Raw genomic sequence first — 458722 nt, 5'->3', positions numbered from 1 at the left:
CCGGATCCCATCAGCGGAACACTCGCGAAATACTATCGGCCTGAAGCGAATTTATCAAGAAAGGAGATAGGGGACGCGCCGAGGCTGACTCGGGTCAAGGAGGCAAGGACAGGACCCTGCGATCCTGAAACCTCGCGGAATCGATCATTCAAGAGGAAACGGGGGTCTTGAGGGCCTCGCGGAGGTAAAACCCGGGCTCGTCGATCGAGCGGCGGACCGCGAGCCCGGCCTCCCCGAACATGCTCCGCATCGCGCCGGCCTCGGGCAGGCGGTCATGCATGACCGGCGTCCCCGCCTTGCGGTGGTGGTCGTTGATCTCGCGGGATGAATGAAAGTGTGCCACCGACAAGCTTCCGCCCTCTTTGAGAACCCGGGAGAGGGCCGCCAAGGCCAGCGGTTTGTCGTCGAAATGCGGGAAACAGGCATAGCAGATGACGACATCACAGGCAGCGTCCTCGAGCGGGATGTCCTTCACGTCGGCCACGATGAACCGTACCCGCGGGTCCCGGTGAAGCTCCCGGTTGACCGCGATCATGCGCGGGGCGTAGTCGAGTTCGAAGACCAGGCCGTCGGCTCCCACCCGCTCGAGCAGATGCGGCACCAGCACCCCGGGGCCGCACCCGACATCCAACACACGATTCCCTTGCCGGATCGGGATCTCTTGAAAAAGCCGCGTAAATTGATCGCGATGTCGATCGAGCCTGCCGGTCGCAGGATCCCGGTAAAAGGTGTCCATCCACCTGGGGGCCCTCTCATCGAAAAAGGCGCGGCGTTCCTCATAGGCCGCGTCCTGCTTCTTCGAACTCATCTTTCCTCCGTCCATTCCATCCACTGGCAGGCGCGCAGGCCCTTGGCCGTCTCCCGGTCCACCCCGTACACCTTCTGATAAAAATCCAGGATCCACTCGGCAAGATCCACCTCCTCGAACCGTTCGGGATAGGCCGCCTTGGCCATGACCATGACGTCGATCGGATATTCGAGCCGCTTGTCACAGTTGCACGGGGTCCAGGGCAGGGCCAGGACCCGGCGGTTTTTGACCGCTTTCAAGTCCTTCAGATGCCGGTAATACGGGGCATCATAGAGTTCCTGCGGTGGATGATAGCCGTAGGCGGTGATGAGCACGATCACCTCAGGGTCGAGCGCCAGCACCTGTTCGGTGCTGAGGACATACCAGGCCCCCTTCTCTCTGAAGGCATTCTTCGCCCCTGCGTATGCCTCGAGGAGGAGCGAATCGATCGTCCCAAGGCCGCGTACATTGCCGGCCCCGCCGGCATCCCGCGCTTTTGGCGAGAGGCCGAAAAGAAGCACACTGGGCCGCTCGGCCTCCGGAATCCCTTCCGTACGCCGGCGCACCTGTTCGACCTCGTGCTCGAGGACGGCCGCCAAGCGCTCACCCTCGGGCCCTTTACCGAATGCCCGGGCTATGATACGGATCTCTTCCGATAGCGTGCGCAGATCCGGCTGCTCGAACGTATTCGGCGCAAAGAGGACAATGAGAGGGATGCCCAACGACTCGATCACATGGATCGTCTTCTCGGCCTTTTCGTCACGCGCTCCAATCGTGCAATCGCCGACCCGCAGCAAAACGAGGTCCGGCCGGAGGGCAGCCAGCGCTTCGTAGTTGATGCCCGTGCCGCTCTGGGCCACCAGCGGCAGATTCAGAAAACCGGGATTCAAACAGCTCAGTAGGTTCATCCCGCCGCGGAAATGGAAGGAGCCCCCGTCGGCCGCAGGATAATCGAATTCCCAGTGTTTCGGAATGCAACTCGACCCGAGTCCCACAATCCTGTCCGCCACGCCGAGCACCGTCATGACACCGGCAACGAGGCCATCGTCGATGGTGACCACCCGCTCGATCCTTTCCGGGAAATGGACCATCACGCCCCGGTGATCCACTACCATACGCCGACCCTGCGCCCCATGGGCCGGAACGCCGCCGAGCAGCTGCATCATGGCGCAGACGGCTGCCGCAAAGAGCATTCCACCGCCGCTCCGCCGCCAGAGTCGCGGGAATCGGCGGCCGCCTCTTCCAAGAACGGATTTTATGAGAACTTGGAGCCTCGATGCCTTCATGTCTTCCCCTTCCTCTTCATTTTGAATAGCTACCCCGCTTCATCCGGTCATGGATCTGCACCCCTGTTTATGCAGCGATCTGCGGCCCTCCTCCGCATAGACGCTCCGTTTCAGGATCAACGCTCAGCTTCAAGAATCTCGGCGGAGCCAGGTCCGCACCTGCAGCGAGAAGGCCTGGCAGACACAGCCTGCGAAGAGGATCCCCCATTATAGATTGGAAACCCGCCCCCGCCCTGCCACTATTTCCGGATACAAACTCCCCTGAACATGTTTTCGATCGGCCGCGGAGGGCCCGTCGATCGAGCGTCGCGTCAACCGCCTCCGATCAATCCCCTGGGAGGCGGCATCCAGGTCATAAAGGCCTTCCCGATCCATGCCTTCCCTTCCCGCGAGGCCGCTCGGCAGCACCATGCGCACGGTCCCGACACGGTGCACCGAACAGGTGCCCTCGTAAATGCGGTCCAGGGTCTCCTGGGTCATCACCCTGGCCGGAGGCCCGTCGGCGATGACTCCGCTCTGGTCCATCACCACCACTCGGTCACAGAACCAGGACACATGGTTCGGATCATGGCAGCAGGCCAGGACTGTGATACCCCGCGCAGCCACACTGCGGAGGACCCCCCAGATCTTCACCTGGTTGTTGAAGTCGAGGGCGGAGGTCGGCTCGTCGAGGAAAATCACCCTGGCCTCCTGGGCGATGGCCCTGGCAATGAGGACCAACTGCCGCTGCCCCCCGGAAAGGGCGTTGTAGGGTTGGTCGGCCCATTCGCCGATGTCGAGGAGTTCCATGGCCTTTACGGCCTTTTTGTGATTGTCCCGGTCGATGCCGAACATCCCCCCAAGGTGCGGCGTCCGCCCCATCAGGACAACCTCCGCTACACGATAGGGAAACGGAGGTTTGTGGTCCTGCGGCACGTAGGCAGCCAGCTTCGCCATCTCACGTACCTTGAGCTCCCTGATATCGCTCCCGGCCAGGCATATCCGCCCGCCTTGCGGCCGCAGAAACCCGAGGCAGCATTTGAAAAGCGTCGTCTTGCCGCAGCCGTTCGGGCCGAAGAGTCCGCACAGCTCGCCGTGCCCGACCTGAAGCGTGATCCCGTTCAGGACCGGCATGCGATGATATCGAAAACGCACCTGTTCCACTTTCAGCATAATCCCACCTCTTGCTTCGGCCGAGGCAACGCCCCCGCCCTCGACGGTCGGCCCTCGTGGCGCACGTCCCGCGACCCGGCAGGGTTCCAGCCCCGAGACTCACTCATTCAGCGGCTTCGCCGCGCTGCGCCCCCGCGGCAAGGGGACCTGTGTTTCATCGGCCTGCCGTAAAGCAGGAGATTCGGGGGAAGGCCGCCGATCGACACGGGGATCGGGACAGCAAACCCTTTCGGGACGGAAAAAGGCTAACCAAAAACCATCCTCCCCCTGCTCCGAAGCAGATAGAAGAGGTAGGGCGCCCCAAGCAGCGACGTCAGGATCCCGATCGGGATCTCGGCGGAGGTCAGCGTCCGCGCCAGGGTGTCGCACACCACCAGATAGATGGCCCCCAGCAGGGCCGCCGCGGGAAGGAGATACCGATGGTCCGGGCCTACCATGAGCCGGGTGGCATGCGGCATCATGAGGCCGACCCAGGCGATGACCCCCACCGATGCGACGGATACCGCCGTTGCGAGCGTGGCGAGGGCGATGAACAGACCTTTGTAGCGCTCAGGGTGCACGCCCATGGCGCGGGCCTCCTCGTCGCCCATGGAGAGGACGTTCAACTTCCAGGCATGCAGCCACATCCCGGCAAAACTGACCAGCACCACCGGCGCGACGATCTGCACATCCCGCCACCCGGCGTAATAGAAGCCGCCCATGAGCCAGAAAACGATCTCCCGGAGGGCCGCATCATGGGCCATATACTTGAGGACGCCCACGAGAGATGAAAACACCGACCCGATGATCACCCCGGCCAGGACCAGACCGACCACGGAGGTCTCGTTGCGGACGCGTCCCAGGCCATAGGCGCCGCAGACCGCCAGGGCGCTGAAGACGAAGGCCAGGCCCTGAATGGAAAGGGCGAAACGCGGGAACACGATCCCCAGCGCCGCCCCGAAGGCGGCCCCGGAGGACACCCCCAGGATGTAGGGTTCGACCAGCGGATTCCGGAAACACCCCTGAAAGACCGCCCCGGCCGAGGCCAGGGCCACCCCGACACCGACATTCAGCAAGACCCGCGGCAGCCGGAGATTCCAGATGACCGTCCGATGCAGCGGGCTGATGCCGCCGTCGTCCAGGCCCGGGAAAAACCGGCCGAACAAGGCCCTGAATACCTCGCCGGGTCCGATGTCATAGGCCCCGACGGTCATGCCCAGGACCGCCGACCCTGCCAGCAGCACCAGAAGAACCAGGAGAATGAGATACCTGTTGCGCTCCGCGGCGCCTGCACCGCCGGGACGTTCCCAGCCCCTATTCATCGGCCGGGCCTGCCTCCGCAGCCGCCCCGCTGGCGCAGCGGAGTCTTTTGAGGCTCGCTTCGTAGGGTTTGCCCTCCAGGAACCGTCCGATGAACAACAGGCCCATAAAGTCTTCTTCCTCCCTGGAAAGGTCGGCCGGCATGCAGTCCAGCCGACCACGGACCACGCGCTGGCGCTCAGGATAGCCCGCCCAGTAGACAACGGCACAGGGCATATCCCCCGGCATGATCTGCGTCAGGGCCTCGAAGACGCGCTCTGTGTCGCGCAGGGCCATGTAGAGGACCAGCGTGCAGGCATGGCGCGCGATATCTTCCAACGCGGCGCGATCCAGCCGCCCATCGACCGTCAGGCTGTAGGGGGAGGTCTGCACCAGGTAACGGGCGTCGTTCGCAGGGATCGTGCTTTGCCCAAGAGCAGCCATCGCAGCGGCGTCACAGCCCATACCCGGGATGATGACCACCTCATCTGCGTCGAACGGCTCTTTGTACCAGTGACCGGGGCCGAAAAGACAGGGATTGCCTGTATCGAGCAGACCGAAGTCCTTCCCGGCGGCAAGAACCTCCCGGATCAGGCCGACGCGTTCATCGCGCACGCGGAAACGCTCGTCCTGAAAACACTTTCTCTCCGCCTCGCTGAGATCCCAGATCCGCTTCCCTTTGAAATCGAACAGCCCCTTCCAGGGGTCGAAAAGCACGGGCTTCCCGGCGATGTAATCGGAAAAGAGCCCAACCTGCTGCTCCGGGGCCGCCAGCACCTGCATGCGCTCGAGCGCCTCCAGCGCCTGCAGGGTGGAGGTACGGGGACCGGCCGGCCCCGTGCTGATCACGTACAACCGCCCGGACCCCCGTTCCTTGGGTGAGGCGTCGGTCAAGACATTCCTCCACTCCCCGGCTTTGCCAGGGTTATCGCGGGGCGCGAACATCAGAAACGCGCCCCAAGCTGCATGCCCCAAACATACTTCGGCATGGTATAGCCCGACTGCTCCTGATAGTCCGTGCCGGTTACGTTGCCCATGAAGAAACTGGCGGTATACTCCATGCCCTGAAAACGGAAGGTCTGCTCCAGCCCGAGATCCAGGGTGATGTAGTCATCCAGGATTGTGCCTTTCTGGGCCTCGCGCTCGTAGACGTAACGTGAACTCAGCTGGAACCAGCCGCCCTCCCAGACATTGTAGCGCGCGAGGAGTTTGAGCTTGTGTTTGGGCAGGAGCCCGGGAAGGTAATAGGTCCAATCCTTTTCAAAGACCGAGTCTTCCTCTACATCATACTCCTGGTAGACATAGGCCAGGGTTGCACGCAGTCTGGGGCCCAGTCGGACGGCCCCCTCCAACTCGCCGCCATAGAGCTTGAAGTGATCGATGTTGTAAAGACAGCTGCTGCCGAGCCCCATTCCCGGAGCGGTGATGCCGTTGTCGTTGATGAAGTCCTGAATGTCGTAATACCAGACAGCCGCCCTGACCGTCGTCGCCTTGAAATCCTGAATGAGACCGAGTTCATACTCCCACGCTGACTCGGGTTTCAACTCCGGGTTGTCCTGTGAGGCGCACCGCGCCCACCAGTAGTAGTCTCACGGGCACGGCAGGCGGTATGATCGGCTCACGGCGGCATAGAGGGCCGTGTCTCGTGCAGCCTGGTAATCCGCCTTTAAACTGGGGTAGAAGCCGCTCTCTGTCTGCTGTTTTCCATCGGTCGGAAAAGCAGGTTCGTCGACCCCCTGTTCCATCCAGGAGTAGTAGGTATCCATGTCTACATTGTAGTAGCGCACCCCCGGGGTCACACGCCATTTCTCACCCAGGGTGATCACATCCTGGGCATAGGCTGACTGGACCTTGTAAATGATAGGGTTGCTCGGAGGGCTCCCCAGTTCCTGGTATTCCAGCCCTGCGGTCACCAGGTGATGTTCGCCCAGCTTCACGTCGCCATATTGAAAGATATACCCCTCGGTACGATCGTTCACCTGGACATCGTTCGTGAAATTTGTCCCCGAATAGCTGCTGACCCACCGGCGGCCTTCCTGGTTGAAGGCGTGAAACTTCAGTTCCCCAGGCCCCACCGGCATACGGAAGATAGCATCCAGGTAGGTGGTGTGTTTGGTCCATTGGGGGATTCTGCCGTCCGGATATTGGATCGAGGTTGGCAAATGCCTCAGGCTGTCGGCATCCGACGGAATAAAAACGGGGTAATCCGGATCGTAATCCGGGCGGGAAGGATCGTTGATCACGGGAAAACCGTAGTTCACGTCCGTATATTTGGCGCCCAACTCGAGGGTGGCATCCTTCGGCATGTAAAAGGTGAGATGCCCGTTGTAGCTGTGGTTGTCCTGAAAGTTGTTTCTGAGATAGCCATCGGTCTGCTGCCGGCTCGCCGAAAAATTATAACCTACCCAATCGGCTGCCCCTCCATTGACCGATGTAGATACATTATAGGTGTCGTATCGGCCGAGTCCGGCACCGACCCTCGCCTCGGGCTTGAGGTCCGTTGTCTTTTTCCCCTTTTTGGTGATGACATTGATCACCCCGCCGATAGCAAAAGGGTGGAGCACAGAGTGGCCGCCCCGGATGATCTCGATCCGCTCGACGTCGTCCATATTGATGGTGGACCAGTCGACGATGTACCTGCCGTTGTGGCCCGTCTGATTGATCCGGCGCCCGTCGATCTCGATGACCATCCGGCCCTCGTTCAGGCCCCGGATGGAAACCTCGTCACCCGGACTGGCCAGGAGCGGGTTGATACGCTGCACATCGATGCCGCCGATCTCGTTCAGCACATCCGTCAGGGTACGCACCTCTCCGGGCTTCCGGAATTCATCGATGCTGATGATCGTCTTTTCCGTGGTGATCTCGACGCCCGGCTGAGGCGCCATCACCGTGATCTCACCTATGTCGTGAGCCTCGGTTTCCTCCTCTTCCGCTGCACTCGCCTGCGTAACTGCCTGCCAGCACAGAAGTAAACCAAATAGGATCAAACGGAACCATCTTCCTTTTCCTGCCCTCACAGCACCATCCTCCCTGTAAAATCAGTGATTTGGACTCGGATCAGGGAGAAGCCCCGCAGGACAGATAAACCTTTTCAAGCGGAAAGACGCACTTGACGGCCGCACGATTTCTGTTTAGAACTATGGCCGAGGCTCTCGCACACCGCGGGGCTTCACCCCATGGAAGGCAGCCACCCGGTTCTTGGCGGACAGGGGCTGCCTTCCTGCTTTTATGGATTGTCCTTTGTATTGCGGCTGAGGCATCACCCCTTTCCAATCGTAAATCGTTTCCATCCGGAAATGGTCTTTTTTGCCAATCTCAGCGTCAATCTGCACGTTTGCTTGTGCGGCGACCTACAGGTCGCCTCCGCGCAAACGCTTGATTTCCTTGATATTGACAAAAAATCCTCATTTCCGGATTGGAAACTGGGTTGTACCGGGAAATCATTTCCGGATAGAGACTAATTCGTTTGCACAAAAAGAAAAAAGCCACAAAAGCGCTTTGGATTCCAACCCAAAACAGCCTTCGTGGCTTCAAATGACCTCTGCTCTTAAATTCCGGTCGCCCGGATGGGGCCGGCAATTTCATATTGCCGTGTTACGCTCGTGGTACTTAGCAAAAGGCCTGTACGCTGTCAAGCGGAATTCCGCCTTGCGCTAAAATACCTTCTTTTGGCACGACCACAGCCGATGGGCGTCAAAACCCCTGGACGGGAAAGGCGAAGCCCAGTCATGGTGCTCAAGCGCCCGAGCCGGGATACTCCCACAACCTCAAAGGCTGGACCTCCTTGGAGCACAACGCTTGATCCTCCCCCGCGGCCTGGTGCCTGCCCCTGCTGTAGCCATCGGGCCAATCCAGCCAGAAAGATTTGCGTCCCATCAGAGGAGCCAGAGACGTCTCCATGGCAAAAGCCATCCGTCCTCAAAAAGAGAGGCCTCAGATTGACTGAATTGCAGGTGCAATCTATATTGGAGACGGATCCTTCCCGCCGGCCCATTTACCGGCAAAAGACTGAACCTTTCAGAAAGGAGCATGCCATGCCCGAGAAACTCGAAGCCGCCATGCAGGAACTTCAACGAGAATGTCCATCTCTAATGGAGCCTTTCGGCCTGCTTCATAAAGCCGCTGTCGAAGACGGCGTGCTGAGCGCCAAAACGAAAAAGCTGATGATGATCGCTGTATCCGCCGCCACCCGGTGCGAGCCCTGCCTTCGATTGCATGTGAAGGGCGCGCTCGAATTGGGAGCCACCCGGGAAGAAATCCTCGAAGCCGCCGGGGTGGCGATCCTCATGGGCGGGGGGCCGACCGCCGCCTATTGCGCTCTGTATCTGTTGGACGAGCTGGAGCGTCGAAAGGAGTAAGCTTCCTCCGTTTTCAAGATATTTTCTTAGCGATCACAGTGTCTGGATCAAACGGCGTGCTGCCGGGGGAAATTCACGGCATCTTTCTCTCCGAGCTTGAGCGACAGCGCGCGGAAGACCATCTCTTTAAACTGCCCATTCGTTTGCCGCGAGTCCCAATGCTCAGAGAGCACCCTGGAAATTGCGGTTTGACCTCGTTCCCGGTGCCAGGACCTGGTATCGTGGATATACGTACGGTCTTCCTCCTTTAACTGGTTTCCATCCGGAAATGGTCTTTTTGGCCAATCTCGGCCTCAATCTGCCCGTTTGCTTGTGCGGCGACCACCAGGTCGCCTCCGCGCAAATGCTTGATTTCCTTGATATTGGCCAAACTGGGACCCGCCGCGAAGCGGTGGGACTGAGCACCCGAAGGGTGTGAAGAAAAATCCTCATTTCCGGATTCGAAACTGGGTTCTACCGCGAAATCATTTCCGGATAGACACTAGCTGTTATCGCCGCTATCTTATTTTGGCGCATCCATTTTGTTTATGACATGCTTTTTGCTCACTATCCCAATGAGTCGACAACGTATTTCAGCGCAGTGAACATCATCACCCCGGCGAGCATCCACTTGATGTGCTTGGCAGGGACAAATTTCTGACAACGGGCTCCCAGATACATCCCTGCCATGCCCCCCAATCCAAAAAGAAGCCCCAGAAGCCAGTCCGGCGCAACGGACATCTTCGGATAAAAGGGAGCGATCGCCTGATAAAACGCGACGCCTGCCACCGACGTGACAAAGGTACCCATCAAAGCCGCACCCGCTACGGAATATACCGGCAGCCTGAAAAAACTTACGAGAAAAGGAGCGATAATCGCACCGCCGCCGATCCCGTAAACCCCCCCGACTATCCCTACCAGAAGGCTCAAGAACAAGATGCCCCAAAAGGGGATCTCGAAAATTCCCCCGTTGAAGGAATAGCCGACGTATTTCAGGTCGAAGCGCGTCGCGGCGAGCAGTGGGAGATCACCTTTTACAGAAACCTCCTTCACACCTGGGACCAAACGAGACCGGCTCACCCTTTCCCGAAAAGTCTTTTCACTGTCAGGAACGTTGCCTTTCTCCGGCCTCCTCTTGAGCAAATCGCGGAGCATCTTGCCCCCGATATATAAGAGAACACCCGCGGCGAAAAGCTTGAAGTGCCGGGGGTCGGGAAGATAGTTCACGCGGATCAGGGCCCCAAGCAAAACTCCCGGGAGCGTCCCGATGACGATCACCCACGTGAGCGGCCAGGCCATCCGGCCTTCTCGGCAGTAGCGATAGACCCCACTCGGGATCGCCACGATGTTGAACAATTGATTGGTGGCACTGACCGACGGGTTCGTATAACCAAGGAAAGACATTTGGAACGGCAAGAGCAGAAACGCGCCCGAAACGCCCCCCATCGAAGTGAAAAAAGACACCACAAACGCAACCAAGGGTGGAATCCATGGGGCCACTTCGATGCCGGCAACGGGAAAGATCATGGCAATATCCTCGCGAGCGGTTCTGGAATTATAGACACGAAACTTATGATTTTCGTGTTAGTATAATCAAGACAGTGAAGCGACTCAAGTTTTGATGCGGGAAAAACCCTTTTCCGCGCCGGCTTCGCCCCTCAGTCCCACCGCTTCAGGGTGGATCACGGTTCGTTCACACCCTGCGGGTGCTGATTTCCGGCCCTTCGAAGCCGGTCCTTGTCTCATTGTCGGCTGATCCATGCGGATCGCAATGATGGGAATGCAACAGGCTGTCAGGGGCTTCACCCTGGCAACCATGAGTTAGTTTCCATCCGGAAATGGTCTTTTTGACCAATCTCGGCGTCAATCTGCACGTTTGCTTGTGCGGTGACCTACAGGTCGCCTCCGCGCAAACGCTTGATTTCCTTGATATTGGCCAAAAATCCTCATTTCCGGATTGGAAACTGGGTTCTATAGGGAAATCATTTCCGGATTGGAAACTGGGTTCTATAGGGAAATCATTTCCGGATTGGAAACTGGGTTCTATAGGGAAATCATTTCCGGATTGGAAACTGGGTTCTATAGGGAAATCATTTCCGGATGGATACGAGTTAGTGGCATGTGTTGAAGGGGTTGGAAACTTTGCTCTGCTTGAGATATGGTCGATATGCGTTTTTGGAGGATTTGTGAATACGGCCCCTATCGGCCGAAAAGCGGCTTGAACGCCACCCGTGGTATGCGGTAAAGACGTTCTGGAGGCAACGGAACCAGGAAACCATCCCCAACGCCCGTGTGAATCATGAACCAAAAAAATCACCGAAAAATAGACCCAAGCGCATCTCCGCTTCAGGCGAGGGATCATGCGCGCATCCTTTCGATATCCGATGAGGGGCAATACCTGAACAGTCTTCAACTCGAGCGACTGGAAAGATCTTTTCGTGAATGGGCCGAAGCCTCGCCTCGCTCCGATGTGCGGCTGAGTCGAAGGCGCATCCTGCTGATCTTCCTTCTAATCCGATATGCCGGCGCCAAGCTGAACGAGGTACTGGCACTAAACCTTTCGAAAGATATCGATCCGACTCGCCATATAGTCAGCTTTCGCGGCTCGGAGTCCACGCACAGAGAACTTTTCATCTCAGAGACCCTGTCACGTGAGATAGCTTCTGCAATAGGAGATCCCTTACTTGAAGATCTGGGGGCATCCGGCTTTAGGATCGACCCCGGATTCGTACGCCGCAAGTTCTACGAAAGAGCCCGCGCCTGCGGGTTTCCCCAGAGGCTCGGCGGACCGGAAATGATCCGCAAGGCGAGGGCTGTCGAGTTGATGGAAGGCAATCTGCCTTTGACGGCTGTTCAATGGATGCTGGGCCATTCCACACCCAACCTGACCTTGTCCTACGTCTCCTTTTCCGCTGAAGAGATCCAGCAGGTGGCGAAACTTTTCATGCAGAGGGAATCTTCCCGCAAGACCAGCGCCCGCAACGCTTTTTATGCCAAAGTTTTGAAGATTCTGCGCGGAGACATACAGGCCTTGCTGGAACTGGGTACCCTGGGTGGGTATCTCCTGAAGGCGGTGATTACGAATGACAGTCTCGAGCGGCTCGGCCTGAGGGAAGGCCGGCTCATCACCGCCGAAGTGAAAGCACCGTGGGTCATACTCTCCAGAGAAAACGCCGACCTTCGGTGCAGCGCTGAAAACCGGTTCAGCGGCATCGTACGCCGGATAAAAAAAGGCCGCATAAACACGGAATGCGTGCTGCTGATTCCAGACGGCACCGAGCTTTGCGCGCTGACTACCACCACCGCTTTCAGCCGGCTCGGTCTGAGGCAAGGGGACCCGGCCTGGGCATTTTTCAATGCCTTTGCCGTCGTGCTGCACGTCGATTGAAGCCACCGAAAGGGTCTCGACCGCCTCGCTCGCGTCCCCCCACAAGCCGAAAAAACTTGACAGGCTCCCAGTCTTTAGACTATCCAAGGATAATCTTTTGCCGGGGATCGCTTTATGCGCCCATCCTTGTTTGAACCGGCAATCCGCGCTCCAGGCGGTCCAGGGTGACCGTATCGCATCGGCATCCTCCTCGATCCGAACGAGTGAGGCAGCCCGTTTCCATAGAGCATCGAGGAAATTATTCTGAGAGTGACTGGAAAAATACAGCCTAGGCCGCCAGAAACGTCTCCTTCCATATTGAATTTTACGGATCCGGCGAAATTCTGTCTTCGCCTCCCTTTTCGGGCGTTTTTGTGGCTTGTTGCGGCGTTGCTTTTCGTGGCCCCATCAGCGGACTGCGCAGCTGCCGAGTGGCCCCTCTCTCATACAGATTCATCCTTCTTCAAGCAGTTCGAATCCGCGTTCGCCTTTTCACCTCCTCAGGAACCCGTGGAAAAGATCAAGCGCGAGATGAGAAAATTTCTGGGCATACCCTATCGTTGGGGCGGCGAAAGCCCCAGGGGGATGGATTGTTCCGGGCTAACCAAAAAGGTTTACGCGAGCATCTTCGGGGTCGAGCTGCCCCATAACTCAAGGGAACAAAGCAGACTGCACGGGCTCAAAGAGGTCCCGGCCACCAGGAGCGAACTCCGCCTGGGCGACTTGCTGTTCTTCGGACCGAAAAAGAAAAGGATCGATCACGTCGGAATCTACCTGTCAGACGGGAAATTTCTCCATTCCTGCAGATCGGAAGGCGTCACCATATCCAGCCTGAACAAGGCCTATTGGAAAAACAGGCTGATCACCTCCAAGCGTTTGAAGAACGTCGAAACCTCTCTCTCGCCCGAGACCTCCACGCTTTCGAAGCCCCAGTGGGCTGAGGCGGCTCCCGTTTACGATCCCTTCGAGGATACACCGCCATCCTTCGAGATCGGCTATCGAAGGACCCTGTCGGATTTCGCCAATCTCAACCTGGATACCTTCATGCACATGACGGCATTGGACAGGATCTTTGTGCAAGGCGGACAAAGCACTGACCCACTGTATCCGGACCAGTCCGATGGAGGCCTGTTCTTCGAATCCCGTCACGGTTTCCGCCTGTTTGCAGATTTCACCCCGTTCGGATGGCTGCACATCACTCCGTCTTTTACCCGCGTGAGCAGCCACATCTTTCAAACAGAAAAAGAGGGATCGCTGCAGTCCTTCGGGCTGGAGACCCTTGTAGCGCTGCCGGATTCGCGGTGGGTATTGGCCCTTTCCGCCAAGGCCGACCATCAGAAAACCGTGCCCGGATGGTTGTCGAACAAAGACCAGGACACGATCGATATCACCTTTGGTTTACGCTATCGCTATTCCAGCTCGATCAATTTTTCCATCCTTGGCACACACGAACCAGACGCCTTCCGGGAGATCGAGCCTGGAGATGAAGACCCGGCCGGAAACAGCCGCTTCACGTTCAAAGTCGATCTCGCCTTCTAGCCGAACGGAACAACCGGCATCCGGGGGCTCGAAACCCTCCCGGATCATGGGGAACGGCCGCGAACTCAAGGTTCCAGCCTGGTTTCCATCCGGGGATAAATTATCCGGTACAACCCAGTTCTCAATCCGGAAAGCTCTAAGGAGAAGGAGTCTCCCGCCGATGATCTCGCTCTTGGCGAAGGGCCTGGTAGACGTCTTCGGTCACCTGTCCTGAGAGGGTTCGCATAGCGCGGCTCATAGCGGCAGCTAACCCCGCAGGGGTTTTTTCCTGAAAGCCCTCCTTTACCCTGTAGGTCTTCTGGGAGATCACCTTCCGACTGGCATCCGGCTCCAGGGACTTCGTCAACGTAACCGAAATCGTCAACACAGCCTCCCATTGCTCTTCAGAATCCCATTCGAAGAATTCTTCGACATAGCCTTCCACGGCGTGAGTGGCGCCCGCCTGGCTGTTGCGCGGGACAACCGCTTTGAAATATCCGGAGTCCCGGAGATCCCTCGCCAGGAAATAAGAGACCAAATCTCCTGGATTGTCCCGCCATTGGCTGTAAAAATAGGCATCACGCTTGAAATCACCGTCCCGGTAAACCATCCGCCTCGTATCGTACGTCGGTGCGACCCCGAAGCGGTTTACCTGAAGAACGGAGCCAAGCGGCTCATTCAGCCGGAGATCCGGCGCTGCATACTCCAACGTGAAAAACCGAACCGGCTTTCCAGGTCTCTGAAGCTTCAAGCAGCCCCCAAGAAGAAGGAGCACTCCCAGCGCAGCAACAGCACCGTAACGGAATTTCAGCATCAGTCCATTCCTTTCGCACGAGGAAAAACCATCGCATGGCTAGAGAAGCCTGTACACGCATCGACCTTACCCGTCGGGCCGGCAGAATGCTTCAGGCATAGTGTTTCCGCCGTCGCGACGACGCCCGTCAGCAACAACCTCGAGGGGGTCGAAAACCCTCCTTTCCTGCGATACTCAGCAAAAGCACTCCCCAGCGGAGACGGAAAGCGCTCAAGGCTGCGACTCCAACTCCCGGGGTGATGGAGGTTCGGCCAACAAGAAGCGGGCCGGCTCGCTGGCCAGGTTTTCGAGGACAATATTCAGACTTTCACTGGCATGTTCCAAGTTCTGGCCGATGGTCAACAAATTGCTTCTCAAATAGGAAAACCCCGATCCTGCGCCATCCACCAACACGATCCCTTTCGAAAAGAGTTCATTGGCGCGGTCAACGGCTGCCCGCAGTTCCAGAACGGTTTCCTCGATCGGTTCTTCACTGTGCTCGACGATACGGTCGACGCGGGCAAGCGTCGCCCCCATCTGCTCCACCGTTGTGTGCCCCTTGTCAAGCAGCATCGCGAACGATGCTGCGGACTGTTCGAGGGAAACACCGATCCGTTTCCATCGATCGCCTTTCAGCATCCGGTTCACCTCCTTCAGGGAGGATTCGATCTCCGCGGCGATTTCGCGAATGTGCGCGTCCGCCATCAGATCGTTGGCATGATCGAGAGTCTTGACGATGCGGTTGGAAACCGCCTCGAGATCCAGTTTCTTCATCTGGCCCAGGATCTCGTCAATACTCCTGAAAAGCTTGCTGATATCGGAGGGTTTAGATTCTACGACCGGATATTCGGGAGAAAAATCGATGCGGGGTGAAAGATCCGCATCCCCGGGGTCCTTGCGGTTCATCTCGACAAACACGGCCCCTGTAATTCCCACAGGATTCAACTGCGCCACCATGTCGTGATCGAGGCTCAAACCGGTTTCGATGCTCATGAGAACCTGGATCAGCCTCGAATCGGGCGCCACATCGATCTCCACCACTCTCCCGATGGAAACCCCCCTGTATTTCACCGGTGAATCACGCCCCAAGCCCTGCACCGATTCATCGAAATACGTCACATAGTAGCGGCCCTTTTCCAATACGCGGCTCATCCCCAGCCAGACAAACGCTACAATGACCATCGCGATTCCAGAGGCAACAAAAAGCCCGACCGTAAACTTGGTCTTTTGAGATGCCATCAGCCGTTTTTCTCCTCAGCTTCACGGTTGAAGAACTGCCTGACAAGTGGATCGGGATGATGGTCCCGAAGATGAACGGGATCGCCCTCCGCGATGATCCCCTTCGCACGTTTGTCCAGCATGATCACCCTCTGAGCCACAGCGAAGATGCTTGCCAGATCATGGGTGACGATAACCATGGTCGTTCCAAGACTCCGATTGATCTTGAGGATCAACTGATCCAGCTCCGCAGCGCTGACCGGATCGAGACCCGCAGACGGCTCATCGAAAAAAAGGATTCTTGGATTCAGGGCCATAGCCCTCGCGAGGGCGGCCCGCTTTTTCATGCCACCGCTCAGTTCCGAAGGAAGGTGGTTTTCATAGCCTGCCAAATGGACCAGGCGAAGCTTCATTCTGATCAGGGTCTCCATGGCCTCCTTCGGCAGATCCGTATTGGCCTCGACGGGCAGAAGGATGTTCTCGGCCAGGGTCATGGAACCAAAGAGGGCCCCACTCTGAAAAAGCACCCCGAATTTCTTGAGAATTTCCCGGAAACGGATCTCGCCGCATTGTACGATATCCTCTCCTTCGACCAGGACCTCCCCGGAATAGGGGTGCATCAGCCCGATGACGTGCTTGAGCAGTGTACTTTTTCCGCAGCCGCTGCCCCCGAGGATTATGAAGATCTCTCCCTCCTGCACTTCGAAAGATACATGGTCCAGGATCGTATCGTCGCCATAACGAGCCGTCAGATCTTTTACCTGGATGACGGGTTCGGTTGTCGCCATGTGTGCTCAGCCCCAATAGGTCAATATCACCGCAAAGATGGAGTCAAAGAGGATAATGAGAAAGATGCCGCTCACAACCGCGGACGTGGTGGCCTGACCAACCGCCGCTGCCCCGCCCCGGACCTGAAACCCCCGCAGACAACCTACCCAGGCGATCAGGAGGCCGAAGACCGCACTCTTGAAAAAGCCCCAGCTCACATCGAAGAGGGTCAGGGTGCGGATGGTCTGATCGATATAGGCGCCGGCCGTCAGGTTCAGCATGAACACCCCGACAATCAGCCCACCGAAGATGGCAAAAAGGTCTGAAAACAGAGTCAGCACGGGTACCACCAAAATGGAGGCTATGACCTTGGGAAGCACGAGAAACCGCGTCGTGTCGAAGCCCATGCTGAAGAGTGCATCCACCTCTTCAGATATCTTCATGGTGCCGATCTCGGCTGCATAGGAAGACCCGGAGCGCCCGGCTACAAGGATGGCCGTCATGATGGGCCCGAGTTCACGCACCATGGCCAGGCTCACCAGGGAGGCGACATAGATGTTGGCACCGAACTGCTCGAGCTGCACGGCCGACATGAAGGCCATGATCAGACCCATAAGAAGGCTGATCAACCCGACAATCGGCACGGCATCCACACCTGTGCGCTGCATCGCCTGGATCGTGTCCTCCCCCCTCAGGTTCCGCGGGTGCAAAAGAACATAGCCGAGGGCCAGGCATACGTCTCCGACGAAAGAAAGGGCAAAGCGGCCTTCGGAAAACTGTCTGATGCCTGCCTCCCCCAAGCGCACCAGCGCATTCGGAGGGCGCTTCTTCTTCAAAGCGGCGTGCTCCGTCGCCAAGGCCTCAAAATCCATCATGTCGAGGATTTCCTGAATCTTGGGCCCAGGGTTGAGGATGCGAAAGGCGCCCTCACCGCTTGGGGCCTGGCGCTTCAGCTCGAGCAGCACCAGGACACCGAAATCATCCATATACTGGATGCCGCCCAGATCCATCGCAAGGCGCAGGGGTTTCTTTTCCCGCAGCAATCCTCCGATTTCAGACAGGATCCGCGCTGCATTGCCGGCATCGATGCGGCCCGTCAAAGCGAAGGTCCACTGACCCTCGGCGGATTCCCGCGCCTCATAGCCCCACTCCTGAAAATCACCCCCCGTCATGCGGCCCCCACGGTCAAACACGGATCCTTATCCTCTTTCACCCCGATACGTTGCATCATGTCACCACTGACAAGAAATTGCCTTGATCTTTTCACGACGTCCCGCTAGAAAAGGGGCGGAGGCCGCTGCAGCAATGCAGCCTGTCATATCATCCCTTTCACGCCCTTCCTAGGCACAGACAAAACGGGATATCCCGCGAAAAAGAGGATGGCTGCCATGGCAAAAATTCTGGCCATTTACGGAAGCCCCAGAAGAAAAGGAAACACCGCCACCCTCCTCGACCACGCGGTGGAAGGGGCGGTCTCGGACGGCGCCGAGGTTGAAAAGGTGATTCTCAGAGATTGCAAGATATCACCCTGCCTTGAGATTTACGGCTGCAAGAAAGACGGGCGCTGCGTCATTCAAGACGATTTTCAAGCCCTCTACGACAAGATGCTGGAAAGCCAAGGTCTCATGCTCGCCTCGCCTATATTCTTTTACAGCGTGAGTGCCCTCGCCAAATGCCTCATTGACCGCTGCCAATCGCTCTGGGTCAAAAAATACTGGATCGACAAGGTGTCTCCGGGCCGGTGGACCGCCACGCGCAAGGGCCTGTTCATCTCTGTAGGCGCAACGCAGGGGAAAAAGCTTTTCGACGGCCCCTTGCTGACGGTGAAATATTTTTTCGATGTCCTGGATATGGAACTCTATCGGACGGTCTTGTTCAGGGGACTGGACTTCGAGGGCGACGTTCTTCAACACCCTGAATACCTTTCGGCAGCGCGGGAGGCAGGCCAAGACCTCGCAAGGGCACTGAGCCGTTAGCCATCGGAGACCGAAGCCTCGATCCCCCGGCTTCCAAACCGCAGGGGATGCCCAAGGCATCGATCGGATGCCGCCTCACGCACCCGCTTCCGCCATGAGACTTTTAAGCGTCTCTCCGTCGATCTTCTCTTTTTCCAACAGCAACTTGGCGGCCCGATCCAGCACAGGTCGCCATTTCTTGAGGATCTCCAAGGCCTTTAGATACTGCTGCTCCACGATCTCCCGCACCTCGGCGTCAATCAACTGCGCCGTCGCCTCGCTGTATTCCTCCTGCCCCCGGAAGCCGGTTTCCAGGTACAAGGGCCGTTTTTCGCCCGCAAGGTAAACCTGCCCGATCTTGGTGCTCATGCCATATTCCTTGACCATGCTTCGAGCGATATCGGACGCCTTGGAAAGATCATTATGGGCGCCGGTAGAAATATCACCAAAGACGATCTCCTCGGCCGCCCGCCCTCCCAGGAGCACGGCGATCTTATTCAGGAGTTCGGTACGCTTCATCAGAAACCGGTCTTCGGTCGGAACCTGCATGGTGTAGCCAAGCGCCGCGATGCCCCTCGGTATAATCGATATCTTCTGCACAGGATCCGTCCCCGGCAGCGACAGTGCCACCGTGGCATGGCCCAGCTCATGATAGGCCACGATCTCCCTCTCACTCTTGTTGATCAACCGGTTTTTCTTCTCGAGGCCGGCCATGACCCGTTCCACCGCCTCTTCGAAGTCCGACATGTCCACCTGTTTCTTTTTGTGCCTCACGGCGAGTATGGCAGCTTCATTCACGAGATTCGCCAGGTCCGCTCCAACCATCCCCGGCGTCATGGCCGCCAGCCGCTCGACATCGAGATCTTCGGCCGCCTTGATCCCTTTGAGGTGAACCTTCAGGATGTCCTCGCGCCCTTTCTTGTCCGGGCGGTCCACCAGGATCTGGCGATCGAAACGTCCCGGCCGCAACAAGGCGGGATCGAGGATTTCAGGCCGGTTGGTGGCCGCCATCAGGATAACACCCACTTTAGGGTCGAAACCGTCCATTTCGACCAGAAGCTGGTTCAGGGTCTGCTCCCGCTCGTCGTGGCCGCCGACAGCACCGAACCCGCGCACCTTCCCAAGCGCGTCCAGTTCGTCGATAAAGATGATGCAGGGGGCCTTCTGTCTGGCCTGAACAAATAAATCCCGCACCCGGGCAGCCCCCAAACCTACGAACATCTCGACAAACTCGGATCCGCTCAGGCTGAAAAAGGGCACCTTGCTTTCGCCCGCCACGGCCTTGGCAAGCAGGGTCTTGCCGGTACCCGGCGGCCCTACCAGAAGCACCCCTTTTGGCAGCTTTCCACCCAATTCGGTGTATTTGTGCGGGTCTTTAAGGAATTCTATCACCTCCACCAGTTCCTGCTTGGCCTCGTCCACGCCTGCTACGTCATCGAAGGTGACATTCAGTTCATCCTCCATGTAAATTTTGGCCTTGTTTTTCCCCAGCGTCATGAAACCGGCCTGCTGTCCCGTCATACGCCGCATCATGAAATACCAGACGCCCACGAACAGCAGTATCGGGAAGACCCAGGACATCAAATCCCGCAAAAAGGTCGATTCCACCTCGCCTTTGAACGTGACATGGTACTGCGCCAGCAGATCCGACAGCTCCTGGTCCACTCGGACCGTGCGGAACGGCTCCCCCTTGCCCTGCCCGTCTCCGTTCAGCAGGGCCCGACCCTGGATCTGGTTGGCCGTTACAGCCACTTCGGTCACCTTGTTCTCTCTCAATAGCAGCAGAAACTCACTGTAAGGGATGACCTTGATGGCAAAAACGGAGACCAGGTACTGCTGCAGCAGGAGAACCACCCAAATGCCCAAAAGGACATACCAGATAGAAAATTTGTGGTGCTTTTCCATGACGCCTCCCTATGCCAAATCGCTTTCCTCTGCAGAACTCCTTCTGGCGCACCGCCACGTTCCTCATCCAGGGACAATTCATCCATCTGAAGAAAAAACAAGTAAAATCGAAAGAATGCATATCAGCAAACAAACGAAAAAGCCCCTTGCAGCCTTCATCAGGGATCTGAAGATTCAAACACTCGGCTCCCTGCAAACGGAAACCTGTCCGTGCGGGGCTAGTTTCCATCCGGGAATGCTTTATCCAGCATGACCCGGTTTCCAATCCGGAAATGAGGATTTTTCTTCACCGCTTCGCCGCTCAGTCCCACCGCTACGCGGCGGGTCCCGGTCTGGCCAATATCAAGGAAATCAAGCGCTTGCGCGGAGGCGACCTGGTGGTCGCCGCACAAGCAAACGTGCAGATTGACGCCGAGATTGGCCAAAAAGACCATTTCCGGATGGAAACTAGGCTAGCCTTTCCGGATCGTAACCATGCTATGTTTTTCAGCCTCTTTCATCAACCAAAAAGCAGAACTTGCAATACGCCTGGCTGTATTCTATGTTAGCTTGTGTCCATCCGGAAATGATTTTCTTATAGAACTCAGTTTCCAATCCGGAAATGAGGGTTTTTGGCCAATATCAAGGAAATCAAGCGTTTGCGCGGAGGCGACCTGGTGGTCGCCGCACAAGCGAACGTGCACATTGACGCCGAAATTGGCAAAAAAGACCATTTCCGGATGGAAACCGGCTCTCATCCGTAAACCTACCCTTCGGGTAGTCCAAGGGTGATCCGGGTGAGTGTCTGAGCTGCGATTCCGGAAGGATTCTTTTGCGCCATGGCTCGATCACCGCTGAGACGGGAGCCGCGCTGAAAGGCTGGGAGTGAGCGGGGCATCCTGCGGCCGGAACCGATCGCCCTATGAAATCCCGATGGTATGCTCCCTGTGTGTATATGAATCCAGTTCCCCTAAGCCTGTCCTGGCAGGAGATCCTCGCCGAAAGCATCACCGATGTAGACCTGATCGCTGAGCGTTTCGACCTCGACGCCGGGGAACTCGCGCGTGTCGCCGAACGGTATCCGATGCGGATCAACCCATATTACCTGGGATTGATCCGCCGAAAAGAGGATCCGATCTACCGGCAGTGCATACCGGATATCCGGGAAATCAGGCTCGATGCCGGCATGGACGATCCCCTCGCAGAAGAGGAGACCTCGCCTGTACCCGGTCTGACGCACCGGTATCCGGACCGGGTTCTGTTCCTTGTCTCGGGTGCCTGCGCCATGTATTGCCGGTTCTGCAACCGGAAAAGAAAGGTCGGCCGACCCTCGATGGTGACCGACGCCACCATCGAGGACGGTTTAAAATACATCCGCCGGCATGAGGAGATCCGCGATGTGCTTCTGTCCGGCGGGGACCCGCTCCTTCTTTCAGACGAGCGGCTGAGAGAAATCCTGACAGCCCTGCGGGCGATCGGGCACGTCCAAATCATTCGGATCGGCAGCAGGGTCCCTTGCACCCTGCCGCACCGGATCACCCAAGGCCTGACCGATCTTCTCAAACAGTTTCACCCTCTCTACATCAACACCCACTTCAACCACCCGGAAGAACTCACGCCGGAGGCAGAGGCGGCCTGTAACCGCCTCGCCGATGCCGGCATCCCGTTGGGTTGCCAGACCGTCCTCCTTAGAGGCGTCAATGACGATCCCGATACTATGCGTGATCTCATGCAGAGGCTCCTGATGATACGTGTACGCCCGTATTATCTTTTTCAGGCGGATCTGGCCAGGGGGACCTCTCATTTCTGGACCCCGCTTGACAGGGGCCTCGAAATTCTAAAAAGGCTCCAGGGGCATACCTCCGGTCTGTGCGTGCCTCATTTTGCCGTAGACCTGCCGGGCGGAGGAGGAAAGATTCCACTTCTTCCCAAGTATATCGAAAAAAGCGGATCGAACATCCTCGAAGTGAAAAACTATCGAGGGCAAATTTTCCACTATCCACTGAATCCATTTTGAGCTGGGAGGGCCAAACCCGCAGCCTCCAGAGAAAGGAGCGGTATATGATCAGAATAACCTGTTTGGGCGGTGCAGGATCGGTCACCGGGTCCAATTATCTTGTCGAAACCGTCCAAGGGAAAAAATTCATGGTGGACTGTGGACTCTTCCAGGGCGGGAAGCAGATCGAACTCCGCAACTGGCAGCCTTGGCCCTTCGACCCGAAAGACCTCGACACCCTCTTTCTGACCCACGCCCATATCGATCACAGCGGCCGCATCCCAAAGCTGGTCAAAGACGGTTTTCAGGGCAAGATCATCACCTCTCCTCCCACTGCGGAGCTTTGCGAGATCATGCTCCTGGATTCAGCCCACATTCAGGAGATGGATGCCGAATGGCAGACCCGCAAGAACAAACGGCAATCCCAGGCTCCCATCGAACCCCTCTATACCCAGGCGGATGCCGAGGCAAGTCTCGAGCTTTTCGCTCCGATCGAGCGGGACCGGATGGTAGAAATCGAGCCCGGGGTGCGTGCGCGGCTCAGGAACGCAGGCCACATCCTCGGATCCTCGATCCTCGAGATCTGGGTGGAAGAAAACGGGCGAACCATCAAGATCGTGTTTTCCGGCGACCTGGGCAAAAAAGATCAGCTGATCGTCAAGGATCCCCATGAGATCTTCGATGCGGATTATCTATTCATCGAATCCACTTACGGAAACCGCCGCCACCGCTCCTTCGAAGAAAGCGAAGAAGAACTGCTGGAGGCCATCCGCTACAGCACCCGTCACAACGAAAAGATCATCATTCCCGCCTTTGCCGTCGAAAGGACACAGGAAATCCTCTATGTCCTAGGGCAGTTTCAGCGCGAGGGAAAGCTGCCGGATATCCCGATTTATCTGGACAGCCCCCTGGCCATCAAAGCCACTGAAATCTTTCGTAAAAACAAGAAATACTATGATGCCGAGGCGCTCGCCCTTGTCTCTGAAGGGTACGATCCATTCAACATGCCCAACCTTCATTTTACACAGCAGACAAAGGATTCGATCGCGATCAATGAAAAAGGCGGTTCGGCCATCGTCATCGCCGCAAACGGAATGTGCACCGCAGGGAGGATCAAGCATCACCTGAAACACAACCTCTGGCGGGAAGGCGCCAGTCTGGTGATCGTCGGCTACCAGGCCAAGGGAAGCACGGGGCGGAAAATCGTAGACGGCGCCAAACAGGTCAAGATCTTCAGGGAAAATGTCGCCGTGCGGGCCCGAATCTTCACGATCGGCGGGTTTTCGGCCCATGCCGACCAGGGTGATCTGCTCGAATGGGCCGGCCACTTCGAAAGCAATCCCCGCGTATTTGTCGTCCATGGTGAGGCAGAGGCCGCGGAGACCCTGGCTCAAAAGATCAGGGAGCAGCTGCATTTTCCGGTTCATGTTCCGAAATGGAAAGAGCGCCTGATCCTCAAAGCGGTGGAAGCCACTTATGAAGAACCCGCCGTAGAGGAGGCGCTTCCGGATGTGGCCTCCCAGACCCTGAACATGGTGATCAATCTCGAAAACGAACTCAAGGATGTGAAAAAGCGGCTCAAGGCCAGAGAGCTGGAGGGAAAGATCGGCGAGGAAGACCTCGAGAGGCTGGAGTATATCCAGGAAGAGCTGCGGTACTTACTGAACGTCTGAGCCTTCCGGGAACGTCCGGATGGATTCAAGATCCCCTCCCGGGTGGGGATCAGCGACGCAGCCAGTGAAGGAAAAACCATTGCAGGATAAAAATCGGAAAAGGGCCTGATGCCCTGTGGGAATGCTCTCTCAGCGCATCAGGCTCGGCAGGAAAAGAGCGATTTGGGGAAACAGGATCAGCAGGATGTTGCAAATCAGGAGCGCCGCCAGCATCGGGAGCACCCCCTTGAAGATCGTTTCGAGCGGCACGTCCTTGGCGACCCCATAGACGACGTACACATTCACCCCGACCGGCGGTGTAATCACACCCATCTCCGTCACCAGCACGATGATCACACCGAACCACACGGGATCGAACCCGAGGCTCTGGGCCACTGGGAAAAAGATGGGAATCGTGAGCATCACCATGGCCAGTGAATCCATGAAGCAGCCCCCCATGAGATAGACCAGGATGATCACCAGCATGACGGCGTAGCGAGGCAGCGGCAGGGCTCCGACCCAATTGGCCAGGTCGTAGGGGAGTCTCGTGATAGCCATGAAGTGCCCGAAAATGACGGCCCCCATGACGATCACCATCACCATGCAACTGATGCGCGTGGTGTCGGAGAGGGACCGGACAAAACCCTCCCAGGTCAACTGGCCTCTCAGGATGGAAATCGCCAGGGTCAGGAAAGCCCCTATCGCCGCCGCCTCCGTCGGCGTGAAGATCCCCCAGAAGATCCCGCCCATGACCAGCGCAAAGATCAACAACGTCTCGCCTACCCCGGCAAAGGAGTGCAGCTTTTCCTTGAAGGTGCTTTTCGGGCCTGGCGGCGCAAGCTCAGGGTGAAAGCGCACCCGGAGCATGATCACCAGCATGAACAGAAGGCACAGGAGAATCCCCGGCAGGATGCCTGCCGCAAAAAGCTTCCCGATCGACTGCTCGGTCATGATCCCGTAAACGATGAAGATCACGCTCGGGGGAATCAAAATTCCGAGGCTGCCGGCCGCTGCGACCGTCCCTGTGGCGAGGCCGAGATCGTAGTGATAGCGTTTCATCTCCGGCAAGGTTACGGTGGCCATAGTGGCCGCAGTCGCGTTGGTCGACCCCGAGATCGCGGAAAACCCGGCACACGCACCGACCGTCGCCATGGCCAAACCCCCGGGCCGATGCCCCAGGACGACATAGGCCGAATCATAGAGCCTGCGGCTGATACCCGCATGAAAGGCGAGCTGCCCCATGAACACGAAAAGCGGAATCACCGTCAGGCTGTAAGAAGAAAAGATGTCCCAGACATCCCGCGCCAAGAGGGTCAGGCCCGCTTGAAAATTCACGACATAGCTGAACCCGAGCAAACCGAGGAAGCCCATCACGAACCCGACGGGCATGCGGGAAAAAAGCAGCACAACCAGAAGGCAGAGGCCGATGATTCCGATGGTCGTGAGGCTCATGCAGCGAAAACCTTTTTGATCTGCCGGGCCAGATCCCCCAGAAGCACCGGACAGACGGCCCCGGCGGCGAAGGCGATGCCGTAGACAAAGGGGTGGAACGGGAGCTGAAGCGTCAAGGAAACCTCCCCGGAACGGCGTAATTGATCAGCGTAAGACCAGGATTGCCAGCTGATCAGGATAAAGAACATCAGACTGAAGAAAACGGTGACGGAAGCAATGATCCCCTGTGCCCTCCTGGGCAAAAGTCTGACCAGCACGCTCACGGCCACATGCCCTTTTTCCACAGAGGTGTGGGCCATGGCGAAAGCCACCCCGAGAGCGCCAAGGTAGCAAACCAACTCATAGGTCCCCGGAATAGGCATCCGAAAATAGCGCAGAACCACGTCTGAGCACGTCAAAAGCATCATGAACACAATGGCCGCCCCGGCAATCCAGAAAAGCCCGCGGGCGGCCACTCTACCGGCCTTTTCAAACCATTCCATCAGCAGTTCCAGACACGTTGCATCGTTTCAAACGGAAACAGGGACTTCCGGGAAAAAACACATCAGTTCAGGGTTGATATTTGTTCAGAATACCTTGGATCCGGTCTACGTGTGTCTGACCATCGGGGGTCGTCCTGATGTAATCCTCAATGACCGGCTTGACAGCCACACGCCATTCAGCGCTTTCTTCAGCCGAAAGCGGGAGAATCTTGTTCCCGAGGCCCAACGTATATTCACGACCTTCCCGATCGGCGTCGTCCCAGGCGCGTCCATGAACATCGACCCACTCCCGGCTGGTTGCATCCATGATCTTCTTGATATCGTCGGGAAGCGCATTCCATTTCTGCAGATTCATGACAACGAACATGGCGGTGGTGTATCCGACATTGAAACACTCGGTCGTGTACTGGACCACCTCGCCCTGTTTCCATCCTTTCAGCACCTCTATCGGGCCGAAGGTGCCCTCAACCACCCCTTTCTGAAGGGCTTCGTAGGTCCCACCCTGCGGCATAGCCACGGGGACAGCCCCCAGGGCCTCGACGATCTTGGCGCTAAGGCCTGTTGCACGAATCTTCATCCCCCTGAGGTCCTTCAAGGTCTGAACCGGCTTCCTGGTATGAAGAAGGCCCGGCCCATGCGCATGCACGTAAAGGACCTTGACGTCTTTGAGCTCCTCGGGCCTGGCCGCCATCGCAAAGCTGTCCGCAACCCGGCTCGCCACCAACCCATTGAGATACCCCAGCGGAAGATCGACCACCGCCATCGCAGGAAACCGTCCCCGCGTGTAAGCAAAGCAGGAATTCCCCAGATCCGATATGCCGTTGACCACCCCATCGTAGACCTGAGAGGCGCCTGTCAGGGTTCCCCCCGGGAAACAGGTGATCTCGACGCGGTGGTCAGTCCGCTTTTCGATCTCCTTCGCAAAATCCATGGCCACCTTCGCTTGCGCATGCGTCGGCGGGAAAAAGATGCTGAAGGTCCATTTCTCAGCCGCCTCCTCCGCGCCGACTCCCACCACCATGACACCGATCAGACCAAGCAAACAGAGAAACAACTGGATCAACCGTTTAACCATCGTCAGACCTCCTGCTGAATTCTTTACCCGAGATTCCGGGAACAGCCATACCGGCGCTGTCGGCCCTTCTCAGGGGATGCACTCCTTCGCCGGAAAGCTGCAAAAATCTATAACCGTTTCCATATCTCACAACGAGCGGCAAAACAAGAAAAATGCAACCCGGCCCGACCCGCTTCATGTAAAGACGCCCCTGGGCAATACGGTTTTTCCAGCCATTCCGGCACAAGGCTTTATTTGCCATCGCTTTTTTGATATGAAGGATCCGTGTTACCATTCGGAGATAGTCGTCCAACACAATGAAGTCTTCATTGAGGAATCCGTCCTGAACACCCAATGATCGAACCTCTAGAATCGACACCGGGCGCGGCCGGGTCTTGCCGCCGCTTCCAGACAAAAGACCGGGCCCGGCTGTGATCGGGAAAGCCGTATAAGCCGCAAAGGGGGAATCTTGGACACAGCTCTAAAAGGTCGTATCAGGATCCTGGGTGTCGACGACGAGGAGGTCATTGTCGACCTGTACAGGCAAATCCTTCGATTTAACGGGCATTCGAATGCCTACATGCAGGCCATTCCTTATGCTTTCGAGACGAACACCTGCCGGCAGGGTGACCAGGCGGTAGAGCATGTCCGAACCTCCCTGCTGGAGGATGACCCTTATGCCCTGATTTTCCTCGACATCAACATGCCGCCTGGTCCGGATGGTATCTGGACGGCTCAGATGATCCGAGAGATGGATCCCGAGGCCAACATCGTGCTCGTTACCGGATACAGCGGCATCGATCTCAAAGACATCTCCCGCAAAATTATGCCGCCCGATAAATTGATCTACCTTCAGAAGCCATTTCATCCTCAGGAGATTCTTCAGCTTGCCGCCGCCCTTGGAGGAAAATGGCTGGCAGAACTCCAATACCGCCGAATCCAGGATGATCTCGAAGCCCAGGTAAAGCGCCGTACCGCGGCCCTGACGCAAAGCAACCTCCAACTCCAGGAAGAAGTCAAAACACGCACCAGAACGGAAGAGGCACTCCGCGCCAGCGAAGCCAATTTTCGAAACATCATCTCGAGCAACGCCGATGCGATTGTCATCCTTTCTCCCGCCTGCAAGGTCCTTTATGTCAATCCTGCTGGCCTATCCCTTTTCGGCAAGGCAGAAGCAGATTTCAAGATGCCTTTTTGCCTGCCCCCGAAGGTGGGTGGAGAACCTGTCGAAATGGAGGTAGCACACGACGGTGCGGTTCGTATCGCCGAGGTGCGGTTTGTGGAGACCAAATGGGAAGGAAACACCGCCTTTCTGGCCTCCCTGAGAGACGTCACACAGCGCAAGCAAATGGAAAGAGAGCTTGAAAACAATCTCCTGCAGCTTCAGACCACTATAAGAGGCACCATTCAAGCGATGGCCTCAGCTGTCGAAAAACGCGATCCATACACGGCCGGGCACCAGCAGCGCGTCGCAGATCTCTCCAAGGCTATCGCTGAAGCCCTGAATCTCCCCGAGGAACAGATCCAAGGCCTTTATCTCGCCGCCCTTATCCATGACGTCGGCAAGATCTCGATCCCGGCCGAAATCCTGACTAAACCCGGCGGGTTGACGGAGCTTGAGATGATGCTCATCCAGACCCATTCACAGAGCGGGTATGAAATTCTCAAGGAAATCCCTTTCCCTTGGCCGATAGCGGAGATCGTCCTGCAACATCATGAAAAGATCGATGGTTCGGGGTACCCTAAGGGTCTTGCCGGACACCAGATCCTGATGGAGGCCAAAATCCTCAGTGTAGCCGACGTCGTCGAGGCGATGGCGTCGCACCGTCCTTACCGCCCTGCCGTCGGTATTACCGCAGCGTTGGAGGAGATAGAAAAGAAAAAAGGGATCCACTTCGACGAGGAGGCTGTGGACGCCTGCCTTTCATTGTTCGCCCGGAACGCATTTCAGCTTCAGGCATGAGACGGGCTTCGTGCGATCCCGGGGTCCCCTCCGAAGCCCGTCTATGGTCTGCACCCCTCGCGTTTCGGCACATCCATGCACCGGAAAGATGCTGTTCTGCTCTCAGGATGCAGATCTAAGCGGGCTTCTCGGCGGCGTAGTTCAGCCAGACCAGAAAGAGCACCAGAGCAACCGCGATCATGATGCCCTGAGCCACATAGATATGGAGATATTCAAAATATTCTTTTAAATACACCCCGCTCAGACCCAATCCCGCAATCCTCAATACATTTAGAATTTGGAGGACGAAAAAACCGCCGATGATGCCCACGAGCTTTTTCCTTGCCCGCGTCGGAAAAGCGAGGATTGCGACCGTATAGATCAGAAAGGCCTCCAGCCCGTTGCATCCGAAGCGCACATCCATCGGGAGTCCTTTCACGTTGATGACGGAACCGCTGATCCCCTGAACAATGTTGAAGGGTTTGAGGATCAATGCAGTGAGATAGATGATCATTTCGGTGTAAACACCGTTGATGTCCAGAATCTTCTTGACGGGTTCAAGGCCGATCAGCAGCAAAAAAAAACCCATGAGAAGCACATAGGTCAAAATGAATTTCCATATCCGGATATCCTTTTTCACTTCGAGTTTCTCTTCGGCCATCGATTCTCTCCGTACAAAGCCTTTTCACGTTTTTCAGACGACAAGGCCTGAAGCGATGCCTCTTCAAGCCGGGTCCTGATCCGTGAGAGGGAACGGCAAACGCCTGGAAACCATTCGGCCCAGCACCGCCGACAAAAGGAGCGTTCCCCAAGCCAACACGAGGCCGATCGAAAAAGCCAGCCCGATAAAACCCAGGTGTCCGGCATCCAGACCGTCCGATCGCCACTGCATCTGCCCCAGAAGCAGAAAAAGGTCGTCGCTGACGAGGGCTCTATAAATAGCCTGCGGACCTTTCCACAACTGAAAAAGCGACAGTGAACCCAGTTCGTAAAAGTCGCCGCCAAGGCTGATCAGTGGCGCAAAGGTGCAGGGCAACCACGCCCCGAAAAGGAGGTAACACCTGAATCGGGCGGCGGTCTCGAGCACGGCGTATCCGGGAATCGTCAGAAGATAGGGGAAAAAAACCGTGATCCCGTAAATCCAATCTGAGCCATGCGTATCGAATCCGCTCAACCGTCCGGCATATTCGCCTCCAGGAACGACGAAATCAAAGCATCGAGCCAAGAAATTCCCGCCATACAGCCATGCAATTTCCAACCGGTGAACATCTCCGCCGGCCACAGCGCACCCGACTGCATGGAGAAGTTCATGAATCGGAACATAGACCCACCACCCAGCTACGAGACCTACAAGGAGGGCTGCCACCCTCCCCCAACCAGCCTGTGCGAGAAGCGCGAAATAGAGATCTTTGAACCGCAGCAGCGGATACAGCAAAACATTCCTCATTCGGCTCACCCGGCGTAACTCGGGGCCATCGCTCCTGGACCGCGTGAAACGTTCCCAACCCGGCAAGAAAATAACCCATGCCGAATAAGGTGTCAATCTTCCTCCTTTCGGGCCAAAACAACCAGCCCGCCGAAAAATTGCTGAAGCAAGCAAATTTTTATTGACGTCCGCTGGCATTTCAATTATGGTCCGAAACCGAGTGAGTACTCAGTATAAATTTTGAGAAGAGGATCTATGCCCAAGAAACGGGACGCCATTTTACACACCGCTTCAAAACTATTTTCAGAGCAAGGTTTCAAGGAAACATCCGTGGCGGATATCGCGCGAGCGACTGGTGTCGCCGAAGGAACGATCTTCTACCATTTCAAGAGCAAGGAAGATTTGTTCCTGGCGATCCTGAAAGAGGTCAAGGAGGACATCCTGCGGGAGTTTGCCGCCTACCGAAAAGAGAGCGAGCCTCAATCCGGGCTTCAGACGATGGAGCAGGCCATTTCTTTCTATCTATATCTGGCAGCAAGAATGGATGACCGGTTCCTCCTTCTCCACAGACACTATCCCTACAAGCTCGCCGAGGTGAATCCGGTCTGCCGCGGCTATCTCGAAGATATCTTCAATTGTCTACTGGACATCTTCGAGCAGGCCGTCGAACTGGGGCAGAAAGACGGAAGCATCGCCCCCATGCCGGCCCGCAAGAACGCCCTGATCGTTTTAACCATGGTGGACGGGTTGGTCCGCTTCCGGGATTACAATCTCTACGATGCGGCGGCCCTCCATAGCGAACTGCTCTCAGCAGTTCGACGAATGCTTCGTAACACATCTTTTTAAGGCAGGTGAGGCCATGTTGCGTAGAATTTTTCCCTTCATCGTGTGGTTCAAAGAATACAACTGGAACAGCTTTCGCCTCGACGCAATTTCAGGGTTGACCGTAGCGCTCGTGCTAATCCCTCAGTCCATGGCATATGCCCAACTGGCGGGGCTGCCAGCCTATTACGGTCTATACGCGTCCTTCCTTCCGCCCATGATAGCCGCCCTTTTCGGCTCCAGCCGGCAACTCGCCACAGGCCCCGTGGCCGTGGTCTCTCTGATGACCGCCGCATCCCTCGAACCGCTGGCAACCGCAGGGAGCCCGGGTTACATCGCCTATGCAGTGCTCCTGGCGCTCATGGTGGGAGCCTTCCAGTTCTCGCTGGGGGTGTTGAAACTCGGTCTGGTGGTGAATTTTCTCTCGCATCCGGTCGTGAACGGTTTTACGAACGCAGCGGCAATCATCATCGCCTCTTCACAATTGTCCAAGATGTTCGGCGTCTCTGTGGACAGCGCCGCCCACCATTATGAAACGATCATCGCCGTCATCGAGGCCGCGCTGCATTACACCCATTGGCCGACCTTCATCATGGGCGCTTTTGCGTTCGCCATCATGTATACCCTGAAGCGGATTTCGCCCAAGATCCCGAACGTTCTGGTCGCCGTCGCGGTTACGACCGTCATTTCCTGGGCGACGGGATTTCAGCACGATGCCACAGTCCCGATAAACGCCATCGAAAATCCTGATGCCCAGGCGCTGATCGGGCGGTTTAACCGGACAGTCGAAGCCATCCCGCCTATTGCGGAAAAACGTGCCCAGGCGTACAAAGCCCTCGAGGAGGTGCAGCAAAGCCATGACATGGTCAGCATCCTCGAACGCGAACACGCCGTGAATATCCTGAGCATCGAAATGGCTCAACTCAAGAAGGAATCGCAGGACTACCGGGAGCAGCTCCGGTCCATGCTCTTTGCCGGCATCCGGGAAAACGGCGGGGTTCGCTTTTTCCTCCCCGATCAGATGCCAGCAAACGCAGAGAGCGACGGACGAACCTGGCGCATTCGAGTCGGCAACAAACCGCTGGACGAGCACAATCTTCCCATGATGGGAGGAGGCGCGGTCGTCGGCGGCATCCCGGCCGGGCTCCCGGCTTTCCGCATCCCGACACTCGACTGGAAGGTCCTCCTCCATCTCCTCCCCTATGCCGCGATCATCTCGCTCCTAGGATTCATGGAGGCCATCTCCATTGCAAAGGCCATGGCGGCCAAGACCGGGCAGCGCCTGGACCCCAACCAGGAACTGATCGGCCAGGGCCTCGCCAATGTACTCGGTGCCATGAGCCGGAGCTATCCCACCTCCGGTTCATTCTCTCGCTCGGCGGTCAATCTGCAATCCGGGGCACAGACCGGCCTGTCCAGTGTCTTCACCAGTCTGGCAGTGGTGATCGTGTTGCTTTTTTTCACCCCTCTCCTCTATCATCTCCCTCAATCCGTTCTGGCGGCGGTCATCATGATGGCGGTGATCGGACTTATCAACGCAACCGGCTTCATTCACGCCTGGGAAGCCCAATGGTACGACGGGCTGATCTCGATCATCTCGTTTGTCTGCACCCTGGCCTTCGCTCCTCACCTCGACCGGGGCATCATGGTCGGGGTGGTCCTTTCCCTGCTGGTCTTTCTTTATAAAAGCATGCGCCCCAAGGTCGCCGCCCTTTCCCGGCACGAAGACCAATCCCTGCGCGACTGCCTGACCTTCGGCCTGAAGGAGTGCAAATATATGACCCTGATCCGGTTCGACGGACCGCTCTTCTTCGCCAATGCCAGCTATCTGGAAGACAAGATCATGGAGAGGATGCGCGAAATGGAACACCTCAAACACATCGTCATCGTCTCCAACGGCATCAATGACATCGACGCCTCCGGGGAAGAGACCCTCTCTCTGCTCGTCGACCGGGTGAGAAGCGCAGGGGTCGATATCTCACTAAGCGGGGTCAACGAGTCCGTCATGAAGGTCCTGAAGCGGACCCATTTTCTCGAAAAGATCGGAGAGGATCATCTGTTCCCGACCATGGAAAGGGCGATCCAGGAAAACTATACCCACGCTCACCGCGACGGCCAGGAGGAAGCTTGTCCCCTCCTGACGGTGTGCCGCCTGAGATAAAGGCACTTTTTTGTTGCCTTTCGACAACAAACATGTTCTCAAAATCAGGTTGTCTCGGGGATGTATGTTCGTGAGATGATGTTTTCGAACGACCAGGCTTCCAATCCGGTAGCAAGGGTTTTGTCCCCAGGCTTCGCCAGGTCAGTCCCATCCCTGCGGGATGGATCCGAACCTGTCAAACCGAAGGAAACCGATCGTTTGCATGGAGGCAACCCGGCGCTCACCCCGGGAGCAATCGTGCAGATTGATGCCGGCATCGGCCTTAGAGTCCATTTCCGGATGTAAACATCGTAAGTATTGCCATCACTTCTCCACGAATGGGGGGTCATATCATGTCCATCATCACTGTTTTCAACGGTACCTTCTGCAATGAAGCCGGTGTGCTGCAGCGCCTGATCGAGGCAACCGGGGCGGAGCAAATCACGGATGCCGATGTGGTCGCAAGTGCGAGCCGAATCTCGGGCCTGGATGAAGAAAAACTATCCAAGGCCTTCAGCCCCAAGACATCCATCTTCAACAAATTCACCCATGAAAAGGAACGGTCCATCGCCTATCTCCGGCTGGCCCTGGCACAGGTGCTCGAACGTGACAATCTGCTGATCCACGGTTTTTCGAGCCTGCTGGTCGGCCCGGATATCACCCACGCCTTGAGGGTCTGCCTCATCGCCGATATGCGGTTCCGCCTGGACAATGTCGCCAAAACGGAAGGGCTTCACGAAAAAGAAGCGGTCCGCCTGATCCACCGTCAGGACGAGGAGCGCGCCATCTGGGTGGACACCCTTTTCGGCAAAAAGGATCCGTGGGACGCCTCCCTCTATGACATCGTCCTCCCCATGGACAAGATCGGCGTCGATCAGACGGTCAGCCTCGTTCAGGAAAATCTCGCCAAGGATGTGGTGAAAACCACTTCCCTCTCCCGGAAGGCCGTCGGGGATTTCCGGCTCGCGGCAGAGGTCGAAGTGGCGCTTGCCAAGGAGGGGCACAACATTGCGGTCAGAGCGGAAGAGGGCCGCATCATCCTCACCATCAACAAACATACCCTGCTCCTGAGCCGCCTCGAAGAGGAACTCGGGTCCATCGCGGAGCGGGTACCCGGAGTCAAATCCGTCGAAACCAAGGTCGGAGAGGGCTTCTATCAGGCGGATATCTACCGCAAATACGACTTTCAGGTCCCGGCAAAGGTCCTCCTTGTAGATGACGAACGGGAATTCGTTCAGACACTGTCCGAGCGTCTGCTGATGCGCGACATGGGCTCGGCCATAGCGTATGACGGCGAATCGGCGCTCACGCTGGTCGAAGAGGAGGAGCCCGAGGTCATGATCCTCGATCTGAAAATGCCCGGCATAGACGGCATCGAAGTCCTGCGGCGCGTCAAGGAAACACAGCCCGAAATCGAGGTGATCATCCTGACAGGCCACGGTTCCGAAGCCGACCGGAAGGTCTGCATGGATCTCGGCGCCTTTGCCTATCTGCAAAAACCGGTGGATATCGAACTGCTGAGTGACACCCTCAAACACGCCAACGAGAAGATCCAGAAACGCAAGGCGCAGAGCGGCACCCAGGACAGCTGAGCCTGAAATTTCCAGATCGCACGAGAAAGGGCACGATTGCCCCGCGGAAGTATACCCTTATGCCAGCGCCCATATCGATCAAACCCAAATTCTGGGACCACCGGGACATAGCCGCCGGCCCCTACAAACACCTGTTCAATTTCAGGCGCATCTGGAAGCTTACCGTTTTACTGACGGCCGGCGTAACCATTATCCCGCTCGTTTTCATGGCCTTCATCGATTACAAGGTCACCCAGAAGGCTATGGAGGCCGAGATCCAGTTTCGGACCTCCAGGCTGGTCTCCAATACCCGCCGCGCCATCTCATTCTTTCTGGCTGAACGAGGAGCCGCCCTCGAGTTCGTCGTTCAGGACAATTCTTTCGAGGCCCTTCACGACCCCGTGCGCCTCGCGGAGTTGCTGAAACACCTGAAGGAGGCCTTCGGCGGTTTTACCGATCTCGGTGTCGTCGACGCGCTCGGCGGCCAGCGGACCTATGTGGGACCTTACGAGTTGGAAGGAGTCGATTACTCTCATGAGGCGTGGTACCAACAGGTCGTTGAGCGCGGGATGCATGTCAGCGACGTCTTCCTGGGTTTTCGGCAGGTGCCCCATCTGATTATCGCCGTCAAGCACTCCCTCCCGAACGGTTCTTTCTTTGTGCTCAGAGCTTCTATCGACACCCAGGAATTCAACAGCCTGCTCTTCGATATGGAGGTCGGCGGACAGGGTGATATTTTTCTCATCAACCATCAGGGTATCCTGCAGACGCCTTCGCGTTTCTATGGAGATGTACTTCAAAAAATTCCCTCACCCACGCCTGAATTTTCAGACAAGACAACCGTGGTCCAGTTCAAGGCTCCCAGTGGAAATCCGCTTGTCGCCGGCTATGCCTATATCACGGACACCCCGTTCATCCTGATGATCTGCAAACACAAGCGTGAACTGATCGAGTCGTGGACGCGAGCCAACATGCAGTTACTCGGGTTTCTGGTCATCAGCATCCTCATTATACTTCTGGTTATCCTCGGGGTTTCGACCTATTTGGTCGAACAGCTTTTTACAGCTGATCAGCGCCGCGTCGCCACCCTTCATCAGGTCGAATACGCGAACAAAATGGCCTCGATCGGGCGGCTGGCAGCCGGGGTGGCACACGAAATCAACAATCCGCTCGCCATCATCAACGAAAAGGCAGGTCTCATCAAAGACCTCTTCGCCTTCGATCAGCGGTATGCCCAGGACCAAAAACTCCTCGGGCTGCTGGATGGCATCTTGAGATCCGTCGCCCGGTGCGCCACCATTACCCGTCGCCTGCTGAATTTCGCCCGCCACATGGATGACAGCCAGATCGTGCCTCTCCATCTGCAGGAGACGATCCAGGAGGTCCTCGGTTTTCTCGGAAAAGAAACCGAGTACCGTTCCATCAAGGTTTCCTTACAAGTCCCCGACGAGCTGCCTGAACTCCAGATGGACCGGAGCAGACTGCAGCAGATCCTTTTGAATCTCATCAACAACTCGTTCGCCGCCATGCCCGACGGCGGCCATTTGTCGATTGGCGCTACCCTTGCGGACGAAAAACGTGTTAGAGTGACTGTAGCCGACGACGGCTGCGGCATCCCGGAAGGGGATCTCAAGCGGGTATTCGAACCCTTTTTCTCCACCAAAACCAAACAGGGGGGGACCGGACTCGGGTTATCCATCACCTACGGTCTCGTTCAGGAGTTGGGAGGTCACATTGACGTAGAAAGCCAATTGGGCAAAGGCACCGTTTTTACCATCACGTTACCCCTAACCCAAAAACGGAAGGGAGGAGAGGCGAATGCGGGTGCTGCTTGTGGACGATGAGGAGGAACTGGTCTCCACGCTGGCTGAAAGGCTGAATATGCGGGGGATAGACGCTGATTGGGCCACTAAGGTCGATGACGCTATTTTGCGCGTGGAAACGTCCCCATACGATATTGCGGTTTTGGATATCAAGCTGCCCAAGATGAGCGGGCTGCAGTTGAAAAAGAAGCTGGAGGCCATACGCCCGCAGATGAAATTCATCTTTATGACCGGGCACGGCTCAGAGGCGGATTTCCGTACAGGCACCGCCGAGGCGGGCGAGTCCTTTTATCTTGTAAAACCCGTCGGGATCGAACTCCTGGTCGAAAAGATGCAGGAAGTGACACATTTGGAGGAAAAGCGGCCATGAACCGATGCGACACCATGGCTCGGACAGGGCTGACGTTCTTCGGCACCATTTCAGCGTCCATATCTCATGAACTCAAGAACGCCCTGGCCATCATCAATGAATCCGCCGGCCTGATCGAAGATTTCACCGTGATGGTCCAAAAAGGCCTCCCCCTGGATCCGGAGCGCCTGAAAACCGTTGCTGTGCGCATTCAGAAACAGATCCATCGCGCAGACGGCATTGTAAAGAACATGAACCGCTTTGCCCATAGCGTGGATGAGCCTTCCAAAGAAATCGATCCTGAAGAAACCCTTGATTTTATGTCTGTATTGGCTCACCGGCTTGCCGAAAGACAGGGGGTCGCTCTGGAGGCGGTCAAGGCGCAAACCGGTGTGAAGATCGTCACCGACCCATTCAGGCTCCAGAATCTGCTTTGGCACTGCATCCGTTTTCTCCTGCCTTTCGCCGGAGCCGGAAAACACATCATCATGGCGGTGGAGGATGGTGCGGAGAAAATCCGCATCCAGTTCAGCGGCGCGGAAGGCTTTGCGGAACGGATCCCCGTGGATTTTCCCGGCGAGGAGGACAAACCCCTGCTCGAAGCCCTCGGAGCTCGGTTGATAGCGGAAAACGGGAGCGAAAGGCTCATCGTTATTCTGCCTAAACGGCTACAGCCCTGACACCGTGGAATGGGGAAACGTAAGATCCGATCTTTCTTGCCAAAACCTGTGCAGACAGCTCTTTACGATCCGGCCGTGAACGAAGGCATGCAACTGGAACATTTAAAGACCGAGGAGGCAACCCATGGCGGAAAAAGTTTTACTCGTGGACGATGAGGAGGATTTTCTTGACAGCCTGGCCGAGCGGATGCGGGCGCGGGGCATGAACGTGGAGACCAGTCTTTCAGCGAAAGAAGCCCTCAAGAAAGCCGAAGCCGAATCCTTCGATGCGATCGTTCTGGACCTCATGATGCCCGAGATGGACGGGCTGGAGGTCCTGAAAGCCCTCAAGGAAAAAAGACCCGAACTGCAGATCATCCTGTTGACAGGGCACGCAACCGTCGAAAAGGGAATCGAGGCCATGAAACTGGGCGCCACCGATTTTCTCGAGAAACCGGCGGATCTCAAGTCTCTTACCGAAAAAATCCAGAAAGCCCAGGCCAAAAAGATGATCCTCGTCGAAAAGCAAACCGAGGAAAAGATCAAGAAGATCATGAGTGAGCGTGCATGGTAAATCCACGCGTGGCCATGCACGAGGCGAAGGAGTGACTACGACTACCGCAGGGCGAGGGCGGTTCCTGAATTATCAGGAAATTTCCTTGACGGACGTCTCGAATTTCAAATGATACTTCTCGATCTTGGAATGGAGGGTCGGGCGGGATAAGCCGAGCAGTCTGGCCGCCCGGGACCGGTTGCCCCCTGTTACTCGCAGGGCTTCGCTGATCAACATGCTCGCAAAACGGTCCACACAGGCCTCGAAGAGATTGTCACTGCCCCCGGCTGTCAGCGCGTTCACGATCCATTGCTGGATCCCTTCATCCCCGGCGAAAGCGCCCCCGCCCTCAACGTTGCCCTGTCCGCTGATGGCCTGGCTGATGTCCTCCGGCGAGATAGGGGCGCCTCGGTTGAAGATGAGCGTTTTCTGGATGCAATTCCCCAACTCACGCACATTGCCCGGCCAGGGGTATTGCCTGAGGGACTGCACTGCCTCCGCCGTTATGCCGGGGTTGTCAACTCCCATCTCGCGGGAATATCGCGAAAGAAAATACCGCGTCAACAGCTCGATGTCGTCCCGTCGTTCCCTCAAAGGGGGGAGCCAGAGCGTTACGACCTTCAACCGATAATAGAGGTCCTCACGAAAACGGCCTTCGGCCAAGGCCTTTTCGAGGTTCCGGTTGGTCGCCGCCAGGATCCTCACATCGACCGATATCGTATCACGCCCCCCGAGTCGCTCGATGCTCTTTTCCTGAAGAAGCCGCAGGATCTTGGCCTGGATGCTCGACGGCATGTCACCGATCTCATCGAGGAAGACCGTCCCACCGTTGGCCTGCTCGATCTTCCCGACGCGGCGGTGCGAGGCACCGGTGAAGGCCCCGCGCTCATACCCGAACAGCTCGCTCTCCAGGAGATTTTCCGGGATAGCTACGCAGTTGATCACCAGGAAAGGCTTGTCGTTCCGCAAACTGTGCTGATAAATGGCACGCGCAACCAACTCCTTTCCCGTGCCCGATTCCCCCCGGATAAGCACCGTCGCATCGGTTGAAGACACCCGTCCGATTGCCTTGTACACGTCCTGCATCGGCTTGCTTCGACCGATGATCGCCTCCCGGTAGCCTTGCTGCCCTCCAGGCACAGCATCCATTTCCACCGGGGAGCGCATGAAGCGCCCGGCCTCCAGGGCCTCTTCGATGACCACCAGCATGTCCGGGATATCGAACGGCTTGAGAATGTAGTCGAATGCCCCGAGTTTGGTCGCCTCGATCGCTGTTTCGGTGGTTCCGTAAGCCGTCATGATGATGACGGGAAGCTTCGGTTCGATTGCGTGAATGGCCTCGAAGGTTTCGAGCCCGTTCATACCCGGCAGGCGCATGTCCAGAACCACCAGGTCCGGACTTTCCGCCTCGACCAGCCTGAGTCCCGCCTCCCCCGAGGCGGCGCACCGGATGTCGTACCCCTCCGCCGAAAGCAGCTTTTCGAAGCTTTTGCGCAGCTGATCGTCATCGTCGATAATCAAAATCGTACTCAAGACACCTTACTCCCGGATAGGCAGCGTAATGGTGAATGCACTCCCCTCCCCCTCAGTCGAAGACAGATCGATGCGCCCTCCGTGCTCCTCCACAATGCGTGCGGCGATGCTGAGGCCCAATCCTGTCCCCTCCTCCTTCGTCGTGTAAAAAGGTTGAAAAACCTTGGCCTGGACGGCCTCGGACATGCCCGGACCGTCATCTGTCAGCCGGATACGCACCACCCGCCCAAGCCGATCGTCAAAGGCCGTCACCTCGTAGATGTCGATCAGCCCTCCCCCCTGCATCGCTTCGCAGGCATTGACGATCAGGTTGACAAAGACCTCTTTCAGCTGCTCTGGATCCAGGGGAATCCTGGGCAGCACCTCGTGCCGATGGAGCCTGACCGCAACGTTATAGGATTCCAGGCGGTGCCGCATCAACTGGACCGCCAGATCCACCACCTCCGAAGGACTCGCCTCCTGGATCTTCAGTTTCGGCGGCCGCGAGAATTCCAGAAAATTCTGAAGGATGGTATCGATATGGCGGATCTCCTGCGAGATTACGTCCAAATCCTCTTTCTGTGTCGGAGTGAGATCGAGGGACCGGTTCAGGGAAAAAAGGCGCATTTTGACCGATGTCAAGGGATTGCGGATGCTGTGGGCGGTCCCTGCGGCGAGTTTTCCCACCAGAGCCATCTTTTCCGCCTGCAGGAGGGTTTCGCGGCTTTTGCGCAGTTCCGTATGGGTCTGGTCGATATCTTCCATCAACCCGTAAACGCGGCGGCTCAAGGCCTTGACCTCGTTCTTGGACTCAGGGAGGTTGGATTCCCCCGAGGTCAACCGCGCAAGCCGCTGCAGAGGCGACAGGATGTGGTTGATCAGCATGAGACCGAACACAAGGCCGAGAACGACGACGATCACCATGGCCGTGCCCGCTACGGTCCTCAAACGCCGCGCCTGCACGAGGCTCTCCTGCTTTACCTCCTGAATCTTCTGGGCATGGATGGCCTTGTAGCTTTCACACAACTCGAGAATCTTGAAAAAGACCTGCCGGACATCGTCATGAAGCTGTGCACCCCTCTCACGCTCACCCGCCTGGTAACATTCGATCACGACATCTTTCGCGCTTACGTAATGTCCGTATTCTTCTGCGATTCGGGCTATCGCCTGTCGTTCCTCATCGGTAGAGGTGTGAATTTCAGCCTGCGCCAATCGCCCTTTGAATATCTGCCGGTATTCTCCCAGCTGTTTGAGCCAGTCGGGATTGCCGTCCAGGAAATAGTAGGAAACGAAGCCTTTCTGATTGACAAGGGCGGATTCCAGATTTTCGGCCACCTGAAACGCGGCCATGTGCCGTTCGATGACGTCGCTGGTCAGGTGCTCCATCTGGTAGGTGTACCAGATCATGACCACGCCGCCGAGAAGGGTGATCGAGACCAGCGCCCCCAGGATCGAATAGATCCGAACCCGCAGGCTGATCTGATTCCAGAAATCCATCATGACGCAGATTCAGGGCCGGATATCGATGCTTGGATAGAGCCCCTTGAATCTTCCCTTCGGGTAGGGCTGAATCATGTTGAAGGAGATGTCCTGGTCCTTCTGTGCATGACCCCGGTTGCTTCGGCCGTCGAAATAGGCACCGTTCGCCTCGAGGATGTGCTCGATCCGATGGCGGAACGCCTCGACGAAGAAAGCCCCGTCTCCTTCGAACCGCATCCGCCCGAGGTCATAACGGCCCTCGAGCCTGGCCCAATCGTCGAGGTCGAGGCAGTGAGCCTTCAGGTCCTCCCGGTTCCGGATCAACCCCCATATCAGGTGGTTCGGCGGGATCTCGAGCGGTTCCTGGATATCGATGATAGTATGGGGCATCACCACGGAGCCCCCGCCGATGGTCAGGGGCGCATCCTCCATGCCCCTCAGAAAGGAATTGAACCCCACGAAGACCTTCTTCCCCAAGCGGGTCCGGACCAGTTTCCCGCCATGAGCGGTGACATTTTCCCCCTCGAGGCGGGAGTGGACGATGCAGCAGTTTTCCTGGGCGTTGGCCCCTTTTCCAAGCCAGGCATCCTCCAGGTAGGCCCGCTGCGCTACGAGGACATTTGCACCGATATGGGTATCCCCCTTGACGACGGCGTACCGGCTGAGCGACGTCCCGGCTGGAATCGGAACCGGCGCCTTGAGGTGAACCACGTCGAAGATCCGCTGAAATTCCGTCTTGCGCTCCTCCATAAAATCCATCAGGATCCCCTGCGGGGTCATCCCGGGTTCCATATGGATGTAGGCCTTCAGAGAATCCGCGTCGAAGTGGTAATTGAAGCGGAAACGATCCCCCGCCTCGATGCGGATCTCGCCGGCGGGAACCCATTCATGCGACATCTCCCCCACCTGCACATAGGCAAAGGCCCCTAGGACGCAATCGTGAAGCGTGGTCAGATCGACCGTGCTGAAAGGCCCCAGAAAGCATCCTTCCACGGTGGAGCCGTGGATATTCGCATAGTGGGTGGACGCCGTGTTGCAGATCAGAAATTCTTCCAGATTTTCAGGATCATGGGAATAGTTATGCACCAGGGTTTTGATCAAATAGCTGTCTTTGATATGGATCACTTCGTCGTCATGGAGCGGGATCTCCAAGCCGCCGTACCGAAACACATCCCCTTTGCATTTGAGTTCATCGCCCCGGATATCGCTCTTGTAGAGCACGGAATGATCGACGAAGCACTTCCCCAGAAAATAGCTCCCTCCCAGACTCGATCCGTGAAACCGGAAATGCAGCGGATGGTGAGGCGTCAAGGCATAGAAGGCATAGAACCGTCCGAACTGCTTGAGCGGCACGATGCTGCGCAGATATGGGCCGCTATCGAAAGCCGGTTCTCTCAGATTGATGTCGATACGGTTGATAACCCGCTCGATCAATTTCTCCAGCTCTTTCATTCCCGTCTCCACTCAGCTTTCATACCGTCATCCAGTCCTGGCCTTCATGTTACAACCTTCTCCAATGCGGCCCTTTTCCCGGCCCCTTTACTGGATCGTCACCGGCATGCCCATGATTGGCCATAAAACGGCAACCGCGAACGCTACCACCACCATCAGAAGGATGCTGGCCGGTATGCCCATCAGGAAGAACTCCCCCGGTGTAAACTGCCTGGAATCATAAGCAATTGCGTTCGGTGCAGCCCCTACGAGCAGGAGGAACGGCATCCCGGCCGTCACCAGGGCGGCAAAGAGGATGACATCCGCAGCCACCCCCAAATAGGGTGCAATGACAAAGGCCACCGGCAGCGAGATGGCGATGGCCGCCACGTTCATGATGAAATTCGTCATGACCATGACGAAGAAGGCGATGCTCATCACGAAAACAAACCAATTGGCTTCTTTGAACATGGCCAGCCAGTTCACGGCCAGCCACTTGGCCGCCTCGGTCTCCCAGAGGCAGAACCCGATGCTCATCGCCCCGGCGAAGAGCAGGATGATGTTCCAGGGGATCTCCTCCAGGTCGCTCAGGGTCAGGATATTGAAGATGAAGAAGAGGATGGTGGAGATCAGGATCAGGGCCGTCTTGTCAATCGGTTCCAGCGCTGGAATGAAGGAGCGCAGCGACATCGTCACGATGCAGCCGAGCACGATGGCCGCCGCCAGGATCTCCTTCCCCGTGATCCGCCCCAACTCGCTGTTCAGCTGCCGGGCCTTCTGACGCAGCCCCGGGATCACTTTCTTTTCCGGTTTGAAAAAAACCAGAAAAAGCCCCCACAGCAGAATGGTCATCAGCCAGCCGACCGGAAACATGTAATAGGTCAATTCGAAAAAGGAGATATTCCGCCCGACGATGTCGTTGAAAAAGCCGAGCGCCACGGCGCCACGCGCCGCCCCAAGCAGGGTGACGATGCTGCCGGCACCGGCCACGTAGGCCATGCCCATGAAAAGGCCCTTGCCGAATTTCGTGGGTTTATCCCCCTCGCCATACAGGTTGTAGATCGCCAGAAGGAGGGGATAAATGGTCGCCGCCACCGCCGTATGGGCCATGATATGGGTCAAGGCGGCCGTGACCAGAAAGCACCCGAGATAGATCATGCTGGTCTTTTCGCCGACGATGTCGAGCATCTTGTAGGCGAGCCGTTTTGTCAGGCCGGTCTTGGTAAAAACCAGCCCGATGACAATGGAGGCAAAAATAAAGAGGACCGACGGGTCCATGAAATCCTTGAAGGCCACCTTGGCAGGCCGGATCAGAAAAAGGGCCTGCAGCACGCCGATGGCGAGGCTCGTCACCCCGATCGGCACCACCTCGAAGACCCACCACGTCCCGGCCAGGAGAAAAACCGCCAGAGCTCCTTTCCCTTCTTTGCTCAGAACGAAGTGTTTGCCTTGGGGGTCAATGGCATCGGGCCACGGCGGCGAATAGTACACCAGCGCAAAAAGAAACACCCCGGCAAACAGAAAAATCAGCCTGCGCCAATTGATCCTGCCTTTATCGACGGCATCACCATAATCACCTGACATAGGGGATAACCTCCCGTTACGTTAGTCACCGATCCACCCTCAAAAGCCGACGGGGGCTCCTCCCCTCATTCGGCACCACCCGGTATTTCACAGGCCTTGATGGCCTCGCAAACCTCCAAGAAGACGTCCGACAAGCGCAGAACACCGACAATCGCGGCATCCGCCAGTACCAGGAGGGATTGATGACTCCCCATGATCAGCTGATGGATAGCCTCGTCCAGCGTTGCCTCCGCCTTCACATACTCCCCTTCCGTCGGTTTGTACATAATGCCCTTGACCCGGATCCGGGAGGCCTTGGCGCAGATATCCGTCAGCGGTTTGTCCCACAGGGACAACTGCTCCATCATGGCCTTCAGGTGGATCTTGGTCAGGCCGAACCGAGCGAAAGAGTCCTTTTCCTTCACCTCCTTATATTTCGGCTCAAGCCCCCGGAGGACGTCCAATTGGCTGACCTTGCCAACGATCTTTCCCTCCGCGTCCTTGATCAGCACCGCCCGGTGGCGGTATCGGGTCTGATCGAAGGCCTTCTGAGCGCTTTCAAGCGCCATCACCGCTTCGTATAAAGTAGCCTCCTCCGAGACGGTGGCATACTCTTTCAAAGGGACCATCAAATCTTTGACCAGGATCGTCTTCATCGCTCTTCTCCCGATAATGCGTTTTATCCATTGACAAGGCGTACCAGGGTCCCGTCATCGAAATAATCGATGATGTTCAGGCAGCCATAGTCCTGCTGCATTGAATACATGGAGGCCAGCGGCAGCCCCAGCGCATCGCACAGGATCACGCGGTTCACGCCGCCATGCCCCACCAGCACCCAGTCACCCGGACCCTGACCCAGAAGGCGCTGTTTGAAGCATGTCAAAATCCTTTCAGCGAAACCGGCCAGGGATTCCCCTCCACCCGGTGCAGAAAAATTCAGCAGGTCGGCCTGGCGCTTCGCCAACTGCTCCGGAAAACGCAGGCGAACCTCCTCCAGGGTGAGGCCTTCCCACTTGCCGAAACGCATTTCGCGCAGGTCAGGGACCAATTCCACCGGGGCGTCGTGGTAGCGCGCAATCAGGCGGGCACCGGTAGCCGTGCGGTCGAGATCGCTGGAAAAAATGGCCTTGATATCCAGAAACCGGAGCCGCTCTGAAAGGGAGTGCATCTGCAGGACACCGATCTCGGTCAGACCCACCTCCGTCTGGCCGTGGATACGGCAGTGCTCATGTCCGTTTATCTGGCCATGCCGCAGGAGATATAAACGGTTGCGTCGCGCCATAGCAGGCGATCATAGTGAGCATCATTTTTTATGTCAAATAAATTTGGGCTTTATGTAACGTCTTGGATATTGTATATACCTACGATTAAAGGGTCTCCGATCGGAAGCGTACTTCCGGGCCGGCTTCGGCCTCCATCTGCGCCTTCGCTTGAAGGTGACCGCAGGTCGCCTCTCTGGATGAGCTTGATTTCCTTGATCTTGCCCAACAACCCTCGTTTCCGGCTTGGCGATCCGCCGCCGCGGGAGAATCATCGCCGGATCGCCGCGCAATGTTTTTGTCATGAGGAGAGCCGTTCGGTTGAAGTCAGAGAAGGATTGTTTCGGGATATTGGAAAAGGTGTTTCCCTTGGGCGAGGGCGGATTGAGGGAGATCACGGCCGCCTGTTTCGAATGCCCGGAAAAAACGGCCTGCCTCAGGGCCGCCCTGGACAGCAGGGAAGGGCTCTCCCTCAGAGCCAGAATGCTCGACCGCTCCCCCGCCGAGGGTGTCTGGGACCGCCTCAAGCGATGGTCCTACAGAAAAGAACTGAGCAGGCGCTTCCGAGCCAAGGAAGGGAACAATCGATGACGATCCAACTCACCTGCCCTTATTGCCGGTTCTCGAAGGAGCTGCCCGAAAGCGCCATCCCTGCCACCGCCAAGCGGGCCGTATGCCCCCAATGCGGCCAGCAGTTTCTTTTTTCACGGACCGAAGCGGAGGAAACTCCGAGTGAACCCGTTTCGCCAGCGCCGGAGACCTTTCCGGCCCAAGCGCCAGACGAGGCCGAGGCACCATCCGAATCGGCTGTCCCTTGGGAAAGGAAAGACGGCCCCGGCTTCTGGCCATCCTTTTTTCAGACCATCAGCGGTGTCCTCTTTTGCGGCAAGTCCTTCTTCAGTCCGGATTTTCACCCTGCGGGAAAGGGGCTCCGCGACCCGCTCGCCTTTGGGGTCCTCACCGGGGTCCTCGGCAGCATGGCGGCCTTCTTCTGGCAAACCTTGCTGATGCTGGCCGGCGTCTCATCCCTGGGTGGTCTGTTTATCGGTCAATTGACTTACGGGCTGATTTTTGTCATCCTGGTGCTTGTCATCCCTGTGATCGTTTTCCTGGGGCTGTTCATCTACGGAGCGATCCTCCATCTGCTGATGAAGATCACCGGTGCCGGCAAACGCCGTTTCGAAGCAACCTTTCGAGTGGTCGCCTACTCCCAGTCCGCCCAATTGCTGGCATTCGTCCCGTTCGTAGGCGGCTGGATCGCCTGGATATGGCAGCTCGTCGTGCAGATCGTGGGCCTGCGCACCATTCACGAAACAACCTATGGCCGTGTCATCCTGGGCTTTTTGATCCCTGTCATGCTCTGCATCATTGTCGGCGTCGTCACCGTTCTTCTCGTCCCGCTTGTTTTTCTGCGACTTGCCTGAAGGTTATCTCATCCAATGATTTTGAATTTCTTCTTCCTCAGCCTCGGTATCGCGCTCCTTTACTGGGGCTCCGAATGGATGGTCAAGGGTGCCGCGTCCCTCGCGCTTTCACTTTCCATCCGTCCTCTGATCGTAGGCCTCACGGTGGTGGCCTTCGCCACATCGGCTCCTGAACTTCTGGTGAGCCTCGTGGCGGCTGTCCAAGGGTCGAGCGGCATCTCGCTCGGAAATATCCTCGGCAGCAACGTCGCCAATATCGCCCTGATCCTCGGTCTCAGCGCCCTTTTTCGCCCCCTGTCCGTCGACCCCATCCTGGTGCGGCGCGATATCCCCTTCCTGGTCGGCATTTCAGCCCTTTTCTGGCTTCTGTGCCTCGATGGTGAAATCGGCCTCTGGAAGGGCGTTTTATTGGTAGCGAGCCTGGTTCTTTTTGTCCTGCTGGGTGTCTTTACCGCCGCTCAGCACCCCCAAAGTTCGGAAAATCTTTCGGCAGAGGCGAAAGGCACCCTCTGGAAGGACGGCATCCTCATCATCGTCGGGACAGCCGGTTTGATGGTCGGGGCTCACCTGGTGGTTCAGTCATCCATCTTCTTCGCGAAGGTCTTCGGGCTGAGCGAAACCTTCATCGGGCTGACCATCGTGGCTGTTGGAACCTCTCTCCCCGAACTGGCGACCTCGGTAGCGGCGGCGGCCCACCGGGAATCCGACATCTCCATCGGCAATGTCGTCGGCAGCAATGTCTTCAACCTCTGCATGGTCATGGGGGCCGTGGGGATTTCCAATCCGATGTCGGTCGACACGGGACTGATGCGCTTCGAATTCCCGGCCATGTTCGTCCTGACCCTGCTTCTCTGGATCTTCGCGAGGACGCGCCTCGTTCTCGGAAGGCGGGAGGGAGCTCTTCTCATTGCCTGCTATCTTGCCTTCATAGGCCTTTCCTACTGGCGGACCACCGTCTGAAACCTTTCTCCCTGGAAGAGCGATACATTGAAACAATCCATCGACTATGCCTGTTTTCTAAACCCATCCCAGCTCGAAGCGGTGATGACCCTCGACGGTCCGGTTCTCGTCGTGGCAGGCGCCGGCAGCGGCAAAACAAGGACTCTGGTATACCGGGTGGCCCGCCTGGTCGATATCGGCATCGCCCCGGAGTCCATCCTGCTGCTCACCTTCACGCGCAAGGCCGCCATGGAGATGCTCGAGAGGGCTGCAGGGTTGGCGGATCCCCGCTGCCGGTTCGTCTCGGGCGGTACCTTCCATGCCCTGGCCTACCGTGTCCTCAGGCAATACGGCGAACGCCTGGGATTTCCGCCCGGGTTCACCATCCTGGACCGCTCCGACATGGAGGAGGTTCTCCGCTCGCTCATCCCGGATCTCAACCTGCCCAAAGGCAGCACCCGCTTCCCCAAACGGGCCACTCTGGCGAACATTCTCAGCAAAGCGGCCAATCTCGAGCAAACGGTCGATGCCTTTATGGAAGAGGAATACGGCCAGTTCCTGGAATTTATCCCCGAGATCCGGCGGTTAACGAATCTCTACGCCCGGTACAAGCAGGAACACGCCCTCATGGATTATGACGATCTACTGATCAATCTGAGAAAGCTTCTGGCAGACGACCCAGAAGCCAGGCAGACCCTGGGGCGGCAATACAGCCATGTCATGGTGGACGAATACCAGGACACCAACGCTATTCAAGCCGACACCGTCAGTTGGCTCGCCCATGAACACCACAACGTCATGGTGGTCGGGGATGATTCCCAGTCCATCTATTCCTTCCGCGGCGCCGATTACCGCAACATGTTCGCGTTCCCCAAGCGGTTCCCGGGTGCCAGAATCATCAAACTCGAGGAGAATTACCGCTCGACCCAACCCATCCTGAATCTGACCAATGCCGTCATGGCACAGGCCGGAGAACATTACACCAAGTGCCTCTTCACCCGCCGGGAAGGCGGCGAAAAACCGGCGGTCATCGATACCCGCACCGAACCGGAGCAGGCCCTGACGGTGTGCCGACTGATCAGGCAGGAGATGGACGCCGGCCGCTCTCCGGAGGATATCGCCGTCCTCTTTCGAGCGGCCTACCATTCGTTCGAACTGGAGGCCGAATTGACGCGGCAACGGCTCCCCTACGTCAAGTACGGGGGCTTCAAATTCCTCGAGTCCGCCCACATCAAGGATTTTCTGGCCCATCTGCGCGTCCAGGTCAATCCGGAAGAGGCCGTGAGCTGGAGCCGCATCCTGTGCATGGTCAAAAACATCGGCCAAGGAAAAAGCCGGAGCATCTTCGAATGGATCAAGACCAACCGGATCAAGCCCGAGAAGCTCTCCGAATGGCCGGGGATGAAGAGGCGGGAGTTGGGTCTCAAACCGCTCTGCGACCTGATGCAGCAGCTGAGCAGCGACACACTGTCTCCCAGAAAGGCCGTGGAAACGGCCCTGGATTATTATACGCCTTTCCTGAAGGAGCGTTACGACGACTATCCGCGGCGGCTGAAGGAACTGCAGCAACTGATCACGATGGCCGAACGGTACCAGAGCCTCAGGAGTTTCCTGGCGGACCTCGTCCTGGATCCGCCCAACAGCTCGCTCGATACCGAGCCCGAACGGGATCACGGCTCACTGACCCTTTCCACGGTACATTCCGCCAAAGGGCTGGAGTGGCCCGTCGTCATCGTCATCTGGGTCATGGAGGGGCGGTTTCCTTCCGCCCGTGCCTATCGGAACCCCATGGAGCTCGAAGAGGAAAGGCGACTCATGTACGTGGCCGCCACCCGCGCCAAGGACCGGCTCTTTTTCTGCTACCCCGGACAGGAATACCAGCAGACATGGGACACCATGGGTGGGGGACCGACCTACCAATCCGGTCTTTCCTCCTTCATCAGCGCTTTACCCCAAGAAATCGTCGTCTACGAGTCGGCGAGGACCTCCGGACGGTTCAATCCGTTCTCGAAGCCTCATGACAACTTGTCCGAACCGGCGGCCGCTTCCTTGCACCCCTTTCAATCCGGTGATCGGGTGCGGCACCCGGCATTCGGTCCCGGCGTGGTCTCACGGTTTCTTGACGAAGACAAGGTGGAGGTCTTCTTCAGCCAGGCCGGGCGCAAACTACTCCACCTGGGGTACACGACCCTTGAAAAGATGTGATGCAATTCGATGGGTCTGAAAGAGGCTCCCGGCATTTTTCCACAGGCTTAAAACGCTTTTCGCGGCGTGTCGATATGGACCATCAACCCCGCACCATCGAAGGAATCCTGGGACCCGGCGGCCTGCTTGCCCGCAACCTGCCGGGCTTTGAATTCCGCCGCGTCCAACTGGAGATGGCCCTGCTCATCGAGGAGGCCCTGCAGAAGAATCTGCCCGTCATAGTCGAAGCCGGGACCGGAACAGGCAAGACCTTCGGTTACCTGACACCCCTTATCCTGAGCGGCCGTAAGGCCGTGATCTCCACCGGCACCAAAAACCTGCAGGAACAGATCTTCCTCCGGGATCTCCCCTTGCTGCTCGACTCGACCGGCCTCCGGGCGGAGGCCGTCATGATGAAAGGGCGCAAGAACTATCTTTGCCTCCATCGCTACCACCAGCGATTCATGCAGTCATCGCTCCTGCCTCCCGAAGCCTCCGATATCCGCGGGCGCCTCGAAACCTGGATCCGTAAAACGCAGTTCGGCGACCGCGAGGAGCTGCCCTGGTTGGCTGATCAGGACACTCTCTGGGACAGCCTCTCTGCCGGCTCGGACCAATGCCTCGGAAGCGAATGCCTCTTTCTCGATCGATGTTTCCTGGGCAGGCTGCGGAGCAGGGCCGCCGAAAGCCGTCTCATCATCGTCAACCATCACCTCTTTTTCGCGGACATGAAGGTCAAGGAGGGCGGCTTCGGAGAGATCATCCCGCGGTTCGAAACCGTGGTCTTCGACGAGGCCCACCACGTGGAAGAGGTCGCCACCGGCACCTTCGGAGAACGGCTCGCCACCGCTCAGATTCTCGAATGGGCAGCCGATCTCGAAGCGGCCGTCGGTACATCCATGAAACGGCCCCGTGCGAACTTCCTGCTTTTTCTGCAAAAACTCCGGGCTGCTGTCGGAGACATCGAAAGGGCTCTGGAACCGCTCAGTGACCGGGAACGCCTCGCCCCGGAACTCCTGGCAGGTCTCAAGACGGGTCCGGGACTTGAAATCCGCAAGTGTCTTCAATCCATCCGGCAGGAGGAAATCCTCCTTGCAACGGAAGCCGGAGGGATCGAACCGCTTCTTCTGCGGGCGCGGGAAATCGAACGGCTGGTCACGGAGACCCTTGAGCCGCGGGAGGCCGGTTGGCTCAACTGGTTCGAGAAACGCAGAAGGGGCATCCTCTTTTACGCCTCTCCTCTGGATGTCAGCAAGGCCCTGGAAGGGAGCCTTTATCAGAAATGTCCGCGGGTGGTCCTCACATCGGCGACCCTCACCGCAGGGGGAAATTTCGACTACGTCGGCGCCCGCCTCGGCCTGCCCGGGAACGCTCTGAAAGGGATCTTTCCTTCCCATTTCGACTTCAAGCGCCAGGCCCTGCTGTATGTTCCGACGGACCTGCCCACTCCCAACCATCCGCGCTTCAGCGAGGCCGCCGCGGAGCGTATCCTCCAGATCCTTCAACTGAGCGAAGGCCGGGCCCTGGTGCTTTTCACCAGTTACCAGAATCTCTTCAGTGTGCATCGCCATCTGCAAAACAAACTACCGTTCACACTTCTCAAACAGGGAGACGCGCCGCGCTCCACACTTCTAGAAACCTTCCGGGAAGACATCCACTCTGTCCTTTTGGCCACGGGGTCCTTCTGGCAGGGGGTCGATGTCCCGGGCGAAGCCCTGAGCTGCCTGGTCATCGACAAACTCCCCTTCAGTTCTCCCGGAGACCCTCTGGTGGCCGCCCGAATCAACCTTCTCCAAGAGCAGGGGAAGAATGCCTTTATGTCCTATCAGGTTCCCGAAGCCATCCTCGCTCTCAAACAAGGGCTGGGGCGCCTTATCCGCAAAAACACGGACAGGGGCGTCATGGCGATCCTGGATGTGCGGCTCAAAAACGCCCGGTACGGCGAAGCCTTTGTCGAAAGCTTGCCCCCCGTGCCCGTGACGGGGCGTATGGAAGATATCGCGGATTTCTTCGGCCGAACAGCCGCAAAGGGCAAGGACCTGTCAGAATTCACGGCGATCGAGACGGACAACCTCCATCTCGTATCGAAAAAAGGTTGATTCCCGGCCGCCGTTCCATCAGAATCGGCCGCATTCATATAGAGCGGGATCCGGGATCAGCGGCCAAAAACCCGCTACGCACATCCATCAACCGGAAAAGGAGCCCCGAACCATGTCTCCCAAACACTGGGAAATTCTGTCGAGCATCCTGGACAGATCCTATCGTGTCTTCAGCATCCGAACCGACCGCGCTCGCTCCCCACGCACCGGAAAAGCCCACGATTTCTTTGTGCTGGAATCCTCGGCCTGGGTCAACATTATCCCCATCACGCCCAAGGGCGAGGTTGTCCTGATCCGCCAGTACCGGCATGGGATCCGCGACGTCACCCTCGAGATACCGGGTGGACTCGTGGAGGCAAACGACACCCCCGAAACCGCAGCGCTCAGGGAATTGCATGAAGAAACAGGCTATCATGCCGCGAAGGCCGCCGAACTCGGCACCGTGCATCCGAACCCGGCCATCCAGAACAATATCTGCTACACGTACCTGGCCACCGATGTCTTTCCGGCAGGGCAGCAGGAACAGGACGACAAGGAGGATATCCAGGTCCTGCTGAAGCCGATCGACGAAGTGCCGGCCCTCATCCGGGAAGGCGCCATCACCCACGCCCTGGTCCTGGCTGCCTTCTACCGTTATTTTATGGAATACAGACGCATCTGATGCCCGGCTTTATCGGAGCATGACCGGATCGACCTCCGGGCTTTGCGGATCGGCACGGTTGGGCGACGGAAAGGCTTTCCGGGCACCGTCTACGTTTCCAACCCGGAAATGAGAAGCTTTCTCAACAAGATGCGCGGGCTCAAGCACGTGCATCAATGAATCGATACCGGGATGAGCCGAAAAGCCCCTTTCTGGGCGGATCTGCCTAATCCAGGTCTACGGGCGTACCGCACTGGTTGCAGCGTTTGGCGCCGCGGAACAACTTATGCCCGCAGGCCGGGCAGTCGTAGCGGGCCTCTTCGTCGGCCACCCACTTTTCGGTGCCGTGCTCCCGCCGGTAGGGGACGGCCCGCAGCATGACCTTCCGACCCAGCGGTATAGGAAATTCCTCGATCAGGCGGCAGGGGAACGCGTCGCACTGGTGGCAGCCCGTGTACCCCTTCTCACGGGTGCAGGCCTTTATGGCGCATTCCCGGCAAAAGAGAAAGGGCTCATCGGACAAACAGCCCTTGCAGCGGATGTCGTCAGCCATCAGATTCGCGCTGTCGGGCAGCTTTCCCTTATAGACATCCACCAGCCGCTCCTTGAATTTTCGATTCCCGTCACGATCGGCGTACAGGACGGCGCATACTCCGCAGTATAGTCCGCAGGGTGACAGGTATTCAGGCCTTACCTCCATGGTTGCCCTCCTTATGAGTCATCAGATTATCTCGTGTCCATCCGGAAATAATTTCCCGGTACAACCCGGTTTCCAATCCGGAAACGAGGATTTTTCTTCACCGCTTCGCCGCTCAGCCGAAGCAGCTCCTCACGACCGGCGCTCTGTCCTGAAAGCCCGGATTCTCTTCGACCTCCCGCAGCAGAGGAGACGGTCCGGAAAAGCCTTTATTTCTGTCCTTTCAACTTTTAATATAGATGATGGCCTGCAGGCAAATGCTTTTCGCTGCCCGACCGTTTCCAGCTCTATGGAGATCGTCCAATGGTCAGCAAACCGGGTTATTGCACGCTTCAAACGGGCAGGTTATCCGGCAGAAAACCGGCTGGGCCTGCGCGCCAAAGAACCGGCCGGAGACTCGCCGCAGCAGTACGAGGATGAAGACGTGAAGCGCCTCATGGAAAACGAGCGCTCCAGCAATGAAAACCGGCTCATAGATGACCCATGGATTGCACCAACGGGCCGTTCCGGCAGCAGGAGGCGCTGATGAGTCTGCGAATCCGTGTGCTCTGCCTGTGCATTTTTCTGCCGGCATGCGTTGTCGCCGCTGCCGCTTGTGCGCCGGTGATTTCAAGGCAGGCCCTCGACAGCGCAGACCGCTCCGTGTCCTTCAAGGCGCTCGCAGCCGACCCTGGTGGTTTTCTGGGCAGAACAGTGCTTTTTGGCGGACAGATCATCCAAACCAATAACCTTCAGGGCAAGAGTCTCATTCTCGTTGTGCACCGGCCTCTCGACAGCCGGTACAAACCCAGGCCGGACGGCGAATCCAGGGGGCGTTTTCTGATCTCGGCCGAGGGCTTTCTCGATCCGGCCATCTACCGCTCAGGCAGATGGATCACAGTGATCGGCACCGTCGTGGGGAGCGAGACGCGCCCATTGGGCGGGATCCATTACACCTATCCAATCGTGGCGGAGACCGAACGGTATCTATGGCCTGTAAAAGAGCCTTCCTCCGATGCACAGATCCATTTCGGAATCGGAATCGGGTTCGGATTTTGAACGGCATTCAGGACCTAACCGATCCGACGCCGATTCCCTGTTTTCAAGCACTCACCGCTTTGAAAACGTGCCATGATCGATGCGGTCTTCCATCACCATCCACTCCAGGAGGCAGAATATGTTGGACGATATCAAAAAGGGTTTACTGGCCGGCCTTGGCATGGTCTTCCTCACCAAGGACAAGATCGAAGAAACCGTGCACAAGATGGTGGACGACGCCCGCATGAGCAAGGAGGATGCCCGGCGGCTCACAGACGAACTGGTGGAAACCGGTGAAAAGCAGTGGTCCAGAGTCGAGGAAAATGTCACGGAAACCGTCCGCAAAGGACTCCGGAACCTCGATGTGGGCAGCCGAAAAGAATTGGACGAGCTGAAATCGCGTATCCGGAACCTCGAAGAGCGCGTTAGCCTGCTGGAGACGGCGAAGGAACCGACCGAGGTATGATCCTTGGAGATCAAGACACTGGCCAATATCAGGCGGTTCAAAGACATCGTTTTCACGCTGCTGAACTACGGTTTTGTCGACCTGGTGGACCGGCTGGATCTGCCGGGCAAAAAGCTCCTTCCAAAATCAAGCCGTAAGGATCTGCAGCTCGGGACGTGGGAACGGATCCGGCGCGCGATGGAAGACCTCGGGCCGACCTTCGTCAAGTTCGGGCAGATTATGAGTCTCCGGCCCGATCTTCTCCCCGGCCCTCTGATCGAAGAGCTGCAAAAGCTGCAGGATGAGGTCCCGCCTGAAAAGCCGTCCGAGATCCGCAAGGTGATCGAGAAGGCCCTCGGGCGGCCTTTGGAAGAGGTTTTTCTGTGCTTCGAATCCGAACCGATCGCCGCAGCGAGCCTCTCCCAGGTTCATCGGGCACTCCTGCGCGACACTCGCCAGGTGGTCGCCCTCAAGGTGCAGCGTCCCGGCATCCGATCGAAGATCGAGAAGGACCTGGATATTCTGGCCTTTCTCCTCGGCCGGCTGCACGAGCGTATGGAAGAGATCCGCATCTACGATCTGCCCGGCCTCCTCAAAACTACCAGGCGGAACCTCCTGCGCGAGCTGGATTTTTTGAGAGAGGCCCGCGCCATGCAGATTGCCAGAGCGCAGCTGGCGGATATGCCCGGTGTGTACATACCCGAACCTCTCACCGCCTACTGCACCGAGCGTCTGCTCGTTATGGAATTCATCCGGGGGAAAAAGCTCAAGGAACTCTCCCCAAGACATCTCGACGAAGCGGAAACCCTCGCGAAACTCGGCCTGAGAATCACGATCAGCCAGGTCCTGGAACACGGTTTTTTTCACGCCGATCCCCACCCGGGCAACATTCTCATCAGAGAAGGAAAGGAACTGTGCCTGGTGGATTGGGGGATGGTGGGCAGGCTGACGGACGAAGACCGCTTCGACCTCATCGATCTGGTCCGCTCGGTCGCCGAAAAGGACGGCAAGCGGCTGCTGGACACCCTCCTGCTGATTACATCGATCGACGGGCCCTTCGACCAACGCGCCCTTGAAAGGGACCTGCTCGACATCCTCGACGCGTACACGTCCGTCCCCTTGCAGGAAATCAACATCGGGCAAGCCCTGCTGGATATCACCGCCCTCCTGCGCGAGTACCGGCTGCGCGTACCGAGCGACCTCGCCGTCATGATCAAAGCCCTGGTCACCGCTGAAGGAACCGCCCGGATCCTATACCCCGAACTGAACGTCATCCCGGAAATCGAGGATCAGGTGCGGCGTCTGGCCTCCGAGCGCTACCATCCCGGTGTCGTATGGAAAAACCTGCGCAGCAACGCCGGACACTTATTGAGCCTCCACCGCAATCTCCCGAGCCATCTCTCCCAGATCGTCGACAAAATCAACCGCGGGGACCTGACCATCCGGTTCGAACACGAAAACCTCGGAGGGCTCAGGAAAACCCTGGAAAACATTTTCAACCGCCTGACGCTCGGCGTCATCCTGGCTGCGATGATCATCGGCTCGTCCATGATCATCACGACCGGCGTCAAACCGTTTCTCTTCGGGTACCCCGCGCTGGGGGTCATCGGCTATATCATATCCGGCGTTCTGGGGCTTTGGCTGGTGTTCAATATCCTCCGCACCCGTCGCTTCTGACCGGGGCCTTTCCGCAAGGAGGTTTGCATCGTGGCATGCTTCCCATTCCTTTCGAGCCATAAAAAACGCCGGCGGCGGATCGTGCCGGCGGTTCTCTCGTCCCTGCTCCTCTTCGTGTCGCTTCTTACAGGCCGCGCGAGCGCCGATGCGAACCGCCCCCAAATTCTTCTTTCGGCGGTCGGCGACAGTCTGACCCAGGGCACCATGGATGCCGCCAACCATGCCTTCAACACCTGGAATGCCTATCTGCATCGTATATCCGAATCCCTCGCGCAGGTGAGCGTGCCGCTGTTTTCAGAGCCGCTTCTGAACCTCTCGGGGACGCGCCTTTTCCCTTTCCGCACCCCGACCAACCTCGGTGTCGACGGGGCGGACATTTTTTCCATCGAAGGCATCGAATACTACAAGCGGGTAGGTGCCAAAGACTCCGTCGTAAGCCCTTCCTACCTCTGCGACAAAAGGTTCCCTCCAGGATTGAAGGATTCTTATGACAAAGTCCTTTACCCCTTGAACCTCCTGGCCGGTCAACCTGTTTCCCAAATGGACGCATTGCGGGTGCTCCTCGATCGCCTGGCCGCCGAAGGAGCTTCTTCAGCGCATGCGCTGGTGATCTTCTGGGCCGGAAACAACGACTCCAGCCTGGCCGCCCTCGGGACCGGGGGGGCCAACCCCGTCTTTCTCCCCTTCCCGCTCGAACAGATTGCGCCGCAGCTCTCACCGGGCCTGCGGGACCTGCTCGACTACGGTCGGGAAGCAGGCATCCTCCGTTTCGATCCATACACCGTGGATGCCATTGAAAGAAATCTGACCGAACACAGCGATTTCACGGACCAATACCATCACATTCTCACCCGGCTGGAAGAGGACAGTCTCCTGCCCCCGGAGCGGCGGTCCATCTTCTGCCTGACCCTTCCTCACTACAGCGCTGTGGGGTATCTCTTCGATTCCGAGGACCTTGAATACTACCTCAGGAAGATCGACCCGGATTATACGGTGCCGCCCACCTTCTCCCGCGTGGCTCCGCCGGGGGAACCCGTAACGGATCCCACCCGCGGTGACAGGATATCTCTTTTTACCTTCGGTTTCATGTACATGCTTCTCCACACCGGCTACTCGGCGGACTACGTCAATCAGGCCCTCGAGATCGACGGCATCCAGAATGACGGCCTTGTCCTTTCTGAAGCGGAGCAGCGGATGATCATGGATCGCGTCGACGGTTTCAACAGGACGATCATCGATGCGGCGGCGGCCGGCCCCTCGGTGCAGGTGCTGGATATCGCGGGGTTTTTGAACGCTGTGTTGACGGGGAAAACACCGATCGAGCTCGACGGCCGCATCCTGAGCCGCAAATGGTCACGCGGCGGCAGCTTCTGCCTCGATGGCGTCCATCCAGGCTTCACGGGTCACGCCCTCATTGCCAACCGGATCCTCGAAACCCTGAATGAACGTCTTGGACTCGCCGCGCCGCTGCACGATCTCGAAGCCGTTATGCTGACAGACCCGTATGTTGACCGCGATGGAGACGGATGGGTCCCGGGTCCTCTCTTGAGCTCAGAGGGTCTGACGGAGCTGCTCCTTCTCTTCAGGGATCCGGATGATACGGATCCGGCCCGGCAGGTGGAATTGCCTCCCGACGTCTGGCAATCTGTCTCCAGGATCCTGCTGGAAAAGATGCTTGCCGTCCCGACTCTTCCTGTAGGACCCCTGCGAAGGCCATCATCGGGCCGGCCGGCCACAACAGGAGAACACCCTCGTAGCGGAAGACCCGTCCAGCAAAGCCATATGCATGCCGAAGGGTAGTCGTCTCAGAAACAGAAAGGGGTGTTTGCGTCGCCCGATCGGGCGGCTCCAGACCCCGGCGGGCACCTCGAGGCAAAGCAACCGCACGTGACAATAGTATGGAAATACGCAGGATACTGATAATCATCGGGCTCATGCTGGTCCTTACGGGCCTGCTCTGGCCGTGGCTCGGAAAGATACCCTTCGGACACCTGCCGGGGGATATTCTGATCGAAAGACCGAACTTCAAGATCTACATCCCGATCACTACGATGATCTTGATCAGTCTGGCCCTTTCGATCCTTGTGTGGCTGTTCAGGCGGTAGCCGCGCGGCGGCGGCAAAACCGCCGAGAACCGCTCTCGATCCGTAAACGGGATCGGGTCCAAAAAACGATTGCAGGGGCAGGGATACGACCTGGCGGAAAGATGCCCATGCAACCCTATCGGGTGCCCGAAAACACCAACGGAAGCGCCTCGGCGTAGATCCTATCCCATAGCGCCTCACCGCCGAAACTTTCGATGTAGACCTTCATCTTCGGCTCTGTCCCCGAAGGCCTGACGGCGAACCAGGAGCCATCCTCCAGGATGACCTTGACGCCGCCGATCGGAGCACCGTTGCCCGGCGCCCGGGTCAACACCTTTCTGATGGCAAGCCCCGCCACACGCCCCGCATCGATGGACTCCGGTTCGAGCCGTTTCAGGACGGCCTTTTCGGTTTCCGTGATCGGGCTGTCGACCCGGTTATAGAAGGAGGCCCCGTAGGCTGAAACCAGCTCGTCGCGATAGATCTCGTCAGGGCTCCTTCCGGTCCTGGCCATGATCTCGGCAGCGAGGAGCGTCATGCAAAACCCGTCTTTATCCGTCACCCAGACCGAACCGTCCTGCCGCAGGAAGGCCGCCCCGGCGCTCTCCTCCCCGCCGAAGGCCAGGCTCCCCTCCAGCAATCCGGAAACGAACCATTTGAAGCCGACGGGCACCTCGTAGAGTCTCCGGCGGAGGCCTGCCACCACCCTGTCGATCATGCTGCTGCTGACCAGGGTCTTGCCGACCCCCAGATCATCGCGCCAGCGGGGACGGTTCTGCAGGAGATACCATATCGCCACGGACAGATAATGGTTCGGATTCATCAGCCCGCTCGAACAGACGATTCCGTGGCGATCGAAATCCGGATCGTTGCCCCACGCAATGTCAAAACGCCCGGCCATGGCGATCAGATTGGCCATGGCGTAGGGCGATGAGCAATCCATGCGGATCTTTCCGTCCCCATCGAGCGGCATGAAGGCAAAGGTCGGGTCGGTATGCGGGTTGACCACGTCCAGGTTCAACCCGTACCGCTCGGCAATCGGGGCCCAGTAGTGGATGCCCGACCCCCCCAGCGGGTCGACGCCGATCTTGAGGCCCGCACTGCGCACGGCATCCATGTCCACGACCTGGGCCAGAGCCTCCACAAAAGGGGTGATGAAATCCATGAAAGAGGTGTTTTCGGCCTGAAGGGCCTTTCGGTAGGACAGCCGTTTGATCGCGTCAGAGGGCCCGTCCTTGATGACATTGGCCCTTTCCTGGATCCATGCCGTTATATCGACGTCAGCCGGTCCCCCCTGAGGCGGGTTGTATTTGAAGCCGCCGTCTTCCGGAGGGTTGTGGGAGGGCGTAATGACGATCCCGTCGGCCGGCGGCCCTTTTCTGCGCCGGTTGTGCTCCAGGATCAGGAATGAAATCACGGGCGTAGGCGTGTATTCCCGCCGATCGTGAAGCACGAGCTGCACGCCATTCCCGGCCAGCACCTCTGCTGCCGTCCGGTAGGCCGGCTCCGAAAGGGCGTGCGTATCGACGCCAAGAAAAAGCGGGCCCGTGATGCCGTTCTGCGTGCGGTACTCGCAGATGGCTTGAGCGATGGCGGCGATCAACGGTTCGTTGAAGGTTCCGTTCACAGACGACCCTCGGTGGCCCGAGGTGCCGAAAGACACCTTTCCTGTCGCCTCCTCCGTATAGTATGCCGAGATCAGCGCGGGGACATCGACCAGCATGGAGCGCGGCGCCGGCTGGCCGGCCAATGGATGTATCGTCATGGTTCAACTCCTGTGTGCGGACTGCAAACTCGTTCTCAGGAATCTTTCTTCACGGCCAGCCCCTGAAGTTTGGCAAACGGGCTGTGGGTCAGCTTCGTTTCCCTGTTCTGACCCGCCTCCGCACCGCCGCCTTCCACGTAATCGAGATAGCGTCGGTGTTCGTTTTCGTGGCAATAGACACAAAGATTTTCCCAGTTGCTCCCATCCGCCGGGTTGTTGTCATGGTTGTGGTCTTTGTGATGAACGGTCAGCAGGTGCAGGTTCTTACGGGTGAATTCCCGGCCGCACCGGGCGCAAACCCACGGATGGATCTTCAGGGACTGCTCGCGGTAACCCTTTTCCCGCTCCGCGGCAGCCTTGCGGGCCTCCGCTATGGCACGCCTCATCTTCTCCTCATCGACGCCGCTGCCCGGCTTGCGTGGACCGCTTGTCGTACTCGCCATGGATCCTTCCTCTTCCGCTCGTTACAACCGTGCTCATGATCCAGGAACATCCTGGATTGGAAACCTGGCTCCTGCTGGATAAACCTTTGCAAGCCGGGAACGTACCCTGCTCGATCAACCTCTTCGGATGGATGTTCTCCCGCTTTCCATGCGGGGACAACAGGCCTATTCACCGACCTCCCCTGAAAGCAGGCATCCCATCGGACCCGCAGACCCCGCAAAAACAGGGGACGCCCGCTTTTTACACGAATACCACTTCGCGACCAAAGCTTCAAGCCATAAAGGAATGCCCTGCAGTCCAGCCGATGGGCTTGACACGGGGTGCGCTTCCAGGCTAGGATTATGCTCACAGGCTCAAAACAAAGCACGAGAGGAACCCCATGCCCCGTCCGAGAAAGAGGCGATTCGTTCAACATCCCCCGGTAGTGACCGGTTTTCTCCCGAACAGCGTCCCTCCCTGGGGGCGCTGCGAGGTCTTCCTGACTCTCGAAGGGCTCGAAGCCCTGCGCCTGAGCGATTTCGAAGGGCTCGACCAGGAAACGGCCGCGGAAAGGATGAACGTCTCGCGCCAGACCTTCGGCCGCATCCTGGCCGGGGCCCGACGGATCGTCGCCGAAGCGCTGGTCCTCGGAAAAACCCTGACGATCGATGGGGGCGATTTCCAGTTCCCCGCACGCCCTCCCGGAAGGCACCGGCGGCGGGGCGGCAACGGTTGAACGGTTGCCGCCGCGGCGGGACCGGCATCGGCATGGCCCTTTCCCGGACCCGCCCCATCCGGTCTACGAGCAGGCCGTCCCCCAGCGCTCCATGATATAACCGAAAATCCGCCTGGCAGCCTCTTCCGCTGATAGCTCTCCGATCGGGATCTCGAGTTCGGGCTGGAGCGGCTCCTCATACGGCACATCGACGCCCGGCATCTGCCCGTGGAGACAGCCGTCGCGGGCCTTCCGGTACAAGTCGGACTGGACGAGCGTCGCTTTACGCCCGGCTTCGCGGACCTGGCAGATTTCGACCGGGCAGGCCAGATAGACCTCGGCGAATTCGGAGACCAAAGAGCGCGCCAGATCGCGAAAATGACGCCGATGACCCGTGGCGTCGATCACGACCTGCTTTTCGCCACGCTCCACCAGCAGCTGCGCCATCAAGGCCAGGGCCCGATAGACAATCGAACGCTCCTCTTCCGTATAGGCCGGTTCGGGGGTCAGGATCTTCCTGAGCCTGTCCAGGCTCAACACCACCGCATCGATCCCCTCCGCCTGCAGCAGCGCCTGAAGGCACCCCGTCACCGTGCTCTTGCCGCAACCCGGCCTGCCGGTAATCCAAAGACAAAACGGCCGCATCATATTCCCTGCCGCCTGCGATCGAACGCAGGCATTCCGCTACTCGAGGACATGAATATTCTTCCTGGCGCTCATTTCCTTCAGCACCCTGGGCCAGACGGTCACACTCACCTCCCCCAGATGGGCCTTCTGCAGCAGCAGCATGAACGTACGGGACTGGCCGATGCCGCCGCCGATACTGAGCGGGATCTCGTTTTTCAGCACCGCCTGGTGATAGGGCATCTTGAGGAGGTCGAGCTGGCCGCATATTTCGAGCTGCTGGCGCAAGGTTTCCGCATTGACCCGGATGCCCATCGAGGTCAGTTCATGCCGCCTCTTCGTAACGGGATTCCAGACGAGGATGTCGCCGTTCAGACCGTGCATCGGCCGCCCATCCCGCGAAACCGTCTCCGTCGCCCAGTCATCGTAATCCGCAGCCCTCATCTCGTGCGGATACCCGTCCTCCAGAACCCAGCCGATGCCGTAGATGAAGACAGCCGGATATTCCTGGACGATGCGGGTCTCCCGCTGCTTGCGGGGAAGATCCGGATAGCGGTCCAGGAGGTCCTCCGCGTGGATGAACGTGAGTTCGTCCGGCAGGTCCGGATACCGGCCGGATTTGAGCGCCGGGAACAAAGACTGGACATGCTGTTCGGCCCCCTTCAGAACGGTCCAGATCTTGCGGACCACCTCCGTCAGGAAATCCAGATTCCGATGCTCCGCCGTAATCGCCATCTCCCAGTCCCACTGATCCACATAGGCGCTGTGGTCATGATCCAGGAAGTAGTCCTTGCGAACCGCCCGCATATCCGTCAGAACCCCTTCCCCCACCTGCATCCCGAACTGCCGGAGGGCGATCCGCTTCCACTTGGTGGCGGCCTGGACGATCTGGGCGTCGACCGGGTTCTTGTCCCGGTCATTCGAGATATGAAACTGGACCGGGCTCCTGGATCCGTCCCGGTCCAGATAATCGTTCACGCCGCTCTCGACATCGACGATCAAGGGCACCGTCACCCGCAAGAGGTTCAACTGGCGGCACAGGTTCTCTTCGATGTAATCCTTGGCTGCATACACGGCCTCCTGGGTCTCCCGCGGAGACAACAGGGACGTGTAATCACCTGGAAGAATCATCTCGAGTTCATCGTAATCACCGATGCCTGGACCGGCCAAATCCTGCTGCTTTTCGCTCATCACTGGCTCTCCTTTAAAATCTGAAGTCACTCCCGTCATCCGCACAAACGCTTGATTTCCTTGATATCGGCAAACCGGGACCCGCCGCGAAGCGGTGGGACTGAGCACGCGAGGCGTGGGAAGAAAAAATCCTCATTTCCGGATGGAAACGACCTAGTGTCCATCCGGAAATGATTTCCCTATAGAACCCAGTTTCCAATCCGGAAATGAGGATTTTTGGCCAATATCAAGGAAATCAAGCGTTTGCGCGGAGGCGACCTGGTGGTCGCCGCACAAGCAAACGTGCAGATTGACTCCGAGATTGGCCAAAAAGACCATTTCCGGATGGAAACGACCTGATTCCCCATCGGCAGAAAGGTTCACGGACACCGCTTCCATCGCTCCACAATCGACATCCGACCGCACCCGCTTTTTGAAGTAATGCGAAGGAGAAAACATCATGGCTGAATGGAATCAAGTTCGATTCGTTTATCATAAGTTCCGGCATGATCAAAGCAAAAATATTGCTTGCATACAACGCCTCCTCTCTGCAACCATGGCCGATATGTTCTCCCTGCTCTCATTCCGGGAGGGGAGTTTCCGGTCGGGCCCCGAATCACTCGGCGTCCTTGCACCTGCAGCGGCCTGGCCTCTTTTTTCCAGACCGCTGCGGCTGTCATCGAGCATGGGCAACAAGGCTGTCTTCCCGGCCGGATGACGGTTGAAACCGGAATACGGAACGAAACTCCAGGGTGAAATGAAGCCAGTTCATATATCCTCGGTTTGGATCCTGCTCTTGTTGTCCTTTCTGATTTTTCCCGGGTGCCGTTCGGCCGAGCGCTACACCTACCATTCCATTGCGGCGGCTTACCCGTCCCCTCGTGCGGGCTCGGGAATCTCTTCCCCGCGGATCGACCCGGAAGAGTTGCTTGCACCCATACCGGCGCCCTTGACCCTGAATGCCGCCATCCGTATAGCCCTCACGAACAATCCGGACATCTCCATGTCTATCGCGCGAATGCGGCAATCGGAGGCCATGATCGCAGAGGCCGCCGCGGCTTTCTGGCCCACGATCGGCGTATATGGCGAATACCTGCAGGGGAATGCGCCATCGGCCTTCCTTTTCAAGAAAATCGACCAGCGCCTGTTGCCGCCGGACGCCGATTTCAACAACCCCGGCTGGTTCGAAAACTACGAGGCCGGGATCCAGGCGCGCATCAACCTGTTCAGCGGCGGCCGCGACTACCTCCGAAAACGGATGTCCGAAACAGGGTTCGAGATCGAGCAGTTGGATCGTCTCAGCATAGAGAACGCCCTGATCGCCTCGGTCATCGACGGCTATTTCAATCTCCTCGCAGCCGCCGATTTCGTGGAGGTGGCCGCTGAATCGGTCGAAACCGTCGAGGCGCAGCTGCGGACCATGCAGGCCCGGTACCGGGCCGGCGGAGCCCTCAAGTCCGATGTCCTCTCCCTGGACGTTCGGCTGGCCCAGGCCAGGGAAGAACGCATCAGGGCCGAAAACAGCCTGAGCCTGGCCGACGCGGCGCTGGCCAATCTGCTCGGGCACGACCCGGATACCCGCCTCGATCTCGTGCGGGGCGAAAAAGTCGCCCTCTCCGTTCCCGAAACCTATACCGCGGCACTGCCGGAGGCCCTGGCGAACCGCCCCGAACTGCGGGTGGTCCGTTGCCGGCTCGTGCAGAGCAGGATGGCTCTCGACGCGGCACGCGCCGACTATCTGCCGCGGATCGACGCGCAGGGGCGGTATTACTTCGACGACCCCGGGTTGGACTTCGAGCGTGATCGTGAAAACTGGACCCTGAGCGTGATGGTGAACTGGGACCTCTTCAGCGGTTTCGGCACCAGGGCCCGGGTGCGGCAGGCCGGCTGGGCCCTTCAGGAACTGCTCGCCGCCGACCGCAAGACGACCCAGGCCATCCAGTTGGATCTCAAAAAGGCCTATCTGGATCTGGCCCAGGCCAAAGCGCGCCACGAGGTCACCCTGGCCGCCGAAGCCCAGGCGGACGAGGCCTTGCGCATCGTCAAGATGCAGTACGAGGGTGGATCGGCGGACGTCACACGGTACCTGGATGCCGAACTGGCCCGCAACCGGGCCCGGATGCTGTCCAGGGCCGCTTATTACGACGGGGAAAAGGCCCTGGCCGCCGTGGGCCGTGCCCTCGGACGCTGGGGATATCCGAATGACAACCGGGAGTGACGCGATGCGCAAGCCGTCGAAAAGCCGCCTCAAATGGGCTGGTTTCGCCGGAGGGACTCTGGTCCTGATCCTGCTGATGCTTTATATGACCGGATTTTTCGTCCCTGACAAGGTCGGCCCAGGCACCGGCCCCGCATTCGTGCCCGAGCGGGCCGGCGCCAAATCCTATCCCACCGCCGTCGCGGAACGGACGACGATCACGGAATTTTACGAGGCCGTCGGAACCGTGCGTCCCCTGACCGAGACCCGGATCGAATCCCTCGTGCATGCCCGGATCAGAGAGATCCTAGTGCGCCCCGGCGACAGGGTCGAACAGGACGAACCGCTCGTCCTGCTCGATTCCAGGGAGATCGAAGCACGGCTGGAACAGACCCGCGAGGCCTACGGCGCAGCCCAGGCGCGCGTAGCCGGGGCACGCCAGGAAATCCTGGCCGCCGAAGCCGTCTTGGAACAGGCCCAGGCCCATCACCGGCGGATCGAGGCCTATGCTGAAGCGGAGGCTGCGACGGCGCAGGACCTGGAACAGGCCCTTTCGGGTCTTCAACAGGCCAAGGCCAGACGGGAGCAGGCCGGGCAAGCCCTGGCCGAGGCTCAGGCCGGCGCCCGGCAGGCTGAGGAGGCCGTCCGGGCCGCCGACGTCCACCTGGGATACACCCGCATTCTGGCGCCGGAAGACGGGCAGGTCGTCGAGCGGCTCGCCGACCCCGGCGATCTCGCCTTCCCGGGCAAGACCCTTCTGACTTTGCAAACGCCGGGCCGTCTGCGAATCGAGGCCTACGTCCGCGAAGGACTGCTGCCATGGGTCCGCATCGGCCAGGAGTTGGCCTGCGTGATCCCGGCTCTCGCGCGGAGGCTGCAGGTGGAGATTCAGGAGATCGTTCCCGCCGCCGACCCCTCGACCCGATCGATCCTGGTCAAAGCGGCCCTGCCCTCAGATCCGTCGCTTTTCCCTGGCATGTTCGGCCGCCTCCTGGTGCCGGTCAAGGAAAGACCGGCGATCCTGATCCCGCGCGCGGCCCCGCGCATGGTCGGACAGCTTCACACCGTCCTGATCCAGATGGACGGCCGATGGCAGGAGGTCCTGATCAAGACCGGCCCTATTCATGACGATCGGATCGAGGTCCTCTCCGGGCTTGAAGGCGGAGAGGTGATCGCCGTGCGGGGTGAACGGGAATGAACGATCTCGAAACCACCCCGAAGGGTTTTATCCCCCTCGTCGTCAAGCAGTTTCTGAATTACCGTCTTTCCATCCTGTTCCTGGTCTTCGCCATGGCCGCCGGCGCGGTCGCCGTCCTGATCACTCCGCGCGAGGAGGAACCCCAGATCGTGGTTCCCATGGCCGACGTCTTCGTTCACGCCCCGGGCGCAAACGCCCAAGAGGTGGAAAAACTCGTCGCCACCCCCCTCGAACGGCTGCTCTGGCAGATTGAAGGTGTCGAATACGTGTACTCCATGTCGCGTCGGGATATGGCCGTCGTGACCGTGCGTTTCTTTGTGGGGGAGCACCGGGAAAACTCGCTCGTCAAGCTGCACAACAAGATCGCGATGCATATCGACGCGGCGCCTCCCCTCGTCCGCGGCTGGGTCATCAAACCGGTCGAGATCGACGACGTTCCCATCCTCAACCTGACCCTGCACTCCGATCGGTACAACGATCACGCCCTGCATCGAATCGGGGAGGAGGTGCTGGCCCGCCTCGCCGAGGTCCCGGACATTTCACGGACAGGGGTCGTCGGCGGCCGGGCGCGCGAGGTCCGGGTGGAGGTCTTGCCGGAAAACCTGGCCGCTTTCGGCATCTCGCTGCTGCAGGTGGTTCACGCCCTCGAGGCAACCGACGCCGCGGTCACCGCCGGGACGATCGTGCATAACAACCTTGAAATCACCGTGACGAGCGACGCATTCGTCGCCGACGCCCGCGAGGTGGAAAACCTAGTCGTGGGCGTGCACGACGGGAAACCGGTCTATCTGCGCGACCTCGGCACCGTTTCCGACAGTCCGGAAGAACCGGTCCGACACGCCCGCTTCGGCATGTCCTACCACGAGGCCCAACGCCTCGGCCTCGAGACCGAGCCCGTCACCCACTCCGCCGTCACCCTGGCCCTCGCCAAGAAACGGGGAACCAACGCCGTCGATGTCGCCCGAAACATCCTCGAGCGTATGGAAACGCTCAAGAAAACGGTCATCCCGGACGGGGTCGAGGTGGTCGTGACCCGCAACTACGGCCGCACGGCGCAGCAGAAGGTCGACGAACTGCTCAGTTCCCTCGTTTTCGCCATCCTGACGGTGGTCGGCCTCCTGGTCCTCACGCTCGGCTGGAGGGAATCGCTCGTCGTAGCCGTGGCGGTCCCGCTCAGTTTCGCCTTGGCGCTTTTCGTCAACTACCTCTTCGGTTTCACCATCAACCGGGTGACCCTCTTCGCGCTCATTCTCTCGCTCGGCCTGGTGGTGGACGATCCGATCATCAATGTCGACAACATCCAGCGCCACATCCTCGCAGGACGCAGAAAACCCGAGATGGCGACCCTCTTCGCGGTCAAGGAGGTCCTGCCGCCTGTCATCATGTCCACTTTGGCGATCATCGTCTCGTTCACCCCGCTCTTCTTCATCACGGGGATGATGGGCCCCTATATGGCGCCCATGGCCGCCAACGTCCCCCTGACCGTCTCTTTTTCCACCGTTTGCGCCCTGACCGTGGTCCCCTGGCTGAGCTGGGTCCTGATCCGCAAACGGGCGCCGCAATCTCCGGGTGAAGCGGAGGTGGAAACCGACGCGGCACCCGGATGGATCAGGCGGGTGTATCGGCGGATCACCGGTCCGTTCCTCGCCTCCCGGCCCATGCGCTGGGCCCTGGCACTCGCGGTCGTTCTGCTGCTGTGCGCCTCGGCGGCATTGGCGCTCTTCAGGCAGGTGCCGCTCAAGATGCTGCCTTTCGACAACAAGGATGAATTTCAGGTGGTGATCGACATGCCCGAGGGCACACCGCTCGAGGCCACCGACCGGGCGGTGCGGGCCTTCGAGGAATACCTGCGCGGGGTCCCCGAGGTCACCCACTTCGTCTCCTATGTGGGGACCGGATCCCCCATGGATTTCAACGGGATGGTCCGGCATTATTACCTCCGGGAGGCCGGCAACCTGGCCGACATCCGCGTCAATCTGGCGGGCAAGAAGCGGCGGGTGCAGCAAAGCCATACCATCCTTCTCCGAATCCGGAAAGACCTGGAAGAGCTCGCCCGCCGCGAGGGGGCCCACATCAAGCTGGTGGAAGTCCCCCCCGGCCCTCCGGTCCTTTCCACGATCGTCACGGAGATCTACGGCACGCCCGACCAGACCTACGCGGAACTGATCATGGCCGGCAAGCAGGTCCAGGAGGTGATGGCAGAAGAACCGTTCGTCGTGGACATCGACGACAGCACCGAAACCCCGCGCCAGCGCCTGGACTTCCAACCGGACAAGGCCAAGGCCGCTCTGCATGGCGTCTCGACCCACCAGATCGCCCAAACCCTACGGACGGCGCTCGAGGGGGGGCAACCCGCGACCGTTCACCTGGCCGGAGAGCGTCAACCTCTTTCCATCCGGATCGTGATGCCCAAAGAGAAGCGATCGGACACCGAGCACCTTGCAGGCCTCCCGATCCTGACCGCGGAAGGGATGCACGTTCCGCTCGGGGAACTGGGCGTCTTCAAGGCCGTGGCCGAGGATCAGCCCATTTATCACAAGAACCTCGAACGGGTGGTGTTCGTCTATGCCGAAACAGCAGGGAGACCCCCGGCCACCGCGATCCTCGACATGCAAAGCGAGCTCAGGAACAAGCCCCTTCCTGATGGGATTCGAGCCGAATGGGCCGGCGAAGGGGAATGGAAGATCACCCTCGACGTCTTCAGGGACCTCGGAATCGCATATGCCGCGGCAATGCTGGGCATATACATCCTGCTCGTGCTCCAGATGAGTTCTTTCTTCCTCCCGCTCCTGATCATGATATCCGTTCCCCTGACCCTGATCGGCATCATGCCCGGGTTCTGGCTCCTCAACCTGGCCTTTGCGCCCCCCGTGGACGGCTTCCAGAACCCCGTTTTTTTCACGGCGACCAGCATGATCGGGATGATCGCCCTCGGAGGGATTGTCATCCGCAACTCCCTGGTCCTGATCGAGTTCATTCAGGACGCCCTGAAACAGGGCGTTCCGTTGAAGGACGCCGTCCTCGAAAGCGGCGCGGCCCGCATGCGGCCCATCCTGCTGACAGCCGCCACGACGGCCCTCGGCGCCTGGCCCATCACCCTGGACCCGATCTTCAGCGGCCTGGCGTGGGCCTTGATCTTCGGTCTGTTCGCTTCGACCTTTTTCACCTTGGTGGTCGTACCGGTGGCTTTCTACGCCTTGAACTTCAGCTCCCACCGCCCACGGTAGAACACCTGTTTTCGGCGATGGCCGGCTGTCATCTTTTGAATTGACAAAGACCCAGCCATTGAAGAATATACGGACCACCTTGGCGCAAAATCCCCGCCACGGGTGTCTCCCTCAACGCTTGGGCTCCCGCCGGGCCGAAGACCGTATCCATGGCGGCGCGAAGCAAGCCGGAAACCGCGCCGGAACCCTCTATAACCTGAATAAAGACTATGCAACCACCATCCTACCAGGAAGCTCTCGGTTCCCTCTACCGTCTGCAGAAATTCGGCATCAAGTTCGGGCTGTCCCAGACCGCCCATCTCCTCGAGGCCTTTGGAAACCCTCACCTCGGAGAGCGTTACGTCCACATCGCGGGCACGAACGGCAAGGGGTCCGTCTCCGTTTTCCTGGCCGGCATCCTGGAAGCAGCCGGATACCGCGTCGGGTTTTATTCCTCGCCCCATCTCGTCCGCTTCACGGAACGCTTTCGCATCAACGGCGAGGAAATGCCCCCTGAGGAGGCGGTTTCTCTTATCGGCGAAACCCTTGAAGCCGTGGCTCCCGAAGAGCCGCCGACCTTCTTCGAGGCGGTGACCGCCATGGCCCTTGTCTATTTCAAACGCCGAAAGACGGATCTCGCCATCCTCGAAGTGGGGATGGGCGGACGGTTGGATGCCACCAACCTCATTACGCCGCTCGTTTCGGCCATCACCAACATCTCCCTGGAGCATCAGACATACCTGGGAAGGACGCTCCGGCAGATCGCCAGGGAGAAGGCCGGCATCATCAAGCCCGGCGTGCCTGTATTCACGGCCGCCGAACAGCCTGCGGTCCTCTCCGTCTTCGAAGGCATCGCCCGGGAAAGGGGAGCCCCTCTCTATCGCATCGGCAAAGAGATCCGCTACCGGAAAACAGCCGGTGGACTGAACTACTACGGCCGCTTTCAAACGCTCAGGGACCTGCAGCTCGGGCTCAGGGGCACCTATCAAAGCCGGAACGCCGCCCTTGCCCTCGCGTTGGCGGAGGCACTTCAGGAGGCCGGGTGGGCCCTTTCAGAGGATCATATGCGCAGGGGCCTTCAAAAGGCCTTCTGGCCCGGAAGGATGCATGTGGTATCGGAGGAACCCGTCATCATCCTGGACGGAGCGCACAATCCGGCCGCCATGCGGCACCTGGCCGCCGCGGTTCGGTCGGAATTTCCCGGCAGACGCCTGATCCTCGTAATCGGTATCATGGAGGACAAAGATATTCCGGGCATCCTTTCCGGTATCCTGCCCATCAGTTCGCATGTCATATACACCCGGCCGGTTTACGCCCGCGCTGCGGACCCGAAAAAGCTCATCTCGGAGGCTCGAACCCAGGGACCTCCGGGGGAGACCGCCGCCACCATCCCGGAAGCCATTGACCGGGCCCGTGCACTGGCCGGCAAAAACGACGTCATTCTGATCTGTGGATCGCTCTTTACGGTCGGGGAGGCCCTTGCCGTATTCGACCCGCTCACAAACCGTCCTGACCCGCCTTAGCAAGCCATCTGCGGACAGGCCGTGAAGGATTTTGCCATGTCTCATGCTGGAATATGCCGGCTTATCGCGCGCCTTCTCGCCGTGGGCCTTTTCTGGTCCGTATTGGCGGCCGGTGCACCATCCGGCCGGTGCGAGGAATGGGGACGAAGGGTCGATACGGTCCTGTCGCCCGATATCCCCTGGGAGATCTTCGGCGATGAACTCGGCTACGACAGCAGGACACAACAGTACAGGGCTAAAGGCAATGTGGTCATCACCAAAGGGGCCCAGTCTCTGTATTCGGACGAGGCCTTTTACGACCTGAAGACCGGTATCGCCGAGGTCTGGGGCAACGTGCGGCTCAAGAGCGGCGGGGACACCTTCAATGGCGACCACGCGGTCTTCAACCTACAGACGCAGACCGGAAGCATCACGAACGGCGTCCTTTTTCTGAAGCAGAACCACGTGTACATCAGTGGAAAGCATATGGAAAAGATCGGGCCGGATACCTATCTGATCCATGAGGCCCGATTGACGACCTGCGACGGGCCGGACCCGGTCTGGTTCATTACCGGCAAAAAGGTCAAGGTCACCGTGGAAGGGTACGGAACAGTCGAAAACGCCTCCTTCCGGGTCAATGGCCTGCCGGTGCTCTACCTGCCCTACATGATCTTTCCCGCCAAGACCAACCGCCAGACCGGCCTGCTGCCGCCGCGGATCGGCTACTCGAGCCTGAACGGCGCCGATATTGAAATCCCGTTCTTCTGGGCCATCTCGGATCAAGCCGATGCCACTTTCTACCAGCGCTATCTGAGCCAGCGGGGCTATATGCAAGGGGTCGAGTTCAACTACATCCTGGACCCCCGATCGAAGGGCACCTTCCTGGCGGATGTCCTTTCCGACGATAAAAGTCCCAAGAACATGGCCGACGGTGATGCACTGGATGTCAGCCCGCTGCCGCGCACGAACGAAACCCGCTACTGGCTGAGGGGGCGCGCCGACCAGGCCCTCCCCGCAGACATTACGGCAAAAGCGGATCTGGACTATGTGAGCGATCAGGATTACCTGCGGGAATTCGGTGAAGGCCCGATGGGTTTCGACGCAAGGCCCGATCTCGCCGACGATTGGGGACGCCCTTTCGAGGAACGGTACGCACCCCTGCGTCGTTCGGCCCTGCGACTCGACCGGGACGGCAGCGGCTACAGCCTTCAGGGCGGAACCGCCTATTACCAGCGGCCTGAAGACCTGAGCGTCGATCGCACCGCGCAGCCCCTCGGGGACCTCTACTTCAATCTGCTGCCGCGGAAATACTTTGCCTTTCCCCTGTTTACCGCCCTCGGCTCCGACTACGCTTACGTGTGGCGGGACGTCGGGGATAAGGGGCATCGTCTGTCTCTCGCCCCCGAGGCCCGGCTCCCCTTTTTCCCGGGCCGATATCTGGAGTTCGAACCTTCCCTGCGATACATCTACAACGCTCGATGGGTCGAAAACGACTCGACCAGAGAGGACAACCGAGACTCGAATCAGGCTTACGAAATGGCGGCAGACCTGTCCACCAACCTCGATCGTATCTATGCGGTCGACTGGCTGGGGGCCAAAAAGCTGAAGCACAAGATCAGGCCCTCTTTCGGCTACCGGTACCGCTCGTTGAAAGAAGAAAATCAGGTCGTGCCATGGTATGAGGACATCACGCGCGAGCGCCCGGCCAACGTGTTCGAGGTCAGCCTGGAAAACTTCCTCGATGCACGCCTGGAGAATAAAAAAGGAAACGTCTCCTACCGCCAGTGGGCCACCTTCGACCTGATCCAGGGATACGACATCGGAGAGGCCCGCCACCCTGACGACCCGGATGACGAAAGACCCTTCACCCCGCTCGAGGCCGACCTCGTCCTGCATCCCCTTCCCAGGATGGATCTGCGGGGAAACGCCCAGTGGAACCATTACGACAAGGAAATCGCATCCACGACCGTTTCCCTGGATATGGCCCTCGACAGACGCAACGGCCTGCGCGACTATTACCGGCTCGATTATGCATACCTTCGGGACGGGCAGAAGAACGTGAATTTTCTGGTGGACGTAAACCTTTTTTACGGTGTGTGGGCGGGGACATCCCTTGAGCGGGACATCACAGCCAAGGAGAATATATCCAGCCGGTACTGGCTGGGGTATCGAAGCCAGTGCTGGGCCACCAGCCTCTTTGTGGAGAATACCGACGCCGACTCGCGGGTGGGAATCATGATCGAACTCATGGGTCTGGGCGAAATCGGTGCACACAGTTCGTGGACAAGGACCGACAAAGAGGACCGCTTTTAGGCCGATCGAACCGCCAGTCGATCCAACCCCAAAACGACCATAAACCCGAGCATCATCAGAAAAGCGGCCCCCAGGACCTCTCCATTCCATTGAGGGGGGAGGATGTTGACCTGTGCCGCCGCCTCCTTCCACGGCCACACTTTGCGGAGCGATCCAAGCATCAGGCCCGTCAGAACCGCCACCATGGCATCATGGTACCGGTCGAGCAGCCAGCCCAGAAGACGCGAAAAGGCAGCAAGCCCAACACAGGCGCCCAAGGCCACCAGACCGAGAACCATCATGTCACGCCCGTTGACCGCATCGAGCACGGTCTGATATTTGCCCAGCAGCACCAGGACAAAGGAACCTGAGATCCCCGGAAGGATCATGGCGCAGATGGCGACCGCCCCGCTCATGAAAAGGTACCAGGGGGCATCGGGCGGAGCGAGCGGTACAAGACCCACCAGCCAGTAAGCCCCCAAGAGTCCTGCCGTGAACATCAAGAACAACGAGGGGCGCCACGCCGAGACCCGGCGGCCGACGATCACCACAGACGCAACGATGAGTCCGAAAAAAAAGGACCAGATAAAAATCGGGTGCTCTCGAAGCAGCCAGCTCAGAAGGCGCGCCAGAGAGAAAATCGCGGTCAGGATGCCTATTCCCAAAGCCAGAAGGAAGCGCCAGGCTACATGGTCCAAAGCCCCTTTGAAATCCCCCCTGAGAACCATCCTCAACGCGGCTGCGTCAAAGGATCGGATGGCATGGATCAACTTTTCGTAAATCCCCAGGATGAACGCCATGGTTCCCCCCGATACACCTGGAACCACGTCGGCGGCGCCCATACAGATGCCTTTGAGCGCCAGAAGGGCATCCTCCCTCAAAAGTGCCGTTGAAGCAGACGGCGCACCCGCCGTCTTACGGTTGTCCATTTCGCTTCTCTCCCCGAATCCCTTGTGTCAACCCCGATCCAGTCTCCATCCGGAAATGCTCTTTTTGGCCAATCTCGGCGTCAATCTGCACGTTTGCCTGTGCGGCGACCACTAGGTCGCCTCCGCGCAAGCACTTGATTTCCTTGATATTGGCCAAACCGGGACCCGCCGCGTAGCAGTGGGACTGAGCGGCGAAGCGGTGAAGAAAAATCCTCATTTCCGGATTGGAAACTGGGTTGTACCGCGAAATCACTTCCGGATGGATACTCATCAATATCCATCAAATCACGTGCAGATAGACGCCTATGTTGGCGAAAAAGACCATTGCCGGATGGAAACAACCTGCTTTACCATTGCATCATTCAACCGGCCACACCGGAATCCGTCGGTCCGGCATCCTTATTGGAAGATAAGGATCATCATCCCAAGCGCAAAACAGTAGGGTGCGAAATAGGCCAGTCGACCCTGCCGCACCACGGCCATCAAGATTTTCAGTGCAAAAAGGCCCACCAGGGCCGCCGTGCAAAAACCGGCGGCGATAGGCAAAAGGCCCGCGCTTCCAAGCTCCTGAGACCCCAATTGGAGAAGAAGCGCCCCGAAGATGGCGGGAATAGCCAGCAAAAACGAGTACCGTCCAGCCAGTTCGCGGTTCAATCCGAGAAAGAGCCCGGCTGCTATGGTCGCTCCCGAGCGGGAGATGCCGGGCGTAATGGCCAGTCCCTGCGCCGCTCCGACAGCCAATGCTACATACCAGGGAATAGCGGAGAGCCTGGTATAGCCTCTCGGTACCAAACCGGTCAGGGTGAGCACGATACCGGTCATGATCAACATCATCCCAACGGTCGAGACAGACCCGAAAAGGGCCTCGAGGGGCTCTTTGAAGATGAGGCCGATCATCGCTGTGGGAATGGAGCCGATCAGCACAGCAGCAACCAGCCGGGCCTGCGGGTCCCCCATCTTGAGGCGCAGGGTAGCCATGGTCATCTCCTTCAGATCCTGCCTGAAAAAGATGCAGACCGCCAGGAGTGTCCCTACGTGTAACGCGCTGTCAAGAAAAAGCTCAGGCTCCCTGAATCCCAAAAGATGCTGAAAAACGACCAGATGGCCTGAACTGCTGACAGGCAGAAATTCCGTGAGGCCCTGGATCACACCCAATAGCGCTGCTTCAAAAAACCCCATGATCCCCTTTGTCCTTTGGCAATGAATTGATTCCGGTCTGCGCGGCCATGCCGGCGCATGGGTCCATTTCTTGACAGGCCGGCACTTTTTGCATTATGCTTTTCGTAGAAAAACACCTTCGATTATACAGTTTATCATTTTTAGGCGGGAGGCCTCCAATGAAAATAAAAGTGGGCGTTTTGTCGGCAGGTGGCGACTGTCCGGGAATCAACAGCACCATTCACTGGCTGGTCAATTCCGCCCTGGACAAGGATCTTGTGCCGCGGCGCGGTGTCATGTTCGACATCGTCGGTATCATCGACGGCTGGAAGGGTCTGGTAGATATCAAACCGGAGAAACCCGAAAGCGTCAAGCAGTGGACGATGCCTCTCAACCTCGACAATGTGCGAACCTGGGACCGCTACGGCGGCACCCGCCTCGGGACCACCCGCCTGAACCCCTTCGATCCCCAGAAGGATGAATCCGCCGTGCTGATGGAGAATTACCAGAAGCTCGGCCTGGATGCATTGGTCGTTATCGGCGGCTTCGACAACCTGGGCGTCGCCTACAAATTTTACAAGCAGGGGCTCAAGGTCGTCGGCATTCCCAAAACCATCGACCGGGACCTCTCTGAAACCGAGTACACCTTGGGCTTCGATTCCGCCCTCAACACCATCACCTCGGACATCGACCGGCTCCGTACTACGGCCGGCTCCCACAGCCGGATCTTCGTGGTGGAGTGCATGGGTCGCAAAGCCGGCTGGCTGGCGCTCGAAGGCGGCGAGGCATCGGGTTCGGCCGTGATTCTCATTCCGGAACACGACTTTCTTTTGGAACGGGTCATCGAGATCCTCAAGCAGCAGCGCCAGACCGGCAAGCGGTACAGCATCGTTCTGGTGGCGGAAGGCGCCAAACCCAGGGGCATGGCCGAGGTGTACGAAAGGCGTGGAAAGGATGGATTCGGCCATACCTATCTCGGGGGCATCGGCGGTTTCATCGCCGAGGAGATCCAGAAGCAGACCGATATGGAAGTGCGCTATGTGGCTCTGCGGCACCTGCAGCGCGGGGGGCCGCCGACGGCGCATGACCGGCGGATGGGGCGTAAATTCGGGATCGCTGCGGTCGACATGATCGTCAACGAAGATTTCGGACGGATGACAAGCCTGAAACACGGCGAAATCACCAGCGTTCCACTCAAAAAGGCCCTGGAACGGCTCCATCTCGTCGATGTCGAAAAATATTACAACACCAAGGATTACAAGAGTCTGGACAAAATCCTGTAATTTTTACCAGCCCTTTGACGGATCGCCTCCAGACCTCACGCTTCGAAAGCATCCGCGTCGATCCGTCCGACCCTCAGGCGGAGGCAACGCAACGAACCGGCTGCCTTATCGTTTCGGACCGAAGCGGGCGCCGCCCGAGGGGCTCCCCGCTCAGACACCGGATCCCGGTGCGGCCTTCGCCCGGGACTCGTCCTGTCGTTTTCACTGCAGTTTCCGACACGTTCAGGTCATCATCTTGCCGGGGTTCAGGATGCCATGCGGATCGAAAGCCTTTTTGATCCGCTGCATGAGCGCAATCCCTGCCGGAGAGATTTCCATCCCGAGATAGGCCGCCTTGGTGATCCCGATACCATGCTCCCCTGACAGGGTCCCCCCCATGGCGATCACCTTTTCGAAAAGGGCCTTGACGATCTCCTCCGCTTTCGAGCACTCCAGCGGGTCGTTCTTGTCCAGCATGATATTGACATGCAGATTGCCGTCCCCTGCGTGGCCGAATGCAGGGATCGGCAAACCATAGCGCCGGCTCACGGCGTCCAGGAACATCACGAGTTCTGCCATGCGGCTGCGGGGCACGACGATGTCTTCGCTCACTTTATGCGGCCTGAGTTTGTACAGGGAGGGAGAGAGATTACGGCGCGCCTCCCAGAGCGTCTCGGCCCCTTGACGGTCATCCGCCGTCAAAAACCCTGAAACGCCGCTCGCCTCGCAGACTTGGCGAACCCGGAGAGCGTCCCGCTCCACCTCTTCCCGCCCCCCGTCCACCTCGATCAACAGCAGCGCCTCCGTCCCGGCAGGCACCCCAAGGGCGATTTCGTCCCGGACACAGGCAATGCTCCGGCTGTCCATCAGCTCGAGAGTCGAAGGAAGGATCCTGCTCCGAATGATCCGACTCACGGTCTCGACCGCCCCTGTCACTTCCCGGAAAAAAGCGATCATCGTCCGTTGGGTCTCAGGCCTCGGCACAAGCCGCACCGTGATTTCCGTCACCACGGCGAGCGTCCCTTCCGAGCCGATCAACAGGCGTGTGAGATCATAGCCCACGACGCCTTTCATCGTTTCAACGCCCGTCTTCAGGATCTCGCCGGTTGGAAGGACCGCGGTCAGGCCCAGGATATAATCCCTGGTGACACCGTATTTCACCGCCCGGAGCCCGCCCGCACACTCGGCCACGTTACCGCCAATGGTGGATATATCGCTGCTGGCAGGGTCGGGGGGGTAAAACAGGCCGCATTTTTCGACCTCGGCCTGAAGGCGAGCCGTGATCACACCCGGCTCTACCTTCGCGATCAGATTGTCCTCATCGATCGACACGATCCGGTTGAAACGCTCCATCGACATGACCAGCCCCCCGCTGACCGGCAGGGCGCCCCCGCTCATGCCAGTGCCCGCCCCACGGGGGATGACCGGAAATCCCTCCTGATCGGCCAGAATGAGAATGGCTGAAACTTCTCGGCTGTTTCCTGGAAATATCACGGCATCCGGCATGAAGCGAAGCTTGGTCCCGTCGGTCGCATAGGCCTCGAAATCCGCCGGATCGAGTCTGAGATGTTCGGGTCCGACAATGCCGCTGAGGGTCTCTATGACATGGGGCAAGATCATGACCCGATGGCAACCCGGCTTTTCAAGGCATGCTGCAGGGTCATACGGTCCATGTATTTCAGGTCCCCTCCCATAGGAACGCCCAAGGCGATACGGCTGATCCTGACAGCGGGATTTTTTTGTGCAATCACTTTGCCGAGGTAAGACGCCGTAGCTTCCCCTTCCGTCGTGGGATTGGTGGCCAGAATCACCTCCCGGATGCCTTCCGGGTCGAAACGCCTGAGGAGTTCCCCGATCCGCAGTTGCTCGGGACCGACCCCGTCGAGCGGAGCGAGCACGCCATGCAGGACATGGTAGCGGCCTTTATAGATTCCCGATTCTTCGAGCGCCATCTGATCGCCGGGCGTCTCCACGACGCAGACCGTCTCCGAATGGCGATTCGGGCTGCTGCAGATAAGGCAGGGGTCCTGATCGGTCAGATTGCAGCATATCGAGCAGAACCGGATCTTTTCCTTCACATCCATAAGGCTGCGGGCCAATTCTTCCGCCAGCGCCGTCGGGCTCCGCAGGATGTACAGGGCCATCCGGGTGGCGGATTTCTGGCCGATACCGGGTAACCGCGTGAAATGTTCGATCAGTTTTTCAAGGGATGCAGGGTAGATACCCATCTGGCTCCGTCCGGAAACACCGTCATCAGAACAGACCGGGAAGTCCGGGCATGTTCAGTCCTTTGGTCAATTTCCCCATCTCTTCGTTCACCATGTTCTTCGCCTGCGTCAAGGCGTCATTGACAGCCGCCAGAACGAGATCCTGAAGCATATCGATGTCATCCGGATCGACGACCTCCCGATCGATCCTGACAGAAACCAACTCCTGGCGGCCGTTGGCGGTCACGGTGACCATTCCGCCCCCTGCCGAGGCCTGGACCGTCCTGTCGCCGAGTTCTTCCTGCATTTTGGCCATCTTGGCCTGAAACTGCTGGGCCTGCTTCATCAGCTGGCCCATATTGGGGATTCCTTTCATGTCTCGACCTCCTCATCTGTCTCCAGCGCCGGGCCCCCCGTATTTTCCATTCCCTTGGAATCAGCCTCGATCCGTCCTTCGAAAAGGTTGAGAATATCCTGAACCGGCGGGGAGACTTGGGCATATCGTTTCCGGCTCGTACTTTCCGGTCTCGAAGGAGGGGCATTCGGTTTGAGCGCCTGCTCCGGGGGATCGATCAACCGGATCTTCAACTGCCGCCCGAAAAACGCCTCCACATGATCCGAAAGCTGCCGCGCATGATCGGCATCCTCGAAATAGGAGGCCGTGAAGGGCTGCCTGCTCTTGAGGAGTTCGACCTCATGATCGCCGATGGAACGACAGGTCCAGTCCTTCAGGATGTTCCCCATCGGCCTATTCTTCGCGGAAAGGAACATCAGAAACTTCGGCCAGGCTTCTATCCCGGCCGTTTTATTTCCTTCGACGGGAGCATCCTCGCCACCGATGAAATCCTCGCCCGCCCGGGCAAAACGGTCAACCGGCCCGGGGGGGGCATCGCACGCCGTGCCGACACCGACCGGCAGCCCATTCTGCAGCACCTCCAGGCGCTGGAGAATCCCTTCGAAGGAGAGATACTCCCCCAGTTGGCACAATTTGACCAGCAGGGTTTCCAGAACCAAACGCGGGGAAGAAGCATAGCGCAGGGTCTCTTCCCGCAGAATCAGGAAATTCAGGATCATCTGAATCCGGGCTTCCCCGGCCTTTCGAGCCTGCGCTCGGGTCTCTTCCCTCTCACTCGCGCTCATCTCCAGGAGGCCTTCATCCGCCGAAACGAGGCTTACCATCAGGTTTCGGAAATGCTCCATGAGGGTGCGGTAGAATTCCTTGATATCGTAGCCGCTGTTGTAAACCTCATCGACGATTCGAAGGCACGCTCCTGGGTTCCCTTCGATCAGCGCCCGGCCGGTCTCGAAGACCAGCCTCCGATCGACCACACCAAGAATGTCGACGACCCGGGCATCGTCGACGGCCTGTCCGGTAAAGGCGACGACCTGATCCAGCAAGCTTTGGGCATCCCGCATACTGCCGCCGGCTGCACGCGCAATGACCGTCAGAGCCTCCGGGCTTATGGAGATCCCTTCCTCCCGGCTCACATTTGCGAGATGGTCCACGATCTTCGGGAGAGCAATGCGCTTGAAATCGAAGCGCTGGCACCGCGACAGGATGGTCACCGGGACCTTGTGAGGCTCGGTGGTGGCGAAGATGAACTTGACGTGCGGCGGCGGTTCTTCCAGGGTCTTGAGGAGGGCGTTGAATGCCTGAAGCGTCAGCATGTGCACTTCATCGATGATATAGACGCGGTAGGGGCTGGAAGAAGGCATGTACCGGATGTTCTGCCTCAATTCCCTGATCTCTTCGATGCCGCGGTTGGAGGCCCCGTCGATCTCCTGCACGTCCACGGAGGATCCGTTGGTGATCTCCAGGCAGGAGCGGCACTGGTTGCAAGGCACCCCGCGTTCGCCTGCTTGGCAGTTGAGCGCCTTTGCGAAGATCCGTGCCACCGATGTCTTGCCGACCCCACGCGCACCGCTGAAAAGATAGGCCTGGGCCAGTCTCCCCGATTTGATCGCATTCATCAGGGTTTGGGTCACATGCTCTTGACCCACGACCTCCTGAAAGACCTGCGGCCGCCACTTTCGGGCTAGAACTTCATAAGACATAGACGATCCGGTTCATTCAAACAAGCAGAACGGCCCCGCCACCTCACGGCAGCGGCGCAAGGAAACCCGCTGCGCCTTCCCGGCAGCACACGTGAGGTTCGAAACAGGACCTCTTTAACAAGGCGCGGAAATCTTCGCGGGGAAGGGCCAGGGGTGGCATCCCCAAGGAAGAGGGCGGAAAAATATGGCGGAGAGAGAGGGATTCGAACCCTCGGTGCCACTTTAGGTAGCACACGCGATTTCCAGTCGCGCTCCTTCGGCCAGCTCGGACATCTCTCCGGATTGGAACCCTGAAACAGGATTGAGGTGTACCGGCAACCTCGAATACTGCAGTCGACCATCATTACCCGGCAAAACATGGCGGAGAGGGTGGGATTCGAACCCACGTGCCCCGCTATTAACGGGACAAGTCGATTTCGAGTCGACCCCGTTACGACCACTTCGGTACCTCTCCAAACCGGCTCAGGCGACCTTTTTCCTCCGCATCCTGAAAAAGGACTGCATCAAGGCTCGGCACTCCGGTTCCATCAGGCCCCCCTGCGTATCCATACGATGGTTCAGCCTGGAATCCGAGGCCATCTCGTAAAGCGAGGCGACCGCACCCCATTTCGGATCGGAGGCGCCGTAAACGAGGCGGGCCACCCTGGCATGGATGGCAGCACCCACACACATGGGGCAGGGCTCCACGGTCACGACAAGAAGGGCACCTGTCAAACGGTAATTGCGGCAAGCCAGGCATGCCTCACGAATGGCCAGGATCTCTGCGTGGGCCGTTGCATCGCTGAGGCCGACCATCCGATTGTGAGCCCGGGCAAGGACAGCGCCCTCACTGCTCACCAACAAGGCCCCTATGGGCACCTCACCTTCCTCGAAAGCGGTCTTTGCCTCCTCGATAGCCTGGTGCATGTAGTAGGGGAGATCAAAACCCATCTGTTTATGTTTATCACAATCATTTTTTTGCAGTCAACCGGAAATGACGATCTGCGCCCCGAGAGGGGCCTTCAAAGGGTCGCCGCACAAGCAAACGTGCAGATTGACGCCGAGATTGGCAAAAAGGACCATTTCCGGATGGAAACGAATGACGCTCGTCATCGAAGCGCGTTGCTGCATACCCATCGCCCCATTCCGGACCACCCCCCCCTGAAAAACTTTAAAAAATTGACAAATTCCCGGCATTTAACTATCTTATACCTATTACCGAATGCGCATCCCTTGTAGATCCTCGTTTCAGGATCATTCTCGGATCCAATGGACCCGAAACCCCGCTTTTTTCGACGCAGAAACAGGCGTTGCAAGCATTCGATCGATGGAGGGACAGGGCTATCCAAGTTTTTTACGAGACCATCTCCACGGATGAGATCCGGCGGGAAAAAGAAAAGGCGAGACGACTGCGAAAGACCCAGTGGTGGCAGAACCGGATCCAGAAAGGTGTGTGCCACTACTGCCATCGACAGGTAGGGCGGGAAGCCCTCACCATGGATCATATCGTACCATTGAGCCGGGGCGGCAAGAGCAGGAAGGGCAATATCGTGGCCGCGTGCAAGGACTGCAACAACAAAAAGAGGTATCTACTGCCCGTCGAATGGGATGCTTACCTGGAATCGCTGAAAAGCCTGCCCGCGCATGAGTAAAGCGCTTCCCGTCCGAGAAAGACCACGCTCCGGGTACCGATCATCTCGTTCGTCATGCGGGGCTCACCCGTACTGGGATCCCTTCCGAGTCTCCATTCCGACCCACGAGCGCGGAGGCCCGCCCCTGATTTACGGCAATCTCCAGGTAACCCGAACTCCCCAGAAGGGCGAGCATCTCACCGCGCGGCACATTGGAATAGGTCCCGCTAATGCCTCGAATCGTCAGACCGCCGATCGTCACCTTCAACCCGGTCAAGCAACTCAAGTACCCTATATCCCGCCGACGGATGTTGCTTATGAGATTGCCGAAACGGTCCACTCGGACAACCTCTCCCACTACGGCATCTTTCGAGCGCTTGACAGTCGGCAACTCGAGCCGCACGGGATTCTGGATAGGACTCCCTATATCGAACGGGTCGATCCCCCGAGCCAAATGCCCCGCTACGGGGGCGAAGATGTCCCTCCCATGAAAAGTCCTGCTGATCTTGGGCAGGAAATACGTTTCAGAAGTGAGGTGAATCACCGTAGCCTCCCCGGCAGCCTCGATGAGAGGCCAAAAAATCCCATTGTCGGGGCCCACGAAGAAACTGGATTCGGTGCACACGAGGATAGGTCTGCGTGCCCCTCCCACTCCGGGGTCCACCACAGCGAGATGGACCGTGCCCGCAGGAAAAAAGCGAGTCGACTCTTCCAGCATCCATGCCCCCTGCCGGATATCACCGGGCCGGATCCCATGCGAGATGTCCACGACCGTCGCTCCCGGGTGGATCCCGAGGATGACCCCTTTCATGATCGCTGCGTAAACGTCTTCCCACCCAAAATCGGTTGTCAGAGTGACGATGCCGGAAGGTTCCACGAAATCCGCTCCTTGTAAAAAGGTTGTTTCAATTCCATCGGCCGCGCTGGATAAGCATTTCCGGATGGACATTCGATAAGCATGAATTCATTGATCTCAAGATCACTTTGCACTATATAAACAGAGAACGATTTTCACCGGATCGCATCCCGTCAGGAAAGGAGGCCACACCCAGTAAAGGAAAACGGATTCCCAGGCATCACCGTCATTTCCCGACCCAGGAACAAATCGACCATTTTCATCACAGGGCGTTAGCCTCAACGCGCCTCATCGTTCGAAAAGGAGGACACGGATGAAAGGAATACGATTTATTTTCGGCCCGATTTTGATGTCTCTGGTCCTGGCGCTCTTTCTGGTTGCGGAGGTCTCGGCACAGACGCCCATCGTCATCGGCGTTCCCACCTCGACCGGGTTTGTTGAGGGAAAGGAAGCCCTCCAGGCGGTCATCATGGCCACTGAGGAAATCAACGCGAAAGGCGGTGTACAGGTCGGCGGTGAAAAAAGGATGCTGAAGGTGGAATCGATCGACATCAGAGACGCCGCCCCCGGGGTGCCGGTGCCCGAAGCCCTCCTTGGCCTCGAAAAAATGATCCTCGACCAGAAGCCGGCAGCGCTCGTGGTCGGTCCTTTCCGGTCCGAGGCCCTCATGGCCGGAATGGATATCATCGCCAAATACAAAGTTCCGATCATCGGCACCATTGCCATGTCCCCCGCCTCGGAAGAAAAGATCAAACAGGAGCCGGAAAAATACCGGTACGTCTTTAGAACCTGCTTGAACGCCAAATACCTGGTCAAGTACCTGATCGGAACTATGGCATTCATCAACGAGCAATTCGGCTTCAACAAGGTTTACATCATGAACCAGGATGTCGCCTGGGCCCGCAAGACAGCCGAATTGATGACGGAGCTTTATTTCAAGAAGGCGGGATGGGAGGTCTTGGGCTCCGAAAGCTATCCGACCGGCACATCCGATTTTTCGTCGGCCCTCATGAAGATCCGGGCGCAGGGCGCCCAGGTCATCCTCCCCATCTTCGATATGCCGCAGAGCGGGATCCTTGTCAAGCAATGGCATACCATGCGTGTACCTGCCTTGATGGCCGGTTTCATATCACCGCTCGCGGGCCCCGGAGCCTGGAAGACCTTCGAGGCCAAGATAGGGGGGGCAATCAACTGCAATTTTGAGTTGGGCAGCGCCATTGCCTCCTCCAAGGTGCCTGCCTCCGAAGCCTACTACGCTGCATACCAAACCCGATGGGGCAAGGCGATGGAGGCGGGGCATGGACCCGCGCCTTCTTATGAATCGGTCTATATCCTGGCCGAGGCCATCGAGCGCGCCGGGACTTTGGATCCCGATATCCTGGCTGCGGAGATCGCCAAAACCGACCGGCAGGGGGTCATGGGTCGTATCCGATTTGACGAAGGCCACCAGGCGGTTTACGATTACGATCCGTCGGAGGCTGCCATAGCCGTTGTCTTCCAGTGGACGGCGGAAGGCAAACGGGTCATCGTTCTGCCCGAGGCGGTTTCCGAAGGCCGGATACAGCTGCCGGAAGGGCTCAAGTCGCTCAAATAGGTTTCTGCCCGGGTCCGTTTGTATCCTGAATCGGTCTTGTGGAACACACAACCTTCCGATCCGGACACCGGCCCGCACCTTCCATCTGCATCCAGGCGGTCCGCAGACCAGCCCGCATTATCCGGCCCTTGTCTGCAGGGCCGTCGGCAGGCCGCCCTCTAAACAGACCGGCTGATCCCTTGCGATGGGGGCTGAAAAGGCTCTGCATGGTTTGAAGCCGGCGGATTTCAAAACGGTTGCAGGAATGCGGCTGTCAGGCGGCAATACAAGCGTTACGCTGTTCCAAACCATTTTGGAATCAGGCAAACTGCCGGGAAAGGCACCATCATGTTTGTCGGAACAGTCATTTATGCGGTCATCAACAGCGTTATCCTGGCCTTGATGGCCATTGGATTCAACCTCACCTTCGGCATCAGCGGGATCGCCAACTTCGCCTACGGCGCCCTTTATATCCTGGCAGCCTTCGTCGCCTGGATGCTGGTCTATCTCATGGGCCTGCCATACCTGATCGCAGCCGGATTCGCCGTGGCCTTGAATCTCCTGCTGGGCGCCCTGATGTACCGTTTTATCCTGATGCGCCTGCGGGGACAGGCCCTTTCGGAAGTCATCGCCACCTTCGGCATCGGCCTCGCACTGCTCGAGGTCTTCCGCTATCTCGGCTTCGTTGGTTTCGAGTACAATCTCCCTGTTCTTATCGACCGGAGTTTTTTCATCGCCGGAACCTACGTAGACGCTCAGCGGATTTTCATTGTTTTTCTGAGCATTTTCCTGGTCATCCTTCTCTATCTTTTTACCCACCACACGGCTACAGGCCTCGCGTTCAGAGGGATCGCCCAGGATGAACGTACCGCTCTCACCTTCGGGATCGACTCCGACAAGGTCGCCACCCTGAGCGTGGCGCTCGGGGCCGGCCTTGCAGCACTCGCCGCCCTTGTCATCATTCCGCTGGGCAGCATCTCGGTGGGCGAGGGCTACGACGTGCTGGTCAATGCACTGGCCGTCTGTATCATAGGTGGCCTCGGCAGTAACGGAGGGCTCGTTCTCGCCAGTTTCTTGATAGGCTTCGCCCAGCGTTTCACAGACACCTACATCGGCTCGCACTGGACCATGATCGTCAGTCTGGCAGCGATCCTGCTGGTTCTCGTCATCAAGCCCTCCGGCCTTTTTGGAAAACAGAAAGAACTCGAAGAAAGGATCTGAGGCTCACGAGGCAAGACCTCCCGGTTTTTTCGATCTCTCCAACCCCCTTTTTCCTCTAAATAAATAGGTTTTTCTTCCTTTTTTCACAAAAAATGCTTGACAGCAGCAAAATCAGACGCTAGAAATTTACCGAACGCTCGTTAAAATTAACAGGAGCACAAATGTCTCGCCCCAAAAACTATCAAAAAATTGAGGAGATGGATCGGGTTATCGCCCGCCTTTTCGCCCGCAACGGTTACCACTCCACCTCCATACGCGAGATCGCTCGCGAACTCGGGATGACCCAGTCTTCCCTCTACTATTACTACAAGAGCAAAGAAGAAATGCTTTTTCGCCTCATCAACGAGGCCGTAGACGAATCTCTCGCTACCGTCGAAGGGATCTCTTTCTCCGATCTCGCTCCTGAGGAAAAACTGAAGCAGGTTTTGGGGTTCTACACCCGGTATTATGCCGGAGACCAGGAGAGGGAAATCCTGCTGCTGAACGAAATCAATTCCCTCAGTCCGGAGCACCGTACCATCCTTACCGAGAAGCAGCGGCATTATGTTCGACTCTTTTACGGCATTTTGCGTGAACTGACCGAACAAAAAAAGATGAAACCGATCAATCATACGGTAGCGACATTCGCCTTTTTCGGCATGGTGCATTACACCGTCAAATGGTATCACACCGACGGGTCGATCGGATTGGGCGCTCTGGCCGATATGTTCGTCGAGATTTTTACAAGGGGAATTTTCGCCGATTGAATGTTTGAAGCAAAAACATCGGGGTGTGCCGCCCGGAAAGGCCGGACAACCGATGACACTACGTCGGCCGCCTGGATTTCCGGCCTCGCGACCTGGATTGTGTGTCAACCTTTTACCCGTATCCCTGTAGGAGTCTGTCATGCCGTCTATCCTTCACCCCGCTGCATCCCATTATCTTGGAATCCCGGGCCTCGTTTTCGGCTGGATCATCGTCGTTGTCGCCGTCGGCCTCTTCGGCTACACGATCTACAAACGCCTCATCCTCCTCAGAAGCGCCCAGGCCGATCCCCGTTTTTCGGAGATCGGGGAGCGCGTGAAGGGACTCCTGACCTTCGGGATCATCCAGAAGCGGCAGCCGCGTTACCTCTGGGCAGGGATCCTGCACATCGTAATCTTTTGGGGTTTTGTGGTTCTGGGGCTTCGATCCCTGGACCTGGTCGTCCAGGCGCTGGGGATCCCCTTTCTCGACCCCCTGATGAAGGGGCGCTTCGGCGCTTTCTATGGCTCTTTGAAGGATCTGTTCGAACTCCTGGTCCTGGCTGCGTGCATCTTTTCCATCCTGCGGCGCGCGATTGCGCGACCGGCCCGTTACGCCGGCAGTCATCAGTTCGAGGCCTATCTCGTCCTCGGGCTCATCTCTTTCCTGATGATCACGGACATGCTTTACGAAGGGAGTCTGCTGCGGATGGGAGCCGGGGCGCACGGCTGGCTGCCTGCGGCACGGATCGCCACCGTGTTTCTGCCCGAAGGAGACCCTTCGGCGCTCAAGGCGATCCTGCAGTCCAGTTACTGGCTGCATATCCTGGCGCTTTTTTGCTTCCTGAACCTGCTGCCTCTCTCGAAGCACTTTCACATCATCACGGCGCTTCCGAACGTTTTTTTCCGCAAACTCAAAAAGGGCGCCATCAAGCCCCTCCGCTGGGACGTTGAAGACATCGATGAGCTCGAAAGCTCCGGGGCCGGGAAGCTCGAGGATTTCACCTGGAAACACATCCTCGATTTCTATACCTGCACCGAGTGCGGCCGCTGCTCCGACAACTGTCCGGCCTACGCCGTCGGGAGGCCGCTCTCCCCCAAGATGATCACCATCAAACTGCGGGATTACGCCTACAGCCAATATCCGGTTTTCGGCCCGGGCAGGAAGACGGCGGGAGGAGAAGCCCGGAAGGAGGACGACGATGAGTCCGGCGCCATCATCGGGAACATCATCCAACCGGATGAGGTCTGGTCCTGCACGACATGCGGGGCGTGCGAGGAGGAATGCCCGGTCTTCATCGAATACATCGACAAGATGATCGACATGCGCCGCTATATGGTCGAGACCGGCCAGGCCCCCAAGACATTCAATCAGGTCCTGATGCAGGTCGAAAAGACGGGGAACCCCTTCGGAAAACCCGCCGCCAAGCGGGCCGATTGGACGCAGGAACTGACGGACGTCCCGGTGAAGATCCTGAAAGAGGGCGACGAGGTGGATGTCCTCTACTTCGTGGACAGCTACGGCTCCTATGACCCGCGCGTCCAGGAGATCACCCGGGCGATCGCCACCGGTCTTCACCGGGCGGGGGTATCCTTCGGGGTGCTCGGGCGCCGCGAGAAGGACTCGGGTCACCAGGTCCGCCGGATGGGTGAGGAAGGCCTCTTTCAGATGCTGATGGAAGAAAACGTCGAAACCCTTCGGGGCGTGACGTTCCGGACCATGATCACCACCGATCCCCATGCCTTCAACACCATCCTGAAGGACTACCCGGGGGCCCTCCCGGTGACCCACTACTCCGCGTACTTCGAATCGCTCGTCCGCACCGGGCGCCTGAAACCCGTAAACCCGGTCGAACCCCGCGTCTACACCTATCACGACCCCTGCTACCTGGGGCGCCACAACGGTTTATACGACCCCCCGCGGAACCTTCTGCGGGCCTTGCCGGGCATGCGCCTGGTGGAAATGGAGCGCTCCCGGGACCGCAGTTTCTGCTGCGGAGGAGGAGACATCATACTGTGGCACGAGATCGAACAGGAAGAGGTCCGAATGGCTGCCAAACGCATCGAGATGGCCCGGAGTGCAGGTGCGGACTGCTTGGTCACCGCCTGCCCCTTCTGCCTGATCCATTTCGAGGACGCCATCAAGACCGCAGGCCTTGAAAGCGAGATGAAAGTCATCGATCTCATGGAACTAACCCTATCAACCCTTTAGGAGGTCTGGCAGATGGATATCATTGTCTGCATCAAGAGGGTCCCCCTCACCCAGGAGGTGGATCTCGTCATCGATGCCGGAAAAAAGGACATACGCAAAGACGACCTGGCATATATCCTGAACGATTGGGACAGCTATGCCATCGAGGAAGCAGTGCAACTGAAGGAAAAATACGACGGCACGGTTACAGCTGTGACGGTCGGGGATGAAGAGGACGAAGAGATCCTCCGGCGCGCCCTGGCGATGGGCGCGGACCGTGCCGTTCGCATCGATCCGGGCAGCCGCCCGCTGGACGGTTTCGTCCTGTCGGGCATCCTGGCCGCCGTGGTGAAAACGATCCCCCATGATCTCGTGCTGACCGGCGTACAGGCCGACGATGACAATGCCGGCCTGGTGGGCGTGATGCTGGCCGAGAGGCTTGGCCTCTCCCATGCGGCCGTCGTGACCCGTATCGAGACGGAAAACGGGACAGCGCGGCTTCACCTCGAACTCGAAGGAGGCATGGACGCGGTCTGTCAGATCCGGTTCCCGGCCCTTCTCACCATCCAGACGGGCATCAACGAACCCCGCTATGTCTCGATCATGGGCATCCGCAAGGCCGGAAAAAAGGAGTTGAAGGTCATTGCGCTGAACGAACTGGGGCTTTCCGAGGCAGATCTTCTGCCACAGACCCAGGTCGAGGAGCTCTTTCTGCCGCCTGAAACAGAAGGGGCCGAGATCATCGAGGGCGATCCCGGAACCATCGCGGAGACGCTGCTGCGCATCATCAGGGAAAAGGGGGTGAATGTTTAAATGAGCGACATCTATGTGGTGGCGGAACATCGCCAAGGAGAATTGAGGGATATCACGTTCGAGATGCTCACCAAGGCGCGCGCCTTGTGCCAGGCGGGCGGACACAGCCTGACCGCGGTGCTGCTGGCCGACGAGCCTGGCGCACTGCTCCCGCCGCTGGCCGAACGCGCCGAGAAGGTCCTCTTTTTCCAGGATCCGCGCCTCGAGGTCTTCGACCCGGATCTTTATCGTGACGTCCTGGCCCATACCATCAGCCAAGGGAAGCCCCTGTTAACCCTCATGGGCCACACGCCGAGCGGCCTCGACTATGCACCGGCCCTCTCGATCCGGACCGGGTTACCACTTGCAACCGATTGCGTGGATATCCAACTCGAAGGGTCCAGGCCGAAGCTCAGCCGGCAGATCTACAGTGGGAAATTGTTCGCGAAGGTCGGATGCCGGGACGCCGAAAGCTATCTGATTACGGTGCGCCCGAGCGCCTTTCAACCAGAGGAGTCCACCCCGGTTCAGGCCGAGGTGGTCCAGCAGCCTCTTCCCGGCGGGGTGGGTGAGCCGCGGAGAACCTTCATCGAATTTGTCGACACCAGCGCCGGGGCCGTGGATATCGCCCAGGCACCCTTCCTGCTTTCGATCGGCCGGGGTGTCGGGGAGGAAGAGAACATCACCGTGATCCAGGAACTCGCTGAACGGCTGGGGGCGACCCTTTCCTGTTCACGCCCGGTCGTAGACAAAAACTGGCTGCCGAAGTACCACCAGGTGGGAACTTCGGGCAAGTCCGTGAAGCCCAAGGTCTATCTGGCCCTGGGAATCAGCGGTGCCTTTCAGCATGTCGCCGGGATAGCCGGGGCAGGGACAGTCATTGCCGTCAACAAGGACAAGAAGGCGCCCATTTTCCGGGTGGCCGATTACGGGGTCGTGGAAGATCTCTTCAAGATTGCTGAGGCCCTGAAAGAAAAAATCAACGGTTGAAGAGGGGACATCGAGCATGGATTTTCAGCTGAATAAAGAACAAAAAGATATCCAGAAGGCGGCGCGGGAGTTCGCGGAAGGCGAATTCAGAGACATCGCCCGGGACTGTGACCTCAACGAAAGCGTACCCCGATCGCTGCTCAAGAAAGGGGCCGACCTCGGTTTTGTCGGCGTTTTCATCCCCGAAGAATACGGCGGCGCAGGGCTCGGGTTTTTCGAACATGCTATCATCCTCGAGGAGTTCTGGCGCGTGGATCCCGGTATCGGGCAGATGTTCTGCAGCCTCACCTTCGGTTCCGAAGAGCTGATTCTTTTCGGCACAGAGGAGCAGAAAAAGACCTATCTGCCCCAGCTGGTCCAAAACGAGGCCATCATGGGATTCGCCATCACGGAACCGGGGGCGGGCAGCGACGCGGCCTCGGGAACCACCCAGGCCGTACTGGATGGTGACGAATGGGTCATCAACGGCAACAAAGTCATGATCGGCGGCGGAACAGTGGGGGATTTCCTGGTGGTTTTCTGCCTGACGGACCCGGAGTCCCCCTCCAAATCCAAACGGCACAGCATCATCCTTGTCGAAACCAACCGCAAGGGTTATGACGCCCAGAAGATCACCGGCAAGATGGGCCTGAGGGCCTCCGATACCGCGAACATCTTCTTTTCGGATGTGCGCGTCCCGAAAACGAACCTGATCGGCACCCAGGGCGCCGGGTTCTTTCAGCTCATGAATTTTTTCGATCGCTCGCGCAGCTACGTTTCCGCCCACGGGGTAGGCCTTTCGCAGGGCGCCCTCGACATGGCCATCAAGCACGTCAAGACCCGTGAGCAGTTCGGCCAGAAGCTGGCGGCCTTCCAGGTGACCCAGTTCAAGATCGCAGAGATGGCCACCAAGGTGGAGCTTGCCCGCTCCCTGGCGCATCGTGCGGCGTCCCTCCTCGACAGCGGGGTCGTGGATACGAAACTGATCGCCATGGCCAAGTGGAATGCCGGGCGGACCGCGGTGGAGGTCGTGGATGAAGCGCTGCAGCTCCACGGCGGCTACGGCTATATGGATGACCACGATATCGAGCGCTTTTACCGCGCGGCCAAGGTGCTCGAAATCTACGAAGGAACCAAAGAGGTGGAGAAGATCATCATCGGTCGCCGCTTGTTGGGCCGATTTTAGAATCCACCTCCGTTAACGATTCCGCCGCCAGGCCCTTGCCTCTACCGGGGGGGACGGCGGCGGAATCTCCCGGTTTCTTCACCACATACCGATTTCCCGTGCTGCATCGGCACCGCGAACCCGAACTCTTTCGGGGAAAGGAAGAGGCATGACGCAATTCAGGATTCACCCGATCGTCATGGGGACCAAAATCTTTGACAAGAGCATGATGACCTACCAGTACGGCGCCGGCGAACGGTACACCATCCCCATCTACTGCTGGTATCTGGAGGGAGGGGAGCAAAAGATCCTCGTGGACACCGGCGAGATGAACCCTATTCAATCAGAGGACCGTGAGGCGGCGATCGGCGGAAAGATCTACACCTTCGAGGAGGGGCTGGACCGCTGGGGTCTCAAGCCTGAAGAGATCGATATCGTGATCCACACCCATCTTCACAACGATCACTGTGAAAATGACTACAAGTGTGTCAACGCGCGCTTCTTCATCCATTCGAAGGAGTTGGAGACCATCCATGCCCCCCACCCGCTCGACTTTCGTTATCTCGAGGATTATATCGACGAGATCGAAGCGAACGATCAGATCGAACGTATCTCCGCGGACCGCGAAATCGTCCCGGGTATCGAGGTGATCCATACACCGGCGCACACGGCCGGCGGTCTGACCGTGATGGTCTCGACCTCTGCGGGGCAGGCCGCGATCACGGGTTTTTGCGTCATCATGGAAAATTTCGAACCCCCGAAGGAAATCCGCGCCATGGAAATGGACGTCATTCCTCCCGGGACACATGTCAATGTCTACGAGGCATATGACTGGATGGTTCGTGTGAAGGACAGGGCCGATATCCTGATCCCGCTCCACGAACCTTGCTTCGCGGGCGTGGATACCATCCCGTAAATCGCCCCCTCGGCCGCCCGGCCAACAGTTTCGCGACGGGTCGCAAGGTCGACGTCTTGGCTGCTTCCCGCAAAAGGCCTCGCCTCCACCATCCCAAGGGCAGGAGGCCAGAAGATCTTGCCGGTTCAAGAAGAGGGAGGGCGGCATCGGTTATTTTGCTTGCCTTGCCTCTCCAATTTGCTAAAGTTCAACATAGTATTATGCCCACTTCAAGAGCGCTCTTCAGGTGATACCTTAACGGAAGGCGAGCATTTTCAGCCGTGGGTGTCCGCTCACCCGAGTTTCAGGTTTCGGAACGTATCCCGATTCGATCAGGCACCGGAAGGTCTGCAGATAACCGGCAGGAAGCATGCAGGTCTCCTTATCGGCAACCTCCTCGACCGATCAGCCGGGCAGGGCATTACCATCCCTATCCGAACGAACATCGGGTACACCCCTCTTCATGCAGTCAGGAAAGGAATCCATATGACCGTGAAACCTCAGGGACCTTCGATCGACGAACTGGCCGACTTCGCCATGGACCTCGCCCGCAGGGCAGGCAGCGAAGCCTTACCCTTTTACGGAGAAGGCGCCCCGCAGATCAAGTTCGACGAGGGCCTTGTCACCAAGGCCGAACTGCATCTCGAAAACTTTCTGCGCTCCGGTATCAGCAAGCAGTTTCCGCAGCATCGCGTCTTCAAGGGGGCTGAACCGGAAGAGGCTTATACCCACGATGAAAAACGCTATGTCTGGATCTATGACGCACTCGACGGGATCTCCAATTTCCAGGCCGGCATTCCGATCTGGGCCGTCTCCATAGCGCTCTTGGAAAATTTCTGGCCCGTCCTCGGCGTCTGCTTCTTTCCGGCGACCGGGGACCTGTTTCACGCCGTCGCCGGGCAGGATGCCTACCTGGGAGATCGGGTCATACCGAGGACGAAACCCTCCGAAGTCAACGACGAAAGCGTCCTGTTCACCTACTCACGCTTCCACCAGCACTATATATCGAGCTTTCCCGGCAAGATCCGTAACCTCGGCTGCACGGTCGCCCACATGTGTTATGTCGCCACCGGACGGGCGGATGCTGCGCTCACCGCGCACGAGACCTACGCCAATCTGGCTGCTGCACGTGTCATCGTCGAAGCGGCCGGGAAGAAGATCTTCCGCATGGACGGCAGTCCCTTCCTCTTTGACGGAAGCCCCGAACAGGAGCTGATCGGCTCCCACCTTCTGGTAGCAGATCCGGAGATCGCCGCAGAGATCCTCCAGCACCTGCAAAACAAAGCGACCTAGTTTCCATCCGGAAATGGTCTTTTTGTTAATATCAAGGAAATCAAACGTTTACGCGGAGGCGACCTGCAGGTCGCCGCACAAGCAAACGTGCAGATTGACGCCGAGATTGGCCAAAAAGACCATTTCCGGATGGAAACTGGGTTGTACCGGGAAATCATTTCCGGATGGAAGCGACCTAGTGTCCATCCGGAAAAGAGCATCCAGCGCGGCAAAGTTTCCAATCCGGAAATGAGGATTTTTGGCCAATATCAAGGAAATCAAACGTTTACGCGGAGGCGACCTGCAGGTCGCCGCACAAGCAAACGTGCAGATTGACGCCGAGATTGGCCAAAAAGACCATTTCCGGATGGAAACGACCTAAGGTGGTGTGGGGGTTTAACGGACGCTCATGCTCCTGGATGCATACTCCCACGCCTACCAGGAACGGGGTATCCGCCTGATTCGCGAGCGGACGGCCCTTCTGGATCAGGAACTCCCCGATTCCGATCCGAACAAGTGGCAAATCTATCAAAAGGGTTCCCTCGCCACCATAACCGGACCCTTCCCTTCAAGCGGCCCTATATGGGATCCTTACCCAAACCTTCCTTCCCGAACCTTGGCCGGCCCTGCATTCGATCTGTGTTCGAGACACCGAATCGGCGGATTTCATATCGCGGTCTGAATCTCGGCAGCGCCTGAAAAGTGACCCGGAAAGGCCGGTGTGCAGCCGGTATAACCCTTGACAAGGTCTAACGGGGTGGCTACAGTCTCCATCAAACGAATTCGGACAGAGGTCATTGTAGAATCATGAAAATTCTGGAAGATTTACTGGGCTCCCTTGATTGGGATGCGCCGGTGAGGGATATCCGGCAAGGGGTTTTCCATACCGGTGTGCTGACCCGGTCATGCGGACTGGCTGCAACCCTTCCGAAAGACGCCCTGAGGCAGAAGCCGCCTTTGGTCCAGCATCCAGGCGAATTGCTGCTTCGTTCGGCCAGGGAGCTGGCGCATCTGGTCTATTCGGAAAGCATCCTCGAGGCCGCGATCGGGATGGCAACCATCAATTCCCTGCTGGAAATTGACGAGACGGAATGCATCGAACAGAACGCGGCCGAACTGATCCTCCAGAAGGGGGAAAACCGTCGGGTGGCGATCATCGGGCACTTTCCTTTCATACCGCGCCTGCGTGAAAGGGTACGGGACCTCTGGGTCATCGAAAAAAATCCACAGGAAGGCGACCTCCAGGAAATGGCCGCCGAACAGGTTTTGCCGATGGCCGACGTGGTGGCGATCACGGGAACCGCTCTCACCAACCATACCCTGGAAAGCCTGCTGCAGCTGAGCACAAAAGCCTATACGCTTTTGTTGGGCGACACCGTGCCGATGTCTCCGGTCCTGTTCGAATACGGCGTCGACGCCCTGTGCGGCAGCAAGGTCATGGACCCAGCCCTCGCGCTGAACTGCCTCAGCCAGGGAGCCAATTTCAGGCAGATCAAGGGGTTGAAACGATTGACCAAACTCAGGTCCTGACAGCGGTCCCACGCCGCCCTTCTCATGGCTCGATGAGCCGGCGCTCATGAAAGGGGTTTGCATGACGCTTTCCATGGGTCGGTGCGCATCCGGCACGGGTTCGAAACCGTGAGCGAAACCCTTTACCCGATCGATGCGAACGAGTCTTCCACGAAGACAACCATCCATCAGGGCAGGCGCTTCGCCCGGGTGGGATTTCTCGCTCAGCAACCACACATGTTTTCAAGGTAGCGACGCACCCATGAAAAAGATTGTCCGCATGCGTGAAATGGCCAACAACCAGAAAGGGCTCATCAAGAAGGTCACCGCCACGGGTGAAATGGGCAGACGGATACGCGAAATGGGCCTGGTGCCCGGCAACGAGATCCAGATCCAGGGACGTGCCCCCCTCAGGGATCCTGTGGCCGTGAGAATCAAGGATTATGTCCTTACTCTGCGGAACAACGAATCGGACCGCATCCTGGTGGAGGTTGAGGTCCCTGACCTTTGACTCAGGAATCTAGAATGCAGAAGAAGATCACCATCGCCCTTTCTGGGAACCCCAATGCCGGCAAAACCACGGTCTTCAATGCCCTTACCGGAGCCCGGCAGCACATTGCCAACTATCCGGGGGTCACCGTTGAAAAAAAATACGGAATCGTCAGGCACGGCGAATATGAAATCGAGGTGGTCGACCTGCCGGGAACCTATTCCCTGACGGCCTATTCCCTCGAAGAGATCGTCGCACGCGATTTTCTGATCAATGAGCGGCCTGACCTGGTAGTCGACATCGTCGATGCCTCCAACCTCGACCGCAACCTTTACCTCACCGTGCAGTTCAGAGAGTTGGGTATCCCGCTCATCGTCGCTCTGAATATGGTCGATGTGGCCGAATCGAGAGGGATCCGGGTCGACCATGCCGCCCTTTCGAAACTCCTGGAAGTCCCTGTCGTACCCATGGTGGCGCGTTCCAATCGGGGAATCCGGGCCCTCCTCGACCAGATCGTGTCTTCGGCCGAGGCGAATCGCGACTGGAAACCGGCGGCCATTTTATACGGGCTGGATATCGACCAGAGCATCGCGCAGATCACGGGGTTGATCGAAAAATCCGGGATCTACGACAAAAAATACCCTGCCCGGTGGAGGGCCTTGAAATGCCTTGAAGGGGACAGCCAGATCATCGGCCTGCTGCAGAGGGACCCCGCGATCGGGGCGGATATCCTGGAGATCTGCAAGAACACGCACAAACACATGATGGCCACACTCGAGGATGAACCGGAAGGGGTAATCGCCGACCACCGCTACGGTTACATCAACGGGATAACGAAACAGGTGCTGAAGCGCAGGATAGATGTGCGCCTGAACCTTTCCGATCAGGTCGACAAGGTGCTCACGAACCGGGCGCTCGGTCCGCTCTTCATGATCGCCATCCTGTACGGTATCTATTCGTTCACCTTCTGGGCCAGCGAAGTGCCCCTAGTCGTCCTGGAATCGTTCTTCGATTGGATCAAGACCACCCTCTCGAACGCCTTGCCGTCCGGCAATCTCCAGTCCCTGATCGTCTCCGGCATCATCGACGGCGTTGGAGGCGTACTCGGCTTTGTCCCACTCATTATGTTCATGTTCTTCGCCATTGCCATCATGGAAGACAGCGGTTACATGGCCCGAGTCGCGTACATGCTCGACCGGGTCTTGAGGTGGTTCGGCCTTCACGGCAATTCCGTCATGGCCTTGATCATCAGCGGCGGCATTTCCGGAGGTTGCGCCGTTCCAGGTGTCTTCGCCACCCGTACATTGAGGGACCCGAAAGAGCGGATCGCGACCCTGCTGGTAGTGCCCTTCATGAACTGCGGCGCCAAGCTGCCCGTATACGCTATCCTCATCGCGGCCTTCTTCGCGAGGCGGCAGGCCCAGATGCTTTTTCTCCTGACCCTGCTCTCCTGGGCCTTCGCACTCTTTGCGGCCAAATTCCTTCGGATGACTGTCCTCAGAGGCCCCAAAACGCCTTTTGTGATGGAACTGCCCCCTTACCGCATCCCAACGGTCAAGGGCCTGTTGATCCATACCTGGGAAAGGACCTGGCAGTATATCAAAAAGGCGGGGACCGTGATCCTGGGATTTTCGATCCTCATCTGGGCCATGATGACCTTCCCGGGGCTCAGTGAACAGCAGGTCGACACCTTCGAAATGCAACGGGATCGGCTGATCCAGGAAACCCTGGCTTCTCCTGCTTTGAAAACGCTCATCCCGAACGGGGAAGTCCTGATGGAACTCGATTCGCTGTACACCTCCTACCGCACCGCAATCGAAGCCAGTGACCGCGCTACCCTGGACGGCATTGCGCGAAGTCCTTACCACGCCCTTCTCGCGGCGGCCGCCCATCTGGAGGAGAGCATCGCACCCACCCTTCGGCTGACTGTCGAAACCCAACAGGCTGCGGCGGCGCTTCTCGATTTTCGCCGACGGATGCAGTCCTCTCATTTCGAAGAGCAGCAGGCCCACCTCAAACATACCATCGCCGGATGGCTTGGGGTGAAACTCGAGACCATCACCCGTCCTCTCGGGTTCGACTATCGACTCAACATTGCACTCCTTGCCGGATTCGCCGCAAAGGAGATGGTTGTGTCGACGCTTGGAACCGCTTATTCCCTGGGCGATGTGGACACCGAAGAGGCCAAATCCCTGACCGAGCGTTTGCAGCAGGACCCCCGCTGGAATCCGGTCTCGGCCTTTACTGTCCTGGTGTTCACCATGCTCTACGTGCCATGCTTCGTCACCGTGATCAGCATTCAGCGGGAAAGCAGCTGGCGCTGGGCCGCATTTTCGATCGGATTCAACCTGCTGGTGGCCTATAGCATGTCCTTGTTGATTTATCAGATCGGGTCGGCCCTGGCGGTTTGAACGGGTGCCGGTTCTTGAAACGCATTTTCCGAACGGCACTCCGGACCGTGGGGCATCGGCCGAAGGCGGCAAAAGAGGCATGGCCCGGCGGGCTAACCCCGGGTCCACCTGCATAAACCCACTCGATGCCGTGATCGACCGTGAAGCCCCATGGCTGGCAGATGTGGGTGAAGCTATGCGCCCCGGAGCCTCTTCCGAGGAAGATGGGCGGGAAGTGGCACCTTTCCAGCAAAAAACCCTGATAGGCCCGAAAATGAGGCGGGTTAAAGACGGTTCCTGTGCTGGACCCGATGGTTCCTAGGTGCGGATACTGAACTCGAGTTGTTCCAGGAGCCTGAGATCCTGGTCGAGCGTCCGCCCCTTGGTCGTCAGGTAATTTCCTGTCATGATCCCGCTTGCCCCGGCGTGAAAGATCAGGGGGTGGAGTTCTCGCAGATTCGCCTCCCGGCCCCCGCAGATCATGATCTCCTTGTCCGGCAGGACATACCGGAAAATGGCGATGATCTTCAGGCAGCGCAGGGGCGTCAGGTTGCGTGCGTCTTGGAGGCGGGTGCCGGGGATCGGTGTCAGAAAATTGAGGGGAACGGCGTCCACATCCAGGGCCTTCAACGTGAGCGCCAGTTCCAGCACCTGCTGGTCTGTTTCCCCTATCCCGAAAAGCCCGCCGGCGCACACCGAGAGCCCGGCGTCCTTGGCGGCCTGAATGGTTGCAAACCGTTCCCGAAAGGAATGGGTCGTACAGATATGATCGTAAAAGCTTTCGCTCGACTCGAGGTTGTGATGATAGCGGCTGACACCGGCCTGCTTGAGTCTGCTGCAATCTTCGCGGTCCAGCGTACCGAGGGAGGCGCAAAACAGCAGGCGATTCTCACCAAGCTCACTTAACGCCTCGCACAAAGAGATCAACTCGGCCTTGGATAGACGCTTTCCGCTCGTAACGAGCGAAAAGCGATGGACCGGAGTTTGAGACACCTGTCGGACCGAAGACTGAATACGCTCCTTGCCCACAAAAGGATAAACCGGCGCCTCGGTGCGAGCGAAGGCCGATTGTGCGCAAAAAGCGCAGTCTTCCGAACATTTCCCCGACTTGGCGTTCAAGATCGTACACAGATGCACCGAACGTCCTGAATGCCTCTCCCGGAGCATATCCGCCCCGGGCAAAACGTTCATTACGTTTTCGTCCGGCAAGTCCGCCAAAGCCTGGTAGGCTTCGGCACCCGGGTTCTCACCCGCCAGAATCCGTTGTACCAAATCGATTGACTGTCGCGTTTGCATGCATTCTTATACTGATCTTGCGGCCGGCGGTCAAACGCTTTTTGGGGTGAAGATCCCGATTTCGATGGAAAACCGGTTCTGAAGGTGTTAGAAAGAAGAGTCTTGGGAAAATATTCGCCCAAACGGGCTTTTGCCTGTAATCTTTTGAAAATGTGAGGAAGTATCGTTTCATGGAGAAAGTTCCCTTTACCAAAGAAGGCCTGGCCAGACTGAAGCAGGAATTGACGCATCTCGTCAATGTAGAGCGTCCTCAGAATATTCGTGCCATAGCAGAAGCTCGGAGTCACGGAGATTTGAGCGAAAATGCGGAATACCATGCCGCAAAAGAGAAGCAGTCCTTTCTGGAGGGGAAAATCAACGAACTGACCGACGTCATCAGCAAGGCGGAGGTGGTTTCTGCTGACAGCCAATCCGGTGACCGGGTCGTCTTCTGCACAACCGTTTTGCTGTACAACCTGCAGACAGATGAAGAAACCCGCTACCAGTTGGTTGGCCCCTACGAGTCAGACCCCGAAAACGGCAGGATTTCCGTGACATCTCCGCTCGGCCAGGCGCTGATCGGGAAGCGGATCGGCGACGAAATCCGCGTTCAGGTCCCTAGAGGTGTTCAAGAATACGAGATCTTGGAGATCTCCTGACAGCCTATTTTTGTCAGTCGCTGCAACACACCGGCAAGGCGAGGCAAGCCGTATGGAAAGAATCGAGCCGGAATCCGCACTGACCATTCGATACGCGATGGTCACCCATCTCCCTGACGGCACCGATAAGCCAAGAACGGAGGAAACGGTGTCCTTCATTTACAAGGTCGAACGGCAGGTGCCGACCCTCGAATCCGCCTTGAACGGCCGCAGCGTCGGTGAGCGATTCACGGTGCATGTGCCGGCCGACGAGCTTTACGGCGAGCGCGATCCCGACCTGATCCGCGAAATTCCCAACGAGGGGCTTATCAGACAGCGCCTCCGTAAGGGTCAATACTACCGCCAGATCAAGCGGTCCTGCCTCGTATCCTTCAAGGTGCTCGAACTGCGGTCGGATGCCGTTCTGGCGGATTTCAACAAACCGATGGCCGGGATCACGGTCACGCTGGAGGTTGAAATCGTCGCCATCCGTCGAGCAGGCAAGGACGAGATTGCGGCCGCCCTGGAAGCCGAGCACAAAAAATCGATCGGATGCGGGTAGGGGCAATCATGCCGCACGGTATATTCATTCACGGTCTGGAAAGTGGGAATCAGGGGACGAAAGCCGCCTATTTCCGCGAGCGCTTCCCCGACATGCTGACCCCGCAGTTCGACGGGTCGCTCATGGAACGAATGCAGGCACTCGAAGACATCCTGATGCCTCTGGAGCACATCACTCTGGTGGGTTCGAGCTTTGGTGGTCTCATGGCGGCCCTTTTCGCCATGCTTTACCCCGAAAAGGTCCGGCATCTCGTCCTTCTCGCCCCTGCCATCCACTTCATCCCCATGTCCCCATATCCCATGCGACCGATCCCTGCGCCGGCCCTTTTATTTCACGGCCTGCAGGATGAGGTGATTCCCATCGACAAGGTGGAACCTCTCAGCCGAGGGCTTTTTCACCATCTTTCTTTTCACCGCGTTGAAGATGATCATTTCCTGCATCGCACCTTCAAATCCATCCCTTGGCCGCTTTATCTCGCTCCCTTTCGAAGATAGTCGGATCCGTCCCGATCTGAGAGATGTTCCACGTGCAACATGCGGATCGCGACAGGATTGAAGCGCTGCAACAGGTTGGGATCGGAACAGAGAGACCGGACGGCTGCACCCGAAGGTCAGTCCTCGCAGCGCGGTTTCAAAGCCAGCATCCCCAAAGGGGGAAGGGTCAGATCGAGCGAGTAGGGCTGTCCGTGCCAGGGCAGGGCGTCCGCGCAGACCTCCGTTCCCTGTGCATAGCCCGATCCGCCGAACCGACGATCGTCGGAATCGACCAGGATCCGGTAATGACCCGGCTTCGGAGCCCCGATGCGGTAACCAGTCCGCGGCACCGGCGTGAAATTGAAGGCAAAGAGCAGCATTTCTTCAGGGTCGAGCGCGCGCCGTATAAATGCGACCACCGTCGCGTCCGCATCCTTGAAATCGATCCACTCAAACCCGGCCGGCTCGAAATCCCTCTGGTGGAGGGCGGGTTCCGCGACATAAAGGCGATTGAGTTCTCTGACAAACCGCTGCAGCCCCCGGTGAGATTCATATTGCAGGAGTCCCCACTCAAGCGCCCCATCGTGATCCCATTCCTTGCGCTGCCCGAACTCCCCGCCCATAAACAGGATCTTCTTGCCAGGCTCGGCATACATGTATCCGAACAGCAGGCGCAGGTTGGCGAACTTTTGCCAATCATCCCCCGGCATCTTTTGGAGAAGCGATGATTTTCCGTGCACCACCTCGTCGTGGGACAAGGGGAGCATGAAATTCTCGTGGAAGGCATACAACAGTGCAAACGTGAGGTTGTTCATGTGATAACGCCGGAAAATGGGGTCCGTCTGCATGAAACGGAGCATATCGTGCATCCAGCCCATGTTCCATTTGAAGAGAAACCCGAGTCCCCCCAGGTGAACCGGCCGTGTGACACCCGGCCAAGCCGTCGATTCCTCGGCCACAGTGACAACCCCCGGGAACCGTTCACAAACAAGCGTGTTGAACTCCTTAAGGAAGTCGATCGCCTCCAGGTTTTCACGCCCCCCGTAGCGATTCGGGATCCAGTCTCCTTCCGACCGCGAATAGTCGAGGTAAAGCATGGACGCGACGGCGTCCACCCTCAGGCCGTCGAAATGAAACCGATCGAGCCAGAAGAGCGCGTTGGCAACCAGAAAATTTTTCACCTCATTGCGGCCGTAGTTGAAGATCAGCGTATCCCAGTCTCGGTGATGGCCTTTGCGCGGATCGGCGTGTTCATACAAATGCGACCCGTCGAAAAACTCGAGAGCGTGCGGGTCTTTTGGGAAATGCGCAGGAACCCAATCCAGCAGGACCCCTAACTCCGCCCTGTGGCACGCATCGACGAGAAACATGAGATCCTCAGGCGGACCGAAACGCGACGTGGCTCCATAATAACCCGTCACCTGATAGCCCCAGGAACCGTCGAACGGGTGCTCCGCCAAAGGCATAAACTGGATATGGGTAAACCCCATGTCCTTGACATAGGGGATGAGTTCATCGGCCAGTTCCCGATAGCTGAGCCACCGCCCCCCTTCTTCCGCCCGCCGGCGCCATGAACCGGCATGCACCTCGTAGATCGCCATCGGCTTCACAAGGGCCCGGGTCCTGGACCGCTTCTCGATCCATGCCTGATCCGACCAGACAAATCCACCCAAGTCATGCACGACGGATGCCGTTTTCGGGCGTTGTTCGAACCTGAAGCCATAGGGGTCGGACTTGAGGAGCAAGACGTTATCTGTGGTGAGAACCTCGAATTTGTAAAGGGCCCCCGAATGCACATGCGGCACGAACAGCTCCCATACGCCCGAACTCCCCCGGCTTCTCAGGCGGAGCCGACGGCCGTCCCACTGGTTGAAATCACCGACTACGCTGACGCGCCGGGCCGTCGGCGCCCATATGGCGAAAAGCGTTCCTTCGATGCCCTGATGCTCCATGACCTGGGCGCCAAGCGTCTTGTAAATCTCGTGGTGCTTGCCTTCGTTAAAAAGATAGAGATCATACTCGGTCAAAACAGGCCAGAAACTATACGCGTCATAAAACGTCGATTCGATCTTCCCAGGGAAAACCGCCCTGATCCGGTAAGGGTTAGGCGGCTGACTGCCCGGCGTGACCAACTCGAAAAAGCCGCGTTCGTCTCGCATCGGAATATCCATCGACCCCGCGCCGCATCCGTCAAGCACGGTTACCTTTGCCGCACCAGGCATCAGCACCCTTATCACAACGGCCGGATCGGACCCGGAGCGCACGTCATGGATACCCAACCAGACAAAAGGGTCCGCTACCTCTCCATTGAGCAGCGCCTCCAGTTCCTCCGGCCTCAATCGACCCTTTTCACGCATCCTCTGCACCCTATGCCTTCCTCACGCCCAGCTCACCAGTCCGAAAACGAAACGGTTTTCCAGCCGGTTCATACTGGGAGTCACCCGCACCGTGTAGCCGAATCGCCCGGTTCCGTCGGCCGGGATTTTACCGTTATACAGATAACGATCCTCTTGCGTTTCGGCCACCTCGAGCGGAATGGTCTGCCGTTCGGCAAATTCTCCATTGTGGTCCAACTTGCCGTAATAGGCCTCCACCGTAACGTCATCCGGACTCAGACTCCCCAACCTGACACGGGCTGAAACCTCTGTGAAGTCCCCCACCTGCATCTCCCGTCCGTCAGCGGAGAGAACCTCCTCCACCGCGACCTCATGCCATCCGGTCATGAGCTTCTGCCGCCACACCGCCAAGTCTTTCGCTCCGGCAAAATCATTCCCGATCAGTTCGGTGTGCCGCTTCGAACAAGGCAGGTAAAACCGGTTCAAATAATCCTGCACCATCCGGTGGGCGTTGAAGACCGGCACCAGACGCCGCAGACCCGAGCGCATCTTCTCAACCCAGGCCCTTGGAATCCCGTCATCGCCCCGGTGGTAAAAGATCGGGATGACTTCTTTTTCGAGCAGATTATAGAGGTCGCGGCTCTCGATGTCGTCCTGTGCTTCATAATCGCTGTAAACCTCACCATGGCCAATGGCCCAACCGCTGTCACGATCATAGCCCTCATCCCACCATCCATCCAAAACGCTCAGATTCAGGGAGCCGTTGGCCAGCGCCTTCATACCGCTGGTTCCGCAGGCCTCGAGCGGCCGCCTGGGGGTGTTCAGCCAGACGTCGCTGCCGGAGACCAGATGCTGGGCGACGTGCATGTTGTAGTCTTCCAGAAAGACAATCCTTTTCCTGAAACGCTCCTGTCGGCTCAAATGAATAATGCGCTTGATGAACTCCTTGCCGGCGTTGTCCTGCGGATGTGCCTTGCCGGCTATAATGAGCTGCACCGGCCGCTCAGGGTCGTTGACGATCCTGGCGAGGCGGTCAGGGTCGCGGAAAAGAAGGGTGGCACGTTTATAGGTGGCAAAACGGCGTGCAAACCCGATCGTAAGGGCATCAGGAGTCAGGATTTCGGCCGTGCGCAAAACCTCCGCCTCGGAAGCTCCCCGCCGCTTCAGTTGCTCCGCCAGGCGGCGGCGTGTGAAACCCACAAGCCGTTCTCGGCTCCGCTCGTGTGTCCGCCAGATTTCCGTGCTGGGAATCTGCTCCACCTGCGACCAGACCCGTTCATTGTCCCTTTCCTCAGGCCAGTTGGGTCCGAAGTAGCGATCGAGCAGGAAACCCATTTCCTCGGAGATCCAGGTCGGGACATGAATCCCGTTGGTGATATGGTCGATCGGGATGTCCTCGACGGGATTGTGGGGCCACACCCTCTGCCACATCTGCCGCGCAACCCGACCATGAAGCCGGCTCACGCCGTTGCTGTAGGCCGAAAGCCTCAATGCGAGCGTTGTCATGCCGAACGGTTCGGCGTTGTCCCGTGGGTCCAGGCGTCCATATCCAAGAAGAACCTTGAAGTTCAATCCCAACTCCTTGGTGTATTCCTCGAAATAGGCCCGCACCAGCTCCGGATCGAAGACATCGTTTCCGGCGGGCACAGGGGTATGCGTGGTGAAAACCGAACTGGCCAGCACCACTTCCCGGGCGGCATCGAAGGTAAGGCCTCGTTCTCTCCGGAGGATATTGATCCGCTCCAGGGCGGAAAAGGCCGAATGTCCTTCGTTCATGTGGATCACCGTCGGTTCGATCCCCAAGGCCTTCAAGGTCCGTACCCCTCCAATACCAAGCACGATCTCCTGTCGGATCCGCATCTCCCGGTCACCGCCATATAGTTGGGCCGTCGTCTGCCGAATATCGGGCGGGTTGGTTTCGACGTTGGTATCCAGCAAATAAAGCGGTACACGGCCGACGTCGGCGCGCCAAACCGCGACATCTACGGGCTGCCCCTTGAACTGAACCGCCACGTTCACAGGGCGACCTTCCGCATCGAAAACCCGCTCTACCGGGATATTACCGAAATCATTGACAGGATAGGTCTCCATCTGCCAGCCGTCCGAACTCAGATACTGGCTGAAATATCCTTCCTGATACAGCAGGCCGATACCGACGAGCGGCACATTCAGATCACTCGCCGATTTCAGGTGGTCACCGGCCAGGACGCCGAGGCCGCCCGAATAAATGGGCAAACATACCGCCAGACCGAATTCCGCAGAAAAATAGGCGACCTGAACACGCCCCTCGGCGGAATAATCCATCGTTTGGACTCTCGGCTGCGAGAGGTATCGTTCAAAGTCGCCGCTCACCCGCTCCAACTGGGCCACAAACCCCTGATCCTTTGCCAGTTCCTCCAGCCGATCCTGACTCACCAGACCGAGCATCAAAACAGGGTTCTCACCGCAAACCCTCCACAAGGCCGGATCGATCCGCTGGAAGATTGCCCTGATATCATCCTTCCAGCTGAAGCAAAGGTTATAGGCCAAGCGCCTGAGACTCTCGAGCCCGGCGGGAAATCGAGGAACAACCTGATACTTGATCTTCGGCCGCATGGATTCTCATCCTCATTCGATAGGTGTCAATATCCCTGCCCCGGCGGTTCTCCCGTCGGAAAACGGACTCTAGGGTCCATCTCTGCGCCGACGCTCCGGCGGCCACCTTACCGTCTTTCACGTCGTTTGTGTGCCGATGCATGGATGCCATTGAATATTCTGCCTCCGGTTTCCAGTCCGGGAAATCCCTGGTTTCCATCGATCCCCCGGTAAAGCGGAGGGTAGTCTTGGATGGGAGGCGTTGTGCAGACGCTGACGCCGCTGAGGACCCTCCCCGGCTTTCCAGTGCCACCCCTTCTCGATGGAAATCACCGAAACGTCTAACCCTTGCACATCCGTGGGTATTTTAAAGGCAGGCCCCCTAAAACGCAAGGTCCTTCCCCCAAAACAAATTTGTTGACTAAAAATTTGCCTGCTGTGTATTATGGCAGTTTTCATCATGGGGGTTTTCGGCTGATGGAGGACGTGAAAAATCTCACAACGTTCTGTGCCATCCCTTTCACGTTGGTCCACAGCCCTTCGCAGGGAAGCACCTTTACCCGTCTCTGACAGAACCGATCTCCAAACGGGCCGTCAACCTCTCACGTAAAAGGGATGCTCGCCGTACCGAGCTTGCCGAATCGTTCGCGGTGTTCCACTCATCGAGAACCCGACCGGCACAGACTGCCAGAAAGAAATGGGAGAAAGGAAAAACCATTATGACTGTAACAAAAAAGACCGTTGAAGGAAACGAGGCTGCGGCCCATGTGGCCTATGCCATGAGTGATGTGGCGGCCATTTACCCTATCACCCCCTCGAGTACCATGGGGGAATACTGTGATGAATGGGCCGCGCACGGGCGCAAAAACATCTTCGGCCAGGTGTTGAAGGTAGAGGAAATGCAGTCGGAAGCCGGTGCCGCCGGCGCAGTTCACGGGGCCCTCTCAGCCGGGGCGCTTGCGACGACCTTCACGGCTTCGCAAGGGCTGCTCTTGATGGTCCCCAACATGTACAAGATCGCAGGCGAACTCATGCCCGCCGTCTTTCATGTGTCGGCCCGCGCCCTGGCGACCCATGCCCTGTCCATTTTCGGTGACCATTCGGACATCAACGCTGTCAAACAGACGGGTTTTGCGCTCCTCTCATCCTCGTCCGTTCAGGGGGTCATGGATCTGGCCCTTATAGCCCATCTGGCCTCGATCCGGTCAAGCGTACCTTTTCTCCATTTTTTCGACGGCTTCAGGACTTCCATGGAGATCCAGAAGATCGACGTCATCGATTATGCCGACATGGCGAAACTCGTAGACTGGGATGCAATTGACGAGTTCCGCCGCGGCGCCATGAACCCGGAATACCCCCAACTGAGAGGGACCGCCCAGAACCCGGACATTTTCTTTCAAAACCGCGAGGCGTGCAATCCCTTTTACCAGCAGGTCCCTTATATCGTCCAGGAAGAAATGGACAAGGTCGCGGACATCACCGGTCGACATTTCCATCTCTTCGATTACATCGGCGACCCGGAGGCCGACCGGATCATCGTGTCCATGGCCTCGAGCTGCGATGTGATCGAGCAGACGGTCAATTACATGAACAAGCTCGGTGAACGCGTCGGACTGGTGAAGGTCCGTCTCTATCTACCCTTTTCGAGGGAGCATTTCCTCAGGACCGTTCCCGCCACCGTCAACCGCATCGCCGTTCTCGATCGGACCAAATCCCCCGGTGCGATCGGTGAACCCTTGTACCAGGACATCTGCACCGCCTTCTGGGCCGAGAGCAAACGGCCGCTGGTCGTCGGCGGTCGTTACGGCCTCGGCAGCAAGGAATTCACCCCCACCATGGTCAAGGCCGTCTTCGACAACCTCAAAGGCCACACCCCCAAAAACCATTTTACGGTGGGCATCAAAGATGATGTCACCCATACGTCCCTGCCACTAGAGGAATACGTCGACACCGCTCCGGAGGGGACCGTCCGCTGCAAATTCTGGGGTCTGGGCGCCGACGGGACGGTGGGAGCCAACAAGAATGCCATCAAGATCATCGGGGAAAACACCGATCTGTACGCCCAAGCCTATTTTGCCTACGATGCGAAGAAATCCGGAGGAATCACCGTAAGCCATCTGCGGTTTTCGCCACACCGCATCCGATCCCCCTATCAGTTGACCAAGGCGGATTTCATCGCCTGCCACAACCCGGGCTTCGTCAAAGAGTACGATATCCTGGAAGGCATCAGGGACGGTGGTGCATTTTTGCTCAATTCTCCGTGGTCCATAGAGGAAATGGACACCCAGTTGCCGAATGACATGAAACGCACCATTGCGCGCAAGAAGCTGGATTTCTACAATATCGACGCTGTCAAAATCGCCTCTCAGCTCGGGCTTGGCGGCAGGATCAACATGATCATGCAGGCCGCCTTTTTCCACATCGCCAATGTCATCCCCCCTGAGGAGGCCTTGGGCTACATCAAGGATGCAGTCAAGAAGACCTACGGTAAAAAGGGCGAAAAGGTCGTCCAGATGAACATCGATGCCGTCGACAAGGCAATCGGCGCACTCGAGAAGATCGATGTCCCTGCATCCTGGGCCAGTGCGGGCCGGGAACAATACGACAAACGGGATGAACCCGAATTCGTGGAAAAGATCATGCGCCCCATGCTGGCGCAACAGGGCGACAAGTTGCCGGTGAGCGCCCTGCCGCCTGACGGGGTTTTTCCGACGGCTACGACGCAATATGAAAAAAGAGGCATCGCCATCAATGTGCCCGAATGGCAGCCGGAAAATTGTATCCAGTGCAACCAGTGCTCCTTTGTCTGTCCTCATGCCGTCATCCGGCCCGTGCTGGCTCGCCCTGACGATCTCGAGGACGCACCGGAGCACTTCGTCACGGTCGAGGCCAAAGGAAAGGAACTGAAGGGGTACCGATATCGCGTTCAGATCAGTCCGCTGGACTGCACGGGGTGCGGTAACTGTGCTCAGGTATGCCCCGCCAAGAAGAAGGCCTTGGTCATGAAGCCGCTCGAGACCCAAAAGGAAAACGAGGTCCTCAACCACGCGTTCGCCAGCGATCTGCCGAACCCGGGAGATCTCATGCCGGCCACATCGGTCAAAGGCAGCCAGTTCCGCAAACCCCTGTTCGAATTCTCGGGGGCATGCGCGGGCTGCGGTGAAACCCCTTATATCCGGCTGGTCACCCAGCTCTTCGGCGATCGCATGATGATCGCCAACGCTACGGGATGCTCCTCCATCTATGGGGGATCCGCCCCCAGCTGCCCCTACACGGTCAATGAGGAGGGCCATGGGCCCGCCTGGGCCAACTCCCTTTTCGAGGACAACGCCGAGTACGGTTTCGGTATGGAACTCGGCGTCAGCCAGAGACGCGAAAAACTGGCGGACATTGTCCGCCAGGCCATCAGTCGCGACATCAACCCCGAGCTGAAAGAATCCCTGAACAGCTGGCTCGAGAATATGAGTGACGGTGACAAGTCCAAGCAGTACGGCCGCGCCGTCGTCGAAGGGATCGAGCATGCGATGATTGATTCGGAGGAAGACTTTGATCCGATTCTCCTGGAAATCCTGGAGCGCCGTGATTACCTCACGAAGAAATCCATCTGGATCATAGGCGGAGACGGCTGGGCTTATGATATCGGTTACGGCGGTCTCGACCACGTCGTGGCCACCGGTCACGATGTCAACATCCTCGTCCTCGACACCGAGGTCTATTCCAATACCGGCGGACAGGCTTCCAAGTCGACGCCCACCGGCGCGGTCGCTAAATTCACCGCCGGGGGCAAATTCACGGGTAAGAAAGACCTCGGACGGATGGTCATGATCTATGGCTATGTCTACGTAGCTTCGGTCGCCATGGGCGCCAACAAAAACCAGCTGCTCAAGGCCGTGCTCGAGGCCGAATCCTATCGGGGTCCGTCGCTGATCATCGCCTATTCCCCCTGCATTAACCATGGCATCAACATGGGCCTGAGCCAGGAGGAGGAAAAGAAGGCCGTTGAAACGGGATACTGGCCGCTTTACCGGTTCGACCCCCGCCTGAAGGAAGAGGGCAAAAATCCCTTTATCCTTGATTCGAAGGATCCCGAAGGCGACTTCAAGTCTTTCCTGATGGGCGAGGTTCGTTATTCGAGCCTTATGCGGACCTTCCCCGAAAACGCGGAAAAGCTGTTCGATAAGGCCGAAGCGGATATGAAGGACCGGTACGAGGCCCTTAAACAGATGGCCGGTGAAGGACGATAGCAAGACTGATTCCCGAAGGGACTATTCTGCACGGGTCCGCCGCCATCCTTCAAACAGCGGTGGGCCTGTGCTTTTGAGTCTTTCCAGCTCGCTGTGGCAGGTCAGATCGTAATGGATCGGGGTAATGGTAATGTAATCATTTTTCAAGGCCATCCCGTCCGTATCCGGATTCCCGATTTCAACTGGGGTCTCGCCCGTCAACCAATAATAGGTATGCCCACGCGGATCAGTTCGTTTATCGAACCGTTCAATGAATCTCGAAATGCCCTGCCGCGTCAAAACCACTCCCCTGATCTGCTCCTCGGGCACCGCTGGTATATTCACGTTGAGCGCCGTGCCTACGCGCAGCTCCGCGCTAAGGAGAAATTCGATGATCTGCCTGCTGAATCTCGCCGCGAATCGATAATCGGGGTTCCTGATTGTCCCAAGCGAAAAAGCGGCCGACGGCACACCAAGGAAAGCCCCTTCCGTTGCCGCGGAAACCGTCCCGGAATAGAGCACATTGACACCTACGTTGGCACCGAGATTGATCCCCGAAAGGACCACATCGGGCGGACGTTCCAGCAGTTCCTGAATGGCGATCTTGACACAGTCGGCGGGGGTGCCGTTCACGGCGTAGCCGTAGAAACGGCGGGCTTTGCGGATCCGCCGGACCCGGAGAGGCGTTGATAGGGTAATGGCATGCCCCACAGCGCTCATCTCGACCTCCGGTGCGACGATGGTCAGGTCGAAATCCCGCTTGAGCGCTTCATGCAGGGCATAGAGCCCCGGAGCGTGAATCCCGTCGTCATTCGTCAGGAGGATATGGAGACGCGGACCGTTCATAAGAGCCTCCTTCTTCTCTTTTTATTGCTTCCCCGGTTCCGGTTTTGTATATTATTCGAACCGTACGGGAACGTGGATTCGGCCAGCGGATGAAACCGCCTATATGTAACGCTCCGAATCTCAAAAGTCAAATCGCGGGGGCCAGGAATGCGCCACATAGAAGCTCATGCTGTCACCGAAGCGGTCAAGGCCGCAGTCATCGAGGCCAATTATGAACTAGGTGAGGATGTCATACAGGCGTTCGAAAAGGCCCGGACCGAGGAGGCCTCTCCCGTCGGCCGGGAAATCCTCGAACGGCTTATCGAAAACGCCCGGATCGCCCGCAACGAGCGTATCCCCATCTGCCAGGATACCGGCCTCGTCGTCGTGTTCGCCGACATTGGGCAGGACATGGCCGTAGCGCACGGCGGCTTTGCAGACGCCGTGGCGCAGGGCGTAAGAGAAGGGTACGAAGAGGGATACCTGCGCAAGAGTGTCTGTCATCCTTTTTCGCGCAAGAACACCGGCGACAACACCCCCGTCATCATCCACGCCAATCTGGTGAAAGGATCGGCGCTTCGTCTCTGGGTGGTGCCGAAAGGAGGTGGAAGCGAAAACATGAGCCGTCTTTACATGCTGCCTCCATCCGCGGGTTGGACCGGCGTGAAGGAAAAGATTGTCCAGACGGTGGAGGAGGCCGGACCCAATCCCTGCCCTCCCACCATTGTGGGGGTCGGGATAGGCGGCAACTTCGAGCAGAGCGCGATCATGGCAAAAAGGTCTCTTCTTCGGCCTTTGGGTGAACTCAATCCAGACGCCGATCTGGCCGCTATGGAGCAGGAGGTACTGGAAGCCATCAACCGGACCGGCGTCGGCCCCCAGGGGCTCGGTGGACGCATCACGTCTCTGGCGGTGCATATCCTGATGATGCCTTGTCATATCGCGAGTCTGCCTTTGGCCATCAATGTTCAATGTCACGCCAGCCGCCATATAGAGATCACCCTTTAAGCACAGGAGTTGCCAATGGATCGATCCATACACCTCAAGACTCCCCTGACGGCCTCCGACGTCGCTGCCCTGCGGGCCGGTGACCGGGTCCTCCTGAGCGGCGTTCTTTACACCGCGAGGGACGCGGCCCACCGGCGCCTGGTCGAACTGATCGAGGCCAGAGAGCCTCTTCCCATTCCACTGGCAGGCCAGGTGCTTTACTATGTTGGGCCCTCGCCCGCACCTCCCGGCCGCCCGATCGGCGCAGCCGGCCCCACCACAAGCTACCGGATGGACCCCTACACACCTCAACTGCTCGAAAAAGGGTTGAAAGGCATCATCGGAAAAGGGAAGCGCTCAGATGCCGTCAAACAAGCCTTGATGACATATGGTGCCGTCTATTTCGCAGCGATCGGCGGAGCAGGAGCCCTGATGTCCCAATCTATCCGCAAAGCGCATGTCGTCGCTTATCATGACCTCGGTCCAGAGGCCATTCGTGAACTTTACGTGGAAGAAATGCCCTTGGTCGTCGTTAACGATACAGCGGGAAACGATCTTTACGAAGAAGGCCGTAAGGCATATCGCATTGCTTGACTGGTTTCTATCCGGAAACAAGCCTGTGTTTTACCAATGATTCCGTATGGGCGGACCGCGGAAAGAACATTGTACGATCGCTGGAAGAAACTCTCTTAAATTTCAGAGCATCAGTTCTCGAGGTTTAAACCGTTTTTCAGAGGGAACTACCTACCGCTGGATAGATTCACATGAAAAAGCCTTCGCGCCTCCCATGGTTGATTTTCCTTGCCCTGCTGGTGATAGGGCTTGGTTCCGGATACTATTTCTACTCCCACCGGCAACCGCCCCACCAGCATCGCGCCGCCATTCAAACGGCCGTAGAGGATGAGCACCCGGCTTCAGGGGCGCAACTTGAAGAACCTTCCACTCCTCAAGAGCCGGCAAAAATTGATGAATCCGAAGCCGAGACACCCGAGCCCCCCGAAACGGAGGAGCCTTCGAACAACGCCACCGCGCAGCCGGATCCCTGCGAAGTCTTGTTTTCAAGGTTGCAGAACTATTTTGAATATCTTGACGGAACGGAATATTTTCAGCGCTTGAGTCCCGACGTCAGTGCCTACGAGCGTCTCAAGGTCATCCTTAAAAAACTGATCAAGCACCCTCCCGTGCCGGCCGAAGAGGCCAGCGATCCACGGATCCTGCTCGCCAATTTGCACCATTTTTTCAGGACACTCAAAGCCCAGGATCTACGTCTCGCCAGCGAGATCCTAACCAACGAACCGGATAGTATGGAAGACACCTTCGACATGCTGTTCAGTTGGTTGATGCTGCCGGCCCCCTGTGCCGATCCGGACAGCATCCGGCCCTCTTTTCAAGTCACTTATACCTATGCCGCCTTCTTTGTAAATACCGTAGGAGGCAGAGCCTATCTCTTCCGACGCACGCCGAGCGTTCGGGTCGTTGTTCAGTATTATGCCCTCATGGTGATTTATGAAGCGGATAAAAGAAAGAACAACACCTACGGGGTGGATCTCCTGCCGCTGCTCACACCTCTTCGCAATGAGATCAGCCGCTTCGACGACCTGATCTTCCAGCAGCAGTACCTGACGAACCTGGACCGGATCGAATACGAATACCGCCGTTTGCGCTAACCTGTCCCTCCCTCGACAACACAAGGTCGTCAGGTCTACCATTGCCCTTCGACATCCGCTTCGTCCGCCAAGGGCAGGCGGCCATCGAGATAAGCCTGAACGGCCTTCCTAACCGAGCCTTCGGCCTCCGCGTTGTTGGCTACGCGAACATGCCCGGCCTGCAGCGCCTTGAACGCGTTCGGACCGCAATGCCCGGTCAGCAGCACCTCCACGCCCTTTCCGCTGATATTGGCCGCAGCCTGGATGCCGGCCCCTTTCAGGGCGTTCAAATTTTCGCTGTTATCCCACACCTCGAATTCCCACGTATCGGAATCCACGATGAGGATATAGGACGCACGCCCGAATCGAGGGTCCACATCCGCGTTCAGATCTTTTCCTCTTGCACTCACGGCGATTTTCATCTTCAGGCCCTCCAAAACCGGAAATACCTTAGCCGGCTGCGGCCGTTTTTTCAGCGGCCTTTTCCTCATATTCTTTGATGGCCTTCTGCAATGTCCTTAAAGCCAATCGTGCACAGTGCACCTTTTGATCCGGAAGCTTCTCCAGTTCTTTATAAAGCATATCGAGATCGAACTTTGCAGCCTCATCCAGGCGCTTTCCTTTGGCAAGGCCGGTCAAAGCGCATCCGGAAGCAACAGCCCCCGGACAGCCGAGTATCTGGATCTTGGCGTCTCGAATTACACCTTCGTCGACCTTGAGCGAAAGCTTCATCGAATCGCCGCAAGGTCCCGTAAGATCCGTCACCTGATCGGCATCTTCCAACACGCCCATATTGGCCTGGGTCCGAAAATACTCTATGGCTTTATCCGAATACCCGGATTCAGAAAGCATCTTGTAAACATCGTCAGTCAGTGTCTTGTTCTCCATGACCCCAAAAACCTCTTCTTATGCTGAAATGCACCTTAGCGGCCGCCACCGCCGCCGCATACCTGCTCCTCGCCGATGAGAGGCAATCGGCCGGCGATCAGATCCTCCACCACAGGCCTGATGGCAGGTCTTTCTACATCATAATAAACATCGATCCCCATCTGCCTGAAACCCATCAGCGGGCGCATGCCGATTCCCCCCACGATGAGTGCATTGACATTATGCTCGGCCAACAGATTGACTGGCACCATACATCCACCCTGCACATGTGCCTCATTGGGGATGGTGATGATATCCTTTACCCGGCCTTCCTCGACATCGATCAAGGTAAAAACATCGCAATGACCGAAATGTCCTGACCTCTGTCCATCCATTCCCCCCGAACCCATAGACGGAACGGCTATTCTTCCTTTCTCCATACCCTGAACCTCCCTCAAGCATTCCCTTTCAAAACGGCGTCGACCAACCCATCATAGGCGCGGTTGACTTCCAACTCATCCATGGCGAGGAGCGCATCCAATTTCCCGGCATCAGCCAGTTCAACCATCTTGGGCTCGATCGGAATTTGACCGAGTAGAGGCACACCCATAGCCTTGCTCATCCTCTCGCCCCCGCCTTTTCCAAAAAGATTGATTTCCTTTCCACAATGCGGACAACTGAACCCGCTCATATTTTCGACGACACCCAGAATCTTCATTCCCACCTGACGGCAGAAATTGATCGATTTTCTGACATCCGCCAGGCTGATCTCCTGCGGCGTTGTCACAACGAGCGCCTCGGCTTCCGGGATCGTCTGTGCGACCGTAAGCGGTTCGTCCCCCGTGCCCGGCGGAGAATCAGCGATCAGAAAATCCAGCTCCCCCCACGTAATATCGGAGATAAACTGCCGTATGGCACTGATCTTGAGCGGCCCGCGCCAGATAACCGCTGCATCTCGGTCACCCAGCATCATCTCGAGGGATGCCACCTTCAGATTCTGAGAGAAGGCGCATGGCCGAATAATACCCTCACCCTCCATCTCAAATCCCCCGTGCACATCCACCAGATGAGGGATACTGGGCCCATGCAGATCGACGTCCAGAAGGCCGACCCGGTGTCCGCGGGCACTCAGCCGCAGCGCCAGATAGGTTGCGACCGTACTTTTTCCCACGCCCCCTTTGCCGCTCATCACGAGAATCTTTCTGCCGATCCTTTGCAGGTTCTCCTGAATGAGGCGGTCCTGTTCCAAACGCTCGAAATCCGCCGGGGTGCTGGGTTTCTCCTCCCTGCTGCAAGAATTCAAATCCTCACCTCTCAATTTTCAGCTCAGAACATGCCGCAAATCGTTCAAGCAGACATTCAACCGCCATATTAGACGGAATATCCCCAAACGATAAAGGAAAAAATCCTTTTGGGCCCGCCGACCAAAAAAGAGAACCTCCCCATCCCTCATCCGTCGACCAGGAATGGAGAGGCTCTTCTCTGAGCCATCGTCCTGCGGGGCCACTGCACCTACGAAAAACCTCAACGGCTGACCGCACTCGCCGGCCTGCGCTTTCCCCCACGGCCAACGAGGCTGCGCCTGCACACAGACACAGCCCCTCGCGTCTGCAAGGCCTGGAGAAAGCACTTCCCACAGACCAAAGAAAGCGCAGACTCGAATCAGAAAACCCCCTTGATCAGGCTGCTTACGTCCATTCCGGACAGCCTGATCAGGGAGCCTAGATCTCGAGCCACGAATCAGAATAGAGCGAGTGACCCAGAATAACCCTCGCAGTCTTCGCGTAATCCTGAAGCTCTTTCGAGACGCTGTTCATCTCAACGTTTTCTTTGTCCATGACCTTGTGGATAACTTCAACGATATCAGGACGCTTCCCACGGGCCATCGCGACCAGACCGTCATCGTATGCGTCGGCGATACAGGAATACATCCCTTTCCGCTCCAACATGACCATGTAAGTCTGATTCAGGATCGGTCGCAGATGGTCAGGCGGCCCGTTGGAAACGTTCGACAGCCCACAGGTCGATTTGCAGCCCGGAGCGATATCCTGCAGCATTTCCTGGAAAGCCAAAAGACTCATCAATTGAGGCTGCTGGATATTGACCGGCGTCACGATGCCATCTACAAAGATGTCTTCGTTCGGCACCCCAGCCTCGTTGGCGGCATAGATCAATTCAACTGCTAGAGCGGCCCGCTCGTTCTCGTCCCGAGGCAACCCGTCAGGCCCCCACATTAACGCGATCATGTTGGCCTTGTACTTCACGGCCAGAGGAATCATTTTCTCATAGCGCTCCGCACGGCACATGATCGAATTGATGATCGCTTTCCCCTTGTGTGCAGCCAATCCAGCTTCCATAGCCTCCACATTGGACGTATCCAGACAAAGGGGAGGGCTGTCTCCAATGGCCTCCTGAACCGTCTTCACGACGAACTCCATCAGTTCAGGGCCACCTTTCCTGGCAGGACCCAGGTTGATATCGATCCAGTCCATGCCTTTTTCCTTCTGCCGGATCGCTTCCTCGACAATCGGACGCGGGTCTTTTTCCCTGAAAGCCTTCCCTATCTGCCGGTTGATGACATTCAGGTTTTCTCCAATCAATAACATTGGTCTACTCCGTCGTTTGAGATTAAAACCATCGCCAGCTCTTGGCTTATTTATTCATTTCCTTGAGAAACTTCGGTATCAAGGAAGCGTCCCGGGGTCCGATCAGAATCTCCCAGCCAGGCAGTTCCTCCTCCATGTCTCCGCTGATGGAGGCGGCATAACCAGGAATGATGATTTTCTTGTGTTTTACCTTATCCGCGATACCGCATTTCTTCACGAATGCCCCGACTGCATCCCCCGAGAACTTCCCCGCCGCCCAAGCGGTCATAACGGACAATCCTTCGGTATCCATGATCAGCAGCCAACTGGGAATACGGCTCCCTTCTATCTCTCCGCTCACAATGAAGTAGGTGAGGGAGAAATTGGTGGTGATCAGAACCGGCGAGTTCTCATCCGGAGAACCGATTTCGTAGATGCCCTGCGTCACCGTCATCGGGCGCTGCGGGTCGGTAAAGATATTGAGCCGCTCGAGCAGCAACGGGAAGAGACTCGCTCCCGTAAAATCGGAAAGCACGATGATCCCCGCATATTTGGCAATCAAAAGCGCACCGAACAGGGTCTCCATATGGAGGTTGCCAGCCATCTCGCAAGGGAAGGCAATCGTCGGAAAACCGAGGGACCGGTTTGCAGCCTTGAGGGCTGCCCGGCGGATCGCCACCTGGTCCTGGAGAACCTGTTTCGATTCGCGCGCACCCGAATCGAGAACCAGATCCTTCAGGCCCATGCCGGTCAGTTTGTCACTAAGGCTGATCAGCCCGTCAATATTGTCGGCCCGCACAGCCAGCGGCAGACCCTTTTCTTTCGCGAGGGCGCCCATAGCATCCACGTTCTCTGCCGTAGCAGCATACAGGAGCGGCTTCTTGAACGCGCAGGCCTCGACCCCTGCCTTCATGACGTCACTATTTTCCGTCATGAGAATCAGGTTGAACTCGCTTTCCTCAGCGATCTTCTTAGCCGCAGCCGCAAATGCACCGGCATCCCCGTTGACATCTTTGAGGGCGACCAGCTCGGGCCTGAGGTTCAACCCCACACGCTCATACTGGAGGGCATTCCAAGCCTTGAGCTTGGTATCCAGCGTTGTGGCGTCCGTATCCGACAGAACCAGAACGGCAACCGCGGTCGGGTTGTAAAAGGTTTTCTCATGCCTGAACAGGACGGTTTCACCGCCTGTCTTGAAGGCCCTCACACCGGCGCCGACCGCTACAGGGCGGATCGGCGGTGCGGAGGCCTCCGCCAACTGCTCACGCGCCTCATCCGACACGTAAGGGCAGGCATCGAGTTCCGCCTTGCCCGAGGCCAAGTTCATGGCAAAGGCAAGGCAGGTAGGAACCCCGCATTCTCCACAATTGGTCTTCGGCAGCAACTTGAATATCTGAATTCCAGTTAATCCCATAATTTTCTCCTGATCACGATTGAGAGGGCCAGGGCCGCGGCGCGGCCCTGGCACCGGGTTCTTTAGATGTGGACGATCAGAATTACCCGACGATGGGCTCCATCTTCAATGCCGGATGATCTTTCTCCTTCAGAAAAGGCATGATCTCATCCTCGGTGATCCCGACCGTCTCGTCCGCAATCCTGTCCACCAGGTCGGGGATTCCCAGCTCTTCGCCCCGTTTCACCAAGCGGTCCCGGATCTCTTCCTTGAGCGACTTGGGCAGCCAAACGAGCCTGTGCAGTCCGCCGTCCCCGACAATGAACTTCCGCTGCGTAATATTGTATTTAGAGTGCCCGACAAACCCCGGAGAAGATTGACCGCCGCCCATGACACCGGCGAGGGTCGTAAATTTCATGCCGCAGGGGGTCTGACCTGTGTAATCTCGGTGAACCGTCATGATACCATTACAACCCGGCAGTACTGCGGCAATGCACTCGCAGCAACCACAAGTGGTCATCGGGTCATTGACCAGGCTGTAAAAGTTGTAATGGGTAATGGCCTGGCGAGACGCCTTGAAGACAAAGTCGTTGACGCCTTTCCACTGTCCCAACTTGGGGTCCAGACATTCCCCTTTCTCTACCGGCTGGTTGGGTCCAGTGGGATTGATCTCAAAGGACGCCTTGCAATCCATCCAGTTGTAGGCACCGCAAAGGCCCGTCCGCTCAGGGCTGACCATACAGACATGGCTCGGAGCGAAGGACTGACAGAGTGTGCAGGAGTAATACGTCTCGACACTCTCATCCGTCATCTTCTCGACGCGGTCATCACGCACCCGGTACTCCTTCCGGGCCCGATCGGTGAGTTTGGCGACGTCTTCCTTCTTCGTGTAAAGGGTGACGGCGACCTTATCCAGGATGCTGCCGAAATCCTGATGAAGTTTCGCGTGCAGGATTTTGCCGATATCCTTGATCGTGAAACCCTTCTCGATGGCCTGCTGACCGACGCGCACCCAGGAGATGTCGCGTTGCCCAATGTGCATGATGCCCTGGGCATAGTTGATCAGATGGTGAATCTGCCGCTCCAGAATCGGCTCGAAGTCGGGCTGCATCTTTCGACCGGCCACCTGGACATAAATGCCGAGAGGCAGACGATCGCCTTTCTTGCTATCACTCACATCCGGTCCGACCACTTCGACATGTCCGTCTTCGATGTCGTTCATCTCGGCCATCTTGACAAGCTCGGTACACTGCGTCTTACCGCCGCCCATCTCGAGGTAAAGATCATCTTTACGAACACGCTCACCCTCGAAGGCAGGTCCGTAGGCCAGCGGGATATCAATCTTCGAGATGGTGACCTTCAGCCCGCGCACTTCGATGGACTTCTGGCTCATCTCATCGATCGGGATATTCGCCACGACGTGCTCGTATGTGCAAACCCCGGTCGGCAGGATTTCAGGGATATCCGTATCTGCAAGCGTCGGGAAGCCCCAGTTGACGCAGCCGGCGGCATTGGCCGCCCACTCGGCGTTCACCTCGCCCAGGGCATTGACGAACGCGAAAATACGGTTTTTCTGATAGGCCAGCATCTTCTTGTAATCACCAGGCTGGATGCCGCCGAAAGACAAGCCCGCGCGGTTCGCGAAACCGAGCGCGAAGACTGCCGCGGAGATATCCGGACCAAACGGAACGAGCCGGGTGTTCCAACCAATCTGGACGCCTTCCTGAATCAGCTGTTCGGCGAAGGTCGTCCCGTTCTGGTTCGCGGCCATAAAAACGTAAATGCTCTTCAGCTGATATTCTTCGGCAAGCTTCTTGGCCTGCGCGGAATCGTTCGCGGCACCGACTATGGCTGCGAAGCCAGGGGCCGTGCCGTCCACGAATTCCACCCCGCGCTTGCGCATGATCGCGTCATCCGCGGCACCCAGCCAGATTTTCCCGTTTTCGACATCGGGATCCTCCACCTCAGGCTGATAAAAACCCGGGTCTTCGACGTACCGGATCGCCTCGGCGATTTCTTCGGCGAACAGGGCACCCATACCGGCATCCAGCAGCGGGCCGAGGTAGGGGAGATGGCAGTCCTTCTTCACGTGGGGCGGCAGGAGTTTGCGTGCAAACTCGAGCGGTTTTTTGGCTGAATCGAGGTCGGTCACCTTTATGCCGGTCAGCGAGTAGATGATCGGCAGGAAATACGCCGTGTTGGGAAATTCGAGTTTCTGGCTGCCGCCATAGGTCTCCAGGGCCTTCTTATACTTGCCTTCAGCCTTGGAAACGATATTGTAAGCACCTTGGATCGCTGCAAATGCTACTAATTTAGACATAAGACACTTCCTCCCTTCTTAAGAGGCATTATTCCGGTTCACGTTTACTTAAGCGGCTTCCAGATCACGGCGTGCCGCCATATCAAACAGGACACGCTCCCTGGCTTTGTCGATGCCAAGGGCCTTACGTTTCTTGTCGATATGGGCGATCATCTTCTGGGCATGCTCATAAGGATCGACGACCAAATCCCACATGCCACCATAGATATTCTCGAGTTCCTTATAGAGATGGTTCTCGAAGACAGGCGCGCCACTGACGGGCAGGGTTACCCCAAAGACCGTGTAAACACCCGACACTACAAAATAATGCCCAATGCTGATAGCCTTTTCACTCATCCACTCAGGTGCGGACCCTGCGGCCGGCAAGTCGCTGATGTCGTTGCCGAGTCCGCCGGCCTTCACAACCTCTGCAGCCGCCATCAGAATCCGGCTGTTGTCGACACAGGAGCCCATGTGCAATACAGGGGGAATGCCGACCGTTTCACAGACTTCCGCCAGCCCCGGACCGCAGAACACCTTCGCGGCTTCGGGGGTGAGAAGGCCGGCTTTCGCACAGGCGATCGCATTGCAACCGGTCGTCAGAACGATGACATCGTGTTTGATCAGCTCTTTGACAACCGTCAGGTGACCCTCGTTATGAACGGTACGGGCGTTGTTGCACCCAACGACGCCGCCGATCCCGCGGATCCGGCCATTGATGATATTGTCGTTCAATGGTGCGTAGGAAGCGCGGAAAGTTCCGCCCAAGTGATAATTGATCGCTTCATAGCTGAATCCCGCGACAAGATCTGACTTTTCGTCGGGAATGATAACCGGCTTAGACCGGTTGGGGAAATTTTCAATACCTGTTCTTACGATTTTCTTCGCATCTTCGAATGCAGTATGTTCATCGAACTCGATATGAATGGTATCTCCTGAAGCAATTTTTGCTCTCGGGTTCGTTGTAATAACTTTGGTATGGAAACATTGCGCCACGTTGGCAATATTCTCCATAATGCACTGCACATCCACCACCATAGCATCTACAGCGCCCGTCACGATAGCCAGTTCCTGCTGCAGGAAGTCTCCGCAAAGCGGGATCCCATGCCGCATAAGCAGTTCATTCGCAGTGCAACAGATACCGCTCAGCTGGATCCCATGTGCACCTTTCGATTTTGCAAGCTCAACCATTTCCGGAAGTTCCGCCGCCTGAACGATCATTTCGCTTAAGAGCGGTTCATGGCCATGGATGACGATATTGACATGATCCGCTTTGAGAACACCGAGGTTAGCAGTACTTTTCACAGGATACGGGCAACCAAACAGAACATCCTGAAGGTCCGTGGCGATCATGGATCCGCCCCAGCCATCACCGATGGCGGCCCGGGAACATTGCTCCAGGATATTCTCATAGTGCTGATCGACACCGATATGGGTCCGGTGCATGATCTCAACGATCTCGCGGTCGATCCCGCGGGGAAGAACACCAAGTTTTTTCCAGAGTTCATAGCGCGGCGCCGGGGCTCGTTTGGCCGTGCAAACCTCACCCTGCTGCTGGCCCCACTGAGCGAGAGCGGCTTCTCCGACTTCGACTGCGATCTCATCGATATCGCGGTCGAGGACTTCGCCATTCTCACCCTGAACCGTAATCTCGACGCCAAAATCAGGGGCGATTTCAAGAAGTTTCTTGGTGTCGCGAATGTGGTAATCGTGCGTTTCCTTCCTCGCGGCGGCAAGGAACGTCTCTGCAACACCCCGGCCATGATCCGAGTGCGCAGCGGCACCGGCCGCAACCATTCGGGCAAAATTCCGCGCGGCGATCGTCTCCGCGGTCGCACCGCAAAGCCCCTTACGGGTATCTTTTCCTTCGACCCCACCCTTCGGAAGCGGCAGGCGGCAAGGACCCTGAGAACAGTTCTTGCAGCAGGTTCCCTGAACGCCGATATTACAAGGCTTCATGCTCTGGGCACGATCGAAAATAGTTTCGATCTCGAGGTCCCAGGCCCTCTCGATCATTTGAGCGCTCGCGGGATCAACCGTCAGATCTTGTGCCCTCACAGGGGCTTTTTCTTTCTTTACTGCTTTCTTGACTTCTTCAGTCGTCATTTCGGGGTTCCTCCCTTTATTTCCGGAATCGTCCGTACTAATTAAGTGTGGTTATCGATCAGATACGCTTATGTATTTTGTCAATGTTGGCTATCATGCGATCAACCAGGCCAAGTTGCTCTTTTGCAGCCGTCTTGGCAGCCGAGGTGCTGACAGCCCGCTCTGAAGCCGCTTTTTCCCGTTCCAGCGCCCTTTGGTAACGCAGCGCTTGCAGATCCTCTTTTTCCTTCGCTTTGCTTTCCTCAAGGGCTTTGGCTTCCGCTTCCGCCTTTTTCTTGGCTTCCGCTTCCGCCTTGGCCTTCGCCTCGGCTTCTACCTTGGCCTTCGCCTCGGCAGCCGCTTTCGCTTTATCTTCGGCGTCCGCTTTAGCCTTCTGTTCAGCCTCAGACTTTGCCTTCGCTTCGGCTTCCGATTTCGCTTTCGCCTCGGCCTCAGCCTTCGCCTTGTCCTCAGCGGGGGCGGCCGGCGCGGCCTTCGGTGCTGCGGCCGCCGGGGCCTGTTTCACTTCCTTCTTCGCGGCTTCGGGCTTCGCTTCCTTCTTCTCAGGGGCAGCCGCTTTGGCAACCTTTTCCTTGGCGGGCGCAGCCCCTTCCCCGAATTGCAGATCCGGAGCAGGTGACAAGGCGATCAAATCCGCTTCCTGGAGTTCAAGCCTTTTGGAGATCGGTTGAACGTCCATTGCCATGCCGCCGTTCAAGGTCAAATCGATGAAGGAGCGAACAAGGCGGACAGACTCCGGGTGCCGAAGGATAACGATGTCGGACCCGGCAAGAAGGTAACAGACCGCAGCGACCGACTCCATCAGGATTCCACGATTTTCCGGATCGCCCAAAGTGGGGGCGTCCTGGATGGGCTGCCCGGCTTCTTTGCACTTCCACACTTCGTTGCCGACGTTGTTGATAAGGGGCAACTGCAGCTTGTCATCTTCCTGAGTCAAAGCCGCCATCCGGATCCGCTCCATGACGGAATAGCTGTACTCCAACCCGTATCCGAGACCACCGGTGGTCGGGTCGATCACTATCTTCTCGCTCGGAACTCCGAGATTTCCGAGAAGGATATTCAGCTGTTTCGCAAGATTCACATCGATGGGAGAGGAAGCTACGATACAGTGGCCATATCCGAGAGCGCTTGCACCGACCCCCTTGTAGTTGCCTTCTTCCACGGGACCAAGGCCGACATTCTTTCCCGTGCACAACTCGGAAATCTTCTTGAGGACCAGTTCATCTTTCTGGTTATTGGCGGTACCCCAAACAACCAGAGGCACGTCAATGGCGTCGGCGACCTTTTTGACCACCTGCGCTGCCTCTTCCGGGGCGCGGTCCATCCCATTGGGATCCGTGCTTTTGAGTTGGATAACGATCAGATCCGCGCCATATTCGGCGACACACTTTTTAGCCCATGCTTCTGCGGAGGTTATGACATCCTTAAACGGTTCCACCGCTGCGGCTGGCCATTCTTTGCTGGGATCATAGTCCCAAATCTCCATGGCGATCTTCGGCGGGTTGGGCACACTGCCTTCGAAGGTGAAAAACGGATAACTGTCCTGTCCACCGAATTTCAGTGCACCGGAACCGCTCCCAACGGTTGTTACCCCTATCCTTCCTGAATAGGGTTGTTTTGGAATTTCAAAGGCCAATTTTTTCTACCTCCTTCTTGGATTTAATCACTACGCTTGTGACTGCCCGTTAACGTGGTTTTCATTCTGAAAGAAAACGATTCCCGCTCTGTAATAAAACGCTTGGCCCGCGCGAATCTCCAGCGAGGCCTGCGCATTGCTCGAGGGGGCTCCCCGCGAGAGTTCGCAGAAGGAAGATGCCAGGGTCTTTTGATATCGGCTTCCACGAATTCCGAGGATGCATGATCACTACCGCCAGGTGGGAAAGGCGCTTTCTCGATCAGACCGGCTGTCGTTTCACGATACGATCGCCGGAAAGGCCTCCCAATCCATGTATCAGGAGGAGACAGGCTGAAAGATCTGTACTGCACAAGATTACGTCTCAATCAGCTTCCTTTCCCGAGATCATTGTGAAAAATAGAACAAAACAGATCAAAAAAATATGTCTCCGCCACAATTCGAAGGAGACCTTCGGGGCTGTAAAGTATGACGAAGGGAACCAGCTTGTCAAGTCATTTTTACTGTAATTCAAAGGGTTTTGTCCGGCCTCAGCAATCCAATATGTAGTGTTTTTTAGACTCTCAATACAACATATTGTTCAAAATCTCCCGGATTTTGGCATTCCCCTTCTCGACTGCCCTTCGCTCTTGGGAGAAGGGCAGCTAGATGAAACAAAGAAAGGTAAATTCAACCTATTGCGTACTCGGATCCAGATCTGGAACAAATAGCGGCAAAAACGCCTCGTTTCCGGATTGGAAACTGCGTTGTACCGGGAAATCATTTCCGGATGGACACTGACAGGCTCCATCCGGAAATGACAAGCCAGCACGATCCAGTGCGACCCGGTTTCCAATCCGGAAATGAAGATTTTTAAACAATACATATAAAATCGATAGCTTGCTTGTGCGGCAGTTCACATCTCGTCGCACAAGCAAACGTACAGATTGAAACCGGTATTGGCCAAAGAGACCATTTTGGGATGGAAAAGGATTACTCACTGAACAAGCTACTGAACGATTTTTTCAAAGATCGCATAGGAGGCCTGCAGGGCTTTGCTCTCCCGATCCAATTCGTATGTGGCCCGTCCCTGCAGATCGAAGGCTTGAACGAGGGGATCCTCAGGAACGATGCCGAGCAGATCGAGATTGTAGCTTCTCACGGCCTGCCTCACAGCCTCTTCCTGACCGTCCCGGGCCTGATTGACGACTAGGCATTTTCGAGCGATCCTGAGCCTCAACTGCTCAGCAAGTTCGATGATCCGGGCCGCGGCCTGGATTCCGCGGCGCGTGCTATCCGACACAGCCAGAAGGACGTCGATATTGTTGGTCGTAAGCCGACTCAAATGCTCCATCCCAGCTTCGTTGTCTATGACCACATAGGGATAATTGCCCAGCAGTTTTTCGAGATATTGCGTCAGAAGGGTGTTTGCCGCACAGTAGCAACCTGCCCCCTCCGGCCGGCCCATAACCACCAGATCAAAACCCGGAGCCTCCACCACAGCCTGCTGGAGCTTCATCTCCATGAATACATCTTTCGTCATTCCAGAAGCTACGCCCTTTTTCATCTCCTCTCGGGCTTCTCCCAAGGTCCCCTCAACTGTGAGCCCCAAAACTTCGTTCAAGTTGGCATTGGCATCGGCATCAACCGCGAGAACCGGCGTTCTGCCGGTTTCCACCAGAAATTTGATCAACCAACCAGCCATTGTCGTCTTGCCTGTTCCACCCTTTCCCGCCATTGCAATCGAATAACTCATAATCATTCCCCTCTCCAAAAAAATATTTGATTTTATAGCATAAATTTGCTAAATTTCAAAGATGCAAGAAACTTTTCGAACCCCTTTGAAATCACCTCGGAAACCATTGACTGCACTATGTGGAACCATGTCTATCATGCCCTGGAACAGCAAATCGATCCAGATGAATTTCATACTTGGCTTAGTCAAGTAACCTTGACAAGCCTGAAAAAGGAACGTCTGATCCTCTCGGCGCCCAACAAATTCGTGGCGAGGTGGATAGCGGAGCATTATATTCAGATAATACAGGATGCATTCAAGAAGATTTTCAATTTTTCCCCTGAGGTTCAAATCGAGCAACGCTCCTGCCCACCGCCGGAGAATTCCTCTTCCACTGCTTCATTCGCCTCCCCTCAAAACCGCTCGAATCACATACCTGCTCAGCAGCATCTCCAAACCTTCGAAACCTTTCTCGAAGCCGAGGAAAACCGGTTTGCGCGCGTACTCTCCACCCAGGTCACCGAACAGACCGGAAAGGATTATAATCCGCTTTATATTTTTTCTGCGCTGAGCACGGGAAAATCCCATCTTCTCCATGCCATCGACCATAGATTGCGTTTGAAATCGCCTGGGTTCCACTCCGAATGCCTGACCGCAGATGCTTTTACCCATTCCATGGTACTTGCCTCAAGAAATCATCGGCTCCACGAATGGAGGATAAAACTCGAAGCATTGGATGCACTCTTGCTCGACGATATTCACGCTTTCGAAGGAAGAAAAACATCTCAAAAAGAATTCTTGCGAATTTTCGATCAGTTTCAACAGACAAACCGCCAAATTGTCCTGACCGGGAAACAGCCCCCTAACCACTTGACGACAATCATGCCGGAACTCAGATCGAGGCTTCAATGGGGAATATTTGCCGAGATTCTTCTCCCGAGTCAAACGCTTAAAATGAAAATTCTGAAAGCGAGTCCACATTTGAGCCTGTTTGACATTCCTGAGGATGTTTTATTTTTTCTCGCAGGAGATGCACAGGATCTCAAAACCCTGGTCGAGCGCTCCATAGCCCTTGCAAGCCATCTTTCTCTTCAAGAAGGCCCAGTCGATCTTGCAACTATTCGAAACGTCATTAATCGAAAACATAATAAATCGACCACACTGGCACATATTCAGGAAGTCACTTCTCGGCATTTCAATATCCCCGTTTCCGATCTGATTTCCGGGAGCAAAAGCAGGCGTACTGCCTACCCAAGACAGATAGCCATGTTCCTCGCCAGAAAATGGACCCGCCTTTCTTTCAAAGATATTGGCAGGGCTTTCGGGAACAAAGACCATTCGACCGTAGTCTATGCTGTACAACGTATTGAAAAAATGAAATTGTCCGGAACAGCGGTCCTGGACGATATCCGCAAAATAGAAGTGATCCTGTTCTAGGAGTTTCTTCAGGACCTCCCATGCAGGATCCGTTTAATGGATTGATCTTACCATGTCATCAACGGGTAGATCTAGGTGCTGATATATAATATTTTCAATTATTTATAAACCTAATGCAAACTTTCTGTCTAGGGGAATATTTGAAGATTTCCTTTCAGTTGAAGGTTCAAAAGGTTTCGATAATCGATTCAGGTTCGTACATTCCACAGTCTCTTCGTCTATATTGTTTGAGGATGATCGAATCTGTACAAAATACAATTGTATATATTTCAGCTATTTATTATGGTTTTAGACAATTCAACCCCTATGGTTAATTTTATGAAGTATGAATATATAGACTAATAATAAACTACGTAACGACGTAAAGCGACCGGAGGGAAAATCATGGAAATCAGTATTGACAGGGATGAACTTTACAAATCGATTGCCAGAGCACAGAGTATTATCGAGCGAAAGAGCAACATGCCGATCCTGTCAAACATTCTTCTGACCGCCAGAAACGGAAATATTATTGTTTCAGCCACTGATCTTGAACTGGGTTTTCAAAGTGAAATTCCGGTTCAAATCACTACAGAAGGAAGCATTACCATTTCAGGTAGAAAACTATTTGAAATATTAAAAGAAGGAAAAAATAATGTTATTCACATAAAAGAGAAAGAGAATAACTGGGTTTTTATTACAGATGGTTTTACCCGGTTTGATCTTGCTAGCTATCCGGCGGATGAGTATCCTGTTTTTTTCGAACCCGATGACATCGAAATGATCGAGATACCCGCTGCTTTATTATCCGAAATGATTGAAAAGACGGTTTACGCTGTAAGTCTGGATGAGGCAGGATACAAGCTTTCTGGAATTTTCATCCAGCGTGTTTCACGGCAGGGCAGAATTTTTCTCAGAATGGTGGCAACGGATGGTCATCGACTTTCCCTTATTGACAAGCCTTTTCCTGGGGCGGAAAATCTCAACCTTGGAAATGGGCTGATGGTTCCCAAGAAAGGGATGGTCGAACTAGCCAAAATGGGGCAGGACGGCGGGACGGTCCTGTTGGGGTTCAAGGATAAGAACTGTGTGGCACGGAAAGAAAAAGCGCTGCTGCTCATACGGTTGCTGGAATCGAAGTTTCCGGATTATGATGCGGTTATTCCGAAGGATTCCATTTCTTCGGTGGAGGTGGCGAGAAGCGATCTCCTGGATGCGATGAAACGAATGGTGATTCTGAGCAATGAAAGATACCGGGCTGTGAAAATCGGTTTCGAAGACAACAGAATGGAGCTCGTGTCAACGAATCCGGATCTGGGTGAGGCGCAGGAGACACTGGATGTCGTCTTTCAGGGGGAGCGCGTCGAAGCTGGATTCAATCCGCGTTATTTCATCGACATTTTACAGACGATGGAAAGTGAGCGAGTTTCGCTTGGTTTTTCCGATGAATCGAAGCCTTGCACATTGAAAGGCGAAGCGGATAAAGGATTTTTGGGTTTAATTATGCCAATGAGGCTATAAGGATGAACAAGCAGATGAATTCGTATGGTGCCTCGGATATCAAGGTTTTGGAGGGACTGAAAGCGGTCAGAAAACGGCCGTCCATGTATATTGGGAATACGGGTCCGGAGGGGCTTCAGCACCTCGTATATGAAGTGGTGGACAACAGCATCGACGAAGCGCTTGCGGGCTATTGCGACCAGATCGATGTCCGGCTTTTTGCTGACGGAAGCGCGGAGGTTCTCGACAACGGGCGAGGCATACCGGTCGAGATGCATGAAGGCGAACATCTGCCGGCGCTCGAAGTCGTCATGACAAAATTGCATGCCGGGGGAAAATTCGACAATAAGACGTATAGTGTTTCTGGTGGGTTGCACGGTGTTGGTGTATCTGTTGTGAACGCGTTGTCGGAATTTCTCGAGGTGGAGGTTTATCGGAACGGGCATGTTTTCCATCAGCGCTACGAAAGAGGGGAGACAAAGACCAGTCTGAGGGAATTGGGGGAAACCGAGCGTACCGGCACGAAGATATGGTTCCGCCCCGACTCTATGATTTTTGAAAATGTCGATTTTGATTTTGAGACTTTATCCAGAAGAATGCGCGAGCTTTCGTTTTTGACAAATGGTGTCCGCATCAAAATAGCGGATGAAAGGATCGGCAAAAAGAAAGAATTTCTTTATCATGGTGGGATAAAAAGTTTCGTCGAGTATCTCAACAAAAACCGAGAAGTATTACATCCAAAGCCTGTTTATATTAGCGGTGAAAAAAATGCAATTATTATGGAAGTTGCATTCCAATATAATAACTCCTATAAGGAAAATTTATTCACTTTTGCAAATAATATCAATACGCGTGAAGGGGGAAGTCATCTTAGCGGATTCAAAGCTGCACTTACCCGTAGTATTAATTTATATCTACAGAATTCCCCCCTGTCAAAGAATTTTAAGGAGAAGCTTTCAGGAGATGATGTCCGCGAAGGTTTGACTGCTGTTATTAGCGTAAAATTGCCAAACCCCCAATTCGAGGGACAAACCAAAACAAAGCTGGGCAACAGCGATGTCAAGGGATTCGTGGAGACCCTCGTCAATGAGGGTCTTGGGGCATTTTTCGAAGAGAATCCGTCGGTGATCAAGTCGATTCTGGCGAAGGTGATCGACGCTGCCAGGGCGCGGGAAGCGGCACGAAAAGCCAGAGACCTGGCGCGGCGCAAAGGTATTCTTGCGGATCATTCCCTGCCAGGTAAATTGGCTGATTGTCAGGAGAGGGATCCTGCAAAAAGCGAGATTTTTCTCGTCGAGGGGGATTCTGCCGGGGGTTCCGCAAAACAGGGGCGTGACAGACGCTTTCAGGCGATTTTGCCTTTGAAAGGTAAAATCCTGAATGTGGAAAAGGCTCGATTTGACAGGATGATCTCGAGTGAGGAGATCAGAACGATGATTGCCGCGCTTGGGACGGGCATAGGTGAAAAGGATTTCAAGGTCGAATCCCTGCGGTATCACAAGGTGATAATCATGACAGATGCCGATGTGGATGGCGCGCATATTCGTACCCTGCTTTTGACTTTCTTTTTCCGGCAGATGCCGGATGTGATCGAGCGGGGGCACCTTTTTGTAGCTCAACCCCCGCTTTATCGTGTGCTCGATGGGAAGGTGGAAGCCTTTTTGAAAACGGAAGTGGATTTACACCGATTGTTGTCGCGAAGGATTGCGGATAGAGAGGCACTGGTGGCGGAGGATGGCGAAAGGATCAGCGGGGAGCGGTTGGGCGCATTGCTCGAAGGGCTCGGAAAATTCTATGACGGCGTTCGCAATCTGATGCGTAAAGGATATAGTGCCAAGTTTATCGAATTCCTGGCAGAACATGACGCTGAGGACAAGCGACAGTTCAAAGAGCCGGACGCTATGCTTTCTCTGGTTGAAAAACTCGAGGAAAAAGGATTCCACGTAGATGGTTTGAAGCAGGATGAAGAAACGGGTTATTACCAGTTTATGGTCAGAGAGGTGGCAAATGGGGGACAGCCTTTGATCGTTGATTGGGAATTTCTCTCGTCCCCGGACCTTCGTAAGGTCTTGAGCGAGGCAAGGCAATTCAGATTTCTGCTTGGGAAGAGATTCAAATTGGAACGGACCGAAGAACAAAAAGAGATTGGAAGTCCGAAGGATATTCTGGACGAACTAACAGAGCGGGGAAAGAAGGGCTTGACCATTCAGAGGTATAAAGGGCTCGGGGAAATGAACCCCGAACAGCTCTGGTTAACGACGATGAATCCAGAAAGACGAACGCTTTTGCAGGTAAAAATTCAAGATTTTGTCGAAAGTGACGATATTTTCACCATACTGATGGGGGATAAAGTTGAACCGCGAAGGGATTTTATTCTCAGGCATGCTGGAGAGGTGACGGATCTGGATATCTAGAGCGTTCAGAGGATGATTTCCTTATAAATGTATTTGCCAGCTTATTGATTTGATGATATATCACTCTAGTGAAAAATTTAAATTATAAGGTAGAATATGGATCTTGATACGCATATTGGTGCTGTGAACATAGAAGAAGAGATGAAGCGCTCATATCTGGAATATTCAATGAGCGTTATCGTTGGAAGGGCTTTGCCGGATATTCGAGACGGATTGAAGCCTGTTCACCGACGTGTTCTGTACAGCATGTATGAATTAAAGAATTATTTCAATAGGCCATTCAAGAAATCAGCTCGTGTAGTTGGAGACGTGATCGGAAAGTACCATCCGCACGGAGATTCTGCCGTTTACGATACGATCGTTCGTATGGCACAAACATTTTCGATGCGGTATTTGCTGGTCGATGGCCAGGGAAATTTTGGTTCAGTCGATGGGGATCCTGCCGCTGCGATGCGTTATACCGAAGTCAGAATGACGCAGCTTGCTCAGGATTTCCTTTCCGATATTGATAAGCAGACGGTTGATTTCAGCGAAAATTATGATGGATCGTTGCTTGAACCGGTCGTATTGCCGACGACGATACCGAATCTATTGGTAAATGGGTCTTCCGGTATTGCTGTCGGTATGGCGACCAATATCCCTCCGCATAATCTTTCTGAAGTTTGTGACACTCTGATTGAGCTGATCGATCATCCGGAGATGAAGGTACGCGATCTTACACGATGGATGCCGGGTCCCGATTTTCCGACGGGGGCTTTTATTTTGGGTAGGGCCGGTATTCTGGAGGCTTACAGCACAGGGCGTGGAATTATTCGAATTCGGGCCCGAGCTTTTATTGAGAAAGCCGGGAACGGCCGTGAAAAGATTGTCATCTCGGAGATTCCTTATCAGGTAAACAAGGGAAAGCTGCTCGAGAAGATGGCGGAACTCGTCAAGGAGAAGAAGGTAGAGGGCATATCAGAAATCCGGGACGAATCCGACCGCGAGGGGATGCGCGTGGTTATCGAGGTGAAACGGGACGGCAATCCTATGGTTGTTCTCAACCGCCTCTATAAGTATACGCAGATGGAGGTTTCGCTCGGCATCATAATGCTCGCGATTGTCAACGGTCAGCCCGAAGTGCTCACGTTGAAGAAGGTCCTTGAACACTTTATTGCGTTTCGCAGGGAAATCATCCTCCACCGTACCATCTACGATCTCCGCAAAGCGGAGGAGAGGGCCCATATCCTTGAGGGCCTTCGGAAGGCGCTCGATTTTCTGGACCAGGTTATTGAAATGATCCGATCTGCCTCGGATCCGAAAGAAGCGAAAGAGCGTTTGATGGGTGAGCTTGAGCTATCGGAAAGACAGGCTCAGGCGATTCTCGATATGCGCCTTCAGCGGTTGACCGGTCTCGAGCGTGAAAAAATCAACAGTGAATACGAAGAGCTTATCAAAAACATCGAGCGCTTCAGAGCGATTTTGGGAAGCGAACAATTGGTCCGGGGGATCATAAAGCAAGAGTTGGAGGAAATCCGCGGCAGGCATGGAGACAGGCGGCGGACCGAAATTCTTGAAGATGTGGAAGATCTGGATATCGAGGATTTGATTGTCGATGAAGAGATGGTCGTGACGATCAGTCATACAGGGTATGTCAAGAGAAGCCCAGTTAGCCTATACAGGGCTCAACGACGGGGCGGAAAGGGGATGACGGGGGTCAAGACTAAAGCGGAGGATTTTGTTGAACTCCTCTTTGTTGCTTCTTCTCATGACTACCTCCTCTTTTTCACGAATAAAGCGCGTGTTTACTGGCGGAAGGTACACGAAATCCCAGAAGCCGGCAGGATGTCGCAAGGGAAGGCGATTGTAAATTTATTGGAATTACAGAAAGATGAAAGAGTGGCCACCATTCTCCCCGTTCGTGATTTTGAACAAGGGAAGTATGTGGTGATGGCTACCCGGCAAGGCTTTGCCAAGAAGACTGATCTGACGGCCTACAGTAGACCGCGCGCCGGTGGAATCGTCGGGTTGAAGATCCGGGAGGAGGATGAATTGATTGGTGTTCGATTGACTAACGGAAATCAGGATGTTTTTCTCACCACTCAGCTAGGGAAATCCATCCGCTTTTCGGAAGAGGAACTACGGCCGATGGGGCGCGTCGCTGCGGGTGTGACCGGCATCCGTATGGATTCGGAAGACCGGGTCGTTGGAATGGATGCGCTGGATGAGGGGGCTACGATCTTGACCGTCACAGAAAATGGGTACGGGAAAAGGACCAGGACGGAAGAATACCGACGTCAGAGCAGAGGCGGGAAAGGTATTCTAACCATAAAGGCTTCGGAGAGAAACGGTCAGGTTGTTTTTGCGTACCAGGTGAGTGACCAGGATCAGTTGATGCTTATGACAAGCCAAGGAAAAATCATTCGGATGCGGGTGGCCGATATATCGACGATCGGTAGAAATACACAAGGCGTTAAATTGATCGATTTGCCTGAAGAGGAAAAGGTCGTGGGTGTTGCCAAGGTTATGGAGGATTGATCACATAGGAAATATCTTCTTTCTCACAGTTTTTTGTGGTCTCGAATTTTTTCATATGGTGACTACGTGTGGTCTCAATTTTTTTCTTGCTCAGGCGCGTGGGAACTAACGAAGGGAGGGCCCTACCGGGATGCCTGATATATCCAAAGTTGCTGTTATCGGCGCTGGAAGCTGGGGAACGGCACTGGCGAATTTGTTGGCTGAAAAGGGGTTGGATGTCACCCTATGGGTGAGGGAAGAAGAGATCTTCGAACAGATACGCGAAGAGCGCTTCAATCGGATCTTTCTGCCGGACATCTTTCTCTCGAAAGGGCTTAAGCCTGTTCGTGAATTGGATGAAGCAGTTAAGGATAAGGAGGTTGTCCTCCTGGTGATACCTTCCCATTTTTTTCGTGGTGTCCTTGAGCGGCTGAAGAAGCATCTCAGTTCTGAGATGATATTGATCGCCGCCACAAAAGGAATCGAAAATGAGACATTGATGCTCATGTCGGATGTTACTGATCAGGTACTTGGAGAGACATGTATGGATCGCTTTGCGTGTCTCGCCGGGCCGAGTTTTGCCAAAGAGGTTGCACGACATTTGCCGACGGCTGTTACCATCGCGGCTCGCAAGCTGGATTGTGCACAGAGATTGCAGCCAGTCTTCAATACAGAATGGCTGCGGGTGTATGGGACCGCAGATCTTGTCGGTGTGCAGTTGGGCGGCGCCCTCAAGAATGTGATTGCAATCGCAGCGGGTGCAGCCGACGGGCTGCATTTTGGCCACAATGCCAGGGCCGCGCTGATTACACGCGGCCTCGCCGAAATGACGCGGCTCGGTGTGAGCATGGGGGCCAACCCTCATACGTTTGCAGGGCTCGCGGGGATAGGCGACCTGGTGCTGACGTGCACCGGCGATTTGAGCAGAAATCGTACGATCGGGCTTGAGATAGGGCATGGGCGGAAGATCGGCGAGATCATCGCCGGGATGAAAATGGTGGCGGAAGGGGTCAAGACCGCACGCTCTGCCCAAGCGCTTGCAGAGAAAATGGATGTCGATATGCCGATAACGTCGCAGGTCTATGAGATTTTGTATGAGGAGAAGGATCCGCGCTCGGCTGTGCGAGAACTGATGAGTCGGCAACTGAAAGTGGAACTCGAGCACTGAAGGTGGAGAGAAACGAGAGGGAATTTGATGATCTGCTGAACGCGGGGGCTGTGGTCCGGCGGCTTTGCGGGTCTACGCTGTACAAACGCGTATATTGGCTCGGTAGTGTGGCGTCGACGCAGGCGATCGCCCGGCAATTAGGGGAAAGTGATTCTCCCCACGGAACCTTGGTATGGGCTGAATATCAGACCGGAGGACGTGGCCGGCGGGGTCGTGTGTGGGAGGCAGCGAAGGGGGCGAATCTCATTTTCTCCATTCTTCTGCGAAGTGTGCTTCGTGCAGAGGATCTTTTTTGGGTCACTGCGTGTTTGTCTTTGGCCGTATGCGAAGGGATAGAGGCGGTGATGGGTTTGGCTGCCAGGATCAAATGGCCCAACGATATCTTCCTCCACGGAAAAAAAGTGGGGGGGATCCTCACCGAGGGGCGGTTTGACGGAAGCATAAGCCGCTATATTGTGACAGGACTAGGGCTCAATGTAAACTGGGAGCCTGGGGAGGGAAAGGAAATGCCCTATCCGGTAACCAGTCTCAGCAGAGAAGCTCAGGCCTTTATCAAACGTGAAGACCTGCTCGGAGTGATCCTGAGGGGATTCGAACGTCAACTCTCGTTTTTGGCGTGCGGGCAGCGGCATCGGATCCAGGAGCGTTGGATGGATCTGTTTATGCTTGCCGGTAAACGGGTTCTCGTCGTGGGGGATGAGGCGGATTTCGAAGGTACAGTTTCAGGCGTGCGGCAGGACGGTGCTCTGTTGGTTCAGCGTGTAGATGGAATGGAAGTCACTGTTCTTGCCGGGGATGTTTCGATACGGACGTAAGTTTGTTTCCATCCGGAAATAGTCTTTTTTGGCAATCTCGCCGTGAATTTGCACGTTTGCTTGTGCGGCGAGCACCAGGTCGCCTCCGGGCAAATGCTTGATTTCCTTGATATTGGTAAACCGGGACCCGCCGCGAAGCAGTGGGACTGAGCACGCAAAGCGTGTGAAGAAAAAATCGTCATTTCCGGATTGGAAGCTGGGTTGTACTGGGAAATCATTTTCGGATGGAGAGAAGTTTGCTTTGTTTGCTTGTGGTGGGGAGGAGCATGGCTACGATTCAGTTGAAGGGTGAAGATGTACGGCAGGCGGTAAAATGGATCTCGGAAGTCCTCAAGACGGAACCTGAAAGATCTTTTGCCAGGTTAATAGAAGAGGCTTCTATGAGATTCAATCTGTCGCCGAAAGACGAAATGTCTCTCAGGAAGTTTTACGAAGAGGATAATTTTTGATACCTATCAGACCTGTTGGGAGGGATAGAACGGATCCGAAGAAAAGGAAGGAGCGGCCGTTGATTTTCTAAACCTGTCAAAAAAGCGGGAAATACCGTAGAGAAATAGTGATGCAACGAGAACGATCCCCAATATACCCGCAATCATCGGCATCCAGAATGCAGATCGATACATCTGAGCGATACCAAACCAGATAGATATTATGGAAAGCAGAAAGAAATAGAGCAAAACACAGCATATGCCAGTTGCAAGGATCGTTAATGTGGTCTTCGTAATGATTGAACGATTCATGATTTCATCAACTCTTCGAGCTTCTCAGCAATAAATGCAATCTGCTTTTGAATGCTGTTGTCCGTTCGCATTTTCTTCTCGATAAGCTCCGAAGCATAAAGCACCGTGGAGTGGCTGCGATTGATTCTTTTCGCAATACACTCTAGGGTTTCATCCGTGAGTTTCTTGCAAAGATACGCATAAATATTTCTCGGAAATGAAAGAACTTTTTTTCGCGATTTCGATTGCATCATTTCGGGATCGATTTTGTAATATTGACAGACGATCATTTGTACATCAGCAGAGCTGACGGATCGGTGGATCGTTACGAGCGATGCGAGGATTTCCCGCACAAGTTCACGGTTGATTTTTAGATTCAGGAGTTCCGATCTCGCTTTGATGCACTTAAGGGCACTTTCCATCTGGCGGATATCCCGCTTGAGAGCATCTGCAAGCATGTCAATAATCTCGTGATCGAGCTTGAGGTGATGCTCGTCGGCTTTTTTGGAGATAATCCTCGTCCGGGTCTCAAAATCGGGCCTTCCGATGGTTGTGACAAGCCCGGAGGTGAGGCGGGACGACAACTCTTTCGACATGCTTGGGATGTCTTTCGGGGGCATGGCACTGGTGAAAATAATCTTTTTGTTTTCGTTGGCCAAGGCATCCAAGGTATGGCCCAATTCTGTCTGGGTCTTCTCCTTGCCGCCAAGAAAGTGGATTTCTTCGAGCAAGAGGACATCACAGGTTCGACGATATTTCTGCTTGAATTGATCGATCTGATTGGTTTTGAGCGCCAGGACCATTTCGTTGGTAAAGTCCTCTGCGGTGACATAATTGACGCGCAATGCGGGATTTTCACGAAGGAGTTGGCATCCGACGGCCTTTGCAAGATGTGTTTTGCCCAAACCCGTATTGGCCAGCATCAGAAGAGAGTTATAGTCCCAGTGTTGATTCAAGGCCATGGCCTTTGAGGCCGAGTAAGCGAACTGATTGCATGGGCCGACAACAAAGGAATCGAAGGTGAAATCACCGAGACGGGTCAATTTTTTTAGACCTCTCGGGGCGTCGATTTCAGGCAATGGGAGTTGAAGGGGTTCTTTTTCTGTGTTTTGAGGATTTGTTATAGGTCCAGGGAGTTGAACCCGCAACTGAATTTCGGGGATTGCCCCCCCGATTTCATGAAACTTCCGCTGTATGAGCGTAAGATAGTTTTCAGTCACCCACTTTCGCGAGAACTTGTTTGGGCAACCAAGGACCAGTTGCGTAGGATGATGGTTCAAGCAGGTAAGCGGATTGATCCAAAGGGTGAAATGGTTGTTTGGAAGTTCAGATTTGAGCAGATTCTTGACCTCCTCCCAAGTGGACTTCATGCGCTACTCCTGAAAACTGAAATGTTTTGGATTTCTGAAGAGGGGAGATAACTGATAGCAACCCATCGCGTGGTGACAGTTCTAGAGGAAAGCATCTTAGGTGTCAAAGGATGTCCGAGGCGGACAGGATTTATGGCACGCACCGTTTTGAACAAAAAGTAACCTCCCTTTTTCTATAGAAGAATTTTGGTCAAAGGGGGTAACTGGGCGGTTCATAAGGACAAATTTACATCCAAGAAAAGATTGGAAAATCACATTGTTAGGATATTGTTCGGATTTGTTGATCCAATTTTTCACAATTTAAATCTCATTTTTCCTGCGTGTTTCTTCATTTTTCTTTGAATTTCTTTTTTTACTGCTTACAATTCCGGACACAAGCCCAAGTATTTGAAGAAATGGTGGTTTGAGGAGAAGAGGTTCCCAGGAGATGGTGCGTCACGGAGTCATTCCAGACGCAAATGGTCATCTTGGCCAATCTGGGCGTCAGTCTGGACGTTCGCGCGGAGGGGACCAGCAGCTCTAGGCTGTAAAAGACCCCGATTGCATTGATATTGGCCAAAGCGGGGCGCGCCGGGGCCGGTGAAGGAAAATCCTTCTTGCCGGATTGGAAACTTGTTCCCTAGTGAGAACCGGTTGCGGATAGACATGATTCTTGATTTTTCCGGTTTGTGGAATGAAATGCGTGAAGTTGGAATGGGGGGGATGAGCACAGGATGATGCAGAAGATAAAGGTTGCCTTGCTGGCTGGTGGGTGGTCGAGGGAGCGGGAAGTTTCGATGGCGAGCGGTGACGCCGTTTATGAAGCCTTCGAGAAAAACAGGTACGAGGTCGAAAGGATCGACCCCGCTGATGATTTAAAACGCCTCATCGACGATGCGGGAAGTTTCGACGTTGTATTCAGTGTGCTGCACGGGAAGAGGGGAGAGGATGGATGTATGCAGGGGCTCATGGAGATCCTCGGTATTCCGATGGTCGGATCGGGGGTGCTGGGCAGCGCCGTTTCGATGAACAAACGGATTGCAAAGGATGTCTATGACAGCGCAGGTTTGAGGGTTGCGCCGTATATCGCGCTGTCGAAAGGTGAACGGGTGGATGTGGGAGAAGTTGTCGAGAAGCTCGGCTTGCCGGTGGTCGTAAAACCCGTCGAAGAGGGATCGAGTATCGGTATGTCACTCTGCCGAAACGAGAAAGAAATTCAAACTGGGATCGATGTCGCCTTTGAGCATGGAGAGGAGATCATGCTGGAGATCTTCTTGAATGGACGGGAAATTACGTGCTGTGTGATGGGTGGAAAATCGCTCGAGACGCTGCCGTTGGTCGAAATTGTCTCCAGATCCGGTACGGGGTTTTTCGATTATGCGGCAAAATATTCCCCGGGAGGCGCATCGGAGATCTGCCCCGCCCTCCTTCCGCAGAGTGTAGCCGAGCGGCTTTCACTTGCCGCGAAAACAGCCCATCGTGCGCTGCACTGCGGGGTGTGGAGCAGGACCGATATGATCCTGCAGGGGGAGGATGTATTTGTTCTTGAAACGAACACACTTCCCGGTATGACCCCCAACAGCCTTTTTCCATTGGCGGGCCGTGCTGCCGGGTTGAGTTTGGGGGCTCTGCTGGACAGGCTCGTAAGCATTGCGCTTGAGTCAGCAGATGCGCGGGAGTTGTTGGCCGGTTAGCATAGGCAAAATGCGGGTGCCACCGACCCGAGTCTGCAAAAGAACTTTGCTCGGGAATTGATCGATCACCTCGCCGATCAGGCAGGCGCTGCACCCCTCGGGAAGCCGATGGAGGGAGGAGAGGGCGCTTTCGGCGGCCTCGGGGGCCGTGATGACAAGGGCAGTCCCTTCATTGGCCGAATAGAGTGGATCGATTCCGAGGATCTCGGAGGCTGCGACGACGCCTGGGTTGAGGGGGAGTGCCCGTTCGTATAGCTGGATGCCGGCATGGGAGCGCTGGGCAATCTCGTTCAGAGCCGTTGCAACCCCGCCGCGGGTGGGATCGCGCAGCACGTGGAGCTGTGGACCGAGGCTCGAGAGGTTCTCCACCAGTTTGTTGAGTGGAGCGGAATCGCTCCTGAGGGGTGTCTCAAGTCGAAGACCTTCCCGCTGTGTGAGGATGGTGAGTCCGTGGTCGCCGATAGAACCGGTTATAAGGATGCAATCTCCGACTTGGGCGTTTTCCACGCCGACATGAACATCGCGATGGATCATGCCTAAGCCGGCGGTGTTGATGAAGATCTTGTCCGCATGACCCCTGGGGACGACCTTCGTATCCCCGGCGACGATCTTGACGCGGGCGAGATCGGCTGCCCGGGCGATACTTTCGAGGACCGCCGAGAGTTGATCCATAGGAAGGCCCTCTTCCAGGATAAAGGCAAGTGTCAGAAAAAGCGGCTGGGCCCCTTGCATCGAGAGATCGTTGACCGTTCCATTGACCGAGAGGGAACCGATATCCCCCCCAGGGAAAAAGATCGGATCGACCACATAGGAATCGGTCGTAAAGGCCCATCTTTTCCCCTCGATGACCAGCTCCGCGCTGTCATCCATTTTTTCCAGAAAAGGATTGGATAAATATTTCAGGACGAATTCCTGAACGAAGCGTTGGGATGCCTCTCCCCCGCTTCCGTGGTCGAGCAGAATCTGGTTCGGCGACATGTGTTTCTCCGTGCAGGTAGAGGGGGGCGCCGGAGATGGTGAGTTCCGGTTTCAGGTTTGCAGGGTCGCTCGGAGTATATCTGTCCTGTAGACAGGCGATTTTGAAACGCTTTGCATGGGGGGATGAAGACTCGGTTTCTAAATTATGGCCATAACTATCTGATTTACTACGTAATGATCTATCATCCCCGTCCCGGGAAAGGTACGTGCACGAACACGGGATCGAGGATAAACGTCTACTCCGACAATATTGCACGATACCCGCGATGTCCTCAGGATGTCAAGAAGGAAGACCGGGGCATATTTCGCGGATTTTGCCTTCCTGGCCCTCCGTGGATGAAAACGAGCTTACAGGGGCAGTTTCACGTGAAACAGGCTTTAGCCTTTTCAAGGGATTCGGTTTGTGTTATCAGATAAGAAAGCCTTGAATCCGGGCCTGAAGTGCATCCCGATTTCTCGGGCGCCTTGGGGAAGGCCGGAATGGACTGTTGCAGTTTGGAGAGGTACCCGGGTATGGGAGTGGTCATCGCCATTGTCAACCAGAAGGGGGGGGTAGGAAAGACGACCACGGCCGTCAATCTGTCTGCATCCCTGTCTGCGGTTGACAAGGCCTGTCTCCTGATCGATTGCGACCCGCAGGGCAACGCCACAACCGGACTCGGATTCGACAGAAAGCACATCGGGAAAGGGCTTTATGATCTTCTCACGGTTCCCGGGCATGAGGGGGAGGTCGTGATGGCTACCGCGCTGCCAAAGCTCCATCTGATGGCGGCCACGAGTCATCTCATCGGCGCTGAGGTCGAGATCGCTACGATGCCCCATAAGGAATACCTCCTTCGCGAGAGGCTTTCCGCGGTTCGAGCGGGCTTTGACTACGTTTTTCTAGACTGTCCGCCGTCACTGGGATACCTGACGGTCAACGCCCTGACCGCGTCAGACGCGGTTCTGGTTCCGCTTCAATGCGAGTACTACGCGCTGGAGGGACTTTCGCAGCTTCTGCATACCATCCGGGCCGTAAAGCAAACCTTGAACCCCACCCTCGCGATTGCCGGTATTTTGCTGACCATGTACGATCCGCGGAACAACCTTTCCCAGCAGGTCGCCGAGGAGGTAAGGGGCCATTTCGGAGAGAGCGTCCTGCAGACAGTTATCCCCCGAAATGTCCGGTTGAGTGAAGCCCCGAGCCACGGCAAACCCATTTTGCTCTATGATATCCGCTGCAAGGGGGCGCAGAGTTATCTGGAACTAGCGCAGGAACTGATCAAGAAAGGAATCGCTGACAATGGCAAAAAGAAAGGCGCTCGGCAGGGGACTGGCGGCCCTGATACCGGAGGCCGAGAACCTCGAGGGCAGTAGGGGCCAGCACTTCTTCCTTTGTCCCATCGCTGCAATCGTGCCGAGCCCCTACCAGCCGCGGCAGGCATTTTCCGAGCCGGAACTCCGGTCTATGGCAGAATCCGTCCGCGAAAACGGAATCTTGACCCCTCTGCTGGTTACAAAAACAGATCACGGTTATCAACTGATTGCCGGCGAGAGGCGGTGGCGGGCGGCGCAGCGGGCTGGGCTCGATCGGGTGCCCGTTGTCATCCGTGATGTCAGCGGAGCGGAGGCCCTCCAGCTGGCCCTGATCGAAAACATCCACCGCAAGGACCTCAATGCCATCGAAGAGGCGCTGGCCTGCAAACGCCTCCTGGAAGAAACCGCTTCCACCCAGGAAGAGCTGGCCAAGCGGCTGGGGAAGGATCGGACCTCGATCACAAACCTCCTGCGGCTTCTCAGTCTGCCGCAATCCATCCAGCAGGACGTCATCGACGGATCACTCACGATGGGGCATGCGCGGGTCTTGGCGGGAATCAAGGGCCCCGCACAGCAGCTTGAGCTGAGGGACCGAGTGATCCGGAAGGGCCTTTCTGTCCGACAGCTCGAAAGCATGGCCCAGATGGAGAAGAAAGGAGTGGCGCCCCGCAGGCGCGATCCTTATTTGGATGCGCTGTCGGAGGATTTGAAGCGGTCCCTCGCAACGCAGGTCGAGATCAGGAGGCGCGGAAAGAAGGGTAGCATCGTGATCCATTTTCACTCCAATGAAGAACTCGACCGGCTGCTACAACAGCTTGCCTGAGACGTTTTGCCCCCATTTCGGCTCGTGGCCGTGGATCAGCCTTTGGATGTTTTGGTGATGCCGCAGAAAGATGAATGCCGCGCCGATGACTGCGCCCAGGACGACGGGAAGGGAAAAGCCCTGCAGATAGAGTATGATGGGCATGGAGAGGGTGGCACCCAAAGAGCCGAGCGAGATATATCTCCATTTCAGGACCAGAAGCGCGAAGATTCCGAGGCCTATCAGGCAGGCAAACGGGGAAAGAGCCAGAAAAACACCCAGCGCCGTGGCTACGCCTTTGCCTCCGGCGAACCGCTGAAACACGGAAAACTGATGACCCAAAAGGGCTGCGAGGCCCACAACGATGCCAGAATAAACGGCTGCATTCCCGGAAACCAGTTGGTCCGCCCCTGACACCGGGGCAAACCCCTTGAACATGTCGAGGGCGAGCGTCAAAAGGCCCCATCCCATCCCCAATTGACGGGCGACGTTTGTCGCACCGATGTTCCCGCTGCCTGACTTCCGGATATCGATATGACCGGCGAAATAACCGACGATACGGCCGAATGGAATGGAACCGAGAAGAAAAGCACCGATGCAGAGCAGCAACAGGATGAACATGAATTTTGATCCCCTGCGAAGTTGAAGGCCGGGTTGAGCAGCTTGTCATAGCTCAACCGGGAAAAAACCGGATGCCGACCAAATCTTTCCCCTTGTGAAATATGCCATATTGTAATACAGATTGGATCTGGTTTTTGTCAATGTGTTCCACTCCATTTTTCCTGGTAAGGGAGCAGCCGTGAAGATCATGATCATCGATGGGCAAGGAGGAGGGATTGGTGCCGCCATCATCAAGGGCATCCGCGAGAACCTGGGGCATGAGTTGGAGATTCTGGCTCTGGGCACCAATTCGATCGCTACATCCAGAATGATGAAAGCGGGTGCCAATCGGGGGGGAACCGGCGAGAATGCGATTGTCTCAAGCAGCCGAAAGGCCGACATCATAGCGGGGCCATTGGGGATCCTGATTACAGATGCCATGATGGGTGAGGTGACCGCAGCCATAGCGGCGGCTGTCGGCTCGTGCAACGCCAGAAAGATTCTTATTCCTTTGACCCAGGAACCCGTCAAAGTGGTCGGTGTATCCGCGGATCCTCTCCCCCATCTGGTCTTGAAGGTGGTGGACATGATACGGGAGGTGCAGGTAAATGTGTGAATCGAAGGCATATCTGCTTGAATCAGGGCAGGAAAAGCTGGTGCTTGAAAGCGTCGATCTGTTGGAGGACAAGCCGGAGGGGATTCGGATCGTCAATCTCTTCGGAGAGGAACGCCTTCTGAGGGCGCGCGTCAAGACCCTTTCGCTTGTGGATCACAAGATCGTTCTCGAGCCCCTTTGAGGATGCCGAAAGGGCGGCAGGCAGATCCGGAGCCGGGCAAAGCCATCTGCCTCACATGTCGAGGCTCGATTTGCAGCGCTGCCGCTTTATAGCCCGTCCATAGCCTTCGGCAGGTTCAAATAGAAGGTCCCCTCGATCCGTTTTCGGCGGCGGAGGCAACCGTTGCCGTATATTGCACACTTTCTGGCCATTTCTGCGCATGCCTCCCGCCTTTGGTCGAGGTCGAGCGTTCCGCTCTGCAGGATCTTCGCAAGAGCCAGAATGCGGAACCGGTCCATGCCGTAAAAGCGGGCGGATAACTGGTCGGGATGCCCGCCGTAGCGCGCGACCAGCTTCTGCGGGATAAGGTGGACCGGATAGTGTGCACTGATCCGGAGCCACAGGTCGTAGTCTTCACAGGCCGGCAAGGTCTCGTCGAAAAGTCCGACCTGGTCGAGGAGGCTCCGCTTCAACATGACCGCCGACGGGCTCACCAGACAGCGCTCGAGGGAAGGCCGGAAGATATACCCATCCTGTTTCAGATGCTTTTTTTGGGGGTTGACACGTTGCCCGTTTCTGAACCAGATTTCATCTGTTTGGCTGATCAGCGCCGCGGGCCTTTCCTGCATGAAAACCGTCTGGACCGTGAGCTTTCCCGTCAGCCAGCAGTCATCGGAATCAAGGAATGCGATATAGGATCCGCGCGAAGACCGGATGCCTGTGTTGCGCGCCGCCGAAACACCCCGATTCCAATCGTGGGTGAGCAGGCGGAGGCTGTGTCGAAAAGGTTCTAGGCGTTTTTGGGTGTCGTCCGAGGAGCCGTCGTCGACGACTATCAGTTCAAAAGGGCAATCCGTTTTTTGCCCGAGCACGGACGCAATGGCCCGTTCGAGAACGGCGCCCCGGTTGTAAGTGGGGATGATAACGCTCAGGACGGTCATGGAAAAAGATCAGCGCAGAATGCAATGATTCCGGCAAGGAAGAAATTGCTTTCGACCAGCGCCTCCATGATCAGGGCTGAGCGGATCCAGTGCCTTTCAAAGGCTGCCAGACACAGAGCCATTCCGGCAACAGGTATCAGCATCCAGAAGGCGAAGACCTCCACCCAGCCGGCGATTGCACTGACAACCAGAAAGACACCCAGAAAGCCGAGTACGATCCGCAGCAGTAAGGTGGCCTGCTTTTGACCGATGGTCAACGGCAGGGTTTCCTTTCCTACGATCAGATCTCCCTGCAAATGAAGCAGATCGAAAAGCCCAGACCTCCCATAACTCAGTAGCAGGACGAAGACCATGGAGACAGCGACCGCACTGTATGGACCCGGATCCGTCGAAAAAAGCGGCAGGACGTTGATGACGGCTACGCGTGCGAAGGCGTCGGCGAGGCTGCGCGAACCCGGAATGTCCTTGATCCGGAAGTAGGTGCGCCGGCTGCGCAGCCGGTCAGGAAAGATGGGGAGGCTGTACATCAGACCGATGACGATAAATGCAGCCAAGGCCAGAAACGTCGGGAGGCCCCGGGAAAGGGCCAGCGCGAGTGCCGAGGCTGCAGCCGCTATCCCGCTGCCGACGAGAACGCTTCGGTGGGCGGTCAGAAACCGGGCCCCTTCGGGGTCGTTGTAGATGCCGGCACCCTTGTCGACAATGCGATTCAGCCCATGCACAGCGTAAATATAGAACATGGCAATAAACGGGAAAACGATCTCAGGGGGTGACCCTGCCAGGAATCCTGCTGCGTAGGCGAAACACAAAGCCCCGCCGGCGACGAGGCTGCTGGCCAGGACGAGGGTTTCGAAAACCTTGCGGCACCCGTTGAGAACCCTCGGCTCTCTTTGGCCGCGTATTCGCTCGATGGTCCGCACGACGTTTTGGATCATCCAATTGGGGGTCGACGCGCCGGCGGTGACACCGATGCAGCTCATGGGTTCGAGTGCCTTGAGGTCGAGATCCTTTTCCGTCTCCACATGAAACGTCTTCAGACCTACCTCGCGGGCCACCTCGGCAAGCCGCTGGGTGTTGCCGCTGTGATACCCTCCCACGACGACCATGGCATCCACCTGGCCTTTGAAGGAGCGTACCTCCTTTTGTCGAAGGTGGGTGGCATTGCAGATCGTATCGAAGACCAGCAGGTTGGGGAACCTTGCCCTCAGAGCGGTCACCACGTCGCTGAAAACTGAGTCGTTCTGGGTGGTCTGCGCGACGACAAAAGGTTTTTGAAGATCAGGGAGGTTCACAACCTGGGAGACCTCCTGGATGACGAACGGAGGCGTGACGCTGTAGCCCATCAAGCCGATGACCTCGGCATGGTCTGAATCACCTACGATGATGCATTCATGACCTTTGCGGGTGTGAAGGCGGATCAGACTCTGAACCCGGGCCACCTTCGGGCAGGTCGCATCCAGGATCTCCATTCCGCTCTTTTTGAGTTTATCGCGCTCGGCGGGTGGTATCCCGTGGGCCCGTATCACGATCCGTCCGCCGCTGACACCTTCCAGGTCCTTCAACACCGTGACGGACTTGGTTTTCAATAGATCGAGAACCTGAGTATTGTGGATCAGCGGTCCATAGGTGTGAAGCGGCCGGTCGTCCTTCCGATTGGCGGCGGTCAGGACGAGTTCCATGGCGCGCCTGACACCCATGCAGAACCCCGCTGTTCTGGCAAGCTTGACTTTCAATGGGTCGCTCCTGCCGCAGCCAGCTTGTCCAAAAACAGGTCCAGCGCAGCCATCAGGCTCGACATATCCGTAATGGAAGTGATGGCGCCGCGGAAGCGGCTGCTGAACGGCAGGCTCTTGGTGTACCAGAGGAGCAGCCCGCGCATGCGGCGAGCCGCCCGGGTGCTGCCTTCGAGTTCGCTCAGGAGTTCAAAGTGTGACAGGATCGCCTCCCGGCGCTCTTCGGGGCTCGGTGCGCGGGGTGGCAGACCGGCACTGAGCGCGAGCACCTGACTGAAAATCCACGGGTTTCCGATGGCGGCGCGTCCGATCATGACTCCGTCGCAATCGGTTTTCTCCATCATGGCGATGGCGTGAACCGGCTCCGTTATATCGCCGTTGCCGATGACCGGAATACGGAGGCGGGTCTTGACCTCCCCGATGATGTCCCAATCAGCCTTTCCGCCGAACCCTTGCGGCACCGACCGGCCATGCACCGTGATGGCGTCGACGCCGCATTCCTCAGCCATCCGTGCCAGATCGAGCACAACGGGAGAATGGTGCGACCAACCCGTGCGCATCTTCACCGTGAGGGGGACCGAACAGCGACGCCGGACACGGGCAAGGATCCTCTCGAAGAGTTCGGGTTGTTTCAACAGGGCTCCTCCGGCACCGGTCCTGACTACTTTTCGTACCGGGCAGCCGGCGTTGATGTCCAGGACGGCGGCCCCTGCATCGACGGCGATCCGGGCGGCTTCTTCCATGACGGCGGGCTCGGCGCCGAAGATCTGAACGGCCAGAGGGGATTCTTCGGCCGAGGTTCTGAGATAGGAGAGGGTTTTTTTCTGCCTCTGGATCAAACCGTGGGCGCTCACCATCTCTGAAGTGACCATTGCGGCCCCGTGACGCCGGGCGAGTATCCGGAAGGCGAGGTCGCTGATTCCGGCAAGGGGCGCCATGACCACCGACGACTCCAGAGAGAGGGACCCGATCTGGAGCCCTTTCAAGAGGCCCGCCTGCTGAAGTCTCTGTGCCGGCTGCAAAATGGCCGGAGGTGCCGAAGTCATATCCATTTCCCTTAGGTCTCCATCAGCCGCGGGCCTCATGCCGAACAAGGAGTTCCCTCAGAAAACGCACCCAGTTCCCGCCCATGATCTGTTCTACCTCCGGGGGACTGTATCCATGGGCGCCCATCAGCCGGGCCAGTTGCCCGATCTGCCCGATATGTTCCATTCCTCGACAGAAGCTGTCAAAACCGAAGAAATCGGATCCCAGGGCAACCCCGTCCGGTCCAAAGGTCTGCACCAGCAGATCCACATGCCTGAAGATGTCCTCCAATCCACAGGGCCCTGAGCCTGTGAGCATTTCAGGGTTGAAGGTTACGCCGATTACACCGCCGCGGACCATGATCTCGCGGGCCTGGTCCAGGTCGAGATTTCTTCTGAGAGGACAGAGTTCCCTGATGCCGGTATGGGAGCTGACCAGCGGACCGTCGAAAGATCCGACGAGTTCCCAGAAACAGCGCGGGTGCAAGTGCGCGACATCGATGGCGAGCCCGAGGCTCCTGATGTCCTCGATAACCCTGCGCCCAAGGCCTGTCAAACCTGCGGCCGTTTCAACGCCGTTCCCCTGGGCGAAACGGTTCGAAGCAGCGTGCGTCAATCCAATCAGAAGCAGGCCGTTTTCCCGGAGACGGACCAGGCTTGCCGGATCGTCGGCAAGACCGTCTGCGTTTTCCAGAATGAGGAAGGTCCCGGAGAGGCCGTCGGTTGTTTGCAGGGCCTCGAGGTCTGCCCGGGTCCTGAGGATGCGCAACCCCTGAAGCCTGTCGAGCGCAAACGAAAACAAACGGTCCAGGTGGCCCCCGGCCGACCCCCGGCCGTTGAAGACATCTTCACAATACAGGGCGGTGCCAAAGAGACGGACACCCCCTTCGGCGGCCCGCTGAGGCGTAAAGGGGCCTTGGGCGAGGCAGGCGAACGGAAGATCATGCCCACCCCGCGTCATGTAATAAGGCCAGTCAACATGGCCGTCGACCCAAAGGCGTTTCGGACCCATGGATTCAGCCCCTTCTTTCGGGCGGTCGAGTCCGGTCTGCAGGGATGGGGGCGATCCACACAGACCGGGGTGCTGTCAACGGGTGTGACGTGCGCATGCCCCCCCTCAATAGTCGACACTCGGAAAAAGCCTCCGATCCGTGTGCGGCAGGAAGAGGGAGGCGATGTATTCGTCCATGAACGGCTGGTAGTTCGAGAGTTCGATATTGGTCATGGACCGGGAGATGGTCATGGATTTCTCCATCGCCGACTCGGACAGGAGGCACATACGGGCGCCGGTCAGAGAGCTGTTTCCGATAAACTGGATTTTCTCTCGCTCGATATCCGGCAAGAGACCGATCGCGACCGCCTTCGGGATATTCAGAAAGCTACCGAAACCTCCTGCGACGTATAGGCTCTCGAGCTGGTCGAAGGGCATCCCGATATAGTCCATGAGTGCTTTGATCGCCGCGAAAACGGCACCTTTCGATTTCATCAGATTGTCGATGTCCGATTCGGTGATCACGAGGGTATCGCCGGTTTCGGTTTCATTGCGGTCAGCGATGGTATACTGGGGGATGTCGTCTACCAACGTCAGTCTTGGGTCGGACAGCCGGCGATGAAACTTTCCGTCCGGGCTGATGATACGGTTCCTGACCAGTTCGTAAATGATGTCGATCAATCCGGAGCCGCAGATTCCACGGGGAGCGGCATTGCCGATCGTCTGATACTGAACCTTGCCATCCTGGATCTGGACCTTTTCGATGGCGCCCCTGGTGGCGCGCATCCCGCACCGGGTCCCGCCCCCCTCGAATGCGGGGCCGGCCGAGGCCGAGCAGCAGACCAGCCAATCGCGGTTCCCGATGGCTATCTCTCCATTGGTTCCGATGTCGATCAGACCTCGGACCGCCTCGCTGTCCGCGATGCCGGAGGCCAGCACCCCTGCCACGATATCCCCGCCGACGTAGGATGCTACACTCGGGATGGTCTCGAGGATCGCGTTTTCATGGGTGTTCAGCCCGACATCTCGGGCCGAGATTTGTGGGTAGATGTAGGCCGTGGGGACGTAAGGTTCCAGCCGGATGGAGCACGGCGTCAGACCGAGCAGAAAGTGGCTCATCGTCGTGTTCCCGGCGGCTACGATGGCCCGGATGGCCTCTGGCTCGATGCCGTTGCGGCTGGTCAGATTTCGGATCAGCTGATTGATGTTGCGGATTACGGCGGCATGCAGGGGATCGAGGCCCCCTTTTCCACAGGCGAAGATCATGCGCGAAATGACGTCCTCCCCATAGGAGGCCTGCATGTTGTGGGTGCCGTCCACATCGAGGACCTGCTGTTTGCCGAGATCCAGCAGTTGGGCGACCACGGTCGTCGTGCCGACATCCACCGCCAAGCCGTAGCAGGGTTCCGTGCTCGAATCTCCGGGCTCGATATCGACGATGCGGTAGCGTTCGATCTCCCGCGCCAGACTCACGGTCACCTTCCAGTCGTTCTCACGCAGCTTTTCGGACAACTTTCGGAGACACGTGAGCGTGATTTCGTACTGGTGCCAGCCGAGGACTTTGCGTATCCCCCGGAAGAGTCGTTCGACGTCGGCCATGTTGTCTTCAAGAGAGGGTTTCGGGAGATCGAGATAAATCTTACGCACAAGCGGTCCTGAAGGACGATCCTCGGTTTCTACGGCGCCGGCGGCGGAAGACCGGCTGCTTTCTCCGGTCATGATCTGTGCACCCTCGATCCGGGATTCGGGAGGAATCAGCACGTCCAGGTCATCGTGGATTTCCGTCTGGCAGGCGAGGGTGTATCCCTTCGCCAGTTCCTCCTCCGAGAAAAAGGATCTGCTCTGATCATCCGTCTCGATTCTCCCTCGGGTGATCTGGACGCGGCATTGCCCACAGACCCCCTGACCACCGCACAGGTTGTTGATAAAGACACCGGCGTCCTGAGCCGCTTTGGCGATGGTCGTACCTTCCTCCACCTTGATGGAGATGTTGTCGGGCTGAAATGTTATGGTAAAGTCAGTCATGATCTATGGCCCCCTTTGGTGTCGGTATCACCTGGATGCTCGATTGTAAGATCCTGGAATTTCATTTCCCAATCTTTGTCAAAGTAAGGTATGGTTATGCTGTATACAGCATTTATCTGGTGATAGAAAAGGGTTTTTGCTCCAACGGTTTCAAAGTGATTCTGCACCTCGATTCTCTGTCGACAATGGTTCCCTCATTGAAAAGTCCGCAAGGCATGAAAGGTGTCCCGGGGCGGATACCCAGCCCGGACGGTATTATGCCAGTAAACAGGTCAGTGAGGCAATATGCATCCGCAAAATAAGCCGATCTTCGGCATGCGGCCGGTCATTGACGCCGTTTTATGCCGGGGGAGGCTCCGCATCGCAAAAACGAAATCGTTTCCAAGGAGGGGATGAGATGGTGTCGGACGCGTTGGGAAAGGCCCTTAGGTACCGTTGGTTGATCTTCTGGATTTTGGCATTCGGCTATGTGCTGGTCTATTTTCATCGGCTTTGCCCGGCTGTGGTGGCGGTTGACATGATGCGCGACCTGAAGGCGGGCGGAGCCTTGACCGGACTTCTGGGCGCCGCCTACTTCTATCCCTACGCATTGATGCAACTGCCGGCGGGGCTCCTCTCGGATTCCTGGGGTCCTCGAAACACGATCACGCTCTTCTTTCTGGTGGCCATTGCAGGCTCATTCATCCTGGGTTTTGCCCCCTCGGTCTTCCTCGCCATTGTAGGGCGCACGCTGGTCGGTCTCGGCATCGCCATGCTGTTCGTGCCGACCATGAAGGTGCTGGCCGAATGGTTCGAGACAAGGGAATTCGCTACCATGACCGGGATCCTGATGGCCATGGGGGGGTTGGGGTCGCTGATCGCGGCGGCTCCGCTGGCTTGGGTCAGCACCCTGATCGGTTGGCGGATGTCTTTTGTGGTCGTCGGAATCCTGACCCTCGTCCTGGCGGTTCTCGTGTGGCTCTTCGTCCGCGACAGGCCGCAGGACATGGGCTTCGAGCCTCCGATGGGCGCACCGAAAGTGAAACCTGAGGCGATAGGGCTCATGCAGGGGGTTGCAAAGGTCGTCAAAGAACCCTTTTTCTGGCCGGTGGCCATCTGGTTCTTCTTCGACTGCGCGGTATTTTTCTCTTTTGGAGGGCTCTGGGGCGGACCGTATCTCATTCAGGTCTACGGTATGAGCAAGGGGGAGGCCGGCCGCATCCTTTCCATGCTCGCCGTCGGCATGATTGTAGGCAGCCCGCTCTTGAGCTATGTATCCAATCGGGTATTGAAAGGCCGCAAACCGATTCTTGTCCTCTCGAGCGCCATTCTCGTGGCACTGACCGCAGTCCTTGCCTTTGCTACAGCATCGATCCCGATCCTCGGCCTTTATGCCGTTTGTCTTGGGCTCGGGATTTTTTCGAGTGCGGTGGTCGTCATCGGTTTTATCACCACGAAGGAACTTTTTCCGGTCCAGATGGCCGGAACGGCAACGGGCCTGGTGAATCTTTTCCCCTTTGCCGGAGGAGCTGTTTTTCAGCCTCTTCTTGGGTATGTCCTCGAAAAAGGTGGCCGGGTGGAGGGGGCCTTCACCGTTGCCGCCTACCGCCAGGCCTTTCTGGTGCTCTTTGCATGTGGTGTGATCGCCTTCTTGGCAAGCCTGTTTGCCAGGGAAACTCTGGCAAGGGAGTGATTCCGCTGAACGGGTGCTCGATGGTGAGGCGGCCGCCTGCGCCTTTGTTTAGAGGACCTGAACGATATCGAGGCTCCGGGGAAGCTCGGATTGCGCTTTGTCGATGGCCTCCCGAGCCCCCAGGACCTTGATGAAGGGCGAGGTCCTGAGAGCATCCAGGATCTCGCCGAATTCTCGGAAGTGTCGCAGTTCGGTGCCCAGAATCTCTTCCCTCATCTGCTGGCGCGAGGCGTCGGAGTCCCCCGTCAGATGCCGCAGCAGCGATACGAAGCCCTTTGCGTCGGGGAGCAGGTGGCTGTCCAGTTCTCCGATGGTCCCAATGATCGCCTTCTCACGTTCGTCGTCGGCAAGCGCACTCTTTTTCAGAAAATCGGCGCTTTCATCGAAGGCCTTCAGCGTGGGGAGGATATTCGGGTCTCGATAGGATACAAAGGTCAGTGCGCCTGAAAAACGTTCCAGGCTGCAGAAGGCCCCATAGGCTCCTCCCAGGACCCGTACCTGATTCCAGAGCCAGGCGTTGCGAAGATAGCGGGCGATCACCAGTGCGGAGCCGTGAAAGCGGTAGCCCGACCGGAACAGATCCGCGCCTTTGCCGACGTAATTGACCTGAGAGGGAACGGTCATCCCCTCGGCCTCGGGAAGGTTCTCCCATTTCCAGGGGGCTTCCGCCACAATGCTGTCGGGCATTTCAGCCGCCAGTGCCTCGAGTGCGGTCTTTGTCCTGTCCAGTAAACCCTCTTCGGCTGTCAGATTGAGCTGCAGAAGCCGGCGGTTGATCAGCGTTTGCCGGATACTTTCCAACCGTCCGAGAATCTTCGGCCAGTCCTCTTGAACATCGCGGGCGAGGGTCCGCAGAAAAAGGATATAACTGATGCCGCCCATGCTTTCGGCGGCACGGTGGGCCTCGCTGAAATGGGCCTTGAGGCGCAGGGCCACCGCCTGATGGCCTGCAGGAATCAGGTGATGCTCCGCCCGGGCCTTCTCCTCTAAGACCATCTGCCGGAACCGTTCACGGTTTTCGAAAGCCGGTTCGAATAGAATGTCTTTGAGGATGGCGATCAGCTCGGGGATTTGGTGCGGCAGCGCCTTGGCGCGCAGAAAGAGGCGGGCCGCGGCTTCCCGGCGGTCTTTCTTCGTAGACAGGAAGCGTTCCGGCCGGATGCCGCCTGTCCCTGCGCTGATCCGCCGCGACAGGGCGGCGAAGTCTTCCTTCCGCGTGCCCATTTCGAGCAGCGCGCGGCTGAAGAGCGGGACATAAGGGAGTGTTTCGGGTGGCAGCGCGTGGAGGTCCAAACCCAGATCGAGGTAAAGGATTCCATTGGTCGGAAGCTCATGATAGAGCAGTGGAATGCCGTCGAGGTCCTGGGGTTCAGCAGGGATGAGCTTGTTCCGGCTCTCGAGGTCCTCGAGGCGCAGCCGGGGGATCGAGGCCAGGTGCTCCGGAGGGTCCGGGCGGGTTTGTTCGGACTTCAGGCTCTTCGATTGGGCAGCCAGTTCCTCGATTTGCCGCTCATCCAACGCCTTACGGATGTGATCGAGTTCGGCCGTTTCGGCCTTCTCCATCCGTTCCGCGAGTTCCGGGTCGGGTTTGAGCGTCAAGGTCACGCGGTGCGGATTATCGAGGAAATGTTCCGTCAGCAGGTTTTCGAAGTAGCGCTTTTGCTCTTTGGTCCGGGACTTGACCGTTTCCAAAGGCTCTTCGAAGGCCAGGAGGGTAAAGGGATCCCCGTCGTACAGCCATGTGGTCAAGGCCCGCAGCATGAGTAGCAGGCCGCGGGGGTAGTGGCCGCTGTTGTTCTCACGGAGGCGGAACTCGATGGTGTTGAGGGCCGCCTCCGTCATCAGCGGGTCGATCCCTCTGCACGACAGGCCTTTCAGGGTATCCAGCACCAGGGCTTCCAACCGGCCGGTGTGCTCCGGAGCGATCCCTTTAAGACCTGTCGAGAAATAGATCTGGCAGAGTTCGGTTCCAAGCCCCTCCCCTGCAAGATCCTCCCCCAGAGAGGATTCGATAAGGGCCCGGCGCAGCGGTGATCCAGGCATGCCGAGCAGGATGTACTCGAGGACCCGCAGGGCGAAGTTGGGCTCTCTTTGAGTGGTTTGACCGAGGAGCCAGTTGATCGTTACCATCCCCTTGGAGCCGGCGCCCGATTCTTTTCCAGCCATGACCGGGCGGGTAGCCCGCCTGGGACCGGGAAAGGGCTGCTGCAATGCAATCTCCGAATCGATTGCAAGCCGGTCGAAATCCTCCAGGTATTCTTGCAGCACGGGCATGATCTCCTCGGGGGGCATGTCGCCGTAAACGAAGATGCGGGCATTGGAAGGGTGGTAATAACGGCGATGAAAGGCTAGAAATTGCTCGTAGGTCAGGCGGGGAATCACCCGCGGGTCGCCGCCGGCATCAAAGGCATACGGGTTGTCGGGAAAGAGTTCTTGCAGGGTATAGGTCCCCAGGAGATTGTCCGGAGAGCTGTAGGCGCCTTTCATCTCGTTGAAGACGACGCCCTTCAACTGCAGGGGCACATCGGGGTTGTCGAGCTCGAAATGCCACCCTTCCTGTTTGAAGGTTGTTTCGGTGAGCCTCGGGTGGAATACGGCATCGAGATAGACATCGATCAGATTGAGGAGATCCCGCCGATTCTGGCTGGCGACTGGATAGCAGGTCCTGTCGGGATAGGTGAAGGCGTTCAGAAAAGTGTGCAGGGATCCCTTCAAAAGCTCCACGAACGGTTCTTTCACCGGATATTTGCGCGATCCACACAGGACCGAATGCTCCAGGATATGGGGCAGGCCCGTGCTGTCGGCAGGGGGTGTTCGGAAGGTGATGCCGAAGACCTTGTTCTCGTCCTCGTTCAGGAGGTAGAGAAGTTTTGCGCCGGTCCGGGTATGTTCATACATCCGCCCGCGGGTTTTTATCTCTTTGATGTCGCGTTCATGGGTAAGCTCGAAGCCGTATTCAGGGGACATAAGGACCTCCGGAGATGATGTCGGTGTCCGTCGAAGTCAGACGTACGCTTGGATAGAATGCTCGGACGGGGCGGTCTTCGTCAAGAGAAACATCCGATGCGGCGAGCGGGGTACAAACTTTTGCTTGAACACGAAAAAAATACCTCCTATGATACCGGCTTTACCAGCATATGTGGTGTCCATCCGGGGACAGGTTGAGCCTAGGTGTTTTGGATCTGAGCGGTGGGTCTTATCTTCCTTTCGGGTCCGGCTCGTGCCGGTTCTTTAAAAGGGCGGCACAAGGGTCGGGGCAAGTCCCATCACAAAAACGGGCGTTCGGTGGCCGCACAAGGAGCAGTGCTGATCCGATCAGCGCCTGGGAGTGCAGAGGGCTTTCCCCCGGACGGAAATCAGGGGGAGGTTGACGGGTATGGCGACCAGAGAGGCTACGAGAACCATTCAGGAAATCAACGAAAAGATCAGAAAGGGTCAGGTCGTTGTCGTTACAGCCGACGAAATGACCGAGATCGTCAAGAGCAAAGGGGTGCGGAAGGCCGCTCGAGAAGTGGATGTGGTGACGACCGGCACTTTTTCCCCCATGTGTTCTTCGGGCGCCCTGATCAATTTCGGCCATACCAAACCGACCATCAAGGCATCGCAGGTCTGGTTGAATGATGTGCCGGCCTATGCCGGACTGGCGGCGGTCGACATCTTCATAGGGGCTACGGAGCCGGCCCTGGACGATCCACTGAACCGCGTGCACCCCGGGCAGTTTAAATACGGGGGCGGCCATGTCATCCAGGATCTCATCGCGGGCAAGAAAGTGAACCTGGTGGCGACCGCCTATGGGACGGATTGCTATCCCAACCGCGAGGTAAAAAAAAGGGTCAGTCTGGAGGATCTGCCATACGCTGCTCTGCTGAATCCGAGGAACGCCTATCAGAACTACAACTGCGCGGTCAATCTGAGCGGCAAGACCATATATACCTACATGGGTGTACTCAAGCCCAACGCCGGCAATGCGAATTATGCTACGGCCGGACAGGTGAGCCCCCTTTTCAACGACCCATTGTATCTCACGATGGGTCTGGGAACCCGCATCTTCCTCGGCGGGGCGCAGGGGTACATCATCGGGCCGGGGACCCAGCACAACCCTAACGCGAAACGGCACGCAAACGGCACGCCACTGACCTCCGCAGGGACGCTGATGGTGATGGGAGACATGAAGGCAATGAACCCCCGTTGGGTCGTCGGGGTGAGCATCCTTGGCTACGGATGCTCCCTGGCGGTGGGACTGGGTGTTCCCATACCGATCCTGAACGAAGACATGGCGCGGTACTGCGGCGTTTCGGATGAAGAGATCTTCACCCAGATCATCGACTATGGGGTCGATTATCCGAAAGGTGAATCGAAAAGCCTCGGACAGGTCAGCTACGCCGAGCTGAAGAGCGGGACGGTCCGTTTCAACGGCGTCGATGTCCACACCGTTCCGGTATCCTCCTATGTTCGTGCGCGGGAGGTGGCTCAGACTTTGAAGGGCTGGATCGAGAGCGGCGAATTTCTGCTCACGGAGCCGGTGACCGGCCTGCCCGGTCCCTCGCTTTGACGGGTGCTCCGGGGCCTCGATCTACACGTGCGAATCGGGTCCTGAAAAATGACGACGAACGACAGGGCAACAGAGGAACTCCGTGATATACTGGATCTGGGCATAGAAACGCTCGGACCCTGTCGCATCCCTTCTCCCATGAGGGAGATCCAGTTCGTGGAAGACAACGAGCGGATCCTGTTTCATTCCAATCTGAAGGACTACGACTGCCGGTCCGGGATGCTGAGCGATCCGCCGTGTTTTGAAATGGCGGGGCCGCGCAGGGAGATCTATTTCGATCCCTCGAAGCTCAAGTGCGGCGTTGTGACCTGCGGCGGCATCTGCCCCGGGCTGAACGACGTCATCCGGGCCACGGTCCTCAGCCTGTTCCACCATTACGGGATTCAACGGGTCTTCGGTTTCCGGTATGGTTTCGAAGGGCTGATCCCCAAATACGGGCATGCGCCGCTGGAACTGACGCCGCGGATGGTCGCGGAAATCCAGCAGAGCGGAGGCACGATCCTCGGAACCTCGCGCGGGCCGCAGGACATCTCGGAGATGGTAGACACCCTGGAGCGGATGAATGTCGGCATTCTCTTTGCCATCGGCGGAGACGGCACCCTCAGGGCGGCCAGGGCCTTTTCGGAGGAGGTTGCCCGCCGGCAATTGAAGATCAGCATCATCGGCATCCCGAAGACCATCGATAACGACATCTCATATGTGGATCAATCCTTTGGTTTCGAGACTGCCGTCGCCGAATCCCGCCGGGCCATTTATGCGGCCCACGTAGAGGCGCTCGGCGCCCGGAACGGGATCGGTCTGGTCCGGCTGATGGGCCGGGATGCCGGGTTTATCGCCGCCAACGCGACGCTGGCCAACAGCGAGGTGAATTTCTGCCTGGTTCCGGAGGCGCCATTCGGCCTGGAGTCGTTCCTGAAGGCGTTGCACGAGCGTCTGATCCGCCGTCAACATGCCGTTATCGTCGTAGCGGAAGGCGCCGGGCAGGATCTTGTGGGGGGGACCGGGAAGAGGGATGCCTCCGGGAACAGGAGGCTCGGCGATATCGGTCTTTTCCTCAAAGAAAAGATCCTTGCGTATTTCGCGGAAGTGGGCATGGAAGTGACCCTGAAATACATCGATCCGAGCTATACCATCAGGAGCACGCCCGCGAATGCGCACGATTCCGTCTTCTGTCTGCTTTTGGGGCACAATGCCGTCCATGCCGGCATGACGGGACGCACCAACATGGTGGTCGGCTACTGGAACGGAGAATATACCCATGTGCCCATCCCTTTGACCGTTTCGCAGGCCAAGCAGATCGATCCCGGGGGCCGGTTCTGGAGCAGTGTGCTCGAATCGACCGGGCAGGGGATTGGAAGAGTCTGACGTTGCTGCGCGCTTGAAGTGGCTATTCGATGGGATTCCCCCTTTTTCTTCTCCTTCGGAGAGGCTTTGTCGGGCTTTCGAAACGTATGTTGCCCCTGGGGTCGGCTGCCCGAATCCGTGCCGTGATCTCATGAGCGCGGCCCCGTTCCCGCTCCCTCCTACCCTACCTTCATTTTCGGACGTCATGCAGGTTCCCGTATCATAACCCTTCGGTGGCAAGCCCGCCCGCTGCGAGTCGGCCGATGATCCGCGCTGCCGCCGGTCCGCAGTTGAAGAGCAGATCGAGGACCGAGAGGTTGGGCAGGAAAGGCCCCCATAACTGCGGGTAGACGGGGGGTCGGGTGTGGATGGATGCAAGTCCTATCCCTGCTCCCTCAAAAAGTGAATGGTCCAGATACTTGAGGGCACCCCCGTGGGCGAGGAAGGTGGTGGCGCCCAAGGCTTGGGCCACGGCCACCGAAAGGAGCGGCTCTCTTGCCTCGATATCCAATTCCGAAAGCAGGGGCATGCGGGTAGCGATCCCCAGGCATTGCATAACATACCGCAGCAGTTCAAGATTCTTATCCAGCAGGAAGACTTGGTTTTTCCTGTAAAGTCTTTCCAGAAACGGTTCGTGTTCCTCTAGATAGGGCGCCCGATCGTAGGCCGTCCGCAGGGTCGCCAGGTGTTTCGCGCGCCAGCGCCCTTCGTTGCAGATGCGCACCTCCCGAATCTTCTGAAGGCCCAACCCCCTTTTCCACACCGGTATCGAGAGCCAGACCAGGCCCTGATCGTTCTTGAAGCGGTTGCGCGAAAGCCAGGTGCTCCCCTGCGGGAATTGGACGTCGTCCAGGAGCACCATCACATCGGAACGGGCGGCTTTGGCGAAAAAGGCTGCGTGAGGAGCAAAATAAGGCCGGTAAGTCGAGACGATCATGGCAATCTCCGTTCTTTCATGAGGGAATCTCCGCCGTTCTTATCGGGCGGCGTCCCGGGGTTTCACCCCGTGCCGGATCGCAGGGCTGCCAGGATCCCCCTCGATGTGTACTCCGCGACATCCGCCAGTCCGTCGAGAGGCATGAAGGCCGGCGCATTGGACGAGAAGAGGCAGGTGACGGATGGGGGAAAATCTTCATCCGGCAGGTAAAAGATATAGCCGAGCGCGATCTTGGGCAAAGGGCGCAGCAGGAAGGCAAAGTCGCCTCCCGTGTCAGGGTATGGCCCCCCGTCGAAAAGGGCGATGATTTCCGTTTGACGCTCTTGGATGGTAGTGACAAAAGGCAACAGAATCATCTCGGTATGGGTCCGGAAGGCCCCCTGGTAGGGCATGCTTCCGGGAAGATCCTTGAAGGCGCGCAGCGGGTGGATCGATGGCGCCTCCTTTCCGGCATGACGTGCGTAAAGCGAGACCAGGAGCGCCCTGGGATCGTCCGGTTCGCGTCCACCGAGCGTGATGCGTCGCGGTGTCACGCGGCAGGGCTCTCCGAAGGCCTTGAACGAGAGCGTGCCGTCGTTTTCCATGCGTGCATCCATGGAGGCGGCGAGATCCGCAGGCGGCCGCTGGAAGGTCCGTTCCAGATTTTTTCTCATGAGTGTTTTGTACGAATTCATCGGATTGCACTCCTGTTTTACACCCTGTAAAAAATTTCAACGCCTGTGATGCCGCCGCAGCATGCCCTCCCTACTCCTATACATCGCTTTCGCTCTTGATTCAAACCCCTTAGGCTTTTTTTCGTCTGCCCCGAAAAATGGCACTTCCTTTGCTTCCTTGGAAAAGCTTGACAAGAGAGCCTTCATCCGTTTTAGGTGTGCGAAACGCCTGAGAGGATGAGTCTGTCCGGACGCGTTTCCACAGGGAGACCCGTTCAGATGGACTGAAAAGAGCATCAGGAAGGAGGGTATCGATGGAGAAACGCTGGGGTTTTCTCATGATGTTGACCGCGCTGCTTTGCGTATGGGTGATGTTGACGTCTGCCGCTGCGGCGGGTGAAGCGAGTCAGGAGGAGCTGCTCGAGCGCCTCGATGCATTGACCCGGCTGATCGAGCAGCAGCAGCAGGAGATCGAACGGCTGCGGCAGGAAGTGCAGGGCCAACGGGGGGCGATCACGCGGGTCGAAGAGACTCAGACCCAACTCGAAGAGACTCGCAAGAATGAAGTTCAGCAGGCCGTGGCAGCCGAGGTCGAGAAGCAGGAAAGCGCCTGGAAGGACTATATCCCGCGGTGGATCAGAAGCATGAAGGTTTCGGGGGATCTGCGGCTTCGTTATGAGGGTATTTATGGCCGGGGGGAAACGCAGGCGGACGGCTCAGTGAAGGATTTGCCGAATCGGGACCGTTTTCGCTTGAGGGCGCGGGTCTTTTTCGACGGCGATATCACCGAAGAAATCTCGACCCACTTCATGATTTGCACCAACCAGGATGCAAACCGGGAAGCGACAACCACGAACCAGAGTTTTACGGACGACTTCAACGACAAGGGGATTTATCTCCATCGGGCCTACGCCAGCTATGAACCAAAATGGCTGCCCGGCCTCGAGCTGACGGGTGGAAAGTTCAAGAACACCTTCTTGCACACCGATATCATGTGGGATCCGGATGTCAACCCGGAGGGATTCTATGAGCGCTATCAGTACGGCGGACTCAAGAACGTTACGCCGTTCGTCCAGTTCGGGCAGATGATAGTGAACGAGGTCAAGAATGAAAGTGACGATGCGATGCTCTACATCTATCAGGCCGGCTATGTGTGGGACATCGGTGGCGTGAAATGGAACATGGCCGGCAGTTATTATGACTGGTCCAACCTCCAGAATTCGAAGTACCTACACACTGCGGATTACGCGAGCGGGGGCGGAAATACCTTTGTGAAAGATAAAAACGGCGTGCTCCAATACGCCTATGACTTCAATCTCTGGGAGGCCTACACGACGGTCGATTTCACCGTGAAATCCCTGCCGGTGCAGCTTCTGGGTGACTATGTCGTCAACGTGGCCGACCGCGTTCCCAGTGATGAGGATACCGCCTGTTATGCAGGCTTCCAGGTGGGCAAGGCCAAGAAAAAGGGTGAGTGGGCGGTTATGTACAAGTATGCGAGGATCGAGCGAAACGCCCTCGTGGGGTCCATGAACGATCAGGATTTTTACGGGGCCAACCGCAAGGGTCACAAGGTCAAACTGATGATTCGCCCCTTGAATCACGTTCGTTTCGATATGGCATATTTCTATACGGACCCGGTCAAAGACTGGGATCCGAGCGATATCACATTCAGCAAGAACAAAGAACGCATGCACGAAGACCGGATCCAGGTGGATTTGATCTTCGATTTCTAGACCATTTCCGGATGGAGACAAGCTCGTTTCGAGGACGGTCACGGTCCCGCAATGGTTCAGAAGCTTAGATTTCCCGGGGTCCTCGGGAAGGGGATGACGTCGCGGATGTTACCCATCCCGGTGATGAACTGCACCAGGCGCTCGAACCCGAGGCCAAAGCCGGCGTGCGGGGCGCTGCCGAAGCGGCGGAGGTCCAGGTACCACCAGTAATCATCGATATGGAGGCCGCTTTCCACGAGGCGCTCGAGGAGGGTATCGTAATCGTCTTCGCGCTGACTGCCGCCGATGATCTCGCCGATCTTGGGAACGAGGACGTCCATGGCCCGGACGGTTTTTCCGTCCGGATTCAGCTTCATGTAGAACGGTTTGATCGTCTTCGGGTAATCGGTGAGAATGACAGGTTTTTTGAATGTCTTTTCACAGAGATAGCGCTCGTGTTCCGACTGGAGGTCTGTTCCCCACGCGACGGGAAATTCAAAGTTCTCACCGCTCTTCGACAGGATCTCGACCGCCTCGGTGTAGGAGAGCCTTTCGAAATCCTGGGACACGAGGGTTTCAAGGGTGCCGATGACGCTCTGGTCGATGAAGCGGTTGAAAAACTCCAGATCGCTCCGGCAATATTCCAGCACCTGACGGAAGAGATACTGGAGGAATTCGACGGCAAGGTCCATGTCGCCGTCGAGATCGCAGAAGGCCATTTCGGGTTCCACCATCCAGAATTCGGCCAGATGGCGGGAGGTGTTCGAATTTTCCGCGCGAAACGTAGGGCCGAAGGTGTAGACGTCCCCGAGGGCCAGGGCATAGATCTCCGCCTCCAGTTGGCCGCTGACCGTCAGGTTGGCGGGTTGCCCGAAAAAGTCCTCCGAAAAATCCACCCGACCCTCCTTGACGGGGACGGAGTCGAGGTCGAAGGTGGTTACGTGAAAGAGGTCACCGGCCCCTTCACAATCGCTGCCAGTGATGATCGGGGTGTGGATGTACAGGAAGCCCCGCTCCTGGAAGAAGGTGTGGATGGCATGACTCACGGCGTTGCGAAGCCGCGCCACGGCTCCAAAGGTGTTGGTTCGCGGCCTCAGGTGGGCGATGGTCCTCAAGAATTCGAAGGAGTGGCGCTTTTTCTGCAGGGGGTACTGTTCGGGGTCGGCCCAACCGAAGACATGCAGCGCCTCGATCTTCAATTCGACCCGCTGGCCTTTGCCCGGGGAGGGCTGCAGGACGCCCTCGACCTCGAGAGAGCACCCCGATTGGAGCTTTAGCACCGTGCCCTCGTAATTCTCTATCTGCGTATCGGCAATGAGTTGAAGGTTTTCCATGCAGGATCCGTCATTGAGTTCGATGAACGAAAATCCGCCCTTCGAGTCCCTCCGGGTCCTGACCCATCCGCAGACCCTGTAGCGGGTTCCGACTACCCCGCCGGACAATAGGTCTCTGATCCGTACCCTTGCCAATGGTTCCCCCTGAATGTTGCGTGCTCCGTCCATATAAATCCCGACGGGAGGGGGCATTTCGCATGAGGCCCCTCCCCGATCCGGAAATCGAAGTCGGTGTGAACAGCTATGCCTTGCGCTCGAATTCACGCATGAATTCCACCAGGGCCCTGATCGCATCCAAGCCGGTGGCATTGTAAATCGAGGCGCGGCAGCCGCCCACCGACCGGTGGCCTTTGAGCCCGCCGAGACCGGCGGCCTGCGCATCGGCAATGAAGCGCTTTTCGAGGTCTTCGCTGGGCAGACGGAATGTGACGTTCATGAGGGAGCGGCTGTCCTTGGCCGCCGTGCCGCGGTAGAAGTCCGACTGGTCGATCAAATCGTAAATCGTCTTCCCCTTTTCACGGTTGAGGAGTTCCATGTTGGCCAATCCTCCGACGGTTTCTTCCAGCCACTTGAGGACGAGGTCGATGACATAGATCACCACGCAGGCGGGGGTGTTGTACATGGAGTTCTTTTCAGTGAAGGTCGTGTATTTCAGCATCGATGGGAGATCGGTGGGGACGCGCTCGAGCATGTCTTTGCGGATGATCACCAGCGCCGTGCCGGCCGGGCCGATGTTTTTCTGGGCGCCGGCATAGATCAGACCGAAGGGTTTGGGGTCGAACGGGCGGCTCATGAAGTCCGAGGACATGTCGCATACGAGCGGGACGGTGCGTGGGCTCGGGAATTGCGCCCACTGAGTCCCCTTGATGGTGTTGTTGGAGGTGAAGTGCAGGTAGGCGGCATTTTCGTCGATTTGGAAGGTGTTTGGGATGAACGAGAAATCCTTGTCCTCCGACGAGGCGATCACGCGGACCTGCTTCTTTAGCGTTTTGGCCTCCTTGATGGCCTTTGTGGACCAGGTCCCGGTATTGATGTAGTCGACGGACTTGCCTTCCACGGCCAGGTTCATCGGAATCATACAGAATTGGAGGCTCGCGCCGCCCTGGATGAAAACGACCTCGAAATCCTCCCCGAAGTTGAGGAGGCGTCTTGTTCTGGCTACGGCGTCGTTGATGACATCGTCGAACCACTTGCTGCGGTGGCTGACCTCGAGGATCGACATGCCTGATCCCTTGAAGTCCAGGAGTTCCTGCTGCATCTCCTCGAGGACCGGCAGGGGAAGGGCCGCCGGGCCGGCGTTGAAATTATGGATGCGATTTGTCATGTTTTTTCTCCTTGTAAAATAAAGTTTCCATTCGGAAATGGTCTCTTTTCACCCTTCACCGATCCGAATCGGTTCCTCGTGCCTTTTCGGAGGGCGCCTGCCTGCAAGGACAGGGCGCCGGATCCGCTCAATTCTTCTGCAGTTCTTTCAGCATGTCTTTGACGAGGGCCATCGTTTCGCTGTCCTTTTCGTACGGGGGTCTGCCTTCGAGGTCGGCCTCGATGATCCCTTTCCCGTATGGAATGAACCCGAGAAAGTGAAAATCGGGCATCTGCTCCAGCAGGAATTCCCGATCCTCGGACGAGCGGATCTTGTTGCCGACGAAGCTCAATCTCTTGATCCCGATATCCGCAGCAAGCGAGCGGATCTGATGGGCCGTTTCGATGCTGCGCCGGCCGGGCTCCACGACGACGATCAGGCGGTCGACCGACATGGCTGTACCCCGCCCCAGGTGCTCGAGGCCTGCTTCCATGTCGAGGACGACAGCCTCGTCGCGGGAGAGGACGATGTGTCGGACCAGGTTCTTCAAAAGGGTGCTTTCGGGGCAGATGCAACCCGCGCCGCCCTTTTTGACCCCTCCCATGACCATGACCTTGACCCCGTCGACTTCGACGGAGAGCCTTTCCGGAAGGTCATCGACCTTGGGGTTCAGCTTGAAAAAGGAACCCATCGTACCGACCTTGGCCTCGGTCCGCTCCTCGATCAATTCCTTCATGTTGGATATGGGGACGATGTCTTCGCTGTTTTTGACACCCAGTGCCTGGGCGAGGTTCGCGTCCGGGTCTGCATCGATGGCCAAGACCCTTTTGCCTTGATCGGCGAGGGCACGGATCAGAAACGCGGCGAAGGTTGTTTTCCCGACTCCGCCTTTTCCACTGACGGCGAGTTTCATTGCTGCCTCCTTAGGCTGTTTTCGGTTCAGAAGCGCTATGTCGGGCCGATCGGTGCGTCCCTTCCTAGCGCCGTAAGGCGGTCCAGGACGGATCGTCCCACACCGTTCGGGAGGGTTTCCGCCGTGACCGAAGCCGGCTGGCCCAAGGATGGGTGTGTGAAGCCGGTCGCTGCCGCCGGGTCTCTTTGATATGGACAAGGTCGGCGGCATCCGAAAAGCGCTTCCGGGAAGTTATCGAGTGTCCATCCAGAAAGGGTCTTTTTGAGCAATCTCGGCGTCGATCTGCACGCTTGATTGTGCGGCGACCTAGAGGTCGCCTACGCGCAACCGCTTGATTTCCTGAATATCGGCCAAGAATCCTCATTTCCGGATTGGAGACGCGGTCATGCTGGACCGTGATTTCCGGATAAACACTGTCAGATAAACTATCAGATTAAGAGATAGGCCTGGAAAATTTCAAGTGTAAAATAGCGGCCATTCCCTTGACACCCCAGGCGGGTTCTTTTAAGGTTGCGCTGGGCTGGTAGGAAATCGGCGTTCATATGCAGAGCGGGTATATGAGCCTCCCGGTGCCGATCATTACAAAGACCCCGAGCGTTTTCGCACGAACCTGAATCATTCGCCCTATCACTGGAGGAGAAAAAGACACGGCATGCCCCTTTTTTCGGTCGATCCCCAGAAATGCAAAAGAGACGGCATCTGCGCCGCGGCATGCCCGATGAAGATCATTGATTTCGCTGGGGATGGGTCGCCGCCACGGCCTGCATCGGATGCCGAAGAACTTTGTATTGCCTGTGGTCATTGTGTCGCGCTCTGCCCCCATGGGGCAATGTTCCATCGGGAGATGGCCCCGGATGCATGTCCGCCGATGGGGAAGGATTGGCCGCTTTCGCCCGGTGCCATCGCGGGCCTTATGCGCGGACGGCGGTCCATACGCGCTTTCAGGGGGCGGCCGGTAGAGCATCGGCTGGTCGAGGCGTTGATCGGACTTGCGGCTTACGCCCCGTCCGCACACAACAGGCAGCCCGTCAGGTGGATGGTGATTTCCGGAGTGGAGCAGAATCAGCGGATTGCAGGCCTGGTCATCGATTGGATGCGGTCTCTGATCGCCGACGGATCCCCTTTGGCTGAAACGCTCCACATGGCGCGGACCGTTTCGCAATGGGAGTCGGGCCATGATCCGATCGCCCGGCGGACCCCCTGCCTGGTGGTGGCGCATGCGGCGAAAGAGGAGCGGCTTGCAGCTGCCGCCTGCACCATCGCGCTGACGTATCTCGAGCTGGCTGCTCCCGCCTACGGACTCGGTGCATGCTGGGCCGGTTACATCAATACAGGCGCCAACCTCTGGCGACCGGTTCTGCAGGCGCTCGGTCTGCCGGAGTCCCACCTTCCTTTCGGGGCCATGATGCTCGGGTATCCGAAATACGCTTACTACAGGGTCCCGAAGCGCAATGCGCCTTCGATTACCTGGCGTTGAGCCGGAAACTGAGTCCTACCGCAAAATCATTTCCGGATGGATACCAGGCTATGAATGCCTGCTTCTTTTCCGGGGCTGCAGGAGTCCATCCCGTCCCGGATGCCGCTTCTGCTGGCGGTTGGGTAGGGCCTCCGCGGCGGTAAGGTTGCAGGGGGTATCTGTCTGCGAAGAATTTTTCCAGAGGGGGGAAGGGGTGTCGCTTGTGAATCTTTTCTTTTGACAGGTCAGGGGCAGTATGTTAAACCGCATTCGGTGAATTTCACTCTAAATTCTATGGAGGTGCAAGATGTTCGAAATCTTGAAACGGCAGGAGATGGCCGGCGGGACGGTCGTTCTGAACGAGATCAGTGCGCCCGCGATTGCCAGGAAGGCCAAGCCGGGACAGTTTGTCATTCTGAAGGCCAATGAAACCGGAGAGCGTATTCCTCTGACGATGGCCGATACGGACCCGAAAAAGGGCACCCTCACGATCATTTATCAGGTGGTGGGCAAGTCCACCACCCTGTTCAAGTCGCTCCAGGTAGGCGAGCGCTTTCAGGATGTCATCGGGCCGCTCGGTCAGGCGACCCATCTCGAAAAGCTCGGGACGGTGGTATGCGTGGGGGGGGGTACCGGCGTGGCCGTCTTGCACCCCATTACGCGTGGATTGAAGGAAATCGGCAACCGTGTCATCGCGATCATCGGTGCACGCACGAAAGACCTCCTGATCCTGGAAGACAAGATGAAGGCGGCTTCGAACGAGCTGCATGTGTGTACGGATGACGGCAGTTACGGCCACCACGGATTTGTGACGGATGTCCTGAAGGACATTCTCGAGAAAGAGGACGTTAAACTGGTGGTCGGTATCGGCCCGGTCCCCATGATGAAGTTTGTCTGTAAGGTGACGGAGCAGTACAAGGTCAAGACCCTTGTAAGCCTCAACGCGATCATGGTCGACGGCACGGGGATGTGCGGCTGCTGCAGGGTGACCATCGGGGGCGAGACGAGATTTGCCTGTGTCGATGGTCCGGAGTTCGACGGCCACAAGGTGGATTTCGAAGAGTTGGCGCAGCGCCTGAATGCCTATAAGGAAGACGAGGCCGTTGCCATGCAACAGTACGCCTGCAAGTGCCAGGCGGGCTGAAAGTTGTCCCCTGTGAAAGACGAAGCGTAAGTCCCTGAAAGGGTTTGAGATAAAATGGAGGATAAGATGGCGGAAACGACGGAAAAGAAGGAAAAAACACCCAGGCAGGCCATGCCGGAGCAGGCCGCAGAGGTAAGGCGGAGGAACTTCCAAGAAGTTCCTGAAGGATATACGCGCGAGATGGCGATGAAGGAAGCCGAGCGCTGTCTGCAGTGCAAGAATCCGGCCTGCATGAACGGCTGCCCTGTGTCGATCGAGATACCGGCCTTCATCAAGCATATCAAGGAAGGTGATTTCACCAAAGCCGTCCGGAAAATCTGGGAGCGGAACGCTCTGCCGGCGGTCTGCGGTCGTGTGTGCCCCCAGGAGATCCAGTGCGAAGGCCAGTGCATCCTTGGGAAAAAGGGCGAGCCTGTCGGGATCGGCAACCTGGAGCGGTTTGTGGCCGATTGGGAGAGGGCCAATGGAAAGGGCGATCTGCCGCCCAAGGCCGAGCCCACGGGAAAGCGGGTGGCCGTTGTAGGCTCTGGACCTTCAGGCCTGACCGTTGCCGGCGACTTGATCCTGAAGGGTCATGACGTGACGATCTTCGAGGCTTTTCACAAACCGGGCGGCGTGCTGGTCTACGGGATTCCCGAGTTCCGGCTCCCCAAGGAGATCGTTTATTCAGAAGTCAATTTTCTCGAAAGGCTGGGCGCAAAGCTGCAGTGCAACTCGGTGGTGGGGCGTACGGTCTCCGTTGACGAACTGTTGGAAGAGGGGTTCGATGCCGTCTATATCGGGGTCGGTGCAGGGTTGCCGAGTTTCCTCAAGATCCCTGGTGAAAACCTGATCGGTATCTATTCGGCCAACGAGTACCTTACGCGGGCCAACCTGATGAAGGCCTATCTTTTCCCGGAATACGATACGCCGATCGTACGCGGCAAGGACGTGATCGTGCTGGGAGCGGGGAACGTCGCCATGGACTCGGCCCGCACCGCCATGCGTCTGGGAGCGGATCGGGTGAGGATCGTATACCGTCGTTCGCGGGAAGAGATGCCTGCCAGAAAGGCCGAGATCCACCACGCTGAGGAGGAAGGGATCGAATTTTTCCTGTTGACGGCGCCGACACGCTTCATCGGGGATGAAAACGGCCGGGTCAAGGCTATGGAATGCCTCAAGATGGAGTTGGGCGAGCCGGATGCTTCGGGCCGCCGCCGCCCGGTGCCGGTGGAAGGGTCCAAGTTCACCCTGGAGTGCGACCTGGCGGTCATTTCGGTCGGAGCGGGAGCGAACCCGTTGTTGACCCGGAGCACGGAAGGGTTGCAGCTCACGAAATGGGGCTATATCGTTGCCGATCCTGAAACGGGAAAGACCACCAAGAAGGGTGTGTGGGCAGGAGGGGATATCGTTACCGGGCAGGCCACCGTTATCCTGGCCATGGGCGCCGGGCGTATGGCATCCGATTCGATCCACAAATATCTTACCTGGGGCTGGTAGCCGGCGGCTTGATCCGCTATGCGGTTTGCGTCCGGGTAGGGCTCTTTCGATCCGACGCCGCTCCGGGTGCTTATCCATAGATGGTTTCCATCCGGAAATGATTTCGCGGTAGAACTCAGTTTCCAATCCGGAGATGAGGATTTTTCTTCACCGCTTCGCCGCTCGGTCCCACCGCTGCGCGGCGGGTCCCGGTTTGGCCAATATCAAGGAAATCAAGCGTTTGCGCGGAGGCGACTTGGTGGTCGCCGCACAAGGAAACGTGCAGATTGACGCCGAGATTGACCAAAAAGACCATTTCCGGATGGAAACTAGATGGTTTTCGGCTTGTGGATGAGCGGGAAAAACTTGTTCCAGGATTGTAAATGCGTCTGTGCGGCAGGTTGGCCCCTTGAAGGAAACGAACGGTTCGAGCCGGATAAGATGGACGAGCCGGCGGGGCACCGGATCATGCCGGTGCCCCGCCGGCTTGCGTTTCAGGGGAGTTTGCGGTGTGGGAGGCTTCCGGAACTACAGCTGTGTTTCGAGATCCTCAAAGGCGTCTTCCAACTGGTAGAGCAGGTGGTCGAGCGCGACCAACTGCTGCTCGAGCAGCGCTTCCCGGGCCTTCCTGCGTATATCGAGCATAGTGGGGAGAAGCCGCTTCAGAGCGGGTTTCATATGCTCCGGCACATGAGGGTCCCGTGCGAGCATCTCCAGGCGGTCGACCAAGGCATAGAGCGATGGTTCGGGTTCCAGGACTTCACCGTAGCCGGCGAGCCTCAGGAAATCTGCAGTGCGGGGGAAAGGTGAAGCGAAACCTGTTTCGTATACCGGCTGGATACGAATCTCGATCTGCATGAGTCGGCTCATGGCGATCCTCTTGTCTTTGCGTTGGGAGTCCGGGGCTGTGGAACAGCCCCGAGGCTGCAGTAGCGACAACATTGAAATCGGTCCGGATCATGTTCTTCTGTGATTTTCAATGCATCTATGCCCGTTGGCCGGAAGAGCCGGGGCTGGACGGGGCCGGGAGCTGCCGAACCTTCCAGGCGGTCTATTGCGGGAAAAAAGGACGGTATGTCCACAAGAATATGCCCTGCAGGGAGAAGATTCCACGAGCCGCAAAATCCGAGTCCGACGGGCAACCGGATACCCTATAACGTGATTCCGCTCAGATACTGCGAGATCGCGCCGTCATAGCGATGGGTTAGGGCGAAGACCTTTTTTGCCAGATCGAAACGTGTTTTCAGAGTGGTTTCTCCGCCCGATGCCGCCATTTCATCCAGGACCCGGCGATAATCCGCTGGATCGACGATGACCGTGACATCCCGGAAGTTTTTCGCTGCAGAGCGCAGCATGGCCGGTCCCCCGATGTCGATGTTTTCTATGGCCTGGTCCAGAAGGACTTCGGGGTCCGCCACCGTCTTTTCAAATTGATAGAGATTGACGACGAGCATTTCGATGGTCTGAATGCCATGGCGCGACATCATGTCCCTGTGTTGGCGGTTGTCTCTCAAGCCGAGCAGCCCGCCATGAACCTTGGGGTGCAGGGTCTTGACCCGCCCGTCCAGCATTTCAGGGAATCCGGTGTATTCCGAGATGTCCGTGACCGTGAGGCCCCCTTCGCGCAGGGTTCGGGCTGTCCCGCCGGTGGAAAGGATCTGGACCCCGAAAGGGGTAAGAGCCGATGCGAAGTCTACGATACCGGCTTTGTCAGTGACGCTGATGATCGCGCGCTCGATCTTAGCCATGGTTTGCCTCCTGAGATGATTTGTGTCCAAGCCCGGTAAGGATCTTCAGCGGCTGCGCCGGCATCAGGGGTGATTCGCCGCTCCGACTTACCGGGTTGAAGCGCAGCCATCATGGAAATGCCGTCCCGGAAGGACGCGGGTTCTCATTCAAATGAATCGACGTTTTACGACCGCCCCGCCTCCGAGCCTGAGAGGCGTCCAAGGCGAGCACCCTGTATAATCCAAAACGACGCTTTTGGCAACCGCCTGATCGGATTTGCGCCGTGGAGGAGGACAGCCTTGCGTTTCCGGGAAGGGATGCAGAAGACGGTATAGGTTCAGAAGAAGGGGAGGCACAGGGCTTGCTCTGGAGGCGGCGGAGGGGCGTTCCACGGACGGGTGCAAGGGAGAATCTTCATGGCATGTTCAATCCTGGTCGTTTATCATTCGCAGGGCGGCAACACGCGCAAAATGGCGGAAGCCGTTGTGGCTGGGGCCCGAGAGGTGGAGGGTGTCCATGTCGTCCTGAGAGACGCATTCCGGGCGACGCTTGCGGATCTGATCGAATGCGACGGGCTGGCCCTCGGCTCGCCCGAGTATTTCGGGTACATGGCGGGAATGGTCAAAGATTTCTTTGACCGGACCTATGAACCCGCCCGCCGCGAAAAAAGGGTGTTCAAGAAACCTTACGCAGTCTTTATCAGCGCCGGGAACGACGGTCGCGGCGCCCTTGCGGCGATCGAGCGGATCTGCATCGGCTACCCGTTCAAAAAGGTCTATGAGGCGGTCATCGCGCGCGGAGAACTGACGGAAAAGATCCTGGCGGAATGCCGCGAATTGGGCCAAACCCTCGCGGCCGGCTGTGATGCGGGCATTTATTGAGGGTGATCATCCAGGAAAGGTCGGCTCGACCGATACTTGTCAGGGCTGGAGGCGGCCTCACCGTTACCGGGTGAGAATCAATTGGTCTTTTGGCTGTCAGGGCTTCCAGGGACAGGGAATTTAAAAAATTCGACGCCCTCTTCCTTGAGGATCTTTTCCTCTTCATCGGTAGCCGAACCCCGGATGTTCCGCTTTTCCGATACCCCGTAATGGATCTTGAGGGCCTCTCCCGCAAATTGTGTGCCGACATCGTCGAAGGTATCGTGGATGTGCCGAACGATCGCCATCGCGAGTGCGTGGTAATCGATGGGGTGGGATTCGTCGCGCGCCGGTTCGGGAGAGGTCTTTTTGATGGCTACAGGAGACATGAGCCTCCTGATATTGCAGTCCTCGCAGTAAGGGCAGGTGATCAAGTGTCTGGCGTTTTGATCCTCGAAGGCCTCGAGGTTGTCGAACCAGCCTTCGAAGACGTGATCTCGAGAACACTTGAGATCGAAAGCGATCAATACGGGCGCCTCATCGTTCTGTGTAGAGAACGGCGAGAATCCTCGCCGGTTTGTCACCGTGACACTTCACCAGGTGGGGAACGGTCGAGTCATAGTAGATGGCATCCCCGGTTTCGAGCACATATCGTTGGTCTTCCAGGTAAACCGCCATTGCGCCTTCGAGGACATAGATGAACTCCTGCCCGTCATGGGTCGATCGGTCTTCTTCGGTCTCGGCGGGTGCCAGCACCACGATGAAGGGTTCCATGTGGCGGTCGACCTTGTGCGGGGCAAGGGAGATGTATTCATATCCATAGCGTTTGCCTTTGTTGGAATCGTAGCGCGATACGACCTTGCGGTCGTGGCTGCGCACAATGGTAAACGGGCGGTTTTCCTGGCCGGATATGAAATAGCCCATCTTCATTTCGAGCGCCCTGGCCAGCTTGATCACCGTGCCGAGGGGCGGCACCACGGCGCCGTCTTCGATAGAGGCGAGGAGACCCACATCCAGGTCGGTTCGCCTGGAGACGTCTTCGAGCGTGAGTCCCCGTTTCTGCCGCACTGCACGGACCCGCTGGCCGACGTCGACTTCCTCATCCTCATCCTCGACCGGCTCGCCGGGGATGCTGTCCATGAAATCCTTTTCCTGGCTCTGCCTCGCGAATTGCTCGTTGATATCGCTGAGGAAGTCCTGGTAGGCATCCCGCGCCTCATCACGGTTCCGATCCTTGTCCATAACGCCGACCTGCCTTTCCTTTTTTTACGGGAAGAAGGGCTTCATCACGGATGCCCATTGTCTGCAGCGAAACGGGCGCCCAGCTCCAGAGCTTTACCATTCAAGTCTATCATGTTATGATAACGCTGGTCAAGAGCACCGTAAAGGGCTTTCTTGAGGGAGCGGACCCTGACGACGGCCGTGCGCCGCACGGCCGCGCCGAGGACCACCATGTTGGCCAGACGTTCGTTTCCGAGTTCCAAGGCCAAATCGCGGCTGGGAACCAGGAGGCAATCTACCCCGCGGAACTGCACCGCTTGTTCGGGGATCAAAGAAGCATTGACTACCAGTGTTCCGCCTTTGCGGACCCGGGGTCCGAACTTGTCTAGAGAGGGGCGATTCATGACGATGGCGGAGACCGGCCGCTGGATGATGGGCGAGCCGATTTCCCGGTCGGAGATGACGACAGTGCAGTTGGCCGTTCCTCCGCGCATCTCGACGCCGTAGACCGGCATGTACGTCACCTTTTTCTTTTCACCCATGGCGGCGTAGGCGAGGATGTTGCCCATGAGAAGGACGCCTTGGCCCCCAAAACCCGCTATGATCGTATCGAAATACATTAGGCTTCACCCCCCTTGAAGATGCCCAGCGGAAAATAGGGGATCATTTCTTCCTTGACCCGCCGGTTGGCACGCTCGGGAGACATTTTCCAGTTCGTCGGACAAGCGGAGAGAACCTCCACGAAGCCGAACCCCTCGCCGTTGATTTGAACCTCGAAGGCGCGCTGCATGAGCTTGCGGGTCTTCAGCAGGTTCTTGGGCGTGTCGACGGCACCGCGGGCGGCAAAGGTCGTGCCGGTCAATCCGCCCAGAAGTTCGGCCATACGGATGGGAAAACCGTTTACGGCCGGGTCTCTTCCGAAAGGCGTCGTGGTGGTCTCCTGGCCCGGCATGGTCGTGGGGGCCATTTGGCCGCCGGTCATTCCGAAGACTGTATTGTTGACAAAGATGACCGTGAGGTGTTCTCCGCGGTTGGCGGCGTGGATGATCTCGGCGGTCCCGATGGCCGCCAGATCGCCGTCGCCCTGGTAGGTGAAGACGAAGCGGTCGGGGCGGGCCCGCTTGACGCCTGTCGCAACGGCCGGTGCTCGACCGTGCGGGGCCTCGAGCACATCGACATCCAGATAGTCGTACAAAAACACCGAGCAGCCGACCGAGGCGACCGCAATAGACGTCTCCTGCAATGCATACCGGTCGATGCATTCGGCCGTCAAACGGTGGATGATGCCATGGTGACACCCCGGGCAGAAGTGAAATGGCACGTCAATGAGGCTGCGGGGTCTTCCAAAAACCTGCTCCATTTATGCGGTCCTCTTTTTGTAGACTTTGGCGATTTCATGAAAGAGTTCGTCCGGTGATGGGATGGAACCGGGTGGCCTGCCATAGAAATCCACCTGGTTTTTCTTGTGGCCGACGGCAAGCTTTAGGTCTTCCACCATCTGTCCCGTACTCAGTTCGACCGCCATGAAATTCCTCACCTTCCGGGAGATCTTTTCCAGTGCGGCGTAGGGAAATGGATAAAGGGTAATGGGCCGCAGGAGGCCGATCTGCATGCCCTTATCACGCGCCATTCCGAGGGCGCTTTTCACGATGCGCGCCAGCGATCCGAACGCCACGACCACCAGCCTTGCATCATCCAGGTTCTGCGTTTCAAAGCGGATCTCGCGTTTCATCTGCTGGTACTTGCGGTTGAGGAACCAGTTGTGGTCGGTGAGTTCACCCTCGGAGAGGTAAAGGGACTTGATGATCCGCTGGGGCCTACCGGCGGCACCCGTGAGGATCCACTCCTTTTCAACGGGTTTTCCCTTGTACGGGCGCGTTTTCAAAGGCTCTTTCATCTGGCCCAGCAAAGCGTCGCCGAGGATCAAGACCGGGTTCCGGTACCTGTCGGCCAGGTCGAAGGCGCGCATCGTGAGGTCATAGGCCTCCTGGACGGATGAAGGGGCCAGAACGATCGTGCGGTAATCCCCGTGTCCGCCGCCCCTGGTCGCCTGAAAGTAGTCGCCCTGAGACGGCGAGATCCCCCCGAGGCCCGGGCCGCTGCGGCTCATGTTGACGACGACGCCTGGTATCTGGCTCCCGCACATATAGGAAAGGCCTTCCTGCTTGAGGGAGATGCCCGGGCTCGACGAGGAGGTCATCGCACGGGCCCCTGTGGCGCTTGCCCCGAGAAGCATGTTGATGGAGGCAATCTCGCTCTCGGCCTGTATGAAGACCCCCCCGACCGCCGGCAGATGTTTGGACATATACTCGGGGATATCGTTCTGCGGGGTGATGGGGTAGCCGAAGTAAAAGCGGCATCCGGCTTCGATGGCGCCCATGGCGATGGCTTCGTTGCCCTTTACGAACAAAGTCTCCAAACTGATTTTCTCCTCGACTCCGCCGCTTGCTCAAGCATCGGGAAGCGATGAGCGTCTCGAACCGGATCTTTTCCAGGCGCAAGACGACGGTTTTTCTTTTAGGCCAAGGCCTCTTCAAATCCTTGAATTGAAGACGGCCTGTTCCTCCGGCCCCGGTGGACATCGGTGTTATAAATTTGCGAATATCCGAAGCGGCGGCCGGGTTCCTTGCCGAGAGGTCTTTTTGCCGGTTGCTGTCAAGGCCTGATGACCTTCAGGTATTTGGCCGGCACCGCAGGCCGCGCACCCGATCTTCGCGAGGTGAGGGCGATGAACAGGCAGCCCGTTTCTGGAATGACAACCGGGCAGTTTCCATCCGGAAATGGTCTTTTTGGCCAATCTCGGCGTCAATCTGCACGTTTGCTTGTGCGGCGACCTGCAGGTCGCCTCCGCGCAAACGCTTGATTTACTTGATATTGGCCAAAAATCCTCATTTCCGGATTGGAAACTGGGTTGATCTGGATAAAGCATTTCCGGATGAACACCAGGTAGTATCCAAAGGAGGTTCCGGACGAAAGTCCGCCGCATGAACGGCCCTGCAGAACAATTCGGTTTATGAAAATGGGTTCTGAACCGGAGAGCGAACAACGCTTTAAAAGCCTTTACGGATAAACGTCACTTATAAACAGTAATCACCACATCAGGGCACATCTCGGCGCACAGTTTGCATCCGGTGCATGCGTCCATATCGCTGATGTGCGCGGTGGGATAACCCAACAGATTGAGGGAGGAACTGATGCGGATAAGCCCTTTCGGGCAGGCCAGTACGCAGAGCCCGCATCCCTTGCAGCGTTCTTCTCTAAATTCGATCGAGGCCATGATACAGCGAGTCTTTCTACTCTGTTTCCAACCCCTCTTTGCAGGATCGGGGACACTCGGTTCGACCGGGTTGAATCCGGGATCGAGACCTTTTAGGTTTCGAGGACGAAAATGACCTCGAGGCGCACACGGAACTCTTTGATTTGTCCTTCTTCTACGGAGACACGCTGCTCGATGACCCGCAACCCCGTTATTCCCCGCAGGGTGCGGTTCGCCCTTTCGAAACCGACCCGGAGCGCTTCGTCGAAACTGTGGGGCGAGGCTGCGATGATCTCCGTTACCCTTGCAACACGTTCCATATCTACCTCTCCTGTTTCCAAATCGAATCCCCTTGGCGCTCTTTAATCTCCGTCTTCCCAATCGACGGGTGTGAGCAATCGCTCGTTGGTCCGCATATCCTGTCGAAGAAGTCTGGACAACCGGGCATAGGCGGGGCCGGGAAGGCCGTTGCCGATGGTGCGGCCGTCGAACCGGACGACCGGCAGGATGTCGAGAGATGTTCCGGTCAGGAAAACCTCCTGGGCCTGATAAGCTTCCTCGGCTGATATCTCCCCAAAAGCGGCACCCTTGAGGTGCCCTTCTTCCACCAGTTGCAGGGCCAGTTCGAAAACCCGCTGCTCGGTGATACCCGAAAGTGTGGTATCCAGACCGGGGAATTTCAGGACGCCCTCCGCCGTGACCACCCCCAGATTTTCTGTCGATCCCTCCGCAAGGAATCCCTTTTCATCCAACCCGACGGAATACCCGCACCCCGCCTTGATGGCCTCCATCTTCATCAGGACGTTGGGCAGATAGTCGCACGACTTGATGGTGGCGAAAAAGGATTTCTTGATGGGGATGTGGCTTGTAATGATGGGGATTCCCTGGAGATACAGGGCTTCAGGTACCGCCTTGAATCGGATCACGTTGATGTATAACTGGCTCTGCGGACAGTCGAACGGATTGGCGGTGAAACTTCCAGGTCCCCGTGAGAGCATCAGCCGGATCAGGCATTCTTTTTGACGGCCTTTCCGTACGAGAAATTGGATCAGGTCTTTGATGTCGGCGTAGACTTCGGGTGGGTTCAGGGCGATGGCCTGGGCGGACCGGTTCAGCCGCTTGAGATGCTCCTCCATCTGATAAATACTGCCGTCGACGCAGCGCATGACATCGAAGACGCCGTCGCCCCGGTGGACGAGGTGATCGTCGATGGGGATCAGCATCAGAGCGGGATCCGTCGTGAATCCTCCCCACTGGGTCGAGTACATTGCAACATACTGATGCTGCCAGGGTTTTTCCCGGGCGACCAGACGGTCGAAGAAATCGGTCCTGGTGATCTCTGGAAGTTTCATCATCGATAACGAAAAAACCCTATGGTTCGCGGTGCGCAGATCTCTGGCACCGGAGCGCTGAATGCGGTTGGATGCCTTCCTGCAGAAAGGCGGAAAATGAAACCCTCCGGCTGATACCGACGGTGACTAGTGCTTGACACCACTATATCCAAAAACTACTATGCTAGCCGATCCGGCCAGAAAGCTAAACAATTAAATTGCAAAAAGCAATTATTTTTTAGTTTCCGCTTTGAAAGGGGATTGAAGCGCACGGGTCGGCACCCGGGGCCCGGCCCTGGAGAATCGGAGTGCCGCTGATCGTTCACGGTTGAGGCGTGGTCCCGCTGCTCGACCAAACCAGAAAGGAAGCTTTCCCATGACTGAGAGGCAGTATCTGGTGGATGATATCACCGTCAGGGATACCTGGCGTATGTTCCACATCATGGCGGAGTTTGTCGAAGGCTTCGATGTGCTGCCGGAGGTGCACCCGGCGGTCAGTATTTTCGGATCCGCGCGCGCTATGCCCCAGAGCCAGGCCTACAAAATGACCCTGAAGACCGCCCGCCTCCTGGTCGAAAACGGTTTCAACGTGATATCCGGCGGCGGGCCCGGTGTCATGGAGGCGGCCAACAAGGGCGCGGCCGATGCAGGGGGCAAGTCCGTCGGTTTGCACATCCAACTCCCGAACGAGCAGCAGGCAAACCCTTATTCGAATGTCAGGCTGAATTTCAAGTATTTTTTCATTCGCAAAGTGATGTTCGTCAAGTATGCCGTCGCTTACATCATTATGCCGGGTGGATTCGGCACGCTGGACGAACTCTTCGAATCTCTCACCCTGATCCAGACCCAACGGATCCGATCCTTTCCCGTGGTCATGATCGATTCCAAATTCTGGGGGGGACTGGTCGACTGGATCAGAGACACCATGATCAAGGCGAAGACCATCTCACCGTCGGACCTCGATATATTCCGGGTTGTGGACACCCCGGAGGAAGCTGTGGGGATCATCAAAAGGCGCGTCATTGTCTGATCTGACGTCTGAAGAATGCGGGATGGTGACTGCATGGGCCGAGGCCCTCGGCCGTCCACTGGATGATCGGGCGCTGGATCTCATGGGGATATACCTCTCTCAGCTTTGGGAGTGGAATCGGCGGATGAATCTGACCGGCCTGCGCTCACGGGAAGAGGTGGTCCGAGAGTTGCTACTCGATTCGCTCATGGCCGGGTCGATCCTGTCTGCAGAAGGGAGTCTGCTGGATGTCGGGTCTGGGGCAGGATTTCCAGCCGTCCCGATCAAGATCTTTCAGCCGGGCGTGACGGTCCACCTGCTGGAAGCCAATGCACGGCGCGTCAGTTTTCTGCGGCATATCATCCGGGTAACGCGGCTCGAGGGGATCGAGGTGTTCAGGGGCAGGGCCGAAGAAGCCCGGTCGGGATGCAGAACGGGCGGTTATGCCTTCGTCACCGCAAGGGCCGTGGCGCCGCCGCCGGAGGCCGTACGGTTGAGCGCGCCCTATCTGGCGCATACGGGAAGGATGGTGCTTTTCGCGGGGCAGGACATAGAACCGGTGCTCGAGGGGATCGATCCGCAGATGCAGGCCTTTTCCCTCCGTGTAGAAAAGGTGTTTTCCTACCGCCTGCCTCGAAAACCGTTGCTCCGGCATCTGTTAATTCTTGCGAAGAGGGGCTGACGCACCCGACGGGGAAGGCCATAACTCGTTTCCATCCGGAAATGGTCTTTTTGGCCCATCTCGGCGTCAATCTGCACGTTTGCTTGTGCGGCGACCAGTAGGTCGCCTCCGCGCAAACGCTTGATTTCCTTGATATTGGCCAAAAATTCTCATTTCCGGATTGGAAACTGGGTTCTATAGGGAAAGCATTTCCGGATGGATACTAACTCATATCCATCCGGAAATGCTTTAACCATCGCGACCCGGTTTCCAATCCGGAAATAATATTAGGATTGACGCCGAGATGGGCCAAAATGACCATTTCCGGGTTGGAAACTAATTCGAAATAAGGAAGCGGATCTCTGTCGGTTGTTTCGAGAAGGAGGGCGATCGTTGCGCTTTCACTCTCAAACCCCTTGTTTTGTCCTGGAGATAGGCGTACCCGCCGCACTCCCTATGGGAAACGGCTTTCCCCGGCGAAAAAACCCGCACTGACACTCGAACGTGCAGCGGTCGATGGCCCGGCTTCAGATAAGAACCAGGCTTCGTTGCGGAGAGACGCAGAGGCGATCAGACGTCAGTGCGACGATTCCAGCGCATGGAAGACCGTTGCCAACTGATTGTCGATGTACTGGTCGAGGGTCAAGCGGTTTTTGAAATGCCAGTGTTTCAAAACCCACATATGGGCCATGATGATGATGTTGTAGGCCATCAGATCGATATCGACCTTTCTGAAAAGGCCCTGCGTGATGCCATCCTCCAGAATAGCCGCGAAGATCCGGCTGATGTCCACCTCCATTTGCATGATGCGTGTCTTGGACGTCCGATCGAGAGAGGCGGATTTCTGATAGAAAAGGAGAACCTTCTCTTTTTCGCGGTCCAAGATCCGATGGTAGATGATCAATGCGATCGCCAGCTTTTCCTCGGGGTCCCGAATGTCCGCGATCTCGCGGGTCAGGTTTTCACGGAAGGCTTCCAGAAGATCTTCCATGATGAGGCGCATGATCTCCGATTTGTTTTTCACATAGTGATAAGTGACCGGCAGGCTTACGCCGGCTGCCTCGGAGATTTCCTGTATCGATGTGGACGCGAATCCTTTCCTGGCATAAAGATTCGCCGCTGTATCGACAATCTGACGACGCACTTTGTCGGATGAGGTGATTTGATCGAGGACCGTCAGCTTTTTGTATGTTCTATACATGGAAACTCTCTCGTGAAGGATTGAAATGGATCGGTAAAAAGGAGATGCGGAGATTTCGCCATGTCGAACCATGCACCGCCCGGTTCCTGTCCAGAAACGGTCTTCGGGCCCTTTGTTCCGGTGACGCTGCGAAGACGCCTGTGCGGCGATCAGGAGGCCCGCACCTTCGATTTTCCGGACGATTTCTTCGAGCCTGGTTGTCGTTTCTGGACTGAACCGCGCCGGTGTTCAAGATGCATTGCAGGACAGAATCCGCCTAGTCTTTGGTATATTTAAAAGAAACGTTCAGCCTCGCCCGATAGGATGTAATCTTTCCGTTTTCCACGGTAACATCCAGTTTGATGATTTCAGCGATCCGAAGATCCCGCAGCGATGAACCGGCGGTTTCGAGGGCGGTCTTGGCCGCCTCTTCCCAGGACACATCGCTCGTGCCCACCAACTCGATAATTTTATAAGTGCTCCCAGCCATTTCGTGTCTCCTTTCCTATGATGTGAAGGTTAGCGCCGACCAGAAGACCTGAAAAAAGTGACCACCTCCTTTCCCGCCGAGGATGGTTGGAGTATGGCTCCAGCATATTATACAAAGCGTGCGGACAAAGCTGCGACCCATCGAACGAGCTTCAGTTTAGCACAAAAACCGCTCTTTTCAAGGGAATCTTTCCAGCGAGAGTGCCGTTTCCAGCAAAACTGCATCCGTCACGCTGCGGCAAAGCCCCAGGCCGCAAGCTGCAACAGCATCCTTTCACGGTGAGTTCCGGGCCAGAAACAGCGCCGGCAGACCGGACAGAAGCGGATGGCTCCATGGTGAATGGTGTAGACATAGTCGGGCACCGTTTGGGAGGCATCATCCGAAGCGGGCATCAGAAGGACGTTGCACCGGATGCAGCGGCTGAACCACTGGGATGGCGGGGGATCGATCCCGAGGGCATCGCACACTTCCCTCAGTTGAGGCCCGGCGCGCTCGGCCCGGATAAGCAAGCCATTCGGGCGGCCTGCCACGCGCGCTCGCTGCCTCGAAAGGAGGATCCGATCCTCCATGGGAAAGTCAGCCGGAAACCCGGGCGTGTATCTCGATCGATAGATGGTATCGAAACCGAGCACCCTCAGCCATTTGGCGAGGCTGCCGAGCATGCTGTCCGCGACGAATCGCATATCTCACCTCTTTCACAGTCTATCTTTGTTGACCGGTAAAAACAATTGTTATAAACCGTAAGGCGTTCGCATCTGAGTGAGGACGGGATGGAGGATGTCCACCTGCTTGGGGTCGAGGGAAGTCGCTTGTGGTGGAAGCCGGGTGCAAATCGAAAAGAGGAAGAGGTCCGGGCCGGTTCCGCCGCAGCGTTTTCCAGCGGCGCGGTGCCGCTGGCGATGTACCTCGGGAAATGGCTTCGCCGACCCATCGGTTTGAAGTTCTTTTCCCTCCGGAAACGGCCTTTTTTGCCAATCTTGGCGTCAATCTGTATGGTTTGGTTGTGCGGCGGCCTGTAGGCCGCCGCACAACCGCTGGATTTCCTTGATATTGGCCAAAGATTCCGGTGTCCGGAGTGGATGATTTGTAGTGCCGGATCATCATTTCGGGACGAAAATCCGTTCGTCTCCATCCAAAAAGCCCGTTTCAGGGTGAAGAAGGGTTCTGGTTGTCGGGGAAGGTTGCGCTGGTTTGGAGGTGGTCATGAGAGAGGCTGGTTCAGGGCCGTCTGGCGGCTGTGCTGAAACATGAGGAAAGAAGAATGGATAAGATGGTGATAGAAGGCGGCCGCCCCCTGCGAGGGGCGGTTTCCGTGAGTGGATCGAAGAACGCTGCCCTTCCGATTATAGCAGGCTGTCTTCTCGGCGGCGGGCGGCATATTCTGCGAAATGTTCCACGGCTGCGGGATATTTCCACGATCGTCAAGATTATGCAGCAATTGGGGGTTCGCTTCGAGGAGGGAGGAAATTTCCTGGGGGTGGACGCCTCTGGGTTGAGCGGGTACGAGGCGCCCTACGATCTCGTGAGGACGATGCGGGCATCGATCCTGCTTCTCGGTCCGCTCCTGGCCAGGCAGGGGAGGGCCAGGATTTCCCTGCCTGGAGGATGCGCCATTGGTGCCCGTCCGGTCAATCTGCATTTGCGGGCCCTGGTGGCCATGGGCGCCGACATGCATCTCGATCAGGGGTATATTCATGCTTCGGCCAGCCGGCTGAAGGGGGCCGACATCTTTTTTGACATCCCGACGGTGACGGGGACCGAGAATATCATGATGGCCGCAGTCCTGGCTGACGGGCGGACCGTTCTGCGCAATGCGGCCAACGAACCCGAGGTGCGGGATCTGGCGGATCTTCTGCGCGCGATGGGGGCGCAGATCGAAGGAGACGGCGGGGATGTCATTACCGTCGAAGGGGTGAAGAGCCTGAGAGCCGTCGAACATACCATCATTCCGGATCGTATCGAGACCGGGACATTCATGATTGCGGCGGCCATGACGGGAGGGGACGTGTCGATCTGCGGCTGCCGGCCCGAACACGTCGGCGCCCTGATAGAAAAACTCAAGGCTGCAGGGGCACTTGTGGAGATCGTTCCGGGGTGCATCAGGGTCCAGGGCTCGGAGGAGATCCGCGGGGTGGATATCAAGACGATGCCCTTCCCGGGTTTCGCGACCGATCTGCAGGCGCAGTTCATGGCCCTGATGTGCGTCGCCCGGGGATCGAGCCTCATCCGTGAGACGATTTTCGAGAATCGTTTCATACACGTGAGCGAGCTCAAGCGCATGGGCGCCGACATCGAAATCAATGGCAACCAGGCGCTTGTCAGGGGGAGGGAGCGTCTCTCGGCGGCCCCGGTCATGGCAACCGACCTGCGCGCCAGTGCCTGCCTGGTGCTGGCGGGCCTGGTGGCCGAAGAAGGGCGGACCGAGGTCAGCCGGATCTATCACCTCGACAGGGGCTACGAAGACCTGGATGTGAAGTTTCGGGGTTTGGGCGCTGCGATCTGGCGCGAGAAAGAATGAACGATGCGCCGGCCGCTTGTTCCCATTCTCTGTGCATGGGTGGCGGGCATCTGGATCGGGCATCGGCTCCAGGTCCCCGGCGTGATCTACACGGCGGTTCTGGGAGGGGCGGCAGCCGGTTTTCTGGCCATGACCCTTCTTTCCACGAAGGGCCGGCGCGTCACGTTTCTGCTCGCGTCCGTCATGATGGCCGCTGCCTTGATCGAGGTTGTCCATCGTCCTGTGTCGATGCTCGATGACTTGGCCTCCCAGGAGCCGGAGGTCGGCCTGGCTGGGACGGTCTTGAACCCTGTCAGCGTCGAAGATGGGCGCAGCCGGTTCGCTCTGGACGTCGATCGGGTCGTGGTCGGCCGGACCGCTCTGAGAGCCGATGAGAAGGTTCTCGTGTCCATTTACGCGAACGCGGTTCCATTGAGGGCCGGGGACAGGGTTCACGTGCCTGCCCGGCTGCGGCTTTTTCGTAATTTTGCGAACCCGGGCGCGTATGATTACGCAGGGAACATGGCCTGTCAGGGGTTCAGCTGCCGCGCTATGGTCTCGGACGGCCGTTTGGTGGTGCCGCTCGGAAGAGGGCATTTGCCCGGCGTGACGACGTTTTTTGAAGAACAGCGGGCACGTTTTCGCAGCCTGTTGACCGGACGCCTCGATCAGCGGACGGCGGCGTTTTCGCAGGCGGTCCTCCTGGGGGATCGAAGCGCCGTGGATCAGGAGATGCAGGACTGCTTCAACGTGAGCGGTCTGGCCCATATCCTCGCCGTCTCCGGGCTGCATATGGGCTTGCTGGCGGGTTTCGCCTTTTTTGGCATGCGCCGGGTACTGCTCTATTCCCGTCATCTGGCCCTCCGTGTCCCGGTCCGTATTCCGGCTGCGGCGGTGACGGCTCTCACGCTCTTCGTGTATCTTGCGATGGCTGGCTTTCAGGTGTCGGCCCAGCGGGCTGTCCTGATGGTCCTGATTTTTCTGGTGGCCGGGATCTGGGGCCGATCGCGGGATATGTGGTCGACCCTGGCGCTGGCTGCTCTGATCATTCTCGCTGTGGACCCGCACGCCCTCTTTTCCATCTCCTTTCAGCTTTCCTTCGGGGCGGTCGTCGGCCTCTTGTGGTTCATGCCTCTTCTCACCGAGAGGCTGCGTCTCGATGCGCCTCGAAGGGGTTTTGAGGGGGCGGTGTTTCGACGGTTGCAAGGGTATTTTGTCGGACTCATGCTGGTTTCTCTGTGCGCCACCCTGTTCTTGATGCCCCTGACGGTCCATTATTTCCATCGCCTCTCCCTGGTGGCGGTCCCCGCCAATCTTTCGGCGGTTCCCATCCTGGGATGCTGGGTGCTTCCATTGGGGCTGCTCGGGGCCTTTGTGTTTCCAGTTTGGGAGGGGGCGGCCGGCGTTTTGGTCGAGATGTCCGCCTGGGGGCAGACGGCTGTGCTGTGGCTAGTCCGTTTCTGGGCGGATCTCCCGTCGGCGGGTGTGTGGCTGCCCACCCCCAACGGGTTTGAGATCCTCCTTTTTTATATGGGGGTGCTGTCCCTCTATTTTTTTCGGCGAAGTCCCTGGGCGAAGCGGCTGGCCGTGCTCGTCGCTCTTCTGGGCTTGTTCGACGCCGTCTATTGGATCAAACGGGTCCATTTCAACGACGATCTGCGCATCACCTATCTGGACGTAGGGCAGGGCAACGCCGCTTTGATCGAGTTCCCCCAAGGGAAAAAGATGCTGATTGACGGGGGCGGTTTCAGCGGAGGAACTTTCGATGTCGGACGAATGGTGGTGGCGCCCTTTCTGTGGCAGGCGAAGATCGGTCAGGTCGATTACCTGGTCCTGAGCCACCCGGAAGCGGATCATATGGGGGGGTTCCCTTTTATCGCGACATCCTTCTCACCCGCCGAATTTTGGTATAACGGAGACCGTGCAGGCAACGCCCTTTACGAGCAGCTCATGGATACCCTGGAGGAGGAGCTGGTCTGCGTGCGTCTTCCGCCGGCCGGGCCGGACGCGGTGACGATAAACGGGGTTCATGTGGAGGCGCTTCAGCCGGGGAAAGACGGGATGGCTCCGGAACTGACCGGCCTTGGCCTCAATAACCGCTCCGTCGTTTTGAGGCTGTCCTATCAGGGGTTCGTTTTTCTGTTTCCGGGAGACATCGAAGGGCCGGCTGAGGCGGTCCTCACCGGGCGCCGCAGGGAGGCCCTGAGGAGCGATGTGCTTCTTTCACCGCATCATGGGAGCGCTACATCGAGCTCTGATGCCTTTCTGGATTGCGTTTGCCCTCGGGTATGCATCATTTCGTGCGGCCCCGGCGACGATTTTCCGGCTGCGCGCACCCTTGCAAGCCTTTCCGGCAGAGAGTGCGAGGTGTTTCGAACGGATCGGGACGGCGCTGTGGTCTGCACCGTTCGAAAGGGGAGGTTGTCGATACGGACCTATTATGGGAGGCGTTTGGAGCGGGGGCCTGCTCACGGCCCGATCCGCGCCGTGCCTGCGGGCCTCCGGTCGTAGGCCGTGCGCACGATTCCGGATTCGGCAGCGCCGTCGTCGCGGGGTTTTGGAGGGGATGGCATGGTCCCGGAAATTTGATGATCCCGGAGGAAAGCCATTCTCTTCAAGATCGATCGGTGCGGAAGGAAAAGGACGGAGGAGATCTTCGAAGGCCTGGCTCATGCGTTTTTTGGTTTTTTTGAGTGGGAGTGATAGCGTACCGGCTTCGGCCTCTTTCAGGGCCGCTTCCATCCGGTGCTGCCGGTCGAGAAGCGCGCAGACGGCCAAAATCATTTCGGGATGGGTGTTCATCATGGGAGCAGGAAAAACGAAGCATCTTTTTGTCTGCCGCAGCTGCGGCTATCAGGCGCCCAAATGGCTCGGGCGCTGCCCGGATTGCGGATCCTGGGACAGCCTTGTGGAGGAGACCGAGGCGGGGGGGGCGGCGGGCCGCTCGGGGGGACGCCGGTCGTCCATGGGGCGGCCGGAGCCGATCGGGTCTATTTCTCTCGAGAGGGAGATGCGTTATGTCACAGGCATCCCCGAGTTCGACCGCACGCTCGGGGGAGGTGTGGTGCCGGGTTCGGTGATCCTGATCGGGGGTGAGCCCGGGATCGGAAAGTCGACGCTGATCCTGCAGATCCTTGCACGGCTGGCCGAAGCGGGACTCGCCACCCTGTATTTTTCAGGGGAGGAATCGGCCCAACAGATCAGGCTGAGGGCCGACCGGCTCGGGATCCGGGCGGATCAGCTTTTTGTCCTGACAGGGACGTGTATGGACGAACTGCTCGACCGGGTTGGAGAGCTGAAGCCGGCGCTCCTCGCCGTCGATTCGATCCAGACCGTTTATTCTCAGGATCTGGGGGCCGCGCCCGGGAGCGTCGGCCAGGTGCGGGATGCGGCCGTGCGCCTGATGGACCTGGCGAAGGGATCCGGCATCCCGGTTTTCCTGATCGGGCATGTCACCAAGGAAGGGGCCATAGCGGGCCCGAAGGTCCTGGAGCACCTGGTGGACACGGTCCTGTATTTCGAAGGGGATCGCGGGCATCTCTACCGTATCCTCCGGGCGGTGAAGAACCGTTACGGACCCTGCAACGAGATCGGCGTCTTCGAGATGAAGGACGCCGGCCTCTGCGAAGTCGGAAACCCGTCCCGCATCTTTTTGGAGGAGCGGCCGGAGAATACGTCCGGATCCGTTGTGTTTCCGTGTCTGGAGGGGACGCGGCCGCTGCTGGTCGAAATTCAGGCGCTTGTGGGGCCAAGCTCGTTCGGGGTGGCGCGGCGAACGGCTTCGGGCATGGATCAGCATCGCATCGCGCTGCTGGTGGCGGTGCTCGAAAAGCGTCTGGGGATGCAGCTGGCGGAGCAGGATATCTTCGTCAATGTCGCCGGCGGTCTGCGGGTGGACGAGCCGGCTGCAGATCTTGGACTCGTTTCAGCCCTGATGTCGAGTTTTCTGGACCGTCCGGTGCCCCAGGACTGGGTCTTTTTTGGAGAGGTCGGTTTGGCGGGAGAAGTGCGCGGCGTGAATCAGCCCGACCTGCGCATCCGTGAGGCGCGAAAGCTCGGCTTCGGCCGCTGCTGCCTGTCCCGCAGCAATCTCGAAGGGCCTCAGCCGGTGGAGGATATGCAGCTGACGGGGGTGCGATCGATTCAGGAACTCTTCGAAGTGCTCTTCGGGTAGCACAGGGCTGTCGCCGCCGTCCGCGTCGGACGGGAGGGTTTTTCCTGATCGAAGAAGGGCTTTTGACCCACGCTTGTCACCTTCCGGCAGCTTTGCCCGAGCGTGGATGGAAGCCGGGTTTCTCACCTGAAAAGGTCCGGCCTTTCCATTCAGGGCCTGGATGCCGCCCGGGTCGTCAGGCCTGGCGCTTCGCTATGCCAAGGCCTTTCAGCCGGAGAGGACTCATGAGGCGTTTTCCAGGCTGAAGCGCCAGGCGCAATACCATTCCTCGGGGTGTGGACCCGGCGGACAGCCGAGGCACTCGGTCTTGATCCGGGGATCGATGGCCTCGGCGAAATAGGTGTATTCGACCAGTCCGACCGATGTGCACGGGTAGTCGTCCAGGCCTTTGCGTTTGCGGGCCGACTGAACGCGGCAGTCATTCATCTGGAAGACGAAGCTTTGTGGCCCCTCGTCGATGATGGTTTGAACGTTTACCCGGGCGTAGGTGCGAAAGTGCAGGGCCGTCTTCAATCCCTCCAGCCCCGGACGCTCGGGCAGTTGAAGCAGGTTGCGGATGGACCAGGCCTCGAAGGGCGAGTAACGCGTCCAGCAGGAGTCGTTGCAGCGCTTGGCGTCGTTCATCCCGTGGGCGAACTCGACGGCCTGAAACCAGAGGCCGTCGTTGGCGAGCCAGTTCTTGGAGACTTCGTCCGCAGCCTCGAGGAGTTCTTCCCGGGAGCGTTCCAGAAGAGGCTTGGGTATCCCATCTACAAGGTCGAAGTTGAACAGTTTGGCAAGCCGCTTCATTTGCACCGCATAGCTCTCTTTGTAGGCCGTTCCCAGGACGGCCAGGGCCTTGGGCATACCCATCTGATGCTCTACTTCCCTGAGCCAGAGCGTGTGATGAACGGCTATGCGGTGGAAGATATCCAGCACGAACCGGGCCAGGTCTTCCTTGCTCATGTCTTCGGGTCTCGTGACTTCCTCTGCCATGGTTTCGTCTCCTGGTGTGATGGAATCGGCGGTGGGTGCATGTTTCATGTGAAACATCACCGCTTCATACCATGAACCCGCGTTCTTTGGCAAATCGATTTATCTGTCGAGCAGGGTCTCTAGATACTATATATTGCCTTTTGTGTGCCTGTCCGCCACAGGATATGGTATTTCTTCTTTACAACGGAGCTCAGATAGGCTATAAAATCAAACCGATAGCCATTTCCTGCTGATGTACTGCTCCGTCTGAAGGAGGTATCGGCCTTACAGGAGGCGCACATGCGTATCAAGAAGCTCTCCATCCGCGGATTCAAGTCCTTTATGGACAGGGTCGACATCGCTTTCCCGAAAGGGATCAGCGGGGTGGTGGGGCCGAACGGCTGTGGAAAGAGCAACATCATCGACGCCATCCGCTGGTGCATGGGGGAGCAGAGCCCCAGACAGCTGCGTGGCCTGCGCATGGAGGACGTGATTTTCAACGGGGCCGGCGATTACAAGGCCTTTGGGATGGCCGATGTGTCTCTGCTTTTCGACAACGAGGACGGGGCTGTGATCCATCCGGCCTTCCGGCATGATCCGGAGATCGCTGTCACCAGGAGGCTTTACCGTTCCGGCGAGAGCGAATATCTCATCAACGGCGCCGCCTGCCGGCTGAAAGACATACAGGAGCTGTTCATGGATACCGGCCTTGGCAATAAGGCTTACTCCATCATCGGTCAGGGGCGGATCGGCAACATCCTGGAGCAGCGGCCGGAGGAGACCCGGGTGATGCTCGAAGAGGCCGCGGGAATTACCAAGTTCCGCAGGCAGGTGGAGGTGACGGGGAAAAAGATAGAACTCACCGAGGAGAACCTGCGGCGGGTCGAGGATGTCCTTGGCGAGGTGGAGCGGCAGATGCGCTCCCTCCAGCGCCAGGCGGCCAAGGCAAGGCGCTACAAGGAGATCTCGGAAGAGATCGGCGAACTCGAACTGACCTTGGCGTCCAACGCCTATCAGCAGATGCTCGGTGAACTGGAAGATCGTCTCCGGGCCACCGAAGGCCTGGCCGAACAGGAAATCGAACGGACAGCGGCGCTTGCCCGGGCCGATGCCGAGACGGCGGCGCTCGAGGGGATGAAGCAGGAGGCCGAAATGGCGCTCAAGGATCTCAGGCGCCGCCATGATGCCTTGAAAGAGATGGTCCACCGGCAGGAATCCTTCCAGGAGTCCCTCGGGTCCGAGATCCGGGTGCAGAATGAGATGGGCGAACGTCTCCTGCAGGAAAAGGCCGACATCGAGCGGCGCTGCACGGAATTGGCCCTAGAGCGGCAGACCCTCGAGCGGAGCGCGGAGGAAAAACGCCTTGCCGGGGGTGAGTTGGAGCAGGAACTCGTCCTTCGCCGCAACCGGTTGAAGGCGCGCCGGGAGGCGTTCCAAACGCTCAAAGCCGAGTTCGAAGCGGCGCGGGAGGAGATCCTGTCCCGGGACAAACGGCGGGCGGGCCTGAGCCAGGAGTCGGGCTACCTGGAGAAGATGATTGCCCAGATCGTCGATCGTCGCTCGCGACTGGGGGTGGAAAGGGCCGCTCTGAAGGAGAAGATGGAAAGGGTTATGACGGCCTCCGAGACGCGGGCGCTTGCGCGGGAAGCCGTCGCGGAGCGGCTGGACGAGATCGAGGATGCCATCGCCGGGGAGTCTGAACTTCTGGATGAGCTGAAGCAGGTCGGAAGGCGAGTAGAGGCGGAGTTCAGGTCGGCCGAAAAGGAATGGACGGTTTCCCAGACCCGGCTGGGGAGTCTCCAGACGCTTCTCGACAATTACGAGGGGTACCGGAAGGGTGTGCGAACCATCATGCGCGCGCAGGACCTCGTTTTGCAGAGAGAAGGCAGGATTCTCGGTCTGGTCGCTGATATGATCGATGTCCAGCCGCGCTACGAACAGGCGGTGGAGGCGGTGTTGGCCGATAATCTCCAGTCCGTGATCGTTGCGACGCAGGAAGACGGGCGGCAGGCGATCGAGTATCTCAAGAAAGAGGACCGCGGGCGGAGCAGTTTCGTACCGATCGAGGACCTGAACGGGGCGGACGGCAACGGTCGCAAGACCTATCCCGGCGCCCGTCCCCTGATGAGCTTCATCTCCTGCCCCGAAAAATACGCACCGCTCTTTGGCACGCTGCTTGGACGGACGCTGGTGGTGGATGACCTCGAAACCGCTCTCAAGGCCTGGAAGGCCAACGGGAAAGATTGCTGTTTCGTGACGGTCGACGGGGACATGGTGGATGCGCGGGGCGTTATCAGCGGGGGACGCCTTTCGCGGGTCACACAAGGGCTGCTCGCGCGCAAACGGGAAGTGGTGGAGTTGAAGGCGACGGTCGACGCGGGGCGCACCCGCGTGGAGAATCTGAAAGGGCGCCTCGAACAGATCGAATCGGAGATCGAAGACCGGCGCCTGGCCGTCGAGGCCCTCGAGGAGCGCAGGTGGGACCTGCGTGATGAGCGCAATGAGCTGGACAAGGCAGTCTTCCGGCTGAGCCAGGAAGTCGATCAACTGCAGAATATGTCCGAAAGGGTGAACGAGGACCTCGAGCGGAAGGACAAGGAGCGGATAAGGCACCAGGCGGAACTCGATAAGGTCAAGGCGGCCCTGGATTTGTGCACCGCCCGCCAGGCTCGGGAGGAAGCGGCTTTCAGGGAGAAGGAAGCGGAGGTCGAGGCGGCTGCGGAAGAGGTCGAGCGGCTGAAGGATGCCCTCGCACAGGCGGAGAGCGACGATCGGCTCTGGCGGGAGGAGCGGAGGGGGATCCTGCGCGACATCGAGCGGTTGGATGCCTACGCGCAAGAGGCCGCCGGCCGGCTGGCGCGCATCGATGAGGCGCTGGCCGAAGGCCTCGAAAAGAAGGCGCTGGCCGAAGAAAGACGCACGGCGGTGGCCCGTGAACTCGGTTTCGCCTATGCGGATCTGCGCGAGATGCAGGGCTGGATGGAGGAGAAGGAGCGCGCGTTTCTGGCGCTCCTGGAGGAAATGAAGGCTGTGGAGGCCGCCGCCGGGCGAATCAGGGGTGAGATACAGGACCTCAGGGAACGGATCAACCGTCTCCGGATGGCCCATTCCGAGATCCGCCTTCAGATGCAGGCCCTCGTGGAAAAGATCCTGGAGAATTTCAACCTGGATCTGTCCGCTGTTTTCAGGGGCCACCTGCGGGAGGCGGTTTCGAAGACCGACCTCGAGAACGAGATCAAAGAGAAAAAGGCGCGTCGCCTTGCCCTCGGAGAAGTGAACCTCGTGGCCATCAGGGAGTATGAGGCCCTGAAGGAACGGTATGACTTCATCCAGGGGCAGCGGCAAGACCTGATCCAGTCCATCGACTCCCTCAGGGCAGCCATCCGGAAGATCAACCGGACCTCGCTCGAGAGGTTCCGCGAGACGTTTGAACAGGTCGACGCCAAACTGAAGGAGATCTTTCCGATCCTGTTCAACGGCGGGGAAGCCGGTTTGAAGCTCACCGACGAGGAACGGCCGCTCGAAAGCGGTGTCCTGGTGGAGGTGAGGCCTCCGGGCAAGCGGTTGAGCCACATGGGGCTCCTTTCGGGCGGAGAGAAGGCCCTGGTGGCGATGGCCCTGATCTTCGCCATCTACATGATCAAACCCAGTCCTTTTTGCCTTCTGGACGAAGTGGATGCACCCCTGGACGAAACGAACGTCGACCGGTTCAATCATCTGCTGCTCGAGATCAAGCGCGCTTCGCAGATCATCATGGTGACGCACAGCCGGAAGAGCATGTCCATCAGTGACCGGCTGTTCGGTGTGACCATGGAGCAGGCCGGGATATCGAAGCTTGTGTCCGTGGATTTGGAGAGGGTCGGACGGCATTGAATCGATGGACGCCTGAGCGGGCCTTTGCCTGCGGTGTCGTTGCGGCGTCGCTGGCCGTTGCGGTCGTTCGGGCGGTTTTCCAGGCGCGATTGGCAAAAAAACCCCTTTCCGGGTTGGAAACTCATGGAAATTAATTGAGGCATAGGCAAGAGGCTTGAACAACCATGCTCAAATTTTTTTCGAAGAAACAAGACCATAAGGATCAACCTCCTGACCAGCGGGACGCAGTCGCGGAGAACCGTGTTCACGCGCCGCGGCCGGTGGACGAGCAAGGCTTTTTTTCGAGGCTCAGGGAAGGGCTTTCCAGGACCCGGACCGGTTTTACCGGGAGGCTCGACCGCCTGTTTCTGGGAAAAAAAGAGATCACCGAAGATCTCCTCGAGGAACTGGAGGAGATCCTGTTTACATCCGATATCGGGGTGGCGACAACCCAGGAGTTGATCGAAGAGGTGCAGGCGAAGGTTGCCCGAAAGGAGCTGAAGGATCCCCAGAAGCTGAAGGAGGCCCTGAAGGAGATGATCTCGTCCTTTCTGGAGGTTCCACTCCGGCCGCACGGTGCTCCGATGTCCGGTGAGCCGCTGGTGATCATGGTGGTCGGTGTGAACGGCGTCGGCAAAACGACGACTATCGCCAAGGCGGCGCATCGCTTTCGGACCGAAGGGAAGGGGGTGATGCTGGTGGCGGCGGACACGTTTCGCGCCGCAGCCGTCGAGCAGTTGTCGATCTGGGGGGAGCGGGCGGGGGTCCCCGTGATCAAACAGCAGAAAGGGGCCGACCCCTCGGCGGTCGCCTACGACGGCGTGGCGGCGGGCCTCGCGCGCAAGGCGGATGTGGTGTTGATCGACACGGCGGGGCGGTTGCACACCCGGACGAATCTGATGGAAGAGCTTCAGAAGATCAACCGCGTCATCGGCAAGAAACTGCCCGGGGCCCCTCACGAGGTCTGGCTGGTCCTGGACGCCACGACGGGGCAGAACGCCATCTCGCAGGCGGAGCTTTTCAACGAGGCCGTAGGGGTGACCCACATCGTCCTGACCAAGCTCGATGGCACCGCGAAAGGCGGGATTGTGGTGGGTATCTCGAAACAGCTCGGCATCCCCATCAAATTTATCGGCATAGGGGAGAAGATGGACGATCTGAGGCCTTTTGTCCCCCGTGATTTCGTGCAGGCCATCTTCGAATAGGCTGTTCGTGAATGATCGTCCGCATCCCGCCCCGTCCGAGAGCAAAAACCGAACAGGCCCCGAACGGGGTGAAGATCGGTGCCTGGGACGGCCAAACGGCGCTTTCCGAAGGAAGACCGACCCGTTATCAGATCAAAAGGATGTTCACAGGGCCCGCATCCACTCCGGCCGCAAGCCAACCTCTCCTTTCAGAGCCGCATCGATGGTGTCGAGAGCCTCCTGTTTGCCGCGGGGCAGGCGGGCCCTGACCGGCAGGTAATTGGATGCGTGGTTTGAAAAGAAAAGCCCTCGCGTCAGATTTGTCTCGGCGATCATTTCGCGCAGCTCTAAGAGGGTTTCACGCTCATCGAGGAGTTCGAAGCGGCCCTGCCGGTATTCCTCGTGCAAGACGGTTCCCGGAATGAGCATCACGGTGAGCGCGCCGATGTAGTCCGGATCCATGGCGCTTAGCAGTCTGCCGGTGGCGCGGGCGTGCTCCAGGGATTTTTCCCGGCCGGCAATGCCGAGCAGGACGGTGACGGAAAGCTTCATCCCGGCTTCCTTGACCTTCCTGCCCATGTCGATCAGGTTCTGCGCCGTCGTCCCTTTGCATATCCTCTTCAGGGTCTCATCGTGGCCGCTTTCCACCCCGAGGTAAATGATTCCCAGGCCGTTTTCACGCAGTGCGACAAGCTCCTCCAGGGATTTCATCTTGATGCCCTTGGCGTTTCCATAAGACCCGATCCGTTTTACCCAGGGAAGGTGCTCCCGGATCCGGTCCAGGATCCACATGAGGCGTTTCTGGGGGATGATCAGGGCGTCTCCATCCATCAGGAAGACCTTGTCCTGGCGCTTCATATATTTCGAGGCGAACAGGATGTCGCTCAGGATGATTTGGTCGTCTTTGATTTTGAAGCGCTTGTCTTTGTATGTGCCGCAAAAGGTGCACTTGTTGTGGGAGCAACCGGTCGTCACCTGCAGCAGAATACTGTAAGCCTCGCTCGGTGGCCGGATGCAGCTGCCTTCATAGTGCATTCCATCTTGTTCGGTCGTGCAATCCATCGTATGGTCCTCCTCAATATCCGGCCCGCCGGCCGGGGGATTCGGTGCAGCAAGGCTTTCGCCTCAGCCTGGGCCGGCTTCGATGCCGGATCCGCTCGACCATGCCGGGCCCACCCATTGGGCCGGGTGGCCTGGGTCTCTTCGCCGCCATTTCCGCAGGCGCGATATCGAACGGATCAAGTCAATTCAATATAAACGTTCATACCTGGAAGTCAAACCATCCGGGTCCCTATTATCCTTATCCGGAGGTTCCATAAGATCGGTCCGAAAAGAGAATCCCGGGTCTTCAGGGAAAAAATGCGGAATTCCCTCTGAAGCTCTCGAAAATCATTGCACTGCGGACTGCTTCACCCAGGGGGCACCGTTGTGCGATGCGGGATGCAATCTTCTCGTTCCCCATCCTTATGGTCCCGAACGGGTCGGGGTCTGTGGCCCTGGCGGACGAGGGTCACCGGTTTGCATCTCCGCCGATCAGGCGGCAGGTTGGGTCTCTGCACCGGTGAGAGAAAAGGGAAGATTGCCGCCGGCCGGCTGTTTTACCGGCGATCGAAGGCCAACCGCTTCGATCCGTCGTGGAAAAGAACCTCCATTTTGCCGGGTTCGACGATTCGGGTCACGAAACCGATGCCGAAGGCCGGGTGTTCCAGGACATCCCCCGCACAAAAGGTGCCCTGGATCGAATAGGCCTTGGGGGTGGTGTCAGGATACCTGGCCAAATGTTCCTGCCATTTGGCGGATTCCGGCTCGGGCCGTTTCCGGACCGGGGTTTTGAGCTTTTTCGCCCGCGATTCAGGTGTTGCACCTTCATGCGGGCGGTGGTAAGCATGTTCCTTGTGGCATGTCAGACAGATGACCCTAACAATCTTCTGGCCGTCGAGGGCGACGATGATGTGCATGAGATCCATCTTGCAGCTCGGGCAATGGGCGACGATTTCCTGTGCGACCTGATAGGGCATCGATTATTCTCCTGGCAACGCCTTCTCAGGTAGGCGCAGCGGCGTTTGAAAAAAACAGTTATCCCTCGCTCGCCGCTCAGGGTGGACGTCGAAGGTCCTGGTTGTTGGGGACAAGTCCGGAATGCGGTGCGAAGGGCGTGTGAACGTAGAATGTCCTTCTTTATAGACGCTGTTGAGCAGGAGGTCAAGCCCTCGGCCAATAGGCGGGGGTCGGTCCTCCCTGACAATCCCCTGTGCGCGGACGGAAAAGGCTCGCTGTGCTCGACGGCAAAGGCGGTTCGGCTCGAGCCCGGCGACGCAGCCGGATCGGATGCGGTTCTCGGTTCTTTCCCGACTTTGCCTGATGCTGCGGTGGACTTGCCTTGCCGTTTACGAACGATACCTGCTCCAGGGCGCCGTTTTTTGGAGTGACGATTGAAAGGACCCGATTGGTTCATGGGTTGCGACGGAAGAAAGATAGCGATGACACTGATCGATTTGTCGTTCGAGATTGAAGAGGGTATGCCGGTTTACCCGGGAGATCCCGAGACCCGGATACGGGCTCTGGAGACCCCGGACCTGCCGGCGGAAGGCTGGACCACTCACGTCATCCGGATGAGTCTCCACGCCGGGACCCATATCGAGGCTCCTGCGCACAGCATACCGGGCGGGAAGACTCTCGGCGACTATCCCCTCGAGGTGTTCTGTGGTCCGGCTGCAGCCATTCGGCGCGAAGAGATTGGACAGTGCGGCATCGACGCACCGATTCTGCTGGTTTGTACGGGGCTCGACCCGTTTCAGGAGAAGCAAGGCCGGACACTGCCGCAACCCTTTACCGTGGACGAGATGCGATGGATTGCGGATCGAGGCGTGCGCATCGGGGGATTTGACGTGATGAGTGTTGGAGATATCCGCGTTCACCGCGCCCTTCAGGAAAGAGAGATCCTGATCATGGAATCGATGCGTGGTCTCGAGACAGTGTTGCACCGATCTTTGAAGGTCTATCTTTTCCCCCTCAGGATCTCCGGCGCTGAGGCATCGCCTGTCAGGGCGGTGGCGGAAATCGTCCGGTAGAGGATATCGACCCCGAACCGACGGTACCCTGGGGCGGGGGTTCAATCCGGCAGGGGCATTTTGTACAGACGAGCGCCGAAATGATTACCGGGCCGTCGCACAGAGGGGTGGGCGCGTCGACCCGGGCCGTTTTCGGAAAATGCGTTTCGGAAGGGGAAAGCGGTAGGCTTATGAATGAAACCATGAACGAGGAGGTTCAGTATGGCGACGCAGCCGCCGAAAGAAATCAAGGTCAATTTTCCGCAGGACCTATATGCGGGAGTGTATTCCAACAACATGGCCGTAGGGCACAACCGTGAAGAATTCATTATGGATTTTCTGATGGTTGCGCCGCCGGCCGGGGCTGTTACCGCGCGCATCATCGTCAGTCCGGGGCACATGAAGCGGATTGCCGCCGCGCTCCAGGACAACCTGCGCAAATACGAAGAAAAATTCGGTGAAATACGGCAGGCCGAGGAACCGAAGTCCGACATCCAATTCAATTGAAGACCCGGGTGACGGGACGAGAAGACCCGCACGTCGCGCTTCTGGCGGCATGCGTACTCCGCGCTGATTTCGCGGGCTCAGAGGTAGAGGTAAAAGATCAGGATGGAGGTCGTGAGCGAGACGATAGCCGTTGTGATCGCCTCGGTACGGGCCTCCGGCGAACGCCCGAAGATGGCTATGGCGCCACCCAGCAAAGACAAGGCGAAGGCGATAAGGCAGGCCCCTTCGAGGATGAGGACGGCCTCTTTCTCTACGTGGATGAAAAAAGAGATCAGGAAGGCAAAGCCCACCAGTGCGGCGAGTGTTTGCCGGTCACGGGGTCTGCCGAACATGGCGGCGAGGCCGCCGGTGACAGCCATGGCAAACGAAAGAACGGCCATGAGGTTCTGCATGCAGGCACTCCCTGAGGTTAGCCGGTCCTGAGCCCGGCTGTTCATTCGACCGGCTGATGCAGTGGCATGGGCTTACCGAGCCGAAAACGTCATCTTCCTTTGCCCCGGCGGATCAAAGCTCGGAGCCGTTCGCCTCCGGGTGGGACGAGGCCGTTGTCTTCTCGGGGAACAGGGTGACCGTGAACGTCGAACCTCCCGATTCAAAGCAGGAGACTTCGTCGGCGACATAGGGGCAGCGGTCGACAGCACCCGGACAGAGGTCTTTTTCGTCGGGGATGTACCGGCAGCGTGTGCTTTGGCAATCGACCCGGAACCCGAACATCTCTCCGTAGATCCTGGTCCGCAGGAGGTCGAGACCTTTGCCTCCGGCGCCGAAAAGATAGGGGCTCTTGGTGGCGTAAAGATCGGTTTCCCGAGCGTGGTAAAAGCCGCCGAAGATTTGCTTCAGGCTTTCGTCGGTAATGCCTGTCCCCGTATCTTGTACGCTGATGCGGGCCTCATCGGGGGTGACCTCGAGCGCCACGCGGATCCGTCCCCCGTCGGGCGTGTTTTCGACGGCGTTTCGCAGTAAGCTTAGGAGGACCTTCTCGAGCACGGCAGGGTCAATGACGACGATGGCGTCACCGGCGATCTTCTCTTCGATCTGCAGTATGCGTGGGGCGGCTTTCTTACGGGTCAGGCCGATGGATTTTCGGACAATCTCCGCTATCCGGACGGGGCCCGCCGCCGAGGTCTGGAATGAGAAATCTTTCTCGATACGCTCCCGGATCAGATCGAAGGCGCGGTTGTGCTCCGGGTTTTCCTCGGCCACAAGCTCGATCAGGTCGAGGGCCTGGTCGACCCATGGGGACAGGCTGCAGGATCGTTGCAGGGGACGGCCTTTGACGATGTCCTCGACCTCCATTTGAATGGCGAGCAGCCGATCGAGATTGCGTTGGACCCTGTCTGCCGCCTTTTCATCCCCCGGTCTGACGAGGCGTTTGATGGAGGCCAGGACAATCGACAGCGGGGTCTTCAATTCATGGGAGAGATGTGCCAAGACGCGGTTCCGGGCACGGTTCAGGGCCTTCAGTTCGGTGATATCCTTGAATACGACCACGATGAACCGTTCCTCAGGCGATTCCGCGGAAACGCCGAGGAACGACGTGGTCACCGCGAGATCGAGCAGACGTCTGTCCCTGCGGCGAAACAAAACCTCTTGATAGCGTCGGGTTTCCCGGTTCTGGATGCCCTCGAAGAGGATGTCGTTGAAGGCGTCGTTTTCCTGCTCTTCCATGAAGAGTTCCAGGTAGGTTTTGGTGAACAGTTCTTCCGGTCGAATGTTCAGGGTTTCGAGCGCGGCCGGGTTGGAGTGAACGATATATCCCCGGGCGTTCAACACCAGGAGCCCATCGCTCATGCTTTCAATAATGGCCGCAGACAGATCTTCTTTCATAAAATATATCGTTTTTAAGTTTAATTATGGAAGATTTTGCGAAAGTATAATCGATAAAAAGGATCCTGTCAAGATTGCTCGATCAACCTTTTCGCCAAGGATATTCCGTTGTTGATCCGCTCATCGTTTCACAAGAGGGAAGCCCTGCTGCACGGTTTTCCGGTTCCGGATGGAAGCCGGCCTGTGTTCATGCGCGAAATGCTTGTGAAGCAGGGGCAGATGTCGAGGCAGGTTTCGGGTCTGCCGCCGCGGAATGAGAGAAAAGCCGTTTCTGGAGGCAAAAATTTTGTCTTGACAGGCATTCAGCGTTGTCTTAGGGTTACTTCATTAAACAGCGATTCTTTAGCCTTACCACGACGAACGAATGGAACGAATGAGTCTTTTTCCCTCGACGATCAGGATGACGGAGCTGGCTAGCTGGGCCGCCGCGGCTATGACTGCCGGGTGGCCTTCGGTCCTGGAGGGTGAAGATCCGCTTTGAGGGGTAGGGTAGATCGTTTCAGGGCTGTAGGCAAATGCGCCGCAGCCCTTTTTTTATGGCGGTAGGCATGAAGGACAAACGAAGGCTCTATCGGGAGAGGCTCATTTTCGCGAGTATGACTGCTCTCGAAGGCCGATCGCCTGGCTGGATCGTCCGGTTTCCCGTGCGTTTCGCGCCGGCAGATTGCTGAACGATCTTCGAGCGGCGGGCCGTGGGCAGAGCCGCCATACCGCCTGGGCTTGAAAAGGCCGCGAAGGCGTCTCGGAGTGACGAAGCTGTTATTTCTAGAACAGGAAAGGAAGAAGGTATACCCCTATGCGAACCAATATTATCCATATCGGCGCCGGTGAACTGAACTACGAGATCCGGAACATCATCCGTGTGGCGGAGCGGCTTCAGGCGCTGGGCGTAAGAATCAATCTGGAGAATATCGGTGATCCGGTTGCCAAAGGGGAAAAAATCCCGGAGTGGATGAAACGGATCGTGGCGCGTTTGGCCATGGAGGACTGCTCCTATGGGTACTGTCCGACCCAGGGCATTCTCGAGACGCGTCGATTTCTGGCCGAGCAGAACAATCGCCACGGCGGGGTCCGGATAGCCCCTGAGGACATTATCTTCTTCAATGGGCTGGGGGATGCCATTACGAAGGTTTACGGGTTCCTGGCCCGGACCGCACGCATCATCACGCCTGCTCCGACCTACACGACCCATTCGGCTTCGGAGGCGGCCCATGCCGGTCTCCCGGCCATCACCTACGGGCTCGATCCGCACCGCGACTGGCGCCCCAACCTGAGGGAGCTTCGTCAGAAGGTAAGGTATAATCCGACTATAGCGGGCATCCTCGTCATCAACCCGGATAACCCGACCGGCGCGGTCTACACGGATGAAGACCTTATCGAAATCGTACATATCGCCAAAGAGTTCGATCTTTTCATCATCGCAGACGAGATTTACCAGAATCTGGTCTTTGAAGGTCACCGGACGCTGCCGCTTGCCGAGGTGATCGGAGATGTCCCGGGTCTCGCCATGAAGGGCGTGTCCAAGGAACTCCCCTGGCCTGGTTCCCGCTGCGGCTGGATCGAGATTTACAATGGCGGGCTGGACCGCGATTTCGCCGTCTATACGCGAAGTATTCTGAATGCCAAGATGGTCGAGGTTTGTTCCACGACCCTGCCGCAGAAGGCCATCCCCGATATCTATCGCCACCCGGAATATCCTCTGTATCTGGAAAGCCGCCGCCGGCGCTATCAGCGGTTCTCCGATCTGGCCTATGAACGGTTGAGCGCCATTCCGGGGGTAGTGGTCAATCGAACCAAGGGTGCGTTCTATATGTCGGTGGTCTTCGAGTCCGATTTACTGAATGGCCGGCAGTCTCTGCCTTTGGAGAATGAAGGCATCCAGAAACTGGTCGACGAACTGGTCGAGATCCCGGGTGTCGCCCTCGACAAGCGCTTCGTCTATTACCTTTTGGCTGCAACGGGCCTTTGCGTTGTGCCTTTGACATCCTTCAATTCCGATTTGAACGGCTTTCGATTCACCCTACTGGACCCCGATGAGGAGCGTTTCCAAAAGACGGTCGAGACCCTGGTCTGGGGGGTTCGGCAGTATCTGTCCTCGACCGGCGAAGACGCAAAGATCTCGGGGGAGCCGCTGGTATTGAAGGCGCATGCTGCGGCCCGATGATGGGATTCGCTGAAGCTCCGGACGGGGCGGGCATAACCTGTTATGCAGCGCCTTGCTTCGCGTCCGCCCTTGAGCCAAAGAAGGCGTGGAACACTCCAGCCCTGAAGGTTTGTGGGACTTCGGGCAGGGTTCCTCTGGGTCACTGCTCCGGCCGGGTGCGGTTTGAGCGGCTTCGGTCGAATGCCGTCCGTCCTCCTCATACCGCCTTTTCTTCCCCCTGGATCTTCAAAAGGCCCGCCCACAACGCCCCGGTCAGGACCAGTGCTCCGGTGATCATCATGCCGGCGGGAAAACGCCCGCTGTCACCCAGCATACCGATCAGAAGCGGGATGCAGCCTCCGCCCAGGATGAACGCGGCGGGAATCGTCAGTGAAACAGCGATATTGCGCGTGCTCGGCGGTCCGATGGCGGAAAGGGTCGCAAAGGCCGGCGGAAAGAAACAAACCGCCACAAGGGGCTGTACGAAGATCACGAGGACGAGCCAACGGCCAGGGGCAAGGCCGAGCAGAATGGTCGTCAGGCCGGTCAGGATGAAGACCGTTCTCAGGGTGCGTTTAGCCCCCAGGCGGTCGCATGCCCACCCGGCAATGAAGGCCATGCCGATGCTGAGGATGCGCGAAAGGCCGATCAGGCTGTTGGCCACACTGCGATCCATACCGTGTTCCGCCACCAGGTAGAGGGGGAGCATGGTATAGACCCCCATGGTGGCGCCCAACCCAAGCGTGAAAAGAATGACCATCACCCAGAAATTTGAAAGGACGAGGAGGTCCTTGATGGCCGCGGAGTTCGGGGCCTTGCCGGGGAAATCACCCCCCTTGCCGAAGCGGGAAAAGGCCGCCGCCGAAAGAAGCGTCGCAGCCCCCAAGGCAATCACCACATTCCGCCAGGAAAGCCACTGAAGCAGGAGTTCGGCAAGCAGGGGCGCCAACACGAAACTTCCGTTGGGTGCCAGTTCATGGATCGCGAGGGCCTTTCCCCAATGCCTCGGGCTTACAAGGGCGGTAATGGAAGCGATCCCGGATGGCAGGTAAAGACCGGCGGCCATTCCTACGACGAAGAGCCCGAGGCGGATGCCCCAAAGGCCCCGGCTGAAAGCGATGAAGAAAAGCGCGGCGCTCAGGCATACGGCGGAAAGGATGATCGTGCGTCTGTGGAGGATGCGGGCGGATATGAACCCCGAGGCGAGCAGCGTTGTAAAATAGCCGAGGGAGACCAGGAGAAAAAGCGACCCCGCGTCCCCGTGCCCGATGCCTAAATCCTGTTCGATCGTGGGCAGCAGCGGCGCGAATATGATGCGAGATAAAAAATTGATGAAGAACATGCCCGTCAGGAGAAGGACCGGGCCCAGATAGGCGGTGAAACGGCTGGCGCCTTCGCTTGCCGAGGAAACAGGTGGCTGCATGAGCATCCTTCTTGTTTGTTTTTAGATCTGGAACCGGTCTCCCCGGCCGCCGTCCGGGCCGGCAGCGGCACTGCCACCCGGGCGGCGCGCTGAACACGTCCTGCAGACACTTCTTGCCTGAAAGGTTGCTTGGTTTTCCTGTTCCGCCTTCCTTCAGCCGATCCATGCCAAGACGTCGACATTGCGCGGGGCAGACAGCCGACCGCATGATTTCGGCTGCTTTTCGGGCGTGACCGTGAGCTTTCAGCCCCTCGAATGTCTCGACATCAGCCCCGAAGTGCAAGGGTCTCCGGCCTGTAAAATAATGGGAACTGCCAGGCTGCGGCTGGATGGGGTGAGCAGGTTCCGGGATCGAGGGACGCGGAAAAACACCCTGCTGGAGGATAGCCAAATCGGCCGCAGGGGTCAATCCGGAAGTCGTTCATTCCGGATTTGGCCGGAAGGGTATGGGTGCTCTGTTCCGCCGCCGCCCTGAAGGGTCCTGGGTTGTAGTGAAGCCCTGACGGTCTTTGACAAGCGAAGGAGTAGGAGGCAAGGTCAGGCTGAGACGGGGCCGAGGCATCCGGCGTTTGATGGCCGAATGATAGGGGCCGGTATTTCTGAAAGGGGCGGCGTCAAAGCAGGGTTCTCAGCACCAGCCCGAGGCCACACAGAAAGATGAGCCCTCCGGCCCCATGGTTGAGACGGCGTATTTGAACCGGGTTGAAGCGCACCTTGAAGAGGCTGACCAAGGTTACGAGGATGGGGGCCCAGGATGTCGAGCCGGCAAGGACGCCGGCTACGAGCAGGGCTGTTGCCCGGTAGTCCCCGCGCCAGCCATGGATGCCCGTGGCCGTAAAGAGTGCAGTGAAGAGAATGAGGGGCATCGGATTGGACAGGGTGACGAGAAAGGTTCCCGTAAAGGCCCTGAACAGGCCCTTTCTCGCCGGAGAGTGAGAGGGCTCCGATGGAGCCGATGCTCGAAGGATGTGGATGCCCAGCCCCATCAGGATGAGCCCCCCGCAGAGCTCGAGCAGGAATTTTTCTTCGTGGAGGAACGTCGAGGCGTAGGCGACACCGAAACCCGCGGCGGAGCAGTAGAGCGCATCGACGGCCGAACCCCCGAGCACAGCGAAAAGGCCGGCCAGGCGTCCTTCGAGGAGGGTGTGCCTGGCGCACAGGATGCCGATGGGTCCGACGGGCGCACACATGATCAACCCCGCCGCCAATCCCTTCATGAGAATGGTGAGACTCTCCAATGTATTCGACCCTCCCTGAGCGCATGTTTGATACGGGCATGCCCTTGTTTGATTAGCGCCGTTTCGCTGAAACGTTCCTATCCGCTGCCTTGCAGTTTTGAACTGCTGATTTTCAGAAATATCCTTCTCTCAGGCAGCTTTTCACCACGGCGCCACGGTCCCCGCCACGCCGTCTTCCCCGATGACTTCAGGAAGGCGGCGTGGTGCCTGGCATGGGCGCGTCCGTTGCAGCCCGCTCCCGGTGAGCGTCTTCAGGTTTGATACGGGGCCTGGCTTCTGACAGGGACGGCGACCGCCGAAATAAGCCCCGTCCGCCGCCAGCCGCCGGTCCGGGAACAGCAGGTCGTCCGCTTCCCTGATGCCGGTCTGAACGGATCACGGGCGGATGGCCTCGATCTGCTCCATCGGGATCCAGCCACGCTTTTTGTCGGGAAGATGGACGAGGACCCAGTCGCCTTCGCATCGCTCCGTCTCCAGGATCGCCCCTTCGTAAAGCCTGAAAAGCGCGGTGTCCCCCTCAGCAGGCCCGGCCAGGACATCGGCCTCCGATACCAGGACCACCGCCCGGCGATCGGTTGAGGCCGCGTGCCATTTCAGGGCGAAGGACAGGCCGACAACGAGCCAAAGAACCCCGAAGGTCATCAAAAGGTAATAGATCCACTCCCGCGAGACCCAGAAGCGTAAAAGAACGATGCCCCAGAAAAGGGCGTTGATGACGGCGAACCCCCAAAAGACCTCCCCCGGAGAAAAGGTGCTCAGCCAGAAAAAAACGGCCTGCAGCGAACCTTTTGATTCGCTGGGAGGATCGACCAGCCGTTCGCGTGCAAACTCCAGATTGTGCACCAGATCGGGGTCGCGGGGGATTAGATCGCGCGCCCGTTCGTAATGGAGAATCGCGCGGCCGAGCTGGTCCAACTTCAGGTACGCGTTGCCGAGGTTGAAATAGAGATCACCAGAGCACCATCCGTCGTGGATCAGCGCCTCGTATCCTTGTGCGGCTTCAGCGAAGCGGGCCTCGCGGTAGGCCTGATTCGCGGCGTAAAAGCGCTCTTCGGGGCTTTGCAGGATCGTGTCGGCCGCGCCCGAAAAACCGGTCGGCAGGAGGAGCGCAAGGATCAGGGCGCAAACGGTCGAACGTCTCACGGCAACTCCTTTTCGATCTGCCTGATCAAGGCTGTAATGTCTTCCCGGGTTTCGAGGGCGGTCTTTGCCTTTCCCGTGTAAAGGGCCCGATCGACTTCGGCTGCGAGGGCGCCGAACCGTGCGGCAAGGTCCTTCCCGACCCCGCGGCCTTCGAGGATCGCAGCCGCTTCATGGGGTGTCAGGACGCCCAGGGCGAGCTGAAATCGATCGTTCAGGTAATCCCTCAGGGCGGCCTCGAGTTCTTCGGCGGGAAGATCGCCATCCCGGACGCTCGCAAAAAAGCGGCGGGCGGCCTTGCGGGCCCTCACCCGGGACGCCATCCGGCTGGACCTCTGACGGAAGCGGACCAGGATGCCCATTCCCCCGACGGCCAGGGCAGGGCCTAGGAGGACCAGGCCTGCGTGCAGGGGGTTCGGCGGGGTCCGGCCTCCTCTGGACAGGGCCAGGGGGGTGGTGTGCACGGGCAGGATGTCCTGCCCCAACGCAGCGGGCCCTGTTCCGTCTTCGGGCGGCGGAGACGATCGGGGCACAGGAATCTGCGATTCTGCCTCGTCCTGGATGCCGGGCGAGACCTCCAGCACCAGGGGCAGGGTTTCGATCGTGCGGTAACGGCCGGCGGGTGGGTCGAAGAAGTCGAGCGCGAGCGGCGGGATGTCATAGCGGCCGGGCCTCTCCGGGACCAGGGCCCACTTCATGATCTTCACCGCCTCCGGGCCCTCGCGTCCGTCGCGATGCTCCAGCGAAGGCTGGTCGCCGTAGGTTTTCACGTGTTCGATCGCGGGCAGGCTCAGATCGGGGATCCGTTGAACGTTGCCGCGCCCCTCGATCGTGACCGTCAAGGTTGCGGATTCCCCCGCCTTCAGGGAGGCGGGGTCGAGCCGGGCTTCCATGCGGAAGGCCCCGACCAGGCCGCTGAAGCGGCTGGGCCGCCCATCCTCCGGTAGCGGGGAGACCTGGAGTTCAACGGGGTCGGAGCGGACTGTCACAGGCCTTGCGCGGTTGAAGGATAAGAGGGGATCGTCGAAGCGGCCGCCCCGCGGATTCCGGCCCGCTTCATAGAGGGTCAGCTGGATGCGGGACGGGGGGATTGAGTAGTGGCCAGGGGCCGAGGGGATGACGGCATAACGGACCTCGACGGCCTGCCAAGGCTCTCCTTCGATCGTCGTTCGGTATTCCGAAGGTTTCCCGAGCTGCTGGAACGAGAGATGGTCCGACTCCGGCAGGGCGAGGGACAGATCGCCGGCCCTGGCCTTGAGATAGAGCCGGAGGATATACACCGCTGTCTGTTCGACGTAGACGTGGGGCCGGTCGAGTTCGGCCGTTAGAAAAACGGGCCCCGAAGGGGTCTGATCGTTGCCTGGCGGGTCTTTGATGGTCAGCGTCAGGGTGTTACTCGAGTGCAGGGTGCCGTCGATGGTGAGGCTGGCCGGCCCGATGGTGAACCGGCCGGGCTTTTTCGGTTGAATAAAGTACACCTGCTCGGAACTCTTCAGGACGCCAGTGTGGTCCATCTCGATCTGGCTCGAGGTTCCGCCGCTGGTCACGATGAAGTCTTCCAGGCCCGGGATCTCTGCCGGGCGGGGGGAGTCCTCTGCGCCGGTGATGCGGACCGTCAGTCTGAGGGTGTCGTTGAGGGTTGCTTCATGGCGATCGAGTTGCAGGGAAAGCGCGGATCCCCCGGCCAATCCGGTGGCAGGTCCGCCGGACAGCCAGAGCCAGGCGATGAGCATGACCGCGATTCTGAACAGAGGCACCATTCTTACCAATCCTTTCCCGATGCAGCCCCGCTTCGCCTGCCGGACGGGATCTGAAAGCGGAGCGCCCTGCCGGGGTCTTCCCTGACGTTGTCCAGGAGGGCCCGGGCCTTCTCTCGGTCCATGGCGGCAGCCGACTGGGGCGCCGTGTCCCGTTGGGGAGGAGGCTCCGGCATGTCCTCCCGAAGGGAGAGTTTTCCTTCCGGAGTCGGCTGCCGGTCTTCCGGGGCTTGGGCTTCACTTGCATCGGGGGGCTTTCGAGCAGGATCCTCCCCCTCTGGTCCTCCTTTGGGCGGGGCCTCCTGCGGCGGGCCTTCCCCGGCATCGTCCGTCGCCCCGTCTTCGGTGCTGCCGGGAGCCTTTGCCGGATCCTCCGTCGAATCCGATCTTTCCGGGTCCGGATCTCCATCGGTCGGATCTGTGGGTGGCGCCTGATCGGATTTTCCTTCTCCTTCAGACGGATCCTTGTCTTCGGCTTCCTCCTGCGGCTGCTTGCCCTGCGGGTCCCCGGATTCCTTTTGTTTCCGGAGCGAGCGCAGAGCGAGTTCGAGATTTTGACGGGCGTCTCCATGATCCGGGTCGAGCCGCATCACATCCCGGTAATATCCGGCGGCAGATGCGAAGTCCCCGTTTTTCAGGGCGACGTTGCCGAGGTTGTAGGCCGCACGGGCGCGCAGCCGGGGATCCTCGGTGCGACGCAGGACGCTCTGGAACGCAGCGGCGGCCGCCTCCAGGTCGCCGGCCTGGAATGCGGCGCAGCCCCGATTGTAGCGATAGCGCAGGGACTTCGGATGGTCCATGTCAAGGGCGGCATAGCGCTTTTCCGCCTCCTCGAAGCGTCCGGCGCGGTAGAGTTCGTCCGCGTCCCGGGCCTGGGAGACCGCTCCTGTCCCCAGCAGAAACAGGATCGCCAGGGCTTTTACCAGGGCGAAACGGCGTAGCGGCCTCGAGCGGCTGGGATGTTTCATGCAGCTCTTGCCTGGACCAAAGGATAATCGTGATTTTTTCCGTAAAACGATGGTCGCCTCCATCAGGGGATCCTCCGCTCCGGGATCAGCCCCTCCAAGATCAGAAGTACAGCGGCGAAGGCCAGGAAGATCGCAAATTGTTCATCCTGGACCTTGATCTTTCCGCTCTTCAGGGTGCGGGCCTCCGTACGGCGCTTGATGCCTTCGAAGTAGAGGATGTCCAGGTCGAGGTCCCCGGCCACCGACCGGACATAGGCCCCTCCGGCCGCTTCCGCGATGCGGCGCAGTCCGTCTTCGTCCAGCTTCGAGAGGACGAGGTTCCCATCCCGGTCTTTCAGGAAGCCGCCCCCGTTTTCAGCGGGTATCGGGCCCCCCGTGGGATCGCCGATCCCGTAGACAAAAAGCTTGATTCCGTTTTGCGCCGCCGCCTTCGCGCGTGCAAGACCCCTGCTCTCATGGTCTTCCCCGTCGGTGATGAGGATGATCACCTTGTCGGTGTGGTCCTGCCCGTCGAAGGCCGACGCAGCCGTTTCGATCGCGGCCCCGAGATCGGTGCCCGGGACCGGCAGGAGGTCGGGCCCGAGGGTCTGCAGGAACATCCTGAGGGCCTCGAAATCGAGGGTCAGCGGGCACTGCGTGAAGGCGGCGCCGGCAAAGGCCGTGAGGCCGACGCGGTCTCCGGTCACCACGTCGATGAAGTCCAGGATCTCTCTGCGCGCCCGTTCGAGCCGGTTCGGCTGGACGTCCTCCACCAGCATGCTGCGGGAGACGTCCACCGCAAACATCAGGTCGACGCCTTTGCGCTCGACCTCCTCGTAGCGGCTTCCCCAGCGCGGGCCGGCGAGGGCCACGAGCATCAGGGCGATGGCGGCGAGGAGCAGGGAGGCCTTGATCCATTTTCGACCGGGGAGGGCGGTCCCGGCGATCCTGGCCAGCAGAGGCGGGTCGGCGATCTGTTCGAGGGCCCTTGCCGTGCGGCGGTGTCTGACGGCGATCAGAAAGGCTGCCAGAGGTACCAGCCACAACAGGTGCAGGGATGACAGATGGGCGAAGCTCATGGGAGGACCCTCCAGACCGTGGCGGTCAGAATGAGCTCGATCAGGATCAGCAGGATGGCCGGGATCAACAGGCAGGGATAGAGGTCTCTGAAATGAAAAAATTCCTTCACGGTCGCCTCCGTCTTTTCCTCCCGGTCGATCACATCGTAGATCTCGGCAAGCTGCCGGCTGTCGGCCGCACGGAAATACCTTCCGCCCGCGATCCTGGCGACCCTTTCCAGCGTTTCCTCGTCGAGATCGACATTCTGCTGGACCAAGCGGGGCCCGAAAGGGGTCTCGACCCGAAACGGCGCCGGCCCTTTGCCTCCGACGCCGATTGTGTGGATCTTGATCCCCAGGGCCCGAACCGCCTCGGCCGCGGTTTCCGGGGGGATCTCCCCGGCGTTGTTCCGGCCGTCGGTGAGGAGGATCAGGAGGCGGGTCTTGGCATCGAGGTCGCGCAGCCGTTTGCCGCCCACCGCAATGGCGGATCCGACCGCCGTCGTGTCCCCGGCCATCCCGACGGCCATCCGGTCGACCAGTTTGAGCAGGAGGCCTTTGTCCATGGTGAGGGGGGCTTGGGTGAAGGCCTCGGCGCCGAAGACGACGAGGCCGATCCGGTCGGATGCGCGCTTCCCGATGAAATCGGCGACCACGTTCTTGACGGCGTCGAGGCGTGTGACCGGTTCATCGCCGATGGTGAAATCGAGGGCCTGCATGGATCCCGAGGTGTCCAGGCACAGCACGATATCGACCCCCGGGGAGCGGACCTCGCGGGAGACATTGTAGAGCTGGGGCCTGGCGGCGGCAAGGATCAGGAGGATCAGAGCGGCGGCCCGGAGGAGGCGTGGAACGTGGACCTTCACCCTGGCGCCTCCGCCGGCCAGGCGCGCCAGATCCGAGGTCATGGAATGGGTGACGCGGGGCGGTCTGCGGCGGGCGGCCGCCGCCAGATAGATGACCACGCCCGGGAGGAGGATCAGGAGAATCGGGGTCGCGAAGCGGAACATCATGGCGCGGCCTCCGGCGCCGGCGAGGTCTGGTGAATGTAGCCCCGGACCGATTCCAGTGCGGCCTCTTTCGCTGCGGGCGTCGGCCGGTGACCGGCGAACTTGGCCAGATCGGCCTGGCGGAGGAGAGGGAGAAGGTCCCGGTCCAAGGTCGAGAGGGGCTGACGCGCGATCTCCTCCGTCGTCATTTCCGCCGCCGGAAAGCCCCGGATGTCCTCCATATAGCGCCTGACGACTTCGGAGAAGCGGAAATAGAATGCCTTGACGGCGCCAGACTCGTAAAGGCCGGACGCATCCAGGGCCTGCAGGTCCGTCAGGGCGCGGATATGCGGAGGCGGAAGGACATCGGCCGCGATGTCCCTGTAACGCCGTTTTCCGAGCCACCAGACGAGCCCGGCAACGAGCGCGGTCAGGGCCAGCGCGCCCGCGGCCCACGGCAGGGCCTTTACCCAGGCGGCGCGCCCGGGAATGATGTCTGCGATCGGCCGGGGCTGCGCTTCCTCGGGTTTGTCGCCGAGGACCGAGAGCACTTCGGCGGAGACCGGCGGGGCCGAGAGGGTTTGGACGGTGCCGTCCGCATCTTCGTATTCGAGACGGAGCGGTCCGGTCTGCCAGGTGTCCAGGTGGTCCACCAGGAAGATCAGCGTGATCCGGTCGGCCTCGACGCGGCGGGAGCATTCGGACAGGCCTTCCAGGCCGCTGATCCGGAGCGGAGTGGGAAGACTCGCCCCTGCAGGCAGACGATAGTGGAGGGTCAAGGTGATGCGTGTGCCGAAGGCGGCCGGGGAGCGGTCGAGGGATGCTTCGATAGCCGGCTCCGTATAGCCTGCGGCGGCATGCTCCGGCGCGGAGGCTCTGCACGGCCAAGGCCGCTGCAGGAGGGCGACCGCGAGCACGAGCAGGGGCAGGAGCCGGACGGCAGCGGACCGCAGGATCAGCCTCCGCCGGGAAGGCGATCGGCGGCAGGGAGCGCTCCGGGAGGCGCGGATCATGATCTCAGCCTCCGCATGTCGAAGAGGCGCGCCAGCGGCTCGACCACAGGACCGTCGGTCGAGAGCACGACCTCGTCGACGCCGGTCCGCTGGAAGAGCGAGCGGAGGACGGCGAGCCGTTCCCGGCGGGCGGCCTCCCAGCGCTTCCGGAGGGTGCGGTTGCTGGTGTTGATGAGCACGGTTTCGCCGGTTTCCGGGTCGCGCAGATGGATGCGTCCGACATCGGGGAGCGTTTCTTCGGCCGGATCGGTGATGCGGATCACCGTCAGATCGTGCTTGCGGGCGGTGAGGCGCAGGGGCCTTTCGAAACCGATGTCGCAGCAGTCCGAGATCAGGAAGACGATGGCGTGGCGTTTGACGATGCGGTTCAGGTAGGAGAGGGCCGCTTCGAGGTTCGTGGTCGGCTCCTGAGGTTCGTAGGTGAAGATCTCTTTGATCAGGCGCCACACATGGGCCGCGCCCTTTTTCGGCGGGATGAACTTTTCGACGCGGGAACTGAAAAGGAGCGCCCCGACCTTGTCGTTGGTCCGGATGGCCAGGAAGGCCAGCATGCCGGCGGTTTCCGCCAGGAGCTCCCGCTTGAATTTCCTTCGGGTCCCGAAGAGATGAGATCCCGAGAGGTCCAGGAGCAAGAGGACGGTCAGTTCCCTCTCTTCGTGGAAGACCTTCACGTAGGGGTGGCCGAAGCGGGCCGAGACATTCCAGTCGATCGCGCGGATGTCGTCGCCGGGTTGGTATTCGCGCACCTCCGCGAATTCCATTCCCTGGCCCTTGAAGGCGCTCTCGTATTGCCCCGCGAACAGGTCGTTCGCCAGGCGGCTCGTGCGAAAATGAAACCGCTGGATCTTCTTGAAGACGTCCTCGGTCAGCATCTCAAGGGACCTCGATGCGCTCGAGCAGGACCAGGATCAGGTCGTCGGTGGTCTTTCCTTCGGCCTCCGCTTCGTAACTGAGGAGGATGCGGTGCCTTAGGACATCCGGCGCGAGGGCTTTTACGTCCTGAGGGGTGACGTAACCCCGCCCCTGCAGAAAGGCGTGGGCGCGGGCCGCCTGGGCGAGCCAGATCGAGGCCCTCGGCGATGCCCCGTAGTGGATCATCGGCGCGAAGTCCAGCCCATAGTCAGCCGGCCTGCGTGTTGCCCGTGTGAGGCGCACGATGTAGTCCACGATCTTCTCTTCCATATGGATGGAGGCCATCACATCCTGGGCCTTATCCAGCCGCGGGGTGTCCAGTACGCCCTCGACGGTGTCCTCGGGGTTGTGAAAGGCCCGCAGCAGGATCTCCTTTTCGTCCTCGGCCGTCGGGTAGTCCACCCGCACCTTGAGCATGAACCGGTCTATCTGCGCCTCCGGCAGAGGATAGGTGCCTTCTTGTTCGATCGGGTTCTGGGTGGCGAGGACGAGAAAAGGCCGGCCCAGGGCGAACGTCGTCTCGCCGATCGTGACCTGCCTCTCCTGCATCGCCTCGAGAAGGGCGCTTTGCACCTTCGCCGGCGCCCGGTTGATCTCGTCAGCCAGGATGATGTTGTGAAAGAGGGGGCCCTTCCGGATTTCGAAGGAGGCGCTTTCCGGACGGTAAATCTGGGTCCCCAGGATGTCGGCCGGGAGAAGATCGGGCGTGAACTGGATCCGCTGGAAACTCGTGTGGATCGTCGCGGCCAGGGTCTTGACCGCCGTGGTTTTCGCGAGTCCCGGCAACCCTTCGACGAGGAGATGTCCCTCGCATAGCAGGCCGATCAGCATCCGTTCCATAAGAGCCTTCTGTCCCACCACCACCTTTTCGGCCTCGGTGAGGACCCGGCGCAGCAGGATGCTTTCTCTTTCGACTTGTTCGGTAACGGCTTGAATATCTGTCAATGTCTGGCCCTCCAGATGGAATATCCCGGCCTCCCTGAGGTTTGCCGGTTCTGCACCCGGCGATTTCACCGAACGGGTGCGTCTTGTGGATTCTTGATCAGGAGAATACGGGTCCGTCTCATGGCATCTCCCAGGAAAACAGTCCGACTGTCACGCGGACGCGGATTGTTTCCACCCGGAAACGGTCTTTTTCTTCAGGGGCTTCGCCTGCCGGGTTCAACCCCTTCGGGGGGGTCTGATTCGGTTGATTTCGGCGTCGATCTGCACGCTTGCCTGTGCGGCGATTGCAGGTTGCCTCCTTACAAATGCTCGATTTTTCGGGTATGGACAAAAAACCTCGTTTCCGGATGGGAAAACCGGTCGTGCCTCATCCTCATTTCCGGATTGGAAACAGAGTTCTGCTGGGAAATCATTTCCGGATGGACACAACCTGATATTCTGCATGTTGAGGCTTGGCCTTGTCAAAGGGGTTTTGTCGATCGGAACACTCTCCCAGCAGCGGCGGAAGGACGGGGCTCTGTGCCGGACCCGCGGCGCCCCCCCCGCCCTCTTGTTTTGGATGGCGGGTGCGGATGGCGCATCCCCGATTTTTTCATAGTCGAGGACAGCTACAGCATCCCATTTGGCTCTTATCGGGGGGAGGTCTCTGACCGCGCGCAGACCCGCTTCGCCCACAGCAGCCCAAGGCGACCCCAAAGGTTATAGACGGGCAGGGCCCAGGGCAGGATCTTCTCGGTCGTGGGTGTCAAATAACAGAGGCGGATCAGCTGGAGGTAGAGCTGGTTCATCTCTTGGGCGTGAAGAACGATCCGACCGCCATCGAGGCGGAACCCCCAGCGGCGAGCCAATTTGCGGGCTGCGGCAGGGCCGTCCCGCAGAGTGACCGCGGCGTGGAAGGGTCCGCGCGGCCGAAAGGGAGGGGTGCGGAAATTTGCAAGGGCCGCGACCGCAGCCCTCGCAAGGCCGCTGCGCCACTTGGCGATATCCGGGGGCGGCGCTGCTTTTGGAAAAGGAAAAGTCTCAATCCCTTCGATAGCCTCCGCGGCGTTGCGGCAGGCGACGGGGCAGCCCGAAAAGAAAACCGGTCTCACCCCGTAAGGAGCCAGGGAGGCGGCGAAGAGCTCGGCCTCGCTCAGGAGATGACCGTCCACCACGATCGAGGATATCCTCGAGGTGAGCGTGTGGGCCAGGAAGCCGTCCGTCCCGGAGGCGGCGTGCATCCCCAGAAACATCGCGGCCTCCGCTCCCTCGGGATCGCCGATACCTGGCACCGGGCCCGGCCGGTACCCTTGGATCACCCGGGCTTGCGGAGGAATTTCCTCTGGAAAAAGATTCCAGGCGGTGCGATGGAAGTCCTTCACCCGGATCTCCTCCACCCCGGCGTGAAAGAGGGCGTTTACGACGGCCGCGACGTCGAGGGTCATCCCCCGGCAGGCCAGCGCCCACTCGCGGGTCAGGAAAGCGGCCGCCCTCCGGTTGCTGCAGCGGGAACTCCCCTCGATGTCGGCGATGATGAGGATCCGCCTCCAATGCGGGGTATCCGGGCAGTCAGGATCGGCCATCCGCTTTTCGTTGGTTTCCATTCTGCATGGGTATTTTGCGCTCCCGCGCCCCTGCTTTGAACAAAGACGTTCGAGCCCCTCGCTGGTTTTCATATCGACAGGGTGTTTTGCGCCGATCCCGGCGTCCATCGACTCCTTGACACGGTTCGAAATCTTCAGGTCGTCTCCATGCAATCGCTTGATTTCTTTATGTATTAATAGTAAGATCCCCTCTATGGATTGGACAAGTGGTCGTAATGGATGTTTTCCTCCGGATGGGTGCCCGGTCATCCCTCGCCCAGAACGGCCGGGCCATCAACGCGCATCTCTCAGAGGGTTGACGGTCTGCATCCTCTCGGCGTCTTGGATCGAGGCTCCTCGATCCTGCGAAAGAGCTCGATGCGGGCATCATTATCCGGCAAAACGCAGAGGGACGCAACGGCTTCCGGACCGAAAGCAGAACAGAACCCCGGTCCGATGCCCGCCCTTCAGCGCCCTCGACGGGAGGGCCGATCCGCGCTTCGCCGTCGAGGTCCTCTTGTTTGGATTCATGGACTTTTCCGTGGCGAAGACCGGTCTGGGGCAGGTGAGGGGAATGGGAGAAGAAGGGGTCTTTTCGTGATGAAACCCGATGAAGAAGCGCGCCTCCACCGCTATGAACTGCCCGGCGGGTGGGTCGTCCTGGTTGGGCGCACTGACCGGGACAACGAGATCCTGAGCCTCAAAATCGCCGCGCCCAATGACTGGTGGTTCCACGTCCGCGGAGTGCCCGGCAGCCACGTGATCTTGAGAGCACGGGCGGGCGAGGATCCGGACCGGGGAACCCTCAAACAGGCGGCGGCGATCGCCGCCTATCACAGCAAGGCCCGCCATGCCGGAGATGTGGCGGTGTCCTGCACGCGGGCCCGCTATGTGGGAAAGCCGCTGGGGACCAAGCCGGGTACGGTCAGCATCCGCAAGGAAAGCATCATCAAGGTCCGCCCGTCCCTGCCGGAGGAAGGTTCCGTGAACTGAAGAAGGAAGCACGGGGCTTTGTCGAAGGAAGAGCCCCTGCGGGCGGGGGCACCCCCCGTGGGCGGACCCTCATGGACGTTGCGGCCCGGTTCCTGCGGAGATCACGTCGATCGGCGCAACGAGAGGCCCGGGAAGGAGCCCGCCTCCGGTCGCGGCGGACGTCACTCATCGATGAATTTGGGCGGCAGGGTCTCCTGTCCGGCCAGTTTCATGGAGGAGAGGACCATCATGGTGGCGGTCCCGTGTGCGATCAAGAGTCCCTCGGGGGTCTCGATCGCAGCGTCCGCGAGGCAGATGGTCCGGCCTGCCTTGATGCAGCGCCCCCTTCCGATCATCTTGCCCGCCGATATGGGGGCGAGATAGTTGACCTTGATGTCGACGGTGGTGAGGCCGACGCCCTCCTCCACGCAGGCATAGACCGCCCAGAAGGCCGCTGCGTCGACGATCGCCGCCGTCACGCCGCCGTGGACGATGCCGTAGGGCTGGAGGTGTTTTTCCTTCAGGGCGATCTCCAGGTGCGATGCGCCCGCTTCGAAGGAGTCGAGCTGCATGGACATAAGTTCGAAAAACGGGCAGGTGTTGACCCGTTCTACCAGGGTTTGAACATGATCGGGATTCAATCTTCGCACAGGCAAGGACCTTTCCATGACAGGTTGAAAGCGGATAGTTTCGGTGGTCGATAAGCGCTCCAGCCGCGTCCTCTCCGTCGGCGGGCAAACAGGGATTGACGCCGAGATTGGCCAAAAAGACCATTTCCGGATGGAAACGAACCTAAATCATTTGCAGTGGGTTTGGCAAGGGTTCGCCGCGACGGTCCTTTTGCGCCCCCTTTTTGGGAGGGGTGAGGCGTGCGGCCGGTTTGCCCGGTTGACGCAGGCGACGACTTGCAATAGGATGAAAACAGAGTGTATTTCCCGCCTGTTTTTTTGCCCAACCCCACGATCTCGAGAGGAATGAGGAGCCGATGAGGATCAATCTGGTCTTTCCCCCCTTTTATCTGGAGCCCATGTACAATCTACCCCCGCTGGGGCTGGTCAATCTGGCGACCGCCTTGAAAGAAACGCCCCACGAGGTGAGTTGTCTCGATTTCGTTCTCGAGATTCGGACAGGCGGCCTGAAATTGGGGCCGCACATCTACGATGACTGTGCAGAGCGCATCCTGTCCGAATCGCCGGATCTCGTGGGGTTCTCGGCGCAGTGCACCACCTACCCGGCGGTGCTTCAGATCTGCCGGCGGCTCAAAGCTCGCCGCCGGGATCTCAACATCGTTCTTGGCGGGCACAATGCGGCCTTCGCCGACGAATGGACGCTGGAGGGGTTTCCCGAGGTGGATGCGGTGGTCCGCGGCGAAGGCGAGCGGACTTTTTGCGATCTGGTCGCGCAGTATGCAGCCGGAGGGAGAGGGGAAGGAGTCGAAGGCGTGACCTGGCGCGACGGTGGCCGCGTCATGCAGAATCCGGACCGGGATCTGGTTGCGCACCTGGATGCGCTGCCTTATCCGGACTACGGCTTTCTCCCGCCGCTCGAGGTGTACCGGCGGGCCTGTAACCTGCCGCGCAGCATCGCCATCCTCGAGGCGGGTCGGGGCTGCCCTCATCGTTGCGTGTATTGCTCCGAGTCGCTCATGTGGCGCGGACGTGTGCGGACTTACTCGGTCGAACGTCTTGTGGGGGAGATGGAGAAGGTCCATCGCCTTTACGGGGCGGAGTGTTTCCTCCTGGCCTATGATCAGTTCACGGCGACCCGCTCCTTTGTGGAAGGATTCTGCCGGCTGGTCCTGGAAAGGGGTCTGGAGCGCATCCCGTGGTACTGCATCTCGCGTTTGGACAGCGTCGACCGGGATCTCCTGGCCCTCATGCGCGAGGCGGGCTGCGAAAGCATGTGCTACGGAATCGATTCTGGCTCCAAGAAGACCCTGGCCTTCATCCGCAAGCGGATCGACCACGGCATCCTTTATCAGCGTGTCGTGGAAACGGCAGAGCAGGGCATCATCCCTACGCTCAGCTTCGTCATCGGTTTTCCGGAGGAGGAAAAGGAGGATGTGGACGCTACACTGACGCTCGCACTGCGGGGGGGGATCGTCGGCAACAACAATCCGCTGATCCAGCTGCCGACGGTCCTGCCCGGGACCGAGCTGCACGCCCGTTATGCGGATCGGCTGGTGCGGGAGGTCGACACCTACTTCGCGCTCGGTCTCGAATTCGACGGGGGGCGGAGGCTCGAAGCGGACGAAGCGATGATCGATGCGCATCCCCTGCTCTTCAGCAGCTTCTACAACCTGCCCACCCGTGCGCGTCCCCTCGCGGAGCTGAATGCCGTCGCGAGCTACTTTCCCCTGATGGTGAGGCTTCTGCCGAAGACCTTCCTGCTCCTCGGTCTGGAAGTGGAGATCTCCGTCTCCGATCTGTTCATGGACTGGCTGGAATGGCTGCGGCTTCGGACGGCCCGCGAGGCGTGGAGCCTGTCTCCCCAGGACTGTTATCGGCATTTCGAGCCGTTTGTCCTCGAGAGGCTGGGGTCGCGCAAAACGGTCCGGATCTCCCACCTGAAGGACATCCTGAAATATGAGATGCTGTCGCTCGAGGCCGGCAAACACATTTCTAACAAAACCCATTTCGATATCGATTTGAACCGGTTGTCCGATTTGACACCGAAAAGGGATCAGGGAATCGTGATCGGCAGGTTTGATTTTGATCTCCCCGTGATTATAATAGATCTGAAATCCGGGATCTTTGACAAGGTCTACCAACCCCAGGAGACGCTGTTGGCCTTCAGGCAGGAAGACGATATGCTGGAAGTCAACGAGATCAATGCGTTTGGCAGGGATTTCCTGGCGCTTTGCGACGGCGGTTCACCCCTGGAAACGATCGCGCGGGAACTTTACGATCGTTATGGCCAGGGCATGACCCGTGAGGGATTTATGAAGTCCTGTGAAGAAGCGCTCGAAATGTTGGCTCGGAGCCACCTCGTTGAATTCAGGAGCTGACCGCCCCTGAATCCCCTGCCCGCCTCGATGGCTGAGGCGACGATGAAATGAGTCGGTCCAGAGGTTAACCCCCAGCTGTGTGTGAAAGGAGGTGAAGGCCTTGTTGAACCTCAAGAAAGTGGAGAAAAAGGTGTCGTATGCCGCTGGTTGTCATGCGCCCGCCTGCCACGCTCCGGCTTGTCACGCGCCCGCATGTCATGCGCCCGCCTGCCATTCCCCGGCATGTCACGCGCCGTCATGCCATGCCCCGGCATAAACCTTTTTGGATGATGCATCGAACAGGGGAAGATCGCAAAAGGTCTTCCCCTGTTCTTTTTGTGCGCCCGGGTCGATGCGAAGGCCGGTATCAGGCCCGGTTCGGTTTCATCGAGCGGTGAGGTTGAGCACACGAAGGGTGTGAAGAAACCGGGATCCGCCCCGCAGCGGCGGGACTGAGCACCAGGAGGGTGTGAAGAATCGCCCCCATTTTCGATGGGGTTCTTTCGATGAGGGAAGGCCGATGAAGACCCGGATGCTGGATATTCTGATTTGCCCGGGATGCCTGCCGGAGGAGAGGCCGCTTACCCTGCAGGCGCGGGAGCGGGGTCTGGAAGGCGAAGTGGTCTACGGGGACCTGCTTTGCCCAGGCTGTGGTGCGTGCTACCCCATCTTGGAGGGAATCGCCCTCCTGGTGCCGGATGGAGGCGCAGCGGTCGAGCGTTCGGTCAAGGCGGAGCCCCGCTACGAAAGCGCTGCGGCCGTGGCTGCCTACCTTTGGAGCCATTACCTGGACCTGCTCGAAGAGGCCGGCGAGCCGACGGCCTATGCGGCGTGGGGGGATATGCTGAGCGGCGCGGAGGGGCTTTTCCTGGATGCCGGATGCGCCGTGGGGAGGCTCGCCTTCGCCATGAGCGGCCGTTTCGATTTTTCGGTGGGGGTCGACCTGTCGTACAGGTTCGTCAAGACCGCTCGCCGGCTGATGCACACCCGGTCGATCACCTTCGACCTTCCCGTGGAGGGGCGATTGTGTGAGCAGAGGGCATTCCATCTGCCGGCCGAGTGGAACCCGGAGCGGGTGGAGTTCCTGGTGGCCGATGCCGCGCGCCTTCCCTTTCGTTCGGATGTCTTTGCGGGGCTCGCGTCCCTCAACCTGGTCGACAAGATGCCGAAGCCGCTGGACCACCTTCGCGAGATGGATCGGGTGGCCAGGGCTGCGCAGGCGGAGTGGCTCTTTTCCGATCCCTTCTCCTGGTCGACCGACGTCGCAAAGGAAAGCGACTGGTTGGGCGGGACGGAAAGCGGCCGTTTCGCGGGAAGGGGTCTGGAAAACGTATGCGCCCTTTTGCGTGGGGACGGACAGGAACTGAGGCCCTGGCGGATCGAGCGGCCGGCGGATGTCTGGTGGCGCATCCGCAACCACGAGAATCACTTCGAAACGATCCGGAGTAGGACCGTCAAGGCGGTGCGATAGAAGGTCCCCATCGGCGGCCGACCCGCCGGCGGCTTGACCCCGGTCATCCGGAAAAGGATGGGTGCGGGAGAGGCGCCGGTCAGTCTGGAGCCGGATCCCCGATGTCGAACGGGGCGTAGTCCGTCGGGAAAAAGGGCCGCCTGGCCGGCCCGAGGCAGTGACTCACGAGGGCGGATCGGTCGGCGTAGTTGAGAAGGGTGAGCAGGAGTTCGCCGCCGCGCAGAAAACCGAGGCAGCCGGCTGCGGCGCTGATTTCATCGAAGCGGACCACCGCGTCCCGGCGGACCCCTTGCCCGGCAAGGGCCACAGGCACCGGTTCCCCGGAATGGATGAGACGGGATTCGCAGGGCGTCGAATGATCCGCCGTCACGGCCAGCAGGAGATCGCCACGGGTGGCGACGGCGCCGAGGGCCTCGGAGAGGGCCCCGTCGAGGTCTTGAATGATCCGCTTCTTTGCGAGGGGGTCCCCCCTGTGGGCGGCCTCGTCGGGGGCCTTCGTGTGCACGTGGATGAAATCATGAAAGCCGTCGTCGAGGGCCATACGGATCCGCCTCCGCAGGTCCTCGCCGGGGGCGGCGGTGTCCTTCTCGGGGGTGAAATCGAAGCCGAGTTCGTGGGCCAGGCCCGCAAAAACCGTGCCCGAGCCGATCAGGCGGGCGGTCATCCCCCACTTTTGGGGAAAAGGCTCCTGCCGGATGCGTCGGCCGCAACGCTGCGTGGCCAGAAAATTGGCAGGGGCGCGGCCGCTGGCGAGGCGGGTGCGGTTGATCGGATGCCGGGATAATACGGCGTGGCAGTGACGGAGGTAGTCGTTCAGGACCTGTGCGGTGCGCTCGGCGCGTTCGGGCTCCGGGCTGTCCGCGAGCGGGTGGATGCAGGCCATGCTGCAGCCCCGCAGCATCGGGTCCGAATCCGACACGAAAGGGGATACGGGGCCCTTGATGACCAGGATGCCGTTGTTCCCGTACGTCCGGTGCAGCTCGATCCGGATGGGGCCGGATTCGTATGGCGACAAGGCCGCGTATAGGGCATCCCGCTCTTCCGGGTCGAGGTCGATGGTTTTGTGCGAAACCGCGAGGATCGGGATCCCGTCTACGAGGCGGACGTGGGACAGATGGGCGAGACAAAGGACGTCCTGGTCCTGGAAAGGCACCGACGCTCCCACCCCTTCGAGAAGCCCCCGGCCGGGAAAGGCCTCTCTTGCATAACCGAAGATCAGGTGGTGGGCGATCTCGCTGGGGAGGCATTCCCCCGGGCAGGAGGCGTGGAAGAGTCCGTTGCTCCCGAGGGCGGCGAGCCGGTCGAGATTCGGTGTCTGGGCGGCTTGAAGCGGCGTCCTGTCCTGAAGGGACGGGTAGGACCGATCCCCGAGGCCGTCCAGCAGGACGAGTAGGATTTTCATGGTGTCACCTCGTATCCATCCGCAAATGACGCTCCGGCACGACCCGGTTCCCCCTCCGGAAAGGGTCCTGGTTGTCGACCGTTAGGCCGAAGGGCCGTCGCGCCTCGAAGGGCCTGCAGGCCGCCTCCGTCCAGGCCTCTGGATTTCCGAGGAATGGACGGGAAATCTCGGTTTCGGACGAAAGCGATGTCGCAGGGGCCTTGAGAAGGATGCGCGCCCCATCCAACGGGAAAAGGGCTTGCGGACAGCCGGCCGAAGACCGGATGCGGTGCCGGAGTATAACCGACGACGGACGGCGGCACAAGGTTTTCGATGCCGCGGGAGAAGGAAGGGGCATGTGTCCGGCGCAGCACCGAGAACCGCGGGCGAGCGCGCCTCGGGAGCACGGGCGCCTGCGGCCGGTAACAAGGGGAGGAATGAATGGAGTTGACGGCAACCTACATCTGCCCGGTGCGGGGCCTGGACGGTCTCGAGGCGCCTGAGCCGTCGCGGATTGAGACGGCGGCGGGAATCGCTGCGGACCTCGGGCTCAAGAGGCTGTACCTGCCTGTGCTGGAAGAGGCGCTCTTAGGGGCCCCGCGGGCGGTCACGGCCTATCTCGACGGCCTGGTGGCAGCCCTCGATCGGATGGAGAAAAAGGGGCTCGGAGCCATGCTGACGGCTCCGGCCGGTCGCCTGCTGGGGCTTGGGTGGGGGGCGCCCTATCTTGCTTCGGGCTGGAAGGCCGCGGGAACTCCCCCGATATTTTTGGATGGCAAGGTGCGGCGTCTCCGGCCCTATGACTGGTGGGCGGATCCGGCCGTCATGGAAAAGCGGATCCGGGTCTTCAGTGAATGTGTGAGCGCCTTGAGCGGGCATCCGGCGCTCAGCGGGTGGGTTTTGATGGATCGGGCCCTCGAGTGGAATCGGCCGAGTGCGCAGGTCGCCGATTGGATGCTGCGATCCTGCCTGGGGGAGATCCATGATAAGGGTTCAGGCGCGGTGGTCTATCTGGGCGTAGGGTGGAGCGAGTTGCTCGATCCGCAGATCGTCCGTGGGCTCGCGAAGGAAGTGGATGGCCTGCGGCTGGGGGGCATGGAGCACCCTCCGGAGGCCCTGGGCCCCGTTCAGGATTTCTTTACCGAAAACCTGGCCGCAGGATATCTCGGCATCATGGCACGCTGGCTTTTCGAGCGGCCCGTCGAAATCGAGATCGGCTATCGGGTTCCCGCCCGCTCTCCAGGTGCCGAGGAAGGCGCGGAGGCGGCACAGACCCTGACCACGAGTGGCGTCGCCGCTGTCAGCCGCCCCAGCCTGGCGGACCCCGAACCCGCCCTGCGGCAGAGGCCGCCCTGGGTTCTCCGTCCGGGGCTCGACCGGGTGGGACTCCTCGATGCGGGCATGGAGCCGAAGGCCTGGGTCCCCGCCTGGCTCGACACGTTGAAGCGTGGGGCCGAGGCGGGCGAGCCTTTCGGCTTCATCGACCTGTCCCGGAACGAGTACCTGGCCGATCCAATGATGCATTTGCAGCGGCTGTGGGGGCATTTTCGAGATGACCGGGTCCGTCGTCATCCGCTTTGAAGACGTGGAGTTCTCCTTTTCACGGGACCGTCCGCTCTTCGAAGGGCTTTCTCTTTCTCTCCTCCAGGGGGCGTTCTATCTGATCGGAGGACCTTCCGGGTCCGGGAAATCGACGTTCCTGCGTCTCATCAACCGGCTCGAAGAGCCTTGCGCGGGAACGATCCGCTTCAAGGGGCGTTCTTTGAAGGATTTCCCCCCACCCGTCCTGCGACGGACCGTCCTCTTCATTCAGCAAACGCCGACCGTTGTCGAGGGGAGTGTACAGGAAAATCTTCTGCTCCCCTTTTCCTTCCGGCATAACCGGGGCCTGGTTCGACCTTCGGACCGGGAGCTGCGCGCTCGTCTGGACCGGTTTCTCCCGGAAGGGGTGCAGCTGGAGGCGCCTGCCGAGGCCCTGTCCGTGGGCCAGCTCCAGCGTTTGTGCTTTGTCCGGGGCCTGCTGCTCGCGCCCGAGGTGCTTCTGTTGGATGAGCCGACGAGCGCCTTGGACGAACGGAGCGCGCGGATTGTGGAAGAGGAGACGGAGCGGCTCTGCCGGGAGTCGGGGATGACCGTCGTCATGGTGAGCCATCGCCGCTTCGAGCCGCGGATGGTCGAACCGGTCCGGGTGACCCTGTTGAACGGACAATGGAGCGAGGGCGCATGACCGCAGCCGTTCCTGACATATCGCTCTTTCAGTTGGTCCTGGGATGCGTCTTTATCCTGGCTGCGGGTGCGGTGTCCTTTCTGCACGGACTCAGGCTCGAGCGCGATCTGCTGGTGGGTGCGGTCAGGACCTTCGCGCAGCTTTTCCTGCTGGGGTATGTCCTCAAGTTCGTCTTCAATGCGCAGGACATCCGGCTGGTCATGGCGGTCTTCGCTTTCATGATCCTCTTTGCGGCCTGGACCATCCGCGCTCGGGCCCGTGAAAAACAGATCGCGCTCTTCTGGCCGACCTTCCTCTCCATGCTGCTCAGCTACTGGATCATTTCCTATCTGGTGAGCGGCGTGGTCGTCGGCGCCACGCCCTGGTGGCGGGCGCAGGTCTTCATCCCGCTCGGGGGCATGGTGATCGGGAACTCCATGAACGCGGTTGCCGTGTCGCTCGAGCGCCTTCTGAGCGATCTTCGCGGGCGGAGACGGGAGGTGGAGATGATGCTTTGCCTCGGGGCCGACTACCGCGAGGCCAGCCGGGAGATCTTCAGAAACGCGATGAAGGCCGGGATGATCCCTTCCATCAACTCCATGATGGCGGCCGGCGTGGTCTTCATCCCGGGGATGATGACCGGCCAGATCCTGGCCGGGGCCGATCCGCTGACAGCCATCCGCTATCAGATCGTGGTGATGCTGATGATCGTCGGATCCACGGCCATCGGGGCGTTCCTCGTGCTGATGCTGGTGCGCAGACTCTGCTTCGGCGCGGCGCATCAGCTGCTGCTGCCGAAGGGCGGGTGATCCGCCCTCCCATTCCGGTCAGATTTCCAACAGGGAGGCGCCGGATGGCGGCCGGATGTTTCACGTGGCACATGACGCGTGCCGTCGCTCTGCCGTCAGGATGCCGGTGCAGCGCTTGGACGGCGAAGAGAGCCACCGGGGGCTTGGGGCGAGGGAGGCCGGGGGGCGGAAAAGGCCCTGGAAAAGAAGCGGCCGGGAGCAGGGGACGGGGCAGGTCGTTTTTGATAAATAATCAGCAAAAACAATGGTTTGGTTGTCGAGAACCACGGGGAGCCTTCACGGGATGCGACCCCGCTTCGGTGTGAGTTCGAGCGGGGTCTCGAGGCGTCTGAGGGCCTCTTCGACGGAGCGGTTCTGGTGCACGAGCATGGCGATGGCGGCGACCATCCGCTCGGGCTGTGCGTGCTGGAAGACGTTCCGCCCCAGTGCGGTCCCGGCTGCGCCGGCGGCCATCGCCTCCGCGACCATGTTGAGCACCGCACCGGACGACCCCATCTTGGGCCCACCGGCCACGACGACGGGCACCCCGCACCCCCTGGTGACCTGGCGGAAGGATTCGGGATCCCCGGTGTAGGGTATTTTGACCAGGTCCGCCCCCAGCTCGGCCCCCAGACGTGCGGCGTGGGCGATCAACTGTGCACGGTCGACGGCGCCGCTCAGCGAGCTTTCCGGATAGAGCATGACGAGAAGAGGCATCCCCCATCGTCGGGCCTCTGCGGATATATAGGCGAAATCGCTTAACATATCGGCTTCGTGAGCGCCGCCGATGTTGACGTGCACCGAGACGGCGTCCGCGCCGAGGCTGACGGCCTCTTCAACGGAGCAGACGAGGATCTTTCTCTGCGGATCGACGCCGCAATGGGTACTCCCGGAAAGATGCACGATAAGGCTGATTTGGGGAGGAAGATTTGGGGCGCATCGGCCCGCGGCCCCTTTGTGGAGGATGACGGCCGATGCGCCGCCTTGGGCGGCGGCCTGTGCGGCCTTTTCGATCTCGGCGATCCCGGTGATGGGCCCCATGGTATATCCATGATCGAGCGGAACGATGACGGTTCTTCGGGAGCCCGGATGGAGGATTCTTCTGAGCCTGGTCTGTTTTCCGTTCATGACGTCTTCACCGCCGGCAAAATGCTCATCGTGGGAGGCAGGCCGCAAGCGCTTGAAACAAGGCCGTTTCGCCCTGCCGATGTTGACAGGACATGATTATAACCACCTCCCGCGAGGATGACAAGCACCGCCTTTCGGTCCGTGCGGTGAGCGGCGGGTTTCGGATGGACAGCCTCCCGAACAGGTGGAGGCAGGGGGGCCACTTTAAAGACCGTCAAAGAGGGCCCAGAAGCCGGGAAAGGATTTCTGGACGCAGTCCTCGTTCAGGATGCGCACGCCGGGCGTGCGAAGACCGATGACCGCGAGGCTCATCGCGAGCCGATGGTCGTTTTCGGGGTCTACGACGGCGCCGGTGAGCGATTTTCCTCCGTCGATTTCGAGGCCGTCGGGCAGCTCCCGGACCTGGGCGCCTAGGCGACGCCATGCCCGGGTGACGGATCGAAGGCGGTCGCTCTCCTTGAAGCGGAGGTGGGGGACATTGCGGATCGTCGTTCTTCCCTCTGCAAAGGGGGCGACCGCCGCCAGGGTCGGCACCATGTCCGGCATGCCGTTCATATCCGCTTCGATCCCCTCGAGCGGCCCGCCCTGGACGGTCACGGCATCCGGTTCCTTCAGGACGGCGCATCCCATGGCCTCGAGCAGATCCAGAAAGCCGACATCCCCCTGGCAGGTCTCGAAGGGCCGGACGTTGCGGATGGTCACGGACCCCCCGGTGACGGCGGCGGCGGCCCAAAAATAGGAGGCGCTCGACAGGTCCGCCTCGATTCTGAAACGCCGCCCGTGATAACGCCCTCCTTTCGGGACGAGAAAGGACTGCGGGCCGGAGGATTCCACCCGGACGCCGAACGCCTCCATGACGAAGCGGGTCATGTCCACGTAGGGCCTGGACAGAAGCGGCCCGACCGCTTCGATTTCGACGGCGTCGCGGGCATACGGGGCGGCGAGGAGGAGCGAGGAAACGTATTGGCTGCTTTCGGCGGCAGGGATCTTCACCGTTCCGCCGTCGAGGCCGCAGGCCTCGAGCCGGACGGGAGGGCAGCCGGCCCTCCCGCTGTAGGAAATGGCGGCTCCGAGCGCCCGGAGCGCCTCTACGAGGGGGGCGAGAGGGCGCTCCCGCATGCGCTCGGAGCCGTCGAGGGTGAGACGGCCATGGCCGAGGGCGGCCACGGAAAGCAGCAGCCGCATGGACGTCCCGGAATTGCCGAGGAAGAGGGTCGCCTCCGGTGAGGGAAGCGCGACGCCGCCGCTGGTTCCGGCGACGGCCAGGTCGTCCCCGCTGGGTTGGACCGAGGCGCCCATGAATCGGAGGGCGTCGAGGGTGTAACGGGTGTCTTCGGAGAAAAGCGGCGCCTCGACCAGGCTCGGCCCTTCGGCGAGGGCGGCTGCGATCAGGGCGCGATGGGTCATGCTCTTCGAGCCCGGGAGGTCCAGGGCGGCGTGGACGGTCCGCTTGGGTTCGATCGCTTTCATGGGTGCTCCAGGGCGGCCAGGACGGCTGCTTCCATCGCCTCGAGGGGGGGTTCTTTGCCGGTCCACAGCCGGAATTGCGCGGCGCCCTGATGAATGAACATCCGCAGGCCGGGGATGACGGCGGCGCCTTTTCGACGGGCAATCTCGAGAAGGCGCGTTTCCCTCGGGTTGTAGATCAACTCCATGACCACCGGGGCCTGGATGAGCGCCTCGTCGAGGGGGCAGCGGTCTCGGTGGGGGTGCATCCCGACCGAGGTGGCCTGAACCAGGAGGTCCGCGGGGATGCCCCGGAGGTCGTCGATCGGAGCGAAGAACGCGTTCAAGGCGCGCGCCAGCTCTTTCCCTTTTTCGGGTGTCCGGTTGGCGATGGTGAGCGCGGCTCCGGCCTCCTTCAGGGCGAAGCCCGCTGCGCGTGCGGCCCCGCCTGCCCCGAGGATGACCACCCTGCTTCCGGACGGCTCCATGACCTCGCGCACGGCGGCCAAGGCTCCCGCCGCATCGGTGTTGTAGCCTGCGAGCCGGCCGCCCCGGTTCACGATGGTGTTCACCGCGCCGATCGCCCGGGCGAGGGGGTCGACGTCATCCAGGAGGGGCATCACCGCGGACTTGAAGGGCAGCGTGACGCTGCAGCCGCGGATCCCCAGACCGCGTAAGCCGTTGACAGCCTCTTCGAGGCGCTTCGTCTCAAAGGCCATGTAAAGGGCGTTTACCCCCGTCGCCTCGAAGGCCCGATTGTGCATGACAGGGCTCAACGTGTGGCCGAGGGGGTGGCCGATCACGGCGTAAAGGACGGTATGCTGGTCTATTCGCATAAGGCCAGGGTCTCCTGGAGCGCCTTCGTCTCCGCGACGGTCATCTGTCCGTCGGCTGATTCCTCGCCCTTTTCGAACGCGGCGAAGGTCAGGAAGCCGCCCATCGGCACACAGGCGATCCGGCTCAGGCTTCCGATCGGCCCCATGCAGAAGGCGATGATTTCCACCCCGAGGTCGCGGGCCTGAGGGATCAACCCCAGCACCGTCAGGTTATCCTCCGGCCGGTGCGCCCGGGTCACGATCTTGATCACTTCGGCTCCGCCGGCCGCCATGTTCCGGAGGCGGCGTGAAAGCTCCGCCGGCTCCGGGGTCCCGTTCACGTGATGGTGGGAGAGGATAATCCGTCCCGGCCGGCATCGATCGAAGAGCTCCTCTCTGATCTCCAACGGAAGGCCGTATTCAACATCGATGTAGGATGCCCCGGCCTCGGCTGCGGTGATCAGGACCTCGGATCGCGCGCGGTTGTCCAGCGTGCCGAGCCCGCCCTGGCGGCGGGACCGGTAGGTTGCGATGACCGGCAGAGGGGCTGCAGCCAGAAGCCGCTCCATATCGATCTGTTCCATCCCGTCGAGGCGGATTTCGAGGAGATCGGCCTCGCTCGATGCCTTCTGCATTTTGGCAATGGCCTCGTCAGTGGCACGGGCCATGATGGGTACTCCGATCACTTCCGGTTCCTCCTGGCGATGTGTCTGCAAGAATCTGAAATCTGGATCTGAAATTTGCGCGATCGGGAAAGCGGTTTCCCGATCGCTAAGCCCTTATGATCACGCCTTCCGATTCCCACCGCGGGCATCTCAGTCCTGCAGGGGCGCAGGTGCTTCTTCAGGGTGCATCATGCAATCAAGCATAGCCTTCGCAGGTCTGCCGATGCAAAGCCCTCCGTAAATCTTTCTCCGAGTGGCCGGCCCCGGTCGCTTTTCAGCGCTCGGTGATGGTTTCTTCGATCGGGTGACCGAAATGCCGCCCGCCGGTCTCGGTGAAGCCCAACACCTGGTCGCCGGGCTCCAGATGCACCACCGAAACGGCCCCGCCTTCGGGGGTCACCAGCCGGATCGTCTCGGCGTTCTGGAGGATGATGCCGGCCGTCTTACCATCGGGGTCCTCCGCCTCCACCAGGAGGAGGGGGCGCTTTTCGACCTTGGCCCGCCCCACCACGAGATTTTCGGTGCGGCCGTCGGCATGGACTCCCAGCACCTCGTCGCCGGCCTTGAGCTCGGAGAGGTAGCGGGTCTTGCCGCCCGGCACCCGGACGTAGGCGTGCACAGCGCCGGCGTTGACGCGAAAGGGGCGGGGGGCCACGTAGGGGTTTTCGAGGCTTTCGGCATGCACCAGGAAGAGGGCGCGATGGCTGTTGCCGACGAGGATCCCGTCGCCGGGCCCCATCATGGAACACGTGTCCACGCATACCCGGTCCCCCATGCCGAGGTGGTGCACCCCGGTGACGGTGAAGCCGGAAAGAGACAAGGTCAGGTTCATGCCTTGGATCTCCTGAATGATGCTCCGCACCTCGGCCGTATCGCGGCAGGTGATCAGCAGTCCGTCCATCCCTTTTTCGAGGATCCCGGCGGCCAGCCTCGCGCTCTCGATCCCGTCCACCTCGGCGAAGAGATTGGGGGTCCGGGCCACGAGGTTCTCGAGCGGGATGACATGCCAGTCCGAGGTCCGGACGACCACCCGCTTCCCGGCCGCCATGGCCACCACGCGTTCCTGGTCTTCGGCGGAGGTGATCTCCATCGTGACCACATCATCGCCCCAGCGGAGGTCCCCGTCCTCCGAGACGGTCTTGATGCGGCCGAGCGCCTTGACTTGAGGGGTGTGCTCCTTCGGCACCACCACAGCCGCCGCCCCGCTCTCGAGGGCCGTTGTCACGAGTGTCTTGTCCCACGGGTCCACCTTGACCCAGATCTCTTTCATCCGGTTTCTCCCTGTTGGGCCTGCGGGTTGAAATATCCCCACAGCACGTTGAATTGTCGGTTGAATGCGGCCCTGTCACATCCGCGGATCTGCGCCATCAGTTGTTCAGCGGCCTGGATATAGGCCTCCATGCAAGGCTCTGCATGAGGATTGTCCATCAGGAGCCCTTCGAACAGATTGGATGGCTGCGCCAGCAGGCCCCGAATGCGCCCCACGGCCTGTTCGAAGTTGGGAGTGGCGCAGGCTTGGATCTCATCCAACCCCCAACCGGAATCGGCGAGGCAGCGGGCAAGGGCCAGGGTCGTAAAATGCAGGACCCCCTGAATCATCCCCATGCGCCGATCGTGCTCTTCCGGGGGCATCAGATATGGCTGGATGTCGCCCGCTCGAAGCTGCGCCTGCAGCCAGCCGAGCCCCTCCTCGCCCCGGCCGGGGCAAAGCACCATCCGCAGGTTATCGGCGTCGCCGGTTTCCGGGCCGAAGAGCGGGTGGGCGCCGACCACCTGGCATGTCCCCCAGGCAAGCATGGCACGGAGCGGTTCGGCCTTGATCGACGTGAGATCCATCAGCAGGGCCTCAGTTCGCACCAGCGGCGCCAATTCCCGGATGACCTGCACCGTGGCGGCGATGGGTACGGAGAGGACCAGGACATCGCAGCTCCGCGCCAGTTCCGCGGGGGAGGGGCTGTCTCCAGGCCCGGCGGTCAAAACGCTCAAGCCCTGCCGCTCGAAGAATCTTCTGAACCAGGCGCCCATTCGCCCCTTTCCGCCGACGATCCCCACGAGGGGGGCGGTCAACTCCACGGTTCACCGCCTTTCGGATAGGAGCCCAAGCGCTTCAGAAAGGCGCATTGCTCGTCCATCGCCAAGAGCGCATCCCGCAGGGGTGATTCCCGCTCATGCCCCTCCAGGTCGGCGAAGAAGAGGTATTCCCAGGTCTTGGTCTTCATGGGCCGCGACTCGATGCGGGTCATGTTGATCCCTTTGCGCGCGAGGGGCTCGAGGACCTCGTAGAGGGATCCCGGCCGATGGCGGAGGGAAAACAGGACCGAGGTCTTGTCATGACCGCTCGGGCGGTTTTCCCGTTTGCCGATGGCGAGGAACCGCGTCACATTGTCGGCATAGTCCTGGATGTCCTGGACGAGAACGGAAAGGTCGAGATGCATCGCGGCGAACTGTCCGCCCACGGCCGCCGCCTCCGCCTCTTCGGATGCAAGCCGGGCCGCTGCAGCGGTGCTGGATGTCTCGCGGCACGGCACGCCCGGCAGGTTGCTTTTGAGCCACCCCCGGCACTGGGCCAGGGCCATAGGGTGCGAGTAGACGCAGCGGACCTCCGAAAGCGCGCTGCACCGGCTGAGAAGGTGGTGCCGGATGCGCAGGAAGGTCTCGCCCTGGATCCTCAGGGGCGATCGGTAAAGGAGGTCCAGTGTGCGGCTCACGGAGCCCTCATACGCGTTTTCGAGGGGCACCACACCGTCCTGACAGACGTCCTTTTCTACGGCCGCGAAGACGTCATCCAGGGTTTCGACGGGCTGGAAGGCGGGTGCCTGGCCGAAAAAGGCGATGGCTGCCTGATGCGAGAAGGTCCCCGGGGGGCCGAGATAGGCGATCGTCATATCCTCCTGAACGGAGCGGCAGGCGGAGATGATCTCCCGGAACACCCGGCGGATGGCGTCGGGGGCGATCTCCTCCCCGCCGATCTCCACCAGCCTCCTGAGCACGTGTCCCTCGCGCCCCGGGTCCATGACAGGCAGCTCGAGTTCCTTCTTCGCGTTTCCGATGGCGCGTGAAACGGTCTGACGCCTCGCGAGGAGCCGCAGGATCGCCTCATCGATGCCATCGATTTCGCTCCGCCGCTTATGAAACTCTTGCCAGTTTGAGTCCGAGCTGTTCATTTTCTCCATCCGCCTGCTCTTGTTGATTCAAAAATTCAAGCGCTTTTTCCACGCCCGCGCCTTCATGGACGATCATGGCAAGGGCCCTCACGATGCGGGTGGGGTTCTGGTGCTGGAAGACGTTCCGGCCGATGGAGGTCCCGGCGGCCCCGGCATCTATGGCTCCCCTGACCATTTCGAGAATGGCCCGGTCCGAGCCCATCTTGGGCCCCCCCGCGATGATGACGGGGACGTGGCATCCTTCAACCACCTCCCGGAAGGTCTCCGGGCTGCCGGTGTAGCTGACCTTGACCATGTCCGCGCCCAGTTCGGCCCCGAGGCGGGCGGCATGCTTGATGACCGCCGGGTCGTATTCGTCCTTCACCTTCTCCCCGCGCGGGTAGATCATGGCGAGGAGCGGCATGCCCCATTCCGCAGCGCTCAGGGCGACCTTGCCGAAGTCGGCCAGCATCTCCTTTTCGTGACCGTTGCCGATGTTGACGTGGATCGAGACGGCGTCGGCGCCGAGTTTGATGGCCTCCTCGACCGTGCAGACGAGCGTCTTGGCATTGGGGTGCGGGGAAAGGGACGTGCTGGCGGAAAGGTGCACGATCAGGCCCATGTCCGGACCGCTCCGGCGGTGGCCGCGGGCCACCATGCCCTTGTGCTCCACGACGGCGTTGGCGCCGCCGGCCGCCACCTGACGCATGGCCTCCTTCATGTTGGTGATGCCCAGGATGGGCCCGGCGGTGACGCCATGGTCCATGGGGACGATGACGGTCTTGCCGGTCTTCCGGTCCATGATCCGTTCCATTCTGATTGCTTTTCCGATCATGATGTAGTTCCTCCTTGGGATTTTAAGACAGTTTTTTTCCGATTCAAAATACTTATGGCATTATTGCTTAAGATGCGCGGCTTCTCCCGTTTGAAAAAACCGGGAATCGCTCCGCGGAACTCGTTCCTTGAACCATTCTATTCAGGGTCTGCCGCCGTCGCTTCGGGCGCCATTTGGGCGGCATATCCGCCTGTGAAACGCAGATGCAGTGATTGCGTCTTCAGGCCGCTCAGGTTATGAAGAAAATGATCCCTCCCGAAGGGATCGAGATGCTCGAGACAGGTGGTGTGGATAAAAATCTGCCGTGATCCGCTGCCGAGCCTCTGAAGAGTATGGAGCAGTTCGCAGGCAGAGCTTTTGTCGAAATCCCCCTCGAGCCTGAGATGCAGATTTTCGCTGTTTCGATGGATGCCGATGTGAAAACGGTTGCCCATACACTTTGCCCTCCTGACCGCGGGGGTGATGGATGGTATCCCGACTCTCCGGGATGCCGGCTCTTCATCTCTCCGCCCCGGAAATGGTTTCTGTTCGATTGCGACGCTGATCGGCGCGCCTTCCCGATGGCCGCTCGAGAGTCCTCTGTCCGTGCTCTCCTGCGCCCTGCAGTGTAAACGCATCCCTCTTTCAGTTCTGAAAATCTGAGCGCGGATGCCAATCATTGCAAACCAGTCTCTCTGTAGGCTCAGGATGCGAGTGCATCCCGAGCTGAAAGGGTGCCCCGCGAAGGTTGATCTTCCAGGGTCCGGTTGGAGAGGACGCGCTTCACGGTGCGCTTGAGTTTTCCCAGATTCAGGCTTGCTACCAGGTAATTGTGGGCCGAGACCCAACGGGGCGGAAGGTCAAGCCACGGCTGGTCGGTGAACAGGATCGCCGGCAGCCTAGAGTTGTTCTCTCTGACCCTCTGCAGCCAGTAGAGCCCTTCGGCATACCTGGGACTGATATGCCAGACAAGGAGGTCCGGCCCGATTCGTTGAATCAGCCGGTCGAGCCCAGCCGGATCTTCACAGGCAAAGACGTCGTACCCCTCTTCGGCCAGGAGGTCTTTCAGAAGGATGCGCACCGGCCTTTCATCGCCTACAAGAAGAACTCTGTTCATAGATTGCCTCCCTTTATGTTCGATGGATCACCTGCGAAATGGTTTGTCCTCTACGGCAGATACGTTCGGTGCAACAAAAAGGCCGTGGGGGATCTCTCCACCCACGGCCTCCTTGCGGTTCAAAGCTCAAAGGCGCATGGGCGGACCTGTCCACCAGTAATAAAAATAAAAGCCCGCCTGAATCCCGCGGTTCACGAAAAGCGCCATGACAGAGCGACCGGCCGCCGATCCGAGCTCTCTTTCCGCTTCAGGGCGGCGGGGCATGCCTTTGATAAAGGTCCGTTGCGCTAGGTGGGTTGAAGAAACCATTGAGCTATCCTTCTTCAAAGAAACCGGGTTGTGGATTGTTTTGAAAGGGGCCTGTCATCTGTGCGCGCGCCCGCAGGTAGTGATCGGCCAGGACGAGGAGGACCATGGCTTCCAGGACCGGGACGATCCGGGAAACGGCGGTGGCATCGTGCCTTCCCGACAGTTTCAGACGGACGGGTTTTCCGTGACGGTCGATGGTTTGCTGCTCCATCAGGATGGACGGGATCGGTTTGACGGCGGCTCGAAGCACAATGTCGGCACCGGTCGACACGCCGCCGAGGATCCCGCCGGCACGATTGGAGGCGAAGCCTTCGGGCAGGATCGCATCGTTGCTCTCGGACCCCGTCATCCGCGCGGAGTCGAATCCGGCGCCGATCTCCACCCCCTTGACCGCGCCGACGGACATGGCGGCCTTAGCGAGGTCGGCGTCCAGCTTGTCGAAGACCGGTTCCCCCATCCCGGGCGGGCATCCGGTGACCAGGATCTCGATGATCCCGCCCGCAGAATCCCCGGTTGTACGGATGGCTTCGAGGGCCTCGGTCATTTGGGCTGCGGCCGCGGGATCAGCGCAGCAGAATGGGTTTCCGGCCGCGCCCTCGATATCGCCCTTTCCTGCACGGACACCTGCAAGTTCGACGGTGTAGCCGCGCACGGCAATGCCGGCCGGGTCCAGGATCTTACCGGCGATGACGCCCGCCGCGACACGGGCCGCCGTTTCCCGGGCCGAAGCGCGGCCGCCGCCCCGATGATCCCGGTGGCCGTATTTCAGATGATAGGAGATGTCGGCATGACCCGGTCGGAAGGTGTCGCGGATGGGCTCGTAGGGGCGGCTGTCGGCGTCCTGGTTGTGGATCAGAAGGGCGATCGGCGTGCCGGTGGTGCGGTTCTCGAACACCCCGGACAGGAGGATGACCTGGTCCTTTTCGCTGCGGGGGCTGTCAAAAGGGCGCGTTCCGGGCCGCCGCCGCGCCATGACCTCCGGAAAATCCGCTTCGGAAAGCGGCAGGCCCGGAGGGCAGCCGTCGACGACGGCCCCCACGGCCGGGCCGTGGGATTCTCCGAAGGTGGTCACTCTCAACGCTTGTCCGAAAGAATTACCTGGCATGGCGGCCTTCCGTTTCCAAGGGTTTCAAGAGGTCGGATCGCCCCGAAAGACCCTGTCCGGCCCCGCCGCTCCAAGACAGCAGGGCGAGGATTTCGTCTGTGACGACCTGCGGGGTCTTGCAGGTCGTATCGAGAATGCAGTCGCCGGCGCTTTCGTAAAACATGCCCCTCGTCTCGAGGACGTGCTCGATCTCGCCGCGAGGGTCGTCCCCCGTCAGTGACGGTCGGGTGAGGGCTGAATCCGGGTCCTGCTGCATCCGGCTGCGGATGGCGGTGGCATCTGCTTTGAGCCAGATCACCCATCCATTCGTTTTCAGGTCGGCGATGTTTTCGGGGTCGAGGACAACCCCTCCGCCCGTGGCGATCACCAGGTCATGCATGACGGCAAGATCCCGAACGGTCTGCCTCTCGATTCGTCTAAAAGAAGGCCAACCGGCTTGGGCAATGAAATCCTGAATCGAGCGTCCGATGCGGTTTTCGATCACGCGGTCCGTATCGACGAAAGGCCTTTCCAATCGTTCGGCCAGAAGAGAGCCGACGGTCGATTTTCCGCTGCAGCGATAGCCGATCAGGACGATGTTCATCACGTTTCTCCGGCCGTTTTGCGGGCCATGCTCCCAAGAGCGGGTGAGAGGGCCTTGATGGCCCCGGGCACCCCCGGGTGTTTCATTGGCTTGAATCCAAAAAAAAACCGTGAGCCCTTAGAGGTGCCCACGGTTTGAGATGCCTGGAAAAGAACATTTCAGCCCATGGGCGGATTCCACCCCCAAAAGTAACGATAGGCGCCAGCGTAATAGCAGGCAACAGCGGGCTGAATATGATGGTCGATAAAAGTCATGGTCCAATCCAGAGTATGATTTTCCCCCTTTGTAAGAAATAGCGGGGGTCTTTGTCAAGGAAAATTTTCAGGATCTCGATGCCGAAGCCACCCGACGTGATTCGACCTTAGGACCCGATTTTTTTTCTTGACAAACGCCGGCGTTAATCTCTAGGCTAATCAGCATGAAAGTATCTTACAGCAATCGAGCGCTCGCTACGAGCAGGCAGAACTGGTGGTGGCTCACCTGACAGGGAGGTGAGCTGCGCCGTCTGATATGATTTAAAAAACCATGGACCGCAGGCCCCTCCCAGGGGACCTGCGGTTTTTTTGTACCGTCCGAAAAAAAAGCCGCGGGTTAAACCCGCGGCTTTTTTTTTCGGAGGAAACGAACGATGAGCATGCCCCTTGAAACATCCTTTTCAGAGAATCGGAGAATCAGGCTGGTTCCTATTCAGGTGGACCTTCCCTCAGAAGGCAGAGATCCCATAGCGGTTTACGCAAGGCTGCGTGAACGCTTTCCGGGTCATTCCTATCTGCTCGAAAGCGCCGACACCAACCCGGCGGGGGGCGCGGGCGGATCGCCCTGGGGGCGCTACAGCTACATCGGCTTCCTGCCGTTTATCACCTGCCGGATATCGGGTGAAGGGATGGAAGTGAGCAAAAGCGGTGCCGGCCGATCCACAGTGCTGAGCGGCACCCCGGTCGAAGGGTTGCGCGCTGTCATGGCGGGCTATGAGACGGACGGGCAACAGCAGGGCTTCGGCCCTTTGGCTGCCGGCGGTATGGTGGGCTACTGCGATTACGATCTGATCAGGACATGGGAGCGTCTGCCCGGGCTTGGACCGCTCGACCCGTCTGTGCCCGAGGGGGCCTTCATGGCCGCCGGCGGGATGGTCATCTTCGATCACTTCGAAGGCCGGGTGAGGGCAGTGGCCTTCGCGCAGGAGGGGCGGGGCGCTTCGTCCTCGACCAGCCTGGAGGAAGCCCGCGCGGTTCTGATCGATGTCCTCGACATGCTTCAGGACGGATCCGGTGCCGAAGGGCGCGCGGGCGGGCTTAAGGTCGGGAGGTTTGTCTCCAACGTCACCCGGGATGCATTTATGGAGCGCGTGGGCCTTGCTCAGGAGAAGATCCGAGCCGGCGATGCCATTCAAGTCGTGCTTTCCCAGCGGTTTTCCGCGAGCCTCGAGGGTGATCCGTTTCGTCTCTACAGGGCCTTGCGGAGGATCAACCCCTCCCCCTACATGTTCTATCTGGAGTGCGGGGCGTTGCAGTTGATCGGGGCCTCGCCGGAGATGCTCGTCCGGATCCAGGATGGACAGCTCGAGGTCTGTCCAATCGCCGGCACGCGCCCGCGGGGTGCCGACGCGGAGGAGGATGGACGGCTCGCGGAGGAACTGATCGCGGACCCGAAGGAGCGGGCCGAGCACGTGATGCTCGTCGATCTGGGCCGCAACGACGTCGGGCGCGTCGCTGCGGCGTGTTCGGTGACAGTGCCCATGTTCATGAACGTAGAGCGTTATTCCCACGTGATGCACCTCGTCTCGCGCGTCGAAGGCCGTCTCAAATCCGGCAAGGACTGTTTCGACGCCTTTATGTCGGCTTTTCCGGCGGGCACGGTGAGCGGGGCGCCGAAGATCCGGGCGATGGAGATCATTCAGGAACTCGAGGGTGCGCCCCGCGGGCCTTATGCAGGAGCGGTGGGATGGTTCGGCTTCGGCGGCGACGCGGATTTCTGCATCACGATCCGGACGCTCGTCTCAGCCGGAGGAAGGCTGTTTATTCAGGCGGGGGCCGGGATCGTGGCCGATTCCAACCCCGCGGCCGAATACGAAGAGACACTCAGGAAGGCCGCGGCCCTCTTCCGCGCGGTCGAGGAGGCTTAGACGGATGCTGGTGCTGATCGATAACTACGATTCGTTTACGTACAACCTGGTTCAGATGATCGAAGGAATGGGCCGGGAGGTGGCGGTCTACCGCAACGACGCGGTTACTCCCGAAACGGTCGAAGGACTTGCGCCGGAGGCCGTACTGATTTCCCCTGGACCGGGGGCGCCCGAGGGAGCCGGGATATGCATGGACCTCGTCAGGAGGCTCGGCCCCCGGGTGCCTATCCTGGGCATCTGCCTCGGGCATCAGGCCATTGCGGCGGCCTTCGGGGGAGAGGTCGTGCGGGCCGGCCGCATGATGCACGGGAAGACTTCACCGGTCTTTCACGACGGCCGTTCGCTTTATCGGCGCCTCCCCGCGCCCTTTACGGCGGCGCGTTACCATTCCCTGCTGGTCAGGAGAGAAAGCCTGCCGGAGACCCTGGAGGTCAGTGCCTGGACCGAGGAAGGCGAGATCATGGGGCTCAGGCACCGTAAGTACCGATGCGAAGGGATTCAGTTTCACCCGGAGTCCATTATGACGGCGGTCGGGTGCAGGATTATCGACAATTTTTTGCGCAACAACGGAGGACGGAACGATGATTAAGGAAGCGATTGCCAAAGTGGTCAAGGGCGAAAACCTGTCCCTGGAGGAAATGGAGCAGGCGATGGGCGAGGTGATGTGCGGGGAGGCGACCCCGGCGCAGATCGGCGCCTTTGCGGTGGCGTTGAGGCTTAAGGGAGAGACCGTGGAGGAGATCACAGGCGCCGCGGTGGCCATGCGCAAACGCGCGTTGAAGGTGCACCTCAACAACCACCTGGTCAATATCGACCGAGACGAGATCAACATCGAGGACGAGACCATCCTGGATACCTGTGGCACGGGAGGCGACGGCACCCGGACCTTCAACGTCTCGACCGCCACGGCCTTTGTTGCGGCCGGCGCGGGCGTCAGGGTGGCCAAGCACGGCAATCGCGCTGTTTCGAGCCTGTGCGGGAGCGCCGATGTCCTCGAAAACCTGGGCGTCAAACTGGATCTGACCAGCACGGATGTGGAGCGTTGCATCGAGGACGTGGGGATCGGGTTCCTCTATGCGCCCCTCTACCATGGGGCCATGAAATATGCAGCCGGCCCGCGGCGGGAGATCGGCATCCGAACCATCTTCAACCTGCTGGGTCCCCTCACCAACCCGGCCGGGGCCTCGGTTCAGGTGCTGGGGGTGTACGATCCCTCTTTAACGACAAAAATCGCCCAGGTGCTCGACAATCTGCAGAGCCGGGAGGCCTTCGTGGTTTGCGGCGAGGGCACCTATGACGAAATCAGCATCTGCGGGGTCACCCATGTCGCACACCTGAAAGGCGGGAAGATCAGGGCCTTCGACATGACGCCGGAGGATTACGGTTTGGAGCGCTCGATACCGGAGGCCATCATGGGCGGCACAGCCCGGGAAAACGCGGAGATCGTCCGGGCGATCCTCGGCGGGGAAAAGGGGCCCAAAAGGGATATGGTACTCCTGAACGCGGCCGCCGCCTTCATGGCCGCGTCCCTCGACAGCGATTTCAGAGCGGGCATCGAGCGGGCCGAGGCGTCCATCGACTCGGGCCAGGCAAGGGGGAAACTCGAGCAGTTGGTGCGGTTCACCCAGGGGTGTCATCCGTTTGTGCGCAAGGAACTCTAGGGCGATGGACGTCTCTTTTCTCGATGCCATTCTGGAGGAGAAACGCCGCGAGGTCGGAGAATTGATGCTGCAGGGCCTTCCTCGAACATCGGCCAACCCTGTGGGCAGACGGGATTTTGCCGGAGCGCTGAAGCGGGAGGCCGGGATATCTCTGATTGGCGAGATCAAATTCGGATCGCCGTCGGCCGGCTCCATCCGCGCGCCAGGCGATCCGGTGCCGATTGCATCGGGGTATGCCAGGGCCGGAGCCGCGGCCCTCTCGGTGCTGACCGATCGGCGGTTTTTTCAGGGAGACCTCGCCTTTTTGCCGCGGGTCAAGTCTGCGGTTCAATTGCCAGTCCTGCGGAAAGATTTCATCATCGATCCGCTGCAGGTGGAGGAGTCGGCCCGTTGCGGCGCCGACGCATTCCTGCTGATTGCGCGCATCCTCAGCCGGGAGCGCTTGACCGATCTTCTAGGGGAGGCGGAACGCTTCGATCTGACCGCCCTCGTGGAGGTCCACAGCCGCGAAGATGCGGAAAAGGCGCTGCAATGCGGGGCAAAGGTGATCGGCATCAACAACCGGGATCTCCGGACGTTCCAGGTGGATCTGAGCCGGACCCTCGAGATCGGGCCGCAGCTTCCGTCGGACTGCATCGTAGTCAGCGCCAGCGGCATCGCGGGGCCGGAGGATGTCCGCATGCTTGCCGCCGCCGGGATCGATGCCGTTTTGGTCGGGAGCGCCCTTATGGCGGATGGGGATCCGGCCGCCAGGGCCAGGACCCTGGTGGAGGCCGGGCGCAGGGGGTATGTGCCATGCGCGTGAGAGTGAAGCTTTGCGGGGTGACCAATGTGGACGATGCCTTGATGGCCGCGGCCATGGGGGTCGACGCCCTGGGGTTCATTTTTGCGGCAAGCCCGAGGCGGATCACCCCCGAGGCGGGCGTGGAGATCATCCGCGCCTTGCCGCCGTTCGTTAAAACGGTGGGGGTTTTCGTCGATGAGGACGTGGTCGAGATCACGCGCATCGCGCGGTTTTGCGGCCTCGATATGGTCCAGCTTCACGGCCAAGAAACCCCGGAGGTGTGCGCCCGCCTGATGCCGCGTTCGATCAAGGCGTTTCAGGTCAAGGACCGGGCCAGCCTGGATTCCCTGCAGCACTACCGGGGCCGGGTGCGCGGGGTTTTATTGGACGCCTGGGCGAATGGCAGGCGCGGGGGTATCGGCGAGCCTTTCGACTGGCGGCTGCTTGAGGATTTTCCCATGCCGGGGCCTTTGATCCTGGCCGGCGGCCTGGGCCCGGAAAACGTGCGGGAGGCCGTAATGGCGGTCCACCCCTACAGCATCGACATTAACAGCGGGGTGGAATCGCGGCCGGGCCGGAAGGATCCGGCCAGACTGCAGGCGGTGATCCAGGCGATTACAGCGGTTCCGCGGACCGATGGAGAGATTGCATGAGAGTTGGATACTACGGGGACTACGGCGGTAGGTTCATACCGGAGATTCTTCACGCCACGTTCGAGGAACTGACCGCCGCCTTCGAGGCGGCGCGTGGCGACCCCGGCTTCGGGACCGAGTACCGGGCCATCATGGAGGAGTATTCCTGTAGGCCGACGCCGCTGACCTATGCCGGCAATCTGACGCGGCACCTGGGCGGGGCGCGGATCTATGTGAAACGTGAGGATCTCAACCACACGGGTGCCCACAAGGCCAACAACGTCATGGGGCAGGGCCTTCTGGCCAGGCGCATGGGAAAGTCGCGCGTCATCGCGGAGACCGGGGCCGGGCAGCACGGCGTTGCGACCGCCACTATGGCGGCCCGTTTCGGTTTCCGCTGCACCATCTACATGGGGGAAAAGGACGTTCAGCGGCAGCGCCCCAACGTGTTCTGGATGGAGCAGCTGGGGGCCGAGGTCGTGCCGGTCGAAAGCGGAGGCCGGATCCTGAAGGACGCCATTAACGAGGCCTTCCGGGATTGGGTGACCCATATGGAAGATACCCACTACGTCTTGGGGACGGCCTGTGGACCCCATCCATTCCCGGCTATGGTGGCCTGGTTCCAGTCGATCATCGGTGAGGAGGCGCGGCGGCAGATCCTCGAGCGCGAAGGGCGGTTGCCGGATCGCGTATACGCCTGTGTCGGCGGCGGATCGAACGCCCTGGGGATCTTTAGCGGGTTCCTCGACGACCCGGTGGAACTGGTCGGCGCAGAGGCGGGCGGTCGGGGCCTCGAAACCGGACTGCATGCGGCCCGGCTGGCATCCTCCATGGGGGTGCCGGGGGTAGCGCAGGGGTACAAGACCTATTTCCTTCAGGATCCTGACGGTCAGATGCTCGAGACTCACAGTGTGGCGGCGGGCCTCGACTATATCGGCGTTTCCCCGATCCTCGCCGATCTCTATGAACGGAAGCGTGTGCGGTTCGATGCCGTCACGGACGAAGAGGTTGTCGAGGCCTTTTCGCTGACGCTCAGGACAGAGGGGTTGATCCCGGCCCTCGAATCGGCGCACGCATTCGCCCTGGCATTCAGGGAGGTCCCGCGTCTTCCGGAAGACGCGGTGGTGATCGTCAACCAGTCGGGCAGGGGAGACAAGGACATCTTCACGGTGGCGGACGCGCTCGGGGATCTCAAATGGCGTGATTTCATCTGCCGGAAAGCGGAGGGGTACCGTGGTGCTTGAAGGACGGCTGAGGGAACGGCTCGAAGAAAAGGATCTGCTCATCATGGCCCATCTGGTGGCGGGCTATCCCTCCTTTTCAGAGGGGCTGCGGCTGATCGAGGCGATGCAGGGGGCCGGTGTCGACATGGTGGAGATCCAGATCCCCTTTTCGGAGCCCCTGGCGGATGGTCCGGTGATTGCGGGGGCCAACCAGAAGGCCCTCGATCGGGGTGTGACGGTCGGGCAGTGCCTGGATTTCGCTGGAGAGGCGGCCCGGGCATTCGACATCCCCTTTCTTGTGATGACCTACTACAACATCCCCTACCAGTATGGGTTGGAGGCCTTTGCGGAGGCGCTCCTCGCAAGAGGGCTCCAGGGGGCCATCCTGCCCGATCTGCCCGTGGAGGAAAGCTCGGCCTGCTTCGGGGCGCTGCGGCGGAGGGGTCTGTCCCCGATCTTGCTTTTTTCACCCCTCACGAGTCCTGAAAGGATGGGTGTCCTTGCAGAGGCCGCCGACGGTTTCGTGTATTGCGTCGCCCGGAAAGGGGTGACCGGCGCCGTCACCTGTTTCGATGGCGGCCTGGCGGACTATCTCGTACGCTGCCGCGAGGCGACGCCTCTCCCGCTGGCCGTCGGTTTCGGTCTGAAAGATCGGGAGGACATCGGCTTCCTCAGGGGGCGGGCCGAGATCGCGGTTGTGGGCAGCGAACTGATGCGCTGCGTGGAGAGAGGCGGGCCGGAGGCCGCCCGTGATTTTCTGGAGGGCCTCCGTTAGTCTCGTATCCATCCGGAAATGATTTCCCGGCAGAACTCCGTTTCCAATCCGGAAATGAGGATTTTTCTTCACACCCTTCGGGCGCTCAGTCCCACCGCTTCGCGGCGGATCCCGGTTTGGCCAATATCTAGGAAATCAAGCGTTTGCGCGGAGGCGACCTGTGGGTCGCCGCACAAGCAAACGTGCAGACTGACGCCGAGATTGGCCAAAAAGATCATTTCCGGATGGCAACTAGTCTCAGGAGTGCATGACCGGAAAGCGTCTTTTTGCCCATTTCGGCCTCCATATGCATTTCCGGATGGAGCCAACGCACAGAAGATCGAGTGCTTTTGAAGAAGCGGACATACGGATGCCGTTCGGGCGGAGGTAAGGAGAGGCGCAGGGATCGGCCGAAGCTCTTCGATTCAGGATGGAAGCGTTCGGCGATCAAAAAGGCGCAGCCGTTCACAACAGGTTCTCGATTGGCGTACAGGGAGGGCCCAAGGCCTCGGATACGGCCCGGTAGGTCAGCTTGCCGTCGCAGGTGTTGAATCCTTTGGCGAGGGCTCGGTCGCAGCGGGCGGCCTCCAGCGCACCCAGGGAGGCGATTTTGACAATATAGGGAAGGGTGGCGTTCGACAGGGCATAGGTGCTGGTGCGTGGGACAGCCCCAGGCATATTGGTTACACCGTAATGCAGGATCCCCTCCACGATATGGATGGGATCCGAATGGGTCGCAGGGCGGGTGGTCTCGATGCATCCGCCCTGGTCGACCGATACATCCACGACGACGCTTCCCGGCTTCATGTTGCGCACCATCTGCCGGGTGACGAGGCGCGGCGCCCGGGCGCCTTTGATCAGAACGGCGCCAATCAGGAGATCGGCGCGGGAAACGGCCTCGGCGATATTCAGGACGTTCGCGCTAAGGGTGGTGAACCGGCCATGGAGCGTCTGCTCGAGCTGCCGCAGACGGGTGGTGTCGATGTCGAGGAGGATCACGTTTGCACCCATTCCGAGGGCTATCTGAGCCGCATTGGTCCCCACGACGCCTCCCCCGATGATCGTCACGTCGGCGGGCCGCACCCCGGGAACGCCGCCCAGGAGTTTGCCGCGGCCGCCGCAGGTCCTTTCGAGATACCGTGATCCTATCTGCACCGCCATGCGGCCGGCCACTTCGCTCATAGGGATGAGAAGCGGTAGGGAGCCGTCGGCTTCCTCGACGGTCTCATAAGCGATCGCCACGACGGAGCGACGCAGCAGTTCCATGGTCAGGTCCGGCTCTGCGGCCAGGTGCAGGAAAGTGAAAAGGATCATGCCCGGCCTCAGATAGGGATATTCGGCGGGCTGCGGTTCTTTGACCTTGACCACCATCTCTGCCTCCCAGACGGGGTCCGGCGCGGGAATGATTTTTGCACCGGCCCCCCGGTAGGCGTCATCGATGAAGCCGCTTCCTTCGCCCGCTCCGGTCTGAATCCTGACTTCGTGGCCCGCCGCGGTGAGCTGCCATACCCCCCCGGGTGTCATGGCTACCCTGTATTCCTGATTCTTGATTTCTTTCGGTACACCGATGATCATGGCGAATTTCCTTCCATGCAGGAGGCCGTTCGTTCAGGCGCGGGCTCGAGGACGCTCGCTCACAGAGATGGGCGCGGGAAGAAGGTATGTTTCACGTGGCACAACATGTGGCCATGAGGCCCGGGTCCTTTCCCCGGTATTTCGTGGAGGCCGCCCGCTGGAGGAATTCGACCGAGATGCGGAGGTATTCCTCGGGCTTGTATTCGTAGGTGTTGTGCCCGCAGTAGGGCAAGACCGCCAGTTCTCCGCGTGGGAGATGCCGGTAGAACGCGACCCCCTGCTCGACGTCGAAAAGGGCGCTTCGATCCGGGTAGAGCACCAGGGCAGGGCAGGTAACCCGAGGGAGGAGCCCACGCAAGTCGAACATCCCCGTACCGTAGGCCCCGCCGTTTGTCCGGCATGTTTCATAAAGGGGTTCGGCACGGTCCCGCCCGTGCCAGTCGATGAATTTCGCCTGCATATCGGGGGGCAATTCTCTGAAAGCCTTGGGGAACTTTTCTATATTCCATTCGGGCATGGGTTTGGGGCTGAAACACTGCGTGCTCGAGATCACGAGGCTCTTGACGTGGATCGGATAGCGCGAGGCGTAATCGACCGCGACGACACCGCCTTCGCATTGGCCGATCATGTGGAACCCCGTAATCCCCAGGCCCCCCATCAGGGAGGCCAGATCCTCCGTGTTGTCAGGGCGGAAGCGGTCGCTGACGAAAAAAGCGGGGAAATCCGAGCCTTCGTCCGAGCGGCCATACCCGCGGCGGTCGTATAGGATGACCTGGTAGCCCTTTTCTGCAAACGCCGGAAAGAGTTCGTGCCACATCTTGCTGCATCCGAAGCCGTGATGGAGCAGGACAAGCGGTTCACCCTTCCCGTGGATCTCGTAATAAATCCTGCGGCCTTTTATGTCGAACCATGACATGGAGGCTCCTTTCGAAAATGGCCTCCGAGGCGATGCAGGGCAAAAACCCGGGCATGATCGGGAGGCCTTATGAAATATCGTCTTCCGGACTGGTCGAGCTAAAAGGTCGAAGCCGAAGCGAGACCCATCGGGACCGATCGGAACGACCTCGGTTGCATTCGTGTCGTTCGGTGAAGAAGGTCCTCTCTGAACTGCGTTTACAAAACCAGCAAAATATGATTTTGTCAATAGTCCATGCGCGTCCGGAGGGGATCGAGGGGGGCCGATCCCCTTTTTTCTCCCGCATCTTTATGGACGGAGAGCGGTCTCGCTGCCGGAGTGTTTTCTCCCGATGCCCGGGATGTATGAGCGGTGACGCAAAGGGTGGATCGCTGTATGCGCCGCCCGGGGGACCGCCGTCAGGGAAAGAACCAAAGCGGTGTTCGGATCTTGAAGAAGGGTGGGCCGGGAAGCCTGCGGCTCGGGTGCCCCTTTCTGGGGAGTTGCGCAGGTCTGCCGGGGGAAGGGCGGGTACGCGGCACAGTCCGCTTGACCGGGCTGGGGGGACATGTCATCATAAAATGAAAGCGGAGGGTGCCGACCATGGAGACATTTCCAGGACGGCTGACCCTGGCATTCGGCGCCGGATGCCTGGGCGGTCTGGTGAACAGCGTGGTGGTTTGGTTCTTGGGCGATGCGGGCATTCCGGAACGCCTCGGCGTTCAATTGGCCCCGGCCTTCACTCTGGCCTGGCTTTATCCGCGGATCGTCTGGGGCGGAATCTGGGCGGTTCTTCTGCTTCTGCCCCTTGCAGCCCGATCCCACATCCTGCGCGGGTTGCTCGTGAGCCTCGCCCCTTCTGCCGCGACGCTTCTCTGGCTTATGCCGGAGGCAGGCAAAGGGCTTTTCGGGTTGCAGACGGGGTGGCTGACACCCGCGTTCGTCATGGTTTACAATGCCGTCTGGGGGATCGCCGCGGGCTTCTGGTTTGCCTTGGCGAGCGGGCAGACGCGGCGCCTCTGAGCAGAAGCAGGGATGTCCGGATGGTCTTACCGTGGAGACGGAGATGGAGATAAGGTGGATCCTGCAGAAACAAAGGTTGCGGAAAATAGAAAAACGCCGGATGCCGACAGCGAGGGGGCTGCCCCTCTCTGCACGAAGAGGGTTTTATGGAGGCGGGCGAAGGGTTTTTTCCTGCCGGGGCTTTTGGGGCTTTCAGGGTTTGCCCTGACCCTTTACATTTGTTTGATCCACTACGTCTATACGCCGGCGGGTGGGGCGGGTGCAGAAGAGATCTACATCATTCGGCCTGGAGCGGGATTCGATACGGTGACCCGGGAACTCGAAGCGAAAGGCCTGATCCCCAAGGCCTTCCCGGTGCGGGTGTGGGCGGCGGTAAAAGGCTATGACGGCAGAATCCAGGCGGGTGAATACCGCCTGAACCGCGGTTGGTCACCTGCCCGGATTGTCGAGGGTTTTGTGCAGGGCGCTGTCGTTCAGCACACCATAACGATTCCGGAAGGCTACAATATAGGCCAGATCGCCGAATTGCTGCAGGCGCGGGGCGTCGCCGATATGAGCGGGTTCCTCGCCTTGGCTGAAGACCCGGCCGTCGTCGCTGAATACGGTCTGCAGGGCGACACCCTGGAAGGTTATCTCTACCCGGATACCTATCGTTTCAACCGGGGCACCCCGCCGCGCCTCGTCTTGAATACGCTCGTCGGGCGTCTGCGTGAGGTGCTCGACCCACTACGGGAGGCGATCGATGCTTCCGGCATGTCTCTTCACCAGGTGCTTACCCTGGCCTCCATTGTCGAAAAGGAGACCGGGGCACCTGAGGAGCGTCCCCTGATCGCCGGTGTTTTCCTGAACAGGCTCGAGAAAAATATGCGCCTTGAAAGTGACCCCACGGTCATTTACGGCCTGGAGGATTTCAACGGAAACCTCACCCGGGCTGACCTGGCGGAGCCTCACGCATTCAATACCTACGTCATCCCTGCCCTTCCGCCGGGCCCGATCGCCAATCCGGGTCTCGAGGCGATCCTGGCGGTGCTCTGCCCTGCCAAAACCCCCTTTCTCTATTTCGTTTCCAAAAACGACGGGACCCATTATTTTTCCAGGACCTTTTCGGAGCATGCCCGTGCGGTCGTCCGCTACCAGAAAGCGGGTCGGCGTTCGTCCGGAAAAACTTCTTGACAGGTGATTTTGTATACAGTATACGGAATTTAGGCTGCCGGGCCTGCATCCCGCCCAGGATTTGTGCGCAACTGGCCATGTATGCCGCCAATATGGCGTGCCTCCACCAATGGGTGTCGACATGGCCGACTGGCGCCACCACCGCTTGTTGCCGCTGCCGTTTGTCGATAGAAAAGGGTTGAAGTTCAAGCCCCGAGCGAGGACCCTCATGGATCTATTCGAAGATTTGACCGTTCTATCCTTGGAACAGGCCACCGTATTGCCTTATCTCACCTACCGACTGGCGCAGGACGGGATGCGGATTGTCCGCCTCGAACACCCCGTCTATGGGGATCCGAACCGTCTTATCGGGGACGAGGTCCTCGGTGAAGAACGGATGAACAGCTATTTCCTGTGTATCAACGCCGGGAAAAAGGCCTTGACGCTAGATCTGGCGGCCCCTGAGGGACAGGAGATCTTCAAGCGGCTCATCCGGGAGATGGGGGTGGACATCTTCGCTACCAATCAGCTGCCGCGCAATTACCGAAAGCTTGGGATCGATTATGAAAGTTTGAAGGCCCTCAAATCCGACATCATCTGGTTGGGAGTCAGCGGCTTCGGCCCCGACAGCGATGAGGCGGCGTACGATCCGATATTGCAGGCGCGCTCAGGGTTGATGGCCCTGACGGGTGAGAGGCATGGCGACCCGCAGGTACTGGGTGTTCCGCTGCCGGATCTCGGGACGAGTGAGCATGCCTACGGGCTGTTGATGAAAGCCCTCTATCGGCGGCAGGTGACCGGTGAGGGTTCATGCCTCCACGTGTCCATGTTCGAGTCCTCGGTATCTTGGCTGTCCGTCCCCATTACGTTGACCAAGAGTTTGGGCAAGACCATCCATCGGCGGGGAAACACCCACGAATTCTTCGCCCCTGTTTCGGTTTACCCGACAAAAGACGGCTACATCTATCTGGCCGTTGGCAATGACCGCCAGTGGCGATCCATCGTTTCCCTCGATAGCTTCAAGGAACTCGACAGGCCCGAATATGCCAGGAACGCAGGTCGGATCGCCGATGTCGAGAACCTCAACCAGGCCATCCAGGCCGTGACCCGCCGCTTCAGGGCCGACGAATTGATTGCGGTTTTCCGCTCCATCACGGTGCCCGTCGGAAAGATCCAGTCCATCCCGGAGGTGATCGAGGATCCTTTGGTCAAGCGGGTTCTGCTTTCCGCCAGGGATGAGCGCACCGGCATGGAGATTACGCTCGCTCCGCCTCCCTGGATGACGCCTTTTCTGAAAGCGAGCGGGCAGCGGATGAGCTTCCCCCCGCGTTTCGGCGAGCACAACGAGGAGATCTACGGAGGCCTGTTGAATCTAGGTCGGGACAGGCTCGAGGCGCTGGGCGAGAAGAAGGTCATATGAGAGGGGAACGCGTTGCTGATCACGGCGTCCTGCGTCTGTGAAGGCGTTGTCTTTCTTTCTGGAAATGATTCTGTGGCTGGCGCCGGTTCTCGGGTCCGGAGAGGGCTGTTTTTTGGCAACGGCGGAGGAAAGCGAAGGGTTCTGAACGGGCGTGGGCAGGAGGCCGGTGTGTGAGCGAGGAAGCGCGCAGAGGCCGGATTGGAAACTGGGTTCTATAGGGAAAGCATTTCCGGATGGATACTAAGGAGTATCGTTCATGAAGATTATCGTGCTGATAAAGCAGGTCCCGGACACGACGGATGTCCAACTCGATCCCAAGACCGGCAACCTCGTCCGGGAGGGCATCGAGAGCATCATGAATCCCGACGACCGTCATGCGGTGGAGGCGGCGGTGGGATTGAAGGAGATGGTGCCGGCCCGGGTGACCGCCGTTTCGATGGGGCCGGCCCAGGCCGTGGATGTGCTCTCCGAGGCCCTCGGGATGGGGGCAGACGAAGGGGTTCTGCTGTCGGACCGGGCCTTTGCGGGTGCGGACACGTGGGCGACCTCGACGACCCTGGGGAGGGCGGTCGAGGTGATCGGGGACTATGCCATGGTGATCTGCGGCCGCCAGGCGATCGACGGCGACACGGCCCAGATTGGTCCGCAGGTGGCGGACTACCTGGGTCTGCCTCATGTGAGCTACGTCAGCGCGATCGAAAGCGTCGAAACGGACGCCGTCGTGGTCAGGCGGCGCCTCGAGGACGGTTACGAGCGGATCCGTTGCCGGATGCCGGCGCTCCTGACGGTCATCGGCGAGGTGAATGTTCCGCGCTATCCGCATGTGGGCCGATTGATCGATGCATGCCGCGAGAAGGCCCCGATCACCTTCTGGAACGCGGCCGATCTGGGTCTGAAGACCGCAGAGGTGGGCCTGGAAGGGTCTCTTACCCACGTTGTCAAGACCTTCGCGCCCAAATTCCGGCGGCGGAGTGAGATCCTTGAGGGGGATACCCGGAGCGTGGTGAGCGGGCTGCTCGACAGGCTGAAGGAAAACCGGCTGATTTAGGAACCGGCCCGGACCGGGTCTCCCATGTCCATCTGAAAGGGGAAGCGTCGATGACGGTTTGGATCGAGAGGGAATTGTGCAACGGCTGCAAACGCTGCATTCAGGCATGCCCTTACGGGGCGATCGAGTTGGAAGAGGGCAAGGCCCGCATTCTCGATCGGTGCACGGGCTGCGGCGCGTGCCTGGCGGTTTGTAAACAGGAGGCCGTCAAGAGCGACACGAGGCCGCGGGAGGTGCCGGATTTCAGGGATCGATCGGGGGTGTGGGTCTTCGCGGAGCAGCGGGAGGGCGTGTTGCACCCCGTATCCCTGGAGCTTCTGGGCAAGGCGTGCGAACTGGCCGAGGCGCTCGGTCAGGAGGTTGCGGCCCTGCTGCTCGGCGACGGGATCGGACCACTTGCCGAGACGCTTTTCCGGTACGGCGCCCAAAAGGTCTTCCTGGTCGAGCACCCCATCCTGACGCATTACCGGACCCTGCCTTACACGAACGTCATCGAAAGGCTGGTCAGGGAACAGAAGCCGAATGTCTTCCTCCTGGGCGCGACGCACATCGGCCGGGACCTCGCCCCCCGGGTCTCCCGGCGGATCGGTGTCGGGCTCACGGCCGATTGCACCGAACTCGCGATCGATCCTGAAGAGCGGATTCTGCTGCAGACCCGGCCGGCCTTCGGGGGGAACGTCATGGCCACCATCGCGAACCGGTTTTCCCGCCCGCAGATGGCCACCGTGAGGCCCGGCGTGATGGAGGCCCGGGAGATCCCCGAAAACCAGGGGGAGGTGATCCCCTTTCCGGTGGAGCTTTCCGAGGAAGAGGCGGGAACGGTCGTGCTCGAACGGGTGAAGGAGGAGAAAAAGCGCGTCGATCTGTCGAAGGCCCGGGTGATCGTCGCCGGGGGGCGGGGGGTCGGCGATAGGGCAGGGTTCGAGGTGCTCGAGGCGTTGGCGGCGCTTTTAGGGGGGGTGACGGCGGGGACCCGGGTGGCCGTCGAGGAAGGGTGGATAGCCGCCGATCGCCAGGTCGGTCAGACCGGTCAGTCGGTCCGTCCGGAGCTCTATGTCGCCTGCGGGATCTCGGGGGCGATCCAGCACCGGGCCGGCATGATGAACGCGCGTTACATCGTCGCCATCAACAAAGATCCGCGTGCGCCCATATTCCAGATTGCGGACTGGGGCATCGTCGGTGACCTGCGGGATGTTGTTCCCCAGATGATCGAACAGCTGAGGGGCGGGCGGCTCCTTTAGCGGCTGCGCCCGAGCTGCGCCGCCTTTTGAGTCGGCCACCGGAAAATCGGATGGCTCCTGGGACTCTGTCTGGCAAGGACGCCGTGGAGGCAGTGTCCATCCGTAAATCGGTATCCAGCACGACCCGGGCTCCAATCCGCAAAGGAGGATTTTTCGCCGGTGTAAAGGAAACCAAGCGTTTGCGCGGAGGCGAGCTGCAGGCCGGCGCACAGGCAAACGTCTGGATTGAGGCCGAATTCGGCGAAAAGGGCTATTTCCGGATGGAGAGCGGGCAAAAGGGCGGATCGACAATAAGATCGGCCCCGGAGCCCATGTCTTGAGGAAACCGGCTGTGGTGGGAGTCGTCACACCTGTAAAACGGATTGCCAGAGTGCCCTGCTACAAGGGAGGAGTGCATGATAAGGTCGAATGCGGAGAAGCTGATCCGAAAAAGCATGGCCCGTTTTGTGGACCAGGAATTGATCCCTCAGGCCCAGGAACTGGATGAAAAGGGCGCATTCCCGATGGAGATGTTCCGGCGGATCGGGGAGATGGGGGTTTTCGGGCTGCGCTATCCGAAGAAGGACGGCGGGTCCGGCGGGAACACGACCCTGTTCTGCATCAGCTGCGAGGAACTGGCGCGCGGGCTGATGAGCATGGGCGCGATTACGGCGATGCAGTGTCTTATGGGGACGAATTTTCTGTTTCACTTCGGCACGGAGGAGATGCGGGAAACCTACTGGCGGCCCGCCATGCGGGGGGATCTGGTGGCCTGCTTCTGCCTGACTGAGCCGGAGGCGGGTTCAGACCTGGGCAACGTGAGCACCCTGGCGCAGGAGACCGCGGACGGCTATGTGCTGAACGGGATGAAGACCTGGGTCACGAACGGGCCATTGGCGGATTTCTACACGGTTCTGTGCCAGACGGATCCGGCCAAGAAGCTCAAAGGCCTCAATTTCTTTTTTATTCCTGCGGACACCCCCGGGTTTTCGCGCAGCAAAGCATTCGATCTGCTGGGTACCCGGACGACGAAGATCTCCGAGATCGCGTTCAACAACTGCCGGATTCCGAAGACGCACCGGCTGGGGGGGGAGGGGCGCGGGCTCGGCAACCTGATGAACATCCTGGCCGAGATCCGGGTCATGACCGCAGCCCTGGCGGTGGGCCTTCAGCGGGCATGCCTGACGGATTCGATCCGGTATGCCAGGGAACGGGCGCAATTCGGCCGGGTCATCGGGAACTATCAACTGATCCAGGCGAAGGTCGCCAACATGGCCACCGACCTGGAGGCCTCCAGACTGTTGACCTACAAGGCGACCCATCTGATAGACGAACGGGTTGCGTGTCTGAACGAGGCATCGATGGCGAAATATTTTGCGACCGAGGCGGCATGCCGCGCGGCGGACGAAGCCACGCGCGTTTTCGGTGCCTATGCCTACAGCATGGAGTACACGCCGCAGCGATACTACCGTGACAGCCGGTTTCTGCTCTACGGCGGCGGGACGCACGAGATCCTGCAGACCAATCTGGCCCGATGGGCCGGGCTCTAAGAGCCATTCAAACGGGAACACCCGATCGATGCGAAAACGGACCAAAGGCGAAGAACCCCTGTTCAAGGCGCTTGCTTCCGTACCTGCCAGAAAATCGCTTGGCCAGTACGTCTATGAGAATCTGAAAAAGGCAATCGTCAAAGGTCAGTTGCCTGCCGGGAACCGGATCGTCGAAAGCCGGGTGGCCTCGGCCCTGGGAATCAGCCGGACCCCGGTCCGGGAGGCGATCCACAAGCTCGAGAGGGAGGGTCTGCTGAGCCAGAACCCGAACGGTGGCTTCTTTGTCACGGGGCTCAGCCGGAGCGAGATCGAGGAGACCTTCGGGATCCGCTCCGTCCTCGAAAGCTACGCCGCGCGGTTGGCGGCGTTGAAGCACACGGAGGCGGATCTCCTGCCGCTGGAGGAAAAGGTCAGAGAGTACGAAAAGGCCCTCGAGAAGCGGGATCCGGAGGCGCTGGCGAGGATCAATACCGCCTTCCACGACCTGCTTTACGGACTGAGCCGAAGCCCGCGGTTGATCCGGATGATCAGCGGTTTGAGAGATCAGATTTTTCGCTACCGCCAGGTCATCCTGAAGATCGAGGACATGGCGAAGGCCAGCAACCAGGATCATCGGTTGATGCTCGAACTGATCCGGCGGAGGGATGCCGAAGGGGTCGAAAAGGTCGTTAGAGAGCACATCCTGCGCGGGCAGGCAGTGGTTCTGAGCACGATCGAGACCCAGGACTCGGAGGCGGGAGAAACCCCCGCCCGCCCGCAAACCGGCGGGCGGTAGAATCGTTTCCCATCCGGAAATGGTCTTTTTTGGCAATCTCGGCGTCAATTTGCACGTTTGCTTTTGCGGCGACCCACAGGTCGCTTTGAGGCGCCTCCCGGGGGAATGGGCGGATGGACGTCGAGAGCGATTGAAAAGCCCCTTCCGAATGAAAACGAAGGTATGAGGCGTTGACGAAGACAAGGGAGAAGGCAATGGCAGAAAGGAAAGTTCGCGTTTTATTGGCCAAACCGGGATTGGACGGCCATGATCGGGGGGCCAAGGTCGTGGCTCACGCCCTTCGGGAGGCCGGCATGGAGGTCATTTACACCGGTCTGCACCAGACCGTGGCGAGCATCGTCAACCAGGCCATGCAGGAAGATGTGGATGTGATCGGCCTGTCCATCATGTCTGGAGCGCATATTCCGATCTGCCGAAAGTTAATGGCCCTCATAAAAGAGGAAAACATCGACGATAAGCTGGTTTTGGTGGGTGGGGTCATCCCGAACCAGGACATGCCGCGACTGGAGGAGATGGGGGTCAAGGGGGTTTTCCCCGGCGGCGCCCGTTTCGAAGAGATTGTGCAGTTCATTCGTGAGCATATCCCTGCTTAGGTTGAATGCATCCGGAAATGAGCGTTCGGTGCGGACAGATTTTCCCTCTGGAAGGAGTGATTTTGGTTGGCACGGGGTATTCGCCGCTGGAGTATGGAATGTGTCGCAACGTTCGTTATAGGTTTTGTCATCAGCTTGGATCTCGGCTTCACATATTTGCTGTTCGAATGACAGCTGAACGATGCGAATTGATGATAGAATGGTTTTCTTACAGTTGAATGGATGCGTCACTCTCTGAGTGGATGGAATGAAAGAGAGGGGATCATGGGAGTCGCCACATATATCAAGGACGATAAGGATGCGATCAAAGAGGTTATCCTTCAGTCCGGCATCAAAGTGAAGCCGGTTTATACACCGGATGATCTCGAGCGTATCGGCTTCGATTACCATAAAGACCTGGGTGATGCGGGTGAGTTCCCATTCGCGCGCAGCCTGCATCCTATGGGGTACCGCAGCCGCAACTGGACAACGCGGCAATATACGGGATTCGGCACGCCCGATGAGACGAACGAGCGTTTCAAATTGATGATTTCGCACGGACAGACGGGATTGAACGTGGCCTTCGATCTGCCGACGCAGATGGGTTACGATTCGGACCACCCGATGGCCGAGGGCGAGGTGGGCCGTGTGGGGATGGCCGTCGATTCCCTCAGGGATTTCGAGATCGCTTTCAAAGATATCGCACTGGACCGGATCGGTTCGGGATTGACCATCAACGCCGTGGCCTCGGTCATGTTGGCCATGTATCAGGCCGTCGCCGAAAAATTCGGCTTCGACCGGTCGAGAATTTCGGCCACGCCCCAGAACGACATTCTGAAAGAGATCGTCGGCCGTGGGGCGTGGATCTATCCGGTCGAGCCGGCGGTGCGTCTGATCGGGGATACCATCGAATATGCGATGAAGGTGCTGCCGAGGTGCAATCCGGTCTCGATCTGCGGTTATCATATCCGGGAATCCGGCTGTACACCGGCGCAGGAGATCTCCTACGCGTTCATGATCGCCTTCGCCTATATCGATAACGTCATCGCCAGAGGTTACCGCGCCGAGGATTTTGTAGGCCGTTTCTCCTTCAATCTCAATATCTATGGGAACCTCTGGGAAACAGTGGCGAAATTCAGGGCTGCGCGCAAACTGTGGGCGAGGCTTCTGCGCGAGCGCTATGGGGTTCAGGACAGTAAGGCCCTTTTTCTGAGAGGGATCTTCGGCGGCGGCGGGTCGGGCATGACCAAGCAGCAGCCGGAGAACAACATCATGCGCGGGGCTTATTATGCCCTGGCTGCGGCGCTTTCAGGCGCCCAGACCACGGCGCTCTGTTCCTTCGACGAGGCCTACACGATCCCCACCGAGCGGGCAGCGCTGCTTTCGCTGAGGACTTTCCAGATTCTCATGGACGAAATCGGGCTGAGAGATACGGTCGATCCGCTGGGGGGGTCCTATTTTATGGAGACCCTGACGAAGGAGATGGAAGAAAAGATCTTGGAAGAGATGGAAAAGATCGAGAAGGTAGGCGGGATGGTCGAAGCGGTCTCTTCGGGTTTCGTCCAGCGGGAGGTGGCCCGACAGGCCTATGAGTATGAGAAGAAGCTCCAGAACGGCGAGGTGATCAAGGTCGGCGTCAACCGGTATACCGAGGGGGTCGATATGGAAGTCGAACTCCATGCCTACAACGAGGAATGGGCCAGACTGCAGATCGATCATTTGAAGGAACTCAAGCGCTCACGTGAAGGTACAGCCGTGAGCCGGACGCTGAAAGCCCTTGAAAAGGCCGCCCAGAAAAAGGAAAATGTGATGCCATACCTGGTAGATTGCTGCAACGCTTACGCCACTGTCGGAGAGATGGCCGACGTGTTTCGTGCGGTGTTCGGAGAGTATGTCGAGCCGAATATCTTTTAGGCTTTAATCCGGGAAGGGTCTTTTTGGCCGATCTTGGCGTCAATCTGCACGTTTGCTTGTGCGGCGGCCTCAGGTCACCTGCGCGCAGCCTCTTGATTTTCTTGGTATTGCCAAAAATCCTCATTTCCGGTTTGGAAACGGGGTTGTCCCGGGAAATCATTTCCGGATGGTTTGGAATCGCGATGTACATGAGCCGTTTCGCGTTTTAAAAGGGGTTTTCCGATTTTCTTTGACGGATTCGAAATGGAAAGGAGGTGAAGCACTGCCGTTCGGGGCCACTGGAACAATCTGTCATCCACTCTTTTAGGTCGTGCCCTTGCTTGAATCACGAGGGCGCACCGGCAGGGTTTCGACCCGGGAACACGGCTGGATTTTCCCGGTTGAAGCTGAGGAGGTTTGAAAGATGTTGAAAAGGGTATTTTTTTTGATGGCCGCCGTTATTTTCGCAACCTTCGCCTTAACCACATTCATGTCGGCCCCCGCTGCCGCTGAGCCGATCAGATTGAACTATGCCAACTTCCCACCCGCTCCCACCTTTCCCTGTGTGCAGATGGAAAGATGGAAAGAGGAGGTGGAGAAAAGAACGAGCGGCAAGGTCGCCATCAAGACCTTTCCGGGTGGTACGCTGCTGGACGCCAAGGCGATGATGGATGGCGTCATCGGTGGACAGGCCGATATCGGATGCCTCTGTATGGCCTATCAGCCCGGTCGTTTCATCGTCACGAACGCCACCAGCCTGCCTCTGGATCTTCCGAACGCAAAGGTCGCAAGTCTGACGCTCTGGGATCTCTACAACCAGTACAAGCCCGATGAGTTTTCCAAGGTCAAGGTCCTCACCATGTTCGCCACGGCGCCTTCCAATCTGATGACCAAGAAGGCCGTCCGGACCCTTGCGGACATAAAGGGCATGGATATCCGTGCCTCGGGCGGTGCGGGTGAGATCCTGAAGGCCTGGGGCGCCAACATGGTCGGTATGCCCATGTCCGCGACCCCGGAGGCTCTGCAGAAGGGGGTTGTGCAAGGTCTTTTCTCATCCCTGGAGGTCATGAAGGATTTCAAATACGCGGAACTCTGCCGCTTCGTCACCATGACCGACACGGTCATCTATCCGTTTGCCGTTGTGATGAACATGGATTCATGGAATCGCCTCCCCGACGATGTCAAGAAGGTGATGGACGATCTCGGGACCGAGCAGGCCCTTTGGACGGGTGAGTACATGGATGCGCACGTGAAAGAATCCATGGATTGGTCCAAGGAAACCTACAACGTGGAAGTCATCCAGTTGTCCGATGAAGAGAAGTCTGAGTGGAACAAACTGCTCGAACCGATGATCGACAAGTGGGTGGCGGATGCCACGGCAAAAGGGCTTCCTGGAGATAAAATTATTCAGGATATTAAGAGTTTATCCAGAAAACACGCTGAATAGGCGGCCCGCGATTCCCCGCAAGTCCTGCGGGGAATCCTGAACCTTTCGGATGGCGGCGACGGCCCATATCCCTTCTAACGGATAGGATTCCCGCCGACCCACCAGGCAGGATTTCGGGATGCGCAAGGCTTCCAAGTCGTGTTCGGTATGAATACCAGACAGGAGACGGGAGGCGTTACATGGAATTTCTGGACAAGGTGAGCCGGGTCCTGAACCGCGGCCTCATCTGGATCGGCGGCCTGTTCCTGGCGGCGATGATTCTCCTTACCTGCGCCAACATCTTTCTGCGCATCGTCTGGGTGCCCGTGCAGGGCGCTTACGAACTGATGGGGTACTTTGGCGCAATAGCGGGGGCGTTTGCGCTGGGAAGCACCCAGATACGGCGTGGACACATTTCCGTTGACGTGCTCTACAATTCGTTTCCGCCCCGAGTCCGCAGAGGGCTCACCTTCCTGAACAGCCTCCTTTGCATGGTTTTCTTCTGCATGGCCGCCTGGCAGATTACCCGTTACGGGAGCACCCTGTGGCGGACCGGCGAGGTCACCGAGACGCTGCGGATCCCTTATTTCCCGTTTGTCTATGGGATGGCCCTGGGATGCGGGGCCCTCGCCCTGGTGTTTCTCGTGGATCTGTTGCGGTCGCTCTTTCCCCGTGAGGAGGGTCAAAAGTGAGTCTAGCGATGATCGGCGTTACAGGGATTCTGGTCCTCCTGGCGGCCCTGTTCTTTCTGGGTATTCCGGTCGGTTTTGCCATGGCCATCGTTGGGTTTTGCGGATACGTATACGTCATCAACTTCAAGGCGGGCCTGGGGATGCTCGGAACGGACCTGTGGGGGACGTTTTCGAGCTACGGACTGACGGTCATTCCGCTGTTCATCTTCATGGGGCAGGTGGCCTTTTACTCGGGTGTGAATTCGAGGCTGTACAATGCCGCTTACAAATGGGTCGGGCAGATCCGCGGCGGGATCGCCATGGCGACGGTGATGGCGTGCTCGGCGTTTGCGGCCATCTGCGGATCCAATGCCGCAACGGCGGCCACGATGACGACCGTCGCCCTCCCTGAGATGAAAAAATACAAATATGATCCGATGCTCAGCACGGGGGCGATTGCCTGCGGTTCGACGCTCGGCGTCGTGATCCCGCCAAGTGTCGTGCTGATCATCATCGGCCTTTCGACGGAGCAATCGATCGCCCGGCTTTTTTACGGGGGGGTCGGGGCCGGCATCCTGCTGGCTTTGCTGCTGATGCTGACTGTGTACATCTGCTGCTGCATCTACCCGGAATGGGGTCCGGCGGGTCCCAGGACGACCTTGGGTGAAAAATTCAGGGCCCTCCCCGGCGCCTTCGAGATGCTGCTTCTGTTCCTGCTGGTTATGCTCGGTCTTTACTTCGGGTATTTTACGCCCGCCGAGGCCGGTGCCGCCGGTTCCTTTTTCGCCGTGATGATCGCGCTCGTGCAGCGCAGCCTCAGCTGGAAAGGGTTTATTGCCTCCTTTACCGATACCCTGAGGATATCCTGTATGGTGATTACGATCGTTGCGGGGGCTATGCTCTTCGGCAAGTTCCTTGCCGTAACGCGCATCCCGTACAATATCGCCACCTGGGTTGCAGACCTGCCTGTGTCTGACGTTGTCATCATCAGCATCATCTTTGCCATTTATGTCGTCGGGGGGGCCGTGATGGATGCCCTGGCGTTGCTGCTGATCACGATCCCGATCTTTTTTCCGGTGGCGATGGAGCTTGGGCATGATCCGATCTGGTTCGGTGTCACCATTACCGTCATCACGACCATGGGTGCCGTGACGCCTCCCGTGGGAGCGACGACGTATGTCGTCGGTGGGATGGCGAAAGACGTGCCGCTCGAAGATGTTTTCAAGGGCGTGGCCTATTTTCTGCCTGCTTATATCCTTTGTATCATTCTGTTGATGGTTTTTCCGCAGATCGTGACCTTCCTGCCGAATCTGATGCGATAGGAATCCGCCGGATGTGTTCTCGGAGGCATCGGGATGAAGGGGAGGTCTGTTCTCGGTGCAGACGCATGCCGCAGACTGGATCGATCGTTCAGGAGGTCATCCGGGTGCTGGAACGACAGCCTTCCGGATCGGAAAGAAGCATGGCTTGAACTAATGAGTCTCCATCCGGAAACGAGATTTATCCATCACGACCCAGTTTCCAATCCGGAAATGAGGACTTTTTGTTGATACCAAGAAAATCAAGCGTTTGCTTGTGCGGCGACCCATAGGTCGGCTGCACAAGCAAACGAGCAGATTGACGCCGAGATTGGCGAAAAAGACCATTTCCGGGTGGAAATTGATGAGGGATGTCAAACATCCGGCCTGCGAAGAGGGGTACAGGAAAACATGACGAAAACGTTTATGCCTACCGTAAAGACGCAAGAAGAGCTGAAGGCGCTGCAGCTGGAGGGTCTCAAGTGGACCGTCGGTCATGCCTACCACGGCTCCCCGGTGTACCGCGCCAAGCTGGATAAGGCCGGGGTCAGGCCGGATGACATCCGGTCTTTGGAGGACCTTCAACGTCTGCCGCTGACCATGGCGGACGATCTGAAAGAGGGCTATCCTTTCCCGCTGCTTTCGGTGCCGTTCGAGAAGGTGGTCCGTATTCACGCCTCGTCGGGGACCACCGGCAAGAGGAAGGTCCTTTCCTACACGCAGAAAGATATCCGCGATTGGGCCCATTTCTTCGCGCGGTGCTACGAAATGGCCGGGCTTACCGCCGAAGACCGGGTCCAGATAGCGGTCGGATACGGGGTCTGGACGGCCGGCGTCGGTTTCCAGTTGGGGTGCGAGACCTTCGGCGCCATGGCGATTCCAGCGGGCCCGGGCAATCTGGATATGCAGTGCCAGTTTCTCGTGGATTTCAAGACCACGGTCTTTTGCTGCACTGCCTCGATGGGGCTTCTTCTGGCTGAAGAAGTCAGACGCCGGGGGATCCAGGACCAGATCCACCTGAAGAAGATGATCTTCGGGTCGGAGCGCTGCAGCCAGGCCATGCGGGACCGGATCCGGGAACTCCTGGGGGTGGAGCATATGTTCGATATCCCGGGCATGACGGAACTCTACGGACCCGGAACCGGCCTCGACTGCGTGTATCACACGGGGATCCATTACTGGGCGGACTATTACATCCTCGAGATCCTGGATCCTGAAACCCTCCTGCCGCTTCCGGAGGGGGAAACGGGTGAGATGGTCGTGACCACCCTCGCCAAGGAGGCGGTGCCTCTCATCCGCTATCGCACTCGGGATCTAACCCGTCTGATCCCCGGGACCTGCCCCTGCGGCTCCATCCTGCCCCGCCACGACCGTCTGCTGGGTCGATCGGATGATATGATCATTTTCCGCGCCGTCAATGTCTACCCCGGGCAGATCGACCATGTGCTCTCCGGCGTGCGCGGGATCGGGAGTGAATATCAGATCATCCTGGATCATGGCTCTGACGGCCGGGACTATATGCTTCTGAAGATCGAGCGGGAGCAGGACGGCGATTCCTCCCGGGATGAATCCCTCGCGCGTTCGATTGCCCAGGACATCAAGAAGCAGATCATGGTGAGCGCCAACATAGAGGTTGTCGATTACGGATCACTGCCGCGTTCGGAGCGGAAAAGCAAACGGGTCTTCGATAACCGCGATTTCTAGGGGGCTTCCATCAGGAAAGGGTCTTTTTTGCCCGATCTCGGCGTCAACCTGCACGTTTGATTGAGCGGCGATACCCGGCCGTGGGATCGCCGCTCAAAAAGGGGCGTAGCTAAAGATGAAAAAGTTTGAATACCATCAGCCTCAGACCCTCGAGGATGCGCTGAAGACGATGGAAAAACAGGGTGGTGAAGCCAGGTATATCGCCGGGGGCACCGACCTCATCGTGCGCTTGAAGCAGCGGACGATGGCCGTGGATGCGCTGGTTTCCCTGAGGGGGATTGCGGAGCTGCACGGGATGACCCAGAACGGTGCATGGCGATTTGGAGGCATGTGTCTTTTCAGAGAGATGGAAAGATCGCCCACCCTTGCGCGCGCCTTCCCAGCATTGTTTCAGGCGGTGAGGGTGCTGGCCAATCCGCAGGTCCGTAACGTGGCCACAATCGGCGGCAACCTCTGCAACGCCGCCCCCTCCGCCGACTGCGCCCCGCCGCTCCTCGTGTTGGAGGCGCGGCTGAAGCTGGAAGGCCCGGGTGGGGTCCGGGAGGTGGCGATCGAGGATTTCTTCACCGGGCCTGGGCAGACGTGCAAGGAGCCGAGGGAGATCCTGACCGGCATCCAGGTGGCGCCGCCGGGCGGAAAGACCGGCACCGCCTTTCTGAAGATCGGACGCGTGAGTCAGGATATCGCCGTGGTCAACGCCGCCGTCCTGGTCGAGATGGAGGGCGGCGTTTGCCGCCGCTGCCGGCTGGCGGCCGGTGCCGTGGCGCCGGTACCGCTCCGGCTGCGCCGGACGGAAGAGCTGATCGAGGGGCGCAGGATCGAACCCGATCTCCTGGAGGCCGCCGCCGCGAAGGCCGCCGAGGAGGTCCGGCCCATCAGCGATGTTCGCGCCACGGAGGAATACCGACGGGCCGTGGCGGGTGTTCTGGTCAAGAGGGGTCTGCTGCAGGCGCTCGAGGCGGTCGGCGGCTCCATGTGATGGAGGGTGTTTGTCCGACAATGGCTGTCCATACGGCCAGGCTTCCAATCCGGACACGAGGATTTTTCTTCGAAGGCTTTGCCGGCGCAGCTCCACCCCTTCGGGGCTGCGTCAAAGGGGTCAAGCGTTTGGGAGGAGGGGGCATGGGGTAGTTCGGAGTAGAAGCAAACGCGCAGATTGGCGGCGAGGTATAAAGGCCATTTCCGGGTGGGAACGAGGGGGTGCTTTGATGAAGCGTCCGGCAAACCGGGTGTAGATCCGGGATGATCTGAAAGATCGCGTCCGGATGGCGGGGTTATCCAGGGGAGGAACGATGAAGAAGGAAATCCGGTTTCGTTTGAACGGTTACGAGGTTTCCGCCGAGGTGGAGGCGCACAGGGTGCTCGTGGAGGTCTTGCGGGAGGATTTTCAGCTGACCGGCGTGAAGGTGGGATGCGGTCAGGGAGAGTGCGGGGCCTGCACGGTTCTGGTCGATGGGATCCCCGTGGATTCATGCCTCTATCCTGCCTTCGAGATCGCGGATAAAACCGTTACCACGATCGAAGGTCTGGTCGGGGAGGGAAACCGCCTCCATCCCGTTCAGGCGGCCTTCGTAGCGCATGGCGCCGTCCAATGCGGCTTCTGTTCGCCGGGTATGATCCTGTCGGCCAAGGCGCTGCTAGACGAAACGCCGCATCCGGATGAGGCCGAGATCCGGCGGGGGATCTCCGGCAATCTGTGCCGCTGCACGGGCTACCTCCAGATCGTGGACGCCATACGACGGGCGGCGGAGGAAGGGGCGGCCTGAAAAGGCTTCATGAGGGGTACGCCCTGCTGGTGTGCCCGTCCGACCGGGACTTCCGGATGTGAGGAGACGAGGGGAGAACATGACGCAGTTCGATTATATCGGCACCGAGCTTCCAAGGCCGGACGCCCCTGACAAGGCGGCCGGCAAGGCCGTTTACATTCACGACTTCATGAGGCCGGGCATGCTGTTTGGCAAGATCAAGTACAGCCGATATGCCCATGCCCGGATCAAGGCTATCGACACCTCCAGGGCCGAGCGCCTGCCGGGGGTCCGAGCGGTGATTACAGGCTTCAACACGCCGCAGGTCCGCATCGGCTTCATCAAGGACAACTTGGCCCTCAAGCGGGACAAGGTGCGGCAGTTTCGGGACGAAGTGGCGGCGGTGGCTGCCATCGACCCGGACATTGCGGCGGAGGCGGTGGATCTGATCGAGGTCGAATACGAAGAGCTTCCCGCCGTCTTCGACCCGGAAGAGGCCCTTCGGGAAGGGGCCCCGCTGATCCACGAGACGGATACCAGGGGTCGGCCTAAACAGGACAACCGTGTGCCCGTCCCGTGGAAATTTGTCTCCGGGGACGTCGAGAAGGCGAAGCAGGAGGCCGCTTTCGTGGCCGAGGGCCGCTTTTCGACGCCGCTCATCCAGCAGTGCTGCATGGGCACGGCGGGGTGCGTGGCGGAGTTCGACCTGCAGGGCAACCTGATCATCCACACGAAGACCCAGATCCCTTTTCTGGCGCAGAATGACTTCAACGCCGCCCTGGCGGCCATGGGGCTGAAGGGAAAGAACAGCCGTGTGATCGTGCCGGCGCTGGGGGGCTCTTTCGGGACGGGCTTGGACACCCATGGCTATGAGTACATCGCGATCCTTCTCGCCTACAAGACCGGAAGGCCGGTGAAGATCGTTCTCAACCGGGAAGAGGAGTTCGCCTATCTTTCACCCCGGCAGCCCACGCGGACGCAGATCATCCAGGGGTGCAACCGTGAGGGGAAGCTGACCTTCCGCGAGATCCGCATGCTGCTCGACAACGGGGCCTACACCTCCTGGGGGGCGACGACGCCGAGCGTCATGATGCTGCCGATCTCATCCCTGTACCGCGTGCCCAACGTCTTTTACGAGACGACCATCGTCTACACGAACAACACCTACTGTCAGGCCATGCGCGGATACGGGAATCCGCAGGCGGCCTGGGCGCTCGAGAGCAATCTGGACCAGCTTGCGGAGGCGGCGGGGATCGACCCTTACGAGTTCCGGCTCATGAACTGCAACATCCCGAACGATATCACGCCGATGGGGCTCCATATCACCTCCTGCGGGCACGAACAGTGCCTGAAGACGGTCGCTGAAAAGCTGGACTGGAAGGCCAAGCGGGGGCAGCAGCGTGGGAAGGCCCGCGGGGTGGGCATGGCCTCGCTTTTTCACGTGGGCGGCTCGGGACGGGTCTACCGCTCGGACGGCACCGGGATCATCATGAAGCTGGACGACTTCGGCCATGTCTCGGTGATTACGGGCGGGGTCGAGATGGGGCAGGGGTTCAACAGCGCACTGGCGGTGGCGACCGCCGAGGCGCTGGGCGTGACCCCGGACCGGGTCATGGTGGTGTCGGGAGATACGGCCACCTGTCCGTGGGATGTCGGGACGCATGCGAGCCGGGGGGCTTTCACCTCCTGCAACGCGGCCATCCAGGCGGCCCAGAAGGCGAGGAAGAAGATCTTCGAACTGGCGGCCGAGCACTTCATGCCGCGGGTCCACTTCCGGATGAAGCTGCGGAAGAAGAAGGAGCCTGATTTCGAGATACCGGACCTCGACTACGAGCGCTACTGCGACCCTTCGGAGTTCGACCTGAGGAAGGGCATGGTCTTTTTCCGGGAGGAGCCGGACAACCCGGTCCTGCAGTTGAGCCTCGAAGAGATCCTGCGCGAGGCGCACTTCAAGGAGCAGGGGACGATGATCGTCACGGAGGCCTTCTATGACCCCTGCAACCAGATGATCGATATGAAGACCTGCCGGGGCAACATGTCGGCGGCCTATATCACGGGGGCCCAGGGCGCCGAGGTCGAAGTGGACACCGAGACCGGCCGGATCAGGATCCTCCGGTTCGCGGCGGCGCACGACGTCGGCCAGGTGATCAATCAGCAGACCATCAAGGGGCAGATCTACGGCGGGATCGTCCAGGGCCTCGGCTACGCCCTCTGCGAGGAATACAAGACGGACAAGGGCCGCAACATGAATCCCAACTTCCTGGATTACAAGATCCTTTCGGCGCCCGACGTGGATTTTCCGATCGACATCACCTGCGTCGAGACGCACGACCCGGAGGGGCCGTTCGGGGCGAAGGGTGTGGGCGAGCCCGGTCTGGTGCCGACGGCCCCGGCGATCGCGAACGCGGTATACGATGCGATCGGTCTGAGGATCACGGATCTGCCCATCACCCCTCAGAAGATCCTGGCGGCCTTGAAGGAGCGGAAAAAGGCGGCGTAAACGGGGTTATCCGTGGGTGGATGGCTTCTTCAGCCGGGTTGGCAAGAAACTGCAGGTGAATCGCGGCTGGACGCCCAACTCCTGCTCGGAGCAGGAGCGGCGCCGGCCTCGAGGGTCCCGCGGAGGAAGGTTTCAGTTTTTTGGTTACTGCTCGGGGCTGAATCCACCCGGCCGGTGCCGGCCGGAGGCCGCTTATCTTTCATAGACCGGTTTCCGTTTTTCCAGGAATGCTGAAATCCCCTCTCTGGCTGCATCCAGGCAGGCGATTTGTCCAAAACCGCGGTATCCCGCTTCGAGGGCCGCTTCGAAGGTCGTTGCGGCTGCCCCGGCTTCGATGGTTTCGATCATCACGGACAGGGCCTCCCTGCTCAAACGCAGGGGCCCGGACCTGGGTTCGTCGGGGAGGTTGAAGGGCGGCAGCGCGATCTTTCCATCGGGGATGCGCGGGATGCGGCCCTGGAGGGCCTTGGCTGCAGCGGCGGCATCCTGGATCAAGGCGGCATAGTCGACGGAGAGGCTCGTCACGATCGCCGCCCCGAAGGCCTCTTCGGCGCTGAGCGGTGTTGCGAGGCACAGCATGTCGTGGAAGCGGGCGGCGCTTTGCGGCCATTTACGGTAAGGCACGATGCAGCCGCCGATGCCGGGCAGGATGCCGAGCGTGATTTCCGGGAACTGGAAAAAGGCGTTGCGGGTCGCCACCATCGCGTGGCAGCGGATGGCGAGTTCGAGTCCGCCGCCGAGCGCCATGCCGTTTACGGCGGCCACCACGGGTTTGTCCATCCGGTCGAGGAACCGTTGGACCTCCGCCCACTCGTGGGCATAGGCGATCGAAGCGTCAAAGCGGCCGAGAACCTCTCGAAACCGGCCGATATCGGCGCCCGCTGAAAAGACGGTTGGTCCATAGCCCGTCAGAACGAATCCCTTGACGGCCGGATCCCGGGTGTACCGTTTCAGGACGGCAAGGATTTCCTTCATGATGGAGAGGTTGAGGGCGTTCCTGGCCTGCGGCCGCCGGATGGTGATGACCTTGACCTCGTCCACGTCGTCGATCAGGAGGTAGCGGTTGTAATCGAGATACAAAGGAAAGGGTTCCGTTGCCCGGGGGAATCCGGGGCGCTCCGCCTCGAATCTTTTCATGATCCGTCCAGCCTCCGCTTCACCCTGGTCCGCCAGGAAGTCAAAAGGTCCCTTCTTGAAATCCAGGGCGACCTGGCATCCAAAATGCAAATCCTCCTTTGTGCCGATGCCTCGGTCGATAATGTCAAAGGCCTGCGAAAAAAGGACCCCGAGAAGCCGATCGCGCACCATCCGTCTCACATCGGCCGGGACATCCGGTCCGCTTCCGGGCCGAGGGGTGTTCCACCGCTCGACCGACTGAAGGATGGAGGCCGGTCGGTAATGAGTCCCTTCCTCCATCTGGAGGGTATTGGCCTCGACGATGATGGGATTGCCGTTCGCCAGGTTCAGGACGAAAAACGGGCCCGCAGAGGCGAATTCTTCGGCAATGCCGTCGATTTGCGCAGCGGTCGCCCGAGGGAGGAGCAAGGCGGCTTCGTTGCACCAGTTGTCGAAGACGCGGTCCAGCATGAAGCAGATGACATTGTCCGTGACAACGGGGGCCTTGCCGGTCATGGCGAATAGCCAGCAAAGGTAGGCCACGGTCTCGGGGTCGGCCTTCTCCCAGCGGATCACCTCCACAGCCGGGTTGCGCCAGGCCGGTGCGAAGAAATGGGTGACCGTGGCGCGCTCCGGCCGCCGCAGTTCGGAAAAGATGCGGTTCGCAGGGATCGAACTGGTGTTGGAGGTGATGACGGCTCCAGGGGAAACGATCTCCTCGATCCGGGCGAAGATCTCCCGTTTGAGCGGGATCCGCTCCGAGGCGGCCTCTATGACCAATTGACAGCCTTCCAGACAGCGGTAATCCGTCGTGTAGCGGATGTTTTCGAGGATCCGGTCGGCCTTTTCCTGAGGCATCCGGCCTCGCTGAACGGCTTTCCAGGCGTAGTTTGCGAAGCGTTTTTCGGCTGCTAGGAGCGGAGGTTCGGCCAAGTCGACCAGGATGAGCGCGCTTCCTGGGAGGGCGCTCTTGAGGTAATAACCGATGTCCGGCCCGATGGTCCCGGCGCCGACGACGCCGATCGCATCCGGCAGGGGCCGTTCAGGTCTGTGGAAGAGGGGATTGAAGGCAGCCGGGTACAGCCTTTTTGCATGATTCATCGCCGATCTCCTGAGGGACGGGGCCCCTCGACTCGTCTAACCGGGGGCGGGAGTTTCCGCCATTTTTTCCTTTACTATAATCTGTATACTGTGTACAAGAATGGTGTCAAGCGAAAAACCGGGGATGACGGACAGGCAGCGGGCGGGACGGCGACGGAGGCTGATCGGGGGTGGCTCGAATTTCCGGCCGGGCCCTGACCGCCTCGGGTCAGAACCTTGAAAGGGAGGAACGGGCATGTCCCACAAGCGTTTTCGATTGGGTTGTGACATTGGGGGAACGTTCACCGATTTCGTTCTACTCGACGACCAGACCGGCGAACTGACGATCAACAAATGTCTTACGACACCGAAGGACCCTTCGGATGCCGTGGTGCAGGGCATCCGGGAAATGGAGCGGCAGGCCCCCGCTTTTGTCGGTCAGCTCGACGAGGTCATCCACGGAACGACCCTGGTCATCAACGCCATCATCGAGCGCAAGGGAGCCAGGGCGGGGCTGATCACCACCAAGGGGTTCCGCGATGTCCTGGAGTTGGGCCGCGAGATCCGCTACGCGCCGTATGACACCTTCGCTGAATTCCCCAAACCGCTGATCCCGAGGCGGTACCGGCTCGAAGTGGACGAGAGGGTCCGCAGCGACGGGACGGTCCTGAAGCCGCTCGACCCCGGGGAGGGCCGCGTGGTTATCCGCCGGCTGCTCGATGCGGGGGTGGAATCGATCGCGGTCTGTCTGTTGAACTCGTTCGAGAACCCCGCCCACGAGCAGATGCTGAAGGCCCTGGTCCAAGAGGAGGCGCCCGGGCTGCCTGTTTCCATCTCCTATGATGTCCTGCCGCAGATCCGCGAATACGAGAGGACGAGCACCACGGCCACCAATGCCTACGTCAAACCCCTGACCGGCCGTTACCTCTCCCGTTTATCAGGGCGGTTGAAGGACATCGGCTGTGAGGGAAAGCTCTTCATCATGCTGTCGAGCGGGGGGATCACGTCGGTGGAGACCGCCGCCGAATTCCCGGTCCGGATCATCGAGTCGGGGCCGACCGCGGCGGTGATTTCGGGGCAGTACTACGGCCGGCTGTTCGATCTGCCCGAGATGTTCTGCTTCGACATGGGGGGGACCACCGCCAAGTCCTGCCTCATTCAGGGGGGTGTGGCCGGGGTGGTGCCGACCTTCGAGGTGGGGCGTGTGCAGCGCTTTATGAAGGGAAGCGGCCTCACGATCCAGGTGCCGGTGGTGGACCTGATGGAGATCGGCGCGGGCGGAGGCAGCATCGCCAAGGTGAGCCGGATGGGGACGCTCCAGGTCGGTCCGGAAAGCTCGAGCGCGGACCCCGGTCCCATCTGCTACGGCCGGGGAGGGACGGATCCCTGCGTGACCGATGCGGATCTGCTGCTCGGGTATCTGGACGCGGACTACTTCCTGGGCGGCGAGATGAAGCTCGATCTGGAGGCCGCTCGCCGCGGGGTGGAAGAGAGGATCGCCCGGCCGCTGGGGGTCAGCTTTCTGCAGGCCGTCTGGGGGATCCACGACCTGATCAACGAGACCATGGCTGCGGCGGCCAAGACGCACATCGCCGAAAAAGGCGGCAATCCGAACGTGGTGACGTTGGCGGCCTTCGGGGGAGCCGGGCCGGTGCATGCCTACGGTCTGGCCAGGAAGCTCGGCGCGCCGCGGCTGATCGTGCCGCCGAATGCCGGAGTGGGCTCGGCCCTCGGGTTTTTCACGGCCCCCAGGGCCTTCGACCTCGTGCGGAGCCACAAGGTGACTCTGGAGCAGGCCGATTTCGCTTCGCTCGAGGCCATCTTCAGGGAGATGGAGGCGGAAGGCGCCCGGACGCTCCAGAAGGCCGGGGGGGAGGCGGTCGCGTTTCAGCGCTCTGTGGACGTGCGCTTCGTCGGGCAGGGTTCGGAGACCAACGTCCTCGTGCCCGGGGGCGATTTTGCCAAGGTCGAAAAGGGGTTTATCCGCGCGGCCTTCGACGAGATCTATGAAAGGCTTTACGGCCGGACCTACAAGGATTCGCCGGTCGAGTTCATCAACTTCAAGGTGCGCGCGAGCCTGCCCGAGCGGCTGCTGCAGCTCCCGAAATGCCCTCGGACGGGCGGAACCCTCGGGGACGCCGTAAAGGGGAAGCGCCCGGCCTTCTCGGGGGTCAGCCGGGACTTCGTTCCGTACACGGTCTATGACCGCTACCGTCTCTTTGCCGGGGCGGAATTCGAGGGCCCCGCGATCATCGAGGAGCGCGAGTCCACCCTGATCGTGGGAGAAGATGCCCGCGTGGCGGTCGACGATTATGGTTTTCTCTGGATCGACATGGAGGAGGTGTAATCATGGGGCAGACCTTTGATCCCGTCACCCTGGAAATCCTCTGGCGGCGTCTGATCTCGATCGTGGACGAGGCCGACAGCTCCGTTTCCCGCACCGCCTTCTCGAGCCTTCTGCGGGATGCCCATGACTACACGTGCATGTTCACGGACAGCCGGGGCCGGGAGCTGGCCCAGGGAACCTTCGCCACGCCCGGGCAGTCAGGCGCCATGGCCCTCGGTATCAAGCGGCTGGTCGAGCGGATCCCGCGCGAAAGCCACAAGGATGGCGATGTCTACATCACCAACGACCCGTGGGCGCTGGCCGGTCACCTGAACGACGTCTGCGTCATGAGCCCGATCTTCTATCAGGACAGACTGGCGGCGTTCACGGCGTGCGTCTTCCATCACTCGGATATCGGGGGCCGGGTCTCTTCCGACAACCACGATGTCTTCGAGGACGGGCTGTTTATCCCGCTGGTGAAGCTTTATGACGGGGGCGTGGTCAACGAGGCGGTTCTCGAGATGATCCGCTGGAACGTCCGCACCCCCGAGGAGGTCACCGGGGATATCCGCTCCCAGATCGCCGCCAACCACGTCTGTTCCCAGAAGATACGCCAGATGTTGGCGGAGTACGGCATGGAAAGCCTGGACGCCCTGGCCGACGAGATCATCGGACGTACGGAGAAGTCCATGCGGGCGGCGATCGCCAAGGTCCCCGAAGGGGTCTACCGAGCCGAGGGGATCGTGGAGCAGATGGAAGGGAAGGGGGACATTGTCATCAAGGCCGCGGTGGATGTCCGGGGAAGCGACATCCATGTAGATCTCGAGGGCTCTTCGCCCCAGGTGGACTGGGGCGGGAACGTGGTCTACAACTTCACGTATGCCTATGTCTTCATGGCCATCAAGAGCATCTTCGACCCCGACATCCCCAACAACGACGGGTGTGCGGCCCCGATCCACCTGGCGGCGCCCGAGGGGAGCGTGGTCAACTGCCGGTTTCCGGCGGCGGTGGCGGCCCGCATGCAGATCGGGCATTTTGTGACGGAGATCATTTACCGCGCCCTGGCCGGGGCGGTGCCGACGCGCGTGATCGCCGGGAGCGGCGGGACCCCCGCCACGATGAATGTCTTCTATGGCCGGCGCAAGGACGGCAAGCCCTGGCACTCGGTGATCATCCGGGGCGGCGGCATGGGGGCGAGCGCGGCCGACGACGGCAACTACGTCTATATCTTTCCGGCCAACGGTGCCAACACGCCGGTGGAGATCTTCGAGAGCGACACCCCGCTCATCGTGGAGCGGCGGGAGTTGCTGCCCGATTCAGGGGGCGCCGGCCGCACGAAGGGGGGACTCGGGCGGCGCGTGGTCTTCAGAATTCCGGACGATGCCTATGCGCCTCTGCCGCCGGTCAAGCTCGGCATCCAGTCCGGCCGCTACCGCTACCCGCCTGAAGGGCTTTTCGGTGGGCTTGCGGGGGGGAGGGCCCGTTTTCTAGTCAATGGGGAGCAAGGCAACCCGTATGGCCTGACCCAACTCAAGCCCGGGGACGTGGTGACCATGGACGCGGCCGGCGGCGGCGGCTACGGCCCGGCGCATGAGCGCGAGCCCGAAAGGGTGCGGGAGGATGTCGAGAACGGCTATGTTTCGATCGAGGCCGCGCGCGAAAGATACGGCGTTGTGATCGACCCCGGGACGCTCGCGCTGGACCTCCCGGCGACCGAGGCGCTTCGTGCTCGGATCATCAGCGGAGGCAAGGCCGAGCGGTAAGGGAGGCTTCGCCGTCTTCTCCTGAATGAAGGGAGTTTCCCGCTCGTCGGATTGACCGTTCTCATACGCGATCGGTTTCGGCGCTAACGCGTCTTCTTGTGAGTGAGGATGTTGCCGAGGGTCTTGAGCAGAAGGCGCTTGTCCTCCTCCGAATAGGATTCGAGATACCGTTTCACGTTCCGTTCCTTGTCGGCTGCGATGTCCTGTAAGACCTGCCGGCCTTTCAGCGTGATCTGAAGGCGTTTGACCCGGTCGTCGTCCGGATCGCTTTTCCGCATGATGAATCCCGCTTTTTCGAGGCGTTTGGCGATGCCGGTCATGTTGGCCCCCGAAACGAGCATGATGCGGTTGACGTCCCGCATGGCGTTCTGTCCGTTCCGTGAGGCATCGAGAACCCGCAGTACATTGTATTGCGGAAAGGTGAGGCCATGGTGCTTGAAAAGGGCCGACGCCTCTTTCTTGAAGCGCTCGGCTACCCGGACGATTGCCATCATCACCTTTTCGTCGATGCTCATGTCGTTTTTATAGTCGCTGTCTGCCATATTCGTTATGCCTTCCCTTTTCTTCTAATAGCATTGTTAAGCTATAAATAGATAAATTGTCAACAACGAAATCCACTCGTTTTGCCTCCCCAACCGGCATGACGGCGCTTTTCGAGGGAACCGACAGCCTATTTCCAGCGCATCGGCGTCAACGACGATGCGCGTTTGCCATCTGTGTACCCACGTTCGCCCGACCTGGCCTGCTTTCCATCCGGAAAGGGTCTTTTTTGCCAATCTCGGCGTCAATCTGCACGTTTGCCTGTGCGGCGACCACCAGATCGCATCCGCGTACACGCTTGATTTCATTGATATTGGCAAACCGGGACCCACCGCGAAACGGTGGGTCTGAGCACCCGAAGGATGCGAAGAAAAAATCCTCATTTCCGGATTGGAAACTTTGTCGTGGCGGATGCTCTTTTCCGGATGGAAAATAACGCGTGGAAAAACGGGCATCGGACCCCTTAAAATTCTTGACATAGATTAATAGTTAAAGTATTAACAATCAAGATGCAAATGATTGATGTCTAGATTTTGTGGATTCAGTGCCGGATACCGTTCCCTCGAGCGCCACCCCCTGGAGGGAAATCTTGCGGCACAGGATGAAATGAGAATCACCTGATCACCAGAAAATGGAGGGAGCCGTGGACGTAAAAGGAAGATTGTCCGAAGTGGTCGGAGCGGAGAATTTCTTGGATGACGCGGCGAGGCTGCAGGTTTATGCCGGCGATTACAGCTACACGCGGGCGGCTGCACCGAGCTGTGTGGTGAAACCGAAGAGTTCGAGCGAGGTTTCGGAGGTCATCAAGGTTTGTAACGAGGCGAGGCTGCCAGTGGTGCCCTGCAGTTCGAAGGTGCATTTCTTCGGGGCGACCATCCCGAAGGAGGGCGGCTTGCTGATGGATCTGACCGGTATGAATCAGATCCTGGAGATCGATGCGGACAACCGGCGGGTGCGCTTCGAGGCCGGCGTGACCTGGGAGAAGATGACCCGGGAGCTCAAAGCGGCCGGCTATCGGGTGATCATGCCTTTGACGCCGCCGGCGGAGCGCTCGGTCCTGACCGATTTCATGGAGCGTGAAGAGCCGACGAATCAGGTCTACGATTACGGCGAGCCGCTTGAGGCGATGGAGGTTGTCTGGCCGACGGGTGAGATCTTCCGCATGGGGTCGGCAAGCGTGAACGGCTACCCGGACAGCCCCTCGAAGGGGGCGAATCCGTCCGGCCCGGGCCTCGATTTCTACCGCTTTTTTCAGTGCGCGCAGGGAACGATGGGCGTGGTGACCTGGACGAACCTCAAGATGGAATCGATCCCCCGCAAAGACAAGGTGCTGTTTGCGCCCGTCAAAGACCTGAACTACGCCATGGAATTTCTGCACCGGATCCTGCCCAGGCGCATCGGTCAAGAGGTGCTGCTGCTGAACCAGGTCGATCTGGCGGCGATTCTGGCGGAGAACTGGCCTGCGGATTACGAGCGGATGAAGGCCGCGCTGCCTCCCTGGACCCTGATCCTGGTGGTGAGCGGGCTTCTGCGCCGGCCGGAGGAAAAGATCGCCTACGAGATGAACTTCCTGGCCGAAGTGATCAAGAACGAGTTTTCGGAGATGCACCTTGGGGAGAATCTCCCCGGTTTCCCTGGCCTGCGCCATCGGGTCCTGTCGGTCCTGAGGAACCCCTGGCCTGCGGATGTCCCCCACTGGCGAAACCAGGTCAAGGGGGCCTCGCAGAGCCTGTTCTTCCATACGCGCCCGCTCACGGCGAACCACTTTGTAAAGCGGATCCGGGAGATTGCGACCCGGCACGGGTACCCCGCGCAGGAGATCGGGATGTACATCCAGCCGATCGAACACAACCGGGCCTGCCGGCCGGAGTTCACCTTCTTCTACGATCCGGGGGACGATGCGGCCAAGGCCGCGGTGCGAAGCCTATACCTCGATGCAGCGGCGGCCTTCCTGAAGGAAGGCGCAGTGTTTACACGGCCCTACGGGGAACTCGCGCCGATCGTCTACGAGCGGGCCGCCTCCTATGCCGCGAACCTCAAGCGGCTGAAGAAGGTGTTTGACCCGAACAACATCATGAATCCCGGGAACCTGTGCTTCTAAGGAGGAGGGGACAATGAGCAAGGAATCAGCTGTCAGATATTACAAGCCGAGGGCGGAGTTCAGTCTGGACGTCACCGATATCCAGAACTTCGTCTACGATATGAGCCGCTGCATCAAGTGCAAGGGCTGCACGTGGGTGGACCACACTTATATGCCCGGGGCGCGGTTCATGACGCGCTGCCCGAGTGCGACGAAATTCGAGTTCGATGCCTATGGCGCCTACGGCAAGATGCGGATCGGCCACGCCATGGCGGAAGGGGTGCTCGACTGGAACGAGAAGGCCCTGGAGATCATCTATGCCTGTACGCTTTGCGGCGCCTGCGATGTGGGCTGCAAGCGCAACCTCGACCTCGAGATCGAGCTGAGCCTGGAGGCACTCCGGGTGAAGGCCGTCAAGGACGGGGTCGGACCGATGCCGGCCCACAAGAAGATCGCCGCCAACATCGCCGAGACGCACAACTTCTTCAACGCGGCGCACGCGCAGCGCCGGGACTGGGTGGCGGCCTCCGGGGTGACGCCGGCCGAGAAGGCGGATGTGCTCTACTTCGTCGGGTGCAGCGCATCCTACACCAACAAGGAGATCGCCCGGGCGACGGCGCGGATCCTGAAGGCTGCCGGCACGGACTTCATGCTTCTGTCCGATGAGTGGTGCTGCGGCAACACGCTGTTTTCGGTCGGGCTCTACGACGAAGCGAAGGCGCTGGCAGAGCGCAACGTGGAGGCTGTCCGCAGGACCGGGGCCAAGATCCTCCTGACGAGCTGCGCCGAGGGGTACCGCATGTGGAAGGTGGACTACCCGAAGCTGCTGGGGATCGCGACCGCGGACCTGGGCTTCGAGGTCCTCCACCTCGTCGAATACGTTGACGAGAAGATCAAGGATGGGGCTTTGACCCTGGACAAGCCCTTCGAGACGCGCATGAGCTATCACGATGCGTGTAGCCTGAGCCGCCTGAGCGAGCCTTGGACGCCTTACGAGGGCAAGCGCGGCTGGATGGGATGCGTCGAACCGCGCCTGAAACGCCGCCGCGGGACGAATGGCGTCTACGCTCAGCCGCGGGAGATCCTGGAGGCGATCCCCGGCGTGCAGCTCGTCGAGATGCCCCGGATGCGGGAAAACGCCTTCTGCTGCGGCGCCGGCCGGGGGACCGGAGAGGCCTTTCCGGACTTCGCTCGCTGGGCGGCCGCCGAGCGCCTGGAAGAGGTGAAATACGTCGGCGCCGAGACCCTGGTCTCCACCTGCCCGTGGTGCAAGAACAACTTCAGCCGGGTTGTGAAGGAAGACGGTCTGCCGGTGCAGGTCATGGATATCTCGGAAGTGATCTTGGCAGCCATCGAGGGATAGAGGCGGGTCTCGCCCCCCGGGAAGGCAGGCGTTCGACCTGGAACGGCCGCGGTTCGGAAAAGAAGCGGTGAATACCGTCAAGAACCGCCGCCGGCCCGAGGGACCTGTAAGAACAGGATTGTTTCGATCAATGGACACCCAGGCTGAAGGAGGTAAATCATGCCAGCCATAGCGAAGGAAATCTACCAGGCGCTCGCAGCCGTTGTCGGGCCTGAATACATCTCGGACGATCCGGTGATCTGTGAAAGTTACCGGAGCGGACCGGGCGGATATGAAAACGGTCTTGGCTACGAACGGGTCATGACCAAGATCCCGGGCTGCATCATCATGCCGCGGACGACCGAGGAAGTGCAGCGGATCGTCCGGATCTGCTACCGCCACGACATCCCGTACGTGCCTTACAGCACCGGCTTTTATGGACCGCGCTCCCACCCCCATGTCGAAGATGCGCTCCTGATCGACCTCAAGCGCATGAACGACTTCATGCTGGACGAGAAGCATTTCTATATCGAGGTGGGGCCGGGCATGGTCTATTCCCCCATCCAGGAGGAGTGCATGCGCCATGGGGCCTATGTGGTGATCGGCGGCGGCGGTGCGCAGGCCTCGGCCATCGCGAACCTGATCGGGGACGGGTGGTCGCCGCTGAGCCATCGGATCGGATTGCCGCACCGGCGGATCCTCGGGACCGAGGTGGTGATGCCGGACGGCGAAATCCTGCGGATGGGCTCCCTGGCCACCGGCGACGATCCCTTCTGGGGTGAGGGTCCGGGTCCGGACCTGCGCGGCCTCCTGAGGGGCTACACCGGTCTGCGGGGTTGCCTCGGGATCGTGACACGGATGGCGATCAAGACCCTTCCGTTCCAGCCCGAGCGGCTCGAGCCGACCGGTATTTCCCCCAACACGGCTTTGGCCCTGCCTGAAAAGCGCATCAAGTGGATCAACTTCACGGTGCCCTCCAAGGAGGCGCAGGTGACGGCCATGCGCAACATCGGCCATGCCGAGATCGCGGGCGCGGTCACGAAGGTACCGCTTTTCTGGCGCGCCATCGCCAAGGCGGAGTGCAAGGAGGAGTTCTGGGACATCTGGGGGAAGGAGAGCGAGGAGAGCATCGCGAACTTCTTCATCGTGCGCGTGCTCCTGATCGGCTTCACGTCCGAAGAGCAGATGGAATACGACGAACGGGTGCTGATGGACATCATGACGGAGGTCGGCGGGGTGGCCCGGCGGACCAAGCCCTCTGACGAGTCGTGGATCAAGAACGCCGACTCGGCCGGCATGTGGCTCATGTGTGGGGGGTATGTCTCGGTCGACTATGTCATCGAGTCCCTCACCCAGGCGCCCGACCACGGCCCGAGCTACGCGGAGCTGAAGAAGAAGTACACCCCGCCGTTGATGCCGGACTACGGCGATCCGGGCTGGTTCCAGAGCTTCGAGCTCGGGCACCAGGGCTACTCGGAGTTCCTGATCTACTGGGATCAGGACGACGATACGGACCCGGTCGACCAGTTCTATGTGGACACCTCCAAGATGAACATCAAGAACCGCACCTACACCTCGCTTCTGGGCCCCCACCAGCCGCTGTACCTGACGGGTCCGAAGTATGGCCCCAATTACCATGAGTTCCTGCTGAAGGTCAAAAACGAGTTCGACCCGAAGTGGCGTTCGCACCCGCCGGTGCCCCTGGCCCACGACCTGTTCGTGGACCGTGCGCCCTGGATGCACGCCATGCGCGACTGGGATGCTCCCGCGGACATCCTGGGAGAGTCGGGCGGCCGCGAGTAGCAAGAAACAGCCTTTCGGGATCCAGGGGCCCGGCCGCGCGGGCGGAGCCACAGGTTGTCGGGGGACGACTGCACCGTGCAGCGCCCCCTCCCGCCGGATTGAGCCCAAGGGTTCGGGCGAACCCTGAGCGAGGTTCGAGACCGTAAGCAGTGGCTGTCCGGTTTTACGGGATCCTTATCGACATCGTGGTTGATGGAGAGGCATCCATGGGCGGATCGCATGGGGCGGCCCGGCTGTCGGCTTCCGGGAGGGTTGGCGGGAAAGGATCCCAGCCTGCAGACGGGATGCCGAGTGGTTCTCATGGTGCAATGGATCACTGAGCTGAAAAAGGGAGGTTTAAGGTCATGAAAAGAGGATTTTTGACCCTGCTGGGGATTGTCGTGATGGGTGTCGGGTTTATCGCCGCCAACGCAACGGCCGCTGAATACAAGATGCGCCTCGCCCATATGACGCCGCTCATCGAATCGCATGCCAAGGCAGGGGTTTGGATAAAGGACGAGATCGAAAAACGCTCCAAAGGCCGCATGGAGGTGCAATATTTCCACAGCTTCCAGCTGGGCAATACAATCGAGATCACCAAGAAGTGCCAGATGGGGATGATCGAGGCCGCTTACACCAACGGGAATATCATGCCCGACATGGCGCCGGAATTCGGGATCGGTTACTGCCCCTATGTCCTGGACTCCTACGAAAAATGGACCAAGTTCCTGGCCAACGACGAGCTGCGAAATGAACTCTTCCAATACGGAGAAAAGCGCACCGGCCTCGTTTTTGTCGATCAGATGTGGTTCGGGCGATATGTCATCGCCAGCACCAAGCCCATCAACACCTTCGAAGAAGTCGGAAAACTGAAATTCCGCTGCACGGAATCGCAGATCAACCTCGACTGGTGGAAGGCTTGGGGGGTGAACGCCGACACCATGCCCTGGCCTGAGGTCTACCCGGCGCTGAACCAGAAGGTGATCGACGGGATCGAACAGTCGAACACGGCGATCCATTTTCTCAAGGTGGACGATTTAACCAAGTACATCCTGCCGACCGACCATGTGATCGGCACCTGGTACATTGTCCTGAACAAAAAATGGTACGACAAACTGCCGGACGATCTGAAGACCCTGGTGGTCCAGGTCATCCGTGAGGCGTCAGCCCAGGCGCGCGTGGCGCAGCTCTATGACGAATGCCGAGTGATTGGACCGATGAAGGCCAAGGGGGTTACGTTCACGCCGCTGACACCTGAAGAGGACGCGAAGTTCAAGAAGGCTGTGCAGGAGAAGGTCTGGCCGAAGTGGCGCGATCAGATCGGCGCGGAGTGGTTCGACAGGGTGCTGGAATTTGTGAAGGATGTCGAGAAGAGCTCACCGATCGAATAGAAGAGGTCGGCCGCCGAAGAGGCCGGAATGGATCGATCCGTTTCCCGGCAGCCGAAGCATTACTGAAAAGCGGAAAGAAGGATATCCCCTGGGACCTGGACAAACGCACGGCGGAGAAGGGCTTGATCGCTTTCTTGCGGGGTCGCCGTTCTTAAAGCAAGGGAGGTGTGCCGCATGATACGGCAGATCGATAAGATCCTGACAATATTTGAAGAATGGGGCATCGGCATCTGTATGGTCGTTTCGCTGGTGGTGCTCGTCCTCAATGTCATTCTTCGTTATATCTTCCACGCATCCCTTTCCTGGCCGGCCGAATTTTCCACCTATCTGATGATCCTTCTCGTGTATCTGGGATCGAGCGCCGGGATCAAGCACGACTCCGAACTCAAGGTCGACTTCATCGTCGATATTTTTCCACGCAGCGGAAAGTTTTTTGCCCTCTGGTTGAATATTATCCGCCTGGGGGCCTGTGTGATCTTTTTTTGGGCGGGGATGTCGGTGGTCCAGATGGAGTACGCCTTTAGCAATGTGAGCCCTACGCTGCGCCTCCCTCTCTGGATCCTCTTCGGTATATTACCGTTCGCGGCGGTGCTTTTCGCCATCAGGACACTGTTGAGCTTCCGTGAAATCTTTGCAGGCCGGTCATCCGGAAAACAAGAGGGTTAGACGATGCTGCTGCTTGCCTTTGCCATCGGGTTGTTGCTGATACTCATTTTCATGCGGATTCCCGTCTTCCTGTCCCTTTTCCTGTCGGGGTTTGTCTGCTTCATGCTCTTTGCTCCGGTGCCCATGGCGGTCATCGGTCAGATCCTCATCAAGAAACTCGACAATTACTCCTTGATCGCCATACCCTTCTTCATCTTCCTCGGCAATATCATGGTGCGGGGGGAGAGTGCGAAACGGCTGGTGGATCTGGTTTTCGCGATCGTTTCCCCGCTGAGGGGCGGGCTGCCGATCGCGGCGGTCAACTCGTGCGGGCTGTTCGGAGCGATTTCCGGGTCGAGTATTTCCACTCTGGTTACCATCGGGGGGATCATTCTGCCTGCCCTCGACGAGAACCGCTACGAACGGCGGTTCTCGGTCGGGATCCTGACGGCGTCCTCGATCCTTGGTATCATCATTCCGCCGAGCGTCCCCATGATCATCTTCGCGATGATCGCCGGCACCTCCGTCAACCGGGTTTTCGTGGCGGGGATTCTGCCGGGTGTGCTGATCATGGTGCTGCTTTCCCTTTATGCCTATGCTTACGGGCGGGTCCAGAAACAGGTGGCGACGCAGTTCATGGGGCTGGCGCATATGGGGCGGGCCTTCTGGAGGGCGGGATGGTCGCTGCTGCTTCCCTTGATCCTTTATGTCGGAATTTATACCGGTGTCTTTACGGTCACCGAGGCGTCCGTGGTGGCAGCCGCCTACGCCATCCTGATCGAGACACTTCTATATCGGAAGGTCACCTTCAAAGAGATCTGGCGTCTGGCCGTCCAATCGGGGATTCTGAGCGGCACGCTGGTCATTATCATCGCCGGGGCCATGACCCTCGGAGAGTTCATCGTGCTGCAGGATCTGCCGAACGTACTCGTCGATACCACGATGCGCTACATCTCGCAGCCGTGGGTTTTTGTGTTTATGACGGTTGTGTTGGTGCTGGTCATCGGCACGTTCCTGGATATTATCGGGGCCCTGGCGATTCTGACACCGGTGATGCTGCCGCTCTCAAAGGCCTATGGGATGGACCCGGTGCATTTCGGCATCATTCTTTGCCTGGGGTTCGGGATCGGTTATATTACACCGCCCCTTGGTCTGCTCCTCTATACGGCCGTTGCGGTGACAAAGGAGAAGTTCACGTTTATCTGTCGGTCGATCATGCCGGCCTTGTTGGTGTATGTCGTGATTTTGTTCCTGGTTGCGTATATTCCGCCATTATCGCTGTGGTTGCCGCAAATTCTATATGATTAAAGTGCATTCTGAACAGTGAAATAACAACCTCCGATCATCTTGACAAAGTAAATGCGATATACATGTGAAAAGTTTTTATATGTAATTCGAAATCCAGATGTAGGTGGTTTCCATCCGGAAATGGTCTTTTTGGCCAATCTCGGCGTCAATATGCACGTTTGCTTGTGCGGCGACCTACAGGTCGCCTCCGCGCAAGCGCTTGATTTCCTTGATATTGGCCAAAAATACTCATTTCCTGATTGGAAACTGGGTTTTATAGGGGAATCATTTCCGGATGGAAACTAGGTATTCCATGGACTGTATATTCAAATTACAAGCAATGAAAATAGTGGTTATCTGATGAAGGGAAAGAATTTTTTGGAAGGCAAAAAGGTCTTGCTGGTAGATGACGAGCAGGATGTCTTGGACGCCTTGTCCGAATTGTTGACGATGTGTCATCTCGTGACGGCGAGCCATTTCGAAGAGGCTAAAAAAAAGCTCGAAACCGAGTATTTCGACATCGCCGTCCTGGATATCATGGGGGTGGATGGCTATGCCCTCCTGGACATCGCCATTCAGCGGGAAGTGATACCCGTCATGCTGACGGCGCATGCCTTGACGCCTGAGGATGCTGCCCGGTCCTGGCGCGGCGGCGCGGCGTCTTACCTTCCGAAGGAGGAAATGGCCAACATCGAGATCTTTCTGAACGACATCCTCGAAGCCAGGGAAAGGGGGAAAAGCCTCTGGTGGCGGTGGTTCGAGAGGCTGGGTTCCTACTACGACCGGAAATTTGGTCTGGGCTGGACGGAAAAAGACAAGGATGTCTGGGACAAGATCAAATATGGAGTATGAGGATGTTCGAGCCGCGGTTGCCTGGCGCGGAGCCGGCTTCGGTGTAGCGCCCGGGCCGGCCAGCATGCTGAAGTGCCACTTCGAATGTTTCCGGCAGGCGGTGGCATCTTGGCTGCCTCGTTTCGGCAAACCGGTTTTTAATCACGATACCTGGCTATCCTCTTCGGGATGGCGGGGTACGATAACAGCTTGAATCGAAAGCCTGTGAATGGGGGAAGACAGATGGGCCTGGGAGATATTTTGAGGAGGAGTGCTGCAAGGTTTCCGGAGAAGGAAGCGCTGGTATTCGGTGATCGCCGGTTGACCTACGGGGAATTCAATCAGCGGGTCAACCGCTTGACCGACAGTTTGCTGGGGATGGGTCTCAAGAAAGGCGATCGGGTGGCCTTGCTTCTGCACAACTGCCCGGAGTTCATAGAACTTTATTTTGCCTGTGCCAAGTCCGGCGGTATCCTGGTTCCGATCAACAATCTGCTCAAAGAAGGGGAACTGAGTTACATTTTCGACTATATCAAGCCTCGATTTGCCTTTTTTGACAAAGAATTCATACCGTTCATTCAGAGCATCGGACCGAAGGCGGCCTTCATGGACCATCCTGTGATCCTGAGCGGCCCGGGCTCCGGATTCACCGTCTACGAGGAACTATTGGAGAGGGGCTCTGCCGCCGAACCGGATATCCCGATCTCACGGGAAGACATCTTTAGCATCTTCCTCACCTCGGGGACTACGGGCCGTCCTAAGGGGGCCATGCGGACCCACCATCACAATTTGACGAATATCATGAGTTGTGCTATTGAATTGGGGTTGAACTACGATGACCGGGTTCTGCTTCTGTCGCCGTTTTACCATGTCTCCTTCGAGGATCAGATCCGGCATGTGCTCATGTCGAACACGATCGTGATCAAGAAGGAGGGCAGTTTCGATCCGCAGGAGGTCCTCGAGATCCTGGCTAAGGAGCGCATCACCACCGCTCAATTTGTGCCGACCATGATCAATGCCATGCTCCAGGCAAAGGACATCGAGACTTACGACCTGAAGCATTTCAGATTGATGCCCTATGCCGCCTCCCCCATGCCGGTCGAACTGCTGAAGCGGGCCATGCAGCGCTTCAAGTGCGGGTTCGTGCAGCTTTACGGGCAGACCGAAACGGGTCCGGCTACTACCGCGCTGAGGCCGGAGGACCACGTGCTCGATGGGAGCGAGGAACAGATGGCTCGCCTGGCCTCGGCTGGCCGCCCGATCGTCGACTGCGAGGTCCGGATCGTCGATGACGATGGGAGCGATACGCCGGTAGGGGAGGTGGGTGAGATCATCGTGCGCAGCGAGGCCATGACCGTCGGATATTGGGAGTTGCCGGAGGAAACGGCAAAGACCATCCGGAACGGCTGGTTGTACACCGGTGATTACGGGCGGCGCGACGCGGCGGGCTACGTCTTCATCGTCGACCGGAAAAACGACATGATTATCAGCGGGGGCAAGAATATCTACCCCCGGGAGGTCGAGGAGGTCATCTACGGCCACGAGGCGGTTCTGGAGGTGGCGGTGGTGGGGATCCCCGATGACTACTGGGGCGAATCAGTCAAGGCCCTGGTGGTGCTGAAGGAGGGGATGCATGCCACGGAACGGGAGATCATCGACCTGTGCAAGCAGAAATTGGCCAGTTACAAGAAACCCAAGTCGGTGGAGTTTCGGTCCGATCTCCCGCGTAACCCAACGGGCAAGCTCCTGAAGCGCAAGATTCGCGACGAATTCTGGCAGGGGCGCGAAAGGCGGGTCTGAACAGCCGGCTCATTCTATATCTTGGACAGGGATGGAGGTAAACGCATATGAAACAGCAGATTGAATTGATCGTGAACGGGGATCGCTATTCCCTTTTGGTGGAGCCCTGGCGGACCTTGAACGAAGTCCTGAGGGACGATTTGAATCTGACCGGTACCAAGCTCGGGTGCGGGTCAGGGGACTGCGGGGCCTGCACCGTTATCGTCGATGGCCGCAGCGTCAGCTCCTGTCTGACCCTGGCGGTCTCGGTGAGCGGAAAGGACATCCGCACCGTGGAGGGGCTCGCGGCGTCGGGGGAAGAGCTGCATCCGATCCAGGAGTCGTTCATCGAGGATGGAGCGATCCAATGCGGGTTCTGCACGGCGGGGATGGAGATGTCGGCCTATTATCTCCTGAGCCATAACCCGGCTCCCAGCGAAGGCGAGATCCGTGCGGGTCTGTCGGGCAATCTGTGCCGCTGCACAGGCTACAACCAGATCGTGGATGCCATCGGGGCGGCCGCCAAAAAGATGCGCAACCAATCCAAAGCGGGGGGCGAGCGATGAGACTGCCGAAATTCGAATACCATGCACCGGAAACCTTGGATGCCGCCTTGCAGCTGCTGGCCGAAAAGGGCGCCGACGCCCATCTCCTGGCGGGTGGGACGGACCTCGTGGTGAAGATGAACCACGGCATGTTGAAAGCGAAGGCCCTGATCGCCCTGAAGGGGATCCCCGGGTTGAACACCATCGAGGTCGATTCCAAGAAAGGCCTGACGATCGGGGCGACCGCCCTCCTGGCGGAGGTCGCCGCCCACCCCGACATCCTTCGTGACTATCCGGCTGTGGCTTATGCCGCGAACAAGACGGCCAATGTCCAGATCCGCAATATGGGCACGGTGGCCGGAAACCTCTGCAATGCCGCTCCGTCCGCCGACAATGCGCCGACCCTCGTGGCCATGGGGGGGGAGGCCGTTCTGGTAGGGCCGAAGGGCGAAAGGAGACTCTCGCTCGATCAGTTTTTCAAAGGTCCGGGGCAGACGGCTATGGAGCCGGGCGAGATCATGACGGCCATTCATGTCCCGACCCCGCCTCGGGGAGCGGGTGTTTCTTATCAGCACATCTCCGCGCGGGGCAAGGTGGACATATCGGCCGTATGCGTCGGGGCCATGGTGACCATGGAGGAAAACGTCTGCCGTGAAGCGGTCGTTGTGCTCGGAGCGGTTGCCGCAATACCCATGCGGGCGCGCAAGGCGGAGGATCTGCTGCGCGGGCGGGAATGGAGCGCTGCGCATGTCCGGGAAGCGGCTGCAGAGGCCGCCGCCGAGGCGCGTCCGATATCGGATGTGCGGGCGAGCGCCGAATATCGGAAACAGATGGTGGCGGTACTGACCCGCCGGGCGCTCGAAGAGGCCCGGGCGCGGGCTGCGAAACGGTAAGGAACGAGGAAAGGGATAATCCGATGAAACGATTCAATATGGTTGGCAAGGATGTACCGCGAAACGATGCGCGCGCCAAGGCGACGGGTACCGCTACCTATACCGACGACATGAAACTGCCGGGTATGCTCTACGGGAGGATCCTGCGGAGCCCCGTGGCCCATGCGCGTATCGTCCGGATCGACACGAGCCGGGCCGCGGCGTTGCCGGGGGTCAAGTGCGTCATTACGGCCGAAGACACTCCCAAGATCAAGTACGGCAACTGGCGTTTGTTCCCTGAGACCCAGGATGAATATCCCCTGGCGGTGGACAAGGTCCGCTTTATCGGGGACGAGGTGGCGGCCGTGGCCGCCATGGACAAGGATACGGCCGAAGAGGCTTTGGAGCTGATCGAGGTGGAGTACGAGGAGCTTCCGGCCGTCTTCGACGTCAACGAGGCCGCCAGGGAAGGGGCGCCCGTACTGCATGCATACTGCCCGAACAATATCAGCGTCAATCGCAAGATCCAGTACGGGGATGTGGAAAAGGCGTTCGCCGAAGCGGACTATGTCCGGGAGGACACGTTCAATGTGCATGGGGTGAGCCCCGCCTATCTCGAGCCGTGCTCAGCCCTGGCGCAGGTAGACCTGGACGGGCGGATCACGCTCTGGACCTCCACGCAGGTGCCGTATATCGTCCAGTGCCTTCTCGCATCGACCCTCGGGATGCGGGAAAACGACATCCGGGTGATCAAGCCCTTCGTCGGCGGGGGGTTCGGGGGCAAGATGGAACTCCGGACCTGGGAGTTCTGCGCCGCCTTGATGGCCCGCAAGACCGGCCGCCCCGTGAAGTTTACCCTCAGCCGGGAAGAGGAATTCCTGACAGGGCGTCGCCGCCACCCGATGCAGCTCCATTCGAAAGTGGCTTTCAAGAAGGATGGCACCCTGGTCGCCAAAGACCTCCGGATTCGGCTGGACGGCGGGGCCTACAACGCCATGGGGCCCACGGCCACCTTTCTTTGCGGCAATTTCGGGGCCATGCTTTACCGCTATCCGAACTATAGGTTCCACGGGGAACATGTCTACACCAACAAGCCGCCCGCAAGCGCCATGCGCGGTTTCGGAGCGCCGCAGTCTCTTTATGTAAGCGAGATCCAGATGAACATGGCGGCTGAGGATCTGGGGATCGACCCGGTCGATATCCGGCTCAAGAATGCGCAGGTGAGCGGCGACAAGATTCCGGATGTGGCGACCATCTCGAGCTGCGGATTCGTCGAATCGATCAAGAAGGCCGCTGAGATGAGCGACTGGAAGAACAAGCGCAAAAACCTCAAGCCGGGGCAGGGGATCGGGATCGGGTGCTACAGCTTCATCTCCGGCGGCGTTTTCAACTGGTTCAATACCCAGTATCCGTTCTCGGCGGCCGAGGTCCGGGTTTTTTCGGACGGTACGGCACACCTGCTGACCATGGCCTCGGACATTGGCCAGGGCTCCGACACCACACTCAAGCAGATTCTGGCGGAGGAGTTGGGTTTGAAGATGGAGGACATCCGGGTCACATCGGCCGACACCTCCATGACCCCGCAGGCCGACCTCGGCGCCTGGGGCAGCCGGGTGACCCTTATGGCCGGCAACGCCGTGATCGACGCGGCCCGCAAGATCAAGGCGGAGCTCTTCGGCGCGGTCTCGGCGCGCTTCAACTTGAACGTCATCCATGAGATCGTCTGCCGGGACGGCAAGGTCTTCCCGCAGGGGCGGCCCGACCGTTTCATGACCTTCGGCGATGCGGTCGCGATGGTCCAGAAGGCGCGCCGCGGTGAGCCGCTGGTGGCGCGGGGTTCCTACACGCCGCGTGGCAAGGGCCTGGTGACGCCGGCCTTCAGCTTCGGTGCCCAGATCGCGCAGGTGGAGGTCGATCAGGAGACCGGTCTCGTCGAGGTCAAGCAGATGTGGACGGCGCATGACATCGGAACGGTGGTCAATCCGCGTGCAGTCGAAGGGCAGTTGGCCGGTTCGATCCAGATGGGGTTGGGCTACGCCCTCTCGGAGCAGTTCGTGATGAAGGACGGCAAGACCCTGAATCCCAACTTCCTGGATTACAAGATGCCATCGGCCCTAGATATGCCGCCCAGCGCCCTGGAGCACATTGAAACGTATGAACCGGAGGGGCCCATGGGGGCGAAGGAATGCGGTGAAGGTCTTGCTTCGCCCTCGGCGCCGGCCATTTCGGATGCCGTGTATCACGCCGTAGGTTATCGCTGCAAGGACCTGCCGATTACACCGGAGAAGATCCTGGCGGCCATAGGCAAAAAGTAAAGACCCTTATGGGGTTGGGAGTCCCGGCTCTGCGGTTTACAAGCTGCTTTGCCCAGCTGTCTGCCGCAGGGTCGGGATGCACAGGTCATCAACCGGAACGATCGGCGCGGAGCGTAAGATTTTAAAGGAATCCTCATCTGTTACAGACTCCGGACTCCAGGGGGGATGCTCGAGGGATGATCCGGATGAACCAGGATCGCGATATAGGCACCAAAGAAGCCAGACTGGATGAGCTGATCGGGATGCTCTCCAACAATGAGCTCCTGATCCCTTCGTTTCAAAGGGAGTTCGTGTGGGAGCCCCAGGAGATCATCCGGCTCTGGGACAGCCTCTACCGGTTTTACCCCATCGGGAGCCTGTTGTGCTGGGAGACCCACATCTCCCTGCATGTCCATCGAAAGATCGGGGGCTACATTCTCCCGGACAACGGTGCTGCCAGCGGGCGGAAGGGCCCAAGGCACTACATTCTGGACGGCCAGCAGCGGGCCACGGCGATCATGATCTCCGTTCTTGGGGGGGAAGGGCGGGTGCGCGGGAGGCAGGAGCCCTGCCTGGCGCATGCCCTCTATTTCGATGCGGTCGACGGCACGTTCTTTTTCGGGTATGAATTGAAGCGCAGAAGGCGGAAAGTGGATCCCGCCTTCCTGGTCCCCTTGAGGGAGATCCTGACGGATGATGCGAAGATGCAGCGGGCAATGTCAGGAGCGGAAGGCTGCGACGAAGCGATCCTTTCACATCTGAACCAGCTTTTGCGCGTGTTCCGCGAATACCGGATTCCCATCATCTGGATCAGGGGCTTCGACATCCCGGCCGTGCGCGACATCTTCATGCGCATCAACCAGGAGGGGCAGGACCTCAAGCCGATGGATATCATGATCGCGAAGACCTTCCAGGATTATGAGTACCTCGTCGAGGACGACCTCTGGACGCCCGCCGAGGCCCCACCTGAAACCCGCTGAAGACCCACGGGATCTCGCCTCGCAGCTGGTGTTTCCTGAATGTCCCTTCCCTCAAGAGTGACCTTCCATAGTACGCTGCTTGAGGGAGGCAATGGCAGGGCTCACCAGGGAGGGGCTTATTCGATCGTGATGCGAGACCCGACGCTGTTCAGGACAAAGGCCTCGGGGAAGGCCTTCTCGAAGGCCCCGATGGCCTTCCAGCCGGTGCAGTGCATGGGGGCGAGGAGTGCGCAGTTCATGGACTGCAGGGCATCGATCGTCGGGGGGATCACCTGCTCGAAGTAGGGTCCGGTCAAATGGAATCCGCCCAGGACGGCATGGATTGTTTCCACGCCCGTCAAGCTGCGTGCGTAAAGAATCGTATTGATGATCCCTGCATGGCTGCAGCCGGAGATGACCACCAGACCGCGGTCCTCGAGGTGCATCACCAGGGCCTGGTCATCCAGGATCGGATCGGGCTCGAGGGCGCCGTTTCTTTCGACCATTGCCCCCGGAAGGCCCCGCTCGAAGGAGGTGATGCGTTCCACCTCGCCGGTGACAAGCAGGTGATCGCCGCAGAGCAGGGAGGGCTCTTTTGTCTCACGGAGAATGACCGGATGCTGCTGCAGTTCGGTTCGGTCGATCTTTTGCGGGAAAAGCAAGCGCCTGCCGTCCGGGAGCTGCAGGTAACGCGGTTCGAGGAAGGCGTCGGGGTGAATCACCAGCGGGACCTTGTTCGGCAGGGTGTCCAGAAGCGGGTAAAGGGCGCCCGTGTGATCCATGTGGCCGTGGCTCAGGACCACCGCCTCCACCGCCCCCAGAGTGGTGCCGAGGATCTCCAGGTTGTGGGGCACAGCCACGCTGCTGTATCCAGCATCCATGAGAACGGTGCGCCTCGATCGGTTCGCTTCGAGCGTGATCATGAGCGAGAGTCCGTGCTCGGCCAGGAGCGTGTCGGAGGGGATCAAGCCGCTCTTGGCGAGCGGCGGTCTTTGCACCCGTGCGTCGCTCTGGAGCAGAAGATCGACATAGTTGTCGGCGAGCGTCAGGACCTCGATGCGGTCGACGCTCCGGATGGGATAGTGCATGGTCATAACGTCGCCCTCCCTCAACACCCGCCTCTCGAGGCGAGTCTTTCTGCCTGGAGTGTCTGCAGGGTTTTCCAGAGGTCTTCCACTTGTCTGCGCGTCTCTTCGATCGATGTGTCGTTGCGGATGACATAGTCGGCATAGGCGACCTTTTCATCGATGGGGAGTTGTGATTTCAGGATGTTGGCGGCCTCCTCGAGGCTGATGCCGTCCCGTGCAGCCAGCCGCTCGACCTGGACGGCCTCCGGCACGTAAACCACCAGCAGCTTGTGGAACCGGTGCTGCAGATTGAGCTCTATCAGAAGCGGGATGTCCACCTGGATGACCGCCCCGGGGTGTTCGCGGGCCAGCCGCTCGACCTCCAGGTGGTAGGCCTCGAAGATCCGGGGATGGGTAAAGGATTCCAGGCGTTTGCGTTTTTCGAAATCCCTAAAGACGATTTTGGACAGGGCTTTGCGATCCAACTGCCCGTCAGCTTGCAGGACCTGACGTCCGAAGAAATTGACGATCTCGTCATAGGCGGGTTTTCCCGGTTCGACCACTTCACGGGCCAGGACATCGAAGTCGATGATCGGCGCCCCGAGCTCCTCCAGCATGGTGGCCACCGTGCTTTTTCCACTCCCGATCCCGCCGGTGACGCCGAGAAGAAGGCGATTGTCGTCGCCGCGGATCTCCAGGATCTGGTCCAGGCTGCCGTAGGCACCCGGGAAGCCGCTGGTGACGTCGAGTTCGGCGCCGGCATAGCTGATGGGGTAGCGGATGCCCTTTCGGTAGAGTGTCTCGAGGTTTCGGTGGGCCTTTTCGAGGCTGGCGGGCGGCAGCGCCATAACCAGTTCGTCGTCCTGGGCGTGGCCATAGCGCCGTTCCCCGTAACAGGGGATGGTCAGGGACGGTTTGCCGGTCAGGTAACAGCGCCCGATGGCATCGGCACAGGAGGACTCGCCGATACAGTGAAAGGTCATGACCTCGTAGTCGTCGAACTGCAGGGCATTGATGAGAAGCATCATCTGTGCGGGATTGGCGTAGATGAGGATCATGTCGGGTTCGAAGGGGTTGTAGACCTGGGGTGCGAGGGCGACGGCCTCGAATTTTCCCAGGGGAATGCGTGGAACCGCCGCCTCGTAACGTTTTCCGTCCTCCCGGGTCCTGACCCAGACGATGCTCCGGAATGTCCCGTCCTTGTAAAGTGGCGGGATGTCGGTGAACCCCAGAATGGACGGGCAGGAGACGTAGATGAAATCCTCCCGGGTAGCGCCGACCGTCCAGTCGAAATTCCGCACGAGATTGGTCATCTGGCAGAAGGTCACTTTGTGGTCCATACGGCGCAGAAACGGAATCGTGTCCAGTTCCTCTTTCTTCTCGAGCAGTTTCATCCCTACGGGGAAGGATTTGAGGCGCAGGAGCAGTTCGAGACGACGGATCGGTTTTTCCCAGTCTCGTTGCGGTTTCATGGATGTCACTCCTTATGCAGGTGAGTGGTTGACACGAAAAACGACGGGGTGAAAGCGGCCGCTTCGAAGCGCGGCTAGAAGTTCCGCCTCGTCGTGGATCCTTTCTTCGAAATGCGTGGCATAAAGCCCCACCTCGGAAACCTCATGGGCGTCACTGCCGCCGGTCGCGGGCAGGTGCAGGGCGTCGGCGACCTCGCGCGAAAAGGCGTTTTCCTTTTCCGTCACCTTGCCGTTCAGGACCTCGACGGCGTCAACGTATCGAAATAGCAGCCGCTGCATAGCCTTTTCGGGGGTCAGGCCCAACCGGCCGACTCCGAAGGTCAGAAACCCGCGGAACGGGTGGGCCGCAATCATAAAGGCCTCCGGACCCGCCTGCTCCCTCAGTTCCTGAATGGTGACGATGCCGGGGAAATCCTTCTCCCCACCGAAGACCAAAATGTCTCCCTGGTCGGTGGTGACCTCATTGCCGCCGAGGACGAGAAAATCGTGGGCGTCGGAGAGGCGCGCCAGGGTCTCCCGATCCCACCGGTGATGGTGATCGGTCAGACAGATGCCGTCGAGGCCGACCCGTTTGGCTTCCCGGATCAGATCATCGACGGAGACCGAACTGCAAGGCGATGCCGGATAGCTGTGCAGGTGCAGATCGATGATGCACCCGCCTGGTTTTAGTGACGGTGCGGGGGCGTTATCGGCCTTCAGGGGCCGCGTCTGTTCCAGTGCTGGAGCAGACGCGGCGGGGGCCTCCGCAGGCTCCGAAACGGTAGCTGTTTCGGGTGCCTTGAGCGGCAGTTCCGCCGCCTCCCGTGCGGTGTCGCAGCACTCGAGGAGCAGATTGGCGAAGTGACGGCAGGAAAGACGTCCCACGGATTTTTTGATCTTCTGGCTGAAATCGCTGTCGAGGATGCAAGCTCCCACGGCCTGCTGGAGTTCAGCAATCGCCCGATGGCATTCCGGCGTCGTCCATCGGTTCCATTGCCCTTGGAGGGAATGGATCGTCATGCCGGCAGTCTCGATATAGACCTTGATTTCGAGACCGTAGATGTCGTCTGCCAGCAGTCCGCGGGCGAGCAAGGTCTTTTCGTCCAGGGCTTCGACCGTCACGATCTTGTTGCGAATGAAGGTAACCTCAGGCATGTTCGATATCCCGTGGCAAGGTGAAGGGAGTCATGGCCCGCCTGCAGACAGAATCTTCTGGCTCAGGCGCTTTCAGCGCCGTTGCCCTGGATGTCGATGCCTTCGACCAGAGGGCTTCCTTGAGCGAAGGCTGCACAGCGGTTGTACAGTCGGATGTTTTCCCTCACCATCTCGTTGTAAAAGGCCCTGGAGGCGTCGGCCTCAGTGGGCCGGGGTGATTGTACGAGGACTTCCTTTGTAAAAGAGAGGATGATCGCCTGGCAACATTCTTCGAGCATGAAGAAGAGCTCCCGATAGGTCTGCTGATTTCCGCCAAGTCCCTGGATGATCTTCAGCATCCCCGGCCCTATGCGGACGCCGAGGGCGTGCTGCAGCATCGCTTCCGCTTCAGGCCCGATCGGGTGCTTCGAGCGGCGGATTTGGTGGTGCACCTGTGTGATTTCGAGGTCGGGCAGTTCGACGGTGACTTCAATGCGGGCGTCGGTCAGGGTGTCGCGCATGACGCACGACGATCTCATGCATTCGGCAGAGACTTTTTCGACTACAGTGGAGCGGTTTCTTGAAAAGATCAGAAGATGGCCCATCAGGATTGCCTCCGAAGTGGAACATGAACGGTGAGGCGGACAAGGTGACCCTACTCCCCGGTCGAACCGGTTGTCAAGGATCCTTTGGCGCGCTTCTCCAGTCTCCATCCGGAAATGATTTCCCGGTACAACGCAGTTTCCAATCCGGAAATGAGGATTTTTTGCCAATATCAAGGAAATCAAGCGCTTGCGCGGAGGCGACCTATAGGTCGCCGCACAAGCAAATGTGCAGATTGACGCCGAGATTGGCAAAAAAGACCATTTCCGGATGGAAACTCTCTAAATTGTTTCAGCGGTTCCCAGGATGCTTCGAAGCGGTCTCCATCCGCAATTCTGCTTGACCCGCCCGGGCGAGGTCGCTATCCTGAACCGGTCGAAGTACAGGAGTCAACAGGTAAGATCTCCGGGAAGCATAGAACTTATGCCGAGTATCCTGATCATTGACGACGACGACCAGATCCGATCCATGTTGAGTCAGTTTCTGGAAATGAAAGGCTACGACGTGGACGATGCCAATGACGGGAGCGTGGGAATTGCGCGGTATCGCAGCCATCCGGTCGACCTGGTGATCACGGATGTCCTCATGCCGGGGAAGGAAGGTATCGAAACGATTTGCGATTTGCGCCGGGAGTTTCCCGAGGTGAAGATCATCGCCATATCCGGAGGAGGTCAATTCGGCCCCGATACGTATCTTCACATGGCCGAGGCCTTGGGCGCCAGGAAGGTATTCACGAAACCCTTTGCCTTGGATGAGTTCCTCCAGGGTGTCGAAGAGGTGTTGGGTGCCCCGTAACCCAACAAATCGATCAGGATCGACCAGGCTGGTCTCGATGTGAATCCCGAACCCATGCCAAACCACCCCGCCCGCTCCAGACAGATCAAGACCGAAATGGCCCGCGTATTCAGTGAGATGGATACAGAGGCATGCCGAACGTTCCTTGCCTCCCTTTCTCCGCGTAAAGCCGTGAATCCCCTTTTTTCTCTGCTTCTTCATCCCGAACCGCTCGTAAAGTGGCGTGCGGTTCAGGGATTCGGGATTGTCGTGGAGCGGCTTGCAGAGGAGTCCATGGAGGCGGGGCGAACCGTCCTGCGGCGGATGATGTGGCAGCTGAACGATGAATCGGGCGGTATAGGGTGGGGTTGCCCGGAGGGCATGGGAGAGATCCTCGCCGTCCATGCGGGCTTGGCCGAGGAATTCCACCAGGTGCTGATCTCGTATATCCGGGAGGACGGCAACTTCCTGGAGTACGGGCCTCTGCGCCGAGGGGCTCTCTGGGGCGTGGGCCGCGCGGCGGAGAAGCGGGCGGATTTGATGGAGAAGGCCTCCGAGCCCCTCCTCGGTTTTTGCCGGAGCGAGGATGCCGAAGAGTGCGCGCTGGCGGCGAGGGCGCTCGGGCGGCTGAAGGCCCGGGCTGCATTGCCCCTGCTGGAGGTCCTTCGGGCCGATACCCGTGAGGTGGTCCTGTTTCTGGATGATACGCTGCGACCCTGGCGTGTAGGGGAGGTGGCGGGCGAAGCCTTTGATCGACTGCGCCGGGTGTCCGCCGAAAAGCGTGTATAAGGAGTGTTGGCCCGATGGTGGGATATGCGAGTTTTCAGGCGCTGCGGTTGGAGCAGGCCCTGGGCAAGGACTACGATATTCAATTCAAACCCGCTGGATCGACCGGGGTCCTGGTCATGGCGTTGCACGGAGGCGGGATCGAACCGGGGACCGGCACGCTGGCGGAGGCGATTGCGGGGGACCTGCATGGATTTTACTGTTTCAGGGGGTTGGGGACAGCCGGCAATGCGGCCCTTCGCATCCCGAGCCACCTATTTGACGAGCCCTGCGCTGTGGAGCTTGCCCGTGCAGCCGAGGCGGTTGTCTCCATCCATGGGTGCCGTGGTTCGGAGTGCTGCGTGTATCTCGGCGGCCGTGATGAAACGCTCAAAGAAGACGCGTGGGAGGCCCTCACGGCGGCCTCCTTCACGGTCAGCGAGTCGGCGCGTTTTCCCGGTGTCAACCCGATGAACCTCTGCAACCGGGGGCGTTCCGGGAAGGGCCTGCAATTGGAGCTTTCGGCGGGGCTGCGCCGCGCGCTTCTGGGGGGAGCGGACAACGGCACGAAGCGAAATGGGGCCTTCGGGCGGTTCGTAAAGACCCTCCAGGATGTTCTGGCTGCACGCGCGGAAGAGTCCGACCGGGGTTGATCCGGGGCGGCGCGAGGCCATCGCCCGCCCGGCCGGGATGTTTCGACGAGGGGCGCGTGCAGGGGGAAAGGAAGGGTGGAAGGGAAAGGCCCTTCACAAGGGGTTGTTACGATGATTGAAGTCATGGCATTGACGAAATGGTTTGGACAGAAACGGGCTGTGGACGGGGTGTCTTTCCAGGTGGAGCGGGGAGAGGTCCTGGGTTTTCTGGGCCCGAACGGCGCCGGAAAGTCCACGACCATGCGCATGATCACCGGTTTTCTTCCCCCGACTGCCGGGCGCGTGCGGATCGCCGGGGCGGATATTCTGGAGGATCCCCTCGATGCGCGGCGCAAATTCGGTTATCTGCCGGAGAACGCGCCGGTCTATCCTGAGATGACGGTGGACGGCTTCCTGAAATTCATAGCGGAGATCAGGGGATTCCGGGGGCGGGCGGCGGCCGGCCGGGTGGACGGCGTCATGGAAAGGTGCTATCTCGGCGAGGTCAGGCGGCAGCCGGTGCATACCCTTTCAAAGGGCTACAAGCAGCGGGTGTGCCTGGCGCAGAGCATCCTCCACGATCCGGACTACCTGATCATGGACGAGCCCACCGACGGGCTCGACCCCAACCAGAAGCACGAGGTCCGGCAGATGATCCGGGAGATGGCCCGGGAAAAGGTGGTCATCCTGTCGACGCATATTCTGGAGGAGGTGGATGCGGTCTGCACCCGCGCCGTGATTATCGACCGGGGACGGATCGCCGCCGATGATACGCCGGGGGTCTTGCGATCGCGTTCACCCCGGCACGGAAGCATCCGGATCACCCTTCAGGGGGACGGCGTGAGGGACCCGTCCGAGATTCTGCAGTGCGAGGAGTGGGTGCGTGCGGTCGATCGCCTGCCGCCCGAGGGTGTGTGGACGGCGATCAGGATCATGCCTGACGAACCGGGAGACGGGGCCGTCGAGAAGGTCCTGGCCCTGTGCCGGGAGCAGGGCCTCCGTGTGGGCTCGATCATGGTCGAAGAAGGACGTCTGGACGAGGTCTTTCGGATGATTACGACTTCCGGAACGTTGGAGGAGCGCGCATGAGCGGGACATTGCGGAACACATGGACGGTCGCCAGGCGGGAACTCGGCGGGTATTTCGGCGCCCCGGTGGCTTATGTATTCATTGTGATCTTTCTGCTGATGAGCGGGTTTTTCACCTTTTCTGTGGGCCGGTTTTACGAGATGGGGCAGGCCGATCTGGCGCTTTTCTTCGTCTGGCACCCCTGGATCTTTCTCTTTCTGGTGCCGGCCGTGGCGATGCGACTCTGGGCGGAGGAATGGCGGACGGGGACGATCGAGTTGCTGATGACTTTGCCGGTGAGTATTCTTCAGATCGTGCTCGGTAAATTCCTGGCGGCCTGGCTCTTCATAGCCATCGCGCTGTTCCTGACCTTCCCCCTGGTGCTGACGGTCGCCTATCTCGGGGATCCCGATCTCGGCACCATAGTGTGCGGCTATGCGGCCAGTCTTTTGCTGGCGGGGGCCTATATCGGCATCGGCGGCATGACCTCTTCACTGACCCGCAACCAGGTCATCAGCTTCATCGTTTCGCTGGTGATCTGCCTGTTTCTGGTCCTGGCCGGTTGGCCTCCGGTCACGGACATGCTGGCGGGCTGGGCGCCTGCCTGGTTGGTCGATACGGTTTCGGGCTTCAGCGTCATGCCCCATTTCCTGGCCATGCAGCGGGGGGTGTTGGATCTGAGGGATATCCTCTATTTTGTCTCGGTCATCTTTTTCATGCTGGCTGCAACGGGGGTGATCCTCCGCAATCGCCGGGCTTTTTGAGGTGCAGGCACCTGGCCGTGGAAACGGGTCGGGATTGACCCCGGACGGCCCTGTTGGAAGTGAGCGGGAAAGACCGGTTTGCGCCTGGTGAAACAGGAGATGGTTTCTATGGAAAAAGGTTACGATTTCAGGAGGACGGTTACTTCGGCCTTAGGGCTTGCGGCTCTTTTCCTCATCGTGATCCTGTTCAATGTGTTGCTGTCGTTTTTCCCCGTGCGCATCGACGCGACGGAGGAAAGGCTTTATTCCCTGTCGGAGGGGACCCGCAATATCCTGGCGGGGCTCGACCAACCGGTGACGGTTCAATTCTATTACAGCCGGGAAAGCGCCGACCTCGTCGGACAAATGAAGCTTTACGCGCGTCGGGTGAGCGATTTCCTGTCGGAGTACGGGCGCGCCGCCGATGGGAAGATTTCGATTCAGAGGGTGGATCCGGAGCCGGACTCCGACGCGGAGGACTGGGCCTTGCGCTACGGGCTGAAGTCGCTACCCACCGGCGGAGGAGAGCCTTTCTATTGCGGTTTGGTCTTCCTGTGCCAGGATCGTGAGGAGATCATCGAATTTCTCGACCCGGGGCGGGAGGAGCTTCTCGAATACGACGTGACACGCTGCATTCAGCGGGTGGCGGCCGGCGCCGGTGGCGTTGTGGGAGTGGTCAGCCCCCTTCCGGTCTTCGGAGGAGACGCGAGTCAGTCCATGATGGGGCTCCCGCAGCAGAATTCACAGCCCTGGTTTTTTGTGGAGGAGCTCGGGAAGAGTTACGAAGTCCGCGAGATCCCGCTTTCGGCGCGGAGGATCGATCCGGACGTGGATCTCGTTCTGCTCGTGCATCCGAAGGAGTTGCCCTCCCGGTTGGAATATGCCCTGGACCAGTATGTGCTGCGTGGCGGAAACATGATGGTCTTCGCCGATCCTTTCTGTGTGTCCGACACCGGCCAGCCGATGATGCCCGGGGCGGTGCCGTCGTCTTCTCTCCCACGCCTTTTCGACGTCTGGGGCATCACCATGGAAAGCAGCCGAATGGTGGTGGATTTCGAGAATGCCACCGCTGTCCGGGGCGCGGCCGGTCAAGCCGAAAACAGTCCGATCATCCTCTCCCTCGGGGAGGACGGCTTCAACGGCGCGGACGTGCTGACCTCGCGCCTCGAAAAGATGCTGCTGCCTGTGTCCGGGGCGATTGCACGCAAGCCCGATGCCAAGGCGGATTTCGAACCGCTCCTTTCGTCCGGGAAAGAGGCATCACTGGTGGCGACGACGCGTCTCAGGGAGGATCCGGCCGGACTGCGCAGGGGCTTTACCCCGGGCGGGCCATACCATCTTGCGGTGCGGATCGCCGGTCTTTTCGAGACCGCCTTTCCCGGTGGACCACCGGCGGAGGAAGAAGGCGGTGAAAGGGCCGCTCCTCAGGAAGATGCATCCGAGCACCTCGATCACGCACGGGAGAAGGCCGCCGTCGTGGTGGCAGGCGATGTCGATTTCCTGGCCGACCGCTTCAGCGTCCAGCGCGGCAGCGTTTTTGGGTTCAACGTCGCTCAGACGTTCAATGACAATCTCAACTTCCTGGCCAATGCCTGCGAAGTCCTGACGGGGGGGGATGACCTGATCGGCATTCGGAGCCGCGGCACCTTTGAGCGGCCGTTCGACAGGGTGATCGCACTCGAGCGGGCGGCGGAGGGCAGGTGGCTCGACAAGGAAAACGAACTGCAGGAGCGTGTCGAGGCGACTAACCGTAGGCTCCAGGAACTCCAACAGCAGAAGGAAGAAAGCCAGAAGCTCGTTCTGAGTCCTGAGCAGGAGGCGGAGATCGCGCGTTTCAGAGAGGAGAAGCGGCGGATCAACCAGGAACTGAAGCGTGTGCGCAAGAATCTGCGGGCGGATATCGAAAGGCTCGGGGTGGTGCTGAAGGGGGTGAATATCTTCCTGATGCCGGCGCTGGTCGCTCTTTTCGGTTTGGGGTATGCGTATCATCGGCGAAGAAGGATGAGGGAAAAATGAAGGTGAAACAGGCGATGACTCTGGTGCTGGTGTTGGCTGTGCTGGCAGGGGCGACGGCACTTGTCCTGCGGCTGAAGCAGCCGCCTCCTCCAGCGGAGGGCCTCCTGGGCCGCCCGCTCCTCGCGGATCTGTCTTGGCAGGACGTCGCGGCCGTTACGATTCGTGGTCCGGAAGGCACCGTTGGCCTGGCGGAGCAGGACGGCCGGTGGGTGGTGTTGGAGCGCGGGGGTTATCCCGCGGATTTCAGCCGTATCGCCGCCCTGGTCAAGGATCTTCGCGATGCATCGATCGGGCGGGTCTTCGAACCCGATCAGGAAAGTCTTGGGCGTTTGGGTTTGAAGGATCCGGATGATGCGATAGCGCCTGCAGCGGAGGCGGCGACGCTGCTTGTGCTGATGGATGAACAGGGAGAAAAACTGGCGGAAATCACCTTGGGAATGAATAACCCGTCCGATCGGGAGCCCGCTTCAGGCAGCGGCCGGTACGTGCGGTTGAGTCGAAAATCGACCGTTTACCGTGTGGACAAATCACTGGCCTTCAGCGGAGCGCCGGCTGACTGGCTGGATAAGCGCCTCCTTCAAATCCGATCCGTCGACATCGGCGAGATCGTTTGCCGCGGCGTCGAAGACGGGCGGGTCCGCTACCGTTTGAAACGCAGCGAACCGGGGGTCTCTTTCACCCTGGAGGGTCCAAAGGCTGATTTGTCCGGGAGCCCCGAGAAGATACGGCGTCTGGGCGATGCAGTTTCTTCTCTGCAGATGCTCGATCTCGAAGGTGCTCCGGGAAGTGAGGGGGCAGAGGTCTACGGCGTTTCATTCCCCGTCAGAATCGAGTACCGGCTTTTCAACGGGATGGTTTACCGGATTGACGCAGGCGCCGCCTGCCGGGGTGAGAAGGGCTGTCCGTTGCAGGTATCGGTCACCCTAGAGGACCCGGATGGCTCGGAAAGCGGAGAGGCCGAGTCTGGGAGCGAGGCGGGTCCCCCCGAAGACCCGCCGCCGGAAGATCCCTCCACGAGGGCTGCCTCCGAAGCTGCGAGACTGGAGGGGAGGGTCTTTTTCGTCCCGGAATGGCAGTACGCCGGGTTTGCCATGGAGGTGGGAGACCTCTTGGAAGAGCAGGATGAAAAAGCAGCGTCCGGACCTCGATAGGGCCAGGACCGAGGAAAAATTCTCGGTTCTTGTGGATACCCTGAAGGATTTGGGTTCCCTGGTGGTTGCCTTTTCGGGGGGGGTCGACAGTACGCTGCTCCTGGCCGCCGGCAAGGCGGCCCTCGGGCCTGAGCGGGTGCTCGCGGCAACGGCGGCGTCCGCGATTCATTCTGCCGATGAAACGGCTTATGCGGCGGAGATGGCTGGCCGTCTGGCGGTTGCACACCGGATCTTCGACCCCCGGGAAATGGATCTGGCAGCCTTCAGGGCCAATGACCGGGACCGGTGCTATCACTGCAAGCGACTTCTTTTCCGCTGTATCCGGGAGATCGCCGAACAGGCCGGCCTTACCCATATCGCCCATGGGGCGAACCGGGACGACCTCGAAGACTATCGCCCCGGTTTTCGTGCCGCGGCGGAAGAGGGCATCCTCTCGCCGTTGATGACGGCGGGTCTCGGGAAGGCTGAAATCAGGGCGCTGGCCGCCCGGATGGGCCTCCCCAACTGTCGGAGGCCCGCCATGTCTTGTTTGGCCACCCGGATCCCTTACGGGGAGCCTCTCACGGAACGGATGTTGAGGCGGGTTGAGGCGTCGGAAGCCTATCTCTGCAAACGGGGATTTTCCGGGATCCGGGTCAGAAGCAGCCGGGGAGTCGCCCGGATCGAGGCGTCTGTGGAGGATCTGCCCCGGTTTCTGGATCCTGGCTTGCGCGCCGGCCTGGTGGAGCAGTTTCGGTCGCTCGGCTTCAGCCACATCTCGATCGATCTCGAGGGGTATCTGCCGGGGAAGGTGAACCGGGCGCTTGATTGAAGCGGATTGCGTCCGAAGGTGGACAAGGTCGTTTTCCGGCATTATACTGCTTCCGACTCGGAAACGGACTCGCCTCACCCTGCCGGCCCCCCGGGTTCCACCCTGCCATCGACGCGGGGCCTGTCTGAGACTCGCCTTCGATCTACGAGGTCCGGCGCTGTTGACCTCGCGGCTCTGCTGGCGACCGCGCGAGTCTGCGATCGGCTGACAATCCCATTTCCACCTATGCAACTTGAAGGAGGCCAATGACCTACACCGTCACCTTGAGGGATGCCTACAAGCACTTCACGCTGGACCAGGACAAGGTCCTGACGCCCGAAGAGACCGTGGCGCGGTTCAGACGGAAGCTTGCTTCGCTGGATCTGGATATCCTGGCTGAGACGGTTCGGATCGATAACGGCCGCATCGGGATCCCCGTATATTTCAGCGTCTGCGGGCGGGATGCCGAGGCGGTGACGGGCACGCGCAAACAGATGGGCAAGGGCGGGACACCGCAGCAAGCCGAGGCGAGCGCGGTGATGGAGCTGGCCGAGCGCTTCAGCTTCTTCAGTTTCTGGCGGGACGATTCCCATTTCCTGGTGGATTGCTGGGAAAACCTGAAGGAACGGGCTGTCCCTCTCGGGATGATCGCCCGCTCCGTGCACGACACCTCGAAGGATGTCGACAAGGCCCTCGAGATCTTTGCGCGTCTTCCCCTCAAATGGACATGGGGGTACAATCTGACGCGAAAAGAGGCGGTTCTGATCCCCTTCGATTGGTTTTTCGCGATCAATGAGTTCAACGGCCCCTCGGCGGGGAACTGCGTCGAAGAGGCGCTGCTCCAGGGCCTGTGCGAGGTGGTCGAGCGGCACGTTTCGAGCCTCGTCAGCAGGGGGCGCCTCAACGTGCCGGCGATCGATCTCGATTCAGCCCGGGATCCACTCGTGCGGGAGATGCTCGGGAAGTACCGCGCCGCGGGGATCGAACTGGTCGCATCCGATTTTTCCCTGGATACCGGCATCCCAACGGTCGGGGTTCTGGCATATGACCCGAAGACCTTCCCCCTCCGGAGCGAAATCGTCTGGACGGCGGGGACCACCCCCGACCCGGAAAAGGCCCTCAGCCGGGCCCTGACGGAGGTGGCACAGCTCGGCGGCGATTTCAACACCGGTTCGAACTACCTCGCGAGCGGATTGCCGAAGTTCAAGGTGCTCGAAGAGGCGGCCTTCATCCGGAAGACGGAAAAAACGGTTGCGCTGGACGAACTACCCGATCTTTCCGACGTCAATATCCGTGTGGAGGTCGAAAACTGCGTGGGTGCTCTGGCGGCGCAGGGCATGGAGGTGCTGGTGATCGACGTCACCCACCCCCGCCTGGGTGTGCCCGCTTTCTATACAATCATACCCGGTGCCCACTTCAGGGAGCGCGCTGCAGGGACCAGTGTGGGGATGTTTACCGCCAAGATCATGGGCGAAAGGGGCGACCCGCTCCGGGTCCTGGGGGAACTTGGCCGAATGGAGGAGGTGCTTCCCGGCAGGTATTACGTCAGTTTTTACAGAGGGATGGCCTATCTCGAATCCGGGCTGCATAGCGAGGCGCTCGAGGCGTTTGAGCGTGCATTAGCCCTTGATCCGAAGGAAGAGGATATCCCGACCATCCTTGTCTATGCGGCGGTTTGCCTGAGGGAGTTGGGGCGTTACCGGGAGGCGATCGCCGCCGCACGGCGGGCGGTGGGGTATGATTCCGAAAGGACGGACGCCTTCAACCTGATGGGATTTTGCCATTTTAAACTGCGGGAGCACGACAAGGCCATTGCGTGCTTCGAAAGATCCATCGAGTTGGATCCGTCCTCGGCCATCGATTACGCGAACATCGCCTCCAACTACCGCGATCTGGGAGATCGGGAGCGGGCTATCCACTATTATCGGCTTGCATTGGAGATCGATCCGGGAATAGGATTTGCCAGAGAGAACCTCGATCGGCTCACCAAAGAGGAGACTGGCGAAGGCGCCGGTTAGAAGCGGCCGAAATGGGCAGCCTGAAGTTTCCGGGTGGTCCGGTTGAAACCGGCCGGATGCCCCTCCCCTTCGAGGCCGATCGAACGGCCGGCTCAGGCCGTTGCAGTACTGAATTTCCCATAACGCCCCGCGGGGTGGGCTGCAAAGGTGTCATCAGGCCAGTGCACCCTTCAGGTGGAGAAGACACCGTGCATCTGCCGCCGGATGGCATGGCGTCTGTATAGCGTGCGTACGTGCGATGTGATGATGGGATGGAAACGGGGGAGGATTGAGCTGTCATGGACAGGATCAGGATTGCCATCGCCGGTTTGGGGAATTGTGCAAGCTCTTTGATCCAGGGGATCGAATATTATCGGAGGAAGGAGGAGCACGAAGCCATCGGCTTCATGCACTGGAAGATCGGTGTTTACCGGCCCGGAGATATCGAAGTGGCGGCGGCCTTCGATATCGATGCGAGAAAGGTCGGCCGGGACGTTTCATCCGCTATCTTCGAACTGCCCAATTGTACGCGCACGATCGAAGCGAATATCGCGCCCACAGGCGTCACGGTCCGGATGGGGCGCGTGCTGGACGGCTGCGCCGCCCATCTGAGCCGCTATGACGAGCGGTTCCGTTTCGTGCTTGCGAAGGAAAAGGAGCCGGACAAGGAGGAGGTCGTCTCGGTTCTCAAGGCGTCCGGGGTCCACATGCTGCTGAATTACATGCCGGTCGGTTCGGAGCAGGCGGCGCGGTTTTACGCCGAATGCGCCCTTGAGGCTGGGATAGGGTTCATCAACAACATGCCGGTGTTCATTGCCAGCGACCCGGTCTGGGGGGAGCGTTTTGCGGCCAGGGGCGTACCCGTGATCGGGGATGACATCAAGTCTCAATTGGGGGCGACTATCGTTCACCGTGTGTTGACCCATCTCTTCGCCAATCGGGGGGTGAAGCTCGAGCGCACCTATCAGCTGAATACGGGCGGCAACACGGATTTCCTCAATATGCTCGACCGGAGCCGCTTGGCCTCCAAGCGGGAATCCAAGACCGAGGCGGTGCAGTCTCAACTGGGGGCGAAGCGCCTGGAGGACGAGAATATTCACATCGGGCCGAGCGACTGGGTGGCCTGGCAGAAGGACAACAAGGTCTGCTTCATCCGGATGGAAGGGAAGCTTTTCGGCGATGTGCCGATGCATCTTGAACTGCGGCTTTCAGTCGAGGATTCGCCCAATTCAGGCGGGGTGGTCATCGATGCCATCCGCTGCTGCAAGCTGGCGTTGGAAAGGGGGAAGGGCGGCATCCTGTATTCTCCGTCGGCCTATTTTATGAAGCATCCGGCGAGGCAATACACCGACGAGGAGGCCTGGCAGATGACCGAGGATTTCATCGCCGGACGGAGGGAGGATTGACTGAGGATCACCTGTTCCCGGGTTTTTCCCGTTGACCCGCGGGTCGGCTGAGTGCTATTCGTTACACTGGTTTGAAACGCTTTCCAGGAGAGGCTGGTTCTATGAAGCGCGTTTTGTCGAAGTTCCTTTTGGTGGCCGTTGCGGCGGCCCTTTTAGCCGTGGTGCCCGGAATCTCAGGGGTCCCGGCCGCGGAGCGGCCCGTGAAGATCGCTGTCCTGCCGTTTACGATCAATGCCGAGCGAGACCTTGGGTTCCTCCGTGAGGGCATTCAGGATATGCTCGCCTCGCGCCTTTACTGGAAGGACCGGGTCGAGGTCATCGAGAAAGGGGTTGTGCGTGAGGCCGTCGCCGAAGAGAAAGGGCCGCTGAATGTCGAGGCGGCCGAGGGCGTGGGGCGGAAGCTGGGGGCGGATTATGTCCTTTTCGGCAGCCTCACCGTATTCGGGGAGAGTGTCAGCATGGATGCCACCATGGCGAGCCTGACCAAACAGGGGCCGCCTGTTACGGTATACGTCCAGACGCAGGGCATGGAGACCGTCATCCCCGAGATCGACCGCTTCGCCCAGAAGGTGAACGGGCAGATCTTCGGGCGCGCGCCCGAGGTCCAGACCGCTTATGCACCAGCGGCAGGGGGGCCTGGCCCGGGTGTCTCGCCGTTGAATCCCAACTTCCAGCAATTGCAGCAGGTGGATGTCATGCAGCAATCCTTCTGGAAGAGCAAGATCCTCAGTACAGAACTGCGCGGTCTGGATGTGGGGGATATCGACGGCGACGGCCGGAATGAATTCGTCCTCCTCGAGGGGATCGATGTGGTGGCCTATCGCTGGGAGAACGGCGCCATGCGCCGTCTCGGTGTGCACACCTCCGCGGACAAGAGCCGCTTCATCGCAGTGGATATCGCAGACATCAACGGCAACGGCCGTGCGGAGATATTCGCCAGCAGGGTGAGCGGGCTGAACGTGACCTCCGTCGTGCTCGAGCTGGGTCCGGGCGGTTTGAAGCCGATTGTGGAAAATTCCCCCTGGCTGTTCAGGGTCATGTCATGGCCGGGCCGAGGCAAGATCCTCCTGGGGCAGAGAAAATCTTCCGGAGCGGCCGGAGGTTACAGCGCCCTCATCCGGGATTATTTTCAGCCGGGCATCTTCGCCTTGGCCTGGAAGGGCGGGAGTTACGAAACGGGAGAGGATGCTCCTCTCGTCGATCAAGAGGGTATTTTTATCTACAATTTTGCCGTTGGAGATCTGGACGGAGACCAGGCGGCGGAGATTGTGATGATCGACCGCGACTATCAGCTGCATCTGCGGGATCTTTCAGGCGCTGTCCTGTATAAATCCAGCGACGCCTACGGCGGCAGCCTGAACTATATCGTGACCAACCCGGAGCCCGACGCGACGCGGGAGACCACGGCAACGAGCATGAAAACCACCTATCTTTACATTCCCGCCCGGATCCTGATCGAGGACCTCGATGGCGATGGCCGGAACGAGGTGGTCATCAACCGGAACAAGTCCATGACCGGGGGCTACACCGAACGTCTTCAGGCCTTCAAGGACGGGCGGATCGTGGCGCTTCTGTGGAATGGACTCGCGCTCGAGCCCATCTGGGAATCGCGGAAACTGAGCGGCGCCGTGTCGGATTACCAGGTCAAGGACCTCAACAACGACAGCCGCCCCGACCTGGTGGTCGGCCTGCTGGAAGACCGGAAGGTCTCCCTGGTGACCCAAGGCAGAAGCATGGTGGTGAGCTATGAGTTGCAGGTTTCTGCTGAGGGGGACGGGACCGTGTCGAGGTAGTTCCTGTGCAAAGGCTAATTTATGCTTGACAATCAGTTGTCAAGATGTTAAAAATTCGCAACTATTGTGTCTAGAGTTTTGCCGCGAAATATCAGGCCCTTAGCTGGAGACGGGGCGATTCCGGAAAGGAGGTGGTGCTGAGTACAGCCTTTGAATGCTTCATTTTTTGGGTGAGGATGAAGTAAGAATTCAACCATTCCTTAGGAGGAAAGAGTGATGAAAAAGGTGCTTTTGGGCGTAATGGCCTTGGCCATTGCGTTTGTCCTGGCGATCCCTGCCATGGCCGAAGTCAAGCTGACGACGACCGGCTATATGGATGTCAAGGGGATCATGGTCAAAGAAAACATCGTCAATGACCCGACCTTCGAGGCCGATTCGACCAATGCCTATTACAAGCAGAAGATGGTGATCGATCCTATTCTGCACATCAACGACAAAGTGCGGATCCATGGCCGCGTGACCGTGATGGAAAGGTTCTGGGACGGTAGTTCAAGCCTTTCTGCAACAGGGGCCGGTGATGATGTCGTCAGGTCGGATGACAGGGTGAACTATCGTGCGCGAAACAACAATTTCTGGTGGGAGCGGCTTTACCTGTCTTTTCCCCTGCTGAGCGGGCATCTCTACGTCGGGCGTCAGTCCGGTGGCGCCTGGGGTACCTGGTTCCAGGACTGGGACAGTAACCGTGACCGCGTCAAGTGGGTCGGCAAGATTCCTACCACGAATATCGTGTTCGCAGCCGGTCTCGAGAAGCTGAACGAAGGCGACGGCGGGTTCGTTGGCGCCGACTATAAAGGTTACCGGGCTCTCACCGTCGATCCGATTCCGAACCCTGCTTGGCCGCTTACGAACGACGTCTGGAGCAAGAGCTACGATGACACCAACGCATACTTTTTGGGTGCCGTGATTCCGCTTAGCAAGAGTCTGGTCTTCAAGCCTCTCCTCTATGGTATTCAATTCCAGGCTTTCGAAGGGTGGGATTATCTTTCCTGCAACCAGATTACCTTCACATCCGGTCCGTTCATGTTAGATTCCGAGATTAATTATCGTGTTCGTGACTGGGACGTAGGTAACGTCGAAGGCGCGATGTTTTCGGGATGGTTGGAAGGCAACTACGCGATGGGTCCCTTCACCATGGGGCTTGGCGTCTTCTATCTGCAGGGCGAGGACCGCGCCACCGGTACCGAAAGCGACTCCATTTGGTCAGTGGGCCCCGAGTTCCAGCCCTACTTCCTGTTCTTCAGTGAAGATGTTGGCCTCCTGTGGGATACCACGGGCGTTGAGAATGGGAGCGTGGGTAGGAGTGGGTATGAATCCCTTTACCTGAAGGCTTCATATAAAATGAGCGAGACGATGAAGTTGACGGGCGTCGTTGGTTATCTACAGGCCTCGAAGATGGAGCTTAGCGGTGTGGACGACCAGCTCGGTATGGAGTTTGACCTGAACTTCGAATGGAAGCTCATGGACAACCTCAAATACGTGGTCGACTTGGCCTATCTGAAGGCCGGCGATTATTTCGAAGACAGATACACTGTGGGCGGCGTGGATTTGAGCAACGATCCTTATGGTATGCGGCATATGCTGGTCATTCAGTGGTAAACGTCTAAGAAGGTTTTCAACCTCGAAGGGCTTCGGCCCTTCGAGGTTTTTTTATGATGAAGATCTCGATTCTCACGCTTGCCTGCTTTTTCTTTTCCGGCCTGGCCGGACTGATCTACCAGGTTGTCTGGGTGCGGCTCCTCGACAAGGTCATGGGAAGCGCCCCGTTCGCGGTAGCGACGGTTTTGACCGTGTTCATGGGCGGATTGGCCCTGGGAAGCTACTGGGCCGGCCGGCTGATCGACCGTGACCCGGACCGGCGTCGTCTTCTGCTGCTTTACGGAAGACTGGAGGGGTCGATCGGTCTGTACGGTCTGTTGATTCCCGTGCTTCTCGTTATGCTGAGGCCTCTGTATGCACTCGCATACCGGAGTTTATTCGATTCCTTGTGGCTTTATACGGGAACGGCCTTCCTCGGGTGCGTGCTGGTCCTTTTGGTGCCGACCACGCTGATGGGGGCGACCCTGCCGATCCTATGCCGGTTCTATATCGAGGCGCTGGATCATCTGGGAAGGCGGGCGGGATCGCTCTATGGGGTCAATACCCTTGGGGCTGCCCTAGGCGCCTTCCTGACCGGCTTTTTCCTCGTTGAGGCTGTCGGCGTGTGGGGCTCGATCTGTGTCGCTGCGGGACTGAACGGATTGGTTGCGCTGGCCTGTTTCGTAATCGGTCGAAGAGGAATCGGGGTGAGCCCGGAAAGAGCGCGGGGTCCCGGGCGGGCTGCGGCTCGCGAAGTTGCTGCTGCCGCCGATGCGGGGCATCACCCTGTCTGGCCGCTTTGGGTTTTCGCAGTGTCCGGGTTTTGCGCCATGGCCTACGAGGTCTTCTGGACGCGGCTTCTGGGTTTGCTGTTGGGGCCGACACCCTATTCATTCGCCTTGGTGGTCGGTACGTTCATCGTCGGGCTTGCGGTTGGTGCGGTTGTCTTTGGCTGGGTGGCGGACCGCGCTGCCTGTGCCGGTGGCTGGCTACTGGGAACACAGGCAGGGGCTGCGCTGTCTGCTGCGCTGGTGAGCCAAGTGGTAGGCGGCAGCCAATTTTTCTTTGCAAAGTTGATCTATACCTTCCGGGAGGATTTCGGAGGGATGGTGTGGGCCCAGTCCGCGATCCTCTTTGCCCTGATGCTTGGCCCCACGATATTCTGGGGGGCGGCCTTTCCACTGGTGAATCGGTTGACCGCCAGATCGCTGGAAACGGTTGCGGGGAGTGTCGGCAAGGCCTACGCCTTCAACACGGTCGGGGCGATCTGCGGGTCGCTCTGCGCAGGGTTCGTGCTGCTGCCTTTCCTCGGGAAGGCTGCGGGTATTCGTGCGGTCAGTGGATTGCAGCTTGGCGTGGCCATCGTCGTGTGGCTTGGATGGGCGGTACGTTCCGGAAAAAGGGGTACGTTTGCGGCCGGTTTTGTCGGAATCGTGATGAGTGCTTTGGTGTTGATGCATTTTCCGGCATGGGAAACGCGGCTTCTTTCTTACGGGAGGTACCATAACTTCGGGACGGTTGCCGCCGATCTTGTCCGGACCGGTTGGGTGGATGCGCTTCTGCACGGCGGATGGCTGCTTTCGAGACATGAAGAGGGGCGGGAAGTTGTTTTTTTCGCGGACGGGCCGGCTGGTTTCACGACGGTCGAGCGCTTGGTGGACAGCCTCGGGATCGAGCGGTTTACGCTTTTGAACAGCGGCAAACCGGACGCCTCTTCGCATGGAGACCGATCGACGCAGACTTTGCTGGGCCATGTACCGCTGATGTTTCACTCCGGCGCGAAGACGGTGATGGTGCTCGGTTTGGCGAGCGGCATGACGGCCGGGGAGGTGCTGCACTATCCAGTTGAAAGGGTGGATGCGCTGGAGATCAATCCTGCGGTGATCCAGGCCGCGCGGTTTTTCGAGCCGTGGAACAACGGGTGTCTTGAAGACCGGCGGTGCAACGTGATCTCGCAGGATGGGCGGAACCACCTCGCTTTGAGTGATGAGCGCTACGACGTCATCATTTCCGAGCCCTCGAACCCGTGGATGGCCGGCCTCGCAAACCTTTACACGCGCGAGTTCTTCTTGATCGTTCGGGAAAGCTTGAACGACGGTGGGATTTTCGTGCAGTGGATCCACTCCTATGAGATGGACTGGGAAACCTTTGCGATGGTCGGACGCACCTTTGCGTCGGTCTTTCCGGAGGGTGTCCTCTTCACAGCGCTGACCGGGGGCGGTGATTATTTGCTGGTCGGGGGAAAAGACGGCCCCCTCCTGGATTACGATGCAGCCGAGCGGAATCTGGAGTATGCCGCCCGATCCCGGAATATGACGCTTCCCGATGCAAGGGTCCTTTTCAACCTGGTTGTGGCGGAGGACCTTCAGGCGCTTTTCGGCCCCGGGGTCATTCACACCGACGACCGGCCGCTGCTCGAATTTGCCGCTCCGAGGGTGCTGCATGTGGTCGATACGACCATCGAAGAGCGGATTGCCACGCGGGGTTCCATTACGAGCCGTACCCGCGCGGTATTGGAAGAAGGTGAGGAGAGCAGGCACATGCTCGATCTTGTCGAATTTGCCGCCTCGGTGGGGAGCCCTCTTTTTGGTCTTGTGGATCCCGAGGGGTTGAACGCGTCCGATCGGGCCCGCTATGCCCGCATCCTGGATGCCTATTGCGGCAAAGAGGCCATCAGCGACTACACGGTGCTTCCGGAGGGCATCCTGAGGCAGGAGTGCGCCGAGGGGCAGGCGGAGCTGATCCGGGCCCACTTGGATCGGTCGCCGGATGATGCCGGGGCCTGGTACAGCCTCGGCCTGGCGCTTGGCGTGGCCGGTAAGGAGGAGGGTGAGTTGGCTGCCTTTGAGGAGGCGGTGAAGCTGGATCCTCTGCATGCCAGGGCATGGAACAATCTGGGGATTGCTTACATGCGGGACGGTTTGCTGGACAGGGCCGAGAATGCGTTCTTGAGAAGTGTGCGCGCCGCGCCGACACACGCCAACGCCTATTTCAATCTGGCGCGGATTCAGCTCGAGAAGGGGGACTTGAATGCTGCCGAACGGTATCTCGAAGAGGGGTTGAAGGAGGAGGAGCATCCAAGGGCAAGAGCCTTGCTGGAAGAGATTCGCGGTCGGTGATGATGGGCCCGCCACCCTGATCGAATTGCTTGACAAGCGCCTATGTCGCGCATATCATAAAAGCTTTTCGTAAATGCGTTTGCAGCTGTTCCGGCGTTGCCGGGCCCATTTCAACCTGGTCAGAAGGAGAATGGAGACATGAAGGTTTTAATAAGCGATCCTATGTCAGAAATCGGCATCGAGGTCCTGGAGGAAACGCCGGGCATCGATGTAGATGTCAATACAGGACTCACGCCGGAGGAGTTGAAAGGGATCATCGGGCAGTATCATGGGCTGGCCATCCGGAGCGCGACGAAGGTCACCGCCGACATCATCGCCGCCGCTGGGCAGCTCAAGGTCATCGGCCGGGCCGGCATCGGGCTGGACAATGTGGATATCCCCGCCGCCAGTCAGCGGGGGATCGTGGTGATGAACACGCCTGAAGGGAACACCATCACGACGGCTGAGCACACGATCGCCATGATGATGGCCCTCACGCGCAATGTTCCTTTGGCGACCGCCTCGTTGAAGGCAGGCAAATGGGAGAAGAAGAAGCTCAAGGGTAGAGAGGTCTTCAACAAGACCCTGGGGCTTATCGGAGCGGGGCATATTGGAAGAATCGTCGCTGACCGGGCCAAAGGCCTGAAGATGAAGGTCATTGTCTACGATCCGTATATCAAGCCCGAGAGCATCGAAAAAATGGATCTGGAGCCGGTTTCCTTCGAGGAGCTGCTGCAGCGTTCCGACTATGTAACGATTCATACTCCGAAGACCGACGAGACGGTCAACATGTTCAACGCGGACACGTTCGCGCGGATGAAAAAGGGTGCGATGCTGATCAACTGCGCCCGCGGCGGAATCGTGAACGAGGCGGATCTCTATGATGCCCTGGGGTCCGGGCAGCTCGGAGGCGCGGCCCTCGATGTGTTCGCGACGGAACCCCCTGGGGCGAGCAAGCTTTTGGAGCTTCCCAATTTCATCTGCACCCCTCATCTCGGGGCATCCACGACCGAGGCGCAGGATAACGTCGCCAAGGACGTTGCGGAGCAGATCGCGGCCTATCTCCTGCATGGAACGGTCAAAAATGCGGTCAATGTGCCGAGCATCAGCAGTGAGCTGATGAGCATCCTGCGGCCTTACGTGACGCTTGTAGAACGGATGGGCGCCTTGCAGTCCCAGCTTGCCGAAAGTGCGGTCCTCGAGGTCAAGATCCATTATGCCGGGGCTGTCAGTCAGTACGATATGGCCCCTCTCACGACAGCGGTGTTGAAGGGTCTCCTCACACCGATTCTCAAGGATGACGTCAATTTTGTCAATGCACCCTACATTGCATCCGAGCGAGGGATCAAGGTCGTGGAATCCAAGAGCCAGACATCGGAGGATTTCGCGAGCCTCGTCGCCTTGACGGTCAAGACCCTCGAGGGCGAAAATATCGTGTCCGGGACGATCTTCGGAAAGGATCGTCCAAGGATCCTGAGGATCAATAATTTCTATATGGAAGCGATACCGGAAGGGCACATCCTGCTGATCCAGAATCAGGACAGCCCGGGGGTCATCGGCCAGATCGGGACGACGCTCGGAAGGTTCGGGCTCAATATCAGCCGGATGCATGTCGGTGAAGAAAGAGAGAAAAAGCAGAACGTCATCATTCTGACGACCAACACGATCGTCAACGATGACGGACTGGAGGCCCTGAGGGGGCTTCCCCATGTTTTTGCGGTGAAGCGGATCGAATTGTAATCTTTCAGCGTTTGAGGAAGGCCATGGAAGAGGAAGAAAAGGGTTTTGTGATCAAGGACCGCCGTGCCTTCGATCAGCAGGGCGAACTGAAGGAGAAGACGACGGCCGGCGAACCGAAGGAAGCGGCAGGTCCGAAATCCGGACCGGAGGAGATTCTCAGGGATTCGGGAAAGGCCAGAAAGGCAGAGACTCCGCCTTTACCTCCTGTAACGTTTTCGACGTTGATCCTGAGCCTGAGTTCGTCGGCGCTTTTCAATCTGGGCGAGATTCCGGATCCTCAGACCGGTGAGAGAATCAAGGATCTGGAGCTGGCCAAACACGGCATCGACACGATCGGCATGTTGAAGGAGAAGAGTTCCGGCAACCTGACGAAAGACGAGCAGAATCTGCTGGAAAGCATCCTGACGGACCTTCGCTGGAGGTACGTCAAGGCCGTACAGTAGGGATGAGCGAGCGGATAACGGCGGTTTCCGGCCCCGCACGGCTTCCTATCTGTGCACGGGGCGGGTAAACTGGAGGTATACGGCTGCTTTGCCAGGCGACGAACGGGAAAGGGGCAAGCCGCCCCACGAGGGCCGAAGAGATCGTGTGCACCTGCTTGCGCCGGCTAAACTCAATCTGCGATTGAAGGTGATCGGGCGACGGCCCGATGGGTATCATGAACTGGTCTCTGTCATGGTCCCCGTCGGGCTTTTTGACGAATTGGATATCCGCCTGCGCTCCGTGTCGGGGATTGAGCTTGTCTGTAAAGGCGGGATCGCTCTCGCAGCGGGGGAGCACAACCTGGTGCATCGGGCGGCCGAGGCCTTCCTCGATGCTGCAGGACTCAATGCCGGCCTCGCGATCGAGCTCACCAAACGCATCCCTGTGGCGGCGGGGCTCGGGGGCGGCAGCAGTGATGCGGCGGCTGTGCTTCTGGGGCTCAGTCGCTTATTCGACAGTCCGTTGAGCCGTCGCCGCCTTCTCATACTTGCAAGGTCACTGGGCGCGGACGTCCCCTTTTTTCTGGAACAGAAGCCATGTATTGCCAGGGGAATCGGCGATATCATCGAGCCCATCGAGGTTCTGCCGCGGTACTGGTATGTCCTCGTGAACCCCGGGATCGCGGTATCGACGGCCTGGGCCTTCGGGCATCTGAAATTAAGGTTGACAACAGGGGAATATGCCTTTATAGTAAAAACCTTGGAAAAAAAGCCTCTTGAGCTGTCTGAGCTCCTCGAAAACGACCTTGAAACGGTCACCGCCGCCCATTATCCCGCCGTCGGAAATTTGAAGGATGCCCTCAAGCGGGCCGGGGCTTTGGGTGCACTGATGTCCGGGAGTGGCCCCACGGTATTCGGGGTGTTTGAATCCGAAAGACAGGCCTCTCTTGCTGCAGAGCGACTACTTGACGAGGGTTGGCCGCACGTCTTTGTGGTGCGAGGCACGTAAATCCTTGGGGTGTCGTCAAGCGGTAAGACACGGGCCTTTGGAGCCCGCATTCGGAGGTTCGAATCCTCCCACCCCAGCCATTTTTTTTGGATGTTTGGGAAGACTGATATGAAGCTTTTTGGCGGGACCTCCAACCCAACCTTGACCCTCGAAGTCTGCAACTACCTCGGTATCGAGCCCGGAAAGATCACCACCAGGACCTTCAGCGACGGTGAGACCCTCGTAGAGATCGGCGAAAATGTCAGGGGGCGGGATGCCTTTATCCTGCAGTCGACATGCACACCGGTCAACGACAATATCATGCAGCTCCTGATCATTATGGACGCGCTGCGGCGTGCGTCCGCCGAAAGGATCACGGCTGTCATCCCTTACTACGGCTACGGGCGTCAGGACCGTAAGGTCAAGCCGCGCGTTCCCATCAGCGCCAAACTCGTCGCCGATCTGATCACGGCGGGGGGCGCCCACCGTGTGGTGTCGATGGACCTGCATGCCGGGCAGATCCAGGGATATTTCAATATCCCTGTCGACAACATCTTTGCCGCTCCGATCCTGCTGAAGTATATCCGGCGGCACTTTCACAACAACCTGGTCATCGTTTCGCCCGACGCGGGCGGCGTCGAGCGTGCCCGGGCGTTTGCGACGCGGCTGAACGCCTCTCTGGCCATCATCGACAAGCGCCGGGAAGCACCGAACGTAGCACAGGCAATGAACATCATCGGCGAGGTGCGGGGGAAGACGGCCATCGTCCTCGACGACATGGTGGACACGGCGGGGACCCTGACGCAGGCCGCACAGGCCTTGCGCGACCGCGGTTCGGTTTCCATTCATGCCTGCTGCACGCATCCAGTCCTCTCGGGTCCTGCCGTTGAGCGTATCGAGGCCTCGAGCATCGACAGCCTGGTTGTCACGAACACCATCCCTTTGAATGATAAGGCCAGAACCTCCAAGCGGATCGTCGTCCTTTCGGTGGCGGAGCTTTTGGGGGAGACCATCAAGCGAATCCACAATTCCCACTCGGTCAGCACGCTTTTCGTTTAGGGCAGAACAAGAGATCGCCCGAGGATGACGTCTGGGTGGGTTTGTGAAAAAATTAATTAGTACCGGAGGAAACCATGTCAATGCTTACGCTCGCTGCCGTGTTGAGAGATACCAAAGGAAAAGGGGCAGCCAGGAAACTCAGGAGACAGGACAATGTACCCGCCGTGTTTTACGGCCCTTCATCGAACCCAATGATGCTCCGCATAGAAAAATCCGCGTTGGAGCGGCTTCTGAGGGAGGCTGGGGGAGAGAACATCCTCCTGAATCTCGAGATCGCCGGTGCGGAGGGGGCGATCGACCGGCGCAGTGCGATGATCAAGGATCTGCAGACCGATCCGCTGAAGGGCGTGGTGCTGCACGCTGACTTTTACGAGATATCTATGGACAAGGCAATCAGCGTGAACATCCCGATCGAGCTGAAGGGGATCCCCGCCGGGGTTGAGAACGGCGGCGTTCTCCAGCATGTTCGCCGGGAACTGGCGATTTCCTGTCTGCCGAATGCCTTGGTTGAGAAGCTGGAGTTGGACGTCTCCGGGCTGGATGTCGGAGACGCCGTGCATATCAGTGATATTCAGCTGCCTCAAGGGATCACGGCTCTGGATGAGGGGCACCTCACCGTTGCCGTTGTCGCCGCTCCGACCGCACAGGCCGGCGAGGGGGCCGAAGAGGAGTTGCAAGAGGCCGGAGGTGCTGAAGCGTCAACCGCTGGGAAATCCTGAAACCTTGGTAGAGAAAGGGGGTGAGTTCCGATCCGAGGAGGCGTACCTGATTGTGGGGCTTGGAAACCCCGGCGAGGTCTACCGGCATACCCGGCACAACATCGGTTTTCGGGTGCTGGAAAGCTGGCTCGGGGGAATGGCCGGCCAATGGCTCGAAGGAGCCTTCCAGTCCAGATATGCCCGGGCGGCACTGGAAGGTGAGACGTTCATCCTCCTTTGTCCCCAGACCTGCATGAACCTGAGCGGGCTGGCCGTAAGGGCAGCCGTGGATTCACTGGGAACTCCGATTGGGAAGATCCTGGTGGTGCACGATGATCTCGATCTCGACTTGGGGCGTGTCAAGGTAGCGAGAAACGGGGGGCCGGGGGGGCATAAAGGAGTCCGATCCGTCATAGCGTCTCTGGGTGTGAAGGATTTCACCAGGGTCAAGGTGGGGGTCGGGCGGCCGCGTTATGGGGAAAGAGTGGAGGATTTTGTTCTCGGTCCCTTTTACGAGGATGAGCTTGCCAACGTAGATCAGGTCGTCCGCCTTGCCATTCGCGCCTGCGAATGGTTTCTTTTGAAGGGGGTTGAAGCGGCAATGAATTGGACCAATTGCCAAAATCTAGCAATTAAGGAGGAAAAAAGCTGATGCAGGGATTAACAATCTACGCTCCCTTTTTGGGGATCCTGAGCTTGGTCATCGCCTTCCTGATCTATGGCTATGTCAAGAAGCAGCCGAACGGCAGCAAGATCATGCAGGAACTGGAAGGGATGATCCACGAGGGGGCCATGGCCTTCTTGAAGAGGGAGTATTCCGTTCTGGTCGTCTTTATCGCGATCGTCTTCATCCTGCTGGGGTGGGGGATCAACTGGCAGACCGCTATCGCCTTCCTGACCGGGGCTGCCTGCTCCATCATGGCCGGCTACGCGGGCATGACCGCCGCGACGCGCGGCAACAGCCGCACGGCGGAGGCCGCCAACAAGCACGGCCAGGCAATGGCTTTGAACGTTTCCTATTTTTCCGGGTCGGTCATGGGTCTGGCGGTTGCCGGGCTGGGTCTCCTTGGTCTTGGAATCTGGTTCTATATTTACGGCGGCAGCCCTGACACCGCGCACTATATCAACGGGTTCGCCATGGGCGCCAGTTCCATCGCGCTCTTTGCCCGTGTGGGCGGCGGCATTTACACCAAGGCAGCGGATGTCGGCGCCGACCTGGTCGGAAAGGTCGAAGCGGGCATCCCGGAAGACGACCCGCGTAACCCGGGCGTCATCGCAGACAACGTCGGTGACAACGTCGGCGACATCGCAGGGATGGGCGCCGACATCTTCGAATCCTTCGTGGGTTCCGTGATCGCCACCATCGCCATCGGGGCCACCCTGGCGATTACCCCGGGATGGCTCGCCAGCCGGCCCGAACTGGCCGGTCTGGACGAACTGGCCATCCGGCTCAAGTACATGTCGATGCCGCTCCTGGTCGTCATGGCCGGATTGGTGTCTTCCTTCGTAGGCGTCTTCTCGATCAAGGTCTTCCAGAAGGGGAATCCCGCCGGGGCCCTGCGCTACACGACCTTTGTGGCGGCGATCATCTTCGTCATCCTGACCATCCTGGTGACCAAGGGACTCGGGATGCCCATGGGCGCCTTCTGGGCGATCCTCTCCGGGCTTCTCTGCGGCATCGCGATCGGCCTCCTGGCGGAGTATTACACCTCCGGGAAACCCGTCAAGGTGATTGCCGAGCAGTCCAAGACCGGCCCGGCGACCGTCATCATCTCCGGTCTGGCCATCGGTATGCAGTCCACCTATCTTCCCATGCTCGGCATCTGCGTCGCGACCTTCATCGGATACAAGATGGCCGGCATTTACGGCATCGGCCTTTCGGCGGTCGGTATGCTGGCGACGGTCGGTGCGACCATGACGGTCGATGCCTATGGCCCGATCGCTGACAACGCCGGCGGTATCTCCGAGATGTCAGGGCTCGGCCCCGAGACCCGGAAGATCACCGACAGCCTGGACGCCCTCGGCAACACCACCGCAGCCATCGGAAAAGGCTTCGCCATCGGTTCGGCGGCTTTGACCGCTCTCGCGCTGTTCGTGGCCTACACCCAGGCCGCGGGTTTGAAAGTCATCGACATCACCAACCCGATGGTCGTGATTGGCGTCTTCCTGGGCGGCATCGTCCCGATGCTCGCCGCCGCGATGACGATGACCTCCGTCGGTAGGGCGGCCTTCAGCATCGTCGAGGAGATCCGGCGCCAGTTCCGTGAGATCCCCGGCCTGCTCGAAGGGAAAGAAGGGGCCAAACCCGATCCCAAGACCTGTGTGTCCATCGCCACCGGCGCGGCCCTCAAGGAAATGGTCGCCCCCGGGCTCCTGGCGGTTCTGGCCCCCGTCGTGGTGGGCTTCCTGCTGGGCAAAGAAACCCTGGGCGGCATGCTGCTCGGTGCCACCACCATGGGCGCCTTCCTGGCGCTGTTCATGGCCAATGCGGGCGGCGCCTGGGACAATGCCAAGAAGTACATCGAGGAAGGCCACCACGGCGGCAAGGGTTCCCCCAACCACAAGGCTGCGGTTGTGGGTGACACGGTCGGCGATCCCTTCAAGGATACCTCCGGCCCTGCCATGAACATCCTGATCAAGCTGATGTCCGTGGTTTCGCTCGTTATCGCGCCGATCCTGCCGATGCTCGGCTGGATCGTCGGCTAGCAGGGCCTGCCCTAAGAGGCGACCCCGGCTTTTTGATGGATCCTGGAGACAGGGGCGTGGTTCCTGTCTCCAGGAAAATGTCCACCGACTGAAAACCTTTTACCGAAATACTCGCCCTTCAGACCGATGCCCATCTTTCAAAGCAGGCAAACATCAGGTTTCCAGTGTTTTGTATGGGGGGTTCAATGTTCAGTGTAGGAGATTTGGCTGTGTATCCCGCTCACGGTGTGGGTGTGATCGAGAAGATCGAGACCCAGGAGATTTCCGGGTGTCAGATGGATTTTTATGTCATGCGGATCCTGGACAACAACATGATCATTATGATTCCCACAAAAAACGTCAACAATGTCGGCTTGCGTGAGATCATAGACCAGGCCGAGGTCCGCAAGCTCTATTCCATTCTCGAGAAGCGGGATATCAGTGTTGACAACCAGACCTGGAACCGGCGGTACCGCGAATACATGGAAAAGATCAAAACCGGGTCGGTTTTCGAGGTGGCCGAAGTCTACCGCGACCTGTTGATGCTGAAGCTCGAAAAGGACCTGTCTTTCGGTGAGCGCAAGATGCTGGACACGGCAAGGACCCTGCTCGTAAAGGAAATCTCGCTGGCGCGCAATGTCGAAGAAGACCAGGTCGAAGACGACCTGGACCGCATTTTTGCATAGGGTTTAAACCGACCTGCAGTGGTATCCGATGCTCATCATCACTGCATTTGCAGCGCACCCGCCGGTCGTGGGGGCATCCGGCTGGATGTCTTTCTTTCTTCCCGCTTTCCTGAATTATCCCGCTCGCGCATTCAGACCTTGATCAAGGGTGGAAAGGTCGATATCAACGGTAGTCCGGTAACCAAACCAAGCCAGGCGATCAGGCCTGGAGACAACGTTTCCATTACGATTCCGCCTCCGAAGCCCCTGGGACTCGAACCCGAGGCAATCGATTTCGATATCCTTTACGAGGATGAATCGCTTGTGGTGGTGGACAAACCGGCCGGGCTGGTGGTGCATCCCGCTCCGGGGCATGATACGGGAACGCTGGTCCATGGACTCCTTCAACGCTGCGATGATCTGTCTGGGATCGGTGGAATGGCGCGCCCCGGGATAGTTCATCGCCTCGACAAGGATACCTCCGGGGCGATGATCGTTGCAAAAACGGATGCCGCTCATCATCTGCTTTCGTGGCAGTTCAAGAACGGTCTGATCGGCAAGGAATATCTAGCACTCGTGCACGGCATCGTACATTTGCCTTCGGGCGCGATCGAGGCACCGATTGCACGGCACCGCATGAAGCGCAGGGAAATGTGCGTGCCGACCTCTGGGGGGCGCTACGCCCTGAGTCTTTGGGAGCGGCGGGAAGTGTACCGTGTGGGATGCTCCCTGCTATCGGTCAGGATCAAGACCGGCCGAACACACCAGATCCGCGTGCATTTGGCGTACATCGGTCATCCTGTGGTGGGCGACGCGGTTTACGGCAGGGGGAGTGCCGGGTGGAGACGGACCTGGTCCCATGCGAAGGCTGATCCGCCAGTTGTCGAGCGTCAGATGCTCCACGCATTCCGGATCACATTCGACCATCCTGTAACCAGAAAGAGACTACTGATCGAGGCCCCTTTGCCTGAAGATATGGCGACCGTTTTGGAGGCCCTGAGAGCGGCGCATGCTGAGATCTGACGGATCAGAAAAGGATTGACAAGCAGGAAAAACAGCCTATATTGTCCCTAACATATTCTTCCTGCCCTCAGGAGGAATCCTTTAACACCACTTATCCCGTTAGCGTCGTGTGCGCGATCCCGCTGAACCCATTTCTCACCGTTTCTTGCAAGGACTCCTGATAGAGAGTGCCCAAGCGGAAGTAGAATGAAGGCGCGGGCAAATTCCATATCCACCACGGTCTGTTGATTGATGACGGCCTACCATTTGCTGACATCCGGAGGTGCATGGCCGCAGGAGCCCGGTCACCTTCCGACGCGAAGCACTCGGTGCTTTGACTGCAGAATGGCATGTTTGCCGAACCCCACCCATTCGATGACGGCAATGATCCCTTGAAACGGAGATGACGCATGAACCTTGTTGAATTAAAGAAGATGAAGATCAACGAATTGACCAATATGGCCAGGGAGTTCCACATCGAGGGGGCTTCGGGTATGCCCAAACAGAACCTCATTTTTTCGCTGCTGCAGGCGCACTCCGAGCAGAACGGGTTGATTTACGGGGAAGGGGTTCTGGAGATTTTGCCGGACGGTTTCGGGTTTCTGAGGGCGCCGGACGCCAATTACCTGCCTGGACCGGATGATATATACATCTCTCCATCGCAGATCAGACGGTTCAATCTGCGGACGGGAGATACCATCTCCGGACAGATACGACCTCCCAAGGCCTCTGAACGGTATTTCGCCCTGCTCAAGGTGGAAAAGGTCAATCATGAGGATCCGGAGGTGGCAAGGGAGAAGATCCTCTTCGACAATCTGACTCCGCTGTATCCGCAGGAAAGGATCAACCTCGAGACCACTTCGACGAATTATTCGGCTCGCATCATGGATTTGATGACGCCGATCGGGAAAGGGCAGAGAGGGTTGATCGTGGCGCCTCCCCGGACAGGCAAGACCATGCTCCTCCAGAATATCGCGAACAGCGTCACGGCCAATGACAAGTCGATTCACAAGATCGTGTTGCTGATAGACGAGCGCCCGGAGGAGGTCACCGACATGCTGCGCTCGGTGGATGCCGAGGTGATCAGTTCGACCTTCGACGAACCGCCCCAGAGGCACGTTCAGGTGGCGGAAATGGTGATCGAGAAGGCGAAGCGTCTCGTCGAGCACAAGCGGGATGTGTTGATCCTTCTCGACAGCATTACACGATTGGCGCGGGCGTACAACACTGTCGTGCCCCCGAGCGGGAAGATCCTCTCCGGCGGGCTCGATTCCAATGCCCTGCACAAGCCAAAGCGCTTCTTTGGGGCTGCCAGGAATGTAGAGGAAGGGGGCAGTCTGACCATCATTGCGACGGCACTGGTCGATACGGGGAGCCGCATGGATGAGGTGATTTTCGAGGAGTTCAAGGGGACCGGCAACATGGAGATCCATCTGGACCGCAAACTGAGCGACCGGCGGGTCTTCCCTTCGATCGACATCAATCGGTCCGGGACCCGGAAGGAAGAGCTGCTGATCCCGGAGGCGGACCTGAATCGCATCTGGATTCTTCGGAAGCTGCTTTCACCGCTGACCCCGGTGGACAGTATGGAGTTTTTGCTTGATAAAATTAAAGGGACGAAGGATAATATAGAGTTTCTAGCTTCAATGAGCGAATAAGGTTCAGGAGATGAGAATATGAAAGAGGGCATTCATCCGGAATATCATAGGGCAACGGTTCACTGTGCCTGTGGCAATGAGTTTGAGACGGGTTCCACGTCGAAGGAGATCCGCGTGGAGATCTGCTCCAGTTGCCATCCATTCTTTACCGGCAAGCAGAAGCTGGTCGATTCGGCCGGCCGTGTCGAGCGCTTCCGCAAAAAATACGCAAAGTTTCAGTCAGGCGGCAAGGAATAGTTCTGCGCTACGAAGACTCCTTCCTGGCTGGCTCGGCTCCAGGCCGGGCGTGTCTTGCACAGCGCAGGCAGTCGCTCTGTTGGAGCGCCGGGGGGGATTCTGTGGAAATCTGCGGCCGACCCGATGCGTCAGAGCGTTATGCCGCCAAGGGGTTGTATGGGGTGCGGCACAGCGCCGCAGGCTCGAGATTGGAATTCTTTAGGTCCGAGGCTGTGGGGCGGCGGTTCAGTGAATGCGCCTGTCGCCCTGGCGTGAAAGTGGCCGGCCCTCGCGGTGTCCACACAGTTTGCTTCGATGGGATCCGCTGGCGGGGTATGTCGGCCGAGGATCAGGTGACAGGCGGCCGGGTCGCCCCAGGCTCCGGAGTCTTTGCACCGAGTGGCCGCTGGTGCGCTTGTGCCGTTTATCTCCTGGATCGGCGGAAGCAAATGATCCCTCGATAGGGACGTCCCCGCCTGCATTGCGCCGAGCGATGCCCGCATTTCAACGCAGTTTGTTGCCCATAAGTCTCTTGGTTGTCTTCTTTCAGGCCGTAATGGTCCTGTCTCCATCGACTGAGTGATCTATGTGCGTGAGGCCCCGAGGGGATGCCTCGATGAGAGTCCGCATCGGGATCGGTTTATCGTTTGGCGAGAGGAATAGGTAAGATGTTTGCCAAAGTGAAGGATATCGAAACCCGCTTCGAGGCACTCGAAGAGAAGCTGGCTCAACCCGATATTCTGAAGGACCAAAAGGCCTATCAGAAATTCATGAAGGAGCACAGCCAGCTCAGCCCGATCATCGAGAGCTTCCGGCGGTATGAGGCTATCCAGGAGGAGATCGAAAACAATCGTCCGCTGCTGGACGATGCGGATCCTGAGATGCGGAAACTGGCCAGGGAGGAGATCGAGGCTCTCAAGACAGAACTGCAGGATGCAGAGCACGGCTTGACCCTTCTGTTGCTTCCAAAAGACCCCAATGATGAAAAAAACACCCTTCTCGAAATTCGTGCCGGAACAGGCGGAGAGGAGGCCGCGCTCTTCGCGGCGGATCTCCTCAGGATGTATGGCCGCTACGCCGAACTGAAAGGCTGGCGGACGGAGATTTTAAGCCAGAGCCAGACCGGCATGGGCGGCTTCAAGGAGGTCATCCTCCTGATCACGGGGGATCGAGTATACAGTCGCCTCAAGTATGAGAGCGGGGTCCACCGCGTCCAGCGGGTCCCCGAAACGGAGGCCCAGGGCCGCATTCATACCTCCGCCGTGACCGTCGCTGTATTGCCCGAAGCCGAGGAGATCGACGTCGAGATCGATCCGGAGGATCTGAGAATCGACGTTTACCGGTCGTCCGGGTGCGGCGGACAGCATGTCAACACAACCGATTCGGCGGTGAGGATTACCCATCTCCCGACCGGTCTGGTGGTAACCTGCCAGGATGAGAAATCTCAGCACAAGAACAAGGCCAAGGCGATGAAGGTGCTCCGTTCGCGGCTCCTCGACATGGAGCAGGCGGAGCAGCAGTCCAGGATCTCCGAGGAGCGGCGCCACATGGTGGGGTCCGGCGATCGGAGCGAGCGCATCCGGACCTACAACTTTCCGCAGGGGCGTATCACGGATCATCGCATTGGACTGACCCTGTACAAGATCGATACGGTGCTGCAAGGGGAGTTGGACCTGGTGGTCGAGCCCCTGATCAACCACTTTCAGACCGAAGCCCTGAAACACAGCACTTCGATCCACTGATGACCGGCCGGATATGACTGCGAGGCGTTGGACCATTGGAGAGCTGCTGAATGTCAGCGCCCTCTATCTGAAGGATAAGGGGGTGGAAAGCCCGCGTCTGACGGCGGAACTCCTGCTGGCCTTGAAATTGGGGCTGGAGCGTGTGGCGCTGTATCTTCGGTTCGATCAACCCCTCCAGGACGAGGAGGTCGCAGGGTTCCGGGAGCTCATTCGGCGCAGGCTGCTGGCTGAACCCGTTGCCTACATCAGAGGGGAGAAGGAATTCTGGTCGATGGCTTTCAAGGTCGGTCCAGGGGTGCTCATCCCTAGGCCTGAAACGGAACTGCTGGTGGAGCAGGTGCTGGACGTGGTTCGTGGGAGTCCGGAATCTGCGACGGAGCATATCCGGATCCTCGAACTGGGGACAGGATCGGGGGCGGTGGCGGTGGCGCTCGCAAAATCGCTTTCTTCCGCGCAGGTCTGGGCGACGGAGATCTCTTCCGAGGCTTTGGGTTACGCCGAGGCCAACGTGGGGCGGCATGGGGTTGCAGAAAGGGTCCACCTCCTGCAGGGGGATCTCTGGGAACCCGTGAGGCCCCTCGGCATCCGCTTCGACTTTGTCGTCAGCAACCCCCCCTATGTAGCCTCGGAGGTCTATGACACGCTGCCTTCCGGGGTTCATGATTACGAACCGCGGGTCGCTCTGGATGGAGGCGAACGGGGAATGCACTTTGTGACGCGGATCATAGAGGGCGCCCCGGAATTTCTGGTTCCGGGCGGGTGGCTCCTGATCGAGATGTCCCCTGAGCAGACGGAAACGGCGCTGGATCTCGTTTCACGGCAAAAGGTGTACGACTCGGCGCGGCGGGTGGAGGACTACACGCATCGTTACCGGGTGGTCATGGTCCGGCGAATGTAAGGGGATGGTCCGAGTCGCTGCTCCGACCTTTGCGGGATGGCCGGTATGGCGCGTCAGGGTGGACTTCAGAGCGAACCGTCGGTGATTTTTTCTCGCGCGGGCATCTTCAGGATTTCCGGTTCTGCAGAATGGTAAACCAGGGCATGCGGATCTGGCTGTCCATATGCTGCCGGTTTCCCTCAAAGAGATTTCCGGCGGTAGAGCAGGAGGCTGTTGCTGACGACTGTTACGCTGCTTGTCGCCATGGCAAGCGCCGCCAGGATGGGATGCAGGTGGCGCAGAAAATCCGGAAATGCGGCGAAGGGTGCCAGGATGCCGGCTGCGATGGGGATCAGGGCCACATTGTAAAAAAAGGCCCAGAAAAGGTTTTGCCGGACGGTGCGCATCGTCAGGCGGCTGAGGGCGATCGCCCTCGGCACCCCTTTCAGGCTGCCGCTTGCCAGGATGATGTCCGCCGTCTCGATAGCGACGTCGGTGCCTGTGCCGATGGCCATTCCAACGTCGGCCTGCGCCAAGGCCGGCGCGTCGTTGATGCCGTCCCCCACCATTCCGACCCGATGCCCGGCATCCTGCATGGTCTTGATCCTCGCAGATTTATCTTCGGGCCTGACCTCAGCTACCACATCGTCGATCCCGACCTCGGCCGCTATGACCTCCGCTGTTTCACGATTGTCGCCTGTGAGCATAACAACCCGCATACGGGCGGCGTGAAGCGCCTGAACAGCGGCTGCAGCCTCCGGTTTGACGCGATCCGCCACAGCGATTAGCCCTGCCGGACGTTCTTCAACCAGGACCAGCATGACCGTTTTCCCCTCGCTGCGCAGAGCATTCAGGGCGTCCATGACAGGCGCCAGATCGAAGCCCTGATCTTTAAACCAGCCCGGTTTCCCAACCATTACCGGACGTCCATCAACGCTGCCGCTCACCCCCATGCCGCGAGACGCCCTGAATGTCTCAGGGCTCAAAAGCTCGATGCGTCGATCCTCAGCTTCCCGGACAATGGCGCGGCCCAAGGGGTGCTCGGAGCCTCGTTCGAGGGATGCGGCTATTCTCAACAGGGCGTCGCTGTCGAAGGATGATGGTTCCAAGGGGACAATGTCGGCTACAAGGGGCTTGCCCAGGGTGAGGGTCCCCGTCTTGTCGAATACGATGGTGTCGAGCTTGGTCGCGGTCTCCAGGGCCTCGCTTTTCTTGAAAAGCATCCCCTGCTCCGCACCCTTGCCCGTACCGGCCATGATGGCGGTGGGGGTTGCCAGGCCGAGTGCGCAGGGGCAGGCAATGACCAGGACCGCCACCAAACGGATCATGGCTGGCACGAACGCCCCGCCCAGTGTCCACCAAAGGAAAAAGGTGAAAAAGGCGATCAGGATGACAGCCGGGACGAAGACCGCCGCCGCACGATCCGCCAGGGCCTGAATGGGCGCTTTGCTGCCTTGGGCTTCCTGAACCAGGCGGATGATCCTGGCAAGTGCTGTGTCGCGCCCGACGCGCGTCGCCCGGAAAAGGAGCATTCCCTCCCCGTTGATCGTGCCGCCGGCCACCGGGTCCCCCGGGGCCTTGTCGACCGGCAAGGGTTCGCCGGTCAGCATGGATTCGTCGACCGCGGAGGCGCCTTCGAGGATGACCCCATCGACAGGGATGCTCTCTCCGGGCCTGACGACGAGCGTATCGCCGACCTGTACCATGGTGAGGGGAATGGTCTTCTCTTCCTGCTCCAACCGGACCGTTGCGGTCTTCGGGCGCAGGTCCATCAGCTTCCGGATGGCGCCGCCGGTCTTTCCTTTGGTCCGCGCCTCGAGCATCTTGCCGAGTTTGATCAGGGTGATGATGACCGCGGACGTCTCGAAGTAGACATGCTCACCGAGCGGCGGATAGAACAGGAGCGCAAGGGAATAGAAGTAGGCTACCGAGGATCCCATCGCCACCAGCACATCCATGTTGGCGCTCCGGTTCCGGAGGCTCTTCCAGCCGCCGGTGTAGTAATCCCAGCCGGTGAAGAACTGAACGGGCGTCGCCAGGGCGAGCAGCAGCCAGTTGACCCAGGCGGCATGGCTCCACAGGCCGAGAATGCCGAAATCCCGCCCCATGCTGAGGAAGAAGAGAGGAAGGGTGAAAGCGGCGCCCACCGCAAATTTCCGGGTCTGATCCGCAATCTCGGCCCTGCGCGCCGCCTGTTCGGCATCCTCGTCCTCTGGGGTGTCAGCCGGTCGTAGCGCTCCGTACCCGGCCGCTTCGACGGCGGCGAGCATCTCGTCGATACCGGTCAACCCCGGGACATAGTCCACATGAACGCGCTCGGCCGCGAAATTGACGGCGGCGCCCAAGACCCCGGGGACCTTCTTCTTCAAGGTCCGTTCGATGTTTGTCGCGCAGTTGACGCAGGTCATCCCCGTTACGGGGAATTCTGCTGACGCCTTCGCGATTCCGTACCCAACCTGTTCGATCTGCCGGATGATTGCGTCGAGGGTGACCGCTTGGGGGTCATAGGTGATGGTGGCCCTCTCCGAGGCGAAATTGACCTGCGCCCGCTGGATGCCTTCGAGTCGTCCAAGGGCCCGTTCGATGGTCAGGGCACAGTTCGCACAGGTCATGCCTGTGATCGGCAGATCGATGGTCTTCTCGGTCATGGTAAAGCTCTAATCGCTTGCGGGATAATGGATCTCCTCGAGCGTCGCCTTGATGGCCTCGAGCGTTGCAGGGGGTTCCCAGCGGACGACGACCGTCTTGAGGCCTGGATCTCCTTCCACGCCGGTCACACCCACTATTTCCTTCAGTTCGCGCTCGATCGTTTTGACGCAGTGGCCGCAGCTGATATTGGGGATCGAAAACGTTTTCTTCTCCATCGTTCATACCTCCCAATCCATGTCTGGCGCGTTCTTGACTCTCAGGGCGGCCTTTCGGGCGATCCTGGAACCGCCTTGCGTGTCTGCCGCAGTGGCGATCGGCAGGCCGTTCGGGCGCAACCCATTGGAATCCTAAAAATGTGTCTGAAACAAGGCCCTGTGAAGCCGGGACTGAGCGGGGCCGTCTGTGAAGAGATTGGCACCCGAATCCGATCTCTTTTTCATTGCGATCGCTCATGGCGATCGGACCAGAGCGGAGCCGGTATCCAGCCTTGCACTGAAGCTGTCCCTCCGAATCCTCCACGTCTGCATACAAAATAACATAAGACCCGTAACCAGGATTGCAACACCGACGGGCGACAGGACGAGAAAAGGAAAAACCTGTCCGGGGAATGGTCGCCGATGCCCGAGAAGGGCCCTGTTCCGGGGGATAACCCTTGATTTCGGGTGCGACCTCTTTTAAGATCACACGATGATAGAAGGCAGGGCAGACGACCCAGCATCCTTTTTCCCCGCCGGGGAGCATCGGACCGGAGCTGCCTTTGGGTGGAAAGAGGGTGCAGACAGCGTCGGAGTCAGCCCTCGTGCTTGTAATCCCGCCCTATGAAATGGAATGAAACGACCGGGGAAGAGGCGGCCGGGGTGCGGGGTGTGTCGCCTGATTACCTGGATAGGGCTCATCAGGAGGAGGTGTTCTATGGGCAAGAAGGTGCTGGTCGCGATGGATTATTCCGAAAATTCGATGAGGGCGGTTCTGTTTGTCTCCGAGACCTTCAGCAAGGACCATGATGTCACCCTTTTCAGTGTGCTCCCGAATCTGGCGGCGGCATGTGAACTGGAGGGCGGCGGCGTAACGCCCTATTTCGCGACGCAGAAAAACGCGTTTTGTGAGGTCGAAGAGCAAAAGCGTCAATTGGTCCAGACGGCCGTGGCAAAGGGGAAGGATGCGCTTGTGGAGTGCGGGTTCCAACCTGAACACGTCCACATGAAGATCGAACCGCAGAAAGAGGGCGTCGCTCGAGATATCATCCATGAGGCCGAAGCGGGCTATGATGTGGTGGTGATGGGCCGAAAGGGCCTTTCGGCTTTCAAGGAATTCTTTCTGGGAAGTGTTTCCCAGAAGGTGCTGCAGGGTATCAAGAATCTTCCCATCCTCCTTGTTGGATGAGGCCTGAATCGGGCCCACCAGATTCAGGCCTTGGCCTTCGGTCCGGATCGCTGCCGGGATCCGATTTGTGGTGTCGATGAAAACCAGGATCCCGAAGTCAGCGAGATCCGGGATAGAACGGATTGATGTTGCGTCGTGTCATGATTTCTTCACTGAACCGGGTCTTTCGGATTATGCCGTAAGACCCGGGCTCGAGTGTGATCACCCTCAATCCCAACAGGAGCCGTATCCGCCTCTCATGCCTTTCCCGTACCCCTTTCCGTTTCTGAAGCCCCCCGCTTCAGGAGCGATCTTGCGGGCCTCTATATCGTAGTCCAGGCGCTTTTCGGCCATCTGCCCCTTGAGGCCGTTCAATTCCCGCTGAAGGGCCTTGGCCTTTTCGAGATCGGGCGAGTCGGCGTTCATGACGGTGCTCAACTCGCGTTGCCTGGTCCAGATCTGATTTCGGATTTCATTGGTTTCATTGTAGAATTTCTGATGCAGTTCATCCAATTGGACCCGCTGCTCGTCGGTGAGATTCGCCGCGGCCGCTCCTCCATCACGGCAGGATCCAAAACCGCCACCAAAGCCCGGCATGCCGCCGCCTCGTCCAGGGCCCCAGGCGAATACGGGGTAGGCCAAGGCTCCGACCAACAAGAGAACTCCCAGAACCATTCCTGTCTTTTTCATGATAAAACCTCCTTGTGATTGAGTTTGAAGTCATCATGAAAGAGGTGCAATCAGTGTGCCAAACCTTTGGACAGCCGTGCTTCGAGGACGGCGGTTCCAGGACGAAGGGGAGACTGAACGGCTGTAATGGACACACGAGGAATGGGCGGCCGCAGCGGGGCATGCTTGAAAAATAGGGCTGTAAAATCAGTCCACTTAAGCATGATCTGCAGCATCCTCCTCAACCGACAGGTCGGTTCATGGATGGTGAGAGGGAGAAAGTCGCTTCGTGATTCAAGTCGCGAGTGATTCGGTGGTGTGCTGTGGTCTGCGGGAGAGCGGGTGGGGATGACAGCAGGGCAAGGCCGTGGAAATCTGGATCATTTCTATCCACTGCAAGAGGATAGCTGGCTAAAAAAGATCCATCCCTGATCCATCTGGGCATAGGTGGAAGAAAAAAGCGCTAGGAAGATCCATAGAAGGCGCCCCAGACTTGAGGGATGGGCCTTGGCCGGAATTGCGCCCCACCTGTTTATCGCCGAGGCACCCCTGCTCCAGCGATAAGGGTGTCCCAGGGCGGCGGAGTGCTCGGTCCGTGCCTCGTGGAAAGCCATGGCAGCCCATTCGACCGTTATCGTTAAGGGGAGGCCTCTGCGGCGCATCCATTGGCGGGGTTTGAAGATCAAGAGAACGGGCGGATCTCTGCCCGCATTTCCACGACGACATGCCCCCATCCGCCGCAGGCAGGTCCCACGTCAAAGCAACCGGTCCGATTGAACATCACCTCGTTCGGATCGCGGCCGTTCATCAGGTTTTCGAAAAAGGCATTGATCAGGGTGGTCAGGTTTGGCATCAGGAAGGCGCAGATGCGCTCCGGCGACTCCCGTGTAAGGAGGTTTCCCGATGAATCGAAGACCAGGCGCTGTCCGACGAAATGGCCTGAGTGGCACCCTTCCGATTGAATGACCTCTGCAACCAGTTGATATTTACTGGCTTCCAGTGCATTGGCGAAGAGGCGCTGATATTTTGGGTTCGCGGCAATCCGTTCGAAATCTTCCGCTGGCAGTCTCAGGCGCCGCCGGATGATCTCTATCAAACCGTTTGGGTCCATTCTCTCTCCTTTTCTTGAAGGAGCAGGCGCCCGTCGGAGGATCCCGGGCGGGAACAGGCCGAAAACCTCCACGCCAAAGACGGGGATGATTTTTCGCAGACTCAACCTGCACAGCCCAACCCCTTCGAAGGGGGCCCCGATAGGGGCAGGATGACGAAAATCACCCCCTCGCAGGGGATCGCTCTGAAGCGCTCGGCATTTCCAGAAGTGCTCAGGGGGCCGTAGCCGGTTTCAAGACCGTTCCCGAATGGGAACAGGATGCAGTCGGGAAGAAGCGATTAGGCTGCCGGCTGCGCCTTGCCCTCTTTTTTCTTCTGCTTTTTCTGCTGCCTTTTGCTGACGGCCTCCTCTTCGGCCTCCAGTTTCCTTCTTTTCTTGTCGCTTTTGTCCTCTTTGGGCTGGGCGAGTTTTTCAGCTTTCAGGCGTGTCATTTCTTCCTGCTTCCGCTCCAATCCGTCAATCACATTCAGCCGGTTTTGGGTGGCTCGCAGAGTGGCTCTCAGTTTGCGGACCGCTGCATCCTTGGCGATGCCGGCCGGATCGAGGCCTGTTTCCCCCAGTTCAGCAATCCGCTGACTCAGCTTGGTCTCCCAATAGATCTTCTGTTGGGATCGGGCTTCTAAACTCTTGGATGGCATGGATTTGAACTCCTTTCTTTATTCGCAAACGCCTGACGGCTGGTGTCATAACCGGATCTATATCCGACCATCTCGGCTGGTCATCCACATGGCTGAAGGGTTGAGAAGCGGCCGGCATTGACCTATAATCAACCTGCTATTGAGCTATGCAGCTCCAGCCGGGACTTATTTTAAACCTTCTTTAATAGCATAAACGGATCGGAATAAGAAACAGAAAAATGGGCCGAACATATCTTTCTCTCAAACCGGTTTTGCCTTGGATGGATCTGGAGAGGCCTCTCCAATGGGCCCGAATATTCGGGAACGAGCGAGCCCCGGTCATTGAGATCGGTTTTGGGCTGGGGGACTATCTGGTTTCCCAGGCCGGAGCCCATCCGGAGACGAATTTCGTCGGCATCGAAACGGGTTGGTTGCCGGTCAAACGCACGCTAAGAAAGATTTCCTTTGCGGGGGTTTCGAACATTCGGATTATACGGGCAGATGCCGCAGCGGCCTTGGAGAGGCTCTTTGAGCAGCGTTCGGTGTCCTCGATTCGCTGTCTCTTCCCCTGCCCCTGGCCGAAGCAGCGACATACCAAGAACCGGTTGTTTTCGCATGAGTTCCTGTGCCTCCTGAACAGTCGTCTGATCGATGAGGGCGAGGTTGTCATTGTGACCGATGACCCGGAATATTTTGTGTGGCTCCAGGAACAGGTGCCGGACACCGGCTTCGGAAAGAGCACCCGGCGTGTCGGGCCGCAGTTTTCCACCAAGTATGAGAAGAAGTGGCTCTCGGCGGGGCAGGAGGTGTTTTACGGGCTTTACCTGAAGAAACACAGTCACCGGACCTGGCCTTTAAAGGAGGATATCGGCTTGATCACCTATCGCGTGGAGCATTTCGACCCGTCGTGCTTCGAACCGCAGCGTTGCTACGGGAATCCGGCGGTGGCCTTCAAGGAAACCCTTTACGACCCGGTGCGGAAAAAGGCCATGGTTCGCATTGTTGTCGGGGAGGATGGTCTCATGCAGAATTTCTGGGTAGAGGTTGTCCGGGAGGATGCCCTCTGGCATGTCAGGCCGGCGAAGGGGTGCAGTCTGCTGCCGACACACGGGGTCCAGCGGGCCTTGGATATCGTTTATGCAGCGATTCGGTAGGGACTGGCGGAGAGTGTTAAAAGTCCCTTTAAGGGTTGGCTCTTGTCCATCCGTCAAGGATGCTCCAGCGCGACCCGTTTCCAATCCCGGGATGAGGTTTTTCTTCACATCCTTCAGGTACTCAGTCCCATCCCTTCGTGGCGGGTCCCGGTTCTGCTGACATCAGAGACATCAAGCCTTTGCGCGTAGGCGATTTATGGGTCGTCCCGCAAGCAAACGTGCAGGTTGACACCGAGATTGGTAATCAAGCCTATATCCGGATGGAAAGTTTGGATCGACGACACACAGGATTGGCTTATGCTGACAGACCTTGCAACCGAGCTGGCTAAATGAGTGAACTGCCTTGACCCAGGGGATGGGAAGACGTATATTCCTCGTGATTTTCGTAAATATTCGGCCCGGAAAGGAGGTGCTCTGTCGGTGAGGGCTCTATCGATCCGTCAATTTCGTAGGGAGGCTCGCAAATGAAAAAATGGATTGTTTCTGTTGTTGCGTTTACGTTTTTGTTTTGTGTTGGTGCGGTAGCATCGGCGTCCGACAACCCCCTCAATGACCAGGAGAAGGCCTACCATAAGGAATTTTCAAGTATCATTCCTGCGGACAAGATCATCGACATTTTTAAACTGCACGAAATTTGGACCAAGGCGATGGCCGATCCGGAATACCGAAAGAAAATATATCTTCTGGATGTTCGCAGCCATCCGGAATTCTACGATTTTCATATCCGTGGAACCGATCATATTCATGCGGGGCATATGTACACCATCCCGAAGCAGATCCCCGATCCGAACGCGGAAATCTATGTCTTCTGCCGAACCTCACACCGCACAAAGTATGTGACCGCTTTTCTTTATCGCTATGGTTACAAAAATGTGTACTGTGTTTCTGATACAGTCAAGGACGGTAAGAAGTACGAAGGCGGCGTGGTTGGATGGGCTATGGCGGGGTATCCATTTGTGAGTCAGTTTGCCGGTGAATTCGTTATCACGACCTATTCCAAGCAGACGGTGGAAAAGGGTGAATACAATGTCCGTGAGTTTCATCCTTATTAGAGAGGTGCAGCCCATTTTGGGGCATCAGTTTGTGACGGTTTGTTGATTATAATAAGAGAAGGCGCTTCAAAAACCTTTTTAAACGTTCTGGTCTCCGCTTACTTGTACAGGCGCGCAGTTTGCATACTTCGCCACTGCACGGATAAGCGGAGGCCCTGCCTCAGGATTCCATCACTCCTATTCCCATGCATTTTTGGCTTCGCCGCAGGCAGACGATGCTACTCGACACCCATCTGTTTGAGTTGCGCTACGATGTCCGTCTCCGCCATGAACCCTGTGTGGCGGTACACCTCCTTGCCGTCCTTGTCGAAAAAGATCTGCGTCGGAATGGCGCGGATGCCGAACCGCCGGGCTGGAGCCTGATCCTTCCAGACATCGATGAAAATGATGGCGGCTTTGCCCCGATAGGTTTCCTCCACGCGTTTCATGATGGGGGCCATCATTTTGCACGGAAGGCATTTATCGGCCCCAAGGTCCACCATCGTCACCATCCCCTTTACCGGTACCTCCGGAACCGAGGCTGCGTACGACGAAGCAAGGAAGCGGTAACCCAACAAAATGGTCAGAAAAAGAAAAACCGCAAGACTTTTTCTCATGATGACTTTAATCATAATCTCCTCAGTTAGATCAGCTCGAATACGCTTCATCATGGGGTTTCATCAGGCCTTCGACGCGATGGAAACCGCCCAAAGCCCTTGATTTCACTCTCGATATCCCGCCGCCTCTTTGAGCAGTGCCGCCAGGCGCGCACGGGGCGGTACACTGCCCGACGCCATAACCCGACCGTTGATGACGAGAGCCGGCATTCCCATGATGCCGTATGCCCCGATTTCCTTAATGTCTCTTACATGACGTAAATCGGCAGGCAGGGCGAGTTCTGTCAGGAGGTTCATGATCTCCATCTCCATCCGGTTGCACTGCGAACACCCTGGGCCGAGAATCTTGATCTCGAGCAATCCGTCCGCCTCGTCTTCAGAGGGCATTCCGCAGAATTTCCTGTACTCGCGAAGGAAGGCGTCCGCATAGTCCTCGCGGACCTTTGCCGGTATATAATTCTTGGCGCTGAGCCTCCGGAGCAATTCCTGTTTGATCTGGTCATCCGGTGCATCCCGAAAGGCTTCACGCACGGCTGCTAAGACCGCTTCGAGACCTATGATGCCGACGAACTGGTTTTTCACCCTTACTTGGGAAATCTGACGTTCATCCATGATCCGTTCATCCTTTGCCTACAGCCGAGAGCGGAAACGCCATGTTTCTTACCGAACCAAAGCAAGCGTGCCGGGAGGCCGTATCTTTTAGGGCAACCTGAATCCGTCCAGCGAGGCAGGTTGGCGCCACGAAGCCGATGAGATTGACATATGCCAATTTATAAATATACTGCTCATCAGTGGTTGTCAAGGTCATTGTCATCGAGGGGAGTGATTCCTTTGGATGAGATCGACCAATTTTCCCAGGGACCTCGATGGTCTTTTTGAAAGACCTTCCATATGAAATCGGGCAAGCGTCGATCGGTGCCCCGCAGTGCCTAACGGATTGCTTCGATCCAGCGTCTGCCCCTCTCTTGTTTAGACCCTCCAAGCCTTGCGCGTTGGCAGAAAGGCGCTGCGTGGTTCAGGGTGGAGGCGCTGCTGCCGGATTGAGCGCGATCCTCCGCCGGCTGCGTTAACAAAACCCACCCCTCCTGGAGGTTTATGCAATTGAAACGCCAGATTGATGAGATAAGCATGCCTCCCTGCCTGAGAATTCAGAGTCGAATTGGTTTTTTTAGTTGACAAGGAGAGGACGTAAAGCTATATTGCCATATAGCGATATGGAGATTTCATGAAAGATTTTATCAAAGTGGCCAAGGCCTTATCCGACCCAGGTCGAGTGAAGATCATCAAGATTTTACAGCGCCGGATAATGTGCGTATGCGAGATCCATACGGCTCTGGACCTGGCCCAGTCCACCGTCAGCAAGCACTTGAAAATCCTGGAAGAGGCGGGCCTGGTTACTTCCTGCAAGGACGGCCTGTGGGTGAATTACCAACTCGCGGGGAACGACGCAAGCCCTTACGCCCACGCTCTGCTCGGCCATCTCCACGGTTGGCTCGAGGAGGAGTCCGAGGTGAGGGAATTGGTGAAAAAGCTTCCGGAAATACGGAGGGAGATGATCTGTGGCGGCTGATTTTGCTCGGCTTCCCGATGGGGTCGAGCAACCAATGGGCGATGGGCCCAGTGGCGGGGCGAGACCGGCCGGGCGCGGGGACGCTGGAAAGGAACAGGGATCATGAAGGAAAGAACCAAACTCTTGTTGATCGTTGGAACGTTTGTAGCCGCTTATTATGTGCCGTGGGCCAATCCCGTCGTGCGGCAGTCGGGGCTCGAGGCCTTCATGATGCTGCAGGAGTATGCCCGGGAGCATGTATTGACTTGCCTCATCCCGGCATTCTTCATCGCCGGGGCCATCGCTGTGTTCGTGTCCCAGGCCTCGGTGCTGAAGTACTTCGGGGCCCAGGCGAGCAAGATCCTGTCCTACTCGGTGGCGTCTGTTTCAGGCACCATTTTGGCGGTGTGTTCGTGCACGGTCCTGCCGCTTTTTGCCGGGATCTACACGCGGGGCGCCGGCATCGGCCCGGCCACGGCCTTTCTGTATTCAGGGCCGGCCATCAACGTCCTGGCTATCACGCTGACCGCCAAGATCCTGGGTTGGCAACTGGGTTTGGCCCGGGCCGTGGGCGCGGTGCTTTTTGCGATTGTGACCGGGCTCTTGATGGCCCTGATTTTTCGGAAGGACGATGCGGCGCGCACGGCCGGGCAAATCTATGTGCCCGAAGCCGACGCGAACGAGCGGACCCTTCTTCAAGACACGCTTTACATTGGCACCATGGTGCTGATCCTGGTGTTTGCCGCTTTCGCCAAACCGGCCCCCGGTTCGACGGGAATCTGGCCGGCCATCTTTGCCGCGAAGTGGTACATCACCATCGGATTGCTGGTCCTTCTGGGGTTTATGCTCAAGGCCTGGTTTACGAAGGTTGAGTGCAAGAACTGGGTGGACGCCACCTGGGGCTTCATGAAACAGATTTTTCCGCTTTTGGGAGGCGGGGTCCTCGTGGCCGGCTTCATGCTGGGCCGCCCGGGGCACGCAGCGCTCATCCCCGAGCAGTGGATCCAGGCGCTCCTCGGCGGGAACTCCCTTTGGGCCAACTTGATTGCATCGGTGGCCGGGGCCTTGATGTACTTTGCGACTCTGACGGAGGTTCCCATCCTTCAAGGGCTCCTCGGGGCAGGGATGGGCAAGGGCCCGGCCCTGGCGCTTCTGCTGGCCGGCCCGGCGCTGTCCCTCCCCAACATGCTGGTGATCGGAAGTGTCATGGGTGTGAAGAAGACGGCGGTCTTCTGCACGATCATCGTGGTGATGTCCACCATCGCCGGTATGATCTACGGATCATGGATCGGCTGATCCTGTTGATGGCCTTCGGGAATGGCGTACCACTTGGACATGGAATGGCTTCATCCCGATAGGCGCGGCAAAGCGTGCCATCGCTATGCCGACACGGGGAAAGCGGTCCGCGGGGTCTGAGAGATCCTGGTCGATGAACGGAACCGAGAGGATGGAACCTCGCGTTGTGAGAAACGATTCCGGCTGCGGATGAAACCCCTGCAGCCCCTTTTGGTCTGCTGAACGGAATGCTGTTCGAGCAGCGGCCGCCCGACGCAGATCCTTCCAAAAGCGACAGTCGCTTCTGCATCGAGGTCGTTGGAATGCCCATGAGGGACCGCAGGATGGATTGGAACGGGCGGATTTACGAGGCGATCCCCACAGAGTGGATTCTGGAGGCGGCGTCTCGGGTTTAACAAAACAAACACAAAAAGGAGAACATGCAACCATGGAAATCAAGGTTCTGGGGCCAGGCTGCCCCAAATGCCAGCAAACGGAAAAAGTGGTCAAGGAGGCGATTGCCGAAGCAGGTGTGAACGCCGAGGTGGAAAAGGTCACCGACACCATGAAGATAGCCAGGTACGGCGTCTTCGGCACCCCGGCTGTGGTGGTGGACGGGGAGGTCAAAAGTGTGGGGAAGGTCCCTTCGAAGGAAGAGATCAAGAAATGGATCGGTAAGTAGTTCAACGGTCGACTGGTTGTCGGCATAACCGGGAGCGCATGCTATGAGACCCCCAGAGGATGAGATCCATGATCTCGTGAAGCAGAAGTACGCTGCCGTTGCAGATGGGAAGGGCGGAATCGGGGCCGCCGCCTGCTGCGGCGGTCCGTCTTTGATACCAGACATCCAGAAGGCAGGCATACTCCTGGAATACCGGGATGAAGACCTGCAGTTGGCGCCCGGTGAAGCGAATCTAGGGCTTGGCTGCGGGAACCCCGTCGGCATGGCGGACTTGAAGCCCGGTGAGACTGTGCTGGACCTCGGGAGTGGTCCGGGCTTCGATGCCTTTCTGGCGGCCCGGCGGGTCGGGACGTCGGGGAAGGTGATCGGCATGGATATGACCAGGGAGATGGTCCTGAAGGCTCAGCGAAATGCCGAGAGGATGGGCATCCCAAACGTCGATTTCCGCCTGGGAAAGATCGAGGCCCTTACGGTTGAAGACCGCAGCGTGGATGTGGTCATTTCCAACTGCGTCATTAATTTGTCGCCCGACAAAAGGGCGGTTTTTGCCGAGATCTTTCGTGTGCTGAAGCCGGGGGGACGCGTTATCATCTCCGATATCCTCCGGTCCGGGGAACTTCCTGAAGCCCTGAAGAACGACCCTGCCGCCTATACGGGTTGAGTGGCCGGGGCGATTTCACCTGGCGAGGTGGAAAAGATGCTCTCGGAACTGGGTTTTCAGGAAATCACCGTCCGGAAAAAGGATCAGAGTGAAACAATCATCCAAGGCTGGGGCGTTGCAGAAGGGGCTGAGAGAATAGTCTTTTCAGCTTACATTCAGGCGGTCAAGCCGGTTGGATGGCAGGAGAGGGTTGCTCAACGATAAAGAATTCAGAGGATATCGGGGTCTTTAGACCTGCTGGATAGATCCTCCAGAAGAATCGAAGAGGTGGACATATGGCTCAGGGATGTTGTGGGGGAAATGGAAACGTGATGCTGCTGACGTGTTCGGGCGGATCCAATGTCGGGCAGCTTGCGAACCAGGCGGCGATCGAACTCACGCAAGAGGGGTTCGGCAAGATGTTTTGTCTCGCGGGGGTCGGCGGGCAGATTTCCGGTTTTGTTCAATCGGCAAAGGATGCCCCCCTCATGATCGTTATCGACGGCTGCCAGATAGGCTGCGCGAAGGCCATTTGTGAAAAAGCTGAGGTGCCTTTGAGGCGCTATCTGGTTCTCACTGACGAAGGCATTGCCAAGAACAAGGATTTCAATCTCGATCGGAGCGAGATCGAACGGGTCAAAAAGGCTGTCAAAGATATCTTGAATGAAAAGGAGATCGGCGCTGCCGTCACCGGAAACGCTGGGACGGGATGCTGTTGCAGTTCTTGTTGAATGAAGCCGTCCAGGACGCGAAATTTATGGATTCGATCGTGTTTTTGAATAAGGATATCCGGAGCGCTCCCGATGAAGAGATGGTTTGTTATTGTTCGGGCGTGAGCAAGGGGGATATTTTGAGGTCCATAGCCGCTGGTGCCCGGTCCTTGGATGATATAAAGGCCGCCACCGGGGCATGCACGGAAGGGCGCTGCCGGGAAAAGAGCCCGAGGGGAAGGTGATGCGCGCGGGAAATCCGCCTTCTCCTCGGCGAGGGGATCGATGCGCATCCAAGGATGGATTTTTGAATGGAGGAATAATCCGTGCTGTTGTCAGGTTACACCAGGGAAATCTTTCGGCCGGAGTGCAACCCGAGCTTCACCTCTCTTCACTGCATCGCGCATCTTCGGGAAGACGTGAGCGAGGCGTTGCCCTATCTGAACGCCGTACTGGGCGGAACACAGTATTTCGTGGATCCTCCGGCGGTGATGTTCCATCATCAGGGCAAGATCATCCGGGTGGGGGCGCGGGAAATAGCCATCAACGCCCTGAAGGACGAGGAAGAGGCGGACCGGATCCTCGAGTGGATGAAGAATGAAATCAACCAGGCCTGGAAGGACCGTGAGGGCATCACGCCCTGTTATGCGGGCAGGGCAAAGCCTAAGTTGCTGGAAATTCTGAGACTGTTGCCTAGGACCAACTGCGGGAAGTGCGGTCGGCCTACCTGTATGGCCTTCGCGGCCCTCGTGGTGGAAGGGGGGCGGGGGCAAGAGCACTGTCCCGAGCTGATCGAAGAGAACAGACTGAAACTGTCCGATTATCTCGGGCGATTTGTGTTCGATTGAGAGAAAAAGGAACGGCTCATGGAAAACAAGCCGAAGGTTCTTTTCCTTTGCACCGGAAACGCCTGCCGCAGCCAGATGGCCGAGGGATGGGCGCGACACTTGAAATCGGACGAGCTGGAAGCCTTTTCGGCCGGCATTGAAAGGCACGGCCTGAACCCGCTGGCGGTGAAAGTGATGGCCGAGGCAGGGGTGGACATTAGTGGACAGGCGTCCAAAACCATTGAAGAACTGCCTGTTCAGGATTTCGACGTCGTGATCACGCTCTGCGGCCATGCATATGAAACGTGCCCCCTTTACCTGGGATCGGGCAGAATCGTTCATGTCGGCTTTGATGATCCGCCGAAGCTCGCCGAAGTCGCTCGCAGCGAGGAGGAAGCGTTGGGACATTACCGCCGTGTACGCGATGAAATCAGATCCTTCGTCGAGCGTCTGCCGGGGGCCGTTTTCGAAGAGGGCGACGCGGAGTCGGCGGCATCCAAAAATCGGCCCCAGTAATCTTCAAAATAGCGGTTTGAGCCCATCTTTCGAGATGCGCAATTCTTTGACGTGCGGGTTCCATCGGTTCCAGCTTTCACCGGCCTGCGGAAGCAGAGCCTAAAAAGCCCTCAGACAGTTCTCCCGCTCCAGATGAGATAAGGCGGAAGAATGGTAAGCGTAATTATGCGGAATGCCGGTCTGCGGCATTGCGGTTCATTTCGATGGAGGAGAAATTGGTACTGTCTATCACGGAAAAAGAATTCCAGGAGATGAAGGCTGTCGCCTTGGATGCGGATAAGGAAGCTGCGATCCGCTTGATTCGTGGATTTGTCGCCCGGATTGAACAAAGCGGGCGGAGCGGCCTGAAATCTCATCTGGATGGGTGAGTCGCGAGGGGGGGGACGACATGTTCGAAAAAATACTCTATCCCACGGATTGCTCCGAGATATCCTTGAAGGCCGTTGACTATATCAAGAACATGCGCGGCGCAGGGGTTCGGAAAGTCGTTTTGTTGATGGTAATCAGCCGTAAATGCAGGGATTATGTGGCGAAAGGGATTGCCTTGGCGGGGAAAGATGTCGCGGCATTCCTGCAGCAGGCCTGTGAGGTGCTTTCGGATGAGGCCTTGAAAGAGCTCAAGCCGGTCGAAGGGGAACTCAGAGCGGCTGGTTTTGACGTAAAGGTCCGCGTCGAGGAAGGGGTGCCGGCAACCAAGATACTGGAGGTTGCAGAATCTGAAAATGTATCAGCCATTGTGCTGGGCTCCCATGGCAGAAGCAATGTCGCCGCGGCGCTTCTCGGATCCGTATCGGACCATGTTATCCGCCACTCGAAAATCCCGGTCCTCGTGATCAAACGGGACTAGCTCGAGTGAGGTTGCGGTCGAAAACCGGGTGTCCGCGTCTTTGGCGGTAGCTTGGTGCATCATCGCCGCGGGGAAATCGGGTGCATTCGTACAAAAGGAAGCAAGCCAACGGTTTCGCTTATGTTTATACCAGGACCCACTCTTGAGAACCTGGCAACTCACGCAAAAAGCGTGGTTCATTCCCCAATCTTTAAGGCGCCCGAAAAAGGCGGTTGCAACCTTTGAAATCGGGGGATAAAATACCTTTTTGAAAGGATCTGGCGTTTATGGCTGGTAGAGGGCCCCGTGTGGTGATTTGGATGTTGCTGGTGCTGATTCTGGGCTCCGGGTGGCCCTGCCCCGGCGGGGAGTCCAATCACCTGAAAACCGATTGCCCGAAAAGCGACGTTCTCGACGTTGATGGCAGCCCTTTGCCGCCTCACCACTGCAAGCTGTTGCCTTGTGGATCCGGCGGCGGCCGATTGTTCATCCTGCCCGATCGCTCAAGTACCTCAACTGAAACGGATTTACGCTCCTATAGGAAAGATTTCCTTCTGCCAGTGGGTCTCGAGAGGCCCGACGTCGCTCTTTGTTCGTCGCGAACCAGTTTGCATCTGCTTGATTTTTTGCCTTTCGCCAAACCCCCGTTTTTTCTGCTGAAGTGCTCTTTTCTTTGTTGAAGATTCTTTCTTCTGCGATTCAGTCTTGGAATGCGTCAGGCCGGTTTGCTGCAGCCCGCAGGTTTAAGGGGAATAAAGCTGCGGCCTTTCGATACGCGCGAACCAAACGAAAGATATTCGAATCTTAGAGGAGAGACACATTGCTTTTCCATTTCGAGCGGAGCATAGCTCCGTATCCGTACCCACGTATCCTAAGGGCCCTGCTCCTTGCGGTGGTGATTTTCCTGCTCTGGGCGGGATCGGCATCGGCTGCGGAGGCAGTCACCGTGAAGACAAAATACCCGGATCTCGCTTCCGGCATCCTCGCCTCCGCCATACTTGCATCCATGCCGGATGAGACCTTGCTCCTTGCGGATGACCTTGAAATCAGCCGGGCGGAGCTGGTGGAAACCGTCCAGAAGGAGGAAAAGGCGCTGCGCGCGCAGCTCGAGAAGAACCTCTTCTTCCTTCTGGAGCAGGAGGCCACGAGACGAATCCTGCTTAAGGAGGCCCGCAAAGCGGGGGTGGCAGAGGCTGCCGGGGATGATTCCGAGACCATTCAGGCCTTGTTCGAACAGCAAACCGGGTCACTGACCGTCTCTGAGGCTGATGTCCGCGCCTTTTACGAGCAGAACCAGGAAATGATGGGAGGTGCGCCCTTCGAGCGAGTCGCCGAGAACATACGCCAGTACCTGCTTCAAGACAGGAAACAGGCGGCTGTTTCCAAATACATCCTGGGTCTTGGCGACTCCGTGAACCTCCGTGTCAATGAAAAGTGGGTGGAAGAACAAAACCGGCTGGCAATGGACAATCCCGTGGAACGCGCCAGACGCTCCGGCAAACCTACGATGGTCGAGTTCGGGGCCTCGGGCTGTGTCCCGTGCGACATGATGCAGCCGATCCTGGAGAAATTGCGCAAAGAGTATCCGGAAAAGCTGAACGTCGTTTTCGTCCATGCGGGCGAAGAGCAAGTCCTTGCCGCCCGCTATGGGATTCGCTCCATCCCGGTCCAGGCCTTTTTCGATGCAAACGGCTCGGAGACCTTTCGCCACGTCGGTTTCTTTTCTGAATCCGAGGTGCTCAAACAACTGGCCCGAATCGGTGTCGTCCAATGAAAAGGAGATAGACCATGTTCGAAGAGTTCATGATAGCGGTCAACACCTGGATGGGTGGCGGGCTGGTCATCGCGGGCGGCGCCGCATTTCTATGGGGGATGGTGAGCGTGCTTTTTTCCCCCTGCCACCTTGCCTCCATCCCCCTGATCGTGGCTTATGTGGGCGGGCAGGAGAATGGGGTGAATCCCCGGAGGGCCGGATGGTACGCCGGTGCTTTCACGCTCGGGCTGTTCATCACGATTGCAGCTGTGGGCATTGTCTGCGCGATGCTCGGCCGCATGCTCGGCGATGTGGGGATTTGGCTGCAGGTTCTTGTCGGGGTGGTGCTCATCTGGGTGGCCATGGGCATGTTGGGGGTTGAGGCCTGCTCCATGTCGGGCTCTCTCCTCTATCGCCTCAAGCTGCAGGGCATCCACGGCGCTTTCGGCCTGGGGCTTGCTTACGGCATTCTTTCCGGGTCCTGCACCTTCGGGTTCATTGCGCCGATACTGGCTATTGTCACCGTGCAGCAAAAGATTTTTGCGGGTTCCGTCATGATGGTTCTCTTTGCTGTGGGTCACTGCCTTCCCATTGTTGCGGCCGGCAGCTCTACGGCTTTCGTCCGCAGGCTTACGGAAAGCGGTTCGTGGCAGGGGGCCGGCCTGTGGTTTCGCCGGAGCGCCGGAGTGGTTATCGGTCTGCTGGGCGTTTATTTCATCGTCAGCCCCATTGTCGGCAACGCATGAAAGGCCTTAACGGCTGGATTCGGCAAAGGTTCTTTCTCGGCATCCTGAACGGATCCAGGTGAGTGGGAAGAATGAAACCTGCAAGCGATGGCAAACCGTTTTCAGAACCCTTGAAGCAGGCTTTATGGCAGCTGCCGGCCATCCTGCTGCTGGCCAGTTTGGTCGGGATCGGGTTCAACCTGTGGCGGAACGACGGTATCCCGCTTATCGGGGCCTGGTCGCCGGAGGCGCGGCTCTCCGATGCCGCCGGAAGGAGTCTGGTGATCAGCCTCGATGACGCTGCAAGGCTGTTCCAGCAGGATGACGTCCTGTTCCTCGACGCTCGTCCGCAAAGCCAGTATGCCGAGGGCCACATTCAGGGGGCGCTGAGTCTTCCCTGGCAGGAAGTGGACGGCTACATTGCAGAGAGCGTCGACCGTTTGGCCGAAGCCCGGACGATAATCACCTATTGCGACGGCGAAAGTTGCGATTTGAGCCATGAACTGGCCCTGTTTCTCATCAACATGGGTTTCAAAAGGGTCTATGTGCTCGTCAACGGCTGGAGCGTCTGGCTCCAAGCCGGTCTGCCGACAGGATTTGGGGGTTGACATCATGCGCGAAGATGTTCCCGGCCGACATCGTCACAGTGAAGGCTGCTGCTCCAGTCATCATCACGGTCCGGAGCTGAAGGATACAAGCGGGTCCAGGCTCCTGATTGTTTTAGGGTTGAACCTGGTCATACCCGTGGCGCAGGTCATCGGCGGTCTGCTCGCCAACAGCGTGGCTCTGATCTCGGATGCCGTACACAATTTCAGCGATTTCACTGCCGTCCTGATCTCATATATCGCCTTTCGGATCGGCCGCAAGGGCGCAACCTTGTCGAATACCTTCGGCTACCGGCGGGCCGAAATCATGGCTGCCCTGATCAATGTGATTCTTTTGACCGGCGCTTCCGGAGTCATTCTTTATCATGCCGTAGAACGTTTTTTCCACCCTGAAAAGGTCGACGGTTTGACGGTGATCATCCTGGCCGGGGTCGGGGTGGTCGGCAATGGCGTGTCGGCATGGATGCTCCACCGCGATGCAGCGCACAGCCTGAACGTCCGCGGCGCTTTCCTGCATATGGTCGGAGATCTGCTGACCTCGGTGGCGGTCCTGGTCAACGGCCTCCTGCTGCTTTTTTATCCGTGGTACTGGCTCGATCCCTTCCTATCGCTGCTGATCGTGGCCTTCATCTTGAAAAACGGATGGGGTCTGCTCAAGGAGTCCACGGCTGTCCTGATGAATGCCACGCCCGGATTCCTCGATTTGGAAGAGGTCCGGGACTTTCTGGTGGGTCTGCCGGGTGTCCAAGGCGTCCATTACCTGCATGCCTGGCACATATCTTCCGCCAACACGGCCTTTTCTTGTCACGTGGTGGTGCCTGATCAACTGGTCAGCTCCACCGAAAAGATTGCAGCAAGAATCAGACAGGGCTTGCTCGAACGGTTTCGCATCGACCACCCTGTGCTGCAATTCGAGACCGCGGACTGCGGGCAGGGCGCCATCCTGTGCGAATTGGCGTGCAACGGGGACAAAGGGCGCGGCCAGAAGGTGGAATGCGGTGGAACCAGGCAGCGCGTGAATAGTGCTTCTGAAAGGTTCGGTCCCGCCTTGTTTCACATACTGCGTTTGATGCTGGGTGCCCTGTTTCTGTTTGCCAGCTTCGACAAGATTCTGCATCCCCAGGCGTTTGCGGAGGCAGTCTACCATTACCAGATTCTTCCCGATGCCTTGGTCAACCTGGCGGCGTTGATCCTGCCGGCGCTGGAGCTTCTGCTGGGGGTGTTCCTGGTCGCTGGATGGTGGCTCCCGGGCACAGCCGTTTTAAGCAGCGGGCTTCTAGCCGTGTTCATCGGCGCTTTGACGTTCAATCTCATCAGGGGATTGGATATCCATTGCGGGTGTTTTTCGACGGAAGCAGCCACCGGGCCGGCCGATCTGTGGACCGTGGCCCGCGATGCCGGTTTCCTGGTCGCATCAGTTGTCCTGACCATCAAGGTCTACCGGAGCCGGCCCGGCACTGCGAAGGCGCTTTTGCAAAAGCTCCCGCTTGAAGGTCGTCGTTGACCATCCCGAATGAAAGGAGATTTTCGTATGCTGAAAAACCTCTCGTTTATGATAGCGGTCGCTTGCATCATCCTCCTGCCGGCTTTCGCAGCGAGGGCGGATGTCCCTTCCAAAGGGCCGCAGGCCTTTCTCCCTGATAGCACCCATGAATTTGGATCGGTTGTGGAGGGCAGCCAGGTGATGCATGAATTCATGCTTCACAATCGCGGCGATGAACCATTGGAGATCGTCAAGATCGCGTCGGGTTGAGGGTGTACGGCCGCATCCAGTGCGAGCCAGATCCCGCCCGGGCAGGCGGGCAACATTCGGGTCACGGTCAATACGCGCGGCTACGGCGGAAGATCGATTAAGGAAAAGGTGCACATTGAAACCAATGATCCGTCTCAGCCTTCGCTCTCTCTTTCTGTTACCGGTTTTGTGGAAAAATTCGCTGAAATCAACCCCGAGCGCGTCAGGATGGTGGGTCCGGCAGGAAGCCTGCTATTTGCTGAAGTCCGAATTGTTCCCAGAAAGGAGTACCCGTTTACCGTGGGTGAGGTCACGGTCAAAAACGGCACGCATATCAAGTATTCTGTAATCAGGCGCTGCACGGATGACGATAAACGCTGTGTCATCCGTTTGGAAAACACACGCGTGGAAAAAGGAGGCTATGCAGATGTGCTGTATGTCAGCACGGACAGCAGTCTGCGTCCTACCATCCCGATATACATAACGGGCATGATCCAGTGACGGGAAGGGAGATAGAATGAATCTTAAACCGGTTCAGCTGCGGTTGGAAGCCGGGGAGGTCCAGCGTATCTTGCAGGTTACTCTTGATGAAGATGCCGAGGAGGCGCTTGCCCTGGTCCAAGGGGTCTTTGCCGGAAAGGTCGAGAAGGCGCTTCAGAGGCGTTGAATGCCGGTATTCGAGGCCGGGTACGGCCCTAATCAGAAAGATCACGCGTTTTGAGGAGGTGGAGCATGTCCGCTGGGAAAGACGATATGCCGGAAGATTCGAAAAAAGCGGCATCGAATAACCCGATGTTGCCGATGCACGAAAGAGAGGGCGGGTGAAAAGACGGGTGAGAGTTCCCTCAGCCGGCAGTTGGCCGGCACGTGTTGAAATTTCCGGATGATACCCAAGTGGCTGTTGTCGGCCTGGGCCAAATAATGGCTGACCTCTATGCCGAGGGCGGGAAGGCGACCGATGAGACCGCCGAAGAGATCATCCGCAGACTCGAAGAAAAGAAGAACTACATCCCTTTTTCAGAACGTGCACGCAGGGACTACGCGTACGCCTTGCTGAAAGAATATAGAAGATACATCGCGGACCGAGAAGGCGGCGACCGTTAAACGCTTTGAAGTTGGTTGAAACGAAGCGTGGCATGGACCGATGCTTTGGTGAACAGGGGCATGAATAAGGGGAGAACATTCAGGCCGAATTCGAGGGTGTGTCGGAACGCGGATTGACATGGAGCCCATTGGGCTGAATCGTTGCGGAAGGAGGAATAAAATGAAAAGCGTTTTAGAGCAATTCAAGGCCTTTACTAAAGAGGAAAGGATTGCCTTCATGAAAGAAGCGATGCCCTTGATGCTGGAGGATTTTGGACGCGACCCCAAGAAAATGATGGCCGAAATGATGCCAGTCTGCATGAACATGATGGGGTCCACCGGTTTTGGGATGGATAGGATGCGCGATATGATGAAGACGATGATGGGATAGCTGCAGCCTCTTTCTCCCAATGGATTCCTTCATTGCGCTGGAAGCGTCTCAGCACCTTCGTTTCCCGGTGTCCGCTTCCGAGCGGTTGCCGGAACGTCCCTGGATGCTTTTTGACCCCCGTATGGGCATATATGGATATAAAGTAGGCGGATCCGGCTTCCGTCAAAAAAGCCATTGGGGCTGATCTGCATTTGTGAAGGCCCTCCCAAGGGTTTCTAAGGGGCATGCTGATTTTTGGCTTATTTATTGCTGCAGCATCCTGTCAGATTCGCGCTGTAAATTGCTCTTGAATGATAGGCATAGGCGTCATTTTGGTGCAGGGCGAATCCGAAAGGGTAGAAGGAATCGGGCGCTTCCTTTTTGGGGGTCATGACGGCAGCAGGTAGGTCGGTATTAGAGGTATGTTTCAATCCAAGGGGGCGTTTCAAGGAGAAGAGAAAGGAAACGGGATTTTGATTTTCAGGCTTTTGAATTCTATTGTCTCCATCCTGCTTCTGCTGACCCTGAGTTTCCACTGGGTCTGTCCGGCCTTGCACCATGCCCGAGGAGAGCCTCTCGGCCGAAGAGGCGGCGATGTACATTCTTACAAAGAATTGCAGATGGATGCAACTGCGGAGATTCCACCTTGCTGCCTTGGATGCAGACAGGTAACGGTCTTTAGGGATGTCGTCGCACCACGTTCCGATACGGAATTCTCCTCCAGTCAGATGACAAACAACCCCCAAGTTGCAGTTGGGGCCCAAGAACCTCATATCGGATCGCTTTCCCGATACGCGCCCGGTTATCTTCGTTCCCGCTGCCGGGCCTTCCTCCCTCCAATTTTTCTTCTGAACGTTTCCCTTCTTTGCTAGGGAGACCTCCCTCCTATCAGACCTTTTCGTTTGCCGGTGACATTCATCCCATTTTGATGGATAGCCTCGTCGACCATGCGTCTATCCCGAAGAGGAAAAGTGCGGCTGAGCACAAGGAGAGTCAGTCCTTTATGAATTCGTTTAAGATCGATAGGGAAACAGCCCCTGTGGCTGTTAACACATTGAAATTTATGAGGGTGCTTGCATGCTGCATGGTGATCGCCACCAACGCCGCTCTGTCTTGCGGCCGAGCCTCGGCCCAGTCGGCTGAACCCGTTGAGGGCTTATCATCCGGTCAAAAGGCTTATTTCGATGATATCGCGACGCAGGCTCCTGAAACCCGATCAGGCTCCAATTCGATGGAGAGGCCGCTGACGCTCGATCGAGCGGTTGAAATCGCATTGGCCAATAATCCTGAAATCGCCGCGATTCGGTGGAGTGTCTCGGCGGTTGAAGCAAGACTTTCCGGCGCAGGGGCCGGTCGGTGGCCCAGCGTAAGCGCGGAGGCCGGTTACGGGCATTTTCTGGATCCGCAACGGCTGATCCCGACCCGCTACAACGGCGAACCCGGCGTCTTCGGCCGGGATATTTACCGGGGCGACCTGGTTTTGAGGCTGCCTTTGTTCACGGGGGGTCGTATAACCAATGAGATCGAGGCCGCGGAATTGCTTTTGCTGTCGGAAGAGAAGAGGTTGGCTCGCAGCCGGGAAGAACTCGTCTTCAACCTGGCCAGCACTTTTTACGCTATTTTGAGCCAGCGTGAAGTGATCCGATCCGTGAAGTTTTCGGTAGAGGCGATGGAAGAGCACCGAAAGCAGGTGTCCGATCTCCTGGCGGTTCAAAAGGCGGCGCGCGTCGATCTTCTGCGTACAGAGGTCCGGCTTGCGGATCTGCGGCAAGGCCTCTTGAGGGAGCAGAACATCCTGGCTGTCCAAAGGCGTTTGCTGGTGAATTTGATGGGCCTGGACACCGATGGGGCCGGGATGGAGATTGAGGGAACGCTGTTGACGCGACCTGGCGCTGGCCTGTCTATGGAAGAACTCATGCCGGTTGCCTTGAAGATGCGCGCGGACTATCTGGCGGCCAAGGCCGCAATGGAGGCCCAATCCAGGCGAGTTGATTCCGCCAGGGCGGGATATTGGCCGAACATCAACTTGGTGGGGAGCTATGGTATAAAGGGTGCTTTGAGGCCGGAAGACGAGGGGCGAAACACGAAACAGACGGAAGATGTCGGCTCCATTGGACTCGCGTTGACGGTGCCCCTATTCGACGGGGGGCGCATTGCGGCGAAGGTCCACGAAGAGGCTGCGTTGCTTGCGGCGGCCCAGGAGCGCCTTCGCAAACTCGGTCAACAGATTCGCAGGGAAGTGGAAACAGCTGTGTTGAATGCGCAATCCAGCGCCGAAAGAATAGGTGTGACCCGTCAGGCCATCGAACAGGCCAGAGAGGGTCTGCGCATCGAGCGTATGAAGTATGAGCTAAGCAGCGGTTCTCTGACCGATGTGCTGGATGCGCAATCGGCGTTGCTTCAATCCGAAACCAACTATGCTCGCGCTCTGGCGGACTATCAGATCGCCAGGGCCAAATTGAGATTGGCGACAGGGGAGGATGTCTTATGAAAGTGGGGGCTTGGATTACGATGGTCTTGGCGGGGTTGCGCCTGATCGGCTTCGGCGCCGTCCATTCCCGCACATCGGTTGAGGCCATTCCAGGGGCGGACAAGGGTAAAGAAGGGCTGCATGAGGCCGCGTCTCAGGAGGCTTCTAAAGGCAAACTCGTGCCCACGGTACGGGTGGAAACCATGGCTAGAGGTTCGCTTTCCCGTACCGTGGTTTTGAGCGGCACCGTGACGCCGACACGGACTGCCCGGCTGGCTTCGCCGGGGGAGGGGCCGGTCGAGGCGTGTGCGATTGCCAACTGTATGGTACGCGAGGGGGATCGGGTTCAGAAGGGGCAAATCCTTCTCCAAATCAGCCGCAACAAGGCTGCTCAGGCTCAGGTGTCGGCTGCCGAGCAGATGCTGAAAGAGCAGAGAAAAGAGCTTGAACGGATCGCGCAGTTGGTGCAAGGCGGCGCGGTGCCTGGGGCTCAATTGGACGGAGCGCGCTCGAAATACGAAAACGCGCGCGCTCAGTTGGCTAAGGCAATCGAAAACGCCGAGGATTATTTGGTGAGTGCACCGTGGGATGGCGTTGTATCCAAGGTCTACGTGGCCGAAGGCGACTACGTAGCGCCGCGGACCCCTTTGATCGAAATTTTCGATCCGGCCAGCCTGGTGGTGCAGTTCGCCATTCCCGAAAGTCAGTCTACCGAGGTTCAAGAAAAAATGCCGCTCCAGATCGAATTCGACGCCCATTCCGGGCAGGTCTTCCGTGGGGTCGTCAGCCGTGTCTATCCGCAATTGGACGATCGCACGCGCACGCGCAGTGTGGAGGCCGCTTTGACGGATGAGGTGAATTTGATCCCGGGCATGTTCGCGCGTATTCAGGTGGTTCTGGCCAGGATCCCCGATGCTTTAACCGTGCCTGCCCACTGCCTTTTGGCCACCCAGGAAGGCGGGTTTTCGGCATTCATCGTAGAGGGAGGAAAGGCGGTGCGGCGCAACCTGCGCACCGGTGTGGAAGTGGATGGCCGCAGGCACATCGTTTCCGGCCTCGATGAGGGCGACCGGGTTATTGTCGCCGGCCAGGAAACACTCAAGGAAGGCGCTGAAGTCAAGGTGGTTGAAGAGGAGGCCTCCCACGCCGATGCGGCGGTCAAAGGCGAGGGCCGGTCATGAGGATTACGGATTATACGGTCCGGCGGCGTCTCGGGACCGGTGCTTTGGCACTGGCGCTGGTGGTGCTCGGTCTTTACGGCCTGTGGCGTCTGCCCGTCAATTTCCTGCCGGACATGACCTATCCGATGATCAAGCTCAACATCTTCTGGAGCGGGGCCACGCCGGAGGAGATCGAGCGTAACCTGGCAGACCCCATCGAGCGTCAGATGATGACGGTGGATGGGCTGGATTACCTGGAATCTTCCTGCATCGAAGGGATGTACAGTTTGACCGCCAACTTCGGCTACGGGCGGGACATCGACGTCGCCTACCAGGATGCCACGGCTGCCTTTGCGCGCGTGGCGCGCAGACTTCCCAGGGACATCGACCCGCCGGTGATTTTCAAGGCCGATCCATCCCAGATCCCGATCCTGCAGCTTACGGTACGTTCCGGTCTCTGGGATCTGGTGCAGTTGCGCACCTGGGCCGAAGAGTGGCTGCAGGAGCAGATGCTGGCGGTGCCTGGGGTGGCCGGGACCGAGATTGTCGGGGGATTGGTGCGCGAAATCCGCGTCCACCTCAGACCTGACGCGCTCGAGAAATACGGCCTTACCATCGGAACGGTGCTCAAACGCCTGCGTGAGGAAAACGTCGAGCAGTTTGGAGGGCGCTTAACGGTCGGCCCCCAGGAGATTATTGCCCGCACCATGGGGGAATTCGCTTCACTGGACGATATTCGGCATGTCGTCCTGCTGCGGGAGGGGCCCAAACGCGTGACGCTGCAAGACGTGGCTGAGGTGATTGACGCGCACCGGGAGGCAAGGGTCATCACCCGCCTGGATCGGCGACCTGCGGTCAAAATCAGCGTGATGAAGCAGGCGGACGCCAATACAGTGGAGGTGGCCCGGGCTGTGGAGCGGCGGCTGAAAGAACTCAAATCCGCTTTGCCCGAGGGGGTCGCCCTGGGCATGGTGGAAAATCAGGGCATCTATGTGAGCGACGCCCTCAGGGGGGTGCGAACGGCGGCCGTCGAGGCGGCCGTACTGGTGGTCCTGATCGTCTGGTTGTTTCTGGGTTCGTGGCGGCAGGTGGTGGTAATCATCACAGCGTTACCGTTTATCCTGATCCTGAATTTCGGTTTGATGCAGACAGCCGGCTTTTCCCTAAACATTTTCTCCCTGGGTGGCCTGGTGGTTGCCATCGGTGTGCTGGTGGACAACTCGATTCTGGTGATCGAAGCATGCTCGCGCCGGCGCGAGGAGAACCCCCATGAGCCGATTGATGAGCTGGTGATCGCCGCCACTGAGGAGATCGGTCCGGCGGTGATCGCGGCAACGATGGCTTTTTTGGCCCTTTTCGTGCCCTTTCTCCTGGTACCCGGGCTGGTCAGCCTGCTGTTCAGGGAGTTGATCCTGGTGGTCGCGGGCATTGTGTTGATCAGTCTGGTGACGGCGGTCAGCCTGACGCCCATGCTGACCGCCGTCTTGCTGGGCCGTGGTAAGGGTGGGGGAGCCAAGAGTCGCTTCGAAGGCCTGGTCGACCGCATCGCAGAGGGTTACAGGCGGTTGTTGGAAAAGGCTCTGGCCTATCGTTACGGCGTCGTCGCTTTGTTCTTGCTGCTTCTGGCCGTTGGCGGCTACGGCGCGGCCCGGCTGGGCAGCGAGTTCCTTCCGCAAATGGATGATGGACGTGTCATGGTCAAGGTCAGACTGCCCACCGGTGCGTCCGTGACGGAGACTGATCGGGTTCTGGATGCGATCGAAGCGGAAATCGGAGACGATCCGCGCATAGAGAGCTTGTTTGCCATGGCCGGCGGCCGGCCAGTGGGAACCATTACTTTTGAGATCGCCAATGAAGGCGAGTTGAACCTGCAACTGGTGCCTCGTGAAGCGCGCAATATCAGCACGGCCGAATATATCCGGCAGTTGCGGCCGCGGGTGGCACGGGTGCCGGCGCCGGGCGGCAAGGTGAGTGTGGCCCAGACGAAGGTCAAGGGAATGCGCAAACTGGGCGATGCGGATATCGAGGTCAAGGTTCAGGGAGACGATCTGCAGCAGTTGTTTGAGACGGCCGGCAAGGTTGCCCAGACGATGAACGACCTCGATCAGTTCACCAATGTCTATGTGGCCATGGATCTCTCCAAGCCGGAGCTGCAGGTATCCGTAGATCGGGTGCGGGCCGCGGAAATGGGCGTATCGGTTGCCGAAGTGGCCGATGCCTTGCGCACACTCGTGGCCGGCAGTGTCCCCACACGCCTGCGCGAGGGAGACAATGACTACGACATCCGCGTGATGGTGCCCGAGTCGCGCATCCGGCATCGCAGTGATTTGGAGAACCTCCTCGTGGCTACCCAGCAGGGAGGGTTTGTCCGTCTTGGGGACTTGGCGGAGGTTCGGGCGGCCAGCGGCCCAGTGGAGATCGTGCGTGAAGATCAGGTCAAAATGGTGATCGTGCGGGGGGATGCGGTCGGCGTCAGCGTGGGGGAGGCCTTGGCCGGTCTCCGGGCGGCCATGGCTGCGCTGGCTCTGCCGCCTGGATACGAGATTGCCTATGGGGGGCAGGCCCAAATGATGGCCGATATGACCCGGGACGTATTGTTGATCCTCGCCTTTGCGCTCTTTTTTTCCTTTATCGTCCTGGCGGTGCAGTTCAACAGCCTCAAGCTGCCGGCGCTCATCCTGGGGAGCATGCCTTTTTGCCTGGTTGGATCCGTCGGACTTCTCCTGGCCAGCGGTAAACCGTTGGGCGCCACCGTCATCATCGGCATCCTGGTGGTCCTGGCGGCGGCGGTCAATGCCGGTGTGCTGCTGTTCACCTACGCGCGCCGTCTGCAGGAGAAGGTAAGTCTGCCGGTGCGGGAGGCGATCCTCACGGCTGCAAAGCTGCGTCTGAGACCCATCATCATGGTCTCCACCGCTATTCTGTTCGGGCTCGTTCCATTGGCGCTGGCGCTCGAGGCCGGCGGCGACATGCTGCAACCCATGGCCATCGCTGCCATCGGCGGTTTGCTGATGGAAAATGTGGTCGCGCTCTTTCTCATGCCATGCCTGTATGTTATATTCACAACGGAACATATAGGAGAGGCCGCGCGGCCGGAGCTATGCGGGTTGCATCCGGCAGGCTCTTCGATCCCCGCCGGCTGAAAGGACAGAGAGGCTGTTTATACATCGGCGAGACTTTCCCGAAACAGCGCCCCCTCTGTGGATCAGGAATAAACTGCTTTATGCGGATGGGGCGGCTTCATCCGGAACCATATGGAATCGCGTGCGATTGGTTCCCATATCTTTTTCAGGCCCTCTTGACTACAAGGACCGGCCGTTTGGCGTGGCGGATGACGTGGTCGGACACCGATCCCAGGAGCGCCGAACTGACGTTGCTCCTGCCGTGGGAGCCCAGCACGATGGCCGACACATTCTCGGCTTCGGCGATCTCGAGGATCCTGGTTTGTGGGAGGCCATGTTCGATCCGGGTCGTGACGTCAAGGCCCTGGGCCTTGAGTTCTTCCTCGATCGGCCTGATGCGCTGCCGGGCCTCTTCCTGAAGGGACTGAAGCACTTGGGCGAGGAAGGTGGATACCTCCCTCCCGGCCAAGGCAAGGCCCTTGCTGATGCATTCCATGCTCTTGTCGTTGATCACCCGCAGCAGGATGACCTTTTTTGTTCCGGCCCCCTGCAGACCTTTGACATAGTCGAGCGCCTTCAAGGAGACATCTGAAAGGTCGGTTGGGTAAAGGATGGTTTCGAACATGTTCACCTCCGCAAACCGTCTGTGGTTGAGGGGCAGAGCTACAGGGGCAGCTTCAGATAGGCGAACGCACCGCACATCTTGAGCCCCATGTAGAACATGACGATGATGAATAGATATTTGAGCTGTTTGGCCGGGAGAAGGTGGGCCGTATTGGCCCCCACCACGGCCCACGGGATGCTGACCCCGGCCAGGATGGCCCATTGATACCAGTTGAGGTAGCCGGTTGAATAGGGCGGCAATCCGGGCACGCCCGATCCGTTGATCCAGTAAGAAAGCGCGCCTCCGGCCGCCGTAAAGATCATCAGGGCCGTGGAGGTGCCCACCGCCTGGTGCATTTTGAATTTCAGGAAATAGACCATGATCGGAATCATCAGCACCCCGCCGCCGATGCCGATGATGCCCGAGAAGATGCCCAGGGGTATGCCCCAGAGAATAAACGCGCTCAAGCTATTGGAGGGCTCGTCGGTGATCTTGGGCGGCTTGGCCGTCAGCATCCGGATGCCACCGAGAATGACGGCGATGCCGAATGCCATGGTCAACACCCTGCCCGGCAGATGAGAGGCGATAAAGGCACCGCCGAAAGCACCCAGGGCGCCGGCAATGCCGAAAGTGAGTCCTGCGTTCCACAGTACGGCCCCTTTTTTATGATGGGTCATGGCGCCGCTGAAGGCAGTGGGCAGCACCACCAGGAGATTTGTGCCGAAGGCGATGCGGATGGCGATGGTGGGGTCCACCCCGATGGATTTGAGGGCCCAGAACTGGACCGGGACCATGATGAAACATCCTCCCACACCCAGTAGTCCGGAAGCGAACCCGACCCCTATGCCGGTGGCTAACAACGCGATCACCTGTACGGCTTGCATTTCCATTTTTTGCTACCTCCTTTGATTGAGCTGTTTGGCTTCTTGAGCGATCATCTCGGCTACCCGTTTTTCTGCCGGGCCTTTCAGGTTATCCACAACGCGTATGCCGTTGTCTTTCAGCCATTCCTTTTGGCTGCTCTGAATCCCCCCGCATAGGATGGTATCTACCTCGAACGACGACACAAACCGGGCCATTTGCTCCGGACCGCCGCCTCCGAAGTGTAAGGTGGATCGTTTGGCGACCGTCGGGCCTCGGGTTTCAATCAGCAGGATTTCGGAAGATGCGCCGAAGTAGGGGGAAATCCTGTCTCCGAACAGTGGAACGGCGATTTTCATCATCTAATCCCATCTTTTCCTTGCCGGCTCGGGGTTTCGGACCAAAGATACATCGAGAAACCACGAGCGGCGTGATACGGACAAAGAGGCCGGCGGCCATCGGTAAATCTACAAAGCAAATGAGATGCCACGGTATGGAACGGAGACGAGGCATTAGAATATTCTATGTATTACAAATGATTAGCGAAGCGGAGGGAATGCTTGGGGAAGGCGGGGATCTTCAGGTGTGTTTCAAATCATGAAACCGTTTCAGGCAAGATTTCGTTTCGATGGACTAGAAGACTGAATTTCTTCATTTTGCGCCAGAGAGTGGTGCGGCTGATCCCCAGCGCCCGGGCGACTTCCGGACGGTTGTTTGGATGGCGCTCCAAGAGGGAGAGGATCTTTTGGCGCTCCGCATGTTCGGCATCGGACAGAAGAGGCCGAGCTAGGCAGGCGTCTTCCAGGAGCTCTTTGGGGAGGTGCCCTATCTCAATGCGATGGCCCTTGCACATGATGAAGGCGAATTCGATGATGTTTTCCAGTTCACGGACGTTTCCCGGGAAAGAGTGGTTCATCAAGAAGTTAAGCACGTCATCGCTGACCCCCTGGATATCCCGTTCTTTACGCAGATTGAACCGGCGGATGAAATGGTCGGTCAGGAGGGGGATGTCCTGTATTCTCTCGCACAGAGCGGGCAGGCTGATTTTGACCACGTTCAGCCGGTAATAAAGATCCTGACGGAATCTTCCTTCTCGGACCAGCCTTCCCAATTCCATGTTGCTGGCCGCCAGGATGCGGACGTCCACGGTGGTGCTGCGGTTGCACCCCAGAGGCGTAATGCGGCTGTCCTGGAGGACGCGCAGCAAATCTGCCTGGAAATTGAGGGAGGTGTTCGAAATTTCATCCAAGAAGAGGGTCCCTCCATGGGCCGATTGAAACCGTCCAGGCTTGTTGCGTGTCGCGCCGGTGAAGGCGCCTTTGCAATAGCCGAAAAGCTCGGATTCGAGGAGGCTGTCCGGCAGGGCGGCGCAGTTGAGGGCGACAAAGGGCCCATCTCTGCGCAGGCTGAGCTGATGAATGGCCCTTGCAAAGAGTTCCTTGCCCGAGCCGGTAGGTCCTTCGACGATGACGGTGCTTTCGCTTTGGGCGATGTCCGGCAGGAATGACTGAATTTCACGGATCCTCGGATGGGTTCCGACGATGTCTTCCGGCGTGAAACAACGGTCGGCACAACGCCTCAATGTCTCCAACTCGGTGACGTCCCGGAATGTTTCAACGGCACCGATGACCTGACTGTTCTCGTTTTTCAGGATTGCCGTGCTGAGCCGGATCTGTTTCGTATCACCGCTCTTGGCGATGATGCGGGCCGGCAGATTGATCTGCGTTTTTCCGTCGGCGAGGGTCTGATCCAAGGCGCAATTCTTTTCACAGATATCGGCGCGGAAGATATCGAAGCAGTATTGGCCGAGGGCCTCGGTGGTCTTGAACCCCGTGATGGCCTCCGCAGCCCGGTTGAAGGAAATGATACGTTTGTCGGCATCGATGGTAAAAACACCGTCGCTGATGCTTTCGAGAATTTTACAACAGGGTGAGCGGACAAGGTGGGTGATGTCGCAAAAAGGGTTTGCCGCTTGTCCTTTCACAGCCAATTGCGTGTGTATAGTTCGTCTGTTGCTCATTTCTGAAACCGCTATTCAGGCGCCGCCTTTTCTTTTCTGTCTAGGCTCCGTTTTTCAGACCGGAAAAATCGCCGTCGGTGACATTCTTCAGGCCTAATAAAATTGGATATTTAAAATTATCCGGCAGATCGGAGCCGGCTCTATAGGTTAGGTGAGGTGCAGTCATAATGTCAATGTGCTTTTAAGCCTCGTTGATCATCTTTTTTTCTCTCGTAAACAGGTTTCACAACTGTCACATATAAAGTATTTGAGAAGGTTGATCAGAAATGGGATACAGTCATTTTCGATTCACGAATTTGACGAAATCTCGCGCCCGGTCTCCTCGCAGGTATTCGGCAAGCCCTACGAGTCCGTCCACCAGGTACTTCGACCGATACCCTTTGGTCCGCAAGTAAACCATGGCCAGTGTCGCCCGATCTTTGTGCGGACAGGCTGTGACGATAATTTTGTCCTTTTCCAGTTCGCCCAACCTGCCAGGCAACTCATTGAGCGGGATGTTGACGGCAAAACCGGTACGCCACGCCTCGTATTCTTCCTTGAAGCGGATGTCTATCAGTTGGATCTTATCTTCCATGATACCATTGAGGAGTGCTTCGTTGTCGATTTTCATGTCTTTGCGGGCTTGGTAATCGAAAGACGAAAGATAGCTTTCAAGGGATATTTCCTCCGCGTGAGCGCAAAGGCCGCAGTTCACCAAGACGAGGGTCAGCACAATGACAAGATGCCTTTTCATAATTCTTCCTTTTGGCCGTGAGCAAATGGCTCAGTTCCATGTTTCAGAAGAAATGCGTCGCTGCGGCATTCGCGTCCGTCGGCATCGTGGGCCGGGGGCTGCATGTCCCGGCGGCCGAACTGGATGAGCGGATGTGCCGCCGCAGGGGCCCTGCGTCCATCGGCTCAAGAAATTCCGGCGGACGAAGGTGGACCATAGCAGGCTGCAAAAATCCCACAGACCTTTTGTGTTGACAGCCATCAGATTATACTTGATCTCTGTTGTTCTCCGCAAGAGCCCTTGCCCCTGGTGCCTCGACCTGCCAGCAGCGATGGCTGGGTGTTGCGGTGGTAAGGACGGATGTATGCGCTGACGTCTCTGGCCGTCTGTTTTGCGATCAAACACCTGGAAAATTTCGACCTATGGGGCTGGAAACCTTATTGCTGCTGAAGTTCTTTTCTCCTTCCTGTTCATCCGGAAATCATCTTCGGATGGATACAAGATGGAAACACTTGAGATGGAAGAGCGGATCTGGAGGCGATTTGGGCCTTGACATTCTGTGCGTTCCCGCTAAAATTTACATTACGATGATTGGCTAAATATACAATCAATAAGGATCCTCGAATGGAATCGACGCTTCGAATCACCAAGGCCCTGGCGGACGGGAACCGGTTGCGGGCCGTGATGGCCCTGAGTTTTTACGGTGAGCTATGCGTTTGCCAAATCACGGAACTGCTCGATCTTGCGACCGCGACGGTTTCGCGGCACATGAGCATGCTTCAGGGGGCCTTTCTAGTCACGAGTCGGAAGGAGGGTCGTTGGGTATTTTACAGCCTTTCGAAAACGTTCCCTCAAGATCTGCTTGCCTGGCTGAGAAAGGCCTTGGGCGGGTCCGGGGACATAGTGGCGGATCGGGAAAGACTCAAGACCATCATGTCCTGCGACATGCATGAAGTTTGCAGGAAACAGAAGGAAAGAAGAAGAAAAAGAAAAGAATAGTAAGTGAGAGCATAGACCGGAACCCCTGCGAAGAGACGAGGAGGAATGGGTGCCATGAGCAGCGAATTCAGTCCGGCTGACGAGCGGAAGATGACGAACATCTTCGAGAGGTACCTGACCCTGTGGGTCGGGTTGTGCATCATCGGGGGGATCATACTCGGCAAACTCGCTCCGGGCCTGGCCAGGGCCCTTGATGGAATGGCCATCTACGTCAACGAGGCCCCCGTGGTTTCCATTCCCATCGCCGTTTGCCTGTTTTTCATGATGTACCCCATCATGGTCAAGATCGATTTTGGCGAGGTCATCAAGGCCGGAAAAAGCGGCAAACCTGTCTTTCTGACCCTCTTTGTCAACTGGGCCGTCAAGCCGTTCACCATGTATGGCATCGCCCTCTTTTTTCTGGGGACCGCTTTCTACGGATTCATCGGTCCGGAGGCCGTCGATTTCGTGAAAATGCCTTTCGGTCTGGACCTGCCGGTGGGCGCGGTTCATGGGGCAGGGACCGTGGTTATGCACGAGGGGGTCAAAATGCTCCAGGTGCCGCTTTGGCGCAGCTACCTGGCAGGATGCATCCTTCTCGGCATAGCGCCCTGTACGGCCATGGTCCTGGTATGGGGCTATCTCGCCCGCGGAAACGACGGGTTGACCCTCGTGATGGTGGCGATCAATTCCTTGACCATGCTCGTGCTCTATGGGGTGCTGGGTGGTTTCCTGCTAGGGGTGGGCCGGCTTCCCGTCCCATGGCAGGCCTTGCTGCTGTCCATCGGAATCTATGTGGCCCTGCCCCTCGTCGCCGGGTATTTGTCCCGCAAATGGATCATTTCCGCGAAGGGTGCGGTCTGGTTTCAGGAGAAATTTCTTCACGTGCTGACGCCGATCACGATCATCGCGCTTCTGGTCACACTCCTGCTGCTGTTTTCCTTTAAAGGGGATGTCATTGTGGCCAATCCCCTGACGATCCTGTGGATCGCGATTCCCTTGTTCATTCAGACGAACCTGATCTTCTGGCTGGCCTACGCGCTGGCAAGGGTCCTTGGTTTGCAGTACCGCGATTCTGCGCCGGCTGCCATGATCGGTGCATCGAACCATTTCGAGGTGGCGATTGCCACGGCCACCATGCTCTTCGGCCTTTCCTCGGGCGCGGCCCTGGCTACGGTGGTCGGGGTTTTGATCGAGGTCCCGGTGATGCTGATGCTGGTCAAGATATGCCTTCGAACGCAGAACTGGTTTGGGGTGCCACCCATTGGGAGCCCTGCTTCCATTGGCGGCAGAAAATAGCGGATCAATCAACAAGGGTGAAAGGCATGGCAGTTTGATTGTTTATAACCGCCTTGAGCCGTGGAGGAAATCATGCTGGAAGTTTTGAAAGCGCTGGTCGGAGCGATAGAAAACCGTGAGCCGGTTGTCCTGGCGACCGTGGTTGACGTGCAGGGTGCCTCGCCCGCCCGGGTGGGCTTCAAACTTCTGGTGTGGCCCGATGGAAAGTGTGTGGGCAATGTGGGGGGAGGTGAACTCGAAAAACGCGTCCGTGAAGATGGACAAGAAGCCCTCGCGAAGGCAATGGCAAAGGAAGTGCGTTATTCCCTCAAGGAAGCTGGGGAGTATGCCATTGGGACCCTTTGCGGAGGAGATGTCACGGTTTTTTTCGAACCGTATTTGACGATGCCGGTGCTGCTGATCGTGGGCGGCGGGCATATCGGCCGGCCTTTGTCGGAGATGGCCCGCATCGCAGGGTATCATGTCAGGATTGTGGACGTGAAAACAGAAAGGGGTGATCTTGATGTGCTGGCCCCTGAGAAAATCACTGGGGATACCTATGTCGTACTCATCACCGAAGACCACGTGACAGACGAGCAGGCCTTGCGTGATATATGTCCCACGCCGGCTCCATACATCGGAATGATCGGCAGTCGGCGAAAGATCCAGACGGTCTTGAGCCACCTCAGGGAGGATGGCTTTGCGGAGGACCAGTTAGGCAGGCTCCATGGCCCCATTGGTCTAGATCTCGGGGGAAGAGAACCGGCCCAGATCGCCTTGGCCATCCTGGCCGAGATCGAGATGGTGCGGCATGGCGGAAGCGGAAGACCAAGGTCAGAGGCCGCGAAGGGGCGTGAGAACTGAGGTTGTCATGCCGCGTCCGGAAATGATTTTTTTGGCTAGGCCGGGATTTGCCCTGAAAGCGTAAAACTGGATCAGCTGAACACTTGAAGCGAATCTCACGTTCCGGATCGCAGCATCAGCCGGGCCTCCAAATCCTTATCCTGAAGGGAAAGCGATAAAGAATCCCTGTTTCGGGTTCAGCCCTCATTTAGCTTTAGCCATTGCCATAAAACGGGTGTACAAGAAAATCGGACACGAAAGCGGCAAGCTCCTGAAGATTACTGCAGGGGCGCAGCTCCTGAAGATGGGGACGGTAAGCAAATATTTCGCTGTCTCCGTCACCCCAGAGGGCTTCGGGCTCTGGGTTCAGCCAGATGATCCGCCGGCATTTCTCTTTCATTTTCTTGAGGATGTCGGCCCCTGGGGGGAGAAAGTTGTTCCGGCCGTCGCCGAGGATCATCAGTGTGGTCCGGCGATCCAGGGTGTCGGAAAATTTTTCCAGGAATTCCGCCAAAGCACTCCCGTAGTCTGATATCTCGGGGTCCGCATCGAGGGGCACCTTTTCGGTCTCGCCGCCGTATACGGCGCTGCGCGGGTAGTGCAGTTCGTATGAGTCCATGACCTGGTCGATAGCCGCCATGGTTTCCAGGCGGGCGAAAATATCGCTGACCGGGGCGATGCGGGCGATAAAGACGAAGCTTTTCACCTGCCGGAAGCAATCCTGAAGTGAATAAAGGATATTCAGCATAAACGGGACGGCGGCCCAGACGGAATAGGACACATCGCAGAGGGCGACGACCTTTGGCTTTTTAGGCGGGCGTTTACGCCACGCCAATTTCATCGGCAAGCCTTCATATTGAGCTGATTTGCGGATGGTCTTCCGGATATCCACGAGCTTTTTCTTTTGAAGACGCTCGCGGCGGGTGATTCGATCCTTGTATTTTGCGGCCAGGCGCGCGATAAGGGTGTGAACCGCCCTTGTTTCCGCCGCCGTCAGTTGTTGAAAGGGGATTTCGCCGAGGTTGGCGGGACCCCGGCGCGCCGGTTTGCGGTGGAAAGGCCTGGGGACAAGGGAATGAGCCCCCTTTCCTGCCCCTGGCGGTCTTCCATTCGGAAGGGTGTCGACAAGATATTCTTGGCAATAGAGACGCAGCGATTCATCCCCGAAGGGAAAATCCCTGCCCCAAAGCTCCCTGATCCGCGCTTTCATCCGGTTGCTTCGAGCAGAAGTGAGGGACCCTTCCCCAGCGGCGAAGCAGGATGGGTGAAGCTGGGTGATATCCAGATCGGCCGATTGAATCTTCAGCAGCAGATCAAGATGAGCCAAGGGGTCCCAGGCCAAGAGATCCAGCAATTCCTCACGGGATGCTCCTCCCGTTGCGCTGTCGCGGGTGATGCCGCGGAGGGGCAAGGTGCCTTTTCCGGCCGCGGGGGGCCGCCGGGTGCGCTTTATGTTCGGCAGGTGATGGAAAAAGTAGTTATAAAGATTGGCAAAGATGGCCTGATGGTAAAGGTTCTTGGCAAAATTGGCTTTGAGAACTGTTTCGAACTGCTTTTCCTCTGCGAGATCAATCCACTCCAGTTGGCCCATGGCATCGAGGACTTCCGCCGAAGATACGGGCATGCCCGCCGCCCTGCAGATCTGGGCAAACTGGATGATTGTCGCTGTCATGTCCATAGTCATCCTTAATGCGGCGCGTTTGTTTTTTCCCGATGGCCTCCGGGTGCACCTTCCTTCGTCAAGAGATGCTCTTTGACCCGTTCGAGGTCGGCGCGATGTTTACACAGGACGCTCAATGTTCTGATGATCAGATCGAGAGGGATTTCCGTCGATTCGAGGGCCAGCAGGGTGTGCGTCCAGTCCAGGGTCTCTGAGATGCAGGGTTTCTTCTTCAGGTCGAGGCTGCGTATGTCCGTCACGGCAGCTACGATCTTATTGGCAAAGCGCTCGTCAATGCCGGGATATTTCAACATGACGATGTCCCGCTCTCGCTCCGGGGAGGGGAAGTCGATGTAAAGGTAGAGACAGCGGCGCTTCAAGGTGTCGCTCATCTCCCGGGAGCTGTTGGAGGTGAGGATCACGAAGGGGATATGTCTGGCACGGATGGTTCCCAGCTCGGGGATGGATATCTGGTAGTCGCTCAGCAATTCCAGGAGGAGGGCCTCGAATTCCGGATCCGATTTATCCACTTCGTCGATGAGAAGAACGACGGGCTCCGGGGATGTGATCGCTTTGAGGAGGGGACGGGCCTGAATGAAGTGATCGGAAAAGAAAGCGTTTTCCTGGGCGGCGATCTTTTTAACGGCGGCGGTCAGGGAGTCCTCTGCGTCAACGATGTCATGAATCTTTTCCTTGAGCATCTGGGTGTAAAGCAACTGCTTGGCGTATTCCCACTCGTAGATGGCCTTGCCCTCGTCGATGCCTTCATAACACTGGAGGCGAATCAGCTCTCTGCCCAAGGCGCGGGCCACGGTCTTCGCCAGTTCCGTCTTTCCAACGCCGGGGGGGCCTTCGATCAGAAGAGGCTTGCCCGTGACTCCGGCCAGGAATACGACGGTGGCGATTTCCTGAGAACTGATATAGTCATTCTGCTTCATCTTCTCTATGGTATCTTCGATGCTTTTAAATTCCATCGATCCACCCTTTCTGGCGATTTCCATCGCAGAATACAACCAGAGAAAGTCAAAGCGGCATAGAGGCCTGCTGGGGCAGCATAACTCTCTATCCAGAAACGGTCTTTTTGGCCAATCTCGGCGTCAATTTCGACGTTTACTTGTGCGGCGACCTGCAGGTCGCCTCCGCACAACCGCCTGATTTCCTTGATATTGGCCAAAAGCCCTCATTTCCGGATTGGAAACTTTGCCGCGCCGGATGCTCTTTTCCGGATGGACCCAACCTTAAGATTCCAAAATAAAAAGCAAAAATCTGGGTAAAATGAAAAACTCAGGATGTGACGGACCAACGGGTTAAGACAATGGGGTTGATCATTACCCATTCTTTTGCATGTCATCTATCAAGCGTATTTCCAATCCTACGCTTTTTCCCCATTTCTGTATAAGCCATCCATTTTCTCTTGCTTTCTCCAAACGAACTTTGCGTTCTACCTCTTGATTTTCTTGTGGTTCATAGGTCAAGCAGCAAAAATAATGCCAGCCGCAATAGCCTCCAAATGGTGTCCCGTCATCGGGAGGAACCCAAGCCATCAGACCCCGGGCAATCAGGCGGTCCACGGGAACAACGACATGATAGTGAAGGCCATCTGGTGAGATCCCTATAAATCCTTCGTTTCGGCAATCATCAACCAATGTCGCTCGAAAGAGATCCGAGAGGTTGATGCCGAGGACCGGCTTCACCTCGGTTGCATCAATGCCCATCATGATTCACCTCCTTCGATTCCGGCCTTAAGATTCGTAAAAGCCACACCGCCCCTATCACGCACGGCCAGGACAGCACCGCCAAGCGATTCAGATGGTTTGCAGAGGAAGGATCTTGCCGAATCAAACGGCCGACGTGCATAAGGGGTAGAGCGGAGATTTTGTTCGTAGATCGGGTCAAATCCATTCGAACTAGAGATTAATGGCGATGGTTTTAAGGTGGAAACCTCAAATATCCGGCAAAATAGAATGAGAAGGGCATTTTCTGAAAAATTTTACAATATGATTATATTGCTATATGGAAATATAAGCCTTCAGCCGCGTTTGTCAAAATAAAAATATCTCAATCGATACCCAATAAGCCCTGCCGTTTTTTCATTCATCAGGAGGGATCTTCTTGGCCGGGCCGAGCGTTTCTCGATGAAAAAGCTGCTTGTGATGTGGGCTGAGAAATTGCCTTTCCTGGCTATGGGTCTTTGGCGGTGGTCCTGCGTGGCCCTACTCCCATTAAGGTTCGGTTGGAAGGTCCTGCGCCTTCCAAAGCGACCAGCCGTTTATCAGGACCCGCACATTCCGGTACCCTCGGGCACGGAGTGCGCGCGCCAGGGCGATTCCCAGACCGCAGGTTTCGCTGTCGCAGTACGTGATGATCAACGCCTCGGAAGGGATCGGGCCCATGATCGGTTCGAAAAGGATATCGAACTGCTCCCAGGGGAGGCTGACGGCTTCCAATATATGACCGTGTAGGTAGGCATCGGTTGACCTCGCATCTACGAAGACGGCTGCACCGTTTGCAAACGCCTGTTCAGCCTCTTCGAGCGAGATGGCGAGGATTTCGCCGTTTTCGAGCTGCAGCCGGGAACCTGGCGACCATTCGCCTCCAACCGGGAGGGGATTTGGGCGCAGGCTGTTGACGCACCAGGCGAACGCGGCTGAAAGCAGGAGGATGGCAACGCTTTGCAGCAGGGCACGGCGTTGGAAAGAACCCCGGGATTCTTCCCGGGAAGCGGCGCCTTCGGCCGAATGTCTCGTCCGGTACAGCAAAAAGAAGGCGGGGATCAGGAAGAGGGCGTCCCGTATGATGTACCACACCATATCCGCTTGGCTGGTGGTCGCCGTGGACGATGTAAAGCATCCGCAATCGATGTTGAGGCCGCGCGCAAAATTGAAGGTCACGGCGAGGAAAAACACGCTGAGGAGGACGCTCGAGAGCAAAGCTCCTCCGGGCAGCCAGTGTCCCAAGATCAGCAGGACCCCGAGGACCAGCTCGAAAGAGGGAAGGGCGATAGCGGTCGGATTGATCAGGTTTTCGGGCAGGATATGATAGTTGAAGATGACTTCGGCGAATGCGGAGGGGTGCAGAATCTTGTCGATTGCAGCATAGATCAGAAGCCCTCCAAGGAAGAGGCGTGCAGTCCGAACGGCGGCGCGGTCTCTTCTCTCCAGGGGATCCGGCCGGGAGATTCGGGTGGAGGAATGATCAGGGGCAGGTTTCCCGTTTCCCATGGGTGCCAATGCTCCTCAGCTGACAGATATCCTCGCGCCGAATTAGGGGCAGGCGAGCGGTGATGTCGGCGATTTCCCGTTCTTCGTTCAGCCAATGCGCAAGGTTTCTGCGCATGGTCTCGGCAAAGGGATTGGTGTTGTCCTTTGCCGGAAAATAGTTGACCCACAGGCCATCCTTGCGGGAGTCCACGAGTTCGGCCTCCGCGAGGATCTTCAAGTGTTTCGAGACCGTTGGCTGGCTGATGCGCAGCGCTGCCTGTATCTCGCATACACACATTTGACGGTGTTCGAGCATCTTGAGGATCTTGACCCGATTCACGTCTGACAAGGCCTTCATGACCCTGATGAACATTTTCATGGTGGGATCTCCTGTGGGATGGTTGACCAAAAATGTAGTCAGCGAAGCGATGGGAGTCAACAGCAAACGGCATGGGCATGGCTTCGATCGGTTCTTTCGACCCGGGTCCGGCACCATGGGGTATGGAAGGCGATGGCTGGACCCGGGACGGTCTTCAAGGTGTTCAGCATTTTTCTTGACCCTCTGAACACCCTCTTCTATACTACTATATTTCAGTAAAAAGGAATAATCGGCACCGACAAAAATCGGTTTCAGAAATCCGCCGCCCGGCGATCGGTTTTTCTGAATCGGTTTTGGGGTAACGGGAAGTCTTTCTTGGCAGCGCCGATCAATTCTTTTATGGACGGCCGGAAGGCCGACGATTCTACGGGAGGTCATTTATGGGAAAAGTAGCGATTATCGGAGTGGGACAGAGCGCCTTCGTCAGAGGTTATCCGGGTTCCATCAGGGAACTGGCCTTTGAAGGCTTCAAGGATGCCATGCGGGATGCGCAGATCAGTACGAAGGACATCGACGCATCCGTCGTCTGCTCGGCGCCTGAGTACGACAAGCAGCGTTCACCGGCGGGGGTTCTGGCCGAATATTTCGGCCTGACTCCGCAGCCGACCTTTTACCTCGAGAGTCTGTGTTCGTCGAGCAGTATGGGCCTGAAGGTCGCCTATGCCCTCGTGGAATCCGGGCTGCATGATGTGGTGGCGGTTGTCGGGTTTCAGAAGATGTCGGAGATCTCTTCGGCCGAGTCCCAGGAGCGGATGGGGAGGGGCGCCGACATCCAGTGGGAAAGTCCTTTCGGGACCATGATGCCGGCCTATTATGCCATGTATGCCCGCGCCCATATGGCCAAATACGGGACGACATCCGAGGATCTGGCCCTGATTCGCGTCAAGGCGGCCACCTACGGACAGATCAATGAAAAGGCGGTCTATCGCAAGCCTGTAACGTTCGAGATGTTTTCAGATCCCAAGAGCCCGATGGCCTCACCGGTGGCCAGCCCTTTGCGCGTCGGGGATTGCTGTGCGAATGCGGACGGCAGTTCTTGCGTGATCGTCGCGAACGAGGAGAAGGCAAAGGCCTTCTGCAAGAAGCCGGTCTGGATTCTGGGCGTCGGCAGCGCCTCCACGGCCGTGAATCTGGCCGGAAGGGATCTGTTTACGGGTCTGACGGTTGCCCAGCAGGCGGGTGAGCAGGCATACAGGATGGCCGGAGTGGGCCCCAAGGATATCGATGTAGCAGAGGTCCACGACTGTTTTACCATCGCGGAGATGATGGCCTACGAGAACCTTGGCTTCGCCAAGCCCGGCGAGGGCAAGGATTTGATCCGTGGCAAGGAAACCTATAAGGAAGGAAGCATTCCGGTCAACGTTGACGGCGGACTCCTGTCCAAGGGGCATCCGATCGGCGCCACAGGAGGTTCGCAGCTCCGAACCATCGTATTGCAGTTGAGGGGCGAGGCGGGGCCGATGCAGGTCAAGGATCCCGAAATCGGCCTTGTCCACAATATCGGCGGTGTCGGCCTTTATGGCAATGTCACCATTCTGGGGAGGTAAAGGACATGGCGGGACAGAAAAAAGAAATAGACGATCGATTCAAGAAGTTCGGGACGGTAAGCTTTACCTCCATCACGAAGGTCAACGATTTCATCGACTACCTGGAACAGGGCAAGGTTATGGGAACGCGGTGCAAGGGCTGCGGGCTCATGTTTTTCCCGCCCCGGGCGGATTGCTACAAGTGCCTCGGAGGGGAGATGGAGTGGTTCGAGGTTGCGGGCACCGGAAACCTCGTGAGTTACAGCAAGCTCGAGTATGCACCGGTAGGCTTCGGGGACGATCTGCCCTACGCTATTGCTCTTCTGGATTACGGTGATTACAAGGTCTTCGGGAGGATTGCATCCGATATCCCCGACGGGGAGATCCAGGTCGGCATGGCCATGCGGACTGAGGTGAACCACCTGCCGAACGGCCAGCTGAACTACGTCTTTCACAAGGCCTGATCGGCATCAGGGAGGCTCCCGCTGATGGGGGTCTCCCTGAGAGAAACAGAGAGGGCCTGTGAGCGAGGAAGCTGCGCATCGTAAGGAATGGATTGAACTGTCCTTTCGTATCGATCCTGTTGCCCGCGAGGCTCTGAGTGCCTTCCTCTTCGATTTGGGTTGTACCGGGATCGTTACGGAGGATTTCGAGGACCAATCCTTGCGGGCCTATTTCACGTTTGACTCAGACCCGGAAGATATCACGTCCAGGACGGATCTTTTTCTCGGGGAACTGACGCGCGTTTTCCATCGGATGGAAACCCCCGTGTGGGCTTGGCATCGAATAGCGGACGAGGATTGGTCCCTTGCCTGGCGCCGCTTTTTCCATCCTACCCGCATTACGCCCAACCTGTTGATCCTGCCGGCCTGGGAAACCGATGCGGCTGGAGAGCCCGGTCATATCATCCGGATCGATCCAGGGCTTGCCTTCGGGACCGGCCAACACCCCACGACGCAGATGTGCCTGAGGGCCTTGGAGAGGGTTTCCTCCCATGGGTCGTGGTCCATGCTGGATTTGGGCACCGGGAGCGGTCTCTTGGCCATTTACGGGGCCGTGCTGGGCGCGGAGCGCATCCTTGCCCTGGATGTGGATGCCGATGCCCTGGCTTGGGCTGCGAGAAACCTCGAACTCAATCAGGTGCAGGAGAAAATCATTCTTTCAGGGTCGCCGGTAGAGGCATGTGCCGAGGCCTTTTCCGTGGTGGCCGCAAACCTGATCCTCGGTGAGATCATGCGGCTGTTGCCGCATTTCCCTCGGATTCTGGCGCGTGACGGCCTCCTGATTCTTTCAGGGCTTCTGGATTCGCAGTTGGACGAGGTTGCCCGTGCCTTGACGGATCACGGCCTCACCGTGCGGGATACCCTCCTTCAGGATGAGTGGGGGTGCCTCCTGTGCAGGGCCGAGGCGGTGCTCTAGGTTGTTTCCACCCGGAAAAGGGCATCCGGCGCAGCAAAGTTTCCAATCCTGAAATGAGGATTTTTGGCCGATATCAAGGAAATCAAGCGTTTGTGCGGAGGCGACCTGCAGGTCGCCGCGCAAGCAAACGTGCAAATTGACGCCGAGATTGGTCAAAAAGACCATTTCCGGATGGAAACTAGGTTGTTCTGCTGCCGCCGGCGCGATGGAGACGTCATGGATGTCCGATAGGAGTCTCAGGCGTTTCTTTGTCAAGAAGATCGATCCGGATTCCGGGATGTGCAAGGTCTCCGGGCCGGAAGCGAGGCATATTCAAAGGGTGCTCCGGATGGGTGAGGGGCACCGTCTCCTGCTGGTCGACGAAGACGGCCGGAAGGCCCTCGGGCGGATCGTTTCAGTGAACCCGCAAGAAGTCAGCGTTCTGTTGGAAGAGGTGTTCCCCTCTGCCCCCGCCCCGCTGATCGAGGTGGTCCTCTGCCAGGCAGTGCTGAAGTCGCAGCGGATGGACTGGGTGATCCAGAAAACGACGGAGCTGGGCGTCTGCAGGATCGTCCCCTTTTTCTCCGAAAGGACAGTGGTCGATCTGACCGGGGCGAGGAGCGCGAACAAGGTCCGCAGATGGCGCGAAATCGCCCGCATGGCCACGACCCAATCGGGCGGGGATCGTCCCCCCGAGCTCGATCCGCCGCATAGCTTCGCTGATCTTCTGGCGCGGTACAGGGATGAAACCGCCTTGAAAGGAATCTTGTGGGAGAAGATGGGTGGAAGGCGGAACCTCAAGGCTTTTCTGCGCTCTGCCGCCCCGCCGCCACGTTTTATCGGCATGGTCGGTCCCGAGGGCGGTTTTTCGAGGCGGGAAGCCGAGGAGGCTGTGGCATGCGGGTTTGTCCCGCTTGGCATCGGAAGCCGTATCCTGAGGGCCGAGACGGCCGGGATGCTGTTCGTCGGGATCGTACAGGTCGAGTGGGGCGATCTCGGAGACGAAGCCGATTCGCAGGTGGATGAAGCCGGGCGGGACGGAAAAAATCCATGGCGCGGCCGTCCGGATGCATGAAGGAGAAGACATGAGCGAGGAGATAACCCGACGTTTGTCGCGATCCATCACCGGATGGATCGTGCTCTGGTTTTTACTGTTGACGGCAGGCATGGTTGCCGGAGGGTGGTGGGTCCTTGAAAGCCTGAAGGCTGGTGCCGTGATGGAAGAACAGACGGTGCTGAAATCCCTTTGGGATGCCAGGTTGGTCCTCGGGGCGGTATTGGCGGGTGGTATTCTTGCGACCGGAATCTTTCTTCGCCTCTGCATCGGTGGGGCGGTGGGGCGCCACCTCGCCGAATGGCGGCCTGCGGCCCCGGCCGCCGGGAAACGGGGTCGGGCGGAGCGTCCATCGGAGGCGGTGCCTCAGCCTGAATCGGCCAAGGAAACAAAGGAAATGGCTGTACGGCGCGCGCTTCAGGTCTTGGCCCTGCTGCAGCGGGAGGGCCGCCTGGTCGACTTCCTGAGCGAGGATCTCGCTGCCTATGATGACGCGCAGATCGGCGCGGCGGTCAGGAGCATCCAGGAGAGTTGCCGGAAGGTTCTGCGGAAGCATCTGGCGCTCGCCCCGGTGATGGACCGCGAAGAGGGGGAGCAAGTCACGGTGCAGGCGGGTTTTGACGCCGGATCCATCAAGCTCACCGGAAATGTCACCGGGGATCCCCCCTTTTCGGGCGTCCTGCAGCATCGGGGCTGGCGCGCCGCGCGCTTGGATCTGCCGACGCTTTCGGGGGCGCAGGATCCCGGGATTATTGCCCCTGCAGAGGTCGAACTGCAGTAGGATAAGCAGGCAGAGGGGCGAAAATCTCGAGTTTTCAGGGGGATATTTCGCGGGGCCGGGAGAAGGCGGCTTCAGCCCGATATGTCTAGGAAGCTGAAAGGGAATAAAGATTTGGAGAAGCCGAGCTACATTGTCGGCATCGATCTCGGGACAACCAACAGTGTCGTTGCCTACACGGAGGCGGAGGCCGAAGGGTCGGAACTCCCGGAGATTCGTGTCTTCAAGATTCCGCAGCTGGTCGGGCCGGGATCCGTTGCCGAGCGGCCCGTTCTGCCGTCCTTCGTGCTTGTGCCGGGGCCCCACGATGTGCCTGCGGGGGCCCTTTCATTGCCCTGGAACCCCGATGGCGACCTGGCTGTCGGCGAATTTGCGCGTGACCGCGGCGCGGAGCTTCCGCACCGGCTGATAGCGTCTTCCAAATCCTGGCTGTGCCATACCGGCGTGGATCGCCGCGCGTCCATCCTGCCCTGGGAGGGGCTTGAGGACGTCCGGAAACTGTCGCCGGTGGCGGCCGAGGCCGCCATCCTCTCGCATATCCGTGAGGCCTGGAACCATGGGTTTGCCAGGGGGGACGAGAGGCTTTCCCTTGAGAACCAGGAGGTTTTTCTGACGGTCCCGGCATCGTTCGACGCGGTGGCGCGTGATTTGACCGTCGAGGCAGCCGGTCTGGCGGGTCTCCATCGGATTGTCTTGTTGGAGGAGCCCCAGGCCGCGTTCTACGCCTGGATCGAGGCCTCACAGGACGGTTGGCGGAAGCGGGTTCGAAAGGGAGACCTTGTACTGGTGGTGGATGTCGGGGGCGGAACCACGGATTTCAGTCTCATCCGGGTGTCGGAGGATAGCGGCGAACTCGTGCTGGATCGGATCGCCGTCGGGGAGCATTTGCTGGTGGGCGGGGACAACATGGACCTGACCCTCGCGCACGTCGTATCGCGGTCTATGACCGAGCAGGGGCGTAAGTTGAATGCCTACCAGCTGCGCGGTCTCTGGTCGGCCTGCCGGTCGGCGAAGGAAAAACTGCTCACCGAAGAGGGAGAGGAAAAGGTCCCGGTAACCGTGCTCGGCCGAGGGTCGAGCCTGATTGGAGGGACCCTCACGACCTACCTCGATCGCGCACAGGTAAACCAGATCCTCATGGAAGGCTTCTTCGGCCTTTGCAAGCGGGAGGCCGAGCCGCGGAGCACGGTCCGCACAGGGATGCGGGAACTCGGGCTCTCCTATGCTGCCGATCCGGCTGTCACGCATCACCTGGCCGTGTTTCTGCGCCGCGCCGGGGCGTCGGAGGTGGGCGGAGGCTCGGAACGGCTTTTGCCGACGGCGGTGCTCTTCAACGGCGGCGTCATGAAGGCGGCGATCCTGCGCCGGCGGATCCTCGATGTGCTTCGGTCCTGGGGGTCGGAGACCGATGGGGTGCGCGAGCTGCCGAGCGAGGATCTCGACCTCGCCGTGGCGAGGGGGGCGGCTTACTACGGTTTGGCGCGGCGTGGAAGGGGCATCCGGATCAGAGGCGGCCTCGGTCGGAGTTATTATATCGGCGTCGAGGCCGCGCTGCCCGCCGTCCCGGGGATGCCTACCCCGCAGAAGGCCCTGTGTCTGGCGCCTTTCGGCATGGAGGAAGGCACGGAGGTGACGCTCGAGGGGAAGATCTTCGGGCTGGTGGTAGGCGAGCCGGTCCGGTTCGACTTCCTCGGTTCGCTGACGCGACGTCAGGACACCGCCGGGACCATCGTGGAAGATTGGGAAGCTGAAATCGAAACCTTGACGACCCTCGAGACGGTTTTGGATGGGGAGCCGGGAACGATCGTCCCGGTCGTTCTGCAGGTCAGGGCCACCGAGGTAGGTGCGCTCGAGGTCTGGTGTCTGGCCCAGGAGGGTGGCGGCCGGTTCAGACTGGCATTCAACGTCAGGGAACACGCAGATCAGGAAAATGGTCGATAAGCGCTTCATCGTCGGGATCGATCTCGGAACCACCAATTCAGCGGTCTCTTATGTGGACCTGGAGAGCGGCGAACGTCTGCCGGCGGCCATCCGCCTGTTCTCCATCCCGCAGCTGAACGCCCCGGGGGAGGTGTCCTCCCAGGACATCCTTCCCTCGTTTCTGTACCTCCCGGGCGGACACGAAATCGATCCGGAGGCTGTCCGCTTGCCGTGGTCCACGCCCGTTGCGGAGGGTTTTGTCGGTCTCTTTGCGCGCGAACAGGGTGCCAGGGTGCCGAAGCGGCTGGTTTCGTCGGCCAAGAGCTGGCTCTGCCACGGCAGGGTGGATCGCAGGGCCGCCGTTCTGCCATGGGGCGTCGATGAAGGCCTGCCGCGGGTCTCGCCGGTCGCCGCCACCGCTGCCTATCTGCGGCATATCCGGGAGGCATGGAACCACCGCAACGGCAAGGACGAGGCCCTCCTTCTCGAAGATCAGAGCGTGGTCGTGACCGTGCCGGCCTCTTTCGACGAGGTGGCGCGGGACCTCACGGTCGAGGCGGCGGAGAGCGCCGGCATACCGAAATTTCTGTTGCTCGAAGAGCCCCTCGCCGTCTTCTACAGCTGGCTGGTCCGTCACGAGGCCGACTGGCATGAACAGGTCCATCCCGGGGAACTCGTGCTGGTCTGCGACGTCGGCGGGGGCACCACCGATTTTACGCTCATCACCCTGCGGGAAAAGGAGGGGGTCCCCGAGTTCGAGAGAATCGCGGTGGGTGATCACCTCATCCTCGGAGGGGACAACATGGACCTCGCCCTGGCCCGCCTCGCTGAAGGCCGGATGCAGCGCGGGGGGAAGACGGCTCCGCTTCAGCTGCACCGCTGGCAGGCCCTTTGTCATCGATGCCGAATGGCCAAGGAAGAGATCCTGAGTGGGGATGCGGAGTCTCGCGATATCACCCTGGTCGGCGAAGGCCGGCGGGTTATCGGCGGCACATTGACCACCGCGCTGGAGCGGGAAGAGGTCGAGCATCTGATTCTGGACGGATTCTTTCCGCTGGTCACCCCCGATGAGGACCTCTCCGAGCGGCAGCGCCGGGGCATGACCGAACTCGGTCTTCCCTATGCCCAGGATCCGGCGGTTACACGGCACCTGATCCGTTTTCTCGAACGGCATAGGCAGGATATCGCTCAGGCGTCCGAGCGTGAGATGCCCTATCCGGATCTGATCCTCTTCAACGGCGGAGCACTGAAACCCGGGATCATCCGCGACCGGATCCGTCAGGCGATTCGGTCCCGGTTCCGCCTGGTGGATGAGGGTGTGCCGCGGGTGCTCGAGAACCCGCACCTCGATCTGGCCGTTGCCATCGGTGCGTCCTATTACGGGTTGGTCAAGGCCGGGCACGGCGTCCGTGTGGGCAGCGGAAGCCCGCGCGCTTACTATCTGGGGCTTGGCGCGGCGTCCGGGAGCGGGGCGCAGGAGAGCGCGGGCGGGAAGGCGATCTGCCTCATCGAGCGGGGTATGCACGAGGGGGCCGACATCCGGGTTCCGGACCGGAGATTCGAGGTATTGGCCAATCAGCCGGTACATTTTCAACTTTTCAGTTCGAGCTTCCGTACGGGCGATCATGTGGGGGACGTCATCGATGTGGACGAAACCCTGACGGCGCTTCCGCCGATACGCACGGTGATCCAGTTCGGGAAAAAGGGGCGGGAAACGGCCCTCCCCGTTCAGGTGGAGGCCTCCTATACAGAGATGGGAACCTTGGCCATCTGGTGCCGATCGCTTCTGACCGAGCATCGGTGGCGCCTCCAGTTTCAGTTGCGCGACGCGGATGCCGCGATGCCGGTGGCGGACCATGCCTTTCTCGAGGAGTCTATCGTAGAGGAGGCACTGGGTGTCATCCGGGAGACCTTTGCGGGCAGGGGCGAGGGCCCGGCGCCGGAGCGCCTGGTGAAGACGCTGGAAGAGCAGATCGGCAAATCGAAGGATCGTTGGCCCCTCAGCGTCATCCGTCGTTTCGCCGACGCCTTGATGGAATGCCCCGATGCCAGGGAGAGGAGCCCCGAGTATGAAGCCCGCTGGCTCAATCTTTTGGGGTTCTGCCTGCGACCCGGATTTGGGGATGCCCTGGACGAGCACCGGCTGCAGAAGGTCTGGCGGTTCTACAACCGGGGGCCCTTCCATGCAAATCACCCGCAGGTGCGCCCGGAATGGTGGTGCCTCTGGCGGAGGTTGGCCGGGGGCCTGACGGTCGCCCAGCAGCGGCAGGTGGCGATCGATTTTGCGGCGCTCGTTCGTCCCAAGAAAAAGAAGGACCAGAAGAAACTGCCGTCCCAGGAGCACCTCGAGTTGTGGATGGCCTTGGCCAATATGGAACGGTTGGCGATCCCCGATAAGGAGTTCTGGGCTCGCGCCCTGCTCGATGGATTCAACCCGAAGAGCGTCAAGCCGCAGTATTGGTGGGCGCTGGCGCGGATCACGGCCAGGGAGCCTCTTTACGGCCCGGTGGATCGTGTCGTCCCACCGAAGGCGGTCGCTGCAGTGGTCGATACGATCCTCGCTTCGGCCTGGCGGAATCCGAAACCGGTCGGCGCGGCTTTGGCCCAGATGGGTCGATTGACCGGGGACCGGACGAGAGACCTGGACCCGGACGTCATCGCACGCATGACCGCGTGGTTGGAGCCTCACGATTGGGCCTCCGATTGGATCCGATGCCTCCGGGAGGTGATTCCGTTGGCCGAGCAGGAGGAGGAAGCCCTTTTCGGCGAGGCTCTACCTGCGGGAATCCGGCTGCACCAGGGGTGATGGAGAGAAGAAGGGGACCGATTCATGATGGAAGACGACGAGGAGAACAGCATGCAGGAAACGGCCAAACTCATTGTGGGCGGCAGGACGTTCGAATTGCCCATCGTCCGTGGAACGGAAGGGGAAAAGGCCCTGGACATCTCACATCTCAGGAAGGAAACCGGCCTGATCACCCTCGATCCCGGGTATGCCAATACCGGCAGCTGCGAAAGCAGCATTACCTTCATGGACGGTGAAAAAGGCGTCCTGCGCTATCGTGGAATTCCGGTGGAACAACTGGCCGAACGGTCGAGCTTCGTCGAGACGGCCTATCTGCTGATCAACGGAACATTACCCACACGCCATGAGTTGACGCGGTTTTCGGTCATGTTGAATGACCATTCCCTTGTGCATGAGGATATGCGGGCGTTCTTCGAGAACTTTCCCCGCCGGGCGCACCCGATGGGCATCCTTTCCTCGATGGTGAATGCCTTGCGGGCCTTTTACCCGGAACTCCCGGAGCGCGGCGAAGAGGAGGAGATCAACATCACGTTCGCGCGCCTGCTTTCGAAGGTGCGGACGATGGCGGCCGCCTCCTACAAGATCTCGCGGGGGCACAGGGTGGTCTATCCGCGGCATGATCTCAGTTATTGCGCGAATTTTCTCAATATGATGTTCGATTCGCCGGTCAAACCCTATGTCCTTGACGACGATATTGTACAGGCGTTGAATGTTTTCTGGATCCTGCACGCCGACCACGAACAGAACTGCTCGACGGCGGCGGTCCGGTTGGTCGGAAGTGCACGAGTGAATCTCTTTGCAGCCATCTCTGCCGGGATCTGCGCCCTCTGGGGGCCTTTGCACGGGGGCGCCAACCAGGCGGTGATCGAGATGCTGAATCAGATCTATACGGCGGGGGGCGATCCAGCCCCGTTCATCCTGCGGGCCAAAGACCGCAACGACCCTTTCCGACTGATGGGTTTCGGGCATCGTGTTTACAAGACCTACGATCCGCGGGCCAAGATCATGAAGGCCATGTGCGATCGCATCCTGGAAAAGCTCAATCTGAACGACCCGCTTCTGGATATCGCCAATACGCTCGAGGAGGTGGCTGTCAACGACCCCTATTTCATCGATCACAATCTGTACCCGAACGTCGATTTTTACAGCGGGATCGTGTTGAGGGCCCTCGGTATTCCTTTGAACATGTTCACGGTCATGTTCGCCATCGGACGGCTGCCGGGCTGGATCAGCCAGTGGAAGGAAAGCGTGGACGACCCCAAATGGAAGCTTCATCGGCCGCGCCAGGTTTACGTGGGCCTACGGGAAAGGGAATATGTTCCAATCAAGGACCGGGAATAGGGTAAACCTCGCAGGGAGGAGATCCCCATGTATCTTTTGAAGGTTCGGATGGACCGCAACCCCGAGAAGTTTCACGACAAGGTCAATCGGCTGATGGACGAGGTCATGAATCTGCGGGGTCCGGTGCTGAACGCCACGAGCGCCGATTGGGTGCCTGAGGCGGACCTGTATGAAACAGCGGAAGAAATCGTTCTGCTGGTGAATCTGTCCGGGGTCCGCAAAGAGGAGATAGAAGTGACCTTTTTCGAAAACTATCTCCGGGTTGCTGGATTCAGGAAGTTGTACGGGGGCGATGTACCCGCCCGTTACCACCGTCTCGAGATGGGGCATGGCAATTTTGAGCGGATCTTCCGCGTACCCGCCTGGGTCGACGGGGATCGGATCGAGGCCGCCTTTTCGGAGGGTCTTCTGACTGTTCGGATGAAAAAGGGTCCTATGCCGCTGCCACGGTTTATCGAAGTGGATCACTGATCCTTGGTCGGGGCGCGAATCTGGGGCCATGGACCTCTTTGAGGAGGTATGGATGGATTTTTCGGACAAAAAGATACCGGATACTTTGCCGGTGCTTCCCCTGAAGGATGCCGTGATCTTTCCCCGGATGGTGGTTCCTCTGGCCATCCGGGAAGAGGCGCATCGCCGGCTGGTCGATGACGCTCTCCAAGGGGATAAGATGGTCCTGACCGTCATGATGAAAGACGGGGTGGAGGAAGAAGCCGCCGGTGTGCCGGAGGTGCGGCGGATCGGGACCGCATGCCATATCATGAAGCTCTCGAAGATGGACGAGGGCACCGTCGTTGTGGTCCAGGGCCTAGCGCGCGTCCAGATCAAGGCTGTCAAGCAGGGCGAACATTACAGTCTGGCCGAGGTGGAGCGGCTGGAAGATGTCGGCCACAGCGGGAAAAAGATGGACGCGATGACCTTGAGCATCATGAATCTGTTCAAGGAGATCGTGGATTTGTCCCCCCACCTGCCGGACGAACTGATCGAGCTTGCCAAGAACATCGAAGAGCCGGGCTCCCTGGCGGATATGATCGTTTCGACGCTCAATCTCGACCGCCAAAAGAAGCAGGACATCCTCGAGTCCCTGGATGTCAAGACCCGGCTCGAGCGGATCACGCGCTATCTGAGTGAAGATCTTGAATTGCAGAGGATGGGGCGCCAGATCCAGGACCAGGTGAAAAAGGGCATCGATCAGCACCAGAGGGAATACTATCTGAAGGAGCAGCTCAAGGCGATCCAGAAGGAGCTCGGAATGGGGGAGGATGAGGGTTCCGAGATCGATGAACTGCTGGAGCGGCTCGAAGGCAAGGACCTCCCGGAGGCGGTGAAGACGGTGGCGGAAAAAGAACTGCGGAGGCTTTCCGGGATGAATCCCGCATCCTCCGAGTACACCGTTTCCCGGACCTACCTGGATTGGATCCTCGATCTGCCCTGGAACGAGGGGACGGAGGAGACCCTGGATATACGCCGTGCGGAGCGGATCCTGAACAGGCATCACTACAATCTCGAAAAGGTCAAGAAGCGGATCCTCGAGTACCTGGCTGTGCGGAAGCTGAATCCAGCCCACAAGGGCCCGATCCTGTGCCTGGTGGGTCCGCCGGGGACGGGCAAGACGAGCCTCGGGCGGTCGATCGCCGCGGCTATGGGCCGGAAGTTCGTCCGAACCTCCCTTGGCGGGGTGCATGACGAGGCCGAGATCCGGGGGCACCGCCGAACTTATGTGGGCGCCCTGCCCGGCAGGATCATCCAGGGGATCAAACGGGCGGGCTCCAACAACCCGGTTTACATCCTGGACGAGATCGACAAGGTGGGGACCGATTTTCGCGGGGATCCCTCCTCGGCGCTTCTTGAGGTCCTCGACCCCGAGCAGAATTTCAGCTTTTCCGACCACTACCTGGAGGTGGAATTCGATCTGTCGAAGGTCATGTTCATTGCCACGGCAAACCAGCTGGATCCAGTGCCTCCGCCCCTTCGGGACCGCATGGAGGTGCTCGAACTGGCCGGTTACACCGAAGACGAAAAGCTCAACATCGCCCGGAAATTTTTGATTCCCAGGCAGGTGAAGGAGCACGGGCTCACACGGGAGCGGATCCTTTTCCGGACGCCGGCTGTCCGGAAGATCATCCGGGAATACACCCGGGAGGCCGGGGTGCGGAACCTCGAGCGGGAGGTCGGCGCAATCTGCAGGGCCGTGGCGCGCGGGGTGGCGGAAGGAAGCGAGGGGCTTTTCGACATCTCGGCTGCGATGGTGCAGGAGTACCTCGGGAACCCGCGTTTCACTTTCGACCTGGCCAAAAGGACATCGGTTCCCGGAGTGGCCATAGGCCTGGCCTGGACCCCTGCAGGCGGGGACATCCTCTTTGTCGAAGCGACCATGATGCCAGGAAAGAAATCGTTGAATCTTACGGGTCAGCTGGGGGATGTGATGAAGGAGTCCGCCCACACGGCGATGAGCTACCTGAGGTCGAAGACGGCTCATTTCGGGATCGGAGAGGAGCTTTTTGCGGAGCGGGATTTTCACATCCATGTCCCTGCCGGCGCTATCCCCAAGGACGGTCCGTCGGCCGGGGTCACGATGTTGACGGCGTTGGCTTCTCTCCTGACCGGAAGGCCTGTGCGGCATCGGGTCGCCATGACGGGTGAGGTGACGCTGCGGGGGATGGTCCTGCCGGTCGGCGGGATCAAGGAAAAGGTCCTGGCGGCGAGCCGGAGCGGCATCAAAGAGATCATCCTCCCCGAGGGGAACCGCCACGATCTGGACGACATCCCCGAAAAGATCCGCAAACAGCTGGTCTTCCATCCGGTTGACCGAATGGAAGATGTCCTTGCGTTGGCGCTCGAGGAAATGAAGGACGGGACGGGGAAACGCCCCCACGAGGCTTCTACGGTGAAGCAGGCACCTCAGGAGGAAGGAAGATGACGGATCGGGAAGAGCCATCGAACCGGTGGGTGTGGGTGATCGTGCAGAGTGCGGGAGGGCAGGAGCAGTTTCTGGGGCAGGTCGATGCTGAGGTGAATATTTCCTTCATTCCGGCTTTTCCGGAAAAGGACGCCGCCCTGATGGGGCTCGGCCGGCTTGCGCGGGGAAAGGGCATGACCTACGAGGCCCAAGCCATCCGGCTCGACGACTTGAAGTCCCGTGCCGGACAGAACGGCTTCGGCGTGTTCATTCTGGACGGGGACGGCCGTATCGTCGAAAGACATTGATCGGCAGCCGGACAATATCGGCGCAGTGCCGGCAGGACTGACCCTATTTCACGAAATGGAACAGTTTTTTGATTGCGGTCCAGCCCATCTTGCGCCGCAGGATGCCGAGCTGATCCTGGAGCGGCAGGTTTTTGGGGCAGACATCCTCGCATCCCAGCAGCCCCATGCACCCGAAGATGCCTTCGTCGGTCCCGATGACGTCAAAATATTCCTTCTGTGTTCTTTGGTCCCGGGGATCCAGCATGAACCGCGCAATGCGGTTCAACGCCACCGCCCCCATAAAGTCTTCTCGCATATTGGCGGTGCCGCAGGCCGCAACGCAGCATCCGCACTCGACGCAGCGCTCGAGTTCGTAGATCTCCTCGGCGACCTGATTCTCCATCCGCTCTTCCTCGGCATCGGGGTCGAACGCCTTGTCGGTGTGGATCCATGAGCCGATACGTTCGTTCATGGTCCTGAACCATGTGCCCGTATCGACGGACAGATCTCCGATCAGCTTGAAGACCGGCAGGGGCATCAGGGTGATATCGTCGGGCAGATCCCTGGTGAGTGTCTTGCAGGCGAGGCCGGGACGGCCGTTGATGATCATGGCGCAGGAGCCGCAGATCCCGGCGCGGCAGCAGAAATCGAACTGGAGTGAGGGGTCCAGCTCTTCCCGGATCCGCGTGAGGGCGATAAAAAGGGTCATGCTGTCGGTTTCTTCCAGGCGAAAGAGATCCGTGTGGGGCGAGGATGCGGGATCCTGCGGATTATAGCGGAAAATATTGAAGGTGAGCCGTCTTCCCATGGTGTCAATCTCCTATGATTTCCCCATCGCAGCTGATGATCTTGCAGACGCCGTAGCCCCTTTCGCCTGGGGGGAGATCGAAGAGCTTCGAGGCCGGTTCGTAGTCGAGCGTTGGAAGGTCACGCCCTTCCTGCCATGTGGCCAGGGTTCGGGTCAGCCAGTCGCGGTCGTTCCGAGCTGGAAAATCCTCCCTGGCATGGCATCCGCGGCTTTCGGTGCGCTGCAGGGCCGCGTAGGCGACGCAGATGGCGAGCCGCAGCATCCCCTGGATCTTCAGCGCCAGACCGAGTTCGGGATTGGCCCCGAGGCCGTTGGAGCGAAGCCCGACCTTTTGCGCGCGGGTATAGATTTCCTGCAGGGTGTCGACCGCCTTTTGGAGATCCGTGCCGTTACGGAAGATGCCGACATGCTCCATCAGTTCGTTTTGCATGGCGTCGCGCACCTGGAAGGCATTCTCCTTTCCCGCACCCCTGTTGCGGAGCCGTTGGATCCGGTCCTCCTCATGGGATAGACGGTCGCGAACCGTCGCTGTCCTGAACTGGGTTTCATACCCCTCGAGAAATTCGGCGATTCTCTCCCCCACGATCTTGCCGGCGACGATGGTCTCCGCCAGCGAATTGCCGCCCAGGCGGTTGAAGCCATGCATGTCCCAGCAGGCGGCCTCCCCGGCGGCAAAGAGGCCCGTCAGACCGTAGACGGCCCCGTCCTTGTTCGTTCGAACCCCGCCCATGCTGTAATGTTGCGCGGGGCGTACAGGGATGAGCTGGGTGACAGGGTCGACGCCGAGGAAGTTGTTACAGATCTCCTCCACCTCCCTCAGCTTCGTTTTGATGTGTTGGGCGCCCAGATGGCGGATGTCGAGCCAGAGGTGATCGCCGTATGGGCTCTTGACACCGAACCCTTGGCGGATGTGGTGGGTCATCCAGCGTGAAACCACGTCCCGCGAGGCGAGTTCGGCCTTCTGGGGTTCGTACTGCGGCATGAAGCGCTCCTCGTTGACGTCCAGGAGGGTTCCCCCGTCACCCCGGCAGCCTTCCGTCACGAGTATATTCGTCGGGACGATGCCTGTCGGGTGAAATTGAATGGCCTCCGGGTTGCCGATGGGAACGACCTGCGTATCGAGAGCGAGGATGGCGCCCGATCCGTCATTGATGACGGCGTTCGTCGTTTCGCGGTAGATTCTTCCGTAGCCGCCCGTCGCGATCAGGGTCGCCTTGGCGAGATAGACCCGCAGGTCCCCCGTTTTAAGACAGCGGGCCACTGCACCTGTGCAGGTTTCCCCGTCGTGGATCAAGGCGATGGCCTCGACCCTGTCGTGAACGGTCACCCCCAGTTCCACGACCTTGTTGTCCATGGTGTACAGAAGGGTGTGCCCGGTGCCGTCCGAGGTGTAGCAGGTGCGCCATTTGGCGGTTCCGCCGAAATCCCGCGCGGTGATGAGCCCTTTCCGTTCGTCCGGTTCGACCTTCTCGTGCTTCTGGCCGCCTTTGTAATAGAAAGATTTTCCCGGAACGACGCGGTTCCACGGAATGCCCCAGAAGGCCATCTCGCGGACCGCGATCGGCGCGGTGTCGACGAATAGCCGTGCGACTTCCTGGTCACACCCCCAATCCGAGCCTTTCACCGTGTCCAGAAAATGCACGTCAGAGCAGTCGCCCGCCCCCATGGCGCAGTGACCGAGTGACGCTTGCATACCCCCCTGGGCCGCGGAAGAGTGGGATCGTCTCGGGGGTACGATGCTCAGGCAGATTGTGCTGAATCCGTGGGAGGCGACCTCCACGGCGACCCGTTCGCCGGCCAGGCCGGCACCGATACACAGCAGATCGGTCAATACTGTTTCCACAGGCAGGACTCCTTTATGACCATTAAGCGGTATTGTCTCGGCAATCGTACAGGCCCTTCGCCGGTCGGGCATCGAACGGGGCCCGGCAGACGATCGGCGTCCAATCGCCCGATCGAGGAAGCGGGCGACGTTCCGGGGGGTCAGACCGAAAGGGTCAAAAAGCGGATGATGGTGATCAAGCCGATCAGCACGAAAATACCGGTCAAGATATTTTCAAATTTTTTCAAGCCTTTGCGGTTCCTGCGCTGAATAAAGCCCCATTTCACGCCGATGCGGTAAAAGCCGATGCCGACGTGCAGTTCGACCATCGGCAGGAGGATCAGATAAAACACCAGCCAGAAGCCTCCCTGGATGCGGGCGGCGCTCTTGACGGCGGTGATGGGAAGGTCGGTCAGGACGGTCCACATGTGAATGGCCCCCATGATCAGGATGATCATGGCGGTCACGACCTGCACCAGCCAAAGCCAGGTGTCCTGATGATGAAGCGTGCGGCTGTGCTTCCAGATGGCGGATTGCTGTTCGACCCTGAAAGGGACCTTCCGTGCAGCCAGGATGAAGTGCATGAGGAACGTGGCGCCGATGAGTGGGCCTCCGACCTGGGCCATATAGGTGGCCTCGAAGAAATGGGCGATGGCGTTCATGGCGCCGGCTCCGAAGTTGACGCTGGCCACGAGGACCATATGGCTCCACATGAAGAGGACCAGACCGGCACCGGTCAGCATCTGAAGCAGGTCGAGACAAGCGGGGATCCTCCCCGGGGAATGGACGAAGATCGTGGTGTCGATGGCCATGGCGCCTCCTGTTCTCAGCCTGTCCCCGTCGCTCGGCGGGGCCTGGGGAAATGGGGCAAGGTACGGCACGGGGGGATGCAAACGCACGGTTTCTGACCTTTTAGGTGAAAAGAGGCCGGTCTGTCAACCATTATCCGCAATCGCGAAGCCGGACCCGGCCTCTTTGCCGGAACCATACGACAGGCCCTAAACCGGGCAAAATGGCTCGTAATCATCTGCGATACTTGAATAAAATCCCTTCAGTCACCCGAATTTTTTTCTTGACAGGGCACAGCAAGTTGACTATAGACGTCCATCATTGTCGAGCATCCGGAAGCCCCCCGAATCCGCGGATTCCGGGGAGTTATACTTTTTGCAGTTCAATACAGGGAAACCTTCATGCATCTGACCGCTTTTCTAATCGAGAAAAGATCATCCATCGTCAAGCGATGGCAAGACGCCCTCTTCGAGAGCTATGAACCGGAGGGACGGGATTTCCTCCGCCGGCAGAAGGATCCGTTTTCAAATCCCGTCGGCTCGACCCTGAGCGGAGAGCTGGAAGCGCTGTATGATCATCTGGTTTCGGGGGGGGCGGCTGAAGAGATCGCGGCCTGCCTGGACCGGATCATACGGATCCGGGCTGTTCAGGATTTCAGCCCTTCCAGAGCTTTGGTTTTTCTCTTTCAACTCAAGCCGGTCATCCGGAGGGAGCTGCAGGGCGCAAAGTCCGCGGGTGGTGCGGCCTCGGCGGACCTGCAGGAGATGGAGGAACGGATCGATGCCTTGGCGCTGCAGGGTTTTGACATCTATACGGCATGTCGGCAGCATCTACATGAGCTGCGTGTGAGGGAGGTTCGAAACGAGGTGGGGAAGTTACTGGAAAGAGCCAATGCCAAGTTTGCCGGATCGGATCGGCAGGTATCGGACACAACGGCCTAATCATCGGGATTGTCATTGGAGGTGAGGTAGCAGCCTATGAATTTCATATTGAGCATCGTCGTTTCGTCATTGGCAGTGGTGCTGATCGTTTTGATCCCTTGGGTGGGGGTGGGGGCGTTCGATCTGCAGTACCTTTTCGGTGTACTGATACCCTATGCGGCTCTGGCCACCTTTTTCATCGGGATCGTGGTCCGGGTCATCGACTGGGCCCGCTCCCCCGTGCCCTTCAGGATCCCCACCACGGCCGGGCAGCAATGGTCCTTTCCCTGGATCAAGCACAGCCGGATCGACAACCCGAAAGGCACCACCGGTGTGATCGTCCGGATGATCTTCGAGGTCCTTACCTTCCGATCCCTTTTCCGGAATACCCGCCTGGAATACCGCCTCAAAGGCGATGGAGCGCCGAAGATCGACTACGAGTGGGAAAAGTGGCTCTGGCTGGCTGCGCTCCTTTTCCACTATTCCTTCCTGGTGATATTCCTCAGGCATTTCCGTTTTTTTGTCGAGCCGATTCCGGGGTTTGTCCATGTGCTCGAGAGCCTCGACGGTTTCATGCAGATGGGTGTGCTGCCGTTGAATGGGCTCGGCCTTCCGGGGGTCTACCTGACGGATATGCTCCTCATGCTGGCGGTGACCTACCTTTTCGTCAGGCGGATATACGTTCATCAGACCCGTTATATTTCGCTCCCAGCCGATTATTTTCCGCTGTTTCTGATCCTGGCTCTGGGGACGACCGGAATCCTGATGCGCCACTTTATCCGCGTCGATATCACGGCGGTCAAGGAACTAGCGGTGGGTCTCTTCAAATTTCACCCGACGATTCCGGGCGATATCGGGGTGATCTTCTACATCCATTTATTCATCATCAGTGTGCTGATCGCCTATTTCCCCTTCAGTAAGCTGATGCATATGGCCGGGATATTCCTGTCGCCGACGCGGAATCTGTCGAACAACAGCCGTATGAAGCGGCATATCAATCCCTGGAATTATCCTGTGCATTACCATACCTATGAGGCTTACGAAGACGATTTCCGTGAGGCCATGGTGGAAGCTGGACTCCCGGTTGACAAAGAGCCTGAATAACCAGCAGGGTAGAGAGATAAGGAGTAGACATGGCTAAAGATCCAAAGGCAGGTGAGACCGCCAAGATCAAGCACACCCCACCGCTGATGGAGGGGTGGATGGATACGCCGGTTGACATTCGCGATGGCATATACTGCTATGGTGGCAAGCCAAAGAACCTTGAAGCCGTCGGTATGCCGAACCCGCGTGATTGGAACCCAACAGAGGAAGACTGGCAGTTGCCTGACGATTGGGAGAAGGTCATCGACGATGGCTTTCGGCTTCGGCTGGACCGGTTCAGATCCTTTAAGCTTTTCATGGATATCTGTGTCCGGTGTGGGGCGTGTGCGGACAAGTGCCACTTCTTCATCGGCTCGGGCGATCCCAAGAATATGCCGGTGCTTCGGGCGGAGCTGATCCGCTCCGTCTATCGCAAGAAATATACGACCGGAGGGAAGCTTTTCGGCAAACTGGCCGGCGCAAGGGATCTCACGGTCGATGTGCTGAAAGAATGGTGGTACTACCTGTACCAGTGTACGGAATGCCGGCGTTGCTCACTTTTTTGCCCCTATGGCATCGATACCGCTGAAGTCACCATCATCGGCCGTGAGCTGACCAACCTGATCGGACTCAATACCGACTGGATCGCGGCGCCCGTGGCGAATTGCAATCGCACCGGCAACCACTTGGGGATCCAACCGCACGCCTACAAGGACATGATCGATTTCTTCGTGGACGAGATCGAGGATATCACGGGGATTCGGGTGGAGCCGAGTCTCAACCGCAAGGGAGCCGAGATCCTGTTCATTACCCCGTCCGGGGATGTCTTCGCCGACCCCGGCACGTATACGTGCATGGGTTATCTCATGCTTTTCCATTATCTGCAGAGCCAGGGCCTCGACATTACATGGAGCACGTACGCCTCCGAGGGCGGCAACTTCGGGTATTTCACCTCACATGAGATGGCGAAGAGATTGAACGCAAAGATGTATGCGGAGGCGAAGCGGCTCGGGGTCAAGTGGATCCTGGGTGGAGAATGCGGCCACATGTGGCGCGTCCTGAACCAGTATATGGATACCTTCAACGGACCTGCGGATTTCCTGGAGGAGCCCGTATCGCCTTTAACGGGGACGAAATTCGAAAACGCCAAGGGGACCAAGATGGTTCACCTTGTCGAGTTTACGGCGGACTTGATCAAGAATAACAAACTCAAACTCGATCCGAGCCGGAACGACCATTTGAAGGTCACTTTTCACGATTCCTGCAACCCGGCGAGGGGCATGGGATTCCTCGACGAACCGCGGTATGTGATCAACGCCGTGTGCAACAATTTCTACGAAATGCCGCCGCAAACCATTCGGGAGCAGACTTTCTGCTGTGGCAGCGGCGCAGGGTTGAACGCCGGGGAGAACATGGAGTTGAGGATGCGCGGGGGCTTGCCCAGGGCCAATGCCGTCCGGTATGTGAAGGAAAAACACGGGGTCAACATGCTCTCTTGCATCTGCGCTATCGACCGCGCGGTGTTCCCCACCCTGATGGATTTCTGGGTTGGGGATGTGGGGGTCACCGGCGTGCATGAGATGGTAGCCAACGCCCTCGTCTTCGAAGGGGAAAATGAACGGACCACCGACTTGCGCGGTGAACCCCTGGCTGGAATGGAGGATGATGACAATGTATGATGGAGGGAAAATCATCACCGGCCTGATCATCGGCCTCGGGTTGCTGCTCTTTCCGTTTTTTTTCAATGCAGGGAAGGCTGCCAAGGCCCCGGACCCCGAGCTGACCCCCAAAGCGCAGGAAGCCAAGGTCTGTGTGATGGATAAGGCTTATATGCAGAGTTCTCACATGAATTTGCTGGACGATTGGCGTCACACGGTCGTGCGTGACGGGGATCGCTATTTCAAGGCGAAGAACGGCACCGTGCACTATAAAAGCCTTCAGGTAACCTGTTTGGACTGTCATTCCAACAAGACGAAATTCTGCGATCAATGCCACGACTATATGGGCGTTGCGCCGTACTGTTGGGACTGCCATCTTGAGCCGGAGGAGAAGAAATGAAGGGCATTGACAGAAGGGAGTTTCTGAAGATAGGTGGCATGGCGGCCATAGCGGGGCTGGGGGGGAAGGCTGCATTCGAGATTCTGGCGCCCGGAAAGCTCGAGGCCGCCCAGGAGGTCCCTCTGACGGGGGGAAAACACTGGGCGATGGTCGTCGACACGACGAAGATGGACGATGCCTTGATGGATGCCTGCATCGATGCCTGCCATAAGGAGCATAACGTTCCGGATCTCGGGAGCCCGAAAGAAGAGATCAAATGGATCTGGAAAGAGACTTACGAACACGCATTTCCCGGGCAGGAGCACGAGTTCATCGGGGAGCGTTTTCACGGGTTGAATTTTCTGCTGATGTGCAATCATTGCACCAATCCACCGTGTGTCAGGGTCTGCCCGACGCAATCGACCTGGAAGCGTGAAGACGGCATCGTCATGATGGATATGCACCGGTGCATCGGGTGTCGTTTCTGCATGGCGGCGTGTCCCTACGGTGCGCGAAGTTTCAATTGGGGTGATCCGCAAAAGGTCCGGACCGATGAGAAGCTGATGCCTTTGAATCCGGGTTTCCCTCAGAACAAAGACTATCCGACGCGGAGCAAGGGCGTGGTCGAAAAGTGCAATTTCTGCGCGGAGAGACTGGCCAGGGGAGATCAGCCCGCCTGCGTCGAAGCCGCCGGCAAGGTGCGAAAAGGCGCGCTGGTCTTTGGGGATTTGGCGGACCCGCATTCTGAGGTCAGGAAGGTCCTGAAGGAGCATTACACGATCCGGCGTAAACCCGAACTGGGAACGGGGCCCAACTTATTTTTCATAGTATGAGGTGGTTATGCTTGATACGGCGCTGAAGGGAACACAACGATACTGGGGGTGGCTGATATTCCTGCTGGTCTTGATGGGCATCGGATTAGGTTGCTATCTTTACCAGTTTCAGGAAGGATTGAGGATCACAGGGATGAGCCGCGATGTGTCCTGGGGCTTTTATATCGCCCAGTTCACTTACCTGGTCGGTGTCGCGGCCGGAGGGGTGATGGTTGTCCTTCCGTATTATCTTCATGACTACAAGGCCTTTGGGCGGATCACCATACTGGGAGAGTTTCTCGCTATCGCAGCGGTCGTGATGTGCCTGCTGTTTATTTTTGTCGATCTCGGCAACCCGGTGCGTATCATGAACGTCATCCTGTATCCGACGCCGAATTCGATCCTTTTCTGGGATATGATCGTGCTGAACGGTTACCTGCTGCTGAACGTCCTGATCGGGTGGAATGTGCTGAGCGCAGAGCGGAAAGGGATTCATTACCCGGCGTGGGTCAAGACGCTGATCTACATCTCTATCCCATGGGCGTTCAGCATCCATACGGTGACGGCATTTCTGTATGCCGGTTTGCCAGGTCGGCATTTTTGGCTTACTGCGATCATGGCCGCCCGCTTTCTTGCGTCGGCATTTGCTGCAGGGCCGGCACTGCTGCTGCTGTTGTGCTTGATCGTGCGGCAGGTGAGCCGGTTTGACCCGGGAGAAAAGGCCGTGAGAACCCTTGGGGGGATTGTCACGTATGCCTTTATCCTGAACATCTTCTTCCTTCTCCTGGAGGTTTTCACGGCATTTTACAGCCAGATCCCGGGGCACATGCACAGTTTTGTGTATCTTTTTGCCGGATATGAAGGTTTTGGAAAGCTGGTGCCCTGGATGTGGACATCGGTCGGGTTTGCCGTTGTTGCGTTGATCCTGCTGATTGTGCCGGGCACGCGGCGGAAGGACGATACCCTTGCTGTCGGCTGCGCGGCCGTTATCATATCCACTTGGATCGACAAGGGTTTGGGACTCGTAATCGGCGGGTTCGTGCCCAACACCTTCGATCGGGTGGTGGAATACTGGCCGACAACGCCTGAGATTCTGATTACAATCGGTGTGTGGGCGACAGGGTTCTTTGTACTGACGGTGCTTTACAAGGTTGCCGTGTCGGTCAAGGAAGAGGTCGGGGCTTAAGCAGGGTTTGCAGCAGGAAGGGTGTCGGAGTAGATGCCAATGGATGGCCTTGTTCTGGGTGGGCAAGGCCATCTGATTTTGACTCATGATGTTCTGGGCGTCCGGTTTTGTGTTTCAGGTGATAGACCGCTTTTGGTTCGGAGGGCGGGTGACGCCGTTTTCGGCTAGGGTAAGGTGGTTCCATCCGGTTGATTTGTTTGAGATTGGCAGAAATTGCCTGTTTCAAGATCGGGACTTTTCGCTGAGATAATGACCATGTGTGGATGGATACTAAAAAGCTTGACAGTGCCGGGTTACTCTGTTACATAACGCGCTGACGTTCAGGGGTGCGGCAGCCGAGGAGACCAAATCACCGGTTATTTCAAGAGATTGGGTGTTTCATATCACAAAACTAGGAGGGTTTGACAGATGGGTTATGAAGTAGTGGTTGACCACGACAAGTGCGAAGGCTGTGAGGAATGCGTCGAGGTTTGTCCTGTCGACGTGTACGAGATGGAGGACGGGAAATCCGTTCCGGTCAATGCCGAAGAATGCCTCGGTTGTGAAAGCTGCGTAGAGGTTTGTGATCAGGAAGCCATTACGGTTACCGAAGTTTAGCAGTTTTCTTGAAGATCGAAAGGCCGCTTGGGCACGGATTTCCGTGCGCAGGCGGCCTTCTTTTTTGTGCGCGAATCAGGCCGGTCCTGCCTCTGTTCCGAAGGGGGGCCTTCGGGGAATACCACATGAGCCGGTGTAATATTTAGGGGAGCCTTCGCTTTTCCCCCGCGGGGGAGGATGTGGCGAGGGCGGGTGCAAGAAGACCGATGACGTGAAAGCGTTACATCATGTACGAGGCGTTTGAGGTGATGCCCTTCATATGCCGCCAATCAGGACAGGTGGTGCATAGGCGCTGTGGTAGCTTGTTAGAGGGAAAAGGCTCCGAGGGTCGTGGGCCAGGAAATCGGTCAATGAAAAAAACCGCATCTTCTCGGAAACGAAAAGATGCGGTTCGGGAAGCCTGCATGCTAAAGTGGCCATTGCAGAGGCGGCCAACAGATGAGATCAACCCTTCTTTTCATGACAGCCATTGCACTTTTTGAAAGGAGCTTTGGCATCGTCGTTCTGTTCTTTGTGACAATCCTTGCAGTTTTTATGAAAAGCATTCTGCAGCTTCAGTGTTTCCTTGTCCGGTGGATCGGCCGGATGGCATTCACTACATTTCTGGACAGCGTCACCTTCTTTCCAGACGTTTTTACCATCCTTGTAAAGATGATGACAATCGTCACAGGTGGCGCCGTATTCCTCGGAATGCTTCTTATGGCTGAAGTTTACCGGCCCTTGCTTGTCTGCGGCATATTCATGCTGAAGGACGACCTCGTCCGGGACATCGGCGGCGGTGAGAGCCCCGACCGCGCAGAGCATAAGACCGCAAAAGACAACCGTCAGAAGGCTTAGGAATTTCTTGCTCATCTCGCTGTTTCACCTCCTTTCACCGTAGGTTTGTAAACGCCCATTCACAAATAGAACCAGTATATAGCCAAAACCAATTGTCGAGAAATTATAATCCCTGCGCCGAAAAGGTGTCAAGGAAATACGGGTTTTTCAGAGGAGAGGGGAAACCGCCCGAGATTCTGCCGCCAGGCCTCGGCCAGCATGCCAAGGGCCAGGACAGGGCGGTTGTCATTGGTGATCGGCGAGATCGGCCATCTCTCGAAGGAGGGTCAAGGCTGCACGGGCATCCTCCTCGTCGATGCGGTGAATGGCAAAACCGGCGTGGACAATGACATAATCCCCGACAGCAGCATCTTCCAGGAGGAGAAGGCTTGCGTTCCGACGGGTTCCGTCGAGATCGATGAGGGCGATCTGGTCTTCGATCTGGATTATTCTTGCTGGGATGGCCAGGCACATGCTTTAGGATCTCCTTTCGTTTCGGGGACGCAGCCCAGGGCCTCAAGCTCCGTGAGAACCGCGGCGACCAGTTCGGGGATCCGGTCACGGATCGGCAGAGTTGGTTCGAGGCCCAGAGTTGTGACATCGAGGGGCTCGAGTCCCAGTATGACAGTGGAAGGGGGAGCGCCGAGGGCTCCCGCCAAGGTAAGGGCCTCAAGCAGCCCTACCTGGTGAAGAGAGTTTTTTTGAAGGACCCGCTTGGGGATCTGGTCTCCCGAAAGGCGGTATAGCGTTCCAGGGGAGCCGCCGCTCCGAATGGCGTCGATGACGATCAGATGGCGGGAGCCAGCGATGGCACCCAAGAGATTCAAACCCTGCACGCCTCCGTCGAGGAGTTGTACGTGCGGGGGAAAGGAATAGGTTTTTTCCAACGCGGTGATCGCATGGATGCCGATTCCATCATCGGTAAGGAGGAGATTACCCACGCCTAGAACGAGAATAGGGTTGGTCATTTTCATAAGAGGAGGATCCGCCAAGCAGTCGATGGGGCTGCTGGGTCTTGAGTTTGCGCGCGGGTCGAGACCCGGAAGGCGCGTCGTTTACCATGATGGCGCTCAATTGCCCGGAGTGGGAGAGCGCATTTGCGGGGTTGAAGCGCGTTTTCCAGGTCGGCAGAGGAAGCGTAACCCCTGCTGCCGGCCCGGCTTGGGTGGATGCCGGTTTCCTAAAGCGGAAATCGGCAGTCAAGTGCAGTGATGTGAATCCCTTGAGGAAAGGGGGTTAAAGGACTTGGATCCTGTAGACCTCGTTCGATCGAGGATCGATCATGTGCACCGCGCAGGCGATGCAAGGATCGAACGAATGAACGGTTCTCAAGACTTCGAGCGGTCTTTTGGGGTCCGCGACGGGTGTGCCGATCAGTGCTTGCTCAACCGGTCCAAGCTTTCCATTGCTGCAGCGTGGGCCGAGGTTCCAGGTCGATGGGACGACATACTGGTAATTTTTTATCTTCTTGTCCTCGATTTCGATCCAGTGGCCCAGGGAGCCGCGTGGAACGTCGTTGAGGCCGCACCCCATCGCCTTGTCCGGCATGGTCCAGGTTTGATAGGTGGTGTCCTGACCGGACTTCAGGTTTTCCACGAGTTTCATGATCCAGCCCTCCATGGCATCGCCTACCAGAACAGTCTCGAGGGCGCGGGCGGCGGTCCTGCCGAGGGTGGAAAAAAGGGCTGTGACGGGGATGGCGAGTTGGGTGAGTGTGTCATCGACCAGTTTGCGGGCAGTGCTTTTTCCGCTCCCATAGGCGACGAGCATCCGCGCGAGTGGTCCTACCTCACAGGGCTCGCCTTCATAGCGCGGCGCCTTGATCCATGAATACCGGTCATCGGGGTTGTAATCGCCATGCTGCGGGTTGGTTTGGCCTTGAAAGGGATGCAGATCGGCATTTCCCACGTACCAGGAGTGGGCGACGTGCTCGGTGATCTTGTCTTGCTCGGCCTGTTTGACGGTGCTGATATCGCGGTTCATGATCAGGCCCCGGGGCATGAAGAGGCTGTCGGGTTCCCTCTCGCCTTCAGGAAAATCGCCCCATGCCAGAAAGTTCGAGGTGCCTCCGAGGGCACCCCAATCTTTGTAGAATGATCCGATCGCTAGAACATCCGGCAGATAAACGTTTTTGACGAAGGTCTGGGTCTCCTTCCAGAGATAGAGGAATTCGGCGATCCGGTCGGGTGTGAGGTCCATGGCGCAGGTGACTCCTCCGACCACCAGGGATTGGAGGTGGGGATTCTTGGCGCCGAAAACCGCGTGCATCTGGGCGGCTTTGGCTTGCAGGCGCAAGGCCTCCAGATAGTGGGAGACTGCCATCAGGTTGGCTTCCGGTGAAAGGACGTAGGCAGGATGGCCCCAGTAGGCGTTGTTGAAGGGCCCCAGTTGCCCGCTTTCCACAAAGGTTCTGATCCGGTCCTGGACCTGCTTGAAATAGGTTGTTCCCCCCCAACGGGCTTGGCTTACGTTCTCGGCGAGACCGGCGGTTTTTTGGGGATCGGCCTTCAGTGCACTCAATATGTCGACCCAGTCGAGGGCATGAAGATGATAGAAATGAATGATATGATCATGCTGGTATTGTGTCCCATGAAGAAGATTCCGGAGAATACGCGCATTTTCCGGGATTTGGACGCCGACAGCGGCTTCGATGGCCCGGACGGAGGAAAGATAGTGCACGTAAGTGCAGACTCCGCAGGAGCGCTGTGTAAAAAGGGGCGCATCGCGTGGATCCCTCCCCTTCAGGATCATCTCGATGCCTCGGAACATCTGCCCGGAACTCCAGGCATTGACGACCTTACCGTCGGCGACTTCCACTTCGATCCGCAAGTGGCCTTCAATCCGGGTAATGGGATCGATGGTGATTCGTTTGGCCATGGCGACTCCTTTCAAAATGATAGCAGTTGAACATGGAGGATATTCCGTAGATTTCAAATCATCGAGAGGCAGCCGATCTTATGTCTGCAGCCTCTGTGGATGATAGATCCCGTGGTCATCATCGTCTTGCCGCTGGACCCGGATGTCCTGATCGTTCGAGTCCTTCAGGAGGTGTGCCCCGGAATCTCGCGGCAGGCATCAGAGCGGTTCAAAAAACGGACCCATTTCGTCCCAGAATCCAGGTTCGCTGCAGCCGATGCATGGATGGCCGGCTTCCACCGGCCAACTGGTGCCGGAGTTGTACTTCGCGATCGGGCAGTTATTGTAGGTTTCCGGACCCTTGCAGCCCATCTTGTAAAGGCAGTACCCCATCTTGGCCTCCGGCGAACCGAATGATTCGACGTATTCATCGTTTTCGTAATGCGAGCGCCTGGGGCACTGTTCATGGATGGTACGCCCATAAGCGAAGAGCGGACGCCCTTTGTCATCCAAATCCGGCAGTCGGCCGAGCAGGAGATAATTGACCACGGTTCCGACGAAATTGACGGGGTTCGGCGGGCAGCCGGGAATATTGAGGGTCTTGATTCCAAGGGCATCGGCGACGCCCTTGTATCCGCCCGGGTTGGGGGAGGCCGCCTGGATTCCGCCGTAGCTCGAACACGTCCCGATGCAGATGACAGCCCCGGCCTTGCGGCACACGTCGTTCGCGATGTCGAGGAATGTGCGGCCTGCGATTTTCCCATAGGCCCCATCGTGAGCCGTTGCGACCGCGCCTTCCACCACGCAGAGAAATTGCCCCTCGTACTTCTTGACGGCGGCCTGGAGGTTGTCCTCCGCCTGGTGACCGGCCGCTGCCATGATGGTTTCATGGTATTCCATGGAAAGGATCTCCATCAGCAGTTCGTCGATCCAGGGATACTGTGATCTCAGGACAGCCTCCGAACATCCCGTACACTCGGCGAAATGAAGCCAGACGATGGGCGGCCTCTGTTTCGGGGCGGCGAAGACCTCCGCAACCTTCGGGACAAAGGAAGCCGAAAGCCCCATGGTAGCGGTCAGCATGCCGCAGTAGCGCATGAAATCGCGTCTGGAGATCGTTCTGGCAGCCAGTCTGTCATAAAACGCCTGCTTGACCTGTTGATCCATGATCGGTCACCTCCTGATGATGTGATGCTGAATGTAGCCAAGAACTGAATCCGAAAACCAAATCTCCGAAAAATCGGTCCGAGGGGCTGTCGGGTTAGTCGCAGCAACACGGAGAAAAGGCGGACAGGTTTTTCATCGGTCCCCCTTTCCCGGAAGCACTGTGAAAAGAAGCCTCTTTTCCGAAACCATCGAGCCACAGGACGATCCGGTTGCGGAGTATGCAAAGGCAGTATGCTCGGTTGAATGGCTCATTTGCCGCAATTCGCAGGGGGCTCGAGGCGTGATGGACTGTTGGCCGGACATGAGGTGAGTTCCAAGGCGTACGGCTCGCCGGGCGTCGGAAATCACCGCGATGCACTGGAACCCTCAGCTCCTTGAAGACAGCGCCTCAGATTTCTTCCATAAAGGCAGTTCCATGACGTTTCAGCCGGTTTGAAATGGTTGTGCTCCTTTGATGAGGACAGACAACACAATCTTGCGGATTCATAATCAAAAGAAAGCAAACCGCCGGGGAGGGCCTGATGGGGGGGCAGAAGACGGCCCAGGATGGAATTAGCTTATAGCGGTTCTTACAATGCGTACTACTGATATCCGAGGTCGAAAAAAAAGTCAAGTGTATCCATCAAAATTTTATTATAATCGGCCAATACAGGTTTTTTATCGAAAAAATGCCACTGCTGGCAGGTTTTCCGGTCAGGAGAGGGGATCTTTTTTCCGGTGTGAGCCTGCCTTCGCGAGGTTATCATCTCCGGATGGATATCCCCTGGTGTCAGGCTGACCCGGACGGTTCGAAGCGAAGGCCGGGAGGAAATCTGGAACTTTGTTGGAGGGGTGATGGGACGGACAACCGTGGTATGGTTCCGATGGGGACTTTCCTTGGGAATCTTGGCGCTCATGTCGGCTTGCGATGCGCCGATGGGGGTGGCAGACCGGCAGCCCGCATCCTACCAGGTCGATGAAACGAAGATCGTTCTGGGTTCTTCTCTGGCCCTGGGGGGGCATGCGGGCTATCTGGGCACCCAGACCCTTCATGGTGCGCTCGCCTATATCCATCACGTCAACGAGCAGGGTGGGGTGCATGGCCGCCGGATCGAACTGATCGCTTACGACGATGCCTACGATCCGCCGCGATGCGTAGCCAATACCCAGAAGCTGATCATCCAGGACGGTGTATTCGCACTTTTCAGTTATGTCGGTACGCCGACGACGGTCAAGATCGTGCCACTGGTCGAAAAGGCACGGATCCCTCTCGTGGGTATGTTTACGGGGGCCTATGCACTTCGCGAACCCGTGAACCGCTACCTCGTCAATGTCAGGGCTTCGTACTACCAGGAAACGGCCGCTGCAGTGAAGCACCTGGCCGGCGACCTGGGTATTCGGCGTCTTGCTGTCTTCTACCAGTACGACGCCTACGGCTTCGACGGCCTCAGAGGAACGGAGCTTGCCCTGCGGGCTTACGGGCTGACGCCCGTTGCCCGGGGATCCTATATACGGGGAACCCTCCATGTCGAAGAGGGACTTGAACGGATTCGGGAAAGCGGTGCCGAGGCGGTGGTGATGATCGGGACCTATGAGCCCTGCGCCAGATTTATCCGGGAGGCAAGGGCGGCAGGGTTCAATCCCGTCTTTTACAACGTCTCGTTTGTCGGCGCCGATGAGCTTGCCCGGCGCCTGGGCCCCGATGGGGACGGGGTGATGGTCAGCCAGGTCGTGCCGCCGCCGGAATCGGCCGAGATGCAGGCCCTTCTTCCGGGTGTTTCGGACTATGTTCGCCTCCTTAGCCGATTTTACCCGGATGACAAGCCCAACTTCGTCAGTCTGGAGGGCTACATCAACGCGAGGGTCCTGGTAGAGGGTCTGGAGCGGGCGGGAAGGGGCGTCGACCGGGAGTCGTTCATCGACGCAATCGAGACGATCCGGGACTGGGATATCGGGATCGCGAACACCATCTCGTTCAGCCCGGCTGATCATCAGGGGCTCGAAGAGGTTTATTTCACCTGCATCGAGAATGAGGCCTTTTTCCTGATTACCGATTGGAAGGCCGTAGGGTTCCTGAAGCCTGCCCTTCCAAAATGACGCCCCTGAATGGAAGAGCGATGGAGCGATTCGAAAACATCAGCCTCAAGAACAAGATCCTCTTCTCGATTCTGGCCATCATCCTGATGATGAGCTTTGGCAGCGCCCTGGTGACGCGGGCGGTGCTGGTCTCGAGCATGACGGAGGAGCTTCGGCAAAGGGGGGTGGCCATTGCGCGGAGCGTCGCCGATACGGGCCGGGGCTACATTCTTACGGAAGATTATCCCAATCTCACCAGTCTGCTCTTCGATGCGGCCCGGCTCGAAGAGCGCAAACAGCTGATCGCCTACATCTTTATCCTGGATGACAGGGATCATGTCATCGCCCACAATTTCATTCGTTCCTTCCCCGAAGGCCTGATCGGCGCAAACGCGGTAACCGCCGCCGAGCCTTACAGCATCCGGCTTCTGCATCTGGAAGGGATGAGTGCCTATGACATCGGAGTCCCGATCCTCGAGGGTATCTATGAGATCGGGACGGTGCATGTGGGACTGGACAAACAGTACATCGACGGTGTGATCGCCAATCTGAGGATCACTTATTTGGGGATTCTTTCTTCCATCGTGGTGATCTTCTTCCTGGTCAGTCGGTGGCTATCGAAGTATATCACCCGCCCGATCTGGGAGTTGACGCAGCTTGCCGATGAGATCAGCAGGGGGAATCTGGACGCCAAATCTCACCTCGGCAGCCGTCCGCGATGCTGGGAGATGCTCCGATGCCAGGAATACAGCTGTCCGGCCCATCACAATATCGAGGTCCCCTGCTGGTATGTCGACGGGACCGAATTCACGGAGACGCCGACCAGCAAGTTTCCCGAAAAGCTCCAGGTCTGTTATGACTGCGTCGTCTATAAACGGCGGGCCCGCGACGAGGTCAAGCAGCTGGCCGACTCGCTGATGAACATGACTTACCGGCTGAAGGCTTCACAGCAGCGATTGCAGGAATCCGAGGAGAAATACCGCTCCCTTTTTACCAGCGGCCCAAACCCGATTTTCGTTCTCGACCGGGGAAGCCTGGATATACTGGATGCGAACCCCAGCGCCGAGGATGTTTACGGTTACGAACGTCATGAACTGGTCGGACGCTCGTTTGCCGCCCTTGCCTGCCGTGCGGATGGCTGGACGGAAATCGAATTCTTCCGACCGGATTCCGAGGGGAACGTAAGATGGTCCTACTCGAAGGTCTGCCATTACAGAAAGGGCGAAGATCCTTTTTACGTCAATATCCATGCCGTACCGTCGAAGGTTCAGGACCGTGACGTTATGATTGTCGCCGTCACCGACGTTACAGAGATGATCGAGAAGGACGCGCAGCTGATTCAGGCCAGCAAAATGAGCACTCTTGGTGAAATGTCCGCCGGCATCGCCCATGAGTTGAATCAACCCCTCAATGCTATCAAGATGGGAAGCGAATTTCTCCAGATGATGCTCGAAAAGGGGGAAACTGTTTCGAAGCAGGACCTGGACTGCGTTGCGAAGGAGGTGAGTGGACAGGTCGATCGGGCGACGGGCATCATCAAGCGTCTTAGAGAGTTCGGGCGCAAGGCCGACTTCGCCCGCGAGAAGATCGACATCAATCTTCCGATCCATAATGTCCACGAGATGATCGAAAGACAGTTGATCATCCAGAACATCACGATGGAACTCGATCTGACGGAAACCCTCCCGCTGATCTATGGCCACGTCAATCGTCTGGAACAGGTCATCTTCAACCTGATCGCCAATGCAAGGGACGCCATCAACCAGAAGCCCGAATCGGGCGGCCTTTCAGGGGAGAGGAGGATCCGGGTCCGCTCGTTTCTGGATCAGGGGCGGGTAGCCGTAAGTGTCTCCGATACAGGGATCGGCATACCGGAGGCGCTCCGTCGGCGGATTTTCGACGCCTTTTTCACCACCAAGCGTATGGGACAGGGGATGGGGCTCGGCCTCTCCATTTCTCATGGCATCGTCAAGGACTACGGCGGGGAGATCTCCTTCGAGAGCGAGGAGGGCGTTGGAACGACCTTTACAATGACTTTTCCTCAGGCCGGGGTGTGAGGGGCCCGGTATGAGACCTTCCATTCGGAAAACACGGTCTGGTGCAACGATGGATTGTGCGCAAGGGTTAGACGGCGTTGAGGCCGACTGCCGCCCGCCTTCCTGGGGGGGACAAGGATCGATCCGGGGATGATCGCCTCTTACTATAGATCTGCTTTCAAACAGCAGTGGGTTCGCCTGATTATCGGCTATCCTCTCTGGACGATCGGTATTGTCCTGATGCTGACCTTTTTCTTCGGTTGGCATATCCCCAACCTGCGGTTCCAGTCTTCCATGTACGATCTGGCGGTCGAGGACCTGCCGGAGACCCGCCGTTACGAGACGTTCAAGGAGATTTTCGGGACGGAAGAGGCCATTCTGGTTGTAGTCCGGACGGGTGGGGTCCTGGAGCCGGCCGCCTTCGATGCGGTTGAAAAATTGGCGGATCGTCTGGGCGAAATCGATGGGGTCCGGAGGGTGATCAGCCTTCCCGGCATCAAACGGGATGTGGCGGTCTTCGGCGTTCAGAGTCTGAAGGAATTCGAGGAGGTCCTTCAACCGGTCGAGCTTATTTGGAAGAGCCTCCTTTCCGAAGACCGAAAAAACACGTCCATCATGCTGGTGCTCGAAGACCTGGAAGACCGGCGCGCAGTGGTGAGTGCGGTGGACCGGGAGATCACACGAACGCAGGCAGGAATCGATCTGTATCAGATCGGAATGCCGGTCGTTTCGGAGGCCCTCTCCCGCTTTACGGAGAGGGATTTCCTGCGCTTGCCCCCCATGACGTTTTGTGTGATCGCCTTGTTGCTGCTGCTGTTTTTCAGAAACCCTCGGGGGATGCTGATTCCGCTCGGCGTTGTGTCGATCGTGCTGATTTGGGTGTTCGGCCTCATGGGTATTGCAGGAGAACCCCTGAACATGCTGACCATGATCGTGCCGGTTTTTTTGATTGCCGTAGGGACTGCCTACTGCATGTATGTGTGGTCCATGTATCTGGAGGCGCTCGAGGAGGCGGATTCGAACAGGCAGGCGGTGATCCAGTCTTTTTCCCGCAGCGCCCTGCCGATGGTTCTGGTGGTCGGCACGACCATCATCGGTGTAGGTTCGCTTTTTGTCAACCGGATCGAGGGAATCCGATCTTTTGCGCTCTTTTCGTGCTTCGGAATGGTCTGCCTTCTGGTTATGATGCTGATCTTTCTCCCTGCCCTTCTGACGGCGCTGCCGACCCCCCGGAGCCGTTTTTCAGCGATTTCACGCCCCCATGCTGGCGTTGCCCGCTTCCTCGAGGCGGTTGTCCGCATCGATATTGCGCACCAGAAGATCACCCTTCCGCTCCTGGCGGCGATGATCATCCTTGCGTTCTGGGGGATGACGCGCATCCGCGTCGAGACGAATCCCGTTGCCTATTTCAAGGCCCAAAGCGAAATCAGCCGACATTTCCATGAGGTTTACCAAGATATGAGCGGGAGTTTTCCCGTGAATGTGGTGGTGGAAGGAGAGGGGGAGGACTATTTCGAAGACCCGGCCAACCTGAACAGGCTTCAGGAGATCGAGCGTTATCTGCAATCGCTGGAGGGTGTCGACAAGGCCCTTTCGTTTCTGGATTACCTCAAACTGGTCCGCTATGCCCTCAACCGGTTCGATCCCAGCTATTATGCCCTGCCGGAGGAATCCTTCGAGGTCCGGATGCTGGCGAACAGTTATCAGACAGTCCTCGGAACGGACATGCTGCGCTCCAATATGAGTGAAGATTTTTCGAAGGCCAATATCCTTCTCTTGACCCGCCTGTCCAGTTCTGCGGATTTTCTGCGGCTGAAATCGCGGATAGAAACGCATTGTGAAGCGGTCTTCGGGGGGTCCCCCCGGGTCGATGTCACCGGTTTCGGTATGGTCATATCCGCCAGCAGCGAACTGGTGACGCGGGGGCAGATGACCAGTCTCTGGATCACCCTCGCAGCGGTGCTCGGATTGATCCTGGTGTTGTTCGTTTCACTCAAGGTGGGCGTCGTCGCGATTTTGGCCAATTTTTTCCCGATCATCGTGAACTTCGGCCTCATGGGGTGGCTGGGGATCAAGCTGTCCATGGTGACGAGCCTGATAGCGGGGATAGCGATCGGACTGGCGGTGGATGACACCATCCATTACCTCGTGGGGTTCAGCCGTGAGCTTAAAAAGGATCTGAACAAGCAGCGCGCCCTGACCGATACCCTCTTGCGCGTCGGGCGTCCGATGGTTTATACCACACTCACGATCGGGTCGGGCTTCGCCGTCCTGCTGTTTTCCCACTTCGAACCGACGGCCGTTTTCGGCTTGATGATGGCTGTTACCCTGCTGGCCGCCCTGATAGGAGATCTCATTCTGCTGCCGTCCTTGATGCTGCACGTCGACCTGGTGACGGTGTGGGATCTGTTGAAGCTGATGCGGCCGCTCGGCGGGGTTGCCAGCGGATTGGCGCATGAATTGAACCAGCCTCTGAATGCCATCAAGATGGGCAGCGAATACCTCAAGATGGCGCTCGACCGTGGGGCGGAGATCCCCCGGGAGCAGCTCAGGCTGGTCGTTCAGGAGATCGACGAGCAGGTCGACCGCGCGAGCGGTACGATCAAGCGGCTTTGCAGATTCGACCAGAAGGCGGATGTCGATTGGGAGGAGGTAGACCTGAACAGCGCCGTTCAGGAGGTGCTGGCGATTCTCGGGCATCAGATGGGGCTCGAGAATATCCGGCTCGAGCTGAAATTCGAACCGAATCTGCCCCCTGTGCTTGCCAACGCGAATCGGATCGGCCAGGTGGTCTTCAACCTCCTGAACAATGCCCGGGAGGCCGTCCTGAGCAAGCGGCGAGCGGGGGGTGAAACGCCCGAAGAGCATATCGGCGTACGCACCTTCAGGTCCGGCCGGCGGGCCGTGGGGTTGGAGGTATCGGATACCGGGGCGGGTATTCCGGAGGAGAGTATGGGCAGGGTCTTCGAACCTTTTTACACGACCAAGCAGGGGGGTGAGGGATTGGGCCTTGGACTTTCCATCGTCTATGGTATCGTGAAGGCCTATGGGGGCCGCATCCGTATCCGGAGCGAGGAAGGACGGGGAAGCACTTTCAGGGTTCTTTTCCCTTTGGCGGGAGACGAAAGGGGGCAAACCGATGGACCGTAAACCAAAGGTTTTGGTCATCGATGATGAGAACGCGAATCTGACCATGTTTCGCCTCTTTCTCTCGGCATATGGCTATGACGTAAAGTTGGCCGAGAACGGCGCCGAGGGGTTGAAGCTTTTCGAGAAAGAGAGGCCCCGGATCGTCTTTACGGACATCAAGATGCCCGGTATCGACGGGTTCGAGGTCTTGAAGCGGATCAAGGAATTGGACCCTGTGAGCCAGGTGATCGTGATTACGGGCCACGGTGACATGGACCTGGCGCTGCAGGCGCTCGATCTCGATGCCACGGATTTTATCAACAAGCCGATCAGCCGCGCAGCCCTCGATTCGGCCCTGGAAAGGGCGCAGAAGCGGCTGAGCCATGCGGGAAAGCCCTCCGGTCCGGCCTGTTCCAGCCGAAAGGAGGGCGGTTTCGCCGTCTTTGAGGTGGACGGGCGACTGGACGAAAAAACGGGGGTCGCACTCCTGCAAGACTGGCGGAGCGCAAGAGACGAGGCGGCCGGGGTCCTCATCCATTTTACGGACACGGCCTGCATGAACAGCAGCGGAATCGGGGTGCTGATCCGACTCCTTTCAGATGCCGCAAAAAGGGGCCGGAAGGCGGTCTTGACCGGGATTACCGAAAACCTCAGGGAGATCCTGACCATGGTAGGCATCACCCGCCTGACGTCCGTTTTTGAGACAGAAGAAGAAGGGTTGCTGCACCTGAAAAAGGCGACCTCGGGGGGATAGCGGCCCTGAGGATCGGGCAGGGTCCGACCGCTTTGCCCGTCTGGCGGCATGCAGAACCGAGTCGGTTGGTATTTTTATTTTCGCAGCGTGTGCGAGCGCTGAGGGCATCCGTCGCGCGATCGGCCGACTTGAGTAAAGGAGCGTTATGATGGGGCTTTCCGTATGTGTAATCTGCTACAACGAAGAAGACAACATCGGTCGCTGCCTGAAAAGCGCCGCTTGGGCGGATGAACTGGTGGTCGTCGATTCCCTGAGCCGGGATGACACCGTGGGGATTGCGCGCTCCTTCACCGGGACGGTTTATGAAAGGCCATGGGAGGGGTATGTCAGCCAGAAGAATTTCGCGGTGTCAAAGGCCACGCAGGACTGGGTCCTCAGCCTCGATGCGGATGAGGAGGTTTCTGGTGCGCTGCGGGAAGAGATCCTCACAGTCATCGGCCGCCCCCAGGCAAAAAACGGCTACGGGATGCCCCGCCGCTCTTTTTATCAGGGTCGCTGGATCAGGCACAGCGGCTTCTACCCCGATCACCAGACACGGCTCTTCCGCCGCGGCAAAGGCCGCTTCGTCGGCGGCCGTGTCCATGAGCGTTTGGAGATCGAGGGACCGGTCGGGCGGCTGATCCAGGACCTCATGCACTACCCCTACCACGGGGGGTTGAAGGGGCAGATCGATACGGTCAATCGGTTCTCGTCCCTCCTGGCAGCGGATCTCCATGACCGGGGGAAGCGGTACGGTGGCCATCTGCTCCTGCTGCGGCCGGTGTTCAAGTTTCTGGAGGTCTTCGTGCTCAAACGAGGGTTCCTGGATGGTACGGCGGGTTTTATCATTGCGGTGACGTCGGCCTACGCCCTTTTTGCCCGTTATGTCAAACTGCGCGAGATGGAATCCGCCTCCTCCTGGAACGTAGGGGCTGCCTGGAGGAGGGGCCCCGAGGGTTCGGGAGGGGGGCGGTGATGGCACAGGAGATACCCCCTTCAGGGGCCCTCGTCTGCCTGCCTCCTGGCTCGCATCCCTCCGCGCCGATCAGCGTGGCGGTAGTGATCCCCAAATACGGCCTGCTCGGGGGGGCCGAAGCCTTTGCCTTCGAACTGGGGGAAAGGCTCTCGGGTGGAGGGGAGTTCGAGATTCACGTCCTGGCCAACCAATGGCGCTCCGGCAGGGGATCCGTGATGTACCACAAAATCCCGATGTTCAGGTTTCCCCGATTTCTGAGACAGCCGAGCTTCGCCTTTTTCGTCAAGCGTGCCACCCCGCCGGGGAGGTTTCATCTGGTCCATGCCCATGACCGGATTGCGCGGATGGATCTTTTCAGCATGCATGGCATTCCGCACAGGCAATGGGTGGCTCGGGTGCGCAGAAAGAGGATGAGCCTTTTCGACCGTAGTATGGCATGGGTCGAGGCAAAGGGTCTCGAAAACCCCCTCGCGCCCCTTGTGATGCCGGTTTCCCATCTTGTCAGGGAGCATCTTCTCGAACACTACGCCTTGCCGGCCGAACGGATTCAGGTGGTCCATCCGGGGGTGGCCCTCGAGCGCTTCGAAGCCCTGGATCGGGAGGATTGCCGCGCGGAGGTTCGGCAGCGGGCCGGCCTGAACCGGGAGGATGTGGTAGCCCTCTTTGTGGGGATGAACTTCGATGTCAAAGGCCTCGATCTGATTTTGAAGGGGATGGCCGGTTTGCGCCATGGGACGGAGAAGATGCCTTCACTCAAGCTCCTCGTGGTTGGCAAAGGCGATCGGGACGGCTATGCACGTCTTGCAGGGGAACTCGGCCTCGACCGGCGGGTCGTTTTTGTTGGACCGACGCGGGAAATCGAAAAATACTATTTGGCCTCGGATTTTTTCGTGATGCCTTCGAGGTTCGACACCTTCGGCATGGCCGTGCTCGAGGCCATGGCGGCCGGGCTCCCGGTGGTGATCAGCTCGACCGTAGGGGCACGGGACCTGGTGCAGGCCGGAGAAGAAGGATTCGTGCTCGAACAACAGATGGAGGCAGCGTCCCTCGGAGCGGCACTGAGGGCGTTGATGGATCCGGAAAACCGCAGGCGGATGGGTGCGTGCGCCCGTCTGACGGCTTCCCGGCATGACTGGAAGGTGGTGGCTGCTGCGCTCGCCGAGATCTATCGGTCTAGGGTCGCACTTCGAAGAGGATCATCCTGCCGGTATCCCGGTGTTCCCACTGACCAAGCATCCTGAGATCCCGCCGATTCATGCTTTTTTCCAGATCGTAGCCGCAATCGGGCCAGCGCTTTTCTTCCCAGAGGAGGTAGGGGATGTGCTGCGCCCTCAGGTTCTGCAGGAGGTTTTTGTAGGAGGATCCCACGAGGGCCTCGATGCGAAAATGGCTTCCCTTGATCGATGTCGGACCGTTGTAATGTGGATTGGCGTAAAAGGTGATCCAGCGCTGGACAGGTTCGGATGCGCCGACGGGCGTCAGGCTGTCCGGATCTGCCCTCGAGGCGATAAGGGCCCCGATATCTTTGAAGATGCGCTTGTCCGCTTCTCTCTCCTTGAGATCATTCGGCAGCGCCAGGGCCATTGCGGCGACGGCAACGAGAAAAAGCGCCGTTCCATTCTGGAGCTGGAACCGGAAGGACAGGAAGGACAGACACCTCTCAAGCCCCAACCCCAGGATGACGGATGCAGGCAGAAGGGCAAGGGCGAAGAAACGTGCCTCGCTGATCCACAGGTCGAGCAGGTGGGCATAGAGGACGCCCAAGGCGGCGACGGAGAGGAAGGTGAGATAGAAAAGGCGCCGGTTCCTCCGAATCTCGCGGCGCAGGGGGGTATAGGCGGCGATGAACAACAGGGCGAAGGGGTAATGGACGGACTTCAGGAAGGTTGAGAGGACTTCGCCGAAAGCGACCAGAAGGACATGCCCCCGCGCCGTTTCGAGGAAGAAGCGCAAAGGGCCTACAGCCTGATCCTGCGCAAGATCCGAAAGCCCCTTGCGGACCAGCCGATAACCCACGAAAGGCCCTCCCGGTTTGGCCTTGATCTCGTTCAGCCGCAAGGCATTGAGATCGGGGGTGTGGCTTGCCATCGACATCCCGAGATTCACTCCTGCGAATGCGAACAGAGGAAGGCAGAAGATCAGGCATTTCTTGAAACGGGCTTCTTCCTCGATCATGGCCAGATAGAGGAACGACACACCGAAGAAGAGCGCCATCTCCACCCGGGCCCAGATTGCCAGCACAAAACAGGCTCCAGCCAGAAGCACCGCCCACCAGCATTTGGTCCGGGCCTGATGGACCATCAGAAAAAGCCCCCAGGCACCGAAAAACCACGCCATGGGGTCCCGGACGACTTCGACGCTGTTGATGACGAATGTCGGCATGAGGGCGAGCAGCAGGATGAGCCCCAACGCTGTTTCGGGCCGGAGGAACCTGCGGGCGAGCAGGAAGAGCGGAATGAGGGTGAGGGTGCCGAAAAGAAGTGAAATACCGCGGGCTGCCGCCTCCCAGTCTCTCAAAAGGGGGTAGGAAGCAGCAATGGCGAAAGGGTACGAGGAGAGAAAACGCAGATCGGCCAAGGTGGTTTCCGCCGTATACCCCTGATAGATCATTTTGGCTTGGTCGATATAGAGGGTTCCGTCAGGGTTGATGATGTGCGTGTGCTGCCAATTGTACCAGCGGATGATGAGAGAAAGGAGCAGGATCAGCAAAAATATCCGCCGGTGGGGCAGAGGCCGCGGCGGAGTCGTGTTTGATAATCTCTTCCCCCTGACGTCCCGGGGCTCGGATGTCCATGGTTCCATCATACCATCCGTTCGATCGATGGGTTGGCTCGGCAGGGTTCCCGGCGGGTTGTGAATGCGAGGAGAACCTTTTCCATAACGGCCTCCACCGGAAGCGTCTGCAGGCAGCGGCTGACCTCGGAATCCTGGCATCCCTTCCTCCGGCATGGAACGCAGCTCCAGGGCTGGCACACGATATGGTGCTGTCGGCCGCGTGGTGCCCAGTTGACGGGTGAGGATGGACCGAAAATGCTGACGGTCGGGGTTCCAGCTGCTGCAGCGATGTGAATCCCGGCGCTGTCGCATCCGATCAGAAGGTCGGCGAGGCTCAGGACCCCGGTAAGTTCGTCGAGGGTGGTCATTCCGGCCAGATGGAAGATGTCACCACGGGCCTTGGCGGCAAGGGCGGCGGCCCGCTCCCGCTCGACCAGCGTTCCCACCAGGACGACCGGTCTTTTGAGTTCTGTCGCCATCAGGCTGATCATCCGGGCAAACCGCTCTGCCGGCCATTCCTTGTATCCCCAGAGAGAAAAAGGCTGAACGGCGATGAAATGCCTTTCGGGTGTGAGGCCTGCTGCGGTCAGGATAGACCAGGCACGTTTGCGAAGAGTGGGCGGGACGTCGAGCTTCGGCTGCCGCTCCTGTGTCGTGATGCCGAAGGGGGCCAGAATGTTCAGGGCATGCTCCGCGCAGTATTGGGTTTCTTCATGCCGAGGGGCGACAAGGTGCGTAAAGATCCGGTTGCGCCAGAAGGTGTCTGTCTCGGAATAACGTCCGATCCGTGTGGGCGATCCAGATAGAAGCGCCAGGATGGCCCCCCGCGTCCCGGTGCGCAGGTCGATGCAGAGGTCCAGCGGAGCGCGTCGGAGCCGGCCGAAAAAGTTGCGTTGCGTCTGGATGGCTTCAAGGAGGGAATGGGCTTTCTTCTTCACGTAGAAGATTTCGTCGACGGCCGGGCAGCATTCGAGGATCCCGTGGGCCTTGTCCCGAACCGCCGCATTGATGCGGGCCAATGGGAATGTTTCCCGGAGTGCCTGAAAGGCGGGCGTCGTCAGTACCACATCGCCGATGTCCCCCAGCTGGATCAGGAGAAGGTTGCGGATGTTCGCCGGCAGAGGGGTTTTTCTTGTGATCAACATGTTCCGCACTTGTTCAGGGTTCAGGGCATCCTTTCAGATGCCAGAAAATCAGTTGAATGTATGTCTGCAGCCGATGGCGCAAGGCGCGGGCGGTCCCGAACGACAGGAGCACGCCCGCCCCTGAAAGCAGGGTGTTTACGAGCAGGCGCAGAAAGACCAGGGCCCAAAGGAGCGGGAAGGACCGCGGGTGCCATTTTCGCAGGTAGTGGTACCTCGATCGGTAAAAATGGATCCTTGCACGGACATTCTGCCCGACGCTCTTGCCTTGATCATGGACGATGTCTGCCCGGGGAATGAGATAACTTTTCCACCCGGCATTTTTCATCTGTAGCGCCCAATCCGTTTCCTCGAAGAAAAAGAAATAGCGTTCATCGAAGCCGCCCACCTCCCGGATGGCGGAAGACCTGACCATCAAACAGGCGCCGATGCACGAATCAACCGGGTGGGGAGAGGTGGATGCCCTGTGTTTACCCGGGTACTTGCGAGGGAAAAGGAGATTCAGAACGGTTTCGTTCGCGACCAACGTCAGCCATGAAGGAAAGGCGGCAGCGGATCTTTGGCGGGTTCCATCCCGGTTCAGGAGCTGCCCGCAGGCCATGGCGGCATCCCCGTGCGTCTCCATGAAGGTATGCAGCGCCTTGACCGCACCGTCAAGGAGGACCGCATCGGTGTTGAGCAGGAGGGCGTAGCGGCCCCGCATGCACGCAAAGGCCTGGTTGTTGGCAGTCGCAAATCCCCTGTTCGTCGGATTACGGATGATCTGCACCCCGGGGAACCGGCCCTCCACGGCCTCGACGCTTCCGTCCTGGGACGCATTGTCCACCAGGAGGACCTCGAAGGGGATATCGGTCACTGTTCGGTGGATGCTCTCGAGGCAGGCCAGGAGGTATTCTCGGGTGTTCCAGTTGACGACGACGAAGCTGATTTCCGGGTTGGTCGATATTGTGGGCATGGCTCACTCCGGAGCCCGCCGCTCGAGCTCCACAGTCCGGTAATCGGAAGGGACCTGCAGGGAGAAGACAGGCTCCGGCAGCGTTCGGTTGAAGGTGATGTCGTCCAATTGGATTTCGATGAATCGGTCGCCTGATACGGTTTCGATCCGGCAGCGCTTCGCGTATTGTATAGACCCGGCGCGGGTCAAGCGGTCAAAATGGATGGTGAGGCCCTGTTCCGGGAAGGTGACCAAGGTGGGGGCACCGTCTCGAGCGTCGAAAGAAAAGGTCTGAACGATCTTCCCTGCGTCGTGGAGTTGGATCTCCTGCGGCCGCAGAGACAAGGCCTTTTCATGCCCCCTGATGTCGGGGTATCCTCTTAGAAGGGTCCAGAGTGCCGAAGGATCCAGTATGCCGGGCAGATAAGGTTCGAAGACAGGGTCCTGGAGGTTCCCGATCAGCAGACGTTTGTCACGAAAAGAAAGGACCTGTACGGTGTTGTCACGGACGAGGATGTGGAGAAGGGGATTCCCCCAGAGGTGTGTGATCTCGATCTTGACGGTGAGCGGCCGGCGATAGCCTGCCATGAGGAGACTGACCTTGGAGGTGTTCCCATTTTCCCCGACGGTCAAAGTGCCCGTGTAGACGGCGGATGATGCCAAGTCCTTCTGGTACTCGATTCCGGCGATGAGGGATTCGACCATCGGTGGGGCATAGGGCGATCCGATGGGTTCGATCGGCGGCCGTGTACAGCTCGCAGCCAGAAAGAGCGCCAGCAAAGCCGCCGCGCAAGGGATCATTCTCCGGTATCCGAGGAATCGCTTCACTCTTCCTTTCCTAGCAGGTCCTTGGTCTGAACGATTTTTTCTTCGAGTCCTCGCTTCTTCGTGGGGCTCAGGGACAGGGCTTTTTCATAACGCTCCAATGCCTCGGCGTAGAGACGTTTGCGGAAATAGGCATCCCCGAGGTGCTCGTGGATGGTCGGATCGTTGGGTTCCAGTTCCGCAGCCCTTTGAAGGTGTTGGATCGCTGTCTCGTAGAGGCCTTTCTGGAAGTACACCCAGCCGAGACTGTCGATGATGTATCCGCTTTCCGGTTTGATCTCGAGCGCCTTTTGGACGAGTTTCAGGGCCTCATCGAGCCGGATCCCCTGTTCGGCATAGCTGTACCCGATATAGTTGAGGGCGTCGGCATGCTCGGGTTCGATGCGCAGAATCCGCTGCATTTCGGCGATGCAGGCGGCTTTGTCCCCCTGCTGGTCAAGCAGAACACCGAGCCGGTAGATCAGGTCGATGTGCTCGGGGCTCTGCTTCAAACCCTCACGCACTGCCTGCTCCGCTTCGTGGATCTGCCCGCCCTTTTCGAGTACTGTGCTCAACATGATATACAGTTCAGGCTGCGCAGTATGTTGCAAGGCATCCCGCAGCAGATCGGCGGCCTTCAGATAATCTCCCCCGTTTTCCATTGCGAAGGCCATATGCAGCCGAGCATTGGTGTAATAGGTCGATTGGGGTTTGATCCTCGAGAAGTATTTCTCGGCCTCTTCGAAATCACCCCTCTCCTCGTAGGCGGTGGCAAGGTAATAAGCGGTTTTGTCGTCGTCGGGCCAGGCCAGGAGGATCATCTTCAGCTCTTCGATCGATTCGTCCAGCCGCCCCTGCTTCAGATAGATCAAGCCGAGGGATTGGCGGCCGAGCTCACCGGGTTCCGAGTGTGCCTTGATCTGTTCAAGCTGTTGTTCGGCCTTTTCGTTGAGCCCGAGCTTGAAATAGAGGTTTGCCAGCCGTTCGCGTGCAGAGCTGTTTTCGGGATAGACCGACAGCAGCGTTTCATACATGGAAGCCGCCTGGACGTCGCGGCCGGTCATCTGGTAGAGGGTCCCCAGGTCGAACAGTGCAGGCTCGAAGATTTCGTTGAACTGCAGGGCGTTCTGGAAGGCGTCCTCCGCTCCCTGGAAGTCCTCCATTTCAAGGTACACCCGTCCTTTGTAGTAATGGGCGAGGATGAGATCCGGTTTTTCAGCGAGAAGCAGATCAAGATGGTCCAGGGCCCTGGAATATTGGCCTGTGCGGATAAACAGGGTTGCGAGCAGGAAGCGCACCCGTTGATTCCGTGGATCGGCCTGCAGTATTTTTTCATAGGCCTCTGCCGCCCGTTTTTCGTCCTCCAGCATCCTGTAAAGGTCGCCGAGCAGGATAAGCGGCTCCGTCAGGCCGGGGGCGGCCTCGGAGGCTTTTTGGGCATAGCCCAGGGCCTCCTGCGGGTGATTCATCTCTTTGAGCAGCAAGGCCATCTTGAGGTTTAGATAAGCCGAATCCCGGTCATGTTCCAAGGCCTCCTCGATATGCCGCGCAGCCTGATCGAATCGACCATGGGCTTCGGCAAAAGCGGCCATGGCAAAGGCGGCGTAGGCGTCCCTCAACGGGTCGTCGTGCCCTCTCTGCGCCGCTGCATCGCCGGCGTGACGGTCTTTGGAGACGGGATCCCCCGGTGTTCCTGTCGCCGGCTTCTCAGGAGTCGCCGGAAGGGCCTCGGTCCGGGTGGGGACGGCATGGGTCGGCACTGTCTCACACCCGCCCAGGAGGATAAGGGCGGCAGCCAGAAAAAGCGCCGGGCCGGCGAAACATCGGTCGAGCCGGCGGCTGGGTCGCGTAGGGGGTCTTCTCGGATGCATAATCTGTTCTTGATGAATGATCAGCCTCGATATGGATCTTTCCGAATGATGAGGCGGGTTCGCCTTGCTGCGCCGTTGTCGGCACGGCGTAAGCCGGATGCGCCTTTTAGATGGAAAGTCATTATGTTATCGAAGGAAAAGGTTTCGTTGTCATTTGAGGAAATCGGAGTATTCTTCTTCGAAATTCGGGATTTCCTCCTTGAGCCAGGATTTGATCCGCTTGATGATTTTTTCCTGTATCTGACGGACACGCTCGCGCGAGATGTTGTATTTGTCACCGAGATCCTGCAGCGTCAGCGGTTTTTCGGCCATGATGCGGTGATCGAAGATGTCTGCTTCTTTACCCGAAAGGGTCTTGCGGAATGTCTTCAGTTTTTCGGCGAGCCGGCTGCGGCTTTCGGCCTCGGAGATCTGTTCGTCAACGCCGATGCCGGGGTCCGGCAGGAGCGCGCTGAACGGCTCCCGTGAATCCTCTCCGATCGGCGAGCTCAGGGAGACCTCCCAGCCGCCGAGCCGCTGGCTCATTTCCACGACCTCCTCTTCTTTGACATCCAGCCGTTCGGCGAGGAGGCGCGGCTCTGGATCGAAGCCTTGGGCGATCAGCTTGTCCCGTTCTTTGGCCAGGTTGAAAAAAAGTTTCCGCTGGCTCTGAGTCGTGCCGATCTTGACCAGTTTCCAGTTGTCCATGATGGACTTGAGGATGTAGGCCTTGATCCAGAAGGAGGCGTAGTAGGAAAACTTGATGCCGCGGTAAGGGTCGAACTTCTTGACCGCGTGCAGCAGCCCGACGTTTCCCTCCTGAATCAGATCGAGAAGGTTCCGGGTCCAGAAGCGGTGAAAATCCATGGCGATTTTCACAACCAGACGGAGGTTTGCGGTCACAAGCCGGTAGGCCGCGTCCTGGTCGTTCTTTTCCCGGACACGGATCGCCAGTTCCATTTCCTCTTCGCGGGTCAGCAGTTGGTATTGCTTGATCTCCAGAAGATAGCGCTGAAGGGGATCATAGGCCGCAAGCGAGCGCTCCGTAGCCGGAGCGAGACTGAACTTGCCCGGTACAGGCGAAAGATCCTCCCCGCCTTCCGCTTCGTCTTCCAGCAGGCTGTCTTCCAGTTCCTCTTCTTTCATAAGGTCCTTCATCGGGCCGGCGCATCTTCACGTCACCGGAACATCGCTCCTTCTGCAGGAAAGAGGTGAACCTCAAACCATGACGATGTGCATGTAACGCTTTTTCCCTGCACGCAGCAGGAGGCGCTTTTCTTTCAGGTCTTTGGCGTCGACGATACGATCGAAGACATCCAGCCTTTCTCCATTCAGGTAGGCCCCCCCCTGGGTGATCAGACGGCGGGCGTCCCCTCTTGTTTTGCACAGACCGCATTGCTCGAAAAGGATGAAGGCGGGGATGCCCTGTTCCAACTCATGGATAGGAACGGTGAATTGCGGTGCGGACTCGGCCAGGGCGGTTTCATCGTCCCCGAAAAGGCTTTTGGCCGCCTCACGCGCGCGATCGGCTTCCTGTTTTCCGTGGCAGATGCGCGTCGCTTCGTAGGCCAGGACCTCTTTGGCCGCATTGATCTCGGCGCCTTCCAGCTGCGACAGCCGACGCACTTCATCCATCGGCAACAGGGTGAAAAGGGCCAGAAACCGGGGGATATCCGCATCGTCCTGATTGACCCAATATTGATAGTAGTCGTAAGGGGACGTCAGATCCGGATCCAGCCAGACCGCCCCTTTGTGTGTCTTTCCCATTTTGATGCCGGCCGACGTGGTCAGAAGCGGAAAGGTCAAGCCAAATACGGTTTCCCCTTCGAGGCGGCGGATGAGGTCTTCGCCGGCGAGGATGTTGCCCCATTGGTCGTTGCCCCCCATCTGGAGGCGGCAGTCGTGGTATTTGAAAAGATGCCAGAAATCGTAAGCCTGAAGAAGCATGTAGTTGAATTCGATGAAGCTCAGTCCGGTTTCGAGCCGCATGCGATAGCTTTCGGCCGCCAGCATGCGGTTGACCGAAAAATGCTTTCCGATATCCCTCAGGAAGTCGATATAGCGCAGTTCGGTCAGCCAGTCGGCGTTGTTCAGCAGCAGGGCCCGTTCGTTCGAAAAATCGATAAAACGGGACAGCTGCGCCTTGAGGCCTTCGGCGTTTTCGTCGATCTGCTCGCGGGTCATGATGGGGCGCATTTCGGTCTTGCCGCTCGGGTCGCCGACCATACCCGTCCCGCCGCCGACCAGGGCGATGGGGCGGTGGCCGGTCTGCTGCATGTGGACCAGGGACATGATGGGCAAGAGACTCCCGACGTGCAGACTCCTTGCGGTTGGATCGAAGCCGATATAGCAGACTGCCGGCCGGCTGAGAAGATCCCGCACGCCGTCGAGATCCGTAACCTGTTCAATGAAACCTCTTGCCTGCAAAATATCCAGAACGTTTTCCAATTTATCTCTCCTGACGCTTTCTTTCGTAGCCCGCGGGAAGGTTCAATCGAATGACCTGCCCCTCCCTACCCAGATTCTGCACCGCTTGACCGTTCAGTTCCAAGCTGATGCCTCCCGCGTTTCCGATGCGCATCTCAAAACCCTTTTCGGCATGCCACGCCTTTTCTTCGCCGGGCAGAAAAATCCGTTCCTCCGGGCGCTGATCGTCGACGAAGACCTTGACCCAGGTCCGTTTCAGAACCTGCATCTTCAGGGTCAGTTGCGCGGGTGCGGATTGGGGGTCGGCAGACGTCTCTCCTCGAACGGGTTCGGACAGGGTGCCGGTTGTAGTCTCCTCGGGAAGAGTCGGCTCAGGCTGTGCTTCCACTTCGGAGCGCGGCGCTGGCGCCTCAGAGAGGAGTTCCTGGGCTTCTATATCTGCAGGCGGTGTTTCTGTGCCGGTTCCGGGATGGCCATCGGTCTTGGGGGGAATGCGACCGTCGGGCACGGAACCGGTTTCGGACGGCGCTACGGAAACCGGATCTTCTGGGCTGTCCTTGGATCCGTTGGACAAAAGGAAAAAGCCGAGCAGGCACAGCAGGAGCAGCCCGCCGATCAGCAGGAACGGCCCCGGGCCCCGGTGTCTGACTTCCCGGGTGAGAGGCCTGAGGGGGGTGGCCCGCTTGGGAAGCTCGTCTCCAAAACGTTCGATGACGGTCGCCGGATCGAGGCCGAGGCTGGAGGCATAATTGCGCAGGAAACCCTTGGCGAAGGCGCGGGAGGGAAGCCGGTCCCAGTCCTCGGCTTCGAGTGCATCGAGGATATGGGGCTGGAGCCGGGTGCGCTCCAGGATATCCTGAAAACTCAGCCCCTGCCGTTCACGCTCATTGCGCAGATAGGCACCGATACCCTCCCCGGGCATGGACCTGCGGTCGCCGGCGGGCGCCTCAGTTTGAATGTCTCGATCGTTTTCCATCCCTGTCACGGTTTAGAAGATGATTTTCGTGTAGGCCTGATCCCTCAGCTGTTCGAGCCACTCCATGTAACGCTTGTTGATTTCTTCGCGGTAGAGTTCGCTGTATATGGCATCTTTGACGTCTTCGTATGCCTTGGTATCCCCCGGCTGGCGGTCGATCAGCTTGATGATCTGAAAACCCGAGGGTGTCTCGATGGGCGTACTGATCTGCCCCGGCTGCAGCCTTTCGACTGCCTCCAGAAGGGCATTGTTGAGCTGGCTTGTCTTGAACAGGCCCAGATCACCCCCCTCCCTGGCACCGGGGCCCTGGGAGAATCTGCCGGCGAGTTCACCGAAATCCTCTCCGGCGCTCAGGCGTCTGTGAATGTCTGCGATCTGGGATTCGAGCCTCTGCTTTTCCTGCCTGTCCGAGGTGTTGATCATGGGGAGGATGATCGCGGCCAGGTGAAGGGTCTCATGGGTGATAAACTGTTCCCGGTGCTTGTCATAATAGGCTTCCATGGCCTCTTCGCGCACGATGATCTTGGATTTCACCTCGAAATTGATCAGTTGCATGCGCTCGATCTCATCCCTTATATTATCCCGCAGGGTTTCGTACGAGATCCCCTGCTGTTCAATCCGCGCCAGAAGATCCTCCTGGGTCAGATTGTTGTCCCGCTTCATCTTTTCAACGGCCGCATCGATGTCGGAAGGCGAAACCTTGATTCCCAGTTCGTCTATTTTTTTCTGCGCAATTTTATCGTCGATCAGGAAATCGAGGATCTTCCGGCGCGCGTCCAGAAAAGCGGCTTCATCCTGGCTTCGGAGTTCTTCCGGTTCCATGCCGGTCAGTTGCTTGATCTTGTGGTTGAGTTCGTAAAGAGTGATTACGTCCTCATTGACGATGGCCACCACCCGGTTGCAGACCTCCGCGTGCAGCCTCGGGGAAAAGGTGATGAACATGAAAAAACAAAGAAACAGGATACCTGTCCATCTTTTCCGATCCATACAAAAAGCTCTCCGTCCTGAATGTTCGCTTGCATCCGATCCGGTCAAATGGTGCATGGAACCGCTAGACTCCGGGTTGTGGGCCTTTCCCACAGCCGGTTACCCCGGCCGCTCCAACCGTTGCCGGAAGGTGCCGGCCGTGACCACCAGGTTTCTCTCCAAGGGCCAGATCGGCATTTTAACCTATTAGCCTACCATCTCAATACCATCATGCAAAGAAAAATCATGGGTTTTATCCTTTTCCTGCCCGCAGTTCCCGCGCGGATCTTCGATAAGAAAGATTTTCGCTGTCCATCGGGTCCGGGGGATATCGGCCGTTGTCCCCGCGGGTTGTCCGGTTGTCCAGACGGAGGGCTTCGATGTGTTCCACGATGCGTTTGCGGTCATCCGGCAGGGAAATGGGACCCATAAGGATACGCAAGCGGCTTTCCCCGAGGAAACGATAGCGTTTCGGGAGCGTGCCCACCCTGTGCACCAGCCTTGCCGGGTCGGCCAGCCGATCGGGATCGAAATGGAGCGTTACGCTGTCGGCGCCGACCTCGAGGCGTAAAATCCCCAGATTTTTGGCAAGGATACGCAGTCGCATCATCCAGAGGAGGTTTGCCACAGGGGGCGGCGCCTTGCCGAAGCGGTCCACCATCTCCTGTTCGATGCCTTCCAGATCCCGGATCTCGTTCAGGATCGAAAGGCGCCGGTAGAGATTGAGCCGGACATCTGTATCCATGATATAGCTTTCGGGAAGGTAGGCCTCCATGTCGATATGGATCTCGGGGTTGATCTCCGGCAGCCATTCTTCACCCTTGAGTTCCGCTACAGCCTGTTCGATCATTCTCAGGTAGAGTTCGTAGCCGACGGCGGCGATCTGGCCGGATTGGACAAATCCCAGGATGTTGCCGGCCCCTCTGATCTTGAGGTCGTGCAGGGCGAGGTGCAGGCCGGCGCCGAGGTGCGAAAAGTCCATCAGCGCCTTGAGGCGCTTTTCGGCTTCCTTCGTCAGGTTGGCTCCGTCGCTGATCAACAGATAGGCATAGGCCTTCTCCTTGGATCTGCCAACGCGCCCCCGGAGCTGATAGATCTGTGCCAGCCCAAGGCGCTCGGCCTCGTTGATGATGATGGTGTTGGCGGAGGGTATGTCCAAACCGGACTCGATGATGGTGCTGCAGACCAGAACGTCCAATTCCTTCCGGAGGAAGGCGAGCATGGTCGATTCGAGGTCTTTCTCTTTCATTTGGCCGTGCGCGACCGCTATTCGGGCCTCGGGTACGATCACCCTGAGGCGCTCCGCGATTCCGTCGATGGTCTGGACGCGGTTATGGACGAAAAAGACCTGCCCCTGACGCTCGATCTCGAAGCGTACGGCCCTCGCGACGAGATTTTCGTCAAAGGGCGTGAGGTAGGTCTGAATGGCCAGACGGTCCTCCGGCGCGGTTTCGATGACGCTCAGATCTCTTACGCCCATGAGTGACATCTGCAGGGTCCGCGGGATGGGTGTCGCGGTGATGGCAAGGACGTCCACCATGCTGCGGTATTTCTTGAGGGTTTCCTTCTGCTTGACGCCGAAGCGTTGCTCCTCGTCAATGACCAACAGTCCGAGATCCAGGAAGGCGACATCTTTCTGAAGCAGCCGATGCGTACCGATCAGGACCTGAATCTTGCCCGAGCGCACCCTGGCCAGGATTTCACGCTGTTCGGAGGGTGGCTTGAAGCGGCTGATGAGGCCTACTCCGATCCCGTACGGGGACAGGCGACGCTCGAAGGTTTGGTAATGCTGTTCCGCGAGGACCGTTGTGGGGACGAGCAGGGCAACCTGTTTGCCGTCGGCCAAGGCCTTGAAGGCGGCTCGCAGGGCGACTTCGGTTTTCCCGAAGCCCACATCGCCGCAGATGAGCCGATCCATGGGGCGCTCGGAGGTCATATCGTCCAGGACGTCTTCAATGGCCTTGATCTGGTCGGGGGTTTCCTCATGCTCGAAAGTTGCCTCGAATTCACGGTAGTAATGATCGGGGTTCGAAAAGGCGTAGCCTGTTCGATATCGGCGCAGGGCGTAAAGCTGCACGAGCTGCTTTGCGATCCGTTTGACGGATTTGCGGGCCTTTTCCTTGGCTACGTTCCAGGATCGCCCCCCCAGTTGATCCAGTCGGGGGCCTGCCTCATCGGCGCCCACGTAGGTCTGCAGGCTGCTGACGCGATCGGCCGGGATATAAAGTTTGTCGGCGTTGGCGTATTCGATCAGGATGAAGTCGTTGACCCTGTTCTGGATATCCATTTTGAGGAGACCGCCGTATCGTCCGATGCCATGCTCTTCGTGGACGACGAGGTCGCCCTGTTTGAGCTGACTGAAGGTCGACCAGGACAGGGCGTTTTCCCGTGCCTTCTCCCTGTTTTTGCTTCGCCCCCGTTTTTGACCGAAGATTTCGTCTTCACTGACGACATAGAGATTTTCAGCGGGCCAGATGAAACCCCGCCCGAGCCGTCCCAGGCATATCCACAGCCCCGGCTTCGGAGGAAGTCCATTCCATGATTCCGCTGTGTCCAGTACGTGCACATCGTAGTTCGAGAGGATCTCCGCCAGACGGTTTGCCTGTTTCGCCGTGCGGCTGACGATGACCACCCGGCCGCCGCTGGAAATCCAGAGGGCGATCTTGTTGGCGAGAGGGGCCAAAGACACCCTTCCCTGGCCGGTCAGCCGGACATCGGTCTCGATGTCGATCCCGAACGGGCCGTCGAGCTGGATCCGTATATCGTTTTCCTCCTGGGACGCCCCGGGCGTCTGCAGGTCGAGTTCGCTTACGTCGAGTCGCTGGAAGCGATACAGGCCGGAGAGGATGTCATCGCTGTCGTTGACGAGGCCATCGGTTTCAGGGAAAGGCAGTCCTCTGTCCACCGCCTCCTCGCGGAATCGCTCGAGATCGATGTGAAATCTCTCCGCCAGCCGCTTCATGCCGGTTTGCAGCCGCTGCGGATCGAAATGGGCGATCAGCGTATCAGCCGGCAGATAGTCGAAAAGGGAGTCGAGCTGCGGGTAGAAGTGGTTCAGCCAGGCTTCCTGCCCGGGGAAATTCGAACCTTCGGCCCCGGGGGCTGGGAGCCGGCCCATGGAACGCGCTCTTCGAACGGCGGCTTCGTCCATGATGATCTCGTTGTTGGGCAACAGGATCCATTCATCCAAGGCCCCCTCCGAACGTTGGCTGAGGGGTTCGAAGAGGCGGATGGATTCGAGGTGATCCCCCCAGAACTCGAGTCTGACCGGCATTGGGCTCAAAGGGGGAAAGATATCCAGGACCCCTCCGCGGACGGCGTAATCGCCCCGCTCCTCCACCAGGGAAACCCGTTGATACCCACAGATCTCCAGGTGTCGCACGAGCTGTTCACGGTCGATTTCTTCCCCCGCCGCAAGGTATTCGAGCGCCTGGATCAGACGGCCCTTAGGGGGCAGCTTGTAGAGGAGGACCTCCTGTGAGGTGATCACGACGGGGTTGTCTGCGGACGTGAGGGCGTAAAGAGCTTCGATCCTCAGATTGACGATTTCCCGGTGAGGGCTCAGGCCTGAAAGTGGTGAGATGTCATAAGGCGGGAGAAGATAGATCCGGCGTTGTCCACCGGATCGTTGGCAGTCCTGCTCGGCCAGAAAAAACTGCAGTTCCTGGTAAAAATGTTCGGCCTCCTTTTTGCTGGACAGGATGGCCAGACAAGGGCGGTCGAGCCGTTGCGCGAGGAGGGCGAAAAGATAGCTCAAGGCTGGGCCGGCAAGACCCCTCAGCCGGATGGGGTTTATCCGGGCTGCAATGGCCCCTTGCAGTCGATGGATCGGATGGATCAACGCTTCGTTCATGGTTGGTTGCTCAATGGGTTCCATCTCCGGATCGGCTTGGGGTGGCTGGTCCCTCGCGATTTGAAGCGAGTTGGGCGCCTCGCCTAAGCCAGACGGTCGATGCCCCGGGGGACTGTCTTCTTTTCCGGGCAGGCGTGGCCAGCCCGGAAAAAAGGGGAGCCGCTCCGGTTAAAGGCAATGTTTTTCGTGGCTTTCAGGAATGTCAGGTGGTTCTTTTATGGGCATCTCCGCAATCTCGAGGATTCCAGCCGAGGTGTCCAGTCTGGCCTCGGCGCCGATCGGCAGCAGGATATTCCTGTGACCGTGGCCGGATGGAAGCCCCATGGTGCACGGCACATCCAGTTCGTCGGCCAGCTCGAGCAGCAGGTCGCCGATGGTCCGGGGAGCGCCGCATTGAATGAAGTCTCCTCCAATCAGGCCGGAGATCCCGCGCAGCGCGCCGGACAACGCCAGATGGCGAAGCATTCTGTCGACCCGATAGGGTTGTTCACCGTGGTCCTCGACAAAGAGAATGGCGCCGGAAAGATCAGGGAAGTACGGCGTCCCCACCAGATGTGAAAGAAGTGTGAGGTTTCCGCCGACCAGCGGGCCTCTTGCGCTTCCGGGCCGCAGGGCCCCTTCCGCAATGAGGCGGATCGGCCTGGGAGCGGCCCCCTGGAGCACCCCGAGCGTTTCGGCTACGTCCTGGCGGTCCACTTGGCCCATCTGCCTGACCACGGGCCCGTGGAAGGTGATGAAATGCGCCCGTTGCCAGATGGCCAGGAGCAGTGCGGTCAGATCACTGAACCCCATGCAGATCTTCGGGTTGGCTGCAAGGAGGGGCCAGTCGATCTTTTCGAGCAGGCGAAGGCTGCCATAACCGCCGCGCGAGCAGAAAACCGCCTTGACGTCGTTGTCCGCAAACATGGCGTGGAGGTCTTCGAGCCTGGCTGCGTCAGACCCTGCGAGGTAACCTGTCCGATTCAAAAGAGAGCGGCCTTCACGGATCCGGAAGCCTTCCGCTTTCAAGAGGGAAATCCCCGCCTGCAGATCATCCCCTTTGACGGGCCCGGCCGGCGAGATGATCCCGATCAGGTCTCCAGGGCGAAGGGCCGCAACGGTTTTTCGACAGGCGGGTTCGGGGTGGTTTCTGATGATGTGCATATCTCCATGTCCTGAGATGTTGTCGGCAGTTTTCATGCAGCAGCAGAGATCAGCCACCTGGTTTCCTTCCGGAAAAGGTCCTTTTGGCCAATTTCGGCGTCAATCCGCACGCTTGCTTGTACGGTGGCCCACAGATCGCCACTGCGCAAACGCTTGTTTCCTCGATATGGGCCAAACCGGGACCCACCGCTACGGCGCGGATCCCGGTTTCTTCACCGGCTGCAGGGGGCCTGGCTCAACCGAACCGCAATGCTCTTCGGACAGCCTCGAGCGTGAAAAACAATCCGCCTGCTTCCGAGGCGATCTGGAGCCGCCGCGTGCGCCGAGGTCCTGACAGGCCCCGATAGGCGGAAAACGCCGTTTCGGTATGGAAGAGCAGACGGCATCCGTGCTGCTTTATCCAGACAGAAGAACGACCCTCCCCCCCGGTACCTTCGGGGGCGGTCCGTTTCGCAAGGTTTGGGCAATGGGCGATCGGGGTGTCCGTGCGGATTTGCGCATCGAAAGCAGGAGGCGTCTGGTCGCGGCCGTCGTCAGGCAGGCTCAACCCTGCCGGAAAGAGACAGGCTGCGTCTGAAAATGGCCGTCAGCCCCTCGAATGTCAGCAAGGGTTCTATGGCGTCGAAGTGCTCCGATACATCCTGGATGACCGGGGCGATCCCGCCGGTGGCGATGATCATCGGCCTGCCGCCCATTTCCCGCTTCATCCTGGCCAGGACCCCGTCCACGAGCCCGGCATATCCATAGAGGAGGCCCGAGTTCATGCTGTCCAGGGTGCTGCGGGCGATCACGGCCGGGGGCCTGGAAATCCGCTCCAGTTTGGGCAGCCGGGATCCCCGGTTGACGAGGGCCTCCATGGAAATCATCAGCCCGGGCGCGATAGCTCCCCCAAGATAAACCCCTTCCGGGGAGACGCAGTCGAAGGTCGTTGCCGTTCCCAGGTCGACGACGATGCAGGCGCAGCGAAATTTATCATAGGCCCCCACCGCATTCACGATCCTGTCGGCGCCCACGTCGGCCGGGTTCTTGTAAGAGACCGGCATTCCCGTATCCGTTTCATGGTCCACGAAAAGCCCTTCGATCTGGAGGTACTGTTCGAAAAGCGATTGCAGGGCCCGGTTGACGTGCGGGACGACGGATGTGACCACGGCGTGGGTGAGGTCGCCCATGCGGCGCTGCTTGAGCTGGAGGAGTCCATCCAATAGAACCGCCGCCTCATCGGCGGTGATATCCTTGTGAGTCCGGATTCTCCAGTGCTCGATGATATTTGCCCCGTCGCTGAGGGCGAGTCCGGTATGGGTGTTGCCGACGTCGACGCACAGCAGCAGCATGTCATGATTCCGCATTCTGATCGATGGATCCTCTCTTGATGGCATCCACTATGGCGACGGTTTCGACGGCCAGGCGGACGTTGTGCACTCGGACGGCGGCGGCGCCGTTCAGGACACAGGCCGCCACCGCCGCCATCGTGCCTGTGTCGCGCTCGTGGGCCTTTTTCTTCAGGATGTGCCCGATGAAGGCCTTGTTGGACGGTCCCGCCAGGATCGGCTTTCCCAGGGAGGCGAAGCGCGAGAACTGCTGGATGAGATGCAGATTGTGCGTAAAGGTCTTGCCGAACCCGATTCCCGGGTCCAGGATGATCAGATCCTCGCGGATCCCGGCGCGGAGGGCCCGCTCGACGGCCTCCTGAAGAAACAAGCCGATTTCACCGAACAGATCGTCATAGTGTGGATTTTCCTGCATGTTTCTCGGAGTTCCCTGCATGTGCATGAGCACGACCGGCACGCCGCGGGACGCAGCCAATGGGGCCATCTCCGGGTCGAAGCGAAGGGCGCTGATGTCGTTGATGATCGATGCGCCCGCATCCAGCGCCTCGCGGGCCACGCCGGCTTTGTAGGTGTCGATGCTGATCGGTACGGGGACCCGCTTTGCCAGGGCCTCGATAACGGGTACGACCCGTGCCGTCTCGGTCTCGGCATCGAGTTCGGGGGCGAAGGGTCGGGTCGATTCCCCTCCGATGTCGATGATATCCGCCCCTTCTTCGACCATCCTCAATCCGCCGGCGATCGCCTTTTCAAATTCGAAATGCCGGCCCCCGTCAGAGAACGAGTCGGGGGTGACGTTCAGGATGCCCATCACGAGCGTACGCCGTCCGAATTCCAGGGTGTGGTTCGGCCAAATCATCGTCCAGAGGGTCATTGTGCGGTGCTTTCTGACGAAAGGGGTTCTTTGTGCTTGTCCTCCTGCTCAACCGGGTCGATCCCCAGCAGTTTGTCGATGGCCCGGACATCCAGCGTTTCTCTTTCAAGGAGGGCCTGGGCGATCTTGTGCAGGGATTCCAGGTTCGTCTTGAGGAGGTTGGTGGTCCTCTGGTAGGCTTCGTTGATGATACGGCTGACCTCCTTGTCGATCCGCTGTGCCGTAAACTCGCTGTAGTCGCGGTGCTGGGTGATTTCCCGACCGAGAAAGATCTGCTCGTCCTTTTTGCCGAAGGTCAGAGGTCCCAGTTCTTCGCTCATGCCGTAATCACAGACCATCTTGCGGGCGATGTCGGAGGCGCGTTCGATGTCGTTCCCCGCCCCGGTGGTTTGCATGTTCAGTACGATCTCCTCGGCGGCCCGTCCGCCCATCAGAATGGAAAGGGTGTTCAGCAGGTAGTCTTTCGCGTAGGTATGCCGCTCGTCTATGGGCAGCTGTTGCGTTAGACCCAGGGCTCGGCCTCTGGGAATGATCGTGACCTTGTGAATGGGATCCGTATTCGGGATCAGTCTGGCGACCAAGGCGTGTCCGGCCTCGTGATAGGCCGTGATGCGCTTCTCCGCATCGCTGATGATCATGCTTTTGCGCTCTACCCCCATGAGGACCTTGTCTTTGGCGTCCTCGAAATCGGCCATTTCGACCCGGTCTTTTCCGCGTCGGGCGGCCATGAGGGCGGCTTCGTTGACCATGTTCTCCAGATCGGCCCCGGTAAAGCCCGGGGTGCCGCGCGCGAGGATCTGGACGTCCAGGTTGTCCGCCACGAGCTTCTTCTTGAGATGTACCTTGAGGATTCCTTCTCGACCTTTGAGATCGGGCACCGACACGATGACCTGGCGATCGAAGCGGCCGGGCCTCAACAGAGCGGGATCCAGGACATCAGGGCGGTTGGTGGCCGAGATCAGGATCACCCCCTCGTTGGATTCGAAGCCGTCCATCTCGACCAGAAGCTGGTTCAACGTCTGTTCCCGTTCGTCGTGCCCGCCGCCGAGCCCGGCCCCTCTGTGCCGGCCGACCGCATCGATCTCGTCGATAAAGATGATGCAGGGGGCATGCTTTTTCCCCTGCACGAAGAGGTCCCGCACACGCGAGGCGCCGACGCCCACAAACATCTCCACGAAATCCGAGCCGCTGATACTGAAAAAGGGAACCCCGGCCTCCCCGGCAATGGCGCGAGCGAGCAGGGTTTTCCCCGTTCCAGGGGATCCGACCAGCAAGACCCCCTTGGGGATCCGCCCCCCGAGACGCGTGAATTTCTTGGGATCGCGCAGAAATTCCACCACCTCTTCGAGTTCGTCCTTGGCTTCATCGATCCCTGCAACATCCTCGAAGGTGACCTTTTCCTGGGAGTCGCTCATCAGGCGCGCACGGCTCTTGCCGAATGAAAGGGCCTTCCCGCCGCCCACCTGCATCTGGCGCATGAAGAAGATCCAGACCCCGATCAGGAGCAGCATGGGGACCCACGAGAGGAACACCTGGAACCACGAGGAATCCTCTTCGGGTTTGGCCGTGATCTTGACGTCTTTCGACGTCAGCAGTTGGATGAGTTCCGGGTCGCGCGGGGCATAAGTCTTGAAGGGCCCCTGAACGGACGATCCCGAAATGTTGTCGCCCTGGATCGTTACCCGGTCGATATGGCCTTTTTCGACCATTTCCAGAAAATCGCTGTAGCCGATGCTTGCGCTGCTGCCGCCGGGATTTTTGAAGATCTGGAACAGCATAACCATCATCAGGGTGATGACGAGCCATAGCGCAAGGTTTTTGTAGAAAGGATTCAATGAAATCGGACCTCCATATGGGACTTGACCGAGGGATCGGGTTTCTGCTCAAAAAGGGTTTTCTGATGCCTATGCTGCGTCCAACGGTAAACCACCTGTCCGGCGACCTGCCGGCCTGCATGGTCGGAGCGCCTTCTACGGACGATGTTGGCCAAAACGAAACCCTCCGAAGCCTTGAAACCGGACAGGCTCGGCTGTTGAAAAACCCTCGATCTTATCGCGGAAACGTACCAGGAAGGAAAGATCGTTTCCATGAGAATCGCAAGGATCGAACCAACTGATTCAATATAAAGATATTCGTCTAAAATTCCACAAAAATTTGATCCGCTCCTTACCACCGCGATTCGAGGTCGAATTTTTCGCGAGAAGCGCCTTCCTGATTTCGGACCTCGCTTCTCATCCGGAGATGATGAATCAGCACGACCCCGTTTCCATTTCTGAAACGAAACCAACTTTTCGGCAAGCCCCGCAGTGTTTCATTTTCACACAGACTCTGTTGACACTCAAGGGGTTTTCCCATAGATTGATGCGTAATGAAACCATCCTGTTAGGATGGCTGTTTCGTTGTCGAGTCCATGCACTGACGGGGCAGTCCTCGAGGACGGGAGTCGGCCGAACATTTTGCGACCAGGTGAAAGGGGGATATGAATGCCATTCGATACCTTCGATGAAATTATGACGTACGCCATCGAGAAGGAAAAGGAGGCGGCGCAGTTTTATGAGGATCTGAGCCGGCGCGAATCGGCGCAGGGTGTAAAAGAGCTTTTTCACGAATTTGCCGACGAGGAGCGCCGTCACCGGAGGATGCTCGAAAATTTCAGCCATGAGCAGGTGGACAGGTATTCGATCAGGAAGATTCCTGATCTGAAGCGCAGCGACTACCTGGTGGATCTGCAATATGTCCCGGACATGGCCTATGCCGATATCCTGCGCCTTGCCATGAAACGGGAGGAAAAGGCCCATGCCTTTTACCGGGATTTTGCCGCAAAAACCGCCGAGGCGGAGCATCGAAAGCTCTTCGAGATGCTGGCGCAGGAAGAGGCGAAGCACAAATTGCGGCTGGAAACCATGCTGGATGATTACCTGGCTGCCATGGGGGATTGACGCCCATCCGGACGCCGAACAAGGGCACTTGAAATAGGGAGAATTCAAGAGGGGACACTGTTTTCAGGTCCTTTATTTTCAGCCCTTTACTCCGGGCAGCCTGTTTCTCCCCGGAGAACGGGAACCCGCGACGCTTCCGAAGGTTTCCGCATGGAAGCAGTCAGCCCTTCGCTTTCGAGCCGATACAGGTCAGAATTCCACGCCCGTTTTGCTTTCGAGGAGTGGCCGGTCATGGTCGATCTGCGCCTGGATCCCCCACCTCATGATGGAAGCCCCCCAAGTCAATCCTGCTCCGAAACTGACCAGCAGCAACAGGTCGCCATTCTTGATCAACCCGGCGCGGTTGGCCTCATCCAGCGCGATCGGGATCGAGGCGGAGGAGGTGTTGCCGTAGCGGTCCAGGTTGGTGTAAACCTTTTCCATGGGGATCCCGATGGCCTGTGCCATGGCAAGGATGATACGCATGTTGGCCTGATGGGGGATCATGAGGTTGATATCGCTGCTCGACAGGCCGTTTTCGGCCAAGGCCTTTTCGGCTATCGTGGACAGGCAATTCACCGCACGTTTGAACAGCCGGTTGCCCTCCATTTTGAGCTGAAACGGTTTGAGATCGATGCAAGCCAGGCTTTCGGGGAGATAGCAGCTTTCATAGCTGGCGTAGAGCAGGTCCCAGAAGGCGCCGTCCGATCGAAGGTGGGTGGAAAGAACGCCGCTCCCGTTTGCGGAGTTTGTCAGGACGACTGCGCCGGCTCCATCCCCGAGCAGTACACAGGTGCTGCGGTCCTGCCAGTTGACGATGCTCGAGAGTCGCTCGGCGCCTACGACGAGTGCACAGCGGGATGTGTGGGCCCTGATGGCGTTGTCGGCCATGGTCAGTGCATAAAGAAAACCGGAGCATCCGGCCGAAACGTCGAAAGCGGCCGCCCGGGATGCCCCGATAGCGGTTTGGAGCATGCAGCCGGTGGACGGAAACTGCCGGTCCGGCGTGACGGTTCCGACCACGATCATGTCGAGGTCTTCGGCGGCGATCCCTGCCATTCGAAGGGCGTTTTCGGCTGCCTGGGTCGCCAGATCCGTCGTCGATTCGCGTTTGCCTTTCGAGGCGATGCGCCGTTCCTTGATCCCTGTCCGTCGGGTGATCCATTCGTCGTTTGTCTCGACGATCAATTCGAGTTCATTGTTGGACAGGATGCGCTGCGGCACAAATGATCCTGTACCAATTATCCTGGATTTTGGCATGATAAGGGTTCTCCTGGTAAGCCGACGAACCTGCTTGTGCTGCCTGAATGGAACAGGTTTCGAATCTTGCTGCCTGGCAATGGCCGACAGGCTGCGCGTGAACCGGCTGTTTGGGTCTGTTGCCGTTTCAAAGCGGACGGCCCCTCTTCGGTGAGCGGATGGATCGGCTTCGAGGCGGGCAGGGGAGGATGGAGGACCAGGATGGAAGACCAAGGCCCGCCAACCATCTGACGCGTTTTGTCGTGCACTCGACCGGTTTCATGATGGATTCGCGGTTTGCTGAGACGAGGGGATCATAGGGACAGACTATCCCCTGCGTAAAGCCGCCTGGTTGTAACGCTTGTCGCGGCTGCTGCGCTGTCCGCCGACGGTCAACACGGGTTCCCCCCGGCCGATGTGGCTGTGAAAATTTCCGCCGGAGGTTTTCCTGACGGCGGGTCGCTCAAGGGTGCGCACACGCTCGAAAGCTTCGTGAACACGCAATTTCCGGTATTCGAAAGGCGCCCCGTCGAGGGCCTGCATGGCGGCATCCGCGGCATCGGATTCCATTTCCACAAAACCGAACCCGCGGATTCTTCCTGTTACGGGATCGGTCAAAAGCTTTACCGAATGCACCTCTCCAAACTGGGAGAAGACCTTGTGGACTTTTTCTTCCGAAGCGCTGAAGGGCAGGTTCCCTACATAGATCTTTTTCACGTCGAGATTATACTCCTTTGATTGCTGGATCGTTCGAATCGATAACATGCTAGAATCCCTGTTCCGGGCAAATCCAATGGATCTTTCCGGGCAGTGCTGATAGAGCCCCTCGATAAGCCTGTGTCAAAGGCAGGTTGACCGGGCGGATCGGCCGAAGAATGCTTCCTGGATGTGATGATCGGTGAAGCGGTCTTCTTGTTGACACAATCCCCCCCCTCGAATCTGCTTTCTGTGCAGATGGTCGGGGGTGCTTTGGAATCCGTTTTAGGGAAGGATAGAAACGCGGCCACGGAATGGCAGGCGCTTTGACTTCGATCTTCCTGATGACTATTCCTGGATATTTGACAGTGCCGGAGTGCTTCGGCCGAAAAACCACAATATAAATCGAGGCTGAGGCAATTTAATTTAGTATAAATACTCCGGAACCAAAGTGCAAGGGGTTTCGCAAAAAATAGTTGGTATTCATCCGGAAATGGTCTTTTTGGCCAATCTCGTCGTCAATCTGCACGTTTGCTTGTGCGGCGACCACTAGGTCGCCTCCGCGCAAACGCTTGATTTCCTTGATATTGGGCATTCGACTCCCCGCCCCTATGGGCTTTCCCCATCAGGGGCGCCCGCACTCGAGCGCTCGGGCGGCGAATCCATGGGCCGAGGGCCGCATTGTTCGGCATGAAAAGGCGGCCGGCCGAGCGGGAGAACGACCGGGGGAAAAGCTGCAGACGCAGGGGCCGTCAGATCGGGAAGCCTATTCACTCAGGGCCTGAATCCACCGCAGCTTCAAGATAATATGAACTTGGGAGCCCTGGGTAAGCCGCATCATCTCGCACACCTTCCTGGGCAACTCGGCCAGGACGATGTGGCCCCGGACATCCAGAGAAAGTCTCGCGGTGGAACCATCGCATCGCAGGTTTTGTACTACGCCCCTGAACCGGTTGATCTGCGGACCGGCAGGTGCTTCGACGGAGACATAGATATGCTCCGGCAGGATGACGAGCCTGCGGATCGGCCTCCCCTCGTAGGGGGCGAAAATGGGCAGGTCACCACAGTCAGCTATGGCGAGTCCATTTTCGACGATGCGGATCGAGTGGCAGTCAAAGATATTCGGCTCCCCGATAAAGCGACGGACGCTGTCTTCGGCCGGGGCGAAAAAGATCTCTGCTGGAGTTCCCGTCTGCAGCAGTCGGCCGTTGTCGATCAGGGCGATACGGTCCGCCATTTCAGCGGCCTCGGTCAAGTTGTGGGTGACGAAAAGCGTGGTGCAGCCGAGTTCACGCTGCAGGCGTTTGAAGTCCATCCGCAGGTATTTGGCGGATCTCAGATCCATGCTGGCAAGGGGTTCGTCCATGAGGAGAATACCAGGACGGGTTGCGACCGCCCTGGCCAGGGCGACCCTCTGCCGCTCGCCGCCGCTCAGTTCGCGGGGGTATCGATCAGCGAGATGGGTGATGTTGACCATCTGAAGGAGCGTATCCAGCCTTTCGGAGAGGTGCCTATTCTTGCAGGTTTTTCTTACCCTCAGACCATAAGCGATGTTGGATTTTACATCCATATGCGGAAAGAGCGCCAGGTCCTGAAAAAGATACCCGGCGTTCCGTTTTTCCGGGCGAAGGGTATCGACTGGTTTTCCATCGAAAAGGACTGTTCCTTTGTAGTCGATCAGACCGGCGACGATATTGAGAAGAGTACTTTTCCCTGCACCGTTTTTTCCCAGGAGGACCATGAACTCGCCGTCGTCGATGACGAGCGAAACGTCCTTCAAAATAAAATTACTCAGTGATTGGAGTTCGATCCGCGGCAAATGGGCCTCCTTTCGTTATCCTTTCTACGACCGGAAACAGGTCGATGGAGTGGAAAGCGGCCACAGATGGAGGCACCTCAGGCCCACCTTCCGGTTGTCTTTCTTTCGAGAAAGAGGAAGAAGCGCTCGAAACAGAAACACATCAGGGAAAGCACCATCAGGCACACAATGACGATGTCCAGGCGGACCAGGCTTTCGGCCCGCATCAACAGCGCTCCGATTCCGGTCGGGATAGCCACCATCTCGGCCGCGATGATTACCCGCCAGGCCATACCGGACTCCAGGCGAAGACCGGTGAAGATGTTCGGGAGGGCCAGCGGAATGAGGATGGTCGTGAGGATCTTGAGGTCTGAAGCCCCGAGGGTCCTGGCGGCTCGGACAAGGTTCCTGTCGACGGAACGGATGCCTGTTTGTGTGTTGTAAACCATGGGGAAGAAGGAGCACGTGAAGATGATGGCGATGGGCAGCATTTCGCCGATACCGAACCAGAGCATGAACACCGGCAGCCATCCGAGGGCCGGGATCGGGTAGATCAGGCTCATGACGGGATGCAGTGTGCGATGGATGGCGGCCTTCCAACCCATCAGGACACCCATGAACAAACCCGCCGCAGAGCCTGCCACGAAGCCGATGATCACCCGCAGGAGACTGCGAAGGAAGTGCCTCGGCAGGACGCCGCTTTCGAGGAGTCTCCAGCATTCGCCGATCACGTTCGAAAAAGGCGGCAGAAGCGCCGGATTCTCGATCCAGAGGCGGGCAATGATTTCCCAGAGACCGAGAAAGACAAGGATCGGCACGAAGGACCATTGAAAGGCGATCCGCTGCATCCCGTGCCTCTTCCTCAGCGATGGATCGCCAGGATCTGATCGGCTTCGAAGCGCTGCCGGATATATCCCAGTTCGACAAGATAATCGATGGTTTTCTGGACCTGGTCCGGATCGATGCGGGTGGTGCAGACGAGCCGTTCGGTCAAGGATCGCTGCAGGGCCTGAGGGGTTGCATCCAGGTCGGGGCTCTGCTCGACCTGCTCCGGGAAGATCCTGCCGCCTGTGATGCGCAGGGCCTCGGAGAGAAGTTGGGCGGCCGCCTTGGGGTTCCGGTTGATCCAGGCTGTAGACCGTTCCGTCACCTCTACGAGACGTGCAACGGCTTGAGGGTCGCTCTGGAGGAATCGCTCGGTCACGATCAGAACGCTCCCCTGCATATCCGGCCAGAGGTCCTGCGCGGTCACAAGAATCGGAAATCCGGCCGATTCGGCCATGCTCGGGTACTGCTCAGGCATCACCGCGGCGTCGAGGTGGCCCATCCTGAGGGCCAGGAGTTGCTTGGGCGGGCTCATCCGCCGGATATTGTCGGCCACCTTCTGTTTATCCAGCCCATAGACGCTGATCGCTTTTTGAAGGAGGGCATCGGTCGGGCTGCCTTCCCGGGCGCAGCCGATCCGGACCCCGGGTCTCTGGAGGTCGGCAGGGGTTGTTATCCGGTCAGGGTTGATGGCAACGGCATAACCGTAATGGTGCGTGCCTGCCACGATCTTCAGGGGAACGTGTGCGTTGGCGTAGGCGCAGATCGCAGGGATCAGGCAGATGTAGGCGGCATCGATCTCTCCGCGCGTCAATGCGGCGGAAAGGGCCATCCCGGTTACATAACTGTCAAAGGCCTCGATCGGAACCCCTGCCTGCCCGTACCAGCCTTTGGCCTTGGCGACATAGGCACAGGCTGCATGGGAGCAGAATTCCACTGCAAGAACGATGGTCTTTTCCGGCGAGGGGATCTCGGATGAGGGGGCACCGGCGCCGGCTTCGCTGACGGATGCTGCCAGAGCCAGCGCAAGGACTCCAAAGAGGGTGAAGACGGTTTTTCGAAACATACCCGAAGCCTCTTTGTTCATGCAGGAAATCGATGGATTGCCATTCCCGGTGCCGATATGACTCCGTATGGCCTTTGAGCAAAATGCCTGAAAAGGGGCATTCTTTAACCATGGCCATATGACAGGGGGTATCATCGGCAGTGCTTTGTAAAGGCTTGCCGTTATAAGCGGCCGCTTCCATCGGGGATGACCTACTGAATGTAATATTACAATATGAAATAATCCGTCAAGAAAAATATAGCCTCTCGAAGCAGTTGCAAAACGTTCTCAGTTCGGCTTTATGATTCGAAGTGATCCAATGAGGGATTACTGCGCGGGTTCACTCCGCCGGGGAGCGTCATGCTCGATCTCATTTTTCAGATCCTCGATCTGCTGGGTGAGCCTCTCGAGTTCGGTGCATTTCTGCTGGTAGAGCTGCTGGGCCATCCGATATTTTTCTTCAAGCCCCTCGGGGGTCAGGACATAGAGATAGTTGGTCTTGGTTTGAGAGGCTTCGGCACGGTCGATCTTGAGGAAGCCTTTGGTGGCAAGGTCCTCCTGCCGGTAAAGATTCCGCGGAATACGCAACGGGTTGACCTTGACGAGTTTTTTTTGAATCAGTTCGGAGAGGCAGGCATTGGTTTTGCCAAGACTGATCCCCATTTGTTTGGCGATATCGCGCTGGGTCAGATCCAGATCGCCGCTCAGAATGGTAAGCATTTGATGATACGTCTCAATCCGTGTTTTCGTGCGCATAGCGGATCCGCTTTGATAAGGGTGTATACGTTCGACCCAGCCCAGTTCGACGGGTTGAAAGACCGCTCTCCCGAATTGGAAAGTCGCCCTTGCCTTCGTCAGGCCATTGACTGTGTCCGGTTGCCGGGACCGGATTCCTGTTCCACTGCAGACGGCCTGCCAAGGTGACCGGGGAGCCTCTTCTTTCCCGCATGATGGGCCTGAGCATAAATTAAAGACCGATTTTTCACAATCACTACATAACACAATTCGGTGGCCTAATGAAATATTTTCTGTGATGATCCTGAGCTATTTCGCCGGAAGATCCGCTTCGTCAATGGAGGCAAGAATTTCCTGAGATGCGGATAGCACATCGATTGGTGCGGATTGGGGTACGGAATGGATCGAGAGGTACCGCTTGAATGCATCGTGGATGTCGCAGTCATCCAGTGTCTTGCCGGGGTGAATAGGTTCGAGAACGCGGAGGCGACCTGCAGGTCGCCGCACAAGCAAACGTCCAGATTGATGCCGAGATGGGGAAAAAACCATTTCCGGATGGAAACCCACTACAGCTGCTTCAGCGGGACATCCGCGCCGGATTTTTGGATGAGTTCCCGGAAGGTTTTCAGGATCGTGTGGATCCGCCGGGTGTCCGGGGATTCGGAGAACGGAATGTCTTGGGACCCGCTCTCCTCCAGCCGATCGAGGATATAGCTCACCGTCAGGATTTCGGGATCCCGGGCGGGAAGGTAAGTCGGCGGGTTTTTCCGATCTCCGGGGCGCTCCGTAATCAGATCCGCCTCGAGCAGGTCATCCAGTACCTCGTGGACGCAGTGCAGCGGGGTTTCGAGCTGCAGGGCGATCCGCTGTGTGTCCCAGCGTTTGTCATGCGTCGAGAAGTGTTTGAGCAGGGTGCGCATGATCGCGAGAGCCAGGAGCTTGCGGAAGGCAATCGGCATGGAGCGGCAATCCGGACCGAATTCACAGGTTTTGACATGCTGATGGGCACAGGCGATTTCGGCCCCGAACAGGACCAGCAGCCAGCTGATCTGCAGCCAGAACAGAAAAAGGGGGAGGGCGGCGAAACTGCCGTAAATGGCATTGTACTTGGCGACGTTGATTTGAAAGGTGATGTAGGTCCACTGAAAGGTCTGATAGAAGGCTGCCCCGAGGAAGCCGCCGATAGCTGCGGAGACTGTCTTGACCTGGGTGTTGGGGATGAAAACGTACAGAAACCCGAAGAGGAACCAGATGACGGCAAACGGCAGCAGGCGCAGCATCTTGAAAATGAGGGGGTTTGCAGGGCCGAAGAGGGTGATATGTTCGGCGAACATTCGGATCTGGCTTTCGATAAAGACCGTCAGGGCGCTCGCAAGGACGAAGAGCAGGGGGCAGATGAGCATCAGAGACAGGTAATCGCTCACCTTGCGTCCGAAGGGCCGCCCTGATGGCACCTTCCAAATGGTGTTGAAGGCGGCCTCGATATTCGAAATCATCTTGATGATGGCCCAGAAGAGAAAAAACAGACTTATGCCGGCGATAAGACCCCCCTGCGTCGTCTCGAGAAGGGCATCGGAAAAGGCGATTGCACGCTCGAGAACATCCTCCTGGCCTTTGAGCTGCTGCAGGAGCTGATTCCGCAAGGTCTTCTCGAAGCCGAAGCCCTTGGCGATGCCGAAGACCATCGCAAGGACCGGTACGATGCTGAGGAGGGAGTAAAACGTCAGGGCCGACGCTCTCAGCTGGCATCTGTCCTTGAAAAATCCGTCAACCGAGAGAACGATTGTGCGCACCAGTCTGAGCAGCAGGGCGTGGCTTTTCGGCAGTTCTGCCTCCCGGATGCGCCAGAGGTTGTCACGATAGTACTGGATCGCTTTCAGGAGCGGACGGGCAGGCATAAAAATTCGTCTCCTTTGACCGGTTGCGGAAACAGGCTGCGGGCCTGTTATGGCAGAAACGGGCGGATGCGTGCTTCCAACTCGGCCTTGGGCAGCGCCCCTACGATCTGATCGACGACCTGGCCGTTGCGGAAAAGGAGGAGTGTCGGGATGCTCCTGATGCTGAACCGGGATGATGTTGCGGGGTTTTCGTCCACGTTGAGCTTGGCGATTCGGATCTTCCCGGCATATTCCCGGGCGAGGGCGTCGAGGATGGGCGCGATCGATTTGCAGGGGCCGCACCAGGGCGCCCAGCAATCCAGAAGAACCGGCAGGGAAGAGCCCAGGACGTCCTCACCGAAGGACCGATCCGTTACAGTGAGAGGCTGATGGCTGGACTGCAGCGACTCGGACAGCCGGGAATGGCATTTTCCGCACAGGGGATTCCGGTCCAGCTTGTTCGTGGGAACACGGTTTTTGGTGCCGCATTTCGGGCACCGGATCAGGACATGGTCGGTATCCATCGCTTGACCTCCACGGATTGACGGTTGAAATTCAGAGGGTTTTCCCCGCATCGTGGTAAATGAAAACATAGGTCTGCCGATTGATGTCGACACTCAGATCCGCGCCGCGAGACTCGGCGTAGACCACCCATGAGGGCTTTTCTTCTCCGCAGCACTCCACCTGAGGAGAAAAACGGCCGGTATCTCGTTCGTACCAGGCGAGGAGCATCGGCTCGGAAAGCACCTCCTGTGCCTTTTGGTCGGCAAGCAGCCTCGCGGCCTTCAGGTCGAGGGGGGTGTCCTCGAAATCGAGGCCGATGCGGTTGGGGAGCATTTCACGGCTCAATGATCGGCAGGTTCCCATAGAACACTCTCCTTTCAGTGGGCAGTGATACCTGCGGCGATGAGTCAGCGCAGAAAGGTTGATATCGAAAAGCGAAAAACTTATAAATCATTATAGGTACATGATGTGCAATGTCAAATGGGCGGAGCGGGAAGTCCCTTCATGTTGGTTTTTGCCCTTGACTTGGTGCCAAGAGGAAGCTATCATCCCAAATTCACTAGTTTCCATGCAAAGATCGCTTTCAAGCGTCGGCGAATTGCGATCGGGGAAAAAGGGTTTTAGACCGCGATCCGGACGATCGGGGTTCGGCGAGTCGCCAGGCCGCAGGCCGGTGCACCAGGAACGGTGCAGATCGATCCCGGGTTCGGCCGTCGATGTCATTTGCGGGTGGAAACGCACTATATTCGAGGAGCAGGGGTCATGTACGCAGTCATTAAAACGGGTGGAAAACAGTACAGGGTAGCCGCGGGTGACGAGCTGAGATGCGAGAAGCTCCCGGGGGCGGTTGGCGACACGGTGGTTTTCGAGGATGTCCTTCTGCGCTCCGAGGGCGATTCGGTCGTTGTCGGGCAGCCCGTTCTCGAGAACGCAAAGGTGACCGGCCGTATCAAGGGCCATGGTCAAGGCAGAAAGGTCCTGGTTTTCAAATACAAAAGACGCAAGAATATCCGCAAGCTCAGAGGCCACCGGCAGGCATTCAGCCTGGTCCGCATAGAGAACATCGAGTGATTCGGGCGGCGATTTTTTCGAAATAGAGGGATAAAATGGCACATAAAAAGGCAGGCGGGAGTTCGCGCAACGGGCGCGACAGCGCGGGGCAGCGGTTCGGCATCAAGCGGTTCGGAGGCCAGCAGGTAAAGGCGGGCAATATTCTTGTCCGGCAGAAGGGGACGAAGATCCACCCGGGCACGAACGTAGGCCTCGGGAAGGATTACACGCTCTTTGCGCTGGTCGATGGTGTGGTTGCCTACGAGCGCTTTGGCAAGACCCGCAAGAAGGTCAGCATCGAGGCGGTCTGATGGATCGCCTGTCCCATCCCGCCTGAGAGATGGAAGATGGATTTTCTGGATGAAGTGGTCATTACGGCCAGGTCGGGTGATGGGGGTGCGGGTTGTGTCAGTTTCAGACGGGAAAAGTATATCCCCAAGGGAGGCCCTGACGGGGGTGACGGCGGCGACGGTGGCTGTGTCATCCTGCTGGCCGACAAGACCTGCCACAGCTTGTCGGATTACCGGTCACGGAGATCCTTCAAGGCGGGAAGCGGCTCGCCGGGGGGAGGCAACCAATGCACCGGCAGGAGCGGCGATGACCTGATTCTCCCCGTGCCTTTGGGGACCGTCGTTGAAAATGCCGAGACCGGTGAATTTATCGCCGATCTCGTCCAGGCCGGAGAGCGGTTCATGCTGCTTGCGGGCGGTCAGGGCGGGAAGGGCAACCGGCATTTCGCTACCGCCACGAACCGGGCTCCACGCATGGCCCAGCCGGGCATTCCCGGTGACGAACTCAAGATAAGACTCTCTCTCAAGCTGCTCGCCCATATCGGGTTGGTGGGGCTTCCCAATGCGGGGAAGTCCACACTGCTCGCCTCGTTGACCATGGCGCGCCCCAAAATCGGGAACTACCCCTTCACGACCCTGATTCCCAATCTCGGAGTGCTGGATCTCGACACCGACCGCTCCGTCGTCCTTGCCGATGTGCCCGGGCTGATCGAGGGTGCGAGCGAGGGCCGAGGGCTCGGGCTGCGTTTTTTGAAGCATATCGAGAGGACAGGCGTCCTCTTTCACCTCCTCGATGTGTCAGAAGCCCCTGCGGAAGGCGTCCTGGAAGATTATCGTCGGATCCGAAACGAGCTGGGGGCTTACAGTCGGGCCCTGGCGGAAAAGCCTCAGCTCGTGCTTCTGAACAAGGTGGATCTGCTGGATCCTGGTGAGACAAAGGTGGCTCGGATCGGGCAGGCCCTGGAAAAGGAAGGGGTGCAGTGGATCGGTTTGTCGGCGCTGAAGGGGGAGGGTGTCCAGGAGTTGAAGCGCCTGATCCTTGCCAATTGGGATGCCTGGAGACTGGGCGGCCTCGATCCCCGGCAAGGGGTACCCGAGATTAGGCCGGAGGTGGGTGGTTGATTCCTGAATTGCAGAAGAGTGCTGTGGAGCCTGTGGATCGCGAAGCCTTGTTTCGGGGGATCCGAAGGATCGTCGTCAAGGTCGGCAGCGGCGTGCTGACGGCGGTCGACGGGTTGAACCAGGCTGTTATCGAGAGTATCACCGACGATATTGCAGAACTCCGACGGAAGAAGGTCGAGATTATCCTGGTGTCTTCAGGGGCCATAGCCTCCGGCCTTAGAAAGGTCGGTCTCAAGAAACGCCCGGAATCGGTTTCGCAGCAGCAGGCCCTCGCGGCGGTGGGCCAGAGCAGCCTGATGCGTGCATATGAAGAAGCATTCGGCAGACATCGTCAGAAAGTCGCGCAGATCCTGGTCACACGGGATGATCTGACGCACCGGCGGCGCTACCTCAATGCCCGCAATACGCTGTTGACCTTGCTTTCGTGGAGGATCGTGCCGATCATCAACGAGAACGACACCGTGGTCGTGGACGAGATCAAGTTCGGCGACAACGACAATCTGAGTGCCATGATCACTTGCCTTTCGGAGGCGGGCCTGCTGGTCAACCTGACCAATCTGGATGGTCTGTTCGACAAGGACCCGCGGGTTCACGAGGATGCGCGTCTGATTGACGTGATCGACAAGGTGGATCGGCGCGTGTCCGGATATGCGAGCACCATCCCGGGCTTTCTGGGAAAAGGCGGGATGGCCAGCAAGGTGAAGGCTGCCCGGAAGGTGGCGCTCCTGGGAGTGCCGACCGTCGTCGCCAATGGGTTCAAGGCGGGCATCCTGAAGCGGGTCCTGAAAGGGGAGGCGGAAGGGACGCTTTTTATGCCGCGTCCGGTGTCCCTCTGCCACCGAAAGCACTGGATCGCCTTTACCAAATCGCCGCGGGGGCAGATCGTGATCGACAAGGGGGCGGAGACCGCGCTTCTGCAGAATGGCAAAAGCCTTCTGCCGTCGGGTGTCAAAGAGGTGGTGGGGAGATTCAGTCTAGGGGATGCCGTTCTGATCGTGAGTGAAGAAGGAGAGAATCTTGCGGTCGGAATGGTCAATTACCATAGCGGCGATCTCAGGAAGATCATGGGTGTTCGGACATCCGGGATAGAGGCTATCCTCGGTTTCAAGCACGAAGACGAGGTCGTTCATCGCGACAATCTCGTGTTGGCGCGTCAACTGGACGAAGGAGACGATCTATGTCAGTGGAGGGGATGATCCGTACGATGGCCTGGGAGGCCGGGCAGGCTGCCCGGTCCCTGCGCAGCAAAGGCAGGGCCGACAAAGACGCCGCCTTGATCCGGATGGCCGGGCTGCTGCGCAAACACTCCGGCAGGGTGAGAGAGGAAAACGCGAAGGATGTCGCCCGGGCGCGCGAGTCGGGTCTTTCAGCGGCCCTGATCGATCGGCTGACCTTGAGCGGCCCCACGATCGAAGGCATGGCGCAGGGACTCGAAGAGGTCGCGGGCCTCCCGGATCCGGTCGGGGCGGTCACCGGCATGTGGCGGCGGCCGAACGGGCTTCTGGTCGGTCGCGTGCGCATCCCAATCGGAGTCATTGGATTTATCTATGAATCGAGACCCAATGTAACGGTGGATGCGGCCGCGCTCTGTCTGAAATCCGGGAACGCGGTTATCCTCAAGGGCGGGTCCGAGGCGATTCAGTCCAATATGGTCCTCGCTGAGATCCTGGCCGAGGCCCTGCAGGAAACCGGTCTTCCTCAAAAGGCCGTTCAGGTGGTGCCTACGACGGACCGCGAGGCGGTGTCGATCCTGATTGGACTCGACGAAGCGGTGGACCTGATCATTCCCCGAGGCGGGGAAGGGTTGATCCGGTTCGTGGCCGACCATTCGAAGATCCCCGTTCTCAAACACTATAAAGGGGTCTGCCACGTCTACGTGGATGAAAACGCCGAGATCCCCATGGCGGAGGAGATCTGCTACAATGCGAAAGTGCAGCGTCCGGGTGTCTGCAATGCCATGGAGACCCTTCTTGTGCATGAAGGCATCGCCGCAAAGTTCCTGCCCGGTATGTTCGCACGGTTCGAGACGGCCGGCGTCGAGATCAGGGGATGCGAGCGGACCCGGTCGATCGCGCCCCAGGTGAAGGCGGCCGTAGCCGAGGACTGGCCGGCGGAGTTTTTGGATCTGATTCTGGCTGTGAGGGTGGTGGCGGATCTCGACGAGGCCCTGGACCATATCGAGCGCTATGGTTCGAGACACACCGAAACGATCGTGACGAACGATTACGGGCGCGCCCAGCGTTTCCTCGGCGAGGTCGATTCTTCCGTGGTGCTGGTGAACGCCTCGACCCGTTTCAATGACGGGAATCAGCTGGGGCTGGGGGCGGAAATCGGGATCAACACATCCAAGCTGCACGCCTTCGGTCCGATGGGTCTCGAAGAGTTGACGACCACGAAGTTCATCGTTTACGGCAACGGTCAGATCAGAGGCTGACCGGCGTGTCCAAAGGCGGAAGCCGGCAGAGAAGAACTGGCGCGGCAGGAACCGGCAAGGAAAAAGGAAACGCTTTGAGACTTGGATTGCTGGGTGGAACCTTCGATCCGATTCATCTGGGCCATCTGCGTACCGCCGAGGAGGTTCGAGAAGCTCTGGATCTAGACAAGGTCTACCTGATTCCCGCCGCCGTGCCTCCTCACAAGACCCGGGAACCGATAACGGCCTTTGCGCACCGATACACCATGGTGCGCTTGGGCATCTCTACATCCCCGCACCTCGATGCACTCGACCTCGAGGGGAAGCGGCCCGGACCTTCCTATTCCATCGAAACGCTGAGAGGCTGCCAGGCGATGTTCGGTCCCCTGGCCGAGATCTTCTTCATCCTGGGAATGGACGCCTTTCTGGAGATTTACACCTGGAAGGCGTATCTCGAACTGTTCGATTGGGCGCACTTCGTTGTCATCGGCCGTGAGGGCAGCGAACTGGAAAAGCCTGCGGCATTCCTGCGATCGCTCGGTATCGCAGGCGTTTCCGAAAACGGACGGGGATTTTTTACGTCGGATTCCGGCAAGTCGATTCATTTTCTGCAGACGACGCGCATGGATATATCGGCCTCGCGGATCAGGCTATTGTGTCGGGAAGGGAAATCTCTGCGTTTTCTGATCCCTGAGCCCGTAAGAGAATACATCGAGAGGACGGGGCTGTATAGAAATCATGGACACGCTTGAAAAGGCACGGAAATGCGTCGGGTATCTTCTTGAGAGAAAGGCCTTGAACCCGGTTCTTGTTGAGGTCGGAAAGATTACCTCGCTGACCGACTATTTTCTGATTGCGAGCGGCGGCAGTTCCAGGCAGGTGCAGGCGCTCAGCCGGCACCTGCAGCGCAGGATGCGGGAGGCCGGATTTCGGCCCTACGGCATAGAAGGAGAGCAGGAGGGGCAGTGGATCCTGCTTGACTTCGGGGATATCGTGGTTCATCTTTTTTATGAACCGGTGCGCACATTTTACGATCTTGAAGGGCTGTGGGTCGAGGCCCCGCGCATCCCCATCGAGAATGCCATGCCGCCGGATTGATCGGAGGTCCCATGCGCAGGATCATTGCCGTTTTTACCATGCTGCTGGTTTTTGTCACGACGGGTCTGTGCCCGAGATTGCCGTGTTGCGCTCGTTCAGCCTGGGCCCTGTCGGTGGACGAGGAGCAGGAAATCGGCCGGGAGTTCATGACTCAGATCAAGGGATATTTCTCCTTTCTCGAAGATGATTTCGCCAATCGATACCTCAACGGCCTGGGGCGATACCTGCTTGCTCAGGTCGATACCCAGCCGTTCCCGTTCAATTTTTATATCATCAAAGATCCCACATTGAATGCGTTTGCCGCCCCGGGGGGGCAGATATTCGTCTTTTCCGGGCTCATCGGCGCCCTCGATCAGGTCGATGAACTCGCTGCGGTGATCTGCCATGAAATCGGGCATGTCACAGCTCGGCATCTGGCCCAGCGCATCGAGCAGAACAAGAAGATCGGTCTGATTACCATGGCCGGTATTCTTGCAGGGGCGCTGCTGGGCGGTACGGCGGCCGAGGCCCTGATCGCCGGGTCCATGGCGGCCGGTATTCAGGCACAGCTGCATTACAGCCGGGAAGACGAGCGGCAGGCGGATCAATTGGGGTACAAGTACATGTCCGGCAGCGGCTTCGATCCGCGGGGGATGGAGAGCACCCTTCAAAAGATCGCCAAAGGCAACTGGCTGGGATCGGATAAGATCCCAGCGTACCTTCTGACCCACCCGAGCGGGCCGGAACGGATGGCGAACCTGGAAGCTCTGTTGAGCGGTTACAAGGGGCATAGCCTATCGCCCGAGGCCGAGCAGTTCAGAAAGGTCTATCCGCTCTTCAGGACCGTTGTGATGGCTTACAGCATAGACCATGCTCAGGCGGAGCGAATGTTTCGGGCCGATCTCGAGAAGGATCCAGCCAGTCCACTCCCGCAGGTAGGTTTGGGGATTCTTGCGTTGGAAAAAAGAGATTACCCGAAGGCAATCGGGCTCATGGAAAAGGCCCTGGAGGATGGAAAGGACTATCGTTTACCGCTGTTGACCTATCTTGGGCAGGCCTACCAGTTGAGTGGACGCGATCAGGATGCCGTGCGCACCCTGAAAGAATCGTTGGCAGAGATGGGCGAGAACAGTACGGCACTCTATTATTTGGGGCTCTCCTACGAGAATTTGGGCCAATACACTCAGTCAGCCGAGATTTTCGAGCGTCTTGCTGTCTCGCCCTCGGCGAGGGACGATGTATATTATCATCTGGGGATTGGCTATGGGCGCCTGAATCGGTTGGCTGAAGCGCACTACAATTTTGGTATATATTTCAATAGATTGAACCAAATAGGCAAGGCGCGGTTCCATTTTGAAAAGGCGCAGGAGCTTTCAGCGGGTAACAGCGCCCTCGCTCAAAAAATAGGTCTGCTGCTTCAGGAATTGGAAAAGGTCGAACGTCACTGATTCTGGTGATCACTTTTTTCATACTGCTTCTTCGGTTCCGTTTCTTCTGCGCTCTCTTTCTCTCGATGGTCAAAAGTTGCCAGGACGATATCCCGATTGTGGATGATCTCACGGTCGTTCGGCTTCAGCCGAAGGGCGGTGTCGTAATCCTCTAGAGCGAGTTCCATCCGGCGGGTGAGAAAACGGACATTGCCGCGGTTGCACAGGGCATCCGCAGCATCTAGCTCCAGACGGATCAGTGCATCGAGGTCCTCCAACGCCTTTTCGTATTCCTGCAGACGGATAAAGGCCAAGGCCCGATTGTAGAGGGCGTCTCCATGTTCCGGGTCGAGATCAAGGCTGTTGCTGTATTCGGCCGCCGCCAGCTGGTCTTCTCCCGCAGCGGCATAAAGCCAGGCTCTGTTGTAGAAAAGATCGGGGTCGCCGGGATCTGTCTCAATGGATTTCGTCAACCGGTCGATCTCCGCTTCAATCGGCTGTGGGATTCCCGAGGCCTTCGCCACAGCCTGGATCTCGTCCTGCGAAGCCTTGCTTTCGGGGGGATGCGCCTCGGTGGAGAGGGGTGGCCTTGTCCGAGGGAGTGTCAGGGCGGGTGGTTGCTGCATGACAGCGTGCATGTGATCCCATTGCGACTTGACGAACCAGCCGATGAGGGCGTAGGGGATCAGCCCTATGGCGACGGCAGCGGCGACCAGGGCAGGTCGGGCGCGTGTGGCCTGGAAATGGCGGATGTCAGGTGTATCCCCGACCAGGAGACCTCCGAGCTGCCATCGATACAGCATGCACATGGACCAGGGTGAATACAGGTTCAGGGTCAGAGTGTTCAGGAGGCTGCTGATGAGGGTGATCTTCAGGAACTCCATAAAGCCGGCCCCGAAGGATGTCTTCTCCCCGCCGTAAAGGATGTGCTCTTCCTTCCATGCAAAAAACAGATACATGCCGTAAAGAAAATAAAGGCCGAAGGTGATCATCGGCAGGATGAAGAGGTGGATCACATAGAGAGGAAAGAGACCTCCCCCCGTGCCGTTGAACCGGCTGCGCTGGTCTCCTACGAAGGTGTTTTCCGCGCGCCACTTCAGGATGGCGCAGATCGCCCATGGGCCGAAAAACCCCAGGGTAACGAGGGTCAGAATCCCGTAGCCCAGAGAGAGCTTGAAGAGAACAGCCCCCGATCCGTCGAAACGAACCGGCAGTCCTCGGATGCGGGTATGAGAGGCCTTCAATCGGAGGAGCTTCACCCAGGCCCAAGGAGTGTAGATGCCGAAGGTCAGGACACTCAGCAGAAAAAGATGGATGAAGACCGTCGGAAAGTATTCGACGCCTTTTCCGGCAAAGCGGCAATTTCCTTCTGACATGGAACTCCTCCTTTTGGAGAGACGCTTCCGGTGGGAAACGATCTGAGCCGGTTATTCGAAATCCTTTAGAAAAGGCAGGGGGTCCTGAAGAAAATCCTTGTAAAAACAATAGGATTTTGTTTCGTGATAGTCGATTTCCTTGATGGGTACGTGATCGCAGCTCAGGATTTGGGCCTTTGGATAACTCAAGAGAATGGGTGAATGCGTGGCGATGATAAACTGCGTCGCCGGGCGGGCAAGGGCCCGATGGAGCATGAAGATAAAGTGGAGTTGATTGCGGGGCGAGAGCGCCGCTTCTGGCTCATCCAACAGATAAAGCCCCGGCAGGCGGCAGCGATATTCGAAGAATGCTAGAAACGCCTCTCCATGGGATTGCTGGTGCAAGGAACGGCCCCCGTAGTAATCCAGGAGGTTTCTGTCCGTGACGCTCATATCGTCGATAAAGGCTGCGAAGTTGAAGAAGCTTTCGGCCCTGAAGAAAAATCCCTTTACGATGCTGTCCCACTCCCATGTGCCCTTCATGCTGAGAAAGTGATGGAGGGATTTGCTGAAGGGGTTGCGGTGGGCGATATGGGATTTTTCGCCCCCCCAGACCGTCAGGCCGTAGTTCCGCGCGATGGCTTCGAGCAGGGTCGATTTGCCGCTTCCGTTATCCCCGACCAGGAACGCCGCGCGGTTCCGCAGATCGAGGCGGTCGCTTCCGGTCAAGGCCGGGACGTTGAATGGGTAGGATTCCCTTCTGGGGAACCGGTTGTGCAGGATGGTAATGGTGTCCACGTACACGCGGGCCTCGCTTCCTTCATATGGGTTGCAGGTTGGGCGAAAAAAGGGCGCATTCAGGGGAGATAGTCTTCCCTCACCGGTGAAAAGACCTCCACAACAACGGCATCCGCAAGGACCTCGGCCTCGTGGGGGACATCTTTGGGGATGCACCAGCTGTCCCCCGGTCCCGCCTCGAAAGAATCACCTCCCGCGGTCAGAGCGATCCGACCACTGACCACGTATCCGGTCTGTTCGTAGGGGTGGTGGTGCAGGGGGATCTTCTCCCCGCCTCCGATCCTGAACTCGCAAAGGATCGTGCATTCACCGTATACCAATGTTTTCATCCGGATGCCATTGGCCAGGGACCGATAGCCGTCCTCGCTTCTATGGTAAATCAAGGCGGTCTCCTCCCTCAGTATTCATCCAAAAATGATTACCCGGCACGACAACGTCTCCAATCCGGTAATATGGATTTTTTCTTCACACGCTTCGCGTGCTCAGTCCCGCCGCTTCGCGCCGGGTCCCGGTTCGCCGATATCGAGGAAAACAAGCGTTTGTGCGGAGTCGACCTGGCGGTCGACTCACAAGCAAATGTGTAGATTGACGCCGAGATCGGCCAAAGAGACCATTTCCGGATGGAAACTCCTTATGCAAACGTTTTGATCAGGATGTCAATCACCTTCAAGTCCGGCGGCGGAAATGAAAGCCGGGCCAGTTCCTGAACGCTCACCCACCTGATCGCCTGACCCTGGCGTGCGGTAGGCTGGCCTTCCTCCCGGGTGCAGAGAAAGAAATGGAGGGTGACCGTCTTGGAGGTGTAAGCGTGGTGGATGGTTGCAAGAGGGCGCTCCATTCTTACGCGGATGCCGAGTTCCTCCATCAATTCACGCTTCAGGCAGACCTCCGCGGTTTCCCCAGCCTCCTGTTTTCCTCCCGGAAATTCCCACAACCCTCCCAGGTGGGTTCCCTCGGGACGGCGGGTGATGAGGATCCTCCCTCCCTCTGTGAGGATACCTGCGGAGACATCGAAATGAGGCTTGGTTATATTCATCGGAAAAACGTCATCGTTCAGGCGAAGCGTCCAGGTTCAACAACCGCAGGCGAAGAAAGGCCTCGGAGGCTTCTTCGTGTTGGGGGACCAGTTGGAGGACCTGCCGGTAGGCTTCCATGGCACCCTTCAGATCCTGGTTCTTTTCTCGCAGCCGCGCAAGATGCAGCCATAGTTCATGGTTTTTGGGGTCGAGATCGAGAATTCCCTCCAAGGTGGTCATGGCTCTGTCCTCCCTACCGAGCTCCAGAAAGGCCACCAGCAGGTACTGGCGGAGCGCCTGCTCCTTGGGATTGGTGTCGACCGCCGGTTCCAGAATCTCCACCAGGCCATCATAATCTTTCTGGTCATGAAGCGTTTCGAAAAGGTAGGAGTAGGCGGCGATGTTTTCAGGCTGCAGGCGGATCAGTGTCCGTGCGGTCTGAACGGCCTGTGGCATATTCTCCATCCGGCGGTGAAGGTCGAAGAGGATCGTCTGCGCCGAAACATCCTCAGGGTGGCGTTCGGCAAATGCGGTCAGATGTTCGAGGGCCTCTTCGAGCTGTCCGCTCTGGTACTCGATTACCCCCAGGTTGAAGCGTACCGTATCATTCTGTGGATCGAGCGCCGCAATACGGCTGTAGATCTCCGCGAGCGCCTGTTCATCTCCCAGTTTTTCGAGGACCTGTGCCAGGAGCAGGAGCCCTTCCTGATCCTTGGGATCGATGGTTAGAACCTCTTCCAGGCGGCGCTTCGCCTCCGTCCACTGCCCCTGTTCAACCAGGCGATGGGCGAGCTTGAGGCGGCCTTCGCGGTCTCGGTCATTCAACAACAGGGCTTTTTCCAGGTAACGACGGGATGCTTCCGGTTGACCTGCCTTTTCATGGAGATATGCCAGGTTGTAATATAAATTGGGGTCATCCGGTTGATGGCGGGCGATTTGCAGATAATGGCCGATGGCCACCTGGTGCCGGCCGGCCTCGGCATGGATGAGGGCCAGCCTCGAATGAACCGGCAGTCCTTCCTCCTCCGGTATGAGCCCGAGAAGGGCCTCATAATAGCGGACGGCCTCTTCCGTCCTTCCGGCATGGTCGAGATCCCCGGCCAGCTCCCTGAGCGCCGAAATGTCGGCTGGATCCTGCTCCGTAATCTCCCTCAGGAGCCTGATCACGGTCTCCGAGTCGCCGGCGGCGGAATAGAGGTCGCAGATCTCTCTCAGGACGGACGGATCCCGCGTGCCCTCGTTCATCCTCTCCATCGTTTCAGCGGCTTTCCGCCATTGCCCCGTCTCTTTGTATGTTTCGACGAGACATTGCATGAGTGTCTTTTCACCGGGGTGGAAACGCAGGGCCTTTTGGAGGACGGAGACCCGTTCTTCGTGGGATATGGTTCTTACGGCCTTGTCCACCCAGTCTTCCAGGAAGGGCCTGACATCCAGAACGACAGAACCGATCGTCGCATTGCGGTACTTGACAAAGACCTCGAAACGATAGTGGTCGTAAATGTTCCGTTCGGGCAACAGAGAGGCTACAGGAAGCTCTTCGAAGCGCAGAGCGCCGATATCGAATTCAGGGCTCACCAGACGGAGGTCATGGTTGAAAGGAATATTGGTCAGGGTCTCCAGGATCCTTGCCCGGTCCCCGGGATGGAGCAAGAGGGTCCCGTTGGCGGCGATCCGCTTCGGCTCCTGGTTGACCTGGATGACGAGCGCATGGAATTGGGCACCCCGCTCGAAAAAACTGCGCCAGAAATACCACCCTGCACCGGCGCCTCCTGAAACGAGCAGGATGATTATCCAGAAAAGGGGCCGGGCAAAAAGATGTTTCTTTTTCCGTGTCTTGACCAAAGAGCTGCTCTCATTTGGACTGACCCTGCGCTCCCTTGGCTTTTCCGCCAGCACGGCCTTCCCAAAGGAGCAGGATCGGGCTGGCGACGAAGATGGAAGAATAGGTGCCTACCCCGATTCCAACCAGGAGCGCAAAGGCAAAGTCATGAATGACGCCGCCGCCGAGGACGAACAGCGCGATGACTACGACAAGGGTGGTGGAAGATGTTAGAATGGTGCGGCTCAAGGTTTCATTGATGCTGGTGTTGATGGTTTCGGCCAGGGGGCGGCGCTTGAAACGCCTCAGGTTTTCTCGGATACGGTCGAAGACGATGATCGTATCGTTCAGGGAGTAGCCGGCAATGGTCAGGACGGCGGCGATGATAGCCAGGGAGATCTCCCGGTCTGTCAAGGCGAAGGCCCCTATCGTGATGGTGACGTCATGGATGAGGGCGATGATCGCCCCAAGCGCATATTTCAGATTGAGGAACCAGCACATGGCCAGACTGACGAGCAGGGCCAGGACGATCAGCCAGGTGACGCTGACCCCGAAAATGGATGCGACATAGACGATGAAGATCAGGGCGACCGCCATCACGCCGCTCATCAGCCACTTCAGTTCGAAGCGACCGGAAATGTATATGGCGATGATCAGGATCGTGTAGAAGAGTGCAAACAGGGCCTTCTGCCGGAGGTCTTCCCCGACCTTCGGTCCGACCATTTCCACACGGCGGATGTCGGCAGGCTTTCCAAATTCGGCCTCGAGGGCGGATTGGACCTTTTCGCTCAGGCCGCTCAGGTCCAGATCCATTTTGCGCACGCGGATGAGGTATTCCTGCTCGGCCTCCTCACCGAATTCCTGCACGACGCTGTCCTGCAGCCCCAAGGGGTCCAATGCACGCTTGATCTCCGCCGGTGTCCGCTTCTGGTCGAGCTTGACCTGGATGAGGAGGCCGCCCGAGAAGTCGACGCCGTAGTTGGGTCCGCCGTGCCAGATGAGGAGGGCGATCGTGGCAAGGATCATAAGAAGGGAGAATACATAAGCGATTCTGCGCCTTCCAATGAAATCGAAATGAGTACCCGGTTTGATGAATTCCATTCAATAACTCCCGCAATGATTTAGATGCTGAGTTTTTTCATGCGCTTTTGGACATAGAGCAGATCGAAGATGATCCGGGTCACGAAGATCGCGGTGAAGAGACTGGCGACGATGCCGATGCTCAAAGTGACGGCGAACCCGCGCACGGGCCCGGTTCCAAACTGAAACAGGATCAGTGCGCCGATAAGGGTGGTGACCTGGGCGTCAAGGATGGTCACCAGGGCCTTTCCGTAACCGGACTCGATAGAGGCCCTGGGCGTTTTTCCCAGACGTGACTCTTCCCGAATACGTTCGAAGATCAATACGTTGGCATCCACTGACATGCCGATGGTCAGAATGATCCCGGCGATGCCGGGCAGCGTGAGGGTTGCGCCGAAAAACGAGAGCCCCGCCATGATGAAGATCAGGTTCAGAACGAGGGCGAGGTCCGCGATCAACCCGGAAAGATTGTAATAAATGACCATGAACAGGATGACGACGAGGCCGCCGATGAGCATGGATTTGATCCCTTTTTGGATGGAATCCATGCCGAGAGAAGGTCCGACGCTCCTTTCCTCGAGGATCTTCACCGGGGCGGGCAGGGCGCCGGCCCGCAGCACGATGGCGAGGTCCTTGGCCTCCTCCATGCTGAATCGGCCGGTAATCTGCGCCTTGCCGCCGGCGATCTTGTCCTGGATGACCGGGGCGGAATAGACATTGTTGTCCAGCACGATGGCCAGCCGCTTCTTGATGTTTTCCCCGGTGATCTGTTCGAAGAGCCTGGCACCGCGTGTATCGAAGGATAGCGAAACGTATGGTTCGTTGTATTGGCTGTCGATGGCGACACGGGCATCCGTGATGTACTCTCCGGTGAGGACCGCCCGTTTCTTGAGCAGATAGGGAATCCGGCGCCGGTCCGGTGATTCGGCCGCGGGGGCGGTTTCATAGAGGATCTCGTCCCCGGGTGGGATGTTCCCCTCGAGGGCCTCATCCAGGCTGTGATCTTCGTCCACCAGCTTGAATTCGAGCAGCGCGGTCTTGCCGATCAGCTCGATCGCCCGCTTCGGATCGCTCACCCCCGGCAGCTGAACCAGGATCCGGTGGTCTTCCTGCGGGCGGATTTCGGGCTCTGTGACGCCGAACTGATCGATCCGGTTTCGGATGGTCTCCAATGCCTGATCGACCGCCATCTCCTTGATCCGTTTTCGCGCGTCCGAACCGAGCTGCAACACCATTACCGGGTGGCCGTCCTGCTCGCCGCCCGTCTGGATTTCGAAGTCGGAATAGGCCATCTCGAGGGTTTCCGTGAACGGCTGAACGTCTTCAGCGCGCATCAGAACGACTCTGATCCCCTCGAGGCCGGTTCGCTCGATTGCCTGATAGCGGAGCTTCTCCTCCCGCAGATCGCCCTTCATCTCTTCGACTGTCCGCTCCAGGTGGCTTTCCACGGCTTTATCGACTTCCACTTCCAGCACCAGATGGATGCCCCCCTGGAGATCGAGCCCCAGGCGGATCCGGTCGTCCGGCAAGATCCGCGACCACCAGTCCGGAAGGGTGTTCGTGAGAGAAGGGGTCAAATAGATCAAGGCCGCCATTACAGCGAGCCCAACCAATGCGCTGCGCCAACTCAAGCTCTTTGCCACGGTTTACTCCTGGTTAAGCTGGTTTCCATCCGGAAGGGTTCTTCTTGGCCGATCCCAGCGTCGATCTGCACGTTCAATTGTGCGGCGACCTGCAGGGCGCCTAAATGTAAACGCTCGATGTCGTGGGTATTGTCCAAAACCCCCCTTGCCGGACTGGAAAGGTGTCCATACCTGATAAGCCTTTCCGGATGACATCTGGTTCAGCCAAGGAATTGCCATATTGCGCGGCAGCCGGAAAGGCTGCACCGGAGGATCCTAGGCGGATTCTCTGCCGATGATTCCGGCAATGGAGCCGCGGGATACCTTGACCCTTACTTTGGGGGCGATTTCCATCGTGACGGCGTCATCGGTCAAACCGGTGACGACGCCGTGCAACCCGCCCGAGCTGACCACGCGATCGCCTTTTTTGATGGATGAGAGAAGCTGTTTGTGCTGCTTCGCCTTTTTCTGCTGCGGCCGAATCAGCAGAAAATAGAAGATCACGAACATCAGAATCAAAGGGATGAAGGCGCCGAAGCCCCCTCCCTGCCCGCCGCCTGTGCCGTTCGTCCCCATTGCATGGGCCAAAAAATCCATCATGTATCCTCCTTCTTTTGATTGATTCCCTGAGATTGGTGGAACGTTTCTCTGAATAAGGCCATTTGTTCCGTTCTGAGAGCTTCTCTGACCGCCCGCATGAGATCGATATAATAGGCGAGATTGTGTATCGTATTCAACCTGTAAGCCAGTAGTTCACGCGCCATGAAAAGGTGCCTCAGATAGGCCCGGGAATAATGCCTGCACGTATAGCAGCCGCAGTTGGGATCGAGAGGCCTGTCGTCATCGGTATAACGGGCGTTCTTGATGGTCACGCGGCCGGTGGATGTAAACAGGGTGCCGTTCCTGGCATTGCGTGTGGGCATGACGCAGTCGAACATGTCGACGCCGAGGCAAACGGCCTCCACGAGATCTGCGGGGGTTCCCACGCCCATGAGGTAAACCGGCTTGTCCTCCGGGAGGAAAGGCCGCGTGGCCTGGATTACGGCGAGTCTGGTCGCTGCATCCTCGCCGACCGAAAGGCCGCCGAGGGCGTAGCCGTCGAAGTCGAGGGCGACCAGTTCCCGGGCGCTCAGGGCGCGCAAATCGGGGAACATCCCGCCCTGAACAATCCCGAAAAGGGCCCCGCTTCCCTCTTCTTTGCAGCCTGCACACCGTTCCGCCCAAAGGGTCGTGCGTTTGACGGCGTCCAGGACATCGTCATAGGCTGCGGGGAACGGCACGCATTCATCGAAGGCCATCATGATGTCCGATCCCAGCGCCTGCTGAATCTCCATGGCCTTTTCCGGACCAAGAAAGTGGCGGGAGCCGTCGATATGCGACTGAAAGACGACGCCGTCGGATGAGACAGTCCGCAGCCTGGCCAGGCTGTAGACCTGAAAGCCTCCGCTGTCGGTCAGGATGGGCCGACTCCAGTGCATGAAACGGTGCAGCCCACCGAGCCGCCGGATGAGGCTATGGCCAGGACGAAGGTACAGATGGTAGGTATTGGCGAGGATGATTTCCGCACCAATTTCCTCGAGTTCCTCCGGCGACACCGCCTTTACGGATGCCTGAGTTCCGACCGGCATGAAAGCGGGGGTTTCGATGCCCCCATGAGCGGTCTCCAAACGGCCGATCCGGCCCTCGCATTCCCGAGATCTATACTGGACGCTGAATCTCAAAAAGCATACGCTCAAGCGGGCCGCCGCAAGCCCCGTGCCTTCCCTCTTGATCGAGCCGGCGGCTGGCTTGATGCCGGTTTGTCACAGGATCAGCATGGCATCGCCGTAACTGTAAAACCGGTATCGATCTTCTACGGCCTTTTTGTAAGCCCTCCGAATCATGTCGTTCCCGCCAAATGCACAAACCAGGAACAAAAGTGAACTTTTCGGCAGATGAAAATTGGTGATCAGGGCGTCGACCAGCTTGAAGGAATGCCCGGGCGTAATCAGTAGACGCGTCCGGCCTTCGACAGCCCTTATGGATCCGTCTGCCAGCGCAGCTGTCTCGAGCGCTCTCACCACGGTGGTGCCGACCGCCACGACCCGGCCCCCGCGCTGCCTGGTTTTCGCAATGGACTCAGCGGTGCCGGACTCGATCCGATAATACTCCTCGCCCAGTCTATGACGGCGGATATCCGGGGTCCGAACCGGTTGAAAAGTCCCAAAACCGACGTGCAGAGTCAAGGCGGCAACCGCAACGCCGTTTTCCTCAAGCCTTTGGATCAGCTCCCGGGTGAAGTGGAGCCCCGCCGTCGGAGCGGCTATGGCACCTTTTTGGGCCGCATAGACCGTCTGGTATCTTTCGGCATCCAGGGCGGCGAAGGCATCGGGCGAGGTCCGCTTGATGTAAGGAGGCAATGGCACCCTGCCCCGTTCGTCGATCAATGTCTCGAGGGCTTCAGGGGAGTTGAACCGGATTCTTACAACCCCGTTTCCCTGGACCTCTTCAACCACCCCTCTGACCTGATTGTCCAGGAGGATCTGCCCTCCCGTTCGGGGTGGTTTGGAGGATTTCAGCAGGCAAAGCCGCACAGCCTCCGGCCTTCCGCCTTCGCCGTGCTGCAGAACCAGCAGTTCCACCCGGCCGCCGGTGTCCTTTTTCCCTTCGAGACGGGCGGGCACAACCCGGGTGTCGTTTACGACCAGCAGATCTCCGGGGTTCAGGAGCGTGGTAACATCATGGAAATGCCGGTCGTGGATTGCCCCGTTCCGACGGTCAAGCACAAGAAGGCGAGAGGCGTCTCTTCTCTCACTGGGAACCTGGGCGATCAATCCTGCCGGCAAATCGAAATTATAGTCATCCAGATCAAACATTGGTTATATTAAACCTGAAATTCTAAAAGAGCTTTCATTCAAAGTCAAATGCTTTTATTCATTGAAGAGATAAGCCAACAGAAGACCCAGGGACATCGAGATCACCCCCAGTATCCGAAGCTGGCCGTCCGGGATCTTTTGGATGGTCGACATCCATTTTTTCACCCTGTCAGGGCAGGCAAAGTAGGGAAGACCCTCGACAATCAGCAACAGCCCCAAAAGGCAGAAAAGCCAACGCATCCTGTTTACCTCATGGCCATCCGGGAATGATCTCTTCCTCCGCGCGGGTTTCGAACTGGAAATCCACCTGTCATCGACATTCGTTTCAGGATGGGGCGCCGCCGTTCCGGGCGGGCGGAGACCATGCCGTGAACAACCTGTCAACCAGGCGAGGGAGAGCCGCAGGGACTCGGGGATGGCATGGAACCCTTTCGAGATGGGGGGCAATCTTCTTCACGGAACCAAGCCCCCCGCGCGCCCGCATCAGGTTTGTGCATCGATAAGGGAACCGGCACGAATGCCGACTCATGATAGAGATCGAACGAGGGACTGTCAAGGCAGAGTACCACGGGTAGGCTGCAATTGCGCTTGAACTATCCGTGAAGATCAGTTAGCTTGTTTCCATCCGGAAATGGTCTTTTTGACCAATCTCGGCGTCAATTTGCGCGTTTGCTTGTGCGGCGACCCGGCAAGGTCGCCTCCGCACAAACGCTTGATTTCCTTGATATTGGCCAAAAATCCTCATTTCCGGATTGGAAACTTTGCCGCGCTGGATGCTCTTTTCCGGATGGAAACTAGCTTGTTCCCAATCCGGAAATGGTCTTTTTGGCCAATCTCGGCGTCAATCTGCGCGTTTTTTTGCGAGGCGGCCCGGCAAGGTCGCCCTTTGAATCCATGCGTCGATCGATGCCGAAATTGAAAAAGAAATCCACTTGACGAGGGAAGGTGGCTAGGTGCCGCATCGGGGGGTTTGAATCGGGTGGAGAATCAAAGCCGACCGAATCGTGTATGGATCGATCTGAAAGCGCTCAAAGAAAATTTCGAGCGGCTGAAGGATGCCGTGGGGGCTGATGTCCGTATCCTGGGCGTCGTCAAATCGGATGCCTATGGCCACGGGATGGTGCCCGTGGCGCGCACCCTGCTGGCATGCCGGGTGGATAGCCTTGGAGTGGCTTTTCTGCATGAAGGCATCGAACTGAGGGAGGCGATCGCGGGTTCTTTTCCCGTGGTGCTCCTTTGCGGGCTCTGCTCGAGGGAAGAGGCGTCTGCGGCGGTGGACATGGATCTGACGCCCGTGATTTTCGACGCGGACATGCTCGAGGTCGTCGATCAGGAGAGCGGCCGAAGGGGTAAAATCACCGGCTTCCAACTGAAGATCGATACCGGCATGGGGCGTTTGGGCATCCGGCCGGCCGACGCGGCTGCGTTTCTGGATCGGGTGCGGCGGATGCGGTTCCTTTCTTTGCAGGGGCTCATGTCCCATTTTTCATCCGCAGGAGAGAAAGACAGGACCTTTACCGAAAGCCAGATCGCTTGTTTCGAGGATGTAGTGAAAAGGGCCCGCTCGATGGGTTATACCCTTCCTCTGAACAATATCGCGAACAGCGCCGGGATGATGCTCTACCCCGAATCGCTTTCGAGCATGGTCCGGCCCGGTATACTGCTGTACGGGGGAAGTGCGGGTCGGCCTGCCTTCAAACCGGTGATGCATTTCCGAGGGCAGGTTCTTCAGGTGAAAACCGTGCCTGCCGGGACACCGGTCAGCTATGGGAGGACGTTTTACACGGCGGCGCCTGCGACGCTGGCGGTGCTCTCCGCCGGGTATGCCGACGGCCTGCCGCGCGGTCTCTCGAATCGGGGGCTTGTGCTCCTCCATGGCCAAAGGGTGCCTGTGGTAGGGACGGTATGCATGAACCTTACCGTTTGTGATGCGAGCTATTGCGGCGGCGTTTGCCCCGGGGATGAGGCGGTCTTCCTGGGGGCCCAGGGTGATGCCGTCATTACATGCGATGAAATGGCCGAATGGGCGGGAACCATTTCCTATGAAATCCTCTGCTCTATAGGATCGCGCCATGACAGGGAATATTTGGAATGAAAAGCAGGATCGAACAGTTACTGAAAGATACGATTGCAGATTGCTTCAAGAAGGGGCTTTTGAAGGATACCGAACCACCCAATTTTGTCATCGAGGTCCCCAACAATCCCGATCATGGCCATTTCGCCACGAATCTGCCCATGACCATGGCGTCCTCCCAGAGGCGCTCCCCACGGGATATCGCGGCTGTCATCCAGCAGAACGTGAAGGATGATGAGGGCTTCATCGAGCGCCTGGAGGTGGCAGGGCCCGGATTCCTCAACTTCTGGATCCGAACCACCGAGTGGCATGCCTTCCTTGCCCGTATCCTGGAAGAAAACGAGGGCTACGGGCGGTGCGCCCTCGGTCAGGGCCTGCGGATACTGGTGGAATTCGTGAGCGCCAACCCCACCGGTCCGCTCCATTTGGGCCATGGGCGGGGAGCGGCGCTTGGGGATACCTTGTGCAGGATCCTGGAGTGGTGCGGCTATGATGTTGTGCGGGAGTTTTATGTCAACGACGCCGGACAGCAGATTCAGATGCTGGGAAAGTCCATATACAGCCGCATCAAGCAAGTGTCGGACCCCGCCTACCCCTTTCCCGAAAAGGGGTATCATGGCGAATATATCCGGGATCTGGCCGACACCGTCAGCAGCGGGGTGCAGATCGATGCCATGCCGGAGGAGGATGCCTGCGCCTGCTGTGCCCAGGCGGGCAAGGAGATCATGCTGGAGGAGATCCGCCGGGATCTCGATGCCTTTCGAGTGCGCTTCGACGTCTGGTTTCATGAAAGTGAGCTGTTTCAATCCGGACTGCTCGGTGCGACGCTTCAGGCATTGAAAGACGGCGGCAGGCTCTACGAGAAGGATGGGGCGCTCTGGATCAGGACGACGGAGTTCGGCGACGACAAAGATCGGGTGCTTCGCAAGGGGGACGGCCAATTCACCTATTTTGCGTCGGATATCGCCTATCACCTCCAGAAGCGCGCGCGCGGCTTCGACAAGGCTATCAATATCTGGGGAGCGGATCACCACGGCTATGTTCCTAGGATCCAGGCCGCGCTGCAGGCCTATGGGCTGCCGCCGGACTGGCTCTCTGTCATGCTGATCCAGTTGGTGAAACTCTGGAAAAGCGGTCAGGAAATGAAGATGTCGAAGCGGGCGGGCTCCTACGTGACCCTCGAGGAACTCCTGGCGGAGGTGGGCGTGGATGCCGCTCGATTCGTGTTTTTAACCAAGAGCCACGATTCCTCCCTGGATTTCGACGTGGATCTGGTCAAGAAACAGGAGAGCGATAACCCCGTCTACTACGTCCAGTACGCTCATGCGAGGATCTGCAGCATCTTCAGGAAGGCCGAGGAATCCCATCTGGAGCGGTTGCCGGTCGGCCGGACCGGCCTCGATCGTCTCACCCTGGAGGAGGAAACGGGCCTCATCAGGGCGATGGCCGAATTCCCCATGCTTCTGCAGGATATCTGCCGAGCGCTGGAGCCCCACCGCCTGACGTATTATCTGACCGATTTGGCCGCCCGGTTCCACAAGTATTTCAATCTGGGGACGAAGCACCAGGATTGCCGCGTCGTAGGCGACGACGCCCTGCTGAGTCAGCAGAGGCTCCATCTCGTGGAGGCAATCAGGATCACCCTGTCGAACGGTTTGAGGCTTCTCGGTGTCGCGTCACCGGAGAGGATGTGATCGGCAACGGCTATGTCTTCCAGCAGGGGATCCAGAAGGGTCAAGCGAACATATCGTCTCGAACTGGGGATCGGCTCTTTTCTGTTCTGGATGGCCGGCCTGCTCGTTGTGCTGGGTTGGATTTTCATCCTGGGGATCATGGTGGGGCGTGGCGATGGTCCCGGATTCCTGAAAAATTTTCTGCCGAAGGGGCAGACCGGGGTGCCGCTTGCACGTGACCCCGCTCCTGTCAGCCAGGCGGTTATCCCGCCCTTGGACGAGGGGGCTGAGGACCCGGAACTGCGATTCTACGAGGAGTTGGCGTCGAAAAAAAACAACAGGGCCAGAGAGGAGCTGAAGCTTCGGAAAGATCAGGTCCAAAACGCAACCAAAGCGGCGGAAAAACCGCCGGTTCGATTGGTGCCTGAACAGGAAGGCGCGGGTTATGTGGTCCAGGTGGCCTCGCTCGACACAGAGGAGGGGGCGGCCGAGATGGTCAAGCGATTGTCCGCAAAGGGATTTCGGTCCTATTTTACCAAAGCGGCGGTCAAAGGCCGAGTGTATTACCGGGTCAGGGTCGGGCCTTTTACGGGCGCGGCGGAGGCTAAACGCTCCATGGAGGAATTGGCGGGCAAGGAAGGATTGGACGGTTTCTTGATGGAGACGGGGTTCTAATGAAGACGGACATGCATCTCAGGAAGGCCAGAACGGGCGACGTTCACGGCATCTACGATATTCTTACGCACTATGCCAAGCAGGGGCTTCTCCTTCAGAGGCCTTTGAGTGAACTCTACGATCATCTGAGGGATTATGTTGTGCTCGAGCAGGCCGATGCAGAGAAAACCCGTGGTCCTTCCTCAGGCCCTCAGGTCGTGGGGGTTTGTGGTTTAGGTGTTTGCTGGGAAGATCTGGCCGAGGTCCGGTCCCTCGCCGTCATGGAGGCCTATCGGGGCCGCGGGATGGGGCTGCGGCTGGTGGAGGCCTGTCTCTTGGAGGCTCGTGTGCTGGGTCTGAAAAGGGTCTTTACCTTGACGTACGTCCCGGCCTTTTTTGGAAAAATCGGCTTCCAGGTTGTCGATAAAGCGGTTTTGCCGCACAAGGTCTGGGCGGATTGCCTGAAGTGTCCCAAGTTTCCGGATTGTGACGAAATAGCGATGATGCGCGCTCTTTGATGCGTTTCCGGAGGGTCTTACCGGATGGCAGTTGTTTAGGGGGGGTATATGTTCGGCATCGGAATGCCAGAATTGATCATCATTCTGGTTATCGCACTGATCGTGATCGGCCCCAAGAAGCTCCCAGATCTGGCCAGGGCGCTGGGACGCGGGATGGCCGAATTCAGAAAGGCGACCCAGGAGATCAAGGAAAGCCTGGCGGTGGATGAGGATCTCGAATCCGTAAAAAAGGACCTCGTCGATGGGGTGAGCGGTCTGAACGGTAAGCCCGGCGCGCCGGAAACCAAAAAGCCGACTTACGAGGGATATGACCAGATGGTCGAGGAATACCGGCAGTCGAAGCAAGAGACCGGACAAAGCGACGAGCCGCAGTCCGCAAAGGAAAAGAATTCGGGGTCGACCACAGATGGATGACGACGTGAAGCAGCCTTTTATGGGCCATCTGGAGGAGTTGCGGCAACGACTGATCGTTTGCGCCATTGCCGTGGGCGTCGGTTTTGTGGGCGCCTATCTTTTTGCGGAACAGCTTTTTCAGGTGTTGATCCAACCGCTCAAGGCGGTGATGCCAGAGGGCGACAAGCTCATTTTCACGAATCTGCCCGAGATGTTTTTCACCTATCTCAAGGTTGCTTTCGTGACGGGCCTTCTTGCGGCTGCCCCCGTGATCTTCTACGAACTCTGGCTCTTCATCGCACCGGGTCTTTATCACAACGAAAGACGCTACGTCATCCCCTTTGCCGCTTCATCGACGGTGCTTTTCGTCGGAGGTGCGCTCTTCGGCTACCTCGTCGTGTTCCCTTTCGGGTTTCAGTTTTTTGTCGGGCTCTCGAACGAATACGTCAAGGCGTTGCCCTCCGTACGCGAGTATTTCTCTTTCTCGATCAAGCTCCTGCTGGCCTTTGGATTGGTCTTCGAACTGCCGGTCGTGATTTTTTTCCTGTCCCGGTTGGGGGCGGTGACCCCGGAAACCCTCAGAAAGAAGCGTAAATATGCCATCCTCATGACATTTATCGTCGGCGCGATCCTGACGCCCCCTGATGTCATCACCCAGTGCATGATGGCGGTTCCCTTGATTGCGCTCTACGAAATCAGCATCATCATCTCGAAGTTCGCCCAGAGGAAGGAAAAGGCAGCGGCCGATGATCCCGAGGCGACCGGCGGTAAATCGGAAGATAAGCCGGATAAACGGGCTTAGGGG

At 58.5% G+C, this 458722-nt stretch carries 422 protein-coding genes, 3 tRNA genes and 2 pseudogenes (1 of these 427 running past the window's edge); 235 read left to right on the top strand and 192 right to left on the bottom strand.

Annotated elements, in window-relative coordinates:
- Nucleotides 1–148 precede the first annotated feature (148 nt).
- The 6 genes from ACZ500_RS19200 to ACZ500_RS19175 form a co-directional block, all read right to left on the bottom strand.
- A complete protein-coding gene (locus ACZ500_RS19200; RefSeq protein WP_464229059.1) occupies nucleotides 149–808 on the bottom strand; it encodes a class I SAM-dependent methyltransferase in 660 nt (219 codons plus the stop codon).
- Entirely contained in the window at nucleotides 805–1980 is a 1176-nt protein-coding gene (locus ACZ500_RS19195) for an ABC transporter substrate-binding protein (RefSeq protein WP_464229058.1), read from the bottom strand. Before ACZ500_RS19195 ends, ACZ500_RS19200 begins: the two co-directional genes overlap by 4 nt.
- Before the next feature lie 300 nt (nucleotides 1981–2280).
- Nucleotides 2281–3225 (bottom strand): ABC transporter ATP-binding protein, encoded by a 945-nt coding sequence (locus ACZ500_RS19190; RefSeq protein WP_464229057.1) that lies wholly within the window; start codon nucleotides 3223–3225, stop codon nucleotides 2281–2283.
- Nucleotides 3226–3470: 245 nt separating this feature from the next.
- Nucleotides 3471–4526 carry a FecCD family ABC transporter permease gene (locus tag ACZ500_RS19185; RefSeq protein ID WP_464229056.1) on the bottom strand — a complete coding sequence of 352 codons (1056 nt, stop codon included), beginning with the start codon at nucleotides 4524–4526 and terminating at the stop codon, nucleotides 3471–3473.
- Nucleotides 4519–5397 (bottom strand): SAM-dependent methyltransferase, encoded by an 879-nt coding sequence (locus ACZ500_RS19180; RefSeq protein ID WP_464229055.1) that lies wholly within the window; start codon nucleotides 5395–5397, stop codon nucleotides 4519–4521. Before ACZ500_RS19180 ends, ACZ500_RS19185 begins: the two co-directional genes overlap by 8 nt.
- A 50-nt stretch (nucleotides 5398–5447) precedes the next feature.
- Nucleotides 5448–7520 (bottom strand): TonB-dependent receptor, PCPU motif-type, encoded by a 2073-nt coding sequence (locus ACZ500_RS19175; RefSeq protein ID WP_464229054.1) that lies wholly within the window; start codon nucleotides 7518–7520, stop codon nucleotides 5448–5450.
- A gap of 279 nt (nucleotides 7521–7799) precedes the next feature.
- Between ACZ500_RS19175 and ACZ500_RS19170 the strand changes: the two genes are divergently transcribed.
- Nucleotides 7800–7964, top strand: coding sequence for a hypothetical protein (locus tag ACZ500_RS19170; RefSeq protein WP_464229053.1), 165 nt, complete (start codon nucleotides 7800–7802; stop codon nucleotides 7962–7964).
- Nucleotides 7965–8238: 274 nt separating this feature from the next.
- On the opposite strand, the gene ACZ500_RS19165 is transcribed toward ACZ500_RS19170, so the two are convergent.
- Nucleotides 8239–8403, bottom strand: a complete 165-nt coding sequence (locus ACZ500_RS19165) for a hypothetical protein (RefSeq protein WP_464229052.1) — start codon at nucleotides 8401–8403, stop codon at nucleotides 8239–8241.
- Nucleotides 8404–8537: 134 nt separating this feature from the next.
- Between ACZ500_RS19165 and ACZ500_RS19160 the strand changes: the two genes are divergently transcribed.
- Nucleotides 8538–8861, top strand: coding sequence for a carboxymuconolactone decarboxylase family protein (locus ACZ500_RS19160; RefSeq protein WP_464229051.1), 324 nt, complete (start codon nucleotides 8538–8540; stop codon nucleotides 8859–8861).
- 268 nt (nucleotides 8862–9129) lie between these two features.
- Complete coding sequence (locus ACZ500_RS19155; protein WP_464229050.1) at nucleotides 9130–9279, top strand: hypothetical protein; 150 nt, start codon at nucleotides 9130–9132, stop codon at nucleotides 9277–9279.
- Between the two features lie 128 nt (nucleotides 9280–9407).
- Here ACZ500_RS19155 and ACZ500_RS19150 read toward each other — a convergent pair whose 3' ends face one another.
- Nucleotides 9408–10367 carry a sulfite exporter TauE/SafE family protein gene (locus ACZ500_RS19150; protein ID WP_464229049.1) on the bottom strand — a complete coding sequence of 320 codons (960 nt, stop codon included), beginning with the start codon at nucleotides 10365–10367 and terminating at the stop codon, nucleotides 9408–9410.
- A gap of 311 nt (nucleotides 10368–10678) precedes the next feature.
- Between ACZ500_RS19150 and ACZ500_RS19145 the strand changes: the two genes are divergently transcribed.
- The 3 genes from ACZ500_RS19145 to ACZ500_RS19135 all read left to right on the top strand — a co-directional run bounded on the left by ACZ500_RS19145 (nucleotide 10679) and on the right by ACZ500_RS19135 (nucleotide 13746).
- The gene (locus tag ACZ500_RS19145; protein ID WP_464229048.1) at nucleotides 10679–11062 is read left to right on the top strand and encodes a hypothetical protein; all 384 of its coding nucleotides are present in this window, start codon (nucleotides 10679–10681) and stop codon (nucleotides 11060–11062) included.
- A 77-nt stretch (nucleotides 11063–11139) separates the two neighbouring features.
- Entirely contained in the window at nucleotides 11140–12228 is a 1089-nt protein-coding gene (locus ACZ500_RS19140; RefSeq protein ID WP_464229047.1) for a TOBE domain-containing protein, read from the top strand.
- 489 nt (nucleotides 12229–12717) lie between these two features.
- Nucleotides 12718–13746 (top strand): C40 family peptidase, encoded by a 1029-nt coding sequence (locus tag ACZ500_RS19135; RefSeq protein WP_464229046.1) that lies wholly within the window; start codon nucleotides 12718–12720, stop codon nucleotides 13744–13746.
- A gap of 136 nt (nucleotides 13747–13882) precedes the next feature.
- Here the strand turns inward: ACZ500_RS19135 and ACZ500_RS19130 are convergent, their stop codons facing one another.
- The 4 genes from ACZ500_RS19130 to ACZ500_RS19115 all read right to left on the bottom strand — a co-directional run bounded on the left by ACZ500_RS19130 (nucleotide 13883) and on the right by ACZ500_RS19115 (nucleotide 17697).
- Entirely contained in the window at nucleotides 13883–14539 is a 657-nt protein-coding gene (locus ACZ500_RS19130) for an ABC-type transport auxiliary lipoprotein family protein (protein ID WP_464229045.1), read from the bottom strand.
- Nucleotides 14540–14749: 210 nt separating this feature from the next.
- Complete coding sequence (locus tag ACZ500_RS19125) at nucleotides 14750–15757, bottom strand: MlaD family protein (protein WP_464229044.1); 1008 nt, start codon at nucleotides 15755–15757, stop codon at nucleotides 14750–14752.
- Nucleotides 15757–16524 (bottom strand): ABC transporter ATP-binding protein, encoded by a 768-nt coding sequence (locus ACZ500_RS19120; protein ID WP_464229043.1) that lies wholly within the window; start codon nucleotides 16522–16524, stop codon nucleotides 15757–15759. The genes ACZ500_RS19125 and ACZ500_RS19120 overlap by 1 nt, the downstream gene beginning before the upstream one ends.
- A gap of 6 nt (nucleotides 16525–16530) precedes the next feature.
- Nucleotides 16531–17697 (bottom strand): MlaE family lipid ABC transporter permease subunit, encoded by a 1167-nt coding sequence (locus ACZ500_RS19115; RefSeq protein ID WP_464229042.1) that lies wholly within the window; start codon nucleotides 17695–17697, stop codon nucleotides 16531–16533.
- 195 nt (nucleotides 17698–17892) lie between these two features.
- Between ACZ500_RS19115 and ACZ500_RS19110 the strand changes: the two genes are divergently transcribed.
- Nucleotides 17893–18480 carry a flavodoxin family protein gene (locus ACZ500_RS19110; protein WP_464229041.1) on the top strand — a complete coding sequence of 196 codons (588 nt, stop codon included), beginning with the start codon at nucleotides 17893–17895 and terminating at the stop codon, nucleotides 18478–18480.
- 75 nt (nucleotides 18481–18555) lie between these two features.
- Here the strand turns inward: ACZ500_RS19110 and ftsH (ACZ500_RS19105) are convergent, their stop codons facing one another.
- From ftsH (ACZ500_RS19105) to ACZ500_RS19095, 3 genes are all read right to left on the bottom strand, one after another.
- A complete protein-coding gene (gene ftsH / locus ACZ500_RS19105; protein WP_464229040.1) occupies nucleotides 18556–20364 on the bottom strand; it encodes an ATP-dependent zinc metalloprotease FtsH in 1809 nt (602 codons plus the stop codon).
- Between the two features lie 218 nt (nucleotides 20365–20582).
- The gene (locus tag ACZ500_RS19100) at nucleotides 20583–20798 is read right to left on the bottom strand and encodes a hypothetical protein (protein ID WP_464229039.1); all 216 of its coding nucleotides are present in this window, start codon (nucleotides 20796–20798) and stop codon (nucleotides 20583–20585) included.
- Between the two features lie 105 nt (nucleotides 20799–20903).
- Complete coding sequence (locus tag ACZ500_RS19095) at nucleotides 20904–21077, bottom strand: hypothetical protein (RefSeq protein ID WP_464229038.1); 174 nt, start codon at nucleotides 21075–21077, stop codon at nucleotides 20904–20906.
- A 221-nt stretch (nucleotides 21078–21298) separates the two neighbouring features.
- Between ACZ500_RS19095 and ACZ500_RS19090 the strand changes: the two genes are divergently transcribed.
- Both ACZ500_RS19090 and ACZ500_RS19085 read left to right on the top strand, forming a co-directional pair.
- Complete coding sequence (locus ACZ500_RS19090; RefSeq protein WP_464229037.1) at nucleotides 21299–22360, top strand: KamA family radical SAM protein; 1062 nt, start codon at nucleotides 21299–21301, stop codon at nucleotides 22358–22360.
- 44 nt (nucleotides 22361–22404) lie between these two features.
- Nucleotides 22405–24012, top strand: coding sequence for an MBL fold metallo-hydrolase RNA specificity domain-containing protein (locus ACZ500_RS19085; RefSeq protein ID WP_464229036.1), 1608 nt, complete (start codon nucleotides 22405–22407; stop codon nucleotides 24010–24012).
- A 129-nt stretch (nucleotides 24013–24141) separates the two neighbouring features.
- On the opposite strand, the gene ACZ500_RS19080 is transcribed toward ACZ500_RS19085, so the two are convergent.
- The 4 genes from ACZ500_RS19080 to ACZ500_RS19065 form a co-directional block, all read right to left on the bottom strand.
- Complete coding sequence (locus tag ACZ500_RS19080) at nucleotides 24142–25443, bottom strand: TRAP transporter large permease (protein ID WP_464229035.1); 1302 nt, start codon at nucleotides 25441–25443, stop codon at nucleotides 24142–24144.
- Entirely contained in the window at nucleotides 25440–25925 is a 486-nt protein-coding gene (locus ACZ500_RS19075; RefSeq protein ID WP_464229034.1) for a TRAP transporter small permease, read from the bottom strand. The genes ACZ500_RS19080 and ACZ500_RS19075 overlap by 4 nt, the downstream gene beginning before the upstream one ends.
- A 67-nt stretch (nucleotides 25926–25992) precedes the next feature.
- The gene (locus tag ACZ500_RS19070) at nucleotides 25993–27000 is read right to left on the bottom strand and encodes a TRAP transporter substrate-binding protein (protein WP_464229033.1); all 1008 of its coding nucleotides are present in this window, start codon (nucleotides 26998–27000) and stop codon (nucleotides 25993–25995) included.
- Nucleotides 26993–27394, bottom strand: coding sequence for a hypothetical protein (locus tag ACZ500_RS19065; RefSeq protein ID WP_464229032.1), 402 nt, complete (start codon nucleotides 27392–27394; stop codon nucleotides 26993–26995). The genes ACZ500_RS19070 and ACZ500_RS19065 overlap by 8 nt, the downstream gene beginning before the upstream one ends.
- A gap of 54 nt (nucleotides 27395–27448) precedes the next feature.
- Between ACZ500_RS19065 and ACZ500_RS19060 the strand changes: the two genes are divergently transcribed.
- The gene (locus tag ACZ500_RS19060; RefSeq protein ID WP_464229031.1) at nucleotides 27449–28942 is read left to right on the top strand and encodes an HD domain-containing phosphohydrolase; all 1494 of its coding nucleotides are present in this window, start codon (nucleotides 27449–27451) and stop codon (nucleotides 28940–28942) included.
- A 115-nt stretch (nucleotides 28943–29057) separates the two neighbouring features.
- Here the strand turns inward: ACZ500_RS19060 and xrtH are convergent, their stop codons facing one another.
- Both xrtH and ACZ500_RS19050 read right to left on the bottom strand, forming a co-directional pair.
- Complete coding sequence (xrtH, locus tag ACZ500_RS19055) at nucleotides 29058–29582, bottom strand: exosortase H (protein ID WP_464229030.1); 525 nt, start codon at nucleotides 29580–29582, stop codon at nucleotides 29058–29060.
- A gap of 63 nt (nucleotides 29583–29645) precedes the next feature.
- On the bottom strand, nucleotides 29646–30368 hold the full coding sequence (locus ACZ500_RS19050) for a hypothetical protein (protein ID WP_464229029.1): 723 nt from the start codon (nucleotides 30366–30368) through the stop codon (nucleotides 29646–29648).
- A gap of 234 nt (nucleotides 30369–30602) precedes the next feature.
- Between ACZ500_RS19050 and ACZ500_RS19045 the strand changes: the two genes are divergently transcribed.
- Together ACZ500_RS19045 and ACZ500_RS19040 are read left to right on the top strand one after the other, a co-directional pair.
- Nucleotides 30603–31193 carry a TetR/AcrR family transcriptional regulator gene (locus tag ACZ500_RS19045; RefSeq protein WP_464229028.1) on the top strand — a complete coding sequence of 197 codons (591 nt, stop codon included), beginning with the start codon at nucleotides 30603–30605 and terminating at the stop codon, nucleotides 31191–31193.
- 13 nt (nucleotides 31194–31206) lie between these two features.
- Nucleotides 31207–33330, top strand: coding sequence for a SulP family inorganic anion transporter (locus ACZ500_RS19040; protein ID WP_464229027.1), 2124 nt, complete (start codon nucleotides 31207–31209; stop codon nucleotides 33328–33330).
- Between the two features lie 141 nt (nucleotides 33331–33471).
- Here ACZ500_RS19040 and ACZ500_RS19035 read toward each other — a convergent pair whose 3' ends face one another.
- Nucleotides 33472–33603 (bottom strand): hypothetical protein, encoded by a 132-nt coding sequence (locus ACZ500_RS19035; protein ID WP_464229026.1) that lies wholly within the window; start codon nucleotides 33601–33603, stop codon nucleotides 33472–33474.
- 59 nt (nucleotides 33604–33662) lie between these two features.
- Here ACZ500_RS19035 and ACZ500_RS19030 point away from each other — a divergent pair, with 59 nt between their 5' ends.
- The 5 genes from ACZ500_RS19030 (at nucleotide 33663) to ACZ500_RS19010 (ending at nucleotide 38285) form a co-directional block, all read left to right on the top strand.
- Nucleotides 33663–34901 carry a cytidylate kinase-like family protein gene (locus tag ACZ500_RS19030; RefSeq protein ID WP_464229025.1) on the top strand — a complete coding sequence of 413 codons (1239 nt, stop codon included), beginning with the start codon at nucleotides 33663–33665 and terminating at the stop codon, nucleotides 34899–34901.
- 59 nt (nucleotides 34902–34960) lie between these two features.
- On the top strand, nucleotides 34961–36724 hold the full coding sequence (locus tag ACZ500_RS19025) for a sensor histidine kinase (protein WP_464229024.1): 1764 nt from the start codon (nucleotides 34961–34963) through the stop codon (nucleotides 36722–36724).
- On the top strand, nucleotides 36699–37073 hold the full coding sequence (locus ACZ500_RS19020) for a response regulator transcription factor (RefSeq protein WP_464229023.1): 375 nt from the start codon (nucleotides 36699–36701) through the stop codon (nucleotides 37071–37073). The genes ACZ500_RS19025 and ACZ500_RS19020 overlap by 26 nt, the downstream gene beginning before the upstream one ends.
- Complete coding sequence (locus ACZ500_RS19015; protein ID WP_464229022.1) at nucleotides 37070–37732, top strand: histidine kinase; 663 nt, start codon at nucleotides 37070–37072, stop codon at nucleotides 37730–37732. Before ACZ500_RS19020 ends, ACZ500_RS19015 begins: the two co-directional genes overlap by 4 nt.
- Nucleotides 37733–37856: 124 nt before the next feature.
- Complete coding sequence (locus ACZ500_RS19010) at nucleotides 37857–38285, top strand: response regulator (protein ID WP_464229021.1); 429 nt, start codon at nucleotides 37857–37859, stop codon at nucleotides 38283–38285.
- A 72-nt stretch (nucleotides 38286–38357) separates the two neighbouring features.
- Here ACZ500_RS19010 and ACZ500_RS19005 read toward each other — a convergent pair whose 3' ends face one another.
- From ACZ500_RS19005 to ACZ500_RS18980, 6 genes are all read right to left on the bottom strand, one after another.
- Nucleotides 38358–39797 (bottom strand): sigma-54-dependent transcriptional regulator, encoded by a 1440-nt coding sequence (locus ACZ500_RS19005; RefSeq protein WP_464229020.1) that lies wholly within the window; start codon nucleotides 39795–39797, stop codon nucleotides 38358–38360.
- Nucleotides 39798–39803: 6 nt separating this feature from the next.
- Nucleotides 39804–41276 (bottom strand): sensor histidine kinase, encoded by a 1473-nt coding sequence (locus ACZ500_RS19000; RefSeq protein WP_464229019.1) that lies wholly within the window; start codon nucleotides 41274–41276, stop codon nucleotides 39804–39806.
- Between the two features lie 9 nt (nucleotides 41277–41285).
- Nucleotides 41286–42707 carry a transferase gene (locus ACZ500_RS18995; RefSeq protein ID WP_464229018.1) on the bottom strand — a complete coding sequence of 474 codons (1422 nt, stop codon included), beginning with the start codon at nucleotides 42705–42707 and terminating at the stop codon, nucleotides 41286–41288.
- An 87-nt stretch (nucleotides 42708–42794) separates the two neighbouring features.
- Nucleotides 42795–44270, bottom strand: a complete 1476-nt coding sequence (locus ACZ500_RS18990) for an SLC13 family permease (RefSeq protein ID WP_464229017.1) — start codon at nucleotides 44268–44270, stop codon at nucleotides 42795–42797.
- Between the two features lie 65 nt (nucleotides 44271–44335).
- Nucleotides 44336–44905, bottom strand: coding sequence for a CBS domain-containing protein (locus tag ACZ500_RS18985; protein WP_464229016.1), 570 nt, complete (start codon nucleotides 44903–44905; stop codon nucleotides 44336–44338).
- A 23-nt stretch (nucleotides 44906–44928) separates the two neighbouring features.
- On the bottom strand, nucleotides 44929–45531 hold the full coding sequence (locus tag ACZ500_RS18980; protein WP_464229015.1) for a histidine phosphatase family protein: 603 nt from the start codon (nucleotides 45529–45531) through the stop codon (nucleotides 44929–44931).
- A gap of 298 nt (nucleotides 45532–45829) precedes the next feature.
- On the opposite strand from ACZ500_RS18980, the gene ACZ500_RS18975 reads away from it, so the two are divergent.
- From ACZ500_RS18975 to ACZ500_RS18950, 6 genes are all read left to right on the top strand, one after another.
- A complete protein-coding gene (locus tag ACZ500_RS18975; RefSeq protein ID WP_464229014.1) occupies nucleotides 45830–46099 on the top strand; it encodes a hypothetical protein in 270 nt (89 codons plus the stop codon).
- Entirely contained in the window at nucleotides 46096–46932 is an 837-nt protein-coding gene (locus ACZ500_RS18970; protein WP_464229013.1) for a YIP1 family protein, read from the top strand. The genes ACZ500_RS18975 and ACZ500_RS18970 overlap by 4 nt, the downstream gene beginning before the upstream one ends.
- 15 nt (nucleotides 46933–46947) lie before the next feature.
- Entirely contained in the window at nucleotides 46948–47892 is a 945-nt protein-coding gene (locus ACZ500_RS18965; protein WP_464229012.1) for a calcium/sodium antiporter, read from the top strand.
- A 27-nt stretch (nucleotides 47893–47919) separates the two neighbouring features.
- Nucleotides 47920–50076, top strand: coding sequence for an ATP-dependent helicase (locus ACZ500_RS18960; protein WP_464229011.1), 2157 nt, complete (start codon nucleotides 47920–47922; stop codon nucleotides 50074–50076).
- A gap of 74 nt (nucleotides 50077–50150) precedes the next feature.
- Nucleotides 50151–52154: an ATP-dependent DNA helicase gene (locus tag ACZ500_RS18955; protein ID WP_464229010.1), complete on the top strand. Its 2004-nt coding sequence runs from the start codon at nucleotides 50151–50153 to the stop codon at nucleotides 52152–52154.
- Nucleotides 52155–52266: 112 nt separating this feature from the next.
- Entirely contained in the window at nucleotides 52267–52815 is a 549-nt protein-coding gene (locus ACZ500_RS18950; RefSeq protein WP_464229009.1) for an NUDIX hydrolase, read from the top strand.
- 205 nt (nucleotides 52816–53020) lie between these two features.
- On the opposite strand, the gene ACZ500_RS18945 is transcribed toward ACZ500_RS18950, so the two are convergent.
- Entirely contained in the window at nucleotides 53021–53494 is a 474-nt protein-coding gene (locus ACZ500_RS18945) for a DUF3795 domain-containing protein (protein ID WP_464229008.1), read from the bottom strand.
- 13 nt (nucleotides 53495–53507) lie between these two features.
- Here ACZ500_RS18945 and ACZ500_RS18940 point away from each other — a divergent pair, with 13 nt between their 5' ends.
- The 6 genes from ACZ500_RS18940 (at nucleotide 53508) to ACZ500_RS18915 (ending at nucleotide 58735) form a co-directional block, all read left to right on the top strand.
- On the top strand, nucleotides 53508–54017 hold the full coding sequence (locus ACZ500_RS18940; RefSeq protein ID WP_464229007.1) for a hypothetical protein: 510 nt from the start codon (nucleotides 53508–53510) through the stop codon (nucleotides 54015–54017).
- Complete coding sequence (locus tag ACZ500_RS18935; RefSeq protein ID WP_464229006.1) at nucleotides 54017–54529, top strand: Slp family lipoprotein; 513 nt, start codon at nucleotides 54017–54019, stop codon at nucleotides 54527–54529. The genes ACZ500_RS18940 and ACZ500_RS18935 overlap by 1 nt, the downstream gene beginning before the upstream one ends.
- Before the next feature lie 118 nt (nucleotides 54530–54647).
- A complete protein-coding gene (locus ACZ500_RS18930) occupies nucleotides 54648–54974 on the top strand; it encodes a phasin family protein (RefSeq protein ID WP_464229005.1) in 327 nt (108 codons plus the stop codon).
- 3 nt (nucleotides 54975–54977) lie between these two features.
- Nucleotides 54978–56630: an ABC1 kinase family protein gene (locus ACZ500_RS18925; RefSeq protein ID WP_464229004.1), complete on the top strand. Its 1653-nt coding sequence runs from the start codon at nucleotides 54978–54980 to the stop codon at nucleotides 56628–56630.
- Between the two features lie 30 nt (nucleotides 56631–56660).
- Nucleotides 56661–58430 (top strand): hypothetical protein, encoded by a 1770-nt coding sequence (locus ACZ500_RS18920; protein WP_464229003.1) that lies wholly within the window; start codon nucleotides 56661–56663, stop codon nucleotides 58428–58430.
- 98 nt (nucleotides 58431–58528) lie between these two features.
- A complete protein-coding gene (locus ACZ500_RS18915) occupies nucleotides 58529–58735 on the top strand; it encodes a DUF2905 domain-containing protein (RefSeq protein WP_464229002.1) in 207 nt (68 codons plus the stop codon).
- 115 nt (nucleotides 58736–58850) lie between these two features.
- Here the strand turns inward: ACZ500_RS18915 and pgm are convergent, their stop codons facing one another.
- Nucleotides 58851–60479 carry a phosphoglucomutase (alpha-D-glucose-1,6-bisphosphate-dependent) gene (pgm, locus tag ACZ500_RS18910; protein WP_464229001.1) on the bottom strand — a complete coding sequence of 543 codons (1629 nt, stop codon included), beginning with the start codon at nucleotides 60477–60479 and terminating at the stop codon, nucleotides 58851–58853.
- Nucleotides 60480–60514: 35 nt separating this feature from the next.
- Complete coding sequence (locus ACZ500_RS18905) at nucleotides 60515–60865, bottom strand: YajD family HNH nuclease (protein ID WP_464233086.1); 351 nt, start codon at nucleotides 60863–60865, stop codon at nucleotides 60515–60517.
- A 482-nt stretch (nucleotides 60866–61347) separates the two neighbouring features.
- Here ACZ500_RS18905 and ACZ500_RS18900 point away from each other — a divergent pair, with 482 nt between their 5' ends.
- On the top strand, nucleotides 61348–61638 hold the full coding sequence (locus ACZ500_RS18900; protein WP_464229000.1) for a DUF134 domain-containing protein: 291 nt from the start codon (nucleotides 61348–61350) through the stop codon (nucleotides 61636–61638).
- A 63-nt stretch (nucleotides 61639–61701) separates the two neighbouring features.
- Here ACZ500_RS18900 and ACZ500_RS18895 read toward each other — a convergent pair whose 3' ends face one another.
- From ACZ500_RS18895 to ACZ500_RS18885, 3 genes are all read right to left on the bottom strand, one after another.
- Nucleotides 61702–62265, bottom strand: coding sequence for an adenylyl-sulfate kinase (locus ACZ500_RS18895; protein ID WP_464228999.1), 564 nt, complete (start codon nucleotides 62263–62265; stop codon nucleotides 61702–61704).
- Between the two features lie 36 nt (nucleotides 62266–62301).
- Entirely contained in the window at nucleotides 62302–63432 is a 1131-nt protein-coding gene (gene asnA, locus ACZ500_RS18890; protein WP_464228998.1) for an aspartate--ammonia ligase, read from the bottom strand.
- Between the two features lie 153 nt (nucleotides 63433–63585).
- Complete coding sequence (locus tag ACZ500_RS18885) at nucleotides 63586–63750, bottom strand: hypothetical protein (RefSeq protein ID WP_464228997.1); 165 nt, start codon at nucleotides 63748–63750, stop codon at nucleotides 63586–63588.
- A gap of 460 nt (nucleotides 63751–64210) precedes the next feature.
- Between ACZ500_RS18885 and ACZ500_RS18880 the strand changes: the two genes are divergently transcribed.
- The 5 genes from ACZ500_RS18880 to ACZ500_RS18860 all read left to right on the top strand — a co-directional run bounded on the left by ACZ500_RS18880 (nucleotide 64211) and on the right by ACZ500_RS18860 (nucleotide 73827).
- The gene (locus ACZ500_RS18880; RefSeq protein WP_464228996.1) at nucleotides 64211–65629 is read left to right on the top strand and encodes a TolC family protein; all 1419 of its coding nucleotides are present in this window, start codon (nucleotides 64211–64213) and stop codon (nucleotides 65627–65629) included.
- 4 nt (nucleotides 65630–65633) lie between these two features.
- Complete coding sequence (locus tag ACZ500_RS18875) at nucleotides 65634–66806, top strand: efflux RND transporter periplasmic adaptor subunit (RefSeq protein WP_464228995.1); 1173 nt, start codon at nucleotides 65634–65636, stop codon at nucleotides 66804–66806.
- A complete protein-coding gene (locus ACZ500_RS18870) occupies nucleotides 66803–70033 on the top strand; it encodes an efflux RND transporter permease subunit (RefSeq protein ID WP_464228994.1) in 3231 nt (1076 codons plus the stop codon). Before ACZ500_RS18875 ends, ACZ500_RS18870 begins: the two co-directional genes overlap by 4 nt.
- Before the next feature lie 209 nt (nucleotides 70034–70242).
- On the top strand, nucleotides 70243–71535 hold the full coding sequence (locus tag ACZ500_RS18865; RefSeq protein WP_464228993.1) for a bifunctional folylpolyglutamate synthase/dihydrofolate synthase: 1293 nt from the start codon (nucleotides 70243–70245) through the stop codon (nucleotides 71533–71535).
- Nucleotides 71536–71556: 21 nt separating this feature from the next.
- A complete protein-coding gene (locus tag ACZ500_RS18860) occupies nucleotides 71557–73827 on the top strand; it encodes an LPS-assembly protein LptD (RefSeq protein ID WP_464228992.1) in 2271 nt (756 codons plus the stop codon).
- Here ACZ500_RS18860 and ACZ500_RS18855 read toward each other — a convergent pair.
- The 3 genes from ACZ500_RS18855 to ACZ500_RS18845 all read right to left on the bottom strand — a co-directional run bounded on the left by ACZ500_RS18855 (nucleotide 73824) and on the right by ACZ500_RS18845 (nucleotide 75914).
- On the bottom strand, nucleotides 73824–74735 hold the full coding sequence (locus tag ACZ500_RS18855; RefSeq protein ID WP_464228991.1) for a DUF368 domain-containing protein: 912 nt from the start codon (nucleotides 74733–74735) through the stop codon (nucleotides 73824–73826). The two genes, ACZ500_RS18860 and ACZ500_RS18855, sit on opposite strands and share 4 nt — an antisense overlap.
- The gene (locus ACZ500_RS18850; RefSeq protein ID WP_464228990.1) at nucleotides 74722–74952 is read right to left on the bottom strand and encodes a hypothetical protein; all 231 of its coding nucleotides are present in this window, start codon (nucleotides 74950–74952) and stop codon (nucleotides 74722–74724) included. The genes ACZ500_RS18855 and ACZ500_RS18850 overlap by 14 nt, the downstream gene beginning before the upstream one ends.
- A gap of 182 nt (nucleotides 74953–75134) precedes the next feature.
- Nucleotides 75135–75914, bottom strand: coding sequence for an undecaprenyl-diphosphate phosphatase (locus ACZ500_RS18845; RefSeq protein WP_464228989.1), 780 nt, complete (start codon nucleotides 75912–75914; stop codon nucleotides 75135–75137).
- A gap of 158 nt (nucleotides 75915–76072) precedes the next feature.
- Between ACZ500_RS18845 and ACZ500_RS18840 the strand changes: the two genes are divergently transcribed.
- Nucleotides 76073–77176, top strand: a complete 1104-nt coding sequence (locus ACZ500_RS18840) for a 6-phosphofructokinase (RefSeq protein ID WP_464228988.1) — start codon at nucleotides 76073–76075, stop codon at nucleotides 77174–77176.
- Nucleotides 77177–77398: 222 nt separating this feature from the next.
- Here ACZ500_RS18840 and ACZ500_RS18835 read toward each other — a convergent pair whose 3' ends face one another.
- From ACZ500_RS18835 to tadA, 7 genes are all read right to left on the bottom strand, one after another.
- Nucleotides 77399–78775 carry an FAD-binding oxidoreductase gene (locus tag ACZ500_RS18835; protein ID WP_464228987.1) on the bottom strand — a complete coding sequence of 459 codons (1377 nt, stop codon included), beginning with the start codon at nucleotides 78773–78775 and terminating at the stop codon, nucleotides 77399–77401.
- Nucleotides 78772–79383: a recombination mediator RecR gene (recR, locus tag ACZ500_RS18830; protein ID WP_464228986.1), complete on the bottom strand. Its 612-nt coding sequence runs from the start codon at nucleotides 79381–79383 to the stop codon at nucleotides 78772–78774. The genes ACZ500_RS18835 and recR overlap by 4 nt, the downstream gene beginning before the upstream one ends.
- A gap of 25 nt (nucleotides 79384–79408) precedes the next feature.
- Entirely contained in the window at nucleotides 79409–79738 is a 330-nt protein-coding gene (locus tag ACZ500_RS18825) for a YbaB/EbfC family nucleoid-associated protein (RefSeq protein WP_464228985.1), read from the bottom strand.
- A complete protein-coding gene (gene dnaX / locus ACZ500_RS18820; protein ID WP_464228984.1) occupies nucleotides 79735–81417 on the bottom strand; it encodes a DNA polymerase III subunit gamma/tau in 1683 nt (560 codons plus the stop codon). Before dnaX ends, ACZ500_RS18825 begins: the two co-directional genes overlap by 4 nt.
- 185 nt (nucleotides 81418–81602) lie before the next feature.
- A tRNA-Ser gene (locus tag ACZ500_RS18815) sits at nucleotides 81603–81696 on the bottom strand.
- 79 nt (nucleotides 81697–81775) lie between these two features.
- Nucleotides 81776–81871 (bottom strand) — tRNA-Ser (locus ACZ500_RS18810).
- An 8-nt stretch (nucleotides 81872–81879) separates the two neighbouring features.
- Nucleotides 81880–82347, bottom strand: coding sequence for a tRNA adenosine(34) deaminase TadA (tadA, locus tag ACZ500_RS18805; protein ID WP_464228983.1), 468 nt, complete (start codon nucleotides 82345–82347; stop codon nucleotides 81880–81882).
- 392 nt (nucleotides 82348–82739) lie between these two features.
- On the opposite strand from tadA, the gene ACZ500_RS18800 reads away from it, so the two are divergent.
- Nucleotides 82740–83048: an HNH endonuclease gene (locus tag ACZ500_RS18800; RefSeq protein WP_464233085.1), complete on the top strand. Its 309-nt coding sequence runs from the start codon at nucleotides 82740–82742 to the stop codon at nucleotides 83046–83048.
- Between the two features lie 52 nt (nucleotides 83049–83100).
- Here ACZ500_RS18800 and ACZ500_RS18795 read toward each other — a convergent pair whose 3' ends face one another.
- Complete coding sequence (locus ACZ500_RS18795) at nucleotides 83101–83904, bottom strand: SAM hydrolase/SAM-dependent halogenase family protein (RefSeq protein ID WP_464228982.1); 804 nt, start codon at nucleotides 83902–83904, stop codon at nucleotides 83101–83103.
- 292 nt (nucleotides 83905–84196) lie between these two features.
- Between ACZ500_RS18795 and ACZ500_RS18790 the strand changes: the two genes are divergently transcribed.
- The 9 genes from ACZ500_RS18790 to ACZ500_RS18750 all read left to right on the top strand — a co-directional run bounded on the left by ACZ500_RS18790 (nucleotide 84197) and on the right by ACZ500_RS18750 (nucleotide 94704).
- Complete coding sequence (locus ACZ500_RS18790) at nucleotides 84197–85477, top strand: ABC transporter substrate-binding protein (RefSeq protein ID WP_464228981.1); 1281 nt, start codon at nucleotides 84197–84199, stop codon at nucleotides 85475–85477.
- Nucleotides 85478–85804: 327 nt separating this feature from the next.
- Nucleotides 85805–86677: a branched-chain amino acid ABC transporter permease gene (locus ACZ500_RS18785; protein WP_464228980.1), complete on the top strand. Its 873-nt coding sequence runs from the start codon at nucleotides 85805–85807 to the stop codon at nucleotides 86675–86677.
- A 161-nt stretch (nucleotides 86678–86838) separates the two neighbouring features.
- Nucleotides 86839–87423, top strand: a complete 585-nt coding sequence (locus ACZ500_RS18780) for a TetR/AcrR family transcriptional regulator (RefSeq protein WP_464228978.1) — start codon at nucleotides 86839–86841, stop codon at nucleotides 87421–87423.
- A gap of 139 nt (nucleotides 87424–87562) precedes the next feature.
- A complete protein-coding gene (locus ACZ500_RS18775; RefSeq protein ID WP_464228976.1) occupies nucleotides 87563–89611 on the top strand; it encodes a (Fe-S)-binding protein in 2049 nt (682 codons plus the stop codon).
- 12 nt (nucleotides 89612–89623) lie between these two features.
- Nucleotides 89624–90403: an electron transfer flavoprotein subunit beta/FixA family protein gene (locus ACZ500_RS18770; RefSeq protein WP_464228975.1), complete on the top strand. Its 780-nt coding sequence runs from the start codon at nucleotides 89624–89626 to the stop codon at nucleotides 90401–90403.
- Nucleotides 90404–91372 carry an electron transfer flavoprotein subunit alpha/FixB family protein gene (locus tag ACZ500_RS18765; protein ID WP_464228974.1) on the top strand — a complete coding sequence of 323 codons (969 nt, stop codon included), beginning with the start codon at nucleotides 90404–90406 and terminating at the stop codon, nucleotides 91370–91372. It begins immediately after the preceding gene.
- 16 nt (nucleotides 91373–91388) lie between these two features.
- The gene (locus ACZ500_RS18760) at nucleotides 91389–92537 is read left to right on the top strand and encodes an acyl-CoA dehydrogenase family protein (RefSeq protein ID WP_464228973.1); all 1149 of its coding nucleotides are present in this window, start codon (nucleotides 91389–91391) and stop codon (nucleotides 92535–92537) included.
- A 148-nt stretch (nucleotides 92538–92685) separates the two neighbouring features.
- Nucleotides 92686–93432, top strand: a complete 747-nt coding sequence (locus ACZ500_RS18755) for an N-acyl homoserine lactonase family protein (RefSeq protein WP_464228972.1) — start codon at nucleotides 92686–92688, stop codon at nucleotides 93430–93432.
- A gap of 465 nt (nucleotides 93433–93897) precedes the next feature.
- Complete coding sequence (locus ACZ500_RS18750; protein ID WP_464228971.1) at nucleotides 93898–94704, top strand: inositol monophosphatase family protein; 807 nt, start codon at nucleotides 93898–93900, stop codon at nucleotides 94702–94704.
- Nucleotides 94705–94752: 48 nt separating this feature from the next.
- On the opposite strand, the gene ACZ500_RS18745 is transcribed toward ACZ500_RS18750, so the two are convergent.
- Entirely contained in the window at nucleotides 94753–94890 is a 138-nt protein-coding gene (locus ACZ500_RS18745; RefSeq protein ID WP_464228969.1) for a hypothetical protein, read from the bottom strand.
- Nucleotides 94891–94969: 79 nt separating this feature from the next.
- Nucleotides 94970–95215 (bottom strand): hypothetical protein, encoded by a 246-nt coding sequence (locus ACZ500_RS18740; protein WP_464228968.1) that lies wholly within the window; start codon nucleotides 95213–95215, stop codon nucleotides 94970–94972.
- A gap of 275 nt (nucleotides 95216–95490) precedes the next feature.
- On the opposite strand from ACZ500_RS18740, the gene ACZ500_RS18735 reads away from it, so the two are divergent.
- The 3 genes from ACZ500_RS18735 to feoB all read left to right on the top strand — a co-directional run bounded on the left by ACZ500_RS18735 (nucleotide 95491) and on the right by feoB (nucleotide 99093).
- Complete coding sequence (locus ACZ500_RS18735) at nucleotides 95491–96213, top strand: Rossmann-like domain-containing protein (protein WP_464228967.1); 723 nt, start codon at nucleotides 95491–95493, stop codon at nucleotides 96211–96213.
- 241 nt (nucleotides 96214–96454) lie between these two features.
- Nucleotides 96455–96703 carry a FeoA family protein gene (locus ACZ500_RS18730; protein ID WP_464228966.1) on the top strand — a complete coding sequence of 83 codons (249 nt, stop codon included), beginning with the start codon at nucleotides 96455–96457 and terminating at the stop codon, nucleotides 96701–96703.
- Nucleotides 96704–96717: 14 nt separating this feature from the next.
- Complete coding sequence (gene feoB, locus ACZ500_RS18725; RefSeq protein ID WP_464228965.1) at nucleotides 96718–99093, top strand: ferrous iron transport protein B; 2376 nt, start codon at nucleotides 96718–96720, stop codon at nucleotides 99091–99093.
- 297 nt (nucleotides 99094–99390) lie between these two features.
- On the opposite strand, the gene bioB is transcribed toward feoB, so the two are convergent.
- Nucleotides 99391–100368: a biotin synthase BioB gene (gene bioB / locus ACZ500_RS18720; RefSeq protein ID WP_464228964.1), complete on the bottom strand. Its 978-nt coding sequence runs from the start codon at nucleotides 100366–100368 to the stop codon at nucleotides 99391–99393.
- Between the two features lie 170 nt (nucleotides 100369–100538).
- Here bioB and greA point away from each other — a divergent pair, with 170 nt between their 5' ends.
- From greA to ACZ500_RS18705, 3 genes are read left to right on the top strand one after another with little or no spacing between them, the layout of a single operon-like run.
- Nucleotides 100539–101006 (top strand): transcription elongation factor GreA, encoded by a 468-nt coding sequence (greA, locus tag ACZ500_RS18715; RefSeq protein ID WP_464228962.1) that lies wholly within the window; start codon nucleotides 100539–100541, stop codon nucleotides 101004–101006.
- Between the two features lie 52 nt (nucleotides 101007–101058).
- On the top strand, nucleotides 101059–101547 hold the full coding sequence (locus ACZ500_RS18710) for an FKBP-type peptidyl-prolyl cis-trans isomerase (protein WP_464228960.1): 489 nt from the start codon (nucleotides 101059–101061) through the stop codon (nucleotides 101545–101547).
- An 8-nt stretch (nucleotides 101548–101555) separates the two neighbouring features.
- Nucleotides 101556–102041, top strand: coding sequence for an alpha/beta fold hydrolase (locus ACZ500_RS18705; protein ID WP_464228959.1), 486 nt, complete (start codon nucleotides 101556–101558; stop codon nucleotides 102039–102041).
- Nucleotides 102042–102157: 116 nt separating this feature from the next.
- Here ACZ500_RS18705 and glgB read toward each other — a convergent pair whose 3' ends face one another.
- Nucleotides 102158–104377, bottom strand: coding sequence for a 1,4-alpha-glucan branching protein GlgB (gene glgB, locus ACZ500_RS18700; protein ID WP_464233084.1), 2220 nt, complete (start codon nucleotides 104375–104377; stop codon nucleotides 102158–102160).
- A 21-nt stretch (nucleotides 104378–104398) separates the two neighbouring features.
- Nucleotides 104399–106951 carry an alpha-glucan family phosphorylase gene (gene glgP / locus ACZ500_RS18695; protein WP_464228958.1) on the bottom strand — a complete coding sequence of 851 codons (2553 nt, stop codon included), beginning with the start codon at nucleotides 106949–106951 and terminating at the stop codon, nucleotides 104399–104401.
- Nucleotides 106952–107649: 698 nt separating this feature from the next.
- Here glgP and nifJ point away from each other — a divergent pair.
- The gene (nifJ, locus tag ACZ500_RS18690) at nucleotides 107650–111174 is read left to right on the top strand and encodes a pyruvate:ferredoxin (flavodoxin) oxidoreductase (protein WP_464228957.1); all 3525 of its coding nucleotides are present in this window, start codon (nucleotides 107650–107652) and stop codon (nucleotides 111172–111174) included.
- A gap of 21 nt (nucleotides 111175–111195) precedes the next feature.
- Here nifJ and surE read toward each other — a convergent pair whose 3' ends face one another.
- The gene (gene surE, locus ACZ500_RS18685) at nucleotides 111196–111999 is read right to left on the bottom strand and encodes a 5'/3'-nucleotidase SurE (protein WP_464228956.1); all 804 of its coding nucleotides are present in this window, start codon (nucleotides 111997–111999) and stop codon (nucleotides 111196–111198) included.
- Nucleotides 112000–112146: 147 nt separating this feature from the next.
- Between surE and ACZ500_RS18680 the strand changes: the two genes are divergently transcribed.
- The 3 genes from ACZ500_RS18680 to ACZ500_RS18670 all read left to right on the top strand — a co-directional run bounded on the left by ACZ500_RS18680 (nucleotide 112147) and on the right by ACZ500_RS18670 (nucleotide 114632).
- Nucleotides 112147–112986: a fumarate hydratase gene (locus ACZ500_RS18680; RefSeq protein WP_464228955.1), complete on the top strand. Its 840-nt coding sequence runs from the start codon at nucleotides 112147–112149 to the stop codon at nucleotides 112984–112986.
- Nucleotides 112987–113001: 15 nt separating this feature from the next.
- The gene (locus tag ACZ500_RS18675) at nucleotides 113002–113559 is read left to right on the top strand and encodes a Fe-S-containing hydro-lyase (RefSeq protein ID WP_464228954.1); all 558 of its coding nucleotides are present in this window, start codon (nucleotides 113002–113004) and stop codon (nucleotides 113557–113559) included.
- A gap of 170 nt (nucleotides 113560–113729) precedes the next feature.
- Nucleotides 113730–114632 (top strand): hypothetical protein, encoded by a 903-nt coding sequence (locus ACZ500_RS18670; RefSeq protein ID WP_464228953.1) that lies wholly within the window; start codon nucleotides 113730–113732, stop codon nucleotides 114630–114632.
- Nucleotides 114633–114667: 35 nt separating this feature from the next.
- Here the strand turns inward: ACZ500_RS18670 and ACZ500_RS18665 are convergent, their stop codons facing one another.
- The 9 genes from ACZ500_RS18665 to ACZ500_RS18625 form a co-directional block, all read right to left on the bottom strand.
- A complete protein-coding gene (locus ACZ500_RS18665) occupies nucleotides 114668–115033 on the bottom strand; it encodes a NifB/NifX family molybdenum-iron cluster-binding protein (RefSeq protein WP_464228952.1) in 366 nt (121 codons plus the stop codon).
- Nucleotides 115034–115061: 28 nt separating this feature from the next.
- Nucleotides 115062–115499, bottom strand: a complete 438-nt coding sequence (locus ACZ500_RS18660) for an iron-sulfur cluster assembly scaffold protein (protein WP_464228951.1) — start codon at nucleotides 115497–115499, stop codon at nucleotides 115062–115064.
- Between the two features lie 35 nt (nucleotides 115500–115534).
- On the bottom strand, nucleotides 115535–115918 hold the full coding sequence (locus ACZ500_RS18655; protein WP_464228950.1) for a NifB/NifX family molybdenum-iron cluster-binding protein: 384 nt from the start codon (nucleotides 115916–115918) through the stop codon (nucleotides 115535–115537).
- Nucleotides 115919–115932: 14 nt separating this feature from the next.
- Complete coding sequence (locus ACZ500_RS18650; RefSeq protein ID WP_464228949.1) at nucleotides 115933–116781, bottom strand: P-loop NTPase; 849 nt, start codon at nucleotides 116779–116781, stop codon at nucleotides 115933–115935.
- Nucleotides 116782–117199: 418 nt separating this feature from the next.
- Nucleotides 117200–118084, bottom strand: coding sequence for a dihydropteroate synthase (locus tag ACZ500_RS18645; protein ID WP_464228948.1), 885 nt, complete (start codon nucleotides 118082–118084; stop codon nucleotides 117200–117202).
- A 46-nt stretch (nucleotides 118085–118130) separates the two neighbouring features.
- The gene (acsC, locus tag ACZ500_RS18640; RefSeq protein WP_464228947.1) at nucleotides 118131–119477 is read right to left on the bottom strand and encodes an acetyl-CoA decarbonylase/synthase complex subunit gamma; all 1347 of its coding nucleotides are present in this window, start codon (nucleotides 119475–119477) and stop codon (nucleotides 118131–118133) included.
- 82 nt (nucleotides 119478–119559) lie between these two features.
- On the bottom strand, nucleotides 119560–121776 hold the full coding sequence (acsB, locus tag ACZ500_RS18635) for an acetyl-CoA decarbonylase/synthase complex subunit alpha/beta (RefSeq protein ID WP_464228946.1): 2217 nt from the start codon (nucleotides 121774–121776) through the stop codon (nucleotides 119560–119562).
- Nucleotides 121777–121824: 48 nt separating this feature from the next.
- Entirely contained in the window at nucleotides 121825–123861 is a 2037-nt protein-coding gene (cooS, locus tag ACZ500_RS18630; RefSeq protein WP_464228945.1) for an anaerobic carbon-monoxide dehydrogenase catalytic subunit, read from the bottom strand.
- Between the two features lie 58 nt (nucleotides 123862–123919).
- The gene (locus tag ACZ500_RS18625; protein ID WP_464228944.1) at nucleotides 123920–125497 is read right to left on the bottom strand and encodes an acetyl-CoA decarbonylase/synthase complex subunit delta; all 1578 of its coding nucleotides are present in this window, start codon (nucleotides 125495–125497) and stop codon (nucleotides 123920–123922) included.
- A 645-nt stretch (nucleotides 125498–126142) separates the two neighbouring features.
- Between ACZ500_RS18625 and ACZ500_RS18620 the strand changes: the two genes are divergently transcribed.
- Nucleotides 126143–126274 carry a hypothetical protein gene (locus tag ACZ500_RS18620; protein WP_464228943.1) on the top strand — a complete coding sequence of 44 codons (132 nt, stop codon included), beginning with the start codon at nucleotides 126143–126145 and terminating at the stop codon, nucleotides 126272–126274.
- A gap of 208 nt (nucleotides 126275–126482) precedes the next feature.
- Here the strand turns inward: ACZ500_RS18620 and ACZ500_RS18615 are convergent, their stop codons facing one another.
- Complete coding sequence (locus tag ACZ500_RS18615) at nucleotides 126483–127229, bottom strand: ATP-binding protein (RefSeq protein WP_464228942.1); 747 nt, start codon at nucleotides 127227–127229, stop codon at nucleotides 126483–126485.
- Between the two features lie 117 nt (nucleotides 127230–127346).
- Between ACZ500_RS18615 and ACZ500_RS18610 the strand changes: the two genes are divergently transcribed.
- The 7 genes from ACZ500_RS18610 to ACZ500_RS18580 all read left to right on the top strand — a co-directional run bounded on the left by ACZ500_RS18610 (nucleotide 127347) and on the right by ACZ500_RS18580 (nucleotide 137466).
- Nucleotides 127347–128645: a DnaA ATPase domain-containing protein gene (locus ACZ500_RS18610; protein WP_464228941.1), complete on the top strand. Its 1299-nt coding sequence runs from the start codon at nucleotides 127347–127349 to the stop codon at nucleotides 128643–128645.
- 384 nt (nucleotides 128646–129029) lie between these two features.
- Nucleotides 129030–130145 (top strand): DNA polymerase III subunit beta, encoded by a 1116-nt coding sequence (gene dnaN, locus ACZ500_RS18605; protein ID WP_464228940.1) that lies wholly within the window; start codon nucleotides 129030–129032, stop codon nucleotides 130143–130145.
- A gap of 2 nt (nucleotides 130146–130147) precedes the next feature.
- Entirely contained in the window at nucleotides 130148–132538 is a 2391-nt protein-coding gene (gene gyrB / locus ACZ500_RS18600; RefSeq protein WP_464228939.1) for a DNA topoisomerase (ATP-hydrolyzing) subunit B, read from the top strand.
- Nucleotides 132539–132634: 96 nt separating this feature from the next.
- Entirely contained in the window at nucleotides 132635–135055 is a 2421-nt protein-coding gene (gene gyrA / locus ACZ500_RS18595; protein WP_464228938.1) for a DNA gyrase subunit A, read from the top strand.
- Between the two features lie 130 nt (nucleotides 135056–135185).
- A complete protein-coding gene (locus ACZ500_RS18590) occupies nucleotides 135186–136202 on the top strand; it encodes an NAD(P)H-dependent glycerol-3-phosphate dehydrogenase (protein WP_464228937.1) in 1017 nt (338 codons plus the stop codon).
- Between the two features lie 2 nt (nucleotides 136203–136204).
- The gene (locus tag ACZ500_RS18585) at nucleotides 136205–137017 is read left to right on the top strand and encodes a biotin--[acetyl-CoA-carboxylase] ligase (RefSeq protein WP_464228936.1); all 813 of its coding nucleotides are present in this window, start codon (nucleotides 136205–136207) and stop codon (nucleotides 137015–137017) included.
- A gap of 224 nt (nucleotides 137018–137241) precedes the next feature.
- On the top strand, nucleotides 137242–137466 hold the full coding sequence (locus ACZ500_RS18580) for a hypothetical protein (protein WP_464228935.1): 225 nt from the start codon (nucleotides 137242–137244) through the stop codon (nucleotides 137464–137466).
- Nucleotides 137467–137753: 287 nt separating this feature from the next.
- Here ACZ500_RS18580 and dnaA read toward each other — a convergent pair whose 3' ends face one another.
- Nucleotides 137754–139106: a chromosomal replication initiator protein DnaA gene (gene dnaA, locus ACZ500_RS18575; RefSeq protein WP_464228934.1), complete on the bottom strand. Its 1353-nt coding sequence runs from the start codon at nucleotides 139104–139106 to the stop codon at nucleotides 137754–137756.
- Nucleotides 139107–139819: 713 nt separating this feature from the next.
- Here dnaA and ACZ500_RS18570 point away from each other — a divergent pair.
- On the top strand, nucleotides 139820–140779 hold the full coding sequence (locus ACZ500_RS18570) for a D-alanine--D-alanine ligase family protein (RefSeq protein WP_464228933.1): 960 nt from the start codon (nucleotides 139820–139822) through the stop codon (nucleotides 140777–140779).
- On the opposite strand, the gene hypE is transcribed toward ACZ500_RS18570, so the two are convergent.
- Nucleotides 140747–141757 carry a hydrogenase expression/formation protein HypE gene (gene hypE, locus ACZ500_RS18565; protein WP_464228932.1) on the bottom strand — a complete coding sequence of 337 codons (1011 nt, stop codon included), beginning with the start codon at nucleotides 141755–141757 and terminating at the stop codon, nucleotides 140747–140749. The genes ACZ500_RS18570 and hypE overlap by 33 nt on opposite strands.
- A 513-nt stretch (nucleotides 141758–142270) precedes the next feature.
- On the opposite strand from hypE, the gene ACZ500_RS18560 reads away from it, so the two are divergent.
- Entirely contained in the window at nucleotides 142271–143113 is an 843-nt protein-coding gene (locus ACZ500_RS18560) for a ParA family protein (RefSeq protein WP_464228931.1), read from the top strand.
- Nucleotides 143040–143876 carry a ParB/RepB/Spo0J family partition protein gene (locus ACZ500_RS18555; protein WP_464228930.1) on the top strand — a complete coding sequence of 279 codons (837 nt, stop codon included), beginning with the start codon at nucleotides 143040–143042 and terminating at the stop codon, nucleotides 143874–143876. Before ACZ500_RS18560 ends, ACZ500_RS18555 begins: the two co-directional genes overlap by 74 nt.
- Here ACZ500_RS18555 and plsY read toward each other — a convergent pair.
- Nucleotides 143859–144476, bottom strand: coding sequence for a glycerol-3-phosphate 1-O-acyltransferase PlsY (gene plsY / locus ACZ500_RS18550; protein WP_464228929.1), 618 nt, complete (start codon nucleotides 144474–144476; stop codon nucleotides 143859–143861). The genes ACZ500_RS18555 and plsY overlap by 18 nt on opposite strands.
- Nucleotides 144477–144663: 187 nt before the next feature.
- Between plsY and ACZ500_RS18545 the strand changes: the two genes are divergently transcribed.
- The gene (locus ACZ500_RS18545; protein ID WP_464233083.1) at nucleotides 144664–145071 is read left to right on the top strand and encodes a DUF3842 family protein; all 408 of its coding nucleotides are present in this window, start codon (nucleotides 144664–144666) and stop codon (nucleotides 145069–145071) included.
- Nucleotides 145064–145252, top strand: coding sequence for a CooT family nickel-binding protein (locus ACZ500_RS18540; RefSeq protein ID WP_464228928.1), 189 nt, complete (start codon nucleotides 145064–145066; stop codon nucleotides 145250–145252). Before ACZ500_RS18545 ends, ACZ500_RS18540 begins: the two co-directional genes overlap by 8 nt.
- An 86-nt stretch (nucleotides 145253–145338) precedes the next feature.
- On the opposite strand, the gene ACZ500_RS18535 is transcribed toward ACZ500_RS18540, so the two are convergent.
- The 5 genes from ACZ500_RS18535 to ACZ500_RS18515 form a co-directional block, all read right to left on the bottom strand.
- Entirely contained in the window at nucleotides 145339–146172 is an 834-nt protein-coding gene (locus tag ACZ500_RS18535; protein WP_464228926.1) for a glycosyltransferase family 2 protein, read from the bottom strand.
- Nucleotides 146169–147905 carry a 4-hydroxy-3-methylbut-2-enyl diphosphate reductase gene (gene ispH / locus ACZ500_RS18530; RefSeq protein WP_464228924.1) on the bottom strand — a complete coding sequence of 579 codons (1737 nt, stop codon included), beginning with the start codon at nucleotides 147903–147905 and terminating at the stop codon, nucleotides 146169–146171. The genes ACZ500_RS18535 and ispH overlap by 4 nt, the downstream gene beginning before the upstream one ends.
- Complete coding sequence (dusB, locus tag ACZ500_RS18525; protein WP_464228923.1) at nucleotides 147902–148957, bottom strand: tRNA dihydrouridine synthase DusB; 1056 nt, start codon at nucleotides 148955–148957, stop codon at nucleotides 147902–147904. Before dusB ends, ispH begins: the two co-directional genes overlap by 4 nt.
- Before the next feature lie 16 nt (nucleotides 148958–148973).
- The gene (locus ACZ500_RS18520) at nucleotides 148974–149942 is read right to left on the bottom strand and encodes a dipeptidase (RefSeq protein WP_464228922.1); all 969 of its coding nucleotides are present in this window, start codon (nucleotides 149940–149942) and stop codon (nucleotides 148974–148976) included.
- Between the two features lie 105 nt (nucleotides 149943–150047).
- Nucleotides 150048–151946 (bottom strand): ASKHA domain-containing protein, encoded by a 1899-nt coding sequence (locus ACZ500_RS18515; protein WP_464228920.1) that lies wholly within the window; start codon nucleotides 151944–151946, stop codon nucleotides 150048–150050.
- A 397-nt stretch (nucleotides 151947–152343) separates the two neighbouring features.
- Between ACZ500_RS18515 and ACZ500_RS18510 the strand changes: the two genes are divergently transcribed.
- Nucleotides 152344–153618, top strand: a complete 1275-nt coding sequence (locus tag ACZ500_RS18510) for an MFS transporter (protein WP_464228919.1) — start codon at nucleotides 152344–152346, stop codon at nucleotides 153616–153618.
- A gap of 48 nt (nucleotides 153619–153666) precedes the next feature.
- Here the strand turns inward: ACZ500_RS18510 and ACZ500_RS18505 are convergent, their stop codons facing one another.
- Nucleotides 153667–156585, bottom strand: coding sequence for an insulinase family protein (locus ACZ500_RS18505; RefSeq protein WP_464228918.1), 2919 nt, complete (start codon nucleotides 156583–156585; stop codon nucleotides 153667–153669).
- A gap of 409 nt (nucleotides 156586–156994) precedes the next feature.
- Here ACZ500_RS18505 and ACZ500_RS18500 point away from each other — a divergent pair, with 409 nt between their 5' ends.
- On the top strand, nucleotides 156995–158170 hold the full coding sequence (locus tag ACZ500_RS18500) for a homocysteine biosynthesis protein (protein ID WP_464228917.1): 1176 nt from the start codon (nucleotides 156995–156997) through the stop codon (nucleotides 158168–158170).
- 48 nt (nucleotides 158171–158218) lie between these two features.
- On the top strand, nucleotides 158219–159535 hold the full coding sequence (locus ACZ500_RS18495; protein ID WP_464228916.1) for an ATP-dependent 6-phosphofructokinase: 1317 nt from the start codon (nucleotides 158219–158221) through the stop codon (nucleotides 159533–159535).
- Between the two features lie 199 nt (nucleotides 159536–159734).
- Here ACZ500_RS18495 and ACZ500_RS18490 read toward each other — a convergent pair whose 3' ends face one another.
- Together ACZ500_RS18490 and ACZ500_RS18485 are read right to left on the bottom strand one after the other, a co-directional pair.
- Nucleotides 159735–160451 carry a WbqC family protein gene (locus ACZ500_RS18490; RefSeq protein ID WP_464228915.1) on the bottom strand — a complete coding sequence of 239 codons (717 nt, stop codon included), beginning with the start codon at nucleotides 160449–160451 and terminating at the stop codon, nucleotides 159735–159737.
- A gap of 62 nt (nucleotides 160452–160513) precedes the next feature.
- Nucleotides 160514–161125, bottom strand: a complete 612-nt coding sequence (locus ACZ500_RS18485; RefSeq protein ID WP_464228914.1) for a DUF3786 domain-containing protein — start codon at nucleotides 161123–161125, stop codon at nucleotides 160514–160516.
- Nucleotides 161126–161418: 293 nt separating this feature from the next.
- On the opposite strand from ACZ500_RS18485, the gene ACZ500_RS18480 reads away from it, so the two are divergent.
- Nucleotides 161419–162840 carry a putative porin gene (locus ACZ500_RS18480; protein WP_464228913.1) on the top strand — a complete coding sequence of 474 codons (1422 nt, stop codon included), beginning with the start codon at nucleotides 161419–161421 and terminating at the stop codon, nucleotides 162838–162840.
- Nucleotides 162841–162896: 56 nt separating this feature from the next.
- Here ACZ500_RS18480 and asnS read toward each other — a convergent pair whose 3' ends face one another.
- From asnS to ACZ500_RS18465, 3 genes are all read right to left on the bottom strand, one after another.
- Entirely contained in the window at nucleotides 162897–164288 is a 1392-nt protein-coding gene (gene asnS / locus ACZ500_RS18475) for an asparagine--tRNA ligase (protein ID WP_464228912.1), read from the bottom strand.
- Between the two features lie 106 nt (nucleotides 164289–164394).
- Nucleotides 164395–165477 (bottom strand): 3-phosphoserine/phosphohydroxythreonine transaminase, encoded by a 1083-nt coding sequence (gene serC / locus ACZ500_RS18470; RefSeq protein ID WP_464228911.1) that lies wholly within the window; start codon nucleotides 165475–165477, stop codon nucleotides 164395–164397.
- 127 nt (nucleotides 165478–165604) lie between these two features.
- On the bottom strand, nucleotides 165605–166369 hold the full coding sequence (locus ACZ500_RS18465) for an ATP-binding protein (RefSeq protein WP_464228910.1): 765 nt from the start codon (nucleotides 166367–166369) through the stop codon (nucleotides 165605–165607).
- 652 nt (nucleotides 166370–167021) lie between these two features.
- On the opposite strand from ACZ500_RS18465, the pseudogene ACZ500_RS18460 reads away from it, so the two are divergent.
- From ACZ500_RS18460 to gltA, 4 genes and pseudogenes are all read left to right on the top strand, one after another.
- A pseudogene (locus tag ACZ500_RS18460) lies at nucleotides 167022–167177 on the top strand (4Fe-4S binding protein); the annotation flags it as partial.
- A 36-nt stretch (nucleotides 167178–167213) separates the two neighbouring features.
- Nucleotides 167214–167846, top strand: coding sequence for a nitroreductase family protein (locus tag ACZ500_RS18455; RefSeq protein ID WP_464233082.1), 633 nt, complete (start codon nucleotides 167214–167216; stop codon nucleotides 167844–167846).
- 286 nt (nucleotides 167847–168132) lie between these two features.
- Nucleotides 168133–168969, top strand: coding sequence for a sulfide/dihydroorotate dehydrogenase-like FAD/NAD-binding protein (locus tag ACZ500_RS18450; protein ID WP_464228908.1), 837 nt, complete (start codon nucleotides 168133–168135; stop codon nucleotides 168967–168969).
- A 66-nt stretch (nucleotides 168970–169035) separates the two neighbouring features.
- Complete coding sequence (gene gltA, locus ACZ500_RS18445; protein WP_464228907.1) at nucleotides 169036–170448, top strand: NADPH-dependent glutamate synthase; 1413 nt, start codon at nucleotides 169036–169038, stop codon at nucleotides 170446–170448.
- A 115-nt stretch (nucleotides 170449–170563) separates the two neighbouring features.
- On the opposite strand, the gene ACZ500_RS18440 is transcribed toward gltA, so the two are convergent.
- The 3 genes and pseudogenes from ACZ500_RS18440 to ACZ500_RS18430 form a co-directional block, all read right to left on the bottom strand.
- Complete coding sequence (locus ACZ500_RS18440) at nucleotides 170564–170743, bottom strand: hypothetical protein (protein ID WP_464228906.1); 180 nt, start codon at nucleotides 170741–170743, stop codon at nucleotides 170564–170566.
- Nucleotides 170744–170955: 212 nt separating this feature from the next.
- The gene (locus ACZ500_RS18435; protein WP_464228905.1) at nucleotides 170956–171297 is read right to left on the bottom strand and encodes a hypothetical protein; all 342 of its coding nucleotides are present in this window, start codon (nucleotides 171295–171297) and stop codon (nucleotides 170956–170958) included.
- Between the two features lie 287 nt (nucleotides 171298–171584).
- Nucleotides 171585–172175: pseudogene (locus ACZ500_RS18430) on the bottom strand (IMP cyclohydrolase); the annotation flags it as partial.
- A gap of 396 nt (nucleotides 172176–172571) precedes the next feature.
- On the opposite strand from ACZ500_RS18430, the gene ACZ500_RS18425 reads away from it, so the two are divergent.
- Nucleotides 172572–173036: a flavodoxin family protein gene (locus ACZ500_RS18425; RefSeq protein WP_464228904.1), complete on the top strand. Its 465-nt coding sequence runs from the start codon at nucleotides 172572–172574 to the stop codon at nucleotides 173034–173036.
- A 77-nt stretch (nucleotides 173037–173113) separates the two neighbouring features.
- On the opposite strand, the gene ACZ500_RS18420 is transcribed toward ACZ500_RS18425, so the two are convergent.
- From ACZ500_RS18420 to ACZ500_RS18400, 5 genes are read right to left on the bottom strand one after another with little or no spacing between them, the layout of a single operon-like run.
- Nucleotides 173114–173542, bottom strand: a complete 429-nt coding sequence (locus ACZ500_RS18420; protein WP_464228902.1) for a DUF1178 family protein — start codon at nucleotides 173540–173542, stop codon at nucleotides 173114–173116.
- Between the two features lie 10 nt (nucleotides 173543–173552).
- Nucleotides 173553–174257, bottom strand: a complete 705-nt coding sequence (locus ACZ500_RS18415; protein WP_464228901.1) for a helix-turn-helix domain-containing protein — start codon at nucleotides 174255–174257, stop codon at nucleotides 173553–173555.
- Between the two features lie 44 nt (nucleotides 174258–174301).
- On the bottom strand, nucleotides 174302–174856 hold the full coding sequence (locus tag ACZ500_RS18410; protein ID WP_464228900.1) for a 2-oxoacid:acceptor oxidoreductase family protein: 555 nt from the start codon (nucleotides 174854–174856) through the stop codon (nucleotides 174302–174304).
- Nucleotides 174856–175596 (bottom strand): thiamine pyrophosphate-dependent enzyme, encoded by a 741-nt coding sequence (locus ACZ500_RS18405; protein WP_464228899.1) that lies wholly within the window; start codon nucleotides 175594–175596, stop codon nucleotides 174856–174858. Before ACZ500_RS18405 ends, ACZ500_RS18410 begins: the two co-directional genes overlap by 1 nt.
- A complete protein-coding gene (locus ACZ500_RS18400; RefSeq protein WP_464233081.1) occupies nucleotides 175597–176616 on the bottom strand; it encodes a 3-methyl-2-oxobutanoate dehydrogenase subunit VorB in 1020 nt (339 codons plus the stop codon).
- A 400-nt stretch (nucleotides 176617–177016) separates the two neighbouring features.
- On the opposite strand from ACZ500_RS18400, the gene ACZ500_RS18395 reads away from it, so the two are divergent.
- Entirely contained in the window at nucleotides 177017–177151 is a 135-nt protein-coding gene (locus tag ACZ500_RS18395) for a hypothetical protein (RefSeq protein WP_464228898.1), read from the top strand.
- A gap of 158 nt (nucleotides 177152–177309) precedes the next feature.
- Here ACZ500_RS18395 and ACZ500_RS18390 read toward each other — a convergent pair whose 3' ends face one another.
- The 3 genes from ACZ500_RS18390 to ACZ500_RS18380 form a co-directional block, all read right to left on the bottom strand.
- On the bottom strand, nucleotides 177310–177513 hold the full coding sequence (locus tag ACZ500_RS18390) for a 4Fe-4S binding protein (RefSeq protein ID WP_464228897.1): 204 nt from the start codon (nucleotides 177511–177513) through the stop codon (nucleotides 177310–177312).
- A 92-nt stretch (nucleotides 177514–177605) separates the two neighbouring features.
- Nucleotides 177606–177812: a dodecin family protein gene (locus ACZ500_RS18385; RefSeq protein ID WP_464228896.1), complete on the bottom strand. Its 207-nt coding sequence runs from the start codon at nucleotides 177810–177812 to the stop codon at nucleotides 177606–177608.
- Nucleotides 177813–177854: 42 nt separating this feature from the next.
- Nucleotides 177855–178847: an aminotransferase class IV gene (locus ACZ500_RS18380; RefSeq protein WP_464228895.1), complete on the bottom strand. Its 993-nt coding sequence runs from the start codon at nucleotides 178845–178847 to the stop codon at nucleotides 177855–177857.
- A gap of 352 nt (nucleotides 178848–179199) precedes the next feature.
- On the opposite strand from ACZ500_RS18380, the gene ACZ500_RS18375 reads away from it, so the two are divergent.
- Nucleotides 179200–179853 (top strand): LOG family protein, encoded by a 654-nt coding sequence (locus tag ACZ500_RS18375; protein ID WP_464228894.1) that lies wholly within the window; start codon nucleotides 179200–179202, stop codon nucleotides 179851–179853.
- Nucleotides 179854–179875: 22 nt separating this feature from the next.
- A complete protein-coding gene (rsmG, locus tag ACZ500_RS18370; protein WP_464228893.1) occupies nucleotides 179876–180514 on the top strand; it encodes a 16S rRNA (guanine(527)-N(7))-methyltransferase RsmG in 639 nt (212 codons plus the stop codon).
- Between the two features lie 556 nt (nucleotides 180515–181070).
- On the opposite strand, the gene ACZ500_RS18365 is transcribed toward rsmG, so the two are convergent.
- From ACZ500_RS18365 to ACZ500_RS18355, 3 genes are all read right to left on the bottom strand, one after another.
- Nucleotides 181071–181694 carry a TetR/AcrR family transcriptional regulator gene (locus tag ACZ500_RS18365; protein ID WP_464228892.1) on the bottom strand — a complete coding sequence of 208 codons (624 nt, stop codon included), beginning with the start codon at nucleotides 181692–181694 and terminating at the stop codon, nucleotides 181071–181073.
- Between the two features lie 256 nt (nucleotides 181695–181950).
- Complete coding sequence (locus tag ACZ500_RS18360; RefSeq protein WP_464228891.1) at nucleotides 181951–182163, bottom strand: dodecin family protein; 213 nt, start codon at nucleotides 182161–182163, stop codon at nucleotides 181951–181953.
- Between the two features lie 227 nt (nucleotides 182164–182390).
- The gene (locus ACZ500_RS18355; protein ID WP_464228890.1) at nucleotides 182391–182846 is read right to left on the bottom strand and encodes a Mut7-C RNAse domain-containing protein; all 456 of its coding nucleotides are present in this window, start codon (nucleotides 182844–182846) and stop codon (nucleotides 182391–182393) included.
- A gap of 578 nt (nucleotides 182847–183424) precedes the next feature.
- On the opposite strand from ACZ500_RS18355, the gene murA reads away from it, so the two are divergent.
- From murA to radA, 3 genes are all read left to right on the top strand, one after another.
- A complete protein-coding gene (murA, locus tag ACZ500_RS18350) occupies nucleotides 183425–184681 on the top strand; it encodes a UDP-N-acetylglucosamine 1-carboxyvinyltransferase (RefSeq protein ID WP_464228889.1) in 1257 nt (418 codons plus the stop codon).
- Nucleotides 184682–184684: 3 nt separating this feature from the next.
- Nucleotides 184685–187171 carry a DNA internalization-related competence protein ComEC/Rec2 gene (locus ACZ500_RS18345; protein ID WP_464228887.1) on the top strand — a complete coding sequence of 829 codons (2487 nt, stop codon included), beginning with the start codon at nucleotides 184685–184687 and terminating at the stop codon, nucleotides 187169–187171.
- Between the two features lie 292 nt (nucleotides 187172–187463).
- Nucleotides 187464–188834, top strand: a complete 1371-nt coding sequence (gene radA, locus ACZ500_RS18340; protein WP_464228886.1) for a DNA repair protein RadA — start codon at nucleotides 187464–187466, stop codon at nucleotides 188832–188834.
- Between the two features lie 222 nt (nucleotides 188835–189056).
- Here the strand turns inward: radA and ACZ500_RS18335 are convergent, their stop codons facing one another.
- A complete protein-coding gene (locus ACZ500_RS18335) occupies nucleotides 189057–189809 on the bottom strand; it encodes a DUF6125 family protein (protein ID WP_464228885.1) in 753 nt (250 codons plus the stop codon).
- A 279-nt stretch (nucleotides 189810–190088) separates the two neighbouring features.
- Here ACZ500_RS18335 and smc point away from each other — a divergent pair, with 279 nt between their 5' ends.
- The gene (smc, locus tag ACZ500_RS18330) at nucleotides 190089–193661 is read left to right on the top strand and encodes a chromosome segregation protein SMC (RefSeq protein WP_464228884.1); all 3573 of its coding nucleotides are present in this window, start codon (nucleotides 190089–190091) and stop codon (nucleotides 193659–193661) included.
- A 164-nt stretch (nucleotides 193662–193825) separates the two neighbouring features.
- On the top strand, nucleotides 193826–194845 hold the full coding sequence (gene ftsY, locus ACZ500_RS18325) for a signal recognition particle-docking protein FtsY (RefSeq protein WP_464228883.1): 1020 nt from the start codon (nucleotides 193826–193828) through the stop codon (nucleotides 194843–194845).
- A 144-nt stretch (nucleotides 194846–194989) separates the two neighbouring features.
- On the opposite strand, the gene ACZ500_RS18320 is transcribed toward ftsY, so the two are convergent.
- A complete protein-coding gene (locus ACZ500_RS18320; protein ID WP_464233080.1) occupies nucleotides 194990–195859 on the bottom strand; it encodes a radical SAM protein in 870 nt (289 codons plus the stop codon).
- 563 nt (nucleotides 195860–196422) lie between these two features.
- Nucleotides 196423–196842, bottom strand: a complete 420-nt coding sequence (locus tag ACZ500_RS18315; RefSeq protein WP_464228882.1) for a hypothetical protein — start codon at nucleotides 196840–196842, stop codon at nucleotides 196423–196425.
- A gap of 462 nt (nucleotides 196843–197304) precedes the next feature.
- Between ACZ500_RS18315 and ACZ500_RS18310 the strand changes: the two genes are divergently transcribed.
- Both ACZ500_RS18310 and ACZ500_RS18305 read left to right on the top strand, forming a co-directional pair.
- Nucleotides 197305–197895 carry a cyclase family protein gene (locus ACZ500_RS18310; RefSeq protein WP_464228881.1) on the top strand — a complete coding sequence of 197 codons (591 nt, stop codon included), beginning with the start codon at nucleotides 197305–197307 and terminating at the stop codon, nucleotides 197893–197895.
- A 201-nt stretch (nucleotides 197896–198096) separates the two neighbouring features.
- Nucleotides 198097–198381 carry a DUF3467 domain-containing protein gene (locus ACZ500_RS18305; protein ID WP_464228880.1) on the top strand — a complete coding sequence of 95 codons (285 nt, stop codon included), beginning with the start codon at nucleotides 198097–198099 and terminating at the stop codon, nucleotides 198379–198381.
- A 77-nt stretch (nucleotides 198382–198458) separates the two neighbouring features.
- On the opposite strand, the gene ACZ500_RS18300 is transcribed toward ACZ500_RS18305, so the two are convergent.
- Together ACZ500_RS18300 and ACZ500_RS18295 are read right to left on the bottom strand one after the other, a co-directional pair.
- Nucleotides 198459–198773: a hypothetical protein gene (locus ACZ500_RS18300; RefSeq protein ID WP_464228879.1), complete on the bottom strand. Its 315-nt coding sequence runs from the start codon at nucleotides 198771–198773 to the stop codon at nucleotides 198459–198461.
- 112 nt (nucleotides 198774–198885) lie between these two features.
- The gene (locus ACZ500_RS18295) at nucleotides 198886–200208 is read right to left on the bottom strand and encodes an ATP-binding protein (protein WP_464228877.1); all 1323 of its coding nucleotides are present in this window, start codon (nucleotides 200206–200208) and stop codon (nucleotides 198886–198888) included.
- Between the two features lie 796 nt (nucleotides 200209–201004).
- Here ACZ500_RS18295 and ACZ500_RS18290 point away from each other — a divergent pair.
- Nucleotides 201005–202372, top strand: a complete 1368-nt coding sequence (locus ACZ500_RS18290; RefSeq protein WP_464228876.1) for a pyridoxal phosphate-dependent aminotransferase — start codon at nucleotides 201005–201007, stop codon at nucleotides 202370–202372.
- Between the two features lie 196 nt (nucleotides 202373–202568).
- Here ACZ500_RS18290 and ACZ500_RS18285 read toward each other — a convergent pair whose 3' ends face one another.
- The 11 genes from ACZ500_RS18285 to ACZ500_RS18235 form a co-directional block, all read right to left on the bottom strand.
- Entirely contained in the window at nucleotides 202569–203774 is a 1206-nt protein-coding gene (locus ACZ500_RS18285; protein WP_464228875.1) for an MFS transporter, read from the bottom strand.
- A 614-nt stretch (nucleotides 203775–204388) separates the two neighbouring features.
- Nucleotides 204389–205012, bottom strand: coding sequence for a LysE family translocator (locus tag ACZ500_RS18280; RefSeq protein WP_464228873.1), 624 nt, complete (start codon nucleotides 205010–205012; stop codon nucleotides 204389–204391).
- Nucleotides 205013–205387: 375 nt separating this feature from the next.
- Complete coding sequence (locus tag ACZ500_RS18275) at nucleotides 205388–206155, bottom strand: SH3 domain-containing protein (protein WP_464228872.1); 768 nt, start codon at nucleotides 206153–206155, stop codon at nucleotides 205388–205390.
- Nucleotides 206152–207912, bottom strand: coding sequence for a BatD family protein (locus ACZ500_RS18270; RefSeq protein WP_464228871.1), 1761 nt, complete (start codon nucleotides 207910–207912; stop codon nucleotides 206152–206154). Before ACZ500_RS18270 ends, ACZ500_RS18275 begins: the two co-directional genes overlap by 4 nt.
- 2 nt (nucleotides 207913–207914) lie before the next feature.
- Entirely contained in the window at nucleotides 207915–208877 is a 963-nt protein-coding gene (locus ACZ500_RS18265) for a tetratricopeptide repeat protein (RefSeq protein WP_464228870.1), read from the bottom strand.
- A gap of 62 nt (nucleotides 208878–208939) precedes the next feature.
- Nucleotides 208940–209935, bottom strand: coding sequence for a VWA domain-containing protein (locus ACZ500_RS18260; RefSeq protein ID WP_464228868.1), 996 nt, complete (start codon nucleotides 209933–209935; stop codon nucleotides 208940–208942).
- On the bottom strand, nucleotides 209932–210927 hold the full coding sequence (locus ACZ500_RS18255) for a VWA domain-containing protein (protein ID WP_464228867.1): 996 nt from the start codon (nucleotides 210925–210927) through the stop codon (nucleotides 209932–209934). Before ACZ500_RS18255 ends, ACZ500_RS18260 begins: the two co-directional genes overlap by 4 nt.
- The gene (locus ACZ500_RS18250; protein ID WP_464228866.1) at nucleotides 210924–211916 is read right to left on the bottom strand and encodes a hypothetical protein; all 993 of its coding nucleotides are present in this window, start codon (nucleotides 211914–211916) and stop codon (nucleotides 210924–210926) included. The genes ACZ500_RS18255 and ACZ500_RS18250 overlap by 4 nt, the downstream gene beginning before the upstream one ends.
- On the bottom strand, nucleotides 211913–212788 hold the full coding sequence (locus ACZ500_RS18245; RefSeq protein ID WP_464228865.1) for a DUF58 domain-containing protein: 876 nt from the start codon (nucleotides 212786–212788) through the stop codon (nucleotides 211913–211915). The genes ACZ500_RS18250 and ACZ500_RS18245 overlap by 4 nt, the downstream gene beginning before the upstream one ends.
- Nucleotide 212789: 1 nt before the next feature.
- The gene (locus ACZ500_RS18240; RefSeq protein ID WP_464228864.1) at nucleotides 212790–213773 is read right to left on the bottom strand and encodes an AAA family ATPase; all 984 of its coding nucleotides are present in this window, start codon (nucleotides 213771–213773) and stop codon (nucleotides 212790–212792) included.
- A gap of 629 nt (nucleotides 213774–214402) precedes the next feature.
- Nucleotides 214403–215509 carry a M55 family metallopeptidase gene (locus ACZ500_RS18235; RefSeq protein WP_464228863.1) on the bottom strand — a complete coding sequence of 369 codons (1107 nt, stop codon included), beginning with the start codon at nucleotides 215507–215509 and terminating at the stop codon, nucleotides 214403–214405.
- A gap of 426 nt (nucleotides 215510–215935) precedes the next feature.
- On the opposite strand from ACZ500_RS18235, the gene ACZ500_RS18230 reads away from it, so the two are divergent.
- Entirely contained in the window at nucleotides 215936–216328 is a 393-nt protein-coding gene (locus ACZ500_RS18230; protein WP_464228862.1) for an NFACT RNA binding domain-containing protein, read from the top strand.
- Between the two features lie 161 nt (nucleotides 216329–216489).
- Here ACZ500_RS18230 and ACZ500_RS18225 read toward each other — a convergent pair whose 3' ends face one another.
- Entirely contained in the window at nucleotides 216490–216975 is a 486-nt protein-coding gene (locus ACZ500_RS18225; RefSeq protein WP_464228861.1) for a PaaI family thioesterase, read from the bottom strand.
- A 317-nt stretch (nucleotides 216976–217292) separates the two neighbouring features.
- Here ACZ500_RS18225 and ACZ500_RS18220 point away from each other — a divergent pair, with 317 nt between their 5' ends.
- Both ACZ500_RS18220 and ACZ500_RS18215 read left to right on the top strand, forming a co-directional pair.
- Nucleotides 217293–219314, top strand: a complete 2022-nt coding sequence (locus ACZ500_RS18220) for a B12-binding domain-containing radical SAM protein (RefSeq protein ID WP_464228860.1) — start codon at nucleotides 217293–217295, stop codon at nucleotides 219312–219314.
- A 499-nt stretch (nucleotides 219315–219813) separates the two neighbouring features.
- The gene (locus ACZ500_RS18215; protein ID WP_464228859.1) at nucleotides 219814–220764 is read left to right on the top strand and encodes a class I SAM-dependent methyltransferase; all 951 of its coding nucleotides are present in this window, start codon (nucleotides 219814–219816) and stop codon (nucleotides 220762–220764) included.
- A gap of 79 nt (nucleotides 220765–220843) precedes the next feature.
- Here the strand turns inward: ACZ500_RS18215 and ACZ500_RS18210 are convergent, their stop codons facing one another.
- The gene (locus ACZ500_RS18210) at nucleotides 220844–222166 is read right to left on the bottom strand and encodes an alkaline phosphatase family protein (protein WP_464228858.1); all 1323 of its coding nucleotides are present in this window, start codon (nucleotides 222164–222166) and stop codon (nucleotides 220844–220846) included.
- Between the two features lie 420 nt (nucleotides 222167–222586).
- On the opposite strand from ACZ500_RS18210, the gene ACZ500_RS18205 reads away from it, so the two are divergent.
- Genes ACZ500_RS18205 through ACZ500_RS18190 form a run of 4 tightly spaced genes read left to right on the top strand, consistent with a single transcriptional unit; the run spans nucleotide 222587 to nucleotide 225392 of the window.
- Nucleotides 222587–223726, top strand: coding sequence for a hypothetical protein (locus tag ACZ500_RS18205; protein ID WP_464228857.1), 1140 nt, complete (start codon nucleotides 222587–222589; stop codon nucleotides 223724–223726).
- On the top strand, nucleotides 223698–224372 hold the full coding sequence (locus ACZ500_RS18200) for an ABC transporter ATP-binding protein (protein ID WP_464228855.1): 675 nt from the start codon (nucleotides 223698–223700) through the stop codon (nucleotides 224370–224372). The genes ACZ500_RS18205 and ACZ500_RS18200 overlap by 29 nt, the downstream gene beginning before the upstream one ends.
- A complete protein-coding gene (locus ACZ500_RS18195; protein ID WP_464228854.1) occupies nucleotides 224369–225160 on the top strand; it encodes an ABC transporter permease in 792 nt (263 codons plus the stop codon). The genes ACZ500_RS18200 and ACZ500_RS18195 overlap by 4 nt, the downstream gene beginning before the upstream one ends.
- A gap of 55 nt (nucleotides 225161–225215) precedes the next feature.
- Nucleotides 225216–225392: a hypothetical protein gene (locus ACZ500_RS18190; RefSeq protein ID WP_464228853.1), complete on the top strand. Its 177-nt coding sequence runs from the start codon at nucleotides 225216–225218 to the stop codon at nucleotides 225390–225392.
- A gap of 44 nt (nucleotides 225393–225436) precedes the next feature.
- On the opposite strand, the gene ACZ500_RS18185 is transcribed toward ACZ500_RS18190, so the two are convergent.
- The 12 genes from ACZ500_RS18185 to ACZ500_RS18130 form a co-directional block, all read right to left on the bottom strand.
- Nucleotides 225437–226267 (bottom strand): 2-amino-3,7-dideoxy-D-threo-hept-6-ulosonate synthase, encoded by an 831-nt coding sequence (locus ACZ500_RS18185; protein ID WP_464228852.1) that lies wholly within the window; start codon nucleotides 226265–226267, stop codon nucleotides 225437–225439.
- A gap of 204 nt (nucleotides 226268–226471) precedes the next feature.
- The gene (gene aroA / locus ACZ500_RS18180) at nucleotides 226472–227737 is read right to left on the bottom strand and encodes a 3-phosphoshikimate 1-carboxyvinyltransferase (RefSeq protein ID WP_464228851.1); all 1266 of its coding nucleotides are present in this window, start codon (nucleotides 227735–227737) and stop codon (nucleotides 226472–226474) included.
- Complete coding sequence (locus ACZ500_RS18175) at nucleotides 227734–228549, bottom strand: shikimate dehydrogenase (RefSeq protein WP_464228850.1); 816 nt, start codon at nucleotides 228547–228549, stop codon at nucleotides 227734–227736. The genes aroA and ACZ500_RS18175 overlap by 4 nt, the downstream gene beginning before the upstream one ends.
- Nucleotides 228540–229214: a type I 3-dehydroquinate dehydratase gene (locus ACZ500_RS18170; protein WP_464228849.1), complete on the bottom strand. Its 675-nt coding sequence runs from the start codon at nucleotides 229212–229214 to the stop codon at nucleotides 228540–228542. Before ACZ500_RS18170 ends, ACZ500_RS18175 begins: the two co-directional genes overlap by 10 nt.
- A 253-nt stretch (nucleotides 229215–229467) precedes the next feature.
- Nucleotides 229468–230463 (bottom strand): 3-dehydroquinate synthase II, encoded by a 996-nt coding sequence (locus ACZ500_RS18165; protein WP_464228848.1) that lies wholly within the window; start codon nucleotides 230461–230463, stop codon nucleotides 229468–229470.
- Nucleotides 230460–231266, bottom strand: coding sequence for a prephenate dehydrogenase/arogenate dehydrogenase family protein (locus ACZ500_RS18160; RefSeq protein ID WP_464228846.1), 807 nt, complete (start codon nucleotides 231264–231266; stop codon nucleotides 230460–230462). Before ACZ500_RS18160 ends, ACZ500_RS18165 begins: the two co-directional genes overlap by 4 nt.
- Nucleotides 231257–232357, bottom strand: a complete 1101-nt coding sequence (gene pheA, locus ACZ500_RS18155) for a prephenate dehydratase (RefSeq protein WP_464228845.1) — start codon at nucleotides 232355–232357, stop codon at nucleotides 231257–231259. Before pheA ends, ACZ500_RS18160 begins: the two co-directional genes overlap by 10 nt.
- The gene (locus tag ACZ500_RS18150) at nucleotides 232320–233171 is read right to left on the bottom strand and encodes a 2-amino-3,7-dideoxy-D-threo-hept-6-ulosonate synthase (protein ID WP_464228844.1); all 852 of its coding nucleotides are present in this window, start codon (nucleotides 233169–233171) and stop codon (nucleotides 232320–232322) included. The genes pheA and ACZ500_RS18150 overlap by 38 nt, the downstream gene beginning before the upstream one ends.
- Before the next feature lie 137 nt (nucleotides 233172–233308).
- A complete protein-coding gene (locus tag ACZ500_RS18145; RefSeq protein ID WP_464228843.1) occupies nucleotides 233309–233605 on the bottom strand; it encodes a hypothetical protein in 297 nt (98 codons plus the stop codon).
- Nucleotides 233606–233853: 248 nt separating this feature from the next.
- The gene (locus tag ACZ500_RS18140; protein WP_464228841.1) at nucleotides 233854–234267 is read right to left on the bottom strand and encodes a response regulator; all 414 of its coding nucleotides are present in this window, start codon (nucleotides 234265–234267) and stop codon (nucleotides 233854–233856) included.
- Between the two features lie 313 nt (nucleotides 234268–234580).
- Complete coding sequence (gene aroC / locus ACZ500_RS18135) at nucleotides 234581–235681, bottom strand: chorismate synthase (protein ID WP_464228840.1); 1101 nt, start codon at nucleotides 235679–235681, stop codon at nucleotides 234581–234583.
- Nucleotides 235671–236264 (bottom strand): shikimate kinase, encoded by a 594-nt coding sequence (locus ACZ500_RS18130; RefSeq protein ID WP_464228838.1) that lies wholly within the window; start codon nucleotides 236262–236264, stop codon nucleotides 235671–235673. Before ACZ500_RS18130 ends, aroC begins: the two co-directional genes overlap by 11 nt.
- A 628-nt stretch (nucleotides 236265–236892) precedes the next feature.
- On the opposite strand from ACZ500_RS18130, the gene ACZ500_RS18125 reads away from it, so the two are divergent.
- From ACZ500_RS18125 to trpA, 7 genes are read left to right on the top strand one after another with little or no spacing between them, the layout of a single operon-like run.
- Nucleotides 236893–238386, top strand: coding sequence for an anthranilate synthase component I family protein (locus ACZ500_RS18125; protein ID WP_464228836.1), 1494 nt, complete (start codon nucleotides 236893–236895; stop codon nucleotides 238384–238386).
- 4 nt (nucleotides 238387–238390) lie between these two features.
- Nucleotides 238391–238975: an anthranilate synthase component II gene (locus ACZ500_RS18120; RefSeq protein ID WP_464228834.1), complete on the top strand. Its 585-nt coding sequence runs from the start codon at nucleotides 238391–238393 to the stop codon at nucleotides 238973–238975.
- A complete protein-coding gene (trpD, locus tag ACZ500_RS18115) occupies nucleotides 238968–240047 on the top strand; it encodes an anthranilate phosphoribosyltransferase (RefSeq protein WP_464228833.1) in 1080 nt (359 codons plus the stop codon). Before ACZ500_RS18120 ends, trpD begins: the two co-directional genes overlap by 8 nt.
- Before the next feature lie 4 nt (nucleotides 240048–240051).
- On the top strand, nucleotides 240052–240852 hold the full coding sequence (gene trpC / locus ACZ500_RS18110) for an indole-3-glycerol phosphate synthase TrpC (RefSeq protein ID WP_464228831.1): 801 nt from the start codon (nucleotides 240052–240054) through the stop codon (nucleotides 240850–240852).
- Complete coding sequence (locus tag ACZ500_RS18105) at nucleotides 240843–241484, top strand: phosphoribosylanthranilate isomerase (RefSeq protein ID WP_464228830.1); 642 nt, start codon at nucleotides 240843–240845, stop codon at nucleotides 241482–241484. Before trpC ends, ACZ500_RS18105 begins: the two co-directional genes overlap by 10 nt.
- Nucleotides 241481–242707 (top strand): tryptophan synthase subunit beta, encoded by a 1227-nt coding sequence (gene trpB, locus ACZ500_RS18100; RefSeq protein ID WP_464228829.1) that lies wholly within the window; start codon nucleotides 241481–241483, stop codon nucleotides 242705–242707. The genes ACZ500_RS18105 and trpB overlap by 4 nt, the downstream gene beginning before the upstream one ends.
- Nucleotides 242700–243461 carry a tryptophan synthase subunit alpha gene (gene trpA, locus ACZ500_RS18095; protein WP_464228828.1) on the top strand — a complete coding sequence of 254 codons (762 nt, stop codon included), beginning with the start codon at nucleotides 242700–242702 and terminating at the stop codon, nucleotides 243459–243461. The genes trpB and trpA overlap by 8 nt, the downstream gene beginning before the upstream one ends.
- 68 nt (nucleotides 243462–243529) lie before the next feature.
- On the opposite strand, the gene ACZ500_RS18090 is transcribed toward trpA, so the two are convergent.
- The 3 genes from ACZ500_RS18090 to ACZ500_RS18080 all read right to left on the bottom strand — a co-directional run bounded on the left by ACZ500_RS18090 (nucleotide 243530) and on the right by ACZ500_RS18080 (nucleotide 245931).
- Complete coding sequence (locus tag ACZ500_RS18090; RefSeq protein WP_464228827.1) at nucleotides 243530–243679, bottom strand: hypothetical protein; 150 nt, start codon at nucleotides 243677–243679, stop codon at nucleotides 243530–243532.
- A gap of 226 nt (nucleotides 243680–243905) precedes the next feature.
- Nucleotides 243906–245015, bottom strand: coding sequence for an alanine dehydrogenase (ald, locus tag ACZ500_RS18085; RefSeq protein WP_464228825.1), 1110 nt, complete (start codon nucleotides 245013–245015; stop codon nucleotides 243906–243908).
- A 91-nt stretch (nucleotides 245016–245106) separates the two neighbouring features.
- Nucleotides 245107–245931, bottom strand: a complete 825-nt coding sequence (locus ACZ500_RS18080) for an alpha/beta fold hydrolase (RefSeq protein WP_464228824.1) — start codon at nucleotides 245929–245931, stop codon at nucleotides 245107–245109.
- Nucleotides 245932–246513: 582 nt separating this feature from the next.
- On the opposite strand from ACZ500_RS18080, the gene ACZ500_RS18075 reads away from it, so the two are divergent.
- The 5 genes from ACZ500_RS18075 (at nucleotide 246514) to ACZ500_RS18055 (ending at nucleotide 251794) form a co-directional block, all read left to right on the top strand.
- Entirely contained in the window at nucleotides 246514–246933 is a 420-nt protein-coding gene (locus ACZ500_RS18075; protein ID WP_464228823.1) for a hypothetical protein, read from the top strand.
- 54 nt (nucleotides 246934–246987) lie between these two features.
- Nucleotides 246988–248106 carry an endolytic transglycosylase MltG gene (gene mltG, locus ACZ500_RS18070; RefSeq protein ID WP_464228822.1) on the top strand — a complete coding sequence of 373 codons (1119 nt, stop codon included), beginning with the start codon at nucleotides 246988–246990 and terminating at the stop codon, nucleotides 248104–248106.
- A gap of 109 nt (nucleotides 248107–248215) precedes the next feature.
- Nucleotides 248216–249505 carry a CaiB/BaiF CoA transferase family protein gene (locus ACZ500_RS18065; protein ID WP_464228821.1) on the top strand — a complete coding sequence of 430 codons (1290 nt, stop codon included), beginning with the start codon at nucleotides 248216–248218 and terminating at the stop codon, nucleotides 249503–249505.
- A 256-nt stretch (nucleotides 249506–249761) separates the two neighbouring features.
- Nucleotides 249762–250553 carry an electron transfer flavoprotein subunit beta gene (locus ACZ500_RS18060; protein WP_464228820.1) on the top strand — a complete coding sequence of 264 codons (792 nt, stop codon included), beginning with the start codon at nucleotides 249762–249764 and terminating at the stop codon, nucleotides 250551–250553.
- Between the two features lie 50 nt (nucleotides 250554–250603).
- Nucleotides 250604–251794, top strand: a complete 1191-nt coding sequence (locus ACZ500_RS18055; RefSeq protein WP_464228819.1) for an FAD-binding protein — start codon at nucleotides 250604–250606, stop codon at nucleotides 251792–251794.
- On the opposite strand, the gene ACZ500_RS18050 is transcribed toward ACZ500_RS18055, so the two are convergent.
- Nucleotides 251791–252069, bottom strand: a complete 279-nt coding sequence (locus ACZ500_RS18050) for a hypothetical protein (protein WP_464228816.1) — start codon at nucleotides 252067–252069, stop codon at nucleotides 251791–251793. The genes ACZ500_RS18055 and ACZ500_RS18050 overlap by 4 nt on opposite strands.
- Nucleotides 252070–252189: 120 nt before the next feature.
- Between ACZ500_RS18050 and ACZ500_RS18045 the strand changes: the two genes are divergently transcribed.
- From ACZ500_RS18045 to ACZ500_RS18005, 9 genes are all read left to right on the top strand, one after another.
- The gene (locus tag ACZ500_RS18045) at nucleotides 252190–253323 is read left to right on the top strand and encodes an acyl-CoA dehydrogenase family protein (protein ID WP_464228814.1); all 1134 of its coding nucleotides are present in this window, start codon (nucleotides 252190–252192) and stop codon (nucleotides 253321–253323) included.
- A gap of 28 nt (nucleotides 253324–253351) precedes the next feature.
- Nucleotides 253352–254098 (top strand): GntR family transcriptional regulator, encoded by a 747-nt coding sequence (locus ACZ500_RS18040; protein ID WP_464228813.1) that lies wholly within the window; start codon nucleotides 253352–253354, stop codon nucleotides 254096–254098.
- A gap of 19 nt (nucleotides 254099–254117) precedes the next feature.
- The gene (locus ACZ500_RS18035; protein ID WP_464228812.1) at nucleotides 254118–254264 is read left to right on the top strand and encodes a hypothetical protein; all 147 of its coding nucleotides are present in this window, start codon (nucleotides 254118–254120) and stop codon (nucleotides 254262–254264) included.
- A gap of 28 nt (nucleotides 254265–254292) precedes the next feature.
- Nucleotides 254293–254691, top strand: coding sequence for a cobalamin B12-binding domain-containing protein (locus ACZ500_RS18030; protein WP_464228811.1), 399 nt, complete (start codon nucleotides 254293–254295; stop codon nucleotides 254689–254691).
- A 264-nt stretch (nucleotides 254692–254955) separates the two neighbouring features.
- Nucleotides 254956–256584 (top strand): acyl-CoA mutase large subunit family protein, encoded by a 1629-nt coding sequence (locus ACZ500_RS18025; protein ID WP_464228809.1) that lies wholly within the window; start codon nucleotides 254956–254958, stop codon nucleotides 256582–256584.
- A 23-nt stretch (nucleotides 256585–256607) separates the two neighbouring features.
- Nucleotides 256608–256793, top strand: coding sequence for a hypothetical protein (locus ACZ500_RS18020; protein WP_464228808.1), 186 nt, complete (start codon nucleotides 256608–256610; stop codon nucleotides 256791–256793).
- A 194-nt stretch (nucleotides 256794–256987) separates the two neighbouring features.
- Complete coding sequence (locus ACZ500_RS18015) at nucleotides 256988–258010, top strand: TRAP transporter substrate-binding protein (RefSeq protein ID WP_464228807.1); 1023 nt, start codon at nucleotides 256988–256990, stop codon at nucleotides 258008–258010.
- 179 nt (nucleotides 258011–258189) lie between these two features.
- Nucleotides 258190–258681 carry a TRAP transporter small permease gene (locus ACZ500_RS18010; RefSeq protein WP_464228806.1) on the top strand — a complete coding sequence of 164 codons (492 nt, stop codon included), beginning with the start codon at nucleotides 258190–258192 and terminating at the stop codon, nucleotides 258679–258681.
- Nucleotides 258678–259982, top strand: a complete 1305-nt coding sequence (locus ACZ500_RS18005; protein WP_464228805.1) for a TRAP transporter large permease — start codon at nucleotides 258678–258680, stop codon at nucleotides 259980–259982. Before ACZ500_RS18010 ends, ACZ500_RS18005 begins: the two co-directional genes overlap by 4 nt.
- Nucleotides 259983–260132: 150 nt before the next feature.
- Here the strand turns inward: ACZ500_RS18005 and ACZ500_RS18000 are convergent, their stop codons facing one another.
- Nucleotides 260133–260306: a hypothetical protein gene (locus ACZ500_RS18000; RefSeq protein ID WP_464228804.1), complete on the bottom strand. Its 174-nt coding sequence runs from the start codon at nucleotides 260304–260306 to the stop codon at nucleotides 260133–260135.
- Nucleotides 260307–260369: 63 nt separating this feature from the next.
- Here ACZ500_RS18000 and ACZ500_RS17995 point away from each other — a divergent pair, with 63 nt between their 5' ends.
- The 4 genes from ACZ500_RS17995 to ACZ500_RS17980 all read left to right on the top strand — a co-directional run bounded on the left by ACZ500_RS17995 (nucleotide 260370) and on the right by ACZ500_RS17980 (nucleotide 265907).
- A complete protein-coding gene (locus ACZ500_RS17995) occupies nucleotides 260370–261662 on the top strand; it encodes a phenylacetate--CoA ligase family protein (RefSeq protein ID WP_464228803.1) in 1293 nt (430 codons plus the stop codon).
- A 115-nt stretch (nucleotides 261663–261777) separates the two neighbouring features.
- Nucleotides 261778–262641: an FAD binding domain-containing protein gene (locus ACZ500_RS17990; protein WP_464228802.1), complete on the top strand. Its 864-nt coding sequence runs from the start codon at nucleotides 261778–261780 to the stop codon at nucleotides 262639–262641.
- A 313-nt stretch (nucleotides 262642–262954) separates the two neighbouring features.
- Entirely contained in the window at nucleotides 262955–263428 is a 474-nt protein-coding gene (locus ACZ500_RS17985; RefSeq protein ID WP_464228801.1) for a (2Fe-2S)-binding protein, read from the top strand.
- Nucleotides 263429–263486: 58 nt separating this feature from the next.
- Complete coding sequence (locus tag ACZ500_RS17980) at nucleotides 263487–265907, top strand: xanthine dehydrogenase family protein molybdopterin-binding subunit (protein ID WP_464228799.1); 2421 nt, start codon at nucleotides 263487–263489, stop codon at nucleotides 265905–265907.
- Between the two features lie 192 nt (nucleotides 265908–266099).
- Here the strand turns inward: ACZ500_RS17980 and ACZ500_RS17975 are convergent, their stop codons facing one another.
- A complete protein-coding gene (locus ACZ500_RS17975; protein WP_464228798.1) occupies nucleotides 266100–268124 on the bottom strand; it encodes a 3-hydroxyacyl-CoA dehydrogenase/enoyl-CoA hydratase family protein in 2025 nt (674 codons plus the stop codon).
- A 235-nt stretch (nucleotides 268125–268359) separates the two neighbouring features.
- Between ACZ500_RS17975 and ACZ500_RS17970 the strand changes: the two genes are divergently transcribed.
- Together ACZ500_RS17970 and ACZ500_RS17965 are read left to right on the top strand one after the other, a co-directional pair.
- Entirely contained in the window at nucleotides 268360–270450 is a 2091-nt protein-coding gene (locus ACZ500_RS17970; protein WP_464228797.1) for a hydantoinase/oxoprolinase family protein, read from the top strand.
- A 2-nt stretch (nucleotides 270451–270452) separates the two neighbouring features.
- Nucleotides 270453–272192 carry a hydantoinase B/oxoprolinase family protein gene (locus tag ACZ500_RS17965; protein ID WP_464228796.1) on the top strand — a complete coding sequence of 580 codons (1740 nt, stop codon included), beginning with the start codon at nucleotides 270453–270455 and terminating at the stop codon, nucleotides 272190–272192.
- Nucleotides 272193–272275: 83 nt separating this feature from the next.
- Here ACZ500_RS17965 and ACZ500_RS17960 read toward each other — a convergent pair whose 3' ends face one another.
- Nucleotides 272276–272734: a MarR family winged helix-turn-helix transcriptional regulator gene (locus tag ACZ500_RS17960; protein WP_464228795.1), complete on the bottom strand. Its 459-nt coding sequence runs from the start codon at nucleotides 272732–272734 to the stop codon at nucleotides 272276–272278.
- Between the two features lie 157 nt (nucleotides 272735–272891).
- Between ACZ500_RS17960 and ACZ500_RS17955 the strand changes: the two genes are divergently transcribed.
- The 14 genes from ACZ500_RS17955 to ACZ500_RS17890 all read left to right on the top strand — a co-directional run bounded on the left by ACZ500_RS17955 (nucleotide 272892) and on the right by ACZ500_RS17890 (nucleotide 288560).
- The gene (locus ACZ500_RS17955; protein ID WP_464228794.1) at nucleotides 272892–273083 is read left to right on the top strand and encodes a hypothetical protein; all 192 of its coding nucleotides are present in this window, start codon (nucleotides 272892–272894) and stop codon (nucleotides 273081–273083) included.
- Between the two features lie 292 nt (nucleotides 273084–273375).
- Nucleotides 273376–274833, top strand: a complete 1458-nt coding sequence (locus tag ACZ500_RS17950) for an FAD-binding oxidoreductase (RefSeq protein WP_464228792.1) — start codon at nucleotides 273376–273378, stop codon at nucleotides 274831–274833.
- Between the two features lie 13 nt (nucleotides 274834–274846).
- On the top strand, nucleotides 274847–276175 hold the full coding sequence (locus tag ACZ500_RS17945) for a (Fe-S)-binding protein (protein WP_464228791.1): 1329 nt from the start codon (nucleotides 274847–274849) through the stop codon (nucleotides 276173–276175).
- 159 nt (nucleotides 276176–276334) lie between these two features.
- Nucleotides 276335–277957, top strand: coding sequence for an FAD-binding oxidoreductase (locus ACZ500_RS17940; RefSeq protein ID WP_464228790.1), 1623 nt, complete (start codon nucleotides 276335–276337; stop codon nucleotides 277955–277957).
- A 344-nt stretch (nucleotides 277958–278301) separates the two neighbouring features.
- Nucleotides 278302–279327, top strand: a complete 1026-nt coding sequence (locus ACZ500_RS17935; RefSeq protein WP_464228789.1) for a TRAP transporter substrate-binding protein — start codon at nucleotides 278302–278304, stop codon at nucleotides 279325–279327.
- Between the two features lie 174 nt (nucleotides 279328–279501).
- Nucleotides 279502–279993: a TRAP transporter small permease gene (locus tag ACZ500_RS17930; protein ID WP_464228788.1), complete on the top strand. Its 492-nt coding sequence runs from the start codon at nucleotides 279502–279504 to the stop codon at nucleotides 279991–279993.
- Nucleotides 279994–279996: 3 nt separating this feature from the next.
- A complete protein-coding gene (locus tag ACZ500_RS17925) occupies nucleotides 279997–281280 on the top strand; it encodes a TRAP transporter large permease (RefSeq protein WP_464228787.1) in 1284 nt (427 codons plus the stop codon).
- Between the two features lie 120 nt (nucleotides 281281–281400).
- Nucleotides 281401–281565: a hypothetical protein gene (locus ACZ500_RS17920; RefSeq protein ID WP_464228786.1), complete on the top strand. Its 165-nt coding sequence runs from the start codon at nucleotides 281401–281403 to the stop codon at nucleotides 281563–281565.
- A gap of 72 nt (nucleotides 281566–281637) precedes the next feature.
- Nucleotides 281638–282111 carry a response regulator gene (locus tag ACZ500_RS17915; protein WP_464228784.1) on the top strand — a complete coding sequence of 158 codons (474 nt, stop codon included), beginning with the start codon at nucleotides 281638–281640 and terminating at the stop codon, nucleotides 282109–282111.
- Nucleotides 282112–282333: 222 nt separating this feature from the next.
- Nucleotides 282334–283890 (top strand): long-chain-fatty-acid--CoA ligase, encoded by a 1557-nt coding sequence (locus ACZ500_RS17910; protein ID WP_464228783.1) that lies wholly within the window; start codon nucleotides 282334–282336, stop codon nucleotides 283888–283890.
- A 47-nt stretch (nucleotides 283891–283937) separates the two neighbouring features.
- On the top strand, nucleotides 283938–284435 hold the full coding sequence (locus ACZ500_RS17905; RefSeq protein WP_464228782.1) for a (2Fe-2S)-binding protein: 498 nt from the start codon (nucleotides 283938–283940) through the stop codon (nucleotides 284433–284435).
- Nucleotides 284432–285307 (top strand): FAD binding domain-containing protein, encoded by an 876-nt coding sequence (locus tag ACZ500_RS17900; RefSeq protein ID WP_464228780.1) that lies wholly within the window; start codon nucleotides 284432–284434, stop codon nucleotides 285305–285307. Before ACZ500_RS17905 ends, ACZ500_RS17900 begins: the two co-directional genes overlap by 4 nt.
- 23 nt (nucleotides 285308–285330) lie before the next feature.
- Complete coding sequence (locus ACZ500_RS17895; protein ID WP_464228779.1) at nucleotides 285331–287601, top strand: xanthine dehydrogenase family protein molybdopterin-binding subunit; 2271 nt, start codon at nucleotides 285331–285333, stop codon at nucleotides 287599–287601.
- A 185-nt stretch (nucleotides 287602–287786) separates the two neighbouring features.
- Complete coding sequence (locus tag ACZ500_RS17890) at nucleotides 287787–288560, top strand: DUF262 domain-containing protein (protein WP_464228777.1); 774 nt, start codon at nucleotides 287787–287789, stop codon at nucleotides 288558–288560.
- Nucleotides 288561–288676: 116 nt separating this feature from the next.
- Here ACZ500_RS17890 and ACZ500_RS17885 read toward each other — a convergent pair whose 3' ends face one another.
- From ACZ500_RS17885 to ACZ500_RS17870, 4 genes are all read right to left on the bottom strand, one after another.
- Nucleotides 288677–289633, bottom strand: a complete 957-nt coding sequence (locus ACZ500_RS17885; protein ID WP_464228776.1) for an MBL fold metallo-hydrolase — start codon at nucleotides 289631–289633, stop codon at nucleotides 288677–288679.
- Between the two features lie 14 nt (nucleotides 289634–289647).
- The gene (gene coaE, locus ACZ500_RS17880) at nucleotides 289648–291078 is read right to left on the bottom strand and encodes a dephospho-CoA kinase (RefSeq protein WP_464228775.1); all 1431 of its coding nucleotides are present in this window, start codon (nucleotides 291076–291078) and stop codon (nucleotides 289648–289650) included.
- Between the two features lie 12 nt (nucleotides 291079–291090).
- A complete protein-coding gene (locus ACZ500_RS17875) occupies nucleotides 291091–292212 on the bottom strand; it encodes a PHP-associated domain-containing protein (RefSeq protein WP_464228774.1) in 1122 nt (373 codons plus the stop codon).
- A 62-nt stretch (nucleotides 292213–292274) separates the two neighbouring features.
- Nucleotides 292275–292730, bottom strand: a complete 456-nt coding sequence (locus tag ACZ500_RS17870) for a hypothetical protein (protein ID WP_464228773.1) — start codon at nucleotides 292728–292730, stop codon at nucleotides 292275–292277.
- Nucleotides 292731–293217: 487 nt separating this feature from the next.
- Between ACZ500_RS17870 and ACZ500_RS17865 the strand changes: the two genes are divergently transcribed.
- From ACZ500_RS17865 to prmC, 27 genes are all read left to right on the top strand, one after another.
- Nucleotides 293218–293589, top strand: coding sequence for a response regulator (locus ACZ500_RS17865; RefSeq protein WP_464228772.1), 372 nt, complete (start codon nucleotides 293218–293220; stop codon nucleotides 293587–293589).
- A gap of 54 nt (nucleotides 293590–293643) precedes the next feature.
- Nucleotides 293644–294357, top strand: coding sequence for a DVU0298 family protein (locus ACZ500_RS17860; RefSeq protein WP_464228771.1), 714 nt, complete (start codon nucleotides 293644–293646; stop codon nucleotides 294355–294357).
- A 14-nt stretch (nucleotides 294358–294371) separates the two neighbouring features.
- Nucleotides 294372–294986, top strand: a complete 615-nt coding sequence (locus ACZ500_RS17855; protein WP_464228770.1) for a poly-gamma-glutamate hydrolase family protein — start codon at nucleotides 294372–294374, stop codon at nucleotides 294984–294986.
- 111 nt (nucleotides 294987–295097) lie between these two features.
- Complete coding sequence (locus tag ACZ500_RS17850) at nucleotides 295098–296054, top strand: ABC transporter ATP-binding protein (RefSeq protein ID WP_464228769.1); 957 nt, start codon at nucleotides 295098–295100, stop codon at nucleotides 296052–296054.
- The gene (locus ACZ500_RS17845) at nucleotides 296051–296797 is read left to right on the top strand and encodes an ABC transporter permease (RefSeq protein ID WP_464228768.1); all 747 of its coding nucleotides are present in this window, start codon (nucleotides 296051–296053) and stop codon (nucleotides 296795–296797) included. Before ACZ500_RS17850 ends, ACZ500_RS17845 begins: the two co-directional genes overlap by 4 nt.
- A 108-nt stretch (nucleotides 296798–296905) precedes the next feature.
- The gene (locus ACZ500_RS17840) at nucleotides 296906–298792 is read left to right on the top strand and encodes a Gldg family protein (protein ID WP_464228767.1); all 1887 of its coding nucleotides are present in this window, start codon (nucleotides 296906–296908) and stop codon (nucleotides 298790–298792) included.
- The gene (locus ACZ500_RS17835) at nucleotides 298789–299943 is read left to right on the top strand and encodes a DUF4340 domain-containing protein (protein ID WP_464228766.1); all 1155 of its coding nucleotides are present in this window, start codon (nucleotides 298789–298791) and stop codon (nucleotides 299941–299943) included. Before ACZ500_RS17840 ends, ACZ500_RS17835 begins: the two co-directional genes overlap by 4 nt.
- Nucleotides 299915–300754: an ATP-dependent sacrificial sulfur transferase LarE gene (gene larE, locus ACZ500_RS17830; RefSeq protein WP_464228764.1), complete on the top strand. Its 840-nt coding sequence runs from the start codon at nucleotides 299915–299917 to the stop codon at nucleotides 300752–300754. Before ACZ500_RS17835 ends, larE begins: the two co-directional genes overlap by 29 nt.
- A gap of 245 nt (nucleotides 300755–300999) precedes the next feature.
- Nucleotides 301000–302751, top strand: coding sequence for a YcaO-like family protein (locus ACZ500_RS17825; RefSeq protein ID WP_464228763.1), 1752 nt, complete (start codon nucleotides 301000–301002; stop codon nucleotides 302749–302751).
- A 278-nt stretch (nucleotides 302752–303029) separates the two neighbouring features.
- Nucleotides 303030–304136 (top strand): inositol-3-phosphate synthase, encoded by a 1107-nt coding sequence (locus ACZ500_RS17820; RefSeq protein WP_464228762.1) that lies wholly within the window; start codon nucleotides 303030–303032, stop codon nucleotides 304134–304136.
- A 101-nt stretch (nucleotides 304137–304237) separates the two neighbouring features.
- Nucleotides 304238–305929 (top strand): FG-GAP-like repeat-containing protein, encoded by a 1692-nt coding sequence (locus ACZ500_RS17815; RefSeq protein WP_464228761.1) that lies wholly within the window; start codon nucleotides 304238–304240, stop codon nucleotides 305927–305929.
- Nucleotides 305930–306145: 216 nt separating this feature from the next.
- Entirely contained in the window at nucleotides 306146–307525 is a 1380-nt protein-coding gene (locus ACZ500_RS17810; RefSeq protein WP_464228760.1) for a hypothetical protein, read from the top strand.
- 53 nt (nucleotides 307526–307578) lie between these two features.
- Complete coding sequence (locus ACZ500_RS17805; protein WP_464228759.1) at nucleotides 307579–310623, top strand: fused MFS/spermidine synthase; 3045 nt, start codon at nucleotides 307579–307581, stop codon at nucleotides 310621–310623.
- A gap of 138 nt (nucleotides 310624–310761) precedes the next feature.
- Nucleotides 310762–312342 (top strand): phosphoglycerate dehydrogenase, encoded by a 1581-nt coding sequence (serA, locus tag ACZ500_RS17800; RefSeq protein WP_464228758.1) that lies wholly within the window; start codon nucleotides 310762–310764, stop codon nucleotides 312340–312342.
- Nucleotides 312343–312365: 23 nt separating this feature from the next.
- Complete coding sequence (locus tag ACZ500_RS17795; RefSeq protein WP_464228757.1) at nucleotides 312366–312785, top strand: DUF1844 domain-containing protein; 420 nt, start codon at nucleotides 312366–312368, stop codon at nucleotides 312783–312785.
- Between the two features lie 88 nt (nucleotides 312786–312873).
- Nucleotides 312874–313773, top strand: coding sequence for a 4-(cytidine 5'-diphospho)-2-C-methyl-D-erythritol kinase (gene ispE / locus ACZ500_RS17790; protein ID WP_464228756.1), 900 nt, complete (start codon nucleotides 312874–312876; stop codon nucleotides 313771–313773).
- A 5-nt stretch (nucleotides 313774–313778) separates the two neighbouring features.
- Nucleotides 313779–313853, top strand: a tRNA-Gln gene (locus ACZ500_RS17785).
- A gap of 28 nt (nucleotides 313854–313881) precedes the next feature.
- Entirely contained in the window at nucleotides 313882–314811 is a 930-nt protein-coding gene (locus tag ACZ500_RS17780) for a ribose-phosphate diphosphokinase (protein ID WP_464228755.1), read from the top strand.
- A 74-nt stretch (nucleotides 314812–314885) separates the two neighbouring features.
- On the top strand, nucleotides 314886–315530 hold the full coding sequence (locus ACZ500_RS17775) for a 50S ribosomal protein L25 (RefSeq protein WP_464228754.1): 645 nt from the start codon (nucleotides 314886–314888) through the stop codon (nucleotides 315528–315530).
- Nucleotides 315499–316161 carry an aminoacyl-tRNA hydrolase gene (gene pth, locus ACZ500_RS17770; RefSeq protein ID WP_464228753.1) on the top strand — a complete coding sequence of 221 codons (663 nt, stop codon included), beginning with the start codon at nucleotides 315499–315501 and terminating at the stop codon, nucleotides 316159–316161. Before ACZ500_RS17775 ends, pth begins: the two co-directional genes overlap by 32 nt.
- On the top strand, nucleotides 316161–318215 hold the full coding sequence (locus ACZ500_RS17765) for a sodium-translocating pyrophosphatase (RefSeq protein WP_464228752.1): 2055 nt from the start codon (nucleotides 316161–316163) through the stop codon (nucleotides 318213–318215). Before pth ends, ACZ500_RS17765 begins: the two co-directional genes overlap by 1 nt.
- Before the next feature lie 185 nt (nucleotides 318216–318400).
- Nucleotides 318401–318880: a CarD family transcriptional regulator gene (locus tag ACZ500_RS17760; RefSeq protein WP_464228751.1), complete on the top strand. Its 480-nt coding sequence runs from the start codon at nucleotides 318401–318403 to the stop codon at nucleotides 318878–318880.
- An 18-nt stretch (nucleotides 318881–318898) separates the two neighbouring features.
- Nucleotides 318899–319882: an RluA family pseudouridine synthase gene (locus ACZ500_RS17755; protein ID WP_464228750.1), complete on the top strand. Its 984-nt coding sequence runs from the start codon at nucleotides 318899–318901 to the stop codon at nucleotides 319880–319882.
- Nucleotides 319883–320271: 389 nt separating this feature from the next.
- Nucleotides 320272–321519: a transcription termination factor Rho gene (rho, locus tag ACZ500_RS17750; RefSeq protein WP_464228749.1), complete on the top strand. Its 1248-nt coding sequence runs from the start codon at nucleotides 320272–320274 to the stop codon at nucleotides 321517–321519.
- Nucleotides 321520–321537: 18 nt separating this feature from the next.
- Nucleotides 321538–321756 (top strand): 50S ribosomal protein L31, encoded by a 219-nt coding sequence (rpmE, locus tag ACZ500_RS17745; RefSeq protein WP_464228748.1) that lies wholly within the window; start codon nucleotides 321538–321540, stop codon nucleotides 321754–321756.
- Nucleotides 321757–322403: 647 nt separating this feature from the next.
- Nucleotides 322404–323477 carry a peptide chain release factor 1 gene (gene prfA / locus ACZ500_RS17740; RefSeq protein WP_464228747.1) on the top strand — a complete coding sequence of 358 codons (1074 nt, stop codon included), beginning with the start codon at nucleotides 322404–322406 and terminating at the stop codon, nucleotides 323475–323477.
- 13 nt (nucleotides 323478–323490) lie between these two features.
- Nucleotides 323491–324375: a peptide chain release factor N(5)-glutamine methyltransferase gene (gene prmC, locus ACZ500_RS17735; RefSeq protein ID WP_464228746.1), complete on the top strand. Its 885-nt coding sequence runs from the start codon at nucleotides 323491–323493 to the stop codon at nucleotides 324373–324375.
- A 179-nt stretch (nucleotides 324376–324554) separates the two neighbouring features.
- On the opposite strand, the gene ACZ500_RS17730 is transcribed toward prmC, so the two are convergent.
- The gene (locus tag ACZ500_RS17730) at nucleotides 324555–327002 is read right to left on the bottom strand and encodes a heavy metal translocating P-type ATPase (RefSeq protein WP_464228745.1); all 2448 of its coding nucleotides are present in this window, start codon (nucleotides 327000–327002) and stop codon (nucleotides 324555–324557) included.
- Between the two features lie 9 nt (nucleotides 327003–327011).
- Nucleotides 327012–327218 carry a heavy-metal-associated domain-containing protein gene (locus ACZ500_RS17725; protein WP_464228744.1) on the bottom strand — a complete coding sequence of 69 codons (207 nt, stop codon included), beginning with the start codon at nucleotides 327216–327218 and terminating at the stop codon, nucleotides 327012–327014.
- Nucleotides 327219–327915: 697 nt separating this feature from the next.
- Between ACZ500_RS17725 and ACZ500_RS17720 the strand changes: the two genes are divergently transcribed.
- The gene (locus tag ACZ500_RS17720) at nucleotides 327916–328386 is read left to right on the top strand and encodes a universal stress protein (protein WP_464228743.1); all 471 of its coding nucleotides are present in this window, start codon (nucleotides 327916–327918) and stop codon (nucleotides 328384–328386) included.
- A 207-nt stretch (nucleotides 328387–328593) separates the two neighbouring features.
- Here the strand turns inward: ACZ500_RS17720 and ACZ500_RS17715 are convergent, their stop codons facing one another.
- The 3 genes from ACZ500_RS17715 to ACZ500_RS17705 all read right to left on the bottom strand — a co-directional run bounded on the left by ACZ500_RS17715 (nucleotide 328594) and on the right by ACZ500_RS17705 (nucleotide 330783).
- Complete coding sequence (locus ACZ500_RS17715) at nucleotides 328594–329055, bottom strand: Spy/CpxP family protein refolding chaperone (protein WP_464228742.1); 462 nt, start codon at nucleotides 329053–329055, stop codon at nucleotides 328594–328596.
- 661 nt (nucleotides 329056–329716) lie between these two features.
- A complete protein-coding gene (locus tag ACZ500_RS17710; RefSeq protein ID WP_464228741.1) occupies nucleotides 329717–330145 on the bottom strand; it encodes a hypothetical protein in 429 nt (142 codons plus the stop codon).
- A 278-nt stretch (nucleotides 330146–330423) separates the two neighbouring features.
- Complete coding sequence (locus ACZ500_RS17705; protein ID WP_464228740.1) at nucleotides 330424–330783, bottom strand: hypothetical protein; 360 nt, start codon at nucleotides 330781–330783, stop codon at nucleotides 330424–330426.
- A 260-nt stretch (nucleotides 330784–331043) separates the two neighbouring features.
- Here ACZ500_RS17705 and trmB point away from each other — a divergent pair, with 260 nt between their 5' ends.
- Nucleotides 331044–331916 (top strand): tRNA (guanosine(46)-N7)-methyltransferase TrmB, encoded by an 873-nt coding sequence (gene trmB, locus ACZ500_RS17700; protein WP_464233079.1) that lies wholly within the window; start codon nucleotides 331044–331046, stop codon nucleotides 331914–331916.
- Nucleotides 331917–332380: 464 nt separating this feature from the next.
- Nucleotides 332381–332968 carry a rhodanese-like domain-containing protein gene (locus ACZ500_RS17695; protein WP_464228739.1) on the top strand — a complete coding sequence of 196 codons (588 nt, stop codon included), beginning with the start codon at nucleotides 332381–332383 and terminating at the stop codon, nucleotides 332966–332968.
- Nucleotides 332969–333186: 218 nt separating this feature from the next.
- Here the strand turns inward: ACZ500_RS17695 and ACZ500_RS17690 are convergent, their stop codons facing one another.
- Together ACZ500_RS17690 and ACZ500_RS17685 are read right to left on the bottom strand one after the other, a co-directional pair.
- Nucleotides 333187–333579 (bottom strand): thioredoxin family protein, encoded by a 393-nt coding sequence (locus ACZ500_RS17690; RefSeq protein ID WP_464228738.1) that lies wholly within the window; start codon nucleotides 333577–333579, stop codon nucleotides 333187–333189.
- A 90-nt stretch (nucleotides 333580–333669) separates the two neighbouring features.
- Complete coding sequence (locus ACZ500_RS17685; protein ID WP_464228737.1) at nucleotides 333670–334176, bottom strand: thioredoxin family protein; 507 nt, start codon at nucleotides 334174–334176, stop codon at nucleotides 333670–333672.
- Nucleotides 334177–334789: 613 nt separating this feature from the next.
- On the opposite strand from ACZ500_RS17685, the gene ACZ500_RS17680 reads away from it, so the two are divergent.
- From ACZ500_RS17680 to ACZ500_RS17590, 19 genes are all read left to right on the top strand, one after another.
- Nucleotides 334790–335134 carry an ArsR/SmtB family transcription factor gene (locus tag ACZ500_RS17680; protein WP_464228736.1) on the top strand — a complete coding sequence of 115 codons (345 nt, stop codon included), beginning with the start codon at nucleotides 334790–334792 and terminating at the stop codon, nucleotides 335132–335134.
- A 102-nt stretch (nucleotides 335135–335236) separates the two neighbouring features.
- Nucleotides 335237–336409, top strand: coding sequence for a permease (locus ACZ500_RS17675; RefSeq protein WP_464228735.1), 1173 nt, complete (start codon nucleotides 335237–335239; stop codon nucleotides 336407–336409).
- A gap of 427 nt (nucleotides 336410–336836) precedes the next feature.
- Complete coding sequence (locus ACZ500_RS17670; RefSeq protein WP_464228734.1) at nucleotides 336837–337070, top strand: thioredoxin family protein; 234 nt, start codon at nucleotides 336837–336839, stop codon at nucleotides 337068–337070.
- Nucleotides 337071–337113: 43 nt separating this feature from the next.
- Nucleotides 337114–337731: an arsenite methyltransferase gene (gene arsM / locus ACZ500_RS17665; protein WP_464228732.1), complete on the top strand. Its 618-nt coding sequence runs from the start codon at nucleotides 337114–337116 to the stop codon at nucleotides 337729–337731.
- A 36-nt stretch (nucleotides 337732–337767) separates the two neighbouring features.
- Nucleotides 337768–337935: a hypothetical protein gene (locus ACZ500_RS17660; protein WP_464228731.1), complete on the top strand. Its 168-nt coding sequence runs from the start codon at nucleotides 337768–337770 to the stop codon at nucleotides 337933–337935.
- A 71-nt stretch (nucleotides 337936–338006) separates the two neighbouring features.
- Nucleotides 338007–338441 carry a putative zinc-binding protein gene (locus ACZ500_RS17655; protein WP_464228730.1) on the top strand — a complete coding sequence of 145 codons (435 nt, stop codon included), beginning with the start codon at nucleotides 338007–338009 and terminating at the stop codon, nucleotides 338439–338441.
- Nucleotides 338420–338665: a (2Fe-2S)-binding protein gene (locus ACZ500_RS17650; protein WP_464228728.1), complete on the top strand. Its 246-nt coding sequence runs from the start codon at nucleotides 338420–338422 to the stop codon at nucleotides 338663–338665. The genes ACZ500_RS17655 and ACZ500_RS17650 overlap by 22 nt, the downstream gene beginning before the upstream one ends.
- An 81-nt stretch (nucleotides 338666–338746) precedes the next feature.
- Nucleotides 338747–339268, top strand: coding sequence for a (Fe-S)-binding protein (locus ACZ500_RS17645; protein WP_464228727.1), 522 nt, complete (start codon nucleotides 338747–338749; stop codon nucleotides 339266–339268).
- 18 nt (nucleotides 339269–339286) lie between these two features.
- Nucleotides 339287–339763 carry an arsenate reductase ArsC gene (locus ACZ500_RS17640; RefSeq protein WP_464228726.1) on the top strand — a complete coding sequence of 159 codons (477 nt, stop codon included), beginning with the start codon at nucleotides 339287–339289 and terminating at the stop codon, nucleotides 339761–339763.
- Between the two features lie 203 nt (nucleotides 339764–339966).
- Entirely contained in the window at nucleotides 339967–340131 is a 165-nt protein-coding gene (locus ACZ500_RS17635; protein WP_464228725.1) for a hypothetical protein, read from the top strand.
- 20 nt (nucleotides 340132–340151) lie between these two features.
- A complete protein-coding gene (locus tag ACZ500_RS17630; RefSeq protein WP_464228724.1) occupies nucleotides 340152–340610 on the top strand; it encodes a universal stress protein in 459 nt (152 codons plus the stop codon).
- Between the two features lie 925 nt (nucleotides 340611–341535).
- Nucleotides 341536–342363 (top strand): thioredoxin family protein, encoded by an 828-nt coding sequence (locus ACZ500_RS17625; RefSeq protein WP_464228723.1) that lies wholly within the window; start codon nucleotides 341536–341538, stop codon nucleotides 342361–342363.
- 14 nt (nucleotides 342364–342377) lie between these two features.
- Complete coding sequence (locus ACZ500_RS17620; protein ID WP_464228722.1) at nucleotides 342378–343088, top strand: cytochrome c biogenesis CcdA family protein; 711 nt, start codon at nucleotides 342378–342380, stop codon at nucleotides 343086–343088.
- Nucleotides 343089–343159: 71 nt separating this feature from the next.
- Nucleotides 343160–343675, top strand: a complete 516-nt coding sequence (locus ACZ500_RS17615) for a rhodanese-like domain-containing protein (protein WP_464228721.1) — start codon at nucleotides 343160–343162, stop codon at nucleotides 343673–343675.
- Nucleotides 343676–343679: 4 nt separating this feature from the next.
- A complete protein-coding gene (locus ACZ500_RS17610; protein ID WP_464228719.1) occupies nucleotides 343680–345176 on the top strand; it encodes a cation diffusion facilitator family transporter in 1497 nt (498 codons plus the stop codon).
- A gap of 27 nt (nucleotides 345177–345203) precedes the next feature.
- Entirely contained in the window at nucleotides 345204–345905 is a 702-nt protein-coding gene (locus ACZ500_RS17605; protein ID WP_464228718.1) for an OS_HP2 family (seleno)protein, read from the top strand.
- A gap of 16 nt (nucleotides 345906–345921) precedes the next feature.
- Nucleotides 345922–346071, top strand: coding sequence for a hypothetical protein (locus tag ACZ500_RS17600; protein WP_464228717.1), 150 nt, complete (start codon nucleotides 345922–345924; stop codon nucleotides 346069–346071).
- A gap of 227 nt (nucleotides 346072–346298) precedes the next feature.
- Nucleotides 346299–346508, top strand: coding sequence for a hypothetical protein (locus tag ACZ500_RS17595; RefSeq protein ID WP_464228716.1), 210 nt, complete (start codon nucleotides 346299–346301; stop codon nucleotides 346506–346508).
- A 160-nt stretch (nucleotides 346509–346668) separates the two neighbouring features.
- A complete protein-coding gene (locus ACZ500_RS17590; RefSeq protein ID WP_464228715.1) occupies nucleotides 346669–346878 on the top strand; it encodes a hypothetical protein in 210 nt (69 codons plus the stop codon).
- A gap of 239 nt (nucleotides 346879–347117) precedes the next feature.
- Here ACZ500_RS17590 and ACZ500_RS17585 read toward each other — a convergent pair whose 3' ends face one another.
- Entirely contained in the window at nucleotides 347118–347621 is a 504-nt protein-coding gene (locus ACZ500_RS17585) for a hypothetical protein (RefSeq protein WP_464228714.1), read from the bottom strand.
- Nucleotides 347622–348088: 467 nt separating this feature from the next.
- Between ACZ500_RS17585 and ACZ500_RS17580 the strand changes: the two genes are divergently transcribed.
- The 3 genes from ACZ500_RS17580 to ACZ500_RS17570 are packed head-to-tail and all read left to right on the top strand — an operon-like array spanning nucleotide 348089 to nucleotide 353630.
- Nucleotides 348089–349348, top strand: coding sequence for a TolC family protein (locus ACZ500_RS17580; protein ID WP_464228713.1), 1260 nt, complete (start codon nucleotides 348089–348091; stop codon nucleotides 349346–349348).
- Between the two features lie 20 nt (nucleotides 349349–349368).
- Entirely contained in the window at nucleotides 349369–350508 is a 1140-nt protein-coding gene (locus ACZ500_RS17575; RefSeq protein ID WP_464228712.1) for an efflux RND transporter periplasmic adaptor subunit, read from the top strand.
- Nucleotides 350505–353630: an efflux RND transporter permease subunit gene (locus ACZ500_RS17570; protein WP_464228711.1), complete on the top strand. Its 3126-nt coding sequence runs from the start codon at nucleotides 350505–350507 to the stop codon at nucleotides 353628–353630. Before ACZ500_RS17575 ends, ACZ500_RS17570 begins: the two co-directional genes overlap by 4 nt.
- 145 nt (nucleotides 353631–353775) lie before the next feature.
- On the opposite strand, the gene ACZ500_RS17565 is transcribed toward ACZ500_RS17570, so the two are convergent.
- The 5 genes from ACZ500_RS17565 to ACZ500_RS17545 form a co-directional block, all read right to left on the bottom strand.
- On the bottom strand, nucleotides 353776–354234 hold the full coding sequence (locus ACZ500_RS17565; protein WP_464228710.1) for a universal stress protein: 459 nt from the start codon (nucleotides 354232–354234) through the stop codon (nucleotides 353776–353778).
- A gap of 38 nt (nucleotides 354235–354272) precedes the next feature.
- The gene (locus tag ACZ500_RS17560; RefSeq protein WP_464228709.1) at nucleotides 354273–355103 is read right to left on the bottom strand and encodes a sulfite exporter TauE/SafE family protein; all 831 of its coding nucleotides are present in this window, start codon (nucleotides 355101–355103) and stop codon (nucleotides 354273–354275) included.
- A 6-nt stretch (nucleotides 355104–355109) separates the two neighbouring features.
- Nucleotides 355110–355436, bottom strand: a complete 327-nt coding sequence (locus ACZ500_RS17555) for a NifB/NifX family molybdenum-iron cluster-binding protein (RefSeq protein WP_464228708.1) — start codon at nucleotides 355434–355436, stop codon at nucleotides 355110–355112.
- Between the two features lie 233 nt (nucleotides 355437–355669).
- Nucleotides 355670–357058, bottom strand: a complete 1389-nt coding sequence (locus ACZ500_RS17550) for a sigma-54 interaction domain-containing protein (protein WP_464233078.1) — start codon at nucleotides 357056–357058, stop codon at nucleotides 355670–355672.
- 313 nt (nucleotides 357059–357371) lie between these two features.
- Nucleotides 357372–357827, bottom strand: coding sequence for a rhodanese-like domain-containing protein (locus tag ACZ500_RS17545; protein ID WP_464228707.1), 456 nt, complete (start codon nucleotides 357825–357827; stop codon nucleotides 357372–357374).
- Between the two features lie 603 nt (nucleotides 357828–358430).
- Between ACZ500_RS17545 and ACZ500_RS17540 the strand changes: the two genes are divergently transcribed.
- The 3 genes from ACZ500_RS17540 to ACZ500_RS17530 all read left to right on the top strand — a co-directional run bounded on the left by ACZ500_RS17540 (nucleotide 358431) and on the right by ACZ500_RS17530 (nucleotide 360926).
- Nucleotides 358431–358805 carry an ArsR/SmtB family transcription factor gene (locus tag ACZ500_RS17540; protein ID WP_464228706.1) on the top strand — a complete coding sequence of 125 codons (375 nt, stop codon included), beginning with the start codon at nucleotides 358431–358433 and terminating at the stop codon, nucleotides 358803–358805.
- 54 nt (nucleotides 358806–358859) lie between these two features.
- Nucleotides 358860–360083 carry an ACR3 family arsenite efflux transporter gene (gene arsB, locus ACZ500_RS17535; RefSeq protein ID WP_464228705.1) on the top strand — a complete coding sequence of 408 codons (1224 nt, stop codon included), beginning with the start codon at nucleotides 358860–358862 and terminating at the stop codon, nucleotides 360081–360083.
- Nucleotides 360084–360155: 72 nt separating this feature from the next.
- Nucleotides 360156–360926 (top strand): XdhC family protein, encoded by a 771-nt coding sequence (locus tag ACZ500_RS17530; protein WP_464228704.1) that lies wholly within the window; start codon nucleotides 360156–360158, stop codon nucleotides 360924–360926.
- 193 nt (nucleotides 360927–361119) lie between these two features.
- Here the strand turns inward: ACZ500_RS17530 and ACZ500_RS17525 are convergent, their stop codons facing one another.
- Together ACZ500_RS17525 and ACZ500_RS17520 are read right to left on the bottom strand one after the other, a co-directional pair.
- Nucleotides 361120–362577 carry a vWA domain-containing protein gene (locus tag ACZ500_RS17525; protein WP_464228703.1) on the bottom strand — a complete coding sequence of 486 codons (1458 nt, stop codon included), beginning with the start codon at nucleotides 362575–362577 and terminating at the stop codon, nucleotides 361120–361122.
- 14 nt (nucleotides 362578–362591) lie between these two features.
- Nucleotides 362592–363539: an AAA family ATPase gene (locus ACZ500_RS17520; RefSeq protein WP_464228701.1), complete on the bottom strand. Its 948-nt coding sequence runs from the start codon at nucleotides 363537–363539 to the stop codon at nucleotides 362592–362594.
- Nucleotides 363540–363646: 107 nt separating this feature from the next.
- On the opposite strand from ACZ500_RS17520, the gene ACZ500_RS17515 reads away from it, so the two are divergent.
- Nucleotides 363647–363820: a hypothetical protein gene (locus ACZ500_RS17515; protein ID WP_464228700.1), complete on the top strand. Its 174-nt coding sequence runs from the start codon at nucleotides 363647–363649 to the stop codon at nucleotides 363818–363820.
- A 73-nt stretch (nucleotides 363821–363893) separates the two neighbouring features.
- Here ACZ500_RS17515 and ACZ500_RS17510 read toward each other — a convergent pair whose 3' ends face one another.
- The 3 genes from ACZ500_RS17510 to ACZ500_RS17500 form a co-directional block, all read right to left on the bottom strand.
- Entirely contained in the window at nucleotides 363894–364283 is a 390-nt protein-coding gene (locus ACZ500_RS17510) for a hypothetical protein (protein WP_464228699.1), read from the bottom strand.
- A 504-nt stretch (nucleotides 364284–364787) separates the two neighbouring features.
- Nucleotides 364788–365786 carry a MauE/DoxX family redox-associated membrane protein gene (locus ACZ500_RS17505; RefSeq protein WP_464228698.1) on the bottom strand — a complete coding sequence of 333 codons (999 nt, stop codon included), beginning with the start codon at nucleotides 365784–365786 and terminating at the stop codon, nucleotides 364788–364790.
- A complete protein-coding gene (locus ACZ500_RS17500; protein ID WP_464228697.1) occupies nucleotides 365761–366144 on the bottom strand; it encodes an ArsR/SmtB family transcription factor in 384 nt (127 codons plus the stop codon). The genes ACZ500_RS17505 and ACZ500_RS17500 overlap by 26 nt, the downstream gene beginning before the upstream one ends.
- A gap of 380 nt (nucleotides 366145–366524) precedes the next feature.
- Between ACZ500_RS17500 and ACZ500_RS17495 the strand changes: the two genes are divergently transcribed.
- The 11 genes from ACZ500_RS17495 to ACZ500_RS17445 all read left to right on the top strand — a co-directional run bounded on the left by ACZ500_RS17495 (nucleotide 366525) and on the right by ACZ500_RS17445 (nucleotide 380174).
- Nucleotides 366525–367691 (top strand): thiolase C-terminal domain-containing protein, encoded by a 1167-nt coding sequence (locus tag ACZ500_RS17495; protein WP_464228696.1) that lies wholly within the window; start codon nucleotides 366525–366527, stop codon nucleotides 367689–367691.
- A 5-nt stretch (nucleotides 367692–367696) separates the two neighbouring features.
- Nucleotides 367697–368134: a Zn-ribbon domain-containing OB-fold protein gene (locus tag ACZ500_RS17490; RefSeq protein ID WP_464228695.1), complete on the top strand. Its 438-nt coding sequence runs from the start codon at nucleotides 367697–367699 to the stop codon at nucleotides 368132–368134.
- 58 nt (nucleotides 368135–368192) lie between these two features.
- Nucleotides 368193–369089, top strand: coding sequence for a 50S ribosomal protein L11 methyltransferase (gene prmA / locus ACZ500_RS17485; protein WP_464228694.1), 897 nt, complete (start codon nucleotides 368193–368195; stop codon nucleotides 369087–369089).
- 220 nt (nucleotides 369090–369309) lie between these two features.
- Nucleotides 369310–370143 (top strand): 16S rRNA (uracil(1498)-N(3))-methyltransferase, encoded by an 834-nt coding sequence (locus ACZ500_RS17480; RefSeq protein ID WP_464228692.1) that lies wholly within the window; start codon nucleotides 369310–369312, stop codon nucleotides 370141–370143.
- Between the two features lie 10 nt (nucleotides 370144–370153).
- The gene (locus tag ACZ500_RS17475) at nucleotides 370154–370903 is read left to right on the top strand and encodes a DUF2760 domain-containing protein (protein WP_464228691.1); all 750 of its coding nucleotides are present in this window, start codon (nucleotides 370154–370156) and stop codon (nucleotides 370901–370903) included.
- An 81-nt stretch (nucleotides 370904–370984) separates the two neighbouring features.
- Nucleotides 370985–372841, top strand: a complete 1857-nt coding sequence (locus tag ACZ500_RS17470) for an Hsp70 family protein (protein WP_464228690.1) — start codon at nucleotides 370985–370987, stop codon at nucleotides 372839–372841.
- Nucleotides 372831–375626, top strand: coding sequence for an Hsp70 family protein (locus ACZ500_RS17465; protein ID WP_464228689.1), 2796 nt, complete (start codon nucleotides 372831–372833; stop codon nucleotides 375624–375626). The genes ACZ500_RS17470 and ACZ500_RS17465 overlap by 11 nt, the downstream gene beginning before the upstream one ends.
- A gap of 51 nt (nucleotides 375627–375677) precedes the next feature.
- A complete protein-coding gene (locus ACZ500_RS17460; RefSeq protein ID WP_464233077.1) occupies nucleotides 375678–376967 on the top strand; it encodes a citrate synthase in 1290 nt (429 codons plus the stop codon).
- Between the two features lie 27 nt (nucleotides 376968–376994).
- A complete protein-coding gene (locus ACZ500_RS17455; protein WP_464228688.1) occupies nucleotides 376995–377438 on the top strand; it encodes an Hsp20/alpha crystallin family protein in 444 nt (147 codons plus the stop codon).
- A 52-nt stretch (nucleotides 377439–377490) separates the two neighbouring features.
- Nucleotides 377491–379887 (top strand): endopeptidase La, encoded by a 2397-nt coding sequence (gene lon / locus ACZ500_RS17450; RefSeq protein WP_464228687.1) that lies wholly within the window; start codon nucleotides 377491–377493, stop codon nucleotides 379885–379887.
- Complete coding sequence (locus ACZ500_RS17445) at nucleotides 379884–380174, top strand: hypothetical protein (RefSeq protein WP_464228686.1); 291 nt, start codon at nucleotides 379884–379886, stop codon at nucleotides 380172–380174. Before lon ends, ACZ500_RS17445 begins: the two co-directional genes overlap by 4 nt.
- 43 nt (nucleotides 380175–380217) lie before the next feature.
- Here the strand turns inward: ACZ500_RS17445 and ACZ500_RS17440 are convergent, their stop codons facing one another.
- The 3 genes from ACZ500_RS17440 to ACZ500_RS17430 form a co-directional block, all read right to left on the bottom strand.
- On the bottom strand, nucleotides 380218–380961 hold the full coding sequence (locus ACZ500_RS17440) for a fumarate reductase iron-sulfur subunit (RefSeq protein WP_464228685.1): 744 nt from the start codon (nucleotides 380959–380961) through the stop codon (nucleotides 380218–380220).
- Between the two features lie 4 nt (nucleotides 380962–380965).
- Nucleotides 380966–382804 carry a fumarate reductase flavoprotein subunit gene (locus ACZ500_RS17435; protein ID WP_464228684.1) on the bottom strand — a complete coding sequence of 613 codons (1839 nt, stop codon included), beginning with the start codon at nucleotides 382802–382804 and terminating at the stop codon, nucleotides 380966–380968.
- A gap of 140 nt (nucleotides 382805–382944) precedes the next feature.
- Nucleotides 382945–383595: a succinate dehydrogenase/fumarate reductase transmembrane subunit gene (locus ACZ500_RS17430; protein WP_464233076.1), complete on the bottom strand. Its 651-nt coding sequence runs from the start codon at nucleotides 383593–383595 to the stop codon at nucleotides 382945–382947.
- Between the two features lie 378 nt (nucleotides 383596–383973).
- Between ACZ500_RS17430 and ACZ500_RS17425 the strand changes: the two genes are divergently transcribed.
- The 7 genes from ACZ500_RS17425 (at nucleotide 383974) to ACZ500_RS17395 (ending at nucleotide 390207) form a co-directional block, all read left to right on the top strand.
- The gene (locus ACZ500_RS17425) at nucleotides 383974–384513 is read left to right on the top strand and encodes an RsbRD N-terminal domain-containing protein (protein WP_464228683.1); all 540 of its coding nucleotides are present in this window, start codon (nucleotides 383974–383976) and stop codon (nucleotides 384511–384513) included.
- Between the two features lie 48 nt (nucleotides 384514–384561).
- On the top strand, nucleotides 384562–385596 hold the full coding sequence (gene dsrM, locus ACZ500_RS17420) for a sulfate reduction electron transfer complex DsrMKJOP subunit DsrM (protein ID WP_464233075.1): 1035 nt from the start codon (nucleotides 384562–384564) through the stop codon (nucleotides 385594–385596).
- 29 nt (nucleotides 385597–385625) lie between these two features.
- On the top strand, nucleotides 385626–387254 hold the full coding sequence (gene dsrK, locus ACZ500_RS17415) for a sulfate reduction electron transfer complex DsrMKJOP subunit DsrK (protein ID WP_464228682.1): 1629 nt from the start codon (nucleotides 385626–385628) through the stop codon (nucleotides 387252–387254).
- Complete coding sequence (gene dsrJ, locus ACZ500_RS17410; RefSeq protein WP_464228679.1) at nucleotides 387214–387633, top strand: sulfate reduction electron transfer complex DsrMKJOP subunit DsrJ; 420 nt, start codon at nucleotides 387214–387216, stop codon at nucleotides 387631–387633. The genes dsrK and dsrJ overlap by 41 nt, the downstream gene beginning before the upstream one ends.
- Entirely contained in the window at nucleotides 387630–388445 is an 816-nt protein-coding gene (gene dsrO, locus ACZ500_RS17405) for a sulfate reduction electron transfer complex DsrMKJOP subunit DsrO (protein ID WP_464228678.1), read from the top strand. The genes dsrJ and dsrO overlap by 4 nt, the downstream gene beginning before the upstream one ends.
- A 7-nt stretch (nucleotides 388446–388452) precedes the next feature.
- Entirely contained in the window at nucleotides 388453–389610 is a 1158-nt protein-coding gene (gene dsrP / locus ACZ500_RS17400) for a sulfate reduction electron transfer complex DsrMKJOP subunit DsrP (protein WP_464228677.1), read from the top strand.
- A gap of 408 nt (nucleotides 389611–390018) precedes the next feature.
- Nucleotides 390019–390207, top strand: a complete 189-nt coding sequence (locus ACZ500_RS17395; RefSeq protein WP_028320009.1) for a ferredoxin — start codon at nucleotides 390019–390021, stop codon at nucleotides 390205–390207.
- 444 nt (nucleotides 390208–390651) lie between these two features.
- Here ACZ500_RS17395 and ACZ500_RS17390 read toward each other — a convergent pair whose 3' ends face one another.
- The 5 genes from ACZ500_RS17390 to ACZ500_RS17370 all read right to left on the bottom strand — a co-directional run bounded on the left by ACZ500_RS17390 (nucleotide 390652) and on the right by ACZ500_RS17370 (nucleotide 395046).
- Nucleotides 390652–391059, bottom strand: a complete 408-nt coding sequence (locus ACZ500_RS17390) for a cytochrome c3 family protein (RefSeq protein ID WP_464228675.1) — start codon at nucleotides 391057–391059, stop codon at nucleotides 390652–390654.
- A 210-nt stretch (nucleotides 391060–391269) separates the two neighbouring features.
- Complete coding sequence (locus ACZ500_RS17385; protein ID WP_464228674.1) at nucleotides 391270–391497, bottom strand: HypC/HybG/HupF family hydrogenase formation chaperone; 228 nt, start codon at nucleotides 391495–391497, stop codon at nucleotides 391270–391272.
- Nucleotides 391470–391991, bottom strand: a complete 522-nt coding sequence (locus ACZ500_RS17380) for a HyaD/HybD family hydrogenase maturation endopeptidase (RefSeq protein ID WP_464228673.1) — start codon at nucleotides 391989–391991, stop codon at nucleotides 391470–391472. Before ACZ500_RS17380 ends, ACZ500_RS17385 begins: the two co-directional genes overlap by 28 nt.
- A gap of 268 nt (nucleotides 391992–392259) precedes the next feature.
- Complete coding sequence (locus tag ACZ500_RS17375; RefSeq protein ID WP_464228672.1) at nucleotides 392260–393900, bottom strand: nickel-dependent hydrogenase large subunit; 1641 nt, start codon at nucleotides 393898–393900, stop codon at nucleotides 392260–392262.
- A 198-nt stretch (nucleotides 393901–394098) separates the two neighbouring features.
- Nucleotides 394099–395046 carry a hydrogenase small subunit gene (locus ACZ500_RS17370; protein ID WP_464228671.1) on the bottom strand — a complete coding sequence of 316 codons (948 nt, stop codon included), beginning with the start codon at nucleotides 395044–395046 and terminating at the stop codon, nucleotides 394099–394101.
- Between the two features lie 915 nt (nucleotides 395047–395961).
- Between ACZ500_RS17370 and ACZ500_RS17365 the strand changes: the two genes are divergently transcribed.
- The 6 genes from ACZ500_RS17365 to ACZ500_RS17340 all read left to right on the top strand — a co-directional run bounded on the left by ACZ500_RS17365 (nucleotide 395962) and on the right by ACZ500_RS17340 (nucleotide 405216).
- Nucleotides 395962–397122 carry an ABC transporter substrate-binding protein gene (locus ACZ500_RS17365; RefSeq protein WP_464228670.1) on the top strand — a complete coding sequence of 387 codons (1161 nt, stop codon included), beginning with the start codon at nucleotides 395962–395964 and terminating at the stop codon, nucleotides 397120–397122.
- 20 nt (nucleotides 397123–397142) lie between these two features.
- Nucleotides 397143–399158 (top strand): ATP-binding protein, encoded by a 2016-nt coding sequence (locus ACZ500_RS17360; RefSeq protein WP_464228669.1) that lies wholly within the window; start codon nucleotides 397143–397145, stop codon nucleotides 399156–399158.
- 129 nt (nucleotides 399159–399287) lie between these two features.
- On the top strand, nucleotides 399288–402287 hold the full coding sequence (locus ACZ500_RS17355; protein WP_464228668.1) for an MMPL family transporter: 3000 nt from the start codon (nucleotides 399288–399290) through the stop codon (nucleotides 402285–402287).
- Complete coding sequence (locus tag ACZ500_RS17350; protein WP_464228667.1) at nucleotides 402277–403020, top strand: STAS domain-containing protein; 744 nt, start codon at nucleotides 402277–402279, stop codon at nucleotides 403018–403020. The genes ACZ500_RS17355 and ACZ500_RS17350 overlap by 11 nt, the downstream gene beginning before the upstream one ends.
- A gap of 148 nt (nucleotides 403021–403168) precedes the next feature.
- Nucleotides 403169–403975: a glycosyltransferase family 2 protein gene (locus ACZ500_RS17345; RefSeq protein ID WP_464228666.1), complete on the top strand. Its 807-nt coding sequence runs from the start codon at nucleotides 403169–403171 to the stop codon at nucleotides 403973–403975.
- On the top strand, nucleotides 403975–405216 hold the full coding sequence (locus tag ACZ500_RS17340) for a glycosyltransferase family 4 protein (RefSeq protein WP_464228665.1): 1242 nt from the start codon (nucleotides 403975–403977) through the stop codon (nucleotides 405214–405216). The genes ACZ500_RS17345 and ACZ500_RS17340 overlap by 1 nt, the downstream gene beginning before the upstream one ends.
- On the opposite strand, the gene ACZ500_RS17335 is transcribed toward ACZ500_RS17340, so the two are convergent.
- From ACZ500_RS17335 to ACZ500_RS17295, 9 genes are all read right to left on the bottom strand, one after another.
- Nucleotides 405149–406684: an ArnT family glycosyltransferase gene (locus ACZ500_RS17335; RefSeq protein WP_464228664.1), complete on the bottom strand. Its 1536-nt coding sequence runs from the start codon at nucleotides 406682–406684 to the stop codon at nucleotides 405149–405151. The two genes, ACZ500_RS17340 and ACZ500_RS17335, sit on opposite strands and share 68 nt — an antisense overlap.
- A 92-nt stretch (nucleotides 406685–406776) precedes the next feature.
- On the bottom strand, nucleotides 406777–407895 hold the full coding sequence (locus tag ACZ500_RS17330; protein ID WP_464228663.1) for a glycosyltransferase family 9 protein: 1119 nt from the start codon (nucleotides 407893–407895) through the stop codon (nucleotides 406777–406779).
- A gap of 13 nt (nucleotides 407896–407908) precedes the next feature.
- On the bottom strand, nucleotides 407909–408847 hold the full coding sequence (locus ACZ500_RS17325) for a glycosyltransferase family 2 protein (RefSeq protein ID WP_464228662.1): 939 nt from the start codon (nucleotides 408845–408847) through the stop codon (nucleotides 407909–407911).
- Between the two features lie 3 nt (nucleotides 408848–408850).
- On the bottom strand, nucleotides 408851–409654 hold the full coding sequence (locus tag ACZ500_RS17320) for a hypothetical protein (protein ID WP_464228661.1): 804 nt from the start codon (nucleotides 409652–409654) through the stop codon (nucleotides 408851–408853).
- Nucleotides 409651–411501, bottom strand: coding sequence for a tetratricopeptide repeat protein (locus ACZ500_RS17315; RefSeq protein ID WP_464228660.1), 1851 nt, complete (start codon nucleotides 411499–411501; stop codon nucleotides 409651–409653). The genes ACZ500_RS17320 and ACZ500_RS17315 overlap by 4 nt, the downstream gene beginning before the upstream one ends.
- 150 nt (nucleotides 411502–411651) lie before the next feature.
- The gene (locus ACZ500_RS17310; protein ID WP_464228659.1) at nucleotides 411652–412626 is read right to left on the bottom strand and encodes a sigma-70 family RNA polymerase sigma factor; all 975 of its coding nucleotides are present in this window, start codon (nucleotides 412624–412626) and stop codon (nucleotides 411652–411654) included.
- A 72-nt stretch (nucleotides 412627–412698) separates the two neighbouring features.
- The gene (gene tyrS, locus ACZ500_RS17305; protein WP_464228658.1) at nucleotides 412699–413928 is read right to left on the bottom strand and encodes a tyrosine--tRNA ligase; all 1230 of its coding nucleotides are present in this window, start codon (nucleotides 413926–413928) and stop codon (nucleotides 412699–412701) included.
- A gap of 1 nt (nucleotide 413929) precedes the next feature.
- Nucleotides 413930–414883 carry a helix-turn-helix domain-containing protein gene (locus ACZ500_RS17300; protein WP_464228656.1) on the bottom strand — a complete coding sequence of 318 codons (954 nt, stop codon included), beginning with the start codon at nucleotides 414881–414883 and terminating at the stop codon, nucleotides 413930–413932.
- Between the two features lie 12 nt (nucleotides 414884–414895).
- Nucleotides 414896–415870 carry a peptidylprolyl isomerase gene (locus ACZ500_RS17295; RefSeq protein ID WP_464228655.1) on the bottom strand — a complete coding sequence of 325 codons (975 nt, stop codon included), beginning with the start codon at nucleotides 415868–415870 and terminating at the stop codon, nucleotides 414896–414898.
- Between the two features lie 55 nt (nucleotides 415871–415925).
- Between ACZ500_RS17295 and ACZ500_RS17290 the strand changes: the two genes are divergently transcribed.
- On the top strand, nucleotides 415926–416060 hold the full coding sequence (locus ACZ500_RS17290; protein ID WP_464228654.1) for a hypothetical protein: 135 nt from the start codon (nucleotides 415926–415928) through the stop codon (nucleotides 416058–416060).
- Nucleotides 416061–416102: 42 nt separating this feature from the next.
- Here the strand turns inward: ACZ500_RS17290 and mfd are convergent, their stop codons facing one another.
- The 5 genes from mfd to ftsH (ACZ500_RS17265) all read right to left on the bottom strand — a co-directional run bounded on the left by mfd (nucleotide 416103) and on the right by ftsH (ACZ500_RS17265) (nucleotide 424879).
- Nucleotides 416103–419726, bottom strand: coding sequence for a transcription-repair coupling factor (mfd, locus tag ACZ500_RS17285; RefSeq protein ID WP_464228653.1), 3624 nt, complete (start codon nucleotides 419724–419726; stop codon nucleotides 416103–416105).
- A gap of 144 nt (nucleotides 419727–419870) precedes the next feature.
- Nucleotides 419871–420845 carry a S66 peptidase family protein gene (locus ACZ500_RS17280; protein ID WP_464228652.1) on the bottom strand — a complete coding sequence of 325 codons (975 nt, stop codon included), beginning with the start codon at nucleotides 420843–420845 and terminating at the stop codon, nucleotides 419871–419873.
- A 533-nt stretch (nucleotides 420846–421378) separates the two neighbouring features.
- Nucleotides 421379–422191 carry a type III pantothenate kinase gene (locus ACZ500_RS17275; RefSeq protein WP_464228651.1) on the bottom strand — a complete coding sequence of 271 codons (813 nt, stop codon included), beginning with the start codon at nucleotides 422189–422191 and terminating at the stop codon, nucleotides 421379–421381.
- Entirely contained in the window at nucleotides 422178–423044 is an 867-nt protein-coding gene (folP, locus tag ACZ500_RS17270; RefSeq protein ID WP_464228650.1) for a dihydropteroate synthase, read from the bottom strand. Before folP ends, ACZ500_RS17275 begins: the two co-directional genes overlap by 14 nt.
- Complete coding sequence (gene ftsH / locus ACZ500_RS17265) at nucleotides 423041–424879, bottom strand: ATP-dependent zinc metalloprotease FtsH (protein ID WP_464228648.1); 1839 nt, start codon at nucleotides 424877–424879, stop codon at nucleotides 423041–423043. The genes folP and ftsH (ACZ500_RS17265) overlap by 4 nt, the downstream gene beginning before the upstream one ends.
- 648 nt (nucleotides 424880–425527) lie before the next feature.
- Between ftsH (ACZ500_RS17265) and ACZ500_RS17260 the strand changes: the two genes are divergently transcribed.
- The gene (locus ACZ500_RS17260) at nucleotides 425528–425983 is read left to right on the top strand and encodes a ferritin-like domain-containing protein (RefSeq protein ID WP_464228647.1); all 456 of its coding nucleotides are present in this window, start codon (nucleotides 425528–425530) and stop codon (nucleotides 425981–425983) included.
- Nucleotides 425984–426172: 189 nt separating this feature from the next.
- Here ACZ500_RS17260 and ACZ500_RS17255 read toward each other — a convergent pair whose 3' ends face one another.
- The 10 genes from ACZ500_RS17255 to ACZ500_RS17210 form a co-directional block, all read right to left on the bottom strand.
- On the bottom strand, nucleotides 426173–427222 hold the full coding sequence (locus ACZ500_RS17255) for a beta-ketoacyl-ACP synthase III (protein WP_464228646.1): 1050 nt from the start codon (nucleotides 427220–427222) through the stop codon (nucleotides 426173–426175).
- A gap of 306 nt (nucleotides 427223–427528) precedes the next feature.
- On the bottom strand, nucleotides 427529–427918 hold the full coding sequence (locus tag ACZ500_RS17250; protein WP_464228645.1) for an RNA recognition motif domain-containing protein: 390 nt from the start codon (nucleotides 427916–427918) through the stop codon (nucleotides 427529–427531).
- 745 nt (nucleotides 427919–428663) lie between these two features.
- Complete coding sequence (locus ACZ500_RS17245; RefSeq protein WP_464228644.1) at nucleotides 428664–429716, bottom strand: ABC transporter ATP-binding protein; 1053 nt, start codon at nucleotides 429714–429716, stop codon at nucleotides 428664–428666.
- A gap of 77 nt (nucleotides 429717–429793) precedes the next feature.
- Nucleotides 429794–430543, bottom strand: coding sequence for an ABC transporter permease (locus tag ACZ500_RS17240; RefSeq protein WP_464228643.1), 750 nt, complete (start codon nucleotides 430541–430543; stop codon nucleotides 429794–429796).
- Nucleotides 430544–430557: 14 nt separating this feature from the next.
- The gene (locus ACZ500_RS17235; RefSeq protein ID WP_464228642.1) at nucleotides 430558–431586 is read right to left on the bottom strand and encodes an ABC transporter substrate-binding protein; all 1029 of its coding nucleotides are present in this window, start codon (nucleotides 431584–431586) and stop codon (nucleotides 430558–430560) included.
- A 306-nt stretch (nucleotides 431587–431892) separates the two neighbouring features.
- The gene (locus ACZ500_RS17230; protein ID WP_464228641.1) at nucleotides 431893–432285 is read right to left on the bottom strand and encodes a winged helix-turn-helix transcriptional regulator; all 393 of its coding nucleotides are present in this window, start codon (nucleotides 432283–432285) and stop codon (nucleotides 431893–431895) included.
- A 581-nt stretch (nucleotides 432286–432866) separates the two neighbouring features.
- Nucleotides 432867–434198, bottom strand: a complete 1332-nt coding sequence (locus ACZ500_RS17225) for a YihY/virulence factor BrkB family protein (protein WP_464228640.1) — start codon at nucleotides 434196–434198, stop codon at nucleotides 432867–432869.
- Nucleotides 434199–434245: 47 nt separating this feature from the next.
- Nucleotides 434246–434701, bottom strand: coding sequence for a thioredoxin TrxC (trxC, locus tag ACZ500_RS17220; protein WP_464228639.1), 456 nt, complete (start codon nucleotides 434699–434701; stop codon nucleotides 434246–434248).
- 31 nt (nucleotides 434702–434732) lie between these two features.
- Complete coding sequence (locus ACZ500_RS17215; RefSeq protein ID WP_464228638.1) at nucleotides 434733–435044, bottom strand: AF1514 family protein; 312 nt, start codon at nucleotides 435042–435044, stop codon at nucleotides 434733–434735.
- Between the two features lie 90 nt (nucleotides 435045–435134).
- Complete coding sequence (locus ACZ500_RS17210; protein WP_464228637.1) at nucleotides 435135–435404, bottom strand: hypothetical protein; 270 nt, start codon at nucleotides 435402–435404, stop codon at nucleotides 435135–435137.
- 39 nt (nucleotides 435405–435443) lie between these two features.
- On the opposite strand from ACZ500_RS17210, the gene rplU reads away from it, so the two are divergent.
- The 8 genes from rplU (at nucleotide 435444) to ACZ500_RS17170 (ending at nucleotide 442081) form a co-directional block, all read left to right on the top strand.
- Complete coding sequence (gene rplU / locus ACZ500_RS17205; protein WP_464228636.1) at nucleotides 435444–435752, top strand: 50S ribosomal protein L21; 309 nt, start codon at nucleotides 435444–435446, stop codon at nucleotides 435750–435752.
- 35 nt (nucleotides 435753–435787) lie between these two features.
- Nucleotides 435788–436042: a 50S ribosomal protein L27 gene (gene rpmA, locus ACZ500_RS17200; RefSeq protein WP_464228635.1), complete on the top strand. Its 255-nt coding sequence runs from the start codon at nucleotides 435788–435790 to the stop codon at nucleotides 436040–436042.
- Nucleotides 436043–436078: 36 nt separating this feature from the next.
- The gene (obgE, locus tag ACZ500_RS17195) at nucleotides 436079–437143 is read left to right on the top strand and encodes a GTPase ObgE (protein ID WP_464228634.1); all 1065 of its coding nucleotides are present in this window, start codon (nucleotides 436079–436081) and stop codon (nucleotides 437141–437143) included.
- A complete protein-coding gene (gene proB / locus ACZ500_RS17190; RefSeq protein ID WP_464228633.1) occupies nucleotides 437140–438339 on the top strand; it encodes a glutamate 5-kinase in 1200 nt (399 codons plus the stop codon). Before obgE ends, proB begins: the two co-directional genes overlap by 4 nt.
- Nucleotides 438321–439577: a glutamate-5-semialdehyde dehydrogenase gene (locus ACZ500_RS17185; protein ID WP_464228632.1), complete on the top strand. Its 1257-nt coding sequence runs from the start codon at nucleotides 438321–438323 to the stop codon at nucleotides 439575–439577. The genes proB and ACZ500_RS17185 overlap by 19 nt, the downstream gene beginning before the upstream one ends.
- 74 nt (nucleotides 439578–439651) lie before the next feature.
- Nucleotides 439652–440308 carry a nicotinate-nucleotide adenylyltransferase gene (nadD, locus tag ACZ500_RS17180; RefSeq protein WP_464228631.1) on the top strand — a complete coding sequence of 219 codons (657 nt, stop codon included), beginning with the start codon at nucleotides 439652–439654 and terminating at the stop codon, nucleotides 440306–440308.
- Entirely contained in the window at nucleotides 440295–440654 is a 360-nt protein-coding gene (gene rsfS, locus ACZ500_RS17175; RefSeq protein WP_464228630.1) for a ribosome silencing factor, read from the top strand. Before nadD ends, rsfS begins: the two co-directional genes overlap by 14 nt.
- Nucleotides 440655–440665: 11 nt before the next feature.
- On the top strand, nucleotides 440666–442081 hold the full coding sequence (locus ACZ500_RS17170) for a M48 family metalloprotease (RefSeq protein WP_464228629.1): 1416 nt from the start codon (nucleotides 440666–440668) through the stop codon (nucleotides 442079–442081).
- Here the strand turns inward: ACZ500_RS17170 and ACZ500_RS17165 are convergent.
- The 3 genes from ACZ500_RS17165 to ACZ500_RS17155 are packed head-to-tail and all read right to left on the bottom strand — an operon-like array spanning nucleotide 442075 to nucleotide 444596.
- A complete protein-coding gene (locus ACZ500_RS17165) occupies nucleotides 442075–443436 on the bottom strand; it encodes a DUF898 family protein (protein ID WP_464228628.1) in 1362 nt (453 codons plus the stop codon). The genes ACZ500_RS17170 and ACZ500_RS17165 overlap by 7 nt on opposite strands.
- A gap of 51 nt (nucleotides 443437–443487) precedes the next feature.
- Complete coding sequence (locus tag ACZ500_RS17160) at nucleotides 443488–444219, bottom strand: AAA family ATPase (protein WP_464228627.1); 732 nt, start codon at nucleotides 444217–444219, stop codon at nucleotides 443488–443490.
- Between the two features lie 53 nt (nucleotides 444220–444272).
- A complete protein-coding gene (locus ACZ500_RS17155) occupies nucleotides 444273–444596 on the bottom strand; it encodes a cupin domain-containing protein (RefSeq protein ID WP_464228626.1) in 324 nt (107 codons plus the stop codon).
- Between the two features lie 69 nt (nucleotides 444597–444665).
- Here ACZ500_RS17155 and ACZ500_RS17150 point away from each other — a divergent pair, with 69 nt between their 5' ends.
- Entirely contained in the window at nucleotides 444666–444797 is a 132-nt protein-coding gene (locus ACZ500_RS17150) for a hypothetical protein (protein ID WP_464228625.1), read from the top strand.
- Between the two features lie 47 nt (nucleotides 444798–444844).
- Here the strand turns inward: ACZ500_RS17150 and mutT are convergent, their stop codons facing one another.
- The 8 genes from mutT to ACZ500_RS17110 form a co-directional block, all read right to left on the bottom strand.
- On the bottom strand, nucleotides 444845–445249 hold the full coding sequence (gene mutT / locus ACZ500_RS17145; protein ID WP_464228623.1) for an 8-oxo-dGTP diphosphatase MutT: 405 nt from the start codon (nucleotides 445247–445249) through the stop codon (nucleotides 444845–444847).
- Nucleotides 445250–445259: 10 nt separating this feature from the next.
- Nucleotides 445260–447071 carry a tetratricopeptide repeat protein gene (locus tag ACZ500_RS17140; protein ID WP_464228622.1) on the bottom strand — a complete coding sequence of 604 codons (1812 nt, stop codon included), beginning with the start codon at nucleotides 447069–447071 and terminating at the stop codon, nucleotides 445260–445262.
- A gap of 10 nt (nucleotides 447072–447081) precedes the next feature.
- Nucleotides 447082–448149: a protein translocase subunit SecF gene (gene secF / locus ACZ500_RS17135; protein ID WP_464228621.1), complete on the bottom strand. Its 1068-nt coding sequence runs from the start codon at nucleotides 448147–448149 to the stop codon at nucleotides 447082–447084.
- Nucleotides 448150–448169: 20 nt separating this feature from the next.
- Nucleotides 448170–449723 (bottom strand): protein translocase subunit SecD, encoded by a 1554-nt coding sequence (secD, locus tag ACZ500_RS17130; RefSeq protein WP_464233074.1) that lies wholly within the window; start codon nucleotides 449721–449723, stop codon nucleotides 448170–448172.
- A 303-nt stretch (nucleotides 449724–450026) separates the two neighbouring features.
- Entirely contained in the window at nucleotides 450027–450350 is a 324-nt protein-coding gene (gene yajC / locus ACZ500_RS17125) for a preprotein translocase subunit YajC (RefSeq protein ID WP_464228620.1), read from the bottom strand.
- Nucleotides 450347–451417, bottom strand: coding sequence for a tRNA guanosine(34) transglycosylase Tgt (gene tgt, locus ACZ500_RS17120; protein WP_464228619.1), 1071 nt, complete (start codon nucleotides 451415–451417; stop codon nucleotides 450347–450349). The genes yajC and tgt overlap by 4 nt, the downstream gene beginning before the upstream one ends.
- Nucleotides 451418–451552: 135 nt before the next feature.
- Nucleotides 451553–452605, bottom strand: a complete 1053-nt coding sequence (queA, locus tag ACZ500_RS17115; RefSeq protein WP_464228618.1) for a tRNA preQ1(34) S-adenosylmethionine ribosyltransferase-isomerase QueA — start codon at nucleotides 452603–452605, stop codon at nucleotides 451553–451555.
- A 54-nt stretch (nucleotides 452606–452659) separates the two neighbouring features.
- The gene (locus tag ACZ500_RS17110) at nucleotides 452660–452845 is read right to left on the bottom strand and encodes a DUF2065 domain-containing protein (protein ID WP_464228617.1); all 186 of its coding nucleotides are present in this window, start codon (nucleotides 452843–452845) and stop codon (nucleotides 452660–452662) included.
- 429 nt (nucleotides 452846–453274) lie between these two features.
- Here ACZ500_RS17110 and ACZ500_RS17105 point away from each other — a divergent pair, with 429 nt between their 5' ends.
- From ACZ500_RS17105 to tatC, 7 genes are all read left to right on the top strand, one after another.
- A complete protein-coding gene (locus ACZ500_RS17105; RefSeq protein WP_464228616.1) occupies nucleotides 453275–453403 on the top strand; it encodes a hypothetical protein in 129 nt (42 codons plus the stop codon).
- A 181-nt stretch (nucleotides 453404–453584) separates the two neighbouring features.
- A complete protein-coding gene (gene alr / locus ACZ500_RS17100; protein ID WP_464228615.1) occupies nucleotides 453585–454700 on the top strand; it encodes an alanine racemase in 1116 nt (371 codons plus the stop codon).
- A complete protein-coding gene (gene argS, locus ACZ500_RS17095) occupies nucleotides 454697–456373 on the top strand; it encodes an arginine--tRNA ligase (RefSeq protein WP_464228613.1) in 1677 nt (558 codons plus the stop codon). The genes alr and argS overlap by 4 nt, the downstream gene beginning before the upstream one ends.
- Nucleotides 456374–456385: 12 nt before the next feature.
- Nucleotides 456386–457027: an SPOR domain-containing protein gene (locus tag ACZ500_RS17090; RefSeq protein WP_464228612.1), complete on the top strand. Its 642-nt coding sequence runs from the start codon at nucleotides 456386–456388 to the stop codon at nucleotides 457025–457027.
- Nucleotides 457027–457524 (top strand): N-acetyltransferase, encoded by a 498-nt coding sequence (locus ACZ500_RS17085; protein ID WP_464228611.1) that lies wholly within the window; start codon nucleotides 457027–457029, stop codon nucleotides 457522–457524. Before ACZ500_RS17090 ends, ACZ500_RS17085 begins: the two co-directional genes overlap by 1 nt.
- Nucleotides 457525–457572: 48 nt before the next feature.
- Nucleotides 457573–457938, top strand: a complete 366-nt coding sequence (gene tatA / locus ACZ500_RS17080) for a twin-arginine translocase TatA/TatE family subunit (RefSeq protein ID WP_464228610.1) — start codon at nucleotides 457573–457575, stop codon at nucleotides 457936–457938.
- Nucleotides 457931–458719, top strand: a complete 789-nt coding sequence (gene tatC, locus ACZ500_RS17075) for a twin-arginine translocase subunit TatC (RefSeq protein ID WP_464228609.1) — start codon at nucleotides 457931–457933, stop codon at nucleotides 458717–458719. The genes tatA and tatC overlap by 8 nt, the downstream gene beginning before the upstream one ends.
- Here tatC and ACZ500_RS17070 read toward each other — a convergent pair.
- Nucleotides 458716–458722 carry the end of an ABC transporter substrate-binding protein gene (locus tag ACZ500_RS17070; RefSeq protein WP_464228608.1) on the bottom strand. 1868 nt of this gene lie beyond the right edge of the window, so only the last 7 of its 1875 coding nucleotides appear in the window; the start codon falls outside the window, past its right edge; its stop codon occupies nucleotides 458716–458718. The two genes, tatC and ACZ500_RS17070, sit on opposite strands and share 4 nt — an antisense overlap.

Source organism: Desulfatiglans parachlorophenolica, assembly GCF_055394735.1.
This window is presented reverse-complemented; position numbering and strand designations above follow the sequence as displayed.

Coding starts and splice junctions, on each gene's coding strand:
- ACZ500_RS17555 (WP_464228708.1), bottom strand. CDS start 355,436: ATGATGAAAATCGCCGTTCCACTGTTCGGAGACAGGATTTCCCCCTAC.
- ACZ500_RS18945 (WP_464229008.1), bottom strand. CDS start 53,494: ATGGAGGTAAGGCCTGAATACCTGTCACCCTGCGGACTATACTGCGGA.
- ACZ500_RS19160 (WP_464229051.1), top strand. CDS start 8,538: ATGCCCGAGAAACTCGAAGCCGCCATGCAGGAACTTCAACGAGAATGT.
- ACZ500_RS17720 (WP_464228743.1), top strand. CDS start 327,916: ATGGGCAAGAAGGTGCTGGTCGCGATGGATTATTCCGAAAATTCGATG.
- ACZ500_RS17725 (WP_464228744.1), bottom strand. CDS start 327,218: ATGGAGAAGAAAACGTTTTCGATCCCCAATATCAGCTGCGGCCACTGC.
- ACZ500_RS17675 (WP_464228735.1), top strand. CDS start 335,237: ATGAAGGAAAGAACCAAACTCTTGTTGATCGTTGGAACGTTTGTAGCC.
- ACZ500_RS18010 (WP_464228806.1), top strand. CDS start 258,190: ATGGAATTTCTGGACAAGGTGAGCCGGGTCCTGAACCGCGGCCTCATC.
- lon (WP_464228687.1), top strand. CDS start 377,491: ATGGATTTTTCGGACAAAAAGATACCGGATACTTTGCCGGTGCTTCCC.
- ACZ500_RS18260 (WP_464228868.1), bottom strand. CDS start 209,935: ATGAGCTTCGCCCATCTGTCATCCCTGCACCTGTTGTGGCTGGTACCT.
- ACZ500_RS18705 (WP_464228959.1), top strand. CDS start 101,556: ATGCCGCACGGTATATTCATTCACGGTCTGGAAAGTGGGAATCAGGGG.
- plsY (WP_464228929.1), bottom strand. CDS start 144,476: ATGTTCATCCTGTTGCTGCTCTGCATCGGTGCTTTTCTTCTCGGTTCC.
- ACZ500_RS19045 (WP_464229028.1), top strand. CDS start 30,603: ATGCCCAAGAAACGGGACGCCATTTTACACACCGCTTCAAAACTATTT.
- ACZ500_RS17510 (WP_464228699.1), bottom strand. CDS start 364,283: ATGATGGGCATTGATGCAACCGAGGTGAAGCCGGTCCTCGGCATCAAC.
- ACZ500_RS18785 (WP_464228980.1), top strand. CDS start 85,805: ATGTTTGTCGGAACAGTCATTTATGCGGTCATCAACAGCGTTATCCTG.
- ACZ500_RS17455 (WP_464228688.1), top strand. CDS start 376,995: ATGTATCTTTTGAAGGTTCGGATGGACCGCAACCCCGAGAAGTTTCAC.
- ACZ500_RS17490 (WP_464228695.1), top strand. CDS start 367,697: ATGGCGGGACAGAAAAAAGAAATAGACGATCGATTCAAGAAGTTCGGG.
- ACZ500_RS18980 (WP_464229015.1), bottom strand. CDS start 45,531: ATGGCGCGACGCAACCGTTTATATCTCCTGCGGCATGGCCAGATAAAC.
- ACZ500_RS17845 (WP_464228768.1), top strand. CDS start 296,051: ATGAGCGGGACATTGCGGAACACATGGACGGTCGCCAGGCGGGAACTC.
- ACZ500_RS18435 (WP_464228905.1), bottom strand. CDS start 171,297: ATGAGCCGACTCATGCAGATCGAGATTCGTATCCAGCCGGTATACGAA.
- trxC (WP_464228639.1), bottom strand. CDS start 434,701: ATGGATACCGACCATGTCCTGATCCGGTGCCCGAAATGCGGCACCAAA.
- ACZ500_RS17495 (WP_464228696.1), top strand. CDS start 366,525: ATGGGAAAAGTAGCGATTATCGGAGTGGGACAGAGCGCCTTCGTCAGA.
- ACZ500_RS19000 (WP_464229019.1), bottom strand. CDS start 41,276: ATGATGGATTTCTGGAATCAGATCAGCCTGCGGGTTCGGATCTATTCG.
- ACZ500_RS18930 (WP_464229005.1), top strand. CDS start 54,648: ATGTTGGACGATATCAAAAAGGGTTTACTGGCCGGCCTTGGCATGGTC.
- ACZ500_RS18490 (WP_464228915.1), bottom strand. CDS start 160,451: ATGATCGTCTCGACTTACCGGCCTTATTTTGCTCCTCACGCAGCCTTT.
- ACZ500_RS17760 (WP_464228751.1), top strand. CDS start 318,401: ATGTTCAGTGTAGGAGATTTGGCTGTGTATCCCGCTCACGGTGTGGGT.
- ACZ500_RS17365 (WP_464228670.1), top strand. CDS start 395,962: ATGGGGGTGGCAGACCGGCAGCCCGCATCCTACCAGGTCGATGAAACG.
- ACZ500_RS17085 (WP_464228611.1), top strand. CDS start 457,027: ATGAAGACGGACATGCATCTCAGGAAGGCCAGAACGGGCGACGTTCAC.
- ACZ500_RS18205 (WP_464228857.1), top strand. CDS start 222,587: ATGGAGTTGACGGCAACCTACATCTGCCCGGTGCGGGGCCTGGACGGT.
- ACZ500_RS18765 (WP_464228974.1), top strand. CDS start 90,404: ATGAGCGACATCTATGTGGTGGCGGAACATCGCCAAGGAGAATTGAGG.
- ACZ500_RS19040 (WP_464229027.1), top strand. CDS start 31,207: ATGTTGCGTAGAATTTTTCCCTTCATCGTGTGGTTCAAAGAATACAAC.
- ACZ500_RS18680 (WP_464228955.1), top strand. CDS start 112,147: ATGCGCCACATAGAAGCTCATGCTGTCACCGAAGCGGTCAAGGCCGCA.
- ACZ500_RS18200 (WP_464228855.1), top strand. CDS start 223,698: ATGACCGGGTCCGTCGTCATCCGCTTTGAAGACGTGGAGTTCTCCTTT.
- ACZ500_RS18425 (WP_464228904.1), top strand. CDS start 172,572: ATGGCATGTTCAATCCTGGTCGTTTATCATTCGCAGGGCGGCAACACG.
- ACZ500_RS17780 (WP_464228755.1), top strand. CDS start 313,882: ATGAAGCTTTTTGGCGGGACCTCCAACCCAACCTTGACCCTCGAAGTC.
- aroA (WP_464228851.1), bottom strand. CDS start 227,737: ATGAAAGCGATCGAACCCAAGCGGACCGTCCACGCCGCCCTGGACCTC.
- ACZ500_RS17570 (WP_464228711.1), top strand. CDS start 350,505: ATGAGGATTACGGATTATACGGTCCGGCGGCGTCTCGGGACCGGTGCT.
- ACZ500_RS18995 (WP_464229018.1), bottom strand. CDS start 42,707: ATGAAAGAGCTGGAGAAATTGATCGAGCGGGTTATCAACCGTATCGAC.
- ACZ500_RS19190 (WP_464229057.1), bottom strand. CDS start 3,225: ATGCTGAAAGTGGAACAGGTGCGTTTTCGATATCATCGCATGCCGGTC.
- ACZ500_RS18905 (WP_464233086.1), bottom strand. CDS start 60,865: ATGAGGCGTGCCATAGCGGAGGCCCGCAAGGCTGCCGCGGAGCGGGAA.
- ACZ500_RS18185 (WP_464228852.1), bottom strand. CDS start 226,267: ATGAACGGAAAACAGACCAGGCTCAGAAGAATCCTCCATCCGGGCTCC.
- ACZ500_RS17500 (WP_464228697.1), bottom strand. CDS start 366,144: ATGAAAATGTTCATCAGGGTCATGAAGGCCTTGTCAGACGTGAATCGG.
- ACZ500_RS18500 (WP_464228917.1), top strand. CDS start 156,995: ATGGCGACCAGAGAGGCTACGAGAACCATTCAGGAAATCAACGAAAAG.
- ACZ500_RS19020 (WP_464229023.1), top strand. CDS start 36,699: ATGCGGGTGCTGCTTGTGGACGATGAGGAGGAACTGGTCTCCACGCTG.
- ACZ500_RS18545 (WP_464233083.1), top strand. CDS start 144,664: ATGATCATCGATGGGCAAGGAGGAGGGATTGGTGCCGCCATCATCAAG.
- ACZ500_RS18255 (WP_464228867.1), bottom strand. CDS start 210,927: ATGATGTTCCGCTTCGCGACCCCGATTCTCCTGATCCTCCTCCCGGGC.
- gyrB (WP_464228939.1), top strand. CDS start 130,148: ATGAACAAGCAGATGAATTCGTATGGTGCCTCGGATATCAAGGTTTTG.
- ACZ500_RS17885 (WP_464228776.1), bottom strand. CDS start 289,633: ATGACCATGCACTATCCCATCCGGAGCGTCGACCGCATCGAGGTCCTG.
- ACZ500_RS18730 (WP_464228966.1), top strand. CDS start 96,455: ATGAAAAAGATTGTCCGCATGCGTGAAATGGCCAACAACCAGAAAGGG.
- cooS (WP_464228945.1), bottom strand. CDS start 123,861: ATGACGACTGAAGAAGTCAAGAAAGCAGTAAAGAAAGAAAAAGCCCCT.
- nifJ (WP_464228957.1), top strand. CDS start 107,650: ATGACTGTAACAAAAAAGACCGTTGAAGGAAACGAGGCTGCGGCCCAT.
- ACZ500_RS17840 (WP_464228767.1), top strand. CDS start 296,906: ATGGAAAAAGGTTACGATTTCAGGAGGACGGTTACTTCGGCCTTAGGG.
- ACZ500_RS19100 (WP_464229039.1), bottom strand. CDS start 20,798: ATGGTCTTTTTGGCCAATCTCGGCGTCAATCTGCACGTTTGCTTGTGC.
- ACZ500_RS18505 (WP_464228918.1), bottom strand. CDS start 156,585: ATGTCCCCTGAATACGGCTTCGAGCTTACCCATGAACGCGACATCAAA.
- ACZ500_RS18775 (WP_464228976.1), top strand. CDS start 87,563: ATGCCGTCTATCCTTCACCCCGCTGCATCCCATTATCTTGGAATCCCG.
- ACZ500_RS17820 (WP_464228762.1), top strand. CDS start 303,030: ATGGACAGGATCAGGATTGCCATCGCCGGTTTGGGGAATTGTGCAAGC.
- ACZ500_RS17965 (WP_464228796.1), top strand. CDS start 270,453: ATGGGGCAGACCTTTGATCCCGTCACCCTGGAAATCCTCTGGCGGCGT.
- ACZ500_RS18660 (WP_464228951.1), bottom strand. CDS start 115,499: ATGGAGAACAAGACACTGACTGACGATGTTTACAAGATGCTTTCTGAA.
- ACZ500_RS19130 (WP_464229045.1), bottom strand. CDS start 14,539: ATGCTGAAATTCCGTTACGGTGCTGTTGCTGCGCTGGGAGTGCTCCTT.
- ACZ500_RS17805 (WP_464228759.1), top strand. CDS start 307,579: ATGATGAAGATCTCGATTCTCACGCTTGCCTGCTTTTTCTTTTCCGGC.
- bioB (WP_464228964.1), bottom strand. CDS start 100,368: ATGCAAACGCGACAGTCAATCGATTTGGTACAACGGATTCTGGCGGGT.
- ACZ500_RS17185 (WP_464228632.1), top strand. CDS start 438,321: ATGTCAGTGGAGGGGATGATCCGTACGATGGCCTGGGAGGCCGGGCAG.
- ACZ500_RS18400 (WP_464233081.1), bottom strand. CDS start 176,616: ATGGGCGCCATCGAAGCCGGATGCCGCTTTTACTTCGGCTACCCCATC.
- ACZ500_RS17970 (WP_464228797.1), top strand. CDS start 268,360: ATGTCCCACAAGCGTTTTCGATTGGGTTGTGACATTGGGGGAACGTTC.
- ACZ500_RS17730 (WP_464228745.1), bottom strand. CDS start 327,002: ATGACCGAGAAGACCATCGATCTGCCGATCACAGGCATGACCTGTGCG.
- ACZ500_RS18165 (WP_464228848.1), bottom strand. CDS start 230,463: ATGAAAGAGATCTGGGTCAAGGTGGACCCGTGGGACAAGACACTCGTG.
- ACZ500_RS17395 (WP_028320009.1), top strand. CDS start 390,019: ATGGGTTATGAAGTAGTGGTTGACCACGACAAGTGCGAAGGCTGTGAG.
- rpmA (WP_464228635.1), top strand. CDS start 435,788: ATGGCACATAAAAAGGCAGGCGGGAGTTCGCGCAACGGGCGCGACAGC.
- ACZ500_RS17920 (WP_464228786.1), top strand. CDS start 281,401: ATGGTCTTTTTGGCCAATCTCGGCGTCAATATGCACGTTTGCTTGTGC.
- ACZ500_RS19010 (WP_464229021.1), top strand. CDS start 37,857: ATGGCGGAAAAAGTTTTACTCGTGGACGATGAGGAGGATTTTCTTGAC.
- ACZ500_RS18015 (WP_464228807.1), top strand. CDS start 256,988: ATGTTGAAAAGGGTATTTTTTTTGATGGCCGCCGTTATTTTCGCAACC.
- ACZ500_RS18480 (WP_464228913.1), top strand. CDS start 161,419: ATGGAGAAACGCTGGGGTTTTCTCATGATGTTGACCGCGCTGCTTTGC.
- ACZ500_RS19075 (WP_464229034.1), bottom strand. CDS start 25,925: ATGGAATGGTTTGAAAAGGCCGGTAGAGTGGCCGCCCGCGGGCTTTTC.
- ACZ500_RS18540 (WP_464228928.1), top strand. CDS start 145,064: ATGTGTGAATCGAAGGCATATCTGCTTGAATCAGGGCAGGAAAAGCTG.
- trpC (WP_464228831.1), top strand. CDS start 240,052: ATGGACGTCTCTTTTCTCGATGCCATTCTGGAGGAGAAACGCCGCGAG.
- ACZ500_RS18385 (WP_464228896.1), bottom strand. CDS start 177,812: ATGGAACGTGTTGCAAGGGTAACGGAGATCATCGCAGCCTCGCCCCAC.
- ACZ500_RS18230 (WP_464228862.1), top strand. CDS start 215,936: ATGAAACCCGATGAAGAAGCGCGCCTCCACCGCTATGAACTGCCCGGC.
- ACZ500_RS19025 (WP_464229024.1), top strand. CDS start 34,961: ATGCCAGCGCCCATATCGATCAAACCCAAATTCTGGGACCACCGGGAC.
- ACZ500_RS18850 (WP_464228990.1), bottom strand. CDS start 74,952: ATGAGGATTTTTCTTCACCGCTTCGCCGCTCAGTCCCACTGCTACGCG.
- ACZ500_RS18655 (WP_464228950.1), bottom strand. CDS start 115,918: ATGGAGAAAGGAAGAATAGCCGTTCCGTCTATGGGTTCGGGGGGAATG.
- ACZ500_RS17945 (WP_464228791.1), top strand. CDS start 274,847: ATGAGCAAGGAATCAGCTGTCAGATATTACAAGCCGAGGGCGGAGTTC.
- ACZ500_RS18665 (WP_464228952.1), bottom strand. CDS start 115,033: ATGAAAATCGCCGTGAGTGCAAGAGGAAAAGATCTGAACGCGGATGTG.
- ACZ500_RS17380 (WP_464228673.1), bottom strand. CDS start 391,991: ATGACCAACCCTATTCTCGTTCTAGGCGTGGGTAATCTCCTCCTTACC.
- ftsY (WP_464228883.1), top strand. CDS start 193,826: ATGCTCAAATTTTTTTCGAAGAAACAAGACCATAAGGATCAACCTCCT.
- ACZ500_RS17390 (WP_464228675.1), bottom strand. CDS start 391,059: ATGAGCAAGAAATTCCTAAGCCTTCTGACGGTTGTCTTTTGCGGTCTT.
- ACZ500_RS18045 (WP_464228814.1), top strand. CDS start 252,190: ATGATAAGGTCGAATGCGGAGAAGCTGATCCGAAAAAGCATGGCCCGT.
- ACZ500_RS17910 (WP_464228783.1), top strand. CDS start 282,334: ATGGGCCTGGGAGATATTTTGAGGAGGAGTGCTGCAAGGTTTCCGGAG.
- ACZ500_RS18675 (WP_464228954.1), top strand. CDS start 113,002: ATGGATCGATCCATACACCTCAAGACTCCCCTGACGGCCTCCGACGTC.
- ACZ500_RS17795 (WP_464228757.1), top strand. CDS start 312,366: ATGGAAGAGGAAGAAAAGGGTTTTGTGATCAAGGACCGCCGTGCCTTC.
- ACZ500_RS18440 (WP_464228906.1), bottom strand. CDS start 170,743: ATGGTCTTTTTGGTCAATCTCGGCGTCAATCTGCACGTTTCCTTGTGC.
- ACZ500_RS17715 (WP_464228742.1), bottom strand. CDS start 329,055: ATGAAAAAGACAGGAATGGTTCTGGGAGTTCTCTTGTTGGTCGGAGCC.
- ACZ500_RS17985 (WP_464228801.1), top strand. CDS start 262,955: ATGAAGAAGGAAATCCGGTTTCGTTTGAACGGTTACGAGGTTTCCGCC.
- ACZ500_RS17275 (WP_464228651.1), bottom strand. CDS start 422,191: ATGCGGAATCATGACATGCTGCTGCTGTGCGTCGACGTCGGCAACACC.
- ACZ500_RS17355 (WP_464228668.1), top strand. CDS start 399,288: ATGATCGCCTCTTACTATAGATCTGCTTTCAAACAGCAGTGGGTTCGC.
- dnaA (WP_464228934.1), bottom strand. CDS start 139,106: ATGAAGTCCACTTGGGAGGAGGTCAAGAATCTGCTCAAATCTGAACTT.
- ACZ500_RS18485 (WP_464228914.1), bottom strand. CDS start 161,125: ATGAATTCGTACAAAACACTCATGAGAAAAAATCTGGAACGGACCTTC.
- ACZ500_RS17310 (WP_464228659.1), bottom strand. CDS start 412,626: ATGAAAGAAGAGGAACTGGAAGACAGCCTGCTGGAAGACGAAGCGGAA.
- ACZ500_RS17610 (WP_464228719.1), top strand. CDS start 343,680: ATGCGCGAAGATGTTCCCGGCCGACATCGTCACAGTGAAGGCTGCTGC.
- ACZ500_RS18270 (WP_464228871.1), bottom strand. CDS start 207,912: ATGGTGCCTCTGTTCAGAATCGCGGTCATGCTCATCGCCTGGCTCTGG.
- ACZ500_RS18310 (WP_464228881.1), top strand. CDS start 197,305: ATGACACTGATCGATTTGTCGTTCGAGATTGAAGAGGGTATGCCGGTT.
- ACZ500_RS18790 (WP_464228981.1), top strand. CDS start 84,197: ATGAAAGGAATACGATTTATTTTCGGCCCGATTTTGATGTCTCTGGTC.
- ACZ500_RS18580 (WP_464228935.1), top strand. CDS start 137,242: ATGGAGAGAAGTTTGCTTTGTTTGCTTGTGGTGGGGAGGAGCATGGCT.
- ACZ500_RS18210 (WP_464228858.1), bottom strand. CDS start 222,166: ATGAAAATCCTACTCGTCCTGCTGGACGGCCTCGGGGATCGGTCCTAC.
- glgP (WP_464228958.1), bottom strand. CDS start 106,951: ATGCGGCCGAAGATCAAGTATCAGGTTGTTCCTCGATTTCCCGCCGGG.
- ACZ500_RS17900 (WP_464228780.1), top strand. CDS start 284,432: ATGAGACTGCCGAAATTCGAATACCATGCACCGGAAACCTTGGATGCC.
- ACZ500_RS18560 (WP_464228931.1), top strand. CDS start 142,271: ATGGGAGTGGTCATCGCCATTGTCAACCAGAAGGGGGGGGTAGGAAAG.
- ACZ500_RS18315 (WP_464228882.1), bottom strand. CDS start 196,842: ATGCCCTATCAGGTCGCACAGGAAATCGTCGCCCATTGCCCGAGCTGC.
- ACZ500_RS17635 (WP_464228725.1), top strand. CDS start 339,967: ATGGAGGAGAAATTGGTACTGTCTATCACGGAAAAAGAATTCCAGGAG.
- ACZ500_RS18290 (WP_464228876.1), top strand. CDS start 201,005: ATGCGAACCAATATTATCCATATCGGCGCCGGTGAACTGAACTACGAG.
- ACZ500_RS17670 (WP_464228734.1), top strand. CDS start 336,837: ATGGAAATCAAGGTTCTGGGGCCAGGCTGCCCCAAATGCCAGCAAACG.
- ACZ500_RS18915 (WP_464229002.1), top strand. CDS start 58,529: ATGGAAATACGCAGGATACTGATAATCATCGGGCTCATGCTGGTCCTT.
- ACZ500_RS17530 (WP_464228704.1), top strand. CDS start 360,156: ATGCTGGAAGTTTTGAAAGCGCTGGTCGGAGCGATAGAAAACCGTGAG.
- coaE (WP_464228775.1), bottom strand. CDS start 291,078: ATGAAACCGCAACGAGACTGGGAAAAACCGATCCGTCGTCTCGAACTG.
- ACZ500_RS17775 (WP_464228754.1), top strand. CDS start 314,886: ATGTCAATGCTTACGCTCGCTGCCGTGTTGAGAGATACCAAAGGAAAA.
- ACZ500_RS17235 (WP_464228642.1), bottom strand. CDS start 431,586: ATGTTTCGAAAAACCGTCTTCACCCTCTTTGGAGTCCTTGCGCTGGCT.
- ACZ500_RS18375 (WP_464228894.1), top strand. CDS start 179,200: ATGACTGAGAGGCAGTATCTGGTGGATGATATCACCGTCAGGGATACC.
- ACZ500_RS17765 (WP_464228752.1), top strand. CDS start 316,161: ATGCAGGGATTAACAATCTACGCTCCCTTTTTGGGGATCCTGAGCTTG.
- ACZ500_RS18865 (WP_464228993.1), top strand. CDS start 70,243: ATGCAACCACCATCCTACCAGGAAGCTCTCGGTTCCCTCTACCGTCTG.
- tatA (WP_464228610.1), top strand. CDS start 457,573: ATGTTCGGCATCGGAATGCCAGAATTGATCATCATTCTGGTTATCGCA.
- tadA (WP_464228983.1), bottom strand. CDS start 82,347: ATGGGTTTTGATCTCCCCTACTACATGCACCAGGCTATCGAGGAGGCA.
- ACZ500_RS17440 (WP_464228685.1), bottom strand. CDS start 380,961: ATGGGAAGACGGCTCACCTTCAATATTTTCCGCTATAATCCGCAGGAT.
- ACZ500_RS17505 (WP_464228698.1), bottom strand. CDS start 365,786: ATGGGAAACGGGAAACCTGCCCCTGATCATTCCTCCACCCGAATCTCC.
- ACZ500_RS18305 (WP_464228880.1), top strand. CDS start 198,097: ATGGCGACGCAGCCGCCGAAAGAAATCAAGGTCAATTTTCCGCAGGAC.
- dsrP (WP_464228677.1), top strand. CDS start 388,453: ATGCTTGATACGGCGCTGAAGGGAACACAACGATACTGGGGGTGGCTG.
- ACZ500_RS17345 (WP_464228666.1), top strand. CDS start 403,169: ATGGGGCTTTCCGTATGTGTAATCTGCTACAACGAAGAAGACAACATC.
- ACZ500_RS18040 (WP_464228813.1), top strand. CDS start 253,352: ATGCGAAAACGGACCAAAGGCGAAGAACCCCTGTTCAAGGCGCTTGCT.
- ACZ500_RS18885 (WP_464228997.1), bottom strand. CDS start 63,750: ATGGTCTTTTTGGCCAATCTCGGAGTCAATCTGCACGTTTGCTTGTGC.
- ACZ500_RS18745 (WP_464228969.1), bottom strand. CDS start 94,890: ATGGACACTAGGTCGCTTCCATCCGGAAATGATTTCCCGGTACAACCC.
- ACZ500_RS17290 (WP_464228654.1), top strand. CDS start 415,926: ATGGAACCGCTAGACTCCGGGTTGTGGGCCTTTCCCACAGCCGGTTAC.
- ACZ500_RS17460 (WP_464233077.1), top strand. CDS start 375,678: ATGCAGGAAACGGCCAAACTCATTGTGGGCGGCAGGACGTTCGAATTG.
- gyrA (WP_464228938.1), top strand. CDS start 132,635: ATGGATCTTGATACGCATATTGGTGCTGTGAACATAGAAGAAGAGATG.
- ACZ500_RS17685 (WP_464228737.1), bottom strand. CDS start 334,176: ATGGATGAACGTCAGATTTCCCAAGTAAGGGTGAAAAACCAGTTCGTC.
- ACZ500_RS17935 (WP_464228789.1), top strand. CDS start 278,302: ATGAAAAGAGGATTTTTGACCCTGCTGGGGATTGTCGTGATGGGTGTC.
- recR (WP_464228986.1), bottom strand. CDS start 79,383: ATGGGTATCTACCCTGCATCCCTTGAAAAACTGATCGAACATTTCACG.
- dnaX (WP_464228984.1), bottom strand. CDS start 81,417: ATGTCTTATGAAGTTCTAGCCCGAAAGTGGCGGCCGCAGGTCTTTCAG.
- ACZ500_RS18390 (WP_464228897.1), bottom strand. CDS start 177,513: ATGGCCTCGATCGAATTTAGAGAAGAACGCTGCAAGGGATGCGGGCTC.
- ACZ500_RS19155 (WP_464229050.1), top strand. CDS start 9,130: ATGGTCTTTTTGGCCAATCTCGGCCTCAATCTGCCCGTTTGCTTGTGC.
- ACZ500_RS18780 (WP_464228978.1), top strand. CDS start 86,839: ATGTCTCGCCCCAAAAACTATCAAAAAATTGAGGAGATGGATCGGGTT.
- gltA (WP_464228907.1), top strand. CDS start 169,036: ATGGCGGAAACGACGGAAAAGAAGGAAAAAACACCCAGGCAGGCCATG.
- ACZ500_RS17860 (WP_464228771.1), top strand. CDS start 293,644: ATGCCAAACCACCCCGCCCGCTCCAGACAGATCAAGACCGAAATGGCC.
- ACZ500_RS19090 (WP_464229037.1), top strand. CDS start 21,299: ATGAATCCAGTTCCCCTAAGCCTGTCCTGGCAGGAGATCCTCGCCGAA.
- ftsH (WP_464229040.1), bottom strand. CDS start 20,364: ATGGAAAAGCACCACAAATTTTCTATCTGGTATGTCCTTTTGGGCATT.
- ACZ500_RS19200 (WP_464229059.1), bottom strand. CDS start 808: ATGAGTTCGAAGAAGCAGGACGCGGCCTATGAGGAACGCCGCGCCTTT.
- ACZ500_RS19110 (WP_464229041.1), top strand. CDS start 17,893: ATGGCAAAAATTCTGGCCATTTACGGAAGCCCCAGAAGAAAAGGAAAC.
- ACZ500_RS19150 (WP_464229049.1), bottom strand. CDS start 10,367: ATGATCTTTCCCGTTGCCGGCATCGAAGTGGCCCCATGGATTCCACCC.
- ACZ500_RS18875 (WP_464228995.1), top strand. CDS start 65,634: ATGCGCAAGCCGTCGAAAAGCCGCCTCAAATGGGCTGGTTTCGCCGGA.
- ACZ500_RS18570 (WP_464228933.1), top strand. CDS start 139,820: ATGATGCAGAAGATAAAGGTTGCCTTGCTGGCTGGTGGGTGGTCGAGG.
- ACZ500_RS17315 (WP_464228660.1), bottom strand. CDS start 411,501: ATGCATCCGAGAAGACCCCCTACGCGACCCAGCCGCCGGCTCGACCGA.
- ACZ500_RS18140 (WP_464228841.1), bottom strand. CDS start 234,267: ATGAACAGAGTTCTTCTTGTAGGCGATGAAAGGCCGGTGCGCATCCTT.
- secD (WP_464233074.1), bottom strand. CDS start 449,723: ATGGCGGCCTTGATCTATTTGACCCCTTCTCTCACGAACACCCTTCCG.
- ACZ500_RS17545 (WP_464228707.1), bottom strand. CDS start 357,827: ATGAAAAGGCATCTTGTCATTGTGCTGACCCTCGTCTTGGTGAACTGC.
- ACZ500_RS17210 (WP_464228637.1), bottom strand. CDS start 435,404: ATGACATCGACGGCCGAACCCGGGATCGATCTGCACCGTTCCTGGTGC.
- ACZ500_RS17995 (WP_464228803.1), top strand. CDS start 260,370: ATGACGAAAACGTTTATGCCTACCGTAAAGACGCAAGAAGAGCTGAAG.
- ACZ500_RS17875 (WP_464228774.1), bottom strand. CDS start 292,212: ATGCCTGAGGTTACCTTCATTCGCAACAAGATCGTGACGGTCGAAGCC.
- pheA (WP_464228845.1), bottom strand. CDS start 232,357: ATGAACAGCTCGGACTCAAACTGGCAAGAGTTTCATAAGCGGCGGAGC.
- ACZ500_RS19070 (WP_464229033.1), bottom strand. CDS start 27,000: ATGGTTAAACGGTTGATCCAGTTGTTTCTCTGTTTGCTTGGTCTGATC.
- ACZ500_RS18145 (WP_464228843.1), bottom strand. CDS start 233,605: ATGGGCAACCGTTTTCACATCGGCATCCATCGAAACAGCGAAAATCTG.
- serC (WP_464228911.1), bottom strand. CDS start 165,477: ATGACAAATCGCATCCATAATTTCAACGCCGGCCCGGCGGCCCTTCCC.
- folP (WP_464228650.1), bottom strand. CDS start 423,044: ATGACCCTCTGGACGATGATTTGGCCGAACCACACCCTGGAATTCGGA.
- ACZ500_RS18825 (WP_464228985.1), bottom strand. CDS start 79,738: ATGAAAGGAATCCCCAATATGGGCCAGCTGATGAAGCAGGCCCAGCAG.
- ACZ500_RS18855 (WP_464228991.1), bottom strand. CDS start 74,735: ATGGACAACCGTAAGACGGCGGGTGCGCCGTCTGCTTCAACGGCACTT.
- ACZ500_RS17110 (WP_464228617.1), bottom strand. CDS start 452,845: ATGCGTTGGCTTTTCTGCCTTTTGGGGCTGTTGCTGATTGTCGAGGGT.
- rsfS (WP_464228630.1), top strand. CDS start 440,295: ATGGACACGCTTGAAAAGGCACGGAAATGCGTCGGGTATCTTCTTGAG.
- ACZ500_RS19035 (WP_464229026.1), bottom strand. CDS start 33,603: ATGGACTCTAAGGCCGATGCCGGCATCAATCTGCACGATTGCTCCCGG.
- trpD (WP_464228833.1), top strand. CDS start 238,968: ATGATTAAGGAAGCGATTGCCAAAGTGGTCAAGGGCGAAAACCTGTCC.
- ACZ500_RS19170 (WP_464229053.1), top strand. CDS start 7,800: ATGGTCTTTTTTGCCAATCTCAGCGTCAATCTGCACGTTTGCTTGTGC.
- ACZ500_RS17705 (WP_464228740.1), bottom strand. CDS start 330,783: ATGCCATCCAAGAGTTTAGAAGCCCGATCCCAACAGAAGATCTATTGG.
- ACZ500_RS17520 (WP_464228701.1), bottom strand. CDS start 363,539: ATGGAATTTAAAAGCATCGAAGATACCATAGAGAAGATGAAGCAGAAT.
- ACZ500_RS17480 (WP_464228692.1), top strand. CDS start 369,310: ATGTCCGATAGGAGTCTCAGGCGTTTCTTTGTCAAGAAGATCGATCCG.
- tatC (WP_464228609.1), top strand. CDS start 457,931: ATGGATGACGACGTGAAGCAGCCTTTTATGGGCCATCTGGAGGAGTTG.
- ACZ500_RS18410 (WP_464228900.1), bottom strand. CDS start 174,856: ATGTATTTCGATACGATCATAGCGGGTTTTGGGGGCCAAGGCGTCCTT.
- ACZ500_RS17815 (WP_464228761.1), top strand. CDS start 304,238: ATGAAGCGCGTTTTGTCGAAGTTCCTTTTGGTGGCCGTTGCGGCGGCC.
- ACZ500_RS18130 (WP_464228838.1), bottom strand. CDS start 236,264: ATGAACATCGTCCTGATCGGCTATCGCTGCAGCGGAAAATCGACCGTC.
- yajC (WP_464228620.1), bottom strand. CDS start 450,350: ATGATGGATTTTTTGGCCCATGCAATGGGGACGAACGGCACAGGCGGC.
- ACZ500_RS18225 (WP_464228861.1), bottom strand. CDS start 216,975: ATGGAAAGGTCCTTGCCTGTGCGAAGATTGAATCCCGATCATGTTCAA.
- queA (WP_464228618.1), bottom strand. CDS start 452,605: ATGTTTGATCTGGATGACTATAATTTCGATTTGCCGGCAGGATTGATC.
- ACZ500_RS18195 (WP_464228854.1), top strand. CDS start 224,369: ATGACCGCAGCCGTTCCTGACATATCGCTCTTTCAGTTGGTCCTGGGA.
- rsmG (WP_464228893.1), top strand. CDS start 179,876: ATGGTGACTGCATGGGCCGAGGCCCTCGGCCGTCCACTGGATGATCGG.
- prfA (WP_464228747.1), top strand. CDS start 322,404: ATGTTTGCCAAAGTGAAGGATATCGAAACCCGCTTCGAGGCACTCGAA.
- ACZ500_RS18510 (WP_464228919.1), top strand. CDS start 152,344: ATGGTGTCGGACGCGTTGGGAAAGGCCCTTAGGTACCGTTGGTTGATC.
- secF (WP_464228621.1), bottom strand. CDS start 448,149: ATGGAATTCATCAAACCGGGTACTCATTTCGATTTCATTGGAAGGCGC.
- ACZ500_RS18080 (WP_464228824.1), bottom strand. CDS start 245,931: ATGTCATGGTTCGACATAAAAGGCCGCAGGATTTATTACGAGATCCAC.
- ACZ500_RS18360 (WP_464228891.1), bottom strand. CDS start 182,163: ATGGCTGGGAGCACTTATAAAATTATCGAGTTGGTGGGCACGAGCGAT.
- aroC (WP_464228840.1), bottom strand. CDS start 235,681: ATGCCAGGTAATTCTTTCGGACAAGCGTTGAGAGTGACCACCTTCGGA.
- ACZ500_RS18520 (WP_464228922.1), bottom strand. CDS start 149,942: ATGGGTCCGAAACGCCTTTGGGTCGACGGCCATGTTGACTGGCCTTAT.
- glgB (WP_464233084.1), bottom strand. CDS start 104,377: ATGCGTGAAAAGGGTCGATTGAGGCCGGAGGAACTGGAGGCGCTGCTC.
- ACZ500_RS18405 (WP_464228899.1), bottom strand. CDS start 175,596: ATGGAGCAGGTTTTTGGAAGACCCCGCAGCCTCATTGACGTGCCATTT.
- argS (WP_464228613.1), top strand. CDS start 454,697: ATGAAAAGCAGGATCGAACAGTTACTGAAAGATACGATTGCAGATTGC.
- ACZ500_RS17925 (WP_464228787.1), top strand. CDS start 279,997: ATGCTGCTGCTTGCCTTTGCCATCGGGTTGTTGCTGATACTCATTTTC.
- ACZ500_RS17375 (WP_464228672.1), bottom strand. CDS start 393,900: ATGGCCAAACGAATCACCATCGATCCCATTACCCGGATTGAAGGCCAC.
- larE (WP_464228764.1), top strand. CDS start 299,915: ATGAAAAAGCAGCGTCCGGACCTCGATAGGGCCAGGACCGAGGAAAAA.
- ACZ500_RS18455 (WP_464233082.1), top strand. CDS start 167,214: ATGGCCCCGGATGCATGTCCGCCGATGGGGAAGGATTGGCCGCTTTCG.
- ACZ500_RS17940 (WP_464228790.1), top strand. CDS start 276,335: ATGCCAGCCATAGCGAAGGAAATCTACCAGGCGCTCGCAGCCGTTGTC.
- ACZ500_RS17575 (WP_464228712.1), top strand. CDS start 349,369: ATGGTCTTGGCGGGGTTGCGCCTGATCGGCTTCGGCGCCGTCCATTCC.
- pgm (WP_464229001.1), bottom strand. CDS start 60,479: ATGACGATACATCCATTGGCCGGCCAGCCGGCGCCGCGCTCCATGCTG.
- ACZ500_RS18750 (WP_464228971.1), top strand. CDS start 93,898: ATGACCGTGAAACCTCAGGGACCTTCGATCGACGAACTGGCCGACTTC.
- ACZ500_RS17300 (WP_464228656.1), bottom strand. CDS start 414,883: ATGGAAAACGATCGAGACATTCAAACTGAGGCGCCCGCCGGCGACCGC.
- mutT (WP_464228623.1), bottom strand. CDS start 445,249: ATGAATATAACCAAGCCTCATTTCGATGTCTCCGCAGGTATCCTCACA.
- arsB (WP_464228705.1), top strand. CDS start 358,860: ATGAGCAGCGAATTCAGTCCGGCTGACGAGCGGAAGATGACGAACATC.
- ACZ500_RS17230 (WP_464228641.1), bottom strand. CDS start 432,285: ATGCTTACCATTCTGAGCGGCGATCTGGATCTGACCCAGCGCGATATC.
- ACZ500_RS18320 (WP_464233080.1), bottom strand. CDS start 195,859: ATGCACTATGAAGGCAGCTGCATCCGGCCACCGAGCGAGGCTTACAGT.
- ACZ500_RS17630 (WP_464228724.1), top strand. CDS start 340,152: ATGTTCGAAAAAATACTCTATCCCACGGATTGCTCCGAGATATCCTTG.
- ACZ500_RS18030 (WP_464228811.1), top strand. CDS start 254,293: ATGGCAGAAAGGAAAGTTCGCGTTTTATTGGCCAAACCGGGATTGGAC.
- ACZ500_RS17295 (WP_464228655.1), bottom strand. CDS start 415,870: ATGGATCGGAAAAGATGGACAGGTATCCTGTTTCTTTGTTTTTTCATG.
- ACZ500_RS19080 (WP_464229035.1), bottom strand. CDS start 25,443: ATGAGCCTCACGACCATCGGAATCATCGGCCTCTGCCTTCTGGTTGTG.
- radA (WP_464228886.1), top strand. CDS start 187,464: ATGGGAGCAGGAAAAACGAAGCATCTTTTTGTCTGCCGCAGCTGCGGC.
- ACZ500_RS17525 (WP_464228703.1), bottom strand. CDS start 362,577: ATGACAGCGACAATCATCCAGTTTGCCCAGATCTGCAGGGCGGCGGGC.
- ACZ500_RS17870 (WP_464228773.1), bottom strand. CDS start 292,730: ATGAGATCGTCGTGCGTCATGCGCGACACCCTGACCGACGCCCGCATT.
- ACZ500_RS17695 (WP_464228739.1), top strand. CDS start 332,381: ATGAAAAAATGGATTGTTTCTGTTGTTGCGTTTACGTTTTTGTTTTGT.
- ACZ500_RS18770 (WP_464228975.1), top strand. CDS start 89,624: ATGGATATCATTGTCTGCATCAAGAGGGTCCCCCTCACCCAGGAGGTG.
- hypE (WP_464228932.1), bottom strand. CDS start 141,757: ATGTCGCCGAACCAGATTCTGCTCGACCACGGAAGCGGGGGAGAGGCA.
- feoB (WP_464228965.1), top strand. CDS start 96,718: ATGCAGAAGAAGATCACCATCGCCCTTTCTGGGAACCCCAATGCCGGC.
- ACZ500_RS17465 (WP_464228689.1), top strand. CDS start 372,831: ATGGTCGATAAGCGCTTCATCGTCGGGATCGATCTCGGAACCACCAAT.
- ACZ500_RS17165 (WP_464228628.1), bottom strand. CDS start 443,436: ATGTCAGAAGGAAATTGCCGCTTTGCCGGAAAAGGCGTCGAATACTTT.
- mfd (WP_464228653.1), bottom strand. CDS start 419,726: ATGGAACCCATTGAGCAACCAACCATGAACGAAGCGTTGATCCATCCG.
- asnA (WP_464228998.1), bottom strand. CDS start 63,432: ATGAGCGAAAAGCAGCAGGATTTGGCCGGTCCAGGCATCGGTGATTAC.
- ACZ500_RS17430 (WP_464233076.1), bottom strand. CDS start 383,595: ATGGCCATCGACACCACGATCTTCGTCCATTCCCCGGGGAGGATCCCC.
- ACZ500_RS19195 (WP_464229058.1), bottom strand. CDS start 1,980: ATGCTCTTTGCGGCAGCCGTCTGCGCCATGATGCAGCTGCTCGGCGGC.
- ACZ500_RS18840 (WP_464228988.1), top strand. CDS start 76,073: ATGAAAATAAAAGTGGGCGTTTTGTCGGCAGGTGGCGACTGTCCGGGA.
- ACZ500_RS17445 (WP_464228686.1), top strand. CDS start 379,884: ATGACGGATCGGGAAGAGCCATCGAACCGGTGGGTGTGGGTGATCGTG.
- ACZ500_RS17560 (WP_464228709.1), bottom strand. CDS start 355,103: ATGGAAATGCAAGCCGTACAGGTGATCGCGTTGTTAGCCACCGGCATA.
- ACZ500_RS19165 (WP_464229052.1), bottom strand. CDS start 8,403: ATGGAGACGTCTCTGGCTCCTCTGATGGGACGCAAATCTTTCTGGCTG.
- ACZ500_RS18645 (WP_464228948.1), bottom strand. CDS start 118,084: ATGTTATTGATTGGAGAAAACCTGAATGTCATCAACCGGCAGATAGGG.
- ACZ500_RS18220 (WP_464228860.1), top strand. CDS start 217,293: ATGAGGATCAATCTGGTCTTTCCCCCCTTTTATCTGGAGCCCATGTAC.
- murA (WP_464228889.1), top strand. CDS start 183,425: ATGGATAAGATGGTGATAGAAGGCGGCCGCCCCCTGCGAGGGGCGGTT.
- ACZ500_RS18380 (WP_464228895.1), bottom strand. CDS start 178,847: ATGATGAAACTTCCAGAGATCACCAGGACCGATTTCTTCGACCGTCTG.
- ACZ500_RS17325 (WP_464228662.1), bottom strand. CDS start 408,847: ATGCCCACAATATCGACCAACCCGGAAATCAGCTTCGTCGTCGTCAAC.
- ACZ500_RS17385 (WP_464228674.1), bottom strand. CDS start 391,497: ATGTGCCTGGCCATCCCAGCAAGAATAATCCAGATCGAAGACCAGATC.
- ACZ500_RS18670 (WP_464228953.1), top strand. CDS start 113,730: ATGAAAAAGCCTTCGCGCCTCCCATGGTTGATTTTCCTTGCCCTGCTG.
- ACZ500_RS17855 (WP_464228770.1), top strand. CDS start 294,372: ATGGTGGGATATGCGAGTTTTCAGGCGCTGCGGTTGGAGCAGGCCCTG.
- ACZ500_RS19050 (WP_464229029.1), bottom strand. CDS start 30,368: ATGAGGAATGTTTTGCTGTATCCGCTGCTGCGGTTCAAAGATCTCTAT.
- ACZ500_RS19140 (WP_464229047.1), top strand. CDS start 11,140: ATGAACCAAAAAAATCACCGAAAAATAGACCCAAGCGCATCTCCGCTT.
- ACZ500_RS18970 (WP_464229013.1), top strand. CDS start 46,096: ATGACGATCCAACTCACCTGCCCTTATTGCCGGTTCTCGAAGGAGCTG.
- ACZ500_RS18870 (WP_464228994.1), top strand. CDS start 66,803: ATGAACGATCTCGAAACCACCCCGAAGGGTTTTATCCCCCTCGTCGTC.
- ACZ500_RS19015 (WP_464229022.1), top strand. CDS start 37,070: ATGAACCGATGCGACACCATGGCTCGGACAGGGCTGACGTTCTTCGGC.
- ACZ500_RS18895 (WP_464228999.1), bottom strand. CDS start 62,265: ATGATGCGGCCGTTTTGTCTTTGGATTACCGGCAGGCCGGGTTGCGGC.
- ACZ500_RS17615 (WP_464228721.1), top strand. CDS start 343,160: ATGAAACCTGCAAGCGATGGCAAACCGTTTTCAGAACCCTTGAAGCAG.
- ACZ500_RS18985 (WP_464229016.1), bottom strand. CDS start 44,905: ATGAAGACGATCCTGGTCAAAGATTTGATGGTCCCTTTGAAAGAGTAT.
- dusB (WP_464228923.1), bottom strand. CDS start 148,957: ATGGATATGACTTCGGCACCTCCGGCCATTTTGCAGCCGGCACAGAGA.
- ACZ500_RS17865 (WP_464228772.1), top strand. CDS start 293,218: ATGCCGAGTATCCTGATCATTGACGACGACGACCAGATCCGATCCATG.
- ACZ500_RS19085 (WP_464229036.1), top strand. CDS start 22,405: ATGATCAGAATAACCTGTTTGGGCGGTGCAGGATCGGTCACCGGGTCC.
- ACZ500_RS18175 (WP_464228850.1), bottom strand. CDS start 228,549: ATGCGAATAGACCAGCATACCGTCCTTTACGCCGTGATCGGCCACCCC.
- ACZ500_RS17825 (WP_464228763.1), top strand. CDS start 301,000: ATGACCTACACCGTCACCTTGAGGGATGCCTACAAGCACTTCACGCTG.
- ACZ500_RS18245 (WP_464228865.1), bottom strand. CDS start 212,788: ATGCTGACCGAGGACGTCTTCAAGAAGATCCAGCGGTTTCATTTTCGC.
- ACZ500_RS17170 (WP_464228629.1), top strand. CDS start 440,666: ATGCGCAGGATCATTGCCGTTTTTACCATGCTGCTGGTTTTTGTCACG.
- ACZ500_RS17565 (WP_464228710.1), bottom strand. CDS start 354,234: ATGTTCGAAACCATCCTTTACCCAACCGACCTTTCAGATGTCTCCTTG.
- ACZ500_RS18950 (WP_464229009.1), top strand. CDS start 52,267: ATGTCTCCCAAACACTGGGAAATTCTGTCGAGCATCCTGGACAGATCC.
- ACZ500_RS17620 (WP_464228722.1), top strand. CDS start 342,378: ATGTTCGAAGAGTTCATGATAGCGGTCAACACCTGGATGGGTGGCGGG.
- ACZ500_RS18835 (WP_464228987.1), bottom strand. CDS start 78,775: ATGATCTTGCCCCATGTCATAGAGACCCTCAGCGGCATTGTCGGACCC.
- ACZ500_RS17255 (WP_464228646.1), bottom strand. CDS start 427,222: ATGCCAAAATCCAGGATAATTGGTACAGGATCATTTGTGCCGCAGCGC.
- ACZ500_RS17260 (WP_464228647.1), top strand. CDS start 425,528: ATGCCATTCGATACCTTCGATGAAATTATGACGTACGCCATCGAGAAG.
- ACZ500_RS18395 (WP_464228898.1), top strand. CDS start 177,017: ATGGTCTTTTTGGCCAATCTCGGCGTCAATCTGCACGTTTGCTTGTGC.
- ACZ500_RS18035 (WP_464228812.1), top strand. CDS start 254,118: ATGGTCTTTTTTGGCAATCTCGGCGTCAATTTGCACGTTTGCTTTTGC.
- ACZ500_RS18990 (WP_464229017.1), bottom strand. CDS start 44,270: ATGTCAGGTGATTATGGTGATGCCGTCGATAAAGGCAGGATCAATTGG.
- ACZ500_RS18345 (WP_464228887.1), top strand. CDS start 184,685: ATGCGCCGGCCGCTTGTTCCCATTCTCTGTGCATGGGTGGCGGGCATC.
- ACZ500_RS17150 (WP_464228625.1), top strand. CDS start 444,666: ATGGATTTTTTCTTCACACGCTTCGCGTGCTCAGTCCCGCCGCTTCGC.
- ACZ500_RS18590 (WP_464228937.1), top strand. CDS start 135,186: ATGCCTGATATATCCAAAGTTGCTGTTATCGGCGCTGGAAGCTGGGGA.
- ACZ500_RS18415 (WP_464228901.1), bottom strand. CDS start 174,257: ATGGACAAGGATCGGAACCGTGATGAGGCGCGGGATGCCTACCAGGAC.
- ACZ500_RS18365 (WP_464228892.1), bottom strand. CDS start 181,694: ATGTATAGAACATACAAAAAGCTGACGGTCCTCGATCAAATCACCTCA.
- ACZ500_RS17540 (WP_464228706.1), top strand. CDS start 358,431: ATGGAATCGACGCTTCGAATCACCAAGGCCCTGGCGGACGGGAACCGG.
- ACZ500_RS18955 (WP_464229010.1), top strand. CDS start 50,151: ATGGACCATCAACCCCGCACCATCGAAGGAATCCTGGGACCCGGCGGC.
- obgE (WP_464228634.1), top strand. CDS start 436,079: ATGGATTTTCTGGATGAAGTGGTCATTACGGCCAGGTCGGGTGATGGG.
- ACZ500_RS18065 (WP_464228821.1), top strand. CDS start 248,216: ATGGGTGTCGACATGGCCGACTGGCGCCACCACCGCTTGTTGCCGCTG.
- ACZ500_RS18105 (WP_464228830.1), top strand. CDS start 240,843: ATGCGCGTGAGAGTGAAGCTTTGCGGGGTGACCAATGTGGACGATGCC.
- dsrK (WP_464228682.1), top strand. CDS start 385,626: ATGGCTAAAGATCCAAAGGCAGGTGAGACCGCCAAGATCAAGCACACC.
- ACZ500_RS17215 (WP_464228638.1), bottom strand. CDS start 435,044: ATGGGAACCTGCCGATCATTGAGCCGTGAAATGCTCCCCAACCGCATC.
- greA (WP_464228962.1), top strand. CDS start 100,539: ATGGAGAAAGTTCCCTTTACCAAAGAAGGCCTGGCCAGACTGAAGCAG.
- ACZ500_RS18965 (WP_464229012.1), top strand. CDS start 46,948: ATGATTTTGAATTTCTTCTTCCTCAGCCTCGGTATCGCGCTCCTTTAC.
- surE (WP_464228956.1), bottom strand. CDS start 111,999: ATGAACGGTCCGCGTCTCCATATCCTCCTGACGAATGACGACGGGATT.
- ACZ500_RS17960 (WP_464228795.1), bottom strand. CDS start 272,734: ATGGCAGACAGCGACTATAAAAACGACATGAGCATCGACGAAAAGGTG.
- ACZ500_RS17425 (WP_464228683.1), top strand. CDS start 383,974: ATGCATCTGACCGCTTTTCTAATCGAGAAAAGATCATCCATCGTCAAG.
- ACZ500_RS18515 (WP_464228920.1), bottom strand. CDS start 151,946: ATGACTGACTTTACCATAACATTTCAGCCCGACAACATCTCCATCAAG.
- rpmE (WP_464228748.1), top strand. CDS start 321,538: ATGAAAGAGGGCATTCATCCGGAATATCATAGGGCAACGGTTCACTGT.
- ACZ500_RS17330 (WP_464228663.1), bottom strand. CDS start 407,895: ATGTTGATCACAAGAAAAACCCCTCTGCCGGCGAACATCCGCAACCTT.
- ACZ500_RS17340 (WP_464228665.1), top strand. CDS start 403,975: ATGGCACAGGAGATACCCCCTTCAGGGGCCCTCGTCTGCCTGCCTCCT.
- ACZ500_RS19095 (WP_464229038.1), bottom strand. CDS start 21,077: ATGGTCTTTTTTGCCAATTTCGGCGTCAATGTGCACGTTCGCTTGTGC.
- ACZ500_RS18355 (WP_464228890.1), bottom strand. CDS start 182,846: ATGCGATTCGTCGCGGACAGCATGCTCGGCAGCCTCGCCAAATGGCTG.
- ACZ500_RS17475 (WP_464228691.1), top strand. CDS start 370,154: ATGAGCGAGGAGATAACCCGACGTTTGTCGCGATCCATCACCGGATGG.
- ACZ500_RS18075 (WP_464228823.1), top strand. CDS start 246,514: ATGGAGACATTTCCAGGACGGCTGACCCTGGCATTCGGCGCCGGATGC.
- trpB (WP_464228829.1), top strand. CDS start 241,481: ATGAGAGTTGGATACTACGGGGACTACGGCGGTAGGTTCATACCGGAG.
- arsM (WP_464228732.1), top strand. CDS start 337,114: ATGAGACCCCCAGAGGATGAGATCCATGATCTCGTGAAGCAGAAGTAC.
- ACZ500_RS18710 (WP_464228960.1), top strand. CDS start 101,059: ATGGAAAGAATCGAGCCGGAATCCGCACTGACCATTCGATACGCGATG.
- ACZ500_RS18250 (WP_464228866.1), bottom strand. CDS start 211,916: ATGATCCGCGCCTCCCGGAGCGCTCCCTGCCGCCGATCGCCTTCCCGG.
- ACZ500_RS17895 (WP_464228779.1), top strand. CDS start 285,331: ATGAAACGATTCAATATGGTTGGCAAGGATGTACCGCGAAACGATGCG.
- ACZ500_RS17280 (WP_464228652.1), bottom strand. CDS start 420,845: ATGCACATCATCAGAAACCACCCCGAACCCGCCTGTCGAAAAACCGTT.
- ACZ500_RS18755 (WP_464228972.1), top strand. CDS start 92,686: ATGACGCAATTCAGGATTCACCCGATCGTCATGGGGACCAAAATCTTT.
- ACZ500_RS17370 (WP_464228671.1), bottom strand. CDS start 395,046: ATGGATCAACAGGTCAAGCAGGCGTTTTATGACAGACTGGCTGCCAGA.
- ACZ500_RS19120 (WP_464229043.1), bottom strand. CDS start 16,524: ATGGCGACAACCGAACCCGTCATCCAGGTAAAAGATCTGACGGCTCGT.
- ACZ500_RS17470 (WP_464228690.1), top strand. CDS start 370,985: ATGTCTAGGAAGCTGAAAGGGAATAAAGATTTGGAGAAGCCGAGCTAC.
- ACZ500_RS17955 (WP_464228794.1), top strand. CDS start 272,892: ATGCGCGTTTGCCATCTGTGTACCCACGTTCGCCCGACCTGGCCTGCT.
- ACZ500_RS18000 (WP_464228804.1), bottom strand. CDS start 260,306: ATGGTCTTTTTCGCCAATCTCGGCGTCAATCTGCTCGTTTGCTTGTGC.
- ACZ500_RS18055 (WP_464228819.1), top strand. CDS start 250,604: ATGACGGTTTGGATCGAGAGGGAATTGTGCAACGGCTGCAAACGCTGC.
- ACZ500_RS19125 (WP_464229044.1), bottom strand. CDS start 15,757: ATGGCATCTCAAAAGACCAAGTTTACGGTCGGGCTTTTTGTTGCCTCT.
- ACZ500_RS17710 (WP_464228741.1), bottom strand. CDS start 330,145: ATGGACCCAAACGGTTTGATAGAGATCATCCGGCGGCGCCTGAGACTG.
- ACZ500_RS18300 (WP_464228879.1), bottom strand. CDS start 198,773: ATGCAGAACCTCATGGCCGTTCTTTCGTTTGCCATGGCTGTCACCGGC.
- smc (WP_464228884.1), top strand. CDS start 190,089: ATGCGTATCAAGAAGCTCTCCATCCGCGGATTCAAGTCCTTTATGGAC.
- ACZ500_RS19145 (WP_464229048.1), top strand. CDS start 10,679: ATGGTCTTTTTGACCAATCTCGGCGTCAATCTGCACGTTTGCTTGTGC.
- ACZ500_RS17930 (WP_464228788.1), top strand. CDS start 279,502: ATGATACGGCAGATCGATAAGATCCTGACAATATTTGAAGAATGGGGC.
- ACZ500_RS17850 (WP_464228769.1), top strand. CDS start 295,098: ATGATTGAAGTCATGGCATTGACGAAATGGTTTGGACAGAAACGGGCT.
- ACZ500_RS18450 (WP_464228908.1), top strand. CDS start 168,133: ATGTTCGAAATCTTGAAACGGCAGGAGATGGCCGGCGGGACGGTCGTT.
- ACZ500_RS18025 (WP_464228809.1), top strand. CDS start 254,956: ATGGGAGTCGCCACATATATCAAGGACGATAAGGATGCGATCAAAGAG.
- ACZ500_RS18465 (WP_464228910.1), bottom strand. CDS start 166,369: ATGAAACTCGCCGTCAGTGGAAAAGGCGGAGTCGGGAAAACAACCTTC.
- ACZ500_RS17225 (WP_464228640.1), bottom strand. CDS start 434,198: ATGCCTGCCCGTCCGCTCCTGAAAGCGATCCAGTACTATCGTGACAAC.
- dsrO (WP_464228678.1), top strand. CDS start 387,630: ATGAAGGGCATTGACAGAAGGGAGTTTCTGAAGATAGGTGGCATGGCG.
- ACZ500_RS18610 (WP_464228941.1), top strand. CDS start 127,347: ATGTGGAACCATGTCTATCATGCCCTGGAACAGCAAATCGATCCAGAT.
- serA (WP_464228758.1), top strand. CDS start 310,762: ATGAAGGTTTTAATAAGCGATCCTATGTCAGAAATCGGCATCGAGGTC.
- ACZ500_RS17590 (WP_464228715.1), top strand. CDS start 346,669: ATGAAAAGCGTTTTAGAGCAATTCAAGGCCTTTACTAAAGAGGAAAGG.
- ACZ500_RS18120 (WP_464228834.1), top strand. CDS start 238,391: ATGCTGGTGCTGATCGATAACTACGATTCGTTTACGTACAACCTGGTT.
- trmB (WP_464233079.1), top strand. CDS start 331,044: ATGGATCTGGAGAGGCCTCTCCAATGGGCCCGAATATTCGGGAACGAG.
- ACZ500_RS18845 (WP_464228989.1), bottom strand. CDS start 75,914: ATGGGGTTTTTTGAAGCAGCGCTATTGGGTGTGATCCAGGGCCTCACG.
- ACZ500_RS17990 (WP_464228802.1), top strand. CDS start 261,778: ATGAAAAAGTTTGAATACCATCAGCCTCAGACCCTCGAGGATGCGCTG.
- ACZ500_RS18285 (WP_464228875.1), bottom strand. CDS start 203,774: ATGCAGCCACCTGTTTCCTCGGCAAGCGAAGGCGCCAGCCGTTTCACC.
- ACZ500_RS18620 (WP_464228943.1), top strand. CDS start 126,143: ATGAAACAAAGAAAGGTAAATTCAACCTATTGCGTACTCGGATCCAGA.
- ACZ500_RS17240 (WP_464228643.1), bottom strand. CDS start 430,543: ATGCAGCGGATCGCCTTTCAATGGTCCTTCGTGCCGATCCTTGTCTTT.
- rho (WP_464228749.1), top strand. CDS start 320,272: ATGAACCTTGTTGAATTAAAGAAGATGAAGATCAACGAATTGACCAAT.
- ACZ500_RS18215 (WP_464228859.1), top strand. CDS start 219,814: ATGAAGACCCGGATGCTGGATATTCTGATTTGCCCGGGATGCCTGCCG.
- ACZ500_RS17905 (WP_464228782.1), top strand. CDS start 283,938: ATGAAACAGCAGATTGAATTGATCGTGAACGGGGATCGCTATTCCCTT.
- ACZ500_RS18555 (WP_464228930.1), top strand. CDS start 143,040: ATGGCAAAAAGAAAGGCGCTCGGCAGGGGACTGGCGGCCCTGATACCG.
- dnaN (WP_464228940.1), top strand. CDS start 129,030: ATGGAAATCAGTATTGACAGGGATGAACTTTACAAATCGATTGCCAGA.
- ACZ500_RS18735 (WP_464228967.1), top strand. CDS start 95,491: ATGAAAATTCTGGAAGATTTACTGGGCTCCCTTGATTGGGATGCGCCG.
- ACZ500_RS17660 (WP_464228731.1), top strand. CDS start 337,768: ATGCTCTCGGAACTGGGTTTTCAGGAAATCACCGTCCGGAAAAAGGAT.
- ACZ500_RS18940 (WP_464229007.1), top strand. CDS start 53,508: ATGAGTCATCAGATTATCTCGTGTCCATCCGGAAATAATTTCCCGGTA.
- ACZ500_RS18760 (WP_464228973.1), top strand. CDS start 91,389: ATGGATTTTCAGCTGAATAAAGAACAAAAAGATATCCAGAAGGCGGCG.
- ACZ500_RS18495 (WP_464228916.1), top strand. CDS start 158,219: ATGACGACGAACGACAGGGCAACAGAGGAACTCCGTGATATACTGGAT.
- ACZ500_RS17890 (WP_464228777.1), top strand. CDS start 287,787: ATGAACCAGGATCGCGATATAGGCACCAAAGAAGCCAGACTGGATGAG.
- ACZ500_RS17640 (WP_464228726.1), top strand. CDS start 339,287: ATGGAAAACAAGCCGAAGGTTCTTTTCCTTTGCACCGGAAACGCCTGC.
- rplU (WP_464228636.1), top strand. CDS start 435,444: ATGTACGCAGTCATTAAAACGGGTGGAAAACAGTACAGGGTAGCCGCG.
- ACZ500_RS18295 (WP_464228877.1), bottom strand. CDS start 200,208: ATGAAAGAAGATCTGTCTGCGGCCATTATTGAAAGCATGAGCGATGGG.
- ACZ500_RS17810 (WP_464228760.1), top strand. CDS start 306,146: ATGAAAAAGGTGCTTTTGGGCGTAATGGCCTTGGCCATTGCGTTTGTC.
- prmC (WP_464228746.1), top strand. CDS start 323,491: ATGACTGCGAGGCGTTGGACCATTGGAGAGCTGCTGAATGTCAGCGCC.
- ACZ500_RS17690 (WP_464228738.1), bottom strand. CDS start 333,579: ATGATTAAAGTCATCATGAGAAAAAGTCTTGCGGTTTTTCTTTTTCTG.
- ACZ500_RS17655 (WP_464228730.1), top strand. CDS start 338,007: ATGGCTCAGGGATGTTGTGGGGGAAATGGAAACGTGATGCTGCTGACG.
- ACZ500_RS17650 (WP_464228728.1), top strand. CDS start 338,420: ATGCTGTTGCAGTTCTTGTTGAATGAAGCCGTCCAGGACGCGAAATTT.
- ACZ500_RS17090 (WP_464228612.1), top strand. CDS start 456,386: ATGTCTTCCAGCAGGGGATCCAGAAGGGTCAAGCGAACATATCGTCTC.
- ACZ500_RS17600 (WP_464228717.1), top strand. CDS start 345,922: ATGAATCTTAAACCGGTTCAGCTGCGGTTGGAAGCCGGGGAGGTCCAG.
- ACZ500_RS17975 (WP_464228798.1), bottom strand. CDS start 268,124: ATGAATCATGCAAAAAGGCTGTACCCGGCTGCCTTCAATCCCCTCTTC.
- ACZ500_RS18615 (WP_464228942.1), bottom strand. CDS start 127,229: ATGAGTTATTCGATTGCAATGGCGGGAAAGGGTGGAACAGGCAAGACG.
- ACZ500_RS18335 (WP_464228885.1), bottom strand. CDS start 189,809: ATGGCAGAGGAAGTCACGAGACCCGAAGACATGAGCAAGGAAGACCTG.
- ald (WP_464228825.1), bottom strand. CDS start 245,015: ATGATCATCGGTGTACCGAAAGAAATCAAGAATCAGGAATACAGGGTA.
- xrtH (WP_464229030.1), bottom strand. CDS start 29,582: ATGGCCGAAGAGAAACTCGAAGTGAAAAAGGATATCCGGATATGGAAA.
- ACZ500_RS18060 (WP_464228820.1), top strand. CDS start 249,762: ATGAAGATTATCGTGCTGATAAAGCAGGTCCCGGACACGACGGATGTC.
- ACZ500_RS18535 (WP_464228926.1), bottom strand. CDS start 146,172: ATGACCGTCCTGAGCGTTATCATCCCCACTTACAACCGGGGCGCCGTT.
- ACZ500_RS18935 (WP_464229006.1), top strand. CDS start 54,017: ATGAGTCTGCGAATCCGTGTGCTCTGCCTGTGCATTTTTCTGCCGGCA.
- ACZ500_RS18190 (WP_464228853.1), top strand. CDS start 225,216: ATGTTTCACGTGGCACATGACGCGTGCCGTCGCTCTGCCGTCAGGATG.
- ACZ500_RS17350 (WP_464228667.1), top strand. CDS start 402,277: ATGGACCGTAAACCAAAGGTTTTGGTCATCGATGATGAGAACGCGAAT.
- ACZ500_RS18265 (WP_464228870.1), bottom strand. CDS start 208,877: ATGAAACATCCCAGCCGCTCGAGGCCGCTACGCCGTTTCGCCCTGGTA.
- acsC (WP_464228947.1), bottom strand. CDS start 119,477: ATGGGATTAACTGGAATTCAGATATTCAAGTTGCTGCCGAAGACCAAT.
- acsB (WP_464228946.1), bottom strand. CDS start 121,776: ATGTCTAAATTAGTAGCATTTGCAGCGATCCAAGGTGCTTACAATATC.
- ACZ500_RS18090 (WP_464228827.1), bottom strand. CDS start 243,679: ATGATCTTTTTGGCCAATCTCGGCGTCAGTCTGCACGTTTGCTTGTGC.
- ACZ500_RS17835 (WP_464228766.1), top strand. CDS start 298,789: ATGAAGGTGAAACAGGCGATGACTCTGGTGCTGGTGTTGGCTGTGCTG.
- ACZ500_RS18125 (WP_464228836.1), top strand. CDS start 236,893: ATGAGCATGCCCCTTGAAACATCCTTTTCAGAGAATCGGAGAATCAGG.
- ACZ500_RS17680 (WP_464228736.1), top strand. CDS start 334,790: ATGAAAGATTTTATCAAAGTGGCCAAGGCCTTATCCGACCCAGGTCGA.
- ACZ500_RS19185 (WP_464229056.1), bottom strand. CDS start 4,526: ATGAATAGGGGCTGGGAACGTCCCGGCGGTGCAGGCGCCGCGGAGCGC.
- ACZ500_RS19030 (WP_464229025.1), top strand. CDS start 33,663: ATGTCCATCATCACTGTTTTCAACGGTACCTTCTGCAATGAAGCCGGT.
- ACZ500_RS17580 (WP_464228713.1), top strand. CDS start 348,089: ATGGAGAGGCCGCTGACGCTCGATCGAGCGGTTGAAATCGCATTGGCC.
- ACZ500_RS17360 (WP_464228669.1), top strand. CDS start 397,143: ATGGAGCGATTCGAAAACATCAGCCTCAAGAACAAGATCCTCTTCTCG.
- ACZ500_RS18150 (WP_464228844.1), bottom strand. CDS start 233,171: ATGATCGGAAAAGCAATCAGAATGGAACGGATCATGGACCGGAAGACC.